This window comes from Streptomyces sp. NPDC088817 (assembly GCF_044750345.1).
Lineage (GTDB): Bacteria > Actinomycetota > Actinomycetes > Streptomycetales > Streptomycetaceae > Streptomyces.
This window is the reverse complement of the sequence record NZ_JBIVJN010000008.1, coordinates 1-373,092: the sequence shown is the minus strand read 5'-3', so window position 1 is coordinate 373,092 and position 373,092 is coordinate 1. Positions and strand designations below refer to the sequence as shown.

Annotated in this window: 369 protein-coding genes, 1 tRNA gene, 12 pseudogenes and 1 riboswitch; of the genes and pseudogenes, 149 read left to right on the top strand and 233 right to left on the bottom strand. The window is 72.4% G+C overall.

All coding sequences use genetic code 11. The features are described from left to right. Positions 1 to 94: 94 nt before the first annotated feature. The 3 genes from ACIP4X_RS18265 to hypA are packed head-to-tail and all read left to right on the top strand — an operon-like array spanning position 95 to position 1,663. A complete protein-coding gene (locus ACIP4X_RS18265; protein WP_391454448.1) occupies positions 95 to 691 on the top strand; it encodes a NifU family protein in 597 nt (198 codons plus the stop codon). Continuing rightward, the gene (locus ACIP4X_RS18260) at positions 688 to 1,284 is read left to right on the top strand and encodes a DUF5947 family protein (protein ID WP_391454450.1); all 597 of its coding nucleotides are present in this window, start codon (positions 688 to 690) and stop codon (positions 1,282 to 1,284) included. The genes ACIP4X_RS18265 and ACIP4X_RS18260 overlap by 4 nt, the downstream gene beginning before the upstream one ends. A gap of 19 nt (positions 1,285 to 1,303) precedes the next feature. Continuing rightward, positions 1,304 to 1,663 carry a hydrogenase maturation nickel metallochaperone HypA gene (hypA, locus tag ACIP4X_RS18255; protein ID WP_326805689.1) on the top strand — a complete coding sequence of 120 codons (360 nt, stop codon included), beginning with the start codon at positions 1,304 to 1,306 and terminating at the stop codon, positions 1,661 to 1,663. A 69-nt stretch (positions 1,664 to 1,732) separates the two neighbouring features. Here the strand turns inward: hypA and hypE are convergent, their stop codons facing one another. The 7 genes from hypE to ACIP4X_RS18220 all read right to left on the bottom strand — a co-directional run bounded on the left by hypE (position 1,733) and on the right by ACIP4X_RS18220 (position 9,910). Beyond that, a complete protein-coding gene (hypE, locus tag ACIP4X_RS18250; RefSeq protein ID WP_358729678.1) occupies positions 1,733 to 2,815 on the bottom strand; it encodes a hydrogenase expression/formation protein HypE in 1,083 nt (360 codons plus the stop codon). Next, a complete protein-coding gene (gene hypD / locus ACIP4X_RS18245) occupies positions 2,808 to 3,968 on the bottom strand; it encodes a hydrogenase formation protein HypD (protein ID WP_358729679.1) in 1,161 nt (386 codons plus the stop codon). The genes hypE and hypD overlap by 8 nt, the downstream gene beginning before the upstream one ends. Further along, the gene (locus ACIP4X_RS18240; RefSeq protein WP_358729680.1) at positions 3,968 to 4,300 is read right to left on the bottom strand and encodes a HypC/HybG/HupF family hydrogenase formation chaperone; all 333 of its coding nucleotides are present in this window, start codon (positions 4,298 to 4,300) and stop codon (positions 3,968 to 3,970) included. The genes hypD and ACIP4X_RS18240 overlap by 1 nt, the downstream gene beginning before the upstream one ends. Before the next feature lie 74 nt (positions 4,301 to 4,374). Further along, positions 4,375 to 6,747 (bottom strand): carbamoyltransferase HypF, encoded by a 2,373-nt coding sequence (gene hypF, locus ACIP4X_RS18235; protein WP_391454454.1) that lies wholly within the window; start codon positions 6,745 to 6,747, stop codon positions 4,375 to 4,377. Continuing rightward, entirely contained in the window at positions 6,744 to 7,511 is a 768-nt protein-coding gene (gene hypB / locus ACIP4X_RS18230) for a hydrogenase nickel incorporation protein HypB (RefSeq protein ID WP_391454456.1), read from the bottom strand. Before hypB ends, hypF begins: the two co-directional genes overlap by 4 nt. A 90-nt stretch (positions 7,512 to 7,601) precedes the next feature. Next, a complete protein-coding gene (locus ACIP4X_RS18225) occupies positions 7,602 to 8,204 on the bottom strand; it encodes a hydrogenase maturation protease (RefSeq protein WP_391454458.1) in 603 nt (200 codons plus the stop codon). Beyond that, positions 8,201 to 9,910 carry a hydrogenase maturation protein gene (locus ACIP4X_RS18220; RefSeq protein ID WP_358729684.1) on the bottom strand — a complete coding sequence of 570 codons (1,710 nt, stop codon included), beginning with the start codon at positions 9,908 to 9,910 and terminating at the stop codon, positions 8,201 to 8,203. The genes ACIP4X_RS18225 and ACIP4X_RS18220 overlap by 4 nt, the downstream gene beginning before the upstream one ends. Positions 9,911 to 10,076: 166 nt before the next feature. Here ACIP4X_RS18220 and ACIP4X_RS18215 point away from each other — a divergent pair, with 166 nt between their 5' ends. Beyond that, on the top strand, positions 10,077 to 10,442 hold the full coding sequence (locus ACIP4X_RS18215) for a transglycosylase family protein (protein WP_358729685.1): 366 nt from the start codon (positions 10,077 to 10,079) through the stop codon (positions 10,440 to 10,442). 29 nt (positions 10,443 to 10,471) lie between these two features. On the opposite strand, the gene ACIP4X_RS18210 is transcribed toward ACIP4X_RS18215, so the two are convergent. After that, positions 10,472 to 11,353: a diacylglycerol kinase family protein gene (locus tag ACIP4X_RS18210; protein WP_391454461.1), complete on the bottom strand. Its 882-nt coding sequence runs from the start codon at positions 11,351 to 11,353 to the stop codon at positions 10,472 to 10,474. Positions 11,354 to 11,402: 49 nt separating this feature from the next. Next, on the bottom strand, positions 11,403 to 12,998 hold the full coding sequence (locus ACIP4X_RS18205; protein ID WP_358729687.1) for an FAD-binding oxidoreductase: 1,596 nt from the start codon (positions 12,996 to 12,998) through the stop codon (positions 11,403 to 11,405). Between the two features lie 48 nt (positions 12,999 to 13,046). Here ACIP4X_RS18205 and ACIP4X_RS18200 point away from each other — a divergent pair, with 48 nt between their 5' ends. Together ACIP4X_RS18200 and ACIP4X_RS18195 are read left to right on the top strand one after the other, a co-directional pair. Beyond that, positions 13,047 to 13,709 (top strand): TetR family transcriptional regulator, encoded by a 663-nt coding sequence (locus tag ACIP4X_RS18200; protein ID WP_391454464.1) that lies wholly within the window; start codon positions 13,047 to 13,049, stop codon positions 13,707 to 13,709. Beyond that, positions 13,706 to 15,304, top strand: a complete 1,599-nt coding sequence (locus tag ACIP4X_RS18195) for an FAD-dependent oxidoreductase (protein WP_391454466.1) — start codon at positions 13,706 to 13,708, stop codon at positions 15,302 to 15,304. Before ACIP4X_RS18200 ends, ACIP4X_RS18195 begins: the two co-directional genes overlap by 4 nt. Positions 15,305 to 15,353: 49 nt before the next feature. Here the strand turns inward: ACIP4X_RS18195 and ACIP4X_RS18190 are convergent, their stop codons facing one another. Then, on the bottom strand, positions 15,354 to 15,884 hold the full coding sequence (locus tag ACIP4X_RS18190; RefSeq protein WP_358729689.1) for a hypothetical protein: 531 nt from the start codon (positions 15,882 to 15,884) through the stop codon (positions 15,354 to 15,356). Positions 15,885 to 16,085: 201 nt separating this feature from the next. Between ACIP4X_RS18190 and ACIP4X_RS18185 the strand changes: the two genes are divergently transcribed. Further along, positions 16,086 to 16,550 carry a low molecular weight protein-tyrosine-phosphatase gene (locus tag ACIP4X_RS18185; protein WP_358729690.1) on the top strand — a complete coding sequence of 155 codons (465 nt, stop codon included), beginning with the start codon at positions 16,086 to 16,088 and terminating at the stop codon, positions 16,548 to 16,550. Positions 16,551 to 16,687: 137 nt separating this feature from the next. Further along, positions 16,688 to 17,509, top strand: coding sequence for a fructosamine kinase family protein (locus tag ACIP4X_RS18180; protein ID WP_358729920.1), 822 nt, complete (start codon positions 16,688 to 16,690; stop codon positions 17,507 to 17,509). A gap of 2 nt (positions 17,510 to 17,511) precedes the next feature. Here ACIP4X_RS18180 and ACIP4X_RS18175 read toward each other — a convergent pair whose 3' ends face one another. Further along, complete coding sequence (locus ACIP4X_RS18175; protein WP_358729691.1) at positions 17,512 to 17,985, bottom strand: SRPBCC family protein; 474 nt, start codon at positions 17,983 to 17,985, stop codon at positions 17,512 to 17,514. Between the two features lie 207 nt (positions 17,986 to 18,192). Between ACIP4X_RS18175 and ACIP4X_RS18170 the strand changes: the two genes are divergently transcribed. The 4 genes from ACIP4X_RS18170 (at position 18,193) to ACIP4X_RS18155 (ending at position 23,266) form a co-directional block, all read left to right on the top strand. Beyond that, positions 18,193 to 18,666: a hypothetical protein gene (locus ACIP4X_RS18170; RefSeq protein WP_358729692.1), complete on the top strand. Its 474-nt coding sequence runs from the start codon at positions 18,193 to 18,195 to the stop codon at positions 18,664 to 18,666. A gap of 192 nt (positions 18,667 to 18,858) precedes the next feature. Then, entirely contained in the window at positions 18,859 to 19,551 is a 693-nt protein-coding gene (locus tag ACIP4X_RS18165) for a GAF and ANTAR domain-containing protein (RefSeq protein ID WP_358729693.1), read from the top strand. Positions 19,552 to 19,621: 70 nt separating this feature from the next. Further along, positions 19,622 to 22,381 (top strand): SpoIIE family protein phosphatase, encoded by a 2,760-nt coding sequence (locus tag ACIP4X_RS18160; protein ID WP_391454470.1) that lies wholly within the window; start codon positions 19,622 to 19,624, stop codon positions 22,379 to 22,381. A gap of 51 nt (positions 22,382 to 22,432) precedes the next feature. Continuing rightward, positions 22,433 to 23,266 (top strand): chitosanase, encoded by an 834-nt coding sequence (locus ACIP4X_RS18155; RefSeq protein WP_358729695.1) that lies wholly within the window; start codon positions 22,433 to 22,435, stop codon positions 23,264 to 23,266. Between the two features lie 23 nt (positions 23,267 to 23,289). Here ACIP4X_RS18155 and ACIP4X_RS18150 read toward each other — a convergent pair whose 3' ends face one another. Further along, on the bottom strand, positions 23,290 to 25,134 hold the full coding sequence (locus ACIP4X_RS18150; protein ID WP_358729696.1) for a glycoside hydrolase family 15 protein: 1,845 nt from the start codon (positions 25,132 to 25,134) through the stop codon (positions 23,290 to 23,292). Positions 25,135 to 25,362: 228 nt separating this feature from the next. Here ACIP4X_RS18150 and ACIP4X_RS18145 point away from each other — a divergent pair, with 228 nt between their 5' ends. After that, positions 25,363 to 25,569 (top strand): hypothetical protein, encoded by a 207-nt coding sequence (locus ACIP4X_RS18145; protein ID WP_358729697.1) that lies wholly within the window; start codon positions 25,363 to 25,365, stop codon positions 25,567 to 25,569. 67 nt (positions 25,570 to 25,636) lie between these two features. Here ACIP4X_RS18145 and ACIP4X_RS18140 read toward each other — a convergent pair whose 3' ends face one another. Next, positions 25,637 to 26,176, bottom strand: coding sequence for a helix-turn-helix domain-containing protein (locus ACIP4X_RS18140; RefSeq protein WP_391454473.1), 540 nt, complete (start codon positions 26,174 to 26,176; stop codon positions 25,637 to 25,639). Positions 26,177 to 26,233: 57 nt separating this feature from the next. Between ACIP4X_RS18140 and ACIP4X_RS18135 the strand changes: the two genes are divergently transcribed. The 3 genes and pseudogenes from ACIP4X_RS18135 to ACIP4X_RS18125 all read left to right on the top strand — a co-directional run bounded on the left by ACIP4X_RS18135 (position 26,234) and on the right by ACIP4X_RS18125 (position 28,378). Continuing rightward, the gene (locus ACIP4X_RS18135) at positions 26,234 to 27,139 is read left to right on the top strand and encodes a S41 family peptidase (RefSeq protein ID WP_358729699.1); all 906 of its coding nucleotides are present in this window, start codon (positions 26,234 to 26,236) and stop codon (positions 27,137 to 27,139) included. Between the two features lie 103 nt (positions 27,140 to 27,242). Further along, positions 27,243 to 27,806, top strand: a pseudogene (locus ACIP4X_RS18130) (FAD-dependent oxidoreductase); the annotation flags it as partial. 338 nt (positions 27,807 to 28,144) lie between these two features. After that, positions 28,145 to 28,378, top strand: a complete 234-nt coding sequence (locus tag ACIP4X_RS18125) for a helix-turn-helix domain-containing protein (RefSeq protein WP_401349301.1) — start codon at positions 28,145 to 28,147, stop codon at positions 28,376 to 28,378. 65 nt (positions 28,379 to 28,443) lie between these two features. On the opposite strand, the gene ACIP4X_RS18120 is transcribed toward ACIP4X_RS18125, so the two are convergent. From ACIP4X_RS18120 to ACIP4X_RS18035, 18 genes are all read right to left on the bottom strand, one after another. Beyond that, on the bottom strand, positions 28,444 to 29,619 hold the full coding sequence (locus ACIP4X_RS18120) for a methyltransferase domain-containing protein (RefSeq protein ID WP_401349298.1): 1,176 nt from the start codon (positions 29,617 to 29,619) through the stop codon (positions 28,444 to 28,446). Beyond that, positions 29,616 to 30,581: an ATP-grasp ribosomal peptide maturase gene (gene tgmB / locus ACIP4X_RS18115; protein WP_401349295.1), complete on the bottom strand. Its 966-nt coding sequence runs from the start codon at positions 30,579 to 30,581 to the stop codon at positions 29,616 to 29,618. The genes ACIP4X_RS18120 and tgmB overlap by 4 nt, the downstream gene beginning before the upstream one ends. A gap of 7 nt (positions 30,582 to 30,588) precedes the next feature. Then, positions 30,589 to 30,882: a putative ATP-grasp-modified RiPP gene (gene tgmA, locus ACIP4X_RS18110; RefSeq protein ID WP_401349292.1), complete on the bottom strand. Its 294-nt coding sequence runs from the start codon at positions 30,880 to 30,882 to the stop codon at positions 30,589 to 30,591. A gap of 245 nt (positions 30,883 to 31,127) precedes the next feature. Then, the gene (locus ACIP4X_RS18105) at positions 31,128 to 31,334 is read right to left on the bottom strand and encodes a hypothetical protein (protein WP_401349289.1); all 207 of its coding nucleotides are present in this window, start codon (positions 31,332 to 31,334) and stop codon (positions 31,128 to 31,130) included. Further along, a complete protein-coding gene (locus ACIP4X_RS18100; RefSeq protein ID WP_401349287.1) occupies positions 31,331 to 31,642 on the bottom strand; it encodes a DUF6415 family natural product biosynthesis protein in 312 nt (103 codons plus the stop codon). Before ACIP4X_RS18100 ends, ACIP4X_RS18105 begins: the two co-directional genes overlap by 4 nt. A gap of 452 nt (positions 31,643 to 32,094) precedes the next feature. Further along, the gene (locus tag ACIP4X_RS18095; protein ID WP_401349284.1) at positions 32,095 to 33,282 is read right to left on the bottom strand and encodes a helix-turn-helix domain-containing protein; all 1,188 of its coding nucleotides are present in this window, start codon (positions 33,280 to 33,282) and stop codon (positions 32,095 to 32,097) included. Positions 33,283 to 33,389: 107 nt separating this feature from the next. Continuing rightward, positions 33,390 to 34,031: an HAD family hydrolase gene (locus ACIP4X_RS18090; protein ID WP_401349282.1), complete on the bottom strand. Its 642-nt coding sequence runs from the start codon at positions 34,029 to 34,031 to the stop codon at positions 33,390 to 33,392. Positions 34,032 to 34,351: 320 nt separating this feature from the next. Then, positions 34,352 to 34,669: a hypothetical protein gene (locus tag ACIP4X_RS18085; protein WP_401349279.1), complete on the bottom strand. Its 318-nt coding sequence runs from the start codon at positions 34,667 to 34,669 to the stop codon at positions 34,352 to 34,354. Beyond that, positions 34,669 to 34,902 carry a holin gene (locus ACIP4X_RS18080; protein ID WP_401349277.1) on the bottom strand — a complete coding sequence of 78 codons (234 nt, stop codon included), beginning with the start codon at positions 34,900 to 34,902 and terminating at the stop codon, positions 34,669 to 34,671. The genes ACIP4X_RS18085 and ACIP4X_RS18080 overlap by 1 nt, the downstream gene beginning before the upstream one ends. Positions 34,903 to 34,924: 22 nt before the next feature. Then, positions 34,925 to 36,055: a LysM peptidoglycan-binding domain-containing protein gene (locus ACIP4X_RS18075; protein ID WP_401349275.1), complete on the bottom strand. Its 1,131-nt coding sequence runs from the start codon at positions 36,053 to 36,055 to the stop codon at positions 34,925 to 34,927. Further along, positions 36,055 to 36,435, bottom strand: coding sequence for a peptidoglycan-binding protein (locus tag ACIP4X_RS18070; protein ID WP_401349272.1), 381 nt, complete (start codon positions 36,433 to 36,435; stop codon positions 36,055 to 36,057). Before ACIP4X_RS18070 ends, ACIP4X_RS18075 begins: the two co-directional genes overlap by 1 nt. A gap of 152 nt (positions 36,436 to 36,587) precedes the next feature. Next, positions 36,588 to 37,070 (bottom strand): hypothetical protein, encoded by a 483-nt coding sequence (locus tag ACIP4X_RS18065; RefSeq protein ID WP_401349269.1) that lies wholly within the window; start codon positions 37,068 to 37,070, stop codon positions 36,588 to 36,590. A gap of 42 nt (positions 37,071 to 37,112) precedes the next feature. Beyond that, on the bottom strand, positions 37,113 to 37,874 hold the full coding sequence (locus tag ACIP4X_RS18060; RefSeq protein ID WP_401349266.1) for a hypothetical protein: 762 nt from the start codon (positions 37,872 to 37,874) through the stop codon (positions 37,113 to 37,115). A gap of 66 nt (positions 37,875 to 37,940) precedes the next feature. Further along, positions 37,941 to 38,765 carry a hypothetical protein gene (locus ACIP4X_RS18055; protein ID WP_401349263.1) on the bottom strand — a complete coding sequence of 275 codons (825 nt, stop codon included), beginning with the start codon at positions 38,763 to 38,765 and terminating at the stop codon, positions 37,941 to 37,943. After that, positions 38,765 to 39,832, bottom strand: a complete 1,068-nt coding sequence (locus tag ACIP4X_RS18050) for a hypothetical protein (RefSeq protein ID WP_401349260.1) — start codon at positions 39,830 to 39,832, stop codon at positions 38,765 to 38,767. Before ACIP4X_RS18050 ends, ACIP4X_RS18055 begins: the two co-directional genes overlap by 1 nt. A gap of 14 nt (positions 39,833 to 39,846) precedes the next feature. Further along, complete coding sequence (locus ACIP4X_RS18045; protein ID WP_401349257.1) at positions 39,847 to 41,313, bottom strand: hypothetical protein; 1,467 nt, start codon at positions 41,311 to 41,313, stop codon at positions 39,847 to 39,849. Further along, entirely contained in the window at positions 41,310 to 46,028 is a 4,719-nt protein-coding gene (locus ACIP4X_RS18040; protein ID WP_401349254.1) for a phage tail tape measure protein, read from the bottom strand. The genes ACIP4X_RS18045 and ACIP4X_RS18040 overlap by 4 nt, the downstream gene beginning before the upstream one ends. Positions 46,029 to 46,165: 137 nt before the next feature. Then, a complete protein-coding gene (locus tag ACIP4X_RS18035; protein ID WP_401349252.1) occupies positions 46,166 to 46,645 on the bottom strand; it encodes a hypothetical protein in 480 nt (159 codons plus the stop codon). A gap of 90 nt (positions 46,646 to 46,735) precedes the next feature. On the opposite strand from ACIP4X_RS18035, the gene ACIP4X_RS18030 reads away from it, so the two are divergent. After that, positions 46,736 to 47,122 (top strand): hypothetical protein, encoded by a 387-nt coding sequence (locus tag ACIP4X_RS18030; protein ID WP_401349249.1) that lies wholly within the window; start codon positions 46,736 to 46,738, stop codon positions 47,120 to 47,122. A 67-nt stretch (positions 47,123 to 47,189) separates the two neighbouring features. On the opposite strand, the gene ACIP4X_RS18025 is transcribed toward ACIP4X_RS18030, so the two are convergent. The 16 genes from ACIP4X_RS18025 to ACIP4X_RS17950 all read right to left on the bottom strand — a co-directional run bounded on the left by ACIP4X_RS18025 (position 47,190) and on the right by ACIP4X_RS17950 (position 60,261). Then, positions 47,190 to 47,627 carry a hypothetical protein gene (locus tag ACIP4X_RS18025; protein WP_401349246.1) on the bottom strand — a complete coding sequence of 146 codons (438 nt, stop codon included), beginning with the start codon at positions 47,625 to 47,627 and terminating at the stop codon, positions 47,190 to 47,192. Beyond that, the gene (locus ACIP4X_RS18020) at positions 47,624 to 48,652 is read right to left on the bottom strand and encodes a phage tail tube protein (RefSeq protein WP_401349243.1); all 1,029 of its coding nucleotides are present in this window, start codon (positions 48,650 to 48,652) and stop codon (positions 47,624 to 47,626) included. Before ACIP4X_RS18020 ends, ACIP4X_RS18025 begins: the two co-directional genes overlap by 4 nt. Beyond that, positions 48,652 to 48,918, bottom strand: a complete 267-nt coding sequence (locus ACIP4X_RS18015) for a hypothetical protein (RefSeq protein ID WP_401349240.1) — start codon at positions 48,916 to 48,918, stop codon at positions 48,652 to 48,654. The genes ACIP4X_RS18020 and ACIP4X_RS18015 overlap by 1 nt, the downstream gene beginning before the upstream one ends. 20 nt (positions 48,919 to 48,938) lie before the next feature. After that, positions 48,939 to 49,406 (bottom strand): hypothetical protein, encoded by a 468-nt coding sequence (locus ACIP4X_RS18010; RefSeq protein WP_401349237.1) that lies wholly within the window; start codon positions 49,404 to 49,406, stop codon positions 48,939 to 48,941. Next, on the bottom strand, positions 49,403 to 49,606 hold the full coding sequence (locus ACIP4X_RS18005; protein ID WP_401349234.1) for a hypothetical protein: 204 nt from the start codon (positions 49,604 to 49,606) through the stop codon (positions 49,403 to 49,405). The genes ACIP4X_RS18010 and ACIP4X_RS18005 overlap by 4 nt, the downstream gene beginning before the upstream one ends. A 30-nt stretch (positions 49,607 to 49,636) precedes the next feature. Continuing rightward, positions 49,637 to 50,158, bottom strand: a complete 522-nt coding sequence (locus ACIP4X_RS18000) for a hypothetical protein (protein ID WP_401349231.1) — start codon at positions 50,156 to 50,158, stop codon at positions 49,637 to 49,639. Positions 50,159 to 50,161: 3 nt separating this feature from the next. Beyond that, complete coding sequence (locus ACIP4X_RS17995) at positions 50,162 to 50,596, bottom strand: histone-like nucleoid-structuring protein Lsr2 (protein WP_401349228.1); 435 nt, start codon at positions 50,594 to 50,596, stop codon at positions 50,162 to 50,164. A gap of 56 nt (positions 50,597 to 50,652) precedes the next feature. Next, a complete protein-coding gene (locus ACIP4X_RS17990; RefSeq protein WP_401349328.1) occupies positions 50,653 to 53,142 on the bottom strand; it encodes a phage major capsid protein in 2,490 nt (829 codons plus the stop codon). 20 nt (positions 53,143 to 53,162) lie between these two features. Beyond that, positions 53,163 to 54,521 (bottom strand): phage portal protein, encoded by a 1,359-nt coding sequence (locus ACIP4X_RS17985; RefSeq protein ID WP_401349225.1) that lies wholly within the window; start codon positions 54,519 to 54,521, stop codon positions 53,163 to 53,165. Continuing rightward, positions 54,508 to 54,723, bottom strand: coding sequence for a hypothetical protein (locus tag ACIP4X_RS17980; protein ID WP_401349222.1), 216 nt, complete (start codon positions 54,721 to 54,723; stop codon positions 54,508 to 54,510). The genes ACIP4X_RS17985 and ACIP4X_RS17980 overlap by 14 nt, the downstream gene beginning before the upstream one ends. A gap of 24 nt (positions 54,724 to 54,747) precedes the next feature. Next, positions 54,748 to 56,229, bottom strand: coding sequence for a terminase (locus ACIP4X_RS17975; protein ID WP_401349219.1), 1,482 nt, complete (start codon positions 56,227 to 56,229; stop codon positions 54,748 to 54,750). Then, positions 56,207 to 56,473, bottom strand: coding sequence for a hypothetical protein (locus tag ACIP4X_RS17970; protein WP_401349216.1), 267 nt, complete (start codon positions 56,471 to 56,473; stop codon positions 56,207 to 56,209). The genes ACIP4X_RS17975 and ACIP4X_RS17970 overlap by 23 nt, the downstream gene beginning before the upstream one ends. Positions 56,474 to 57,080: 607 nt before the next feature. Then, the gene (locus ACIP4X_RS17965; protein WP_401349213.1) at positions 57,081 to 57,356 is read right to left on the bottom strand and encodes an endonuclease domain-containing protein; all 276 of its coding nucleotides are present in this window, start codon (positions 57,354 to 57,356) and stop codon (positions 57,081 to 57,083) included. A 409-nt stretch (positions 57,357 to 57,765) separates the two neighbouring features. Next, complete coding sequence (locus ACIP4X_RS17960; protein ID WP_401349210.1) at positions 57,766 to 57,987, bottom strand: hypothetical protein; 222 nt, start codon at positions 57,985 to 57,987, stop codon at positions 57,766 to 57,768. 1,107 nt (positions 57,988 to 59,094) lie between these two features. Next, positions 59,095 to 59,742, bottom strand: a complete 648-nt coding sequence (locus tag ACIP4X_RS17955; RefSeq protein WP_401349207.1) for a hypothetical protein — start codon at positions 59,740 to 59,742, stop codon at positions 59,095 to 59,097. 300 nt (positions 59,743 to 60,042) lie between these two features. Further along, positions 60,043 to 60,261: a hypothetical protein gene (locus ACIP4X_RS17950; protein ID WP_401349204.1), complete on the bottom strand. Its 219-nt coding sequence runs from the start codon at positions 60,259 to 60,261 to the stop codon at positions 60,043 to 60,045. 23 nt (positions 60,262 to 60,284) lie between these two features. On the opposite strand from ACIP4X_RS17950, the gene ACIP4X_RS17945 reads away from it, so the two are divergent. Together ACIP4X_RS17945 and ACIP4X_RS17940 are read left to right on the top strand one after the other, a co-directional pair. After that, the gene (locus ACIP4X_RS17945; RefSeq protein WP_401349201.1) at positions 60,285 to 60,620 is read left to right on the top strand and encodes a DUF6233 domain-containing protein; all 336 of its coding nucleotides are present in this window, start codon (positions 60,285 to 60,287) and stop codon (positions 60,618 to 60,620) included. 97 nt (positions 60,621 to 60,717) lie between these two features. Continuing rightward, on the top strand, positions 60,718 to 60,873 hold the full coding sequence (locus ACIP4X_RS17940; protein ID WP_401349198.1) for a hypothetical protein: 156 nt from the start codon (positions 60,718 to 60,720) through the stop codon (positions 60,871 to 60,873). A 17-nt stretch (positions 60,874 to 60,890) separates the two neighbouring features. Here ACIP4X_RS17940 and ACIP4X_RS17935 read toward each other — a convergent pair whose 3' ends face one another. Continuing rightward, positions 60,891 to 61,805 (bottom strand): Ku protein, encoded by a 915-nt coding sequence (locus ACIP4X_RS17935; RefSeq protein ID WP_401349195.1) that lies wholly within the window; start codon positions 61,803 to 61,805, stop codon positions 60,891 to 60,893. Positions 61,806 to 61,951: 146 nt separating this feature from the next. On the opposite strand from ACIP4X_RS17935, the gene ACIP4X_RS17930 reads away from it, so the two are divergent. After that, entirely contained in the window at positions 61,952 to 62,416 is a 465-nt protein-coding gene (locus ACIP4X_RS17930; protein ID WP_401349192.1) for a hypothetical protein, read from the top strand. Between the two features lie 631 nt (positions 62,417 to 63,047). Here ACIP4X_RS17930 and ACIP4X_RS17925 read toward each other — a convergent pair. The 62 genes and pseudogenes from ACIP4X_RS17925 to ACIP4X_RS17620 all read right to left on the bottom strand — a co-directional run bounded on the left by ACIP4X_RS17925 (position 63,048) and on the right by ACIP4X_RS17620 (position 92,517). Next, a complete protein-coding gene (locus ACIP4X_RS17925) occupies positions 63,048 to 63,242 on the bottom strand; it encodes a hypothetical protein (RefSeq protein ID WP_326804940.1) in 195 nt (64 codons plus the stop codon). A gap of 199 nt (positions 63,243 to 63,441) precedes the next feature. Continuing rightward, a complete protein-coding gene (locus ACIP4X_RS17920) occupies positions 63,442 to 63,873 on the bottom strand; it encodes a hypothetical protein (protein ID WP_326804939.1) in 432 nt (143 codons plus the stop codon). A 138-nt stretch (positions 63,874 to 64,011) separates the two neighbouring features. Continuing rightward, positions 64,012 to 64,662, bottom strand: a complete 651-nt coding sequence (locus ACIP4X_RS17915) for a hypothetical protein (protein ID WP_401349188.1) — start codon at positions 64,660 to 64,662, stop codon at positions 64,012 to 64,014. Beyond that, entirely contained in the window at positions 64,659 to 64,898 is a 240-nt protein-coding gene (locus ACIP4X_RS17910) for a hypothetical protein (protein WP_401349185.1), read from the bottom strand. Before ACIP4X_RS17910 ends, ACIP4X_RS17915 begins: the two co-directional genes overlap by 4 nt. Beyond that, positions 64,895 to 65,569, bottom strand: a complete 675-nt coding sequence (locus ACIP4X_RS17905; RefSeq protein ID WP_401349182.1) for a hypothetical protein — start codon at positions 65,567 to 65,569, stop codon at positions 64,895 to 64,897. The genes ACIP4X_RS17910 and ACIP4X_RS17905 overlap by 4 nt, the downstream gene beginning before the upstream one ends. After that, positions 65,566 to 65,838, bottom strand: a complete 273-nt coding sequence (locus tag ACIP4X_RS17900; protein WP_401349179.1) for a hypothetical protein — start codon at positions 65,836 to 65,838, stop codon at positions 65,566 to 65,568. Before ACIP4X_RS17900 ends, ACIP4X_RS17905 begins: the two co-directional genes overlap by 4 nt. Next, the gene (locus ACIP4X_RS17895) at positions 65,835 to 66,371 is read right to left on the bottom strand and encodes a helix-turn-helix domain-containing protein (RefSeq protein WP_401349326.1); all 537 of its coding nucleotides are present in this window, start codon (positions 66,369 to 66,371) and stop codon (positions 65,835 to 65,837) included. Before ACIP4X_RS17895 ends, ACIP4X_RS17900 begins: the two co-directional genes overlap by 4 nt. 2 nt (positions 66,372 to 66,373) lie before the next feature. Then, entirely contained in the window at positions 66,374 to 66,583 is a 210-nt protein-coding gene (locus tag ACIP4X_RS17890) for a hypothetical protein (RefSeq protein WP_401349176.1), read from the bottom strand. Further along, a complete protein-coding gene (locus ACIP4X_RS17885) occupies positions 66,583 to 67,173 on the bottom strand; it encodes a response regulator transcription factor (protein ID WP_401349173.1) in 591 nt (196 codons plus the stop codon). The genes ACIP4X_RS17890 and ACIP4X_RS17885 overlap by 1 nt, the downstream gene beginning before the upstream one ends. Further along, positions 67,170 to 68,348 (bottom strand): hypothetical protein, encoded by a 1,179-nt coding sequence (locus ACIP4X_RS17880; protein ID WP_401349170.1) that lies wholly within the window; start codon positions 68,346 to 68,348, stop codon positions 67,170 to 67,172. The genes ACIP4X_RS17885 and ACIP4X_RS17880 overlap by 4 nt, the downstream gene beginning before the upstream one ends. 96 nt (positions 68,349 to 68,444) lie before the next feature. Continuing rightward, entirely contained in the window at positions 68,445 to 69,071 is a 627-nt protein-coding gene (locus ACIP4X_RS17875; RefSeq protein WP_401349168.1) for a hypothetical protein, read from the bottom strand. Then, on the bottom strand, positions 69,068 to 69,730 hold the full coding sequence (locus ACIP4X_RS17870) for a hypothetical protein (RefSeq protein ID WP_326804927.1): 663 nt from the start codon (positions 69,728 to 69,730) through the stop codon (positions 69,068 to 69,070). Before ACIP4X_RS17870 ends, ACIP4X_RS17875 begins: the two co-directional genes overlap by 4 nt. Before the next feature lie 102 nt (positions 69,731 to 69,832). Beyond that, entirely contained in the window at positions 69,833 to 70,264 is a 432-nt protein-coding gene (locus ACIP4X_RS17865) for a hypothetical protein (protein WP_326804926.1), read from the bottom strand. Positions 70,265 to 70,296: 32 nt separating this feature from the next. Further along, positions 70,297 to 70,369 (bottom strand) — tRNA-Ile (locus ACIP4X_RS17860). A 109-nt stretch (positions 70,370 to 70,478) separates the two neighbouring features. Next, positions 70,479 to 70,727, bottom strand: coding sequence for a hypothetical protein (locus ACIP4X_RS17855; RefSeq protein WP_401349163.1), 249 nt, complete (start codon positions 70,725 to 70,727; stop codon positions 70,479 to 70,481). A 9-nt stretch (positions 70,728 to 70,736) separates the two neighbouring features. Next, positions 70,737 to 70,988, bottom strand: a complete 252-nt coding sequence (locus tag ACIP4X_RS17850) for a hypothetical protein (RefSeq protein ID WP_401349160.1) — start codon at positions 70,986 to 70,988, stop codon at positions 70,737 to 70,739. A 245-nt stretch (positions 70,989 to 71,233) separates the two neighbouring features. Next, the gene (locus ACIP4X_RS17845; protein ID WP_401349157.1) at positions 71,234 to 71,902 is read right to left on the bottom strand and encodes a hypothetical protein; all 669 of its coding nucleotides are present in this window, start codon (positions 71,900 to 71,902) and stop codon (positions 71,234 to 71,236) included. Next, on the bottom strand, positions 71,899 to 72,465 hold the full coding sequence (locus tag ACIP4X_RS17840) for a hypothetical protein (protein ID WP_401349154.1): 567 nt from the start codon (positions 72,463 to 72,465) through the stop codon (positions 71,899 to 71,901). The genes ACIP4X_RS17845 and ACIP4X_RS17840 overlap by 4 nt, the downstream gene beginning before the upstream one ends. Beyond that, positions 72,452 to 72,811, bottom strand: coding sequence for a hypothetical protein (locus ACIP4X_RS17835; RefSeq protein WP_401349151.1), 360 nt, complete (start codon positions 72,809 to 72,811; stop codon positions 72,452 to 72,454). Before ACIP4X_RS17835 ends, ACIP4X_RS17840 begins: the two co-directional genes overlap by 14 nt. Beyond that, positions 72,804 to 73,208 (bottom strand): hypothetical protein, encoded by a 405-nt coding sequence (locus tag ACIP4X_RS17830; RefSeq protein ID WP_401349148.1) that lies wholly within the window; start codon positions 73,206 to 73,208, stop codon positions 72,804 to 72,806. The genes ACIP4X_RS17835 and ACIP4X_RS17830 overlap by 8 nt, the downstream gene beginning before the upstream one ends. Further along, entirely contained in the window at positions 73,201 to 73,434 is a 234-nt protein-coding gene (locus ACIP4X_RS17825; protein ID WP_401349145.1) for a hypothetical protein, read from the bottom strand. The genes ACIP4X_RS17830 and ACIP4X_RS17825 overlap by 8 nt, the downstream gene beginning before the upstream one ends. Further along, the gene (locus ACIP4X_RS17820; protein ID WP_401349142.1) at positions 73,427 to 73,708 is read right to left on the bottom strand and encodes a hypothetical protein; all 282 of its coding nucleotides are present in this window, start codon (positions 73,706 to 73,708) and stop codon (positions 73,427 to 73,429) included. Before ACIP4X_RS17820 ends, ACIP4X_RS17825 begins: the two co-directional genes overlap by 8 nt. Then, positions 73,705 to 74,106, bottom strand: coding sequence for a hypothetical protein (locus ACIP4X_RS17815; protein WP_401349139.1), 402 nt, complete (start codon positions 74,104 to 74,106; stop codon positions 73,705 to 73,707). The genes ACIP4X_RS17820 and ACIP4X_RS17815 overlap by 4 nt, the downstream gene beginning before the upstream one ends. A 23-nt stretch (positions 74,107 to 74,129) precedes the next feature. After that, positions 74,130 to 74,333, bottom strand: a complete 204-nt coding sequence (locus tag ACIP4X_RS17810) for a hypothetical protein (protein ID WP_401349136.1) — start codon at positions 74,331 to 74,333, stop codon at positions 74,130 to 74,132. Next, positions 74,330 to 74,668 carry a hypothetical protein gene (locus ACIP4X_RS17805; protein ID WP_401349133.1) on the bottom strand — a complete coding sequence of 113 codons (339 nt, stop codon included), beginning with the start codon at positions 74,666 to 74,668 and terminating at the stop codon, positions 74,330 to 74,332. Before ACIP4X_RS17805 ends, ACIP4X_RS17810 begins: the two co-directional genes overlap by 4 nt. Then, entirely contained in the window at positions 74,665 to 74,931 is a 267-nt protein-coding gene (locus tag ACIP4X_RS17800; protein ID WP_401349131.1) for a hypothetical protein, read from the bottom strand. The genes ACIP4X_RS17805 and ACIP4X_RS17800 overlap by 4 nt, the downstream gene beginning before the upstream one ends. Position 74,932: 1 nt before the next feature. After that, positions 74,933 to 75,277, bottom strand: coding sequence for a hypothetical protein (locus tag ACIP4X_RS17795; RefSeq protein WP_326804919.1), 345 nt, complete (start codon positions 75,275 to 75,277; stop codon positions 74,933 to 74,935). 1 nt (position 75,278) lies between these two features. Continuing rightward, positions 75,279 to 75,650 (bottom strand): hypothetical protein, encoded by a 372-nt coding sequence (locus ACIP4X_RS17790; protein ID WP_326804918.1) that lies wholly within the window; start codon positions 75,648 to 75,650, stop codon positions 75,279 to 75,281. Positions 75,651 to 75,653: 3 nt separating this feature from the next. Next, positions 75,654 to 75,884 carry a hypothetical protein gene (locus ACIP4X_RS17785; RefSeq protein WP_326804917.1) on the bottom strand — a complete coding sequence of 77 codons (231 nt, stop codon included), beginning with the start codon at positions 75,882 to 75,884 and terminating at the stop codon, positions 75,654 to 75,656. A 2-nt stretch (positions 75,885 to 75,886) separates the two neighbouring features. Beyond that, a complete protein-coding gene (locus tag ACIP4X_RS17780) occupies positions 75,887 to 77,494 on the bottom strand; it encodes a hypothetical protein (protein ID WP_401349126.1) in 1,608 nt (535 codons plus the stop codon). A gap of 71 nt (positions 77,495 to 77,565) precedes the next feature. Further along, the gene (locus ACIP4X_RS17775; RefSeq protein WP_401349123.1) at positions 77,566 to 78,192 is read right to left on the bottom strand and encodes a hypothetical protein; all 627 of its coding nucleotides are present in this window, start codon (positions 78,190 to 78,192) and stop codon (positions 77,566 to 77,568) included. Next, positions 78,189 to 79,739 (bottom strand): glycosyltransferase, encoded by a 1,551-nt coding sequence (locus ACIP4X_RS17770; RefSeq protein ID WP_401349120.1) that lies wholly within the window; start codon positions 79,737 to 79,739, stop codon positions 78,189 to 78,191. The genes ACIP4X_RS17775 and ACIP4X_RS17770 overlap by 4 nt, the downstream gene beginning before the upstream one ends. After that, on the bottom strand, positions 79,736 to 79,909 hold the full coding sequence (locus tag ACIP4X_RS17765; RefSeq protein WP_401349117.1) for a hypothetical protein: 174 nt from the start codon (positions 79,907 to 79,909) through the stop codon (positions 79,736 to 79,738). Before ACIP4X_RS17765 ends, ACIP4X_RS17770 begins: the two co-directional genes overlap by 4 nt. Before the next feature lie 9 nt (positions 79,910 to 79,918). Beyond that, positions 79,919 to 80,134: a hypothetical protein gene (locus tag ACIP4X_RS17760; protein WP_326804913.1), complete on the bottom strand. Its 216-nt coding sequence runs from the start codon at positions 80,132 to 80,134 to the stop codon at positions 79,919 to 79,921. Then, positions 80,131 to 80,373 (bottom strand): hypothetical protein, encoded by a 243-nt coding sequence (locus ACIP4X_RS17755; RefSeq protein ID WP_401349114.1) that lies wholly within the window; start codon positions 80,371 to 80,373, stop codon positions 80,131 to 80,133. Before ACIP4X_RS17755 ends, ACIP4X_RS17760 begins: the two co-directional genes overlap by 4 nt. Positions 80,374 to 80,386: 13 nt before the next feature. Then, on the bottom strand, positions 80,387 to 80,683 hold the full coding sequence (locus ACIP4X_RS17750; protein ID WP_401349111.1) for a hypothetical protein: 297 nt from the start codon (positions 80,681 to 80,683) through the stop codon (positions 80,387 to 80,389). 2 nt (positions 80,684 to 80,685) lie between these two features. After that, positions 80,686 to 81,177 carry a WhiB family transcriptional regulator gene (locus ACIP4X_RS17745; RefSeq protein ID WP_326804910.1) on the bottom strand — a complete coding sequence of 164 codons (492 nt, stop codon included), beginning with the start codon at positions 81,175 to 81,177 and terminating at the stop codon, positions 80,686 to 80,688. A 3-nt stretch (positions 81,178 to 81,180) separates the two neighbouring features. Next, positions 81,181 to 81,555 carry an HU family DNA-binding protein gene (locus ACIP4X_RS17740; protein ID WP_401349108.1) on the bottom strand — a complete coding sequence of 125 codons (375 nt, stop codon included), beginning with the start codon at positions 81,553 to 81,555 and terminating at the stop codon, positions 81,181 to 81,183. Positions 81,556 to 81,751: 196 nt separating this feature from the next. Then, positions 81,752 to 82,333, bottom strand: coding sequence for a hypothetical protein (locus tag ACIP4X_RS17735; protein ID WP_401349105.1), 582 nt, complete (start codon positions 82,331 to 82,333; stop codon positions 81,752 to 81,754). After that, positions 82,321 to 82,764, bottom strand: a complete 444-nt coding sequence (locus ACIP4X_RS17730; protein ID WP_401349102.1) for a hypothetical protein — start codon at positions 82,762 to 82,764, stop codon at positions 82,321 to 82,323. The genes ACIP4X_RS17735 and ACIP4X_RS17730 overlap by 13 nt, the downstream gene beginning before the upstream one ends. Before the next feature lie 77 nt (positions 82,765 to 82,841). Beyond that, the gene (locus ACIP4X_RS17725) at positions 82,842 to 83,294 is read right to left on the bottom strand and encodes a hypothetical protein (RefSeq protein WP_401349099.1); all 453 of its coding nucleotides are present in this window, start codon (positions 83,292 to 83,294) and stop codon (positions 82,842 to 82,844) included. Further along, positions 83,291 to 83,530, bottom strand: a complete 240-nt coding sequence (locus tag ACIP4X_RS17720; protein ID WP_401349331.1) for a hypothetical protein — start codon at positions 83,528 to 83,530, stop codon at positions 83,291 to 83,293. Before ACIP4X_RS17720 ends, ACIP4X_RS17725 begins: the two co-directional genes overlap by 4 nt. Further along, positions 83,527 to 83,967, bottom strand: coding sequence for a DUF5131 family protein (locus tag ACIP4X_RS17715; RefSeq protein WP_401349096.1), 441 nt, complete (start codon positions 83,965 to 83,967; stop codon positions 83,527 to 83,529). Before ACIP4X_RS17715 ends, ACIP4X_RS17720 begins: the two co-directional genes overlap by 4 nt. A gap of 97 nt (positions 83,968 to 84,064) precedes the next feature. Beyond that, positions 84,065 to 84,676 (bottom strand): annotated as a pseudogene (locus tag ACIP4X_RS17710) (DUF5131 family protein); the annotation flags it as partial. Beyond that, the gene (locus ACIP4X_RS17705; protein ID WP_401349093.1) at positions 84,673 to 84,933 is read right to left on the bottom strand and encodes a hypothetical protein; all 261 of its coding nucleotides are present in this window, start codon (positions 84,931 to 84,933) and stop codon (positions 84,673 to 84,675) included. The pseudogene ACIP4X_RS17710 and the gene ACIP4X_RS17705, both read right to left, overlap by 4 nt. Further along, on the bottom strand, positions 84,930 to 85,106 hold the full coding sequence (locus tag ACIP4X_RS17700; RefSeq protein ID WP_326804902.1) for a hypothetical protein: 177 nt from the start codon (positions 85,104 to 85,106) through the stop codon (positions 84,930 to 84,932). Before ACIP4X_RS17700 ends, ACIP4X_RS17705 begins: the two co-directional genes overlap by 4 nt. Then, entirely contained in the window at positions 85,103 to 85,459 is a 357-nt protein-coding gene (locus tag ACIP4X_RS17695) for a hypothetical protein (protein ID WP_401349090.1), read from the bottom strand. Before ACIP4X_RS17695 ends, ACIP4X_RS17700 begins: the two co-directional genes overlap by 4 nt. Then, the gene (locus ACIP4X_RS17690) at positions 85,456 to 86,019 is read right to left on the bottom strand and encodes a hypothetical protein (protein WP_326804900.1); all 564 of its coding nucleotides are present in this window, start codon (positions 86,017 to 86,019) and stop codon (positions 85,456 to 85,458) included. The genes ACIP4X_RS17695 and ACIP4X_RS17690 overlap by 4 nt, the downstream gene beginning before the upstream one ends. Further along, positions 86,016 to 86,342, bottom strand: a complete 327-nt coding sequence (locus ACIP4X_RS17685) for a hypothetical protein (protein WP_326804899.1) — start codon at positions 86,340 to 86,342, stop codon at positions 86,016 to 86,018. The genes ACIP4X_RS17690 and ACIP4X_RS17685 overlap by 4 nt, the downstream gene beginning before the upstream one ends. Beyond that, positions 86,339 to 87,622: a hypothetical protein gene (locus tag ACIP4X_RS17680; protein ID WP_401349086.1), complete on the bottom strand. Its 1,284-nt coding sequence runs from the start codon at positions 87,620 to 87,622 to the stop codon at positions 86,339 to 86,341. Before ACIP4X_RS17680 ends, ACIP4X_RS17685 begins: the two co-directional genes overlap by 4 nt. A gap of 67 nt (positions 87,623 to 87,689) precedes the next feature. After that, entirely contained in the window at positions 87,690 to 87,845 is a 156-nt protein-coding gene (locus tag ACIP4X_RS17675) for a hypothetical protein (protein WP_326804897.1), read from the bottom strand. Positions 87,846 to 87,848: 3 nt separating this feature from the next. Continuing rightward, on the bottom strand, positions 87,849 to 88,361 hold the full coding sequence (locus ACIP4X_RS17670; RefSeq protein WP_401349083.1) for a hypothetical protein: 513 nt from the start codon (positions 88,359 to 88,361) through the stop codon (positions 87,849 to 87,851). Beyond that, the gene (locus ACIP4X_RS17665) at positions 88,349 to 88,843 is read right to left on the bottom strand and encodes a RusA family crossover junction endodeoxyribonuclease (protein ID WP_401349080.1); all 495 of its coding nucleotides are present in this window, start codon (positions 88,841 to 88,843) and stop codon (positions 88,349 to 88,351) included. Before ACIP4X_RS17665 ends, ACIP4X_RS17670 begins: the two co-directional genes overlap by 13 nt. Beyond that, the gene (locus ACIP4X_RS17660; RefSeq protein WP_401349077.1) at positions 88,843 to 89,199 is read right to left on the bottom strand and encodes a hypothetical protein; all 357 of its coding nucleotides are present in this window, start codon (positions 89,197 to 89,199) and stop codon (positions 88,843 to 88,845) included. Before ACIP4X_RS17660 ends, ACIP4X_RS17665 begins: the two co-directional genes overlap by 1 nt. 323 nt (positions 89,200 to 89,522) lie before the next feature. Then, positions 89,523 to 89,984: a hypothetical protein gene (locus ACIP4X_RS17655; protein WP_401349074.1), complete on the bottom strand. Its 462-nt coding sequence runs from the start codon at positions 89,982 to 89,984 to the stop codon at positions 89,523 to 89,525. Then, positions 89,981 to 90,355 (bottom strand): hypothetical protein, encoded by a 375-nt coding sequence (locus ACIP4X_RS17650; RefSeq protein WP_401349071.1) that lies wholly within the window; start codon positions 90,353 to 90,355, stop codon positions 89,981 to 89,983. Before ACIP4X_RS17650 ends, ACIP4X_RS17655 begins: the two co-directional genes overlap by 4 nt. Continuing rightward, positions 90,352 to 90,999 (bottom strand): helix-turn-helix transcriptional regulator, encoded by a 648-nt coding sequence (locus ACIP4X_RS17645; protein WP_401349067.1) that lies wholly within the window; start codon positions 90,997 to 90,999, stop codon positions 90,352 to 90,354. Before ACIP4X_RS17645 ends, ACIP4X_RS17650 begins: the two co-directional genes overlap by 4 nt. Further along, positions 90,989 to 91,297 (bottom strand): hypothetical protein, encoded by a 309-nt coding sequence (locus tag ACIP4X_RS17640; RefSeq protein ID WP_401349064.1) that lies wholly within the window; start codon positions 91,295 to 91,297, stop codon positions 90,989 to 90,991. The genes ACIP4X_RS17645 and ACIP4X_RS17640 overlap by 11 nt, the downstream gene beginning before the upstream one ends. After that, the gene (locus ACIP4X_RS17635; RefSeq protein ID WP_401349061.1) at positions 91,287 to 91,700 is read right to left on the bottom strand and encodes a hypothetical protein; all 414 of its coding nucleotides are present in this window, start codon (positions 91,698 to 91,700) and stop codon (positions 91,287 to 91,289) included. The genes ACIP4X_RS17640 and ACIP4X_RS17635 overlap by 11 nt, the downstream gene beginning before the upstream one ends. A gap of 84 nt (positions 91,701 to 91,784) precedes the next feature. After that, entirely contained in the window at positions 91,785 to 91,901 is a 117-nt protein-coding gene (locus ACIP4X_RS17630) for a zinc finger protein (protein WP_401349058.1), read from the bottom strand. Then, positions 91,901 to 92,092 (bottom strand): hypothetical protein, encoded by a 192-nt coding sequence (locus ACIP4X_RS17625; RefSeq protein ID WP_401349055.1) that lies wholly within the window; start codon positions 92,090 to 92,092, stop codon positions 91,901 to 91,903. The genes ACIP4X_RS17630 and ACIP4X_RS17625 overlap by 1 nt, the downstream gene beginning before the upstream one ends. After that, positions 92,092 to 92,517 carry a helix-turn-helix transcriptional regulator gene (locus ACIP4X_RS17620; RefSeq protein WP_401349052.1) on the bottom strand — a complete coding sequence of 142 codons (426 nt, stop codon included), beginning with the start codon at positions 92,515 to 92,517 and terminating at the stop codon, positions 92,092 to 92,094. Before ACIP4X_RS17620 ends, ACIP4X_RS17625 begins: the two co-directional genes overlap by 1 nt. Before the next feature lie 297 nt (positions 92,518 to 92,814). On the opposite strand from ACIP4X_RS17620, the gene ACIP4X_RS17615 reads away from it, so the two are divergent. Both ACIP4X_RS17615 and ACIP4X_RS17610 read left to right on the top strand, forming a co-directional pair. Then, on the top strand, positions 92,815 to 93,225 hold the full coding sequence (locus ACIP4X_RS17615) for a hypothetical protein (RefSeq protein WP_401349049.1): 411 nt from the start codon (positions 92,815 to 92,817) through the stop codon (positions 93,223 to 93,225). Between the two features lie 140 nt (positions 93,226 to 93,365). Further along, a complete protein-coding gene (locus tag ACIP4X_RS17610; RefSeq protein WP_401349046.1) occupies positions 93,366 to 94,100 on the top strand; it encodes a hypothetical protein in 735 nt (244 codons plus the stop codon). Between the two features lie 47 nt (positions 94,101 to 94,147). Here the strand turns inward: ACIP4X_RS17610 and ACIP4X_RS17605 are convergent, their stop codons facing one another. Together ACIP4X_RS17605 and ACIP4X_RS17600 are read right to left on the bottom strand one after the other, a co-directional pair. Continuing rightward, positions 94,148 to 95,791: a recombinase family protein gene (locus tag ACIP4X_RS17605; RefSeq protein ID WP_401349043.1), complete on the bottom strand. Its 1,644-nt coding sequence runs from the start codon at positions 95,789 to 95,791 to the stop codon at positions 94,148 to 94,150. Beyond that, positions 95,788 to 96,129: a hypothetical protein gene (locus tag ACIP4X_RS17600; RefSeq protein WP_401349041.1), complete on the bottom strand. Its 342-nt coding sequence runs from the start codon at positions 96,127 to 96,129 to the stop codon at positions 95,788 to 95,790. Before ACIP4X_RS17600 ends, ACIP4X_RS17605 begins: the two co-directional genes overlap by 4 nt. 46 nt (positions 96,130 to 96,175) lie before the next feature. Between ACIP4X_RS17600 and ACIP4X_RS17595 the strand changes: the two are divergent. Continuing rightward, a pseudogene (locus ACIP4X_RS17595) lies at positions 96,176 to 97,030 on the top strand (FAD-dependent oxidoreductase); the annotation flags it as partial. Between the two features lie 40 nt (positions 97,031 to 97,070). Here the strand turns inward: ACIP4X_RS17595 and ACIP4X_RS17590 are convergent. The 3 genes from ACIP4X_RS17590 to efeU form a co-directional block, all read right to left on the bottom strand. After that, complete coding sequence (locus ACIP4X_RS17590) at positions 97,071 to 97,556, bottom strand: DUF5709 domain-containing protein (protein WP_358729701.1); 486 nt, start codon at positions 97,554 to 97,556, stop codon at positions 97,071 to 97,073. Between the two features lie 131 nt (positions 97,557 to 97,687). Further along, positions 97,688 to 98,968: an iron uptake transporter deferrochelatase/peroxidase subunit gene (gene efeB, locus ACIP4X_RS17585; protein WP_358729921.1), complete on the bottom strand. Its 1,281-nt coding sequence runs from the start codon at positions 98,966 to 98,968 to the stop codon at positions 97,688 to 97,690. Positions 98,969 to 99,177: 209 nt separating this feature from the next. Next, the gene (gene efeU, locus ACIP4X_RS17580) at positions 99,178 to 101,235 is read right to left on the bottom strand and encodes an iron uptake transporter permease EfeU (RefSeq protein ID WP_391454478.1); all 2,058 of its coding nucleotides are present in this window, start codon (positions 101,233 to 101,235) and stop codon (positions 99,178 to 99,180) included. Positions 101,236 to 101,563: 328 nt separating this feature from the next. Here efeU and ACIP4X_RS17575 point away from each other — a divergent pair, with 328 nt between their 5' ends. Both ACIP4X_RS17575 and ACIP4X_RS17570 read left to right on the top strand, forming a co-directional pair. Then, the gene (locus ACIP4X_RS17575) at positions 101,564 to 102,166 is read left to right on the top strand and encodes a phosphatase PAP2 family protein (RefSeq protein ID WP_358729703.1); all 603 of its coding nucleotides are present in this window, start codon (positions 101,564 to 101,566) and stop codon (positions 102,164 to 102,166) included. Then, on the top strand, positions 102,163 to 102,885 hold the full coding sequence (locus ACIP4X_RS17570) for a phosphatase PAP2 family protein (RefSeq protein WP_401349036.1): 723 nt from the start codon (positions 102,163 to 102,165) through the stop codon (positions 102,883 to 102,885). Before ACIP4X_RS17575 ends, ACIP4X_RS17570 begins: the two co-directional genes overlap by 4 nt. Before the next feature lie 9 nt (positions 102,886 to 102,894). Here ACIP4X_RS17570 and ACIP4X_RS17565 read toward each other — a convergent pair whose 3' ends face one another. Beyond that, positions 102,895 to 104,391: a hypothetical protein gene (locus ACIP4X_RS17565; RefSeq protein WP_358729705.1), complete on the bottom strand. Its 1,497-nt coding sequence runs from the start codon at positions 104,389 to 104,391 to the stop codon at positions 102,895 to 102,897. Between the two features lie 259 nt (positions 104,392 to 104,650). Here ACIP4X_RS17565 and ACIP4X_RS17560 point away from each other — a divergent pair, with 259 nt between their 5' ends. Both ACIP4X_RS17560 and ACIP4X_RS17555 read left to right on the top strand, forming a co-directional pair. Further along, positions 104,651 to 105,034, top strand: coding sequence for a BlaI/MecI/CopY family transcriptional regulator (locus ACIP4X_RS17560; RefSeq protein ID WP_401349033.1), 384 nt, complete (start codon positions 104,651 to 104,653; stop codon positions 105,032 to 105,034). Continuing rightward, the gene (locus tag ACIP4X_RS17555) at positions 105,031 to 105,924 is read left to right on the top strand and encodes a M56 family metallopeptidase (protein ID WP_401349030.1); all 894 of its coding nucleotides are present in this window, start codon (positions 105,031 to 105,033) and stop codon (positions 105,922 to 105,924) included. The genes ACIP4X_RS17560 and ACIP4X_RS17555 overlap by 4 nt, the downstream gene beginning before the upstream one ends. A 155-nt stretch (positions 105,925 to 106,079) precedes the next feature. Here the strand turns inward: ACIP4X_RS17555 and ACIP4X_RS17550 are convergent, their stop codons facing one another. Both ACIP4X_RS17550 and ACIP4X_RS17545 read right to left on the bottom strand, forming a co-directional pair. After that, positions 106,080 to 108,425, bottom strand: coding sequence for a glycosyl hydrolase family 65 protein (locus ACIP4X_RS17550; protein WP_358729708.1), 2,346 nt, complete (start codon positions 108,423 to 108,425; stop codon positions 106,080 to 106,082). Beyond that, positions 108,422 to 109,174: a beta-phosphoglucomutase family hydrolase gene (locus ACIP4X_RS17545; protein ID WP_358729709.1), complete on the bottom strand. Its 753-nt coding sequence runs from the start codon at positions 109,172 to 109,174 to the stop codon at positions 108,422 to 108,424. Before ACIP4X_RS17545 ends, ACIP4X_RS17550 begins: the two co-directional genes overlap by 4 nt. A gap of 105 nt (positions 109,175 to 109,279) precedes the next feature. Between ACIP4X_RS17545 and ACIP4X_RS17540 the strand changes: the two genes are divergently transcribed. From ACIP4X_RS17540 to ACIP4X_RS17525, 4 genes are all read left to right on the top strand, one after another. Further along, on the top strand, positions 109,280 to 109,939 hold the full coding sequence (locus ACIP4X_RS17540; RefSeq protein WP_391454483.1) for a nucleoside/nucleotide kinase family protein: 660 nt from the start codon (positions 109,280 to 109,282) through the stop codon (positions 109,937 to 109,939). Positions 109,940 to 110,052: 113 nt separating this feature from the next. Next, positions 110,053 to 110,976 (top strand): SIS domain-containing protein, encoded by a 924-nt coding sequence (locus ACIP4X_RS17535; protein ID WP_391454485.1) that lies wholly within the window; start codon positions 110,053 to 110,055, stop codon positions 110,974 to 110,976. A gap of 283 nt (positions 110,977 to 111,259) precedes the next feature. Next, on the top strand, positions 111,260 to 111,634 hold the full coding sequence (locus tag ACIP4X_RS17530; protein WP_358729712.1) for a hypothetical protein: 375 nt from the start codon (positions 111,260 to 111,262) through the stop codon (positions 111,632 to 111,634). A gap of 96 nt (positions 111,635 to 111,730) precedes the next feature. Next, positions 111,731 to 114,544: a SpoIIE family protein phosphatase gene (locus tag ACIP4X_RS17525; RefSeq protein WP_401349024.1), complete on the top strand. Its 2,814-nt coding sequence runs from the start codon at positions 111,731 to 111,733 to the stop codon at positions 114,542 to 114,544. A gap of 27 nt (positions 114,545 to 114,571) precedes the next feature. Here the strand turns inward: ACIP4X_RS17525 and ACIP4X_RS17520 are convergent, their stop codons facing one another. Beyond that, positions 114,572 to 115,243, bottom strand: coding sequence for a peptidoglycan-binding domain-containing protein (locus tag ACIP4X_RS17520; RefSeq protein ID WP_358729714.1), 672 nt, complete (start codon positions 115,241 to 115,243; stop codon positions 114,572 to 114,574). A 100-nt stretch (positions 115,244 to 115,343) separates the two neighbouring features. Next, positions 115,344 to 116,177 carry a hypothetical protein gene (locus ACIP4X_RS17515; RefSeq protein ID WP_401349020.1) on the bottom strand — a complete coding sequence of 278 codons (834 nt, stop codon included), beginning with the start codon at positions 116,175 to 116,177 and terminating at the stop codon, positions 115,344 to 115,346. A 162-nt stretch (positions 116,178 to 116,339) separates the two neighbouring features. Here ACIP4X_RS17515 and ACIP4X_RS17510 point away from each other — a divergent pair, with 162 nt between their 5' ends. Continuing rightward, the gene (locus tag ACIP4X_RS17510) at positions 116,340 to 117,101 is read left to right on the top strand and encodes a TetR family transcriptional regulator (RefSeq protein WP_358729716.1); all 762 of its coding nucleotides are present in this window, start codon (positions 116,340 to 116,342) and stop codon (positions 117,099 to 117,101) included. A 147-nt stretch (positions 117,102 to 117,248) separates the two neighbouring features. Further along, positions 117,249 to 117,662, top strand: coding sequence for a zinc ribbon domain-containing protein (locus ACIP4X_RS17505; RefSeq protein ID WP_391454727.1), 414 nt, complete (start codon positions 117,249 to 117,251; stop codon positions 117,660 to 117,662). A 67-nt stretch (positions 117,663 to 117,729) separates the two neighbouring features. On the opposite strand, the gene ACIP4X_RS17500 is transcribed toward ACIP4X_RS17505, so the two are convergent. Together ACIP4X_RS17500 and ACIP4X_RS17495 are read right to left on the bottom strand one after the other, a co-directional pair. Next, entirely contained in the window at positions 117,730 to 119,010 is a 1,281-nt protein-coding gene (locus ACIP4X_RS17500; RefSeq protein WP_401349017.1) for a glycosyltransferase 87 family protein, read from the bottom strand. Positions 119,011 to 119,132: 122 nt separating this feature from the next. Then, positions 119,133 to 119,513 carry a PPOX class F420-dependent oxidoreductase gene (locus ACIP4X_RS17495; protein WP_358729718.1) on the bottom strand — a complete coding sequence of 127 codons (381 nt, stop codon included), beginning with the start codon at positions 119,511 to 119,513 and terminating at the stop codon, positions 119,133 to 119,135. 89 nt (positions 119,514 to 119,602) lie between these two features. Between ACIP4X_RS17495 and ACIP4X_RS17490 the strand changes: the two genes are divergently transcribed. Together ACIP4X_RS17490 and ACIP4X_RS17485 are read left to right on the top strand one after the other, a co-directional pair. Beyond that, a complete protein-coding gene (locus ACIP4X_RS17490) occupies positions 119,603 to 120,622 on the top strand; it encodes a DUF3800 domain-containing protein (RefSeq protein WP_358729923.1) in 1,020 nt (339 codons plus the stop codon). Between the two features lie 130 nt (positions 120,623 to 120,752). After that, the gene (locus ACIP4X_RS17485; protein WP_358729719.1) at positions 120,753 to 122,126 is read left to right on the top strand and encodes a S1 family peptidase; all 1,374 of its coding nucleotides are present in this window, start codon (positions 120,753 to 120,755) and stop codon (positions 122,124 to 122,126) included. 72 nt (positions 122,127 to 122,198) lie between these two features. On the opposite strand, the gene ACIP4X_RS17480 is transcribed toward ACIP4X_RS17485, so the two are convergent. The 6 genes from ACIP4X_RS17480 to ACIP4X_RS17455 form a co-directional block, all read right to left on the bottom strand. Then, on the bottom strand, positions 122,199 to 122,384 hold the full coding sequence (locus ACIP4X_RS17480) for a hypothetical protein (protein WP_401349013.1): 186 nt from the start codon (positions 122,382 to 122,384) through the stop codon (positions 122,199 to 122,201). Between the two features lie 86 nt (positions 122,385 to 122,470). Further along, positions 122,471 to 123,166 (bottom strand): L,D-transpeptidase family protein, encoded by a 696-nt coding sequence (locus ACIP4X_RS17475; protein ID WP_358729720.1) that lies wholly within the window; start codon positions 123,164 to 123,166, stop codon positions 122,471 to 122,473. A gap of 136 nt (positions 123,167 to 123,302) precedes the next feature. Beyond that, on the bottom strand, positions 123,303 to 124,109 hold the full coding sequence (locus ACIP4X_RS17470; protein ID WP_358729721.1) for an SDR family NAD(P)-dependent oxidoreductase: 807 nt from the start codon (positions 124,107 to 124,109) through the stop codon (positions 123,303 to 123,305). A gap of 78 nt (positions 124,110 to 124,187) precedes the next feature. Further along, positions 124,188 to 125,102 carry an SDR family oxidoreductase gene (locus ACIP4X_RS17465; RefSeq protein ID WP_358729924.1) on the bottom strand — a complete coding sequence of 305 codons (915 nt, stop codon included), beginning with the start codon at positions 125,100 to 125,102 and terminating at the stop codon, positions 124,188 to 124,190. Between the two features lie 218 nt (positions 125,103 to 125,320). Continuing rightward, positions 125,321 to 125,950, bottom strand: coding sequence for an MBL fold metallo-hydrolase (locus ACIP4X_RS17460; protein ID WP_358729722.1), 630 nt, complete (start codon positions 125,948 to 125,950; stop codon positions 125,321 to 125,323). Then, entirely contained in the window at positions 125,950 to 127,035 is a 1,086-nt protein-coding gene (locus tag ACIP4X_RS17455) for an S-(hydroxymethyl)mycothiol dehydrogenase (protein WP_358729723.1), read from the bottom strand. Before ACIP4X_RS17455 ends, ACIP4X_RS17460 begins: the two co-directional genes overlap by 1 nt. Before the next feature lie 346 nt (positions 127,036 to 127,381). Between ACIP4X_RS17455 and ACIP4X_RS17450 the strand changes: the two genes are divergently transcribed. From ACIP4X_RS17450 to ACIP4X_RS17410, 9 genes are all read left to right on the top strand, one after another. Further along, positions 127,382 to 127,747, top strand: a complete 366-nt coding sequence (locus ACIP4X_RS17450) for a nuclear transport factor 2 family protein (protein WP_358729724.1) — start codon at positions 127,382 to 127,384, stop codon at positions 127,745 to 127,747. Positions 127,748 to 128,297: 550 nt separating this feature from the next. Further along, positions 128,298 to 129,527 (top strand): glycosyltransferase, encoded by a 1,230-nt coding sequence (locus ACIP4X_RS17445; RefSeq protein WP_358729925.1) that lies wholly within the window; start codon positions 128,298 to 128,300, stop codon positions 129,525 to 129,527. Between the two features lie 143 nt (positions 129,528 to 129,670). After that, positions 129,671 to 130,177, top strand: a complete 507-nt coding sequence (locus tag ACIP4X_RS17440) for a (2Fe-2S)-binding protein (protein WP_358729725.1) — start codon at positions 129,671 to 129,673, stop codon at positions 130,175 to 130,177. Then, positions 130,174 to 132,564, top strand: a complete 2,391-nt coding sequence (locus ACIP4X_RS17435; protein WP_391454509.1) for a molybdopterin cofactor-binding domain-containing protein — start codon at positions 130,174 to 130,176, stop codon at positions 132,562 to 132,564. The genes ACIP4X_RS17440 and ACIP4X_RS17435 overlap by 4 nt, the downstream gene beginning before the upstream one ends. Beyond that, on the top strand, positions 132,561 to 133,415 hold the full coding sequence (locus ACIP4X_RS17430; RefSeq protein WP_358729727.1) for a xanthine dehydrogenase family protein subunit M: 855 nt from the start codon (positions 132,561 to 132,563) through the stop codon (positions 133,413 to 133,415). Before ACIP4X_RS17435 ends, ACIP4X_RS17430 begins: the two co-directional genes overlap by 4 nt. A gap of 6 nt (positions 133,416 to 133,421) precedes the next feature. Further along, entirely contained in the window at positions 133,422 to 134,306 is an 885-nt protein-coding gene (locus ACIP4X_RS17425) for an AAA family ATPase (RefSeq protein WP_401349321.1), read from the top strand. A 5-nt stretch (positions 134,307 to 134,311) separates the two neighbouring features. Beyond that, positions 134,312 to 135,649, top strand: coding sequence for a VWA domain-containing protein (locus ACIP4X_RS17420; protein ID WP_358729728.1), 1,338 nt, complete (start codon positions 134,312 to 134,314; stop codon positions 135,647 to 135,649). A 2-nt stretch (positions 135,650 to 135,651) separates the two neighbouring features. Next, complete coding sequence (locus ACIP4X_RS17415; protein WP_358729729.1) at positions 135,652 to 136,758, top strand: XdhC/CoxI family protein; 1,107 nt, start codon at positions 135,652 to 135,654, stop codon at positions 136,756 to 136,758. Positions 136,759 to 136,773: 15 nt separating this feature from the next. After that, on the top strand, positions 136,774 to 137,427 hold the full coding sequence (locus ACIP4X_RS17410; RefSeq protein ID WP_358729730.1) for an SRPBCC family protein: 654 nt from the start codon (positions 136,774 to 136,776) through the stop codon (positions 137,425 to 137,427). 391 nt (positions 137,428 to 137,818) lie between these two features. Here ACIP4X_RS17410 and ACIP4X_RS17405 read toward each other — a convergent pair whose 3' ends face one another. Further along, a complete protein-coding gene (locus ACIP4X_RS17405; RefSeq protein WP_391454514.1) occupies positions 137,819 to 138,325 on the bottom strand; it encodes a YfcE family phosphodiesterase in 507 nt (168 codons plus the stop codon). A gap of 109 nt (positions 138,326 to 138,434) precedes the next feature. Between ACIP4X_RS17405 and ACIP4X_RS17400 the strand changes: the two genes are divergently transcribed. Together ACIP4X_RS17400 and ACIP4X_RS17395 are read left to right on the top strand one after the other, a co-directional pair. Then, positions 138,435 to 138,896, top strand: coding sequence for a MarR family transcriptional regulator (locus ACIP4X_RS17400; protein WP_358729732.1), 462 nt, complete (start codon positions 138,435 to 138,437; stop codon positions 138,894 to 138,896). 55 nt (positions 138,897 to 138,951) lie between these two features. Continuing rightward, a complete protein-coding gene (locus tag ACIP4X_RS17395) occupies positions 138,952 to 139,539 on the top strand; it encodes a hydrolase (protein WP_401349004.1) in 588 nt (195 codons plus the stop codon). Positions 139,540 to 139,884: 345 nt separating this feature from the next. Here the strand turns inward: ACIP4X_RS17395 and ACIP4X_RS17390 are convergent, their stop codons facing one another. Then, positions 139,885 to 140,253, bottom strand: a complete 369-nt coding sequence (locus ACIP4X_RS17390; protein ID WP_391454517.1) for a DUF6479 family protein — start codon at positions 140,251 to 140,253, stop codon at positions 139,885 to 139,887. Between the two features lie 122 nt (positions 140,254 to 140,375). Between ACIP4X_RS17390 and ctaD the strand changes: the two genes are divergently transcribed. Then, positions 140,376 to 142,028 (top strand): cytochrome c oxidase subunit I, encoded by a 1,653-nt coding sequence (gene ctaD, locus ACIP4X_RS17385; protein WP_358729927.1) that lies wholly within the window; start codon positions 140,376 to 140,378, stop codon positions 142,026 to 142,028. Continuing rightward, on the top strand, positions 142,025 to 142,414 hold the full coding sequence (locus tag ACIP4X_RS17380) for a cytochrome c oxidase subunit 4 (RefSeq protein ID WP_358729735.1): 390 nt from the start codon (positions 142,025 to 142,027) through the stop codon (positions 142,412 to 142,414). The genes ctaD and ACIP4X_RS17380 overlap by 4 nt, the downstream gene beginning before the upstream one ends. Here ACIP4X_RS17380 and ACIP4X_RS17375 read toward each other — a convergent pair. The 3 genes from ACIP4X_RS17375 to ACIP4X_RS17365 form a co-directional block, all read right to left on the bottom strand. Next, positions 142,344 to 143,762, bottom strand: a complete 1,419-nt coding sequence (locus tag ACIP4X_RS17375; RefSeq protein ID WP_391454732.1) for a cytochrome b N-terminal domain-containing protein — start codon at positions 143,760 to 143,762, stop codon at positions 142,344 to 142,346. The two genes, ACIP4X_RS17380 and ACIP4X_RS17375, sit on opposite strands and share 71 nt — an antisense overlap. 98 nt (positions 143,763 to 143,860) lie before the next feature. Continuing rightward, positions 143,861 to 144,178, bottom strand: a complete 318-nt coding sequence (locus ACIP4X_RS17370) for a hypothetical protein (protein ID WP_358729736.1) — start codon at positions 144,176 to 144,178, stop codon at positions 143,861 to 143,863. 295 nt (positions 144,179 to 144,473) lie between these two features. Next, on the bottom strand, positions 144,474 to 145,733 hold the full coding sequence (locus ACIP4X_RS17365; protein WP_358729737.1) for a S1 family peptidase: 1,260 nt from the start codon (positions 145,731 to 145,733) through the stop codon (positions 144,474 to 144,476). A gap of 617 nt (positions 145,734 to 146,350) precedes the next feature. Between ACIP4X_RS17365 and ACIP4X_RS17360 the strand changes: the two genes are divergently transcribed. The 4 genes from ACIP4X_RS17360 to ACIP4X_RS17345 all read left to right on the top strand — a co-directional run bounded on the left by ACIP4X_RS17360 (position 146,351) and on the right by ACIP4X_RS17345 (position 152,488). Next, complete coding sequence (locus ACIP4X_RS17360) at positions 146,351 to 146,566, top strand: type A2 lantipeptide (protein ID WP_358729738.1); 216 nt, start codon at positions 146,351 to 146,353, stop codon at positions 146,564 to 146,566. Positions 146,567 to 146,644: 78 nt separating this feature from the next. Beyond that, on the top strand, positions 146,645 to 147,451 hold the full coding sequence (locus ACIP4X_RS17355; protein WP_358729739.1) for an HlyD family efflux transporter periplasmic adaptor subunit: 807 nt from the start codon (positions 146,645 to 146,647) through the stop codon (positions 147,449 to 147,451). Next, the gene (locus ACIP4X_RS17350) at positions 147,448 to 149,670 is read left to right on the top strand and encodes an NHLP family bacteriocin export ABC transporter peptidase/permease/ATPase subunit (protein WP_358729740.1); all 2,223 of its coding nucleotides are present in this window, start codon (positions 147,448 to 147,450) and stop codon (positions 149,668 to 149,670) included. Before ACIP4X_RS17355 ends, ACIP4X_RS17350 begins: the two co-directional genes overlap by 4 nt. 1 nt (position 149,671) lies before the next feature. Further along, entirely contained in the window at positions 149,672 to 152,488 is a 2,817-nt protein-coding gene (locus ACIP4X_RS17345; protein WP_391454521.1) for an NHLP bacteriocin export ABC transporter permease/ATPase subunit, read from the top strand. Between the two features lie 38 nt (positions 152,489 to 152,526). Here the strand turns inward: ACIP4X_RS17345 and ACIP4X_RS17340 are convergent, their stop codons facing one another. After that, on the bottom strand, positions 152,527 to 153,054 hold the full coding sequence (locus tag ACIP4X_RS17340) for an SRPBCC domain-containing protein (RefSeq protein WP_391454524.1): 528 nt from the start codon (positions 153,052 to 153,054) through the stop codon (positions 152,527 to 152,529). Between the two features lie 187 nt (positions 153,055 to 153,241). Between ACIP4X_RS17340 and ACIP4X_RS17335 the strand changes: the two genes are divergently transcribed. The 4 genes from ACIP4X_RS17335 to ACIP4X_RS17320 all read left to right on the top strand — a co-directional run bounded on the left by ACIP4X_RS17335 (position 153,242) and on the right by ACIP4X_RS17320 (position 155,447). Further along, entirely contained in the window at positions 153,242 to 153,448 is a 207-nt protein-coding gene (locus ACIP4X_RS17335; RefSeq protein ID WP_391454526.1) for a hypothetical protein, read from the top strand. 77 nt (positions 153,449 to 153,525) lie between these two features. Continuing rightward, positions 153,526 to 154,539 carry an iron-containing redox enzyme family protein gene (locus tag ACIP4X_RS17330; RefSeq protein ID WP_391454528.1) on the top strand — a complete coding sequence of 338 codons (1,014 nt, stop codon included), beginning with the start codon at positions 153,526 to 153,528 and terminating at the stop codon, positions 154,537 to 154,539. Positions 154,540 to 154,561: 22 nt separating this feature from the next. Further along, entirely contained in the window at positions 154,562 to 155,233 is a 672-nt protein-coding gene (locus ACIP4X_RS17325) for a HemK2/MTQ2 family protein methyltransferase (protein ID WP_358729745.1), read from the top strand. Then, the gene (locus ACIP4X_RS17320) at positions 155,205 to 155,447 is read left to right on the top strand and encodes a CDGSH iron-sulfur domain-containing protein (protein WP_391454532.1); all 243 of its coding nucleotides are present in this window, start codon (positions 155,205 to 155,207) and stop codon (positions 155,445 to 155,447) included. Before ACIP4X_RS17325 ends, ACIP4X_RS17320 begins: the two co-directional genes overlap by 29 nt. Positions 155,448 to 155,610: 163 nt before the next feature. Here ACIP4X_RS17320 and ACIP4X_RS17315 read toward each other — a convergent pair whose 3' ends face one another. Next, positions 155,611 to 156,024: a subtilase-type protease inhibitor gene (locus ACIP4X_RS17315; protein WP_401348992.1), complete on the bottom strand. Its 414-nt coding sequence runs from the start codon at positions 156,022 to 156,024 to the stop codon at positions 155,611 to 155,613. A gap of 324 nt (positions 156,025 to 156,348) precedes the next feature. Here ACIP4X_RS17315 and ACIP4X_RS17310 point away from each other — a divergent pair, with 324 nt between their 5' ends. The 3 genes from ACIP4X_RS17310 (at position 156,349) to ACIP4X_RS17300 (ending at position 159,501) form a co-directional block, all read left to right on the top strand. Beyond that, positions 156,349 to 156,915 carry a hypothetical protein gene (locus tag ACIP4X_RS17310; RefSeq protein ID WP_358729748.1) on the top strand — a complete coding sequence of 189 codons (567 nt, stop codon included), beginning with the start codon at positions 156,349 to 156,351 and terminating at the stop codon, positions 156,913 to 156,915. A 196-nt stretch (positions 156,916 to 157,111) separates the two neighbouring features. After that, positions 157,112 to 158,716, top strand: a complete 1,605-nt coding sequence (locus tag ACIP4X_RS17305) for a cytosine permease (protein ID WP_391454535.1) — start codon at positions 157,112 to 157,114, stop codon at positions 158,714 to 158,716. Between the two features lie 89 nt (positions 158,717 to 158,805). Continuing rightward, positions 158,806 to 159,501 carry an alpha/beta fold hydrolase gene (locus ACIP4X_RS17300; RefSeq protein WP_391454537.1) on the top strand — a complete coding sequence of 232 codons (696 nt, stop codon included), beginning with the start codon at positions 158,806 to 158,808 and terminating at the stop codon, positions 159,499 to 159,501. A gap of 96 nt (positions 159,502 to 159,597) precedes the next feature. Here ACIP4X_RS17300 and ACIP4X_RS17295 read toward each other — a convergent pair whose 3' ends face one another. From ACIP4X_RS17295 to ACIP4X_RS17280, 4 genes are all read right to left on the bottom strand, one after another. Further along, entirely contained in the window at positions 159,598 to 161,232 is a 1,635-nt protein-coding gene (locus ACIP4X_RS17295) for a ricin-type beta-trefoil lectin domain protein (RefSeq protein ID WP_391454539.1), read from the bottom strand. A gap of 233 nt (positions 161,233 to 161,465) precedes the next feature. Beyond that, positions 161,466 to 161,843, bottom strand: a complete 378-nt coding sequence (locus tag ACIP4X_RS17290) for a toxin Doc (RefSeq protein WP_358729752.1) — start codon at positions 161,841 to 161,843, stop codon at positions 161,466 to 161,468. A 3-nt stretch (positions 161,844 to 161,846) separates the two neighbouring features. Continuing rightward, positions 161,847 to 162,092, bottom strand: a complete 246-nt coding sequence (locus ACIP4X_RS17285) for a hypothetical protein (protein ID WP_358729753.1) — start codon at positions 162,090 to 162,092, stop codon at positions 161,847 to 161,849. A gap of 152 nt (positions 162,093 to 162,244) precedes the next feature. Next, complete coding sequence (locus ACIP4X_RS17280; RefSeq protein ID WP_391454541.1) at positions 162,245 to 164,527, bottom strand: glycoside hydrolase family 9 protein; 2,283 nt, start codon at positions 164,525 to 164,527, stop codon at positions 162,245 to 162,247. Positions 164,528 to 164,741: 214 nt separating this feature from the next. Here ACIP4X_RS17280 and ACIP4X_RS17275 point away from each other — a divergent pair, with 214 nt between their 5' ends. Beyond that, entirely contained in the window at positions 164,742 to 167,117 is a 2,376-nt protein-coding gene (locus ACIP4X_RS17275) for a SpoIIE family protein phosphatase (RefSeq protein ID WP_401348986.1), read from the top strand. A gap of 13 nt (positions 167,118 to 167,130) precedes the next feature. Here ACIP4X_RS17275 and ACIP4X_RS17270 read toward each other — a convergent pair whose 3' ends face one another. Beyond that, a complete protein-coding gene (locus tag ACIP4X_RS17270) occupies positions 167,131 to 167,682 on the bottom strand; it encodes an RNA polymerase sigma factor (RefSeq protein WP_358729756.1) in 552 nt (183 codons plus the stop codon). Between the two features lie 46 nt (positions 167,683 to 167,728). On the opposite strand from ACIP4X_RS17270, the gene ACIP4X_RS17265 reads away from it, so the two are divergent. The 4 genes from ACIP4X_RS17265 (at position 167,729) to ACIP4X_RS17250 (ending at position 171,921) form a co-directional block, all read left to right on the top strand. Next, positions 167,729 to 169,093, top strand: a complete 1,365-nt coding sequence (locus tag ACIP4X_RS17265) for a serine/threonine-protein kinase (RefSeq protein ID WP_401348983.1) — start codon at positions 167,729 to 167,731, stop codon at positions 169,091 to 169,093. A 242-nt stretch (positions 169,094 to 169,335) separates the two neighbouring features. Further along, positions 169,336 to 170,061, top strand: a complete 726-nt coding sequence (locus ACIP4X_RS17260) for a DUF4232 domain-containing protein (RefSeq protein WP_358729758.1) — start codon at positions 169,336 to 169,338, stop codon at positions 170,059 to 170,061. Between the two features lie 142 nt (positions 170,062 to 170,203). Further along, a complete protein-coding gene (locus ACIP4X_RS17255; RefSeq protein WP_401348979.1) occupies positions 170,204 to 171,406 on the top strand; it encodes an arsenic transporter in 1,203 nt (400 codons plus the stop codon). Positions 171,407 to 171,426: 20 nt separating this feature from the next. After that, positions 171,427 to 171,921: a universal stress protein gene (locus ACIP4X_RS17250; RefSeq protein ID WP_358729759.1), complete on the top strand. Its 495-nt coding sequence runs from the start codon at positions 171,427 to 171,429 to the stop codon at positions 171,919 to 171,921. A 6-nt stretch (positions 171,922 to 171,927) separates the two neighbouring features. Here ACIP4X_RS17250 and ACIP4X_RS17245 read toward each other — a convergent pair whose 3' ends face one another. From ACIP4X_RS17245 to ACIP4X_RS17225, 5 genes are all read right to left on the bottom strand, one after another. Continuing rightward, positions 171,928 to 174,306: a ricin-type beta-trefoil lectin domain protein gene (locus ACIP4X_RS17245; RefSeq protein WP_401348976.1), complete on the bottom strand. Its 2,379-nt coding sequence runs from the start codon at positions 174,304 to 174,306 to the stop codon at positions 171,928 to 171,930. Between the two features lie 281 nt (positions 174,307 to 174,587). Further along, positions 174,588 to 175,556: an aldo/keto reductase gene (locus ACIP4X_RS17240; RefSeq protein ID WP_391454552.1), complete on the bottom strand. Its 969-nt coding sequence runs from the start codon at positions 175,554 to 175,556 to the stop codon at positions 174,588 to 174,590. Positions 175,557 to 175,595: 39 nt separating this feature from the next. Next, a complete protein-coding gene (locus ACIP4X_RS17235) occupies positions 175,596 to 176,210 on the bottom strand; it encodes a flavoprotein (RefSeq protein WP_358729762.1) in 615 nt (204 codons plus the stop codon). A 129-nt stretch (positions 176,211 to 176,339) separates the two neighbouring features. After that, positions 176,340 to 176,537 (bottom strand): ferredoxin, encoded by a 198-nt coding sequence (locus tag ACIP4X_RS17230; RefSeq protein WP_100571373.1) that lies wholly within the window; start codon positions 176,535 to 176,537, stop codon positions 176,340 to 176,342. A 12-nt stretch (positions 176,538 to 176,549) separates the two neighbouring features. Next, positions 176,550 to 177,764, bottom strand: a complete 1,215-nt coding sequence (locus ACIP4X_RS17225; protein WP_358729764.1) for a cytochrome P450 — start codon at positions 177,762 to 177,764, stop codon at positions 176,550 to 176,552. Positions 177,765 to 178,033: 269 nt separating this feature from the next. Between ACIP4X_RS17225 and ACIP4X_RS17220 the strand changes: the two are divergent. The 4 genes and pseudogenes from ACIP4X_RS17220 to ACIP4X_RS17205 all read left to right on the top strand — a co-directional run bounded on the left by ACIP4X_RS17220 (position 178,034) and on the right by ACIP4X_RS17205 (position 180,815). Further along, positions 178,034 to 178,657 (top strand): annotated as a pseudogene (locus ACIP4X_RS17220) (LysE family transporter). A 123-nt stretch (positions 178,658 to 178,780) separates the two neighbouring features. Further along, positions 178,781 to 179,230: a nitroreductase/quinone reductase family protein gene (locus ACIP4X_RS17215; protein WP_391454556.1), complete on the top strand. Its 450-nt coding sequence runs from the start codon at positions 178,781 to 178,783 to the stop codon at positions 179,228 to 179,230. Between the two features lie 215 nt (positions 179,231 to 179,445). Continuing rightward, the gene (locus ACIP4X_RS17210) at positions 179,446 to 180,465 is read left to right on the top strand and encodes a glutathione S-transferase C-terminal domain-containing protein (protein ID WP_391454558.1); all 1,020 of its coding nucleotides are present in this window, start codon (positions 179,446 to 179,448) and stop codon (positions 180,463 to 180,465) included. Positions 180,466 to 180,515: 50 nt separating this feature from the next. Next, complete coding sequence (locus tag ACIP4X_RS17205) at positions 180,516 to 180,815, top strand: DUF4235 domain-containing protein (RefSeq protein WP_358729767.1); 300 nt, start codon at positions 180,516 to 180,518, stop codon at positions 180,813 to 180,815. Between the two features lie 84 nt (positions 180,816 to 180,899). Here the strand turns inward: ACIP4X_RS17205 and ACIP4X_RS17200 are convergent, their stop codons facing one another. After that, positions 180,900 to 181,292, bottom strand: a complete 393-nt coding sequence (locus ACIP4X_RS17200) for a VOC family protein (protein ID WP_391454559.1) — start codon at positions 181,290 to 181,292, stop codon at positions 180,900 to 180,902. Positions 181,293 to 181,494: 202 nt separating this feature from the next. On the opposite strand from ACIP4X_RS17200, the gene ACIP4X_RS17195 reads away from it, so the two are divergent. Next, positions 181,495 to 182,436, top strand: a complete 942-nt coding sequence (locus tag ACIP4X_RS17195) for an NADP-dependent oxidoreductase (RefSeq protein ID WP_358729930.1) — start codon at positions 181,495 to 181,497, stop codon at positions 182,434 to 182,436. Positions 182,437 to 182,521: 85 nt separating this feature from the next. Here the strand turns inward: ACIP4X_RS17195 and ACIP4X_RS17190 are convergent, their stop codons facing one another. After that, positions 182,522 to 182,905, bottom strand: a complete 384-nt coding sequence (locus ACIP4X_RS17190; protein WP_358729769.1) for an anti-sigma factor antagonist — start codon at positions 182,903 to 182,905, stop codon at positions 182,522 to 182,524. Between the two features lie 165 nt (positions 182,906 to 183,070). After that, a pseudogene (locus ACIP4X_RS17185) lies at positions 183,071 to 184,040 on the bottom strand (ribose-phosphate diphosphokinase). Between the two features lie 192 nt (positions 184,041 to 184,232). On the opposite strand from ACIP4X_RS17185, the gene ACIP4X_RS17180 reads away from it, so the two are divergent. Next, the gene (locus ACIP4X_RS17180; protein WP_391454560.1) at positions 184,233 to 184,895 is read left to right on the top strand and encodes a DUF4230 domain-containing protein; all 663 of its coding nucleotides are present in this window, start codon (positions 184,233 to 184,235) and stop codon (positions 184,893 to 184,895) included. A 33-nt stretch (positions 184,896 to 184,928) separates the two neighbouring features. On the opposite strand, the gene ACIP4X_RS17175 is transcribed toward ACIP4X_RS17180, so the two are convergent. Then, positions 184,929 to 185,180, bottom strand: a complete 252-nt coding sequence (locus ACIP4X_RS17175) for a DUF6980 family protein (RefSeq protein ID WP_358729771.1) — start codon at positions 185,178 to 185,180, stop codon at positions 184,929 to 184,931. Between the two features lie 237 nt (positions 185,181 to 185,417). Between ACIP4X_RS17175 and ACIP4X_RS17170 the strand changes: the two genes are divergently transcribed. Both ACIP4X_RS17170 and ACIP4X_RS17165 read left to right on the top strand, forming a co-directional pair. Beyond that, entirely contained in the window at positions 185,418 to 185,972 is a 555-nt protein-coding gene (locus ACIP4X_RS17170) for a VanZ family protein (RefSeq protein WP_391454561.1), read from the top strand. Positions 185,973 to 186,098: 126 nt separating this feature from the next. Continuing rightward, entirely contained in the window at positions 186,099 to 187,355 is a 1,257-nt protein-coding gene (locus ACIP4X_RS17165; protein WP_358729772.1) for an RICIN domain-containing protein, read from the top strand. Between the two features lie 36 nt (positions 187,356 to 187,391). Here ACIP4X_RS17165 and ACIP4X_RS17160 read toward each other — a convergent pair whose 3' ends face one another. After that, positions 187,392 to 187,628: a hypothetical protein gene (locus tag ACIP4X_RS17160; protein ID WP_358729773.1), complete on the bottom strand. Its 237-nt coding sequence runs from the start codon at positions 187,626 to 187,628 to the stop codon at positions 187,392 to 187,394. 108 nt (positions 187,629 to 187,736) lie between these two features. On the opposite strand from ACIP4X_RS17160, the gene ACIP4X_RS17155 reads away from it, so the two are divergent. Further along, the gene (locus ACIP4X_RS17155) at positions 187,737 to 188,756 is read left to right on the top strand and encodes a PHP domain-containing protein (protein ID WP_391454562.1); all 1,020 of its coding nucleotides are present in this window, start codon (positions 187,737 to 187,739) and stop codon (positions 188,754 to 188,756) included. A gap of 115 nt (positions 188,757 to 188,871) precedes the next feature. Then, entirely contained in the window at positions 188,872 to 189,900 is a 1,029-nt protein-coding gene (locus tag ACIP4X_RS17150) for an SDR family oxidoreductase (RefSeq protein WP_358729775.1), read from the top strand. A gap of 27 nt (positions 189,901 to 189,927) precedes the next feature. Here ACIP4X_RS17150 and ACIP4X_RS17145 read toward each other — a convergent pair whose 3' ends face one another. Continuing rightward, positions 189,928 to 190,392, bottom strand: coding sequence for a DUF6624 domain-containing protein (locus tag ACIP4X_RS17145; protein WP_358729776.1), 465 nt, complete (start codon positions 190,390 to 190,392; stop codon positions 189,928 to 189,930). 509 nt (positions 190,393 to 190,901) lie between these two features. Beyond that, entirely contained in the window at positions 190,902 to 191,291 is a 390-nt protein-coding gene (locus tag ACIP4X_RS17140; protein WP_358729777.1) for an ATP-binding protein, read from the bottom strand. Positions 191,292 to 192,226: 935 nt separating this feature from the next. Between ACIP4X_RS17140 and ACIP4X_RS17135 the strand changes: the two genes are divergently transcribed. The 3 genes from ACIP4X_RS17135 (at position 192,227) to ACIP4X_RS17125 (ending at position 194,335) form a co-directional block, all read left to right on the top strand. Next, positions 192,227 to 193,048: a Scr1 family TA system antitoxin-like transcriptional regulator gene (locus ACIP4X_RS17135; RefSeq protein WP_391454733.1), complete on the top strand. Its 822-nt coding sequence runs from the start codon at positions 192,227 to 192,229 to the stop codon at positions 193,046 to 193,048. A 3-nt stretch (positions 193,049 to 193,051) separates the two neighbouring features. Then, positions 193,052 to 193,297: a DUF397 domain-containing protein gene (locus ACIP4X_RS17130; protein ID WP_358729778.1), complete on the top strand. Its 246-nt coding sequence runs from the start codon at positions 193,052 to 193,054 to the stop codon at positions 193,295 to 193,297. 228 nt (positions 193,298 to 193,525) lie between these two features. After that, a complete protein-coding gene (locus tag ACIP4X_RS17125; protein WP_358729779.1) occupies positions 193,526 to 194,335 on the top strand; it encodes an SAM-dependent methyltransferase in 810 nt (269 codons plus the stop codon). Positions 194,336 to 194,371: 36 nt separating this feature from the next. On the opposite strand, the gene ACIP4X_RS17120 is transcribed toward ACIP4X_RS17125, so the two are convergent. The 3 genes from ACIP4X_RS17120 to ACIP4X_RS17110 all read right to left on the bottom strand — a co-directional run bounded on the left by ACIP4X_RS17120 (position 194,372) and on the right by ACIP4X_RS17110 (position 198,047). After that, positions 194,372 to 195,583 carry a cysteine desulfurase-like protein gene (locus tag ACIP4X_RS17120; RefSeq protein WP_391454564.1) on the bottom strand — a complete coding sequence of 404 codons (1,212 nt, stop codon included), beginning with the start codon at positions 195,581 to 195,583 and terminating at the stop codon, positions 194,372 to 194,374. A gap of 75 nt (positions 195,584 to 195,658) precedes the next feature. Next, a complete protein-coding gene (locus tag ACIP4X_RS17115) occupies positions 195,659 to 196,945 on the bottom strand; it encodes an ROK family transcriptional regulator (RefSeq protein WP_358729781.1) in 1,287 nt (428 codons plus the stop codon). Between the two features lie 91 nt (positions 196,946 to 197,036). Continuing rightward, positions 197,037 to 198,047 (bottom strand): aminoglycoside phosphotransferase family protein, encoded by a 1,011-nt coding sequence (locus tag ACIP4X_RS17110; protein WP_358729782.1) that lies wholly within the window; start codon positions 198,045 to 198,047, stop codon positions 197,037 to 197,039. An 85-nt stretch (positions 198,048 to 198,132) separates the two neighbouring features. Here ACIP4X_RS17110 and ACIP4X_RS17105 point away from each other — a divergent pair, with 85 nt between their 5' ends. From ACIP4X_RS17105 to ACIP4X_RS17090, 4 genes are all read left to right on the top strand, one after another. Further along, entirely contained in the window at positions 198,133 to 198,621 is a 489-nt protein-coding gene (locus tag ACIP4X_RS17105) for an FBP domain-containing protein (RefSeq protein WP_358729783.1), read from the top strand. A gap of 59 nt (positions 198,622 to 198,680) precedes the next feature. Next, a complete protein-coding gene (locus ACIP4X_RS17100) occupies positions 198,681 to 199,988 on the top strand; it encodes an FUSC family protein (RefSeq protein WP_358729784.1) in 1,308 nt (435 codons plus the stop codon). Further along, on the top strand, positions 199,985 to 201,022 hold the full coding sequence (locus tag ACIP4X_RS17095) for a hypothetical protein (protein ID WP_358729785.1): 1,038 nt from the start codon (positions 199,985 to 199,987) through the stop codon (positions 201,020 to 201,022). The genes ACIP4X_RS17100 and ACIP4X_RS17095 overlap by 4 nt, the downstream gene beginning before the upstream one ends. Before the next feature lie 398 nt (positions 201,023 to 201,420). Continuing rightward, complete coding sequence (locus ACIP4X_RS17090; protein WP_358729786.1) at positions 201,421 to 202,656, top strand: lactonase family protein; 1,236 nt, start codon at positions 201,421 to 201,423, stop codon at positions 202,654 to 202,656. Here the strand turns inward: ACIP4X_RS17090 and ACIP4X_RS17085 are convergent. From ACIP4X_RS17085 to ACIP4X_RS17045, 9 genes and pseudogenes are all read right to left on the bottom strand, one after another. Next, a complete protein-coding gene (locus ACIP4X_RS17085; RefSeq protein WP_391454565.1) occupies positions 202,624 to 203,349 on the bottom strand; it encodes a DUF2470 domain-containing protein in 726 nt (241 codons plus the stop codon). The two genes, ACIP4X_RS17090 and ACIP4X_RS17085, sit on opposite strands and share 33 nt — an antisense overlap. Positions 203,350 to 203,462: 113 nt before the next feature. Further along, positions 203,463 to 204,311, bottom strand: a complete 849-nt coding sequence (locus tag ACIP4X_RS17080; protein WP_391454566.1) for a pentapeptide repeat-containing protein — start codon at positions 204,309 to 204,311, stop codon at positions 203,463 to 203,465. A 147-nt stretch (positions 204,312 to 204,458) separates the two neighbouring features. After that, positions 204,459 to 205,362 (bottom strand): annotated as a pseudogene (gene sigJ / locus ACIP4X_RS17075) (RNA polymerase sigma factor SigJ). 82 nt (positions 205,363 to 205,444) lie between these two features. Then, entirely contained in the window at positions 205,445 to 206,746 is a 1,302-nt protein-coding gene (locus tag ACIP4X_RS17070; RefSeq protein ID WP_358729789.1) for an alpha/beta fold hydrolase, read from the bottom strand. Between the two features lie 108 nt (positions 206,747 to 206,854). After that, positions 206,855 to 207,886, bottom strand: a complete 1,032-nt coding sequence (locus ACIP4X_RS17065) for a LacI family DNA-binding transcriptional regulator (protein ID WP_358729790.1) — start codon at positions 207,884 to 207,886, stop codon at positions 206,855 to 206,857. Positions 207,887 to 208,031: 145 nt separating this feature from the next. Continuing rightward, positions 208,032 to 209,117: a rhamnose ABC transporter substrate-binding protein gene (gene rhaS / locus ACIP4X_RS17060; RefSeq protein ID WP_358729791.1), complete on the bottom strand. Its 1,086-nt coding sequence runs from the start codon at positions 209,115 to 209,117 to the stop codon at positions 208,032 to 208,034. 41 nt (positions 209,118 to 209,158) lie between these two features. Further along, a complete protein-coding gene (locus ACIP4X_RS17055) occupies positions 209,159 to 210,181 on the bottom strand; it encodes an ABC transporter permease (protein ID WP_358729792.1) in 1,023 nt (340 codons plus the stop codon). After that, entirely contained in the window at positions 210,174 to 211,214 is a 1,041-nt protein-coding gene (locus tag ACIP4X_RS17050; protein ID WP_358729793.1) for an ABC transporter permease, read from the bottom strand. The genes ACIP4X_RS17055 and ACIP4X_RS17050 overlap by 8 nt, the downstream gene beginning before the upstream one ends. After that, positions 211,211 to 212,725: an ATP-binding cassette domain-containing protein gene (locus ACIP4X_RS17045; RefSeq protein ID WP_391454567.1), complete on the bottom strand. Its 1,515-nt coding sequence runs from the start codon at positions 212,723 to 212,725 to the stop codon at positions 211,211 to 211,213. The genes ACIP4X_RS17050 and ACIP4X_RS17045 overlap by 4 nt, the downstream gene beginning before the upstream one ends. Before the next feature lie 315 nt (positions 212,726 to 213,040). On the opposite strand from ACIP4X_RS17045, the gene rhaI reads away from it, so the two are divergent. The 7 genes from rhaI to ACIP4X_RS17010 all read left to right on the top strand — a co-directional run bounded on the left by rhaI (position 213,041) and on the right by ACIP4X_RS17010 (position 221,570). Further along, the gene (gene rhaI / locus ACIP4X_RS17040; RefSeq protein WP_358729795.1) at positions 213,041 to 214,201 is read left to right on the top strand and encodes an L-rhamnose isomerase; all 1,161 of its coding nucleotides are present in this window, start codon (positions 213,041 to 213,043) and stop codon (positions 214,199 to 214,201) included. Between the two features lie 75 nt (positions 214,202 to 214,276). Next, complete coding sequence (locus ACIP4X_RS17035; RefSeq protein ID WP_391454568.1) at positions 214,277 to 216,316, top strand: bifunctional aldolase/short-chain dehydrogenase; 2,040 nt, start codon at positions 214,277 to 214,279, stop codon at positions 216,314 to 216,316. After that, complete coding sequence (locus tag ACIP4X_RS17030) at positions 216,313 to 217,764, top strand: FGGY-family carbohydrate kinase (protein ID WP_391454569.1); 1,452 nt, start codon at positions 216,313 to 216,315, stop codon at positions 217,762 to 217,764. Before ACIP4X_RS17035 ends, ACIP4X_RS17030 begins: the two co-directional genes overlap by 4 nt. Before the next feature lie 182 nt (positions 217,765 to 217,946). Continuing rightward, positions 217,947 to 218,702, top strand: coding sequence for a (Fe-S)-binding protein (locus ACIP4X_RS17025; RefSeq protein WP_358729798.1), 756 nt, complete (start codon positions 217,947 to 217,949; stop codon positions 218,700 to 218,702). Beyond that, positions 218,699 to 220,195: a LutB/LldF family L-lactate oxidation iron-sulfur protein gene (locus tag ACIP4X_RS17020; RefSeq protein WP_358729799.1), complete on the top strand. Its 1,497-nt coding sequence runs from the start codon at positions 218,699 to 218,701 to the stop codon at positions 220,193 to 220,195. The genes ACIP4X_RS17025 and ACIP4X_RS17020 overlap by 4 nt, the downstream gene beginning before the upstream one ends. Continuing rightward, positions 220,192 to 220,839: a lactate utilization protein C gene (locus tag ACIP4X_RS17015; RefSeq protein WP_358729800.1), complete on the top strand. Its 648-nt coding sequence runs from the start codon at positions 220,192 to 220,194 to the stop codon at positions 220,837 to 220,839. Before ACIP4X_RS17020 ends, ACIP4X_RS17015 begins: the two co-directional genes overlap by 4 nt. Positions 220,840 to 220,982: 143 nt before the next feature. Then, entirely contained in the window at positions 220,983 to 221,570 is a 588-nt protein-coding gene (locus ACIP4X_RS17010; RefSeq protein WP_391454734.1) for a TetR family transcriptional regulator, read from the top strand. Positions 221,571 to 221,624: 54 nt separating this feature from the next. On the opposite strand, the gene ACIP4X_RS17005 is transcribed toward ACIP4X_RS17010, so the two are convergent. Continuing rightward, entirely contained in the window at positions 221,625 to 222,656 is a 1,032-nt protein-coding gene (locus ACIP4X_RS17005) for a cytochrome c oxidase assembly protein (RefSeq protein ID WP_358729804.1), read from the bottom strand. Positions 222,657 to 223,085: 429 nt separating this feature from the next. Here ACIP4X_RS17005 and ACIP4X_RS17000 point away from each other — a divergent pair, with 429 nt between their 5' ends. The 3 genes from ACIP4X_RS17000 (at position 223,086) to ACIP4X_RS16990 (ending at position 226,440) form a co-directional block, all read left to right on the top strand. Continuing rightward, positions 223,086 to 224,879, top strand: coding sequence for a 5'-nucleotidase C-terminal domain-containing protein (locus ACIP4X_RS17000; RefSeq protein ID WP_391454571.1), 1,794 nt, complete (start codon positions 223,086 to 223,088; stop codon positions 224,877 to 224,879). A 401-nt stretch (positions 224,880 to 225,280) separates the two neighbouring features. Beyond that, positions 225,281 to 225,736 carry a cyclic nucleotide-binding domain-containing protein gene (locus tag ACIP4X_RS16995; RefSeq protein WP_358729806.1) on the top strand — a complete coding sequence of 152 codons (456 nt, stop codon included), beginning with the start codon at positions 225,281 to 225,283 and terminating at the stop codon, positions 225,734 to 225,736. Positions 225,737 to 225,774: 38 nt separating this feature from the next. Further along, on the top strand, positions 225,775 to 226,440 hold the full coding sequence (locus tag ACIP4X_RS16990; RefSeq protein WP_358729807.1) for a CBS domain-containing protein: 666 nt from the start codon (positions 225,775 to 225,777) through the stop codon (positions 226,438 to 226,440). 95 nt (positions 226,441 to 226,535) lie between these two features. On the opposite strand, the gene ACIP4X_RS16985 is transcribed toward ACIP4X_RS16990, so the two are convergent. Further along, positions 226,536 to 227,435, bottom strand: a complete 900-nt coding sequence (locus ACIP4X_RS16985; RefSeq protein ID WP_358729808.1) for a universal stress protein — start codon at positions 227,433 to 227,435, stop codon at positions 226,536 to 226,538. 437 nt (positions 227,436 to 227,872) lie between these two features. On the opposite strand from ACIP4X_RS16985, the gene ACIP4X_RS16980 reads away from it, so the two are divergent. Further along, positions 227,873 to 228,454, top strand: a complete 582-nt coding sequence (locus tag ACIP4X_RS16980; RefSeq protein ID WP_391454572.1) for a hypothetical protein — start codon at positions 227,873 to 227,875, stop codon at positions 228,452 to 228,454. Positions 228,455 to 228,466: 12 nt separating this feature from the next. Here the strand turns inward: ACIP4X_RS16980 and ACIP4X_RS16975 are convergent, their stop codons facing one another. Next, positions 228,467 to 229,585 (bottom strand): hypothetical protein, encoded by a 1,119-nt coding sequence (locus ACIP4X_RS16975; protein WP_391454573.1) that lies wholly within the window; start codon positions 229,583 to 229,585, stop codon positions 228,467 to 228,469. Between the two features lie 254 nt (positions 229,586 to 229,839). Here ACIP4X_RS16975 and ACIP4X_RS16970 point away from each other — a divergent pair, with 254 nt between their 5' ends. Both ACIP4X_RS16970 and polX read left to right on the top strand, forming a co-directional pair. Then, complete coding sequence (locus ACIP4X_RS16970; protein WP_358729811.1) at positions 229,840 to 230,580, top strand: PP2C family serine/threonine-protein phosphatase; 741 nt, start codon at positions 229,840 to 229,842, stop codon at positions 230,578 to 230,580. 75 nt (positions 230,581 to 230,655) lie between these two features. After that, positions 230,656 to 232,383: a DNA polymerase/3'-5' exonuclease PolX gene (gene polX / locus ACIP4X_RS16965; protein WP_358729812.1), complete on the top strand. Its 1,728-nt coding sequence runs from the start codon at positions 230,656 to 230,658 to the stop codon at positions 232,381 to 232,383. An 86-nt stretch (positions 232,384 to 232,469) separates the two neighbouring features. Here polX and ACIP4X_RS16960 read toward each other — a convergent pair whose 3' ends face one another. Further along, positions 232,470 to 233,285 carry an SAM-dependent methyltransferase gene (locus tag ACIP4X_RS16960; protein WP_358729813.1) on the bottom strand — a complete coding sequence of 272 codons (816 nt, stop codon included), beginning with the start codon at positions 233,283 to 233,285 and terminating at the stop codon, positions 232,470 to 232,472. 116 nt (positions 233,286 to 233,401) lie between these two features. Next, positions 233,402 to 234,865, bottom strand: a complete 1,464-nt coding sequence (locus ACIP4X_RS16955; RefSeq protein ID WP_391454574.1) for a PucR family transcriptional regulator ligand-binding domain-containing protein — start codon at positions 234,863 to 234,865, stop codon at positions 233,402 to 233,404. 139 nt (positions 234,866 to 235,004) lie between these two features. On the opposite strand from ACIP4X_RS16955, the gene ACIP4X_RS16950 reads away from it, so the two are divergent. The 6 genes and pseudogenes from ACIP4X_RS16950 (at position 235,005) to ACIP4X_RS16925 (ending at position 240,144) form a co-directional block, all read left to right on the top strand. Next, entirely contained in the window at positions 235,005 to 236,198 is a 1,194-nt protein-coding gene (locus ACIP4X_RS16950; RefSeq protein ID WP_391454575.1) for a CoA transferase, read from the top strand. Further along, on the top strand, positions 236,195 to 237,385 hold the full coding sequence (locus tag ACIP4X_RS16945) for an acyl-CoA dehydrogenase family protein (RefSeq protein WP_358729816.1): 1,191 nt from the start codon (positions 236,195 to 236,197) through the stop codon (positions 237,383 to 237,385). Before ACIP4X_RS16950 ends, ACIP4X_RS16945 begins: the two co-directional genes overlap by 4 nt. A 45-nt stretch (positions 237,386 to 237,430) precedes the next feature. Beyond that, entirely contained in the window at positions 237,431 to 237,682 is a 252-nt protein-coding gene (gene ureA, locus ACIP4X_RS16940; RefSeq protein ID WP_358729817.1) for an urease subunit gamma, read from the top strand. Then, positions 237,679 to 237,897, top strand: a pseudogene (ureB, locus tag ACIP4X_RS16935) (urease subunit beta); the annotation flags it as partial. The gene ureA and the pseudogene ureB, both read left to right, overlap by 4 nt. Before the next feature lie 89 nt (positions 237,898 to 237,986). Then, positions 237,987 to 238,652, top strand: a pseudogene (locus tag ACIP4X_RS16930) (urease accessory protein UreD); the annotation flags it as partial. Between the two features lie 196 nt (positions 238,653 to 238,848). Continuing rightward, on the top strand, positions 238,849 to 240,144 hold the full coding sequence (locus tag ACIP4X_RS16925) for an aminotransferase class I/II-fold pyridoxal phosphate-dependent enzyme (protein ID WP_358729818.1): 1,296 nt from the start codon (positions 238,849 to 238,851) through the stop codon (positions 240,142 to 240,144). Between the two features lie 61 nt (positions 240,145 to 240,205). On the opposite strand, the gene ACIP4X_RS16920 is transcribed toward ACIP4X_RS16925, so the two are convergent. Next, a complete protein-coding gene (locus ACIP4X_RS16920; protein WP_401348942.1) occupies positions 240,206 to 242,488 on the bottom strand; it encodes a heavy metal translocating P-type ATPase in 2,283 nt (760 codons plus the stop codon). 178 nt (positions 242,489 to 242,666) lie between these two features. After that, entirely contained in the window at positions 242,667 to 243,386 is a 720-nt protein-coding gene (locus ACIP4X_RS16915; protein ID WP_358729820.1) for an FAD binding domain-containing protein, read from the bottom strand. Between the two features lie 409 nt (positions 243,387 to 243,795). On the opposite strand from ACIP4X_RS16915, the gene ACIP4X_RS16910 reads away from it, so the two are divergent. Further along, positions 243,796 to 244,776, top strand: a complete 981-nt coding sequence (locus tag ACIP4X_RS16910) for an alpha/beta hydrolase fold domain-containing protein (protein WP_358729821.1) — start codon at positions 243,796 to 243,798, stop codon at positions 244,774 to 244,776. Between the two features lie 6 nt (positions 244,777 to 244,782). Here the strand turns inward: ACIP4X_RS16910 and ACIP4X_RS16905 are convergent, their stop codons facing one another. Both ACIP4X_RS16905 and ACIP4X_RS16900 read right to left on the bottom strand, forming a co-directional pair. Continuing rightward, positions 244,783 to 246,837, bottom strand: a complete 2,055-nt coding sequence (locus ACIP4X_RS16905; protein WP_391454578.1) for a SpoIIE family protein phosphatase — start codon at positions 246,835 to 246,837, stop codon at positions 244,783 to 244,785. 127 nt (positions 246,838 to 246,964) lie between these two features. After that, complete coding sequence (locus ACIP4X_RS16900; RefSeq protein ID WP_391454579.1) at positions 246,965 to 247,615, bottom strand: TetR/AcrR family transcriptional regulator C-terminal domain-containing protein; 651 nt, start codon at positions 247,613 to 247,615, stop codon at positions 246,965 to 246,967. A gap of 73 nt (positions 247,616 to 247,688) precedes the next feature. Here ACIP4X_RS16900 and ACIP4X_RS16895 point away from each other — a divergent pair, with 73 nt between their 5' ends. From ACIP4X_RS16895 to ACIP4X_RS16885, 3 genes are all read left to right on the top strand, one after another. Further along, positions 247,689 to 249,146 (top strand): FAD-dependent monooxygenase, encoded by a 1,458-nt coding sequence (locus ACIP4X_RS16895; RefSeq protein ID WP_391454580.1) that lies wholly within the window; start codon positions 247,689 to 247,691, stop codon positions 249,144 to 249,146. A gap of 35 nt (positions 249,147 to 249,181) precedes the next feature. Further along, positions 249,182 to 249,402, top strand: a riboswitch (cobalamin riboswitch). 176 nt (positions 249,403 to 249,578) lie between these two features. Further along, on the top strand, positions 249,579 to 251,891 hold the full coding sequence (metE, locus tag ACIP4X_RS16890; protein WP_391454581.1) for a 5-methyltetrahydropteroyltriglutamate--homocysteine S-methyltransferase: 2,313 nt from the start codon (positions 249,579 to 249,581) through the stop codon (positions 251,889 to 251,891). A gap of 185 nt (positions 251,892 to 252,076) precedes the next feature. Then, the gene (locus ACIP4X_RS16885; protein ID WP_358729826.1) at positions 252,077 to 252,451 is read left to right on the top strand and encodes a tetratricopeptide repeat protein; all 375 of its coding nucleotides are present in this window, start codon (positions 252,077 to 252,079) and stop codon (positions 252,449 to 252,451) included. Here ACIP4X_RS16885 and ACIP4X_RS16880 read toward each other — a convergent pair. Then, positions 252,420 to 253,337, bottom strand: a complete 918-nt coding sequence (locus ACIP4X_RS16880; protein WP_358729827.1) for a M56 family metallopeptidase — start codon at positions 253,335 to 253,337, stop codon at positions 252,420 to 252,422. The two genes, ACIP4X_RS16885 and ACIP4X_RS16880, sit on opposite strands and share 32 nt — an antisense overlap. Before the next feature lie 6 nt (positions 253,338 to 253,343). Then, positions 253,344 to 253,766, bottom strand: a complete 423-nt coding sequence (locus ACIP4X_RS16875) for a BlaI/MecI/CopY family transcriptional regulator (protein WP_358729828.1) — start codon at positions 253,764 to 253,766, stop codon at positions 253,344 to 253,346. A gap of 86 nt (positions 253,767 to 253,852) precedes the next feature. Here ACIP4X_RS16875 and ACIP4X_RS16870 point away from each other — a divergent pair, with 86 nt between their 5' ends. Continuing rightward, positions 253,853 to 254,497, top strand: coding sequence for a peptide deformylase (locus ACIP4X_RS16870; protein ID WP_391454582.1), 645 nt, complete (start codon positions 253,853 to 253,855; stop codon positions 254,495 to 254,497). 43 nt (positions 254,498 to 254,540) lie between these two features. Here the strand turns inward: ACIP4X_RS16870 and ACIP4X_RS16865 are convergent, their stop codons facing one another. Continuing rightward, complete coding sequence (locus ACIP4X_RS16865; protein ID WP_358729830.1) at positions 254,541 to 255,971, bottom strand: NAD(P)/FAD-dependent oxidoreductase; 1,431 nt, start codon at positions 255,969 to 255,971, stop codon at positions 254,541 to 254,543. A 130-nt stretch (positions 255,972 to 256,101) separates the two neighbouring features. Between ACIP4X_RS16865 and trxA (ACIP4X_RS16860) the strand changes: the two are divergent. Continuing rightward, a pseudogene (trxA, locus tag ACIP4X_RS16860) lies at positions 256,102 to 256,494 on the top strand (thioredoxin); the annotation flags it as partial. A 13-nt stretch (positions 256,495 to 256,507) separates the two neighbouring features. Here the strand turns inward: trxA (ACIP4X_RS16860) and ACIP4X_RS16855 are convergent. Next, complete coding sequence (locus tag ACIP4X_RS16855; protein ID WP_391454583.1) at positions 256,508 to 257,542, bottom strand: substrate-binding domain-containing protein; 1,035 nt, start codon at positions 257,540 to 257,542, stop codon at positions 256,508 to 256,510. A gap of 363 nt (positions 257,543 to 257,905) precedes the next feature. After that, positions 257,906 to 258,595, bottom strand: coding sequence for a TetR family transcriptional regulator (locus ACIP4X_RS16850; RefSeq protein WP_391454584.1), 690 nt, complete (start codon positions 258,593 to 258,595; stop codon positions 257,906 to 257,908). A 120-nt stretch (positions 258,596 to 258,715) separates the two neighbouring features. Here ACIP4X_RS16850 and ACIP4X_RS16845 point away from each other — a divergent pair, with 120 nt between their 5' ends. Continuing rightward, a complete protein-coding gene (locus tag ACIP4X_RS16845; RefSeq protein WP_358729833.1) occupies positions 258,716 to 259,279 on the top strand; it encodes an NAD(P)H-dependent oxidoreductase in 564 nt (187 codons plus the stop codon). 89 nt (positions 259,280 to 259,368) lie between these two features. On the opposite strand, the gene ACIP4X_RS16840 is transcribed toward ACIP4X_RS16845, so the two are convergent. Then, positions 259,369 to 260,022 (bottom strand): PASTA domain-containing protein, encoded by a 654-nt coding sequence (locus ACIP4X_RS16840; protein WP_391454585.1) that lies wholly within the window; start codon positions 260,020 to 260,022, stop codon positions 259,369 to 259,371. Positions 260,023 to 260,323: 301 nt separating this feature from the next. Between ACIP4X_RS16840 and ACIP4X_RS16835 the strand changes: the two genes are divergently transcribed. After that, positions 260,324 to 260,704, top strand: a complete 381-nt coding sequence (locus tag ACIP4X_RS16835) for a hypothetical protein (RefSeq protein WP_391454586.1) — start codon at positions 260,324 to 260,326, stop codon at positions 260,702 to 260,704. Positions 260,705 to 260,707: 3 nt separating this feature from the next. Next, positions 260,708 to 261,907: a glutathionylspermidine synthase family protein gene (locus ACIP4X_RS16830; protein ID WP_401348930.1), complete on the top strand. Its 1,200-nt coding sequence runs from the start codon at positions 260,708 to 260,710 to the stop codon at positions 261,905 to 261,907. A gap of 185 nt (positions 261,908 to 262,092) precedes the next feature. On the opposite strand, the gene ACIP4X_RS16825 is transcribed toward ACIP4X_RS16830, so the two are convergent. Next, the gene (locus ACIP4X_RS16825) at positions 262,093 to 262,785 is read right to left on the bottom strand and encodes a helix-turn-helix domain-containing protein (protein ID WP_391454587.1); all 693 of its coding nucleotides are present in this window, start codon (positions 262,783 to 262,785) and stop codon (positions 262,093 to 262,095) included. Positions 262,786 to 262,902: 117 nt separating this feature from the next. Between ACIP4X_RS16825 and ACIP4X_RS16820 the strand changes: the two genes are divergently transcribed. The 6 genes from ACIP4X_RS16820 (at position 262,903) to egtD (ending at position 268,612) form a co-directional block, all read left to right on the top strand. Continuing rightward, complete coding sequence (locus ACIP4X_RS16820) at positions 262,903 to 263,343, top strand: cupin domain-containing protein (protein WP_391454588.1); 441 nt, start codon at positions 262,903 to 262,905, stop codon at positions 263,341 to 263,343. Between the two features lie 20 nt (positions 263,344 to 263,363). After that, entirely contained in the window at positions 263,364 to 263,828 is a 465-nt protein-coding gene (locus ACIP4X_RS16815) for a type II toxin-antitoxin system PemK/MazF family toxin (protein WP_391454589.1), read from the top strand. A gap of 296 nt (positions 263,829 to 264,124) precedes the next feature. Then, complete coding sequence (gene egtA, locus ACIP4X_RS16810) at positions 264,125 to 265,474, top strand: ergothioneine biosynthesis glutamate--cysteine ligase EgtA (RefSeq protein ID WP_358729840.1); 1,350 nt, start codon at positions 264,125 to 264,127, stop codon at positions 265,472 to 265,474. Further along, the gene (egtB, locus tag ACIP4X_RS16805) at positions 265,471 to 266,862 is read left to right on the top strand and encodes an ergothioneine biosynthesis protein EgtB (RefSeq protein WP_391454590.1); all 1,392 of its coding nucleotides are present in this window, start codon (positions 265,471 to 265,473) and stop codon (positions 266,860 to 266,862) included. Before egtA ends, egtB begins: the two co-directional genes overlap by 4 nt. Further along, entirely contained in the window at positions 266,862 to 267,653 is a 792-nt protein-coding gene (egtC, locus tag ACIP4X_RS16800; protein ID WP_391454591.1) for an ergothioneine biosynthesis protein EgtC, read from the top strand. The genes egtB and egtC overlap by 1 nt, the downstream gene beginning before the upstream one ends. Then, positions 267,650 to 268,612, top strand: a complete 963-nt coding sequence (egtD, locus tag ACIP4X_RS16795) for an L-histidine N(alpha)-methyltransferase (RefSeq protein ID WP_358729843.1) — start codon at positions 267,650 to 267,652, stop codon at positions 268,610 to 268,612. The genes egtC and egtD overlap by 4 nt, the downstream gene beginning before the upstream one ends. Before the next feature lie 81 nt (positions 268,613 to 268,693). Here the strand turns inward: egtD and ACIP4X_RS16790 are convergent, their stop codons facing one another. Further along, positions 268,694 to 269,941 carry an extracellular solute-binding protein gene (locus ACIP4X_RS16790; RefSeq protein WP_401348923.1) on the bottom strand — a complete coding sequence of 416 codons (1,248 nt, stop codon included), beginning with the start codon at positions 269,939 to 269,941 and terminating at the stop codon, positions 268,694 to 268,696. 257 nt (positions 269,942 to 270,198) lie between these two features. Here ACIP4X_RS16790 and ACIP4X_RS16785 point away from each other — a divergent pair, with 257 nt between their 5' ends. Further along, positions 270,199 to 270,414, top strand: coding sequence for a dodecin (locus ACIP4X_RS16785; RefSeq protein WP_401348920.1), 216 nt, complete (start codon positions 270,199 to 270,201; stop codon positions 270,412 to 270,414). A 27-nt stretch (positions 270,415 to 270,441) separates the two neighbouring features. Here the strand turns inward: ACIP4X_RS16785 and ACIP4X_RS16780 are convergent, their stop codons facing one another. Further along, on the bottom strand, positions 270,442 to 270,933 hold the full coding sequence (locus ACIP4X_RS16780) for a hypothetical protein (RefSeq protein ID WP_401348917.1): 492 nt from the start codon (positions 270,931 to 270,933) through the stop codon (positions 270,442 to 270,444). A gap of 99 nt (positions 270,934 to 271,032) precedes the next feature. On the opposite strand from ACIP4X_RS16780, the gene ACIP4X_RS16775 reads away from it, so the two are divergent. Continuing rightward, the gene (locus tag ACIP4X_RS16775; RefSeq protein WP_358729846.1) at positions 271,033 to 271,266 is read left to right on the top strand and encodes a hypothetical protein; all 234 of its coding nucleotides are present in this window, start codon (positions 271,033 to 271,035) and stop codon (positions 271,264 to 271,266) included. A 27-nt stretch (positions 271,267 to 271,293) separates the two neighbouring features. Here the strand turns inward: ACIP4X_RS16775 and ACIP4X_RS16770 are convergent, their stop codons facing one another. Then, positions 271,294 to 271,587 (bottom strand): hypothetical protein, encoded by a 294-nt coding sequence (locus ACIP4X_RS16770; protein ID WP_358729847.1) that lies wholly within the window; start codon positions 271,585 to 271,587, stop codon positions 271,294 to 271,296. A 391-nt stretch (positions 271,588 to 271,978) separates the two neighbouring features. On the opposite strand from ACIP4X_RS16770, the gene ACIP4X_RS16765 reads away from it, so the two are divergent. Then, complete coding sequence (locus ACIP4X_RS16765; protein ID WP_358729848.1) at positions 271,979 to 273,082, top strand: pentapeptide repeat-containing protein; 1,104 nt, start codon at positions 271,979 to 271,981, stop codon at positions 273,080 to 273,082. Here ACIP4X_RS16765 and ACIP4X_RS16760 read toward each other — a convergent pair. The 4 genes from ACIP4X_RS16760 to ACIP4X_RS16745 all read right to left on the bottom strand — a co-directional run bounded on the left by ACIP4X_RS16760 (position 273,075) and on the right by ACIP4X_RS16745 (position 277,586). Further along, on the bottom strand, positions 273,075 to 273,692 hold the full coding sequence (locus ACIP4X_RS16760) for an HAD family phosphatase (protein ID WP_358729849.1): 618 nt from the start codon (positions 273,690 to 273,692) through the stop codon (positions 273,075 to 273,077). The two genes, ACIP4X_RS16765 and ACIP4X_RS16760, sit on opposite strands and share 8 nt — an antisense overlap. Positions 273,693 to 273,707: 15 nt before the next feature. After that, positions 273,708 to 274,973 (bottom strand): hypothetical protein, encoded by a 1,266-nt coding sequence (locus ACIP4X_RS16755; RefSeq protein WP_358729850.1) that lies wholly within the window; start codon positions 274,971 to 274,973, stop codon positions 273,708 to 273,710. 223 nt (positions 274,974 to 275,196) lie between these two features. Then, positions 275,197 to 276,153 (bottom strand): DUF5996 family protein, encoded by a 957-nt coding sequence (locus tag ACIP4X_RS16750; RefSeq protein WP_358729851.1) that lies wholly within the window; start codon positions 276,151 to 276,153, stop codon positions 275,197 to 275,199. Positions 276,154 to 276,344: 191 nt separating this feature from the next. Then, the gene (locus tag ACIP4X_RS16745; protein WP_358729852.1) at positions 276,345 to 277,586 is read right to left on the bottom strand and encodes a hydroxymethylglutaryl-CoA reductase; all 1,242 of its coding nucleotides are present in this window, start codon (positions 277,584 to 277,586) and stop codon (positions 276,345 to 276,347) included. Between the two features lie 205 nt (positions 277,587 to 277,791). On the opposite strand from ACIP4X_RS16745, the gene ACIP4X_RS16740 reads away from it, so the two are divergent. Continuing rightward, entirely contained in the window at positions 277,792 to 280,149 is a 2,358-nt protein-coding gene (locus ACIP4X_RS16740) for an ABC transporter (RefSeq protein WP_391454593.1), read from the top strand. A 53-nt stretch (positions 280,150 to 280,202) separates the two neighbouring features. Here the strand turns inward: ACIP4X_RS16740 and ACIP4X_RS16735 are convergent, their stop codons facing one another. From ACIP4X_RS16735 to ACIP4X_RS16715, 5 genes are all read right to left on the bottom strand, one after another. Continuing rightward, positions 280,203 to 281,123: a lysophospholipid acyltransferase family protein gene (locus ACIP4X_RS16735; protein ID WP_358729854.1), complete on the bottom strand. Its 921-nt coding sequence runs from the start codon at positions 281,121 to 281,123 to the stop codon at positions 280,203 to 280,205. Further along, entirely contained in the window at positions 281,123 to 281,896 is a 774-nt protein-coding gene (locus ACIP4X_RS16730; protein WP_358729855.1) for a GNAT family N-acyltransferase, read from the bottom strand. Before ACIP4X_RS16730 ends, ACIP4X_RS16735 begins: the two co-directional genes overlap by 1 nt. A gap of 235 nt (positions 281,897 to 282,131) precedes the next feature. Beyond that, positions 282,132 to 282,881 carry a succinate dehydrogenase/fumarate reductase iron-sulfur subunit gene (locus ACIP4X_RS16725; RefSeq protein WP_358729856.1) on the bottom strand — a complete coding sequence of 250 codons (750 nt, stop codon included), beginning with the start codon at positions 282,879 to 282,881 and terminating at the stop codon, positions 282,132 to 282,134. After that, complete coding sequence (locus tag ACIP4X_RS16720) at positions 282,878 to 284,827, bottom strand: fumarate reductase/succinate dehydrogenase flavoprotein subunit (protein ID WP_358729857.1); 1,950 nt, start codon at positions 284,825 to 284,827, stop codon at positions 282,878 to 282,880. Before ACIP4X_RS16720 ends, ACIP4X_RS16725 begins: the two co-directional genes overlap by 4 nt. Position 284,828: 1 nt before the next feature. Further along, complete coding sequence (locus tag ACIP4X_RS16715; RefSeq protein ID WP_391454595.1) at positions 284,829 to 285,500, bottom strand: succinate dehydrogenase; 672 nt, start codon at positions 285,498 to 285,500, stop codon at positions 284,829 to 284,831. A gap of 120 nt (positions 285,501 to 285,620) precedes the next feature. On the opposite strand from ACIP4X_RS16715, the gene ACIP4X_RS16710 reads away from it, so the two are divergent. Further along, the gene (locus ACIP4X_RS16710) at positions 285,621 to 286,508 is read left to right on the top strand and encodes a LysR substrate-binding domain-containing protein (protein ID WP_391454596.1); all 888 of its coding nucleotides are present in this window, start codon (positions 285,621 to 285,623) and stop codon (positions 286,506 to 286,508) included. 59 nt (positions 286,509 to 286,567) lie between these two features. Here the strand turns inward: ACIP4X_RS16710 and ACIP4X_RS16705 are convergent, their stop codons facing one another. Next, a complete protein-coding gene (locus tag ACIP4X_RS16705; RefSeq protein WP_358729860.1) occupies positions 286,568 to 287,206 on the bottom strand; it encodes a TetR/AcrR family transcriptional regulator C-terminal domain-containing protein in 639 nt (212 codons plus the stop codon). 130 nt (positions 287,207 to 287,336) lie between these two features. On the opposite strand from ACIP4X_RS16705, the gene ACIP4X_RS16700 reads away from it, so the two are divergent. Both ACIP4X_RS16700 and ACIP4X_RS16695 read left to right on the top strand, forming a co-directional pair. After that, positions 287,337 to 288,965, top strand: a complete 1,629-nt coding sequence (locus ACIP4X_RS16700) for an amidohydrolase family protein (protein ID WP_391454597.1) — start codon at positions 287,337 to 287,339, stop codon at positions 288,963 to 288,965. Between the two features lie 94 nt (positions 288,966 to 289,059). Beyond that, positions 289,060 to 290,454: an amino acid permease gene (locus ACIP4X_RS16695; protein WP_391454598.1), complete on the top strand. Its 1,395-nt coding sequence runs from the start codon at positions 289,060 to 289,062 to the stop codon at positions 290,452 to 290,454. Positions 290,455 to 290,587: 133 nt separating this feature from the next. Here ACIP4X_RS16695 and ACIP4X_RS16690 read toward each other — a convergent pair whose 3' ends face one another. The 3 genes from ACIP4X_RS16690 to ACIP4X_RS16680 all read right to left on the bottom strand — a co-directional run bounded on the left by ACIP4X_RS16690 (position 290,588) and on the right by ACIP4X_RS16680 (position 294,730). Next, on the bottom strand, positions 290,588 to 292,729 hold the full coding sequence (locus tag ACIP4X_RS16690; protein ID WP_358729863.1) for an EAL domain-containing protein: 2,142 nt from the start codon (positions 292,727 to 292,729) through the stop codon (positions 290,588 to 290,590). Continuing rightward, positions 292,726 to 293,538 (bottom strand): SAM-dependent methyltransferase, encoded by an 813-nt coding sequence (locus tag ACIP4X_RS16685; RefSeq protein WP_358729864.1) that lies wholly within the window; start codon positions 293,536 to 293,538, stop codon positions 292,726 to 292,728. The genes ACIP4X_RS16690 and ACIP4X_RS16685 overlap by 4 nt, the downstream gene beginning before the upstream one ends. 241 nt (positions 293,539 to 293,779) lie before the next feature. Beyond that, complete coding sequence (locus ACIP4X_RS16680; RefSeq protein WP_391454735.1) at positions 293,780 to 294,730, bottom strand: SCO0930 family lipoprotein; 951 nt, start codon at positions 294,728 to 294,730, stop codon at positions 293,780 to 293,782. A 757-nt stretch (positions 294,731 to 295,487) separates the two neighbouring features. Here ACIP4X_RS16680 and ACIP4X_RS16675 point away from each other — a divergent pair. The 3 genes from ACIP4X_RS16675 (at position 295,488) to ACIP4X_RS16665 (ending at position 296,968) form a co-directional block, all read left to right on the top strand. Continuing rightward, entirely contained in the window at positions 295,488 to 295,616 is a 129-nt protein-coding gene (locus ACIP4X_RS16675; RefSeq protein ID WP_358729866.1) for a hypothetical protein, read from the top strand. 16 nt (positions 295,617 to 295,632) lie between these two features. Next, on the top strand, positions 295,633 to 296,397 hold the full coding sequence (locus ACIP4X_RS16670; protein ID WP_358729867.1) for a DUF4239 domain-containing protein: 765 nt from the start codon (positions 295,633 to 295,635) through the stop codon (positions 296,395 to 296,397). Between the two features lie 160 nt (positions 296,398 to 296,557). Further along, positions 296,558 to 296,968 carry a hypothetical protein gene (locus tag ACIP4X_RS16665; protein WP_358729868.1) on the top strand — a complete coding sequence of 137 codons (411 nt, stop codon included), beginning with the start codon at positions 296,558 to 296,560 and terminating at the stop codon, positions 296,966 to 296,968. A gap of 175 nt (positions 296,969 to 297,143) precedes the next feature. On the opposite strand, the gene ACIP4X_RS16660 is transcribed toward ACIP4X_RS16665, so the two are convergent. Next, positions 297,144 to 297,671, bottom strand: a complete 528-nt coding sequence (locus ACIP4X_RS16660) for a hypothetical protein (RefSeq protein ID WP_391454599.1) — start codon at positions 297,669 to 297,671, stop codon at positions 297,144 to 297,146. A gap of 947 nt (positions 297,672 to 298,618) precedes the next feature. Here ACIP4X_RS16660 and ACIP4X_RS16655 point away from each other — a divergent pair. Continuing rightward, positions 298,619 to 299,293 (top strand): class F sortase, encoded by a 675-nt coding sequence (locus ACIP4X_RS16655; protein WP_358729870.1) that lies wholly within the window; start codon positions 298,619 to 298,621, stop codon positions 299,291 to 299,293. A 45-nt stretch (positions 299,294 to 299,338) separates the two neighbouring features. Here ACIP4X_RS16655 and ACIP4X_RS16650 read toward each other — a convergent pair whose 3' ends face one another. Further along, entirely contained in the window at positions 299,339 to 300,181 is an 843-nt protein-coding gene (locus ACIP4X_RS16650; RefSeq protein ID WP_358729871.1) for a polysaccharide deacetylase family protein, read from the bottom strand. A 110-nt stretch (positions 300,182 to 300,291) separates the two neighbouring features. Beyond that, a complete protein-coding gene (gene lysX / locus ACIP4X_RS16645; RefSeq protein WP_401348900.1) occupies positions 300,292 to 303,576 on the bottom strand; it encodes a bifunctional lysylphosphatidylglycerol synthetase/lysine--tRNA ligase LysX in 3,285 nt (1,094 codons plus the stop codon). Between the two features lie 92 nt (positions 303,577 to 303,668). On the opposite strand from lysX, the gene ACIP4X_RS16640 reads away from it, so the two are divergent. Beyond that, positions 303,669 to 304,157: a universal stress protein gene (locus ACIP4X_RS16640; protein ID WP_391454601.1), complete on the top strand. Its 489-nt coding sequence runs from the start codon at positions 303,669 to 303,671 to the stop codon at positions 304,155 to 304,157. Positions 304,158 to 304,298: 141 nt separating this feature from the next. After that, entirely contained in the window at positions 304,299 to 305,711 is a 1,413-nt protein-coding gene (locus ACIP4X_RS16635) for an amino acid permease (protein WP_358729874.1), read from the top strand. Positions 305,712 to 305,760: 49 nt separating this feature from the next. On the opposite strand, the gene ACIP4X_RS16630 is transcribed toward ACIP4X_RS16635, so the two are convergent. Next, positions 305,761 to 306,585 (bottom strand): alpha/beta fold hydrolase, encoded by an 825-nt coding sequence (locus tag ACIP4X_RS16630; protein WP_391454602.1) that lies wholly within the window; start codon positions 306,583 to 306,585, stop codon positions 305,761 to 305,763. Positions 306,586 to 306,642: 57 nt separating this feature from the next. Between ACIP4X_RS16630 and ACIP4X_RS16625 the strand changes: the two genes are divergently transcribed. Further along, entirely contained in the window at positions 306,643 to 307,140 is a 498-nt protein-coding gene (locus ACIP4X_RS16625) for a MarR family transcriptional regulator (protein ID WP_391454603.1), read from the top strand. 260 nt (positions 307,141 to 307,400) lie between these two features. Here the strand turns inward: ACIP4X_RS16625 and ACIP4X_RS16620 are convergent, their stop codons facing one another. Continuing rightward, a complete protein-coding gene (locus tag ACIP4X_RS16620) occupies positions 307,401 to 308,564 on the bottom strand; it encodes a CapA family protein (RefSeq protein WP_358729877.1) in 1,164 nt (387 codons plus the stop codon). Between the two features lie 210 nt (positions 308,565 to 308,774). Here ACIP4X_RS16620 and ACIP4X_RS16615 point away from each other — a divergent pair, with 210 nt between their 5' ends. The 3 genes from ACIP4X_RS16615 to ACIP4X_RS16605 all read left to right on the top strand — a co-directional run bounded on the left by ACIP4X_RS16615 (position 308,775) and on the right by ACIP4X_RS16605 (position 310,854). Next, complete coding sequence (locus ACIP4X_RS16615; RefSeq protein WP_100570249.1) at positions 308,775 to 309,323, top strand: sigma-70 family RNA polymerase sigma factor; 549 nt, start codon at positions 308,775 to 308,777, stop codon at positions 309,321 to 309,323. A gap of 147 nt (positions 309,324 to 309,470) precedes the next feature. Further along, on the top strand, positions 309,471 to 309,986 hold the full coding sequence (locus ACIP4X_RS16610) for a hypothetical protein (RefSeq protein WP_358729878.1): 516 nt from the start codon (positions 309,471 to 309,473) through the stop codon (positions 309,984 to 309,986). Positions 309,987 to 310,203: 217 nt separating this feature from the next. After that, positions 310,204 to 310,854, top strand: a complete 651-nt coding sequence (locus ACIP4X_RS16605; RefSeq protein WP_358729879.1) for a zf-HC2 domain-containing protein — start codon at positions 310,204 to 310,206, stop codon at positions 310,852 to 310,854. Between the two features lie 16 nt (positions 310,855 to 310,870). Here the strand turns inward: ACIP4X_RS16605 and ACIP4X_RS16600 are convergent, their stop codons facing one another. Together ACIP4X_RS16600 and ACIP4X_RS16595 are read right to left on the bottom strand one after the other, a co-directional pair. Beyond that, positions 310,871 to 311,734 (bottom strand): DNA-formamidopyrimidine glycosylase family protein, encoded by an 864-nt coding sequence (locus ACIP4X_RS16600; RefSeq protein WP_358729880.1) that lies wholly within the window; start codon positions 311,732 to 311,734, stop codon positions 310,871 to 310,873. 36 nt (positions 311,735 to 311,770) lie between these two features. Further along, a complete protein-coding gene (locus tag ACIP4X_RS16595; RefSeq protein WP_358729881.1) occupies positions 311,771 to 313,858 on the bottom strand; it encodes a SpoIIE family protein phosphatase in 2,088 nt (695 codons plus the stop codon). Between the two features lie 93 nt (positions 313,859 to 313,951). Between ACIP4X_RS16595 and ACIP4X_RS16590 the strand changes: the two genes are divergently transcribed. Next, entirely contained in the window at positions 313,952 to 315,373 is a 1,422-nt protein-coding gene (locus tag ACIP4X_RS16590) for a lipase maturation factor family protein (protein ID WP_391454605.1), read from the top strand. Between the two features lie 10 nt (positions 315,374 to 315,383). Here ACIP4X_RS16590 and ACIP4X_RS16585 read toward each other — a convergent pair whose 3' ends face one another. The 7 genes from ACIP4X_RS16585 to ACIP4X_RS16555 all read right to left on the bottom strand — a co-directional run bounded on the left by ACIP4X_RS16585 (position 315,384) and on the right by ACIP4X_RS16555 (position 323,105). Continuing rightward, positions 315,384 to 316,349 (bottom strand): aldo/keto reductase, encoded by a 966-nt coding sequence (locus ACIP4X_RS16585; protein ID WP_358729883.1) that lies wholly within the window; start codon positions 316,347 to 316,349, stop codon positions 315,384 to 315,386. A gap of 807 nt (positions 316,350 to 317,156) precedes the next feature. Further along, entirely contained in the window at positions 317,157 to 317,624 is a 468-nt protein-coding gene (locus ACIP4X_RS16580) for a DUF4231 domain-containing protein (protein WP_358729884.1), read from the bottom strand. Positions 317,625 to 317,706: 82 nt separating this feature from the next. Next, positions 317,707 to 320,715 (bottom strand): glycoside hydrolase family 38 C-terminal domain-containing protein, encoded by a 3,009-nt coding sequence (locus tag ACIP4X_RS16575; protein WP_391454606.1) that lies wholly within the window; start codon positions 320,713 to 320,715, stop codon positions 317,707 to 317,709. Between the two features lie 51 nt (positions 320,716 to 320,766). After that, on the bottom strand, positions 320,767 to 321,996 hold the full coding sequence (locus tag ACIP4X_RS16570) for an SPFH domain-containing protein (RefSeq protein ID WP_358729886.1): 1,230 nt from the start codon (positions 321,994 to 321,996) through the stop codon (positions 320,767 to 320,769). 46 nt (positions 321,997 to 322,042) lie between these two features. Beyond that, a complete protein-coding gene (locus ACIP4X_RS16565; RefSeq protein WP_358729887.1) occupies positions 322,043 to 322,294 on the bottom strand; it encodes a hypothetical protein in 252 nt (83 codons plus the stop codon). Between the two features lie 100 nt (positions 322,295 to 322,394). Continuing rightward, on the bottom strand, positions 322,395 to 322,877 hold the full coding sequence (locus tag ACIP4X_RS16560; RefSeq protein WP_358729888.1) for a GNAT family N-acetyltransferase: 483 nt from the start codon (positions 322,875 to 322,877) through the stop codon (positions 322,395 to 322,397). 54 nt (positions 322,878 to 322,931) lie between these two features. Further along, complete coding sequence (locus ACIP4X_RS16555; RefSeq protein WP_100570238.1) at positions 322,932 to 323,105, bottom strand: hypothetical protein; 174 nt, start codon at positions 323,103 to 323,105, stop codon at positions 322,932 to 322,934. A 405-nt stretch (positions 323,106 to 323,510) separates the two neighbouring features. Between ACIP4X_RS16555 and ACIP4X_RS16550 the strand changes: the two genes are divergently transcribed. Continuing rightward, positions 323,511 to 323,930 (top strand): hypothetical protein, encoded by a 420-nt coding sequence (locus ACIP4X_RS16550; RefSeq protein ID WP_358729889.1) that lies wholly within the window; start codon positions 323,511 to 323,513, stop codon positions 323,928 to 323,930. A gap of 33 nt (positions 323,931 to 323,963) precedes the next feature. Here ACIP4X_RS16550 and ACIP4X_RS16545 read toward each other — a convergent pair whose 3' ends face one another. The 6 genes from ACIP4X_RS16545 to ACIP4X_RS16520 form a co-directional block, all read right to left on the bottom strand. Next, positions 323,964 to 325,439 (bottom strand): SDR family NAD(P)-dependent oxidoreductase, encoded by a 1,476-nt coding sequence (locus ACIP4X_RS16545; protein WP_358729890.1) that lies wholly within the window; start codon positions 325,437 to 325,439, stop codon positions 323,964 to 323,966. Positions 325,440 to 325,541: 102 nt separating this feature from the next. Then, on the bottom strand, positions 325,542 to 326,903 hold the full coding sequence (locus ACIP4X_RS16540) for a wax ester/triacylglycerol synthase family O-acyltransferase (protein WP_358729933.1): 1,362 nt from the start codon (positions 326,901 to 326,903) through the stop codon (positions 325,542 to 325,544). 166 nt (positions 326,904 to 327,069) lie between these two features. Then, complete coding sequence (locus ACIP4X_RS16535) at positions 327,070 to 329,400, bottom strand: GH92 family glycosyl hydrolase (protein WP_391454607.1); 2,331 nt, start codon at positions 329,398 to 329,400, stop codon at positions 327,070 to 327,072. Between the two features lie 151 nt (positions 329,401 to 329,551). Next, positions 329,552 to 330,772 carry a glucose-1-phosphate adenylyltransferase gene (gene glgC, locus ACIP4X_RS16530; RefSeq protein WP_401348885.1) on the bottom strand — a complete coding sequence of 407 codons (1,221 nt, stop codon included), beginning with the start codon at positions 330,770 to 330,772 and terminating at the stop codon, positions 329,552 to 329,554. Positions 330,773 to 330,829: 57 nt separating this feature from the next. Further along, a complete protein-coding gene (gene glgA / locus ACIP4X_RS16525; protein WP_358729893.1) occupies positions 330,830 to 331,981 on the bottom strand; it encodes a glycogen synthase in 1,152 nt (383 codons plus the stop codon). A gap of 39 nt (positions 331,982 to 332,020) precedes the next feature. Next, positions 332,021 to 332,788 carry a (2Fe-2S)-binding protein gene (locus ACIP4X_RS16520; RefSeq protein ID WP_391454608.1) on the bottom strand — a complete coding sequence of 256 codons (768 nt, stop codon included), beginning with the start codon at positions 332,786 to 332,788 and terminating at the stop codon, positions 332,021 to 332,023. Positions 332,789 to 333,091: 303 nt separating this feature from the next. Here ACIP4X_RS16520 and ACIP4X_RS16515 point away from each other — a divergent pair, with 303 nt between their 5' ends. Further along, on the top strand, positions 333,092 to 334,489 hold the full coding sequence (locus tag ACIP4X_RS16515) for a DMT family transporter (protein WP_391454609.1): 1,398 nt from the start codon (positions 333,092 to 333,094) through the stop codon (positions 334,487 to 334,489). Here ACIP4X_RS16515 and ACIP4X_RS16510 read toward each other — a convergent pair. Further along, entirely contained in the window at positions 334,479 to 335,675 is a 1,197-nt protein-coding gene (locus tag ACIP4X_RS16510) for a transglycosylase family protein (RefSeq protein WP_391454610.1), read from the bottom strand. The two genes, ACIP4X_RS16515 and ACIP4X_RS16510, sit on opposite strands and share 11 nt — an antisense overlap. Positions 335,676 to 336,048: 373 nt before the next feature. Between ACIP4X_RS16510 and gndA the strand changes: the two genes are divergently transcribed. Beyond that, positions 336,049 to 337,488: an NADP-dependent phosphogluconate dehydrogenase gene (gene gndA, locus ACIP4X_RS16505; RefSeq protein WP_391454611.1), complete on the top strand. Its 1,440-nt coding sequence runs from the start codon at positions 336,049 to 336,051 to the stop codon at positions 337,486 to 337,488. A gap of 935 nt (positions 337,489 to 338,423) precedes the next feature. On the opposite strand, the gene ACIP4X_RS16500 is transcribed toward gndA, so the two are convergent. The 3 genes from ACIP4X_RS16500 to ACIP4X_RS16490 all read right to left on the bottom strand — a co-directional run bounded on the left by ACIP4X_RS16500 (position 338,424) and on the right by ACIP4X_RS16490 (position 340,998). Then, the gene (locus tag ACIP4X_RS16500) at positions 338,424 to 339,071 is read right to left on the bottom strand and encodes an aspartate/glutamate racemase family protein (RefSeq protein WP_358729934.1); all 648 of its coding nucleotides are present in this window, start codon (positions 339,069 to 339,071) and stop codon (positions 338,424 to 338,426) included. A gap of 60 nt (positions 339,072 to 339,131) precedes the next feature. After that, the gene (gene panD, locus ACIP4X_RS16495; protein WP_391454612.1) at positions 339,132 to 339,551 is read right to left on the bottom strand and encodes an aspartate 1-decarboxylase; all 420 of its coding nucleotides are present in this window, start codon (positions 339,549 to 339,551) and stop codon (positions 339,132 to 339,134) included. 1,054 nt (positions 339,552 to 340,605) lie between these two features. Next, on the bottom strand, positions 340,606 to 340,998 hold the full coding sequence (locus ACIP4X_RS16490; RefSeq protein ID WP_358729899.1) for a DUF2267 domain-containing protein: 393 nt from the start codon (positions 340,996 to 340,998) through the stop codon (positions 340,606 to 340,608). Positions 340,999 to 341,215: 217 nt separating this feature from the next. Here ACIP4X_RS16490 and ACIP4X_RS16485 point away from each other — a divergent pair, with 217 nt between their 5' ends. After that, entirely contained in the window at positions 341,216 to 341,344 is a 129-nt protein-coding gene (locus ACIP4X_RS16485) for a hypothetical protein (RefSeq protein WP_358729900.1), read from the top strand. 244 nt (positions 341,345 to 341,588) lie between these two features. Here the strand turns inward: ACIP4X_RS16485 and ACIP4X_RS16480 are convergent, their stop codons facing one another. Genes ACIP4X_RS16480 through dnaK form a run of 9 tightly spaced genes read right to left on the bottom strand, consistent with a single transcriptional unit; the run spans position 341,589 to position 351,176 of the window. Next, positions 341,589 to 342,089, bottom strand: coding sequence for an Hsp20/alpha crystallin family protein (locus ACIP4X_RS16480; protein ID WP_326806395.1), 501 nt, complete (start codon positions 342,087 to 342,089; stop codon positions 341,589 to 341,591). Between the two features lie 48 nt (positions 342,090 to 342,137). Further along, the gene (locus tag ACIP4X_RS16475; protein ID WP_391454613.1) at positions 342,138 to 343,952 is read right to left on the bottom strand and encodes an FAD-dependent oxidoreductase; all 1,815 of its coding nucleotides are present in this window, start codon (positions 343,950 to 343,952) and stop codon (positions 342,138 to 342,140) included. Next, on the bottom strand, positions 343,952 to 344,215 hold the full coding sequence (locus ACIP4X_RS16470; protein ID WP_326805471.1) for a UBP-type zinc finger domain-containing protein: 264 nt from the start codon (positions 344,213 to 344,215) through the stop codon (positions 343,952 to 343,954). Before ACIP4X_RS16470 ends, ACIP4X_RS16475 begins: the two co-directional genes overlap by 1 nt. 5 nt (positions 344,216 to 344,220) lie before the next feature. Further along, positions 344,221 to 344,667 (bottom strand): thioredoxin, encoded by a 447-nt coding sequence (gene trxA, locus ACIP4X_RS16465; protein WP_358729902.1) that lies wholly within the window; start codon positions 344,665 to 344,667, stop codon positions 344,221 to 344,223. After that, positions 344,664 to 347,303, bottom strand: coding sequence for an ATP-dependent chaperone ClpB (clpB, locus tag ACIP4X_RS16460; RefSeq protein ID WP_358729903.1), 2,640 nt, complete (start codon positions 347,301 to 347,303; stop codon positions 344,664 to 344,666). Before clpB ends, trxA (ACIP4X_RS16465) begins: the two co-directional genes overlap by 4 nt. Beyond that, positions 347,294 to 347,701 (bottom strand): chaperone modulator CbpM, encoded by a 408-nt coding sequence (locus ACIP4X_RS16455; protein ID WP_358729904.1) that lies wholly within the window; start codon positions 347,699 to 347,701, stop codon positions 347,294 to 347,296. The genes clpB and ACIP4X_RS16455 overlap by 10 nt, the downstream gene beginning before the upstream one ends. Continuing rightward, positions 347,698 to 348,651, bottom strand: a complete 954-nt coding sequence (locus ACIP4X_RS16450; RefSeq protein WP_358729905.1) for a J domain-containing protein — start codon at positions 348,649 to 348,651, stop codon at positions 347,698 to 347,700. The genes ACIP4X_RS16455 and ACIP4X_RS16450 overlap by 4 nt, the downstream gene beginning before the upstream one ends. A 6-nt stretch (positions 348,652 to 348,657) precedes the next feature. After that, positions 348,658 to 349,266 carry a nucleotide exchange factor GrpE gene (gene grpE / locus ACIP4X_RS16445; RefSeq protein ID WP_391454614.1) on the bottom strand — a complete coding sequence of 203 codons (609 nt, stop codon included), beginning with the start codon at positions 349,264 to 349,266 and terminating at the stop codon, positions 348,658 to 348,660. Positions 349,267 to 349,274: 8 nt separating this feature from the next. After that, positions 349,275 to 351,176, bottom strand: a complete 1,902-nt coding sequence (dnaK, locus tag ACIP4X_RS16440) for a molecular chaperone DnaK (RefSeq protein WP_391454615.1) — start codon at positions 351,174 to 351,176, stop codon at positions 349,275 to 349,277. 273 nt (positions 351,177 to 351,449) lie between these two features. Between dnaK and ACIP4X_RS16435 the strand changes: the two genes are divergently transcribed. From ACIP4X_RS16435 to ACIP4X_RS16410, 6 genes and pseudogenes are all read left to right on the top strand, one after another. Beyond that, positions 351,450 to 353,231, top strand: a complete 1,782-nt coding sequence (locus ACIP4X_RS16435; RefSeq protein ID WP_391454616.1) for a helix-turn-helix domain-containing protein — start codon at positions 351,450 to 351,452, stop codon at positions 353,229 to 353,231. A gap of 494 nt (positions 353,232 to 353,725) precedes the next feature. Continuing rightward, positions 353,726 to 354,175 (top strand): DUF1931 family protein, encoded by a 450-nt coding sequence (locus ACIP4X_RS16430; RefSeq protein ID WP_132852372.1) that lies wholly within the window; start codon positions 353,726 to 353,728, stop codon positions 354,173 to 354,175. 97 nt (positions 354,176 to 354,272) lie between these two features. Then, a pseudogene (locus tag ACIP4X_RS16425) lies at positions 354,273 to 354,536 on the top strand (hypothetical protein); the annotation flags it as partial. 296 nt (positions 354,537 to 354,832) lie between these two features. After that, a complete protein-coding gene (locus tag ACIP4X_RS16420) occupies positions 354,833 to 356,008 on the top strand; it encodes a glutathione-independent formaldehyde dehydrogenase (protein ID WP_401348872.1) in 1,176 nt (391 codons plus the stop codon). A gap of 315 nt (positions 356,009 to 356,323) precedes the next feature. Continuing rightward, positions 356,324 to 358,498 carry an FUSC family protein gene (locus ACIP4X_RS16415; RefSeq protein ID WP_401348870.1) on the top strand — a complete coding sequence of 725 codons (2,175 nt, stop codon included), beginning with the start codon at positions 356,324 to 356,326 and terminating at the stop codon, positions 358,496 to 358,498. Between the two features lie 133 nt (positions 358,499 to 358,631). Then, positions 358,632 to 358,721 (top strand): annotated as a pseudogene (locus ACIP4X_RS16410) (decarboxylase); the annotation flags it as partial. Positions 358,722 to 359,212: 491 nt separating this feature from the next. Here ACIP4X_RS16410 and ACIP4X_RS16405 read toward each other — a convergent pair. Next, positions 359,213 to 360,760: a xylan 1,4-beta-xylosidase gene (locus ACIP4X_RS16405; protein WP_401348867.1), complete on the bottom strand. Its 1,548-nt coding sequence runs from the start codon at positions 360,758 to 360,760 to the stop codon at positions 359,213 to 359,215. Between the two features lie 404 nt (positions 360,761 to 361,164). On the opposite strand from ACIP4X_RS16405, the gene ACIP4X_RS16400 reads away from it, so the two are divergent. The 5 genes and pseudogenes from ACIP4X_RS16400 to ACIP4X_RS16380 all read left to right on the top strand — a co-directional run. Then, positions 361,165 to 362,451 carry an ABC transporter substrate-binding protein gene (locus ACIP4X_RS16400; RefSeq protein WP_401348864.1) on the top strand — a complete coding sequence of 429 codons (1,287 nt, stop codon included), beginning with the start codon at positions 361,165 to 361,167 and terminating at the stop codon, positions 362,449 to 362,451. A gap of 10 nt (positions 362,452 to 362,461) precedes the next feature. After that, positions 362,462 to 363,484 (top strand): sugar ABC transporter permease, encoded by a 1,023-nt coding sequence (locus ACIP4X_RS16395; protein ID WP_358729913.1) that lies wholly within the window; start codon positions 362,462 to 362,464, stop codon positions 363,482 to 363,484. Then, on the top strand, positions 363,484 to 364,386 hold the full coding sequence (locus ACIP4X_RS16390; protein WP_401348861.1) for a carbohydrate ABC transporter permease: 903 nt from the start codon (positions 363,484 to 363,486) through the stop codon (positions 364,384 to 364,386). Before ACIP4X_RS16395 ends, ACIP4X_RS16390 begins: the two co-directional genes overlap by 1 nt. Before the next feature lie 134 nt (positions 364,387 to 364,520). After that, positions 364,521 to 366,020 carry an alpha-N-arabinofuranosidase gene (locus ACIP4X_RS16385; RefSeq protein WP_358729935.1) on the top strand — a complete coding sequence of 500 codons (1,500 nt, stop codon included), beginning with the start codon at positions 364,521 to 364,523 and terminating at the stop codon, positions 366,018 to 366,020. Further along, a pseudogene (locus tag ACIP4X_RS16380) lies at positions 365,996 to 366,241 on the top strand (hypothetical protein); the annotation flags it as partial. The gene ACIP4X_RS16385 and the pseudogene ACIP4X_RS16380, both read left to right, overlap by 25 nt. 180 nt (positions 366,242 to 366,421) lie before the next feature. On the opposite strand, the gene ACIP4X_RS16375 reads toward ACIP4X_RS16380, so the two are convergent. From ACIP4X_RS16375 to ACIP4X_RS16365, 3 genes are all read right to left on the bottom strand, one after another. Further along, on the bottom strand, positions 366,422 to 367,468 hold the full coding sequence (locus tag ACIP4X_RS16375; RefSeq protein ID WP_358729915.1) for a LacI family DNA-binding transcriptional regulator: 1,047 nt from the start codon (positions 367,466 to 367,468) through the stop codon (positions 366,422 to 366,424). A gap of 141 nt (positions 367,469 to 367,609) precedes the next feature. Further along, positions 367,610 to 369,133 carry a glycoside hydrolase family 43 protein gene (locus tag ACIP4X_RS16370; RefSeq protein ID WP_358729916.1) on the bottom strand — a complete coding sequence of 508 codons (1,524 nt, stop codon included), beginning with the start codon at positions 369,131 to 369,133 and terminating at the stop codon, positions 367,610 to 367,612. A 192-nt stretch (positions 369,134 to 369,325) separates the two neighbouring features. After that, entirely contained in the window at positions 369,326 to 370,756 is a 1,431-nt protein-coding gene (locus ACIP4X_RS16365) for an endo-1,4-beta-xylanase (protein WP_401348857.1), read from the bottom strand. 726 nt (positions 370,757 to 371,482) lie between these two features. On the opposite strand from ACIP4X_RS16365, the gene ACIP4X_RS16360 reads away from it, so the two are divergent. Further along, positions 371,483 to 372,946 (top strand): non-reducing end alpha-L-arabinofuranosidase family hydrolase, encoded by a 1,464-nt coding sequence (locus ACIP4X_RS16360; RefSeq protein WP_358729918.1) that lies wholly within the window; start codon positions 371,483 to 371,485, stop codon positions 372,944 to 372,946. Positions 372,947 to 373,092 lie beyond the last annotated feature (146 nt).

Here is a 373,092-nt window from a genome sequence, read left to right as displayed (position 1 = left end):
AGCTTCGACCCCTGCCTCCCCTGCGGCGTCCACATGTACCTCGGCAACGGCAAAACCCTCACCACCACCCACACCCCCACCTACGGAACCGACCATGTCTGACACGGAGCAGGGCACACGGACCGGCCGGCTCGCGGACCCGGACGTCGAGGCGCGGCTCGCGCGGCTCGACGAACTCCTCGCGGGCCTGGAATCCGCTCCGGGGCCGACCGTGCGGTCCGCCCTGGAGGCGGTGCGGCTGCTGACCGAGGTCTACGGCGAGGCGCTGGGCCGCGTGCTCGACCGCGCGGACGCTGGACTGACGGAGCGTCTGGCCGAGGACGAGCTGGTGGGCCATCTGCTGGTCCTGCACGAGATCCACCCCGAGCCGGCCGAGCGCCGGGCCGAGCGCGCCGTCGAACGGCTGCGTCCGGCCGTCCGGGAGCGCGGCGGCGACGTCGAGTGGATGGGCCTTGAGGAGCGGGTGGCCCGGGTACGGGTCACCCCGGGCGGCGGCGGGTGCGGTGCCGGGTGCGGCGGAGGCACGGACGACGTGGGCGACGCAGTCCGCGCCGCCGTGCTCGCCGCCGCTCCCGAACTGGCGGCGGTGGAGGCGGTGTCCGGCGCGGCCGAGCGGCAGGCGGCTCCGGCGTTCGTCCCCCTGGACACGCTCATGCGCCGGGCTGCGCCACAGCCGCAGGAGCCGCGGTGACCGGGGACGGGGCGCTGGCCCGCCTCATCCGTTCCTCGGCCGGCCCGGGCGCCGCGGCGGCGGGCGAGGTGTGCGATCTGTGCGCCGCCCCGGTGCCCGGGGACCACCGCCATCTGTACGACACCGCCGAGGCCGAGGTGCGGTGCGCCTGCGGGCCGTGCTCGGTGCTCTTCGCCGAGGACGGGGCGGGCGGCGGGCACCACCGGCTCGTCCCCCGGCGCCGGGTACGGCTTCCGCACGTCGACACGGCGGCGCTGGGGGTGCCGGTCGGCCTGGTCTTCTTCGTGCCGCGCGCCGACGGCACGGTCACCGCCGAGGGCCCGAGCCCCGCCGGTTCCATGCGGTGGGAGGTGGACGCGGCGGCCTGGCGGCGGTTGGCCGGCCGGATCCCCGAACTCGGCGGCATGGAGCCCGAGGTGGAGGCGCTGCTCGTCAGCACCGTCCAGGGCATGGACCACCACTGGATCGTGCCCGTCGACGACTGCTTCCGGATGCTGGCCGTGATCCGCCGCGAGTGGCGGGGCCTGTCCGGCGGGGGCCGGTTGTGGCCCGCCGTCGAGCGGTTCTTCGCGGAGCTGACCGAGCGGAACTGACCGAACGGAGCTGGGCGACGTGCACGAGTTGTCGATCGCGACCGCGATCGTGGAACAGGCCGACGAGGTCGCCCGCGCCGAGGGCACGGGCCCCGTCTCGGTGGTGACGGTGCGGGTGGGCGAGCTGGCCGGGGTCGTACCCGACGCGCTGAGCTTCGCCTTCGAGGTCGCCCGCGAGGGCACCGCCCTGGCCGGGGCCCGGCTCGTCGTCGAGCAGGTGACGGCGCACGCCCACTGCGTGCCGTGCGACGCGGAGTTCCCGGTCGGCATGCCCCCGTTCTTCTGGTGCCCGCACTGCGACCGTCCGTCGCGGGACCTGCGCAGCGGACGGGAGTTGGAGATCACCGCCATCGAGCCCGCGCCGTCGCCCACGCCCTGAACGGCCGCCCGACGGCGAAACGGCCCCACCGGCGCACGACGCGCCGGCGGGGCCGTTCGTTCCCAGGGATCAGCAGATGCGCGGCAGTTGCTCCCCCAGCGGCAGGTCGACGACCCGGGTCCCGCCGAGGCCGGTGGCGACGACCACCATGCCGGGGTGCTCGGCGACGCACTCGCCGATGAGCACGGCTCCGCCGCCCCGCGGGTGGGCACGCATCGCCTCCAGGACGGCCTCCGCGTCGGCGGGCGGCACGAAGGCGACGAGCCGGCCCTCGTTGGCGACGTACAGCGGGTCGAGGCCGAGGAATCCGCAGGCGTTGGCGACCGCGTCGGGGACGGGGATCGCGCGTTCGCGCAGCCGGATCCCCGTGCCGGAGGCGCGGGCGATCTCGTTGAGGGAGGCAGCGAGACCGCCCCGGGTGGGATCGCGCAGCACGTGGATGTCCGGGGTGACGGCCAGCATGGCGGCCACCAGGTCGCCCAGGGGAGCGGTGTCGCTGGCGATCTCGACGCCGAACTCCAGGCCCTCACGCACGCTCATGATCGCCACGCCGTGCAGGCCGATCGGGCCGCTGACGATGACGGCGTCGCCCGGCCGGGCCCGCTGCGGGCGGATGTCCACTCCCTCGGGAACGACACCGACCCCGGCGGTGGTGACGTACACGCCGTCGCCGTGCCCCGCCTCCACCACCTTGGTGTCACCGGTGGCCACGGTGACGCCCGCGGCCTCGGCGGCGGCGCCCATGGCGCGCGCGATCCGGTCGACCACGGACAGTTTCACGCCCTCCTCCAGGACGAAGGCCGCGGAGAGGTAGGCGGGCCGGGCGCCGCTCATCGCCAGGTCGTTGACGGTGCCGTTGACGGCCAGGTCGCCGAGGCTGCCGCCGGGGAAGAACAGCGGCCTGACGACGTAGGAGTCGGTGGAGAACGCCAGCCGGGTGCCGCCGAGGTGGAGCACGGCGGAGTCGCCCATGGCGGCGAGGACGGGGTTGCCGTAGGCCGGGGCGAAGACGTCCTGGATCAGTTCGGCGGACAGGGCGCCGCCTCCGCCGTGGCCCATCACCACGACCGGCTGGTCGCGCAGGGGGGCGGGGCAGGTCCAGTTCGCCGGGTCGACGGGGGCGTCGGGAGCCGCGGAAGCCAGTTCAGCCAACGGGGTTCATCTCCTCCTGCGGGATGCGGGAGCCCATCGGCGCCGGGGCGCCCGGTGAGGCCTGTCCGGTCATCCGGCGGTACAGGTAGTAGGCGGCGCAGGCGCCCTCGTTGGAGACCATGGTGGCGCCGAGCGGGCTGCGCGGGGTGCAGTCGGTGCCGAACGCGGAGCACTCGGTGGGCTTGATCAGCCCCTGGAGGACCTCGCCCGCGCGGCACACGGCGGGTTCCTCGGTGCGGATGCCCGCGACGTCGAAGCGGTGCTCGGCGTCGTGGTCGCGGTACGCGTCGGACAGCCGCCAGCCGCTGGCGGGGATGCGTCCGATGCCGCGCCAGGACCGGTCGGCGACCTCGAAGACCTCCTGGAGCATGGTCAGGGCGGCCGGGTTGCCCGCCTCGCGCACGGCGCGCGGGTAGGCGTTCTCCACGCGGTGCTCGCCGCGCTCGAGTTGGTGCACGGCGCGGCGGATGCCTTCGAGGATGTCCAGCGGTTCGAAGCCGGTGACCACGATCGGCACCCGGTGCCGCTCGGCCAGGTCCGGGTACTCGGCGGTGCCCATGACGCTGCACACGTGCCCGGCGGCGAGGAAGCCCTGCACCCGGCAGGCCGGGGCCGTCATGATCGCCTCGATGGCCGGTGGCACCCGGACGTGCGAGACCAGCAGGGTGAAGTTGTCCAGGCCGAGGCGGCGGGCCTGGTGCACGGCCATGGCGTTGGCGGGAGCGGTCGTCTCGAAGCCGATGGCGAAGAAGACCACCTGCCGGTCCGGGTGCCGCTGGGCGAGCTGGAGGGCGTCGAGCGGCGAGTACACCACCCGTACGTCACCGCCCTCGCCCTTGACCCGGAACAGGTCCCGGTCCGTGCCCGGCACCCGCAGCATGTCGCCGAACGAGCAGAAGATCACGTCGGGACGGGCGGCGATCTCCAGTGCCTTGTCGATGACCTCGAGGGGGGTCACACAGACCGGACAGCCGGGGCCATGGATCAACTCGACCTCTTCGGGCAGCAGTTGGTCGATGCCGTGCCGGATGATCGAGTGGGTCTGGCCGCCGCAGACCTCCATCAGCGCCCACGGCCGGGTGACCGTCGCGCGGATCTCGTCCAGCAGCCGCCGGGCCAGCTCGGGGTCGTTGAACTCGTCGATGTACTTCATCAGGCCTCACTCCCGCTCTTCTCGCGTTCCCCGGCCCCGGAGGCGTGCGGGGCCGGGTCGCCGGCCTGCTCGGCCGCCTGGGCCCAGGCGTCGCCGAACTCCTCCTCCAGCAGCCCCAGTTCCTTGAACAGCTCCAGGGACGCCCGGGCCGACTCCTCGTCGAGCCGCTGGAGGGCGAACCCGACGTGGACGATCACGTACTCCCCCACCCGCACATCGGGCAGGTACTCCAGACACGCCTGTTTCCGCACCCCGCCGAAGTCGATCAGACCGGTGAGCGGGTCGGCGCGGTGGTCGATGGCCACGACTTTGCCGGGCACTGCCAAACACATGGGTCACTCCGTCTCGTCGCTGTCGGTCGTCCGCCGGGCTTCGCGGCCCTTACGCGGGTCCCGGCCCGGCCGGCTCATCCGGCGGCTTCCGGACGCCGCCGGTGGGGTGGCTCGTGTGCCGCGACCACGAGCTGTCCGAGGGCCAGTCCGCCGTCGTTCGGGGGGACTTCGCCGTGGCGCAGGACGGTGAAGCCGTCCGCGGTGAGCAGCGCGGCGCACTGGTCCTCCAGCAGCCCGTTGGCGAAGACACCGCCGCTGAGGACGGCGGTGGTCAGGCCGGTGGCCGCGCGGGCGCGGTGGCAGATCTCCGCGACGGCCCGCGCGAGACCCCGGTGGAAGCGGGCCGCGAGGACCGGCGGCGGGGTGCCGCGCCGCTGGTCGTCGAGGAGTGCCCGCAGCATGGGCGCAGGGTCGCAGCCGAGGGGGCCGGGGCCGTCGGTGAGGGCGAAGGGGTACGCCGCGCCGTCGGCGTCCTGGGCCAGGGTCGCGGCCGCCTCCAGTTCCAGCGCGGCCTGCGCCTCGTAGCCCGCGCGGTGGCACACGCCCGCGAGGGAGGACACGGCGTCGAAGAGCCGTCCGGTGCTGGAGGTCGGCACACAGGCCAGGTCGCACTCCAACTGCCTCTGCAGCAGAGCCCGTTCGTCGGGTGTGCAGGCGGCGACGCTGGGCAGGCGGGGGTCCCAGGGCAGTCCCGCGGCCCACAGCCGGGCCAGGGCGAGCCGGCAGGGGTTGGCCACGCCCGCGTCGCCGCCGGGCAGCGGGGCGGGGGTCAGCCGGGCGAAGCGGCGGTAGGCGGTGTAGTCGGCGAGCAGGAACTCGCCGCCCCAGACGGTGCCGTCGTCGCCGTATCCGGTGCCGTCGAAGGCGACGCCGATGACGGGTGTGGTGCCGTCGAGGCCGTGTTCGGCCATCGCCGAGGCGATGTGCGCGTGGTGGTGCTGGACCCGTACGGGTTCCGGCCGCGGAAGTCCGGCGGCGCGGCGGCGGGCCCAGCGGACCGAGTGGTAGCCGGGGTGGCGGTCGGCGGCGACGAGGGCGGGGGTCACTCCGGTCAGGCGCAGCAGGTGCCGCTCCGCCCGGTGGGCGGCCTCCTGGGTGGCGAGGTCCCCCATGTCGCCGATGTGCGGCCCGAACCAGGCCTGCTCGCCGTCGCCGACGCACGGGGCGTTCTTCAGGTCGCCGCCCACCGCGAGCGCGGGGCGCACCGCGACGGGCAGGCGCAGGGGGCGGGGCGTGTAGCCGCGGGAGCGGCGCAGGACCTGTTCGGTGCCGTCGGGGCGTACCCGCAGCAGGGAGTCGTCGCAGGGGCAGGCGATGGGCCGGTCGTGGGCGAGCCAGGCGTCGGCCAGCCCGGCGAGCCGGGTCAGCGCGTCCTCGTCGTCGGTGACGATGGGTTCGCCGGAGCGGTTGCCGCTGGTCATCACGAGTACGCGCGGGCCGGGGGGATCGCCGGGCAGCCCGAACAGCAGGGTGTGCACGGGGGTGTAGGGCAGCATCACGCCGACGTGGGGGCTGCCGGGGCAGACCTCGTCGGACAGGCGGAGCCCGTCCGGCCGTGGTCGGCGGCGCAGCAGGACGATGGGCCGTTTCGGGCCGGTGAGCACGGCCCGTTCGCGGTCGGTGGGACCGGCGATCCGCTCGACGGCGGCGAGGTCGGCGCACATCACGGCGAACGCCTTGCCGCCGCGTTCCTTGCGGGCCCGCAGTGCGGCGACGGCGCGGGTGTCGGTGGCGTCGCAGGCCAGGTGGTACCCGCCGACGCCCTTGACGGCGACGATCCGTCCGGCGGCGAGCAGGGCCCGGGCGGCCGCCAGGGCGTCCGCGTCCCGGGCCGGGCGGAGCCCGCTGCCCGCGGCGGGGACCAGGCGCAGCCGGGGGCCGCAGTCGGGGCAGGCCACGGGCTGGGCGTGGAAGCGCCGGTCGGCGGGGTCCGTGTACTCCCGGGCGCAGGCGGGGCACATCGGGAAGCCGGTCATGGTCGTGACGGCGCGGTCGTACGGCATGGCGGTGGCGATGGTGAAGCGGGGGCCGCAGTGCGTGCAGGTGATGAACGGGTGCCGGTGGCGGCGGTCGTCCGGGTCGGCCAGCTCGCGCAGGCAGTCGGCGCAGGTGGCGGTGTCGGGCGGGAGCTGGGTGCGGCCCGGGGAGTGTTCGGTGGCGCGGATGGCGAACGGGCCGGTGGCGCCGTCGGCGGGAAGGTCCTCCAGGCCGATGCCGGTGACGGCGGCCAGTGGGGGCGGCTGCCGGGCAAGCCGGTCGCAGAACCGGGTGACGTCGTCCGGCGGGCCCTCGATCTCGATCAGCACGCCGGCGGCGGTGTTGCTGACGAAGCCGGTCAGCGCCAGGTCGGAGGCCAGGCGGTGCACGTACGGCCTGAAGCCCACGCCCTGCACGGTGCCGCGCACGGTGAGCCTGCGGCGTACCGGGCCGGTGACGGGTGCGGTCATGAGGCGGGGGTGGTCGCCGGGTGCGGATGGGTGTGGTGGTCGTGGGCCTGCTCGCCGTCGGCGGCGTGGACGTGGGGGTGCGGGGTGAGCGGCGGCCGGTGCCGCGGGGCTCCGTCGCGGACGGCGAGCGCGCGGTCGAGCACCGTGTCGACGCCGTCGCCGGTGCGCGCGCAGGTCCGTACGATCTCCACCCCGGGGTTGACCTGCTGCACATGGGCCCGGAAGGCGGTCTCGTCGAAGCCGGCGGCCTCGGCCAGGTCGGTCTTGGTGACCACGACCAGGTGGGCGGAGCCGAACGCGGTGGGGTACTTCAGCGGCTTGTCCTCGCCCTCGGTCACGGCCATCAGCACGATCCGCAGGGTCTCGCCGAGGTCGTACGACGCGGGGCAGACGAGGTTGCCGACGTTCTCCACGAACAGCACCGAGGTGTCCTTCGGCAGCCAGCCCTCCAGTCGGGTGCGGACCTGCCGGGCCTCCAGGTGGCAGAGCCCGTCGGTGAGGACCTGCTGCACGGGGGCGCCGGAGCGGGCCAGCCGGCGGGCGTCGTTCTCGGTCGCCAGGTCCGCGGTCAGCGCGGCCACCGGGACGCCCCGTCCGACGGCGCGGGCGAGTACCAGGCCGAGGAGTTCGGTCTTGCCGCTGCCGGGGCTGGACAGCAGGTTGACGACGGCCACGCCCTGCCGGGCCAGGTCGCCGCGCAGGGCGGCGGCGAGGTCGTCGTTCTTGGCGAGGACGGCCTGCTTGACGTCGACGGACCGGCACATGGCGCTGCTCCTGGGAGTCGGCTCGGGGCGAGGGCGGCGAGGACAGGGCGGGCAAAAACGGGGAGGGCGGTGCGGGTGGTTGCGGGCCCCTCACCGATCTTCGGCCGCGTCGGTGGCGAGGTGCGGGAGCGCAGCCGTGTGCGCGGGGGCGGATTCCTCCGTGCGGACCAACGGCGGGGTGGCCGCGGGGTCGGCGAGCAGCGCCGGGATCATGGTGTGCAGGGCCTCGACGGCCGGGGCGACGGCGTCCCGCACCGGGTCGCTGAGCCCGGGCATGATGTCCTCGTCGCCGCGGGGCCGCACCTGGGGCTCGCAGGCGAGGACGAGGACGCGCGGCAGCGGCCCGTCGCCCAGGTGGGCGGCCAGGGCGAGCACCTTGGCCGGGTCCATGCCGTGGGCCTCCGGCGGGGCCGCGGCGCCGGTCCCGGAGCCGGGGAGTTCCGCCTCGATCAGGGACAGGGTGCCGGGCCGGTGGCCGCGTGGCGCGGCGTCGACGAGGACGGCCGTGTCGTAGCCGTCCAGCAGTTCGTAGGCGAGGTCGAGGCCGCGGATGCCGTAGTCCCGCACCCGGACCCCGGCCGGCAGCGGGCGGGTGCCGAGGGCCTGGATCACCTCGGGGCCGAAGGCGTCGTCGGCGAGGAAGATGTTGCCGACGCCGGCGACCAGGATTCGGGGGGCGGAAGGCGGTGTCATCGGGTACCTCCGGTGAGCGGGGCGTCGGCCGGGGTCAGGGGGCGGGCGCAGGCGCCGGGGAGTTTGCGGACGAACGCCGAGCGCAGCGCGTGGTAGGGAGCGGCGGGGTCGAAGAAGATGTCGTGCATCCGGGCGAGTTCGGCGCGCCGGTGGTCCGCGAGCGGCCGTACCGCCTCGTCGCGGGCGCGGGCCGCCGCCTTGGCGTCGATCCGCCCGCCGAGGTCGGGCGCGTCGGCGAGCGCGGCCGCCATGCGGTCGACCTCGGCGGTGAACTCCCCGGCGGGGACGGGCACGAGACGGTCCACCAGGCCGAGGCCGCGCGCCGTGGTGGCGCTCACCGGAAGGGCCTCGGCGGTCAGCCGTCCGGCCGTGCCGGTGCCGGACCGGCGCGGCAGGCTGTACGTCCAGAACTCCGAGCCGTACAGGCCCATCCGGCGGTAGTGCGGGTTGAGCACGGCGCCGGTGCGGCACCACACCTCGTCGGCGGCGAGGGCGAGCATGACACCGCCCGCGGCGGCGTTGCCGCCGAGCGCGGCGACGACCAGCCGGTCGGTGGTGCGCAGCACCGCCTCGACCAGGTCGTCCATGGCGTCGAGGTTGGCCCACGACTCGGCGGCCGGGTCGTCGGACGCCTCGATGACGTTCAGGTGGATGCCGTTGGAGAAGAAGTCGCGGGCGCCGCCGAGGACGAGTACCGGGGTGGGGCGGGAGAGGGCGTGGCGGTAGGCGGCGAGCAGTCTGCGGCAGTGGTCGGTGCTCATCGCGCCGCCGGGGAAGGAGAAGGTGACAAAGCCGACCTCGCCGCGCTGCCGGTAGCGGATGTCGGTCCAGGTGCGCCGCTGCGGGGGCAGTTCGAGCGGGACGGCGGCCTCCGGGAGGCCGGCCGGGCCGAGGACCGAGGCGGCCGGGCGCTTGAAGGGGGCGGGGTCGCCGGAGTTCTTGCGCGGCCTGAGTTCCGGGATCCACACGGCGCCGTCCCGGGTGGCCCGGCACACCGCTCCCGCCCGGGTGGCGAGCAACTCTCCTGGTCGGCCGCGCAGTTGGTCCTCCGGGTGGCCGCCGTGCAGGAACAGTTCGCGGCCGTGGAGTTCGTCGAGGACTCCGGGCTGCGAGTCGGCGCCTCTCAGCTTGCGCAGCACGGTCGCGGTGCTGTCTTTCTCCCAGTCGACGCGGCGCCGCTCCTGGCGCAGGAAGCCGCGCCAGACGACGTCGGCGGAGGGGTCGCTCTGCGGCAGCGGTTTGAACGAGCCCTCGGCGTAGCGCCGTACGGCAAGGAGTACGGCGGCCACGGCGGCGTCGGAGGCCTCGTTGCGGTACAGGTCGCTCTTGCCGACCGGTGCCGTGGGGAACGGCACGGCCGCCCAGATGTCGCCGGCGTCCATCGCCGCCTCGGCCTGGAGGACCGTCACGCCCCACTCGGGTGCCTGGTCGGCGATCGCCCAGTCCAGCGAGGAGGGGCCGCGGTCCCCGGGTGGGCCGGGGTGCACGATGAGGCAGGTGTGCTCCCGCCATACGTCCTCGGGCAGCGCGGTCTTGAGCATCGGCGCGATGACGAGTTCCGGGTTCGTCCCGGCGACGGCGGCGCGGACGGCGTCGGGGCCGTGTACGGCGAGCACGACGTCGACGTGGTGGCCGTGGTCCGTCAGTTCGGCGTAGACGCGCTGGGACAGGCTGTTGAACGCGCTGGCGACGAGCAGAATGTCCATGACGCGGCATGGTGTCCCCTTTGCCGGGCCCCGGAAAGGACCCCGGCGGGGCGTTCGTCCGTCTGCCTCAGACGCTCTCCGCCGTCCGCGTCAGGCCCCCTTTCCGTCTGGATCGCCCGGCGCGCCACTTCACTACTTTCCGATCATATGATGTAACAGTCTGCGCATGGATCATCGGCAGAACATCGACAGAGCCCCCGGCCGCCACCCACGCCGTCGCGCGCTGCGCGGGACGCTGCTGGTCGCGGCGACCACCGCGGCACTGGCCGGCGGGCCCCAGGCGACGGCGGCTCCGGCCGTCGGCCTCGGCCCGGACTGGGAGGCCATCGCCGCCTGCGAGTCCAGCGGCAACTGGCAGGCGAACACCGGCAACGGGTACTACGGCGGGCTCCAGTTCCGCCAGTCGAGCTGGGTGGCCGCGGGCGGCCTGAAGTACGCGCGCCGGGCGGACCTGGCCTCGCGCAGAGAGCAGATCGCCGTGGCCAGGCGGCTCGCCGTCCTCCAGGGGATGTCGGCCTGGGGCTGTTCCTGACGGGCACCTGGTGCCGGGCCGACGGGCGGTCAGCAGAGCACGGCGAGCGCGCCCGGCAGCACTCGGGCCGTGACGGGCAGCACCGCCTCGACCTCGCCGTCGGCGCCGTAGGGCACCTCCCGGTCGGCGGCGATCCTGATCCGGCTGCCCCGCAGGATCCGCACCTCGGGGCGCTCGACGTGCGCGCCCGACTTCAGCTCGTTCATCAGCGCGAAGAAGAGCCGTCGCGGTGCCTCGCGGATCATCACCACGTCGAGCAGGCCGTCGTCGACACGGGCGCCGGGCGCGATCATGCGACCGGAGCCGTAATAGGCGGAGTTGGCGGCCACCACGGTGTAGCCGCAGTGGACGTGCTCCTCCCCGTCGACGGTCACGTGGTAGGTCGCCGCCCGCCAGGTGGCCACGGCACGCAGCCCGCCGGCGTAGTAGGAGGCGGCGCCGCGCAGCAGTCGGGAGTTGTTCGCGTGCCGGTTGGCGAGCGCGTCGACGCCCGCGTACACGCTGCCGAGGACGACGGTGCGCGGGTGCGCGGCCGACTCCACCTCGATGGTGTCGACGCGGCGCGGGGCGCCGTGCAGCAGGATCCGGGCCAGCGCGCCCGGATCGTCGGGCAGTTGGAGCGCACGGGCGAAGTCGTTGCCGCGGCCCGCCGGGACCAGGCCCAGGAGGGTGGCGGTGCCGCTGAGGGCTCCGCCGATGCCGCCCGCGATGCCGTCGCCGCCCACGGCGAGCACCACGCGGTCGCGGTCACCGGCCCGGCGGGCGAGGTCCTGGGCGTGGGCGAGACTGCGGCTGTAGTCGGTCTCCACTCCGGCGCCGGCCTCCCGGAGCAGCCTGGCCACCCGCAGCAGCGCCGCGGCCCCGGCGGATCCGCCCGCGGTGGGGTTGACGATGGCCGTGAACTGTCGCATCGGTGGGGCCTCCGGGACGGAAACGGTGTGGGTCGGCATGCGGCCGGGGTCAGTCGAGGGGCAGCAGGACGCCCGGGTTGAGCAGGCCGTCGGGGTCCAGCCGGCGCTTGACGGCCCGCAGGGCCTCGACGCCGAGCGGGCCCGCCTCCCGGACGTATCCGTCGCGGTGGTCGGTGCCCACGCCGTGGTGGTGGCTGATGGTGCCGCCCGCCGCGAGGATCGCCTCGTTCGCGGCCCGCTTGGCGGGCGCCCAGTGCGCCACGGGGTCGTCGCCCTGGGCGCTGACCACGGTGAAGTACAGCGAGGCGCCGTTCTCGTAGACGTGCGAGATGTGGCACATCACCAGGGGCGGGGTGCCCGACTCGGTGAGCGTGGTGGTCAGCACCTGCCGGACGGCGGTGTACAGCCCGGGGATGCGGGACCAGAAGGCGGCGGTCTCCAGCGTCTCGGCGAACGCGCCCGCGTCCAGGAGCGCGTCGCGCAGATAGGGCGCCGCGTAACGGCCGTGGGCCCAGCGCTCCCCCGGTTCCTCGCCCAGGCGGGTGCCGCCGCACTCGCGCAGCACGGCCGCGGCCAGCCGTCTGCGGTGCGTGGTGTCCTCGGCGGTGCCCTCGTAGCCGGCGATCGCCTGGCAGCCTGCGTCCTGTCGGGCCTCCGGGGAGCCGATGGCATCGGGCTGGGCGAGGCCGATCAGGGTCTCGGTCTCGTCGGACAGGCGCAGCACGGTGGGGCGCGGCCCGTCCTGGGCGAGCCGGCGCAGGGCGGCGGCGCCCTGTTCGAAGGAGGCGAAGCGCCAGCCCTCGTACACGCGGGCCTGCGGGAGGGGACGCAGGCGCACGGTGACCGAGGTGATGACGCCGAACGCGCCCTCGGAGCCGAGGACGAGCTGGCGCAGGTCGGGTCCGGCCGCCGAGCGCGGGGCGCGGCCGGCCTCGACGGTGCCCGCGGGCGTGGCGAGGGTGAGGCCGAGCACCATCTCGTCGAAGCGTCCGTACCCGGCCGAGGCCTGCCCGCTGGAGCGGGCGGCGGCGAAACCGCCGAGGGTCGCCCACTCGAAGGACTGGGGGAAGTGGCCGAGGGTGAAGCCCTGTTCGGCCAGCAGCGCCTCCGCGTCCGGGCCGCGCAGGCCCGGCTGGAGGGTGGCGGTGCGGGAGACCGGGTCCAGGGCGAGCAGCCGGTTCATACGGCGCAGGTCCAGGGCGACGAAGGGGCGCCGGCGTTCGGGGGCGAGACCGCCGACGACGGAGGTGCCGCCGCCGAACGAAACCAGCGCGAGGTCGTGGGCTGTGCAGGCGCACAGTACGGCGAGTACGTCGTCGTGGTCCGCGGGGAGCACCACGGCGGCCGGGACGTCCGTGACGTCGCCGCCTCTGATGCGGAGCAGATCGGGGGTGGACTTGCCGCGGGTGTGGCGGATCCGGAACTCGGCGTCGGTGCGGACGTGTGCCTCGTCGCCCACGGCCTCGCTCAGGGCGCGGAGCGTGTCCGCGGTCAGCGGTGAGGCGGGGACGCGGATCTCCTCCAGGGCGACCGGCCCGGACTCGCGCGGCTTGACGCCGAGCAGGTCGCGCAGGAGTCCGGTCACCGAGTCGGGCAGCGGTGTGGCCCTCGCCGGGTCGCCCCAGCCGCTCCACAGCATGTCCATGGGGTGTTCCTCACCGGTCGTTTCGAAGGACGCGTTACACTGTGACACATGGCGCCTATTCGTCACAATGGCTCGGACGGGCCGGACCGCTCCGACCGCTCCGACCGCTCCGACCACGCACACCGCTCCGACCGCTCGGACGGGGATCCCGTGCTCGACGCCGTGCGCGACTGCGTCCTGGCCGTCGGCGTACGGCGGACGACCCTGACGGACGTGGCCCGCCGCGCGGGTGTGTCCCGGATGACGCTCTACCGCCGCTGGCCCGATCTGCGGTCCCTGGTCGGCGACCTGATGACACGGGAGTGGATCGCCGTGGCCGTCGGGGCGATGCCGGAACGCGCACCCGGGACGAACGCGCAAACGCTGATCGTCGACGGACTGGTGGCCGGGGTGAGGGCGTTCCGCGCCCACCCGCTGTTCCGCAAGATCGTCGACGTGGACCCGGAACTGCTGCTCCCCTACGTGCTGGACCGCCGGGGAGCCAGCCAGGAGGCCCTGCTGTCCCTGCTCGCCGGCCACCTGCGCGAGGGCCACGCCGACGGATCGGTGCGCACCGGCCACACCGAGCGGCAGGCACGGTCCCTGCTGCTCGTCGTGCAGTCCTTCACGCTGTCGCTGCGCACCATGACCGAGGAGGACGACCCCGGCCTGGACGGCGAGGCCTTCCTCGCGGAACTGCGGACCATCCTGGAGAGGACCCTGACGCCATGAACCTCGGCACCGGCCCGGCCGACCCCGCGCACGCCTCTCCGAACACCTCCCTCACCGCCGCCCGCCGCGCCCGCGAACTGGCCGGGACCGTCGGCGGCCCGGCCGTGGACGTCCTGGTCGTCGGCCTGGGCGCGACCGGCGCCGGGGCCGCGCTGGACGCCGCGGCGCGCGGACTGAGCGTCGCCGCGATCGACGCGCACGACCTGGCCTTCGGCACCTCCCGCTGGAGTTCCAAACTCGTCCACGGCGGACTGCGCTACCTCGCCTCCGCCCAGTTCGACGTCGCCCACGAGAGCGCGGTCGAACGCGGTGTGCTGATGGAACGCACCGCTCCCCATCTGGTCGGCGCCCAGCCGTTCGTCCTGCCCCTCACCCCGCTGGTCGCCCGCGGGCAGGCCGCCCTGGCGTGGGCCGGTTTCCGGGCGGGCGACGGGCTGCGGCTGGCGGCGCGCACCGCCCGCGCCACCCTGCCGGTGCCGCGCAGGCTGTCCGTGGTGGAGACCCGTCACCTGGCGCCCGCCGTGCGCGGTGCCGGGCTGCGCGGCGGACTGCTGTCCTGGGACGGGCGGCTGACCGACGACGCCCGTCTGGTGACCGCGATCGCCCGTACGGCGGCGGGACGCGGCGCCCGCGTCCTGACCCGGGTCCGGGCCCTGGAACTCACCGGATCCGGGGCCCGGGTGCGGGACGAACTGACCGGCGAGGAGGGCGAGATCCGGGCCCGCGCCGTGATCAACGCCTCCGGGGTGTGGGCGGGCGGCCTGGTGGACGGCATCCGGGTCAGGCCCTCGCGCGGCACCCACCTCGTACTGCGTTCCGGCGTGCTCGGTCCGCTGCCGGCCGGGCTGCACATCCCGGTCCCCGGGGAGACCAACCGCTTCGTCCTGGTCCTGCCGCAGGACGACGGACGGGTCTACGTCGGGCTCACCGACGAGCCCGTCGAGGGCGGCGTCCCGGACGTGCCAGAGGTCCCCGAGTCCGACGTCGGCTTCCTGCTGGACGTGCTGGCCTCGGCGCTCGACGTCCCGGTACGACGGGACGACGTGGCCGGGGCCTTCGCGGGGCTGCGTCCTCTGCTGGACACCGCGCCGGCGAACGGGTCCGGCCCGGCGCCCCGGACCGCGGACATCTCCCGCAGGCACGCGGTGCTCACCTCGCCGGACGGCGTGGTCACCGTGGTGGGCGGCAAGCTCACCACCTACCGGCGCATGGCCGAGGACGCCGTCGACACCGCCGTCGCCGCGCACGGACTCGGCGCGGGCCCCTCCCCCACGGCCTCCCTCCCCCTCGTCGGCGCCGCGTCACCTCGGACCCTGGCCGCGCTCCGGGCCCCGCGCCGCCTGATCCGCCTCTACGGCACGGAGGCGCCGGCCGTGCACGCCCTGGGCGCCCGGGACCCGCACCTGCGTGCCCCCGTCCTGGAGGACCATCCCGTCACCCGCGCCGAACTCCTCTGGGCCGCACGCCACGAGGGCGCCCTCGACGCGTCCGACCTCCTGGACCGCCGCACCCGGATCGGCCTGGTTCCCGCCGACCGCGCGGGAGCGCTGGAGGCCGCACAGGAGGTGCTGGGCGAGACCCTGGGCTCCCGGTGAACGGGCCCCTGACCATGACGTGCGCGGCCCTGGTGCCGAAGGGCACCTCTCAGGCGGCGAAGGCCTGACCCTGTTCCTCGAGGCGTTCGAGGAGCTGGGAGTGGTGGAGGGTGGAGACCGGGGCGAGGAGATCGGGGTGGCGGAGCAGGGCCGCCGCCTGCCGGTCGCCCTCGTCGGGAGTGACCAGGCGGCGGAACTCGGGCGGCGTGGAGGACGGTTCGGTCGCCTCGGTGAGCGCGTACACCGCGCGCCAGGCCAGTTCGGGGTCGGTGAGCAGACAGGCGGCCCAGCTCAGCACCACCTCGTCCACCCAGGTGCGCCACGCGTGCGCGTACGGGTCGTCGGACTCGACGCCGTCCGCGCCGGCGATCCGGTCGAGGCGGGCCGAGCCCCCGGGGCCGGCCATCAGCACCAGCTCGGCGTCCATCGGCGTCGGGTAGCGCAGACGGGCCGCGACCGTCACCGCCTGGCGTGCCTGCATCTCGCACAGGACGGAGGCCAGGGCGCCGCCGGACGCCGGGTACGCGCTGGTCAGCCACTGGGTGGTCGCCGCGATGAGCGGGGAGAGATCTTCGTGCACTGCCGGGCCGTTCGAAACCGTTCACGGACAAAAAGGACTGCGTGAAACGGTAGCCCGCGACCCCGGCCGAGCAGTATGGCCCAGGCCGCCTCCGGGGCGTGGCCTCCGCCACATTCACATCCCGGAACGGGCATCGATCCTGCCGATCCCTCTCTCGGTCGGGGGAGCGGTTCCTCCGCAGGGGCCCGTACGCTGAGGGCCGTGCACATCTGTTTCGTCTGCAGCGGGAACATCTGCCGGTCGCCGTCCGCGGCGCTCGTGTTCGCCGAGCGGCTGCGCCGGGCGGGGCTCGCGGACGCGGTCCGGGTCAGCAGCGCCGGCATCGGCCCCTGGCACGTCGGCGAGGCCATCGACGAACGGGCCGGTGAGGTGCTGATCCGGCACGGCTACCCCGTGCGGCACGTCGCCGCCCAGGTCGGCGCCGAGCACCTGGACGCCGACCTGCTCCTGGCCATGGACCGGGATCACGAGAAGGCGCTGCGGCGGCTCGTCGACGAACCGTCCCGGGTGCGGCTGCTGCGCTCGTTCGACCCTCGGACGACCGGCGACCTGGACGTGCCCGACCCGTACTACGGCGGCCCGGAGGGCTTCGAGGAGGTACTGGCCATGATCGAGGCCGCGACGCCGGGCCTGCTCGACTGGGTGCGCGAGCGCCTGCCCTCGTGACCGCCCACCCGTCGCCGGGCTCCGGCTCCGGCTCCGGCTCCGGCTCCGGCTCCGGCTCCGGCTCCGGCTCCGGCTCCGGCTCCGGCTCCGGCTCCGGCTCCGGCTCCGGCGAGGGTCCTGTCGCCGCGGCCGCCCGGCTGACCGGGCGTGCGGCGACCCGCCGGGGCCCGTCGTCGGCGAACCCCGCCGAGGTAACCCTCGACGACGGCCGGGTGGTCGTGGTCAAGCACGGTGAGGAGCCGGAGGCGGTGCGCGCCGAGGCCGCCGGGCTGCGCTGGCTCGCCGAGGCGGGCGCGGTCCGGGTCCCCGTCGTGCACGGCCACGACCGCCGGTGGCTGGTCACCGGCCGGGTTCCGGCCGGCCGTCCGTCGCCTGAGGCGGCGGAGCGCTTCGGCCGTGACCTGGCCGCCCTGCACGCAGCCGGGGCGCCCGCGTTCGGCGCCGCTCCGCCCGGCGGGCCGCGCGAGGCCTACATCGGGCTCGCGCCGATGCGCAACGTGCCTGGTACCGACTGGCCGGCCTGGTACGCCGAGCACCGGGTGCTGCCCTATCTGCGCCGCGCGGCCGACGACGGCGTCCTGCGCCCCGCCGAGGCGGCCGTGATCGAACGCGCCCTGGAGCGGCTGCCCGGACGGGCCGGGCCCGCGGAGCCGCCCGCGCGACTCCACGGCGACCTGTGGAACGGCAACGTGCTGTGGGGCGCGGACGGCGAGGTCCGGCTGATCGACCCGGCCGCGCACGGCGGCCACCGGGAGACCGACCTGGCGATGCTCCGGCTCTTCGGCTGCCCCCACCTGGACCGCGTACTGGACGGGTACCAGCGGGCCGCGCCGCTCGCCGACGGCTGGGCGGACCGCGTCGGACTGCACCAGCTCTTCCCGCTGCTGGTGCACACGGTGCTCTTCGGGCGCGGATACGCCGAACAGGCCGTCGCGGCGGCCCGCGGCGTCGGCGGCTGACCCTACGCGCCGCCCGGGCCGCCGCCCTCCACCAGCCGGGCGAGGTTGTCCAGGGCCATCCGCGTCCCCAGCTCGTTGTCGGCGCGCGGCACCTCGTCGGGGATGCCCTCGTGCACGATCACGACCACCGTCCCGCCGTCCGCCCCGGCCAGTGACGTGGTCATCGTCATCGTGCCGCGCAGGGAATCCTCGTCGGTCTCGAACGCGAGCACCTCGACCACCAGCCGGCCGGGCACGAGCCGGGCGAAGTGCCCCCGGTAGGTGTCCGTGCGGGCACCCGACTTGCCCCGGGCGCCGGGCTCGTCGTAGGAGAGGGACACCCGGAAGGTGCCGCCCTCGCGGGCGTCGAACTCGTGGACGTGAGCGGTCATGCCGTCGGGGACCCGCCAACCCGCCACCGCGTCGGGGTCGGTGAGGGCCCGGTAGACCGCGGCGGGAGAGGCCCGCACCCACCGTGAGACCCGTGTGGCGTACATGGCAGCACCGTACACACGCACCACGCGCGGTGCCTCACGATTGTCCCGGTTTTGTCACCAAGTGCCCCTGGAGTCCCAGGGGCTGCTCCCGCGCCTTTCCCCCGTGCTATGAAATACGCCGTCACAGTGGCGCGCGGTGTCCCACGGGGACGCCGTACGCCATGTCGGTCCGGTCCGAGAGGGCCGTAGGGGGAAGGTGTCACCGCAGTGAACCGTAAGCGCACGACCGTCGCGGCACTGGCCGCGACCGGGGTCCTCACCGCAGCGCAGCTGGGTCTCGCCGGGGCCGCTTCCGCGGCGACGGTCGCGCCGCAGAGCTCGGGCTGCCCGATCGACATCGTCTACCCGTCCCGTTTCTACGTGGACCACAACGGGTGGGTGACGAACGGCGGCCTGTACTTCGGCATCAAGAGCAAGACCACGAAGAAGATCAAGAACGTCACGTTCACGGTCACCAACGTCAAGAACGTGCGCTTCGGCACGGCGACACCGAAGGGCGGCACGATCAGCCACAGGACCTCGCAGGTCGTGACGGTCCGCACCACGACCTTCAAGGGCAAGGCGAGCCTCGGCTTCAAGGTCCGGACCCACCTGCTGAACACCAGGAGCTACAAGGTGAAGTTCACCCTGCACGGCTCCGGCTGGAACTGCGCCGTCAACCAGGGCACGTGGGGCGCCTGAGCCCGAGGACGGTGCCCCGGCCCCGCGCGGGCCGGGGCACCGCCGTGCCGGCCCGGGGCGCGGGCCCGCACGGGACCATGATCGACACCGCCCGGGTACGCGGGTGACCGCGGGGTACGCTGCGAATACGGGCGCTTGAGAGCGCCGCCCTGTGCGCACCGGTGCGCGCGGCTGCGAGAAGGGCGGGTTCGGATGGACTGGCGTGAGTTCGCCGAGCAGATGGCCCAGCTCGCCCGGCGCCTGCTGGCCCAGGACTCCCCTCAGGAGACGCTCGACGAGATCGTCCGGGCGGCCGTCGAGCTGATCGACGGGTGCGAGGCCTCCGGGATCCTGGCGCTGCGCAAGGGGCGCGCCGTGACGCTGGCCGCCAGCGGGGACATGGTCGTGGAGTCCGACCGGTTGCAGGGCGAGATGGGCGAGGGGCCCTGCTTCGACGCGGCCCGCCGCGTCGACGGGGACCGGCTGTTCCGCATCGCCGACCTCACCCGGCCGCAGCCGGCCTGGCCGCGGTACGCGCCGGCCGCCCGCGAGCTGGGCGTCGGCAGCATGATGGGTTTCCTGCTGTACACCGAGGATCAGGACTTCGGGGCGCTCAATCTCTATTCGAGCCGTCCCGGCTCCTTCACCAGGGACAGCGAGACGGCGGGCTGGCTGCTCGCCTCGCACGCCGCCGTCGCCGTGGCGGGTTCCCGAACCGTCGACCAGCTCGAACACGCGTTGGAGACCCGGCACGCCATCGGCGAGGCCATGGGCATCCTGCGGGAGCGGCACGGCATGAGCGAGGAGGACGCCTTCGCCGTCCTGCGCCGTATCTCGCAGCACCACAACATCAAGATCCGCGACGTCGCCCAGACCATCCGCACCGACGCCCGCAAGCAGGCCTGACACGGCGCCCGTGTGACCGAGGGGGTGACTGCCTCTCGCCTCACGAGGCGCGGCAGTGTAGACATGGCTCATGGTCCGACTCCCGGGTCGCACCGGCTCCCGGTCGGCCCGCCGTCCCCGTGGACGGCGTCTCGAGTTCGCGTCCGGCCCGGCCCGGCGGGCGCGCGGGCGGGCCGGTCATGGCCGCACGGGCGGGAACAGACCGTCCACGCTGCGCTCGGCCCTCGGCGGGCGCAGCGTCGCGGGACAGGTGTTCCTGCTCCAGGTCGCCATCGTGTTGCTGCTGGTCGCGGCGGCCGTGGTGGCGCTGGTGCTTCAGGTGCGACACGACAGCGGCGAGGAGGCCCGCAACCGCTCGCTCGCCGTCGCGGAGACGTTCGCCAACGCGCCGGGAGTCCGGGAGGCGCTCGCCGCCCCGGACCCGACGGCGGTGCTGCAACCGCGCGCCGAGGCGGCACGCAAGGAGGCGCACGTCGACTTCGTCGTCGTGATGAACACCCACGGAGTCCGCTACACCCACCCCAGGCCGGACCGCATCGGCAGGAAGTTCGTCGGCACCTTCCGGCCCGCGCTGGCCGGCCGCACGGTCGTCGAACAGATCGACGGGACCCTCGGGCCGCTGGTGCAGGCCGTCGTGCCGATCCGGGCGCCGGACGGCACGGTGGTGGGCCTGGTGTCGGCGGGCATCACCACCAGGAACGTCGGCGGTCTCGCGGACCGGCAGCTGCCGGTCGTACTGGGCGCCGCGGCCGTGGCCCTCGCCCTGGCCACGGCGGGCACGGCGCTGGTCACCCGCCGGCTGCTGCGCCAGACCCATGGGCTCGGCCCGCGGGAGATGACCCGGATGTACGAGCACCACGACGCGGTGCTGCACTCCGTCCGGGAAGGCGTGATCATCGTCGGCGACGACGGAAGGCTGCTGCTGGCCAACGACGAGGCGCAGCGCCTGCTCGGCCTGCCCGAGGATGCTGAGCGCCGGCCCGTGCTCGACCTCGGACTGGACCCCGGGACCGCCGAGCTGCTGGCCTCCGGGCGGATCGCCACCGACGAGGTGCACCGGGTCGGCGACCGGCTGCTGGCGATCAACCAGCGGCCCACGGACATGGCGGGCGGCCCGTCGGGCAGTGTGGCCACGCTGCGCGACTCCACGGAGCTGCGCGCCCTGTCCGGCCGGGCGGAGAAGGCACGGGAACGCCTCAGCCTGCTCTACGACGCCGGTGTGGGCGTAGGTACGACCCTGGACGTGACCCGGACCGCCGAGGAACTCGTCCGGGTCGCCGTTCCCCGGTTCGCGGACTTCGCGACCGTGGACCTGTACGACGCCGTGCTGGCCGGCGAGGACCCGGATCCGGGAGCCGCGCTGCGCCGCACCGCCTTCGCCGGGATCCGCGAGGACACGGCGCTGTACCCGCTGGGCCAGGAGATCCGCTTCGTCCCCTCCACCCCGCAGGCGCTCGGTCTCAAGTCCCGCCGGCCGGTCCTCGAACCCCGTCTCGAGGCGGCCCCGGGCTGGCAGGCGCAGGACGCCGAGCGCACCGAGCGGGTGCTGGCGTCCGGCATCCACTCGCTGATCACCGTGCCCGTGCGGGCGGGCACCCTGCTGCTGGGGCTGGTCAGCTTCTGGCGGTCGGAGAAGGACGAGCCCTTCGACACCGAGGAGCTGGCCCTCGCCGAGGAGCTGGTGGCGCGGGCGGCGGTCTCCATCGACAACGCCCGCCGCTACACCCGCGAGCACGGGCTGGCGGTCACCCTCCAGCGCAGTCTGCTGCCGCGCAGCCTGCCCGAGCAGAACGCGCTGGACGTCGCCTCCCGGTATCTGCCCGCGCAGGCGGGAGTGGGCGGCGACTGGTTCGACGTGCTGCCGCTGTCCGGGGCGCGGGTCGCGCTCGTCGTCGGGGACGTGGTCGGGCACGGGCTGCACGCCGCGGCCACGATGGGACGGCTGCGGACCGCGGTCAGCAACTTCTCCGCCCTGGACCTGCCGCCCGACGAGCTGCTCGGGCTGCTGGACGAGCTGGTCGGCCGTATCGACCAGGACGAGACGGGCGACGTTTCCGGTGCGCCCGTCACCGGCGCGACCTGCCTGTACGCGATCTACGATCCTGTCTCGCGGCGCTGCGCTGTCGCCCGCGCCGGCCATCCGCCGCCGGCCGTGGTCGGGCCCGACGGGGACGTGACGTTCCCCGAGCTGCCCGCCGGTCCCCCGCTCGGGGTGGGCGGGCTGCCGTTCGAGACGGCGGAGCTGGAGCTGGCCGAGGGCAGCCGGCTGGTCCTGTACACCGACGGGCTCGTGACGGACCGGGAGCGGGACATCGACACCGGGCTGGACCAGCTGCGCGCCGCTCTCGCCTCCGCCGGCGCGTCGCCGGAGGACACGTGCCGGGCCGTCCTGGACGTCCGGCCGTCCCGGCCGGTGGACGACATCGCGGTGCTCGTGGCCCGCACCCGGGCACTGGGTCCCGGGCAGGTGGCCGAGTGGGACGTGCCCGGGGAGGCGTCGGCGGTCGGGGACGTGCGCGCGGCGGTGAGCCGGCGGCTGGTGGAGTGGGGACTTGAGGAACTGACGTTCGCCACCGAGCTGATCCTCAGCGAGCTGGTCACCAACGCGATCCGTTACGGCGCCGAGCCCATCCGCGTGCGGCTGCTGTGCGACCGCTCCCTGATCTGCGAGGTCTACGACAGCAGCAACACCTCCCCGCATCTGCGCTGTGCGGCGAGCACGGACGAGGGGGGCCGCGGGCTGTTCCTCGTGGCGCAGCTCGCCGAGCGGTGGGGCACCCGGTACACGCCGGCCGGCAAGGCCATCTGGGCGGAACTGCCGCTGTCCTGAGAGGCTTCTCCCGCCGGCGCTTTTCCCGCTGTCGACCCGTTTGGAGCCCCTTTGGCACATCACGACCGCCGCACGACCCGCCTGGCCGGCGTGGTCCGCCGCGGCGTCCTCGCCCTGATCGCCGCCTCGTTCGCCGCCGTCCCCTTACTCGACGCCCGGCGGGTCGCCGCGGCTCCGGCGGCGGGCCTGGACGATCCGGCGAAGAAGGAGATCGCCGTGCGACTGGTGTCGAGCGCGGAGAACTCCACGCTCGACTGGAAGGCCCAGTACGCGTACATCGAGGACATCGGCGACGGGCGCGGCTACACGGCCGGCATCATCGGCTTCTGCTCCGGCACCGGCGACATGCTCGCCCTGGTACGGCACTACACCGACCGCAGCCCGCACAACCCACTGGCCCCGTATCTGCCCGCGCTGCGCCGGGCCGAGGGCACCGACTCGCACCGGGGCCTGGACCCCGGCTTCCCCGACGCCTGGCGCCGGGCGGCACGGGACACCGCCTTCCAGCGGGCCCAGGACGACGAGCGCGACCGCGTCTACTTCGACCCGGCCGTCACGCAGGGCAAGGCGGACGGGCTGCGCGCGCTCGGCCAGTTCGCCTACTACGACGCGATCGTGATGCACGGCGGCGGCGGCACGACAGGCTTCCGCAACATCCGCGAGCGGGCGCTGAGGAAGGCGGCACCGCCGGCCCGGGGCGGCGACGAGGTGACGTATCTGAACGCGTTCCTCGACGCCCGGGTGTGGGCCATGCGGCAGGAGCCGGCCCACCGCGAGACCAGCAGGGTCGACACCGCGCAGCGGGTCTTCCTGCGCCGGGGCAACCTCGACCTGGAACCTCCGCTGGACTGGAAGGTGTACGGGGACGCCTACCACATCGGCTGACGCCACGGGGCCGAGGCTCGGCGTCAGCCCAGGGCGCGGTCGAGGTTGTAGGCGGCGCTGATCAGGGACAGGTGCGTGAAGGCCTGGGGGAAGTTGCCCTGCTGCTCGCCGGTGGGGCCGATCTCCTCGGCGTACAGGCCGAGGTGGTTGGCGTAGGTGAGCATCTTCTCGAAGGCGAGGCGGGCCTCGTCGAGGCGGCCGGCCCGGGTGAGGGCCTCGACGTACCAGAACGAGCAGATGGAGAACGTGCCCTCGTCGCCGCGCAGCCCGTCGGGGCTGACCTGCGGGTCGTAGCGGTAGACGAGCGAGTCGGAGACCAGGTCCCCGGTCAGCGCGTCGAGCGTGGACAGCCACTTGGGGTCGGTCGGCGCGATGAACTTCGCCAGCGGCATCATCAGCACGGCGGCGTCCAGGACGTCGCCGTCCTCGTACTGGACGAAGGCCTGCCGTTCGGCGGACCAGCCGCGGTCCATGATGCGCCGGTAGACGGCGTCCCGGCACTGCCGCCAGCGGGGGAGGTCGGCGGGCAGGCCGCGGCGGTTGGCCAGCCGCATGGCGCGTTCGACGGCCACCCAGCACATCAGGCGCGAGTACAGGAAGTTCCGTCGGCCGCCGCGGGTCTCCCACACGCCCTCGTCGGGCTGGTCCCAGTGCTCGCAGACCCATTCCACCAGCGCGGACACGTCGTCCCACTGGTCGCTGGAGATCGGCTGGGCCCACTTGTCGAAGAGGTAGATCGAGTCGATCAGGGCGCCGTAGATGTCGAGCTGGAGCTGGTCGGCGGCGGCGTTGCCGACCCGCACGGGAGCGGAGCCCCGGTGTCCCTCCAGGTGGCCGAGTTCACGTTCGGGCAGCTCGGTGCGGCCGTCGATGCCGTACATGATCTGCAGCGGGCCGGTCGCCTTGCCGTCGCCGGGGCTGATGTGCCGGGTCAGGAAGCGCATGAACGCCTCCGCCTCACCGGCGAAGCCGAGGCGCAGCAGCGCGTAGACGGCGAACGCGGCGTCGCGCACCCAGACGTAGCGGTAGTCCCAGTTGCGCTCACCGCCGACCTGCTCGGGCAGGCTCGTGGTGGGCGCGGCGACGATGGCGCCGGTCGGGGCGTAGGTGAGCAGTTTCAGGGTGAGGGCCGAGCGGTGGACCATCTCCCGCCAGCGGCCGCGGTAGCGGGACTGGGCGAGCCAGCGGCGCCAGTAGGCGACCGTGGCGCAGAACTGTTCCTCGGCCTCGGCGTGGGCGCACCGCCGCGGGGTCACCTCGCCGCCGACCTGGTCCAGCGCGAAGACGGCCGACTCGCCCTCGGCGAGCTTGAAGTCCGCGCGCAGGTCCGTGCCGTCGTTCTCCAGGGGCACGGTGGACGTCAGCGCGAGGGACAGGGTCGCGGACTCGAAAAGGGCCGTGCAGCCCTCCATGCGCACGGTGTGCGGGTCGGCGCCGTAGTTGAAGCGGGGAGCCACCAGGGCCCGGAACGGCAGGGTGCCGCGCACGCACAGCGCGCGCCGGATGAGCCGGTGCCGTTCGGTCTCGGCGGATCCGCGCGGGTCTCCGGTCACCGGCATGAAGTCCTGCACCTCGCCGACGCCGTCCTCGGTGAAGAAGCGGGTGATCAGCACGTTGGTGTCGGGGAAGTAGAACTGCTTGGTGCGCGCCGCGTCGGCGGCGGCGAGGTCGAAGCGGCCGCCGCGCTCGGCGTCCAGGATCGCGGCGAAGACGCTCGGGGCGTCGAAGGAGGGGCAGCAGTACCAGTCGATCGTGCCGTCGGTGCCGACGAGGGCGACGGTGCGCAGGTCGCCGATCAGGCCGTGGTCGGCGATCGGAACGTAGCGGGGTGCGCCCGTGTCGGGTCCTCCGCTTCGGGTGTCGGCCATCGCGGCTGCCTCCTGTCCCCTCGCTGCCCCCTCACTGCTCCCCGTGCGGACCGGTGTCGCGGTTGCGGCGGTCCGTTCGCTTTCGCGCAGCTTCCCTCCAGCTTAGGAGCGGCCTTCCGGATGCAGGGTGCCGTTCGACGGGCAATCGTGGGAGGAGGTCCCGCTCCCGCAGCACGAGGGCCGTACTCCGGACCCGGGCGGGGACCGGACCGGACCCGAGGAGGCCACATGTCGACGTCACAACCCGACGCATCCCGCGAGCCCGGGGAGCGGTGCACCCCGGACGACATGCTGCACGCCCGCACCGGCACCGACGTCTCGCCCGAGGACGTGGTGCTGGCCGCGGGCCGCGACATCACCCCGCGCAACCTGGAGTGGGCCAAGCGCAAGATCGAGACGGAGGGCCCGGCCGCCCTGGACAAGCTGCTGCCGTAGTCCTGAGGACCGGGCGCGGAAGGGACCGGAGCTCCGCCGCTCCGGCCCCTTCCGCGCTTCCGCGGACCTACGGGGTCCCCTCGCCGGACGGATCCGCGTGCTGGTAGAGGGCCACCAGCACCCCGTGCACCGGTTGTTCCTCCGCGTCCTCCTGAAGCTCGTCGACCAGGCGAGTCAGGGTCTCCCCGAGCTGCTGCGCCTTCTCGAGGCTCAGCCGCAGGTGCCGCAGGGTCACGTGGGTCGCGGCGGGCGAGCGGTCCACCTCCGCGGCGACGGCGCCGAACATGGCGGCGGTCTGGGCCGCGCTCGGTTCGGCGACGACCATGCGGCGTGCCGTGCGCTGGTAGTACTGCTCCGTTCCGCCGCGGACCCGGCGGGTCTCGGCCACGTACACCAGTCCGGCTTCCCGCAGCACCTTCAGATGGTGCGCCACATTGCCCTTGCCCACGTCCAGTTGGACGGCCAGCCGGCTGATGGTGGAGGGCTCTCGCCCCAGTACGAACAGCAGGCGCTGGCGCAACGGGTGGGCGAGCGCCGCGAACTGCCGGGGCTCGCCGATCTCCTGCACATCCGCGGGCGGCGGCGGACAGCTCGGGTTCTGGACCATGAATCAAGTGTCCAATTGTCTTGACGCTTTTGCAAGGCCGGTGCTCTACTCCTCGCCATGACCGCTCCCGCACTGCTCGACGCCGCCCCCGTCATCGACGAGACCGCCCGGCTCGTCGCCGGCCACTACGTCTTCCCCGAGATCGGCGAGCAGCTCGCGGCTCTGCTGCGGCGACGCCTGGCCGAGGGGGCGTACGAGGTCGACGACGCCGCGGCCCTGGCCACCCTGGTGACCGCCGATCTGCAGTCGGTCAACGGCGACCTGCATCTGAGGCTGAGGCACCACGCCGAGCCGGTGCCGCCGGAGACGGGCGCCGCGACCCTGAAGGCGGTGCGCCGGGAGTTCGAGACCTCACTGGGCGGCGTCCCGCGGGTCGAGCTGCTGACGGGCGGAGTCGCCGTACTGGAACTGGCCCCGATCCTGTTCCCGCTGGAGTGGTCCGCCGAACCGCTGACCGCCGCGCTCACCCTGGCGTCCCGCGCCGACGCGCTCGTCCTGGACCTGCGCGGCACCATCGGCGGCAGTCCGGACACGGTGGCCTTCGTCTGCAGTTACCTGCTGGACGAGCGCACCCATCTCAACACCATGCACTGGCGCGAGAGCGAGCGCCGGGAGCAGTACTGGAGTCTGCCGCACGTGCCCGGCGCGCGCTTCGGCGGCAGCAAGCCGCTGTACGTGCTCACCAGCGGGTCGACCTTCTCCGGCGGCGAGGAGCTGGTCTACGACCTGCAGCAGCTCGGCCGGGCCACGGTGGTCGGCGAGGCGACCGGCGGCGGCGCGCATCCCCGCGAGGGCTGGACGGTGCACCCGCACCTGGAGGCGACCATCCCGGTGGGCCGGGCGGTCAACCCCGTCTCCGGCACCAACTGGGAGGGCACCGGCGTGCGGCCGGACGTCGCGTGCCCGGCCGCCGAAGCACTCGACCGCGCCCACGCACTGGCCCTGTCCCGGACGACGACCTGACACCACCTTCCCCGGGGCCTCCCCCGGGACCGGAGTCCCGCCGCTCCGGTCCCTTTCGCTCGTCCCTTTCGCCGGGGGGCGTCGCTCTGCGAGACTCCGGGGCGTGCCCGACTTCGACATGATCGTCATAGGATCCGGACCGGGCGGCCAGAAGGCCGCCATCGCCGCGGCCAAACTGGGCCGCCGGGTGGCTGTCGTCGACAGCCCCGACATGGTCGGCGGGGTCTCGATCCACACCGGAACCATTCCTTCCAAGACCCTGCGCGAGGCGGTGCTCTACCTCACCGGGCTCAGCCAGCGCGATCTGTACGGTCAGAGCTACCGGCTGAAGGAGGACATCACCGTCGCCGACCTGACCGCGCGCACCCAGCACGTGGTGGGCCGCGAGGTCGACGTCATCCGCAGCCAGCTCTCCCGCAACCATGTGTCCCTGCTCGCCGGGACCGGCCGCTTCGTCGACGAGCACACCGTCGCGCTGCGCGAAGTGACCGGCGAGGAGAAGCTGCTGACCGCCGAACACATCGTCATCGCGACCGGTACCCGACCGGCCCGGCCGGACAGCGTGCAGTTCGACGGGCGCACCATCATGGACTCGGACAACGTGCTCACGCTGGAGCGGGTGCCGCAGTCGATGGTCATCGTCGGCGCGGGCGTGATCGGGATGAAAGACAAGTAATCACTAGTACTCGGCAGAGGGCGGCCACACGGACCCGGGCACCCCGACCCTGCCCTGCACCAAGGAGAAGCACGCCATGCGGGCCGCTTCGCTACGCCCGCGCAGCCGGTCGGCACGCCTGTCACCGATGGCCTCAGGTGCGACGCCGACTCCGGCCCTCCACGGAGTGGCCGCCCGAGAACAAGACCCGCCCCGCTGAGGTCTTCCGGAACCTACAGCGGGGCGGGCGCTGAGAGGGCTCACCACTTGGGCGGTGAGCACAGTCCAAGATTGTCACTTTTACCTGGCCAGGTAAAGACTTGCGATCTTGATTCGTTCACCGTGGGCGCGTGCCCCTTGATCCGATGCCCGACTGGGTCTTAGCCCGACACCGGGAGATCGGGGAACGCATCCGCCTCGCTCGCATCGAGGCCAAGTTGAGCCAGGTCGAGCTGGGCGAGCGGGTAGGCCGCGACCACAAGACGATCCACCGGTACGAGACAGCCCAGTCCGTTCCGACGCTGTTCGACCTGCTGCTCATCGCCAACGCTCTCGGCAAGCGCCCCTCCGAACTCATCGACTGACGGCAGGGGAACGCCCCGCCCATCCGCCACGGGGGAAGCAGACGAGCGGGGCGGTCGTGGACCGGTCAGCTGGGCAGGGTCCAGCGTGTCCCGTCCGGCTCGTACCAGGCATGGGTGACACCGTCGGTGTCCCGGGCGTACCCGAACCGGTCCTGTGCGGGGCGGCCCGCCCTGTTCCACCAGTCCCAGGCGGCTTCCGCCCGCTTCCACAGCTCGCCGTCACCGCCGTAGCAGACCGTTCCGGTGTCGTCGCCGGTAAGCGGGACGCGAGCCCACGCACCTTCACGGTCCTGAAGCTGGAGCGCCATCACGCCGGCCTCGTCGACGTGGTAGACGAGCTCCACGCCCGGCAGGTGGAGGGCCAGGACCAGGCGCAGCGGGTAGTGGGCGCGGATGTCGGCCGCGGTGAGCGTGGTCGGCCGGCGCCCGGCTTTCGGCGCGCGTTCGGACCGCGGCGACGTCGGGTACGTGCGGGCCTCGCCGCGTGCGGGCATGAAACGGCCCGCCGTCGTCGTGAAGGCGCCGGCCGCGCGTCCCTCCTTGTCCACGGCGAGCTGTACGAGGCCCCCCTCGATGCCGAGCGCGACGTCGGCGACGATGACGCCACCGGGTCGCGTCTGCGCGATCCAGGCGGCCGGGATCGAGGGAACCGAGCAGGTCGCGATGACGCGGTCGAAGACGCTGTCGGTCGGGTAGCCGCCGCGTGCGTCACCGGCGGCGAGGTGCGGCCGGTGGCCGAGGCCCGCGAGGCGTTCCCGCGCGGTCTGGAGCAGCCCGGGGTCGACGTCGCTGGAGTGGACGAAGGCGTCACCGATGCGCGCGCAGAGGAGGGCGGCGTTGTAGCCGGTGCCGGTGCCGATCTCCCATACCTGGTGCCCTTCTTCGATCGCCAGGTCCTCGAGCATGCCGGCCATGAGGCTCGGCAGGGTGCTGGACGAGGTGGGGATGCCAGTCCATGCGGTGTCGTCGACCTGTTCGGCGGTCGCCGGGTCCAGGGCCGTTACGAGGGTCACGTCGCGGTAGACGTCGGCGAGGGCGCCTTCGTCGGAGGCGTGGCGATGGCGCCACACGGTGATGCCTCGGTCGTTGGTCTCCTGCTCCAGCCACTGGGGGACGAAGATGTGCCTTGGGGTGCTGGCGAACGCCTCGGCCCACGGGGCGGTGCGGATGGCGCCGGCCTTGGTCAGCTCGCCGGCGAGGTCGAGCATGTGCGGGCGGGCCGTGGCGACGGGGAGGGTCATGCGGGCACTCCTTGCAGTTCGTCGGCGATGGCCTGGGCGATGGGGAGGCCGGTGGCGTGCTCGATCCAGTCCCACTGGCCGCACGGGTTGGCCTCCAGGAACGTCCACTGCCGGTCGGGGCCGACGATGAAGTCCATGGCGGCGAAACGCAGTCCGAGCCGGTCCATGTAGCGTCGCACGCCGTCGGCGACGTCGGCAGGCACTTCGGTGACCTGGTACGTGAGGGAGGCGTAGTCGCTGCGCCAGTCGGTGTGGGCCGCGTCGCTTCCCGCGTGAACCTCGGCAGCGAGCAGCCGCTCCCCCACGACCGTGAGCCGCACCTCGTGGGCTTTGTCGACCCAGGCCTGGAACAGGTGGGCGGTGGTTTCGATGCCGCGCAGGTCGGACAGGTCGCCCTCGGTGAGGCGGCGGGTGTAGACGGTCTTGAGCTGGTCGTCTTCGATCAGCACGGGGGAGGCGACCGGTTTGCAGATGACCTGGCCGCCGACGTCGCCGACGAACGCGCGGACGGCGTCGGCGTTGTTGGTGATGAGGGTTGCCGGGATGGTGAGCCCGCAGGCGCGCGCGGTGGCAAGCTGCAGCGGCTTGTACTCGGCCCGGGACATGGCCGCCGGATGGCTGACCCAGCGGCAGTCGAGGGCTGTGATGATGCCGCCCAGTCCGGAGCGGGCCTGCGCGGCGGCGAACCGCCTCTCGGGCTCGGACATGGTGGCGGGCAACGTGAACGCGTTCGGGGCGCGGTAGTAGACGGCGGTGATGTCGGCGAGGTCGACGGCACGGTGCGGGGAGGCGAGCCCGCCGGCCCACCCTCGCCGGGCGCCGATGCGCCCGGCGAGGGTGAGTTCCTGCGGGAACTCGGCGGTGTCCATACGGAACACCTCCACACCGCCGTCTGTGAGCGTCTTGACGACCCGGTCGGTGGGCCAGTCGTCGCGTGCGGCGATCACAAGAACGGCGGGCATCACTGCATCAGTCCTTCGTGCCCTCGTCGAGCGGCGGCGGGTTCTTCACGTTGCCGTCGGGGACGGTCGGGGTGTGGGTCTGCATGTACGGCAGCGGCCCGTCGTACAGGCCGACCGACATCTGCACGGCCGGGTCGTAGACCGCGGGCGGCAAAACGGTCGCCTGCGTGGCGTCCGGGACGCGGGCGAAACGCAGGGCCCACGGTCGGCTGTCCGGCCCGGACGGCGGCTCGGTGCTGTGCGGGATACGCCCGCCCTCGGGTGCGAGCGGGAACGCTTCCCGCACATCGACAACTGTCATCGGCTTTCTGTCCTTTGCTCGTTCGCTGGAAGGGTGGCCCGCATCCAGCCGTGATGGCCGAAGGGGAGCCACAGTGACCCGCCTCGCCGGGTCTTCCGGAACACCGGCGAGGCGGGGGTGTGAGGTGCGGCCCTGACCCGAAGCGGCCGCCATGGGGGTGCGTCAGTGCGGGGTCCGCGCCAGCACCACGGCGAGGACCGGGCCGGTCACGGCCATCACGTAGACGAGCAGGCCGACGATGGCTCTCATGACTCGAAGCCCAGCACGATCAGGACGCGGGCCAGGGCCCGCTCCGCGACCGGGTCCGGGTGCACCTGGTCGACGTGCGCGCGGTGCGCGTAGATGTCCCAGCCGGGCCCCGAGTCGCCTTCCTCGTGCCCGAGGAACACGGCGTCGTCCGGGTCGGTGATGTCCTCGCGGCAGGCCTGGCAGAGGCGAGCGGCCGCGATCACCGCGGGCCTCCGAGGTTCTCGTAATGGTCGGCGAGCGCGTTCACCGAGCGGGCCAACCTGACGGCCACAGCCAGGCGGACGTCGTCGTTGTCCCCGTCGCCGATGCGCAGCCTCATCCGGGCCTCGCCGACGCACGCCATCGCGCAGGCCCTGGGCACGTCGTTCTCGGGCAGGACCCGGGTGGCGGCTTCCACGGCCGGGATGAGCGTGTTGATGTGGCCGCGCAGCAGCAACGCCAGCGTGGGCAGCTCGTCCGGCGCGGGCGGTTCGACGTCCTCAGCGAGCAGCCGGCGGACGCTGGCGCGCATCGTGACGATGTCCGGCGGACACGCGTCCCGCTCTGTCGTGGCTGGGGCTCGGGTTGTAGCGTTCCTCATGTCGACGCTCCCTCTCCGGATTGAGCGTTGGCCGCGCCCCGGGGCCGGTCGCTCGGCCGCCGGGGTCCACTGATCCTCCGTGCACCGGTCACGCAGCAGCCCCCTTGCTGCGGCATCCGCACGTGAAGATCTCCCACACGCGAGTGCTGCCACGGACCACGACGTGCCCAGCCGCGCGCAGGGCCTTGTGAACCGCTCCGCAGTCGAAGCAGGCCTCACCGTGCAGGCGGACAATGCTCACGCGCCCGTCGATGACCGTGGGCGCGAGCGGGAGTGCGTTGGGCATCCCCGATTCCCATCTGCTGGTTCCTACGCGTGCGACAGATGGTGGGGGCTCGAATGGGCAACAAGTACCCCGGCGAGGGGTAGTTGGGGTAGCGCGCTCAGGTTGCTGCGCACCATTCGGCGAAGTTGGTGAGGGTCTCGGAGTCGGCGCGCTTCAGGCGGCGCAGTGTGGAGGCGTCCTCGCGGACCCACGGGTGCTCGCGAGTGTGCTGTGGCGCGATGTGCCGGGCGACCTTCAGAGACTCGAAGGCGTCGTCTGCCAGGCCAGTCCAGAGCTGGGCGCGGGCGAGCTCGATGTAGAAGCCGCTCCGGCGTTCCGCCGGCAGGTCCTTGGGGGGCTTCCACTCGGTGGCGAGGTCCAGCGCGCGGCCGATGTGGTCGTCTCCGAGGCTGACGGCGACGGACACCTCATGAATGCGCACGGAGTCAGGGCCGAAGGCGGTTCCGCAGTAGACGTCTTCATGAACCTGGTCGGCCAGCGTGCGGGCTTCGTCCAGGTGGTGAGCCGCGGTCGAGCTGTCGTGGTCCCGCCCGGCGATGACAGCCGCCCGCATATGGAGCGCGCCTCGTGCCGCGATGGCGGGGGTAGCCGTCGGAGCAGGTGCGGCGTCCAGCGCCTGCTCCAGTGCTCGTAGGCCGGCCGTGTGGGCGCGAGCAGCGAAGAATGTCTCGGTGCGCACGTAGGCGACGGATGCGGTCAGTGTGGGGTCGTTGGCCTCGGGGACGGCCCACCGCATCAGGTCGATCAGGCGGGCGGACAGGTCCCGGGATCCGAACTTGTAGGCGACAGCGTCGGCGGAGCGGTACGCCTTGACGAGGAGGCCCGCGAGCTCGACTCGGTCTTCCGTCGGAGCCGAGTGGTAGGCGCGGGCGAGCTCGGTCAGCAGATCGGGAAGCACACGGACGATCCGCGTGTACTGAGCGGCGACCCGCCACCGGACGGCTTCTTCGACCGCTGTCCGCAACTCCTGCAGGGGTCGGACAGGACCGTCCTCGGGAAGGTCATAGGTGGCGATCGCTGCAGAGAGCGCGGGAAGTGCGTCGTGGACTCGGGTAGGCGTGGCACCGCGATCGGTGCGCAGACGGCTGGGGTCGACACCGAGGGCGTCCGCGATGGCTTCCAGGGTGGCGTCGGTGACGCCTCGCTCACCGCGCTCGATCTTGCGGATGGTGCCGAGCGAGACACAGGCCACGTCGGCGAGCTGCTGCTGTGTCATTTTCGGGCGTACGACGCTGCGGTAGTAGGCGATGCGCCTGCCTACGCCGTCGTCGGCATGTGCGGGCATACTGGCTCCAGTTCGGTGCGTCCACTCCGAACGGTACCCGCGTCTACACGTCGCGTGTACCTGAACGGCCCCACCAACCCGCAGGCTGGTGGGGCCGTTTCACACCGTCAGCCGCCGAGGACGGCGGTCAGCTCGGTGAGGCTGTCGATCCGCCAGTCGGCCGCCTTCACGACGTCGGGGGTATCCGCCCACAGGTGCCCCCACGGGCCACGACGGATCAGCGCTGCGCGCAGTCCTGCGGCCTTCGCCGGGAAGATGTCGTTGGCCGGGTGGTCGCCAACGTAGAGAGTCGCGCTCGGCGCGGCCTGGGCCACCTCGAGCACCCGCTCGAAGAACTCCGGCTGCGGCTTGGCCACCCCCCACTCCCCGGAGGTGACGATGAGGTCAGCGGGAAGGTCCAGAGCGCGCAGCAAGTCGCCGACCCGGGGTGTCTGGTTCCCGGCGATGACCAGTCGCATCCCGAGCTCGTGCAGCGCGGCCAGGGCGGGGCGCACATCGTGGTAGAGGTCGCTCTCGTCCAGGTACTCGCCTCGGCCGGCGACTTCGCGGGCCTGGTACTCGGCGGCGACGTCGATGCCCGGTCTGACGAGGCGGAGGGCTTCGGCGTTGTCTTGCCCTCGGGCGACGACTGCTCCTACGAGGGCGGAGAGGGTGTGCCGGGGGACGTCCAGCCAGTCGGCCCAGGAAGCCCAGTATCGGTCGTCGCGGGTGATCGTCTCGCCGATGTCGAACACGATGGTCTCAATCACGCTTGGAAGCCTAGGCCCGCATCCCTGACACCGAGTGGCCAGTCCAGCAGCGTGGAAGTCCTGACAGAAGTGAGCCTCTGCTGTTGATGAAACAGCAGAGGCGGTGGCACCACTTCCACCCGGGGGGATCGAAGGGGGCCGACCACCGCCCCCGGGAGGCGCCAGGCCCCTTGCGGAGAGCACCGGTGAGGCGGTGGAACGCCCACAATGCGCCACGGTGACCTGAAACACAAGCCCCAAGACGCGACGAAGCCCCCGCCGCCCGGAGGCGGCGGGGGTCAGTAGACGATCTGTAGCCGTCTGTAGAAGGTGCGGCCGGATCAGTGGACGAAGAACGCGACGACCGCGGCCGCCAGACCGGCCACGCCGACCAGGGCGCCGATCTGAGCGAGCGGCCAGCGGGCCTGCTTCAGGGCTTCCACCTCGTCCCGGAGCGGCTTCAGCTGCTCCTCGCGGATCTTCTTGAGCTCCTCTTCCATGTCGGCGCGCAGCTGGCGGACATCCGCATCGGTCCGCGTGGTGCGCTCGACGAGGATGCCCAGCGTGCCCTTGATGTTCTCCAGCCCCGTGTTGATCTCCCCTCGTAGCTGCGCCAGCTCCACTGCGACGTTGGTCGTCGGGTCCGGGGCCGCGGTCATCAGCGGTCCTTGGTCACGGTCTCGGTGAGGCCCGGCCCTTCGCTGCCGCCGCCGCTGGTCGCCACGGCGGTGAGCACGGCGAGCACCGCGGCGAGCCCGCCCGTACTGAACGCCGCCTGCCACGGCGCATCGAGCAGCCCGAACGAACCGGCACCGAGCACGGCCAGCGTGGACTGGGCGAAAGTGCGCACCGCCCGTTCGGCGCTGGCCTTCCAGAAAGCACGAGTCAGCATGGGTTTCCCCTCTGGTGGTGGGCTACTTGCCGTAGGCGAGGCGGTGCAGCGCGGCCCAGCCCTGCGGGCCGATCGCCGGGTCGTAGGACACGCCCTTGGCCCGGCACTGCGGGTGGGCGTTGTGGAAGCGGGCCACGGCGCCCTGCGTCTGCGGGCCGTAATTGTCGGCCTCGGCGACCGTCTTGGGCATGAAACCCGCCGCCTTCAGCGCACGCTGAAGGCCACGGGCTGACGGCTTCGCCTTGTCCGGAGCGAGGCCTGCGGGGAAGGCGGGCGGCGTGTACGGAGCCGGTGCCGGCGGGGCCGGCTTCGACGCTCCGGGCAGCTTGAGGACCTGGCCGACCGAGATGTGGTTCGGGTCCTTGAGGCCGTTGAGCGCCACCAGTTCGGCCACGGTCGTGCTGTGCGCCTTGGCGATCGAGGTCAGGGTGTCCCCGGCCTTCACCGTGTAGGTCGTGCCGCCGGACTGGCCGGGGTCCTTCTGGCCGGTGTCCTTGGCGAGTTGGATGACGCAGGCGAAGTCCATGGAGCCCGGATCACCGTGGTCGTTCTCGGGGACGTGCTGATGTCCGCACCAGCCCTTGAAGGCGTTCCACTGGCTGAAGGACATGCGCGCCGGGTTCGCCCCGTACGACGCCGGGGTGACGCCGGGACGACGGGAGTCCTTGCCGTAGGCCAGCCAGTCCTTGACGCAGGTGAGCGGGATGCCGTGGTTCTGGTTGAGCCAGCGCACCAGCCACGCAACCTCGGCCAGCGCCCAGTCCGGCGCCTCCGGCCAGTAGATGAAGTCGACGTTCTGCTTGTAGCCAGCGCGCACCCACGCGTCGCGCGTCTTCGGATCGCAGGTGCCGACGAGCTCCATCTGGAAGGCGTTGTTGGTGTTGGTCTGGACGCCGCCGACCTTGTTGGCGAGGGCGCGGGCGGACTCGTCGACATCGAAGTGCTGATACCAGCGGATCTTCTTGGCGCCGATGTCGGGGACGCCGGTCACGGTCGGGGCGATGGCGCCGCCGCTGTAGGACGGCAGGCTCATGCCCTCAGTGGTGTGGACGACGCCGCAGTTCACTTCCATGTCCGAGCCGCTGTAGCGGCCGTTGCCGTAGAAGTACGCCTGCGAGGCACCCGGGATCTTCTGCGGGCCGGTCCTGGCCATCAAGACTCCTTGGGAAGGGGGCTGACGCGCGAAACCTGGAGGCGGTCCCATGCGGTCTGGTCGGGGATGCCGGAGGTGTCGCCGCCGCCCTTCGGCCGCAGCGACTCCTGGAACGCGGCGAACGCCCTCCGGTGCGCGTTCGTCCAGTCCGCGCCCAGGCGGCGGTCGGCGTGGCCCTCCTGCTGGAGGCGTACCGCCATGGCCGCGATGATCGGCGAGTGTCGGCCGCCGTGGAAGAACCCGGCGCCCGGGTAGGGCTCGTACCGGTCCGTGTTGGTGTCGGAGGCCGCCGGTTCGGGGGCGGGTGTCGGCTCGGGCTCCGGAGTGTTCTTCTTCCGGGCAGCCGTCTTCTCGTCCTGCTGTGTGGTCGGGTCGGGCATTGCCCGTGCTCCTGCACTCCCCGCGCCCAGAGCTGGTGTGGTGGCGGGCCGCGATGGTGCGGCCGTCCCTCGGAGGGTGGTGCTGGGGGCGGAGGGTCACCCGGTTGAATTTCAGGCTATGCCCTGACAGGCAGCGTGTTCCCCCCGGTCTTTCAGGCGGCGCGCTGGTAGCGGCGGACGGTGAGCTGCCCGTACGCCTGGTCCACAGTGAGGTACTGTCCGTCCGCCGCCGTGCTGTGGGCGTCGCCTCGTAGCACGACCGTCATCCGGTGGCCCTGCGGCCAGTCCTTGGGCACGGTGTAGATGGTGTCGGTGAGCGCCGGCATGTGGTGGCGGGGCTTGTCGACGTTGTCACCGCACAGGCTGCTGATCGGCGTCCACTCGCCAGCCGTGCCGAGGCCGTTGTCGACGTCGTACTGCCACAGGTGGTAGCCGAATCCGATGGTGTAGCCACAGTCGTTGGTGACGCGGGCCCTGCCGGTGATGTCCAGGACGTCGCCCGCATCGACGGGTACAACGACGCGCAGCAGGGTGGCGTAGGTGCCAGCCTTGTTGCGGACGAGGATGCGGGACGGAACCACCTCTTGTGTTGGGTAGATACCCAGCAGGGTGAGACCGTCAGTCGATGCAGTCATGACTCTCCTATGTGTCGATGGCCCCAGGCGCCGTAAGCGAGCTCAGGCCGTGTAGGTGGTGACGATGACGACGCCGGCCGCGCCCGCCGCGCCCGCGGTCGCAGCACTGCTCTGCCCGTTGGAGGATCCGGACGCGCCGCCGCCGTGAGCGTGGCCGGGGTTGCCGGGGCGCTGCCCGGAGGTCGAGGCGCTCGGCTGGGACAAAGTGCCCAGGACGGAGGCGCCGCCGTTGTTCATCTTGATCGGCGTGCCGGAGAGTACGGCGCCGCCTCCGCCGCCTCCGCCAGCGACGCGGACCTGGCCGCCCGTGCCGCCCGAGCCGCCGTTTCCGGACGCGGCCACGTCGCTGGTGGTCGATCCTGCCGAGCCGCCGCCTCCGGCGCCGCCGGTCGCGCTGATCGTGGCTCCGAAGCTGCTGGTGCCGCCGTTGCCGCCGCTGTTGTTGCCTGCGGTGGCGGCGGTCCCGGCTGCGCCGACGGTGACGGCCACGGTGGAGCCGAACTGGGAGGCCTTGTAGGTGCCGCGCGCGTATTCGCCGCCACCTCCGCCGCCCGAACACGCTCCGGCGTTGGCCGGCGTGGTTGCGCAGCCGCCCGACCCGCCCCCGCCGCCGACGACTTCGACAGTGACCAGGAGCGCGCCCGCCGGTTTCGTCCACGTGCCGGATGCGGTGAACACCTGCACATCGGCGCCGCCGATGATGACGCCGTCGGCATCCTTCGCAAGGGCCTCCATGTGCTCCCAGATCCGGGCATGGTCCGACGACTCGGCGTATCGGATCCCCTTACTGGTCTGCTGGGTCACCGTGTGCTCCTTCCTGCGGGTATGAAAAAGGCCCCGCAGGGCGGGGCCGTGTGAACAGACGAGGTGTCAGCTGCGGCGCCAGTACAGGGTCAGCGTCCACGCGGCTGACCATGAATCGCGTCCGGCGAGCCTGATGTAGGGGTCGTCGGACGCGACGGTGATGCAGAGCCCGCCGCGGCTGCCATTGACCATGGACTGCCCCCACGAAGTGGGGAGCTCGAACGTGGTCTCCCACGGCGACACCTGGCCCTGCGCACCGAGGGCGGGCCCGGCCGTGGTTTCGTTGACCGTCGGGAACGAGCCGGGCCGTGTGGGCTGGGTGACCAGGCGCAATGTCGGCGTGCGGCGGGCGTAGTCGCCGGAGGTGAGCCGCCGTAGCTTCACGGTGGCCTTGGTGACGGTGGCCCCGGCGAGGCTCCTGGGTTTGGAGCCGTAGAACGCGAACCCACTGTTACGGCCAAACCCGCTGCCAGAGTAGCGGCCCTGGTAGGTGTCGGTGGACGTCGATGAGCCGATGTCCGTGCGCCACTTCCCGTCACGCCAGGTTGATGTGGCCACGGGCGGGCACACAAGCGTGCCCGTCGTCACGACCGGCTTGGGAGCCGGGGCGGGGTCGCCTCGGTCAACGGGCGGGGAGTCGTCGGGGGGCGGCGGCGGGGGCGGTACGGCGGGGGCGGCGGGGAGGACGGCGATCGCCCAGTACGCGCTGCCCCGGCGCAGGATGAGGATGTTCTGCTGGGCGGCGATCGTCAGGTGCGGGGGGACGCGGACGGTGACGCGGATTCCGGCGACGTCGGCGAGGCAGGCGCCGGATGCCGACGCGGTGGCCGCGAGGGCGACGAGCGTTCCGTGCCCGGCTAGGGAGACCCGGGTGTCCGCGAAGTCGGCCATCAGAGGACCCGGATGGCGAGGTTCATCTCGCTGGGCGAGTACGGCAGCGACATGGATTCGATCACGCACGGCGTGTTGCTCAGGCCGGCGCCGGTTGCGGTGACGATGTCACCGGTGGTGAGGCCGGGGTGCGGGACCATGGTCACCCCCAGTCGGCGGGATGCGGTGCGCCGCAGCCGCTGCAGTGTGGTTTGCGCGCCAGTGCGGCACTGGTCGACAGTCGTCATCAGCGGCGAGGAGAACACGTAGGGCACGGGGAGCGGGTTGAAGGGGCCGCCGTAGAAGTAGGGGCTGCGGCTGTCCTGGTCGTAGGCGACGCCTTGGAGTTGGTTGCCCCACGGGTCCTCGCCCTGGGCGACCACGCAGCTGAAGGCGCCGTCTCGGGTGGTGGAGCCCTGCCAGCGCATCACGGTGCCGCCCCGGCCATCGGTGAGGGACAGGACCGGCGGGCCGCTGTCGGTGAGGGCTTCGACGAGCAGTGTTCCGGCTGGGGTGACGTGCGCGTCCGCGCCCCACGCGTCCAGGACCTCGGTGAGGCCGGCCATGCGGTCGTCGTCCCACTGCATGCCGACCGGCACCGGCCGGTCAGTCAGGCCGCCCCCGAACTCGACCGTCAACGCGGGTTCTACGAGGCCGCGGACGGTGGATGCGAGGCTGCCAGACGGTTGGAACGGGGCGACGAACTTGGCCTCGTCGATCCACGTGAGTAGGCCTTGCGCGGTTACCGAGACGGTGTCGCCTTCCGCGCTCGATTCGGTGATCAGGAACCACCCGCGGTCGATCCACTCCCAGCTGCCGCCGACATCGATCCCGTACAGGATGCGGACTTGCTGCCCGTAGGCGGCGAGCGGATGCCCGGAGTCAGGGCCCGGATCCCAGGTGACCCCCCGATCCCTCACGGGCACGGTCAGGGAGACGCGTTCGGGGACGGCGAGGGACCGGTCTAGGTCTTCGCCGCCGTCCGTGACCGGGATGTCCGCGGCAAGCAGTTCCCCGTCTCGCCAGCTCTCGGCACGGATCCGCATGGTGAAGGACCGCTGCACGATCTGAAGTGCACGGTCAGACATCTCAAGCACGCTGATCACCCGAAGTCGTACAGAGCGATGGCGAGCAGTGTCGGGAAGCTGCTAGCGAGGTCGGACAGAGTGCTGAAGTTGTCGGCGATGTCCTGCAGGGTGAACCCGGACGACTCCAGCACGTCCGGCCAGGCCTCGGTCTCCGCCGTGCTCAGCTCCCACAGCCGGTACGGGATGGACCACTGCCGCCGCTCGCTGTCCTCGATGAGCGCCTGGTAGCCGTCCACGCCCTCGATGGAGACCTGCTTGCGGATCAGGAGTATTCCCTCGGTGGCGCCGTCCAGGACGTCCTGCAGGGCGTCGCCGTCCTCACTGGTGTCCGTAGACACCGTGATGCTGGACTGCGCAGCGGACCGCGGCCGGCCGACGACGACCAGGCGTCCGCCGACGTTAAAGGTGGTCGCCTCGCGGGAGCGGCGTTTCTCCGGCCAGTCCTCGATGAACACGCGCGCACCCACACCGCGGATCGCGTCCGAGATGACGTCCCCGTCCACGATCGAGGTGATCGGCCCCGAGTAGGCGCGCCACGTCCGACCGTTCACGTCGGTCAGGTCGACAGCGTAGTTGTGGGGCACGCCGAACGGCTGCTCAGCATCCACTCGGAGCAGGACAGTCACGCCGGTGGTATCGACACCTGCGGCGGCGCGGACGGGGGTGAGGGTGGTGCCGACCTGCCGGTACACGGTCACCGAGGTGATGTCGTCCCCGGCCAGGCCGGTCACGGACACCAAGTTCCGCGGGGGGAAAACGGACTGCGGGGCCGCAGTGATGTCCGAGCCGGCCTCACGGATGCGGAGCATGCCGGCAACGCCGGTCCCAGCCGCGGAGAGAGTCGCGGTGATGGCGGGGGCGACGGTCGCTGCGCCGAAGGACACGGCCACCGACGCCGCAGCGGTACGGGCCGCATTCCCGGTCGTCACCGCGGTAGTGAACCTGTTCGCTGTCACGGTGCCGAACGTGACGCCAGCCACCGTGGCGCCCTGGGCGGTGAAGGTGGTGCCGGAGGCGGGAAGGGCGTAGCCGAGCCAGCAGAAGTCCCCCGCTGTGAAGGTAAGCGGGCTCTGCGCGGTGGTCGTGAACGCAGTGGAGGACGTGGTCCGCTCACCCAGGCTGGCGGCCCACCGCCAGCCCTTGCCTGCCGACCGGGCGAGCAGGGTGATGGTGCCGGCGATGACCGACCCGGACGAGCCGGACGGAATGGCCGTGGTCGGCTGCGCGTCCCCGCCCCGCATCTCCCGCACGAAGAGCGTCAGCCGTCTGGGCCCGGTGCCCGCGCCAAAGGTTCCACCGCCCCCGGACAGGGTCCCGGCGAGTGTCCATCCCGAAGGCGTCGACGGGATCGCGTCGGTGGCGTGCCCGGACACCACCTGGAGGATGCCGAGCTGACCTGCCTGCGGGGTAGCCGAGTACGCGGGCGTGACTGTGCTCGCCCCGGACGCCGTAGCACCGGCGCCCACGTAGGAGATCGTCACCTGCGCCTCCCCACGGTCGCCCGGTACGCCTGCTCACTCTGACTGGACTTGATCAGCGGCTTGGCCGTCACCCGGATCAGGTCCTTCAACGTCGGGTCGTCGAAGTGCACATGCACCTCTGCTCCTCCGAGCCGCCCGCTGGTGATGAGCTGGGCGAGCTGATCGAACGTGGCATCCGCGCGGGACGCGCGGGCCCCGCCGGTGGCGGTATCGGCCAAGCGGCGGGCTGCTGCGGCGACGTGCGGCCGGTGCCGGTCCATGCCCTGCGCCATACCGAGCGCCAGCTGCTTGCCGACCTGGTCCCGGAACACCACCGACGGAGACTTGATCTTGAGTTTCTTCTTGATGGACTTCAGCAGCGCATCCGCCAGCTGCTCCATCGCCTTGGCGAGGTCCTTCTCCTGCGCCTTCAGTCCAGACAGGAAGCCCTTCCCGGCCTGCTTCCCGGAATCGAACATCGCGTTCGCCATCGTCTGGCCGAAGCTGGTGGCCAATTTGTCGCCGGACTTGACCAAGTTGTTCAACTTGGCGATGTCCTTGGTGGTGACCGACCGGTCCCCGAGGATCGACGCGAGCTGACTGCCCGGCCCGGCCTCCGCGAGCTGCTCCAGCAGCCCCGCAGAGGCACCTCGGGCCTTCAACTGCTTCGACAAAGCGGAGAAGTCGCTGACCGTCTTCTGCTGCGACGTCATCTGAGAGATCAGGTCGCCAACTGACATGGCCGACGACCCGGAAATGCCGAGGAAATCCTGGATCTTCCCGGCCTGATCGGAGGCGTACTCCTGCGCCTGCTTGATCTTCGCCGCGACGCCGGCCTTCTTGTCCGCCAGCCCCTGGAGCTTCGCCGACGTCTGCAGGTTCCCGGCGACCAGGCTGCCGAAGCCCGCGTTCTGCAGCCTGGTGTTCAGCGACTTGATCGCGGACGCGATCTTCGACGCTGACCCCGCCGAGAGGGTCTTCTTCAGCCCGTTGGCGATGTAGTCGGCGACCGACGCCTTGCCGCGCCGCCGCGCGTCGGCGAGCTGCCGCTTCGCCGTCGCCAGCTTCGTCTCGGCAGCCTTCAGCTCCCGCTCGGCCGCCTTGATGCCCAACTTCCTGGCCTTCGCCCGCTCCAGCCGGTCACGGGCCCGGTCCCGGGCATCCTGCGCGTCCCGCACCTTCTTCTCAGCGTTGCTGAGGGTGCCGGACGCATACCCGGGCAGCCGGATCCCGTGCGCTCGGGCGAAGGCGACCGAGTCCTCGTGGCTGAGGACGTCCTCGCCACCAGAGAAGTTCACCAGCTCGGCGCCGCGCTCGCCGACCCATGCGAGGCCGCGGCGGGCGCCGCGGGTGCCCTTGGCGTAGCCGCCGGGCCGGGTCATCACCGAGATCCAGTTCTTGCCGTACCGGTGCATGGCGTAGGACACGCCGGCGTAGATGTTGGCGAGCGGGTCGTAGATGCCACGCCCCTTGAAAGGGCCGGCGTAGGCGTTGAAGGTTCCGCCGATGGTCTGCATCAGCCCACGGGACGGGTCGCCGGCCTTGGCGTTGGAGTCCGTGAGGTTGATCGCGTTCGGGTTGCCGCCGGACTCGATCTGGATCCGTCGCAGCACGGGGCCGAGCGCGGACGCGGGCGCCCCGAGCATGGCGAGGACCTGGGAGACGAGCGGCGACCACTGCTGAACGCCCTTACCGCCACCCCCGCCGAACCCGAGGAGGCCGGCCAGCTTGCCGCCGAGACCGCCAAGCGCCTTCAGCGCCTTGCCCGGCAGGGAGGACAGGGACACGAGGCCCTTGCCGACGATCGAGCCGAGCGCGGACGGCAGGTCACCGAAGACCGTCTTCGCGATCTGCGCGCCGTTGGTGGAGGCGAGACCCTTGACGAGACCGGAGACCAGGTGCCCGCCGATCCCCATGAACACGCGACTCGGGCTCTTGATCCCGAAGTACCTCTTGACGGCGCCGACGATCGGGTCGATCAAATTCTTCTTCAGCCAGTCGCCGATGCCCTTGACCGCGCCGACGATGCCTTCCTTCAGGCCCGAGATCAGCGCGGAGCCCTTCGGTACCAGCCACGTGCTCGCCTTCGCGAAACGGTCGACGGCCGGCTTGGCGGCCTTGTCGTAGAACCAGCCGCCGATCCCCTTGGCCCGGTCGGTGATGCCGTCCTTCAGACCGCCGACGAAGCTCCGGCCGTGGCTCAGCAACCACGTGCCGGCCCGCGCGAACCGGTCGATGGGCGGCTTGCCGAGCCGGTTCCAGACCCACGCGCCGATACCCTTGGCCGCGGACAGCACACCGTCCTTGAGGCCAGCCACCAGATATCCGCCGATCGCGGAGAACACCTTCGACGGGGACGCGATCCCGAACAGCTTCTTCACCCAGCCGACGACCGGGTCCACCAGGTGCGACTTCAGCCACGAGCCGATGTCCTGCATCGTGTGCCAGATGCCAACCAGCAGCGACTTCCCCAGGTTGATACCGATCTGCCACAGGCTGTAGCGGCCGAGAACCTTGTAGAGGAAGCGGATGAAACGGTTACCCATTCCGGGCAACGTGTCTGTCAGCCCGCGGCCCAGCCAGTCGACGAGTTCGCCGCCCTTACGCAGCAGCAGACGGCCGAGATCTCCCAGCCGGACCGGCAAGAGAATCAGCTGATCCTGGAACCAGCGGGTAATGCGTGGAAAATTCCGGGCGAACGTTTCCCCGAAGCCGGATGCGATTCGGATGCCCCAGCGGCCGATAGCCAGGAGGAGCGGCGCGACCGACTCGGCGAGCTTCGGCCCGAACGGGAGGATACTCGTCCAGGGGATCTTGGCGAGCAACTTGCCGATACCGCTGAAAAGCCCGCCCCAAGGGATCTTGCCGAGCCCCTTGCCGACGACGCCGAATATTTTCCCGAACGGAATGACGGCAAGGACTGCAAGAATCGTGTCAAGCCAGTGCTTTTCCCAGAATTCCTTATGGAAAAGCGGCTCAAAGAGGTTGTCGACAAATCCGATCGCAGTCGGCAGCGCGATCTTCCCGAATTCCTTGCCGATGTCGACCCAGTCGACGCTGCCGAGCGCGGTACCGAGCTTCTTCGACAGCTCAGCCCCATGGGCCGCGACCCACTGAATCGCCTTGCCCAGCCCGGAGCCAACCGATTTACCGACAACGGCCCAGTCGATCTTCTCAATACCGTCGGTGACGGCCTTGCGGATCGTCTCCCCGAACTGCTCCGCGGCCGACTTGGGCACCTTCGGCTTCGCGGCGACGAGCGGGGCAACCATGCCGGACCCGCCGTGCGGGAGCGTCGGCAATGCCTTCCCCTGCACGCCGGTCGTCGGGGCTACCTGCCCCGACCCGGAGTGCGGCTGCTCTGTCAGCGCCCCGCCGGGCCCCTTCGTCAGGGGCTGCACCCCGCCGGAACCCAGGTGCGGCGCGCCGGTGAGACGGCCGAGGACCGTCGTCGGGAACTTGTCGAGCGGTGACTTCACCTTCTTCTGCTCGCCGGCCAGGCCCTTGAAGAAGTCGGACGCGATCGTCTTGGCGTCCTCGAATCCCTTCTTGATTTTGCCGATGGGGATCAGGTCGCCGAGCTTGTCGCTGAACGTCTTCGCGGCGGGCATGCCGTACTGGTGGATGAAGCCGGTGAAGTCGCGCGTGGCGGTCGTCAGGCCCTCAAGGCCCTTGGTGGCCAGCTTGAGTACGCCAAGGTCGCCGATCTCGATCATGAGGCCTTCCCAGGCGCTCTTGAGCGAGACGAGCTGGCCTTGCAGGCCCTCCATCTGGATCTTCGCGACGCGGTCGGCGGTGCCGCCGGACTTCTCCAGCTCCTTGGTGAGCTTGACAAGCGAGCCCGAGCCCTGTTCGACGAGGGCGAGCATGGCCGGGCCGGCACGCTGACCGAAGATGGTCATCATGTCGCCGGTCTTCGCTCCGGACTTCTCCAGCTGCCGGATGATCTGATCCAGCGGCAGCAGCTTGCCGTGGGAGTCCTTGACGGTGATGCCGAGTTTCTTCAGCCGGTCCGAGATCTGCTTCGTCGGCGCCAGCAGACGGGTGATCGCACCCCGCAGCGACGTACCCGCCATGCTCGCCTGGAGACCGGCGTTGCCCATGAGGCCGATCGCGGCGGATGCCTGCTCGAACTTCACGCCCGCGGCGTGAGCGACTGGGCCGGCGTATTTCATCGCCTCGCCCAGCTGGATCAGGTCGGTGTTCGTCGACGTGAACGTCTTGGCCAGGACGTCGACGATCCGGTTGGTTTCCTTCGCCCTGAAGCCGTAGCCCGTCATGATGTTCGACGAGATGTCGGCGGCCTGCGCAAGATCCATGTTCCCGGCCGCGGCCAGCGACAGGGTGCCCGGCATCGCGGCGAGGATCTGGCTGGCCTTGTAGCCGGTCATGGCCAAAAAGCCCATGCCGTCCGCTGCCTGCGACGCCGTGTACTTCGTGGTGGCGCCCAGCTCCTTGGCCTGCTCGCGCAGCGCCTGGAAGTCTTTGCCAGTCGCACCGCTGACGGCGCGGACCTGGTTCATCGACTTCTCGAAGTCGCTGGACGTCTTCAGGACGTTGAAGGTCAGCCCGGCGGCGGCGACCGAGCCGACCTTGAAACCGGTGGCCAGCGCTGTCCCGATGCCGGCGCCATCCTTCGACAGTCGGCCTGCTGCGCCTCCGACCCGGGCGAATGTCTTGGACGCGCGGTCGCGGGCGACCAGGTCATAGATGACGCGCGTGACACGCGAAGACACGCCGCGGCACCTCCCCTCGAAGGGGTCGGGACGCGGCGGAACCGCCGGTCAGGATGGATCAGAGAAGAGGAGGGGCTCAGCGAGAGGCGAGCACCCGGTCACAGGCCGCCCGGCGCAGCTGCACGGGGCGGCTGCTGCTACGTGATGTCCTTGGCGACCTGGTCGATGGCCCGGTTGACGCTCTGCCGGGTCTGCTGCCCCAGCCGGTCAACCGTCTTGAAGAAGTACGGCTTGGCCGGCTGCTGCACCCACACGTCGTGGCCGAACACCGGGTGCCGCCATCGGGGCTTGACGCCCTCCATGTAGCTCTGGAGGGACTTTTCCTTGTCGGGCATCTTCCGGCCGTCCACGCGGATACGGACACCTGCGTCCTTGCCAGACGTCCGCACCTCGAGCTTCACGGCCTTGGACATGCGGCCGCGCAGCCCGGACGCCGTGTACCGGCGCTTCGAGGGGATCTCCCGGATCGCCTTGCGCACCGCCGGCACCATCGGCTTCGCCGCCTCCCGGAGCTCCTTGGAGAATCGTTTCTTCAACTCCGGGTCGTTCATGCGGCGCAGCTCGGAAGCGATCCGCTTCAGCTCCTTGCCCGTGCGCAGTTCCAGCCCTGCAACCATGAACCCTCCCTTGATGATGATCAAGTTGACCGGGTATACGCCCGGTGGGAGCATCCGGCAGAACAGGCCGGAAATCTGGGGGGATGAGAGATGGCCAGCAAGTCGAGAGCCAAGACGATCGAGCGCTGCCGGCACTGCGACCAGGACGTGAATCCCGTCGTGAAAGACGGCTGGGTCAGCGTGCTCATGTGGGTCGTGCTGTGGGCGCTCGCCTCGCTCGCAGCGTGTCTCGTCGCCGCGATGCACACCTTCTCCGACGACACCGTGCACGGGGCCGCGGGCATCGTGCTGTGGCCGGTCGCGATCGCCCGGACCGGATGGGCTCACCCCGACGCGTTCGCCGTGCTGCTCGCGTTCGTCGTCTTCCTGGTCGTGGGTGGGGCGGCTGGGAAGGCGAACGAGACCGCTGAGCGGAACGCGCGCTGTCCCGAGTGCGGTCTGCGGCTCGGTGAGCCGCAGACCGCCGACGCCTCCTAGTCGTCGACGTCGTACTCCTTCGCGAGCTGGTCGCAGAGTTCTGCGAGCACGTCGAACTCGTCCAGCGTCAGGGCGCCGACGTCGGCTGGGGTGTACTTGAAACGGTAGGCGAGGGCACCGAGGTACTCCCAGTACCGTCGTTCGGGGTCGTCCCACTGTGGCCAGAGGCCGGCGTAGGGTCCGGCCCCGCCCCCACCGCGTCATCACCCGCGGCCGCTGCCTCGGCCTGGGCCTCGCCCTCCGGAGCGCCGGGTTCGACGATTTCCACTTCGATGTCCGCGTAGTCCACCGTGTCCAGGTCGCTGTACCGCAGCGCCTCCCCGGCGCGCTTCTTGGCCAGGTAGATGAGGTACGCGGTCGCGTCCGGGTCGGCGTCGTCGAGCGCCGCGAACCACCTGGGGGGTGTGAACCCGGTGAAGGTCTTCAGCTCTCGCGCTTCGGCGAGCAGCAGTCGCTGGGCGTCGACGTCGTAGACGGCGCCCTGAACGGTCAGCTTGATGATCACAGTGCGCTGTCCTTCGAAATGATGCGGACCTGAATAGGGGGGTTGACCTCGTCGTCGTAGGCCTCGAAATCCGTGCTCATCTCGACGATGTCGGGGCCGCCGACGTTCGGCGCCGCCGTCTTGATCTTGGTGGCGGGGAGAATGATCTCCAGGAGCTCCGGCTGCCCGGACTCGATCGCCTCGCCCTCCAGCGTCAGCACGAGCGGCATGGTCGCGTTGGCGACGAACTGGTCGTACAACTCCGTCTTCGAGAACTCGGCGTTGAGGCTGCCGGTGATGGTGGGGGTGTCGTTCTCCAACTGCTCGGCCTTGAGGCCGCCGTTGGAGATGCCGAACCGCTCCGTGGCCATGGGCGCCTCACCGGACACCGACACCTCGGTGACGACGGTGGCGATCGCCTGCGCGCCGGTCACCGTGGTCTTTCCGGACGATGTGGCGGCGGTGCCGCCCAGCTTGAGGGACGCCCCAGCGAAGGAGAAAACGTGCGCGCCGGCCGGGTATGCGGCGGCGGCGAGCGGCTTCGTGGTGTCCTCGTCGCGGCCGTCGACCGTGAGCTTGAGGGTGGGGATGCCGTTGTCGGAGACGGTGAGTTCCCACTGGCTCACCTTGCAGCCGGAGTACGTGAACGGGCGGACGATGCCCGTCGCCGGCTCCGGCCGGCCCACCTGCACCGTGAGGCCCTTGCCGCGGAAGTCGCCCGGGACGTGGACCTGCTCGTAGGCGTCGCCGTCAGCGACCTGCACCGGGGTGGCGTTGGAGGCGAGGGCGTGCTTCCACCACAGGCCCATGCCGCGGGTGGAGTGCTCCATGGTGACGTCGCCGGACACCGAGCGGCGGGAGATGCTGACCCGGCTGGCCCGCTTGTACTTGCGGCCCGCGCCGAGCCCCGTCGGCTCGAGGAAGCTGGGGTCGAGCTTGAGGGACTCGTCGTTGAACTCGTAGGCCTTCGTGGGGGTCACGCTGGTGCCCCACACGGATTCCTCCGCTACGACCAGCTGGGCATCCAGCCCGGATCCGGTAGGCATCAGCTGTCGCCGCCCTTCTCTTCAGCAGCAACCGCCGGGGTGGCGGTCTTCTTGGCGCGGGCCGGCGGTGCTTCGACGGCCCACTGCGACTTGGGGAAGGCACGCTCGTGGCCGTCCGCGCCGCAGACGTAGGCGTCGTCGGTCTCCGTCATGGGTCCGGCGACGGTGATGACCTGCCCGGCGTCGACGGGCAGGCTCTGGGGGCTCCCGGGGGGCGCGTACAGGTGCACGGCCTCCCCGAGGTTGCGCAGGCGTACGGCGCCCATGGGGTTCTCCTTGCTGGGGGTCAGATACGGGTTGGGAGGGTGGCGAGGGTGAATGCCAGCCGGCCTTCGATGCCCTTGTCGGTCTGCGGCGCGCTGAAGGCGGTCTCGGTGATGCTGCACACCGTTGGCGGGGGCAGGCCAAGGGACGGATCAGCCCGCACGACGGCCTCGGCCTCGGCGAAGATGGCGAACGCGCGGTCCCGCAGCGGCTTGACGGCGGTGGACCCCCTCCGCACGAGGATTGCGCAGGTCAGCTGGATCTCCTCGTTCTTCGCGCGAGCGCCCAGGCCTGCCCACGTCTGCGTGGTCGACGCGACGTTGGCCTCACCCTCCGGGTCGCCGTCGTAGCCGACGAACAGCCACTCGGCGGCCGCGGAGTTACTGACGAGGGGCCCGTCCACGATCTTCACGCCGGCCAGGCCCGGCGCGGCAGTGAGGCGGGCCAGGTAGTTGTCAATCAACTCAGGTACACGGGAGGGGGCAGTCACGATGGGACCTCCTGCTCTTGCTGGGATCGCCAGGAGAGAAAGTTCTTGGCGTAGACCCCGCCGTAGGCGAATGCGGAGACCAGGAAGCCCCACTGATGCGTAGTGACGGCGTAGACGAGCCACAGCGCTTGGGCGCCAAGGCCGATGGCCCATCCGAGAGCGCGTCGACGCCCGGCGAAGTAGAGGCCGGTGATGCCCACGGCAGTGAGGGCCCACGACCACCAGCCCATCTACGCCACCACCGGGGTGGGCGCGCCCAGGAGTTCGGCCGCGCGGTTCGGGATGGCGTATCCGGCCGGGACCACGACGTCGCCGGCGTAGACAGCGCCGGCGCGGCCGCGCTGCGTCTCCCACAGGTGCTGGATGACGATCAGCGCCGCCAGCTTCTCGCCCGGCCGTGGCACCGCGGGCCCGGCCGTATAGGTGAACTCCAGGGCGCCCACCAGTGCCGGGCCGGACAGGCTACGCACCAGCCCGGACGGGCTGACGCGCAGCCGGGACGTGTCCCACTCCTGTCCGCTGTCCACGCCGACCACCGAGACCAGGTCGACGACGGGGGTGTGGGACAGCCGAAGCACCGATCCCCCGGCGGTGACCTGTTCGGTGAACTCCCGGCGCTCGATGACCTCGTGCTTGTGCTCCTCGAGGGCGCTGGTGGCAGCGTCCGCGTACAGCATCAGCTCGGTGTCATCGTCCGTGTCGTCCACGTTGTTCAGCTGCGCCTTGACCTCGGCGAGCGTGACGATGGCCATGCGTCAGTCCTGCGCGGCCTGGTACTGCTCGTACACGCTGTCGGGGATCTTGCCGCGGGCGGGCACGTCGACGCCGTTCTCGGCCGCCCACGCCCGTACGGCCTTCGCGTCCGGCCGCGGCGCCGGCTCCGGCTCCGGTTCGGGGGCCTGCTCCGGCTCCGACTCGGCGTCCTCGGGGGCGGCCTCGGTGTCGTCGGGAGCGACGCTCGCGCGCATCGTCTGGGCCATGGCCCCTTCCGGCTCCCCGCCCGAGTCGTCACCCGGCTCCCCCGCGTCCTCGACGTCGTAGTCGACGTGGAGCGGCATGAACATGTGCTCGCGGCCGGTCAGCAGCGCGTGCCCGGCCCGCACGGTCGTCTTCCCGGCCGTCAGGATGATGGTGCGCCCGCCGTGGATCACGGACGCGCTCACCTTCGCGACGAGGATCTCTCCTGCCATCGCAGGCTCCTTTCATGAGGGCGGGCCCCGGCCGTGTGGCCGGGGCCCGGCGCGGATCAGGCGGGGCTGACGACGTTCAGGGCGCGCAGCGCCTGCGGGACGAGGATCTTGGAGTTGTTGCCCCAGTAGGCGTAGATGCCGCGCTGGCCGGTCGGGCGGCCGTTCGGCCCGAACAGGTGCGGGACGAGCTCGATGCTCATGCCGATGCGGTCGACGATGAGGAAGCCCCGCTTGTAGTCGCCGAACAGCAGCACCAGGTTGTTCCCGCCGCCGCTGGGTGCGATCGAGTCCTTCATCGAGGACAGCTCACGGGCGGCGTAGCCGGCCAGCTCCGGCGGCATGCCCGCACCGAGCCGCGCCCACAGGTCGTTGGACAGGCCGCCCATGGTGGCTGCGACGGACTTGATCCGGTTGTAGATGCTCTTGTTCCCGAGCCACGACGCGCGGGCCCGGAAGCGGGGCGCCAGCGACTCCTCGACGGCGTATACGTCGTCGGGGACGCTGAGGGTGCCGGTCGCAGCGGAGGCGACACGGCGGTTCGACGGCAGGGTGCCGATGATGCCGCCCGCGTTCGTACCGGAGCCGTCACCGAGAACGAACGAAGTCGCCTCCTCGGTGTCCTTGGCGTCCTGGAGCAGCATGGTGATCTCGGAGCGCATCGCGTTCCACGACCGCTCGATCTCCACGCTGAACGGCACGAAGCCCTGGACACGCTGCGTGACGACCTTGGGCTGAGCGAGGGTCGGCGACGAGTCGGGGGCCTCGTCGTTCTCCGCGCCACGCGTGACGGTGACGCCGGCGGAGGTGACGCCGTCCCACTCCTTGCCGACGATCTGCTCGATCCGCGCGACCTCCCGCAGCGGGTTGATCGTGCCATCGCTCGTCAGGATGACGGTGGGGTCCAGCTGGAACGGGACCGCGAAGCCACCGTTCGCGTCGACACCGAGCTGCAGCGCGCGGGACTCCTCCGCGGTGAGCCCGTTCTGCGACAGCGCGGTGATCATCTTGCCGAAAGCGCGGTTGTAGACGGGGCTGCCGGTCTGGAGCATGCGCCGCGCGAGCGTGCCGTGCTCGTCGTCGATGGTCTCCACCAGGTAGGCCGCGCGGGTCTGCGCGTCCTCCCGGGACTCCATGCCCGGGAACTGCGCCAGCTCGATCGCGCGCATCGCCCGGTCCCGGTAGATGCCCGGCAGGTCCTCCAGGCTGCGCGCCTGCGAGCGGGCCTCGGTCAGGTCGTAGATGTCCCGGGTGGTGATGACCGCCGGGCCGCGGCCGCCGCCGAAGCCGACCGACGTGGCGGCGACCCGCTCGGTCGCGGTCGGGTTGTCGAGCACGGCACGCAGCTGCGCGCTGCGCCGCTCGGACTCCTCGATGGCGCGGGCGTGAGCGGTGTTCTCCTCCAGGAGCCCGTCCCACTCGGTCTGGATCTCCTCGGGCATCGTCGCGCCCGAGTATTCACCCTCGATCTCCTGGAGCCGCGCCCGGATCTCGCTCTGGCGCGCAGCGCGCTCTTCGACCGTCATGCGGTCGTCCATGGTTCCCTCCCGGGATGTGCTGGTCTGGGTGGTCACCGAGTGCGTTCGCGGCTCGGTCGCGGCTCCGTGCGTGGTCTCGGTCCTGCCGGTGGCGGCTCCAGTGCTGGGGGCGGCTGGAGTGCCGGTGGCGGGCTCGGTCCGGCCCGAAGTGCTACTGCTCGTGGTGCTGCCGGCGGCGGTGCTTGTTGTGCTGCCGCCGGAAGTCGTCGTGGGGCTGGTCGGCCAGTCGGCGGGGATCAGCGCCTGGAGGCCGAGGGCGTGGGCGCGCTTGACGATGTGCGCGCGGATCTGGTCGTGGGATCCCGAGCTGCGGCCGACGGCTTGGATGGCGGCTTCGAGGTCCTGGCGGCCGTGCATCTCCAGCGGCCGGACGGGATACGAGCCGTCTTCCATCGCCCAGCCCTCCGCGGCCGCGTAGGCGCGGGCCTCGGTGTTCAGGTCGGCGGCGTTGGGGGTGTCGATGTTGCCCCGGTCGGCGGCGGCGCCGTCCGCTCGCACGCCGACGATCTCGGCGTCGTGGTAGGCGGGGATCGGGGTGGGCCCGTACTCGATCAGCGCGATCTCCTGCCGCGTGACCAGCGTCAGGTCACCGGCCCGCGCCGGCAGGTAGGGGCCCTTCGGGTCGGACTTGATGAACCGTCCGGTGAAGGACTGCCCGGTGATGTCCCCGTTGCGGATCGCCTCGAGGACGTCGTCCGCCAGCTGCGTCTTGTTGTACCGGGTGACGGTGAGCAGGCCGCGCCCGTCGGGCCGGACCTCCAGCGGCGTACCGATCGGCACCGAGCCCTTCTCCGACGGGGTGCCGTGCAGGGTGCGGGCGTGGTTGTAGAACACCCCGAAGCGGCCGGCGCGCTCCTTCAGCGTCTTGTCGAACGCGCTGCGGGAGATCTGCTCCTGGTAGTGGCCGTCCTGGTCGCGGATCTCGGCGGGGCTGTCGAAGACGGCGGCGTACGCGGTCACGGTGCGGCCGTCCCCGCCCGCCCGGATGGCGATGTCGTCCAGCGCGAACACGCGCGAGTAGAGCTGTCCGGTCACGGGCCGGCTCCTTCCATTTTCGGCATGGGCTGGACGCCGTCCGAGGGGCGCTGCAGCTGCACGGAGGTCAGGCCCGTGTGCTGGAGCCTGGACCAGTCCTGGTTCATGACCGCGTCGATCGCGGACTTGGCGGTGAACCCGTCCCTGACGAGGGCGGTGATCGTGGAGGCTTCCTTCTGCGCGATCGCGGCTCGGTCTCCGGCGTCCTCCCGCATGAACGCGACGGCCTTGGTGTCGAACCAGAGGCTCGCGCCATCGCCAGGCGGTGTCAGGAGGGGTTCCAGGCTGGCGGCCGCGTTGCTCCACAGGTGCTGCATGGTGCCGTCCGCGAAGCGGCGGCGCGCCGCACTGAAGTTGCCAGCGTTCAGACTTGACCCCTGGAGGCCTTCGGAGAACCCGACCCACGATGGCGGGACGCCGGCTGCGGCGGCGAGCCGGGACTCGCCCTTGCCCTGCGTCGCAGCGAAGTCGAGCTCGCGGAAGTCCTTACCGATGACCTTCGCGTCGGCGCCGCCGCCCAGGTACAGGGTTTTGTACGCGTTCCAGGCGCCCTTGTGCTCGGCCTCCATGAGCTCCTTGAAGTCGCGGACCTGCTTCAGCGACACCGACGGGTCGAACTTGATCGCCATGTTCGGCGTGGCCGCGTTCGTCAGAAAGCGGGCCTTGTGCTCGGTGGCGAGGGAGTCGCCCTGCATCTCCCGGATGACGGGGGTGATCCACGACTGTCCGAGGAAGTGGAAGTCGGGGTCGGGCAGCGGCGCGTAGTGCGCGATCCGGCCCTCGCTGCCGTCGATGGGGAAGAACTTCATCGGCCCGGACGGCGGGTCGTAGACGTGCCCGACGACTTCGACGTCCGCCGCCTCGGACGGGTGGTTGGCGTTCTCCTTCGAGCCGAGGACGACGATGACCCAGTCCGGGCGCAGCCGGTTCAGCCGGTCCGCCTTCGTGCGGCGAATGTAGGAGTTCCCGGCGAGGGAGGCGTCGACCTCCATGCGGGCGAGCAGGTCCCCGGTGGTGCCGCCCGGCCACGGCCGCTCCAGCACCCCCAGCTCGGTCGACCCGAACAGGCGGGTGGGCTGCCCGGCTTCGAAGCGTGTCCACTGGAACCGCACCTGGGAGAACACCTGCAGCCTGGCGACGACCAGGGCGAACACGGGCCCGTTGCTCTTGAACGCCGCCGACGAGGTGAGCGCGATCTGTTCCTCGTTGATCGCGTTCATCGTCGTCTGAACCATCGGATAGTTCAGACCGCCGAACGTGAAGAACTGCGCCCACTCATCCAGCCCCAGCGGGGCACTGTCCCGCCGGCGCGCACCGGAACCCATGGCGGCGGACACGCGGTCAAGCAGACCCACGGCGCGCCTCCTGCCATCCGACCTTCACCGCGGTCCCGGCCCACGCCACCGCCAGCCACAGCAGGCCGCAGGCCTTCGCCGTCAGCCAGCCGAGCCCGAACAGCAGCCCGGCCACCGCGGTCAGCACCGTCCGCCAGAACCGGACCTTCCGCGCCTGCTCGGTGATCTCGTCGAACGCGTCAGGGTCAACCCACACCGCCACCGGCGCCGCCCACCTCTCCTGTCGTCATCGGATGAAGAAGGGCTCCACCGGCTCGGCCACCCCGAACGCGGCATGTCCGTGCCGGGCGAGCGTGACCGCCACCAGCGGGGAGATGTCGTCCTGGCTGTTGCGGCGCGACCACGCCCACGCCTCCGCGAGCGGCCGTGTCGCCGCCCCTTCCACGGCCTTGTTCAGCGGGCCCTGGTCGGGGTGCCGGAAGCGGCCGTTGGTGACGTCATCGGTGAACGCCCCGCAGGCCTGCGCGTACTCGCGCGAGCCGACCAGCTGGAGCCGCCACTCCCCGCCGGCCGGCTCGACCTTGAAGCCGCGCTCGTTCAGAGCCTTCTCCAGCGAGCCAGCCGGGCTCGAGGGATCCAGCACCAGCACGCACGGCCGCCACTTCTTCGCCAGGTCCACCAGCCGGTCGACGACCCATCCCGTCCCGGGCCGGTGGTCGACGAGCTCACCGTGGACCAGGCCGTCCGCGCGCCGACCGCCCATCGCGATCGCGGACATCGAACGGTCCGGAGTGATGTCCACGGCCATGGCCACCGGGTCCTGCACCATCGACCCCGCGTCCGCGCACGCCTTCCACGCGTCCGCGCTGATAGGCACCAGCCCGCCGACCGGCTCGTCCCACCAGCCCATGTGCTCGCGGGCGAACTCTGCCGGCGGCAACGCCCGCCGAAACGACGCCATCGTGACCGGGCTGATCCTGCGCCCCAGCTGGGGGTTCGCCATCGCCCAGAACTCCGGCCGGTCGCAACCGCAGCCGACAGCGTCCAGGGCGTGCGTGCACTTCACGCCGTTCCGGCAGGCCTCCGCCGGCGGCGGCGCGCACCACTCGAAGTACGCCAGCCGCGCATCCTGCCCGGCCCGGCCGCGGTCCCGGATCCCGCGCAGCACCACCGACTCCGCCAGGCCCGCCGACGACCCGTACACGACCTGCGGGTCCGGGCGGGCACCGAGCGTCGGCAGCAGCGCACCCATGTGCATCGGCTGCAACGCGAACGCCTCGTCCAGCATGACCTTGTCGCCGGACAGGCCGCGGCCGCCGCCCTTCGTCCGCGCCTTGAAGATCAGCCTGCGGTCGCCGTGGAGCTCGATCGCCTCATCGCCGTTGCCGCGGTGGATGTGCTTCACCCGCCGCGACAGATACGACGACGACTCGATCAGCTGCTCCATGTCCCGGAACGACTCCTGCGCCGTCCGGAACTCGTGCGCCGACCAGACGATCAGCCGCTCCTCGGTGACGAAAAGCCAGCCGAGCGCCATCTGCTTCATCGTGCCGGTCTTCAGGTTCTGCCGGCCCACCACCGCGGCGACCTCGAACGAGGCCGACTTACCCCGCTTGTCGATGGCGAACGTCGCATCAAGGATCAGCTGCTGCTCAGGATCCGGCGCGAACCCGGCCAGCCGCGACAGGTCTGCGACCTCCGGGCCCAGCGTGCTGTGCCACTCCGGCTCGCTGCGGTAGGCCGGCTCAACCAGAACGCTTGCGGTCACGCCGCGCCCGCAGTTCGTCGACCGGGTCCACGGCCTCCCCCGCGCCCTCGAGGGCGCCGGCCAGCGCGGCCCGGAACTCGCGGACCATCGCCGCCAGCGACGAGCCGGTCTCCGCACTGTTCGCGTCGATCCGCCGGGCCAGGACCAGCACCGCCTGGCCGGCCGCCGTACGGTCCCGGCCCACCGCGGCGAGCTCGCCGCGCGCGGCCGCCGCGAGCGACTCAGTGCCGTCTTCGCGTTGCACCGGCGGCTGTGACGTTACGGGGGCCGGCTGTTCGCCTTCGGCGGGCCGCCGGTGGGCACGCATCCGGCACCGGTCCGAGCAGAACCGCGCCGTCGTCCGCTTCGCCTCGAAGGACTCGCCGCAGGCCTCGCAACACTTCTTCACGCCCGACCCCCTTTCCTACCGGTGCGCCCCAAAAGATGTTGGAAAGAAGGGAGTTGTTCGGGTTGACACCCAACTACCGTGCTGTCACTATTAGTTCCACAGGCAGAACGGAGCCACCGGGAACGGAACACCGACCGGGTCAGGCTCGAAGCCCCAAGAACTCAAGATCCCCACCGCAGGGCCTCTCCGGTTAATTCCGGAGGGGCCCTTGTTACGTTGCCGAAAATCCCAGGGAGAGAAATCCTGAAGGGGGGCGGGGTCAGTGGGCGCCATGATCACGTGGCGACCCCACCCCCCTACCCCCAGCCCCGACCACCTCCGACGAGGCGCAGCAAGATCACCGAGATGAAGTGATCAAGCATTCGCGCAGGTCAGAGGCTTGATCGCTGTGGCCTGCCGGGTCGGGCGCTGCGGCGGGGCGAGTTGAGGAGTCCGGGGGCCAGGGGCTGGCCGGTCGGGTCGGCTACCACTGGCGGGAGGTCCGCCAGGTGCGCCGGGCGCGGCGCTGGGCGTTGCCGCGGCGTGCGCCCTCGCTGCGGTTGCAGGTGGCGTGAGCGAAGCCTCGATACGAGGTTCGGTCGGCTGTGTGGTCGAGGTCGAGCGGTTGTCCAGGCAGCATCGGCTGCTGGCAGTGCGGACACGGCTTGCCGTAGGCAGTGGGCAGGAGGGCGCGGCGTAGGGACTGGTGGGTGTAGCCGTAGCCGGCCTGGGTGGTGTTCTTGCTGTTGCTGCTGGCCATGGTCACCTCACTCAGGGCGGGTGGGGGCCGCTGGTGTGGCGCCCCGGGGGCGGGTGTCTGTCGTGGGCCCGGGTGTGGAGGCGTTGCCGGGGGTGCGCCGGGTGGGGTGCCGGTGGTTGGGGGCCCCGTTAGTGCGGCCCCCTGCGTCGATGGGCCCGGGTGTCCCGGACGTGGCGCGGTGAGCAGCGCGTGGTGGTGTGCTGCGGCGTGCGGCGCGAGTGGGGTGTGGTGTCCGGGGGCCCGTGCTGGTGGGCCCCTTGTTGTTCGGGCCCCGTGTTGAAGTGGGCCCCGTGGTTCTTCAGCCCCGGTGTTGGAGTGAGCCCCGGACGTGCTGGAGCCCGGCTCTGTGGCCGGGCTCATGAGGCAGTACGCGCACCATGACTGATGATGCGTGTCAGGTGATCTTTGGTCAAGCGGCGTTCTTGTTTCGCATGACATCGGTGAGGTCGGCGAGGTCCCACAGTGCGGGGGCCTGGCCGGTGGTGCCGGGCTCCCGTTGGTAGGTGGCGGCGGTGATGTTGTGGCGGCGTGCCCAACTGCGGAAGCTGGCGGGCTTCATGCCGAGGGAGTAGGCGGCCATGGCTGTGGTGACGAGGGGCCGGCCGTCTCTGCCGGTGCGCGCGGGGGTCACGCGTCCAGTGTGCATGGCTCGTCAGGTGACAGCCGCGGGTTACTGCTGGCGGCGGAGAGGAAGCCGACGGCGGGTCGATGACGGCGCGCACAGCGCTGCCGAAGTCTGCGGCTCGGGCCTCCAGTTCTGCGGTGTCCCGGGATTCGTGGTAGCTGAAGATTGCCGCCATGAAGCGGTCGGTGGCTTCTCGGACACCCGTATTGGAATGGCGTAGGAGCGGGGCGGCGGCCGCGGCGACCGCCGCCAGCTTCGGGACGAGGCTGACCGTGGCCGCCTTCGTCTGGGTGCGCTCCTGCGCTAGGAACCAGCCTGCTCCGCCGAGGATGGCCGCGATCTGGCGCTGGTCGGACCCTCTGACGAATGCGGCCGGGCCGAGCCCGGTCATGGCGGCCAGCAAGGCGGCGCGGGCCCTTTCCCACCGGTTGCTCCACAGCACGCGGTCGGCTTCGACAGCCGCGCGGAGTTCCGCGACCGCGAGCACCATGGAGTCGAACTGGACACCGAGCGTGTCGCGTTCTGCTTTTGCGTTGGCGCGCGCTGTCGCGCGGGCGGTGAGCCAGGAGCCGAGTGCTACGGCACCGAGGGTGCCGACGAGGCTGACCAGGGCGTTGAGATCGATGTTCACGGGGTCAGCGTGTCCCGGGGCTGGTGGACTGGCAGGGCTGTTGCGGAGCTGTGACGGATGATGAGCCGGGCCGTGACTCGTGGCTCCTCCTGCCCAGGGCCCATCTCTTCCTGGCCTCACGGCGCCCCGTTGCCTAGGACGGGACGCCGTCACGGGCCTCGCGGTTACCGCTTCCCGGAGCTACTGCCGTGTGCACTGCCTTGCAGGAGAGCGGCAGCGCCTGCCGGGAACTCTGTGGGGCGCGGGCCCTGTGGGCCTTCCCCTCGCGGGTCGGCGTGCGCGCCCTGCCGTTACGCGGAGTCTGTGACCCTTGGCCTTGCGGCTCGAGCGTCGCGTGCGCCCTCAGTCGTCCCCGTTGCCGGCGACTTCCTACACGGGCCCCGAGAGACCTTGGCCGTATGCGGCGCCGGCGTTCGTGTCATGCCGTGAGGCCAGTGTGCCATGGCTGACGGCGTATCGGGCAGGCCCGCGGTGCACGGCGACTACTTGATCTTGCCGGTCCAGTGGGGGTCTTCACTGAGGAAGCTGCCGTCCTTCAGCCAGTCGTCGTCCATGCGGGTCATGGTGAAGACGATTTGGTCGCTGTCGGCCTTGGCGATGGCGTACTCCTTCGTGAAGGTGCCGCTGCGACCGACGGCGAGGCGGCCGGTCATCTCCTTGGAGTCGGCTTCCATGTAGAGGGTGTCGACTTTCCCGCCGGTGGTGGCGCCCTGGGCCTCGACGCTGAGGTTGTCCAGGTCGTACGGCTTCTTCGTGCTGTTCGTGACGGTCCACGTGATGCGGAAGGCCGCCTGGTCAGCCTTCGGCCGATCGTCGTACTCCTCGTACCGCTTGATGGTGGTGATGCTGCCGACCTTGACCTTGATGCCGTCGGTGTAGGCGAAGGTGTCGCCGACGGTCAACTCGGTGTCTGGCTGTTCGTCGGTGGCGGCCGGGCTATCGGTGTCGCACTGCTCCATCCACTCGGCTTGGGACAGGTCGGAGTCGGGCCCGCAGTCGGCCGGACCGGAGGCTGACGCGGTGCTGGCGGTGCTGGCGCGTTCGGCTGTGCCCTGCGCGGGTCTGCTGCATGCGGTCAGGGTGGCAGCAAGGATCGCGATGCTGGCGAGCGCAGTGGTTTTGGTATGCATGGTCCCCCCAAGGACAGTGCTGACTGCCTGTCATTGTGGGGAAGTTGTGGTGTCAGTGAATGCTCTATGAACGCTTCGTGGCGGAGATGTAACACGATTGGCAAATCTTGGTGATTCGCGGCTCCCCTCGTCGCGGCGTAGCGACATGCGGTAAGTGCCGGCCGAGGCTGCGCCCGCGGGGAGTGCGGCGGGGAGCAGGTGGGGCGGGATCTGGTTGCGGTGGCGGCGCATGATCTGGCGAAGGGCGCGGCCGCGGGCTGGGTAAGGGCGGTGAGCCATGGTCGGCATCTTGGCAGAGGGTCACGGCTCGTCTGGCCAGGTCGTCAACGTGGTGCCCGTGGCCTCGTCGGTGAGGGTGATGCGGGCGCCGGGCAGGCTGCCGTACTCGCCGACCCAGCTCGCGACCTTGTGGCGGGCGGTCGCCTCGCTCCCCCACCAGCCATGCATGGCCGGGCGGCCGCCGGCGGTGAGGGTCAGGTGGTAGCGCTCGGGCGCGGTCCCGGTGGATTGCGATCTCACCCCCCGATCATAGAATCGAACGCGTGAACGACCTGCCCCCGGATCTGCCTCGTCTCCGCACTCTGGAGACGTGGCTGCTCTACAGCCTGGAGCGGGTGCGGCAGCGGATCGCCGACGTCGAACGGCGCGAGGCTGAGCAGCAGCGCGGGATCGCGGCTCGGCCGCCCGCGCCGGAGTGGATCCTGGAGCAGGGCTTGAACAGAGACTCCCTGCCGATCACCGTGCACGTCGGCGGTTGCCACATGGCGGGCAAGCGGTGGAAGGGCGTGCCTCGGGAAATGGCGGTGCGCGCGATCACCGAGGGGGTACCGGCGTGCGGGCACTGCCACCCGGACACCGCGCTCGGCATCCTCGACTGACCCACGCCGCGATGCGTCCTGTACGGTCCGGCCGCAGGATGGTGGCATGGCTGCTCGCGTGATCGTGGAACCGCCCGGGAAAGGTGGCGGCCGACAGGTGCGTGCTGACGGGACCATCCTCGGCACGGCGTACAGCCTGCATGACCTGTCGGTCTTCATGGAGCGGGCCGGCCTGGACGACCTCGACGTGGCCATGTCGCCCCTGGTGGAGTGGCACGGCGGCGGGCCCGAAGAGTGGCCAGCTATGGATTGATGCTGGGCGGAAAGATCTCAGGCGCTGCGCGGTTTGCGGGCCGACTTCTTCGCCGCGGTCTTCTTCCCTGCCGTCTTCTTGGCCGGCTGCTTCTTCGCGGCGGTCTTCTTCGGCGCAGGCATCTCGTGCACGTCGGCCTCGCCCTCGCCGCGCGAGGCGCGCGCCTTCTCCACGGACGCGTTCAGCGCCGCCATCAGGTCCAGCACCTGCCCCGGCTCGGCTTCCGGCTCCGGCACAGCGGGCGGCTCCCGGTGCTCGCGCTTGGCCTCGATGATCTGCTCCAGGGCCTCGGTGTACGTGTCGCGGAACTCATCGCCGGAGAGGTCGTCGCGCGCCATCGTCTCCATGAGGGCGAGGGCGCCGTCGATCTCGTCGTCGCTGACCTGGACTGCGGGCGGGGCGACTTCGGCAGAGTCGCGGATCTCGTCCGGCCAGCGCATCAGGTGCAGGACCAGGACGTCGTCGCGGACGCGGAGGATGCCGAGGCGCTCGCGGCCGTGCCATGCCCACTTGGTGACCGCTACCCGGGACGAGCGGCCGAGGGCCTCCCGCAGGAGCTTGTACGGCTTGGCGGCGACCTGCCCGTCCGGGGCCAGGTAGTAGCCCTCGCCGATCCGGATCGGGTCGATGGATTCCAGCGGGAGGAACGCCTCGATCTCCACGGCCTTCGCGGTGGGCAACGGAAGGTTGTCGAGTTCGGCATCGCTGATGGGGATGACCTGGTCCCGGGACCACTCGTAGCCCTTGCCGATCTCGTCCTGTGTGACTTCGCGGTTCTCCAGCTCACACACCTTGCGCACGCGCACCCTGCCCATGTCCTCCAGGTGGTACTGGTGGAAACGGACGCTGTGGTCTTCGGTGGCGGACTGGAGGTGGATCGGCACCGTGACCAGGCCGAAGCTGATCGCGCCGCTCCAGATAGTTCGGGGCATGGCAGACCTCCGCGACAGGCCCCGAGCAGGATCAGCCTACGAGCGGCACGCCCGGCGCGCCATGCACGCGTCCGCCTGTCTCCGCACCGCAGTGGTGCGAGTCCACAGTCCGTGGCGGCGACGGACGGAGTCGCATACTGGGCGTCATGACGGACACCTGGGTGCGCCTTCCGGCAGACACTGTGCAGGCCATCTCTGACGCGCTCGAAGCAAAGGGATGGCAGGTGGAGTACGCGACCGACTCCGAGATGGAGATCGTCTTCCCCGATCCGCAGACCGGCTACGCCATGCGGTTCTCCGAATGGTGGCTGTCGTGGCGACTAGTCGACGGGCGACTCGCGTACGGCCTCGGCGACGACCTCGGCGACCCCTGGCGCAAGCAGCTGGACGTCGACGCCGATGCTGCGGCCGAGGTGGTGGCGGCCGCTGCCGACCGGGCGATGCATCTGCTGTGGCATCTGGTGGCGCAGGAGCACACCCGCAAGGTGGAGCGGAAGATCGGGCTGTTGTGGGCCATGAAAATGCGGATGGCAGAGCTGGGGCGCCGGCTGGTGGTGACGCCTGGCATGGTCAGGTCGGCGCTGAAGGAGAGCAACGCCTGGACGCCGTGACGGCTTGGCTTTTCTCGCCGGATTCCCGACGCCTGGGGAGAGTTCGCGGGCCTGGGTCCGTAGGGTCGCAGGTGCTGATGTTGTGCTTTGGCTGGTCCGACTCGGCGCGCGGGGTGGTGTCCGCGTACGACGAGGCCCCCGCCGTGATGGCGGGGGCCTCGTCTCGGCGGGCGGCATGACAGGGGCCGCTCTTCAGGCTCGCGGCAGCCTGCCGGTGCAGTCGCCCGTAGGCCGGCCCGGTCTCACCTATTCCCTCTACGTGATGAGGGGGACGTTGCGGGATCCCCGACGCTCACCGTCTGGTCTGCGAAGTGCCCCCGGGGAGCCCAGCCCCCAGGGCGCGCAGGGGTCATCCAAGGATGATGGGGTGCCACGAGCCGGGCCCGTCGGGAAGAAGGATGATCACGGTTCTACTCCTCTGCCTAGGTAGGTTGGGAGCAATCACGCTAGGTTCCCGCGGCGGTTGCCAGTGGCAGAAAGCGCGCAGCACCACCTCATCGAGTGGGGGTGGATGCGCATGTTTACGCAGGAGCCACCAGCTACGCCTCTCCCTGTCCGGGGCTCCCGGGCAGCGCATGCCGATTGGCGGTCAGTCGCCTGCGGCCTTGCCGTAGCCGCGCCGGGCGGCGAGTCACGGCAAGGGGAGGGAGCCCACGATGAACACCAGCACCGCCGCCACCATCCGCACCTGGTGCCGCCGCGGAGCCATCACCGCCGCCAAGGTCGCCGGCCGGTGGGTCATCGACACGGCCTCCCTCGCCGCCCGTATCGCCATCGGCGCCATGAAGCGCCCCACCCGTACCAACCGCCGAAGGTCATCAGCCATGCACTCCCCCGTCTGGGACAAGAAGCCCCACCGCGACGGGGGATCTGTCGTCGACCTTGCGGACAGTCGCGAGCTCGGCGGTTCGCTGACCGGCGCGCCGACCGCCGCGGCCGGGTTGCGCTTCAGCGTCCCGGCCACGCGGGCGGCACCAGACCGTCCAGTAGCGCATGCGCGGCGTTGTGGTGTTGGCCGTGCTGGGCTACGGCTTGTAGCTGGGATCCATGAGGTACAGGGCGGCCCCGACTTCGGTAATCGTGATGTCCGCGCTGCCCTGGCAGGCTGTACTGACGTCCTTCTGGAAGCGAGAGACTTCCGAGTCGGCTGGCAGGCTGTTCCCACCGTCGGTCTTACGTGCGCCGGCGAGCATGTCGGCTGCGGTCACCCATCGTTCGTGGCCGTTCATCTCGTTGAGGTAGTCGCCGCACGGGGTGTCCGAGTAGGGCGTCTTCCACGTCTGCTCGTACTTACCGACCGCCTTGGGAGCCGGCTTCGATTCCGGCGCTGCTTCTGCCGGCGCTGCGGGGGCCGCGTTCTTCGGGCGCTCAGCCTGCGAACCTGTGCTGGTTCCACCGCATGCGGTCAGTGTGCCCGCGAGGACAGCAACGATGAGAAGTGCGGTTCTGGCGTGCATGGTTCCCCCAACTCTGGTGCTGACGGCTGCCATTGTGAGGCTGGTGTGAAGTTAATGAATGCGATGCGCACATTTCATGTCAGATCTGTGACATGAGTGCGGCTGGCATGGTGGTGATCTTCGCGCGCGAGGACGCGGTCATCGGGTCTTCCGGTGCATGAGCTTCTTGTCGTCGTACCACGCGGGGAGGCTGGTGAGGTGCCAGACCAGGTCGTCGGCGGGGCAGCGGTAGGCGCGCCGCTCGTACTGGAGGCCGTGCTGTCTGACGACGCGGTGGATCGTGACGTCGACGATGGCGGCCTTCGCGCGGGCCGCGGTCGGGTAGCGGCGTTTCCCGCACGCGCACAGGCTGGGCGGAAGGTGCGGGTCGATGACCTGGCGGCGGGTCAGGAAGGCGGCCAGGTCTGCGGGGTGGATGGCGCGCCAGCGTGGCACGGCCTTCTGAGTGGCGGGCAGCACGTACGCGTTGACGTCTTGGCCGCGTACGGCGGTGAGTATGACGGCGGCCCCGTCGGGCTGGCCCGCCTCGAGGCGGGCCCGGTCCGCGGTCCGGGTGAGGCTCGACGTCCAGCCGGTACGGTCCATGAGCAACTGGAAGGGGGCGAGCCTTTTTCGTGGCGCGGCGCCGTCAGGAACAGCCGCGGGCTGTGCCGGGGTGTCGGCGGGCGGGTCGGCCGGTGTGTGGGCGGCGACGACCGCGTCCCGGATGGCGCGTTCTTCCGGGTTCAGGTGGCCGTCCCGGGCGAGCGCGCGCCACGCGCCCGGCGGCCGGGGTATCGGCGCGGTCACCGGTCCGGCTCCTGCTTGATGGTCTTCCGCGGCGGCCCGTACTTCTCGGTGAGCTGGGCGGTGAGGTCGGCTTCGGTGCGGCCGCCCATGAGCAGGATGCGCAGGGGCGGCAGGCCGAGCTCGGCGAGCTGGACGACGATCGGTTCGTCGGCCATGAGGCGGGTCATGTTCTCACCGGACAGGCCGAGGACGACGACCGGGGCGCCGTTGGGTTCGCGCAGGACTGCCTTGATCACTGGCCGGTCACCTCCGCATCACCGGCGAGTCGGAGGCCGGCGTGCTCGCAGAACTCTGCGAGGCGCATGGCGCCGGCGTACTGGCCGCCATATTCGAAGCGGACGAGTGGCCGCGTCCGGAAGTGGGGGGTCGTGGACACGATGCCGACGCCGAACCGGTAGCGCAGGTACAGGTACTTGCCGTCGACGGTCCAGGCGTTCCACTGCGAGGGGTTGGTAATGCAGGTCTGAACAACTCGGGCGAGGACGATCGGGTTCTTGCGGGGCAGGGAGCAAGCTTCGTCTCCTCCGGCGCACCGTATGCCGTCGCCGCCGCCGCCGGCGACGTGGACGTGCCGGCCGGCCTTCACCGCCTGGTCGACGGCCGCCGCAGCGGCCGCGGACTTCCCGGCCCGGCGCGGGTGATCCACGAGGACCAGGCGGGCGGTGCCGTGCCTGAGGGTGCGGCCGAACTCCGCCATGGCAGCGACGGCGGGCATGCGGGCCCAGAGTTCCGCGCAGTCCTGGCAGGAGACCGGGCCCTTGCCTCGTGTGCAGACGGGCTGCCCGTCCTCGAGGGCGTGGCGGCTGACGTGGTGGTCGCAGACCGGGCAGCGCGTCGGCTCGGGCGCGCGGCCGCGCTCCACCTGGTGGCGGGCGCGGTCGGCGTTCGGGTAGGGGCGGTGGTTCATGACTGGCCTTCAGCGTGTATCTGGCGGGCGGCGATGATGTCCGGGTCGGCGAGGACGGCTTCGTGGGCGGCGGCGCGGATGTGCTCGGGCAGCCTGTTGAACGCGTCCTGGTAGCGGTGGGAGGTGACTCGGTTGCGGAGGTCCGGGGGCATCGCGGCGGCGACGGTCGGGTGCATGGAGCTCATCAGGTCCCGGAAGGTGATGGCCGCCATCAGCAGCGCGGTCGCCGCGGCGACCTGCTCGCCGGCGGGGTCGGGTCGGTCGGTCACGGGGTGGGGCCTTCCTGGTTTCGCTGCTGGGCTTCGCGCATGGTGTCGGCCACGGCGTGGATCGCGGCGCGCGCGGCGGCCCCGTTCTGCTTCGGGGTGTCCGCCCCGCCGCAGGCGGCGCGCAGCACGGCGAGGGACTGGCGCAGTGGCTCGTCGAGCACGAGGACGAGCCGGTCAGGTGGCGTGTCGTGTGGCGCGGGCTGCGGCTCGGTCGGCGCGGGGACTGGCGTAGGCGGCGCGGTGGGGGCCACAGGGGCTGGCGCGGGCGGCGCGGGGTCCGGCACAGGCGGCGCAGGGTTCGGCGCGTTGGGCGGCGCGGGAGCTGGCGCGGGCGGCGTGCTCACCGGCGCGGCCGTGGCCGCGATGGTGGCTTGCTGGCGCTGCTCCGTCTCGATCGCGTCGAGGTCCCGGCGGATCGCGTCCTTGCCGACCCCGAGCCGAGCAGCGATTTTCCTGGCGCTGATGGTCGGCTCCTGGCGGCGGAGTTCCTCGACCATGGCGCGCCGGGCGGCGATCGTCAGTGGCGCGGGCATGTTCACTGGCTGGCCCCTGCTGTCGTGTTGGCGTGCGCCGTGGCGCGCGCCGTCTTGTCGGTGGGGCACCAGTCGCCGTCGCTGTCGCTGCGCCAGCCGTGCTGCTGGCGCGCCATCCGGCGGGCGTGCGCCGCGTCGCGGGTGTCGGTGACGGTGACCTTGGCGCGGCAGCCGCGCCGGTCGCAGAACAGGGTGTGCGCGTACCCGATCATCAGGAGCCTCCGTCGGCGGTAGCGGTCCAGACGTCGTTCCACATGGCGTTGTCGGCGGAGAACAGGCGCCACGTGCCTCGCCGGAACCGGAACCAGCCGATCGCGGTCCGCTCGCCGGTCTCCGGGTCCGTGGTGACGGCGGCGCAGCGGAACTGCCATGCGCTGTGCTGGTAGGTGTGGTCGGGCTGGAAGAAGTCGGCAGTGGACTCGCCCGCGGCCGGCTGGGTGCCGGCGCTGGTGTCCTTCTCCCGCTCCTCGACCGTGGTGGTCCGCAGGATGCCGAGGTCCTTGGCGATCGCCACGGCGTGAGCTGCGTTCGTGGCCCCGAGCCTCTGGTAGACGTACTGCCGGTGGCTCTTGACGGTGTGCGCGCTCATCCCGAGGCGAGCGCCCGTCTCTCCGGATGACTCGCCCGCGGCCAGGCCGACGAGGACGGCGTAGCGGTGAGGGGTGATGAGCAGGTCCGGTGCCGGGCCGCGGGCCGCGTGGTCGGCGACTCGGTTGGCGAACCGGTGGACCTGCTTGACGCTCAGCGGAAGGCCGAGCTCGTCGGCGGCGCGCAGCATGTGCTTGCGCAGAGCGGTGATCACTCGTCCACGTCCCGGTAGTCGTCGGCGTAGTCGTCTGGGCCGAGAGCGGTGGCCATGCCCTCGGCCGCCCACGCCTCCTCCGCACGCGGGTCGGGCATGACCGGCATCGGCGCGACGACAGCGAGCGACGGGCCACCAGGCGCAGGCAGGTCGACGAACACGTAGTCCGGCACGCCCCGGCCGCCGCGCCTCTCCGCCTCAGCACGCTGGTCCCAGCCGGAGGCGATGTCGAGGGCCGCGTCCCTGTGCGCGTACAGGCCCTCGAAGCTGATCGTCGTGCGCTTCGGGCCGACGGATAGCACCGCGTACAGCTGCTCGGGCAGGGCCGGGCACTCGTGCGGCGGGGAGACGTAGTCGGCGCTGTCGCTGCACGGGGGACGGTGGCCGCGCGGCCGCGGGCAGTCCGGCTGCTCGGGGGTGACGCCGGGCGCTCCGCAGGGCGGCAGCGGCTGGCTCGACTGCAGCCGGGCCAGTGCGAGTTCCGGCTCGCCCCGCTCGAGGTACCGCTGCACGTCGCGCATCGTCGCGGCGTGGCGCTCTGTCTCGAACAGCACGCGCGCAGCAGCCTGGCCCTGGCCGCGTCGGCCGCCGTCGTGGACGACCTGGCCGTCGCGGACGATCGTGAGCCGGTGCGGGCCGGCCTCGAACCACAACTCGAAGAGCGGGTCGTCAGCGGCGTCGACGGCGAAGCAGCCGGCCATGCCCTCGATGCCGTCGGTGGCGGCGGGAAGGGTGTGCGCGAGGAGCTGCATGCCCATCAGGCCGCCGTCCTCGGGGCCGACGATGTACGTCTCACCGAACGCGGCCATCTCACCCGCGGCCTCGTAGTGGACGTGGACCAGGTCGCCGGGGCGCACCGGGTACCAGGGCGCGGACTCCAGTTCGGCGCCGGCCGACAAGAGGATGCCGACCTCGCCGACGAGGTCCCGGGCGCGCTTGGCGTCTTCGGCCTGGGCGAGCGGGCTCACCTCCGGCGTGTAGCGCGGGCGGCCGTACAGGGCGGTGAAGATGCGTTCGGCCAGGACGGCGACAGTGCCGTTCCAGGAGTTCTCGCGCGGCCTGGTGTCCAGCGGGAAGGCCTCGGTGACCTTCACCGACAGGAACGCCGGTATCGAGCCGGGGATGAGCCCCTCGATGGTCTCGGTAATGATCTGCAATCGGACGTCGCGGCGCATGGGTGGTGGTCCTTCGCGGTGTGGTGGCCGGGCGAGCGGGACAGAGCGAGTCGATGTCCCGCCCGCCCGGAGATCAGGGGTCAGGCGTGGCCAGCGTCAGGCGCCGGGCGTGCCACCGGCCGGGGCCGCGCGGTCGGCGAGCTGGGCGGCGATCCACTTGGCGGCCGCGGCGACGGAGCGCAGCGTGTCCTCATTCGTGCGGCCCCAGTTGAAGCGGCAGTACCGCCCCGGGGTGGGCAGGGCGCCGGCCGACCAGGTGACCGCGCGGCGCTTGCCACGGGACTGGGTGATCGCGCCTACGACGTCGGCCTCCGTGACGCGCTTCACGCCCAGCGCGGTGACGACGAAGTCGTACGGGTCGGCGCTGCCGAGCCGGCCCACATTCAGCCAGGGCTCGCCGGGCCACAGCAGCAGGCCGGCCAGCTTGCGCGGCGGCAGCCCGTACCCGTGCGTCGTGGTCGACGTCGTGTCCTCGTTGATGCTGTGTGCCTCGCCACGGATGACGACGGCGGCCTGGCAGGACGGGCACACGATCCGCACCGTGGTGCGCGGGTAGCGGTCGCCGTGGCCGCAGTCCTCGTTCGAGCAGGCATGCTTGCCGCCGCCGCGCCGGTCACGGAACTCGTCGTCCGTGCGGAAGTCGACCGACCAGTGCGGTCGCCGGCAGTCCGCGAAGTGCCGCGGCTCCTGCCAGCCCAGGTAGGTCTCGATCACGGAGGTCACAGGGCGCTCCCGGACACGGCGAGTTCGGCGGGGGTGGCGCAGGCCGAGCACAGGGGGACGTCGCGACGGTTGGCGACCCAGTGGCAGCCGCCCGGGCAGGCCTGGCTGTCGGTGCAGCCGCAGCGCACGCACTGCGGCTCGTCGTCGCCGACGGCGTGGGCGGTGGCCTGGGGGTTGTCCTCGGCAGCGGGCGCGCACGGGACGAGGTTGGAGTGGGCGTCCTTGCCGCAGCCGCAGCGGATGCCGGTCGGTCCGTAGGCCAACGGGTCACCCTCGGGCAGCGGGTCGGACGCATGCTCGTCGGGGTCGACGGTGACGGCCAGGCCGACGATGGCCTGCTGGTAGCGCAGGTAGACGTCGTCGGCGAGGATCCGGCGCAGGTGCTGGTCGATCTCGTCCGGGGCGGCGTTGAACCGGTCAGGCAGGGCGATCGACGGAGCCGGCTCGCGGGCCGTGGCGGCGCGTGCCACCCACGAGGCGATGGTGGCGACGGTCGCCCACTCCCAGCGGGACAGCCACTCGATGGTGCTGCGCTCGTAGGTGCCGAGTTCGATGCCGGCCGCGGTGAGGGCGCCGCGGAGGACGGCAGCTTGCTCGCCGAATTCGCAGAAGCCGGCGGGCCGGTCCTCGACCGGGCTAGCAGGTATCTCGATGGTCATGACGGGACCTCTTCCTGCGGTGTTGGGGCCCGGCGGCGCGGAAGCGAGTCGTTGCGCCGTGGCGCGGATCGCGTGTCCGGCCGCCGGGCGGTCTCGAAGGGCTCAGCGCCCGGCGATCTCGCTCAACTGCTTGAGGGCGATCTGCTGATTCGCGTACCAGAAGGTTTCGCTGGCCTTCAGGCCGAGCGCGTCTTGGGCGACGTCGCAGATGAGGCGGCTCTCGTTGCCCTTCCTCGCGTAGACCTGTGCCCTGGTGGGGGCGTCGTTGCCGTCGTCATCCCGGCCGGTGACCTCGTGCTGCTCGTCCTCGGCCAGGCAGACCAGAGTCCAGCCGGTGAGGTGCGCGGCCCACCCTGCCGCGCACATCGTGGTGCCGCAGTCAGGGCGAGCTCCGGGGGCGAGAGTGCCGCCCCCGGGGTTCCAGAACCAGCTGTTCATGTCGAAAGCGTTCGACTCGTTCTTGATGGCGTCCAGGACGGCGGCCGCCACGGCGGCGGGCGTGTCGAGAAACGGGGTGGCCTTGGTGTCGGCCATGACAACTCCAGTCGTGTGACGTGCTGTTGAAGTCACGCTGGTGGGACTCGAACCCACGACCCAGGACTTATAAGATCCGCGCTCTGCCAACTGAGCTACAGCGTGTCGGTGTTGAGTTGTGCGGGCCGCGCCCCCGCTTCAGGGGGAGGGGAACGGGGGCGCGGCCCTGGGAGGGCGGCCGGGCCGGGGGGTTGCCCGGCCGCCGGTCAGTGGGTCAGGTGAAACAGGCGAAGTCGAAGGTGACGTCGCCGCTGGAGTCGTGGACGGCGATGTCCCACGCCTCGCCGCGCTCCGCGTGCCGGCTGATGATGCGGCCGACGGTCTCGATGCCGCGCGCGGGCAGGCGGCGGGTGTGCGTGCCGTCCTTGTCGCTATAGGTGAGCGTGAAGGTCTTCACGAACCGGCCGGTGCGCCGGTCTCGGCGGCGGACGGTGTGGGTGCGCGGCGTGGTGAGCACGGTCACGATTTCTCCCTAGTGGTGCTCAGCCGCAGGCGGCGGAGCGGGTGATGGACGCGCGGCGGGCGTGGAAGGGGCCGGGCTGCTCGTCCCAGGGGTCGATGAGGGCGAAGCGACGTCGGGGAGGCCGAGGGCGTCCATGGCGTGGCAGATGTTGCAGGGGCACGGCATGGCGAGCCACAGGCCGTGGGCGTCGGTGAGGGTGCCGTGGTAGAGGACCAGGTCGCCGGGCCCGATGAGGTTGAGGGAGTTGAAGAGCGCGTCCATGGCGGGGTCCTCCTCACATGGGGTGGTGGGGGTGGCGGTGCGCCGCCCCCACGTCAAACAGAGTACAAGAAAGTACGAGTCATCACAATGTACGGGTCGTACTTTCTTTGACAACTGCCCTCACTGCGGCACCTCTTGATCACGGGCCCGGCTTGGTCGCACGCGGACCCGGCCTCAGTTCACCCGGCAGCAGCGGTTCAGGCGCAGCGCAAGTCGGGTGAGGTGTTCGAGCTGGGTGTCGACAGTTATGAAGCGTTCCTGTCGGTGGCAGCCGACCTGGCGGCACGCTGCCGCCGGCGCAGGTTGGAGACGGCTGACTCGCCCTTGCCGACCGTCCCTCGCACAGCCCCGGCTCGCCGATCGCAGCCCCAATGCCGGGAGGGCTGTTCCCCCTCATGCCAGAGGCCCCGGAACGCCGTACGTGCCCGGCCGATCAGAGATCTGAACGTCTGGTCTTCGATGTCGAGGAGGCGCGCCGCGTCCAAGTAGTCGCCAGTCGCGGCGAGGGCCGCGAACGCCTCCCGTTGCCGTGGCGTAAGCGCGGCCAGGATCTGTGCCAGGGCGATGCGCTCGATGATCCCCCGTTCCGGGCTGGGTGCTGCACGACCTGCCCAATCCCAATACATGGCGTATCGGGCGCCGTTGTTGCTGGTGTCGCGGCGTGCGCCGTGGTGGCGCATGGTGGCCTTGACGTCTTCGGCCAATGCGCGACGGCCGGCTTCCAAGAGGTCCCTGCGACTGGGTGGTTCGTCGGTTGTGCAGAGGTGTTCGACGATGCCGTGCCAAGCGGAGGCGTAGAGGTCGTCGCGGTCGCCGGCGGGCCACCAGGTCCGGTTGTTGTTGACGACAGCTCGGGCGAGTGCGTCGAGGTCGCGCACGGTGTAGCCATGCGCGACCGGCGTGTCTGCGGTCATGACGCCTTGTTCTCCGTGAGCAGGTACAGCCGGGGCCCCTCGTACCGGGCCGGGGCCCCGGTGTCCCCGTCCACGCAGGCGTCGTTGACGCACCAGGCGCGCGGCCGGTCGTCGTCGGCGCGCCCGTACACGGTCCGCTGCCCGCATGCCAGGCACAGTGCGGCCCGGAAGTGGACGGACGGGCCGCGTAGTCCGAGGACGGTCAGGACGGTGCCGTGCCAGCGGGCCACGGTGCTGCGCACTTCCCGCTCGCGGCCGGCGTTCTCCGCTCCTGGCGGGATCGCTTTCAGCGCACGGTCCCAGCGCTGTGTGCGTGACGACTGCCGCAGCCGCATGTCCAGGCTTATCGCCTCGCGTTTGATGCGCTGCGCCCAGGACACGGCCTCGAGCGATGTCGGCGGCCGGGAGCCGGGCGGGGCGTGCCCGCCGTCGGCCGGCTGCCGCGTGCGTAGACCGAGCGTGTCGAGGCGGTGGATGAGGCCGGGGCCGCCGTCGCCGGGGTGTTCCTTGTCGCCGCGGTACCGGTCGACGAGGTCGGCGACCAGGTCGTCAAGACTCTGCACGGCGGGCCTCCTCTTCCTCGTAGAAGGGGTGACCGAGGTAGTAGCCGACCCAGGCCGTGACGATGTACGTGTGCGAGCGGCACGGCATGCACACGGCGTAGACGCGGCCCTCGTCGATGCTGGGCTGCCGCACGATCACGCGGCCTTCCGCGCCCAGGAGCTGGCTCTCGAACACGAAGGACACGGGCTGCCACTGGTGCTCGCCGTCAGGCGTGCCGGGGCAGACCGCGGCTTCACCGTGACGGAGCGGCCGGTGCCGCTCCTTCCCGCAGTCGGCATGCTCGCAGCGCTCGAACCGCGGGTCGTCGGGGAGCGGGCTCCAATAGTGCCTGTGCGGTTCAGGCATCGCCGGCCTCACCCGGCAGGGGCGCGACGTAGACCTTCTCCGGGCCGACCATGTCGCACAGTTCTTCGATCGGGTTCCGGGTCTCCCACGTCCCCGCCGTCAGAGGTGCGACAGGCAGTTCCTCGCCGTACTCGCGTTCAGCGTTCGCGAGCCACTTCTTCAGGTCCGCAACATCGATGTCCTCCGGCGGTTTTACGCCCTGGAGCTGCGCGTGCTGGGCAAGCAGCGCAGGGCCGCAGACATCGGCCGCACGCGGAAGCTGATGGGTGAACAGGCTCTCGCCCGTCATGTAGTTGAGGATGTCGTAGACACCGTCCATGTGCCGGTGCGAGAGGAGCCGCCCGGTCGTCACGGTCAGGACGTCGGCCAGGGGGAAGAGCCGGCTGTCGTCAGCCATCGGTGTTCTCCTTCTCGGTCGCCTCCGCCGTGTCCTCGTACGGGCCGTACACGACGTCGTTGATGCGCTTGGACAGCTCGTTGACGGCGAGCCCGTGTTCGTAGCGACGCTGAGCGACGACGGCCTCGGCTTCCGCGAGCGCGGCGGCGGCCTGGGCGACGGCGAGGTGCGCGTCGGCGAGCGCGTCGACCTCCGAGGCGGTGGGCGTGTGCCGGATCTCAGGCATCGGTGTTCTCCTTGCTTCGTCGTGCTCGCCAGACGCGGCAGCACCAGCCGCACACGTCTCCGGCGTTGGGGTAGAGGGCGCCCGATCCCTTCACGGGCTGCTCGCCCTCGCGGAGGGAGCGGCGCAGGTGGGGGCAGGTCGGGTAGAGGTGGTCACTGGGGCCGCCGGGGGCGAGGTACCAGGGTTCGACGGCGTTTTCGGGGCCGTGCCGGTCACGCAGGTCGGCTTCTGCGATGGCGAGCGCCATCTCGATGACGGCCGGGTCCGCGGTCACTGCTCCTGTCCCCCGTTGGCGGCGCGCGCCGCTTCCTGTTCTGCGGCGCGTTCGGTGACGTCGTAGCCCAGGTGATTGGTGAGCTGGGCGAGGATGGCGCGGGCGTGGGGTTCGGGGTAGGGCACGCCGGGGCGGTGGACGGGCGGCTTTCCGGAGGCCACGTGCCTGGCGATGTTCACCAGGTCCAGCAGCAGTTCGGTGGGTACGGGCTGGTCGCCGGGCCATTCGACGCGGGCTCGGTGGTAGCCCTTCAGCAGCTCCTCCAAGGACGTGGCGATGGTGGCGATCCCGTACTCGGGGTCGTCCAGGACGAGCACGCGGTCGGAGGGGAACTCGGCGCCATCGAGGACGCGGCCGTTGTGGTGCAGGCGGAAGCCGCGGGTGAAGGAAGGTTTCATCAGGGGTCCTTGGTTCGGGCTGATCACCGGCCGCACCTCTCGCAGGGCGACCACATGAGGTCCTGGCAGACGATGCAGTTGACCTCTTCGGCCTCGCCCGCCCAGGGCTCGCCGGAGACGTCGGCGCCGCACAGCGCCAGGTCCTCGTTGCAGCCGCAGATCGCGTGGGTGAGGTCGTCCCCGCTGTCGTGCCCGGTGGTCGTCGCCTCGGGGGCGAGCGTGGTCATCGCGCCTCACCCGCCCCACGCATCACCTGCTCGTACAGGGAGCGGCCGCTGAGCCGGTCCTCAATGTGTCCGTCCTGCCCGCGGCCGGGCTCACCGGCGTTGTTGATGGCGCGGGCGACGTCCAGAGCGAGGACGTCGTACATGCCGCGGGAAGCGACGTACTGCGCCTGCTCTTCCAGCCACCTGGCGATCGGCTCGCGCAGCCGCAGCAGGATCCGGATCATCTCCAGCAGTTCACGGCTGCCGGAGTCGACTCGGTACCCGTCCAGGTTCCGGTCGTCGCGCAGCCGGGCCGCTGCGGTTCGCAGTTCTTGTTCCAGGCCGGTGGTGCTCACGGGCGGGTCACCTCCAGGCGGCGGCGTCCGCCGCGGTCCTGCTGCGTGCCAGCGACGTGGTAGCCGGCCGCCCGCAGCTCGTTCGTGATGGTGTTCAGCTGGTCGGCTTCGCCGGGCCCGTCCCAGAAGACGTTCACCTGGCGGCGGCCTGACTGCGCGACGCGGACGCCGGGGTCCCAGTCGCCGCCCTCGAACTCGGAGAACTCGTGGCCCTGGTCGCGCAGGAAGCCTTCGACCGCCGCGGCCTTGATGCGCTGCGCCACGTCAGCCCCTTCCCTCGTAGTTCTGGATGAGGTCGGGGATCGACGGCTTCCCTGCGCGGCGTGACGCGTGGTCCTGCCCGGTGATCACCTTGAACAGCTCGTCGAACTGCTCGATCACGCGGGCCGCGCTGTCGTCCATGGCCTTCTTGGTGTGCTCCCCCAGCGTCTCCAGCTGCTTGGCGACCTCTGCGGTGAGGAGCTCGGTGACGATCTGCGGGGCCACCGCGCGAGCGTCCTTGACCGCGGCGCGCAGGTCCTTGAGAGTCTCGCGGGCCTCGCGGATCTCGGCGCGCAGCTGGTCGCGGACCTGCTCCAGGTCCTCGGGAGTGGGCTGGTTCTTGGGCACGTCAGATGCCCCTTCGCCCGAGTTCGAGCAGGGTCTGCTCCCAGTTGCGGAAGTGCAGCCCGCGGTCGTCGATGTAGACCTGGGCGGGCAGTTTCCGGCTGGTGACCAGGAGGATGCCTCGCTCGTTCCAGAACTCCCGGTCAGCCGCTGCCTCGTAAGTGACGGACAAGGCCATGTCGTCGGGTGCGTTGTCGATCAGCCACTGGGCGACTTGCTCGGGGGTGCGGCTGGTGTGGATGAACACCGGATGGGTGGCCATGAGCTGGTCGAGAGCCTCGAACGCGCCGGGCATCGGCGGGTCGTAGATCTCTCCGTTCTGCCAGCCCTTCGTGTAGGCGTGGATCACGCCGTCAAAGTCCACAGCGACGGTCATGGGTCAGACCTCCTTCGAGCGGCGGGCGGTGTGGACGGCGTCGAGGGTCTCCACGCGGTCCTGCTGGACGTGGATGACGACGTTCATCTGCTCCGGGGCCGCCGGAGCGGTCCTCCGGTAGCGATCGGTGCGGTGCTGGCAGAGGCAGGCCGCGTCGGGGCCGCCCTGGGCGTCGCAGTGTTCTTCCTTGCCCAGCTGGTTGTCGGCGGCGTGAGCGCAGCGGGTGCAGATCACGGTCAGCCCTCCGTCTCGTGCGGGAGGCGGCAGAGCGTCTCCGGGTCGGGCTGGTGGTTGAGGACGTGACGCATCCATTCCGCGTCGGTTTCAGCGACGTGGGCGCCGGCAGAGCGGGCGACGTGGATGGTGGTGGGCTGTCCGTCGCCGTCCCGGGCAGGGCCTACCCAGACACCCCACGGCTGGCTGCCGCTGGTCGGGGGCTGGTGCCCATCCGGGCAGTGCGGGCAGTCGCGGCAGATCGGCGCCGTGGCGGGCTGCTCCGCACCGGCGAGGGCGATGCGGACACCGCGGGCGGCCTCGTGGATGTACACGTAGCGTCCTTGCGGCATGCGCTCCCATGCTTCGGCCATGGCGCGCACGCGCTTGATGGTGGCCTCGGCCTGCGCGGCGCGCTGCACGGTTTCTGCGAGGCCTTCCGCGAGGGCGTCGGCGATCTTCTTCTTGAGGCTGGCGAGCTGGCCGGCGAATGTGCCGGCGTACGCCTCGTCCGCGGCCGCGAGTTCGTGCGGGGCGTGGCGGCGCAGCGCGTCGTACCACGACCATCCTTCGACCGCGGGCAGTACGTCCTCGCCGACGTACTCGCGGGTGAGGCGCAGCGCCCGGGCGAGCTCGGCGACGGCGGTCTCCAGCGCGCGGATACGCTCGGCCTTCGGCAGGTCCTCCTTGCCGCGGCACAGGGACTCGGCCCGCAGTTCCTCGGACCGCTTCTCGGCCTGGCCGGTGCACGCCGTACGAACGGAGCGCCCTTCGGCGGGCGGAAGTTGCCCCACGCTGCACCCGTCTTCGCCCGGATGCTCGTACGCGCATTCCCCGCACTTCGTGCAGGCGTGGTCGGGGTTGGAGCAGCTGCTCGCCGGGCGGTCGTGCTGCGGCTCCGGCTCGCTCCTGTAGCGAGCGCTGACGTACTCCTGCCCCCGCCGTACGGCAGCGGCCGGGCTCTCGCGCAGCGTGCCGTCGGCGAGCGGGTACACCGCCACGGTGTCGGACCAGTGGTAGCCGCGCTCGTCGATGTGGTCGCCGCGGTGCTGCGCGGCGCGGATACAGAGTCGGCCGTCGTCGAACCCGTGGTGCTGCGCGGCGCACTCGGCAGCGGGCTCCCGCAGGTTGGCCGCATGGACCATGCGCCCGTCGACGGTGATGTCCCTGCCGCGGGTGTCGAGGCCGACATGCTCCAGCAGGCCGCGGATACCGGTCGGCTCCGGCCCGGTGGCGGCGACCATGCTGAACTTGGTGCCGTCAGCGGTCTCGTGCTCGTCGTGCGGCCCCCGTACAACACACGGGCCGCCCGGGACAAGGCCCGACGGCATGGGCAGCAACCGGTGGTCGCACTCGTCTGCGCCGTCCAGCTCTTCACGGAGTTCGGCGCCGGCGGCCCGCACGAGGAACGCCGACTGCCCGTGGGCGGCTTCCCACCGGTCGGCGAGCAGGTAGGCCCGCCCGGCAGCAGCGCGCGCCCGGTCGTCAGTGTCGCTGAACACGGCCTTGGTAGCGCCGTCGTGGCCGTGTACGGACAGCATCATCTCCAGGCTGTCCCACACGGCCGTGGACGGACGGTCACGCCAGCGGAGGGTGACAGTGCCGTCAGCCCACTGGACTCCGTCAGCCACGTCGCCAGGGCCGGACACGCCCGTTACGTCGCGGTCCCTGCGAAGGACGAACAGGCGGGGTGTCGGGGCGCTCATGCCTCGGTCACCGCCTCGAAGCGGTCGGCGATGGCCTGGTAGGCGTCGCGGTCGGCCTCGGCTTCAGCGATCCAGCGGCTGGCGGACGGGTGGTCACTGTGTGCCCAGCTGTCGGCGTTCTGCTGACCGGCCTTGGCCCAGCTGCGGGCGGCTTCGGCGATAGCGGCCGGGGTGGCCCAGGTGTCGTCGGTGACGAGGTCGGTGCCGTGGATGTGGCAGTGGGAGACGTAGCCGTCCACGGTGACGAGTCGCATGAAGGCGCGGCGGTCGTAGAAGGCGGCCTTGTAGAAGACTTCGACGCGGCGGCGGCCGAGCTGGTCGACGACGTAGGACCACATGTCGTGGTCGGAGGCCTCGCGCTTCCAGCCGTCGGGAAGGGTGACGGGCCGGAGCAGCGGGTCCCGCGGGTCGGAGGCGCCGAAGGTGAAGCCGACTGCCTCGTATGCAGCCTGGTCAGGGCCTTGCATCTCGGTGGGGAGCCGGTCGGAGTTGACGAGCTGCGCTTGCCCGGCGCGCTCCTGCTCGGCGACGGCCTGGTCGCTGCCGCCGGGCCCCATGGACGCGGCGAGAAAGGCGAGCGCGCGGCCCGGGTCCTTCATGCTCTCGGAGGTGTTCTCGATCATCGCGGGGTTCCTTCATGCAGGTGGGCGGCGGTGCGTTGCCGCGGGATGGGCAGGGTGAGCGTCCGCTCGGTGTCGGGGTCGAGGAGTTTCGCCAGGGGGATGCGCGTGCGGATGGTGTCGTCGTCCGGCAGCGTCACCGGGCCGGCCGCGGCGGCGGCCGGGGCCTGGGCGAGGGCAACTTCGGCGCCGTTCTGGCGGGTCCCCCAGCCGGTGCGGGCGCAGGTGGCCACCCCGTACCAGCGCATGAAGCGCAGCACCGTCCAGGAGCCGATGACGGCGAGGGGCATGAGCAGCCAGGTGGCGAGCCGGCCGGGGAGGGTGTCGTCGCTGCGGGCCACGGACAGGTAGCGCAGGGCCTGCGCCCAGCCGATCAGGAACGGGACGACGAGGAAGCTCGTGGGCGGGGTGTGGCCGTAGACGGCGGGTTCGACGATGAGGAGCCAGCCGATCACGACGGTGGACAGGGCGACTTGGAACCAGCGGAGCAGGTGCGCCCAGTAGGCCCAGCTGGTGAGGGGCAGGTAGCGGAACCGCCACACGGAGCGGATCGTGGAGCCGCGCATCCAGCGGCAGTACATCCTGAGAAAGTGCCGCGGGCGTTCGGGCAGGGCGGTGAACGCGACCGCGGTCGGCTGCTGGACGGCGCGGCCGCGGAGCAGCGCGTACAGGGTGAGCAGGGAGTCGTCGGAGAACATGACCGGGCGGCCCATGAACCGCTCGTTGAGGTAGGAGTCGAGGTTGTCGCGGACGACGTCGGCCCGGTAGGCGGCCAGCGGGCCGGAGTTGACGAGGACGGCGCCCATGGCGGACAGCGCGGACCGGTCAGTCAGCTGGCCGGTGGTGAACCACAGGTCGGTGACGCGGGTAAGGAGGTTCGTGCGGGCGTTGGTCGCGAGGACGATCCCGGCCACCGACTGCACGCGGGCCTTCGCGAAGGGCAGCAGGATTTCCTCGAGCGCGGTGGGTGCCAGGCACGAATCGGAGTCGACGGTCACGTACACGTCCGCGTCCGGGGACATGCGGACGCCGGCGGCCTGTGCGTGCCGCTTCCCCGAGTTGGGGGTGCGCTGCCACGTCGTGGTGATGCCGGCGACGCGGGCGGCCTGCGTCCACCAGGCGCGGACGTCGGCGTAGTCGATGACCTGGATGATGTTGCCGTCCTGGTCGCGGACGCCGGAGCCGTCGTCGACGACGTGGACCGAGTCCGGGCGGCGGGTCTGGGCGAGCATCGACTCCAGTGCGAGCCGCAGGTAGCCCTCGTCCTCGTTGTAGACGGGCAGCAGCACGGCGACGTGCAGGGCGTCGAGCTGGCGGCGGGCACGTGGGGTGACGCGGCGGGGCCGCTCGCAGTGGTACATGACGGTCTGGGCGGCGAGCAGCAGGAACGTCACGGCCCATACGGCGGCGAGCCGGGCCCCGTTGGGGCCGCCGTAGCCTGCGGCCTGGACGCCATGCTGTACGGCCCATGCGGCGGCGAGGATGAGGCATATCGCGCCGGTGAGGAGGACGCTGGAGCGGTGTCTGTGCGCGGTCAGGGGCCGGTTCACTGCTCGCCCGCCCCTCGGCCGTGGCGGAAGCCCAGGCGGATGCAGATGGCGCCTACGGCGACGACCGCGAGCGCGGCGGCGAGGAGCCACCAGCCGGTGATGACGGTGGTGCCGATGACGAGGGCGCCGGCGGCGGTGCCTGTGCGGGCGAGCTGTGCGTGGTCAGACATGATCGTCTTTCAGTGGGTGGGGTGGTCGGGGGTGCGGGTGCCGAGCGCGTCGATGGCCCGGCAGGTGGCGAGGGCGCGGCGGCGTTCGCGGCGGGCTTCGCGCCACTCGTAGAGGCGCGCGTAGCCGAGGTAGACGCCGGCGGCGAGGGCCGCCGCGGCGAGCAGGGCGATGACGACGGTGAGGCCGCCGATGACCGCCACGACGTAGGCGTCCGTCCGGGTCACCGCGGGTTCCGTTCGCGGCTGGCCGTGTGGGCGGCGTAGGCGGCCGCGCCCGTGCACACGGCGCCGCCGATCAGCAGGAGGACCGTGTCGAGCTTGCGGTCGCGGTAGGCGGCGTCGGCGCTGCCGAGGAGACAGGCCAGGGCGAGCAGGGTGAAGAACCAGCGGTCGGGCAGGTGGAAGCACAGGCCGATGACGGCGGCCAGGGCGAGACCGATCGCGATGAGGGTGGGCGTGGACACGAGGTGGTGCCTTTCAGGCGGAGGTGGGTGCGGTGCGGCGGACGGCCTTGAAGGAGCGGCGCAGTTGGCGCAGGCGGCGCCGGGTGTCGTCGCCACCACCGCCGTGCCACCACACGTAGAGGCCCACAGCACAGACGGCACCGTTGAACAGGCCCGACAGCCAGAGGCCTTCGCGGATGCTCTGGAGGCTGATCAGGCCGTTAGCCGGGCCAGTCAGACCGGCGGCGGTGTGACGGGCGATGCGACCGGTGAGGCAGCCTGCGACGGCGCAGGCCAGGAGACCGCCACCGATGACGATCAGAAGAGGCACGGTCAACTTCCCTGTACGAGTTCGTGAGTGGCGGTCTTGCCGCGGGCTGGCTTCTGCGCGGCAGCGCGGGTGACGCGGCCGAGGCGGTCGCGGCGTACCTCGGCGCTCCAGCAGTCGGGGTCGATGCGCTCGCCGAGCCAGAGGTGCCGCAGCAACGCGCCGTAGGTTCCGCAGCGCGGCGGATCGCCGGTGAAGACGAGCGCCGGCGAGGCCTTGTCGTGGCCGGGGGCGTCGGCGTCCAGGCGCCACCGTTCGTGCGCGGTGAGCCCGGCGACGACGCCGTCCCGGCGGTCTGCGGCGGCGCCGTGCTCGAGGCGCTTGACGTTGGCGAGGCACTGGGCGCGGACCGGGCAGCGGACGGCGCAGATGATGCGCGCCTGGTGCTCGTGCCGGGACGTGGAGAACATCGCGGGTTTCTCGTCGCGGCAGGCCATGCGTGCCATCCAGTCGAAGCGGTGGGCCGCGGTGTCGGGGATGGATCCGGTGTAGGCCATGGCTCACTGCCCGGCGCCGCTGGTCTTGCTGCCCTTGGGGGCCTTGTCGATGGAGGCCTTGCGGTCGCGGCGGCGTACGGCGTCGGCGAGCGCGGGCCCGACGCGGAAGCTGACCTTCTGGTGAGCGGCCACGATCACCGGCTCGCCGGTCTGCGGGTTGCGGGACTTCCGCCGCGGGGTGCGGTACGAGCGCCACGTGCCGAAGTTGGTGATGGCGACGTCGTGGCCGGATGCGGCGGCGCGGGCAATGGCACCGAAGGTGGCCATCACGGCCTTGCGGGCCTCCGCGGGCGGGATGTCCAGGTCGGCGGCTACGACGTCGATCAGCTTCGTCGTGGTCAGCCGCTCGGTGATCGGGGCGGGGCGCCTGATCTTCAACTCGTGCTCCAGGGGTTCAGTGGCTGGTGGGGTGGTGGGAGCTGCCGTGCTTCAGGCAGGGGAATGGGGCTCCGCAGAAGGGGCAGCCGGACATGGGGTGTTCCTTGGGGTGTGCTGGTTCGGGGTTGTGCCCGCCCGCCGCCAGGCCGGTGGCATTCGGGCGGCGGGCGGTGCTCAGGGGGTCAGCTCGCGGCGGTCAGCGCTTGACGTCTTGGATGCGTGACGGGCCGAGCGGCTGGGCGTTCTTGTACTGCGGCAGGTCCAGCGGCTGGTCGTACAGGAAATAGCTCTGGTTCTGGCCGACGGAGAACTCGACGTAGGCGCCGGTCGTGGCGTCCTTGCCGTAGTACGAGTTGCAGTTCGAGTTGCTGCTGTACGTGCCGTCCATAGACGGGCCCTGAACGATCAGGTCGCCGTCGTACTCGCCGAGGTCTGCGCGGGTCTTCACCTCGGGCGGCAGGAGGCTCACGCAGTACGTGACGGGCAGGCCCTTGAGGACGAAGTAGCCGAAGCTGCCGTTGGCGTTCTGGATGTAGACGTACGACAGTTTGCCCGGCTGCTTCATCCACGTGTCGACCCAGAAGTTCTTCGTCTCCCGGGTCGGCGAGTACGAGCCGGTGTGCGCCGGCTGGCGGGCGACGAGCTCGTCGTAGTTGCTGTTGCGGGCCGTGCTCTCGCGGGAGCGGGAGGTCGGCTTGTCGTCGTCGCAGGCGGTGGCGCCGAAGGCCAGACCGAGGACGGTCAGGCCGGTGAGGGCGGTGGTGGTCAGGCGGCGCACTTCGTCTCCTGGGCGGTCATGTCGAGGCGGTAGGGAAGGTCGGCGTCCAGGAACGACCGGCGGTGCTCCTGGGAGGCCTTGGAGTTGTAGGTGTTGATCGACTCAGCGCGGGACGCCTTGACGGCCGTGATGCTCGTGCGGATCCGCTCGGCACGGTCCGGGCTGGGCTTGTCGTCGAGCTCGTCCTGGAGGGCCTTCATCTGGGCCTCGCTCGTCTGCACGGAGGCGCAGAGGTCGAAGAACTCCTCGTAGGCGCTGAGGCGGAAACTGCCGCTGCCCACGGTGCGGTTCTTCTTGTCGGTCTCCCCGCGGAAGCTCGAGGTGAGCTGGCTGACGCCGCCGAACGCGAAGACCGCGACGAGCGAGCAGACGGCGAGGCCAACGATCGCGGCGATCGTGTAGCCGACGACGCGGCTACCTTCCTTGAACACGGAGTTTCTCCTCGGTGGTGGTGCCCACCAGCCGCCGGACCTCGGTTCATCTGGGTGGCGGGGCGGGGGCTGGGATGTCAGGCGCTCGCGCGCCAGGCCGTCGGGGTGGCGTTGACGAACTCCTGCGCGTGGTCGGGCAGGGCGCTCGCGCTGGGCGGCTGGGTGTCGCCGTGCGGCGGCAGCTGCGACACCTTGCGGGCGTTGGCGAGCGCCGCCTGCAGCGCGGTGTTCGCCTCCCTCAGCTGGTCCCGGTCGCGGACCTGCTCCTCGAGCTCGTCGATCCGCCGACCGGCCTTGTCGAGGGCGGCCTCCAGGTCGTCACGTTCGACGCTGACGGCGTCGAACTCGACAGCCAAGCCGACCAGCTTGCAGGTGGCCTCTTCGGCGGCCGCCGCGTGGCGGGCGGCTTCGGCGCGCAGCATGGAGCGCGGCACGACGTAGCGGTGCGCACCGCGGCCGGCCGGGGCCACGTAGTAGGCGACCGCACCGACACCGGCCACGCTGATGGTCAGGAATGCGTACGCGATCACGCGGCACCGTCCTTCGTTGCGGGCGGGCACAGGGGGCAGTTGGCCGTGATGCAGACGGCGCCGCGCGCGATGGACAGCTCGTGGTAGGCGCCCACGTTCGCGGTCTGGAGCTCGGCCAGGCGCTGCTCCAACGCCCGGTTGCGGTCCCGCTCGGCCGCGAGCTGAGCGCGCAGTCGCTTCTCCTGCGGGCTGCGAAGCCACTGCCGGCAGCGGCGTATGAGGGTGGACGTCCTCATCGGGTCCTCCGGGTGGTGTCGGCCGCGTCCAGGCGGCGGGAGAAGTCCTCGAAGCTCTCGGTCAGGCCGGAGGCGATCGACTCGCGGAAGTCGTCGCGGGGGTACGCGTCGTGGGTGCGGCCGTCCAGCTCGCGGCCCGCGGCGCGCTTGCCGACTCGGACGGCGATGGTGTCGGCGTCGAGCAACACGGCCCCGCGCGTGCGGTCTCCGGGCTGCATGAGCCGGATTCGGCCTCCGCGGAAGGTCCCGCTCGGGCCGCGCTCCCGCAGGGTTGCGGAGCTCCGCCCGCCCAGCGGGCTGTCGTACGCGCGGCCCCCGGCGTACGTCGGATCGTCCTCGACGACGGCGCTTACGTACTCGCCGTGCTGCTTGAAGAAGAACGGCACCTGCGCTTGGTCGCACTGATCGCGGATGTCTCGCGCCCACTGGGGGTGCATCGGCCGGGCTCGGGGGCCGGGCTCGGGGGCCGGACTCTCCGCCGACGATGACCCAGTCGATGGAGGGCTCATCCCGCCGGTGCGGGTCGGAGCCGATCCAGTGGTCGGCCAGGTTGACGGGGCCCAGCAGCGGCTCGCATGAGAGGAACCGCACGGCGGCCGGGGTCTCCAGCAGCGCCGGGACACGCACGTCGGCCCAGTTCTGGTTCTCCACCGACACCCCGAGCCAGATGTTCGCTGGCGGCCTGGTCGCGCGCGCCCGGGCGTCCAGCGCGGCGGGGCTGTTCCGCATGGCTTCGGTCGGGCAGTCGTCGAACTTGGCGGCGTACTCCTGCTTCGCCTTCTGCCGGGCCTTCATGAAGGACCGCATGCGGGCGTGCCGCTTGGTGAGGATCAGGAACGTGTGCCGGGCGTTGAGCTGAGCCTCCATGACGTCGAAGACCTGGGTGATGAAGAGGTCCGGCACGCTGTCGTGGAACAGGTCGGACATGCTGTTCACGAAGACGCGGGCGCTCTTCTTCCAGCGGAACGGCTGGTTGAGACGGTCCTCGTGCAGTGTCACGGTGAAGCCTTCGGGGAAGGCCTTCGATCCAGCGAAGCGGCGGGCGATGTTCTCGGCGTAGCAGTTGTCGCAGCCCGAGGAGACCTTCGTGCAGCCTGTGACGGGGTTCCAGACTCGGTCGGCCCATTCGATCTTGGTGGTCGTCATTCGGGGGCGCCTTCCTGCCGGGCCACGTAGCGGACGTACAGGTCGGCGCCGTCCTGCGTGAGCTCGGTCCGCGCTTTGAAGTTGCCGGCGGGCCGGTAGGCGGGGATCTTCTCGCCGGTGCGGACCTGGAGGGACGCGGACACGGCGCTGGCGCGGCTGCCGTATGTGGCCGCGAGGACCCACTCGCCGGGCATCTGGCGGGCCTGCTGGGCGGCGTGCTGGTGGTCGGCGCGCGGCCGGTGCTTGAGGCGGCTCACGAGGCACGCTCCTTCGCGTGGGCGGGGCACAGGTCGCGGTTCCGGCCGGCCCACCGCCACCCGGCGACGCGGGCGCGCCGGCGCAGGATGTGTGCGGGCAGGAATTCGGTGTCTTTGCCGAACTCGGCTTCGCACTCGTTGCAGATCAGGGTTCGCACGGTTACGCGGCTCACGGCTGCTCACCTCGCAGGCATGCGGGAAGCCGCACCGTGTGGGGGCGCAGGACTCCGGCGGTGACGTCGTAGTCCTGGGCGAGGGACCAGTCGGCGTCCGGGAACGTCTGGCTCAGGAGGAGCGCGATGTCGTAGTGCTGGCCGCCTTCAGCGAGCGGAACTTCGTGACGCCGCGTCGGGGCCGACGGGTAGGGCCGGTAGTTGACGAGGGCTAGCGCGACCCAGCGGGGACCGTCCGGCCAGTGGACTCGGGTGATGCGGACCTCGGTGAGGGCCCGGCCGGTGATGGCGAGCAGTTGCGCGCGGACCTGGTCGCGGGCGCTGTCGTCGAGGCTCTGCGGGGAGGCGGTCATGACGTGCCGCCCGTCACCGCGTCGTACAGGTCGCGGGCCCAGCGTGCGTCGGCGAGCGCTGTGTGCCGGGCGTCGCCGGACGGCGGGGTGACTCCGAGCCGGGCGGAGATCTCCTCCGAGTTCCACGGCAGTCCGGCCGGTTCGCCGCGGGCCGCGAGCGCGCCGATGGCGAGGGCTTCCACGTCGATGAGGTGGTAGTGCCAGGGGCGCGGCCAGCTGTCCATCAGCAGGCCGCGGGCGATCATCTCGGCGTCGAATGAGACGACGTTGCCCACCAGGTGGGCCCCCCGCAGGTCGTGCTCCAGGCGGGCCACTCCGGCGCTCCACTCGGTCCAGGTGAATCCGGGCGCGTTGGTGCGCTCGTGGAAGCGGCAGATGTCGAGGCCCTTGGCGTCGGCGCGGGCCATGTCGTACGTGGTCGGCTCGAAGTTCAGGACGGTTTCACGGTCGGGTCGGCCGGGCTCACGGAGGACGTAGGCGACCTCCCACGGCACGTGAACTTCAGGGTTGAGGCCGGTGGTCTCGGAGTCGATGAAGGCCAGGCGGGTCATCGCGATCACGTCCCCTCGGTGGTGGTGTCGGTGTGGTGGTGCAGGGCTGCGCGGGCGGCGGCGGCTCCGCGGTGTGCGGTGTCGGGTGCGGGCGGGCGCCGGCGGTGGCGCCATGGCTCCGGTGTCCCGGCGAGCAGGTCGGGGGGTTCGGCGGCGGGGTCGGCGATCAGCTGGGCGACGGCGACGACCAGGCGGCCGAAGGGCATGTCGTTCTGGCAGCGGATCTGGGCGAGGACGTCCCGGAGTTGGTCGATGGACCAGTCGGGGCGGCAGGCCGCGGCGAGGGCGAGCAGGGGGCCGGTGGCGGGCCGGGGCACGTCGGTGTCGGTCATGGCTGCCACCTCCTCAGCAGGGTCAGCGGGTCGGGGGGTCGGCAGGCGCGGCAGACGCCTTCCGGAAGGGGGGTGCGGGACGGGCGGGCGCAGGCCTCGCACTCGTGCCAGCGGCCGGGCGGACGCGGGTAGGCGGGGCGGCGGGGGCCGTGCGGGCCGCCCGGAGGGCGTTGGCCGTCGGTGGCGCGCAGTTCGTTGCAGACGTCGCAGCGGGCGCCGGTGTGCCAGATCTGGCCGGACTCGCAGGCGACGAGGCCGCAGCCGTGGCGGACGATCGCGGCCCCGAGCAGCCAGCGGCCCGGGTCGCGGATGTCCTGGGTGCTGGCGAAGCGGAACTCCAGCCGCGCCCGGAGACGCTCGGGCTCCTGGCCCTGGTCGAGCTGCTGGCCGATCTCCCGGGCCAGCGCGCGGACCACGTAGGGCGACAGGCCCGGCAGCAGCGCCTTCACCGGTTCGAGGACCTGCCAGATCCGCGGAGCGATCGTCAGCTGCGGCCCGGCGTACGGACGGCGCAACGACGGCGGCAGCGAGACGAGGTCCTCGCGGGCACTACTACCGGTAGATCGCCTACGGCGGATAGAACCACCGTCCGGCGGTTCCTCCGGTGAGTCAGTCGGGGGGTGTTCCTTAGACGCGAGGGAACCCTCATCAAGATCGCCACCCGATCCCTCGTCAGTGTCCGCAGTCAGCGGTATCTGGCGCGGTTCGTCGTGAACCTCGTACAGGTGGCGGCCGCGGTATCCGGCCCGCCGGTCCACGCTGATCCAGCCCAGGTCCTCGAGGTCCTGGAGGAGCCGGCGGACCGAGCGAGCGTTGAGGGGCTCGCCGGCCTTCTTGCCGGACCGGTGCCGCAGGATCCGGCCGAGGTCGGCGAGGGTGAGGTGGTGCCCGGTCGCCGTGGCGTACGCGATGGCCGCATACGCGCGCAGCTGCCGAGGACTCAGGGCCTCGGCCGCCCGCGTCGGGACCCAGGCGCCGTGCTCGGCGCGGCCGACGACCCTGACGCGGCGTACGGCCGTCATGCCGCGGCCGCCGCGGTGGGTGCGCCGGTACGACGTCACCTCGGCTATGTCGTCGTCCGGCGCCGGGCGCATCAGCTCGGTCAGCGCCCGCTCCACCGTGGACCGGGACAGACCGAGCAGCCCCGCGAGGTAGGCGACCCCCGCCTCGCAGCCGGTCTCTCGCCGCTCCAGGGCGGCGACCTTCACGTAGACGGGCAGCGCGCAGTCGCTGTAGTAGCCGACGATCACGCGCAGCGGGACTCGGACTCGCTGAGGCATGGGGGTCACCTCCCTTCAGGGGCGGACGGGGTGGATCACGGGCGCCTCGTGGGCGCGTGAGGGGGAGTCAGTCGTCGAAGATCAGGAGCGTGGCGATGCCGAACCAGGTCGCGACGGCGGCGAGGACGCCGACGATCGCGGCCAGGTGGCCGTCGGTGGTGAGCCCGTAGGTGACGCCGCCGGAGATGCCGCCAAGGGTCAGGCCGGCGAGGAACGCGCCCACGACTCAGTCCTCGCTGCTGTGGTCGGAGGCGGTGTCGAGCACCGCGGTGAGACCTTCGGCCAGGGCCTGCATCTCGTGCCGCATTTCGCTGATCGTCAGGTCAGGGCCGTGGACCAGGCGCTGCGCGTATTCCCGCCAGTGGGCCAAGCCGGCGCGCAGCCGGGCGACCTCGATGTTCGAGAGCAGGCCGGCGGTCAGCCGCAGCGTGGACTCGGACAGCTCCAACTGGCCGTCGTCATCGAACGTGCCGCGCGCGGTGCGCTGGAGGTTAAGGAAGCGCTGCGCCTCACGGACAGCATGTTCCTGCTCCTTGTTGGGCAGCTCCAGGCCCATGATGCGGACCTTGACCGAGGGCTTGCCGTCAGTGTTGGGGGCGGGCTCGGTCCGCTCCATGTGCGCGAACTCGATGATGGCCATGCGCCGGGCGCCGGGCTGGTCGTACAGAGGGCGGATGTGCGGCTCCAGCGCTTCCTGCGCGGACGCGGACACCTTGGGGTCGAACTTCAGGACGGGCACGATTCGGATTCCTTGCGGGTGTTCAGGCGCCAGACGCGGATGACGGCGCCGGGGTGGGCGAGGGCATCGGAGCCCGTGAGGGGGAAGGCCTTCGTGGCGGACACGGCGTTGACGAAGCTGTCGTCGCGCCACACGCCGGCGTCCGTGAGGGCGTCGAGCGTGGACCGGACGGTCTTGTCCAAGTCGGGCTTGCCGGTGGGGTACTCAGGTGCCGAGGGCTTGACACGGCCGGCGTTCTTCCCAGTGCCGTAGTGGCTCTTGGGACGGGCCAGCGTGAACACGATGTCCACGCGGACGGCTTCGGCGAGCGGCATCCAGGCGTCGTCGTACGCCAGCGCGTCCAGCGCGACAGACTTCACGGCCTCCCGCCACGGCTTGACCTTGGCGGACGACTCGACCATGCGGCCGCCGCCGACGTGCCGCTTGGAGCCCTGCGGGCCAGGGGTGCCGTGCACCGTGATGTGGAAGACCGCGGCGGTCATCAGCTCTCACCGCCGCTCGCGCGCTGGTCGAGGTTGTCGGCGGTGTAGCCGAGCAGGTCGGTGAGCAGCACACCGGGGAAGCGGTGGATGAGCGCGGGGCCCGCGAGGGTGGAGGACGCGACGAGCAGGACGAGTGCGATGTCGGCCGGGGCGACACCGGTCTTGGCGGCCAGGTCGTCGGCGAGCTGCGCGCTCAACTGCTCCAGGACCTGGGTGCGCGGCTCGCTGGCGTGGCGGCGCCGGTTCTCGCGGAGGACGTCCAGGGCGAGTTGCGGCGTCCAGTCCTCTTCGAGGATGGCGCGGTTGCCGTGCGCCACCAAGCTCTGCACGAGCTGGTCGCGGTCGATGCTGGTCATCAGGGCTCCAAGGCGGGGTGCTCGGGTGGTGGCCGGGCCAGAGGCGGGGATGGTGTCCTCCGGCCCGGCCACGTAGGGCCCGTTCCGCGCAGGCCGGGTCGTCGGAGCCTGCTTCACGTAGGGCTCCTCACTGGCCTTAGCTCCCGCAGCGGCACTGTGGATGCCGGCGGGTGACCTTGACGCGGAACGGGTGGTCTGGAGCCCGCCCGGCGCAGGCAGCGTCATCAGCGCGGAACGGAGTTGCGCCTCTTCTGCCTTGGCTTCCGTAGCGGCCAGACACGCAGCGGCCGCAGTGGATGGCTTTGACGCCGGGCGGGTGGTCTTCACGGCAGCTTCACCGTCCGCACGGTGAAGCCGGGCGTAGGCGCGGTGCGCACGTGGTCGGCGATCTCCCGCATCTGCTCGGCCCACGACGGGGACAGCTCACGCGGCGTCTGCCCGGCTAGGGCCTTGACGACGTCGCCGTGCACCGTGTCCAGGAAGTCGACCGGCTTGGGCAACGAGCAGATCTCGGGCAGGCTTCGCGGGTTCCACCCGGTGAGCACGACCGGTCCGGCGTACGGCTGCACGCGCGCACCGAGCGCGATGAGCACGCAGGACCCGATCACATTCCGCGGGTACTTCGCCGGGTAGAGCAGGCCGACGCTGTTGACCCAGCCGCTCGCGGCGATCCCCAACCTCAGCGGCACGCGCGCCTTGCGTTCGACGCCGATGACGGCAGGCCAGTCGAGCTCGCCGTCGTGCTGGGTGAGTTCGCCGTCGACGGTGATGACCGCGTACCTCATCGACGGCCGCCGATCCGGGCGACGCGGGCCTTGTTGCCGGGCCGGTTCACCGCGGGGGCCGCGCTGCGGCGGATCTTCGCGACGGGCGCCCACACGCGCCACGTCAGGCCCTCGTCGTTGTCCCAGCTGACGAACACCATCGGCTCCAGGCGTCCCCGGCTCAGGCAGACCGCCGTAGGACCGCCGTCGAAGACTCCGGGCACGTGGACGGGTTGGTCCAGGGCGACGGTGCCCTGACGACCGCATTCGTGGACGACGCGGGATCCGACGGGGAACTGGTCGGCCAGGTCGCGCAACTCCTGGCGGGTGTTCTTCGCCAGCCAGCCGTCTTCGACGATCCGGCCCCGGAATTCGGGTGTGCGGGCGGTCATGATCCCTCGTTCGCGGTCGTGGCGGGGGTGCCGATGTAGCGGGCGCGGACGCCGTGGACGCCGTCCTCGCGGTAGGACTTGGCCTGCCAGGCGCCCTTGGGGCGGAAGGCGGTGAAAGCCCCGGAGCGCAGGCGGTACGCGCTCTGGGCAGCCGACTTGGCGGTGGCGTAGGTGGCGACGGTGCCCCACCGGCCAGGGTGCTGCCGCAGTTCCTCGGCACGGTCTCGGTAGGCGATGAGACCGCTGACCGGGGCCAGGTTGAACGGCTGCGGCCGCGTCACGGCCGGCTTCGGGAGCCACTCGTTGATGAGGCAGACGGCGACGGCCTGCGCGGGCGTGTCGGCACCGAGGCGGCGCATGGCCTCCTGCCGGTAGCGGCTGACCGTGGCACCGGACAGGCACAGGTCCCGGCCGATCGCCTTGCAGTGCTTGCCGTTGGCGGTGGCCGCGATGATCGCCATCTGGGTCTTGGTCAGCGGGCAGGCGTCCTTCGGCTCCGGCACGGTGGCCGACAGGCTCGTGGTGAGCCGGTCGACCTCGGCCAGCAGCATCCGAACGGCGCGTGCGCCTCCGGCGGTGGGGTTGCGCTCGACGCTGGCGCGGAGTTGCGCGAGCAGGCGGGGGTTGAGCGGTTCACCGGTCACGGGGGCCGCCGTCTCTGGCCTGCTCCAGCTGCCGGATGCGGAGCTCCTGTGCGCGGATGGCGTCCTGCTGGCGGGATACCTCGCCCAGCAGGGCGGGAACGTCCCTGCGGGCGTGGCTGATGAAGGTGACGGTCGGCGCCAGGTCGACGTCCGCCCAGGTCTGGAGGTAGGCGATGGGGCCGACCTGGTCCGGCGCGCCGAACTCGTTCGGCTCAACGTCCCAGGGGCCCTTGGGCGCGTCGGTGACGCGGTCCTGGATCTCCTTCAGGTACGCGGCGGTGAGCGGCTCAGGCGGCATGGCGCACCGCCTGGTCCTGGCCGGCCTGCTGGGCACGGAAGTGAGCGACTTCGGCGGCGGTGAGGATCCGCTGCGCGTACACGACGACCTTGACGCCGGAGACGTCCACGGTCGCCGTGACGCGCTCGAAGACCGTCTCGGGCGCGTAGTCGCCCAGTTCGTGCTTCGCCTTGCCTCCGAGCGCGGTCGCCCAGGCGAGCGCGGCGTCGACGTCGGAAGCGTGGATGTCGAGTTCGGCGCGACCGATCGAGATGGAGCTGGGCAGCATCTCGTAGACGCCCAGGTCGGGGTGGTCGCGGCGCAGCTGGCGGGCCGTCTGAGCGACGCGGAACGCGGTGAGTTCCATCGCGTCGATGGCGGCCATGGGGTCAGGGGCGAGTGGATCGGGAATACTGGTTCCCATCGGGTCCACCTTCTTCGTCTTCTCGTGATCGATGGCTGGTGGGCCGAGGGCTCGCCGGGGGCGTCCGGCGGGCCCTCATCGCGTTCAGGAGCCGAGCGGGCGGGGAGTCCGGCAGCGGCGGCAGGCCATCCGCCATGCCGGGTTGTGGTGCTTGCAGGCCCCGCAGACCCAGCCGCAGTCGGCGTTGATCGGTGTGCGCATCAGGCCGCCTGCCCGGTGGTTGCCGAGCTCGGGATGCCGAGACCGCGCAGCAGGACTGCTAGCTGTGCGATCTCGGTATCGGTCAGGGCGCAGTCGGGGCAGTCGCCGGGGTCGGGGACCTTGTGTTCGCACGGTGCGTCCCAGCCGGCCTGAAAGGCGTCGGCGGCGGTGCGGCAGATGCGCGCGGACATCAGGCGGGCCCCTGGCTGAGCGTCACGAGCTCGGTCTCGTCGGGGAGCAGGTCGGCGGTCTTGCACCCCAGGAGTTCGGCGACGGTGGCCAGGTCCTCGGGGGGCAGGTCCGCGACATCGCAGCCGAGTGCCTCGGCGACCTTGCCGAGGTCCTCGGGGCTGAAGCTCACGGTGCCGGCCGCGACGAGTTCCGCGAGCTGCTTGAGCCGGGCGGGTGCTTCGTCGACGGGGAGCAGGTCGGCGATTTCGCAGTCCAGGACCTCGGCGACCTTGCCCAGCATCTCCGGGGAGAAGCTCGCTCGGCCGCGGGACACCGCGCTGACGAGCTGCTTGCTGGCCCCGATCTCTCGGGCAAGGGCGTTCTGGCTCAGCCCCCGCTCTACCCGGCGGCGTGCGAGTCGCTGGGGATCCACTGGGGTTCTCATGTCAAGGACTGTATGAGACTTGCTCGCACAGTTCAAGCCTGAACCGGTCAGTAGTTCTTACTTTCTTTGACATGAGTCGTTCGAGTTGGACTGACGTAGTTCCGACTGTGAGGGTTGTGTGTGGAGCCCTATGCGGGCGCCCTCCGGCGTCCGATACAGTCCAACAAAGTCCAATAGGGAGAGGGCAGGGGAGACACGGTCATGGGAGCCCCGGCGACACCCCCACCGCCAGAGGCAACGCTCGTCCGACTCGTGAGAGAAGCGGCCGGACTCAGCCCGGAGAGCGCTGCCGCGCGCATGGACATCAAGTTCAGCGGCAGCCGCTGGCGGCAGATCGAGCGCGGGTGGCGCAAGGACTCCGACACGGAGGTGATCGCCCCGGACGTGACCCTCGCCCACATGTGCTTCACCCTCGGCATCCCCTCCGAGCGGCTCGCAGAGACAGGCCGCAACAAGGCCGTGGAGATCCTGCGCGAACTGGAGCGCGCCAAGGCGCCGGCCTCCGAAGAACCGGAGCCGAGCCCCTTGGCGGATCTGGAGGAGTGGCAGCAGCAGATCATCCTGAACGCGCTGGATGAGAGGCCGCGCAGCGCTCGGGAGAAGGCTCTGCTGCTGAGGACCCTGGCGGCCAAAATCGAGGCCCAGGCGGTCGATGGGGAACAGGCACCTGAGGCGCCGGCGCCGCAACAGCCGGGGAATAGCGCCTAGTCAGGCTCTACCCAAGCCTTTGTAACGGGTCAGTCACGATAGGTACCTGTGCGCCTGACCGCGCTCAAAATCGACCATCCTCAGACACCTGTACTACGCAATCGAGCCAACCCGTGTGCAGCTCGTAGGGGATGGGGATGATGTTGATCATTCTCGCGGGCGCATTCGGCGCCGTTGCTCTGTTCGTGTACCTGCTCTTCCGGCAGCTGAAAAAGATCAGTTGGCAGCTCACACAGCTACGCGTCGAACGCGACAGCGAAAGGATTCTGCATGACATCGGTCTACGGACCCAGCCGCCAGACCACGACGCCGATCAGAGAGCCGGGCCGGTACGCCGGAAACGCCACCTCGCCCTCTACGTCGGCGGAAACCTAACAGCCGCCCTGGCGGAACTACGCGACCTCTCCCGGCAGAAACGCCAGGCGCTGCTGGCGAGCGGAGCAGCCGCGATGGCAGCCCTTGGCGCAATAGGGCTTCTCCTGGTCGTGGGAAGCAAAGAGATTCAGCCAGACGACGAGCAGTCGGTCCCGTCCGACGCCGTGTCGTCGGCGCCTCCGGAGCCGGGAGCACCCCGGCCGGATCCCGCCACACCGGGTGCTTCATCCGGCCCCGCGGGCCACGGCGAGGACGACGACAGCAGTCAGGTCATCTCGTTGACGGATATGCCTTCCAGCCGGCCCATCGGGCCGCCCGGAGCGACCGGCCATCCACCGCGCGGCAGCACATCCGAGAGTGCCAGCAGCCCGACCACGAGGGCGTCGCCGACTCCCTCGCACAGCCTGCCGGCACCGGCGCCCGCCGCCTCAGCCCTGCCGTACACGCTATGCGTCGACCATCGGGCCCTGCGCGAGCTGCGAGTGTGCGTCAACCTCTGATGGACGGGGGCGGTCCCGCCGGGCTTCCCGGCGGGGCCGCCCTCGCGTCAGTCGGCCGTCACGAGGCTGAGGCTGGCCTCTGCGGGACGCTGGGTCGCGGCCTCGTCGCTCTTCAGCTTCTTCCGGATCAGCTTCACCGTCGACGTGTCGAAGCCAGGGCCGCGCTTCTCGGTCCGGTACACGAGGACCCGGTACAGCATCCTCAGCGCGTCCGCCCGCACGGTGATGTCCTCCTGGTGCCACGCCTCGAGGGAGATCCCGGAAAGCCGCCCGAGGAGGCCGTTCCGCGTCACCGCAGCCGCCTTCGCCTGGAGCTGTTCGATCTTCTCGTCGAAGCTCGCGAGGGACTGAGCAAGCAGGAGAGGGTTCAGGTTCGGGTGGTCCGCCAGCTGCTTCAGCTGCTCGGTCACCTCAGCCTTCCGGGCCTTGAGCACTGCGATCTCCGCCGCGTAGCTCGGTCGTGACTCTTCCTCTGCCTGCCCCATCTGCTCCAGCTCTTGCATGAAGCGCTGCGAGTTGAGGATCCTCAGCAACCGGCCGTCCATGTAGGCGTCGAAGTTGGCCTGCGTGCGGCCCCGGTTGCACTGCGGGCAGTAGTAGTAGTGCGTGCCGTTGATCGGCTTCCGGGAGAAGCCCCGATGGGGGACCTCGCAGGTGACCGGGTCTGTCGGGCACGTACCGCCGGTGGGCTCCTCGGCGCTGGGAGCGTGGCAGTCCGAGCACTCAGCTATCCCTGTCAGCAGGTGCTTGCGCGCCCTGCCGTGGTAGCCGAACCTGTCGGCCTTCGCGGCGAAGATGGCACGGATGGCTTCCACCATCTCCAGCGCAGCAGCCCGCGTGCCCGCGTAGACGGGATCCCAGACGGCCTCGTACAGCTCGCCGTTCTTCTCCACGTAGCCTGCCATGCGGTAGGCCATCAGGGCCTGCTTCATTCCGCGTTCGGTCCACGGGCGGCCGCCCGAGGTGAGCGTGCGGCTGTTGAGCCAGTGCAGGGCGCTTTTGCCGGACAGTCCGGCGAGCACGAGTTCGCCGCACTCCTTGAGGTACTTGACCTCGCCGGGCACGACCGCGTCGTGGTCGAGCACCGGTACGGTTCGGACCTCGTCGGTCTCGGGGTCGATGACCTTGCGGACCTCGCCCGTCGGCAGGCCCCAGCCGAACGTCCGCCGGCCGCCGGGACGCTGGCGCCCCTTGACCGCGGTGGCCAGCCGGCCGCGCTTCACACGGCGGCTGGTGTCGTCGGACGCCCGGCAGGCCTGCGCGGCCTCGATCCGCAGGATGAACCGGTCGTCGGCGTTGTTGAGGTTCCTGACTCCTGTGACCGATGCCAGCGGCAGATCCCGTGCGTAGGCCAGATTGAGCAGCAGCTCAAGGTCGAACGGCTGACGGATCAGTCTGTCGCCGTGGTAGGTCATGATCCCGTCGTGGACGTGGTCCGCCTTCGGATCCCCCTGGACCAGGCTCGCGCCCGAGGCGTCCATCGTGCGGAGCATCCGGTCCCAGTCCGGCCGCTTGCGGTTGCGCTGCCACGCGGAACGGGAGTTGTCCACGTATACGCAGCAAGGCTCCCCCCAGCGGAGCGCCCGCCCTCGATCCCTGCCGTCCTTCTCCTGCCGTTCGACCTTCTCGACTGAGCCGTCCGGAGCGTAGGAAAGCCGCGCGTAGAGGCACCACCGTTCCGGGATCCTCACGGCTGCGGCTCCTGCCGTGCCCGGTCCATCACCGCGGCGATCGCGGCCCCGGGGCCGGCGTCCACGTGGTCCAGGGCGCTTGCGGTGCGGTCGGCTCCGAACTGCTCTTCCGACAAGGGCCGGTACCGGGTGATGACGGCCGCGGCCTGCGCCGACTGGCGCGCGGCGTCCAGTCCCACGATCTCGTCGAGGAGGCGTGTGGTCGGGCTGGATCCGAGGTCCTCTTCCAGCGTGGTCGGGCACATCCCGGCCGCCGCTCGTTCCGCCTGGTTCTGGGCGTGCAGCCGCAGGATTTCGTTGAGGTGGGTCTGTTGAGAGGGGTACTGACGATCGCTCATCTCTGCTCCTGAGCAAGAGGCGAAGGGTACTAGTGAATATTAGACTTTGATCGGGATGGAGTACGCCTCCATGTTCGCCGCGCTCGGCAGCAGGGTGACCGTCGTCGAACGGCGTCCGGGCATGCTCGACATGTGCGACGTCGAGATCGTGGAGTCGCTCCGCTACCACCTGCGGGACCTCGCCGTCACCTTCCGCTTCGGGGAGACGGTGGCCGCGGTGGAACGGCACGAGCACGGCACGCTCACCGTGCTGGAGAGCGGCAAGAAGATACCGGCCGACGCGGTGATGTACTCGGCGGGCCGGCAGGGCCTCACCGACGGACTCGACCTGGAGAAGGCCGGGTTGAGCGCCGACGCGCGGGGCCGGATCGCGGTCGACGAGCACTACCGTACGCAGGTGCCGCACATCTACGCGGTCGGCGACGTGATCGGCTTTCCCGCGCTCGCGGCGACCTCGATGGAACAGGGACGGGCGGCGGCGTACCACGCCTGCGGTGAGCCGGTCGGCAGGATGCTCGACCTTCAGCCGATCGGCATCTACACCATCCCCGAGATCAGCTTCGTCGGGCGGACCGAGGACCAGCTCACCGAGGACCGGGTGCCGTTCGAGGTGGGCGTCTCCCGCTACCGCGAGCTGGCTCGCGGGCAGATCATCGGCGACTCGCACGGCTTGCTGAAGCTGCTGGTCTCACCGGAGGACCGCACGCTGCTCGGCGTGCACTGCTTCGGCGCGGGGGCGACCGAGCTCATCCACATCGGGCAGACTGTGATGGGCTGCGGCGGCACCGTGGACTATCTGGTGGACGCGGTGTTCAACTACCCGACGCTCGCGGAGTCGTACAAGGTGGCCGCCCTGGACGCGACGAACAAGCTGCGGCAGATCGACCGGATCGGGGACTGACCGAGCGCGGGCCGGTTCGGCGATCGGCACCGGGGCCGGGTCAGGGCCCGGTGCCGTCGTCCGGCAGCGTGTCGTCGTCGACGATGTGCATGGCGGCCTCCTCGGCGCCGGCGGCTCCCGCGTCGACGCCCTTGTCCTCGGCGACCTCCTCCTTCGTGGTGTCGCCGTGGGCGCCCTCGTCCGGGGCGACGAGGCGTCCGGCGCGGTCCCCGCCCGCCTCGGGGTCGACCGGTTCGCCCTCGCCGCCGGGCAGGTCGCCCACGCCGTCGCCCTCCGCGCCGCTCTCCTCGGGCTGCTCCTGGGCCAGCCGCTGGTCGAGGCTCTCGCCCTCGTGCTGTTCGGCGGCCGTCGTGCCGTACTTGGTGACGCCCAGCGGCTTCTCCGGCGGGGAGTACCCCTCGTCGAGGACGTCGTCGTAGGTCCGCTCCCCCACCGCGTTCTCCATGTCCGGTGGCGCGGCGTCCTGTTGTTCCTCGTCGTCCCCGGTGGGCCGGTAGGCGTCGTCTGCCATCGGATCGGTGTTCACGGGTTCCTCCCTGGCGGACTCGGTACGTGCGGACTCTGTGGGTGTCGTGATCCGCGTTTCCCGCAGGGCCGGTCCCAATCACTCCGGACGGCGGGCCGGGCGGGGCCCGCGACAGGGAGGTCCCGCGGCCGTCAGGCGGACAGCAGCCCGCGGCCGAGCCAGTCGGAGCGGTCGCGTACGCCGGGCAGGACGAAGAAGTAGCCGCCGCCGGTCGGGGAGATGTAGTCGACGAGGGGTTCGTCGATCAGCCGCGTCTGCGTGGCCTCGAACTGGCGGACGACGTCCTGCTGGTAGCAGCAGAAGACCAGGCCCATGTCGAGGTTGCCGACGTTGTCGACGCCGCGGTCGTAGTTGTAGCCGCGGCGCAGGATGCGGGAGGCGTCGGTGGCGGCGGTGCGCGGGTTGGCCAACCTGATGTGGGAGTCCAGCGGAATCGCGGTGCCCTTCGGGTCCTTGGCGTACTGGGGGACGTCGGTCTCCTGGGCGCCGTCCAGCGGGGCGCCGGTGTCCTTGCGGCGGCCGAACATCTTCTCCTGCTCGGTCAGCGACACCCGGTCCCAGAACTCCACCAGCATGCGGATGATCCGGATCACCTGGTAGCTGCCGCCGGCCGCCCAGGCGGGCTCGCCCTGCCCGTCACCCACCCACACCAGGCGGTTCATGTCGCGGGCGGAGCCGACGTCCGGGTTGGCGATGCCGTCCTTGAAGCCGAGCAGGTTGCGCGCGGTGCCGGTGGGGCGCGGTCCGCTCTGGAAGCCGTCGACGCGCCACTTGACCTGGAGGGCGCCCCGGGTGTGCCGGGCGATGTCGCGCAGTGCGTGCAGCACCGTGTCCTGACGGTCGGCGCAGATCTGCAGGGACAGGTCGCCGTGGCACTCGGCGGGGTCCAGGTGGTCGTTGGGGAACGTCCGCATGGCGGTGAGCCGGCGCGGTGTCGCCTTGGCCAGTCCGTAGCGGTCGTCGAAGAGGGAGGCGCCGACGCCGACGGTGACGGTGAGGGCGTCGGCGGGTACCTCGGGGCCGAGGATGCCGCTGTCGGAGGGCGGGGCGCCGACGCCCAGGTCGGCGGGGGTGCCGCCGGCGGTGAGGAAGCGGGCCCGCTCGGTGATGGTCCGGAGCAGTCCGGCGAGTTCCTCGCGGTTCTCGGCGATGACGTCGAAGGAGACGAAGGCGGCGGCCGCGGGGGCGGGCGTGAGGACGCCCGCCTGGTGGACGCCGTGGAAGGGGACCGCCGTTCCGCCGGGGCCGTCGGCGGCGTGCGCCTGGCCGGTGCCGTTCCGGGCGAGGGTGAGGCCGCCTCCGGCCAGGACCGCTCCGGCGGCACCGGCACCCAGGGCCGTCTTGACGAAGGCGCGGCGCCCGTGGCCGGCGGGGCAGCCGTCCCGGGGTGCGGACGTTTCGGCGGACGGCATGGAGCGGGTCCCTTCGGTGCGTACGGTCTCGGGTGTATCGGTGGCGGACATGTCGGTCGCCGGCGTGTCGGTCCCGGGCGCCTTGGTCTTGGGGGCCGCGATCCCGGGCGTGTCGGTCCCTGGCATGGCGCCCTGGGGCGCGGTCTCGGGCATCGCGGGTGTCTCCGGCGGCCCGGGTGGCTCCGGCGTTCCGGCGTGCGGTGCGGTCATCAGGCGGACTTCCGGATCTCCAGCAGGTCCGGTACGGGGGCGAGGTCCTCCAGGAGCTGTCCGGTGGCCCCGTCGAGACGGGCCCGGGTGAGCGCGTCGAGCCGGTTCACGGGGGTCCAGGCGTTCCCGTGGTGGGCGGCGTCGAGCAGCCCCCGCAGCCGGGCGGTGTCCGCGTCGACGGTGGGCAGCAGGTGCGGGGCGCGGGAGGTGAGCAGCGGGGCGAGCACGGTGAGCAGTTCCTGGGTGCCGGCGAGGTTGGCGTCGGCGGTGGCCAGCTCGGTGCCGCTGCCCTGGTCGGCCTGGCCGGTGAGCTCGAACTGGAGGGTGTTCTCCAGGATCTCGTGGGCGCGCAGCGGCAGGTCGCCCGGGTCGAACGCCTGCGTGGGGAAGGCCTTGCGCAGGCCGGCGGCGTCGTCGGCGAGCTGCCGGACGGGGGCCTTCAGCCGGTCCGCGCTCTGGCCGTGCCACAGGCCGTACTCGATGCGGTGGAAACCGGTGAAGTCCTTGTCGTCCACTCCGCCGGGCAGCCCGTCGGGCCGTCCGTTGATCCTCTTGTCGAAGTCCTCGAAGGTGCCGTAGGCGGCGCCGAGCGAGGAATAGGTGCGGTGGGCGGTCAGCCAGTCGGTGCGGGCCGCGGCGAGGTCACCGCCCTGGATGTCGGCGTCGAGCCGGCCGGTCTGGGCGACGAGCGTGGTCAGGCCGCGTTCGACGTATTGCTGGTACTCCTTGAGCGGGGTGGCGAGGTCCTGCTCGGACACCGGGACGACCGCCGTGGCACCCGCCCCGCCGCCGACCCGGACGGTCCTGGAGGTGACGGCCGTGCCGCCAGTGGGCACGCAGCGCCAGGCGTAGCCGCCGCCCGCGACGGTGGCGACCAGGTCGCGGGTGGTACCGGGGGCCAGGCCCTCGATCTCGCCGTAGACCGCGTTGGTGGCCGGGTCGATCAGGTACACCTCGGACGTCTTGGACCCGGTGTTCCGCATCCGGAACGTCTGCCGTCCCGGCCTGGGCGCGGTGAAGCCCTTGCCGCACTCGGTCTCCGAGACGGCGACGGTCTGGGCCCCGGCGGGCTTGGGCCGTCCGAGGGCGACCACGAGCCCGGCGACGACCGCGGGCACCGCGACGACGGCGACGGGCACGACCCAGGCGGGACGCGTCCGGCCGGACGCCCCGCTCCGGGAGGCGGCGGGCGTGCCGGCTTCGGACGTCGTCGCGCCGGGCGGTGCGGTGGCGGGTGCCGGCTTCGTGGTGCGTACGCCGCGGACGAACAGGGTCATCACCACGGCGAGGTAGCCGGCGTAGCCGATGACCTGGAGCCAGGTCATCGTCGGGGTGAGGTTGAGGACGCCCTGGACGAGGGTGCTGTACCAGGCGCCCGCGTCGACGGAGCCGCCGAGGTCGACGGCGTACGCCGCCCTGCCCGGGAGGACTCCGCCCTCCTGGAGGTCGCGCAGGCCGTAGCCGAGGACGCCGGCCGCGATCACGATCAGTACGACGCCGGTGGCGGTGAAGAACTTGGTGAGGTTGATCTTCAGCACCCGCCGGTACAGGCCCCAGCACAGGCCGGCCGCCAGGACCAGGCCGATCCCGGCGCCCGTCAGCGGTCCCACGGACTCGCCGGCCGCACGGGCGGTGGTCCACAGGAACAGGGCCGTCTCCAGGCCCTCGCGGCCCACCGCGAGGAACGAGGTGAGGATCAGTACGCCCGCGCCCATGCCGAGCGCGCCGGTCACCTTCTCCTTGATCTCACCGGAGAGGCCGCGGGCCGAGCGGCGCATCCAGAACACCATGGCGGTGACGAACGCGACGGCCACGACGCTGAGGGCGCCGCCGAACGCCTCCTGCGCGGTCGCGGACAGCGAGGCGGCCGTGAAGGTGAGCACCGCGCCGAAGCTCATCGCGAGCGCGATGGCCGCGAGGACGCCGGTCCACACCTGCGGCAGCCTGGACCTGGCTCCGGCCCTCACCAGGGTGGCGACCAGGATGGAGACGATCAGTCCGCCTTCGAGTCCCTCTCGCAGTCCGATCAGGAAACTCGGAAACGCGTCGTCCCACATGCCGTACGGTCCTATCTGGCACACCGCCCCGGCCGCTCCGGGGCCGGGTTAGCGAAGGCATGCCTAACTTCGTGATCCATCATGACGACAGGCGTGTGGTCGACTGGTCATGAGGTGGCAATAGAGCGGTAAAGATCGACATGCGCACGGGAGTCCTCGGTCACAGCGGCCCACACCTCACCCGTTCGAGCGATCACAGGAACCCTCCGGGAGCCTTTATCGTCTACAGTGACGTAGACGGTCTACAGATTTGTAGTCACCTGAAGAACGCGAACGCAGAACAACGAGAACACAGAACAACGAGAACGAAGAACAAGGAGGCGCGCGGATGATCCTCGCCCTGTCGGGCTCGTCCATCGACGGCTCCCTGTACCTGGACGTGGTGGACCTGGCCCGCCGCTCCCCCGCGTGGTGGGACGACATGGTGACGGCGTGGTCGGCCTACGGCCTGGCCGTGTTCGCCGTGCTGATGGCGGCGGCCTGGTGGCGCTCGCGCCGGGTGGGCGCCCGGGCGGCGGTCGCGGCCCTGGCGGTGCCGCTCGTCGTGGTCCTCGCCTACGCCGTCAACTCGCTGGTGAAGCTGCTCGTGCACGAGATACGCCCGTGCCGCACGCTGCACGTGGTCACCCTGGAGGCATGTCCGGCCCGCACCGACTGGTCCTTCCCCAGCAACCACGCGGCGATCGCCGCCGCGGCCGCGGTGGCGCTGTTCCTGGTCTCGCGCCGGCTCGGCGCGGTCGCCTGCGTGGCCGCCGTCGCGATGGCCGCCTCCCGGGTCTGGGTCGGCGCCCACTACCCGCACGACGTGGCGGCCGGGCTCCTGACCGGCGCCCTGGTGGCCTACGTGGTGATGAAGGCGCTGCTGCGAAGGCCGGGGATACTCGCCCGGCGCCTGGCCGCGACCAGGCTGCGGCCGTTGCTGGTGTCATGAGTCGCCGGGGCGCCGCCGGCCTCGCGGACGGCGTGGGGCTCGGCGCCTGGGCCGCGTTCGCCGTGCTCGGCCTGGTCGTCGTCGGCCACGGCAGTCCCCTGTCCGTGGACGGCACGCTGCTCTCCTGGTCCCTGGGGCACCGCCCGGCGGTGGCGGTGGCCCGTGGGCTCACCGCCACGGGGACGGGTGTCGTCCCGTACGTGCTCGTCGTGCTGGCCGGGCTCGCCGTCGGCCGCACGGTCCGGCAGCGTGCGACGGCGGCCGCTCTCGGACTCGGCTGCCTGGTGGCGGGGCAGGCCGTGCGGTACGGCGTGATGGAGCTGGTGGCCCGGCCGCGTCCACCGCGGCAGGACTGGGCGGCCCACGCCTCGGGCTGGTCGTTCCCGTCCGGGCACACCACCACCTCGGCGCTGACCGCCGGGCTGGTGATCCTGGCGGTGACATTGCGCGCTCCGCGCGGCCGTACGGCGGGCTGCCTCGTCGTCGGCTGCTGGGGCGCGCTGGTGGGGCTGACCCGGGTGTACCTCGGGGTCCACTGGTTCACCGACGTGATCGGCGGCTGGCTGCTCGCCGCGGGCTGGCTCGGACTGTGCCTGGGAGCGGCGGCCCGATGGCTGCCCGCCGGTTTCACGTCCGGCCTGACGAGGAGAGCCGAAGGTCCGGCGGACGAGCACGCAGGCGGGGGCCCTGGGGATGAAGGACGATCACACCCCGCCTGACACCCGGCCTCAGGGACCGGTGTCCTCGCGCACCCGAGGAGCGACGTACAGGCGCAGGTCGCCGTGGCGATGGGAGGGCCAGGCGCGGGCGTACGCCGGTGGGGTGCCGTCGGCGGTGGTGAGGACGGCGACCGGCAGGCGCCGGGCGGCCTGCTCGATGGCCGCCGGGGTGCTGTTGGTGTTGGGGCCCGAGGTCGAGGCGGAGCCGCAGCCGGTGTAGAAGGCGATCGGAATGGCCTCCTCACCGGTGAGGAGACAGGGCGGTCGCACGCCGAGGCCGTGCAGCGTGGCGGCGGTGCCGGACCAGACGCGGCGGTCGGCGGTGGTGCGGTGGACGGTGTGGGCGAGGACGGCGAACTGCACGGCCAGGTGGCCGGCGAGGCCGAGGGCGACCAGTGACACGGCCAGGCGCCGCCATCCGCCGTCCGGCGCCCTGACGAGGTGGACGAGTGCGGCGGCGGCCGGGAGCGCGAGCAGGGCGTAGGCGGGCAGCAGGAAGCGGGGGGCCGCGTATCCGATCAGGAACAGGTAGGGGAAGGCGGCCGTGGCGGCGCAGGCCAGCGCGATCAGCGTGGGCGGGGTCCGCCGGGCGCGTATCGCGAGGACGAGGCCCAGCAGGGCGAGCAGCGGCAGGACGTACCACCAGGCGGTGACGGCCGGGTTCGGCTGGGCCCCGGTGCACGGCCGGCACAGCGCGCGCCCGCCCAGGCTGCGCAGTTGGTCGGCCACCGCGAAGTGCCAGTCCAGGCCGCCCTGTATGGCGGAGCCGTCGGAGAGCCGCCGGAACAGGCCGCCGTAGCTGACGAACGCCTCGATCACCCATTCGGCGGACCCGGCGGCCAGCCCGCCGAGCAGTACGGCGAGCGGCTTCCCGTGCCGCTCCAGCAGGGCGAGCACGAGCAGGGGCAGGACCGCCCAGACGGCGTCCATGGGACGCATCAGCGCCATGAGAGCGGCGCCGCCCGCCAGGCCCCACAGTGCGGCGCGGTCCCGCGGGTCGGTCCTGGCGCGCACGAAGCAGCCCGCGCAGGCGAGGGCGCCGATGGCGACCCAGTAGTTCGGCATGGCCTGCGGACCGTAGAACAGCGTCACCCAGAGGGAGGCGAACAGGGCGCCGGCCAGGGCCAGGACGCCGGAGCCGAACATGTGCCGCCACACGCGCAACGCCAAGTACAGGGCGAGCCCGGAGAGTACGGCGAGGTAGACGCGCAGCAGCACGGTGGAGGACGACCAGGAGGCGACCGGCGCGACGAGCAGCGAGACGCCGCGGGCGCGCGGGGCGCTGAAGTAGGCGGCCGGTGCGTGGGCGCTGACCTGGCTGACGTAGATGGACTCGTCCCAGCCGAGGCCCATGGCGGGGCGGACCAGGAGGAGTTGGGCGAGGGTGAAGGCGGCGGCCACGGCCGCCACGAGCGTGTCGCCGCGGGCCCGGCGGACGCGGACCGGGCCGGGTCTCGGCCCGGCTCGGCGTATCCCGGCGGGTATGGCGTGCGTACTGTCGGCCATCTCCATCCCTCATCCCCGTACCGCGGGGTTTCGGACTCCCCGCGGTACCGCGCCGCGGCGCGGAACCAGGTAAGCAGGAACCAGGTAGGACGTCGGAGAAACAAGTAGGACAACGGGAGAACGGGAGAACGGGGGACGACATCGGCGAAACAGGCATGACATCAGGGAAATCAGGGACAAACTAACCCGCGCCGCGCCCACGCGCCGTGCGGGGCGCCGCCGGGCGCCTGAACCCCCTACGCGCTGTAAGGTTGAGGGCATGGCTGGAAGAGGGCCTCATGGCAGGGTGGAACGGCGCAGTTCGGGCGAGTTGGAGAGCGAGGTCCTCGCGGCCCTGTGGTCCACGGACCACCCGCTCACCCCGGCCGAGATCCAGCTGGAGATCGGCGGAGGCCTGGCCTACAACACCGTGCACACCATCCTCAAGCGCCTGTACGACAAGGGCCTCGTGCGGCGCGAGGTGGACGGGCGGCGGGGCGCCTACCGGCCGGCCAAGAACGCGGCCGAACTGACCGCCCAGGCGATGCACGACGCCCTGGACCGCGGCCCCGATCCGATCGCCGCCCTCCAGCAGTTCGTGACCGGGCTGAGCCCCGAGGAGGAGCGGGCCCTGCGCGAGTTGCTCACCGGAGGAGCCGCGTGACGGTCGACGTCTACACCCCGCTGGCGCTGTCCGTGCTGCTCGCCGCGATCAGTCCGGTTGTCGGCCGACGGGTGGCTCCCGCTCTCGCGGCGCCCGTGCTGACGGCCGCCGCCGCGGTGTCGGCCGCCGCCACCGTCTGGTCCCTCGTCCTGCTGGCCGCCACCCTCCTCGACGATGCCCCGCCGGTCGTCGCCGAGGCCCGGGCGGCCGGCCACCCGATCGCGGAGCCGGTGCCCGAGGTGATCGGGATCGCCGCCTGCCCGGCCCTCGCGCTGATCGCCCACCGGCTGTGGCGGGCCGTCCGCGCCGAGTACACCACGCGCCGCGCACTGCGGCGGCTGTGCGCGGGGCAGCCCGGGGACTCCGAACTCGTCGTCGCCGCCTCACCCGTGCCGCGGGCGTTCGCCGTTCCCGGCTCACCGGGCCGGATCCTGGTCACCGCGGGGATGCTCCGCGCGCTGGAACCCGCCGAACGCCGGGTGCTGCTCGCCCACGAACGCGCCCATCTGGCGCACCGGCACGCGTTCCTGGTGACCGCGGCCTCACTGGCCTTCGCGGCCAACCCGCTGCTCGGGCCGGTGCGCGACCAGGTGGCCTTCCTCGTCGAGCGCTGGGCGGACGAGCGGGCCGCCGCGGCGGTCGGCGACCGCGCCACCACCGCCCGCGCGCTCGCCCGCGCGGCGCTCACGGCCGGGCGGGCGCAGCCCTCGTGCGGGCTGGGCTTCACCGACCGCGCCGTCACCCGGCGTATCGCCGCCCTCCAGTCCGCCCCGCCGCCGCACCTGCGTTCCGTCGCGGCGGCCGTCCTCGCCCTCGGCGCACTGCCCGCCCTGGGCGCCGCCGACGCCACGGGCGACCTGCTGCGCCTGCTGGCGCACATCGTGCCGTAGCCCGACGCCGTTCGATGGGCCGGCGGCGCTCCCCGGGCCGACTGTTTCCGTGGACCGGCCCTATCCGCGGCCCGACGGTTTCCACGGACCAACGGTTTCCGACGGACCGGCGGGGTCGTGGGCCCGCAGCATCCGTACGGCGGGCGGCGCAGGCGTCAGCTGGGCGTGTTCGGCCTGCGGTGCAGGGGCTGTTCCGGGGCCGGCAGGTGCTTGGGCGGCGGCACGGGGCGGGCCGTGGCGGCGCCCGGCCGGAGCGTGACCGGGGACCCGTGGTGACGGATCGTCATGGTCGGCCCGTCGAGCAGCGAGTACGTGGCGCTCTGCTGGGTGACCTCCACGCGCAGCCGGCGGCCGCGGAACTGGACGGAGAAGGCGAGGCGGCTGAACTTCTCCGGCAGCCGCGGCGAGAACCACAGTTCCTCACCTTCCCTGCGGGTGCCGCCGAACCCGGCCACCAGCGCCAGCCAGGTGCCGGCCAGGGAGGCGATGTGCAGCCCGTCGCGGGTGTTGTGCTCCAGGTCCTCCAGGTCCATGAGGGCGGCCTCGGCCGCGTAGTCGTAGGCCAGGCGCAGATGGCCCGCACGCGCGGCGATGACGGCCTGTACACAGGCCGACAGTGAGGAGTCCCGGACGGTCAGCGGCTCGTAGTAGGCGAAGTTGCGGGCGAGGTGCTCCTCGTCGAACTCGCTGCCGCAGGTGTACATCGCGAGGACCAGGTCGGCCTGCTTGATCACCTGCTTGCGGTACAGGTCGAAGTAGGGGAAGTGCAGCAGCAGCGGGTACTGGTCGGCGCGGGTGCCCGCGAAGTCCCAGCGCTGGTAGCGGGTGAAGCCCGCGTGCTGCTCGTGCACGCCCAGCTCGGCGTTGTAGGGAAGGTTCATCGCCTCGGCCGCGTCCCGCCAGGTGGCGCTCTCCTCGTCGTCGGCGCCGAGCAGTTCCGCCTCCTTCGGATGGCGTTCGACGACGTCGGCCGCGGCCAGCAGGTTCGCCCGGGCCATCAGGTTGGTGTACGTGTTGTCGTCGGCGATCGCGCTGTACTCGTCGGGGCCGGTGACGCCGTCGATGTGGAAGGTGCCGTGGTGGTCGTGGTGGCCCAGCGAGCGCCACAGCCGGGCCGTCTCCACCAGCAGTTCGACTCCGGTGTCGCGTTCGAAGTCCTCGTCGCCCGTCGACGCGACGTAGCGCACCACGGCGTGCGCGATGGCGGCGTTCACGTGGAAGGCCGCGGTGCCGGCGGGCCAGTACGCCGACCCCTCCTGACCCTCGATGGTCCGCCAGGGGAACGCGGCGCCTCGCAGGCCCAGTTGGGCGGCGCGCTCCCGGGCGGCGGGCAGGGTGCTCTGCCGCCAGCGCAGCGCCTCGGTCACGGCGCCGGGCGAGGAGTAGGTCAGCACGGGGAGCACGAACATCTCGGTGTCCCAGAAGGCGTGACCGTCGTACCCGGAGCCGGTCAGTCCCTTGGCCGCGATCGCCCGTTCCTCGGCGCGGGCGCCGGCCTGGAGGACGTGGAAGAGGGCGAAGCGGACGGCCTGCTGGATCTCCTCGTCGCCGTCCACCTCGACGTCGGCACGGGACCAGAAGTCGTCGAGGTACGCCCGCTGTTCCTCGACCAGGCCTTTCCAGCCGCCGTGCGCGGCGGCCGCCAGGGCCGCGTCGACCTGGTCGCTCATCGCCGGCAGGGAGCGGGCACCGGACCAGCCGTGCGCGACGAACTTCTCCACCCGCAGCCGCTCTCCCGGCTGGAGGACGGAGGTGACGGTCAGCCGGGCCAGATGGGGATGGCTCTCGCTGTCGGCCGTGGTGTGCTCGGGTCCGGAGACGGTGTGGTCGGCGGCCACGGCCACCCGCAGGCCGCTGTGCCGGGTGCAGTGGACCAGCCGCAGCCGCTTGCCGGAGGCGAAGTCGTCCTCCGGCTCCAGCGGGGACTCCAGGGCCATCGCCGCCCGCGGGTCGCCGTTGGACTGCGGCATCTGCTCGTTGGCCACCAGCTCCGACTGGATGACCACGCGGGCCTGTGAGTCGACGGGCTCCACCTCGTAGGCGACCGCGGCGATCGACCGCTGGGTGAGGGAGACCAGCCGGGTGGAGCGCACCCGGATCGTCGTACCGGCCGGGGAGATCCACTCGCAGGTCCGCTCCATCACCCCGCGGCGCAGGTCGACGGTGCGCTCGTGCGAGACCAGCCGCCCGTAGCGCAGGTCGAACGGCTCGTCGTCGACGAGCAGCCGCAGCACCTTGCCGTTGGTGATGTTGATGAGCGTCTGGCCCGACTCGGGGTAGCCGTAGCCGGCCTCCGCGTACGGCAGCGGGTGCACCTCGTACACGCCGTTGAGGTAGGAGCCGGGCAGTCCGTGCGGTTCGCCCTCGTCGAGGTTGCCGCGCCAGCCGATGTGCCCGTTGGACAGCGCGAAGACGGACTCGCTCTGGGCGAGGACGTCGAGGCTGAGTTCCGTCTCGCGCACGGTCCACGGCTCGACGGCGTACGAACGGTGGGTGATCACGCGGTTCCTCCTCCCACGCCGAGAAGTTCGGCGAGGTCCTTGACGACCACGTCGGCGCCGTGCGCGTACAGCGCGTCGCGCTGGCCCACGCGGTCGACGCCGACGACGTATCCGAAGCGGCCCGAGCGGCCCGCCTCCATGCCGGCCAGCGCGTCCTCGAAGACGGCGGCCCGCCCGGCGTCGACGCCCAGGTCGCGGGCGGCGGCCAGGAAGGTGTCGGGGTGGGGCTTGCCGGGCAGACCGCGTTCGCGGGCGACCACTCCGTCGACACGGACGTCGAAGAGGCGTTCGGCGTCGATGGAGCGCAGGACGTCCCGGGTGTTGGCGCTGGAGGAGACGATCGCGGTCCGCAGGCCCTTGGCCCGGACGGCCCCGATGTAGCGCAGGGTGCCCTCGTACGCCTCCACACCCTCGGTACGGATCTTCTCCAGTACGAGTTCGTTCTTGCGGTTGCCGATCCCGTTGACCGTCTGAGCGTCCGGCGGGTCGTCGGGGGCGCCCTCGGGCAGTTCGATGCCGCGTGAGGCGAGGAAGGTGCGGACCCCGTCGGCGCGGGGGCGGCCGTCGACGTACTCGTCGTAGTCGGCGACCGGGTCGAAGGGCCGGAAGCCGGCGCCGTCCCGCTCGCGCAGGAAGGCGTCGAACGTCTCCTTCCAGGCGGCCGCGTGCACCACGGCCGTCTTGGTGACCACCCCGTCGAGGTCGAAGAGGCAGACGGTGATGTCTTCGGGCAGACCGAGCTCTGTCATACAGGCACCTTTCCCCGCATTGCGGCTTTGAGAGGGTGTCGAGTGCCACATCCGGCCCATGTTCTGCCCATCCGTCCCCGCCGGTCGGGTGACACACTGTGCCGTGTGCCGCTGACCTTTGACGACCTCCTGGCCCGCGCCCGGGCCCTGCCCCGTGCCGGACACCGCGCGGTCCTCGGGGTCGCGGGCAGCCCCGGCGCGGGCAAGTCGACCCTGGCCGAGCACCTGGTGCGGGCGCTGAACGCGGACGGGGACCCCTGGGTGGCGCACGTGCCCATGGACGGCTTCCACCTCGCCGACACCGAACTCGACCGGCTCGGCCGCCGCGACCGCAAGGGCGCGCCGGACACCTTCGACGCGGCCGGGTACGCGGCGCTGCTGAGCCGGTTGCGCGAGGAGACGGACGAGACGGTGTACGCGCCCGGCTTCGACCGCGTCCTGGAGCAGCCCGTCGCGGGCACCGTCCCGGTGCCGCCGTCGGCCCGGCTGGTGGTGACGGAGGGCAACTACCTGCTGCTGGACACCGGTCTGTGGGCGCGGGTGCGGCCCCGCCTGGACGAGGTGTGGTTCTGCGAGCTCGACGAGCCGGAGCGCGTACGCCGCCTGGTCGCCCGGCACGAGGAGTTCGGCAAGCCGCACCGGGAGGCGGTGGCCTGGGTGCTGGGCACCGACCAGCGCAACGCCGACCTGGTCGCGGCGACCCGGTCCCGCGCGGACCTGATCGTGCCGCCGTCGGCCCTGCCGCCGGGCAGGCGGGCGGCCTGAGCGCGGACGGTCCCGGCCGTCCGGCGAGTCCCGGTTCCGGTCGCCCGACGGGGCGGCGGGCGCGCCGTGTTGGACTATGTTGGGGCTCTGTGGGAGACAAAGGAAGCACGCCGGTGTCATCGCCGCAGCAGGCGCGCGCGCAGGCGTCCGCGATCACCTCGCGCAGGACGGCGCCCCGGGCGGAGGCCGCCCCCGCGTCCCAGCTCAGGACGATCTTCGACGGGCCTCATCTGTCTCCGGGGCAGCGCCGCATCGCGCAGTACCTGATCGAGAACATCACCGAGGCCGCGTTCCTGTCGATCACGGAGCTGGCGGACCGGGTCGGCGTCAGCCAGCCGTCGGTGACGCGGTTCGCGGCGGCGGTCGGCTTCAGCGGCTATCCCGCGCTGCGCGAGAGGCTCCAGTCCATCGCGCTGCGGACCCTGGCGGGCGGGCCGGGCGCGGCCGAGCAGGACCGGAGCAACGAGCTCCAGGCGGCCGTCGACGCGGAGATCGGGAACCTGGAGAACCTGCGCCGCGACTTCGCCGACCCCCGTCTCGTGATCGACACCGGCCGCGCGCTGTCGCTCTCGACCCCGCTGACCGTCCTCGGCCTGCGCATCTCGGCGTCGCTCGCCGAGTACTTCGCCTACGCGGCGCGGCGCATCCATCCGGACGTGCGGCTGGTGACCCGGGGCGGCAGCGTCGCCTACGACACGCTGCTGCAGGCCCGGGAGGCCGGCGGAACCTGGGTGCTGGCCTTCTCCATGCCCCGGCACGCCCACGAGACCCTGGCCGCCGTCCGGGTGGCCCGCGACGCCGGGCTCAAGGTGGCCGTGATCACCGACCTGGCGCTCGGGCCGGTGGCCGACGAGGCCGACGTCACCTTCGCCACCGGCACCGGGCCCCGTCTGGTCTTCGACTCCTACGCCGCGCCCGGAGTGATGTGCGCGGCGCTGCTGCAGGCCATGACCGACGCCGATCCGGAACGGACCCAGGCCCGGCTGGAGGCGTACGAGCAGATCTCCGACCAGCACGATTTCTTCCTCCGGGACTGACCGGTGGGGCATGAATGTTTACATACTCCTTGCCAAGCGGACGGCATATATAAATACTGCTCACGGATCACGGCCCGGCCCACCCCCGGTACGTGCGCCACCCTGCACGGGCCCCGAGCCGCCGCCTCCCACCGGCGTCGGCACATGGGGTGCCGGGTCGGGCATCGCCTGCGCGAGCGCCCGCGGCGGCCCCGGCCCTCCCCTAGGCCGGGGCCGCTCACCTCGTCGTCCCACTCCGTCGTCGTCCCACCCCTCCACGACGCCGCACACCGGAAGCGATGCCATGACCCAGACGACCACGCGCCTCGGCCCGGACTGGCCCCGCCAGGTCAAGACCCCCGGCAGCCACGACTGGGAACGCTCCGCGGCCAAGTGGCTGCGCGAACTGGTCCCGGCGCGCTACGGCAGCTACCCCGCGCTGATCCGGCACCCCGTCCTGCTCGCCCGGCACGCGCAGATACAGGTCCAGCTGGAGGTCCGGGTGGCCCGCACCGCCCTGCAGACGGCGCGCGCCGAGCTGCCCCGGCTCGGTGTGCCCGAGGCGGTCATCGAGCACACGATCAAGCTGTACGCCGCCGAGCTGCTGCAACTCCAGCACATCGCGCGCGGCGTCCGCGTGGTGACGGAGGCGCTGGCGGAGCGCGCGGGACACCGGTGAGCCGTCCCGGCCGCGCTCGCGCGGGGCCGGGGTCCCCGGTGAATCCGGGCCGGCAATCCGGTGATCGGACCGGCCGGTATGTGCGATGCTCGACGCGTGACCAGCGAACCCGCCGTTCCCGCGGAGTCCGGTACCGCCCCTGACATGGCGGCGCTGGCCAAGGTGGTGGCCAGGCAGCGGGCCGAACTCGACCGGCTCCAGGACCAGGCGGCGACCTCGGCCGTGCTGGAGCGGGCCAAGGGCGCGCTGATGGCACTGACCGGCTGCGCGGCGGAGGCCGCGTACGAGGAACTGCTGACCCGCTCCAAGACCGCGGACCGCACCCTCATGGAAGAGTGCTGGATCACCCTCGGCACCCTGAACTCCCGCCCGACCCCGCCCGCCGCCGAGCCACCAGCGCCCGGTCCGGATGGCGCCGCACCTGCCCGGCCGAGGACCGCCGACGCCGATCCGGCCGGACCCTCGCCCGCCGTAGGCTCTCCCTCGCCCGGAGGCTCTGCGACCTCCCCCGCCCCGCCGGGGCCGTCCGACACGGACTCGGCCCCACCCGCACCCGCCTCCGCCCGACCGGGGACGGCCGAGACCGGCGCGGACGCACCCTCCTCCTCCGCACCCGAGGGCACTGCAACCTCCCCCGCCCGGCAGGGGCTCGCCGACACGGACCCGACCACACCCGCCTCCGCCCGACCGGGGCCGGCCGGGACCCCGGCGGACGCACCCTCCTCCCCATCCCCCGCACCCGCACCCGCACCCGCACCCGCACCCGCACCCGCACCCGCCGCAGGCTCTCCCCCGCCCACGGGCGCTGAGGCCCCTTCCGCTCGGTCCGGGCGCGGTGAGGCCGGGGCGGAGGTTCCGTACGGGGACGGTGGCGCGGGTGTTCTTGCCGTGTTCGGCAGGGCTCTGGTGCGTGTCGGTACCTCGCGGGATCTCGCCCGGTGTCTGCTGGAGCATCTCGCCGTGCCCGTGGGCGCCGTCGCGGTGGTGATCTACCGGAGGCTGCCCTCCGGAGGGCTGGAGCTGACCGGCCACGCCGGCGTCGACGACGCGTTCGCCGACCTGTGGCGGCACGTGCCGCCGGTCAGCGGCGTGGCCGCCCGGCACGCCCTCGACACCCGCGAGGAACTGTGGCTGGAGGACCTCGCCGAGGACAGCAAGCGGTACCTGCCGATCGTGGGTCCGGCCGGCCCGTGGCCCACCCGCGCCTGGCTGCCCGTGGTCACGGGAGACACGGCGGACGCCGTCATCGGTGTGCTCCGCGACCGCGAGGGCCCCTTCTCCCCGGAGGTCCGGGAGCTGCTGCGCGGGGTGACCCGGCTGTGCGCGAGCCGGTTGCGTGCCTTCGCCACCTCCCCGGAGCCCGCCGTGGCGGTCCCCGGGGACGGTGCTGAGGCCGTGGTCCGTGCACTGTTCGACGCGCTGCCCGGCGCCACGCTGCTGCTCACCCCGCTGCGGTCGCCGTCGGGTGAGGTCGAGGACTACCGCATAGACGCCGCGACGGCGCAGACCGTCGACGTGGTCGGCCGGGGCGGACGCGAACTGGTCGGCCGCCGGGTCCTGGAGTGCTGGCCGGCCGTCGCCCGCGAGCCGCTGTGGCAGGGGTGGCTGGAGGCGCTGAACGGCGGGGAGCCCTTCGAGGGGGAGCCGTTCGCGCGGCAGGAACTGGGCCCGGGCGGCCAGGAGCTGTCCATGTACTCGGTGCGGGCCGCCCGGCTGGGCGAGGGCCTCGTGGTCACCTGGCTGCGCCACGAGTCCTCCGACCGCCAGGAGCAGCGCCTCGCGGACATCCAGCGGCTGGGCCGCCTCGGCTGGGCCACCTGGAACCTGGTCACCCGGGAGGCGGTCTGGTCGTACCAGGTCTACGAGTTGTGCGGCCGCGCCCCCGGGGACGGCCCGGTCCGCCTGGCCGAACTGCCGGAGCTGGCCCTGCCCGAGGACGAACCCGCGCTCGCCCGGGTGGTGCGCGAACTGCTCGGCGAGGGCAAGCCGTTCGACGTGCCGTTCCGGGTCAGGACGGCGGCCGGGGTACGGCATCTGCGGCTCGTCGCCGAGGCCGTACCGGACGCGGAGGGCACCCCGGTCCAGGTGCACGGCTTCGTGCAGGACCTCACCGCGCAGCGCAGCGCCGAACTCGCCCTGGTGGAGAGCGAGCGGGCGATCCTGGCGCAGCACGGGATCCTCCAGGCCGAGCGGACGCTGGCGGGCCGGCTCCAGCACGCGCTGCTGCCGCTGCCGCGGCGGCCCGTGCGGCTGGCCGGACTCCGGGTCGACGTGGCCTATCTGCCGGCGCAGTCGGGGATCCATGTCGGCGGTGACTGGTTCAGTGCGATCGAACTGCCAGGCGGCGACGCGCTGTTCGTGATCGGCGACGTCGCCGGGCACGGCATCGACGCGGTGGCCACCATGGCACAGCTCCGTTTCACGGCCAAGGGCATGATCCTCACCGGTTCGGCGCTGACGGACGCGCTCCTCGGGCTGAACACCCTGCTGCTCCACTCCCGCGACACGCGTCGCACGGCGACCATGGTGCTGGCCCGCTACAAGCCGGCCGAGCGCCGTCTGCTGTGGGCCCAGGCGGGCCACCCGCCGCCGCTGCTGCTGCGCCGGGGCGAGCCGCGCTTCCTGGACCGTCCGCACGGTGTCCTGCTCGGCGCGACCGGAACCCCGGCGTTCGAGGAGGCGGAGTGCCGGCTGGAGCCGGGCGACCGGTTGCTGCTGTACACCGACGGCCTGGTCGAGCGGCCCGGCGAGGGCATCCAGGAGGGACTGGAGCGGCTCGCCGGGGCGGCCGCGGCGGGGCGGGGGGACCCGGCCGGTGCGCTGGGGTCGCTGCTGGCCTCGATGCTGGAGAGCGAACGCCGCGACGACGTCTGCGTCCTCGACCTGCGGGTGCCCGCGCAGCCGGCGTAGGCCGCGTCCGCTGTGCCGCCGTCGGGTTCATCCGTCGTCGGGCGTCGTACGGGATTCCAGGGCGCGGCGGGTGTCGTCGCCGTAGACGCCGGTCTCGTCGCCGCTGATGCCGTACCAGAGCTGGAAGCGGGCGACGGCCTCCCTCAGTTCGCCGTCGTAGCGGCCGCCGGTGGAGCCGTCACGGTAGACGTCCGGGATACGCCGGAGGCGTTCCTGCAGTTCGGTGACGTCCGGGCCGCTGTCGCCCTCGCGCAGGGTGCCGGGGCCGTCCGGATCGGCCGACGAGCCCGCGGTGGGGGTCGTGGCCTGTGCGGGCGGGTCCGCGGCGCTCACGGACGGCTGCGGCGGGACCGCCGCCGGGCCGGCGGCCTCGCCCCGGGCGGGCAGCAGGAGGGCGGAGCCGAAACCGAGCAGCGCGGCCGCGACGACGGCGACCGCGACGGCGGCCCAGCGCAGTGAGCGCCCCGCTCCGGCCGGCTCCCGGTCCGGCAGGCGGCGGGGCGCGGGGATCCCGGCGGGTGCGGCCGGGAGTTCCTCGGTCGCCGGGTCCTCAGCGGGTCCGTCGGCGGTGTCCCGCTGGTACTCCCTGAACTCCCGCATGAGGTCGGCGAGGGCGTCGGTCCGTCTGGGCCGGATGACGCGTACCGGCTCCAGGGGCTCCCCGCCGTGCGGCTGTCCGTGTCCGGGCGGTGTCGACACACTGCACTCCTCACGCTCTGCGTCCGGGCCCATCCCGAGGAGTGATACGCGGCCGCCGCCCGGCCGGTTCAGCGCCGCTCGCGGCGGGGCGCGCGGCGGCTCATCCGGTGGCGGCGAGGAAGCGGTGCAGGGACGACTTCATCGCGGCGACGAAGGCCTCGCGGCGTGTGTCGTCGACGGCGTCCAGGGACAAGTAGGGGTTGAGGTCCTCCAGTTCGACCAGGAGCAGTTCGCCGCTCGGGGCGCGGCAGGCGTCGACCCGCTGGATGCCGTGGGCGAGGGGGTTCCATTCGACGAAGTCCTGGGCGAACTCCAGGTCCTCGCGGGAGGGTTCGTAGGGACGCAGTTCCCAGCGGCGCTCCGGGTCCGGGGCGTACAGGGCGTACTGGAAGTCGTGGTCGACGAAGTAGAACGAGACCTCGTAGGCGAACTCGACGCGCGGCTGGACGAGGAGGCTGCCGTCGGCGAGGCCGGGCAGTTCCCCGGCGGTGACGGTGCGCAGGCCTATGGAGTCGGCGCCCAGCTTGGGCTTGACCACGTAGTGGTCGGCGGCGGGGAGCCGGTGCAGGTCCTCGGGGCGGTCGACGGTGGGGATGACCGGGCGTCCGGCGGCGCTGAGGTCGAGGAGGTACTGCTTGCCGGCCATGTCCGCGCGGCCGGTGAGCGGGTTGTAGACGGGTGTCTTCCGGTCCAGTGCCCGGGTCCGGAAGTCGTCGTAGGCCGCCCGGTACTCCAGGACGGGTCCGCTGTTGCGGACGACGACGGCATCGAAGGCGTCCATCAGAGCGGCGGCGTCCCGGGGGTTGCACAGGGCGAGGTCGAAGTCTTCGCGCAGGCGGGAGGTGAGCCGGATGTCCTCGTCGCAGTAGCGGCGTCCGCGGGCCGGGTACGCCAGGTCGGTGACGTAGAGCAGACGGGAGCGGGCGGGCGGCATGGGCGTCTCCTGGTACGAGGTGTCCGGTGGGACGGACGAGGAGCGGGCGAGGGTGGGGAAAGGTTACTGCGCGGACCGCCCGTTGCCTCCTGTTGCACTCGGTTCCCTCGTCAGGCTGCACCGAGTGCCATCTGTGCCCGTCCGGGTGCTACGTTCCCGTTCATGAGCTCCAGCACTGCCGCGTCCCGCCGCGGTGAGAAAGCGCGACGGGCGGCCGGGCGGACGCCCATGCGGGACGCCCTCGTGGCGGCGGCGTTCCGGCTGTTCCTGGAGCGCGGCTACGAACAGACCACCGTCGACGACATCGTGGCGCTCGCCGGGGTCGGACGGCGGTCCTTCTTCCGCTACTTCCCCTCCAAGGAGGACGTGGTCTTCCCCGACCACGAGCGGTATCTGGCCGACATGACGGCCTTCCTGGCCGCCGGCGGCGAGGAGGACGAGCCCGTGCGGCGGGCCTGCGACGCGGCCCGGCTGGTCCTGCGGATGTACGCGGAGGACCCGGTGTTCTCCGTCCAGCGCTACCGGATCACCAAGCGCGTACCGGGGCTGCGCGCCTACGAGTTGTCGGTGGTGTGGCGCTACGAGCGCGCCCTCGCCGGTTATCTGCGGGCCCGGTTCGCGGGGCGGCGGGACGGGACCCTGCGGGCGGACGTGATCGCTGCGGCCGTGGTGGCGGCGCACAACAACGCCCTGCGCTCATGGCTGCGTTCGGACGGCCTCGGCGACGCGGGCGCCGCGGTGGACCACGCCCTCAACCATGTGCAGGCCGCCTTCCGCGACCCGGCCGCCCCCCGCGCCGGACGGCGGCCCGCGGCGGCGCGGGACGACGTGGTCGTCGTGGTCGCACGGCGCGGAGCGCCCCTGTGGCAGGTGGTGCGGGAGGTCGAGACGGCGCTCGCGGAGGGCCGTCCGCCCGGGAGTTGAGGGCAATCGAGGGTACGCAGTGCATTTACGAGTGACACCCAGTGCCATACGCTGTGGCCGTGCACGGTGGCGCGACCCACCGCGCACGTGCGTGCCCGGGTGCGCCGCGCACGCGGGATTCCGGCCCAGCGCAGGGAGTTGACCAGCGTGTACTACCTCTCAGGAAACACCGTTCCCCGGGCGGCCGGCACCACGACCGGCCTTCTCGCGCCCGCGGCCCGCGACACGCAGGCCCTGTACTTCCAGCGCTGCGCGTGGTGCGGCACGGCCGTGTACCACCGGCTGCTGTGCCCGGTCTGCCGGGGCAGCGATCTGCGCACCGAGCGCAGCGCGGGGGAGGGCACGGTCCGCCACTCCACGGTGGTGAACCGCAACTCCCCCGCCGCGCGCAATGTCTCACTGGTCGAGATGAGCGAGGGCTTCGTCGTGCGGGGCCGGGTCATGGGGCCGCCCATCGGCATCCACGGCGGGGACCGGGTACGCCTGTCCATGGCGAAGGACCCGGTGCGCGGCGAGCCGGTGTTCCAACTGGTCGACGAGCCCTACGGCACCTGGAAGTGACGGACGGCGTCCGGAAGTGACCGGCGGCATCCGGCGCTGACGGACGGTATCTGAAAGTGACCCGCGGTCAGCCGCTCGCGGCCTCCGAGCGATCCCGCTCCCGCGCACCGTCGGCGGCGAGGACCGGCCGGTCGTGTCCCGCGGGTCCGAGCGCCACGGCGGCGAGCGTCAGCACGGCGCAGCCGGCGTAGACGCAGCCGGGCCAGGCGAGCAGCGCCGGATAGGCGCCGGGGTGGACCTCGTGGTCCTCGGCGCCGATCAGGAAGGGCACCACGCGGGCGACGGTGACCACGGCCCACAGCCCGAGCGCGACCCGGCTGAGCGGGCGGCCGCGAAGGGGGCCGTGGGCCAGCCAGATCATGGCGGGCAGGCACCAGATCCAGTGGTGGCTCCAGGAGACGGGGCTCACCAGCAGCCCGTAGAACTCCACGGCGACCAGCACGCCGAGCGGATCGCGCCGCCGCAGGGCCGCGCGCAGGGCACCGACCAGCGCCACGGTCACCAGGGCGAGGACGGCCCAGAGCACCAGGGTTGCGGTGGCGTCCTGACCGAGCAGCCTGGCGACGGCCCCGCGCAGTGACTGGTTGCGCACCGACCAGACCGGGCCGATCCTTCCGGTGTCCGTGACGAGCGTGGACCAGTAGCGGGCGGACTCGCGCGGGGCGATGGCCCAGGCGAGCGCGGTCGCCAGGGCCGCGGTCGCCACCGCCCACGCGGCGGCCCGCCACTGCCGGGTCGCCAGCAGGTACAGACCACCGACGGCCGGGGTCAACTTCACCGCCGCCGCCAGGCCCACGCCCGCCCCCCTGCCCGGCGCGGCGCGCGGCACGGCGAGACCCCACAGGACCACGGCACCGAGCAGCAGGTTGACCTGCCCCTGATCGAGGGTGTGGCGCACGGGTTCCAGCCACAGCCCGGCGGCGGCCCAGAGCAGGGCCTGCCGCCGGCTCCGGACGCCCGGACGCGGGCCCAGCAGCCGCACCGCGCACACGGCGAGCACGACCAGGGCCGCCACCGACAGCGCCTGCCAGAGCGCGACCAGCGCCGCCCAGGGAAGCCGCGACAGCGGCAGGAACACCAGTGCGGCGAAGGGCGGGTAGGTGAACGGCAACCGCGGGATGGGCGGCGTGGTGTGCAGCGCGTAGTCGTACAGGCCGCCGGAGAGCACGTGCGGGGCGGCCTCGCGGTAGACGCGCAGGTCCAGCGGATGCGTCGGGTGGGTGACGACGGCGGCGACGTGCACCGCGACGGAGACGGCCAGGCACCAGCCGGCATGGCGGGTGAGCCACTGGCCGATCCCCCGGCCCCTGACCCGGACCCCTTGGCTCCTGGCCCAGATCCCCTTCACCGCACCAGCCCCGTCGTCTCGCTGCGCCCCGCACACCCGGGCCGTTCGTCCGGTTCGACCCGGCATGACCCGAACGGCAGACGTTAGTGCAGCGGGTACCGCGTACGGCGGCTGCCACGCGGTCAGAGGGTGACGCGGATTCCGACGGTTCCCCCGAGGCCGCGGCGCAGTCTGCTGCCCAGCAGGGTGAGGCGGCCGAGCAGCCCGTACTTGCGTGCGATCAGGCCCCGGTAGCGGGCGGTGGTGGCCGCGTCGCAGATCTCCGCCCGCGCCTCCACCTGGTCCCCGGTCGGGTGCCCGCGCAGGTCGCAGGGGCCGACGAGGACCTCGGCGCGGTTGCGGATCCGCTTGACCTTCCAGGAGTCGGCGGCCGTCCATACGCCGAGCGCGTCGCCGTCGCGCACCACCCAGACGGGTGTGGCGACCGGGGTGCCGTTCCCTCGGTAGCTGGTGACAAGCAGGTACTTCCCCGCTCCGAGCCGCTCCGCCAGGGTGTCGTCCATGCGCCGCAGTCTAAAACCCCTCGTTCGGGCGGGCGTGGCGGTGGGAGACTCGGGCTGTGTTCCGGGACGACGAGGACGGGGGCGGGCGGATGGCGCGGGGCGGGGTACGGGAGATCGCCTGCGACGAGTCGGGGTCGGACGGCGAGAACCTGACCGACGGCAACACCGACGTCTTCGCGCACGCCAGTGTGCTGCTCCCGGTGGAGTCCGCCGCCGGGTGCGTGCAGGAGATACGGCACCGGATCCGTTCGCCCGCGGAGGAGTACAAGGCCAACCACCTGCTGCGGGAGAAGCACCGCGCGGTGCTGGAGTGGGTGCTCTCCCCCGCGGGACCGCTCCACGGACACGCCCGCGTCGACCTCACCGAGAAGGCGTTCTTCGTGGTGGACCGGGCACTGGACCTGCTGCTCGGGGACACGGCCGGGGCGAACGCCCTGTACGGGGCGGGGCGGGAGGCCCTCGGCGAGGACGGCTGGCGGCGGTTCCTGCGGGCGGCCAACCGGCTGCTGCGGGCCAGGAGCGACGCGGATCCCGCGGACCCGGTGGACGGCTTCTACGCCGCCGTCGAGGGGCTGCGGCGGGCGGCGGCGTGGGAGGCTTCCGAACCGGCCGCGGTGGTCCTGGAGCGGCTGGCGGGCAGCCGTGAGCGCGCCGAGGCCTACCGGGCCCGGGTCGCCGCGGGACCGCCCCTGATCCCCGCGGTCAACCCGCTGCTGCCCGCGATCGTAAGGACGGCCGCGCTGTGGAGCGCGCCGGGCATGGCCGTGCGGCTCGTGCACGACCGGCAGAACATGCTCACCCCCGACCGTATCGACTGGCTCCTGCGGACGGCCCGGCAGCAGGGGGTGGCCCTGGACGGCGTGGAACTCGTCCACTCACGGCTCGATCCTCGGGTGCAGCTCGCCGACTTCCTCGCCGGCGTCGCCCGCAAGATCGCCTCCGACGAGCTGAACGGGTACGGCGACCCGGTGCTCACCGCGCTGCTGCGCCCCTACGTCGGTGCGGCCTCCGTCTGGGGGGACGCCCCGAGCTGGGTCCCCCTCGGCCCGCTCCCGGACGGCCCCGGCCGGGAAGCGAGGGCCGGCTCGTGGGCGCGGCTGCCCTGTTGAGCGGGCCCGCCCGAGGAAGATCACCCGGGCGCTGAACACGGCCGCGCCGCGCCGCGTATGAAGGAAGGGCGCTCAACGACCGTAGCGCTCCGCGGTGTTGAGGCCGCGCGTTCGGGTTCGGGAGCCATGCATGGGGCACGCACGACGACGGGTCGTCCGGCGGGTGACACGGCTGACGGCCGTCGCGGGACTCCTCCTGGGAGGAGCGATGGTCGCGCAGGCGGCGATGGCGAGCGAGCCTCCCGCCGCGGCGCGTGGCACCACGGGGCCGGCCGACACGCCCGGCACGTCCGGCGCCGCCCTGGTGGGCCGGCTGGGCGCCTCCCGCACGGCGGGAAGCTGGATCGGCCCCGACGGGCGTCCGGTGGTCGCCGTGACCGACGAGCGGGCGGCGGCGGAGGTACGGCGGGCGGGCGCCGAGGCGAAGATGGTCCGGCACAGCATGAACGAGCTGGAGGCGGCCACCGCGACGCTGCGCGCGGCGCCCCGGGTGACGGGTACGGCCTGGGTGATGGACTACCGCGCCAACCAGGTGACGGTCGAGGGCGACAGCACGGTCTCCGCAGCCGACTGGGCCCGGATGACCGAGGTCACGAGCAGGATCGGCGGCTTTGTGCGCATGGAGCGCACCAAAGGCACCTTCACCACCCGTCTCAACGGGGCGCAGCCCATCCTGTCGACCGGCGGGCGCTGCTCGGCGGGTTTCAACGTGACCGACGGGCGGAGTGACTACATCCTCACCGCGGGCCACTGCGGGCCCAACGGTTCCATCTGGTTCGCCGACGGCCAGAGTGATCAGCAGCTCGGCAGGACGGTCGCCGGTTCCTTCCCCGGCGGCGACTTCTCGCTGGTGCGGTACGACTCCGGCAGCGCGGGTCCGGGCGCCGACGTGGTGGCGATCGGCGGCGGCAACGGCGTACGGATCACGGGAGCGGGCGACCCGGCCGTGGGGCAGCGGGTGTTCCGCAGCGGCAGCACGAGCGGGCTGCGCGACGGCGAGGTGACCGGCCTGGGCGCGACCGTGAACTACCCGGAGGGCACCGTCACCGGCCTCATCCGGACCACGGTGTGCGCGGAGCCGGGCGACAGCGGCGGTCCGCTGTTCTCCGAGGGCATCGCCCTGGGGGTGACCTCGGGCGGCAGTGGCGACTGCACGACGGGCGGCACGACGTTCTTCCAGCCGGTCACCAAGGCGCTGTCCGCGCTCGATGTGCGGCTGATCGTGTCCGGGACGCGGCAGGACGGCGGGCCGAGCGCGCAGCCGTCCGCCGCGGCAACCCACAGTGCCATCGCGCCGGGCGCGGCCTCCCCCGGCTCCTCGGCACCGGTGACCGGCATCACGGACGGGACCGCGCTGCTGTCCCGGCTCTCCGACCCGCGGAACGTCGGGCCCGGCCTGCTGGTCATGGGTGGCAGCCTGATCGTCCTGGTGGCCACCCGCTGGATCCGCGCGGAACGGGACCGGAAGGCCTACCAGAGGTACTACTCGGCGACGTGGAGCTGATGAAGGGGGTGGACGGCGGGTGGCCGCCGTCCGGCCGAAAGCGGAGGTCGGAGGACGGAGGTCAGGGCCGGCTCAGGCCGCCTTCGCGGAGTGCGGAGCGGCCGCGGCCCACTCCATCACCAGGCGCTGGTACTCCTCGCGCTGCTCGGTGGTCAGTATCCCGCCCGACCTGAGCCACAGCGCCCGGATCTCCTCGTTGACCTCCGCGGCCGATCGCTCGGAAACGGGTTCAACACTGGTGGACATGCCGTGAAGCATATGCCGCCCGGCGTGAAGGCGCTGTGAATAAGTACGAGCGATGCGGACATATCGGACCGTGTTGCTCATCACGTCAATTCCGCAGGTCAGGTACCGGGCTTGCGGCCGTAGACGAAGACGTCGTCGCCCTTCTTCAGCAGCGACCAGTACTTCTTGGCGTCCTTCGTCGTCATGTTCACGCAGCCGTGCGAGCCCGGCGGGTTCCACATGCTCAGGCCGACGGAGTGGAAGGCCTGGCCGCCGTCGAAGAACTGGCTGTAGGGCATACGCACGTTGTAGAGGGTCGAGAAGTGGTCGACGTCCCGCCAGTAGATCTTCTTCAGGCCGGTGCGGGTCGTGTAGCCCTTGCGTCCGGTGCGCACCGGAACCGGCCCGTAGACGAGCCGACTGCCGTCCTGGATCCAGCTGAGCTGGAGGGTGAGGTCGACGCAGGCGATCCGGCCCTTGTTGACCGGGCACTTGCCGCTCTTGTTCGGCTTCTTGCCCACGGCCTTCTGCTTGTTCATGAGGTCCATCACGCCCCAGGTGACGGGACCCGCGTAGCCGATGTTCGGCGTGATGCCGTGCTTGTTCTGGAAGGCCTGTACGGCCTTGCAGTCGGCGGCCGACTGCCGTCCGTCCACCGGCCGTCCGAGGAACTTCTCCACCTTCTTCTGGTACGGCCCCGCCTGCGTCGTGCAACTCGCCGCCTGCGCGGGTGCGGTACCGAGCGCGAGCGCGAGCGGCGCCACCAGTCCCGTCACGCCCAGTACGACCGTTCCCCGCCTGCCGATGTCCCTCATGACGCCCTGCCCCCTCGGTGCGTTCCGGCACTTCCCGACACCTAGACCCGCGGCGGGGTACAACGGTTGCGGAGCCGGGCGCACCGAGACGAAACGGTGACAACAAGCCGTCAGTTCGGGTCGGAGCAGGGCGTGTTCAGGTGTCGGCCTCCTCCCGCTCCTCCTGGACGGCGGCGCGGAATGCGGTGTTGACCGCGGTGAGGCCGCCGTCGACGGTCAGGGTGGTGCCGGTGATCCAGGCCGCGTCACGCGAGGCGAGGAAGGCCACCGCGGCGGCGATGTCCTCCGGTTCCCCGACCCGGCCCAGCGGGTACAGGTCGCGGACCCGGTCGAGTTCGGCCTCCCGTCCCTCCCAGGCCGAGGTGCGGACCGTGCCCGGCACCACCAGGTTGACGCGGACCCCGCGGGCGGCGGCGTGTCCGGCGAGGGTGCGGGTGAGCGAGGCCAGCCCCGCCTTGGCCGCGCTGTAGCCGTGGTTGCCGAAGTCCTGGACGCCGTTGACCGAGCCGATGCTGACGATCGCTCCCCTGCCGGCCGCCGCCAGGTGGGGCAGGGCGGCGCGGCAGCAGCGGTAGGCGCCAGTCAGGGTGACGTCGAGGTCGCGGGCCCACACCGCTTCCGGGTCGTCCTCGAACAGCGGGGTGTCGGGCGTGCAGTGCGCCGCGCAGTTGACCAGGACGTCGAGGGATCCGAAGGTGCGGACGGCCAGTTCCACCGCCGCCGGGACCGCGTCCCGGTCCGCGACGTCCAACTCGTGTGCCCGCGCACTGAGTCCGCGTTCACGCAGCCCCGCCGCCGTCCGCTCCGCCACGTCCCCGTCGACGTCGGTGACCAGGACCCCGGCCCCCTCCTCGGCCAGCCTGCGCGCGGTGGCCGCGCCGATGCCCCGGCCCGCGCCGGTGATGAGAACCCCGTACCCGTCGAATCGCCCGCTGTCGGTCATGACGCCGAACCTACTGCCCCTCCACCCCCTTACGGGCCGTCAAGGCGCCTTTGGGCGAGGCGTGTTCGGCGGCTCCCGTCAGCGGTAGCCGGTCGGGTCGGCCGGCCGGCCCGCGTCCTGGACCTCGACGAGGTAGCGCCAGGCGTCGGGCCGGCTGCCGTCGAGGTCGGTGAAGCCGTAGACCCGGGCGAGGCCGCCGCTGGACAGGGAACGGCCGTTCCAGCGGGCCACGTCCGGGTCCGCGGCCAGGGCGGCCACGGCGCGGCCCACGAAGCGCGGGGTCTCGGAGATGGCGAAGTGCGGGACGCGGTCCAGGGCGTCACGCCAGTTGTCCTCCCGCACCCCGAAGTGGTCGAGCATCAGCTCCGAGCGCAGCCAGCCGGGGGTGAGGGCCACCGCGGTGGCGCCGCGCGGGCCGAGTTCGTGACCGAGCGCGAAGGCCATGCGCAGGACGGACGCCTTGGCAAGGTCGTAGAAGAAGTTCACGCGGTAGGCGTCCCGGTTGTACTCGGCCGTGCCGTCCGTCATCTCCACGACCAGACCGCCGGGGTGACGGAGCATCAGCGGCAGCGCGTGGTGGCTGGTGATCGCGTGCGTCTCCACCGCGAGCCGGAGCAGCCGCAGTCCCTTGTCGAGATCGTGCTCCCACACCGGGGTGTCCCAGGCGAAGAGGTGCTCCGCGCCCCAGATGTCGTTGACGAGGACGTCGAGCCGGCCCCGCTCACGAGCGATCCGGTCCACGAGCGCGCGGACCTGGTCGGGCTCCAGGTGGTCGGCCGGTACGGCGATGCCGCGGCCGCCGGCCCCGGTGACCAGGTCGGCGGTGTCCTCGATGGTCTCGGGGCGGTCGTACTCCGAGCGGCGGGCCCGGGTGGTGCGTCCGGTGACGTAGACGGTGGCGCCGGCCGCGCCGAGCTCCACCGCGATTCCCCGGCCCGCTCCCCGCGTCGCCCCCGCGACCAGTGCGACCTTGCCTTCCAGTGGGCCCGGCATGTCCGACCTCCCGATGTGTTCCGCGTCGATGCCGTGATCCAGGGTGCCGGGGAAACCGGACATCCTCTGTCGCCTTTCCGCCGCGCGTTCCGCACGCCGGTCCGGGCGCGGGCGAGCCGGAGACGCGGAACGGGCCGTACGAGCGCCTCTCGGTCTCGCACGGCCCGTTCTCCGGGCTCACACTCCGGACTCAGGGGCTCCGGGCCCCTCCTGCCCCGTCAGTGCCCGCGGGCGATCCACTCCTGGAGGTGCGGGGCCTCGGCGCCGATGGTGGTCGGGTCGCCGTGGCCGGTGAGGACCTTCGTCTCGGGCGGCAGCGTCAGCAGGCGGTCGCGGATCGAGTCGATGATCGTCGGGAAGTGGGAGTAGGAACGCCCGGTCGCGCCGGGACCGCCCTGGAACAGCGTGTCGCCGGTGAAGACCGCGCCGAGTCCCGGGTCGTACAGGCAGATCGCGCCGGGTGCGTGGCCGGGCGTGTGCAGGACCTTCAGGTCGGCACCGGCCGCCTCGATGACCTGGCCGTCGACGAGGTGCTCGTCGGGGTCCCGGTTCGGGTGGGTCATCTTCCACAGCGGCAGGTCGTCGGCGTGCAGCCAGATCGTCGCGCCGGTGAGGTCGGCGAGCGCCGGGGCCGCGTCGATGTGGTCGTTGTGGGCGTGGGTGCACACGATGGCGGTGAGCCGGCGGTCGCCGACCGCCGCGGCGATGGCCTCGGCGTCGTGGGCGGCGTCGATGACGACGGCCTCATGGTCGTCGCCGACGATCCACACGTTGTTGTCGACGTCCCAGGTGCCGCCGTCGAGCGTGAACTGCCCGGAGGTGACGAGGCGTTCGATACGGGTGGCCATCAGAGCACCACCACCGAGCGCAGCACGTCGCCGTGGTGCATTCGCTCGAACGCCTTCTCCACCTCGTCCAGTTGGATGGTCTCGGTGACGAACTTGTCCAGCGGCAGGCGCCCTTGCAGGTGCAGGTCGATGAGCATGGGGAAGTCCCGGGAGGGCAGGCAGTCGCCGTACCAGCTCGACTTCAGCGCACCGCCGCGTCCGAAGACGTCGAGCAGCGGCAGTTCCAGCTTCATCTCCGGGGTCGGCACGCCGACCAGGACGACCGTGCCGGCCAGGTCGCGGGCGTAGAACGCCTGCTGGTACGTCTCGGGGCGGCCGACCGCCTCGATGACGACGTCGGCGCCGAAGCCGCCGGTCAGCTCGCGGATGGCCTCGACGGGGTCGTTGTCCTTGGAGTTGACCGTGTGCGTGGCGCCCATGGTGCGGGCGGTCTCCAGCTTGCGGTCGTCGATGTCGACGGCGATGACCTTCGCCGCGCCCGCCAGGTACGCGCCGGCGATCGCCGCGTCGCCGACGCCGCCGCAGCCGATGACGGCGACCGAGTCGCCGCGGCCGACGCCGCCGGTGTTGATCGCCGCGCCGATGCCGGCCATCACGCCGCAGCCCAGCAGTCCGGCCACCGCCGGGGAGACCGCCGGGTCGACCTTGGTGCACTGACCGGCCGCCACCAGGGTCTTCTCGGCGAACGCGCCGATCCCGAGTGCCGGGGAGAGTTCGGTGCCGTCGGTCAGGGTCATGCGCTGGCGCGCGTTGTGGGTGTCGAAGCAGTACCAGGGCCGTCCGCGCAGACAGGCGCGGCACTTGCCGCAGACGGCCCGCCAGTTGAGGATGACGAAGTCGCCGGGCGCGACATCGGTGACGTCGTCGCCGACCGACTCCACGACGCCCGCGGCCTCGTGGCCGAGCAGGAACGGGAACTCGTCGTTGATTCCGCCCTGCTTGTAGTGCAGGTCGGTGTGGCAGACGCCGCAGGCCTGGATCCGTACGACGGCCTCTCCCGGCCCCGGGTCCGGCACCACGATCGTCTCGACCCGCACCGGTTCGTTCTTGCCGGGTGCGATCACGCCGCGCACTTCCTGCGCCATGGTGGTGGTCCCTTCCGTCGAGCGGTGTACGTCCCCCGACCCTACGTCCGACTGATCGGTAAGGGGCACTGAGGGGGGCCTCTGATCTGCGGGGACGGGCGGGTGGGCGGGGCAGGGAGGCCGGGCCCGCGGGGCGGTGGATCAGTGCTGGACGCGCTGAGTGTGGATCATGTCCTCAGGAACACCGTCCGGGCCCGCCCGGACACGGGACCGCGGGCGCGCTCACCCGTCAGGCGCAGCGCCCGGACCGCGTTTGCCGTGCCCGCCGGGGCGGAGGAGCCTCGAACTGTGAGGTCCGCCGCGGCCCGTCCTCCCCCGGGGCCGCGGGCCCTCGTAGGAGGTCATCATGTCCACCTCGGAAAGCCCCGCCTTCGACACGGGTACGCTCCGGCGCGGCATCGAAGGAGACACGGCGGACACGCTGCTGTCGCTCTACACGGACGACGCGGAGATCCGCATCGTGGACCGCAACACCCAGCCCAGCAGTCCCAAGGTCCTGCACGGCCGGGAAGAGATCGGCACGATGCTCGAGAACGTCTACGGCCGCGACATGACGCACCGGCTGGAGCGGTGCGTCGTGCAGGGCGACCATGCCGCGTACGTCGAGTCCTGCCAGTACGCGGACGGCGTCCGTGTCCTCGCGGAGTCCATGGTGTCGCTGCGCGACGGCAGGATCGTCGAACAGATCCTGATCCAGGCATGGGACGAATAGGCAGGAGGGCCGCGCGGTTCCAGGTCAGCTCACGGCTGACCTGGACCTTCTCGGCCCGCGCCGGCCTGGGCCGACCCCGCTCCCGGCTGGCGTCCACCACCCTGATCCGCTCGCTGCTGCGAGCGACACGCGCCCGTCCGGGCCGCAGCCCTGTGCCACCGCGCGGCCTCCGCCCACGGCGAGCCGTACCGGTCAGGATGCGGCGAGGCCGCGACTGGCGGCGCTGAGGGGGCACCACTGGGGAGCGGCGGCGCCCTCTCCGCGTGTCGCCGGACCGCACCGGGACCGATGAGGCGGCGGCCACCGGTAGGTGAAGCGGCGACATGGGGCCAGCCACAACACGGGCGTCGGAAGGCCGCAGGCCGCCAGACCGCAGGCCGCCAGGCCGCCAGACCGCCAGGCCGCAGGCCGGAAGGCCGGAAGGCCGGAGCAGGGGTGAGGCCGGGGACAGGCGCAGGCCGGGGCAGGGTGACGGCGCCGACACCGTTCGGGTCGTTCACGGGTGGGGGGCGGGGGCGCGGCCATACTGGCCGACGTGCGTGTAGCGATCATGACGGCGGGATCCCGGGGCGATGTCGCCCCCTTCACCGGACTGGGGCACGGCCTGGCTCTCGCGGGTCATGAGGTCACCCTGGTCACGCACGGATGCTTCGAACCGCTGGTCGCAGGCGCGGGCCTCGGCTTCCATCCGCTGCCGGTGGACCCGCGGGCGGAGTTGGAGTCCTCGCGCGGCCGGGGCCTGCACCGCAGCGCGACCGGCGCGGGCAAGATGCTGCGGGCCGTGAGCCTGGTGCGGGCGGCCATCGACCGGATGACGGACGACCTGATCGCGGCGGCCGAGAAGAGCGACGTACTGCTGCTCGCCGGCTCGCTCGGGCCGGTCGGGCACGCCATCGCCGAGGCGTTGAAACTGCCCAGTCTGGGCGCCCATCTGCAACCCCTCTCCCCCACAACGGAGTTCGCCCCTCCCCTACTGGGCGGCGGACACTGGGGCGCGGCCGCGAACCGGCTCGCCGGGCACGGGGTGAACCTGGCCGTGGAGCGGGTCTTCTCGGCCGCCGTACCCGCCGTACGGACCCGGCTGGGGCTGCCGCCCGCCCGCGCCGGTACCGGGCGCCGCATCCGCCGGGGGCAGCGCCGGCCCGTCTACCACGGCTTCAGCCCGCTCGTGGTGCCGAGGCCCCACGACTGGCGCGGCACGCTGCACGTGTGCGGGTACTGGTGGCCGTACGACCGTTACACCCAACTCCCCGACGGCCTGTGGGACTTCCTCGACGCGGGCCCACCGCCGGTCTACGTGGGCCTGGGCAGCGCCACCGTGCCCGACCCGGGGCGGCTCAGCGACACCATCGTGCGCGCGCTGCGCCGGGCCGGACTGCGCGGTGTGGTCCAGCGCGGCTGGGCCGGCCTGGAGGCGTCGGGCGACGACATGCTGACCATCGGCGAGGTGCCGCACTCGGCCCTGTTCCCGCGGCTGGCGGGCGTGGTGCACCACGCCGGGGCGGGCACGACCGCGGCCGGGTTGCGGGCCGGCGTTCCCGCGGTGCCGGTGCCGGTCCAGTTCGACGAGGGCTTCTGGGCGGACCGTCTCGTCGGGCTCGGCGTGGCCCCCTGCTCGCTCCCGCTGCGCGCCCTCACCACGGACAGCCTCGCCGGCGCGCTGGTCCGCGCCACCCGGGACGACGGCCACCGGGACCGGGCACGAACCCTGGGCGCCCGGATCCGCGACGAGAACGGCCTGGCCCCCGTACTGGCAGCAGTCGAACACCTGTCCCACTAGGCCCCGCCACGGCGAGGACCACCATCCCGGCGCCGCACTCCGCCGCCGCACTCGCCGCCGCCCAAGCGTGGACATAGAGTGACGTACACCACACGATTGACCACATTTCCCCCACCCACGCCCATTCGGTCACTGGAGGGAACATGACCCATATCTCGGTCACGGTGGACGGCACGCTCTACGAGGACGAGGTGGAGCCGCGTCTTCTGCTGGTCCACTATCTGCGCGACCGTCTCGGGCTGACCGGCACCCCGATCGGCTGCGACACCTCGAACTGCGGGACTTGCACGGTCGAGCTGGACGGCGCGAGCGTCAAGAGCTGCACGGTGCTGGCCGTCCAGGCGGACGGCGGCGAGGTGACCACGGTCCAGGGCCTGGCCAGGGACGGCGAGTGGACGGAGCTGCAGCGCGCGTTCCACGAGCGGCACGCGCTGCAGTGCGGCTACTGCACGCCCGGGATGATCATGGCCGCGCGCGATCTGCTGCGCGAGAACCCCCACCCGGACTCCGCCGAGGTGCGCAAGGCGCTGGAGGGCAACCTCTGCCGGTGCACCGGCTATCAGAACATCGTCCGCGCGGTGCTCGCCGTCGCCGAGGGGGAGACGGCCTCCGGCGAGCGGACCGGTTCCGCCCAGGAGGTGACGGCATGACCGACCAGGCCGTCGAACGCGAGGTCGGCAGGGCCCGGCTCCGCAAGGAGGACGCCCGGCTGATCACCGGGCAGACCAACTGGACCGACAACATCTCCGTCACCGGACTGCTGCACCTGGCCATCCTGCGCAGCCCCATGGCGCACGCCCGCATCGAACGGATCGACGTCTCCCCCGCCCTGGAACGCCCCGGCGTCGTCGCCGCGTTCAGCGGCCGCGAGCTCGCCGGGGCACTGGGTTCGCTGCCCTGCGCCTGGCCGGTCACCGAGGACATGGTGCTGCCCGACCACCCGCCGGTCGCGGTCGACGAGGTGCGCCACGCCGGCGACCCGGTCGCGGTCGTGGTGGCCCGCGACCGGTACGCGGCGGCCGACGCGCTGGAGGCGATCGAGGTCGACTACGAGCCTCTGCCGCCGGTCCTGGACCTGGAGGAGGCACTCGCCGAGGACGCCCCGCTGGTCCACGCCGACAAGGGCACCAACCGCGCCTACCTGTGGCCGTTCAGGAGCGGCGAGGACTTCGAGGCCGTCAGGCAGCGCGCCGACGTCGTGCTCGAACGCCGTTACCGGCAGCAGCGCCTCATCCCCAACGCCATGGAGCCCCGCGCGGTCGTCGTCACCCCGCTCGCCGCCTCCGGGGAGTTCACGGTGTACTCGGCGACGCAGATCCCCCACATCCTGCGGATCATGCTCTCGGTGGTCACCGGTGTGCCGGAGCACAAACTGCGGGTGGTCGCGCCCGACGTCGGCGGCGGCTTCGGCTCCAAGCTCCAGGTGTACGGCGAGGAGGCCATCGCGGTCGAGGTCGCGCGCCGGCTGGGACGGCCGGTGAAGTGGACCGAGTCCCGCTCCGAGGGCTATCTGGCCACCCACCACGGCCGCGGCATGATCCAGGACGTCGAGATCGCCGCCACCCGCGAGGGCCGGCTGCTCGGACTCAAGGTCGACCTGCTCGCCGACATGGGCGCCTACCTCATGCTGGTCACCCCCGGCATCCCGATCCTGGGCGCCTTCATGTACCCGGCGATCTACAAGATGGACGCCTACGAGTTCAACTGCACCGGCGTGTTCACCACCCGCACCCCGACCGACGCCTATCGCGGCGCCGGGCGCCCGGAGGCCACGTACGCCATCGAGCGGACCATGGACGAACTCGCCGCCGAGGTCGGTCTCGACCCGGTGGAGGTGCGGCGGCGGAACTGGATCCGGCACGAGGAGTTCCCGTACACCTCGGTCGCGGGGCTGACCTACGACAGCGGGAACTACGAGGCGGCGACGGACAAGGCGCTCGCCCTGTTCGGCTACGACGACCTGCGCGCCGAGCAGCGCGAGCGCAACGAGCGCGGGGACGCCGTGCGCCTGGGCATCGGCGTGTCGACGTACACGGAGATGTGCGGGCTGGCGCCCAGCCGGGTGCTGCGGGATCTCAGGTACTCGGCCGGCGGCTGGGAGGCGGCGAGCATCCGTATGCTGCCCACCGGCAAGGTCGAGGTGGTGACCGGCACCAGCCCGCACGGGCAGGGGCACGTGACCTGCTGGAGCCAGATCGCCGCGGACGTGCTGGGTGTGCCGTTCGAGGACGTCGAGGTGCTGCACGGCGACACCCTGGCGGCCCCGCAGGGCATGGACACCTACGGTTCGCGCTCGCTGGTCGTGGGCGGGTCGGCGGTGCACCGCGCCGCGGAGAAGGTGGTGGCCAAGGCGCGGAGGGTCGCCGCGCATCTGCTGGAGGCCAGCGAGGACGACCTGGAGTTCAAGGGCGGCGTGTTCTCGGTGAAGGGCTCGCCGGAGGCGCGCAGGACCATCCAGGAGGTCGCCTTCGCGACGTTCACCTCGCACGACGTGCCCGACGGCATGGAGCCCACCCTCAACTCCGAGTACCTGCTCGACCCGGAGAACTTCTCCTACCCGCACGGCACCCACCTGTGCGCGGTCGAGGTCGACACCGAGACCGGGCAGACCCGTATCCGCTCCTACGTCTGCGTGGACGACGTGGGCCGGGTCATCAACCCGGTGATCGTCGAGGGCCAGGTGCACGGCGGACTGGCCCAGGGCATCGCCCAGGCACTGTACGAGGAGGCCGTGTACGACGCGGAGGGCAACTTGGTCTCCGGCACGATGGCCGACTACCTGGTGCCGTCGGCGGCGGACCTGCCCGACTTCGTGACCGACCGGACGGAGACGCCCGCGGTCTCCAATCCGCTCGGCGCCAAGGGGGTCGGCGAGGCGGGCACCATCGCCTCGACGCCCGCCGTCGTCAACGCGATCGTCGACGCGCTGCGCCCGCTGGGCGTGCACGACGTGCGGATGCCGTGCACCCCCGAACGGGTGTGGGAGGCCGTGCGGTCCGCGCAGGGGCAGTCGGCGCGGAAGGAGGCCTCGGCATGATTCCCCCCGCATTCGACTACGCCCGCCCGACCAGTATCGGCGAGGCCGTGCGCACGCTCGCCGAGGCGGGCGACGAGGCGAAGGTGCTGGCCGGCGGACAGAGCCTGCTGCCGTTGCTGCGGCTGCGGCTGGCCTTCCCCGAGCTCGTCGTCGACATCGGGCGGATCCCCGGACTGCGCGGGGTCCGCGAGGACGGCGGCATGCTCGCCATCGGCGCGCTGACCACGCACCACGACGTCGTGCACGACCCGCTGGTACGACGGCACGCGGGCCTGCTGGCCCAGGCCACCGAGACGGTCGCCGACCCCGCCGTACGGCACCGGGGCACCCTCGGCGGTTCGCTCGCGCACGCCGACCCGGCCGGGGACCTGCCCGCGGTGGCGCTGGCGCTGGACGCCGAACTGGTCGCCGAGGGGCCCGGCGGGCGGCGCACGATCCCGGCGCGCGAGTTCTTCGCCGACTATCTGCAGACGGCGCTGGCCCCCGACGAACTGCTGGTGGAGGTGCGGGTGCCCAAGCGGGAGGGCTGGGGCTACCGGTACGAGAAGTTCCACCGGGTGGCGCAGTCCTGGGCGATGGTCGGCGTGGCCGCGCTGGTGCGGCGCGACGACGGACGCATCGCGGAGACGCGGATCGGGCTGACCAACATGGGCGCGACCCCGTTGCGGGCCGCGGCGGCGGAGGAGGCGCTGGCCGGTGCCGGGGACGCCGACGCGGTGGCGCGGGCGGCCCGGTCGGCGGCGGAGGGCACCCGGCCCTCGCGGGACGCGTCGGCCTCACCCGAGTACCGGGCGCACCTCGCGCGGGTGCTGACCAAGCGGGCGGTCCTGGCCGCCGCCGGGATGGGGTGAGCGCCGATCACTTCCCTGGACAGCCCCGGGCAGGTGCGTTCCTGTCTTGAGCGGACCGGCTACCTCGTCGACGACGGGCTCGCCATCGCCTGCTTCCTGGCACTGCGGCTGCACCGGCCGGTCTTCTGCGAGGGCGACGCGGGCGTCGGCAAGACGGCGCTCGCCTCCGCCCTCGCCGAGATGCTCGACGCGCCGCTGATCCGGCTCCAGTGCCATGAGGGCATCGACGCCTCCCAGGCGCTGTACGACTGGGACTTCCCGCGTCAGCTGCTGCACCTGCGGGCGGCCGAGGCAGCCGGGGTCAGGGACGCGGAGCGGCTGGAGCACGAGCTGTACGACCGGCGGTTCCTGGTCGCCCGGCCGCTGTTGCGGGCTCTGCAGACGCAGCCGTCGGTGCTGCTGGTCGACGAGATCGACCGGGCCGACGACGAGTTCGAGGCTTTTCTGCTGGAGGTGCTGTCGGAGTTCCAGGTGACGATTCCCGAGCTGGGCACGTTGCGGGCGGAGGTGCCGCCGGTGGTCGTGCTGACCTCCAACCGCACCCGCGAGGTGCACGACGCGCTGAAGCGGAGGTGTCTGTACCACTGGTTCGACCATCCCGGTTTCGGCCGCGAACTAGCGATCGTCCGGCGCAGGCTGCCGCAGGTGTCGGCGCGGCTCGCGGAACAGGTGACCGCGCTGGTGCAGGCCCTGCGCGCCGAGGACCTGCTCAAGCCGCCGGGCGTCGCAGAGACCCTGGACTGGGCCCGCGCCCTGGACGCCCTCGGCGCGAACGAGGTCGACGCGGAACTGGCGGTGGCCACCCTGGGCTCGGTTCTGAAGTACCGCGAGGACACGGACCGAGCCCGCGGCCTGGACTTCGCAACGGTCCTCGCGGGCCGGGGAACGTAATCACCATGACCGGCGAACCCCCCATCACGCCGAGCGTCCGACACGACGCGGACGCCGGGACGCTCGCTCCCGGCGGCGGGCCGGCCACGCCCGCCGAGCACAGCAACGCACCGGGCCCCCGGGAACAGCCGTCCGACAGCGGCGCCGCGTGCACCGCCGCCGACGGGCGCGGCGAAGACCGCGGGGTCGGTGGGCCCGGTGGTGATGCCGCTCTGCTGGGGTTTGCGCGGGCGTTGCGGGCCGCCGGGGTCGCGGCGAGTGCCGAGCGGGTGTACGCGTTCCTGCGTGCGGTGGACGCCCTGCGTCCCGGGTTGCGGACGGACGTGTACTGGGCGGGGCGGGTGACGCTGTGCGGGGACCGGGACGATCTGGAGCGCTACGAGCGGGTGTTCGCCGCGTACTTCGGCACCGACGGGACGCCGGCCCGGCCGCCCCGGCCCGCTGCCCCGCCCCGGCCGCGGCTGGTCCTGCGGGAGGCGCCCGCGGGGTCGCGGGCCGGGCCGCCGGGAGAGGAGCAGCAGGGGCCGCCCACCGCCTCGCTCGCCAGCTCCGCCGAGGTGCTGCGCCACCGCGACGTGGCGGAGCTGGACCCCGCCGAACGCGCGCAGGTGCGCCGGCTGCTCGCCGCGTTCGCGCTGCGCGGGCAGCCCCGGCGCACCGCGCGGCGCCGGCCGGCCCGGCGCGGGCCCGTCGACCCGCACCGCACCGTGCGGGAACTGCTCCGGCTGGGCGGCGAGCCCGCGCTGCTGCGGCGGCACGCGCGCGCGGAAAGGCCGCGGCGGGTGGTGCTGCTGGTCGACGTCAGCGGATCCATGGGGCCCTACGCCGACGCCCTGCTGCGTTTCGCGCACGCCGCCGCCCGGGGCCGCCGTACGGAGGTGTTCACCATCGGCACCCGGCTCACCCGGGTCACCCGGGAGCTGTCCCACCGCGACCCGGATCTGGCCATGGCCGCGGTCGCCGAGGCCGTGCCCGACTGGCGCGGGGGCACCCGCCTGGGTGAGCTGCTGCGGGAGTTCCTGGACCGCTGGGGCCAGCGGGGCATGGCGCGCGGCGCCGTCGTGGTACTGCTGTCCGACGGCTGGGAGCGTGGCGACCCGCGCCTGCTCGCCGCCCAGATGCGCCGCCTGCACCGGCTCGCGCACCGGGTGATCTGGTCCAACCCCCGCAAGGCGCGCCCCGGTTACGCGCCACTGGCCGCCGGCATGGCGGCGGCGCTGCCCAGCGTGGACGACTTCGTCGAGGGGCACAGCCTGGCCGCCCTGGAGCGTCTGGCGGCGGTGATGCAGGGCGCCGGCACGGACACGGCCGGCGAGCTGCCGGGGTTGTCGGAGAGGAGCTGAACGTGCGCGAGATTCTTCCGGTACTGGAGCGGTGGTACGCGGCGCGGGTGCCGTTCGGCCTCGCCACCGTCGTCACGGTCAGCCGCAGCGCGCCGCGCGAACCGGGCGCCTCGATGGCCGTGGGCCCGGACGACGAGGTGGTGGGGAGCGTGTCCGGCGGGTGCGTGGAGGGGGCGGTGTTCGAGCTGGCCCAGGAGGTCGTGGCCGACGGCGAGGCACGGCTGGAGACGTTCGGCTACAGCGACGAGGACGCCTTCGCGGTGGGACTCACCTGCGGTGGTGAGATCTCCGTGCTGGTCAGGGCGGTGACCCAGGAGTCGGACCCGGCCTTCGGCGCGGTCGCCGCGTCCGTGGCCGCGGGCGATCCCGTGACCGTGGCGACCGTGGTCGACGGACCGGCCCCGCGCGGGGCGACGCTCGCGGTGTGGCCCGGCACGGTGGCGGGCACGCTGGGCGCCACCGGGCTGGACGCGGCGGTGACCGCCGACGCCCGCGGCGAGCTCGCCCAGGGCGCCACCGGACTGAGGCACTACGGGGCGCGGGGCGAGCGCCGCGAGGACGCCGTCACGGTGTTCCTGCACTCCTTCGCGCCGCCGCCGCGGATGCTGGTGTTCGGCGCGATCGACTACGCGGCCGCGGTGGCCCGTATCGGCGTCTTCCTCGGCTACCGCGTCACGGTGTGCGACGCCCGCCCGGTGTTCGCCACGCCGCAACGCTTCCCCGAGGGCGTGGAGGTGGTCGTGGACTGGCCGCACCGTTATCTGCACGGCACGGAGACCGACGAGCGCACGGTGATCTGCGTCCTGACGCACGACCCGAAGTTCGACGTGCCGCTGCTGGAGGAGGCGCTGCGCAGGCCCGCCGCGTACATCGGCGCGATGGGCAGCCGCCGTACCCATCACGACCGGCTGGAGCGGCTGGTCGAGGCCGGTCTGACGGAGGACGAGCTCGCCCGGCTGCGCTCCCCCGTGGGGCTCGACCTCGGCGCCCGTACCCCGGAGGAGGTGGCCGTGTCCGTCGCGGCCGAGATCGTCGCGCTGCGCTGGGGCGGCACCGGTGCGCCCCTGGCCGTGACCGCCGGAGCCATCCACGCGACCGGCTCCGCCTGACTGCGAGGAGAAGTCATGGAACTGAACCACGAGTTCACCGTGCCCGTGCCGGTCGACGACGCCTGGCGGGCGCTCCTGGACATCGAGCGCGTGGCCCCGTGTCTGCCGGGGGCCACCGTGCAGGAGTACGACGGCACGACCGTGACCGGTTCGGTCAAGGTCAAGCTGGGACCGATCACGGTCAACTACAAGGGGACGGCGGTCTTCGAGGAGCAGGACGAGGCGGCGCACCGCATGGTCCTCGCCGCCAGCGGCCGGGAGACGCGCGGGCAGGGCACGGCGCGTGCCACCGTCACGGGCACGCTTCAAGAGCGTGACGGCGGTACGGCGGTGTCGGTGCGGACCGATCTGACGGTGACCGGCCGCCCGGCGCAGTTCGGGCGCGGGGTGCTGGCGGAGGTGGGCGACCGGCTGGTGGGGCAGTTCGCCGACTGTCTTTCGCGGCGCCTCGCCGAGACGCCGCCCGTGGCGGCCGGAGGCGCCGCCGGGAGCGCGGCGACAGAGGCGCGTGGAGAGCCCGCACCCCGGTACGCGGAGCCGGAGCCCGAGCCGCTCGATCTGCTGCGCACCGCTGGTGTGCCGATCGCCAAGCGCGCCGCCGCGGCGGCCGGCGCGGCCCTGGCGGTGGCGCTGCTGATCGTCGCCGTGCGCCGGCTCCGGCGCCCCTGACCGGGCACGGCCGCTCGGGCCCCTCCCTGGTACGAAGGGTGCCCATGAGCCTCGATCAGTCGCTCGTTGCCCCTGTGACCTGCTGTTCCGGCTTTCGTCCGGGTTTTGCGGATTCGTTGGTGTGAGGCTGCGCGGGAAGGGTACGCGCGCCTTCAACGGATGAGGCATGCATGGCCTCCGCAGCACATGTGCCGCAGCGTCCAGTGGAGAAGGAGGTCCGTGAAAGCGCACACTCGCAGCGACCGGGCCGCCGCCACGCATCGAGCGGCCCGGATCTCGCCGAGAAGTCGGAATCGAGAAAGGGAAGAGTGACCCCGGGGCAGCCCCTGACTTCAGGGGCTGCCCTCCTGCGTGGTCACGCCCTCGTGCACCGCCCGGCAGCCGGACACGTTCACGGGGTCCGGCGCGGCAGCCGGTGCAGGTCCACGTCGGTCAGACGGCCGCCGGTGACGGTGGCGGTCATGTAGGTGCAGTGGGGCTGGCGGCGCCGGTCCGTGGGCGAGCCCGGGTTGAGCAGGCGCAGACCGGAGGGCGCGGTGGTGTCCCAGGGGATGTGGCTGTGCCCGAAGACCAGGACGTCGAGGTCGGGGAAGCGGGCGGAGCAGCGGCCCTCTCGGTCCTGGGCGGGTCCGGTCTCGTGGATGACGCCGAGGCGCAGCCCGTCGAGGTCGGCGCGGGCCACCTCCGGCAGTCGGGCGCGCAGTTCGGGGCCGTCGTTGTTGCCGAAGACGCCGATCAGGCGGCGGCTGCGGCTCTCCAGCAGGTCGAGCGTGGCGGCGTCGACCCAGTCCCCGGCGTGGAGGACGACGTCGGCGTGCGGGAGTTCGGCGAGCAGCCGCGGGGGCAGTTCCTTGGCGCGCTTGGGCAGATGGGTGTCGGACATCAGCAGCAGACGCACGACGTCAGCCTACTGCGAGGCCGCGACGGCGACCGCGCGAACAGATCTTCAGTCGAGACTGTCCAGTTCAGACTGGACAGTTCCGCCCGGACGGTTCTACGGTGCCGTCATGGATCACAAGGCCGGTGAGGTACCGCCGGGCATCTCCGCCTCCTCCGCGCAGGCCGCCCGCGATCTGCGGGTGGTGTTCAGCCGGCTGCGGCGCCGGATCCGCGAGGTCGCGCGGGACGAGGACCTGACTCCGCCCCAGGTGTCGGCCCTCACCCTGGTCGGCAAGCACGGCGCCGCCACGGCCAGCGCCCTGGCCGCCACCGAGGGGGTCCGGCCGCAGTCCATGGCCGCCACGCTCGCCGCCCTGGAGCGGCACGGGCTGATCCGGCGCAGCCCCGACCCCGAGGACGGGCGGCGTCAGCTCGTCACCCTGACCGAGGCCGGCCGCGAGCGCATCGCGGGCGACCGGCAGAGCCGCGGGGAATGGCTGACCCGGGCGCTGGAGGACCGTTACACCGAGACCGAGCGGGAAACGCTCCTCGAAGCGCTCACCCTGCTGGAACGGCTGACCCGGCCCTGACGAGCAGCACCCACCGGCACCCGCCACGCTCATCCACGAAAGGCCTGACCCCACCATGGCACTCACCGCGCTCGACCCGCGCACCGCACTTGTCGTGATCGACCTCCAGGCCGGCATCGCCGCCGCCCCCACCCAGCCGTACTCCGGCCCCGAGGTCGTCTCGCGTTCGGCCGAACTCGCCGACGCGTTCCGCGCCAGGAACCTGCCCGTCGTCCTGGTCCGGGTCTCCTTCGCCCCCGATCTCGCCGACGTGCCCCCCGGCCGCACCGAGGCGACGCGTCCCGGCGGCGGCGCCCGGCCCGAGGGCTGGGACACGATCGTCCCCGAGCTGGCGGGGCACGCCCGCGACATCACCGTCACCAAGCACAACTGGGGCGCCTTCCACGGCACCGACCTCGATGTGCAGCTGCGCCGCCGCGGGGTGACGCAGATCGTGCTGACCGGCATCGCCACCAGCATCGGCGTGGAGTCCACCGCCCGCGCCGCCCACGAGCACGGCTACCACGTCACCCTGGCCACCGACGCCATGAGCGACATGGACGCCGAGGCCCACCGGGGCAGCGTGGAGCGGATCTTCCCGCGCCTGGGCGAGACCGGCACCACCGCCGAGATCCTCGAACTGCTGGCCAAGACGCACGGCTGACCCGGCGGGCGCGCCCCGCGCCGCCCACCCGGCCCTTCACCTGTCTCCCCGCGCCGGGAGGCCCGGCATCAGCCCCGCCGCCCGCCGGACCCGCGGTTCAGTCCTCGCCCCGGACTATGTTCGACTCGTTGCCCGTGCGGTCCTGCGGAGGTCCGTCGCCGCGGTCCTCGAGCGCGGGGAGGCAGGTGCGCACGCCCTCCTCCCGCCGGCGGCGGGCCTGCGCCCAGCCCGTCTCGGGGGGCCTTGCAACGTGTTTCTCACTGGTGTGCGCGATCACGACGCCTCATCCACCTTCTGCGTCACATGCTGTGCTGTGGAGCGGTGCTTCCTCAGGAACGCCCCGGGTCACCTGCCACCGGAGCCCCCGCTGCCGAACGAGCCGCTGGATCCCTCGTCCCAGCGCGGACGGCTCTGGTCCGCACTGCGCCTGCTGCCCGACGACCCGAGTTCGTGCGGGGTGAGGCGCCGGCCGGTCTCCTCGGCCCGGGGTACCTCGACGGGCTCGCGCCGATGACGTTCCTCGTGGACCGCCCCGGAGTCCGGCAGCGTCGGATGCTCGCCGCCCCGGGGCGTCCTCGGCCCGTCCTGCTTGACCCTGATGCCGAGCCGGACGGCCCACACCAGGACTGCCGCGACGACCAGACCGCCGACGACGATGACGGCGATACCGGCGGCCGAGCCGGCACCGGCTGCTTCGTACCAGGTGGTGTCCATGCTCGCCGGGTACCCGGCCCCGCCCGGCCGATGCCTGCCGGACCGGCGAGGGCGTGGCGCGGGCCCGGTCGCGGGGCAGGGCGGTAGCCTCGCCGCCGATGACCGACATGTCCGAAACACCCATGTCCACCGCCGAGCGGCCCGCCGACGCCTCCCGCCCGTTCGGCCGGAAGCTGCTGGAGTGGGCCTCGACGACCGATCACAAGGTGATCGGCAGGCTCTACATGGTCACGGCGTTCGGCTTCTTCCTGCTGGCCGGTCTGCTGGCGATGGCGATGCGGGCCGAACTCGCGCAGCCGGGCCTGCAGTTCATGAACGAGCAGACCTACAACCAGCTCTTCACGATCCACGGCACGATCATGATGCTGCTGTTCGCCACGCCCATGTTCGCGGGCTTCACGAACGCGGTGATGCCGTTGCAGATCGGCGCCCCGGACGTGGCCTTCCCCCGTCTGAACGCCCTGTCGTACTGGATGTACCTATTCGGCGGGCTCATGGTCGTGTCGGGGTTCCTCGTGCCCGGCGGTTCGGCGGCCTTCGGCTGGTTCGCCTACGCGCCGCTCAACAGCGCCTACTACTCCCCCGGCGCGGGCGGTGACCTGTGGGTGATGGGGCTGGTGGTGACGGGTGTGTCGACGACGCTCGGCGCGGTCAACTTCATCGCCACGATCACCACGCTGCGGGCGCCGGGGATGACGATGTTCCGGATGCCGATCTTCACCTGGAACGTGCTGTTCACCTCGATCCTGGTGCTGCCCGCCTTCCCGGTGCTGACCGCCGCGCTGCTCGCCCTGGAGGCGGACCGGAAGTTCGGGGCGCACGTCTTCGACGCGGCCAACGGCGGGGCGCTGCTGTGGCAGCACCTGTTCTGGTTCTTCGGCCACCCGGAGGTCTACATCGTCGCGCTGCCGTTCTTCGGGATCGTCAGCGAGATCGTCCCGGTCTTCTCCCGCAAGCCGCAGTTCGGGTACCTGCCGATGATCGGGGCCACCATCGCGATCACCATGCTGTCGGCGGTGGTGTGGGCGCACCACATGTTCGCCACGGGCGCGGTGCTGCTGCCGTTCTTCTCGATCATGTCGTTCCTGATCGCGGTGCCCACCGGGATCAAGTTCTTCGCCTGGATCGGGACGATGCGGGGCGGCTCGCTGTCGTTCGAGACGCCGATGCTGTGGTCGTTCGGATTCATGGTGTCGTTCCTGCTGGGCGGGCTCAGCGGCGTGTTGATCGCCTCGCCGCCGCTGGACTTCCACGTGACCGACTCGTACTTCATCGTGGCGCACCTTCACTACGTGCTGTTCGGCACCGTGGTGTTCGCGATGTTCGGCGGCTTCTACTTCTGGTGGCCCAAGCTCACCGGGCGGATGCTGGACGAGCGGCTCGGCAAGATCCATTTCTGGCTGCTGTTCCCCGGCTTCCAGCTCACCTTCCTGGTGCAGCACTGGCTCGGCGCGGAGGGGATGCCCCGCCGGTACGCCGACTACCTGCCCGCCGACGGCTTCACCCTCCTGAACACACTTTCCTCGGCGGGGGCGTTCCTGCTCGGCGCGTCCACCCTGCCGTTCCTCTACAACGTCTGGCACACCGCGCGCCATGGACGGAAGGTCACCGTGGACGACCCCTGGGGGTACGGGCGCGCCCTTGAGTGGGCGACCTCCTGCCCGCCGCCGCGGCACAACTTCGACGCGCTGCCCCGGATCCGCTCGGAGGCCCCCGCCTTCGACCTGCACCACCCCGACATCGTGCGGCAGGCGGAACTGGAGGGACGCCGATGAAGGTGGAAGCCCTGCTCTTCGGCGGCGTCGCGCTGTTCTTCGGCGGCAGCGCCGCCCTGTACGGCGTCTGGTCGGGCGAGCCGGCCGGCACGGCGGCGCTGGTCGTCGCCTGCGGAATGGCGGCGCTGGTCTCCTTCTTCTGCCTGATCCAGTACCGGCGCAGGGGGACGCGGCCGCAGGACCGCCGTGAGGCCGAGGTCGCCGACGCCGCAGGGCCGCTGGAGTTCTTCCCGCCCGAGAGCACCTGGCCGATCATCACCGCGCTGGGCTTCTCGGTCAGCGCGCTGGGCGTGGTCTACGGGGTGTGGCTGTTCCTCATCGGTCTCGGGGTGCTGGCGCGGGGGGTGGCGGGGATGGCATTCCAGTACGTGCACCGGGGCGAGTGACGACCGGCGCCGGCGCTCCGGGGCGGCGTGACTCGACGGGGCGGTGGGCGCTCTCGTAGCCGCCGGTGACGGACTGGCGGACCTGGCCGGTCTCCTCGCCCTCGGCGAGGACCTCCTGCTCCTTGGCCAGCAGGGCGCGGCACAGGGCCCGGGTGCCCAGGAAGGCGACGACGGGGGCCAGCACGAACGCGATCCGCAGCACCCAGGTGATCGTGTTCACGGAGACCCGGAAGGTGGCCGCGATGACGTCGTTGCCGCCCTCCAGCAGCAGCACTCCGTAGAGGACGATCCCGGCGACGCCGAGGCCGGTGCGCACGGGGCGCTCCCGCGGCCGGTCGCACAGGTGCTGCTCCTGGTGCCACTCCCCCGTCAGCCACTGCTCGGCGAACGGGTACGCGTACAGCACGGCGAACAGCAGCGCCGGCAGGACGACCGCCGGCAGGAAGGCGTTCCACATGAGGGTGTGCCCGGCCACGTTCGTCTCCCAGGCGGGCATCAGCCGCAGCGAGCCCTCCAGGAACCCGACGTACCAGTCCGGCTGGGAGCCCGTGGACGCCAGGTCCGGCCGATAGGGGCCGTACGTCCACACCGGGTTGATCTGGGCGATCCCGGCGAGCAGCACCAGCACGCCGAAGACGGTGAACTGAAGGCCCAGCGAGGAGGCGGTGAACTCGGGGAAGAGCGGTTTGCCGCGCACGTTGCGATCGGCGCGGCCCGGGCCGCGCCACTGGGTGTGCTTCAGATAGAAGACGAGGATCAGGTGCACGACGACCAGCGCGACCAGGGCGCCCGGCAGCAGCAGGATGTGCAGGCTGTACAGGCGGCCGATGACCTCGTGCCCGGGGTACTCGCCGCCGAACACGAAGAAGCTGACGTAGGTGCCGATCACCGGCAGGGACAGCATGATCGCCTGGGCGATGCGCAGCCCGGTGCCGGAGAGCAGGTCGTCGGGCAGGGAGTAGCCCGCGAAGCCCTCGGCGATGGCGAGGGCGAACAGGGTCACCCCGATGACCCAGTTGATCTCCCTGGGTCTGCGGAAGGCGCCCGTGAAGAAGATCCGCAGCAGATGCGCGCCGATCGCGGCGACGAAGACGAGCGCCGCCCAGTGGTGGGCCTGGCGCAGCAGCAGCCCGCCACGGATGTCGAAGCTGATGCGCAGCGTGGAGTCGAACGCCTCCGACATCCGCACCCCGCGCAGCGGCGTGTAGGACCCGGCGTAGACGACCTCGCGCATCCCCGGGTGGAAGAACAGCGTCAGCCACACACCGGTCAGGACCAGCACGAGCAGGCTGTACAGGGCGAGTTCGCCGAGCAGGAACGACCAGTGCTCGGGGAACGCCTTGCGCATCAGCCCGCCGCCCTCGGACAGCGGAAGCCGGGCGTCGAGGAAGCCGGCGAGCCGCTCGCCCGCGCCGCCGCGCGCGGTGCGCCCGCGCCGTGCCGGGCTCACGGCTCCTGCGCTCCGCCGCCCTCGTCCCGGCCGCCCTCGCCCGCCTCCTGGGCCGATCGGGCGGCCCGCTCCACATCGGCCTCGATCTCGGTGCGCGGCCTGCCCTCGTCGCTCGCGTACTCGCCCAGGGCGGCCTGGAGATCACGGGCAAGGTCGCGCCAGGCCCGCCACGCCGTCTCGTACGTCTCGCTCTGCGCGCCGGTCCACCGCGCCTGCGCGGGCGGTCCGTAGTTCCGGCGCAGCTGCTCGACCCGGGCGTGTGCCTCGTCGGCCGCCCGCTGCTTGGCCACGAGCTCTTCGAAGGTGTGTGACACAGCCCGGACCCTAAGCACGACCTGCGCGCGCTGCGGTCCCGACCTGCCGGGCGGGGACATGGCACACCCATGTGGCGGGTCGCGGGCGCGCGGGCGGCGGCACGGCACCGGCTCGCCCGCACGGGACGGGTGACGGAGCGTGGGGCCGTCGGAAGTCTGGTCGGTCCGGCCCTCCGCCGGGAGGGCCGGACCGACGCACTGACCGGCTGCCACCGGCCGGCAGACCGGTGGCGTGGGGGGAGCCGGTCAGCGGCCCGGGGCGAACGGCTCAGGGGGTAGCCGCTCGGGGGGCCGATCAGTGGGTCCGGCCGCGCCCGGATCCGTAGGCCGGGCCGGAGTGGTGGCCTCCGGCACCGGACTGCTGCGCACCGGACTGGCCGGTGTCCGACTGCTGCTCCGTCGCGCCGGCCGCGTCGGTGCCCGCGCCGAAGGACGCGCCCGTGGCCTCGAGGGCGGTGGTGACCGGCTGGAAGAAGGTCTCGCCGCCCCGGGTGCAGTCGCCGCTGCCGCCGGAGGTGAGGCCGACGGCGCCGCCGTCCTGGGTGAACAGGGGGCCGCCGCTGTCGCCGGGCTCGGCGCAGACGTTGGTCTGGATGAGACCGGTGACGGTGTCGACGCCGCCGTTGTCGCTCTGGAAGTTGACGGTGGCGTCGAGGCCGGTGACCGTGCCGTTGTGCAGTCCGGTGGTGCTGCCCATGCGGAACACCGTCGCGCCGACGGTGGCCTCGGCCGCCCTGTTGATCCGGACGCTCTGCCCGTTGCCGACGTCGACCGTGCTCGGCGCCTGGGTCGCCGGGTCGTCGTACGTGACGAGGGCGAGGTCGCTGCCGGGGAAGGTGGCCTGGTCCACGGTGGCCACCGGCCCGCCGTTCTGGGAGTCGGACCACTGCGCGGCCGAGACGCCGCAGTGCCCGGCGGTCAGGAAGGCGGGGCTGCCGTCGCTCGCGGTGACGTTGAAGCCGAGGGAGCAGCGGACGGTGCCGCCCTGCGTCCGGGCGAAGATGGCGTCGCCGCCGGCGGCGAAGGTCTTGAAGGTGCCGGCGGACTTCTTCAGGGTCGCCATGCCGGAGCCGAGACCGCGGACGGTGGCCTGGAGTCTGCTCCACTGTGCGCCGGTGACCGTGCTGTCGGCGGTGACCACGACCTTGTTGGTGCGCGGGTCGACGGCCCAGGAGGTGCCGGGGATGGTGGCCTCGGTCTTCAGGGTCCGGGCGGCGGACTTCAGGGCGACGGTGCTGTTGCCGACCTGGCGGACGGCCGCGCCCGCCTTCCTCGCGCGGAGGACGGCGTCGGCGTCCGAGCCCGCGATGTTGACGACGAGCCGCTGTCCGGCGCTGTCGTAGTAGGAGCCGGCGAAGGAGTCGCCGAGCGCCGCGGCGAGCCGGGTGGAGAGACCCGAGGCGTCCGCGGCCTTGAGGGTCCTGGGGGTGGCGTCGTCCGCAGCGCCGTCCTGGGAGGCGTTGGCGTTCGGAAGCAGTATCGCCGCCGCTCCGAGCGCCACCACGCCGCCCGCCGCTATCGCGGCCCTGCGCTTCGGAATTCGCTTGTGACTCAAACTTCTCGACCTCCTGGGGACGGGGTCCGTGCCGCCGTCCGGGGCGGTTGGGGGGACGCCTGGACAGCCGTTGGTACGCAGGGGGCGGCCGCCGTGTTCAATCCCGTTCGCCAACTCCCCCGCGATCGCGCCGAATCGGCCAACTCGGCGCCCGGCAGGGCCGTATGGCACGTTCCGCTACCGCAAGGCGACGTTCGGTTGCGAACAGGAAGCGGAATCCGGGCTTCGGTGAATCTGCACATCGAATGCCCAGCGGGGTCACCGTGTTCGGAGGATCTGCACAACCGTGCGCCCCCCGCGCGGTCTTCGGCGCCCGGCTCCCGGTCGACCGGCGCGTCGGCAAGGGAGGCGGTGCGCCGATGCGGTGCGGCGTGTGAAGAAGTCGCCGCCATACCGTTTCCGGGCCTGCACGGTTCTCCGGCCTCGTTGGCAAGTGCGCTGGTGAGGGGCTTGGTTGAGTGGAATCGGCGGGCGGCAGCGTGCTTACATCCATCGCAGCGCGGGACCCCGGCCGGGCGCTCGGGAAGCGGGACCCGGCACCCGCGTTCGCGGCCGTTCTTCCACGGAGAGGGCCGCTCCCCCCTTGTGAGACATCCATATGAAGGGACGTTCCAATCATGAACACGACCCCCCAGGTTGAGACCGCCGAGATCTCCGACGCCGACCTCGACAACGTCTCCGGCGGCCTGTCCGTGAACGCCCTGGGCACCGCCACCGGCCTGGTGGACGGCGTTGTCCCGGTCTCCGGCGTGGTGAACACGGCCGTCGGCACCGTCGAGGGCGCCACCGGTCTGAGCACCGCCCCGGTCGCCAACCTGGTCGCCGGTCTCTGATCGCACCTCGTCACCGCCGAGTCCCGGGACCGCCGAACGCCGGTTCCGGGACTCGCGGTTGCCGCAGAAAGCCGTAACGTGCAGTTCCGACAACAGGCCCTCGCCAAGCTCCAGTCTCCGGAGGAACTCGACCTCCCGGTGCGGCTCGCCCGTCCCCAGGGATGGCTCGTCCTGTCCGTCACCCTCGTCGCCATGGCGGCCGCGTCGCTATGGGCCGTGACGGGATCGGTCGCCTCCACGGTCGGCGCGCCCGCCATCCTCACGCACGGGCAGGGCAGTTACGTCCTGCAGAGTCCGGTCGCCGGACAGGTCACCGCGGTCCTCGCCGAGGAGGGTCAGCGGCTGCCCGCGAACTCGCCCGTGCTCACGGTGCGCACCGGCCGGGGCGAGCAGACCGTGCGCACGGTGGCCGCCGGGCGGATCACCGCGCTCGCCGCCACCATCGGCCGGATCATCTCCACCGGCGCGGACGTCGCCGCCGTGGAGAAGGTCGCCCACGCCTCCGACCCGCTGTACGCGACCGTGTACGTGCCCGCCGAGAACGCCGCCGCCATCCCCGCCGGCGCCCCGGTCGACCTGACCGTGTCCTCGGTGCCCGCCCAGCGCTACGGCGTGCTGCGCGGCCATGTGAAGGCGGTGGACCGGTCGGCCCAGTCGGCGCAGCGGATCGCCGCCTTCCTCGGGGACAGCCGGCTCGGCGAGCAGTTCACCCGGAACGGCCGGCCCGTCGCCGTACTCGTGGGCCTCGACACCTCGTCCACGACGGAGAGCGGCCTCACCTGGTCCTCCGCCGGGGGCCCGCCGTACCGGCTCGACTCCATGACCGCGGCCACCGCCTCGATCCGGCTGGCCGACCAGCGTCCCCTCGATTGGCTGCTGCCGTGACCACCACCCAGGAGACCCGCGGCCGCCGACGCGCCGCCCGGCCCGCACGGCCCGTCCCCAAGGCGCGGGGCAGGACGGTCCGCACGCCGACCGTGCTCCAGATGGAGGCCGTGGAGTGCGGCGCCGCCTCGCTCGCCATGGTCCTCGGCCACTACGGACGCCATGTCCCGCTGGAGGAACTGCGGATCGCCTGCGGCGTCTCCCGGGACGGCTCACGGGCGAGCAACCTGCTGAAGGCGGCCCGCGGTTACGGTCTGACGGCCAAGGGCATGCAGATGGACACCGCCGCCCTCGCCGGGGTGGAGGCACCGGCCGTCCTCTTCTGGGAGTTCAACCACTACGTCGTCTACGACGGCATGGGCCGCCGCCTCGGCCGGCGCGGGGTGTACGTCAACGACCCCGGCAAGGGCCGCCGTTTCGTGCCCATGGACGACTTCGACACCAGCTACACCGGTGTCGTGCTCGTGATGGAGCCCGGCGAGGACTTCCAGAAGGGCGGCCGCAGGCCCGGAGTCCTGGGCGCCCTGCCGGCCCGGATGCGCGGCACCGCGGGCACGATGCCGGCGGCGGTGCTGGCCAGTCTGCTGCTGGTCGCGGTCGGCGCGGCGGTGCCCGCGCTCAGCCGGACCTACATCGACACCTACCTGATCGGCGGCCGGACCTCGCTGCTGGGCGTGCTGTTCGCGTCGATGGGCGCGTGCGTCCTGCTCACCGTCGTACTGACCTGGTTGCAGCAGGCCAACCTGCTGCACGGGCGCCTCGTCTCCTCCACGCTCGCCGCCGCCCGCTTCCTGCGGCACCTGCTGCGGCTGCCGGTCACCTTCTTCGCCCAGCGCGCCCCGGCCGACCTGGTGCAGCGGCTGGCCTCCAACGACCAGGTGGCCGAGACCCTCGCCCGCGATCTGGCGGCGGCGGGCGTCGACGCGGTGGTCGTGGTGCTGTACGCGTTGCTGCTCTACACCTACGACCCGCAGCTGACGTTCGTCGGCATCGGCGTGGCCCTGCTGAACGTCGTGGCGATGCGGGTCGTCGTACGGCTGCGCGCCACCCGCACGGCGAAGCTGCGCGCGGACAACGCCCGGCTGACCAACACCGCCTACACCGGGCTTCAGTTGATCGAGACGATGAAGGCGACCGGCGGCGAGGACGGCTACTTCCGCAAGTGGGCCGGGCAGCACGCCGCCACCCTGGAGGAGCAGCAGCGGCTCGGGGTGCCGACCGCCTGGCTGGGTGTGGTCGCCCCGGCGCTCGCCACCCTCAACAGCGCGCTGATCCTGTGGATCGGCGGAACACGGGCCGTCGAGGGGCACATCTCGATCGGACTGCTGGTCGCGTTCCAGGCGCTGGTGACCCGGTTCACCGCGCCGCTGACCCGGCTCAACGGCGTCGCGGGCCGCATCCAGGACTTCGCGGCGGACGTGGCCCGGCTGAAGGACGTCGAGAACTTCCAGGCCGACCCCCTGTACACCCGCCCCCGCGGCTCGGACTCCGCCCGGCGGCTGCACGGGCACGTGGAGCTGGAGAACATCACCTTCGGCTACAGCCCGCTGGACAAGCCGCTGCTGACCGGCTTCGACCTGACCGTCGGACCGGGCCGGCAGGTGGCGCTCGTCGGCGGCTCCGGCAGCGGCAAGTCGACCGTCTCCCGTCTGATCTCGGGCCTCTACACGCCCTGGGACGGGGTGATCCGCATCGACGGGCTGCGCCTGGAGGACATCCCGCGCGGGGCGCTGGCGGCCTCCGTGTCGTTCGTCGACCAGGACGTGTTCCTCTTCGAGGGCACGGTCCGCGACAACGTGGCCCTGTGGGACCCGTCGATCCCGGACGACGCCGTGGTGGAGGCGCTGCGCGACGCGGCCCTCTACGAGGTCGTGACGCGCCGCCCCGGCGGCATCCACAGCAGGGTCGAGCAGGACGGCCGCAACTTCTCCGGTGGGCAGCGCCAACGCCTGGAGATCGCCCGCGCGTTGGTGCGCAGGCCCAGCATCCTCGTGCTCGACGAGGTGACCAGCGCGCTGGACGCCGAGACCGAGCAGACCGTGATGGACAACCTGCGGCGGCGCGGCTGCGCCTGCGTGGTGATCGCGCACCGGCTGTCCACCGTGCGCGACAGCGACGAGATCGTCGTGCTCCAGCACGGCACGGTCGTCGAGCGCGGGCGGCACGGGGAACTGGTGGCGCGCGGCGGCGCGTACGCGGCGCTGGTCAGGGAGCGGTGAGATGACGACAGCGGGCGAGCCGGATCTCGTGGTCGGGGCGCTCGGCTCCCTGGGCACGCCGATCGACTGCTCGGGCTTCAGCCGGCTCGACCTGGCGGGCCCCCAGGAGCTGTGGCTGGTCACGGCCGGCGCGGTGGACCTGTTCGCGGTCGACGCGGTACAGCAGGGCCACTGGCACCACCTGGGCCGGCTGGAGGCGGGCTCGCTGCTGCTCGGTCCCGTCACGGGCCCGCGGCACACCCTGGTCGCGCGCCCGCTGCGCGACTGCGTGGTGCGCCGCATCGGGCTGCGCGAGCTGTACCGGCCGGCGGGCACCGAGACCTGGTCGTACGACGAGTACGGCAATCCCCGGTACGTGCCGCCGCAGACCAGCCCGCTGGAGTACGCCCTAGCGCTGGGCGTGGGCCGCGGCCTGTCCGTGCTGTTCCAGGCGCCGATGGCCGAGGAGCGGGCGGCGGCGCCCACGGACGACGACGTGTTCTGGATGCGGGTACCGCCGGGCAGCGTGCGGTACGGGGCGCTGTACGGCGACCGGGCCGCGGCCGACCTGCTGATGGACCCCGCCCTGTGGCAGAGCATGGTCGACCAGCAGTACCGGCTGCTGACCGCCCTGGACCGCTGGATCGAGGAGCTGGAGCGCACCCACGAGACGCGGACGGCCGCAGGCATCAGGGCCGGTGAGGCGGTGCGCGCCCAGGCCGACCGGACGCTGCTGGCGTCCATCGGCCGGTTCTCGGCGGGACGGCCCACGGCCGCCGACGCCGACGCCGGGTACGCGGCCTGCGAGCTGGTCGCCCGGGCCGCCGGGATCACACTGGCCGCACCGCCCCGGGCCGGCACCGGGAGCGACCGGCTCGACCCGGTGGAGCGGGTCGCCCTGGCCTCCCGGGTGCGCACCAGGACCGTACGCCTTCAGGGCCGCTGGTGGCGGGAGGACATCGGTCCGCTGGTGGGCCGCCGGGCACTGTCCGGGGCGCCGGTCGCGCTGCTGTGGCGGCGCGGCGGATACGTCGCCGTACATCCGGCCACCGGGCGGGAGAACCCGGTGGAGAAGGCGAACGCGGAGGAGTTCGAGCCGCGCGCGGTGATGTTCTACCGGCCGCTGCCCGACCGCCCGCTCGGCCCGTCCGGGCTGCTGCGGTTCAGCCTGCGCGGCACCCGCGGCGATCTGCTGAACCTGCTGTCCGCCGGGCTGGTGACGGTCGCGCTCGGAGCGCTGGTGCCCATCGCGACCGGCAAGGTGCTCGGCGAGTACGTGCCGAGAGCCGAGCAGGGTCTCATCTCGCGGATGTGCCTGGCCGTGATCATCAGCAGTGTGGTGGCGGCGGCCTTCATGCTCCTTCAGAACCTGACCGTCCTGCGCCTCGAGGGCCGTATCGAGGCCACCCTCCAGTCGGCCGTGTGGGACCGGCTGCTGCGGCTGCCGACGAAGTTCTTCACCGAGCGCTCCACCGGTGAGCTGGCGAGCGCGGCCATGGGGGTCGGTGCGATCCGGCGGCTGCTCGCGGGGGTGGGCCCGGTGGTCGTCCAGTCGGTGACCGTGGGCGCGGTGAACCTGGGGCTGCTGTTCTGGTACAGCGCGTCCATGGCGCTGGCGGCGCTCGGCATGCTGGTGGTGATCGGCGCCGTGTTCCTCGGGCTCGGGCTGTGGCAGGCGCGGTGGCAGCGGCATCTTGTCGTGCTCACCAACAAGCTGAACAACCAGGCCTTCCAGACACTGCGCGGGCTGCCGAAGCTGCGGGTGGCGGCGGCCGAGAACTACGCGTACGCCGCCTGGGCGTCACAGTTCGCGCGCGGCCGTGAGCTTCAGCAGAAGGTGGGCCGGATCAAGAACCTCACCACGGTGCTGGGCGCGGTGTACCTGCCGGTGTGCACGCTGCTGATGTTCGTGCTGCTGGCGGGCCCGGCGCGCGGTTCCATGTCGGCGGCGGCGTTCCTGGCCTTCAACACCTCGGTGACGATGCTGCTGACCTCGGTCACCCAGCTGACCGGCGCCTTCGTCTCGGCGGTGGCCGCGCTGCCGCTGCTGGAGGAGATCAGGCCCGTGCTGGACGCCACACCCGAGGTGCGCCCGGCCAGTACCCGGCCGGGGCCGCTGTCCGGGGCGATCGAGGCGCGCCGGCTGTCGTTCCGCTACACCGACGACGGGCCGCTGGTCCTGGACGACGTGTCCTTCGGGGTGCGGCCGGGCGAGTTCGTGGCGATCGTCGGGCCCAGCGGCTGCGGCAAGTCGACGCTGCTGAGGCTGCTGATCGGGTTCGACCGGCCGCTGTCCGGCAGCGTGCTGTACGACGGCCAGGACCTGGCGGCCCTGGACCAGTCGGCCGTGCGCCGGCAGTGCGGGGTCGTGCTCCAGCACGCGCAGCCGTTCACCGGTTCGATCCTGGACGTCATCCGCGGCACGGAGCCGTGCACGGCCGAGGACGCGATGGCGGCGGCCGAGCTGGCGGGCCTCGCGCGGGACATCGAGCGGATGCCGATGGGCCTGCACACGATCGTCTCGGGAGGCGGCGCGGTCTCCGGCGGCCAGCGGCAGCGGCTGATGATCGCCCAGGCGCTGGCGCGCCGGCCGCGGATCCTCTTCTTCGACGAGGCGACCAGCGCGCTGGACAACGAGACGCAGCGCACGGTGATCGAGAGCACCCGCAAGCTCAATGCCACCCGCGTCGTCATCGCCCACCGGCTGTCGACGGTGCTGGACGCGGACCGGGTCGTCGTGCTGGAGGACGGCAGGGTCGTCCAGCAGGGGCCGCCCGCCGAACTGCTCGCGGACACGGGCGGGCGGCTGCACGAACTGGTGCGGCGGCAGCTGGCGTGAGCGCCGGTCCGGGCCGTCGCGCGGTGGCCCGGACCGTGTCAGTCCCGGCCCGGGATCGGGGCACCGGAGGGGACTCCGGCGGCGACGTACGCCTCGTAGAAGCCCTTCCACGGGGCGTGCACTCCGGCATGCGGTCCCTCGAAGCGCTCGCCGCGCGCCCTGGCGTCCAGGGCGGCCAGGCAGACCTCCCAGCCGGCGCCGTTGCGGGCGGCGGTGTCCTCGGTGGCGAGGACGTCGGTGAGGGTGAAGCGGGTGTGCCGGTCGTCGATCTCTTCGAGGTCGAAGTGGAGTTCGCCGTCGCCCCACTCGAAGGACAGATGGCGGGGCGGGTCGACGGCGAGCACGGTGCCGGTGAACTCCTCCGCCCCCGTCTCCCCGCGGAAGGCGATGGCGCCGCCGGGCCGCAGGTCCATCTCGGCGCGGAAGGGGAACCACTGCGCGAGTTCGCCGGGGTCGGTCACGAAGTGCCAGACGCGGTCCACGGGGTGGCCGTGGATGCGGGTGAAGCGAAGGGCGGGGCGGTCGTCGCCGAGCCGCAGAAACGTGCCGGTGAGGTCCGCGAGCATGGGGATCAGTCCTTCGGGGTCTGCCTCGGGAGAGGGGTCGGCGTCGACGGAATGTACCGGGCCGGGCCCGTGCGGGACGCATGGAACCGCCGGTCCGGGTACGCGTGGGGCACGAGATCAACCACCGGCCGCCCCAGTGGCCGCGTGGTTCCGCCCGAAGCGAACCGGACGAGGACAGGAGGCGGTCATGGCCGAGAAGCCCGGGAAGCGCGGGAACACCGGCGGCGGCGAGCGGCGCGCCGACCGGCCGGAGACGGCGGCGGGCGAGGCGCTGCGCGAGTTCGAGGACGCCGAGAGGGATGTCACCGGCGCCGCCGGGCGGCGCCACCGGGGCGAGGCGGGCGATGCCACCACGCCGAACACCCGGGCCGAGGAGGAGTCCGAGGGCGATTGACCCGGGCGGCCCCGGCGCGCCTGTCCGGCCGGGAAGGACGGATGTGGCCCGCCGGGCGTCACGGGTACCCGGGGCCCATGGCCGACGATCGGCGAGGACCCGAGCTGCCTCCCGCCCGTGGGCCGGTCTCCGCGGCCGTGACGGCGTATCTGCGGGGCACCGGTCCGCTGCCCCGCGCCGAGGACGCCGGCGGCGCGGCGGCGTACGGCGACGATCTCCAGCTCGCCCTGTACCTCTGCTACGAGCTGCACTACCGCGGTTTCGCGGAGGTCGAGGCCCGGTACGAGTGGGACCCGGCCCTGCTGGCGGTCCGCTCGGCTCTGGAGCACCGCTTCCTGACCGCCCTGCGCGCCGACACGCCCGTGCACGACAGCCTCGACGAGGCACTCGCGGAGCTGCTCGTCGAGCCGGTCGACGGCACCGGCGTCAGCCACTACCTGCGGGACGAGGGCACGCTGTGGCAGCTGCGCGAGTACGCGGCACAGCGCTCCCTGTACCACCTCAAGGAGGCCGACCCGCATGCCTGGGTGCTGCCGCGCCTGTGGGGCCGGGCCAAGGCGGCGATGGCGGCGGTCGAGTTCGACGAGTGGGGCGGCGGCCGCGCCGAGCGCGTCCACGCCCGGCTGTTCGCGGACCTGATGGCGGACCTGGGCCTGGACACGGCGTACGGCCGCCACCTGGACGCGGCCACTGCGGAAGCGCTGGCGACGGTGAACCTGATGTCCCTGTTCGGCCTGCACCGCGAGCTGCGGGGCGCCCTGGTGGGGCATTTCGCCGCGGTCGAGATCACCTCCTCCCCCGGCTCCCGCCGACTGGCCGAGGCCATGCGCCGGACGGGCGCGGGGCCGGCCGCGCGCTTCTTCTACGACGAGCACGTGGAGGCGGACGCGGTGCACGAGCAGGTCGTACGCCACGACGTCATCGGCGGGCTGCTGGCCGAGGAGCCGGAGCTGGCGTCCGACGTGGCCTTCGGCGTCGACGCGACCGGGTACCTGGAGGACCGCTTGGCCGGACGGCTGCTCGCCGACTGGCGGGCAGGGCGGTCGTCGCTGCGGACACCCCTCGCGGCGGAAACGACCGGTATCTCCTGAATGCCCGGGGTACCCGCCGGATGTGAACGCACTGCTGCTGCCGGGTGTCTACGCCCCGCAGGACGACACCGCGCTGCTGGCCGAGGCCCTGTCCGACGAACCGTGGGAGCCGGGCGCGCGGGTCCTCGACGTGGGCACCGGGAGCGGCGCGCTGGCGCTGGTGGCCGCCCGGCGGGGAGCCCGGGTGACGGCGGTGGACGTGTCCTGGCGCGCGGTGTGGACGGCCCGGCTCAACGCCCGGCGCAGCCGGCTTCCGGTCCGCATCCACCGCGGGAACCTCTTCGGTCCGGTGCGCGGACGGTCCTTCGACCTGGTCCTCGCCAACCCGCCGTACGTCCCGGCCCCCGACACCCGGCGCGGGCCGCGCGGCAGGCGCCGGGCCTGGGACGCGGGCCGCGACGGGCGGCTCGTCCTGGACCGGATCTGCCGGGACGCGCCCCGGCTGCTGCGGCCCGGTGGCGTGCTGCTGGTCGTGCACTCCGCGCTGAGCGATCCCGGCCTGAGCCTGCGCCGGCTGCGTGCGGCCGGCCTGGAGGCAGCGGTGGTGCGCCGCCGCCTCATCGCCTTCGGCCCCGTCCTGCGGTCGCGGAGCGGCTGGCTGCGTGAGCGCGGTCTGCTGTCCGCGGCGGAAGCGGCCGACGAGAGGGAAGAGCTGGTGGTGATCCGTGCCGAACGCCCGCCCCGACAAGGGTGACGCCCCGAACACCTCCGCGGACGGACCGCGGCCCGGCCCGCCCCGCCGGGTCACGATGCGGCGCCGCGGTCCGATCCTGGTCGACGGGCCGGTCGAGGTGGAACTGGAGGACGGCAGCACCGTCTTCTCGGACCGCTTCCGCGTCGCCCTGTGCACCTGCCGCCGCAGCCGCCGCTACCCCTGGTGCGACACCAGCCACCGCGACCGGGCGTAGCGGACGCCCCGCCTCGGCGGTGCCGCGGCCTGTGCCAGGGGCCGGCGGGCGGCCCCACTCCGCCCGCCGGCCCCTGGTGCGGAATCGCCCCGTCCCCGCCGTGGGCCCCGCGCTCCCCAGCCACGGGACCTCCAGGCGCGCTCGGGACGCGCGATTCCGGCTCTCAGAACGCGAAGACGCTCGTCACCGAAGCGTTCTTCACGCACTCGTTGGCGTAGGTGCGCTCGTAGGAGACGCGCCTGCCCTGCCACACGCCCTCGGCCGTGACCACCACGGGGTTGTACTCCTTGGTGCACACCACGTGGTCGCCCGGCCTGAGCGTCGCGAAGTCGCCGTCCGTGCCGCGCAGTTCCGCGCACGCCTCGCTCGCCGCCGGGTGGGTGCCGGAGGGCGTGGGGGCGCAGCTCAGGGTGACGGCGCGCTCGGGTGCGGCGACCGCCGCGGCGACGCCGTGGCCCACGGTGAGCACCAGGGTCGAGGGGGCGTGGACCGCGGCGGCGGCCGGTCCGGCGAGGGGTCCGCAGACGGCGGTGGCCGTCAGGCCGAGAGTCGCTGCCCAGCGTGCGGTGTTCCGCATCGTGCGTTTCCTTCCGCCGGAAGTCGTCGGGTGCCGGTCCGGGCTCGGTCGGTGCCGGGGCGGCGTGCCGGAGTCTGCCGAGTCCGCGACGGAAACTCACGTCGAACCCGCGGGTTTCGGTAACCTTGCGTATTGAATCAGTGGCGCGAAGTCACGGAACGGCGCCACGGCAGCCCTTTGCCCACGGGCCCGACGATCACGGGATCCGGCCGGATGGCCTGTTTCCCGGCGTCCGTCAATCGTCCTGAAACTTTCCCTTTCCGCTCTCGGCGGACTTGTCCGTGACCCCTTGTGTTCATGATGGTGTCGCGTAATCGTCATTACATGATTACGACAGAGCAGCTGGAAAAAGTGCGCGGCTGGTTCGCAGGCCGTCTGCCGGACGATCTGTTCGAGGAACTGGTCGAGGTGGCGGTGGACCGCGAGGAGATCACCGTCATCGGCCGGATACCCGCACCGCGGGTATCCGAGGACGCCGGGTCCGCGGAGCGGGAGGCGGCCGTCGAGGGCCGGGTGCGGGAGTTCCGGGAGCGCACCCGTGAGGACCGGATGGCGGTGGCCCGCGAGGGCGAGCACCGGTTCGGCCGGAAGGTGTCCTGGGGCGTGGAGTGCGCCGGGCGGCGCGCCCTGTTCACGCATGTCGCCGCGCCCGTCATGACGCGGCTGCGCCAGCCCGAGCGTCAGGTCCTCGACACCCTGATCGCGGGCGGCGTCGCCCGGAGCCGCAGTGACGCCCTCGCCTGGTGCGTCCGCCTGGTCCAGCGGCACACCGACGAGTGGCTCGGCGAACTGCGCGCGTCGCTGGAACACGTGCAGCGGGTCCGGGCGCAGGGGCCCGATGCCCGGCCCGAGGGCACCCACGACGAGGACGCTCACGGCGCGCAGGAGTGAGCGGAGGGTGGAGGATTCGTCCAGCGGGGGCGGAAAAGATGGATGAACCGTCCTCTGGTGTGGTTCGGGTGCGGCGTCTTAGCGTCAGCGGACCCCCGAGGACGGTGATCTTTCCGGCGCACACCCCGCGTCGGCGAGCGCCCGTCCGCCCGCCGCGCCACCAGGCGCTCCACCGCCGTCCTCCGATGGAGCCCCCATGTCCCCGCAGCAGTCACCGCAGGCCCAGGCGCCTGCCTCCTCCTCCGCCGCGCCGTCCCTCACCGAGGTCGAGACCCACGGCATCGAGCGCATCCCCGACGACGACCGCTCCGCCCGGCCCCTGGACCTGTTCCGCATCGCCTTCGGCGGCGCGAACACCTTCTCCACCTGCGTTCTCGGCGCCTTCCCGATCCTGTTCGGCCTCTCCTTCTGGCAGGGCCTGGCCGCCACCGTCCTCGGGGTCGTCGCGGGCGCGCTGATCCTGTGCCCGATGGCGGTGTTCGGCCCCGTCAACGGCACCAACAACGCGGTCTCCTCCTCGGCGCACCTCGGTGTCCACGGCCGGGTGGTCGGCTCGTTCCTGTCGCTGCTGACCGCCACCGCGTTCTTCTCCATCTCGGTGTGGAGCTCGGGCGACGCCCTGGTCGGCGGCGCGCACCGGCTCTTCGGCCTGCCGCGCGGCACCGCGTCGTACGCCGTCGCCTACGCGCTGTTCGCCGCGCTGGTCCTCGTGGTCTGCGTCTACGGCTTCCGCTTCATGCTGTTCGTCAACAAGATCGCGGTGACCTCCGCGAGCGTGCTGTTCCTGCTCGGCGCGATCGCGTTCGCCGGCGACTTCGACCCGGGCTACGCCGGGGTGTTCACCGCCTCGGCGGACGCGGCCACGCGGTCCATGTTCTGGCCGTCGTTCATCGGCGCGGCCCTGATCGTGCTGTCCAACCCGGTGTCGTTCGGCGCGTTCCTCGGCGACTGGTCGCGCTACATCCCGGCGGACGCCCCACGCCGTCGCGTGGTCGGCGCCGCGTTCCTGGCGCAGATCGCCACCCTGCTGCCGTTCGTCTTCGGTCTGGCGACGGCGAGCATCATCGCCACCAAGGCCCCCTCGTACGTCGACCCGGACGCTCCGGACTTCGTGGGCGGGTTGCTCGCGATCTCGCCGAGCTGGTTCTTCCTGCCGGTGTGCCTGCTCGCGCTGATCGGCGGCATGTCGACCGGCACGACCTCCCTGTACGGCACCGGCCTCGACTTCGCCTCGGTGGTTCCGTGGCTGTCCCGGGTGCGGGCGACGGTGCTGGTCGGCCTGCTGGCCTTCGCGTTCATCTTCATCGGGCGGTTCGCGCTGAACCTGGTGCAGTCGATCTCGACGTTCGCCACGATGATCGTCACCTGCACCACGCCGTGGATGGTCGTGATGATGCTCGGCTTCTGCACGCGCCGCGGCTGGTACGACCCGGACGCGCTCCAGGTCTTCAACCGCCGTCAGCGCGGCGGCCGTTACTGGTTCGCCCACGGCTGGAACTGGCGCGGTCTCACCGCCTGGTGGGTGTCGGCGCTGATCGGGGTGCTGTTCACCAACATCCCCGGGCAGTTCGTCGGTCCCCTGGGCGACGTGGCGAACGGTGTCGACATCAGCCTGCCGCTGTCGCTGGCGTCGGCCGCGGTGCTGTACCTCGCGCTGCTGTGGCTGTTCCCCGAGCCCCGGGCCGTCTACGGTCCCGAGGGTCCGCGGCTGGTCCGTGCCGTCGACGTCCCGGTGCCGCCGGTCACCGGACCGGGCGCGCGGGACGGCGACGCGGCGGCGGTGCCCGCGACGACCGGCTGACCGGTCGGGGAGGGCGGGGCGCCGCCCTCCCGGGCCTGCGGCGCCCGGTGCGCGGGGCGTTGTCACACCCCGGGGATACGTTGGTGGGCATGACTCACTTCGTACTGGTGGCGGGGGCGTGGCTGGGCGCCTGGGCGTGGGACGAGGTGCTGCCCGGCCTGCGCGAGGCCGGGCACGACGTCCACGCCCTCACCCTCAGCGGTCTCGCCGAGAAGAAGGACCTGCCGGCCGGGCAGCGGACCCACGTCCAGGACATCGTCGGCCACGTGGAGCGCCACGGCCTGCGGGACGTCGTCCTGGTCGGGCACAGCTACTCGGGCATCCCGGTCGGCCAGGCGGCCGAGCGGATCGGCGGCCGGCTGCGGCGCGTGGTGTTCGTGGACTCCAACGTGCCGGTCGACGGCCGGCCGTTCCTCTCGGGGTTCGACAGCGACGACGTCCGCCGGGCGCTCGAAGCGCACGGCGGTTTCTGGCCGCCGCTGCCCCCGGACGCCTACGCCGGCCAGGAGCTGACCGACGAGCAGATCCAGCGCATCGTCACCGAGGGCACACCGCACCCCGGCGCCACGCTCACCGAGCCGGCCGTGCTGCGGCGCCCGGTGGGCGAGCTGCCGGCGACGTACGTCAAGTGCCTCCTGGACGGTCCCGAGCCGATGCCCACCGTGGCCGAGGCGCTCAGAAGCGAGCGCTGGAACCTGGTGGAGATGAACACCGGCCACTGGCCGATGCTCTCCCGCCCCCACGAACTGGCCACGCTCCTGGCCGAGTCCGCGCCCCGAACCTGACGACCACGCACTCCGCTCCCGGCCCCGCTCACGGACGGCTTCCGGCGCGCCGGGAAGGGCGGTGCTGGAAGCCTGCCGTGAGGGCGATGTGTCGGTTTACAGCGTGACGTTCGGCTGTGTGGAGTGGTGGGTGGGTGGGGTGCTTGTTCCGGCTACCGAGAGGGGGCCCGGGGTCACCGTCACGGGGTCGGCCGACCAGCGCTGCGTGGCGGTGCCGTCGTCGACCTTGACGACGATGTCCGCCTCCGCCTGCGCCGCGGCGGTGAGGGCGAGTCCCTCGCCCCAGCGGGGCAGCAACTCCCCCTGCGCGCCGATGTCGTAGCGCACGTCGGGGCCCCGCCCGTCACCGGCCTCGGCGCACGTGCCGAGGACGACCACGCCCGCGTCCGCGTGCGAGTCCAGGCACAGGCCGGGGGCGGCGACGCTGCGCAGCAGTCCGTCGCCCTCCAGCGTCCACCGCTGGTTCCAGGCCGAGGAGCACTCGGCCAGTTCGGTGGCGGCCCCGGCCTTCGGCTCGCCGCGGACGGCCAGGCACAGCCCGGCCGCGATGTTGCGCAGCCGGGTCTCGTCGGACGACGGGGACGGCGTGGTGGAGCGGGGCGTCGCAAAACCGTCGGGCGGGGTGCGGGAGTCCGTGCCGTGCGCCGTGTCCCGCGTGCCGGTCGCGCCGGTGGACGCGGCCGGGGCGGTGCCGTCGCCGTGCGACCACAGGCTGACGCCGAGCACGGTCGCGAGCACTGAGGCGGAGACCAGGCCGAGGCCGGTGCGCAGCGCCCGGGACGACCGCGGGCCGTCGGAGGCGCGGCGGCCCGGCGCGGCGAGCCGGGACAGCGGCCCGCCGGCGCCCGACCGTCTTCCACCGTGCCGGCCGGAGCCCTTCGTGCGCGTGGTCTGCCCGGCGCGGCCCGGACGGGAGTCGACATAGCGGCGGGCGCCCCAGCCGAGCACCGCCTCGGCGAGCAGCGCGCCCGGCGCGTTCTCCACCTGACCGAGCTGCGCGGCGGCGTCCCGGCAGTAGCGGCACTCGTCCATGTGCCGTTTGACGTCCGGCAGCAGGCCGCCGCCGCGGCGGATCGGCGCCTCCAGCAGCCGGTTGTAGTAGCGGCAGTCGTCGCTAGGCGCGAGTTCGCGGTGGGCGCGCACGCAGCCCTCGCGGAACTTGTCCCGGGCCTCCTCCAGGGTGCGGAGGGCGGTCTCCTGGTCCATGCCCAGCAACCCGGCCGGGACATCGAGCGGTTCGGCCTCGACCTCGGTGTGCCACAGCAGGCACCGGGCGGCCGGGACGAGGGCCTCGTAGGACCGCTGGGCGAGCCGGCGGTTGTCCGGGACCAGGGTCGCGGCGGCCTTCATGCCCCGGCCGCCGGCGGGCTTGTTCAGCTCGGGCAGCGCGGCGGATATACGGTCCTCGGCGGCCCAGAGCCGGACCGTGTCCCGCACGGTCAGCAGCAGCCGCGGGCGCAGCGCGACGCCCGGCTCGCCCACGGTCAGTCGGTCGAAGACCTGGTGGAAGGCGGCCGAGGTCACCATGGCCGCGAGGGGCGCCGACGAGGCGAGGCAGATCACCGCGTAGTCGTGGACGGGCTGCCAGTGGCGTGCGATCAGCAGGGCGACGCAGTGGGCGACTTCGTCGTCGGTGCTGCCGGAGAGCCGGGCGGCGATGGATTCGTCGGGCTCCCCGGGGATCCAGCCGGGCGGCGGGCTGGGGGGACGAGAGGGGTGGGGGGTGGGCACGAAAGGCTTCCTTTGGTACGTACCGGTGTGGAGCGGGCCCGCGGGTCTGGCACACGGCCGGCGGACGAATCGGCTCGACTCCCCAACTGTTGCTTCGGAACCGGCCCTTGCCCACGCACGGGCCGCTCAGCCTTGCACAGCTCCTTGACGCGCAACAAGACACGCGGACAACACGGGCATCATTGACGGAAATTCAGGAAGCGGGACGTCACGGGGGCATGCGGCAAGGGGTGTCAGATCTCCCAGGTGCGCAGACGGTCGGCGGCGCCGTAGACGTCGGTCTTGCCGGACATCAGGTCGCGGGTGAGGTCGACGAGGGCGCCGTAGGGCGGGTCGATGCCGACGCCGCTGACGTACATGTAGGCCACGGCCGTCGCGCAGGCGAAGCGGGCGTTGGCCGACGGCAGGGGCTTGAGCAGGGCGAGGGTGTGCAGCAGGGCGGCGGCCCGCCAGGCGGGGTCGGAGTCGACGCCGAGTCGCGGCGGGTCGACGCGGTGGCGGGCGACGGCGGCCACCAGGGCCGAGAAGTCGTCCACCGCGGGCTGGTCCGGCAGGACCTCCTCGTGCCGCTGGAGCAGCCAGGGCACGTCGATGTGGATGACGGGAGTCATCGGTCAGGCTGCCCGCCCCTCGCCCTTCGCGGCTGCCTCGTCCTCGGGAAAGGCCGTCGCGAACTCGTCCGCGTGGGCGGTGAAGAACCGCCGGAAGGCCTCGGCACCCTCCTGGAGGGCCCGGTGCCTGGCTATGTCCGCGGCGGCGGCCTCGCGTACGAGTGCCTTCATCGACGTGCCGCGTTCCTTGGCGATCTGGCGCAGGTCCTCGAGCTCGCGGTCGCTGAACTCCACATTGAGAGCTGGCATGGTCCACACGGTACCGCCCGGGTACTTTCCCGTAAATACCCGCTGGTCACAGCGATGAGGAGATGGTACCGAGGGCGGGCCCGCAGTCGTGGGGGCAGCGCCGCCGCGCCACTGGGGGGCGCGGCGGCGTTCCTCCTGGCGGTCGGGCCCGCTCACCCGCGTCCGGGGTGAGCGGCCCCTCCGGCCGGCCGGCCCTGGTCCGCCGCGAAGGAGGCCATCCAGGCCAGCGCCGCGTTCCAGTTGATGGCCGTCTCGTTCGTCGACCAGGACTCGATGTCGTCGATGTAGCAGAACTGCCCCACGCAGCCCTGGAGTTTGCCCTGCGCGTACGGGTCCTGGATGCTGGAGTTGGCGCCGCCGGCGACGGTGCCCTTCGGCGGGTTCGGCAGGCTCGGCTCGAGCTCGTGGGCGTACCAGCGGCTGTGCTGGTTGTGGGAGCTGACCGTGCCGTAGCCGGTGACGTAGGAAATGTTGAGGGCGTTGCGGCCCAGGACGTAGTCCATGCTCTGCACCGCGCCGTCGCGGAACTTCGTGGCGCCGTCGAGGTCGTAGGCGGCGGCGAGGACACGGGCGTTGTTGAGGATCTGGCTGTTGGAGCCCCAGTCGTACATGTTGCCGGCGGGCGCGTAGGGCATGCCGTAGGGCTGCGCCTTCAGCGTGGCCAGGTACTTGTCGGCGCCCTTGATCACCGACTGGCGCACCTTCTCCCGGCCGGGCAGCAGGCTCGGGACGGTGGCGAGGTCGAGGCGGGCGGGCACGGCGGTGGAGGCCCAGTCGAAGCTGACGTTCCCGAAGATGTCGGCCGTGTTCAGCGGGGACTTGGTCACGTAGTCGGCGAACTGCCGCTCACCGGTGGTGAGGTACAGCTCGGCGGCCGCCCAGTAGAACTCGTCGGTGGCGTTGTCGTCGGGGTACGCGCCGCCACCGATGCCGTCGTCCGGGTCGGGGTACACGGCGGGGTGGGCGAGCGCGGCGGACCAGGCCGTGCGCGCGGCCCGCAGGGCCTTCGCCGCGAAGGCGCGGTCGTAGGGCTCGTAGAGGCGGGCGGCCTGCGCCGCGGTCGCCGCCAGGTTCAGGGTCGCCTGGGTGGTCGGCCGGTGCAGTTCGCGCTTCTGCGGGTCCTGGCTGGGCAGCAGCGGCAGCCCCGTCCACTGCTCGTCGTGGACCTTGCTGTGCGCCATGCCGGCCAGCGGCTGCCCGGCCGGCACCTGCATCCTCAGCAGGAACTCCAGCTCCCAGCGGGCCTCGTCCAGGATGTCGGGCACCTTGTTTCCGCTCTCCGGGACGGCGAGCGTCCGGTCGCCGAGGCTCGCGGGCCGGGCGGTGCGCGCGTGCAGGGTGCGCTCGTAGGTGCTCAGCAGCCCCCAGGTGGTAATGCCGCCGTTGACGACGTACTTGCCGTGGTCGCCGGCGTCGTACCAGCCGCCGGGGACGTCGAGCGTGTAGTCGCACAGGCCCGGTTGGCAGGGCACCTTGGAGTCGCCCCGGTTGGGCGCGGCGTTCAGGTGGCCGGCCGGGCGGGCGTAGCCGGGGCGCAGGTCCTCGCGGATCGGGATGCCGCTGCGCTGGGTGTAGTAGTACTTCAGCGAGTCCAGGCGGAGCTGGTCGTAGACGCCGTCGCCGATGTCGAACGGATGGCTCGTCTCGCCGTCGGCGACCAGGGTGAAGCCCTTGCCGCTCCCCCGGTAGGCGCCGAAGTCGATCGAGTGCACCTGCTGCCCGGAGGAGACGTCCGTGCCGCGCGGGGCGCTCCAGCCGTGGGCCACGTCCTTCCCGCGGGCGTCGCGCAGCCGCCAGGGCAGCTTGGCGCCGGCGTCGGTGACCAGCGTGGCGTTCTTCGGGCCGCCGGGCAGATAGCCGACCTGGTTGACCCGTACCCGCGGCCCGGTGTCGGGCTCGTAGACCTCCGGCGGCACCCCGCCGAGCAACGACACGTCGTCCATGCAGAAGCGCCAGGGGTCCGCGGTGCCGCCGAGCTGGAAGGCGACCTGGCCCCGGGTGGTGTCGACGGGGGACGTGAAGGTGTAGGAGTAGGCGTTCCCCGAGACGCTCAGCTGCGGGCTCACCTCGAACCAGGTGTCGTACGGCTCCACCGAGAGCCCCGCGATCGCCCGGACCACGTGCGCGTCGGGGGTGCCGGTCGCCGAGAACGACAGGCGGTAGGTCTCGCCCTTCACCAGCGTGATGTCGTTCTGCCCGACGGCGGCGTCCCAGCGGTTGGCGGTGCCGCCGGGCACGTCGGCGCACAGCCGGCCGTCGGAGAGGCCCGCGGTGACGTTGCTGGTCGCCCACCACGGCTCGGTGGTGGTGTCGAAGGTGCCGTTCCTGATCTGCTCGACCTCGTCGGCCAGGGCCTGCCTGGCGGACGGCAGGGTGGTGAGGGCCGCCGCGAGCAGGGCTGCCACGGACAGCAGGGTGGTTCTGCGTCGTTTCACGTCTGGGCTCCTCGGAGGAGGGTACGGACCACCCATGGGAGCGCTCCCAAGGGCAGACGCACCATGGTTGTTGCAGCCATGACATCCGTCAACGGTCCTGACGGGATGTATTGCCTCCTGCAGGGGGTCACCGTCCGTACGGCGCCGGTACGCACTAGGCTGGAACGGAAGTGACGCACTGTTCACTGTGAGTGTGCGCGATGGAGTGGCGACGATGAGCCCCGTGTATCCGTTCGACGACGCGGCCACGGCCCGGGCTGTCGTCGACGAGCACGGCGTCCTCGTCGAGTGGAACGAGGGCGCGCGCCGGCTGCTCGGCTGGGCGCCCGAGGAGGTGCTGGGTGAGCGGGCGGCGAACCTGCTGGCCGACGGCCCGTTGGGCCACCTTCCCGACGAGCCCCGCTGGAACGGCACGCTCACCGTGCGGCACCGCGACGGACGCGCGCTGCCCGTCTGGGTCCTGGCGCACCACCGGCGCCCGGAGGACGGCGGCAACTGGCTCCTGGTCACCCCGCTGGAGGGCGGCGGCCCCCCGGACCCCGACGACCCGCTGGCCCGGGCCGAGCTCATCCAGTCGCCCTGCGCCGTGGCGATCTACGACGAGCGGCTGCGGCTGCACGGGATGAACGCCGCCATGGCGGACGTGGTCGGGATACCGGCCGACCGGCTGAGGGGGCTGCGCCTCTCCGAGATCGGCGGCCGCCGCCAGAGCGAGGACTTCGAGTGGCACATGCACCGGGTGATCGCCACCGGCCAGGGGAACGACGTGCGGACGTATGTGCCGATAGGCGGCGACGGCCAGGTGAGCGCCTGGCTGGCCCGGATGTCCCCGATCACCGACCGGCAGGGGCGGGTGCGCGGGGTGTGCGTCGCCGCCCACGACTTCACCGAGCAGTACCGGGCGCGCGAACGGCTGCAGCTGGTCAACGAGGCGAGCGTGCGCATCGGCACCACGCTCGACGTCGCGCGGACCGCGCAGGAACTCGCCGACGTCTGCGTCCCCGCCCTCGCGGACTTCGTCAGCGTCGACCTGCTCGACCCGCCCGAGCACGGCGGGGAACCCCTCACCGGGCCGGTGACGACACCGGTCGTGCTGCGCCGGGCCGCCCACGGCTCCATCAACGCGGGCAGTCCCGAGGCGCTCTCCGTCATCGGGCGGACCGAGCTGTACCCGGCCACCTCCCCCCAGGGCGCCTCCCTGGTCACCGGCCACTCCGTGGTGATCTCCAAGGAGGCCGGCGACCTCGACAAGTGGCTGTCCTGGGACCCCGCGCGCCGCCTGCACTTCCGGGAACTCGGCGTGCACACCGCGATGTCCGTGCCGATCCGGGCCAGGGGCGTGACCCTCGGGGTCGCCGTGTTCAGCCGGTTCCGGCAGCCCGGGCCCTTCACGCCCGACGACGTGCTGCTGGCCGAGGAGGTCACGGCCCGCGCCGCCGTCTGCATCGACAACGCCCGCCGCTACTCCCGCGAGCGGGAGACCGCGCTCGCCCTCCAGCGCAGCCTGCTGCCCCGCATCCTGCCGCGCACCGCCGCGGTGCAGGCGGCCTCCCGCTACCTCCCGGCGGCCCGGGCCGGGGTGGGCGGCGACTGGTTCGACGTGATCCCGCTGTCCGGGACCCGGGTCGCCATGGTCGTCGGGGACGTCCTCGGGCACGGTGTGCAGGCCTCGGCCAGCATGGGCCGGCTGCGCACCGCCGTAGGCACCCTCGCCGACATCGACCTCGCCCCCGACGAGCTGCTCACCCATCTGGACGACGTGGTGGCCCGGATGTCCGCCGAGGCCGGGGCCGAGGGACGGCCCGGCGAGGTCGGCGCGACCTGCCTGTACGCGGTGTACGACCCGGTCTCCCGGCGCTGCACGCTCGCCCGCGCCGGGCACCCGCCGCCGGTGCTGATCCCGCCGGACGGCCTGCCCCGCCGGGTCGAGCTGCCCTCCGGACCACCCCTCGGCCTGGGCGGCCTGCCGTTCGAGAGCGTCGAACTCCAGCTCCCCGAGGGCAGTGTGCTCTGCTTCTACACCGACGGGCTGGTCGAGAGCCGCGAACGGGACACCGACGCCGGCCACCGGCTGCTGTGCGAGGCGCTGGCGGCCCGCGGCGGCTCCCTGGAGGAGACCTGCGACCGGGTCCTGCGCACCCTGCTGCCCGCGGGCGGCTCCTCCGACGACGCCGCGCTGCTGCTGGCCCGCACCCGCGCCCTGCCGCCCTCCCAGGTGGCGACGTGGGACATCCCCGCCGACCCGTCGCTGGTCGCCCCGGTCCGCAAGCAGGTCGTCGACCGGCTCGACGACTGGGGTCTGAGCGAGGCGGCGTTCACCACCGAACTGGTCGTCAGCGAGCTGGTCACCAACGCGATCCGGTACGGCACCCCGCCCATACACCTCCGCCTCATCCACGACGAGGCGCACCTGACCTGCGAGGTGTCCGACACCACCCACACCGCTCCGCATCTGCGCCGGGCCAAGACCTGGGACGAGGGCGGCCGGGGCCTGCTCCTTGTCGCCCAGCTCACCCGGCGGTGGGGCAGCAGGCACACCGCCGAGGGCAAGACGATCTGGGCGGAGCTGGACCTGCTCGACGACGAGTGAGCCCGGCCGGGTCTCAGGACCCGTCGGCCAGCCAGGGCCGCACCCGCCGGCGCGCCTCGTGCAGTCGCGACTTGAACGTGCCCAGCGGAACGCCCGTCCGCTCGGCGGCCTCGGCGTACTCCAGCCGGCAGACGTCCCGGTACACCAGCGGCGCCACCAGATGGGGGTGCTCCCGCTCCAGCCGGTCCAGCGCCTCCAGCAGATCCACCCGGGAGCCCGCGATGACGCTCGTGGTCCGCGGGTCGGCGTACGTCGCGGGCTCGATCCGCGCGGGCTGCTCGGCGGCGCGGCGCTTGAGCTCCCGGTACTTCTGACGGCAGCAGTTGGCGACGACCGTGTAGAGCCAGGTGGTGAAGCGGCTGCGTCCCTCGAAGGAGGTGATCCTCCGCGCGATCTGGAGCAGTACGTCCTGCGCGGCCTCCTCGGCGTCCTCGCGGCAGGGCAGGAAACGCCCGCAGCGCCCGACCACCTCGGGCCGGACCTGCTGGAGCAGGGCTTCCAGCGCGGCGCCGTCACCGGCGGCGGCACGGCGGGCGAGCTCTTCGACCGGCGCGGCGTTCTGCACGACAAGGCCCCCTTTGCGTCGATCCCGCGGCAGGCATGATAGTCGCATGCACTCCCTCGAGCGGATCGGCCGCTACCGGCTCGAACGGCGCCTGGGCACGGGCGGCTTCGGCACGGTGTGGCTCGCCCACGACGACGAGCTCGAGGCCCCCGTGGCCGTCAAGGTGCTCGCCGAGAACTGGTCCCACCGCCTCGACGTCCGTGAAAGGTTCCTGGCCGAGGCACGGCTGCTGCGCAGGGCCGGCTCGTCCCGGGTGGTTCAGGTCTACGACATCGGCGAACTCCCGGACGGCAGACCGTACTTCGTGATGGAGTACGCCGACGCCGGCACCCTCGACGACCTGCTCGACGCCGGTCCGCTGCCGGTGTCCGAGGCCCTGCGGCTGACCGCGCTGGCCGCCCGCTCCGCGCACGCCCTGCACGAGGCGGGCATCGTGCACCGGGACGTCAAGCCGAGCAATGTGCTGCTGCGTACCGCGCCGGACGGCACCCGCCGGGTGCTGCTCGCCGACCTCGGCCTCGCCAAGAGCCTGGCGCAGGCCTCGGGGCTGACCCTGGCGGCGGGTTCGGCCGGGTACCGGCCGCCGGAGCAGGCCGAGCCCGGCGCGGGCATCGACGCGCGGGCGGACGTCTACGGTCTGGGCGCGGTCGGCTACCGGCTCGTCACCGGCATCGTGCCCGCCGAACCCGGCGAGGTGGTACGGCCCGAGCGGCTGCGGCCGGGCCTCGACCCCGGCGTCGCCCGGGCGTTGACTCGGGCCCTGGAACCGGACCGCGAGCGGCGCTGGCCCACCGCCGAGGCGTTCGCGGACGAACTGGACCGGCTGGCCTCGGCCCCCGCGGCCGCCGTCCGCCCGCGCGGGCGTTCCAGGACCGCGGTGCTGGTCGCCGCCGTGACCGCCGTCGCCGTCGCCGGGGCTGTCCTCGCCCTGGTGAACCTGCCGTCCTCGGGGTCCGGGGTCGACGTCGAGGACGCCACGGGCCGGATCGCGGTGCGGGTGCCGGACGGCTGGGGGCGGCAACTGCGCGACTCCGGCTGGGACCCGGCGGCGCTGGGGCTGCCCGCCGGGCACGAGCCGGGGCTCGCCGTCGCCGGTGACCTGACCCGCTGGCAGGACCTCGGGGCCGGGGTGAGCGGGGTGTTCGCCGGCCTGAGCGAGCACGGCGACGTCACCGCCCGCGTCGACACGCTCGGCCATCCGGGCTGCCACTACGACGGCGCCCGCGCCTACACCGGCGGGCGGTGGCACGGCCGGATCCGGACGTGGAGCGGCTGCCCCCGCGGCGGCCGGCTCACGGAGACCGCGCTCGTCCCGGCGGGCGGCGGGCAGCCGCAGGTGTACGTGCAGATCCGCCAGCACGGCGGCGGCGACGCGACCGACGGTGTACTGCGCTCCCTGCGGGTCACATGAACCCGTGGGACGTCGTACGGGCGAGGGCGGCTTGAGTCGTACGGCCTAGGGCCGCGCGGGAGACGTCACCGGGACAGAAGCTCGGGCAGCGGTCACCGTAGAAGGGCGCGGGAAGAAGTCCCGGAAAAAGGTGCGAACGGCCGCGAACTTTTCGCCGGGTCCGTGCATCGGACACTCATGACGGCGCACCCGGCGCCGGAGGCACGCGGTCACCGCGTGCGAGCGACCCAGGAGTGTGGAACATGGCGCACAAGTCCCTGTCAGCCCACCGGGCGGCCCTGCTCGTCGGCGCGGTCGCCGTACTGGGCCTGCCACTGACCGCCTGCGGCCACGGCAGCGGCACGAGCGGCGCTCCGCAGAGGGTGTCCGGCACCGCCGCGCCCGCGACCGGCGACACCACCGCCGGGACCGCACCCGCCACGGAACCCGGCACGGCACCCGGTACGAGCTCCGCTCCCGGCGTCGGTGCCGCGCCCCCGAGCGGTTCGGCCACCGCCTCCGCCCCGGGCACCGCCCGGCGCACGGGCGGCACCGGCGTCCCCGCCGCGAGCACCCGCTGCCACACCTCCGAACTCGGGGCGTCGGTGGGCCCCGAGAACCCGGGCGCCGGGCAGGAGAACTTCCCGGTCGTCCTGACGAACACCTCCGGCCGCACCTGCACCGTGCGCGGCTATCCCGGCGCCGCCTTCGTGGACGCCTCCGGCAGGCAACTCGGCCCGGACCCGAAGCGGTCCTCGGGCACGCCCACCACGGTGACACTGAAGCCCGGCCGGAGCGCCTGGGCGGGACTGACCTTCTCCAACCCCGGAGTGAGCGGGGCGAGGACGGCGACGCCCGCGTCGCTGATCGTCACACCGCCGGACGAACGCGACCACCTCACGGTGAGGTGGACGGCCGGCCAGGTGCCCGTGGGCGGCAACGCCTCCTCGGTGTTCCTGACGGTCCTCAGCCCCGGCACCGAGCCCTGACCCGACCCGTCCACGGCGCTCTCGCGCGACGGTGCGGCACGGTCCTTTGCTTTGATGGGCGTGCACCATCGGTCACGTCCTGAGGAACACCGCCCTGAACACCCCGCTGGCCGAGGCCCTCTCGGTCGTCCTGCTCGTCGCCGTGCTCGCCTGGGCCGTCGTCCGTCCCTTCGGCTGGCCCGAGGCGGTCATGGCCGTGCCCGCCGCCGGGATCGCCGTCGCCACCGGCGCGATCCCGCTGGACCACGCGCGGGCGGAGGCGGAGCGGCTGGGACCCGTGGTCGGGTTCCTCGCCGCGGTGCTGGTGCTCGCCCACTTCTGCGACGTGGAGGGGCTGTTCCAGGCCTGCGGGGCGTGGATGGCCCGCAGGTCGCGCGGCCGCCCGGTGCGGCTGCTGACCGCCGTGTTCGCGCTGGCGTCCGCCATCACCGCCGTGCTGAGCCTGGACGCCACGGTCGTGCTGCTGACGCCGGTCGTGTTCGCCACCGCCGCCCGCACCGGCGTACGGCCCAAACCGCACGTCTATGCCTGCACCCACCTGTCCAACACGGCGTCGCTGCTGCTGCCGGTCTCCAACCTCACCAATCTGCTGGCGTTCGCGGCGAGCGGGCTGAGCTTCACCCGGTTCGCGGCGCTGATGGCGCTGCCGTGGCTGGTCGCGATCGGCGCCGAGTACGTGGTGTTCCGGCGCTTCTTCGCCCGCGACCTGGCCGCCGCGGTGCCCTCACCGCCCACCGGCGAGCCGCCCGGACTGCCGTTGTTCGCCCTGGTCACCGTGGCCTGCACGCTCGCCGGATTCGTCGTGGCCTCCGCGTTCGGGGTGGCACCGGTGTGGGCCGCGCTGGCCGGGGCGCTGGTACTGGCCGGGCGGGCGCTGCTGCGGCGCAGGGCGACCGCGCTGAGCGTGGTGCGGGCCGCGGCGCCGGCCTTCCTCGCCTTCGTCCTGGCCCTCGGCATCGTGGTCCGGGCGGTCGTCGACAACGGGCTCGCCGGGGCGCTCGGACGCGTCCTGCCCGACGGTACGGGGCTGCCCGCGCTGCTCGCCGTCGCCGCGGTGGCGGCCGTGCTCGCCAACCTGATCAACAACCTGCCCGCGGTGCTGGTCCTGCTGCCGCTGACCGCGCCGGCCGGACCGGGGGCGGTCCTCGCCGTGCTGCTCGGCGTCAACATCGGCCCGAACCTCACCTACGCCGGGTCGCTGGCGACCCTGCTGTGGCGGCGGATCGTGCACCAGCACGAACACGGTGTGAACCTGGGGGAGTTCACCCGGCTGGGTCTGCTGGCCGTGCCGGCCGCGCTGGTGCCCGCGGTGGTGGCACTGTGGGGAGCACTCCAGATTCTGTGACGACGGAGGAGGCCGACCGGATGCGTGTGATCACCTGGCTGGTGGAGGGCACCTGGCCCGCCTGCGTGGACGCCGTACGCGCCCATGCTCCGCACGCGTCCGACGTCGTCCTGCTGCATGTCAGCGGGCCGGACGTGCCCGCCGTGGCGCACGGGGCGTTCGCCGGGCTGCTCGGCCGCGGCCGTGCCGAACGCGACCCCGGCGACCTGCTGACGGACCTCGGCGGTACGTCGGCGGCCGAACTCCTCGATGCGGCGGCGGCCCGGCTCGGGCGGCCGTGCACCGTGATGGAGCGGCGCGGGCGGGTGGAGCGCGAGGTGGTGGCGGCAGCGGAGGACGCCGACCTGCTGGTGCTGGCCCGCGACGGCGACCGTGCGCGGCTCGGCCCGCACAGTCTGGGTCCGGCCGCGCGGTTCGTCGTCGACCACGCGCCCTGCGCGGTGCTCCTGGTGTGGCCCGAGGAGGCCCCGGACCTCACGACGATGCCCCCTCCCCCGCCGCCGCACCACCACTGACGTCGTTCAGCGGCCGCCGCCGTGGCGGTGGTGTCCGTCCCTGCCGTTCCAGGAGCAGGCGTGGCCGTGGGAGGAGCAGTCGTCCACGGCGGGCGGGTCGGTGACGGCGGCCGGGGGCGGCGGGGCGGTCCGGGATGCGCCGCCGGCCGGTGTGCCCTGTCCCGCCGAGTCCGACGGGCCGGGTTCCGGGGCCGAGGGCCCGGCCGACGAGCCGCCGGCCAGGTCCCAGTTGACCACCTCCATCTGGAGTTCCGGCATGGTGGTGTCCATCGCCCAGCGCTGGGTGTCGTTCTTCACGCGGGTCTTGAGCACGAGGGCGCCGCCGCCGTCGGTGGCGGCGGGCGTCAGGGCCAGGTCCTGGTCGAAGCGGGGTACGAGGGTGCCCTGAAGGGTGAAGTCGTAGCGGATGTTCCTGCCGCCGGGCCGGGACACGTCCACGCAGGGGACGAGCCGTACCGAGTAGCCGAGGTGGGAGTCCAGGCACAGGGCGGGCGCGGCGCCGCTGCGCAGCAGTCCGTCGGTCTCGTAGACCCATTGCTGACCGGGTGCCGAGGAGCAGGCCGTCAGCTCGGTCTCGGCGCCTTCGACGGCCTTCCCGCCGACGGCGCCCACGCACAGTCCGGACGCGGCGTTGTGCAGCCGTCCGCGCAGGGTGCCCCTGGCCGCCGTCCCGGCTCCGGTCCAGGTCGGCCCGGAGGCGGAGGCGCCGGTGCCGGGCGGCTCGGTGGGCTTCTGTCCTGCGGCGTGCTCAGGGGCCCCGTTCCCGGAACCGAGCACCGCCCACAGCGCGAACGGCAGCACGACCAGCCCGCTCACCGTGGCCACGGCGATGGCCACGTTCCGCTGCCGCGCGACCCGCCGCGCCGCCTTGCGCGCCACCCGTCCGCGTCCGGCCGTCCCGCCCCTCGGCCCCGCTGCCGTGCCGCCGTGCTCCGCCGGGGCTGGTTCCCCACCCGGCCCGCCCCCTGGGGTGACGGTCGGCGGGCCGGAGCCCCAGGGCTCGGCGGAGAAGGGAGCCACGAAGGGCACGGCGTCGGACGCCTCGGGGACGAGGTGGGGCGGCGCCGCGCGGGGGGCGCCGTGCGTCGGCGGTTGGGCCTGACCGGCCTCCGACCGACCGAACGGCTCCTCCGGCGCGAACAGCTCGCCCTCAGCCGGTACCCCCGCCCCGGCCTCGGGGACGCGGGCCCCGCCAGGGGCGGCCGAGGTCGCACGCAGGCCACCGTCCCGACCCGCCCCGCCGGACCGCCGCCCCGGATGCTCATCGCCGCCCGCCGCCGGACCGGACGGACCCGACGCCAAGCCGCCGCCCTGGCCCGCCCCGCCGGACCGCCGCCCCTCGTACTCGTCGCCGCCCGCCACCGGACCGGACGGACCCGACGCCGAGAACGCGCCCCCCGCCGACGCGGACTCCGGGACGGGCGGGGTGGTCGGAAGGCCACCGCTCCGGCCCGCCCCGCCGGCCGCCCGTGGGCCGGGTGGGTTCGGGGCGGCAGAGGGTGTGAAGGGCTCGCCTCCGGTGGGGGCGGGCCGCGGGGGCTCGGGGGCCGGTTCCGTCGGGGCCGGGGGGACGGTCAGGCGGTGGGCGCGGTAGGTGGACGCGCCCCAGCCGAGGACGCCCTCGGCCAGGGCCGCGCCCAGGTCTCCGTTGAACTGGGCCAGTTGGTCGGCGGTGTGCCGGCAGTGCGTGCAGCCGGCCAGGTGCGTACGCAGGTCCGGGTCGACGTGGGCGCCGCCGCGCCGGTAGGTCACGTCGAGCAGCCGCAGGTAGAGCAGGCACTCCTGCTGGGGCGCGATCTCGCGGTGCACCTGGAGGCACTCCTCGCGCAACCGCTCCCGGGCACGCTCGAGTTCGAGGCACGCGTCCTCCTCGTCGAGGCCGAGCAGCCGGGCCGGCGCGGCAAGCGGTTCGGCCTCGACCTCGGCGTGCCACAGCAGGGCACGCGCCGTCTGCGGCAGCCGCTGGAACGCCCGGGACAGCAGCCGCCGGTCGCCCGGCGGCAGCAGCCGCGCGGCGATCCGGTCGCCCTCGGCGCCCGCGGCCCTCAACTCGGGGTGCAGCATCTCCCGGCGGTGGTCCGTGCTCCACTCCCCCGCGATCCGCCGTACGGTGACGAGCAGTTGGGGCCGCCAGGCGGCCGTCGGCCCGGACTGCCGCAGGGACTGGCCGAACAGCCGGGTGAAGGCAGCCGTGGTCAGCATGCCCGCGGGATGGGACCCGTCGGTGCACAGCCGCGCGTAGGCGAAGGCCGCCTCCCAGTGCCGGTCGAGGAGTTCACCCACGGGCAGCAGAGCGGGCGAGGTGCCCGTCCACTTCCGGAGTTCGGCGCTCAACTGCTCGTCCGTGGTACCGAACGGATCGGGTGACGTGGGGGAATTGGACATTCCCGGGTCTTTCACGGCTGCATTCCTCCGTACACACCACGGATTTGGTCCATACCAAAAGTCCCTGCCGAAGAGGGCGTGCCGGCATCTCGAACGTCCCCCGCGCAGAGGGAGGACCATGGTCTGCTCGCCGACTGGCCACACCTTTGCACAGGCCAGCGGCGAGCAACAAGGGATCACACGGTTTTGCGCATAACGCTCTCGGCGCCCCGCGTTGACCTATTGTCAATTCCCGCGGATGGAATGCGATTACCACCCGGCGCACACGGCAATTTCCGTCCTCAGTGACCGCTGACGGCGTGCGGCGTGTAGGGCCCCTCCAGCTCCTCGGCCTCCTTGTCGCTCAGCTCCAGTCCGACCGCGGCCACCGCGTCCCGCAGGTGCTCCGGCCTGGACGCGCCCACGATCGGCGCCGTGACCGTGTCCTGGCGCAGCAGCCAGGCGAGGGCGACCTGGGCGCGCGGCACCCCGCGGTCACCGGCGACGCGGGTGACGGCCTCGACGATGCCGCGGTCGCCCTCCGGGTAGAGCCGGCCGCCGAAGGCGTCGGTGGCGCTGCGCTCGGTGGTGGTGCCCCAGTCCCGGGTGAGGCGGCCGCGTGCCAGCGGGCTCCACGGCAGTACGCCGACGCCCTGGTCCGCGCAGAGCGGAAGCATCTCCCGCTCCTCCTCGCGGTAGAGCAGGTTGTAGTGGTTCTGCATGGAGACGAACCGGGTCCAGCCGTGCAGCAGGGCCGTGTACTGGGCCTTGGAGAACTGCCACGCGTACATCGAACTCGCCCCGATGTAGCGGACCTTGCCCGCCTTCACCAGGTCGTGCAGCGCCTCCATGGTCTCCTCGACCGGCGTGTGCGGGTCCCAGCGGTGGATCTGGTACAGGTCGACGTGGTCGGTGCCCAGCCGGCGCAGGCTGTGGTCGATCTCCGTCATGATCGCCTTGCGGGACAGCCCGCCGCCATTGGGTCCCGGCCGCATCCGGCCGTGCACCTTGGTGGCGAGGACGACGTCGTCGCGGCGGGCGAAGTCGCGCAGCGCGCGGCCGACGATCTCCTCGCTCGTGCCGTCGGAGTAGACGTTGGCCGTGTCGAAGAAGGTGATCCCCGCCTCCAGCGCCTGCCGGATCAGCGGGCGCGAGGCCTCCTCGTCGAGGGTCCACTCGTGCGAGCCGCGGCCGGGCACGCCGTAGGTCATGCAGCCCAGACAGATCCGCGACACCTCGAGGCCCGTCGAACCGAGCTTCACGTACTGCATCGTTGCTGCTCCCGTCCTTGGTTCCTTGGTGATCGCCGGTCACGGGCCGGGACGGTCCGCGGGCGTCGGCGCCACGGACGTGTCCAGCAGGTCCAGTACCCGTTCCCAGCCGAACTCGGGCCGGCCGCCGTCCGGTGCCGGCTCGCCGGAGAACGGCTCGCCGAAGCGGACCCCCATCGCGCGCAGGCGGACGAGGCTGTCCTGGTAGGCGGGGTGGGCGGCGAGGGTGTCGGAGACGCACGGCAGGACCGCGACCGGGACGCCCAGGCCGTAGGTCTCGCACAGGGTGGCCAGGGCGAGGGTGTCGGCGGTCCCGGCGGCCCACTTGTTGAGCGTGTTGAAGGTGGCGGGTGCCACGACCACGGCGTCCGGCGGCGGGAACGGGCGCGGGTCGCCCGGTGTGCGCCAGGCCGACCGGATGGGGCGGCGGGTCTGCGCCTCGACGGCGGCGGTGTCGAAGAAGCCGCCCATGGCGACCGGGGTCGCGATGACACCGACCTCCCAGCCCCGCTCCTGCGCGGCGGTGATCAGCTTGCTGACGCCCTCGGCGATGCCGGCGGCGCAGACGACGACGTAGAGGAAGGGTTTCCCGGGCGCTGTCCCGGCGTTCTTCGCGGGCGGCGCCCCGGAGGGCTGCTGGGCCTGTTCGCTCACCCGGGAACCCTAGTCAATCGGCCGCCGCCGGGGCCATGGGGCGACGCGACGGGCACCGGGCGGGCCGGCCGGCCGCCGCGTCGGCACGTGGCCCCTGCGGCGGTCCGGCGGGCGGCACGGACCGGCCCACTACCCGTCCTCGGACAGCGTGATGGCGCTCACGGGGCAGGCCCTGGCGGCCTCCCGGACCATCGGGTCGCCGGCGCCGTCCTCCCGGCCGGGCAGCAGGTCACTGAAGCCGTCGTCGTCCTGGGTGAACACCCCCGGAGCGGTCAGGGCGCACTGTCCGGCGCCGATGCAGCGGTCCTTGTCGATCTCGATGTGCATGGCGGCAGCCTCTTACCAGCTGACGGGGAGTTCCAGCATCCCCTGGATGGTGTCGCCGGGTTTGAAGGGGATTTCCTCCGGTGGGGCGGCGAGCCGGAGCGTGGGCAGCCGTTCGAGGAGCGTGCTCAGGGCGATCTCCAGTTCGGTGCGGGCGAGGTTCTGGCCGAGGCACTGGTGGATGCCGAAACCGAAGGCGACGTGGTGGCGGGTCGAGCGGTGGAAGTCGAGGGTGTCGGGAGCCGGGTAGACGTCCTCGTCGCGGTTGATGACGGAGGTGGAGAAGACCACGCCGTCCCCGGCCCTGATCGTGGTCCCGGCGATCTCGATGTCCTCGGTGGCCTGCCGCAGCAGTCCGTCCGCGATGGACAGCATCCGCATCAGTTCCTCGATGGCGTCCGGCAGCAGCCCGGGGTCGGCGCGCAGCTCGGTCAGCCGTTCGGGGTGCAGCAGGAGCGTGTAGGTGCCGAGGGAGATCATGTTGGCGGTGGTCTCGTGGCCCGCGACCAGCAGGATCATTGCCAGGGCGGTCAGCTCGTCGCGGTCGAGCTCGCCCTCGTTCAGGCGCTGCTGGATGAGTTCGTCCAGCAGGCCGTCGCCGGGCCGGCGCCGCTTCTGGTCGATCAGGTCCTCCAGATACGCGGCCAGCCGGTCGCGGGCGTCCCGCGTGTCCTCTGCCGCCGGTCCGCGCAGCAGCCGCCTGGACTGCTCCTCGAAGAACTCGTGGTCGGCGTAGGGAACGCCGAGCAGGGCGCAGATCACCATGGACGGCACCGGCAGCGCGAAGGAACGCACCAGGTCGGCGGGGGGTCCCTGGGCGATCATCGCGTCCAGCAGCTCGTCGACGATCTCCTGCATGCGCGGCCTGAGCTCGGTGGCGCGCCTGAGGGTGAAGCTCGGGATCATCATCCGCCGCTGGGTGCGGTGCTTGGGGTCGTCGACGCCGAGGAGCGCCGGCTTGCGGTCGCGGACCGCGGCGAAGCGGGGGGTGGTGGCCGGGAAGCCCGAGCGGTTGCGGTCCGTGGACAGGCGGGGGTCGACCAGCAGGTCACGGGCGACGGCGTGGCCGGTGACGAGCCAGGCGGGGCGGCCGTCGTAGAGCCGGATGCGGGCGAGCGGCCGTTCGGTGCGCAGCGGGTCGTACCCGGTGGGCGGGTGGTAGGGACAGCTCCGGTCCTGGGGGAAGGAGACGGGATCTGTCAGCTCGGTCGGGTCTGTCGTGTCTGTCATGGAAGACCTCGCAGACGGAGGATGCGTCGTGCCGATCTTCATTAGATGCCCAAGGCATCCAACGCACGACATGAAGTTCGGCCAGATCGGCTACCTGCGCGACCTGGCTGGGAACCGTCCACTCCGCATCGTAATTCGGTTGTCGCCGAAACGGCACGGCGTACAGGATCCGGCCATGCCCACGACCCGTGTGTTCCCGCCGCTGCCGTCCTTTCGGCACGGGGCCGGGGCCAGCCCGGGCGTCCCCGGAGGCCCGGTCCGCCGCGGTCGTGAGCGCCGCGCTCGTCGCGGGCCTCCTCGCGGGCTACGGCATCGCCGTGCCCGTCGGCGCCGTCGCGGTCCTACCTCGTCACCCTGACCGCCCGCTCGTCCCTGCGGACCGGTGTGTGCGCCGCGCTCGGCGTGGCGACGGCCGACGGGCTCTACGCCCTGCTCGCCCTCCTCGGCGGCTCGGTCCTGGCCGCCGCGCTGCGACCGGTGACGGTGCCGCTGCGCTGGGCCTCGGCCCTGCTCCTCGCCGCCCTGGCCGTCCGGGGCGCGGTCGGCGCGCTGCGCCGGTACCGAGGGCGCCGGACGGCCACCCGGGCGCCCCCACCGCCACCGGGCCCGGCCCGCGCGTACCTGAGCCTGCTCGGCCTCACCCTGCTCAACCCGACCACGCTGCTCTTCTTCGCGGCACTGGTCCTCGGCACGCGCGCCACGCCACCGTCCGATCGGGCGGTGTTCGTCCTGGCGGCCTTCACCGCCTCCGCAAGCCGGCAACTGCTGCTCGCGGGCGGCGGCACGCTGCTCGGCCGCACCCTGACGGGCCCCCGGGGACAACTGGCGACGGCCCTGGTGTCCAGGCTGTGATCACGCTGCTGGCGGCACGGACGGCGGCAGCGCCGGGGTGAGCGTCCCGGTCGCAGCCGCGGCCCGTGGCGGCGCGGCGGGGACGGGGCCGGGATGGATCGGGGCGGCGTCGATGTTGAATGGCGTGCACCATCGGTCACGGACGCGACGAGAGGACGGCCGGCATGGCTCTTGAGGGTGTGTACGAGCCCAGCCCGACGCAGTGGGTGCGGGAGCAGGTGGAGCTGTACGAGAGTTCGGGCGGTACCGAGGGGACCACGCTGCGGGACACGGGGCTGCCCGTGATCCTGCTGACCACCGTGGGTGCGCGCAGCGGCCGGATCCGCAAGACACCGCTGATGCGCGTGGAGCACGACGGGCGGTACGCCGTGGTGGCCTCCCAGGGCGGTGCGCCCAAGCACCCGTTCTGGTACTTCAACCTCAAGGCCGACCCCCGCGTCGAGCTCCAGGACGGCCCGGTCAAGCGGGACATGGCGGCCCGTGAGGTCACCGGCGCGGAGAAGGCGCAGTGGTGGGAGCGGGCGGTGGCCGCGTTCCCGCCGTACGCGGAGTACCAGGAGAAGACCTCACGGGAGATCCCGGTCTTCGTGCTGGAACCGGCCGCCGCGAGCTGAGCCGCGAGGGAAATTCCGGCCGGGAGGCATGAGCCCGTCCCGTCCGGGCATGCGTCTGTCAGGCCCCGCCGCGCTCCCCCGTCGCGGCGGGGCCCCTTCGTGCCCGCGACCGGTCCGCCGCACCGGGTCCGCGGCGGCTCACTCCGTGCCGCGGGCGGATTTCGGGGAACGTGTTCACCAGGACATCCGTGCGCCAGGCCGAGCAGGGAGGACACATGAGCGGCGGGGGCGAGGGCAACAGCGCCTACGGCCACAAGGCCTTCAAACGGTCCAGGAGCCACTTCGCGGACCGGATCACCGCCGACGGGCGGGACGGCCGGCCGGTGGAGGCCGGACGGTACCGGCTGGTGGTCAGCCGTGCCTGCCCGTGGGCGAGCAGGGCCCTGGTCTCACGGCGGCTGCTGGGGCTGGAGCACGTCCTGTCCCTCGCCGTCGTGGATCCGATCCAGGACGACCGGAGCTGGCGTTTCACACTCGACCCCGACGGCCGGGATCCCGTGCTCGGGATCCGCTTCCTCAGCGAGGCCTACGACCGGCGGGAGACCGGCTACCCCGGCGGGGTGAGCGTGCCCGCGGTCGTCGACGTGCCCAGCGGCGAGCTGGTCACCAACGACTACCAGCAGATCACGCTCGACCTCGCCACCGAGTGGAGCGCGCTGCACCGGCCCGGCGCTCCCGATCTGTACCCGCGGGCGCGGCGCGACGAGATCGACACGGTGATGGCGGAGGTCTACGAGGACGTCAACAACGGCGTGTACCGGGCGGGCTTCGCCACGAACCAGGAGGAGTACGAGGCGGCCTGCGCGGGCGTGTTCCGGCGGCTTGAGCTGCTGGAGCCCCGTCTGGCCGGACAGCGCTACCTCGTGGGCGACACGATCACCGAGGCGGACATCCGGCTGTTCACCACGCTGGTCCGGTTCGACGCCGTCTACCACGGCCACTTCAAGTGCAACCGCTGGAAGCTCGCCGAGAGCCCGGTGCTGTGGGCGTACGCCCGGGACCTGTACCAGACGCCCGGCTTCGGGGACACGGTCGACTTCGACCACATCAAGCGGCACTACTACCAGGTGCACACCGGCATCAACCCGACCCGGATCGTGCCCCTCGGCCCCGACCTGTCCGGCTGGCTGAGCCCGCACCACCGCGAGGAGCTCGGCGGGCGCCCCTTCGGCGACGGGACGCCTCCGGGTCCCGTACCGCCCGGTGAGGAGGTCCCGCCGCAGGGCCGGCCCTGACGACGGCCCGCTCCGAGAGCCTCGCGCCCGTACCGGCAAAGGAGACACCGATGGCCAAGAAGAAGCTCAAGCTCCCGCTCGCCTACCAGCCCGTCGGCTTCTTGCTGGGCTGGGCCGGCGGCGCGCTGGCGGGCCTGGCGTTCCGCGCGACGTGGAAGGCCATCCGCCACGAGGACGAGGCGCCCGAGCCGCTCGACGAGAACCGCCGCTGGGGGGAGATCCTGCTCGCGGCGGCCGTGCAGGGCGCCATCTTCGCCGTCGTGCGCGGCGCCGTCGACCGGGCCGGTGCCACCGCCGTCGAACGCTCGATCGGCGTCTGGCCCGCCAAGGTCAGGGACGACCGCGACTGACCCGGCGCCTCCGTGGAACCACGGCCGACGCGCCCGCCGCGGACCGCGACCGGCGCCGCGCGACCGGCACGGCGCCGGGTGGGGTCAGCCCTGCTTGGGGCCCATCTCGAGGACGCGGCGGAGGGTGAAGGTGTGGCCGGCCGGGTCGGAGCAGCCGCGCTCCTCGTACGGGCCGGGGGCGTCCTTGGCTTCGAGCGGGCGGCCACCGAGTTCGACGACCCGGCGTTCGGCCGCGTCCAGGTCGTCCACCAGGAAGTCCAGGTGGATCTGGAGCGAGTTCTCCGGGCGCGGCCAGCTCGGCGGTGTGGCGTTCGCGTCGCGGCGGAAGGCGAGCCGCAGTCCGTCGGCGGCCCTGATCTCCACCAGGTTCGCGGTCACGTCCGTGTCCCGCGCCTGGAGCAACTCCTTGTAGAACACGGCGAGTTTCTCGGGCTCGGCGCAGTCGAGCACCACGACGCCCGCGTTCACCAGTGGCATGTCTCCTCCGTAGGGTCCGGCGGCGGGACGTGGGTGTCCGGCCGCCCTCCTTCCCGGATATCCCGGCCCCGCGGATTCAGGCACGCGCCGCGGGGGAACTCGGGGGCAACTTGACCGCCCGCCAGGTCCGAGCGGCGGCAGGAGAGTCGGGGCCGCGGGACGGGCGGACTCGTTCACCATGAACGGCATGGAGACGAACGGCATGGAGACGATGCGCGCGATCAGTCAGGACGTCCTCGGCGGTCCCGAGGTGCTGCGGGAGGTCGAGCTGGAGCGGCCCGTGCCCAGGCCCAACGAGGTGCTGGTACGGGTGCGGGCCGCCGGGCTGAACCCCACCGACTGGAAACACCGGGCCGGCGGCCTCTTCCTGGGGCAGCCGCCGTTCGTACTGGGCTGGGACGTCTCCGGGGTGGTCGAGGCGACGGGTGTCGGCGCCTCCCTCCACCGGCCCGGGGACGAGGTCTTCGGCATGCTGTCGTACCCGTTCGGGCACGGCTCGCACGCCGAGTACGTGACCGCGCCGGCCCGGTTCCTCGTGCCGAAGCCGACCGGGATCGACCATGTCCAGGCGGGCGCGCTGCCGCTGGTGTCGCTGACCGCGTGGCAGGCGCTGGTGGAGCGGGCGGATCTCCGGGCGGGGCAGCGGGTGCTGATCCACGCGGCGGCCGGCGGGGTCGGCCATGTGGCCGTGCAGATCGCCAAGGCGCGCGGCGCGTACGTCTTCGGCACCGCAGGCGCGGGCAAGCACGACTTCCTGCGCGGCATCGGCGTGGACGAGCCGGTCGACTACCGCTCCACCGACTTCACCGAGGCGGTACGCGACGTCGATGTCGTACTGGACCCCATCGGCGGGGAGACCTCGCTCCGTTCGCTGCGGGTCCTGCGGCCCGGCGGGATCGTGGTGTCGATCGTGCCGGTCGGCTCCGACGACCTCTACCGCGAGGCCGAGCGGCTCGGCGTGCGGGCGGTCCGGATGCTCGTCGACGCCGACCGCCACGACATGCGGGAGATCGCGCGGCTCGTCGAGAAGGGCGGGCTGCGCGCCACGATCGCCGGGACTTTCCCGCTGGCCGAGGCCGCCAGGGCGCACGAGGCCGGCGAGACCGGCCGGACCACGGGCAAGCTGGTCCTGCTGATGGACTGACGCCCGGCGACCGGGCACGCCGTCCGGCGGCGTGCCCGGTCAGGCTGAGCCGGCGGCTTGCCCGGTCACACCGAGCGCGCGCCCGTCACACCGAGCCGGACGCGGCCCCGTGCTGTTCCAGGGCCGCCGCCAGTGTCGGTTGCGGAGGCAGCAGCCGGGACAGGCCGGTCACCTTCAGGATGCGCAGGGTCAGCGGGTGCGTGCACACGAGGTGCAGCTCTCCGCCGTGGTCGAGGACCCGGCCGCGTGCCCGGTAGAGCAGGCGCAGCCCTGAGCAGTCGAAGAAATCCACCCGGCTCAGGTCGATCACGACCCGGGCCCCGGGCGGCGCGGTGGCCCGGTCGATGTGGGGGGCGATCTGCGCCTCGGCGGCGATGTCGATCTCGCCCCGGAACTCGAGCACCGTGTGCCCTCGGTCCCGGTGGACACGCAGATGCCGGGTGAACGACGGCGCAGGTTCCTGCTGCACGACGACCTTCCCCTCCAGCCGGCTCCTCGTACGACGGGCTCGGAGATCACAGCATCCCCCGGTGTTCGGGGCCCAACACCCCTACCCGCTCAGCAAGTTACCCTCGTAAGAGTGAATTCCAGCATGTTCGGTTGACATATGTCTCCGAATTCCGGCCGACTGTGGCTACTCGCCGGGCGGCGCGTCGAACAGGGCGCTCACCGACTCGCCGTTGTGGATGCGGCGCACGGCCTCGGCGAGGGCCGGGGCGATGGACAGGATCCGCAGCTTGTCCTTGTGATCCCGGTACTCCTCGCCCTCCGCCGGCACCGGCACGGTGTTGGTGCACACGATCTCCAGGACGTCGCTCCGCTCGGTCAGCCGTTTGAGGGCGCCAGGCCGCGAACAGGCCGTGGGTGCAGGCGACGCGGATCGAGCGGGGACCCAACTCGCGCAGCCGGTTGAGCAGTTCGAGCACCGTGCTGCCCTTGGCGATCTCGTCGTCCAGCACGATGACGTCCCGGCCTGCCACGTCGCCGATGACGGAGCTGATGGTCACCCGGTCGTCGGCGTAGCGCTGCTTGGCCCCGGCGGCCACCCGGGCCCCGATCATCCGGGCGAACGCGGCCGCCTCCTTGGCGTTGCCCAGGTCCGGGGAGACCACGGTGGTGCGGGACAGGTCGTACTGCCGGAAGTGCTCGGCGAGTTCGCGCAGCGCGTGCAGGTGGTCGACGGGCACCGGGAAGAAGCCGTGCACATGCGGGGCGTGCAGCGTCATCGCCAGGACCCGGCTCGCGCCCGCCGCGACCAGCAGGTCGGCCACCAGCCGGCCGCCGGGCGAGATGCGCGGGGCGTCCTTCTTGTCGGAGCGGGCGTAGGAGTAGTGCGGCATCACGACGGTGATCCGCCCGGCGGACGCGCCGCGGGCCGCGTCGCACATCAGCAGCAGTTCGACGAGGTGCTCCTGCACCGGCTTGACCAGCGGCTGGATGAGGAAGACGTCCCGTTCACGGCAGTTCGCGCGCAGCTGCACCTCCAGGCAGTCGTTGGCGAACCCGCTGACCCGCGCCGGGCTGAGGGGCACGCCCAGGTGCGCGCAGACCTCCGCCGCCGGGTCGGGGTGGGCGCTGCCGCTGAACACCGCGATGCCTCGCACGATCCGCTCCTCGCTGATCATTTCCGGCACTCCCGGCTCATGCTACTGATCGCGCGGTGACCGGCCGCGGCACGCCCGCTGCCGGGGCAGGACGGGCACCCGCGGGCCGCGACCGCCCACCGCCCGGTCAACTCACCTGTCTGGCAATGGATTTGGCGGGCATTCTCAGGGGGGAGGAAGGAGAACCGTGGGATGACGACTGCCCCCGAGCGAGTCACCCGGCGCATGCCCGGATGGGCGAAGGCGGTGAGTGCCGTCGTGGTGGTGCCGGCGCTGCTGTTCGCCGGTGTCGCGCTGGCCGTGCTGCCCGGCATCAAGGACCTGTTCGGCACCGAGACGCACGACCGCTCGGGCCCCGCGCTGCTGAAGTCGATCCAGGACCTGAGCCGTTACGACGCCGCCTCCGGCAACTTCCAGGTCGTCGTGGACCTGGAGAAGGACAGCAAGTACCTGCCCGACGCGATCCGCGGCACCCGCACTCTGTACGTCGGGGCCGGCACCGTGGACGCCTACGTGGACCTCGGCGGGCTCGGCGACCAGGACGTGACGGTCGACGGCGACCGCACCACCGCCACCCTGCGGCTGCCGCACGCGCGGCTCGGCCGCCCGGCCCTGGACGCGGACCACTCCTACGCCGTGTCCAAGCAGCGCGGTCTGCTCGACCGCCTGGGCGACCTGTTCTCCGACAACCCGAACAGCGAACACGCCGTGCAGCGGCTCGCCGTCGAGCACATCGCCGACGCGGCCAAGGACAGCGGCCTGACGGCCCGTGCCGAGACCAACACCACCGGCATGCTCGAAGGCCTCCTCAAGTCCCTCGGCTTCAAGGAGGTCCACGTCACGTACGGCCCCTGAACGGCCCCCGGGCCGTCGGGGCCGGACGTTCCGTCACTCCCGCAGCGACTCCGCGAGACGTCGTCCGCACCAGGGACAGAAGTCGATGGTGATACTCGATGTGCCGCCATCGTGGATGATCAGCCCGTACCCCTGGGACTCGGCGCTGTAGTCGATCAGAACATCCGGGCAGTCGAAGGGGTCGTCGTGCACGCCGCAGCGCATGTTCACGTGACTGCTCATCGCCTCACAGCAGTGGTTGCCCATGGCCTCGGCTTCTCGTAGAGGGTCGGTCGTCGCCGGCATCGGCGCACACCCGATCATCCACGGCCACGGCGGCGCAAGCGAAATCCACGGGCTCCCGACCGGAGCGACTGGCAGGCAGTTCGCGGGAGCGGTTCTGCGCGAAGTCCGGTTGGACGACGTCGTCGGCCGGCCGAGACCGGTCCCGTGGCGTAGGCCCCGGGCAGGGCGGGGCATCCTCCGTTGGTTCGCGGGTAACAGGGTTTTCTCGTAGGGGAGTTGTCGTTCGGGAGGAGTGGCATGGGCCGGGTGGCGATCAGTCCGCGTTCCGTTTTTCGCTCGCGCGGGACCAGGGGCCGGGCCAAGACCGACGGGCCGCCGGGCGGCGGCGGCCCGCGGCCCGCGCCCTGGCCGCTGCGGTTGCTGGCGATGCTGTGCGCCTTCGCCTTCATGGTGGCCTTCGCGGTCGTCCTGGCGAAGCTGACGCTGGAGCCGTCGCCCGCGTCGGCGTCCATCGCGCACAGCAATCTGCGTCCGGGAAGCTCGCTCCGGGCCTATCTGGAGAGCGCGCAGACCCGGGAGGCGGTCAAGCAGCTCGGCGGGAACGTGCTGCTCGGCGTGCCGTTCGGCGTGCTCGTACCGGTCGTGGCACCGGGGGCGCGCAAAGTCCTGCCGGTGCTGCTGCTCACCGCGACGGTGATGCTGCTCGTGGAGTTCGCGCAGGGCGCGCTGATCACCGGGCGGGCCTTCGACATCGACGACGTCATCCTCAACACCTCGGGCGCACTGCTGGGTTGGTTGCTCCTGGGCCGGCGCATGGGCCGGGCCGTGCACGCGCGCAAGCCGCGTGAGTGATGGCCGGAATTGGTCCGTACCATGTATTGACGCTCCCTTATCTCACTCCTTGAATCAAGGGCGACACATTCACCCCCCACAACGGTCGGCGGCCCGGGCCCGGGCTGCCGCACGGAAGGGAGAGCCGTGGCCCGTCCACGCCTGCTCCGCAGATGTCTCTTCGCCGCCCTGTCCGCCGTCCTGGCCGGTTCCGCCGCCATCGGCCCGGCACAGGCCGACTCCCCGAAGGCCGCCACCCCCACGGCGGCCACCCCGAAGGCGGCCGCGGCCGTCACGTTCTCCGACAACTTCGACGGTCCCGCCGGCGCGGCCGTCGACTCCTCCAAGTGGCAGATCGAGACCGGCGACAACGTCAACAACCACGAGCGCCAGTACTACACGTCGGGCAACAAGAACGCGGCCCTCGACGGCCAGGGCCACCTGGTCATCACCGCGCGCCGGGAGAACCCCTCCAACTACCAGTGCTGGTACGGCACGTGCCAGTACACCTCCGCCCGGCTGAACACCTCCGGGAAGTTCTCCGCGCAGTACGGGCACGTGGAGGCCCGGATGAAGATCCCGCGGGGTCAGGGCATGTGGCCCGCGTTCTGGATGCTCGGGACGCCGGTCAACTGGCCGGACTCCGGCGAGATCGACATCATGGAGAACGTCGGTTTCGAGCCGTCCACCGTCCACGGCACGATCCACGGCCCCGGCTACTCCGGCTCCGGCGGCATCGGCGCGGGCTACACCCTGCCGAACGGACAGTCCTTCGCGGACGCCTTCCACACCTTCGCCGTCGACTGGGCGCCGGACTCGATCACCTGGTCCGTGGACGGCAACGTCTACCAGCGGCGCACGCCCGCCGACCTGGGCGGCAGGACGTGGGTGTTCAACAAGCCCTTCTTCCTGATCCTGAACCTGGCCGTGGGCGGCTACTGGCCGGGCGACCCGGACGGCTCCACCTCCTTCCCACAGCAGCTCGTGGTCGACTCGGTCTCGGTGACCACCAGTGACACGGCTGGCGGCGTCGCGATCCGGGGGCTGGCCGGCAAGTGCGTGGACGTGGCCGCGGCGAACTCCGCCAACGGCACGCCCGTACAGCTCTACGACTGCAACGGCACCCCCGCCCAGCAGTGGACGCTCGGCTCGGACGGCACCCTGCGCGCGCTCGGCAAGTGCCTGGACGTCACGGACCGCGGCACCGCGGACGGCTCCACGGTCCAGCTCTGGGACTGCGGCGGCGGCGCGAACCAGAAGTGGGTCGTCTCCTCGGCGCACGACATCGTCAACCCGCAGGCGAACAAGTGTCTGGATGTCACCGGGAACAATTCCGCCAACGGCACCCGGCTGCAGATCTGGACCTGCACGGGCGGCGCCAACCAGAAGTGGACGGTGGGCTGAGCCCCGAGGACCGGCACCGGCGGCCGACGCGCGCGTCTAGTGCACGGTCCAGGTGAACTTGTCGCCGCCGACCCAGCGGATCACGTCCGGATCGTCGAGGTCGTGGATGTTGATACCGAAGGCGGCGGCGGCAGTCAGCACGTCGATGACGGTCTTCGCCTCGCCGACCACCTCACCGTCGATCTCCACGATCCGGAAGGGCGGACTGCCCGGCTGCACGCCGAGCACGAGGATCCGCGGCCGCGATATGTAGGGCGTAGCGACTTCGGTCATGTCATCCAGCCTAGAACGCCGACCGCGGGGCGGGCTTTCCGGTGCCGTCGGGCCACCGCGTGATGCGGTCCCGGCGGCACCGGGGAACCCTGGGAGTGGGAGGTGGCGATGGACCCTGTCGAGGCACTGGACCGGATCGCCTTCCTGCTGGAGCGGTCCCTGGCGCCGACCTACCGTGTGCGCGCCTTCCGCACCGCCTCCCGGGTGCTGTCCGGGCTGCCCGGGCAGGAGGTGGCCGAGCGGGCCGCGGCCGGGACGCTCGAGTCGCTCAAGGGCGTCGGCCCGAAGACCGCCCAGGTGGTGCGGGAGGCGCTGAGCGGGCAGGTGCCCGGTTATCTGCGCACACTGGAGGACGAGGCCGGCGAACCGCTCACTCGGGGCGGCGAACGGCTGCGGGCGTTGCTGCGCGGTGACTGCCATCTGCATTCCGACTGGTCCGACGGCGGCAGCCCGATCGAGGAGATGGGCCGGACCGCCGCGCGCCTCGGGCACGAGTGGGCGGTGCTGACGGACCACTCGCCACGGCTGACGGTGGCCCGCGGGCTGTCCGCCGAGCGGCTCCGCGAGCAGCTGGACGTGGTCGCGGAGCTGAACCGGACCTGGGCGCCGTTCCGGCTGCTGACCGGCATCGAGTGCGACATCCTCGACGACGGCTCGCTCGACCAGGACCCCGGGCTGCTGGAACGGCTGGACGTCGTGGTGGTGTCGGTGCACTCCAGACTGCGGATGGATGCCCGGTCGATGACCCGCCGCATGGTGGCCGCCGTACGCGATCCGAACTCCGACGTCCTCGGCCACTGCACCGGGCGGTTGCTGACCGGGCGGGGGCGTCCGGAGTCGGAGTTCGACGCGGACGCGGTGTTCGCCGCGTGCGCCGAGACCGGCACGGCCGTGGAGATCAACTGCCGCCCGGAGCGGCTCGATCCGCCGCGGCGGCTGCTGCGCCGGGCCGTCGAGGCCGGTGTGCTGTTCTCCATCGACACCGACGCCCACGCGCCCGGCCAGCTGGACTGGCAGATCCACGGGTGCGCGCGGGCCGAGGAGTGCGGGGTGCCGCCGGAGCGCGTGGTGACCACGTGGACCGGGGAGCGGCTGCTGGACTGGGCCCGCGAGCGCCGGACACCGTGAGGCGTGCCGGGCGGTCCGGGGTCCGGACGGTCCGGGTCCTGGCGGTCCGCGTCGGCCGGGCGGGACCGGGTACCCGGTGGTCCGCAGTGTCAGCCGCCGCCGAGAGGAGCCGAAGGTGAGCAGCGCTTCGGGCAGCCGGGTCGTCGTCACGGGCGCCACCGGCAATGTCGGCACGAGTGTCGTACGCGTCCTGTCCGAGGATCCGCAGATCGGGTCCATTCGCGGACTGGCGCGCCGGATCCCGCAGTGGTCGCCGCCGAAGACGCAGTGGTCGGCGGTGGACGTGTCCTTCGAGCAGTCCGGGCTGGCCGGGGAGTTCGCGGGCGCCGACGCGGTGATCCATCTGGCCTGGGCCTTCCAGCCCACGCACGATCCGGCGGCCACCTGGCGCACCAACGTGCTGGGCAGCATGCGGGTCTTCGAGGCGGTGGCGGCCGCGCGGGTGCCGGTCCTGGTGCACGCCTCGTCGGTCGGCGCGTACTCGCCGGGGCCGAAGGACCACGCGGTGGACGAGTCGTGGCCGACCCACGGGTGGCCGGACGCCGCGTACTGTCGGGAGAAGGCGTATCTGGAACGGGCCCTGGACACCTTCGAGCGGGACCATCCGGATGTGCGGGTGGTCCGGATGCGGCCGGCCTTCCTGTTCAAGCGGGAGTCGGCGAGCGAGCAGCGGCGGATCTTCGCAGGGCGGTTCCTGCCGGGGCAGCTGGCCCGGCCCGAGCTGATGCCGTTCCTGCCGGACGTGCCGGGCCTGCGGGTGCAGGCGCTGCACACGGACGACGCCGCCCGGGCCTACCGGCTGGCGCTCACGCAAGAGGTGCGGGGAGCGTTCAATCTGGCCGCCGAGCCGCCACTGGACGCGCGGGTGCTGGGTGAGCTGCTCGGCTCCCGGCCCGTACGGCTGCCGCGTACCGCAGCCCGGTCGGCGATCGCCGCCGCGTGGGGGCTGCGGCTGCTGCCCGCCTCGCCCCAGTTGTTCGACGCAGTCCTCCACCTGCCCCTGATGGACTGCACCCGGGCGCACGTCGAGCTCGGCTGGCGGCCGGAGCGTACGGCGACCGAGGTCCTCCAGGAATTCCTCCAGGGATTGCAGCGGGGCGAGGGCGAGGACACGGAGCCGCTGCGGGGCCGCAAGGTGGGGTGAGCCGCGGGCGGGCCGGCCCCGGGGGTGTCAGCCGTGCGCCCGCAGGGCCCGCATCTGCTCCTCCAGCGGGCCGAGTCCGACGTCCCGGCGGCGCTCGTCGAGGGTCTGCGGGCGGCGCACGGGGTACGGGCGGAGGGTGGCGGGGTTGATCCGCGTGCCGTAGAACTGCGGCTCGCCCAGTTCCACGGCGCAGTCGTCGGCGATGTAGGCCAGGTGCACGGCGGGGCAGCGGCCGTCGGCGGTGGCCTGCGCGATCAGGTCCCGGCAGCGCAGCCGGAAGTCCAGGTCGGGGGCGTGCAGCAGGATCATCAGGGCGGCCGTCGAGGCGGCCGCGCCCACGGCCTCCACGGTGGGCCAGCCATGCCGCCGCACGATCACCGCGAGTGCCCCGGCGTTGTCCCGCCGGCACGCCGCCACCTTCCGCCGCCGCTCGGCGGTGGGCACGGCCCCCGCCTCCCGCGTCACCTCGCGATCGGCCTCGGCCCTGCACACAAGCTCGTCCGCGACAAGAGAGCCGACCTCCCCGCCCGCCGGCCAAGCATCTTGACCACCGCCCGGCTGCCCGTCCTGCCCACCCAACGGCACCGGGGCCTGCCTGCCCGACGGCACCGCACCCCGCCCGCCCACGGGCACTGCCGTTCGCCCGGCCGGCGGCATCGCGTCGAGCCCGACCGAGGGCCCCGCACCCGGCCCGCCCGGCGGCAGCACACCGTGCCCGTCCGACGGCACCGTGCCTCGCCCAACCAGCGGCACCGCTTCCTGGACGCTGGTCAATCCCGAGCCCGCCGCGCCTCGCCCCACTGACGGCACCGTGTCCTGCGCACCCGACGTCGGCGCACCTCGCCTGCCCGGCGGTATTGCGTCCTGCTGGAGCGGCGGCGTTACCTCAGCCCGTTCTGATGTGCGGCCGCCCGGGATCGCGGGGGCTGCCGGGGTCGCGGGGCTCCCGGTCGGTTCGCGGGGTGTCGTGGGCGTGCCCACGGAGTGGTCCGGGGTGGCCGTCATGGGGACGGGCTTCCTCGGTGGCGGAGGGTGAACCAGACTCTCTTGCCGGGGCGGCCCGGTTCGGGCGGGGACATGCCCCAGTCGTCGGCCAGGGCGGCCACGATGGCGAGTCCGCGCCCCGACTCCGCGGTCGCGTCGGCCGGTCGTGGGCGGGGCAGCACCGGCGAGGAGTCCGCCACGGTCACGCGCAGGGCGTGGGCGCTGCCCTCGACGGTCACGGTGACCGTGTCGTCCGGTTCGGTGCGCGCGTGCTTGACCGCGTTGGCGAACAGTTCGTCCGTGGCGAGCACCGCCCCGTCGCGCTGATCGGCCGTCAGCGGCAGCCGGGCGAGTTGCCCGGCGACCAGGCGCCGTACGGCCGCCGCCCAGGAGGGGTCGGCGGGCACGGTGGAGCGAATACGAAAGGAGTCGTCCGAGCCGCCCCCGGCAGGGGCGACCGGCCGGTGCACGACATCCGCCGGTGCCGGAGCGGCCGAACGGTGCGCGGCATCCGCCGACGCAGGAGCACCCGGACGGTGCCGAGGATCCGCCGACGCGGAAGCAACCAGGCGGTGCCCGACGTCTGCCGACGCAGAAGCAGCCGGACGGTGCCGAACGTCCGCTGACGCGGGAGCGACCGACCGGCGGCTGGCGTCTGCCGACGCCGGAGCGGCCAGGTGGTGCGCGGCATCCGCCGACGCGGAAGTGGCCAGGCAGTGCTGGGAGTCCGCCGACGCGGAAGCAGCCGGACGGTGCTGGGCGTCCGCCGATGCAGAAGCAGCCGACCGGTGGCCGGCATCCGCCGACGCGGAAGCGGCCAGGCGGTGTCCGGCCTCCGGCGACGCGGGGGCAGCCGGGCGGTGTGCGGTGTCCGCCGAAACCGGCGGGCGGTGTGTGGTGTTCGTTGGGGTGGGGCTGCGGGTGTCGGAGGGCGTCGTCGATGCGGAGGTGGCGTCCTGCGTGTGGACGGCCGCGTTCGTCCGGGCACCCCGGGCCGGTCCGGGGGTGTCCGGGCTCCTCGACTGTCCGTCGGTCACGGTGGCCATCCAGGTCTCGCGTCGCATGCCCGTGCGGGGCCGGGCATCCGCAGCTGTCGGAATGTCAATTCTGTTGAGAATCAGCACAGTTGGGCGCCTCGAAGGCCCGCTGCACCACAGCTCTCCCTGTCACTATGGTGTCGGACACACACGGCCCGCAACCTGCGTTCTGATAATTTCAGAACGTTCGCCAACCCCCTGTCTGCGTCGTCGACGACATGCCACACTGCACGCGACGAAGGCGGTTCGGGAGGTAGGACGTGAGGGAGAACCGCTCAGGCGGAAGCGCGCCCACCGTCCTGCGGATGGTCCTCGGCAAGCGTCTGCGGCACCTGCGGGATCAGGCCGGGGTCTCCTTCGAGGACGCGGCACGGGCCATCGAAGTCACGCCCTTGACGGTCCGCCGGATAGAGAAGGCCGAGGTCGGCCTGCGCATCCCGTACGTCAGGGAGCTGCTGCGCACCTACGGCGTCCCCGCACGGGAGATCGACGACTTCGTCACCCTGGCCCGCGAGGCCAACCGGCCCGGCTGGTGGTACAAGTACCGCGACGTGCTGCCGGAGTGGTTCAAGGCGTACGTGAGCCTGGAGAGCGAGGCCAGCGTCATCCGCCTCTACGAACCCCATTACGTGCCGGGCCTGTTGCAGACCCGCGAGTACGCCACCGCGCTTATGCGGGTCGGCTTCCCCAACGAGTCGAAGGAGGAGATCGCCCGCCGTGTCGACCTGCGCCTGAGACGTCAGGACCTGCTCGCCAAGCCGGACGGCCCGGCCGTGTGGGCCATCCTCGACGAGACCGTGCTGCGCCGGCCCGTCGGCGGTTCCGAGGTGATGCGGGCCCAGCTCGACCGCATGGTCGAGGTGCTCCGGATGCCGAAGGTCAGCGTCCAGGTCATGCCCTACTCGGTGGGGGCCCACCCGGGCGCCTTCGGCCCCTTCCACCACTTCCGCTTCGGCTTCTCCGAACTGCCCGACGTCGTCTACACCGAGAACCTCGCGGGCTCGGTCTACTACGACCGGCCGGAGGACGTCGTGACCTATCTCGAAGTCCTGGACCGGATGTCCGTGCACGCGGAACCGGTCACACGCACCAGGGACATCCTGGGCGAACTGCTTGAGGAGTTGTGACACATGGCATCCGACACTCCCCTCCACAGCGGCATGCCGGCCGGCGACCTGGGCGCCGCGGGCTGGCACAAGCCCTGGAGCGGCACCAACGGCGGCTCCTGCGTCGAGGCCAAGCGCCTGCCCGACGGCACGGTGGCCCTGCGCCAGTCCACCGACCCCGAGGGGCCCGCGCTGCTCTACAGCCGGGACGAGATGATCGCGTTCCTCCGGGGGGTCAAGGCGGGCCAGGCGGACTTCCTGGTGGACTGAGCCGGGACCCGAACCGGAACCGGACCCGACGAGCGGACCCGAACCGGAACCGGACCCGATGAGCGAACCCGGGCCGGGACCGAAAGGTCCCGGTCCGGAGCGGTGGCGGCCCCCACGCCCGCCCCCTTTCCACCCTCGCCAGCCTGCTGAACTCGGGCCACGCACACGGACGTTGACGCTAAGTTGAAGTCGGACACCGATCGCGGCACGCACGGCAGGAGACCCCCCATGGCAGACGGCGAGCTCACCCCGGACCAGGACGCGCTGTCCAAGATCGACACCACGGTGCCGCACTCGGCCCGCATCTGGAACTACTGGATGGGCGGCAAGGACAACTACGAGGTCGACCGGATCGCGGGCGACGCCTACCGCGAGCACGCGCCGACCATCGAGACCATGGCCCGCGCCTCCCGCCAGTACCTGATCCGCGCCGTGACCTACGTGGCCGGCGACCTCGGCATCCGCCAGTTCCTCGACATCGGCACCGGGCTGCCGACCTACGACAACACCCACCAGGTCGCCCAGCGCATCGCCCCCGAGTCGCGCATCGTCTACGTCGACAACGACCCGCTGGTGCTGCGCCACGCCCAGGCCCTGCTCACCAGCACCCCCGAGGGCCTGACCGAGTACATCGACGCGGACCTGCACGACCCCGAGACGATCATCGAGCGGGCGGGCAAGATCCTCGACCTCGACCAGCCGGTCGCCCTCATGCTGATGGGCATCCTCGGCCACGTCCAGGACTACGAGGAGGCCAAGTCGATCGTCCGCCGCCTCCAGGCCGCCCTGCCCTCCGGCAGCTGCTTCGTGCACTACGACAGCACCGACACCGACCAGGCGCTCAAGGAGGCCCAGCAGGGCTACGACGACACCGGCGCCGTCCCGTACGTGCTGCGCAGCCCGGAGCAACTGGTCGCCTACTACGAGGGACTCGAGCTGGTCGAGCCCGGCATCGTCTCCTGCCCGCTGTGGCGGCCCGAGCCCGGCACCCGGCCCGAGCCCACGGACATCCACGGCGGCGTGGCCCGCAAGCCCTGACCCCGGGGAGGCCGAACTCGCGGGCCGCGCCCTGGCCTACGGCGCCGTGCGCAGGAAGTCGGCGAGCTCCTCCAGGAGCCGGTCCACGTCCTCCTCGTCGTTGTACGGGGCCAGTCCGATCCGCAGCCCGCCGGTGTCGCCCAGGCCGAGGCGGCGGGAGGCCTCCAGGGCGTAGAACGCGCCCGACGGCGCCGCGACGGAGCGTGCCGCCAGGTGGCGGTAGGCGTCGACGGTGCCGCGGCCCTCGATCGTCAGCAGCAGGGTCGGGGTGCGCTCGGCCGCGCGCGAGTGCACGCTGATCCCAGGGAGGCGGGACAGCTCCTCCTCGATCCGGCGGCGCAGGACGTCCTCGTGCCTTTCGAGCGAGGCGAAGGAGGCGAGGAGCCGCTCCCGCCGGGTGCCGCGCGCCGACGGATCCATCCCGGCGAGGAAGTCCACGGCGGCCCGGGTGCCGGCCAGCAGTTCGTAGGGCAGGGTGCCGAGTTCGAAGCGCTCGGGCACCGCGTCGGACGAGGGCAGCAGCTTGTCCGGGCGCAAGGTCTCCAGCAGGTCGGGGCGGCTCGCCACGACGCCGAGGTGCGGGCCGAGGAACTTGTACGGCGAGCAGGCGAAGAAGTCCGCGCCCAGGGCCGCGAGGTCGACCGGGACATGGGCGGTGAAGTGCACGCCGTCGACATAGAGCAGGGCGCCGCGCTCGTGGACCAGGGAGGCGATCGCGGGCAGGTCCGGGCGGGTGCCGATCAGGTTGGAGGCGGCGGTGACCGCGACCAGCCGGGTACGGTCGGAGAGCTGGTCGGCGATGTGGCGGGCAGTCAGTTCGCCGGTCGCCGGATCGAAGTCGGCCCAGCGCACGACGGCTCCCACGGCCTCGGCGGCCTGGACCCAGGGGCGGATGTTGGCGTCGTGGTCGAGCCGGGTGACGACGACCTCGTCGCCCGGCGCCCACGTCCTGGCCAGGGCGCGCGAGAAGTCGTACGTCAGCTGGGTGGCGCTGCGCCCGAAGACGACCCCGGACGGCTCGGCGCCCAGGAGGTCCGCCATGGCCTGCCGGGCGGTGGCGACGCAGTCCTCGGCGTTGCGCTCGCCCGCCGTCGTCAGCCCCCGGTTGGACAGCGGACCGGCCAGCGCCTCGGCGACGGCGTCGATGACCGGCTGCGGTGTCTGACTGCCGCCCGGCCCGTCGAAATGAGCCCACCCGGCCTTCAGGGCGGGAAACTGCGCGCGGACACCGGCGATGTCATGCGTCACGGACGACTCCTTCGAACACTCCTGGTGCGGGATGCGCCCCCATGATCCATCGCACCGCGCCCCAGGGACAGCCCCCTACGTCCTGCGTTCCTCCAGGGCGGTCTGCCAGGCCGGGACCGGGTCCTTGGGGGCCGGTTCGGCGCGGCGGCCACCGCGGGTGAAGAAGTCGGCGAGGGGCAGGATCGCGGCGCCGACGGTGACCGCGTCCGGGCCCAGTCTGCCCAGGTCGACGGTGACCCGCTCGGCGGGGTGGCGCAGGGCGTAGGCGGTCGCGTGGCGGCGTACGGCGGGCAGGAAGCGGGGGCCGAGCTGGAGGCCGGCCCAGCCACCGATGAGGATGCGCTCGGGCTGGAACAGATTGATCAGGTCGGACAAGCCGGCGCCCAGGTATTCGGCGGTCTCCTCCAGCACGGCGAGCGCCACGGGGTCGGCCGCGGTGCCCTCGGGCGGGTAGGCGGCGGCCAGCAGGGCGGTGAGCGCGGTCTCCTCGTCGGTGCCGCGCGGCGGCCGCCCGCCCTCCTCGCGCCAGCGGGCGAGCAGGGACTCCGCGCCGGCGTAGGCCTCCAGGCAGCCCAGGGCGCCGCAGCGGCAGCGGCGTCCTCGCACCCGTACCGTCAGATGTCCCCACTCCACGGCCCGGCCGCGTTCCACCTCGGGCGTGACCAGGCAGGCGCCGACGCCGGAGCCGAAGAGCACCACGACCGCGTTGCGGGCGCCACGACCGGCGCCGAACCACATCTCGGCCTGGCCCAGCGTCTTGGCGCCGTTGTCGATGAAGTACGGCACGCCGTCCGGGAGCCGGGACCCGGCGCGCAGCAGGGACTCCAGGGGCACCGCGTCCCAGCCGATGGTCTGCCCGTGCACGACGGCACCGCGGTCGGCGGTCGGTTCGACGATGCCCGGGACGCCGATCCCGACCCCGAGCAGGCGCTCCGGGGGCAGTCCGGCCGTAGCCAGGACCTCGGCGATCCCGTCCCGGATGTGCCCGGTGATCACCTCGACGTCGTAGCCCTGGGACTCCAGGGGCCGTTCGGTGCGCGCCAGTTCGGTGAGGGTGAGGTCGAACAGCTCGACGCGGACCCGGGTCTCGCCGACGTCCACGCCGATCATGTGGCCGCTGCCCGGCGCGACGCGCAGCAGGGTGCGGGGGCGGCCGCCGTCGGAGTCGACGCTGCCGGCCTCCTCGACGAGGCCGTCGGCGACCAGGTCGGCGACGACGTTGCTGACCGAGCCGGAGCTGAGGCCGGTCGCGGGGCCGAGCTCGAAGCGGCTGAGCGGGCCGTCGAAGTAGAGCCGTTGCAGTACGGCCGAACGGTTGCCCCTTCTGAGATCGCGCACCGTGCGCCCGTTCCGCCCCGCCATGTGGCTCCCTCCCGAACCGTGCCCGAGCTGCAACATACCGCCGCGGACCGTCCGGGCGCGACTTCTGGCGGTCCTTAGTCCACGCAATAAATTAAGAGTTGACGGTAAGCCGGCCGATCTCGTCGACGGCGGCGGACAGTTCGGGGGCGACCTGGTCACGCACCCAGCGTTCGTGATCCGGCCCCAGGGCGCGCGGAATCGTCTCCGTGAGCATGATCAGGTAGAGGTAGCTGCGGTACAGGGCGAGCCGCAGGCGGGCGGTCCGGCCGAACCCGGCCCGGCCGGCGGCCGCGCGGTACCCGGCGAGGAACGCCTCGTCCTCGCGGATGTCCCCGAGCAGGGCGAGCGAGACGAAGTCGGCCGCCGGATCGCCCCAGAACATGCGCTCGCCGTCGATCAGGCCGCCGATGCGGACGCCTGCGTCCGAGCGGTCGAGCAGGATGTTGCCCGGCCACAGGTCGAAGTGGACCAGGCAGGGCACGGCGACCTCGTCCAGGGCGTCGTACGCGGCCTCGGCCGTGCGGGCGATCTCGTCGGCGGGCCGGGGCAGCGGGGCGCGGTGCCGGCGGGCGTCGTCGAGGACGGCGGCGTACATGGCGGTGAAGGCCGTGCGCCAGTCGGGGGCGAGCGGGCCGAGCGCGCCGGAGGGGTAGCCGAAGCCGGGGCCGGTGACTTGGTGGAGCCGGGCCACGTGGCCGCCGAGGTCGGCGCGCAGGCCGGCCGCTTCGTCGTCCGTCACCGACGCGTCCCAGGGCTCGCCCGGGCAAGCGGTCATCAGCAGGTGGCGCCGGCCCGCGTCCTCGCCCTCCGCGACCACGCGCGGCGCGGGCACGTGGGCCCGTGCCGCCGCGTTGCAGAACTCGGCCTCGCCGACGAGGAGGTCCCTCTCGTAGCGCAGGCCGGGCGCGGTCGGGGCGGGCGGGATCTTCAGCACGTACCGGGTGCCGTCGGCCAGGCACAGTTCCTCGACGCTGTTGTACGTGCCGCCGCCGAGCGTGCGAAGCCGGGCGAGTCGGTCCGGCGGGACGCCCGCGGCCCGCAGCGCGCGCCGGGCCCGCTCCCAGGACCGCGCCGGCAGCGCGTCCGGGTCACCGAAATCCATTGGACCCCCCTTTCGGTTCCTGCTTACCCTAGCCGCAAAACTAATCCCCTTAGGCAACGTGTGCCGTCACCCCCGGAGGCCCCCCATGAGATCACTGACCGAGCAGGATGTGCGCGACTCGTTCGTGAACTGCTCCAAGGGCGAGGCCAAGCGCCTGTCCGTCCCCCGTGACCTCGGTGACCGCCCCTGGGACGACCTGGACTTCCTGGGCTGGCGCGATCCGGGAGCGCCCGACCGCAGCTATCTGGTCACCGAGCGGGAGGGCCGGCTCACGGGCGTCACCCTGCGCTTCCCCTCCTCACAGCGCGGGTTTCTGCACCGCAGCATGTGTTCGCTGTGCCTGACCACGCACCGCGGGGGCGGGGTCTCGTTGATGACCGCCCGCAAGGCCGGGGCGGCGGGGCGCGAGGGCAACTCGGTCGGTCTGTACATGTGCACCGACCTCGCCTGCTCGCTGTATGTGCGCGGAAAGAAGGTCCCGGACTCCGGCGCGCGCTTCGAGGAGAGCCTCACGCTGGAGCAGCAGATCGCTCGCACCACGGCCAACCTGGCGGCCTTCCTCGACCAGCTGTAAGCCTGACCGCACCGCCCGGTCACGTTCGACCCCCGCGCGATCGGGGAACTGCGCAAGGGATGCGCAAGGTACGTGACTGGAAGTCGTCCCTGGGTCGGCTGATGAAGCGGCACCGGGACCCCGTGGTCGTGCAGGCGCTGCGTTCCACGACCGCGGCGACGATCGCGTATGTGATCGCGTTGCGGCTGAGTCCGGAGCCCGCGCCGCTGACCGCGCCGCTGACGGCTCTGCTCGTCGTCCAGGTGACCCTCTACTCCACGCTGACCACCGGAATCCGCCGGGTGAACTCGGTGGTGGCCGGAGTGCTCGTGGCCATCGCCTTCTCCCTGCTGGTGGGGCTGACCTGGTGGAGCCTCGCCCTGGTGATCCTGGCGGCGCTGGCGGTCGGGCACCTGGTGCGGGTGGACGAGTTCGTGCCCGAGGTGGCGATCAGCGCGATGCTGGTCCTCGGCGTCACCGCCGTGGGCAGTACCGCCTCGGCGCGGGTCGAGGAGACGCTGATCGGGGCGGTAGTCGGACTCGGCTGCAATCTGCTGCTCGCTCCCCCGCTGTGGACCGAACAGGCCGGAGAGTCGATCGAGGGCCTGGCCCGGCGCGTACGGCAGCTGATGCTGAGGATGGGCGAGGAGGCGGCCGGGCATCCGCCCGTGGAGCGTGCCGCGGAGCAGCTGCACGAGGCCCGCCGTCTGGACCACGACATCTCCGAGGTGGACGCCGCCCTCAGGCAGGCCGAGGACAGCCTGCGGCTCAATCCGCGGGTGCGCGAGGGCCTGCTGCACCGGGTGGTGCTGCGCACCGGTCTTGACACCCTGGAGATCTGCACGGTCGTGCTGCGCGTGCTGGCGCGCTCCTTCACCGACCTGGCCAAGCAGCGGGCCCCCGAGCCGATGTTCTCGCCGCAGACCGGCGCCCTGGTGCAGGAGCTGCTGTGCGAGATCGCCGACGCGGTGGTCAGCTTCGCGGTGCTGGTCACCACGGACGTCAGTGTGAGCGCGGAGGAGGCCGAGTCCCGGCTGGCCGCGCAGCTTCGGCAGACCTCCGCCGCGCGCGACAAGGTGGCGCGGCTGCTGCTGGAGGAGGTGCAGCGGGACGCGAGCCAGTGGCAGCTGTACGGCGCGGTGATCACCGAGGTCGACAGGATCATCGACGAGATGGACACCGAGCACCGTTCACGGCGGCTCCTGGAGGAGCTGGACCGTTACACCCGCGCCCAGCGCGAGCGCGCCCCGCGGCTGACCCGGCTCGGGGACCGGCTGGGCGCGCCGGTCCGGCAGCGGCGGAACCGCGCGGGCGCCGCGGGACGTTCTCTGCGTCAGGGGCGCGGTCGTACGACTGCGCGGTCCTGTGAGGGAGGGGAGCAGGCATGACCGGATCGACGGTGCGGATCGACGGGAACACGCTGCGGCTGCCGGGCGGAGTGGCGGTGCGGTTCATACGGACCCTGCGGCTGCCGGAGAAGGGTACGCATCCGCTGCCGCCGGGTCTGGGTGAGTTCCCGGTCCGGCGGGTGGCCGACTACGCGGACTCGGTGCCGGAGCAGTGGCGGGCGCGCGGCGGCGTGATGCTGCCGGTGTACCTGCGCGAGGCGATGTGGCTGAGCTTCGCGGGCACGACGGAGCCGGCCGCTCTTCAGGTCGGCGTGGGCAAGGTGTGCGCGGTGTCGGGGCGGCCGTGGAGCGACCGGCTGTCCCGCGATCCGCAGAACTACGTGGTGCTGCCCCGCCAGCCCTGGCTGGACGGCATCAACTCCGGCAAGGGCACCGTGCGCCAGTTCGTCGCCGTGCCGCTGGGTCTGGGGGCGAGCGTCGAGGGCCAGGTCACGGGCGAGGAGGTGTGGGGCGGCGTGCAGTTGCAGTCGTTCCCGCTGAACGACGCCGAGCTGGCCCGGTGGCGGGAGGAGGAGCGGGAGCGGCTGCGGCGGGAGGCCGAGCTGTCGACCCTGATCTGCGGTGCCGCTCCCATGGCGGCAGCGGCGGCGCCCGCGCCCGGCGCCGCGCCGGCCGCCCCGCGCCGGGCCGCGCCCGCCTTGGGGCTCGGTGTCGGCGGCTCCATGCGCCAGGAGGTGTACCGGGACGACCGGCCGCCGGGCGCCTGGTCCGGACGGCCCGCGGGGCGGGTGTTCGTGCACCTGGTGACGCCTCCGCAGTGGCGCCGTATCACCGGCGAGGCTCCCCCGCCGTCGCCCGTGGACCGCGCCGCGTACACGGGCGCCGGCCTGCCCTGGTTCGACTACTACGACCAGGACGCCGAGGACCTCTCCCCCACCGACACGCTGTCGTCGATACGCCCGTCCGGCGACTGGCTCGGCGACGACCACGACCCTTGGCAGGAGCCATCCCCGAACCAGGTACACCCCCTCAAGGACGCACAGGGCAGGCCGGTGGAGGACGGCGACTGGTAAGCACACAGGACTGCCGCGCAGCCGTGCCGCCACGACCCCGGACCGGGGCCCCGGCAGCCCCGGCGCGCCCGACGGTCGTCGGGCGGGCCAGGCCCACCCCGCGCGGCGGCAGCCGCGAAGAGCCACCGCCGCGCAGCCGTGCCGCCACCACCCTGGGCCGGGGCCCCGGCGGTCTCCGGACGCGCCCGGCCCACCCGACGCACCGCTGCCGCCAGGCCCCGTTCTCCGGTCCGGCCGGGTCGCCCTTGTGTGCCGCCGTCGTGGCGACGGTGGCGTTGCCGTCGGGTCTGCGAGCGGCGGTGGGTGTTCGGGGGGCGGGGTCCGTTTGCGTGGGAGTGGTGGTGGGGGTCAAGGTGGCAGTTCACGACCGGACAAGCCGACGACCTCGAGGTGCGGGCATGGACAGTGGTGCAAGCGGGGCTTCCCCGCTCGGGCGGCGCCGGAGGGCCGGGAAGGGCTGGAGCAGGCGGCAGTTCGTCGGGGCGCTGACGGGAGCCGCCGCCGTGCTGACGGTCCCGGCGCCCGCGACACCCCGGTCCGGGACCACGCCCGTGAGCGCGCCGGAGCCCGCCGCGAGCGATCGGCAGCCGGCGGCGAGGCCGCCCGCGCGCCGCCCCCTGTACCTGGGCACCTACACCTCCGCTCCGGGCGGCGGCAAGGGCATCGGCCTGGCCGTGTACGACCCGGTGTCGGGCGCCGTCGCCGGCCGGGGCACCCTCGCCGGGGTCGCCGACCCGTCGTACCTCGCCGTGCATCCCGACGGCCGCACGCTGTACGCGGTCGACGAGCGGCAGGACGGCGGAGTGACCGCGGTGCGGCTCGCCGACCGGCGGGTCCTCGGCACCCGGAGCACCGGCGGTTCGGGGCCCTGCCATCTGTCCGTGCACCCGAGCGGGCGCTGGCTGCTCAGCGCCAACTACGGCTCCGGCAGCGTGGCCGTGCACCCGATAGCCGCCTCGGGCGCGCTCGGCGAGCGCGCCGACCTGGTCACCCACACGAGCCCCAGGCCCGGCCCCGGACAGCAGGGCCCGCACGCCCACCAGGTCATCACCAGCCCCGACGGCGGCCATGTCCTCGCCGTGGACCTCGGCACCGACACCGTCTACACGTACCGTCTGAACACCGGCACGGGCCGCCTCACCGAGGTCTCCCAGGCGCACACCCGGCCGGGCGCCGGACCGCGTCAGCTGACCTTTCACCCGAACGGCCGGTACGCCTATCTCGCCAACGAGGTCGACGACACCCTCGCCATATGCGCGTACGACCGGCCCACGGGCCGGCTGACCATCGGCCCGGCGCAGTCCACGGGCGGGGGCGCGGGCAAGAACTACCCCTCGCAGGTCCTGGTCACGGCCGACGGCCGGTTCGCCTACCTGGCCAACCGGGGCCACAACACCTTGGCGCGCTACGCCGTGGCGGCGGGCGGGGCCCTGCTCAAGCTGCTGGGCACGACGCCGGTCGCGGGCGACTTCCCGCGTCAGATCGCGTTCTCTCCGAACGGCGCGCTGCTGTTCGCCGCGAACCAGAAGTCGAACACGGTCAGCGTCTTCCACGTCGACCGCGCGAACGGCGCGCTGCGCCTGGCGGGTACGCCGTTCCCCTCACCGGTCGCCGTCTGCGCGCTGCCGCTGTAGGGCGCGCGGGCAGGAGGCGGCGCCCGCCTGGAGCAGCAGGACGTGCATGCGTTCGGTGAGCGCGGTGAGGTCGTCTGCGGGCGCGTGGAACGGCAGGCGAACATCGCCGTGGGTGCGGGCGCGCTCGATGCGCAGGGTCAGTCCGTGCCGGTCGACGGCGAGCGGCCGGACGCGCACCGCGCCGTGCAGGCTGTCGGGTTCGACCAGCCTGGTCAGCCGCTCCACCGTCTCGGGGTGGGCGTCGGCGAGGTGGGTGAGCAGGCCGGCCTCCGCCAGGGCGAGCGGGTCGGGCGCGGCGGCGGTGAACTCCTCGGCGCCGACGACGACCGCTCCGGACGGCTGCCGCAGCACGACACGCGTGGGGTGGAACACCAGGTGCTCCGGCTCGGGGACGAGCCGGCCGGCGAGCCGGAGCCGGGCGCGGATGCGGTTGCGCACGGGGACGGGGGCGACGTCGGCGAACTCCAGGACGGCGGACGGCTCGCCGCGCGGCGCGAGGAGGGCGGCGGCGTGCAGGGTGCTGTCCTCCGGCACGTGCAGCAGGACGCGGCCGTCCTCGCCCACGGTGTGAACGCCGACGTACTCCTCCCGTCCGCCCTCCGCGGTCACCGCGCAGGACCAGGCGGCGGCGAGCACGGACCGCGCCCGTTGTGCCGCTCCGGGCTCCGCCGTCCAGGTCTGGCTTTCGTCCATCCCTCAACCTCCTCATTAGGTAAGGCTTGCCTAACCTATCGAAGATCCGGGAGTGTGCCAACCAGGCAGTGTGGTGTCGAAGGTGCGGGCCGCCACCGGGCGGCGGCGCCGAGTCAGCTCTCCGCCGTCCAGTGCGCGGGGCGTGAGAGAGATCCGGGCAGCCGGGTGGCGGCGCTGCCCCGGGCCGCTTCGAGCTGCGGCTGGGTCAGGAAGAACGCGCCGGTCAGATCGGCGTCCGTCAGATTCGCGTTCCGCAGGTCGGCGCCTATGAGATCCGCGTCCCGCAGATCGGCTCCGGTGAGGTCGGCGGCGATCAGGCAGGCACCGCGCAGACTGGCGCCGCGCAGGTCCGCGCCCTTCAGCCGGGCCCCGATCAGGTCGGCTCCCCGCCGGTCCTTCGGCTTCCCCTTCCCGCGCCGCGCCTCGGCGCGCACCAGCTCACTGGTGCGCAGCAGCAGGACGTTGACCTCCTGGCGGTGCGCGCCGACGTCCAGCGCGACGAGCTCGCCGGGCGGCAGAAGGGTGAGTTGTTCGGTCCGCTCCAGCGCCCGGCGCAGCTCGCCGTGCACCGGACTCGCGGCGCCCAGGGTGAGCGCCTCGGTCACGTACCACAGCAGCTCGTGCAGTTGCCGCATCACCGGGAAGACCTCGAACATCAGCCGGGCGTCCTCGTCGGGCCCCGTGCGCCAGTCCCGTCCGCCGAAGGCGACCTGTGAGACCTTCTGGCCCGCGCCGAAGCAGTCGTAGACCGTGCACCCGGTGAAGCCCCGCTGCCGGAGCCGGGTGTGGATGCCGCACCGGTGGTCGTCCCGGAGGTTCGGGCACGGCCGTCCCGCGGGCTTGTCCAGGGCGAAGTCCGCGGAGGCGGCGAAGGGCAGGGCGACACAGCAGAGCCCGAAGCAGCGTGCGCAGTCGCCGCGCAGTCCGCCGCGGTCGTACCGGGTGTCTTTCCGATCGTGCATGATGTTCAGCCTGTCGCCCCGCGGCGCGGGGCCCCTTTCAGCGCGGGAGGGCGGCGGTGGCCGCCACGAACCGGGCGGAGCCGTCGAGATGACCGACCCTGCCAGGGCCGTGGCCCGCCGGGCAACCGGATTTCGGACCGGGGCCGTTCAGCCCTCCTGGGCGGCGGTCAGGTCCAGGTGCCCGAGCCGTTCGGGGTCGGCCAGGATGTAGAGGTGGGTGATCCGGCCGTCGGCGACGACGACGCCCATGACCGAACGCGGCCCGCCCTCGGGGGCGTTGGCCACCCCGACGGAGCCGTTGACCAGCACGAGGCGGGCCGTTCCCGCGTACTGCGCGAAGGTGAGGGCCTGCGCGGCCACCGTCGTCGCCCCGCGGACCACCTTGGATGCGGCCGCGCCCCGGACGAGCGCGCCGGCGTCGACCCGCAGCACCACGTCCGGGTGCAGGACGGCCACGAGCGCCTCGAAGTCGCCGCCGCGCGAGGCCGCGAGGAAGGCGTCGAGCACCTGCTTCTGCCGGGTCAGGTCCGCCTCGGCGGACGGGGTCGCGCCCCGCACCCGGCGGCGGGCGCGGCTGACGAACTGCCGGGTGGCGGCAGCGCCGCGCTCCACGACCGGCGCGATGTCGTCGAAGGGCACCGCGAACAGGTCGTGGAGCACGAACGCCAGCCGTTCGTCGGGCCGCAGCGTCTCCAGGACGACGAGCAGGGCGAGCCCCACCGAGTCGGCCCGGACCGCCTCCTGCTCCGGGTCGGTCGGCGTCAGGGGCCGGACCACCGGGTCCGGGACGAAGGTGTCGTCGATCGGCTCCTCGCGACGGGCGTCGCGCGCGCAGCAGGTCGAGGCAGACCCGGCCCGTCACGGTGGTGAGCCAGGCGCCGAGGTTGCGGATGGCGCCGGAATCCGTGCGGGTGAGCCTCAGCCAGGCCTCCTGGACGGCGTCCTCGGCCTCGGGCACCGAGCCGAGCATGCGGTAGGCCACCGCCCGCAGGTGCGGGCGGTGCTCCTCGAAGCTCCGTGCCAGGACTTCCTCGTCACCCGTGCCGGACATCTCTCCCCCACCCCGTTCCCCCGCGCCTGCCAGGCATCCCAGGCGTTGAGGTCAGGGGCCCGGACCGGCCGGTGCCCCGGCGTCAGAGGTCGCCGTGGACGAGCCCGAGCAGCCGGTCCAGGACGCGGGGACCGCCCGCCCGGACGCCGTCGTGCTCGAACTCGTCGGTGACCCAGGTGCGCAGGCCGCCGATCGCGCGGGCGGTGGCGAGGGCGTGGGCCGTGTCGACGTACATGTCGTCGTGGTAGACGGCCGCGGCGACCGGGACCTCGTTGGCGGCGAGGCGGGCGGGGTCGTACAGGGGCCGCCAGTCGGTGCGGGCGGCGAGCAGTTCGGCGGTCTCGCGCAGCGGGCGCAGCGCCGGGTCGCAGTCGAACATCCAGGGGTGCACGGTCTCGCCGGTGAACAGCACCGGCCCGTCGCCCGCGAGGGCCTTGGCGGCGTCGAACTGCGGGAACCGCGCGCGGACCCGCTCGGCCGACCAGGCGGTGGGGCGGGCGTCCTGGCCGTAGATGGCCTCGTGGACCAGGGCGTACAGCGGGTGGCCCGCGTACGACAGCAGGCCCTGGACCTCCTCCTGGAAGGCGTCGGACAGTTCCGGCCCGCCCGGGGTGCGCACGAAGGCGTGCTCGAGGAGGAAGTGGAGGCGGTGGCTGCCGTCGCCGCCGCCGAGCATGATGCCGAGCGACTGGAAGGCCTCGACGGTCAGCCGGTAGCCGTTCGGGAGCACCACGTCGTGGGTGAGCAGGTGGTCGGCGATGCGGCGGGCGCGGTCGACGTCCTGCGGGTAGCGGGCGTAATGGGCGGCGACCTTGCGCTCGATACGCGGGTAGGCGGCCCGGTAGACGTCGTCGGCGTGGGCGTCGAGCGAGGGCAGGCCGCCGGTGATCAGGGCGGCGGCCAGGCCCTCGGGGTGCGTGGACAGGTAGTTCACGGTGCAGAAGCCGCCGAAGCTCTGCCCGAGGACGGTCCAGGGCGCGCCGCCGGTCACCTCGGGGCGGATCGCCTCGCAGTCGCGGACGATCGAGTCGGCGCGGAAGTGCGTGAGGTAGTCGGCCTGTGCGGCGGCGTCGCCGCGCAGGGGCAGGGTCTGGCGGTTGGCGGGCGTGGAGTGGCCGGTGCCGCGCTGGTCCAGGAGCAGGACCCGGTAGTCCTCCAGAGCCCGGCCGAACCAGGCCTGACGTCCGATGAAACGGTTCGCCCCGAAGCCGGGACCGCCCTGGAGGTAGATCAGCCACGGCAGGTCCTGCCCGGCCTTGTCCCGCGCGACGGCCTCGCGTGCGTAGAGCTCGATCGTCTCCCCGGTGGGGTCGTCGTGGTCGAGCGGCACGGTGAAGGTGCGGTCGGTGAGGACGACGCCGGGGTGGCGGTAGCTGACGGTCAACGGTTCTCCCGGGACGGAGGGTTTACGGCCGCGTCCCAGTTCAGCACATGTTCCTCCGCCGTCCGACCGCAGGGATCGGGAATTCGTGCGGAACGCGCGGTGAGCGCGTCACTGGGCGGCCGGTGGGCGCCCGGGGAGGCTGGAGCCGCGTACGACCAGTTCCGGCTGGAGCACCACCCGCCGGTGTTCGTGTGCCGCCGGCTGCCCGGTCTCCTCCAGCAGCAGCTCCGCCGCCAGGGCGCCCATGGTGACGGCGGGCTGGCGGACCGAGGTGAGCGGCACGGCCGCGGCGGCGGCGAACTCGATGTCGTCGTAGCCGACGATGGCGAGGTCGCCGGGGACGCCGACCCCGGCCGCGTACATGGACTGGAGCACGCCGAGGGCGAGCAGGTCGTTGGCGCAGAAGACGGCCGTGGGCCGGTCGGCGAGGCCGAGGAGGCGGGCGCCCGCGTCCCGTCCGGCGGCCACGTCGAGGCGTTCGGTGGGCAGCTCGCGCAGCGCGTCGGGGCCGAGTCCCGCCTCGGCGAGCGCGTTCAGAGCGCCGGTACGGCGGTCGCGCACCTGGTTCAGGCCCGGCGGGCCGCTGACGTACGCGAGGGAGCGGTGCCCCGCGTCGACCAGGTGCCGTACCGCGAGCGCGCCGCCCGCCACGTCGTCCACGGAGACCGAGCACTCGGTGGCGCCCTCGGCGACGCGGTCGACCAGGACGAAGGGGATGCCGTGGCGGCGGAGGGCGGCGATGTTGCGGCCGGTGGTGTCGGCGGGGGTGAGCAGGACGCCGCGCACCCGTTGTTCGGCGAAGAGTGACAGGTATTCGGCCTCCTCGCCGGGGCTCTGCGCGCTGTTGCAGACCATCACGCCGAGCCCGGCCGCGCGGGCCGCCCGCTCGGCGCCCCGGGCGACGTCCACGAAGAAGGGGTTGCCCATGTCGAGGACGAGCAGCCCCATGATCCGGCTGCGGCCGGCCCGCAGCTGGCGCGCGGACTCGCTGCGGACGTAGCCGAGCCGGTCGATCGCGGACCGCACGCGGGCCCGGGTCTCGGTGGCGACGGTCTCGGGACGGTTGATGACGTTGGAGACCGTGCCCACGGAGACACCGGCGGCGCGTGCGACGTCCTTGATACCCACCGAGGGGGCCATCGAGCGGAAACCTCCAGGAATGCGAGGGGCGGCGGCGGGCCTTCACACTACCGTCACGGCACCGCACGTCCGCGCCGGTCACAGGCGGGGGACGAGGCGCGCTCGGCGACTGGTGCCCCGGCTCCAGGACCTGTTGCGAAAGTCTCTAGAAGTGGAACTCGTCGATGTTCCCGGCGTCGAAGACGGTCGGCTTGCCGAGGTTGATCAGACCGTCCTCGCCGATGGTGTACGCGCCCATGGCGCCGGCCTTGAAGGTCTCACCCTCCTTGCCGGTGATCTGCCCGGAGGAGAGGGCGACCGCGGTGTACGCGGCCAGCTCGCCGAGCTTGGCCGGGTCCCACAGCTCGAAGGCCTCGACGGTGCCGTTCTTGACGTACGTGCGCATGTCGTCGGGCGTGCCGAGGCCGGTCAGCCGCACCTTGCCCTTGTACTTGGAGCCGGACAGGTACTGGGCGGCGGCCTTGATGCCGACGGTGGTCGGGGAGATGATCCCCTTCAGGTCCGGGTACTGCTGGAGCAGGCCCTGGGTCTGCTGGAAGGACGCCTGCGCGTCGTCGTTGCCGTAGGCGACCTTGACCAGCTTCACGTCCTTGTACTTGGGGTCCTTCAGCTCCTGCTTCATGTAGTCGATCCAGGTGTTCTGGTTCGTCGCGGTCTGCGCGGCTGACAGGATCGCGATCTCGCCCTTGAATCCGATCTGCCGCGCGAGCAGTTGCACCTCGGTGCGGCCGAGGTCCTCGGCGGACGCCTGGGAGACGAAGGCGTGGCGGCACTCGGCCTTGGTGTCGGAGTCGTAGGTGACGACCTTGATGCCGTTCTTCATGGCCTGCTTCAGCGCGGTGCACAGGGCGCCGGGGTCCTGCGCGGACACGGCCATCGCGTCGACCTGCTGCTGGGTGAGTGTGTTGACGTAGGAGACCTGGCCGGAGGTGTCGGTGGCGCTGGACGGTCCGACCTCCTTGTACTTCTCGCCCAGTTCCGCCAGGGCCTTCTTGCCGCCGTTGTCGGCGGAGGTGAAGTAGGGGTTGTTGACCTGCTTGGGCAGGAAGCCGACGGTCAGGCCCTTCTTGGTCGGGGCGTCCGGGTCGGCCTTGCCGGCCGAGGAGGCGGTGGCGCCGCTTTCCCTGCCGACGTCGTTCTTGGTGGTGCCGCCGCAGGCGGTGGCGGCCAGGGTGAGGGAGGTCGCGGCGGCGAGGGCCGCGCAGGTACGGCGGATCGTCGACGTGCGCATGGTGAAGTCCTTTACGGGGGCGGCGGGGTGGGTGGAGCGGTCTACGAAGTCGGTGTGGGCACACCCGGCTTGGGCGGCCCGGGCGCCTCGGCGGCTCGGCGCCCGCTCCTGGCGGCGGAGACCTGGTGTGCGACCCGCGGGGCGAGCACGGAGACGACGAGCAGGACGCCGGTGACGACGATCTGCGACTGGGCGGAGACGTTCAGCAGGCTCATCACGTTCTGCAGGGCGCCGAGCAGGAAGACACCGGCGACGGCGCCGCCGAGCGTGCCCTTCCCGCCGTCGAAGTCGATGCCGCCGAGCAACACCGCGGCCACGACGGAGAGTTCGAGCCCCGTGGCGTTGTCGTAGCGGGCGCTCGCGTAGTGCAGGGCCCAGAAGACGCCGGTCAGGGCGGACATGAAGCCGGTGGCGACGAACAGGATCAGCTTGTCGCGCCTGACCCGGATGCCGGCGAACCGGGCCGCCTCCTCGCCGGCGCCGATCGCGAACAGCGCCCGCCCGAAGGGGGTGGCGTGCAGGGTGACCACGGCGATCGCCAGCAGGAGCAGGAAGGGCAGGAACGCCTGCGGCAGGAAGGTGTTCCCGACGCGTCCGGCCGCGAAGTCCAGGTACTGCTCCGGGAAGTCGGTCACCGCGTCGGAGCCGAGCACGATCTGCGCGATGCCGCGGTAGGCGGCGAGGGTGCCGATGGTCACCGCGAGGGACGGCAGTCCGAGCCTGGTCACCAGCAGGCCGTTCACCAGGCCGCACACCGCGCCCAGCAGCACGCACAACGGGATGATCGTCTCGATCGCCATGCCCTGGTTCCACAGGGCGCCCATCACCGCGCCGGACAGTCCGGCGGTGGAGGCCACCGACAGGTCGATCTCACCGGAGACCACCAGGAGGGTCATCGGCAGGGCGGTCAGCGCGATCGGCAGGGTGTTGCCGAGCAGGAACGACAGGTTGAGGGCGTTGCCGAAGCCGTCGACGAGGCCGAAGGAGAACAGCAGGACCACGACGAGCAGGGCACCGACGACGGTGTCCCAGCGCACGGCTCGGGTGAGGGCGGAGTCAGCCATGGCGGGCGTTCCTCTTCTTCAGGGCCGAGGCCACGCGCAGCGCGACGACCCGGTCGACCGCGATGGCGAGCAGGAGCAGGACGCCGTTGATCGCCAGCACCCAGACGGAGCTGACGCCGAGTGCGGGCAGCACGCTGTTCACGGAGGTCAGCAGCAGGGCGCCGAGGGCCGCGCCGTACACGCTTCCGGAGCCGCCGGTGAAGACCACGCCACCGACCACCACCGCGCTGACGACGGTGAGTTCGTATCCGCTGCCGGTGCCGGAGTCGACGTTGCCGAACCGGGCCAGGTACATCGCGCCGGCCAGTCCTGCGAGGCCGCCGCAGAAGGTGTAGGCGGCCAGGACGCGCTTGCGCACGGGGATGCCGGCGAGGCGGGCGGCCTCCGGGTTGGAGCCGAGCGCGTACAGCTCGCGGCCGCTGCCGTAGTGCTTGAGGCAGTACGCCGTCGCCACCAGGACGGCGAGGGCGATCAGCGCCAGGTACGGCACCATGCGGATGCCGCCGGAGCCGAAGTCGACGAAACCTCCGGGCAGGTCGGCCGCGGTGATCTGGCGGGAGCCGACCCAGACGGAGTCGACGCCGCGGATGATGTAGAGCGTGCCGAGGGTGACGACGAGCGCGGGCACCCGGCCGAGGCTGACGAGGAGCCCGTTCAGCAGGCCGAAGCCGACCCCGACGAGTACCGCGAGGGCGACGGCCACCACGGGGTTCCCGCCGCCCTGGAGCCATGTACCGGCGGCGAAGGCGCTGATGCCGAGCGTGGAGCCGACCGACAGGTCGACGTTGCGGGTGATGACGACCAGGGACTGGCCGGTGGCGACCAGCACCAGGATGGTCGCGTTCAGCAGCAGGTCCTTGACGCCCTGCTCGGACAGGAACGCGCTGTTGCCCGCCTGGGCGACGGCGATCAGCGCCAGCAGGACGACCAGGATGGCGAGTTCACGCATCCTGAACACCCGGTCGACCAGCCGGGTGCCGCTGGACCGCTGCGCCTCGGCGGTGGGGGCGGGCTTGGGGGCCGTCGTGGTCACGCGGCCCTCCCCGTGGCCGCGGCCATCACGGCCTCCTCGGTGGCATCCGAGCGGGGGATCTCGGCGGTCAGCCGGCCCTCGTGCATCACGAGCACCCGGTCGGCCATGCCGAGGATCTCGGGCAGGTCGGAGGAGATCATCAGGACGGCGACCCCGTCGGCGGCCAGTTCACCGAGCAGCCGGTGCACCTCGGCCTTGGTGCCGACGTCGATGCCGCGAGTCGGCTCGTCGACGATGAGCACCCTGGGGCCGGTGGCGAGCCACTTGGCGAGGACGACCTTCTGCTGGTTGCCTCCGGAGAGCGTGGAGACGGCGTCGGCGATCCCGGCGTACTTGACCCGGAGCCTGACCGCCCAGTCCAGGGAGCGGCTCCGTTCCGCGCCGCGGTCCATCAGTCCGGCCCTCACGGTCGTACGGAGTCCGGTGAGGCCGATGTTGCGCTCGATGGACATGTTCATCACCAGGCCCTGGGCGCGCCGGTCCTCGGGGACCAGCGCCAGCCCGGCGGCCATCGCGAGGGACGGGGCCCCGTTGGTGAGCCGGCGTCCGTCGACCTCGACCTCGCCTGCGTCCCACCGGTCGATGCCGAAGACGGCGCGGGCGACCTCCGTACGCCCGGCGCCGACCAGTCCGGCCAGGCCCACGATCTCGCCGCGCCGCACGTCGAAGGAGACGTCGGTGAAGACGCCCTCACGGGTCAGCCGGCGCACGCTGAGCGCGATGCCGCCCGGTGTCACGTCCTGCTTGGGGTAGAGCTCGTCGAGGTCGCGGCCGACCATGCGCCGTACGAGGTCGTCCTCGGTCATGCCGTCCAGCGGCTCGACGGCGATCCGGGCGCCGTCGCGCAGGGTCGTCACCCGTCGGCAGATCTCGAAGATCTCCTCCAGTCGGTGCGAGATGAACAGCACCGCGGCGCCCTGGTCGCGCAGGGCGCGCACGACGCCGAACAGGCGGGCGACCTCGCTGCCGGTCAGGGCCGCGGTCGGCTCGTCCATGATCAGGACGCGGGCGTCGAAGGAGAGCGCCTTGGCGATCTCGACGATCTGCTGGTCGGCGATGGACAGTCCGCGCGCGGGACGGTCGGGGTCGAGGTCGACACCGAGCCGCCCCATCAGGGCGCGGGTGGCCTCGCGGGTGGCGTGGTGGTCGATACGGCCCAGGGTCCGCCGGGGCCTGCGGCTCATGAAGATGTTCTCGGCGATCGACAGATCGGGGAAGAGCGTCGGTTCCTGGTAGATCACGGCGATGCCGGCGTCCCGGGCGTCGCCGGGGCCGTGGAAGACGACGGGTGCGCCGTCGAGCAGCACCTGGCCCGCGTCGGGCCGGTGCACCCCGGCGAGGACCTTGATGAGGGTCGACTTGCCCGCGCCGTTCTCCCCGGCGAGGGCGTGCACCTCTCCCGGAAGCAGTTCCAGGGACACGTTCCTGAGGGCACGCACCGCGCCGAAGGACTTCGAGACGTCCCTGAGCGCCAGCACCGGGGCCGGACCCGTGTCGGACGGGTGAGTCATGGGGGCTCCTCGACGACGCCGGCGGAGGGCCGCCCCACGTCGTGAAAGGTTTCAACCTGGTGGCCGGGACGTTAGGACGGGAGCGGATGTCACGTCAATGGGTGCGGATCGAAAACAGTGCGGCATCGACAACTCGGCGTGAGCTCAGGGGTGTACGGAGCGCGACCCGTACCGGAAGGGTTGACACCCACACCGGCGACTCCTAGCGTCGGGGTACTGAATCGTTTCACACGAGCCGGTGGCAAGAGCTGGTTCGGAGCCGGTTCTCGAAGCCGTCACGAAAGCCCTCACAAAAGCCGTCACAGGAGCCTCGCAGTGACCGACCTCGCCGCGGTGAAGGCCGCCCTCAGGACCCAGGCCGTCGAGACGCCGTCGTGGGCGTACGGGAACTCGGGGACACGCTTCAAGGTGTTCGCGCAGGCGGGCGTGCCGCGTACGCCGTGGGAGAAGGTGGACGACGCGGCCCAGGTGCACGCCGTCACCGGCGTCGCGCCGACCGTCGGCCTGCACATCCCGTGGGACGGGACCGACGACTACGCGGCGCTCGCCCGGCACGCCGAGGACCGCGGTCTGCGGCTGGGCGCGATCAACTCCAACACCTTCCAGGACGACGACTACCGGCTCGGCAGCATCTGCCATCCGGACGCGGCGGTGCGGCGCAAGGCGGTCGGCCATCTGCTGGAGTGCGTCGACATCATGGACGCCACCGGATCGAACGATCTGAAGCTCTGGTTCGCCGACGGCACGAACTATCCCGGCCAGGACGACATCCGCGGACGGCAGGACCGGCTGGGCGAGGGGCTGGCCGAGGTGTACGAGCGGCTCGGCGAGGGTCAGCGGATGCTGCTGGAGTACAAGCTCTTCGAGCCGTCCTTCTACACCACGGACGTCCCGGACTGGGGCACGGCGTACGCGCACTGCCTGAAGCTGGGCCCGAAGGCGCGGGTCGTGGTGGACACCGGGCACCACGCGCCGGGCACGAACATCGAGTTCATCGTCGCCACCCTGCTGCGGGAGGAGAGGCTCGGCGGGTTCGACTTCAACTCCCGGTTCTACGCGGACGACGACCTGATGGTGGGCGCGGCCGATCCCTTCCAGCTCTTCCGGATCATGTACGAGGTGGTGCGCGGGGGCGGGCTGACGTCCGGGGTCGCGTTCATGCTCGACCAGTGCCACAACATCGAGGCGAAGATCCCGGCGATCATCCGGTCGGTGATGAACGTCCAGGAGGCCACGGCCAAGGCCCTGTTGACGGACCGCGAGGCGCTGGCCGCCGCGCAGCACTCCGGGGACGTGCTGGAGGCCAACGCGGTGCTGATGGACGCGTACAACACGGATGTCCGGCCGTTGCTGCGTGAGGTGCGGGAGGAGATGGGGCTGGATGCCGATCCTCTCGCGGCGTACCGCCGGTCGGGGTGGGCGGAGAAGATCGTGGCCGAGCGGGTGGGTGGCCGGCAGTCCGGGTGGGGGGCGTAGTCCAGGGAAGCCCTCATGCCCGTTCTCGTACTTCCCTCCCCTCCCTTGCACACCCCTCCCCCTGAAGGGAACCCCATGTCGCCGCACCCCGAAGCCTCCGCCCTTCTGTCCCGGTCCCATCGGCTCGGTGCCGATCCCCGCAACACCAACTACGCGGGCGGCAACATGTCCGCGAAGGGCGTCGCCACCGACCCCGTCACCGGCGACGACGTCGAGCTGATGTGGGTGAAGGGCTCCGGAGGCGATCTCGGGACACTCACCGAGGCCGGTCTCGCCGTGCTGCGGCTGGACCGGCTGAGGGCGCTCGCCGGCGTCTACCCCGGTGTGGAGCGCGAGGACGAGATGGTCGCCGCGTTCTACTACTGCCTGCACGGCAAGGGCGGAGCGGCGCCCTCCATCGACACCGCCATGCACGGGCTGGTCGGCGCCCCGCACGTGGACCATCTGCACCCCGACTCCGGTATCGCGCTCGCCTGCGCCGCCGACGGGGAGAAGCTGACCGCGGAGTGCTTCGGGGACCGTGTGGTGTGGGTGCCGTGGCGGCGGCCCGGGTTCCAGCTCGGGCTGGACATCGCCGCGGTCAGGGAGGCCAACCCGCGGGCGATCGGCTGTGTGCTCGGCGGGCACGGAATCACCGCGTGGGGCGCGGACTCCGAGGAGTGCGAGCGCAACTCGCTGCACATCATCCGCACCGCCGAGGCATTCCTCGCCGAGCACGGGAAGCCCGAGCCGTTCGGGGCGGTCGTCGAGGGGTACGAGGCGCTCCCCGAGGGCGAGCGGCGGAAGCGGGCCGCCGCCCTCGCGCCGTACGTGCGGGCGATCGCCTCCCAGGACAGGGCGCAGGTCGGTCACTTCAGCGACACCCCCGCCGTACTGGACTTCCTCTCCCGTGCCGGGCATCCGCGGCTCGCCGCGCTCGGCACCTCCTGCCCCGACCACTTCCTGCGCACCAAGGTCCGGCCGCTCGTGCTCGACCTGCCGCCGACGGCTCCGCCGGAGCAGGCGATCGCCCGGCTGAAGGAACTGCACGCCGAGTACCGCGAGGAGTACACCGCCTACTACCGGCGGCACGCCCGGCCCGACTCCCCCGCGATGCGCGGCGCGGACCCGGCGATCGTGCTCGTACCGGGCGTCGGCATGTTCTCCTTCGGCAGGGACAAGCAGACGGCCCGGGTGTCCGGCGAGTTCTACGTCAACGCGATCAACGTCATGCGGGGCGCGGAGGCCGTGTCGGCGTACGCGCCGATCGATGAGTCGGAGAAGTTCCGTATCGAGTACTGGGAGCTGGAGGAGGCCAAGCTCCGGCGGATGCCCGCGCCGAAGCCGCTCGCCACCCGCGTCGCGCTCGTCACCGGCGCGGGCAGCGGCATCGGCAGGGCCATCGCGCGACGGCTCGCCGACGAGGGCGCGTGCGTCGTCGTCGCCGACATGAACGGCCGGAGCGCCGCCGCCGTCGCCGGGGAGCTCGGCGGGCCCGACAAGGCGGTCGCCGTGCCGGTGGACGTGACGGACGAGGAGCAGATCGCGGCTGCCTTCGAGGCGGCCCTGCTCGCCTTCGGCGGGGTGGACCTGGTCGTCAACAACGCCGGCATCTCGATCTCCAAGCCGTTGCTGGAGACCTCGGCCGAGGACTGGGACCGCCAGCACGCCATCATGGCGCGCGGCTCGTTCCTGGTCTCGCGGGAGGCGGCGCGGGTGATGATCGCCCAGGGGCTGGGCGGGGACATCGTCTACATCGCTTCCAAGAACGCCGTGTTCGCCGGGCCCCACAACATCGCCTACTCGGCCACCAAGGCCGACCAGGCGCATCAAGTGCGTCTCCTAGCAGCAGAGTTGGGCGAGCACGGGATCCGGGTCAACGGCGTCAACCCGGACGGAGTCGTCCGCGGCTCCGGGATCTTCGCGGGCGGCTGGGGCGCGCAACGGGCCGCCGTGTACGGAGTGCCGGAGGACAAGCTGGGCGAGTTCTACGCCCGGCGGACGCTGCTGAAGCGGGAGGTGCTGCCCGAGCACGTGGCGAACGCCGTCTTCGCACTGACCGGCGGGGAGCTGACCCACACGACGGGGCTGCACGTCCCGGTCGACGCCGGTGTCGCGGCCGCCTTCCTGCGATGAGCCCGGACGTGAGGGCGTACGCCGCCGTCGACCTCGGCGCGTCCAGCGGCCGGGTCATGGTCGGGCGGGTCGGCCGCGACCGGCTGGAGCTGACCGAGGCACACCGCTTCCCCAACCGGCCGGTACGGCTTCCGGAGGGGCTGCGCTGGGACGTGCTCGCCCTGTACGCCGGGGTGCTCGACGGGCTGCGGGCGGCGGGCCCGGTGGATTCCGTCGGCATCGACGGCTGGGCCGTGGACTACGGCCTGCTCGACGCGGACGGCGCCCTGCTCGGCAACCCCGTCCACTACCGCGACGCGCGCACCGAGGGCGTGGCGCGGACGGTGTGGGCGACGGTGCCGGCCGCCGAACTGTACGCGGCGACCGGCATCCAGTACGCGCCCTTCAACACCCTGTACCAACTGACGGCCTCCCGCCTCTCCCCCCAACTCGCCGCCGCACGGCGCCTGTTGCTGATTCCCGACCTGCTGACGTACTGGCTCACGGGCGAGCAGGGCACGGAACTCACCAACGCCTCGACCACCCAGCTCGTCGACCCGCGCACGCGCGACTGGTCGTACGAGGTCGCGGCCCGGCTGGGTGTCGACCTGGACCTGTTCGCGCCGCTGCGCCGGCCCGGGGATCCGGCGGGCGTGCTGCGGCCCGAGGTGCTGCGGGAGACCGGGCTGCGCGGGCCGGTGCCGGTGACGGCCGTCGCCTCGCACGACACGGCGTCCGCGGTGGCCGCCGTGCCCGCCTCCGGGGAACGGTTCGCGTACATCTGCACGGGCACCTGGTCGCTGGCCGGTCTGGAGCTGGACGCTCCGGTGCTCACCGAGGACAGCCGCGCCGCCAACTTCACCAACGAGCTGGGGCTCGACGGCACGGTCCGCCATCTGCGCAACATCATGGGGCTGTGGCTGCTCCAGGAGTGCCTGCGGGCCTGGGGCGAACCGGACCTGGACGGGCTGCTGCGGGAGGCCGCCGAGGTGCCCGCGCTCCGGTCGGTCGTGGACGCGGGCGACACGGTCTTCCTCGCGCCGGACCGGATGCCGCAGCGCATCGCGGCGGCCTGCGGGGCCTCGGGGCAGCCGGTGCCCGGCTCCCCCGCCGAGATCACCCGTTGCGTCCTCGACTCCCTCGCCCTCGCCCACCGCCGTGCGGTCGCCGAGGCTCAGCGGCTCGCCGACCACCCCGTCGATGTCGTGCACCTCGTGGGCGGGGGCGCCCGCAACGCCCTGCTGTGCCGGCTGACCGCGGACGCCTGCGGGCTGCCCGTGGTCGCCGGACCGGCCGAGGCGGCGGCCCTCGGCAACGTCCTGGTGCAGGCCCGCGCGCACGGGCTCGTCGGCGACCGGGCCGGGATGCGGGCCCTGCTCGCCCGGACGCAGCCGCTCGTGCGGTACGAGCCGGGCGGCGACGCGGCGGCGTGGCGCGCGGCCGAGGCCCGGCTCGCCGCCACCCCGTGAGCCGTCACTCCGTGAATCGTCACCCCGTGAGCCGTCGCCCCTTGAGCCGGTGCCGGGCCGGGGCTCGTGGTCTCCGCCACGCCGGTCCGCCGGGCCCCGCGCCTGATCGCTCCCCCACTACGCTGAACGCGTATGGGCGGTGCCCCCATCACCTGTCCGACGACCGACGACGAGGAGCCGCGATGCGTGTCGCTCTGTTCCTGACCTGCGTCAACGACACGCTCTATCCGGACACCGGGCGCGCGGTGGTGAAGCTCCTGACCAGGCTGGGCGTCGAGGTGGACTTCCCGATGGCCCAGACCTGCTGCGGACAGGCGCACTACAACACCGGCTACCGGCATGAGGCCGAGCCGCTGGCCCGGCATTTCTCGGAGGTCTTCCGGGGCTACGAGGCGATCGTGACACCGTCCGGTTCCTGCGGCGCGATGGTGCGGGAGCTGTATCCGCGCATGGGCGCCCGCGCACGGGCCGAGGGCCGCGGCGGCGGGCTCGCGACCACCCTGGCCCCGGTGGTGCCGAAGACGTACGAGCTGACGGAGTTCCTGGTGGACGTGCTGGGGGTGACGGACGTGGGCGCGTACTACCCGCACACGGTGACCTATCACCCGACCTGCCACGGGCTGCGCGGCCTGGGCCTGGGCGACCGTCCGCTGCGGCTGCTGCGGGCCGTCAAGGGCCTCGAGCTGGTGGAGCTGCCCGGGGCCGAGGAGTGCTGCGGTTTCGGCGGCACCTTCGCGGTGAAGAACCCCGATGTCTCGGCGGCGATGGGTGCGGACAAGGTCCGCAACGCCGAGTCGACCGGCGCGGAGGTGCTGTGCGCGGGCGACAACTCGTGCCTGATGCACATCGGCGGCACGATGGCCCGCCTCGGGACGCGGATGCGGCCGGTGCACATCGCGGAGATCCTGGCCGGCACGGAGGAGGAGGCCGCGGCATGAGCGCGACGTTCCTGGGCATGCCCGGCCCCCCGGCGTTCCCGGCCTTTCCCCGGGCCGCGCACGACGCCGTGCGCGACACCACCCTGCGCGGAAATCTGCGCCACGCCACGCACACCATCCGCGCCAAGCGGGCCGCGGCCGTGGCGGAGATGCCGGACTGGGCGGCGCTGCGGGAGGCGGGCCGGCAGATCAAGGACCACACCCTGCGCCATCTGGACCGGTATCTGGTGCAGGCGGAAGAGGCGGTCACCGCCGCGGGCGGCACCGTCCACTGGGCCGCCGACGCCGAGGAGGCCAACCGGATCGTGGCCTCACTGGTCAAGGCGACGGGCGAGCGCGAGGTCGTCAAGGTCAAGTCGATGGCCACCCAGGAGATCGGCCTCAACGAGGCACTCGAAGCCGGGGGCATCCGGGCCTACGAGACCGATCTCGCCGAGCTGATCGTGCAGTTGGGCCACGACCGGCCCTCGCACATCCTGGTGCCCGCGATCCACCGCAACCGCGGCGAGATCCGGGACGTCTTCCGCTCCGAGATGGGCGAGTGGGGCCGACCGGCCCCCGAGGGGCTCACGGACGCGCCCGCCGAACTCGCCGAGGCCGCCCGGCTGCACCTGCGGGAGAAGTTCCTGCGGGCCAAGGTCGGCGTCTCCGGCGCCAACTTCGTCGTCGCCGAGACGGGCACGCTGGTCGTGGTCGAGTCCGAGGGCAACGGGCGGATGTGCCTGACCCTGCCCGAGACGCTGATCTCGGTCGTCGGCATCGAGAAGATCGTGCCCACCTGGCGCGACCTGGAAGTCTTCCTCCAGACGCTCCCCCGCTCCTCGACGGCCGAGCGGATGAACCCGTACACGTCCATGTGGACCGGCACCACCGACGGCGACGGGCCGCGGACCTTCCATCTGGTGCTCCTGGACAACGGACGCACCGACACGCTCGCCGACGAGGTCGGCCGCCAGGCCCTGCGGTGCATCCGCTGCTCGGCGTGCCTGAACGTCTGCCCGGTCTACGAGCGGGCCGGCGGGCACGCGTACGGGTCGGTCTACCCCGGCCCGATCGGCGCCATCCTCAGCCCCCAACTGCGCGGCACGGCAAGCGAGATCGACGCCTCCCTGCCGTACGCGTCCTCGCTGTGCGGCGCCTGCTACGAGGTGTGCCCGGTCGCCATCGACATCCCCGAGGTGCTGGTCCACCTGCGCGAACGCGTCGTCGAGGGCGGCCCGGTGACGCGGGCGGGCAACAAGGTGCTCCTCAAGCCGGCCAAGGGGCACGCCGCCGAGCGCGCGGCGATGCGCGCGGCCCGCTGGGCCCTCACCCGCCCCGGCGCCCTGCGCGGCGGCCAGCGGCTCGCGTCCCGCACCCGCCGCTTCCACCCCCGCACGCTGCCCGGCCCCGGCCGGGCCTGGACCGGGACCCGTGATCTGCCGCCGGTGCCGGCGGAACCGTTCCGCGACTGGTGGCAGCGCACGCACGGGGGAAAGGAAGGGGCGAAGTGAACAGCCGGGACCGGATCCTGGGCCGGGTACGGCGCGCCCTCGCGGACGTACCGCCGGACGACGTGCCGTACGAGCGGGCGGTGTCCCGCGACTACCTTCGGCAGCACGGCGAGCGGAGCACCGAGGAGACGGTGGACCTGCTCGCCGAGAACCTGGCCGACTACCGGGCGATCGTGCACCGCTGCGACGCCGAGGCGCTGCCCCGGCTGATCGCCCACCTGCTCGGCGAGCGGGGCTCGAAGACCGTCCTCGTACCGCCCGGGCTGGAGGAGGACTGGCCGGCCGCCATCGAGATCACCCGGATCACGGACCGGCCGGACACCACCGCGCGTGAGCTCGACCGGGTCGACAGCGTCGTCACCGGCTGCGCGGTCGCCGTCGCCGAGACCGGCACCCTCGTGCTGGACGGCTCCCCCGACCAGGGCCGCCGCCGGATCACCCTCGTCCCCGACCACCACATCTGTGTGGTGCGCGTCCCGGACCAGGTCGTGTCCTCCGTGCCGCAGGCACTGGACCGGCTCGACCCGGGCCGCCCGCTGACCTGGATCTCCGGCCCCTCCGCCACCAGCGACATCGAACTGGACCGGGTGGAGGGCGTACACGGGCCGCGCACCCTGGAGGTGGTGCTGGTGCGCGGGACGTGACCGCCCGCCTCCCGCCCGGCCTCGTTCCTGGTGGGGCTGGTGGCACGGTGAGCGGCGGCGGCTGCTCAGGCCGCCGGCCGGGAGCCGGCCCGCAGGGCGGCCATGTCGACGACGCGGTCCGCCGCCGCCTCCACCACCGGGTCGTGGGTGGCGACCACGGTGACGCAGCCGCCGACCACCGGGCCCAGCAGCGCAGGGCGCTGGTCGTCGCCGCGCGGCAACTGCTCCAGGAGGGCGACGCCTCGGCGGTCACCTTCGCGGCGGTGGCGGCACGTACGGGGCTGGCACGGAACAGCGTCTACAAGTACTTCGCCGACCGCGGCGAGCTGCTGGCGGAGGTCGTGCGCGAGGCGACGCCCCGCTGGACGGCGCGCATCCAGGAGGAGATGGCCGGGGCGCGGACGCCCGTCGAATGCGTAGCGGCCCATGTGCGCGCGCAGCTGATCCTGGTACGGGACGGGGAGCACCGGATCGCCCGGGCCCTGGCCGGTGACCCTGACGCGGCCGCCCTGCGGGAGGGCGCGGCCGAGGCGCACGCGCAGATCCTCGAACCTCTGATCGCCAAGCTGGCCGAGCTGGGCGACGACGCCCCGCAGCGCACGGCGCGCCTGTTGCAGGGTCTGGTGAACGCGGCGACGACGGCCCTGGAGTCGGGCGACGACTTCGACGCGGTGACACGGCGCGCGGTCCTGCTGGCCACGGGCGCCGTGGCCGCCCTTGCCGAGGCGTAGGCCCCGGCCCCCGACGGAGGACCGGGGCCTGCGCCTCGGTGGGCGGGACGGGGGTCAGCCGGTGCCGCGCTGCCGCCGGATCCTGTCGGCCACCTCGTTCTGCTCGGTCTCCCACCACGGCCGGACGAGCACGGGCGCGGACACCGCGGCCTGCTCGCCGGCCGGGCCGGACGGTACGGCGACGCGGGCGAGCTCCTGGTCGAGGCGGCGGTCGAGGGCGGCGTTCTGGACGCGTTCGGCGCGCGCCCACTGCACCAGGATCGCCAGGATGAAGGGGAGCGCGACCAGTTCGGCGATGCTGAGCATCGCGCCGCCGCCGATCTGCTGGTCGTGGTGGACGTCGGTGGCCCAGGTGGGCGCGTGCTGCTGGTACCAGGCCCCCGCGATCAGTGTTCCGTGGGTCATCACCACGATTCCCGGCACCGCGTCGACGATGCCGTCCAGGAACACCAGCGCGGCCCGCACCGGATGAGTGCACCAGGACGGCAGCGCCTGCTCGTGGGTGAGCATGGGGACGACGAACAGGCAGCCCGCGGTGAGCAGGTGCAGGTACATCAGCTCGTGCAGCCAGCCGACGCGCAGCGCGGTGGCGAAGTACGGCGTGAAGTAGACGACGAGCTCGGTGGCGAGCACGAGGGCCGTGCTGACCAGGGGAAAGGTGAGCAGGCGCACCACCCGGCCGGCCATCGCCCGCCGGACCCGCTCCGCCCTGTCCTCCGGCAGGGCCTCCACCGCGAGCCGCAGCGGGTCGCCGAGGGCCAGGCCGAGGGGCGCGACCAGGTCGAGAAGGATGTTCTGCACGGCGGCGGGCCAGAACAGGACGTGGTCGTACACGGCCAGCGCCGACATCGTGGCCACCACCAGCGTGCCCAGTCCGAGCAGCGCGAAGGCGGCGGTCCGGGCGGGCGACCAGCTCCGGCCCTGCCGCCGCAGCCGCAGCACGCCCCAGCCGTACAGTCCGCCCAGGACGGCCACCACGACCAGCGCCGGGACGTCGACCTGCCACGAGGACAGCAGCCGACCGAGCGTCGGCTCGGCGAGCTGCCCGGCCGACAGTCCGGTCACCGCGTCAGGAATCATGCGCATCCTTCTCCATTCGCCCACAGGGGACGAGTCGGTTCATGCCCCCAGCGGACGGTAGCGGCCGGCGGCCGCGGGCGGGGCGGCGGGGTGCGGGTGTCCGGCGCGTCGCACCGCGCCCCGCGAAAGGGCTGCGAAACAGGGCGAACCGTCCGGGAGCCGGGGCCCGAGGGCGCCCCCGGAGGCCGGGGGAAAGCCGTTCGGCGACACCCTCGCACCCCGGCCGGCGGGTGACTTCTCACGCATTCCTCACCGTGGGCTTACCTGGACGACGACCCCTCGACGTCCACGCGAAACAGTCAAAATCGCCCTGAACAACGAAGGTCCCCCAGATGGAAACCTGTCCGTAACCGCAAAGTTCCTGACAACTACGCGCGTTGACCCTAGGCTGCGGCCTGCTGCCCCCTCTTTCTCCAGTCACACCAGGAAGGCACCATGTCGCCGACCCACTCCCGCCGCCCGGCTCCACGAAGAGTCGTCGTGGCGGCGCTCGCCGCGGCCGCCACGCTGGCCACCGCCGGCGCCCTCGTCGCGGCGAACCCCGCGCAGGCCGGCCCCGCCGCCAAATCGGCGCCGCTGAAGGACCTCCAGCTCCTCGCCATCAACGACTTCCACGGCAACCTGGAGCCGCCCGCCGGCTCCTCCGGCCGGGTCACCGAGAGGCAGGCCGACGGCACCACGAAGGACATCGACGCCGGCGGCGTGGAGTACCTGGCGAGCAGCCTGCGCACCGCCCGCAAGGGCCACGACCGGTCGCTGACCGTCGCCGCGGGCGACATCGTCGGCGCCAGCCCGCTGCTGTCCGGCCTCTTCCACGACGAGCCGACCATCGAGGCGATGAACAAGCTCGGCCTCGACGTCACCGGCGTGGGCAACCACGAGTTCGACGAGGGCAAGGACGAGCTGCTCCGCCTCCAGAACGGCGGCTGCCACCCGGCCGACGGCTGCTACGCCAAGGGGCGCAAGTTCAAGGGCGCCGACTACCCGATCCTGTCGGCCAACGTGATCAACGAGAAGACCGGCAAGCCGCTTCTCAAGCCGTACGTCGTCCAGAACGTCAAGGGCGCGAAGGTCGGCTTCATCGGCGTCACCCTCAAGGGCACGCCGGACGTCGTCACGGCCGCGGGCGTCAAGGGACTGAAGTTCCTCGACGAGGCCGAGACGATCAACAAGTACACCAAGGAGCTCCAGAAGAAGGGCATCCACGCGATCGTCGCGCTGGTCCACGAGGGTGGATACCCGGCCTCCTCTGCGTACAACTACGACTGCGACGCGGGCGGCAGCACCGGTCTGAGCGGTCCGATCGTGGACATCGCCAAGAAGGTCGCGCCGGAGGTCGACGCCCTCGTCACCGGCCACACCCACAACGCGTACGTCTGCTCCATCCCGGACCCGGCGGGCCACCCGCGCCTGGTGACCAGCGCCGCCTCCTACGGCCGGCTGTTCACCGAGCTGAACATGAAGTACGACCCGCGCACCGACGACATCGTCCGCGCCACGGTCAAGGGCTCCAACCGCGTCGTCGACCGGACCCAGTCCAAGGCGGCCGACCTGACGCAGCTGCTCGACTACTGGCGGACCCTGGCCGCGCCGGTCGCCAACAAGCCGGTCGGCTACATCACCAAGGACATCACCCGCAACGGCGCCGTCGAGTCGCCGCTGGGCGACCTGATCGCGGACGCGCAGCTCGCGCACGCCAAGTCCCTGGACAGCCGCGCCGTCGTGGCGCTGATGAACCCGGGCGGCATCCGCGCCGACCTGGTCTACGCCGCCTCCGGCAACGAGGGCGACGGCGTCGTGACCTTCGGTGAGGGCTTCGCGGTGCAGCCGTTCAGCAACACGGTCAACCTCAAGAACCTGACCGGCGCGCAGCTGGTCACCGTGCTGAAGCAGCAGGTCAGCGGCGGCAACGCCGCCGCCCCCAAGTACCTGCAGATCTCCAGCAGCCTCACCTACACCCTGGACCTGACCAAGACGGGCGCCGACCGCGTCGTCGAGGACTCCATCCGGGTGGACGGCAAGCCGGTCGACCCCAACGCCACCTACCGCGTCGCCATGAACTCCTTCCTGGCCGACGGCGGTGACGGCTTCACCGAGTTCGCCAAGGGCACCGACCAGCTCGTCGGCAGCGACGACCTGGTCGCCCTGGTCGACTACCTGACGGCGAACACCTCGGCCGCCGCGCCGTACGCGCCGACGGCCGCCGACCGCGTCACCGTCGTGAAGTAACCACCGTCGCACGGACGGCGATCCGAGCGATCGGACGAGGGCGGGCCCTTTCGGGGGCCCGCCCTCACGCTTGCCCGCGGACCGCACGCACTCCTCGACCGGCGCGGGCCGGGGGTGGACCGTCGGGATGTGGGGCCGAAGGGCCCACTGCCGGGCCCGAGCGGCCCGTGGCGGCGCGGGCCGTACCGGACCAGGCTGGAGACAGCAGCGCGGCGGCATCCTGGAGAGGGACGCTGACGGACGTTCCCCCTCCACCGCGGTCCTGGCCGGAAGCAGGCGCCGCGGCCGGTGCCGGCGCGTCACGCGGTACGCGGTCGGGCCGGCCGCGCCGGGGACGCCGCCGCGCCGCACGACGCGCTCGCCGACCGAGCGAGGCGGCAGGAACGAGAGGAGCCGGAGCGATGACCTCCACCAGCACCCGGGCCGCGGCCCTTCCGGCCGAGCACCGTGCGCGGCTCATGCGGTTCGCCCGCGAGATCTCCTTCGACATGGGCTCCCGGCTGTTCCACGAGGGCCGCCACGCCGACAAGTTCTGGATCATCCGGACCGGCACCGTCGCCCTGGACCTGCACGTCCCGGGCCGCAGCGCCGCCGTCATCGAAACCCTGGGCCACGGCGAACTCGTCGGCTGGTCCTGGCACTTCACGCCCCACGTATGGCAGCTCGGCGCCGAGGCCACCAGCCCGGTGCGGGCGTACGAGTTCGACGCCGAGGCCGTGCGCGAGCTGTGCCGGGAGGATCCCGAGTTCGGCCGCGCCGTCGCCGTCTGGGTCGGCGGTGTGGTCGCCCACCGGCTGCAGGCGGCCCGTGTCCGGCTGCTCGACCTGTACGCCCCCTACGGCAGCGGCAACAGGTGAACCGGCCGCGACCGCACCGACGCCCCGAGGAGGACACCATGCACGCCGGCCCGCACATCGTGAGCGACGTCATGACGCACACCGTCGTGGCCGTGGGACGCGACGCCCCGTTCAAGGAGATCATCAACCTCATGGCGCAGTGGAAGGTCAGCGCCCTTCCGGTGCTGGAGGGCGAAGGACGCGTGATCGGTGTCGTGTCCGAGGCCGACCTGCTGCCCAAGGAGGAGTTCCGCGACAGCGACCCCGACCGGTTCACCCAGCTACGCCGGCTGCCCGACCTGGCCAAGGCGGGCGCGGTGACGGCCGGGGAGCTGATGACGTCCCCGGCGGTCACCGTCCATTCCGACGCCACCCTCGCCGAGGCCGCGCGCATCATGGCCCAGCGCCGGGTCAAGCGGCTGCCCGTCGTCACCGGCGGGGGACTACTGGAGGGCATGGTCAGCCGGGGGGACCTGCTGAAGGTCTTCATGCGGCCGGACGACGACCTGGCCGAGGAGATCCGCCGGGAGATCGTCTCCTATCTCTTCCCCGCCCCGCTCGAACCCGTCCGCGTCGACGTCGTCGACGGCGTGGTCACGCTCACCGGCCGGATCCGGGACACCTCGCTGGTTCCCGTGGCCGCCCGCCTGGTACGGGCGGTGGAGGGAGTCGTCGACGTCGAGTGCGACCTCGCGAGCGGTGAGGCGGTCACCGAACCCCGCTGAACGCCGGTGCCGTCGCCTCCCCCGCGGCGGCACCGGGAAGAAGCCCGCGGGCCGTGGACCACGGCCCCACGGCCCGCGGGATCAGGTCGGCCGGTTCAGTCGTCGTGGGGTACGAGCGCGACCGGGCGGGTGACGTGGTGGACCAGGGCGTGCGTGACCGGACCCGCGTGCGCGCCGACCGCGGGGTGCCGCCTGCGGCGGCCCACCACCAGCAGTCCCGACCCGCTCACGGCGCCCGGCAGAACATGGGCCGGGCGGCCCTCGTGCGGGGTCGCGGCCACGTACACGGCGGGGAACTTCCGCCGCCAGGGCTCCAGCAGTGCGTCCAGTTCCCGTTCCGCCTCCTGCCGGAACGTCTCCCGGGTGCGCGCGTCCGGGAGCCCGTGGGTGAGCGGCACGTGCCAGGCGTGGACCACCCGCAGGGGCGCCCCGCGCAGTTCGGCGGCGCGGAAGGCGAAGTCCAGGACGTCGTCGCAGGAGCCGTCGGTGTCGACGGCGACCGCCACGTCACGGTGCGCGGTCCGCGTCGAGAGGTGTCCGGAGACGTCCGGCAGATGTTCGCTCCCCGCGCTCTCCCCCGCCCTCACGAGGACGACGGGCCGCTCGGCGTGCACGGCGGTCGCCATGGCCACCGAGCCCAGGACGAAGCCTCCGACCGCGCCGAGCCCCTGGCTGCCGATGACCAGCAGCTCGGCGTGCGCCGCCTCGTCGAGCAGCGCGGGACCCGGCTGCCGGCGCACCTGCTCGCTCGACAGGTCGAGGCCCGGGTACGACGCGGCCAGCTCGCCGGCCGTGTCCCGGAGCATCCGGCGCGCACGGGACTGCGGCACGCGCACCTCGGGCAGGCCCGCGCGCCCGGCGGTGTCGGGCAGGCCCTCCCAGGCGTGCACCAGCCGGAGCGGCAGCCCCCGCCGGAGGGCTTCCCTGGCCGCCCAGTGGGCCGCGGCGAGGCTCTCGCTCGAACCGTCCAGACCGGCCACGACAGGTCTCAGCACGGCGGTCACCTCCCTCGTTCCCGCACCGCCCCCCGGTGGGTGCGCGGCCGGCGCCACACCGGCCGCGCACCCGGGCGCGGAGCGCCCCCTGCTCGGACGCGCCGCACCGGGATGGTCCTGGTGCCCGTCTTCTCCTCCGGGACCAAGACCGTGGTGGTTTCGGGTCGTGCTCCGCGCGCTCCGTACTCCGCGCGCTCTTCCAGTGTCGCGCGTCCGGGCCGGGTCGGGAGTGGGCCGACCGGCCCGGTGGAAGATGGGCCCGGGGTCCCGCCCGGCGGGGACGTGCGGCCGGTGCGCCCGCGCCGGGCGGCCCCAGGACGGCGGGCCGGAAGGATGTCAGGCTGAGAGTGGAGGGAGCCGTTCAGGCGACCGTCCGCTCGGCGGGCCGGGGGGCCCAGGGGCCCGGTGGTGGTCGGGGAGGTCCGGAGGGAGCAGCGATGAGGGCGAACACACCCGGCCGGCGTCCGCTGTGGCGGTGGCGGAGCAACCCGATGCGCCGGCGCGAGGACGTGATCGAGGGCTGGGTCCTGCTGGCCACGTGGGCCGTCATCGCGGTGGGCGCTCCCCTGACGGGGGTGGTCGTCGGCCAGACGGCCGCGGACGGCCTCGCCCGGCAGCAGGTGGAGCGGCACCCGGCCACCGCCCTCCTGGTCGCCACGGCCCGGCCCGGCGGCGACAGTGTGACGACGCCGGACGACCGGGTCCCGGGGACGGTCCGCTGGACTGAACCGGACGGCACCCGGCACGAGGCCCGGACCCTGGTCGCGCCCACCTTCGAGGCGGGCGACCGGATCGGGATATGGGCCGATCAGCATCACCGGGTCACCTCCCCGCCCCTGACCCCGTCGCAGGCCGCGACACAGGCGGCGGCCACGGGCGCGCTGGTGTCGCTCGCCGTCGCGGGTGCCGCCGGCGCCGGATGCTGCGCGGCACGGGCCACGCTCGACCGGCGCCGTGCCCGCGCCTGGGAGGCCGAGTGGCGCGAGGTCGGGCCGCAGTGGGGCCGCGCGGCGCGCTGAGTCCCGCGGACGTCATGTCCCGGGCGCGTCCCGGCCGTCGCGGGGCAGCGGACTGCGCAGCAGCACGCCCACGCCCTCGTGCAGCCGCGCCTCCCGCTCGGGCACCAGGACGAGTTCCGCCCGGGTGCCGACCAGTGCCCGCGTCAGCGCCGCGTCGGCGCGCTCCCGGCGTACGTCCTGGACACCGTAGGAGCGCAACTCCTCTTCAGTGACGGCCAGTTGGCCGGGTTCGGGGCCGACCCACAGGCGCAGCGGCGACTCGGGGTGGTTGTTGAGCAGCAGAGCCTTGACCTGGCCCCGTTGCAGGGCTGCCACGGCGGCGGGCAGTCCCTCGGCCGTCACCGCGCCGTGGGCACGCTGGGCCAGGAAGACGTCCAGCAGGTGCCGGTCGTGCGCGGCCATCCGTCCCTTGAACAGGCTCTCCAGCCGCTGCTCCAGCAGAGCCCGCCCCGGCACCGCGTCGCCCGTGCCCTCCACCATGGTGACATGTCCGCGCAGCGGCGCGGGGAGCCGGTTGACGAGGATGCCGCGGGCCCAGGCGTCCCCCGCGACGACCACCGACTCGCAGTCGATGCGCCGTGCGTGGCCCTCCAGTTCCCGGCCGATCACCCGGGCCGTCCGCGGCCAGTCGCCCGCCGGGACCTCCTCGTGCAGGCGGTGCCCGGGCGCGACCTTCGTCAGGGGCCAGACGCCGGCCTCGGCGTCGACGCGCACGGTGCCCGACGCGTCCGTGGAGTGACGTCCGCCGTAGCGGATCCGCACCGCCAGGTACGGGATCCCGGGGGCGTGCTGGGCGATCAGCGGCATGGTGTCCGGCAGCGTTCCGAAGTGCGCCGTGTCCCGTGCGGGCGGGACGGGCAGTTCGTCCAGCAGGGCCACGTGGCCGTGCGCGGTGAACACCGCCTGCCCGTGAGTGCCGGGGACCTCCGTGTCGCTGCCCACCAGGTCGGCCACCGCGGTGATGGTGCCCCGGTCCGCCCCCTCGGACGTCAGGGCGTCCCGCAGGTGCCGCCACCGCAGTTCGACGGCCGCGTCGGGATCGGCGACGGCGCTGTCGCGGGAGGTGTCCAGGTACACCGACGCGAACGGACCTGACTGCTTGTACAGAGGTTCGAGAAAGGAAAGCCTCATGGTCGCTCCCGACTGCCCCGCGCCCGCCCGGAGCCGCTCACAGCGTCCTCTGGCAGGCTCGCCGGCCACCCACGCGGTCAGTCTCCCACCGTTCCGGACGGCCTGCCGCCCCGTGCTCCGGGGCCCGAACACCCCGGGGTCCGGGCTGCTCGGACTGCACCGTACGGCGGGTCACACGACAATGGGTCTCGGCGCGCGATCCGCCGCGGCGGGCGCGCGATCCGCCCGGCGGCAGGGGAAGGCGGTGGCCTGCGATGACGTACGTCGCTGTGAGTGCGCTGAGCCATCCGGGACTGATCCGCGAGCACAACGAGGACAGCCTGGTCGCGGGGCCGTGGACCCTGTGTGCCACGGTGACCGAGAATCCGCAGACGCTGGTGTTCCCGCTCGGCGCGCCCCTGGTCGTCGCGGTCGCCGACGGGATCGGCGGCCAGCCCGGAGGCGATGTGGCCAGTTCCCTCGTGGTCCGGCAGCTCGCGCGGTCCGCGCCCGGCCTGACCGGCGAGGACGACGTCCGCGAGGCACTGCACGCCTGCAACCGCCGGGTGTACACGGCCGCGGAGGACGACGGACCGGCCACGATGGGCACCACCGTCGCGGGCGCCGTCGTGCTGCCCGGGTCGCTGCTGGCGTTCAACGTGGGCGACAGCCGGGTCTTCGCCGCGCCCCGGGACGGGCTGCTCCAGGTCAGCGTGGACGACAACCCGCCGACCCCGCCGGGGCGGCGCACGACGTCGCTGCTGACCCAGGCCCTCGGCGGCGCCCGCACGTTCCACGCCGTCACCCCGCATGTGACGGCCTGTGCCCTCGCCCCGGGCGACCGGTATCTGATCTGCACCGACGGCCTGACCGACCCGCTGCCGAACGACGTCCTGGACGCGCTGCTGAGGGAGTTCGACGACGGCCGGGCCGCCTTCGAACTGTGGAAGGCCGCCATCGCCGCCGGCGGTCCCGACAACATCACCCTCGCCCTGGTGCGGGTCGTGGAGCGGTGACCCGCTCCCCCGCCCGTCCTGTCCCGTATCCGCTCACCTGGCCCGCCGGACGGGTCGGTTCCTAGACTGTGAGACGTGGTGCGGGCCAACGAGGAGGTCGAGGCGCTCCTCCAGGAGTACGCGGACCTCATCGCCATCACCGGAGGCGACGCGTTCAAGGCGCGCGCCTACGAGAAGGCCGCGCGTGCCATCGGCGGCCACCCCTCCGACGTCTCCCGCCTCGACGTCGCGGGTCTGAAGGAGATCCCGGGCGTCGGCAGGTCGATCGCCGAGAAGGTCGTCGAGTACCTCCGCACCGGCAACGTCACAGTGGTCGAGGAGACACGCGCCAGGATCCCCGCCGGGGTACGGCAGTTGATCACCATCCCCACCCTCGGCCCCAGGAAGGCGATGACCCTCTACGAGGACCTGCACATCTCCTCGGTGGCCGAACTGGCCGACGCGATCAAGGCGGAGAGGCTGCGCGATCTGAAGGGCTTCGGGAAGAGGACCGAGGAGAACATCCTGCACGGCATCGCCCTCATGCGGCAGGCCGGCGAGCGGATCCTGCTCGGCACCGCCACGGAGGCCGCCGAGGACGTCGTCGCCGAACTCTCCCGGATCACCGGCTGTACGCGGTGCGCGTACGCCGGATCGCTGCGCCGCATGAGGGAGACGATCGGGGACATCGACGTCCTCGTCGCCGCCGAGCGGTCGGCGCCCTTCATGGACGCGCTGACCGAACTGCCCTCGACCGCCGAGGTCGTCGCGCACGGCGCGAAGAAGACCTCGATCCGTACCGACACGGGCGTCCAGGTCGACCTGCGCGTGGTGCGGCCGGACTCCTGGGGCGCGGGGATGCAGTACTTCACCGGCTCCAAGGGGCACAACATCCGCACCCGGACGATCGCCGTCCATCTGGGGCTGAAGCTCTCCGAGTACGGCCTGTTCGACGCCGAGAGCGGGGAACGGGTCGCCTCCCGCTCGGAGGAGGACGTGTACGCGAGGCTCGGCCTGCCCTGGATCCCGCCCACGCTGCGCGAGGACCGGGGCGAGATCGAGGCCGGCCTGCGCGGCGAACTGCCCGAGGTGGTCAGGGAGGAGGACATCAGGGGCGACCTGCACACCCACACCGACCTCACCGACGGTCTCGCCCCGCTGGAGGAGATGGTGGCCGCGGCCGCCCGCCGGGGCTACGCGTACTACGCGGTCACCGACCACGCGCCCGGCCTCGCCATGCAGCGGATGACCGAGGAGAAGGTCCTCGCCCAGCGAGAGCAGGTGCGGTCACTGGACGGCCGGCACCACCGGATGCGGCTGCTGCACGGCACCGAGCTCAACATCGGCCCGGACGGGGAGGTCGACTGGCCCGACGAGTTCCTCGCGGGCTTCGACCTCTGCGTGGCCTCGGTGCACTCGCACTTCGGTCTCGACCGCAAGGCGATGACCCGGCGGCTCGTGCGTGCCTGCGAGAACCCGCACGTCCATGTCATCGGGCACCCCACCACCCGGCTGATCGGCAGGCGGCCGGGCATCGACGCCGACCTCGACGAGGTGTTCGCCGCCTGCGCCCGCACCGGCACGGCCCTGGAGATCAACGCCCAGCCGGACCGCCTCGACCTGGGCGACGAGGACATCCTGCGGGCCAGGAGCCACGGCGCGAAGTTCGCCGTGGACTCCGACGCCCACTCCGTCCTCCATCTCGCCCACCTGCGCTACGGAATCGGCACGGCGCAGCGCGGATGGCTGACCCCGGACGACGTGATCAACACCTGGCCGCTGCGGCGGCTGCGCGGCTTTCTGCGCAAGGACGGGGCCGCCTGAGCCGCACCGGGGACCCACGGCACGCGGCCGTGACCCGGTGCCGCGTCGGCGGTCGGGTCACGGCCGCGTGGCGGCTCGCGCGGGTGTCACGGCTTGCGGGCGAGGCCTCCGTGCTCGGCGACGGCCTCCACGGCGGGGGCCTCGGGGTCCGGACGCCAGTGCGGAACGGAGACGATCCCGGGCTCCACGAGCTCCAGTCCGTCGAAGAACGCCGTCATCTGCTCGACGGTGCGCAGCACGTACGGAATGGCCCCGCTCTTGTTGTAGCCCTCCTGGGCCTCCTCGAAGTCCGGGTCTGTGCCGAGCGAACCGTCGTTAATGGACAGGTAGCTGCCGGACGGCAGCGCGTCCATCAGCCGGGAGACGATGGAGCGTGCCTGGTCGTAGTCGGCCACGTGGCCGAGGATGTTGCTGAGGATGAGGGCGATGGGACGGGTGAAGTCCAGCGTGTCGGCGGCGGCCGCGAGGATGCGGTCCGGGTCCAGCACGTTGGCGTCGACGTACGCGGTCGCTCCCTCCGGAGTGGAGTAGAGCAGGGCGCGGGCGTGGGCGAGGACCATCGGGTCGTTGTCGACGTAGACGATCCGGGCGTCGGGCGCGATGCGCTGGGCGACCTCATGGGTGTTGTCGGCCGTGGGCAGGCCCGTGCCGATGTCCAGGAACTGGCGGATGCCCGCTTCGGCGACCAGGTAGGTGATGTTGCGGCGCAGGAAGCCGCGGCTGCTGCGGGCGATGGTGACGATGCCGGGGAAGACGGCGGTGTAGGCGTCGCCGGCCTCCTCGTCGACGGCGTAGTTGTCCTTGCCACCCAGCCAGTAGTTCCAGATCCGAGCCGAGTGGGGCACCGTCGTGTCGATCTTCTGGTGCGCCGCTGGGTCCGGGCTCGTCGCGGGGTGGGTCATGGGTACCGTCCGTTCTCCGTCGCGCGGGTTGTCCAACGACAAACTACGTTCCGAAAGCCCTTCTGTGCACGCCAGTTCGCGTTTCCGCCGGTGGTTTTCCCGAAGACGGTCGCCCCCTACGCCATGCCCCGGCGGCGCAGCAGCAGCCACAGTTCCGCGGTGACGTCCGGGTCGGTGAGGTCCACGCCGAGCAGCTCCCGGCAGCGCGAGACGCGGTGCCGGAGCGTGTTGCGGTGGACACCGAGGGCGCGGGAGGCCGCCTCCCACTGGCCGTGATGGCGCAGGTAGCCGACGAGGGCCTGGCGCAGGGCGTCGTCCAGTCCGTCGCAGGCGGCGGCGAGCCGCGCGGTCGTGTCGCCGTCGTGCGGTCCCGAGGACGGGCGGGCGAGCAGGCGGGTGCCCGGGGCGAGGTCCGCCAGTGTCGTGGCGGCGACCGCGCGGACGGACGGCGCCCGCCCGATCGGAACCGCCTCCGTCAGGACGGCCGCGGCGTCGGGGTCCGCCCGCCGTACCGCGTCCTCCAGGCAGGCCGTCGGGGGATGGTTCGCGGGGATGAGGAACCAGGCCGCTCGCTCGTCCGTCCGGACGGCGATCGCCTCCGGACACCAGCGGCGGACCACTCCGACGAGGGTGTCACTCGCCCGGCCCCTCATCGTCAGCAGGCGCACGTGTTCGGGCGGGCCCGGTGCCCGTAGCGCGCCCGCGAGCCCGCGCGCGGCGTCCGCGTGCCCGAGGTCGACCAGCAGTCCGACGCAGCGCTGCCCCTCGTCGGCCACGGACTCGGCGCGCGCGCCGCGCACCGCGTCCAGGCTCAGCAACGCCGACGCCGTCAGCACCACTCTGCGCCTGGTGGGGTCGAGCGGCGTGGAGGTGCCGACCGCGAGGAAGCCCCCGGCGCGCTCCCGCACGGCCAGCGGGAAGACGATCACCGCGCCGGAGCCGGTCGCGAAGGAGGCGGCGGAGTGCGCTCCGGCGCCCTCCAGCCGGACGATCTCCGCGCGCACCCGCTCGGCCTGCCCGGCGGCTCCGGCGGGGAACACCTGGTCGACCTCGCCCGTCGGCGTGTACGCCGCCGCCCAGGCGTCCAGCGACCGGCCGAGGGTGCGCAGGACCGTGGCGACGGGGTCGGCGGAGGCGGCCGCGTCGACGAGCGCCCGCTGGGTCGCCAGGACGTCCTTGAGGTGCTGCTCGGCCGTGCGGGAGACGGCGGCCCAGTAGGCCTTCGTGATGCGCAGGAACGGCGTGGGCGGCGGGACCGTGAGCAGGCACAGCCCGAGCTTCCGGCAGGCCGCGAGGAGCGGCGCGGGGACCTCGGTGTGCACCGGGCCGAGGCCGAGGGCCAGCGCGGTCAGCTCCGCCTCCACCAGGCGGCCGACGTACCGTTCGCAGCCGAGCTTGTTCCGGGGCAGGGACAGACCCGTCGTCAGCAGCAGCTCCCCGCCGTTCAGGTAGCCGGTCGGGTCGCTCAGTTCGCTGATGTGCACGGCGGACACCTCGCGTGCCGAGGCGGCGAACCCCTCGGCCGGCGCGAGATCCGTACCGAGGACCCGGCACAGCGAGGCCACCGTCGGAACCGTCACGCGTGCTCCTGCGCGCGAACCTTCACGAGTGCTCCTGTGCGTTCCGTCCAATGCGGGCCCTGCGTGGTGCATTTTATCCAGTGAGAGATCCGCGCCTTCTCCGTACGGTCGTCCCGTCCCGAGCGAATGGAGAGAGGTCATGCCCGTCGATCCGCCCGAGGCGCCGCTCGACGGCCTGGTCGTCGCCGACTTCAGCCGCGTCCTGGCCGGCCCGCTGGCCTCGGTGATGCTGGCGGACCTGGGGGCCACCGTCATCAAGGTGGAGCGCCCGGGCTCCGGCGACGACACCCGTGCCTGGGGTCCGCCGTGGACCGACGGTTCCAGCAGCTACTTCGAGTGCGCCAACCGCTCGAAACGGTCGGTGACCCTCGATCTGTCCGACCCCGCCGACCTCCGGCTGGCGAGGACGCTCGCCGAGCGGGCCGACGTCCTGGTGGAGAACTTCAAGGACGGAGCGCTCGCCGCACGAGGGCTCGACTACGACTCCGTCCGCCGCGCCAACCCGGGCGTCGTGTACTGCTCGGTGACCGGCTTCGGCCGCCACGGCGGCGCGGCGCTGGCGGGCTACGACTTCCTCGTCCAGGCACTGGGCGGTCTGATGAGCATCACCGGCGACCCGGGCGGCGACCCGCAGAAGGTCGGCGTGGCCCTGGTCGACGTGCTGACCGCCAAGGACGCGACCATCGGCATCCTGGCGGCGCTGCGGGCCCGCGAGAAGAGCGGCCGGGGCCAGCGGGTGGAGGTCAACCTCCTGTCCAGCCTGCTGGGTTCGCTGGCGAACCAGGCCTCGGCGTATCTGACCACCGGCCGTGCGCCGGGGCGGATGGGCAACGCGCATCCGTCGATCGCCCCGTACGAGACGCTGCGCTGCGCGGACGGACTGCTCGCCATGGCGTGCGGGAACGACGGGCAGTTCCGTCGGCTGGCCGAGGTGCTGGGCGCGCCGGAGCTGGCCGACGACGAACGCTTCGCGGTCAATCCGGCCCGGGTGCGCAACCGCCACGCACTCGTCCGGGCCCTGGAGGAACACCTCGCGCGCGACACGGTCGAGACCTGGATCGGGCGGTTCACCGCGGTCGGTGTTCCGGCCGGACGGGTCGGTACCGTCGCCGACGGCATCGCCCTGGCCGAGTCGCTCGGCCTCGAACCGACCGTCCGGGTCGGCCCCTCGTCCCCGCCCCAGATCCGGCACCCCGTCACGTACTCGGCCACCCCGGTCACCGGCTACCGGCCGCCGCCCCGGCTCGGCGAGCACAGCGACGACGTACGCCGCTGGCTCATCGGCCCGGAACCCACCGAACCCACCGAACCGCCGCAGGAGAAGAACGCATGAACGCACCGGCCAAGCTGCCCCCGCTCGACCCCCGCGACCCCGCCGGACTGCACGACCTGCTCACCCCGGAGGAGAAGGCGGTGGCCGCCTCGGTGCGCCAGCTCTGCGCGCAGCGCATCGACCCCTTCGTGGCGGACTGGTTCGAGCAGGGCACCGTCCCCGACATCCGCGGCCTGGCCAAGGAACTCGGCGCGCTGGGCGTGCTCGGCATGCACCTGGAGGGCTACGGCTGCGCCGGCATGTCGGCCACCGAGTACGGCGTCGCCTGCCTCGAACTGGAGGCCTCCGACTCCGGCGTCCGCTCGCTGGTCTCCGTGCAGGGCTCGCTGGCGATGTTCGCGATCCGGAAGTGGGGCAGCGAGGAGCAGAAGCGGCAGTGGCTGCCGTCGATGGCGGCCGGTGAGGCGATCGGCTGCTTCGGTCTGACCGAGCCCGACATCGGCTCCGACCCGGGCAGCATGCGCACCCGGGCGCGGCGCGACGGCGGCGACTGGATCCTCGACGGCCGCAAGATGTGGATCACCAACGGCAGCGTGGCCGACGTGGCCGTGGTCTGGGCCCGGACCGACGAGGGGGTCCGCGGCTTCGTGGTGCCCACCGGCACCCCGGGCTTCTCCGCCCCGGAGATCAAGCACAAGCTGTCCCTGCGCGCCTCGGTCACCAGCGAACTCGTCCTGGACGGGGTGCGCCTTCCCGCGGACGCCGTGCTCCCCGAGGTCCGCGGTCTGAAGGGCCCGCTGAGCTGCCTCGACGAGGCCCGCTACGGCATCGTCTGGGGAGCGATGGGCGCGGCCCGGTCCTCGCTGCACGCCGCCCAGTCCTACGCGATGGAGCGGACCCAGTTCGGCAAGCCGATCGGGGCGTTCCAGCTCACCCAGCAGAAGCTGGCCGACATGTACCTCGAATACACCAAGGGCGTGCTGCTGGCGCTGCACCTGGGCCGTCGCAAGGACGCGGGCACGCTGCGGGCCGAGCAGGTGAGCCTCGGCAAGCTGAACAACGTCCGCGAGGCGCTGGACATCTGCCGCACGGCCCGCACGGTCCTCGGGGCGAACGGCATCTCCCTGGAATACCCGGTCATCCGGCACATGAACAACCTGGAGTCCGTACTGACCTACGAGGGCACCGTCGAGATGCACACGCTCGTGGTCGGGCAGGCGGTCACGGGGCAGCCGGCGTTCCGGTGAGCACGGGCGGGGGCGGGCCCTGGGCTGCTGTTGAGTGTTGCGGGGATGGTCGCCCGTGACCGGCGGGAGCGCGGAGTGCTCCTCAATTACCCGGAGACCGTCGCGCTCCTTTCCTGCTGGGCGATGGAGCGCGCCCGCGAGGGCGCGCCCGTAAGCGACCTGATGGCCGAGGGGCGGAACGTCCTCACCCGCGCTGACGTGCTCGAAGGCGTCCCCGAGATGCTGCACGACGTCCAGGTCGAGGCGACCTTCCCGGACGGGCGCAAGCTCGTCACGATCACCTCGCCGATCCCGTGATCCCCGGCGAGATCCGGACCGGTTCCGGCATAGTGCACATCAATGAGAACCGCGCCCGGCTTCAGTTGACCGTGGTGAATGACGGCGACCGCCCCATTCAGATCGGATCGCATCTGCATTTCCCCGACGCGAATCCATCGCTTTCTTTTGACCGGTCCCTTGCCGAAGGTTTCCGGCTCGATATTCCCTCAGGCACGTCCCTGCGCTTCGAGCCCGGAGTCGGCGCCGAGGTCACCCTCGTCGAACTGGGCGGCCGCCGGGAGGTGCCCGGCATCGTCGTGCCCGGCACCAGGACCGCACGAACGGACGACAGGCGTCGGCGACTGGTGCCTTCCTCGCCCCCCGCCCCCTGCTGCTGGCCCCCGACCGGGTGCGGATCGCCCTGGTCGGCACCCGCGCCGGTCTGCTCGCGGGCGACGACCTGCTGCTGCACATCGAGGTCGGCCCCGGTGCCCGCCTGGAACTGGTCGAACCGTCCGGACTGGTCGCCTACGACCACCGCGGCGGCGCCTCGCGGTGGCGGGCCCGGGTCGACACCGCCGAGGACGGCGAACTGATCTGGGACGCCAACCCGTTCTTCGTCAGCGACGGCGCCCGGGTGGAACGCTCGATGGACATCGCGCTGGCCGCCGGAGCACGGATGCTGTGGCGGGACACCCTGGTCCTCGGACGCTCCGGCGAACGGGGCGGCAGCGTGCGGGCGACCACGCGTGCCACCCACGACGGACACGACCTGCTGATCGAGGACCTGGACCTGACGGAGCCGGACCTCCGGGAACTCCCGGGCGTCCTGGGCCGCAACCGTGTCATCGGCTCGGTGACCTGCCTCGGCACCGGTCCCCCGGGACCTCGCCACCCGTACCGCATGGAACTGGCGGGGCCGGGGGCGCAGGTGCGGCTGCTGGACACGGTGGCACCGGCGATCGACGCGGAACTGGGGGCCGTCTGGGAGAGCTGGCGGAGCGACTGACCTCGCCGCGGGGGGGCACGTCGCACCCGCGGTCGGTCCGGCGGCGACCCGCGTGGTTCCGGTGGTAGGGGTGCGGCCGGGCGGCGGACTCCCCCTCTGCGCGCTCCTGACCGGCAGGCGTGCACCGGGGTACCGTCCAGCGAGACGACCACACCGCACCGCCGAGGCCCGGCCCTCCGGGCGAGGGGAGCACCGCATGAGCGAGTCCACCCACCAGGCACCCGCCGAGGCCGGGGGCGGCGGCCGTACCGATCCGCTCGTCCAGCTCTCCCTGGAGCAGTTGCGGCAGCGCTCCAGCCTGAAGTGGCGCACGCATCCGGAGGACGTCCTGCCGCTGTGGGTGGCGGAGATGGACGTCCTCCTGGCACCCGCCGTCGCCGACGTCCTGAACCGGGCCGTGGCGCTCGGGGACACCGGATACCCGCAGGGCACCGCCTACGCCGAGGCCCTCGCCGCCTTCGCCGCCACGCGATGGGGGTGGGACGGCCTGCGCGTGGAGAACACGGCGCTCGTGCCCGACGTGATGCTGGGAGTCGTCGAGGTGCTCCGTCTCGTCACGGACCCCGGCGACGCGGTCGTCGTCTGCTCGCCCGTCTATCCGCCGTTCTACGCGTTCGTCACGCACGACGGCCGGGAGGTCGTCGAGGCCCGCCTCGGACCCGATCTGCGGATCGACCTCGCCAACCTCGAGGAGGCCTTCATACGGGCCCGGCGCCGCGGCCGCCGCGCCGCGTTCCTGATGAGCAACCCGCACAACCCGACCGGTGTCGTCCACACCCGCGCGGAACTCGAGGCGGTCGCCGCGCTCGCCCGCGGGCACGGTGTCCGGGTGGTCGCCGACGAGATCCACGCCCCGCTGGTGCTGCCCGGCGCCGTCTTCACGCCCTTCCTCAGCGTGCCCGGCTCGGAGAACGGGTTCGCCCTGACCTCCGCGTCCAAGGCGTGGAACCTGGCCGGTCTCAAGGCCGCCGTGGCCGTCGCCGGCACCGAGTCCGCGGGCGACCTGCGCCGGATGCCCGAAGAGGTCAGCCACGGCCCCAGCCATCTGGGCATCCTCGCCCATACGGCGGCGTTCCGCGACGGGGGCGACTGGCTCGACGAGTTGCTGCTCGGGCTCGACGCCAACCGGAGCCTGCTGGGCGAACTGGTGAAGGAGCACCTCCCGGACGTGGGGTACGTCCCGCCGCAGGGCACCTACCTGGCCTGGCTGGACTGCACCGGCCTCGGACTGCACGACGTACGTCCCGCCGACGGTCCCGGTGTCGTGAGCGACCTCGCCGGACCGGCGCGGCTGTTCCTGGACGAAGCCCGGGTCGCCCTCAGCTCCGGACATGTCTTCGGCAGCGGCGGCGCGGGCTGCGTACGCGTCAACTTCGCGACCACGCCGACGATCCTGCGGGAAGCACTGACGCGCATGGGCCGTGCGGTCTCAGGCCTCGGGCGGGGGTCCTCCCCGGCCCGCGGCTTCGGTTCCTCGGTCCGGGAGAGCTGAGCGGACGGCGTCCGCCGTCCCCTCAGGAACGGCGGACGCCCTGCCGCGTCGCCCACCGGGGTCACTGGCCGATGGCCCGGAAGCGGCGCAGGCGCAGGCTGTTGCCGACCACGAAGACCGAGGAGAAGGCCATCGCGGCGCCCGCGATCATCGGGTTGAGCAGTCCGGCCGCGGCCAGCGGAAGCGCGGCGACGTTGTAGGCGAAGGCCCAGAACAGGTTGGAGCGGATGGTGCCCAGCGTCCTGCGGGCGAGCCGTATGGCGTCGGCCGCGACCCGGAGATCACCGCGGACCAGGGTCAGGTCGCCGGCCTCGATCGCGGCGTCCGTGCCGGTTCCCATCGCCAGTCCCAGATCGGCCTGGGCGAGTGCCGCCGCGTCGTTGACGCCGTCGCCGACCATGGCGACCGAACGCCCCTCGCCCTGGAGGCGCTTGACGACGTCGACCTTGTCCTGCGGCAGGACCTCGGCGATGACGTGCTCGGGTGCGATGCCCGTCTCGGCCGCGACGGCCTCGGCGACGGCCCGGTTGTCGCCGGTGAGCAGCATGGGCGTCAGACCGAGGGCACGCAGCCGGCGTACGGCCTCGGGGCTGGACTCCTTGACCGCGTCGGCGACTTCGAGGACCGCACGTGCCTCGCCGTCCCAGGCGACCGCGACGACCGTACGACCGGCCGCCTCGGCGGACTCCTTGGCGCGCCGCAGGTCGTCCGGCAGGGACATCGCCCACTCGGCGAGCAACCGCTCGCGCCCCACGAGGACGGCGTGCCCCTCGACGACTCCCCGGACCCCGAGTCCGGCGACGTTGGCGAAGTCCTCCGGGACCGGCAGGCTGCCCACACGGTCCGCGGCTTCGGTGGCGACCGCCCGGGCGATCGGATGCTCGGAGGCATGCTCCAGGGCGCCGGCGAGCCGCAGGACCTCCGTCTCGTCGGTGCCGTCGGCCGGGTGCACCGCCAGCAGGGTCATCCGGCCGGTGGTGACGGTGCCGGTCTTGTCCAGGACGACGGTGTCGACCCTGCGTGTGCTCTCCAGGACCTCGGGGCCCTTGATGAGGATGCCGAGCTGGGCGCCGCGTCCGGTGCCGACCATGAGGGCGGTGGGTGTGGCGAGTCCCAGGGCGCACGGGCAGGCGATGATCAGGACGGCGACCGCGGCGGTGAAGGCGGCGGTCGGTCCGGCGCCGTCGAGGAGCCAGTAGCCGAGCGTGGCCAGGGACAGCGCGACGACGACGGGGACGAAGACCCCGGAGATCCTGTCGGCGAGCCGCTGGGCGGCGGCCTTGCCGTTCTGGGCGTCCTCCACCAGCTTGGCCATGCGAGCGAGTTGGGTGTCGGAGCCGACCCGGGTGGCCTCGACGACCAGGCGTCCGCCCGCGTTCAGGGTGGCGCCGGTGACGGCGTCCCCGACGGCGACCTCGACCGGGACGGACTCGCCGGTGAGCATCGAGGCGTCCACGGCGGAGGCGCCCTCGACGACGGTGCCGTCGGTGGCGATCTTCTCGCCGGGGCGGACCAGGAAACGGTCGCCGGTCTTCAACTCCGCCACGGGGACGCGTTCTTCGCGTGCGCCGCGGAGAACGGTGACCTCCTTCGCACCCAGTTCCAGCAGGGCCCTGAGCGCCGCACCGGCCCTGCGCTTGGACCGGGCCTCGAAGTAACGGCCGGCGAGGATGAACGCGGTCACACCCGCAGCGGCCTCCAGGTAGATGTTCCCCGCGCCGTCGCCGCGGGCGATGGTCAGCTCGAAGGGGTGGGTCATGCCGGGCATGCCGGCGGTGCCGAGGAACAGCGCCCACACCGACCAGAGGAACGCGGCCGAGGTGCCGATCGAGATCAGCGTGTCCATGGTGGCCGCGCCGTGCCGGGCGTTGGTCCAGGCGGCCCTGTGGAACGGCCAGGCGGCGTACGTCACCACGGGCGCCGCCAGCGTCAGGGACAGCCACTGCCAGTACTCGAACTGGAGGGCCGGGATCATCGCCATCGCGATCACCGGCACGGCGAGCACGACCGCGGTGGTCAACCTCTCCCGCAGCGGACGGAGTTCGTCGGGGCCTCCCCTCAGTGAGCCCGTCGAGCCCGCCGAGCGGTCGGCCTGCTCGAACTCGGCGCGGACGGGCTCGGGTTCGCGCGCGGTGTAGCCGGTGGCCTCGACCGTGGCGATCAGGTCGGCCACGGCGACATCCTCACGGAAGGTGACTTTCGCCTTCTCGGTGGCGTAGTTGACGGTCGCCTCGACGCCGTCCATGCGGTTGAGCTTCCGCTCGACGCGCGCGGCGCACGAGGCGCAGGTCATGCCGCCGATGACGAGTTCGACCTCGGCGGCACCGGACGTGGTGATGGTCATGTGATCGGGTCCTCCTTGCCCATCGGGTACCCCCCGGGGGTATTCAGCAGCTACATGTATACCCCTAGGGGGTACACGAAGCAAGGAGCCGACCCACCGGCTCACATACGGGAGGGGGGTATCTGACGTGCGGGAACCCTCAGTGCACGTACGCAGAGCACGTACCCGGTGCGCGTACTCAGTGCGTGCCGAGACCGTCCAGCAGGCCGGTGACCTGCGAGTGGACGACGTCCCACGCGGCGGCCGGCAGATCACCGAGGGCCGTACCGCGCAGCCCGCTCAGGACCTCCGCCGCGTCGACGGCGCGCGGGACGCTTCCGCTGAGCACGTCGTAGCCGTCGCGGACGGCGACCCGCAGACGATCGCCGTCGTCCTCGGTGTGCACCGCCGAGGCGACCACGAGGGGCGGAGGTCCGCCCGCCTCGGCGTCCAGCTTGCGGTAGGCGCAGGCGACCGGCTCGCGCCAGCGGAGGCTGAGCAGGACGGGCCGCTTGGCCACCACCTCGGACAGGTCCGCCTCACGGACGCCCTCGGGCTCCAGCACCGTCGCCCGGGCGTCGAGGACGAGCGTGGCGGGCAGCAGGCAGCGCAGCGCGCTGCCGACGAGGTTGCCGCCGACCGTCGCCGTGCGGCGCACGGCCCCGGTGCCCACGGTGGCGGCGGCGAGGCGCAGTACCCCGGGAACCCGCTCGTCGATCCGCTGCAGCACCACGGCGCCGCCCACGGTCCGCCGCCCCACGACGTTGGCCTCCGGCAACTCGCGCAGTGACATGGCCAGTTCGGGGAATCCGTCGCGCTGCCAGGTGGCCCAGACGAGAGTCGCCCCGCCGATCGGCACAGCCCCCTGCGCCAGACACTCCCGTGCTTCGGACACGGACGTGGGCAGACGCAACAGCACAGCGACCGACCTGCCTTCCTGGGACGCCGGACGAAGGCGGTGGGCAGTACCGCGGTCCCCTGCCCGCCGGCAGGCAGTCTTCCCTCCCCGACGGGGGCGCGCACAGGGCTCACGCGAGCACATGGCACGCCGGCGGCCGCGCCCCGGCGCATATCCCGGCCGCATACCCACCCGCTCCGAACCGGTCGGCCGCCGTCGCCCGTTCGCCGCGAGTCGAGGGCCGCACGATGTGCGCTTACGATGGGCACATCGGCTCGCAGGGCCTGAACGAGGGCCTCGAACCTTGGACAAGAACCCTTTCCCGGGGCCCGGACGTTCAGTGGCACCGGCGCTCGCCGGCCGGGCACCCTGCGCGTCCCGACACGCGCGTCTCAGCATGCGCTTCTCAGCATCGCCAAGGAGCATCGCCATGGCCGCTCAGTCCAGCACGATCGTCCTGGAGCGCCCGGCGCAGGAACTCGCCGACGCGACCTCGAAGCACCCCTTCCTGTACGAGATGGAGCCCGCCGAAGCACGCAAGGTCCTCGACGACCTTCAGGCCGCTCCGATCGACAAACTGCCGGTCGACGAGGAGTGGATCACCGTACCGGCCTCCGTGGGCGACGTACGCGTCCGCATCGTCAGGCCGCGGGGCGTCACCGGAACGCTGCCCGTCGTGGTGTACATGCACGGCGGCGGCTGGGTGCTGGGCAACGCGGGCACCCACGACCGGCTGGTGCGGGAGCTGGCGGTCGGTGCCCGTACCGCCGTCGCCTTCGTCGAGTACACGCCCTCGCCGGAGGCGCGCTATCCCGTGGCCATCGAGCAGGGCTACGCGACCGCGCAGTGGATCACGCGGGAGGGAGAGTCGAAGGGCCTGGACGCCCGGCGCATGGCGGTGGCCGGCGAGTCGGTCGGCGGGAACATGACCGCGGCGCTCGCCCTGATGGCCAAGGAGCGCGGTGACGTCAGGTTCGTGCACCAGTCGATGTACTACCCGGTCACGGACGCGGCGATGGACACCGACTCCTACGACGAGTTCGCCAGCGGCTACTACCTCAGCCGCAGGCTGATGGAGTGGTTCTGGGACGCCTACACCACCGACCAGCACGAGCGCGCGGAGATCACCGCGTCCCCCAACCGGGCCACCACCGAGCAGCTCGCCGGACTGCCGCCCGCGCTGCTGCTCGTCGACGAGGCTGACGTGCTGCGCGACGAGGGCGAGGCGTACGCCGCCAAGCTCCGCGCCGCCGGCGTCCCGGTGACCACCGTGCGCTACGACGGCACGGTGCACGACTTCATGATGCTCAACTCGCTCAGCGACTCCAAGGCCGCCCGTGCCGCCACCGACCAGGCCGTGCGGTTCCTGCGGGACGCGCTCGGCACGGCCGACGCGCCCACCACCGGTTAGCGCCGGTCAGCGCCGGCCCGCGCGGGTGAGGAGCAGGGCCACGTCGTCGGGTTCCTCGGGGCTGCGCAGGGCGTCCAGCAGATGGTCGCAGGTCTCCTCCAGCGGCCCCGGTGGCCGCGTCAGGAGGCTCAGCAGCGTGGCCAGTTGCGCGTCGAGCGAGTGGCTGCGGGTCTCGACGAGCCCGTCGGTGTAGAGCAGCAGCCCGTCCCCGGGCCCGATCCGGAGCCGGGTGGTCTCGAAGGGCACGCTTCCCACCCCGAGGGGCGCTCCGGTCGGGAGGTCGAGCAGCCGCGGGGCGCCCGAGGCGGGGATGAGGACCGGCGGCAGATGCCCGGCCACGGCGACGCGGCAGCAGGCGCGGCGCGGGTCGTACACGGCGTACGTGCAGGTGGCGAACCGCTGCTCCAGCTCGCCCGTGATGCGGTCGAGGTGCGACAGGACCGCGGCGGGGTCCAGGTCGAGCGCGGCCAGGGTGCGGGTCGCCGTACGGAGCTGGCCCATGGTGGCGGCGGCGCCGCTGCCGCTGCCCATCACGTCGCCGATGACCAGGGCGGTCCTGTCGTCGGACAGCGCGATCGCGTCGTACCAGTCGCCGCCGATCCCGCAGACCACGGAGGCGGGCTGATAGCGGCAGGCGATGTCCAGACCCGGCCGCCGCGACGGCTCCCGGGGCAGCAGGCTCCGCTGGAAGTCCTCGGCGGCCGTCCGCTGGTTCTGGTACCAGCGGGCGTGGTCGATGCTGACGGCCGCGCGGGAGGCCAGTTCGAGGGCCAGGGTGGCGTCGTCGTCGCCGAACGGCACGGGACTGCCGCTGCGGGCCAGGGCCAGGGCGCCCAGGACACGGCCGTGGGCGACGAGCGGGACGGCCAGGCAGGAATGGGCGCCGGCCTCCGCGAGCGCGTTGGCGGCGTGCGCCGGGGCGAGGCGGGCGAGGTCACGGACGGCCACACGGGGGGCGAGGACCGGGCCGCCGGTGGTGATGCACCGGGCGACCATGTGGTGCGGCGCGAACCGGGCGACGTACCCGACGGGGAGGGAGACGGCGGGCTCCGGGTGGGCGACGACCGCGAGGGTGCGCATGGCCATCGGGCTGCCCGGTCTCCAGCCGGGCTCGCCGCCCTGGAGCGCCGCGTCCAGGAGGTCGACCGCGGCGAGGTCCGCGAGCTCCGGCACGCAGACACGGGCGAGTTCGTCGGCGGTGGTGGCCGGATCGAGGGTCGTCCCGATGCGCGCCGAGGCGTCGGCGATCAGAGCGAGGCGCTGCCGCGCGGCGGCGGCCTCGGCGGAGGCGCGGTGCTGCGCGGTGACGTCGATGAGTTCGGTCGCGACGCCGAGCGCCCGCCCGGCCCCGTCCTCCAGGCGGTAGTACGAGACCGACCACGCGTGCTCGCGGCCGGGGTCGGAGGGGGTGGGGGCGAGGATGAGCTGGTTCAGCAGCGGGTCGCCGCTGTCCAGTACGCGGCGCATCGCGGTCTCGACCCAGACGGCGTCCATGAAGCCCAGCACCTCACGGACGGTCCGCCCGACATGCTGCTCGGCGGACCGGCCGTTCATGCGTTCCAGCGTGGGGTTGACCACGAGGTACCGCAGGTCGGTGTCCACGATGCCAAGGCCGATCGGGGACTGCGAGACCAGCCGGGCGGAGAGCGCGAGGTCGCGTTCCATGGTCCGCAGAACGGCACGGTCGGCGGCGATGCCGAGCGCGTAGTAGTCCCCGTGCGCGCCCTCCAGCCGCATGTTGCGGAACTCCACCAGGCGGGAGCTGCCGTCCTTGTGGCGCACGGGGAAGGCCCCGGCCCACCCCGTGCCCTCCGTCATCACCTGGGTGAACAGCGCGGTGACGAGGTCCCGGTGCCGTTCGTCGACCAGCAGCCGGGCCGCGTACCGGCCCACGGTCTCCCCGGCGCTGTAGCCGAAGACCTGCTGGGCCTGCGGGCTCCAGAAGACCACGCGCCCCCGCGCGTCCAGCACCACCGCCGAGACGCTCAGCGAGTCCAGCAGGCCGCCGGACGGGGCCGCGGGCTCGTCCGGCGGCCCCGTGAAGGCTTCGGCAGACTCCACCGTCGACGCCTCCTCTCGCCTCGCCCCCGCGCTCACGGCCGAGACCGCTGCCTGCCCCACCATGGTCTCGCGCCCCGGCCGGGTCGGCAGGTCCGCCACCGGCGGCCCAGCGCCCGGCGGACCGCCCTCAGTCGATCCCGTACCGAGCCGCGATGCCGTCGATCACGAGTTCGAGGCCCTCCGTGAAGTGCTGCTCGTAGTCCGTGAAGATCTCGGTGCCTGCTGCGGCGGACAGCGGGAAGTCGGCCATCATCCGGGCACGTTCCGCGATGTCGTAGCCCTCGCGCCGCTCGTCGGGCAGCGGTTCGACGCCCTGCTCCTCGGTGACGAAGCCGAGGGTGTACAGATACGTGGTCGTGGTGGCGCGCACCGCCTGGGCGAGCGTGAAGCCGGCGGCCGTGAACAGGCGCAGGCTGTCCTCCATCTGCTCGGCGTGCTCCAGGCCCGTGAAGCGCGAGCCGCTGAAGACCTTCGCGCCGTCGCGGTAGCCGCGCAGCGCCTCGCGCAGACCGTGGTTGGTCCTGCGCAGCCGCTCCCGCCAGGTGTCCGCGGGGTCGAGCGGGGTCCGGGCGATCATCCGCCGGTACATCTGCGTGGCCATCTCGTCGAGCAGCGCCTGCTTGTCCTTGAAGTGCCAGTACAGGGCGGGTGCCTTGACGCCCAGCTCGCGGCCGATGGCGCTCAGCGTCAGGCCCGCCAGGCCCACCTCGTTGAGCAGGGCCAGGGCGGCGTCCGCGACCCGTTCGCGGTCGAGGGGCGCGCGTCGTTCCGTGTTCACGCTTGACAGCTTAACGGCATTAAGGCCATCGTCGTGGCGGACGGCACTTAACGGCGTTAAGGAGCGTGAGCACATGATCGAACACCGCACGACCGCACACCGCACGACCGCGCACACGGACGTCCTGATCGTGGGCGCGGGCCCCAGCGGGCTGACCCTGGGCATCGACCTGGCCCGGCGCGGGGTGGACGCGCTCGTCGTGGAGCGGGGTGACGGGCTGTTCCCCGGCTCGCGGGGCAAGGGGATCCAGCCGCGCACCCTGGAGGTCTTCGACGACCTCGGCGTCCTCGACGCGGTCCGCGCGGCCGGCGGCGCCTACCCGGTCGGGATGATCTGGCGGAACGGGGAGCGGGCGGGCGAGCACCGGATGTTCGACCCGGTGGAGGCGACCGAGGACTCGCCGTACGCGGAAGGCTTGATGGTGCCGCAGTGGCGCACCCAGCGGATCCTCCTGGAGCGGCTCGAGGAGCTGGGCGGGCGGGTCGCCTTCGGCCGGGAGGCGGTCGGCCTCGCTCAGGACGAGGACGGCGTGACCGTGCGCTTCGCCTCCGGTGCCGAGGTGAGGGCCAGGTACGTGGTCGCCGCCGACGGGGGCCGCTCGGCGGTGCGCCGGGCGCTCGGCATCGGCATGACCGGCGAGACGGTCGATCCGAGCCCGATGCTGGTGGCGGACGTCCGTATCACCGGTCTCGACCGCGACAACTGGCACATCTTCCCGGCCGGCGGCGAGAGCGGCGGCTTCATGGCGATCTGCCCGCTGGCGGGCACCGAGGACTTCCAGGTCGTGGCCGGGTTCCCGGAGGGCACGGCGGTGGACCTGTCCCTGGACGGCGTCCGCGAGGTCGTCGCCGCCCGCTCGCACCTCGCTCCCGAGGATCTGACCGAGGTGCGGTGGGCCTCGGACTTCCGCCCGCGGGCGGCGCTCGCGGACCGCTTCCGCGAGGGCCGGGTCCTCCTCGCCGGGGACGCCGCGCACATCCACTCGCCGGCCGGCGGCCAGGGCCTCAACACCAGCGTGCAGGACGCCTACAACCTCGGCTGGAAGCTGGGCGCGGTGCTGCGCGACGGCGTGCCCGGCTCCCTCCTGAGCACCTACGAGGAGGAACGGCGGCCGGTCGCCGCCGGGATGCTCGCCCTCTCCACGAGCGTGCACCGCGGCGAGACCCGCCGCGGCGGGGCGACCCGCCAACTCGGCCTGGGCTACCGGACCTCCTCCCTCACGGAGGAAACACGCCGCTTGCCCGGCCCGGTGCGGGCGGGCGACCGCGCGCCGGACGGGACCGTGGACGGCACACGGCTGTTCGACACGTTCCGGGGGCCGCACTGGACCCTGCTGACGACGAGCGCGGACACGGCACCCGAGGCGTACGGCGCGGGGGTGTTCCTGATCCGCCCGGACGGTTACGTGGGCTGGGCCGGCGAGACCGCGGACGGGCTGGAGGAGTACGCGAGGCGCGTGGGCGCCGAGGACGCGCACCGGATCCCGCGGCGACCCGCGCCGAGCGGGTGTCTCGGCTCACCATCCGAATGATGGACATGATCCGCCGCGACCCGGGAGGGACCCGTAGGCTGGCCCGTGCAGCTGGTTCGCCCCGTCCGCCAGGCGGGATGCGTCGCAAGAGGGAACCCGGTGGGAATCCGGGACTGCCCCGCAGCGGTGAGTGGGAACGACCGCCGTCATACGCACTGGACCCGGGAAGGGTCTGGGAAGCGACGGCCAGTAGGTGTCTCGTCCGACGAAGACGTGCCCGCGAGTCCGAAGACCTGCCAACTGCCCGTGCGCGAACCACTCGCGCGCGGACATCCCGGTGACCTCGAGGGCGGGTTGGGGCACCCCCGGACGAAGTCTGGGGGAGTACACACCGAACGGACGGCCGCGGGCCGGTGCCGTCCGGTTCCGTCACCCTTCGCGCCCCGTCCCGTCCCCGGGATCTCAGGGAATCGTCTCGCGAAGGAGATCTCCGTGACCACCAAGTCCGCAGCCGCGGCAGCACGGGCCACCGTGTACGGCTACCCCCGCCTGGGCCGGGGCCGGGAACTCAAGAAGGCCGTCGAGGGCTACTGGAAGGGCCGCGTCGACGCCGACGCCCTGCGCACCACGGCCGCCGAGCTGCGCCGCGCCAACTGGCGGGAGCTGGCCGGGGCCGGCGTGGACGAGGTCCCCACCGGGGACTTCTCGTACTACGACCACGTGCTGGACACCACCGTGATGGTGGGCGCGATCCCGGCCCGCCACCGGGACGCCGTCGCCGCCGACCCCCTGGACGGCTACTTCGCGATGGCGCGCGGCACCCAGGACGTCGCGCCGCTGGAGATGACCAAGTGGTTCGACACGAACTACCACTACCTGGTGCCCGAGCTGGGTCCCGACACGGTGTTCACGGCCGACTCCGCCAAGCAGGTCGCCGAGCTGGAGGAGGCCCTCGGCCTGGGCCTGACCGCCCGGCCCGTCCTGGTCGGCCCCGTCACCTACCTGCTGCTGGCCAAGCCCGCCCCCGGCGTGGCCGCCGGCTTCGACCCGCTCACCCTGCTGGACCGGCTGCTGCCCGTGTACGCCGAGGTCCTCGCCGACCTGCGCGCCGCGGGCGCCGAATGGGTGCAGCTGGACGAGCCGGCACTCGTCCAGGACCGCACCCCGGCGGAACTGAACGCCGCCGAGCGCGCCTACCGCGACCTCGGCGCGCTCACCGACCGGCCCAGGCTGCTGGTCGCCTCCTACTTCGACCGGCTGGGCGACGCGCTGCCGCTGCTGGCCAGGGCTCCGGTGGACGGGCTCGCGCTGGACTTCACCGACGCGGCGGCGGCGAACCTGGACGACCTCGCCGCCGTCGGCGGACTGCCCGGCAAGCGGCTGGTCGCCGGGGTCGTCAACGGCCGCAACATCTGGGTCGACGACCTGTCGGCGTCCCTGGCCACGCTCGGCACCCTGCTGGGCCTCGCCGACCGGGTCGACGTGTCCGCCTCCTGCTCCCTGCTGCACGTGCCGCTCGACACGACGGCCGAGCGCGACATCGAGCCGCAGATCCTTCGCTGGCTCGCCTTCGCCCGGCAGAAGACCGCCGAGATCGTCACCCTTGCCAGGGGCCTGACCCACGGCACGGACGCGATCGCCGCCGAACTCGCCGCGAACCGCGCCGACCTGGCCTCCCGCGCGCACTCCCCCATCACCCGCGATCCGCAGGTCCGCGCCCGTGCCGCGGCCGTCACCGACGCGGACGCCCGCCGCTGCCGGCCGTACGCCGAACGGACCGCCGCCCAGCGCGCCCACCTCGGTCTGCCGCTGCTGCCGACCACCACGATCGGCTCCTTCCCGCAGACCGGCGAACTGCGCGCCGCCCGCGCCGATCTGCGCGCGGGCCGGATCGGCACCGCCGGGTACGAGGAGCGCGTCAGGGCGGAGATCCGGGAGGTGATCTCCTTCCAGGAGAAGACCGGCCTGGACGTGCTGGTGCACGGCGAGGCCGAACGCAACGACATGGTCCAGTACTTCGCCGAGCAGCTCACCGGCTACCTCGCCACCCAGCACGGCTGGGTCCAGTCCTACGGCACCCGGTACGTCCGCCCGCCGATCCTGGCCGGCGACATCTCCCGTCCGGACCCGATGACGGTGCGCTGGACGACGTACGCGCAGTCCCTGTCCGACCGGCCGGTCAAGGGCATGCTCACTGGCCCGGTCACCATGCTCGCCTGGTCCTTCGTCCGCGACGACCAGCCGCTCGCCGACACCGCCCGCCAGGTCGCCCTCGCCCTGCGCGACGAGGTGAACGACCTGGAGGCGGCGGGTACTTCGGTGATCCAGGTGGACGAGCCCGCCCTGCGCGAGACCCTGCCGCTGCGCGCCGCCGACCGCCCGGCCTACCTGGCGTGGGCCACGGAGGCGTTCCGGCTCACCACCGGCGGCGTACGCCCGGACACCCAGATCCACACCCACATGTGCTACGCCGAGTTCGGCGACATCGTGCAGGCCATCGACGACCTCGACGCCGACGTCATCAGCCTGGAGGCCGCCCGCTCCCACATGCAGGTCGCCCGCGAACTCGCCGCGCACGGCTACCCGCGCGAGGCCGGGCCCGGTGTCTACGACATCCACTCCCCGCGCGTCCCGAGCGCCGAGGAGACCGCCGAGCTGCTGCGCACCGGTCTTGAGGCCATCCCCGCCGAACGGCTGTGGGTCAACCCCGACTGCGGTCTGAAGACCCGCGGCTGGCCGGAGACCCGGGCCTCCCTGGAGAACCTGGTCGCGGCGGCGCGCACCGTGCGCGGTGAGGTGTCGTAGGACTCCCCGGCGTGTCCTGTCCGCTCCGGCCGGTGCCCCCGGCCGGAGCGGACGTGAGTCCCGGCCGTGACCGGGAGCCGGGCACGGGCCGCTGACGTGGCCCGTCGAGGCAGTGGAATATTCAACCAACCGTGCCGGTTGTGGCAGCCGGTGGCTTCGGAGCGAGGCACCGGAGGAGGTCACGAGTGGACACGACGTACTACGAGCACGGAACGCCGGCGGAGCGCTGGGAGCGGGCGCGGATGTTCTTCGACGCCCGGGACTACGCCGCCGCGGCCCGCGTGCTGGACGGGCTGGTCGAGGAGGTGCCGGAGCAGACCGGGCCCCGGCTGCTGCTGGCGCGTGCCTACTACCACTCGGCCCAACTGCGCCGGGCCGAGGAGGAGTTGCGCGTCATCGTCGAGCGCGACCCGGTGGAGCACTACGCCCGGCTGATGCTCGGCCGCACCCTTCAGCGGCAGGGTCGCCGGGACGAGGCGGAGACGCACCTGCGTATCGCCTCCGCCCTGGCGGGCGACCTCCCGTACATCACAGCGGGTGGAGGTGCAGGAACAGGGTGACCGCGGAGTGCGCCGAGAGCACCGCGGACACCACCGCACCGGCGGCGGCGCCCCACACTGCGGCGCCGACCGCCGTGCGGACCGACGGCCGGTGCCGGTCCGCCGGTGGCGGCGCCAGCAGGGCGGCGACCCGGCGCGGCACCGGGCCGCCGGCCACTGCGGCGAGGTGGGGCGCGGGGGCGCCGGACGACAGGAGGGCCGCCTTGCCGACCGCCCGCGCCACCACGCGCCGGTCGCCGACCGCGCGGGCCGCCTCCTCGTCGGCCCAGCGTTCGGCGGTGTAGACGACGGCGGAACGCAGCGGCCGCAGCAGGGGGTTGGCGCAGGCCGCCAGGTGGACGGTGAGCAGGTGACGGTGGTGGCGGGCCGCCAGGTGGGCGCGTTCGTGTGCGAACAGGGCACGCCGTTCGTCCGCGGTGAGGCCGTTCAGAAGGGCCGTGGTGACGACGATCCGGTCCCGGCTGCCGGGCAGGGCGTAGGCGTACGGCGCGCTGTCGGGCAGGACCACGACGGGTGCGCCGCGCAGCCCGGTCAGGGCCCGGCGGGCCCGGCGGGCCACCCGCCGGTGGCGCCACAGGGTGCGCCCGCAGGCCGCCACGACCAGTCCCAGGGCCGGGATCGCCGCCCGTCCCGTGACCCGGTCGCGTGAGACGGCCGACCTGAACCCGGGATCGGCCCAATCGTCCGGGACCGGGCCACCGGTCAGCTCCGCGGCGCCGACGACCGTGAGCAGGGCGAGGCACAGCGTGCTGCATCCGCCCATGACGGCGGCCACCCAGGTCAGCAGCCGGGTGGCCGTACGCGGATGCAGGCGCGGTGCGGTCAGGCGTGCGGCGGGCCAGGCGGACAGCGGCAGCACCAGCGGCAGTAAGACGTAGAGCCCCATGAGGCGTCAGTGTCCCGTACCGTCGCCCCTCGGGTGGCGGGCGCCGTCGTCGTCCGTGGCCTCCGCCGCGTCCAGCAGTGCGCGCAGCAGCTGCTCGTCGCCGGGCGGCAGCGCGGTGACGAAGCTGGTCAGCACCGCCTCGCGGTCCCTTTCGCCGTCCAGCAGGCGGCGCATCCGGAGCGCCGCGAGGCGGGCGACGTCCGCGGTCGGGGTCCACACGAAGGAGCGGCCGCGGCGCTCGCGGGAGACGACGTCCTTGGCGAGCAGCCGGGTCAGGATGGTGACCACGGTGGTGTAGGCGAGGTCGCCGCCGAGCCGCTGCCGCACCCAGGCCGCGGTGACCGGTCCGTCCGCCTCGCGGAGCGCGCCGAGCACCTGGACCTCCAGTTCGCCCTGCCCGCGCCGGGCGCGCCGGTGTGGCGTCGTCATATACGTCTCCCTCCGGCGTCGGCGTGTCGCACCACGCTACTTCACACCGGGCCCGGCCCTGCCGGACGCCGTGGCATCCTGGCGTGATGGCTTCCCCCCGTGCGCGTACGCCCCTGGCCGAGCAGGTCGACGAACTCCTCGCCGACGGCGGCCCGTTGCCCATCGTCGCCGCCGGCGACCCGGTGCTGCGGCGCCCCGCCGAACCGTTCGACGGCCAGCTGGAGCCCGCGCTGCTGACCCGCTTCGTCCAGGCCATGCGCCTGACCATGCACGCGGCACCGGGCGTGGGACTGGCCGCGCCGCAGGTCGGGGTGGGCCTGCGGATCGCGGTCGTGGAGGACCCGGCGCCGGTGCCGGAGGAGGTGCGCGTGGCGCGCGGACGGACGCCGCTGCCCTTCCGGGTGCTGGTCAACCCGTCGTACGAGGCCGTCGGCACCGGGCGGGCCGCGTTCTACGAGGGCTGCCTGAGCGTTCCGGGCTGGCAGGCCGTGGTGGCACGGCACGCCCAGGTCCGCCTGCGGGCCCTGGACGAGCACGGGCAGGGGGTGGACGAGGTGCTCTCGGGCTGGCCCGCCCGGATCGTCCAGCACGAGACCGACCACCTCGAAGGCACCCTCTACCTCGACCGTGCCGAGCTGCGCTCCCTGTCCTCCAACGACGCGATGGCCCAGCGCTGGGCCCAGCCGACCCCGGAGCGGGCCGCGCGGGCCCTCGGCTTCGAGCTGCCGTAGGAGCACGCGGGGCGCGCCGACGAGGGGGCGCGCCGGCGCGCGGTCAGCCCCGGTATGCCTCGAGGAGGCGGAGCCACACCTCGCTGATCGTCGGGTAGGACGGGACCGCGTGCCACAGTCGGGCGACCGGGACCTGTCCGGCGACGGCGACGGTCGCCGAGTGGAGCAGTTCGCCGACGCCGGGCCCGACGAAGGTGACACCGCGCAGGATCTCCTCGTCGAGGTCGACGACCATGCGGGCGCGGCCGCGGTAGCCGTCGCCGTACAGGCCGGCCCCGGCGACCGAGGAGAGGTCGACGTCGACGGCGCGGACCCGGTGGCCGGCCTGTTCGGCCTCGGCCAGGGACAGGCCGACGGCCGCGGCCTCCGGGTCGGTGAACACGACCTGCGGTACGGCGTGGTGGTCGGCGGTGGCGGCGTGCGCGCCCCACGGGTCCGTCGCCAGCAGGGGCACCCCGGCCGCGCGGGCACCGATCGTGTCGCCCGCGATCCGGGCCTGGTACTTGCCCTGGTGGGTGAGGAGCGCCCGGTGGTTCACGTCGCCGCACGCGTACAGCCACGTGCTGCCGTGCACGCGCAGGGTGTCGTCGACCGGCAGCCAGGAGCCGGGCTCCAGGCCCACCGTGTCCAGGCCGATGTCGTCGGTGTGCGGCGCGCGGCCGGTGGCGAAGAGGATCTCGTCGGCCTCGATGCGGTCGCCGGCGCCGGTGACGGCCACGACGGTGCCGTTCTCGCGGGTGACCGACTCCAACGCGGTGCCGGTGCGGATGTCGGCGCCGGCCTCCGTGAGGGCGTCGGCGACCAGTTCACCGGCGAAGGGTTCCATCCGGGACAGCAGCCCCTTGCCCCGGACCAGGACGGTGACCTGCGAGCCGAGCGCCTGGTACACGGTGGCCATCTCGGTGGCGACCACACCGCCGCCCACGACGATCAGCCGCCCCGGCACGTGCTCGGAGCTGGTGGCCTCGCGGCTGGTCCACGGCTTGACGGCGTCGAGTCCGGGCAGGTCGGGGAGCCGGGCGCGGGTTCCGGTGCAGACGGCGACGGCGTGCCGGGCGGTGAGCGTCCTGCGGGTGCCGTCGGGGCCGTCGACCGTGACCGTACGCGGACCGGCCAGCCGCCCGTGCCCGCGGTGGAGGTCGGCGCCGATGCCGTCGAGCCACCGCACCTGGCCGTCGTCGTGCCAGTGCGAGGTGTACTCGTCCCTGCGGGCCAGGACCGCGGGGGCGTCGAGCGGACCGCGCACCGCCTGGCTCAGCCCCGGCAGACGGCGGGCGTCGGCGCGGGCGATGACCGGGCGCAGCAGGGCCTTGCTGGGCATGCACGCCCAGTACGAGCACTCGCCGCCGACCAGTTCGCTCTCCACGATCGCGGTGGACAGGCCGGCCGCCCGCGTGCGGTCGGCCACGTTCTCCCCCACGGGTCCGGCGCCCAGCACCACGACGTCGTACGCGATGGTTTCCGTTTCGGTCATGGGGTCAGTCTGGTGGGTGGTGTGCGCCCTGGCCACACGGGTACGTGCGCGGAATACCCATGGGATCGGCCGTGTTGTGCCCACGGCTTCGCCCCCACGCCAGTAAGCCGACACCCGGAAGCACCAGGAAGAGGGATACGACATGAGCAGCACCGTGGAGCTCACCAAGGAGAACTTCGACCAGACGGTCACGGACAACGAGTTCGTCCTGATCGACTTCTGGGCGTCCTGGTGCGGGCCGTGCCGGCAGTTCGCCCCGGTGTACGAGAAGGCGGCGGAGGACAACCCGGACCTGGTGTTCGGCAAGGTGGACACCGAGGCCCAGCCGGAACTGGCCGCGGCCTTCGGCATCCAGTCCATTCCGACGCTGATGATCGTCCGTGACCAGGTCGCCGTGTTCGCACAGCCGGGCGCGCTGCCCGAGGCCGCTCTGACGGACGTGATCGGACAGGCGCGCAAGCTGGACATGGACGAGGTCCGCAAGGCGGTCGCGGAGCAGCAGGGCGGTCAGCAGTCCGAGTGATCGGTGGCGCGGTTCAGCTGGACTCGCGGTGGACCACCGTCGCGCCCAGCACCGCGTGCCGTTCGGGCGGGGCCGCGGGGTCGCGGACGGCGCGGTCGACCAGTTCGGCCACGTCGCGCCCGGAGGGCAGGTCGATGTGGACGGTGCTCAGCCGGGGCCGGAGCAGCCGCCCGAGCATGAGGTCGTCGGCGCCGATCACGGCCGTCTCCTCGGGGACGCGTACGCCCGCGTCCTGGAGGGCCCGCATCAGCAGCATGGCGTACTCGTCGTTGTAGGCGAACACCGCGTCGAGGCCGAGGTCGCGCCAGCGGGCGGCGAGGTGGGCGGCGGACCGTTCGTCGTAGCCGAGGGGCAGTTCGGTGACGTCGCCGTCGGTGCCGCGCAGGGCCCGCCGTACGCCGGCGAGCCGGGGCCGGGAGAACGTGTCGAGCCCGGGTTCCTCGGGTACGACCACGCCGACGCGGCGCCGGCCGCGGGCGTGCAGGTGGGCGCCGGCCCGGTGGCCGACGCTCTCGTGGTCCATGAGCAGCGCGTGGGCACCCTCGACGGGCTCCGGGCCCAGGGTGACGACGGCACGCGCGCCGGAGCGTTTGAGCAGCTCCACCGCGGTGGGTCCGAGCCCCACGTCGGACACCAGGACGGCGACCGGGCGCAGTTCGGCCCAGGCCCGGGCGGCCGCGTCACCGGGCAGGCAGGCGGTGGCGTGCTGCACGACGGTGTAGTCGAGGAGGCCGAGCGCCCACTGGAGTTCCTCCAGGAAGCGGCTGTAGAGCGGGCCGGCCGGGAGGGCCGGGGCGGGCATCAGGACCATACGGCTGTGCCCCGCGCGCAGGCTGCGCGCCGCCGCGTGCGGCACGTAGCCGAGTTCCTCGGCGGCCTCGTGGACCCGGCGGCGGGTGGGCTCGCTGATGCGAACGGCTCTGGTGTTGTTCAGGACGTAGGAGACGGTCGCGCGCGAGACGCCGGCCAGTCGGGCCACGTCGGCGCTCGTGGGCACGGAGCGCGGAGCGGGCGTCGGGGGCGCGGCGGGTTTCGGAATCTGCACCATGACGTACCGCATCTTGGCAGAAGCCGGGGGCTGTCCGTCCGGTGAACTGCCGTATTCCAGACGGAAGTTGAAACAACAACATACGACGTTCGGGGTGGGGTGGGCGCGCGGAGGGCCGGTGGGCGCGGATCGCGTCGGCGGGCCGCGCCGCCCGTGCGGCGCCTGGGCCGGCGGACGGGGACACGCCGTCGGCGTCGACCACGTGCCGCACCCGCGCGGACATCACCGCGGGCCTGGCCGATCCACCGGGAACGGCGGCGCACCCGTACCGCCCGACCGGGTGACATCGAGACCGCCACGACCACGTCGGGTCGCCGGATACGGGCCGAGCCCGTCAGGGCGGCCGGACCCGGGTCCCCGCTGTCAGCAGGGCGGCTCCGTGCTGGTGATGCGCGCCACCACGTCGTGCCAGCCCGCCTGCAGCCGTTCCATCGGCATCCGGCACTGCCTGGTCAGATGGTGGATGAGGGCGGGGTCGAGGTAGCCCATCAGGGTGTGGGCGAGCAGTTCGCTGTCGGCGCCCGGTGCCGCCTGCCGCAGCAGCATCGCCACGTGGGCGTACTGGACCTGGCGGGCGGGTACGGCGAAGCGGCGGGCCGGGCCCGGGTCGGCCGCCAGTTGCAGTTCCAGCTCGTCGGCCGCGCGGCGCAGTGCCACGCAGCCGAAGGCCCGCAGCCGCTCGGCGGGCGGCGCGCCGGGGCCCATCGGAGGGGGCCCGCTGAGGAACGCGGCCTGGAACTTCCGCTCCGAGTGGTCCAGCAGCGCCCTGAGCAGACCGGTGCGGTCGCCGAAGCGGCGGAAGACCGTGCCCTTGCCCACCTCGGCCGCCGCGGCGACCGCCTCCATGGTGACGCCCGCCGCGCCGTGTTCCGCGACCAGGCGCGCGGCGGCGTCCAGCAGGCGGGCGCGGTTGCGGGCCGCGTCGGCCCGCAGGCACGGCTCGTCCCCGCCGGTGCCGAATTCGAGCAGCACCGGCTGCGCCGACAGCTCCCGGGGCTCCTGAGGTTCTTGAGGCTCCTGGGGCTTCGGAGGGGGCGGCAGGGGGCGGGACATGGAGACAGCGTAAGGCATCGGGAACAGAACTGGACCGTGGTCCGCTTATGGTGGTAGAAAAATAAACGGACCTCGGTCCGGATCCTTAACGCCATTGTGTCACCCCCCTTGGAGTCCCCCATGTCTGTCCGCATCCTCGCCCTCGTCGGCAGCCTCCGCGCCGGCTCGCACAACCGCCAGCTCGCCGAGGCCGCCGTCAAGCTCGCCCCCGCGGGCGCCGAGGTCGAGCTGTTCGAGGGCCTGGCCGAGGTCCCGTTCTACAACGAGGACCTCGACGTCGAGGGCAGCGTGCCGGCCGCCGCCGCCAAGCTGCGTGAGGTCGCCGGTACCGCCGACGCCTTCCTGCTGTTCTCCCCCGAGTACAACGGCACCATCCCGGCCGTCCTGAAGAACGCCATCGACTGGCTGTCCCGCCCGTACGGCGCCGGCGCCTTCGTGGGCAAGCCCGTCGCCGTCATCGGCACCGCCTTCGGCCAGTACGGCGGCGTGTGGGCGCAGGACGACACCCGCAAGGCCGTGGGCATCGCCGGCGGCAAGGTGATCGAGGACATCAAGCTCTCCATCCCCGGCTCCGTGACCCGCTTCGCCGAGACCCACCCGGTCGACGACGCCGAGGTCGCCGCCCAGCTCACCGAGGTCGTCGCGCGCCTGCACGGCCACACCGGTGACGTGGCTGCCGCCTGAGCACCCCCGGGAGGGGCCGGCGCCCGTCGGGCGCCGGCCCCTCCCGGCTTTTCAAGAGCGGGCCCTTCACCAGCCCGCTCTCCGCGGAGTTACGGGCAGGACTCCCCGAACTTGACCGCCGTGAAGGACACCGGCTGCCCCTTCAGAGGGGTACCCGGACCCGGAGTCTGCGAGCACACCTGCCAGTTGCTCTCCACCAGCACCCAACGGTGGTGTGACGACGCGTCCTTCACCGTGAGCGACGTGTGCGCGTCGAGGGCGGCCCGGGCCGCCTTCACCGACTTCCCCCTGAAGCCGGGCATCCTTCCGCCCCGAACCGACGGCGGGGCCTGGTCCCTGCCGGGGCAGGACTCCTCCAGCTTGACGGCGCCGAAGTCCAGGGTCGTACCGGTCGAGACCGTCGTACCCGCCGCCACGTTCTGACTGCACACCTTCCAATTGCGGTCGAAGACCTGCATCCGGCCACGCCCCAGGGCGTCGTGCGACTTCAGCGAGCGGAAGCCCTGCTCCCGGGCGGCGTCCTGCGCGGACTGCAACCCCATGCCGACGAAGGCCGGCACCTTCTTCCGCTGATCAGCGCCCGGCTTGCCGTCCCGCGCCGGCCCGCTGCCACCCGGAGCGGCGGAGGCCGACGGCGACGAGCCCGGGCCGGCCGAGGAGCCGCCGCTCTCCGCCGGTTCGCAGGCAACGAGGGCGCCGGCCGCGGCACACGTCAGAACAGCGGCGACGAGACGAGTTCGCACGGATTCCCCCAAGTGCTGCCGGTACAGGCGAATAACGGTAGACCCATCATGAAAGAGGGGGCAGCTCCGACCGCTCGGTCCCGGACAACTTGCGCGTACGCGTCAACGGTATGTTGGACAGGCCAAGTACCTGTACATGGCGAGGAACGGTCGGAATGAACGGGGCATGTCGACCTGGCGCGGGTGGCTTCAAGTCGCCTGCGCGGTCGGGCCGTTCCCCGGGTACTCCGCCCGTCACGACGCCGTATCGCGCGGCACGCCTCTGCCGTGGACCAGCAGACGTATCCGAAGGGATCTGTTCGTGACGAGTCAGCAGCACACCGGTTCACGTCGCCGCTCCTTCGAGGTCTCGGTGGGCGCCGTGGGTGCGGTCGCGATGGCGATAGCCCTCAGCGGCTGCTCCAGCGGTCCGGACTACCAGGGCACCTGCGTGGACAAGCTGACGCAGAAACGCGTGTCGGACAGTCACTGCGACACCGGCGGATCCGGCGGAGCCGCCGGCGGGGCGGGCGGGACCGGCGGAAAGAACTACGGCTGGTGGTACACCCCGCGCGGCGAGAAGGCCCCCGCCGTCGGGCAGAAGGTCGACCTGAGCAAGGGCGGCGGCTCGTTCACCGCGCCGAGGTCCGGCAACGTCGTCCGCGGCGGCTTCTCCGCCAAGGGCGGATCGGTCGGCGGCTGACCCATGCAACGCGAACCCCGCACGCCGAGACCCGGCTGGGAGCGGACGGTGCTCCGGTCCGGCCTTCCGTTCCACACCGAAACCCTGCCGGACGGCCGCACGTTGCCCTACTGGAACGAGAGCGCCGCCTACGTACTCACCCCGCGGGAGGTGGACCACCTGGAGGACGTCACCGAGGAACTGCACGCCATGTGCGTGGCGGCGGCCCGGCACGTCCTGGAGAAGGACGACGTCGAACGCCTCGGCATCGACCCCCGCTGGACGAGACCGATGCTCGAAACCCTCGACGACGACTCACCGAGCATCTACGGCCGGTTCGACTTCGCCTGGGACGGCACCGGCGACGTCAAGTTGTACGAGTACAACGGCGACGTACCGGCGGCCCTGCTCGAAGCCGCAGTGCTGCAGTGGCAGTGGCTCGAGGACGTGCACCCGGAGCGCGACCAGTTCAACACGATCCACGAGCGCCTGGTACGGACGTGGCGGAGTCTGGCTCCGCGGCTGGGCGGCCGGGTCCACTTCGCGCACTCCGTCGACGAACCCGACGAGGACGTCATCACGACGGCGTACCTGCGGGACACGGCCGTCGAGGCGGGCCTGCCCACGGTCGGCCTGACGATGGAGGACATCGGCTGGCACAGCGGGATCGGGCGTTTCGTGGACCTGAGCGACGTCCCCATCGAATCCTGTTTCAAGATGTACCCGTGGGACTGGGCGTTCGAAAGCCTCTTCGCCCCGCAGTTGGAGGCCGAGCCCTGTTCGACGCGGTGGCTGGAGCCGATGTGGAAGGCGCTGCTGTCCACGAAGGGGATCCTCGCGGTGCTGTGGGAGCTCTACCCCGGTCACCCGAACCTCCTGCCGTCCTACCTCGACGGGCCCCGCGACCTCGCCGAATGGGTCGCCAAGCCCCTGTGGGGCTGGGAGGGCGCCTCGATCAAGGTCCGTTCCGCCGGGCACCACTTCGACCAGGCGGGCTCGTTCGACGACGGGCCCTTCCTGTTCCAGGAGTTCCACCGGCCGCCGTCCTTCGACGGCAACCACATGGTGATCGGCTCGTGGGTCGTCGGCGGCAGGTCGGCCGGCATCGGCATCCGCGAGTCCGACCGGATCGTCACCGACCGCCGGGCCCGTTTCGTCCCCCACCTCATCGACGCGCCCCGCTCCACTCCGGAGCAGGTCGCGCACTGGCTGCGTGACAGCTGACCGCGGGGCCGCTCACGCCGCCGGCAGACTGACGCCGAGCGCGATCAGGACGGCCACCTTCACGGCCTCCAGGGCCACATAGGCGAGGTGGCCGCGCTCGCGACGGCGGCCGCCGTGGTGTTCATCGACGTGTCACCTTTTCCGAGTACGTGCTGCGCGTGCGGGAACCACCGGGGCCCGTCACGTCATTCACCCGGCGCCGTCACCGGCGCCACCGTCGGGCGGGCGGCCAGGTGGGCCAGGCAGGAGTCGGGTTCCGCGAACGGTTCCAGGCCGGTCGCGACCAGCGGGGTCCGCAGCTCGGCCAACGCGCCCTGTATCAGGCCCAGATGGATCGGGCACACCAACTGACCCTGTTCCTCGGCCAGTTCCAGGAAGGGGCAGTGGCGCAGCCGGATCCGTTCCGGCGGCTCCCCGGCACCACCGCCCTCGGGCTCGGGGGCGAAGCCGAGGTCGTCGAGGAGGGCGACGAGCCGGGCCGCCGCCCGTTCGGCCGTGGGCGGTGGCGAGGGCGGCAGCGGGTCGACCAGGAAGCCGCCCCAGGCGCGGCCCGCGTCCGTCGCGGCCTCCCGCGCGGCGGGGCCCTGGGACGCCAGTTGCCCGAGCAGGATCTGCGCCAGCAGCCGGTAACCGCGCGTGCCCCGGCGGTCCATGCCGGGCCGGGGGGCGTAGACGGTACGGGGCCGGCCGGGCCCGGAGGGTTCCTCGACCCGGCGTACGACGACTCCCTCGGCCACCAGGGCGTCGAGATGGAAGCGCACGGTGTTGGGGTGCAGCCCGATCCGCTCGGCGGCCTCCGCGACCCCCAGCGGCCCGCCCGAGGCCCGCAGCACGTCCAGCACCTCGCGTCGACGGGGGCTCTCCCGTGGGGCGGTCACGTCCACTCAGCTCTTCTCACCCGAAGCTCCTTGGCGGAAGCATTTTTCACGAATCCTACATGTAATAATCGTTGGCTCTGGGACACAGCCCCGGCGGACCGAGATGAGGGGTGCACGATGACATCGCCTTCCGAGCCAGGGCCGGCCGGCCGCGCGGCGCCGAAGCCGGAACAGGAACCGGAACAGGAACCGCAACCGCGGGTCCTGTGCGACGCCCGGGCGCTGGCCGACGCCCCTCCGGTACCGGGCGGCGTGCTGTGGAAGCTGAACGAGTCCGGACGCCAGCTCGACGCGAACGTCGTACGGCTGGCGCCCGGTACGGGCGTGGCGCCGCACCGCGAACGGGACCTGGACGTCCTGCTGTTCGTCGTCGCGGGCAGCGGCGTCCTCGGCGCGGGCACCGGTGACGAGCCGCGGCGGCTGACCGAGGGCGCGACGGTCTGGCTGCCGCACGGCTCCACCCGCAGCCTCACCGCGGGCACGGACGGACTGGCCTACCTGACCGTCCACCGGTGCCGCCCCGGCATGCGGATCCGCCCCCATGGTGAGGCTTCCTGATCACGTTCTAGGGTTCCCCCGTGACTGCCTTTACCGATGAGACCGATCAGAACGGTGAGAACGCGCCCGGCCGTTACGGCCGCACCGCCACCACCGAGGCCGACCCGCGCGAGGTCGGCCGGGTGCACACCGAGTACTCACCCGCGCACGACGGCGACCCGGACCCCGGGGAGATCGTCTGGACCTGGGTGCCCTTCGAGGAGAACGACGGCCGCGGCAAGGACCGGCCGGTGCTGGTGGTGGCCCGCGAGGCCGCCGGGACGCTCCTGGCCGTGCAGCTGTCCAGCAAGGCGCACGACGGCGTCCGCGAGTGGGTGGCCATCGGCAGCGGCCCCTGGGACCGGTCGGGGCGGGACTCGTGGGTGGACGTCGACCGGGTGCTGCGGCTGCACGAGGACGGCATGCGCCGCGAGGCGTGCGCGCTGGACCGGATGCGGTTCGGCCTCGTGGTGCACCGCCTCCAGGAGCGCTACGGCTGGAGCTGACGCGACGGCCGCGCCCCACGGCGCGCACATCACCCGGTCGGAGTAGCAGCGGACCCGGGGCCCGGAGTGCCCGCGGGACTCCCGTGCGGGCAGCGGACCCGCACGGAGGCGCCGGGCTCCCGGCACCGCGGGTGAGCGTCGGAAATATCGCGGATACGGAGATTCAGCGCCATGATTGTCGCGTTTTGCACCCTTGTGCGAATCGGTTGGAGGGTTTTGGCTGGGACGGTGCGGCCCCGGCCCGGCCCTCCGACCGCCGGGCCGGTGGCATGGTGGAATCTCAGGAGGATCCCGACATGTCCGATGCGCAACCCACCTCGGCGGGCGGCCGTACGGAGTCCCGTACCGCCGTCTCCGAAGCCGAGGCCGAGGCTCTGGTCAGCGGCATCTGCTTCAAGACCGGACCGCCCCGCACCCTCGGGGTCGAAGTGGAATGGCTCGTCCACGAGCTGCGTTCGCCGCGGCTCCCCGTCACACCCGAACGTCTCGAAGCGGCCTACGCCGCACTGCGGACCATGCCCCTGAGGTCGGCGTTCACCGTCGAACCCGGCGGCCAGCTGGAACTGAGCTCGCCGCCCGCCGCCTCCCTGATGGAGTGCATCGGTACCGTATCCGCCGACCTCGACACCGTCCGCGCCGTACTGGCCGGTGACGGACTCCGTCTCGTCGGTGTCGGCCACGATCCCTGGCACACCCCCCGCAGATTCCTGCGCGAGCGGCGCTACGACGCCCTGGAGGCATGCCTGGACCGCGGTGGTCCGGCCGGCCGGCACATGATGTGCGCCTCGGCGTCCGTGCAGGTCTGCGTGGACGCCGGCCACGAGGAGCCCGGACCGCTCGGCCACGGGCGCCGCTGGTGGCTGGCGCACCACCTGGGCGCGGTGCTGGTGGCCGCGTTCGCCCACTCCCCGCTGGTGGCGCGGCGGCCCACCGGCTGGCGCTCCACCAGGCAGCTCATGTGGATGGAGATCGGCCCCGGCCGGGCCGGCGCCCCGGCGCTGAACGGCAGTCCCCGCGCCGCCTGGGCCCGCCATGTACTGGACGCGCCGGTGATGTGCGTACGGCACGAGGACCGGCCGTGGGAGGTGCCCGACGGGCTCACCTTCCGCGAGTGGATCGGCTCGGGCCGGCCCAGGCCGCCGACCCGGGACGACCTCGACTACCACCTCACGACGCTGTTCCCGCCGGTCCGGCCGCGCGGGCACCTGGAACTGCGCATGATCGACGCGCAGCCCGGCGACGACGGGTGGATCGTGCCGCTGGCGGTCACCGCGGCGCTCTTCGACGACCCGGAGGCGGCGGAGACCGTCTACCGGGTGGTGAAGCCGCTGGCCGAGCGGTCCGGGCCGCTGCCCGCGCCGCACAATCCGCTGTGGGCCGAGGCGGCCCGTTCCGGGCTCGCCGACCCCGATCTGCGCGAGGCGGCCGCTGCCTGCTTCGCCGCCGCCGTGAGGGCCCTGCCCCGGCTCGGCGCCACCACCGGGGTCACGGACGCCGTCGCGGCGTTCCAGGACCGCTACGTACGCCGGGGCCGCTGCCCCGCCGACGACCTGCTGGACCGGCTGCGCGGCGCGGAGCCGCCCCGGCCCGGCCCGCGCACCGCCCGGGCAACCCCCACCGCCCACGGGAAGGACATCGCGCCATGACCGATCCCGCCCGCGACGCCGGGACACCCGACGCAGAGAGCTTCGCCACCAAGACCTTCGACACCGAGACGTTGGATCCGCGGGCGTTCGACGCGGAGACGCTGCGCGAGCGCGCGCTGCGCTCGCTCAGCACGGCCCGTGACCGCACCACGCTGCTGACGAGCTGCGTGGAGGAGCCCGACCTCACCGCCCAGCACTCGCCGCTGATGTCCCCGCTGGTGTGGGACCTCGCCCACATCGGCAACCAGGAGGAGCTGTGGCTGCTGCGGGCGGTCGGCGGCCGCGAGGCGATGCGCCCCGAGATCGACAGCCTCTACGACGCCTTCGAGCACCCGCGCTCCGAACGCCCCTCGCTGCCCCTGATGGCCCCCGACGAGGCCCGGGGCTACGCGTCCGAGGTGCGCGGACGGGTGCTGGACGTACTGGAGTCCACCGCGTTCCACGGCACCCGGCTGACCGAGGCCGGCTTCGCCTTCGGCATGATCGCGCAGCACGAGCAGCAGCACGACGAGACCATGCTGATCACCCACCAGCTCCGCCGGGGCCCGCAGGCCCTCACCGCGCCGGACCCGGAGCCGGCCCCGCCGTTCACGGGTCCACCCGAAGTGCTCGTGCCCGGCGGCCCGTTCACCATGGGCACCTCCACCGAACCGTGGGCGCTGGACAACGAGCGGCCCGCGCACGTGCGCGAGGTGCCGCCGTTCTGGATCGACACCACCCCGGTGACCAACGCCGCCTACCGGGCCTTCGTCGAGGACGGCGGCTACACCGACCCCCGCTGGTGGGCGCCGGACGGCTGGGCCCACATACGGCAGCACGGCGTCGACGCGCCGCTGTACTGGCGGCGTGAGGGCGGGCAGTGGCTGCGGCGCCGGTTCGGCGTCACCGAGGCCGTACCGCCCGACGAGCCGGTGCTGCACGTGTGCTGGTACGAGGCCGACGCCTACGCCCGCTGGGCCGGACGCCGGCTGCCCACCGAGGCCGAGTGGGAGAAGGCGGCACGCCACGACCCGGTGAGCGGGCGCTCCACGCGCTATCCGTGGGGCGACGCCGACCCGGCGCCGGAGCACGCCAACCTCGGTCAGCGGCATCTGCGCCCGGCGCCGGCCGGCAGCTATCCGGCAGGTGAATCGCCGCTCGGCGTACGGCAGTTGATCGGAGACGTGTGGGAGTGGACGGCGAGCGACCTCCACCCCTACCCGGGCTTCACCGCGTTCCCGTACAAGGAGTACTCGGAGGTGTTCTTCGGGCCGGAGTACAAGGTGCTGCGCGGCGGTTCGTTCGCCGTGGACCCGGTGGCCTGCCGGGGCACGTTCCGCAACTGGGACTACCCGGTCCGGCGGCAGATCTTCTCCGGGTTCCGCACGGCCCGTTCGGAGCGCGGCTGATGTGCCGCCATCTGGCGTACCTGGGACCGGAGGAGCCGCTCGGCCGGTACCTCGTGGAGCCGCCGTACAGCCTGTACCGGCAGGCGTGGGCGCCCCGGCACCAGCGGCACGGGACGGTCAACGCCGACGGCTTCGGGGTGGGCTGGTACGCGGAGGGCGACCCGGTGCCGGCCCGCTACCGCCGGGCGGGGCCCGTCTGGGCCGACCGGTCCTTCGCCGACCTGGCCCGGGTGGTACGCACCTCGGCGCTGCTGGCCGCGGTGCGGGACGCGACCCTCTCGGGCGCGGACGCGGAGGCCGCGGCGGCGCCGTTCGCCACGGGCACCTGGCTGTTCAGCCACAACGGCGCCGTGACCGGCTGGCCCGACTCGCTCGCCGCGGTGTCCCGTTCCCTGCCACCGCGGGACCTGCTGTCGCTGGAGGCCCGCAACGACTCGGCGCTCGTGTGGGCGCTGGTGCTGGCCCGGCTGCGCGGCGGCGACGAGGAGGGGCAGGCACTCGCCGACACCGTCCTGGAGGTCGCCGCGGCGGCCCCCGGCTCGCGGCTCAACCTGCTGCTCACCAACGGCGAGACGATCACCGCGACCGCCTGGGGCGACAGCCTGTGGTACCTGGCCGAGCCAGGCCGCCGCACGGTGGTGGCCTCCGAGCCGTACGACGACGACCCGCACTGGCGTCAGGTGCCCGACCGCACCCTGCTCGCGGCGAGCCGCACGGACGTCCTGCTCACCCCGCTCAAGGACCCCACCGAGGAACCGGCACCCGCACGACCCGAGGAGCCCCGCACGTGAGTGAGTTCCGCGTCACCCGCACCCTGCCCGAGGACGCCATGGCCGCGGCCCTGCGCGCCGACGTCCTGAACGGACTGACCTCCGACCCCAAGACGCTGCCGCCGAAGTGGTTCTACGACGCGCACGGCAGCGAGCTGTTCGAGCGGATCACCGAACTGCCCGAGTACTACCCGACCCGCGCCGAGCGGGAGATCCTCGCCGGCCGCGCGGCCGAGATCGCCGCCGCGCTGCCCGCCCGCACCCTCGTCGAACTGGGCTCCGGCTCCTCGGAGAAGACGCGGCTGCTGCTCGACGCGCTGCCCCGGCTGCACACCTACGTCCCCGTCGACGTCAGCGACTCCGCGCTGGAACAGGCCGGACGGGCCCTGGTCGCCGAGCGGCCCGGGCTGAACGTGCACGCGCTGATCGCCGACTTCACGGCCGGCCTGTCCCTGCCCCCCTCCCCCGGCCCGCGCCTGGTGGCGTTCCTGGGCGGCACGATCGGGAACCTGCTGCCCGGCGAACGGGCGGAGTTCCTGGCCTCGGTACGCGCCCTGCTCTCCCCCGGCGACGCGCTGCTGCTCGGCACCGACCTGGTCAAGGCCGAGGACGTGCTGGTCAGGGCGTACGACGACGCGTCCGGAGTGACGGCCGCGTTCAACAGGAACGTCCTGCACGTGGTCAACCGCGAGTTGGGCGCCGACTTCGAGCCGGACGCCTTCGACCACGTGGCCCTCTGGGACCCGGCCAACGAGTGGATCGAGATGCGGCTGCGCTCCCGCACCGAACAGACCGTGAAGGTCCACGCGCTCGACCTCGCCGTCCACTTCGCGGCGGGCGAGGAACTGCGCACCGAGGTCTCGGCGAAGTTCCGCGAGACCCGGGTGAGCGCGGAACTGGCTGCGGCGGGACTGGAGTTGGAGAGGTGGTGGACCGACGGGGAGGAACGCTTCGCGCTGTCGCTGAGTGTGGTGGCGTGACGGAGGGTGGGACCTGAACCTCCGTGGGGGCCCTCCAGGGCATTGTCCGGAGGGCCCCCACGGAGGGCCGTGGGTGGCTGGCTAGCTCAACTGCCCGGTGATCCGCCGTGAGGCCCGGCGGGCCTCCGTCGACGGGTCACCGCCGGAGAGGACCTTCGACATGTAGTCCTTGATCGGGTTGTCGGCCTCGACCGTGGCCCACTCGGGCGTGTTGGGGGTCGCCCGGCCGTGCGCGGCGCCCGCCGCCATGGCCGCGACCCCCTCCTCGCCCGCGACGGCGGCCGCGAGCTTCGGCTTGTTGGGGACGTAGTTCATGGTGCGGGCCAGTTCGGTGTCCCACTTGGCGCCGCTGAGGGCCGCAACGACCGCGACGGCGCCGTCCCGGTCGGTGGTGTTCCGGGGCACGACGAGGTCGGAACCGCCGGTGAACACCGTCCCCGGCCGGGCGGCGGTCTTGCCCGACACGGGGAAGAAGCCCAGCTTGTCCCCGAGGGCGGGGTTCTTCTCCACGATGGTCTGGGCGAGTCCGGGCACCGCCACGATCTGGGCCACCTTCCCCTCGGCGAACACCTCGCCCTGGGGCGGATGCTCCTCGTCGGCGTCGACCGGTCCCCCGCCGAGCGACTGGAGTTGGCGGTAGAACTCCATGCCGCGCAGCGCGGCCTCGCTGTCCAGGGCGCCCTTCCACCCGCCGGCGGTCTCCTTGGCGAGGTCCCCGCCCTCGTCCCAGATGAACCCGGAGAGCGTGTACCAGTCCTGTCCGGCGAGGTAGATCCCCTGGTTGCCGCCGGAGTCGAGTTTCGTGCTCGCGGCGAGCCACTCGGCCCGGGTGCGGGGCGGCTTGGCCACGCCGGCCTGCTCGAACAGGTCCTTGCGGTAGATGACGACCCGGTTGGCCGCGTACCAGGGGATGCCGTACTGCGAGGAGTTGTCCAGCCCGGGCTCGGCCAGGCCGGGCAGCCAGTCCTGCATGTCCCAGTCCCGCATCGACTCCAGTGTCAGATTGGTCAGCCTGCCGCCCGTGGCGTACTGCGCGACCTGGGTGTTGCCCACCTCGATGACGTCGGGGCCGTCCTCGGCGCGGTCCGCGAGCGCGGCCTGCACCTTCGGACCGATGCCGGTCCACTCCTGGATGCGGATGTCGAGACGCAGGTCGTCGTGGGTGCGTTCGAAGTCCTCGGTGAAGCGGTCCAGGAAGTCCTGGGACGCGCTGCCCTTCATCATCCACACGGTGACGGTGTGCCGCCCGCCTCCACCCTGCGACAGCACGCCGCAGGAGGAGACCAGGAAGGAGGACGCGCACAGCAGAGCGACTAGGCGAGGTCTCACGAGGGGTCCTGTTCTTTCCGAAGGCACAGGGAAGGGGCCCGACGTGGGGGGACGAGTTGGGGGCTCGCACGGGTGTGTGCGATTTTGGTATGGACCAATGCCCGGGTCAAGTGATGTCCGGCTCGCCGTACTTCTTCGTCTCGCGCCCCGGCTCGGCATACGGCACGGTGGAGTGACCCGCGCCCACACGTGCGCCCGGCGGCCGTGACGTCCCGGGCCCGTGTCACCGGCGCCGCCCGCCGAGAGGAGCCACCCTCATGACCGACCACACGTACCGGGTCATGGAGATCGTCGGCAGCTCGCACGAAGGCGTCGACCAGGCCATCCGCAACGCCATCACCCGCGCCTCGCAGACCCTGCGCAATCTGGACTGGTTCGAGGTGACCCAGGTCAGGGGCCAGATCGAGGACGGGCGGATCGAGCACTACCAGGTCGGCCTGAAGGTCGGCTTCCGGCTGGAGGAGGGTGACTGACGCAACCGCGCCCGTCACCCTCGTACGTCAGGTACGCCCCTCGGTCTCCTGCGCGGTCCTCAACTCGGCGGACGGCGCGGCCCAGCGGGCGCGCAGGACCGGGAACCCGGCCTGCTCGGCGTCCGCGCACACCAGCTCGTCGTCGTCCACCAGGACACGGACCTCCCGGCCGCGGGCGAGCCGCCGCAGGATCTCCAGCTTGGTGCGGCGGGCCGGCCTGCGGTCGCTGTCGCGTCGCATGTGCACGCGCCCCTCGGGCAGCCCGTGGGCGGCCAGCCAGTCGAGGGTGTCGCGGCGGCACCGCTCCGGCCGCCCGGTGAGGTACACGATCTCGCACTCCTGCGCGCTCCGGCGGGCCAGCTCCACGCCCTGTCCGAGCGGCGGATCCTCGGGCGCGGCCGCGAAGAAGCCGTCCCAGTCGCGCGGGCGGCGCTGGAGGAAGCGCTGCCGGTGCGCCGTGTCCGCGAGGGTGTTGTCCAGGTCGAACACGGCGAGCGGCCATCTGCTGCTGTCCGTCACCCCGCCAGCGTAGTCGCGCCCTCCCCTCGGCGGCCCGGGCACGCCATGGACCGGCGCCGTCCGGATGCGCGCCGCCCGGCCGCATCCCATGCTGGGTACATGCCCGGAGCACTGCCTGTGATCGTGCACCCGCCCTCCCCGACGGGCGGGCGGCGCGTCCGCGTGAACGGCGAGATCCTGGGGCTGGCCTACAGCGTCGCCGACGTCGCCGAGTTCCTGCGCCGCGCGGGGCTCGACGTCGACCCCGTGGAGGTCTCGGTCTCCCCGCTGATCGACTGGCGCGGGGGCGGCCCGGAGTACTGGGGCCCCGAGCCCGACCACACGCGGGGCTGAGCGCCGGGAGGGCGTGATCGCCGCGACTCAGGTCGTCTCCGTCACGCGCGTCCTGTGGATGGTGGCTCCGCCGCCCGCGCCGACGGCGGCCACCACGGCCTGGTGCAGTTCCCGGCTGTGCCGCTCGGTACGGCAGGGCACCGGGCTTCCGGTGAGGGTGAACCATTCGGAGGTGCCGGTGTACCCGACCGTCACGTCGGCCTCGTTGCCGTCCCAGGTGGTGTGGACGGTCAGGTTGCCGGTGACGACCCCGGCCTCGTCCGTTCGTACGCCGCCCCGGCCGGTGAAGACCCCGGGGGTGGTCCATGATGCCCAGGCCATGCCGTCAACCTTCTTCCCTGCTCCCGCGCTCGGGTCCCGCGCACCTTCCACAGTCACCCGGCAGCCCCCCGTGTGTCATGGGGCCACATGGCCCACGGCCCCAGGCAGGGTGGCCTTCCACGCCGCCCAGGGCAGTGCAGCCCACCATCCGTGCGGCGGACGCCGTCAGGTCGCTCATGACACCTGCCTCGGTTCCGTACCTTCAGCTTGTCTCCCGCGCCCGCCTCGCGCACCCTGGCCCCATTGTCAGTGGCGGCCGCAAGACCGCCCGGGGTGATCGAGTCGGCCGGGAACCGGCAGCCCGAGCCGGGCAGGGTGGCCCTGGGCCCGACGCCCTTTTGTTGGCTCCCAACTCTGGTCAGTTGAGGGGCGGTTGCGGTGTGATGCCGGAATGGCCGACGGTTCCTCTCGAATCCTGCGGGTGTTGAGATACCTCGCGGCGTTCGTCATCCTGGCGGGCCTGGGCCTCGCATTGCTGGGACCTGTCTCCTGGCTGATCGCGGGAAGCACCGTCCGGGACATCAAGGACCCGAAGGACCGGGCGGCGGCCGTCAACCAGGTGCAGGTCACGGTGGGCGCCCTCCTCGGGACCGGTGCCGGACTCGGCGCGGTCACCTACACGATCCGTGGCTACCACCTCTCCCGTCGTGGCCAGGTCACCGAGCGCTACGGCAAGGCGGTGACCCAGCTGGCCTCGACGAACGTCGTGGAGCGGCTCGGCGGCGTCTACGCCCTGGAGCACGTGATGCGAGAGTCCGAGGAGGACCACCAGACCGTCGTCGAGGTCCTCGCCGCGTTCGTGCGCAACGCGTCCCCGGTCCGGCCCGGCAGATCCGTCGCGGGCGGCCCGCGGGAGGACGTCACCGCGGCCGTGACGGTCCTGGCCCGAAGACCCGTCCGCCCCGAGAAGCACCGGATCGACCTGCGCCGCAGCGACCTCACGGGACTGGAACTGCTGCCCGACCGGAACGGCCGGTGCCCGCGGCTCGCCGGCGCCGATCTGTGCGGGGTACGGCTGACCGGTGCCCGGATGCCGGGCGCGGAGCTGGCGGACGCGTGGCTGGCCGGCGCGGACCTGGCGGGGGCCGATCTGCGGGGTGCGGACCTGTCCGGCGCCTGGCTGACCGGGGCGGTGCTGCGCGAGACCGTGCTGCGGGAGGCCCGGCTGGTGGCCGCGAAGCTCGACGAGGCCGTGCTGGACCGCACGCACTTCGACCGCGCCGACCTGAGCGACTCCTGGCTGAACCGGGCCACCCAGCGTGGTGCCTGGCTCGACGGTACGACGCTGACCCGGGCCTGGCTCTGCGACGTCGACCTGCGCGGCAGCCAGGGGCTGAACGAGGAGCAACTCCTGCAGGCCGGCTACCTGGCGAACACGAGGCCCCCGGCCCATTTGGAGAACAGGCCCCGGCTGGCCCGGCTGGCCACCGACTGGGCCAACCGCCCCCAGCGCCACCTGCCCACGCCGCACCCCTTCCCCTGGCCCCTCACCTGAGCAGGTCGCGACGCAGCCGGCCCGCGTCGGAGAAGAGGAAGGCCCTGATTCCCAGCGCCTTCGCGCCCGACACATTGGCCTCGCGGTCGTCCACGAAGACGACCTCCCCCGCGCTCGCCCCGAGGATGTCCAGCGCTCTTCGGTAGCAGCCGGGTTCGGGCTTGGCCGCGTTGATCTCGCTGCTGCAGATCACCTCCTCGAACGCCGCGAGCCAGGGCAGTTCGTGCAGGGCGGCGGCCAGGGACAGCGGCGCGTTGGACAGGACGGCCAACCGGACACCGGACGCCAGGAGTTCGTCGGCCACCCGCAGCGTCTCCCGGTCCGGGAACAGCCAGCTCGCCACGTCCATCGTGTCCAGGGTGCGGATCAGTTCGGGTGGCCATCCGGTGCCCAGCCGGGCGGCGACGTTCGTCCAGTACGCGTCGCGGGTGACCTCCCCGGCGTCGTAGGGCTGCCGCTCGGCCCAGTAGGCGTCCCAGAACGGGGTGAACCCGGCTCCGGCGACGGCGGCCATCCGGCGACGCGCCTGCTCCGGCTGGTGCTGCCCGAGCACCCCCGCGAAGTCGCTGAGCAGCCAGGCGGGGCGGGGCGCGGCGGACGCGTCGGACATGCGGCTCCTCGTGTCTCAGGCCGGGATGTCAAGGAACTCCCGGTGTTTCCAGGCGAGTTTCAGGCAGGCGCGGGCGGCCGGCAGGGTGGTCGGGGCTTCGGCGTAGGAGTGGACGGTGGCCTCGTCGAAGGGCAGGCCCTGATACGGGCGCTTCTTCCGGCCCAACAGGAGGGAGACGGCCCCGGGGAGCCGGTCCCGGCCCGGCAGCCGATCGTCCTCGGTGAGCGGCCGGCCGCCGGGGCCCTCGATGGCTCCCTCGTCCACTTCCCTCTTCATGTCCGCGAAGGTCTGGTCGAAGAGCCGGTCCTCGAAGACACAGACCAGGAGGATCTCCGGCTTCCAGGTGAGCGGATACAGGCCGGTCCCCAGGTAGTGGAGCCGGGCACCGCCGCCGCGCAGCGCCGACTCGACCGCGGCGTGGCGGGCCATGAAGTCGACCGGTGACTCCTTGGACGTCGGGTCGGCCAGGTCGGCGGCGCCCAGCAGTTCCTCCGCGTACTCGCGGATGACAGTCGCCCGGATGTCGAAGTCCTCACCGCCGGTCGCCCGGTCGCCGACGTGGCCGCCGGAGGGCTGGAACTCGCCCGCCGGGACGACGTGCACCGTGCCCCGGGCCGTGGCGACGTCGGTCCGCCGGTGCAGATAGAACGTCGACCGAACGGTCCGGTCACGCGAGGTGCGCACGGTGAGCGTGTTGATGCCGGGGGTCGCGCAGCGGCGGACGAAGTCGAAGGGGCTGTTCAGCCAGCGCCGGTAGCGTCCGACGACGGTCGCGCCGCCGGATTCGGCGTAGCAACGCGCGGCCTCGTAGCCGAGTGCCTCACCGGTGTCGTACCAGTCGAAGTACGAACCCCGCGTGAAGCGCAGGGTGGTCGTGCGGTCCTCGCAGCCGGCGGCCGGGGGCTCCAGGCCGAGCAGCCGGAACGAGTCGGCGTCGAAGAAGTGGGCGGCCCCGTCGAACCGTTGCACGGCGGCGGAGTAGGTGGGCACAGGGCTGCCCGCGATCCGTGGCCAGTAGGGCGCCAGTTGCCGTCGGGCCGCGGCGAACGTGTCCTTGCGGGGCGGGGTGTAGAGCAGCCGGATGTGGTCCAGGGACAGCGGCTGCGGCGGGATCCAGCCGCGCCGGGTCAGCAGCGGCACCTCGGGGGCGGCGAGGTCGGCGACCTGCTCCTGGAGCGATCTGACGATGAGGGGCGCGACCGACTCCTTCAACGCCCGGTGCACGTGCCTGAAACGGTCCTCGTGCAGCCGTTCGTCCGCGGCGGCTCGACGCTGAGGCATGGCAGCTCCTGGCACACTCGCCGGACGTCCGACGGCAAGCGTGACAGACCCCGGGCCTCGCGCGCCACCGGTCCGCACCGGGAGCCCCCGTCGGCCGCGGCTTCCCCCGGATGAGCGATGACGGCCGACACGTCATCGCTCCCGGTGCTCCGGATCGACTGCGGGGCCGGCCGGACGAGGCCGGCGGAATCACGGTGGGTGGACGGCGTGTCCTCTGTCGCTCTCAGTGGTGGTACTGGGTGTGGGCAAGGGCGGGCGGCGTCCTGCTCATGTACCAACCGTCACAGCGGGCGCCGATGAGGTCCGAAGGCCAGTCCGCCGTTTCGACGGCGGCGGTGTAGACGGCGTCACCGAACGCCACGATGGTGTGGTGCGGGTCGGGGGTCTGCCTGAGTGCGTCCCACGGCAGCAGAACCAGACCGGCGTCAGGATGCCAGGCGGCGCCGTCGACACCCCACGACCGGTTCTCCAGACCATCCGGCTGGGGCCAGATGTAGGCGTACATGCCCAGGTCCTGAGCATCGGGACTGCCGAAGGAGAATCCGACCGAGACATACGCCTCGGTCTGGGCGTTCTGCTGGAAGGCCGGACCGTGGGCGGGTGGCACGGTGGGCTGCGCCCTGTAGCGCGTGGCGGACAGGTCGAAGCCGCCCCACATGACCCCGACCCGCGGATGGTGCCCCAGGTAGGGCGCCTGCCACGCCTCGAGCCCGTGGGTGGCCAGATTCAGTGCTGTCCAGATCAGCCGGGCCGTACGGTGATCCCAGTGGCGTACGACCTGATCGTCTCCGAACGTCGCCGGGGCATCGGGAATCTCGCAGATCAGCGAGGTGCGCGGCCCGCGCAGGCCGAGTTCGCCCGCCGCGGCGCAGAACGACGCGTAGAACGAGGCGAGTGACCCGTCGGACAGGGGCAAGGTCCGCGAGTCCCTGTCGGTCTCGATCACCACGTCGCCGTCGAGCAGCCGGTGGTGCACGCTGAAGGTCACGTCCTGCTGCCGGAACGTCCGCGTCCTGAGCCCACGGGGAGTGACATCGAGGACGATGTTTCCCCAGCCGACTTCGAACGGCTCGTCGAGGGTGTACTTGCCCGCGACCTGTACCAACCGGTTCACGTAGGCGACCATCGGAGCCAGGTCCTCGTGGACCAGCACCGGCCACTCCTGAAGAGGTGCGCTCACGACGAGCCTCCCAGCCTGTCGATCAGCGGTTCGCACCGGAAACACCGGCAACACCGCAGTGCCACCCACCATTCTCGTACGCCGCCCCGCATCCTGCCCGCTCGGTGGCGCCGCGCATCCCCCCACGTGCGTCAGACGCCCGCGGAGGTGGCCCGACGCAGGTTCACGGGGCCCTCAGCGCGAGGGGACGGTCACGGGCAGGGCACCTCGCCGGGCCTGTTGCGGCCGAGTCGTTCATGCGCGCTGACGAAATGCCCGGAGACGGCCGCAGAGACCGTCGAGAGGTCGAGGGCGAGGGCGAAGCCGGCGATCACTTCGGCCAGGCGGACGGCGCTTCCTTTCCCCGTGCAGCCCATCACCTCCAGGAGGTCGCGCTGGGCGGGAAGGTGGGTGCCGCCGCCGACCGTCCCGACCGCCAGGCCGGGGAGGGTCATGCTGGCGTAGACGCCGCCGTCCGATGCCGGTTCGAGGATGAACTGCCCCACGCTCGACTCATGGACGCACGCGATGTCCTGACCCGTCGCGGTGAAGATCGCCGCCACGATGTTGGCGGCGTTCGCGGTGGAGCCCAGCACTCCGCCGTGGACGGCCCCGGACGCGATGTGGTGATAGCCCATGGTCAGTTCCTCGGGCGTCGTGTTCAGAACACGCTTGACGATGCCCGCGGGAAGGACACAGTCGGCGGTCACCCTGATGCCGCGGCCCTCCGTCATGCTCTGGGAGGAGGCCTTCTTGTCGCCCGACGTGTTTCCCTCGATGATGAAGGTGTCGAGTTCCCGGCTGTCCACCAAGTGGTCCTGTCCCAGGATCCATTGACAGGCGTGCCAGGTGCAGGCAGTGGTCATGTTCTGGCCGGCCGCGTCCCCGGTGGTGTACGTGAACTTCAGGTGGACGGTCCTGCCCAGCACGGCGGGCTCGACCGAGACGAGCTCGGCGTGCCGCGACACCTGCCGGACGACGGCTCGGAGATCGTTGAGGTACTGGCCGATCGTCAACGCGAAGAGCCTGGCGGCCGGCATCCTGGAGAAGGCGAACACCGGTGCGCGCGTCATGCTCTGCGAGACGGCACAGGTGCTGACTCCGCCCGCCATGGTGACGGCCAGCGATCCACGGGTCGCCGACGAGACCAGGGCGCCCTCCGTGGTCGCCATGGGTGCGTAGATCTCGCCCTGCACGTTCTCCCCGCGGAACAGCAGCGGCCCCGCCAGGCCGACCGGGATCTCGACGCTTCCGACGAACCCCTCGATGTTTCCGGTCAGTCGTCCGGCGTCGAGTCGCGTCCGGTCCAGGGAACGCAGACCGGTCCCGGTCACCGAGCGGATCCAGTCGAGCCGTTGGAGCCGAGCCGACTCCGTGTAACTTCCTCTGGCGGGAACGTACCGTCCCACGGAACGGACTTGGCGGGCCTCACGCGGGTCTTCTCGCAGGCTCATGCGGCATCACTTTCCTTTTCATGGATCCGTTGACAACGTCTTCGTGCGCCGGCTTCCGGCGGCTCGCAACTCCCCCGGACAGCCCAACGAGCACACCCCCTTCACGTCACCTCCACGTCTGCCCCCGCCGGGCGGCCGGCCGGGAGGTTGCATAGAATTGCGGGGTTTGCCCCCTTGCCGTCCGCGTCTCGTACGGAGCCCCTCCATGCACAGCCCCCACGACCCGTACGTCCGTGTCCGTGGTGCTCGTGAGCACAACCTTCGCGGGGTGGACGTCGATGTTCCCCGGGACGCGCTCGTGGCGTTCACGGGGGTGTCGGGGTCCGGGAAGTCGTCACTGGCGTTCGGGACGATCTACGCGGAGGCTCAGCGGCGGTACTTCGAGTCGGTGGCGCCCTACGCGCGGCGGTTGATCCACCAGGTGGGCGCGCCGAAGGTCGGGGAGATCTCGGGGCTGCCGCCGGCCGTGTCGCTGGAGCAGCGGCGGGCGGCGCCGACGTCGCGGTCCTCCGTGGGCACCGTCACCAACCTGTCGAACTCGCTGCGGATGCTGTTCTCCCGGGCCGGGGACTATCCACCGGGGGCCGAGCGGCTGGACTCGGACGCGTTCTCGCCGAACACGGCGGCCGGGGCCTGCCCCGAGTGCCACGGTCTCGGGCAGGTGCACCGGACGGAGGAGGCGCTGCTGGTGCCCGATCCCTCACTGTCGATCCGTGAGGGCGCGATCGCCGCCTGGCCGGGTGCCTGGCAGGGCAAGAACCTGCGGGACATCCTCGACGCGCTGGGGTACGACGTGGACCGGCCGTGGCGTGAACTGCCCGCCGGGCAGCGGGAGTGGATCCTGTTCACGGACGAGCAGCCGGTGGTGACCGTGCACCCGGTGCGGGACGCCGAGCGGATCCAACGGCCCTACCAGGGTACGTACATGAGCGCCCGGCGGTACGTGATGAAGACGTTCGCCGATTCGAAGAGCGCCGCCCTGCGGGCCAAGGCCGAGCGTTTCCTCACCGCCGCGCCCTGCCCGGCCTGCGGCGGCAGCCGGCTGCGGCCCGAGGCGCTGGCCGTGACCTTCGCGGGGCACACCATCGCCGAGCTGGCCGCGCTGCCGCTGACCGAACTCGCCGAGCACCTGCGGGGCACGTCCGAGGCCGCTCGCGTGCTCACCGACGATCTGAGGTCGCGCATCGTGCCCGTCGTGGAGCTCGGGCTCGGTTACCTCAGCCTGGACCGGTCCACGCCCACGCTGTCGGCGGGCGAGCTGCAGCGGCTGCGGCTCGCCACACAGTTGCGCTCGGGGCTGTTCGGGGTGGTGTACGTGCTCGACGAACCGTCGGCGGGGCTGCACCCGGCGGACACGGAGGCCCTGCTCACGGTGTTGCAGCGGCTCAAGGCGGCGGGCAACTCGGTGTTCGTGGTGGAGCACCACCTCGACGTGGTGCGGGGTGCCGACTGGGTCGTCGACGTCGGCCCGCTTGCCGGTGAGCACGGCGGGCGGGTGCTGCACAGCGGGCCGGTCGCCGAGCTGGCGCGGGTCGCGGAGTCGGCGACGGGCCGGTTCCTGTTCGATCGCTCCCCCGCGCCGGTGCGTGAAGTACGCCGTGCGCGCGGGAAGTTGACGGTGGGGCCGGTGACCCGGCACAACCTGCGGGCGGTGACGGCGCGGTTCCCGCTCGGTGCGTTCACGGCGGTCACCGGGGTGTCGGGGTCCGGGAAGTCCACGCTCATCGGTGAGATCACGCCCGATCTGGCGGGCGTCGGGCGGCTGGTCTCGGTGGACCAGAGGCCGATCGGGCGCACTCCGCGCTCCAACCTGGCCACGTACACAGGCCTGTTCGACGTCGTACGGAAGGTGTTCGCGGACACCGACGAGGCGCGGGCGCGCGGTTACGGGGTCGGACGGTTCTCCTTCAACGTGGCGGGAGGCCGGTGCGAGACCTGCCAGGGCGAGGGCTTCGTCAGCGTGGAGCTGCTGTTCCTGCCGAGCACGTACGCCCCGTGCCCGGACTGCGGCGGGGCACGCTACAACCCGGAGACGCTCCAAGTGGCGTACCGCGGACGGAACATCGGCCAGGTGCTCGACCTCACGGTGGAGAGCGCGGCGGAGTTCTTCGCCGACGTCCCGGCGGTGGCCCGCAGTCTCGGCGCCCTGCTCGACGTCGGCCTCGGCTATCTGCGTCTCGGTCAGCCCGCCACCGAGCTGTCCGGCGGTGAGGCCCAGCGCATCAAGCTCGCGAGTGAACTGCAACGCGGCCGCCGCGGCCACACCCTCTACCTCCTCGACGAGCCGACGACCGGTCTGCACCCGGCCGATGTCGAGGTGCTGATGCGGCAGTTGCACGGCCTGGTCGACGCCGGGCACACCGTGATCGTCGTCGAGCACGACATGTCCGTCGTGGCCGGCGCCGACTGGGTCGTCGACCTCGGGCCGGGCGGCGGCGACGAGGGCGGCCGGATCGTGGCGGCGGGACCGCCGGCCGAGGTCGCCCGGGCGGCGGGCAGCGCCACGGCTCCCTATCTGGCACGGGTGATACGGAGGAACGGCGAGGGCCCGGCGGCGGGTTAGCGCTGCGACCGGATAGGTTCACCGGCTCACGACGCCGGACCCCCTGGCCTCGGCTACGCCGGGTCCCCGCACTCCGCCCGCCGCGTCTGGGACGGCACTCGGGCCCACGGCGGCGAGGTGGCGGCCACGTGAACAGCGGTCGCGTGCCCGGGGGTCGCCGTGGAGTGCGGGTCGGCGCCCCGGCTTTCGCCGCCGGGGACGTCCTGCTGCGCCGCGCGGGCCAGGGTGCGGCGGTCGGGGCAGGTGCCCGGGGGAAGCACGGGACGCACGTCGACCTCGGCGACCAGGCCGCGTGCCGTGGCCACCCGCCACAGGGACGTGAGCAGGGAGTCGTCGCCGACGAAGGCAGGGGCCGTGCTGGCCGCTTCCCCGGAGTGGCTCAGATAGCGGATGCGGACCGGCTGGACGGGCACCCCGGCGTCGAGGGCGGCCTGGAAGACGGCTCGGTGGAAGGCGCCCTGGGCGCGGCCGCACCAGGTGCTGCCCTCGGGGAAGGCGGCGACGGCGGCGCCGGCGCGCAGTTCCCCGGCGATGTGCGCCACCGTCGCGGGCAGGGCGCGCAGACGGTCCCGTTCGATGAACAGGGCGCCGCCGCGCGCGGCGAGCGCGCCGGCCACCGGCCAGCCGCGGATCTCCGTCTTGGCGAGCATCCGGGCCGGGCGGACGGCGGCGAGCAGCGGGATGTCCAGCCAGGAGATGTGGTTGGCGACCAGCAGGAGGCCGCCGCTGGGCGGGGCGGTGCCGGTGATGCGGACCCGGACCCCCGAGGCCCTGACGACCGCCCGGCACCAGCGCCGCACCCAGCCGGCCGGGATCCGCCCCCGGCCGAGCAGCGACAGCGCGACCCCGGCGAGTACGAGGGACACGACCAGCGCCAGCCGCAGCACGGCGCGGGGTACGGCCGCCGCGGACCCCGTTCCCGTCTCCACGCACGCCCTGGGGGTGCAGGGCGCGCTGGGCAGCCAGAGGCTCATCAGGCCGGTACGAGGGAGAGGAAGTGCCGCAGGTAGCGCGGGCTGACCCGGCGCATCGACAGCAGGACGTAGAGGTCGGCGACCCCGAAGTCGGGGTCGTGCGCGGGCGCGCCGCAGACCTGGGCGCCGAGCCGGAGGTAGCCGCGCAGGAGGGCGGGCAGCTCGGTGCGGGGGGCGGCCGGGAGGTCGGCCCGCGGGATCCACGGCAGCAGCGGGCGCACCAGGTGCTCCTCCGGTGCCAGGTTCTTCTCGCGCACCCGCTCCCAGGTGGCGGAGGCGAGGGCGCCGCCGTCGGCGAGCGGTATGGAGCAGCAGCCCGCCAGCCACTCGTGGCCGCGGTCCACCATGTAGCGGGCAAGACCGGCCCAGATCAGCCCGATCACCGCACCGTCGCGGTGGTCGGGGTGCACGCAGGAGCGGCCCACCTCCACCAGGCCGGGGCGGATCGGGGCCAGCGCGGTGAGGTCGAACTCGCCCTCCGCGTACAGCCGTCCGGCGATCGCGGCGCGCTCCGGCGGGAGCAGCCGGTAGGTGCCGACGACCTGCCCGGTCGTCGTGTCGCGCACGAGCAGGTGGTCGCAGTAGGCGTCGAAGGGGTCGACGTCGTAGCCGGGCTGCGGGGTGGACAGCAGGGCGCCCATCTCTCCGGCGAAGACGTCGTGCCGCAGCCGCTGCGCGGCCCGCACGTCCGCCTCGTCACGGGCGAGGGAGACGGTGTAGCGGGTGGGCGGCGCGGGCTGCGGGGGGCTTTCGAGGGTGGAGACGCCGGTCATGTTCTCTCCTGGTCGTGGACCCGGTGGGAAGAGGGACGGCGGACCGGCGGTGCGGTCCGTCGTCCCTGTTCTTCCGATGCCGGCTTGCGTCCGCGTGACCTGTGCCGGGAGAACGGATGTGGGGATGTTGAACGGCGCGGGCGGCTGCACTCAAGGAAAGTTCGAGGCGGGGCCGGGGATGAGCACCACTCCCGGCCCCGCCCGTCCGCCCCCTCGGCGAACGTCTTGTGGTGGGCTACCGCTTGGACGCCTTGCGGGTCGCGCGCAGCCACTCCTTGTTCATGCTGGTGATCGACATCAGGGGGATGCCCTTGGGGCAGGCGGTGGCGCACTCGCCGGTCAGGGTGCAGCCGCCGAAGCCCTCCTCGTCCATGCGGGCCACCATGTCCAGGACGCGGGTCTCGCGCTCGGGCGCGCCCTGCGGCAGCACGTTGAGGTGGTTGATCTTGGCGGAGGTGAACAGCATCGCCGCGCCGTTGGGGCAGGCGGCGACGCAGGCGCCGCAGCCGATGCACTCGGCGTGCTCGAAGGCGAAGTCGGCGTCCGGCTTCGGTACGGGCGTGGCGTGGGCCTCGGGCGCGGCGCCGGTGGGCGCGGTGACGTAGCCGCCGGCCTGGATGATCCGGTCGAAGGCCGAGCGGTCCACCACCAGGTCCTTCACCACCGGGAAGGCGGCGGCGCGCCACGGCTCGATGTCGATCGTGTCGCCGTCCTTGAAGGACCGCATGTGGAGCTGGCAGGTGGTGGTGCGCTCGGGGCCGTGCGCGTCGCCGTTGATGACCAGGCTGCACGCGCCGCAGATGCCCTCGCGGCAGTCGTGGTCGAAGGCGACGGGGTCCTCGCCGTTGAGGATGAGCTGTTCGTTGAGGACGTCCAGCATCTCCAGGAAGGACATGTCGGGCGAGATGTCGTCCACCTCGTAGGTGGACATGGCGCCGTCGGCGTCGGCGTTCTTCTGCCGCCAGACGCGCAGGGTGAGCCTCATGCGTAGCTCCGCTGGGTGGGGTGGACGTACTCGAAGACCAGGTCTTCCTTGTGCAGGGTGGGCGCCTCGCCGGTGGCCGTGAACTCCCAGGCCGCCGCGTAGGAGAACTGCTCGTCCCTGCGGGCCGCTTCGCCGTCGGGGGTCTGGGACTCCTCGCGGAAGTGGCCGCCGCAGGACTCGGCGCGGTGCAGCGCGTCGAGGCACATGAGCTCGGCGAGCTCCAGGTAGTCGACGACGCGGTTGGCCTTCTCCAGGGACTGGTTGAACTCCTCGCCGGTGCCGGGCACCTTGATGCGCCGCCAGAACTCCTCGCGGATCTGCGGGATGCGGTCGAGTGCCTTGCGCAGGCCCTCGTCGGTGCGGGCCATGCCGCAGAACTCCCACATGAGTTCGCCGAGTTCGCGGTGGAAGGAGTCGGGGGTGCGGTCGCCGTCGACGGACAGCAGCAGGTTGAGGCGGTCCTCGGTCTCGGCGACGGTCTCCTGGACGGCGGGGTGGCCGTCGGTGACGGCCTCCTGGTGCGGGTTGCGGGCCAGGTAGTCGTTGATCGTGGCCGGGAGGACGAAGTAGCCGTCGGCCAGGCCCTGCATCAGCGCGGAGGCGCCGAGGCGGTTGGCGCCGTGGTCGGAGAAGTTGGCCTCGCCGATCGCGAACAGTCCGGGGACGGTGGTCTGGAGGTCGTAGTCGACCCACAGGCCGCCCATCGTGTAGTGCACGGCGGGGTAGATCCGCATCGGCACCTCGTACGGGTTCTCCGCGGTGATCCGCTCGTACATGTCGAAGAGGTTGCCGTACTTCTCCTCGACCTTCTCGCGGCCCATGCGCTTGATCGCGTCCGCGAAGTCCAGGTAGACGCCCTGGCCGCCGGGGCCGACGCCGCGGCCCTCGTCGCAGACGTTCTTCGCGGCGCGGGAGGCGATGTCACGCGGGACGAGGTTCCCGAAGGACGGGTAGACGCGCTCCAGGTAGTAGTCGCGCTCGTCCTCGGGGATCTCGTTCGGCGGGCGGTTGTCGCCCTTGGCCTTCGGGACCCAGATGCGGCCGTCGTTGCGCAGCGACTCGCTCATCAGGGTGAGCTTGGACTGGTGGTCACCAGTGCGCGGGATGCAGGTGGGGTGGATCTGGGTGAAGCAGGGGTTGGCGAAGTACGCGCCGCGCCGGTGCGCCCGCCAGATCGCGGTGGCGTTGGAGTTCATGGCGTTGGTCGACAGGTAGAAGACGTTGCCGTAGCCGCCGCTGGCCAGGACGACCGCGTCCGCGAAGTACGTGTCGATCTTCCCGGTGATCAGGTCGCGGGCGACGATGCCGCGGGCCCGGCCGTCGACGACGATCAGGTCGAGCATCTCGGTGCGCGGGTGCATCTCCACGTTGCCTGCGGCGATCTGCCGGGACAGCGCCTGATAGGCGCCGAGCAGGAGCTGCTGGCCCGTCTGGCCGCGGGCGTAGAAGGTGCGGGAGACCTGGACGCCGCCGAAGGAGCGGGTGTCGAGCAGTCCGCCGTACTCGCGGGCGAACGGCACGCCCTGCGCCACGCACTGGTCGATGATCTCCACCGAGATCTGCGCGAGGCGGTGCACGTTGGACTCGCGGGCGCGGAAGTCGCCGCCCTTGACGGTGTCGTAGAAGAGGCGGTGGACGGAGTCGCCGTCGTTGCGGTAGTTCTTCGCCGCGTTGATGCCGCCCTGCGCGGCGATGGAGTGGGCGCGGCGCGGGGAGTCCTGGTAGCAGAACTGGACGACGTGGTAGCCCTGTTCGGCCAGGGTGGCGCCGGCCGAGCCGCCCGCGAGGCCGGTGCCGACCACGATGACCGTGTGCTTGCGCCGGTTGGCGGGGTTGACCAGCCTGGCCTCGAAACGGCGCGTGTCCCAGCGCTCGTGGACCGGGCCGGACGGGGCCTTGGTGTCGGCGACCGGCGCACCGGTCGTGTAGTCGGCGTAGGAGGTCATGTCAGCTCACCACTCCGGTCATGACGCCCACCGGGACGGCGATGAAGCCGGCCGTGAGCAGCAGTGCGAGAACGTTGGCGGCGGTCTTGAGGGCACGGTCGCGGGTGCGGCTGCCGACGCCGAGGGTCTGGGCGGCGCTCCAGAAGCCGTGCCGGATGTGCAGGCCGAGCGCCAGCATGGCGACGATGTAGATGACGTTGCCGTACCAGGTGGAGAAGGTGTCCACGACGTTCTGGTACGGGTGGCCCGGCTGGAATCCGCCGGAGTGCACGGTGCCGGTGGTCAGGTCCAGGATGTGCCAGACGATGAACAGGGCGAGGATGATCCCGCCCCAGCGCATGGTGCGGGTGGCGTAACTGGACCCGCGCCTCGTGTGCACGTACTTGCCGGGCCGCGCCCTGATGTCGCGGCGGCTGAGCTGGTAGGCGGAGACGGCGTGGGCGACGACGGCGACCACGAGCACCACGCGGACCAGCCAGAGCGTCCACTCGTAGTGCATGAACGGCTCGCCGACCGTGCGCAGCCAGTGGGCGTAGTGGTTGAACTCGCCCGCCCCGAAGAAGATCTTCAGGTTCCCGATCATGTGGACGACCAGGTACAGCAGCATGATCAGGCCGCTGACCGCCATCACGGTCTTCTTGCCGACGGTCGAGCCCCACACGGTGCGTGCCATGGACGGCCGTCGGTCCGTCCGCGTTGCCAGTGCCATGACTCAGCACGCTAGGGCCGAAGGACCCCATCGGTCCAAGACATGGTCCGGCTCGTTTCGATAGGGACTGGCTATGCTGGCCTCGTGCAGTTCCAGCAGCTCCAGTACTTCGTGGCGGTCGCCGAGACCCGGCACTTCACCCGGGCGGCCGATCTGGTCCATGTCGCCCAGCCGTCGCTGTCGCAGCAGATCAAGGCGCTGGAAAGGGAGTTGGGCGCCGATCTGTTCCTGCGGGCGCGGGGCAACATCACGCTGACCGACGCCGGGGAGGCGCTGCTGCCGCTGGCCCGGCGCATCCTCGCCGACGCCGACACGGCGCGGCACGAGGTGCAGGAACTGGTGCAGCTGCGCCGGGGCCGGGTGCGGCTCGGCGCCACGCCGAGCCTGTGCACCGGCCTGCTGCCGGACGTGCTGCGCGCCTTCCACGACCGCTACCCGGGCATCCGGCTGCTGGTCGAGGAGGGAGGCTCCCACGACCTGGTGCGGGAGCTGGCCCGCGGCGCCCTCGACCTGGCGCTGGTCGTGCTTCCGCTGCCCACCCCCTCCCCCGCCCTGACCACGGTGGAGCTGTTGCGCGAGGACCTGGTGGTGGTCTCCTCGCCGGAGGCGCCCGCGCCCGGCGGGCCGGGGCGGCGCTCGGTCGGCATCGCGGACCTGGAGGGCGAGCGCCTGGTGATGTTCCGGCACGGCTACGACCTGCGGGAGCTGACGGTCGCCGCGTGCCGCGCGGAGGGCTTCGAGCCGGACCTCGCCGTCGAGGGCGGCGAGATGGACGCGGTGCTGGGGTTCGTGCGAGCTGGTCTCGGGGTGGCCGTCGTCCCGCGCATGGTCGCGACGCGCTCGGGACACGGCCTGCGGGTCACCCCGCTGACCCGTCCCGGACTGCACCGTACGATCGCGCTGGCCCACCGCAGCGACGTGGCTCCGCCGAGGGCCGCGAGAGAACTCCAGCGGATGCTGCTGGAGCGCTGACGCCTGACTGGACTGAACCCCCGTCAGCCTGAATCCCCATCAGACTGACAGAACGTCAACTATCTTCCTCCGGAAGCCGTTTCCGCGGCCAGCCGTGCGCGCAGGCCGTCGACCAGTGCCGCGAGGGACACCTCGAAGGCAAGGTCCGCGGCGGGCCGTCCCCGCGCGGCCGAGACCTCGTCCCGGGCGCGCACCGCGGCGGTGAACCGGGGCACCCGGGGCGAATCCGGACCCGGGTCGAACATCGCGGCCGGTGCCGCCAGGTCCAGCGCCGAGCCCAGGACGAAGGACTCCACACCGACCATGACGGGAATGACCGAGGCGGTCGGCCAGCCGCCGCGCTCGAGACCGGCCACCACCGACTCGTACATCCGCAGGGTGCGGTGGGCGCCGGACACCGGCATGGTGGCGAGCAGCGAGATGGTCTGCGGGTGCGCCGCGAAGGCCGCCCGGTAGAGCCGGGCCCAGCTCACCAGGGCCTCGTCCCAGGGGAGGGTGTCGAAGACCCGCCCGTCGATCGGGTCGGCCACCAGTTCGCGCACTCCGGCGAGGATGTCGTCCTTGCCCTTGACGTGGTTGTACAGCGACGAGGGCCGGACCCGGAGCCGCCTGGCGAGCAGGGCGATGGAGAACGCGTCGGCGCCGACCTCGTCGATCAGGTCCAGCGCGCCGCGCACGATCACCTCGCGATCGAGCACGGGCGTGCTCGGCCGTCCCGCTCTTCGCGTCCCGGCGCTCATCCGGTGTCCCCGCCCCTCTTCACAAGCGTCGTCGCGTGAGTCTAACCTGCGTCCACTAAAACGAACGGCATTCGCTTTGGGAGTACGTATGCCCCTCACCGTCTTCCGCAACGGCACCGTGTGGACCGGCCTCCCCGCACCGTCCGGCTCCGGGCAGCGACCGACCGCGCTCGCCGTGCGGAACGGCCGGGTCGAGGCCGTCGGCGCCGCGGCCGAGGCGCTCACCGGCGCCGCCGACGAGCTGCTGGACCTCGGCGGAGGTCTGCTCATGCCGGCGTTCGGAGACGGTCACTGCCATCCCGACCAGGGCGGGTTCGAGGCGCTCGGGCCGCGGATCAGACCCTGTACCAGCGTGGACGAGCTGGTCGCCGAGGTCGCCAGGTACGCCGCCGAGCACCCGGAGGGCGACTGGATCCTCGGCGGCAGCTACGACTCCACACTCACCCCCGACGGACTCTTCGACGCCCGCTGGCTGGACGCCGTCGTACCCGACCGCCCGGTCGCCCTGCGGGCCTGGGACTACCACACGCTGTGGTGCAACACCGAGGCCATGCGCCGGGCCGGCCTCGACGGCTCCGCCCGGGACACCGAGCGCGGACGCTTCGTACGCCGCCCGGACGGCAGCCTGATGGGCACGATGATCGAGTGGGACGCGGTGGACGCGGTCCTCGACGCCGCACCCGCGCGCGGCCTGGACGAGCGCGTTCACGCCCTCGCCCTCGCCACCCGCACCTACGCCGAGGCCGGGGTCACCTGGATCCAGGACGCCTGGGTGGACCACGAGGCCGTCGACGCCTATCTGGCGGCGGCCCGGAAGGGCGCCCTGGCCACCCGGGTGAACCTCGCCCTGCGCGCCGACCCGTCGCGGTGGCGCGAGCAGCTCGCCGAGTTCGCGGCCGACCGCGACCGGATCGAGGCGGCCGGGCTCGACCGGCTGACCGTCCGCACCGTCAAGTTCTTCGTCGACGGCATCATCGAGAACCGCACCGCGGCGCTGCTCGAACCGTACGCCGACGACCCGTGCACCCGGGGCATGCCCGTCTGGGCCGCCGCCGAGCTGCGCGAGGCCCTGGTGAAGATCGACCGGCTGGGACTCCAGCCGCACCTGCACGCCATCGGCGACGCCGGCATCCGCACCGCCCTGGACGCCCTCGCCCACCTCACCGGGGCGAACGGCCCCCGGGACCGGCGTCCGGTGATCGCCCATGTGCAGATGGTCGACCCGGAGGACCTGCCCCGCTTCGCCGAACTGGGGGTGATCGCCAACATCGAGCCGCTGTGGCTCCAGCCCGACCCGGCGATGACCCACCTCACCATGCCCCGCCTGGGCGAGGCCCGCTCCCGGCGGCAGTACCCGCTGGGGTCGCTGCTGCGCGGCGGCGCCCGGGTCTCGTTCGGCAGCGACTGGCCGGTCAGCGACCACCGGCCGCTGACCGGCCTCCCGGTCCCGGTGACCCGGCAGACACCGGAACGCCTCCCCGAGGGCGGCTGGCTGCCCCAGGAGCGCATCGGCATCGAGACCGCGATGTCCTGCTACACGGCCGGCGTCGCCCACCAGGCGATGGCCGACGACCGGGGCGTCCTGGCCCCCGGACAGGTGGCCGACCTGGTCTGGCTCGACCGGGACCCCCGCGACCGCGACCCGCACGACGTACCCGCCATCACCGTGCTCGGCACCTGGCTGGCGGGCGAGCGCACCCACGGCACCCAGGGGTGACCCCGGGGCGGAGCGCCCCCTGACGCCCCGCCGCGCCCTCCGTCCTCGCCGGACCGCCCGGCAATGCCTCACTCTTCTGCGGAAGGAACACTTCATGACGGACAAGGACATCCCCGCGGAAAAAGGACTCAAGAGGGTTCTCGGGCTGCCGGGGCTCACCCTCTTCGGACTCACCTATCTCGCCCCGGTGACCGTGTTCACCACGTACGGGGCGGTCACCGGAGTGACCAGCGGCCATCTGCCGGCCGCCTATGTGATCGCGCTGGTCGTGATGCTCTTCACGGCCGTCAGCTACGGGCGGATGGTGCGGGCGTACCCGACCGCGGGCTCGGCGTACACCTACACCCAGCAGTCCTTCGGCGGGCATGTCGGCTTCATGGTCGGCTGGACCCTGCTGCTGGACTACCTCTTCCTGCCGATGATCAACTTCCTGCTGATCGGCATCTATCTGCACAGCCAGTTCCCGTCGGTCCCCGCGCGGGTGTTCGTGCTCGCCGCGCTGCTGCTCGCGCTGCTGGTCAACGTGCTCGGCGTGGGCTCGATCAGCCGGCTCAGCATCCTGGTGGTGGGCCTGGCCGGGGTGCTCGTGGTGCTCTTCGTGGCGCTGTCCGTCCACCACACGCTCGGCCACGGTGCTTCCGAGCCGTTCGCCCCGTTCGTGCCGGGCGGCGGGTCCGGGACCTCGGCGGCGTTCTCCGGGGCGGCGATCCTCGCGCTGAGCTTCCTCGGGTTCGACGCGGTCTCCACCATGTCGGAGGAGGCCAAGGACCCGCGGCGCACCATCCCCCGCGCCATCGTGCTGACCACGGCCATCGGCGGCGTGCTGTTCATCGTGGTCTCCTGGATGGGCGCGCTGGTGCACCCGGGCTCGACGTTCCACGACCCGGACAGCGCGGGCCTGGACATCATGCGGACGCTCGGCGGCTCGTCCTTCACCTCGTTCTTCGTGGCCGTCTATGTCGCGGGCGCCTTCGGCTCCGGGGTCACCACGCAGGCGAGCGTGTCCCGGATCCTGTACTCGATGGGGCGTGACGGGGTGCTGCCCCGGCGGGTGTTCGGCTACCTCCACCCCCGCTTCCGCACCCCGGTGATCACGACCTGCCTGGTCTCCGCGGTCTCGCTGGTCGCGCTGTTCATCAGCCTCGACAACGCCGTGGTGATGATCAACTTCGGTGCCCTGATCGCCTTCTCGATGGTCAACCTGAGCGTGGTCAAGCACTATCTGGTCGACCGGGGCCGCCGCGGTACGCGCGATCTGCTCTCGTACGGACTGCTGCCGGTCGTCGGGTTCGCCCTGACCGTCTGGCTGTGGACCAGCCTGGAGGGGATCACGTTCGAGGTGGGGCTCTGCTGGATGCTGGCCGGGTTCCTGTACCTGCTGTTCCTGACCCGGGCGTTCCGGCGGAAGCCGCCGGTGATGAGCTTCAGCGAGGAGCGGGAGGGGACGGTGTCCGCACCGGGCGACGTGGTGGCGGCGCCGCGGGTTTGAGCGACGCGGCCGGGGGCCTGCCGACGGGATGCCGGCAGGCCCCCGGCCGTGTCGGGAGCGTGTTCGTCCGCGGACGCCTCGGGGGCCGGGAGCGCGGTTCCCCGCGCCCCCGAAAGGCCACCCGCGGTCCCGGTCAGCCCGTCGCGTCCGCCAGGGCCAGGTCGTGCAGGCGGTCCGGGGGACCCGGGCGGGCGTAGTACCAGCCCTGGGCCGTGTCGCAGCCCAGGAGGCGGAGTTGTTCGGCCTGCGCGCCGGTTTCCACACCCTCCACGGTGACCGCCAGGTCCAGGCTGTGGGCGAGGGTGACGATGCCCTCGACGATCTTCAGATCGACGGGATCGGCCGGGAACTGCTGCATGCCCTGCGTGAAGGAACGGTCCAGCTTGAGCACGCTCACCGGCAGCCGGCGCAGGTTGGCCAGGTTGGAGTAGCCGGTGCCGAAGTCGTCCAGGGCTATGTCGATGCCCATCTCGGCCAGCCGCCGCAACGGCTTGAGCAGGTCGTCGTCGGCGCCGATGAGCGCCGACTCGGTGACCTCCAGGCACAGCGCGTCCGGCCGCACGCCCGTGCGCTCCAGGATGTCGACGGTGTCCTGGACGAGCCCGGGGTGGGTGAGCTGGCACGGCGAGAGGTTGACGTTGATGCGCAGCGGCCCCTCGGTGCCGTCCCCGTGCAGTTCCCGCCACCGGCCGGCCTGGCGCACCGACTGTTCGAGGACCCAGCGGCCCAGCGGGACGATCAGGCCGGTGTGCTCGGCGAGCGGGATGAACCGGTCGGGACCGAGGACGCCGTGCTGCGGGTGCAGCCAGCGCACCAGCGCCTCCGCCCCGCGCACACTGCCGTCGCCGAGGCGCACCAGCGGCTGGTACTCGATGAAGAACTCGCCCCGGTCCAGCGCGGTCGGCAGCGCCGTGGTCAGTCCGTGCCGGGTGATGGCGCGGGCGTCGGCCTCCGGGTCGGCGAGCTCGAAGCGGTTGCCGCCGGCCGACTTGGCCCGGTACATGGTGATGTCCGCGCTGCGCAGCACCTCCGCCGCGCTGCGCTCGCCCGCCGGTCCCTCGACGATGCCGATGCTGCCGCGCACGGCCAGTTCCCGGCCGTCGATACGGACCGGAGCGACCAGCGCGTTCGTGATCCGCGCGGCCAGCTCGTCGACCTCCTCCCGGGTGCCGGGGCCGGTGGTCAGCGCGACGAACTCGTCACCGCCGAGCCGGGCGACCATCTCGCCGGGCGCGGTCGCGCACGCCTGGAGCCGGTCGGCGACCTCGACCAGCAGCCGGTCCCCGGCCGCGTGGCCGAGGCTGTCGTTGATGGTCTTGAAGCCGTCCAGGTCGAGGTAGCACAGGCCGAAGCGCTGTCCCTCGCCCGCGTTCAGCGCCTTCTCCAGGCGCTCGAAGAACAGGGTGCGGTTGGGCAGTCCGGTCAGCGCGTCGTGGGTGGCCTCGTACCGCAGCCGCAGATTGAGCAGCCGCCGCTCGGTGGTGTCCTCCATGAGGGCGAGCTGGTACTGCGGACAGCCGTCGGCGTCGCGGAGCAGGGAGACGGTCAGGTTGGTCCACAGAACCGTTCCGTCAGGCCGGTAGAAGGCCTTCTCCACGTGGTAGTGCTCGCGCTCGCCGCGCACCAGCTCCTCGTACAGCCGGCACAGATGCGGGGGGTCGTCGGCGTGGGTCCACTCCCGTACGCCGCGGCCGCGCACGGTCTGCTCGGCGCCGCCGAACATGCGCAGCAGCGCGCTGTTCACCTGGAGGACGTTGCCCTGGAGGTCGGCGATGGCGATGCCGATCGCGGCGCCCTCGAACACGGCACGGAAGCGGGCCTCGCTGGCGTGCAGCGCCTGCGCGACCACGCCCTGGGCGCGCAGCGCGGCCTGGGCTATCGCCTCCTGCTCGGCCAGCGTGCGTTCCCGCAGAGCCCGCGCGAACCCGGCCGCCATCGAGTGCTGCAACCGCGCGGAGCGTGCCCGCAGGTCCTCCTGGTCGCCGTCCTCACCGCAGTACAGCACGAGGTAGGCGTCGAGGCAGTCCAGGGAGTGGCTGAGCGCCTCGGGCGCGGTGCAGTGCGCGTCGACCAGTGCGGCGCCGACCGCCTCGCCCTCCCGCGCGTCGAAGACCCGGTCCCGCAGCGCCGATCTCAGCCGGCGGGCGAGCGGCAGGAGCAGTTCCTCGAACTCCGGGCGGGTCAGCGACGTCGAGGTCACCGGAAAGACGGCCCGGCTCCAGATCGTCGTCAGCCGGCGCAGTCTGCCCTCCGGCCCGTCCGGTTCCGCGATCACGCCGTACGCCCCACGCCCGCGAAACCGGAGAAGGCATAGGGGTCCTCGTCCTCCGGCGCCGTACGCGGCCGCCAGTTCGGCATCGGCACCAGCCCGGGTTCCACCATGTCGTACCCCTCGAAGAACCGCGCGATCTCCTCGCGCGAGCGCATGATCAGCGGGTTGCGAATGTTTTCGTACACGTCCACCAGGGACCGGCTCCGCTTCTCGGGGAGCGGGATGCCCTCGTACGAGGCATGGGTGAGGACGAGCAGGCTGCCCGGCGCGAGCGCGTCGCGCAACTCGGCCACCGCGCCGCAGGGGTCGTCCGCGTCTTCCACGAAGTGCAGTATGGCAACGAGAAGCAGCGCGACTGGCCGATTCAGGTCGATCAGCCGCCCCAACTCGGGGCTCGCGAGGATTTCCTGGGGCTTGCGCAGGTCGGCCGCGACCACGTCCGCGTCCGCGTTGCCCGCCAGTACGGCCTTGCTGTGACTCACCGCCACCGGGTCGTGGTCGACGTACAGCACCCGCGCGCCGGGCCGGGCGGCCTGGGCGACCTCGTGGACGTTGCCGAAGGCGGGGATGCCGGACCCGATGTCCAGGAACTGGGTGATGCCCTCCTCGGCGGCGAACTCCACGGCCCGGCGCATGAACGCCCGGTTCGCCCGGCTGATCCCGGGCAGCCCCGGCATGAACTCCATGGCCCTGCGCGCCGCTTCCCGGTCGGCCTCGAAGTTGTGCGAACCGCCCAGGTAGAAGTCGTAGATGCGGGCGACGCTCGGCACCGAGATGTCGATGCTCCGCGGAGCCCAGGCGGGACGCTCCATCCATCTCTCCACTGCGTAGGCGATCCGGTGTTCGAGCAGAGGCTACTGATCGCCCGCCGAACGGGCGAGTGGAAACGGAAATTGACCATCCGTTCCCGGTCACCACCTGCGCTTCCGGTCGGCCCTCGCATCCGCATCGCGGTGAATTGCCATGGTCTGCACGCACGATGGACCGCCCCCTCCGTGCGGCGCGGAGGGGGCGGTCCGGTTCGGGTTCGGTCTGCCGGGAGGGGCGGCTGCCCTACTTCGGGGCGCCGATCGCCTTCCCGTCGGGCGAGACGGCGAACCAAGTCCCGCCGACACCCTGGCCGTTGACGTCCCCGGGCGACTTGTCCCCGGAGAAGGTGTAGAGGGGCCAGCAGTTGATGGTCATCTGCTTGACGCCGTCGGGCCGGGTGAAGGGCATCATGCCCTTCGTCAGCACGCCCTTGGTGTCGTTCACGGCGACGGGGGCCACGGCCGGCCACTTCTCCAGGCAGGAACCGGTGCAGGCGGAGACCGACTTCGGCCACGCCTGGTCCTTCGAGAAGCGGTAGACCGTCATGCCCTTCCTGTCGACGACGACGTCGCCCAGTTCGGTCTTCTTCACGGACAGGCCCGGCAGGTCCGTCAGCGCGGCCTTCTTGCCGTCGGCCGCCAGGGCGAACCACTTGTCGTTCACGCCCTGGCCGTTGGCGTCGCCGACCTCGGTGTCCTTCGCGTAGCGGTACGCGGGCCAGCCGCCGATCGTGAGCTGCTTGGTGCCGTCGGAGCGGGTGACCTCGCCGAGCAGGGACTGGTCGATACCGGGGCCGGCGGCGGCGTCGTCGGCGGGAACCGGCGGCCAGGCCGTGGCGCAGTCGCCGTCGCAGTTGGACGTGGGCGGCTGGGCCGTGTCCGCGTCGAAGCGGTACAGCGTCATTCCGGCGCTGTCGGTGACCACCTTGCCCAGCTTCACATTGGTGGCGACCGTGAGCTGCCCGGCGGGCTTGGGGGCGGCCTGCTGGCCGTCGGCGCCGTAACCGTTGCCCGCGGCGCTGCCGGTGGCGGTGCCCGCGCTCGTTCCGGCGCTGCCGAATCCGCCGGCCTGGGCGGTCGCGCCCACATTCTGGCTGCCCGCCGAAGGGGCGCTTTCCTGACCGCACGCCGTCGTCAGCGCCAGCACGGCCGCGGCCGCCGCCACGAGTGAGGCGCTCCGCCAGGAGGTGTTCATCGTCAACTCCCCATAATCCTTAAAGGGTGTTGCAGCGCCCTACTGCGCCGCCGCACGACACTGGGTACGGACGGCACCGGCGGTTGTGTTCAACCGCGTCGGCGATTTCTTTCCGCGACCCGGGACACGCTTCGCGCCACCCCGTACGCGCGTACCCATCGGCGGCGCCGCACCGTACCGCCGATCAAACCCTCCGACCTGCGGCTTCCCACCTTCGGGGCAATCCGCGCCCACCGCGGCGTGCCCCGGTCCGCGACAGCTCATGATCTCGCTCGTGCAACGACCCGAACCGACGCGATCCGCCCTGATGCTGCGGGTGTTGGCGCCGGCACTGCTGGCGTGGACGTGTGTGGGCGGAGCCGCCCCGGCCGCGGCCGACGCCTGCGCGTACGCCTCCACGGGCCCGGACGGCATGGAGGCGGTGGCGGTGGCCGGCGGCTCCTGGCCCTCACTCACGCCCCTTCCACCGCCGTGCCGACGGCCGACGCCGACGCCGACGCCCAGCCCGAGCCCCACCCCGACGCCCACGCCCACCCCGACGCCAACGCCGACACCCACACCGCCTCCACCGCCCGAGCCCCCGCCGCCACCGAAGCCGAGGCCCACCCCCACTCCCAAACCCCCGCCACCCCCGCGCCCGGCCCCGGCAGCCCCGCAGGCCCGGCCCGCTCCCCCACCGCCCCCGCCCCCGGCACCACCTCCGCCACCGGCCCCGAAACCGGCCCCCGAGCCCCGTCCCAGCCCGTCCGTGGCGCCGGTGACCTACCCGCGCCACCACGCCCAGCCGCACCGGCCGACCCCCCGGCGCAGTCCCTCGCCCCTCACCTACGTCCTGCTCATCGCGGTGCCCGCACTGGCCGCCGTGGCCGCGCTCCGCCCGCGCTGACCCCTGGAGGAATCCTTTGTCGGAATGGCTTGTTCTCCTGCTCGCGATGCTGGCCGCCTGTGCGGTGGTCGTGGTCATCACCCTCCTGCGGCACCGCACGAAGGCCGTCGACGACGATCCCACCGAGACTCCGGACGTCATCGAGTACATGACCATGTGGATCGGCGTGGTCTACGCGATCGTGCTCGGTCTGGCCATCGCCGGTGTCTGGGAGGCGCGCGTCGCCGCCCAGGACCATGTCCAGGCGGAGGCCCAGGCGCTGCACGAGGTCTCCGAACGCGTACGCGTCTATCCGGCCGACGTCCGCGACCGCATCCGCGCCGACGTCGACGCCTACGCCAGACACGTCGTGACCACCGAGTGGAAGACCATGGCCGACCACGGCCGTGTCACCCGGCGGGGCGACGAACTGATGGAGCGCGTCCGCGCCGACGTCACCGATTACCAGCCCAAGACGGACTTCGAGGCGCAGGCCTACCAGCCGCTGGTGGACCAGGTGGCCGCCGCCTCCCAGGCCCGCACCGCGCGCGCCGGCTCCATGGGGGCGACGATGCCGGGGGTGGTGTGGTTCGGGCTGCTCTCGGGGGGCGTCATCACCATCGGCATGGTGTTCGCGCTCCAGATCCGGCGCACGAAACGGGAGCTGATCCTCGCGGGGCTGTTCTCCGCGCTGATCACCTTCCTCCTCTTCCTGATCTGGGACTTCGACGCCCCCTACAGCCGAGGCGTCTCGGCCACCGCCGGACCGTTCCTCGACCTGTTCCCCCATCTGACGCGGTGACGTGACCCGTGGATCCCCTGGGCGGCGCAACCGTTGCCCCGTTCGCCCGGGTGCGATCGCGCCGGAGTGCGCATCTCCCTAGCGTTTTGCTCAGCGAGGCGCATATCCGGCACAGGCGGAAGAGGTCCGCTGCTGCTCCTCGGGGACCGGAGGACCCATCATGCGCGTAACAGGTGTTGTCTCGGCCGCACTGCTGGGCGTCTGCGCCCTCGCCTTCTGCGCGCCGGCCGCCGTCGCCAGTGGCGGTGACAACCACTTCTACGGCAACGGCGACGGCCGCTCGTACGGAGGCGGCGGCGGTGACGAGGGCCGCTACTCCGGCGGGGGCGGGCGCTCCCACGGCGGCGGCAACGGCCGTTCCGGCTACGGCGATGACGACGACGAGGGCCGCTTCGGCGGACGCGGCGGCGGATCGGATCACTACCGGCACGGCGTCCGCGCGGGCGTGGGCGGGACCGCGGCGGGTTTCGACCTGAAGCAGATCGGCATGGGCACCGCGCTCGTCGGCGGCTCGCTCGGCACGGCGTACTGCCTCTCCCGCCGGCGCACCGGCGCGCAGGGCGCCGCCTGACCGCGTCCGCTCCCCCGGACGGGCCTTCGCCCCGGACCACTCCAGGTCCGGGGCGAAGGCCTGCCGGTGCACGCGGAAGCCCCCCGGTGCGCGCGGGCCGGGGACGAAGACCCCGCGGGCACGAAGAGATCCGGCCCCGCACAGGGAGCGGGGCCGGATCCGGGGGGCGGGGCCGTCAGGAGCGCTTGTCGGAGCGGCGCCGCATCCAGAGGACGCCGCCGCCGACCGCGCCCGCGGCCATCAGCCCACCGCCGATGGCCATGTCGGCCGGGGTGGCGCCGGTGGTGGTGCCGCCGCCCACTCCGCCGCGCACACCGCCGACAACCGTGAAGGCTCCCGCCCGGGTCAGCCGCCGGCCGTTGCAGTCGACCGTGATGTCGTACGTCCCGGGACGGGCGTCGTCGCGGATGGTCACGACACCCTGCGCGCGCTCGCCGGCACCGTCGAACGGCCGCACCGTGGCCCGGGAGAACACGTTCGACGACATGGTCCCGCCGTTGCGGCAGCCGTCGATCGTGACCACCAGCTGACCGCCGCGGGCGATCACACCGGGCGTGGGCACGATGTTGTCGAAGCCGGCCGGACCGTGGCCGAACGCACCGCCGCGACCGACCGCACCGCCGCCGGGGCCCACGCCCGGACCGCCACCGGGACCTACGCCGGGACCCGCGCCCTCGCCTCCCTTGTCACCGAAGCCACCCACGCCACCGAGCCCACCGGGACCACCAGGTCCGCCCGGACCGCCGGGACCGCCGGGACCGCCGGGACCACCGGGACCGCCCCAGCCGCCAGGACCGCCAGGACCGCCGAAGCCGCCGACTCCGACCCCCGGACCGAAGCCGGGGAACTCGCCGAACCTGTCACCCCGGCCGGGACCGCGCCACTCACCGAACCCGCGGAACTCACCGAACCGGTCCCCGGGGCGACCGCGGAACTCGCCGAAGCCACGGAACTCTCCGAACTCTCCGAAGCCGCGGAACTCTCCGAAGCCGCCCACCCCTCCGGGCCCCGGCCCGAACCCGGGGCCGAATCCGAACCCGGGGCCGACCCCGGGACCGAACCCGAACCCCGGGCCCACTCCCGGCCCGAATCCCGGACCCACTCCCGGTCCGCCTCCGGGTCCGCCACCTGGACCACCTCCTGGGCCGCCTCCTGGGCCACCTCCGTGGCCGCCCAGCACGCCGCCGTCCCATGTCACACCGGGCACATCGCCGCCCTTCGCCACGGCCGCCGGGGCGGCGAGCCCGACCGCGGCGACCGCCGCGGCCAGCACCACCAGGGGGGCCGAGGGGGCCGAGAGGGTACGAGCAGTACGCATGTGATCCTCCGTGGAAGGCGCCCCGGGGACCCGTACCCGGTCGATCGGCGAGAAAGCACCTCCCGCAACCGACCCTCGGACGCACTCCACGCGGGCGCATTTCGGGGATGGTCCGTCTCGGTGAGCGAATCCGCCGGTACTTTCACCCCATTGAAGATCGACGCAGGTCACGGACCGTCAGAAATGACCCTTCCGGACCGCCTCGGATGGCGCACGGGAAATCCGCCCCGCCACCCGTTCGCATGCGCCGCGTCGCCGGTTGCGCGCGCCGGACTTAGCGTTCTCGCATGCGCGACTGGCGCGGCGGCGGCCGGGTCGAGAGGGGTTGTCGAATGTCCGCGAGAGAGCTGACCGGATTCATCGAGGAGGAGCGGGAGCCACAAAGGAAGCGTGCGCCGTGGGGCGTGATAGCGCTGGCCCTGCTGACCGGACTCGCCCTGATCCGCAACGGCTCCGGTGAGTTCGACGTCGGCCCGCCCCAGCCCGCGACGGCGGCCGCGCCGGACATCAGGCACACGCCGCTCCCCACGCTGACGGGCCTTCAGCCCGTGACGCGCTCGGTGCCGGACCGGATCAGGATCCCGGTGATCCAGGTCGACGCGCCCGTCACACCGGTCGGCGTGGACCCGGACGGCTGGGTGGCCGCGCCGCCGCCGGAGGACCCGAATCTGGCCGGGTGGTTCAACGGCGCGGTCACACCCGGGGAAAAGGGCACGTCGGTCGTCGTCGGCCACGTGGACAACAAGGCGGGACCCGCCGTGTTCTACGGGCTCGGCGCCCTGCAGAAGGGAAACCGCGTCGAAATCGACCGGCAGGACGGAAAGACGGCCGTGTTCGAGGTGTACGGCGTCGAGGTGTTCCAGAAGGACGATTTCCCCGGCGACCGTGTGTACGGCTCGAAGGGAACTCCGGAACTGCGGGTCATCACCTGCGGAGGCGGTTACACGAAGCAGACCGGATATCAGGGGAACGTCGTCGTGTTCGCCCGCCTGGTCGAGGTCCGCTGAGCGGACCCCGGCCGGGCGGGCGGCGGGCCGTGCGCGCGGCCCGGCTCAGGTGTACTGCCGGCGCGGCACGGTGAAGTGGCGGCCGTCGTCGAGGAGCTTGGGCAGGTACTTGCGCAGCGCGCGGACGGTCTGCGAGCGGTCGCCCCCGGCGTCGTGGGAGAGCACGACGACCCCGGGGGCGGCGCCGCTCTCGATCCGGCGCACGATGGCGCCGGTGCCGGGCGTGGTCCAGTCGAGGCTGTCGACGCTCCAGGCCAGCGGCTCCATGCCGAGTTCGGCGTTGAGCTTGAACACGTCGTGGTTCCAGGCGCCGTAGGGAGCGCGGAACCACAACGGCCGTTCCCCGTAGGCCTTCTCGATGACGTCGCTGGTGCGTTCGATCTCGCTGCGGATGCCGCGGCGGTCGAGCTGGGTGAGCAGCGGGTGGCTCCAGGTGTGGTTGCCGACGACGTGTCCCTCGTCGGCCATCCGGGCCAGCAGGTCCCTGTTCCAGTCGGCCATCTCCCCGCAGACCATGAAGGTGGCCCGGACGTCGTACTGGGCCAGGATGTCCAGGACGTGCGGGGTGAACTCGGGGTGGGGTCCGTCGTCGAACGTCAGCATCATGGTGTCGCCGCGTCCGGAGAAACGCAGGATCGGCGAGGTCCGCACCTTGGCCGGCAGCGGCATCGCCCGCTGCGGGGCGTCGCCGGCCAGGGGGCTCAGACGGTAGGCGGAGGGTTTGAGGGCGCTGCGCGCCCCGGGGCCCGCCGCGGGGGCGGGCGGTACCGGTGTGTCGGAGGAACCGGAGAGCAGCAGACCGGCTGTGCCGGCCGCTCCCGCCGCTCCGAGCGCGACGGCGCCGGCGAGCAACGCCCGGCGCCGGGTGAGCAACTGATCCTTCTTCATGAGTCATCAGTGTCCGGGCGTTGCGCCTCTCCCCCGGGACGGCGCGACGAAAGCACCCGCCCGGCCCAGCGCCCGGCGGCAGTTGTGCGCGGGTGCCCCGGCCAGGCGTCTCAGCGGCGGCGCACCAGCGGGAACGGCAGCGACTCACGGATCGTCAGGCCGGTGAGGAACATGACCAGCCGGTCGACGCCGAGGCCGAGGCCGCCGGTGGGCGGCATGGCGTACTCGAGGGCGTCGAGGAAGTCCTCGTCCAGTTCCATCGCCTCCGGGTCTCCCCCGGCGGCGAGCAGGGACTGGGCGGTCAGCCGGCGGCGCTGTTCGACGGGGTCGGTGAGCTCGGAGTAGGCGGTGCCCAGTTCGGTGCCGAAGGCCACCAGGTCCCAGCGTTCGGCGAGCCGCGGGTCGGTGCGGTGCTGCCGGGTGAGCGGGGAGACCTCGGTCGGGAAGTCCTTGTAGAAGACGGGAGGTCCGGTGCGCTCCTCCACCAGCCGCTCGTACATCTCCAGGACGATCTCGCCGGGCGTGTCGTCCGCGGTGTACGGCACGCCGGCGCGGTCGCAGTGCCGGCGCAGTGCCTCGGTGCCGGTGCCCGGGCCGATCTCCTCCCCGAGCGCCTCGGAGATCGCGCCGTGCACGGTCCTGACCGGCCAGGGCCCGGAGATGTCGTACGCCGTGCCGTCCTTGTGGGCGACCGGGCGGCCGAAGGCTGCGGTGGCGGCGCCCTGGATCAGCTCGCGGGCGAGGTCGAGCATGACGTCGTAGTCGGCGTGGGCCTGGTAGGCCTCCAGCATCGTGAACTCGGGGTTGTGCTTGGCGGAGACGCCCTCGTTGCGGAAGGTGCGGCCCATCTCGAAGACCTTCTCCAGGCCGCCGACGCACAGGCGCTTCAGATACAGCTCGGGGGCGATGCGCAGGTAGAGGTCGAGGTCGTAGGCGTTGCTGTGGGTGGTGAAGGGCCGGGCGTTGGCGCCGCCGTGGATCTGCTGGAGCATCGGCGTCTCGACCTCCAGGAAGCCGCGGTCCAGCAGTCCCTGGCGCAGGGCCTGTACGGCGGTGGAGCGGATGCGGACGACCTCGCGGGCCCGGGGGCTGGTGACCAGGTCGAGGTAGCGCAGGCGCACCTTGGCCTCGGGGTCGGCCAGTCCGCGGTGTTTGCCGGGCAGCGGGCGCAGGCACTTGCCGAGCAGCCGCCAGGAGGTCACGAAGACGGTGGGTTCGCCCTGGTCGCTCCGTCCGGCCCGGCCGGTGGCGGTGATGTGGTCGCCGATGTCGGTGTCGGCGGTGAAGCGCTTCAGGGCGGCGGGCCCGGTCCGGTCGCGCGTGAGGGCGAGTTGGTGGTCGCCCGACCAGTCGCGGAGCACGACGAAGACGATGCCCCCGAAGTCACGGACGAGCAGGACGCGGCCGGCCACGGTGAGCTGCTCCCCTTCGCGGACCTCGGCGAGGGTGTGGGTGCGGGTGTTCGTCCCCACCGGGTAGGGGTCGGTGCCGGCGGCGCGCAGCCGGTCGAGTTTCGCGTGCCGGACGCGGACCTGTTCGGGCGGGCCGGGGCGGGCCCGGGCGGCCCCGGCCCGTGAGGCCGCGTCGAGTCCGAGCGCCGTGAGCGGGGGCAGGCCCTCGGTGGTGGCCGGGCGCGGTCCGGTGCGGGGGTGGGCCGGGTGGCCCTTGCCCCAGAGCTTGCGCAGCGAGGGTACGGCGACGAAGCCCTCGGCGATGCCGGAGGCCAGGCCGATCCGGGCGAGGGAGGCGGTCTCGCCGTAGCAGATGAACCTCGGGTACCACTCGGGGTGGTACTTGGCGTTGGACCGGTACAGGGCTTCGAGCTGCCACCAGCGGGAGAAGAACAGCAGCAGGCCGCGCCACAGCCGCAGCACCGGTCCTGCTCCGATGCGGGCGCCCTCCTCGAACACCGAGCGGAACACCGCGAAGTTCAGCGAGAGGCGGCGTACGCCGAGTTTCGGGGCGGCGGCGCAGAGTTCGGCGACCATGTACTCCATGACACCGTTCGGCGCGGCGCGGTCCCGGCGCATCAGGTCGAGGGAGGCGCCGTCGCGGCCCCAGGGCACGAAGGACAGCAGGGCGAGGAGCCGGCCCTCCGTGTCGAGGGCCTCGACCAGGAGGCAGTCTCCGTCGGCCGGGTCGCCCAGGCGGTCCAGCGCCATGGAGAATCCGCGTTCGGTCTCGGTGTCGCGCCAGGCGTCCGCCTTGTCGACGATCTCCTCCATCTCGGCGTCGGTGAGGGTGGAGTGCCGGCGGATGCGGCAGGTGGCGCCGGTGCGGCGGACGCGGCGCACGGCCTGCCGGGTCACGCGCATGTCCCGGCCGTCGAGGTCGAAGCCGGCGACGTGCACGATCGCCTCGTCGCCGAGCTGGAGGGCGTTGAGCCCGGAGCGGGCGTAGGCGCGGGCGCCCTCCTCGGAGGCGCCCATGACGGCGGGCGCCCAGGCGTAGCGGCGGGCGACGTCCAGCCAGGCGGCGATGGCGTGCGGCCAGGCCTCGCGGTCGCCGACGGGATCGCCGCTGGCCAGGCACACGCCGGTCTCGACGCGGTAGGTGACGGCGGCCTTGCCGCTGGGTGAGAAGACGACGGCCTTGTCGCGGCGGGTGGCGAAGTAGCCGAGGGAGTCGTCCTCGCCGTAGGCCTTGAGCAGGGCGCGGATGCGGGGTTCCTCGTCGCCGTGCAGGGCCGCCTCCAGGCGCTGCGAACGGAACAGTGCGGCGGCGGCGTTGAGCAGGGCGAGCGCGCCGAACAGGCCGAGCAGGAAGGTGACCGTGCGCGGCGGGCGGCCGGCGAAGTCGCGGGCGGAGACGAGTCCGCCCAGGACGCGGTTGGCGGACCAGGCCAGGTGCAGGCCGGGGGGCAGGGTGCCGGGCAGGAGCGCGACCAGGCCCCAGCCGGCCAGGACGGCCACGGCGAGGCCGGCGGCCAGCACGGCCAGCGCCCGCCACCAGGCGCCGCGGCGGGAGGCGGCGTAGAACTCGCCTCTGGCCGCGATCAGCAGCACCAGGGCGAGGCCGCACAGTACGAGGGACGGCGCCGACTCGGTGTACTCGCCGGCCGCGAGGCCGACGACGTCGCCGAGGATCACCAGACCGAGGTAGCCGACGACGAGCCACCAGGCGACCTTCTTGCGGGCGGCGGTGGCGCCGGCCAGCAGGACGAGGAAGACGGCGTAGGCGAGGTTGACGCTGACCGGGACGAGGAGCAGGTCCAGGACGCGGACGACGGGGTGGAGCAGGACCCGCAGCGGGGCGATGAGGTCGAGCAGCGCGCACAGCACGGCCAGAGCGCCGAAGAAGGTGGCGAAGCCCTGCGGCACCCTGCTGAGGAGGCCGTTCCCGCGCGGCGGCCGGGCGGGGTCGGCGGCGCCGCGGGAGGGGGTGGCGGCGGTCATGGTTCCGACTGTAGGAACAGGGGCCGCGGGGCGCAGTTCGAGCGCCGACCCGGGCGGCGTTGGGAACCGGGGATTCCGATAGCCTCGCACATGTGACGGAACAGCACGAGCAGCACGAGCAGCACGAGCGGCACGCGCACCGGTTCGAGCGGGGCACGGACGGGCCGAAGGTCATCGTGGCCGGCGTGGACGGCTCCGAGTCCTCGTTGCGGGCCGCCGCGTACGCCGCCGGTCTCGCCCGCCGGCAGGGCTCGCTGCTCGCTCTCGTGTACGTGCAGCCGATGCTGACGGCGGGGGCGGCGCTCGGGGCGCCGGTGGCGGAGACGACCGACGAGATCGCCGAGGACCTGGTGCAGTACATCCGGGAGTCCGCGCAGCGCCTGAAGGGGATATTCGAGGTCCGCTGGGAGTTCCACACCTTCCGCGGCGACCCGTACAACGGGCTGGTGACGGCCGCCGACGAGCTGCGGGCGGACGCGGTGGTCGTGGGCGCCTCCGAGCAGGCCGGCCACCGGATCATCGGCTCGGTAGCGGTCCGTCTGGTGAAGGCGGGACGCTGGCCGGTGACAGTCGTTCCGTAGGTCCTCTCCCGGTGTCCGGACACCGCGGCGGGCGCCCGCCGGGCGGCGCCGGATCCGTGCGTGGCGTCTTCCGTGCCCCGCGGTGTCTGGGCCATCATGATCCTGCGTCAGCCGTTTGCCTTCCGTGAAGAGGTGAGACGCATGGCCGGGCTCCGGATGGGTGAGGGCATTCTCCGCCGCAAGCCCATCGAACACATCGAGGAGACGGAAGCCGGCGAAGGACCACGCCTTGAGAGATCACTCGGGTTGTGGCAGCTGACCGCGATCGGTGTGGGCGGCATCATCGGCGCGGGCATCTTCACCCTCGCCGGCACGGTGGCCAACGGTACGGCGGGTCCCGCGGTGCTGGTGTCCTTCCTGATCGCGGGTGTCGCCAGCGCGGCGGCGGCCCTGTCGTACGCCGAGTTCGCGGGCCTGATCCCGAAGGCGGGCTCCGCCTACACCTACGGCTACGCGGTGCTCGGCGAGTTCGCCGGCTGGTTCATCGGCTGGGACCTGCTCCTGGAGTACACGGCGATCGTGGCGGTGGTCGCGATCGGCATCTCCGGCTACTTCAGCTTCCTGGTCGGGGACATGGGCGCGCATCTGCCCGCCTGGATGCTGGGCGCGCCCGGCACCGGCGCCGGGCACCGGGTCGACCTGTTCGCGGCGATCCTGTGCCTGCTGATCGCCTGGCTGCTGAACCTCGGTATCCGCAGCGCGGCCCGCTTCGAGACGCTCGTGGTGGCGCTGAAAGTGGTCGTGGTGCTGGTGGTGATCGTGGTCGGCGTGTTCCACATCAACACCGCCCACTACCACCCGTTCTTCCCCTACGGCGTCGGCGGTGCGTTCACCGGTGCGGCGACGGTGTTCTTCGCGGTCTTCGGCTACGACGCGATGTCGACGGCGGCCGAGGAGTCCAAGGACGCGCAGCGGCACATGCCGAAGGCGATCATCTACTCGCTGGCGATCGCGATGGTGCTGTACGTGGCGGCGTGCCTGGTACTGACCGGCATGCAGAACTACAAGGACATCAACAAGGAGAGCGGCTTCTCGACCGCGTTCAAGTCGGTGGGGCTGAGCCGGCTGGCGGACGTGATCGCGGTGGGCGCGATCATCGGCATCCTTACTGTCATGTTCACGTTCATGTTGGGAGTGACCCGGGTGTGGTTCGCCATGTCCCGGGACGGGCTGCTGCCCAAGTGGTTCGCGAAGACGCACCCCACGCGGCACGTGCCGACGCGGGTGACGTGGATCGTCGGGGTGGCGTCGGCCGCCATCGCGGGGTTCCTGCCGATCGCGGAGGCGGCCGAACTGACCAACATCGGCATCCTGCTGGCGTTCGTGGTGGTGTGCACGGCGGTGATCGTGCTGCGCTACCGGCAGCCGGACCTGCCGCGCGGCTTCCGTACGCCGTGGATGCCGTTCGTGCCGGCGCTGGGTGTCGTCTTCTCGCTCTGGCTGATCACGTTCCTGAAGTGGGAGACCTGGGTGCGTTTCGCCGTGTGGTTCCTGATCGGGTGCGTGGTCTACTTCGGGTACTCGTACAAGCGCTCGGAGCTGGCCCGGCGTTAGGCCCTGCGTCCCGCCGGGGACCCGCACGGGCCGGGAGCCGGGGAGGCGTTCAGCGGGGCGGTAGGCCGCGGAGGAAGTCCGCGACGATCCCGTTGAACTCCTCCGGCTTCTCCAGGTTCGGGTAGTGGGCGGTGCCCTCGATCGTGACGGAGCGGCCGTCGGGGACGGTGCGGGCGAGGCGTTCGGCCTCGGCGAGGAGGTCGGGGACGTCCAGGGAGCCGTTGACGGCGAGCAGGGGGACGCCGATCTTCGGCACGCGCTCCCAGGTGCCGGTCAGGGGCACGTGCCAGTTCTTCTCGTCGGCGGTGTGCTTGGACAGGGTGTGCAGGGCCATGTCGCGCAGTCGGCGCAGGATGTCCTGGTCCATGTCGTCCAGGGTGCGGTGCGGGCCGGGCGCGAAGCGCAGGAAGGACGCGAGCCAGCCCTCGATGTCACCGGCGCCCAGGGCGCGGGCCGACTCCGCCTGCGTCTGCCGCGCCCAGGGGTCGGTGTACTGGAACTCACTGGTCGCGGCGCCGCAGGTGACCACCCCGCGGACGAGTTCCGGGTATTCGAGCACGGTGTCGGTGGCGATGGCGCCTCCCATCGAGACGCCGACGAGGGCCACCGGGCCGGCGTCGAGGTGGCGCAGCAGCGCGGCGAGGTCGTCGGCCCAGCGGAACGGCCCGGTCGCGTTGGCGGACCGGCCGTGGCCGCGTACGTCCGGGGCGATGACCCGGAACTCGGCGGCGAGGGCCGCCGTCGTCGCGTCGAGGACGCGGTGGTCGACCCAGCCGGAGTGCAGCAGGACCACCGGGTCCCCGCTGCCGGTGTCGAGGTAGGCGAGGTCACCGTCGGGGGACGGCGCGAAACACAGATCCGCAGCGGCATTCATGACAACCAGGGTGTCATTGTGCGCTGGGTTTGGCAACCAAGGTGTCATGATGGTGCGATGAGCGACATCGACAGCGACCTCGACGGCGGGGTCGAGGCCCCTCTCCCGCCGGACGAACTCGGCCGCCGCCTCACCGAGGTGTTCGATCTGGTGGGCCCCCTGTACCGGCGGGTGCAGCGCAAGGTCGAGCAGGGCGAGGCCGTCGAGGGGCTGTCCGTCGGCGTACGGGCCGTGCTCGACCTGCTGCACAAGCACGGCCCGATGACCGTCCCCCAGATGGGACGCGCGCAGGCGATCAGCCGCCAGTTCGTGCAGCGCATGGTGAACGACGCGGCGGCCCGCGGCCTGGTGCGCAGCGTCCCGAACCCGGCGCACCAGCGCTCGTCGCTGATCCGGCTCACGGACGCGGGCCGGGCTGCGATCACCTCGGTGCTGGACCGCGAGCACCAGCTGCTGCGCCAGGTCGGCGGCGACCTGACGGACTCCGAGGTACGGGCCTGCCTCCACGTGCTCGGCGAGATGCTCGACCTCTTCGAACACGTGGAGGTCGACTGACCGGCCCCGCATGGGCCGACCGGCGCCGACCCAGTACCTCGGTCGCTCGCCCGGCCCCGCCGCCCGGTCGAGCGACCGCCCCCCGCTCTCCCGATCAACCGGATCCGCGCCCACGGTCGACCGGCCGGGCCTACGCCCCCGATCGACCGGCGGGCTCACTCCCCCAACCGCCCGGCCAGCCCCACGCCCCGGCCAACCAACCGGCTCCGCGCCTCCGGCCGACCGACCATGCCCACGCGCAGCCGACCGACCCGCCGGGCTCACTCGCCCATGACGAGGCCGTCCTTTGCCGCGCCTCGGCTGAGTACCGCGGCGCGGATGCGGTCGCGGGTGCCCTGGAGGTCGGCGCCGCGGGCGATGGCCTTGCCGAGGTTCACCACCCGGCCCGCGTCGAGGTCGAACACCTCGGGGACGAACTCGGCCCGGGCCACCTCCCAGCGCCCGCCCGGCTTGGCGGGCGGGGAGAAGGTGAAGCGGGCCAGCGTGCTCTGGTTGGCGCGCGGGTTGGGCCGGCCGCTGTCGTCGGTCGTGGCGCCGGCGATCTGGTCGCCGAGGCCGTAGACCACCCAGGTGCCGTTGACCTTCTCGTAGGCCTGCGGGACATGGGCGTGGCTGCCGAGGATCAGGTCGACGTCGGGCCGGCCGCCGGAGTTCGAGGCGGTCAGCTTCCGGGCGAGGTCAACCTGCTGGGCGTCGGGCGCGTCCTGCCAGGCCCCGCCCCAGTTCAGGGACACGACCACGACCTGGGCGCCGGCCTTGCGGGCGGCTCGGGCGTCCTCGACGATCCGTTTCTCGTCGATCACCCGGACGGCCCACGGCTGATCGGGCGGGAGGGCGTCGTTGGTGCCGTAGGTGTAGGCGAGGTGGGCCACCACGGCACGCCCCGCCCGCAGGAGGGTGCCGCGCGCCTCGCCCTCACCCCGCGCCGAGCCGGCGTGCCGCAGCCCGGCGCCGTCGAGGGCGTCCAGCGTGCGCCGGACGCCGTCGGCACCGTCGTCCAGGGTGTGCTCGGAGGCGGTGGCGCAGCTGTCGTAGCCCGCTGCTGCGAGGGACGTCGCCAGCTCGGGCGGGGACTTGTAGCGGGGGGCGCCGGTGTAGGGCGCGCTCGCCCCGAAGGCGGTGCCCAGGTGACACAGCGCCAGGTCGGCCCGGGAGACGACGTCCTTGACGCCTTCGAGCATCGGCCGGAAGTCGTGCCCCGTGCCGCCCGCGTCGAAGGCGGCCCGTTCCAGCACCGGGGCGTCCGGCAGGATGCCGCCGGAGGCGACGAGCGTGAACGCGCCGGGCGCGCTCGCGGAGTTCGGGGCGGTCGGGGCGGCTCGTCCGGGCGGAGTGTGCTGTTCCCGTTGGTGGGCCTGGCAGGCGGCGGCCGCGGTGAGGAGGGCCGTCACGACCAGGGACACCTGCTGTCTGCGTGCGATCATCAGTTCACCCCATGGCGGTCGTATGGACATACAAATGGGTACGAATCTGACGGCTTTCGCAAACGGTATCGGCCCTCCGTTGGCCCGTTCGTGTTGCACAAGGGGCCTGACGGACCGTTCGTCGTACCGTTCACCGACGCGATCGACCGTCCGTCGCACAGCCGTGTGCACGCCCTGTCCCCGCGCCGCCCCCTGCGATGCCATACCGCCATGACGGCCGGAACCACCCTCCCGCACGGGACGACGACCGCCGAGCACGAGCTCGCCGCGCTGCAACGCGAGCACGGCCGACCGCTCTTCGCGCTCCTGCTGCGCCTGTGCGACGGTGACCGCCAGCGCGCCGAGGACCTGCTCCAGGAGACGCTCGTGCGCGCCTGGCAGCACCCCGAGGCGCTGCGCGCCGACGCCTTCGACTCCGTGCGGCCCTGGCTGCTGACCGTGGCGCGCCGGCTCGCCATCGACGCGCGCCGCGCCCGGCAGGCCCGGCCGCCGGAGGTCGGGGACGCGGACCTGGAGAACGCGCGGGTCATCGCCGACCACGCCGAACGGTCCGCCGCGACGCTCGACGTCCGGGAGGCTGTGAAGACTCTCACTCCCGAGCACCGTGAAGTCCTGGTGCTGGTGTACTTCCGGGGGGCCAGTGTGGCGGAGGCCGCCCAGGCCCTGGGCATCCCGCCCGGTACCGTGAAGTCCCGCGCGTACTACGCTCTGCGCGCCCTGCGCCGGATGCTTCCGGGATACGCGGCCGACCTGCGGTGAAACCGGATGCCTGGTCAAACCTCCGTAAAGCGCCTTGCCGTGGACCGCTGTTGAGTAATCGGCTGTCCTCATCCGTGTTCGACAGGGGGCGGGACCCCGGGACCCGGGGTCGGGCGAGGAGCGCGCACCGGAGGAAGGCAGGAAGGGATGCAGCACAGAGGTCACGAGAGCACGGACGGCCCGGACGGCGGCGAACTGGCCGTACCCATGGCCTGGTTGTACGCCGAGTACATCGCCGACGAACTGCTGCGCACCGGCGATCTGATGCCGCCGACGTCGTTCGAGTTCCGCGCCGGGCGGGACGCGCTGGCGCTCACCGTCTTCCTGTCCGACACCGGCGGCGAGCTCTCCCGCGTCCGGGTGGTCTCCCAGTTGGAGACCTGGTTGTCGCTGACCGCGTACGACCAGCCGTGGCAGGACTGGGTGTGCGAGCGGATGGCCGGCCTCGCGGCCGAGGCGGACGCCCGCGGGGTGCCCTCGCCCGACCTGGCGCTGGCCGGGGCTGCCTGGCGCTGGCTGGAGGAGACGGAACTGCTCGCGCCCGATCTGGACGCGGTGCCGGGCGGCGCGGGCGTGCTCGGCGAGGACGAGGGGCCGAAGGTGTGGACACCCGCCTGGCAGCTCGGACTGCCCCTCGGACACTTGGCCATCCACCTCTTCTAGTGCCCTGACAGGCAACGTTCGCCCCGGGTCCTCCTCGGATTCGGGGCCTTGATCCGGGCCTTTCGGAGCGCGGCCGGATTCCGACCAATCCGCGGGACCGGCCGCTCCGAACGTCTTGATTACGATTCGGAACGCCGCTGAGTGATTCCGGTGCCGGGCTCGTACGGGTGGGAGCAACGAGTAACCCCACCCGCACTCACAGGCACGAGGATTCGGCATGAGGTCCCTGGAACGGCATCGCGATGCCGGCGCATACGCGCTCGGCATGCTGGACGAGGCGGACGCCTTCCGCTTCGAGGACCACCTCGCGGAGTGCCCTCGCTGCGCGGCGCACGTCACCGAGTTCGGCCCCACGACCCGGCAGCTGATGCTGTACCGGCGGGCCACGCCGCGCTTCGTGCACCCCATGACGCGGCCCGGCCCCGGGCTGCTGGACCGACTGGTCGGCGAGGTCGCCCGGCGGCGCCGGGCCGGACGCCGGCGGTTCCTCTACGGTCTGGCCGCCTCGGTGGTGCTCGCCGTGTGCGGACCCGCGGTCGCCGCCGTCGCCGGACACCACGGCGGGCCCGCCCGCTACGCGGCGACCGACGCGACCACGGGCGTGTGGGCCGAGATCAGGGCCGCCGACCGGGACTGGGGCAGCGATCTGGAGGTGCGGGTCAGGGACGGCGCGGGCCCCCACTCCTGCCGGCTCGTCGTGGTCGGCCGCGACGGCTCGGAGCAGACCGTGACCACCTGGAACGTCCTTGCGCACGACACGGGCACCAGCACGGTCGCGGGCGGCACGACCATGCATCCCGGGCAGATCGAGCGCTTCGAGGTGCGCACCACGGACGGACGGCCCCTGGTGACCCTCGACTCGCGGTGAGCCGTCGGCCGGGCCGTCACTTGAGCAGCCGGGACAGGCGCCGGTCGGCCAGCGGTTTCCCGCCCGTCTGGCAGGTAGGGCAGTACTGGAGCGAGGAGTCGCTGAAGGACACCTCGCGGATGGTGTCCCCGCACACCGGGCAGGGCTCGCCGGTCCGGCCGTGCACCCGCAGGCCGCCCTTCTTCTCCGCCTTCAGACGTCCGGCCGCGAGGCCCCTGGAGCGCCCGACCGCCTCCGTCAGGGTGGTGCGCAGTGCCTCGTACAGGGTGTGCGTCTCCTGCGGTGTCAGGGAGGCCGCCAGCTTGAACGGGGACATCCTCGCCGCGTGCAGGATCTCGTCGCTGTAGGCGTTTCCGACGCCCGCGATCAGGCTCTGGTCGCGCAGGGCGCCCTTGATCTGGCGCCGCTCCCCCGCGAGCAGCCGGGCGAACCGCTCCTCGTCGAAGTCGTCGGCCAGCGGGTCGGGGCCGAGGCGGGCCACCCCGGGCACCTCCCCCGGATCCCCCACGACGTACACCGCGAGCCGCTTCTGGGTGCCGGCCTCGGTGAGGTCGAAGCCCGCGCCGGTCTCCAGGGCGACCCGCAGGGCGAGCGGGCCCTTGCCGGGCCGGGGCACGCCGTCGGGCAGCCGGTCCTTCCACTGGAGCCAGCCCCCGCGGGCCAAATGGGTGACGAGGTGCGGGCCGCCGCCGGTCTCCAGGTCCAGGAACTTGCCGTGCCGGTGCACCGCGGTGACCTCGTGGCCCTCCAGGGCGGTGACCGGCGGGTCGTACGTCTTCAGCACGCTGATCGCGACGGGCAGCACGCGCACGATCTCGTGGCCGACCAGATGGCCGGTCAGAAAGTCCTTCAGCGCTTCGACCTCGGGCAGTTCCGGCATAGGTCCAGAGTGCCACCGCGGCCGCGGGGCGCCACGTCAGCTCTCGCCGGGCACCGCGAACTCGCACCACACGCACTTGCCGCCGCCGCGCGCCTCCACGCCCCACACGTCGGTGAGCCGGTCCACGAGCAGCAGCCCCCGGCCGGAGACTCCGTCCGCCCCCGGTTCGCGGCGGCGTGGCAGAGCGCTGGAGGAGTCCTCGACCTCGATCCGCAGCCGCCGTTCGGGCCCGCTGAGGACCCGCAGGGTGACGATCGCGGCGCCCTCGGTGTGCATCAGGGCGTTGGTGATCAGCTCGTCGGCCACGAGTTCGATCTCGTACGCGTCCTCCCCGGCGCCCCAGTCCCGCACCGCCGTGCGGATCTTGTGCCGGGCCCGGGTGAGGGCCTCGGGGTCGCCGGAGGCCACGTACTGCTGGAGCCGGCCGACGGGCTGCCGCTCGGCCGGCACCTGGCGGCGCAGCACCAGCAGGGCCACGTCGTCGTCGCCGCCGCGCGCCTCGGCCATCGCGATCAGCCGGTCGGCGAGGTCCCGTACGTCGTCGGGCCCGTCGGCGACGGACCGCGCCAGCGCCCGCATGCCGTCGTCGAGGTCGGCGCCGGGCTGTTCGACCAGGCCGTCGGTGCACAGCACCAGGGACTGCCCGGGGTCGAGCTCCATGGTGCCGACGGGGTACTCCAGGCTGCCGAACTCGGCGGACAGGCCGAGCGGCAGCCCCCCGTCGACGGCGATCAGGTGGCAGCTTCCGTCGCTGTGCCGGAGCAGCGGGTCGATGTGCCCGGCCCGCACGAGCTGCACGACGCCGGTGGACAGGTCGGCCTCCGCGTACAGGCAGGTGGCGAAGCGGTCGGTGTCGAGTTCGTGCAGGAAGACCGAGGCGCGGGCCATCACGGTGGCCGGCGCGTGGCCCTCGGCGGCGTAGGCGCGCAGCACGATGCGGAGCTGGCCCATGACGGCGGCGGCGTGCGTGTCGTGGCCCTGGACGTCGCCGATGACGGCGCCGACCCGGCCGCCGGGCAGCGGGATCAGGTCGTACCAGTCGCCGCCGATGTCCCGGCCCAGGGAGCCGCCCGCGTAGCCGGAGCGGTAGCGGACGGCGACGTCGGCTCCGGGCACGCTGGGGATGGTGCGCGGCAGCATGGCCTGTTGCAGGCCCTGGGCGAGGTCCTTCTCCTGCTCGTAGAACATGGCCCGCTGGAGGCTCTGCGCGATGCTGCTGCCGAGGGCGATCAGGACGTTGCGCTCCTCCGGGGTGAAGCCGCGCCGGTCGCTGTAGAGCAGGCCCATTCCGCCGATGGGGCGGGCCTGGGCGATCAGCGGCAGATAGGCCGCCGAGGTGATGTCCAGTCCCGTGATGTGCGGCCACAGGATGGGGTAGCGCTCGGCGAACTCCTCCGGGGACTCGATGAAACGGGGGCTGAGGGTGCGCACGGCCTCGCTCATCGGGTAGGGCTCGTCGATCCGGGTGACGCGGGTGCCGGGCACGGAGGAGCCGGCGGGGCCCTCGGCGACGAGCCGGATGCGGCCGGCCTCGACCAGGCCGAGGACCAGGCTCTTGGAGCCGAGGAGGGCCAGTCCGTGGGAGTCCTTGACGACCTCGATGACGTCCTGCACGGTGCGCGCGTGGGCGAGGGCGGCGGTGGCGGCCTCCACGACGCTGGTCTGCCTGCGCCGGGCCGCGGCCTGAGCGGCCCGCTCCCGGCGGGCGTCGATGTCGCCGAGCTCCTCGGAGGCGTCGCGGAGGATCCCGGTGATCCTGCGCGGCCGGCCCGTCCCGTCGCGCTGGATGTAGCCCTGCACATGGGCCCAGCGCAGGCCGCCGTCGCGCAGGCGCAGGCGGACATAGCTGCCGTAGTTCTGGCGGCCCTCCTTCATCGCCTGGGCCACCAGGGCGTCCAGGCGATCGCGTTCGGACGGCAGCAGCCGCTTGCCCACGGTGCCCGGACGTCGGTCGTTCTCCTCGGGGGCGAGGTCGAAGATCCGGTGGGCCTGGGCGTCCAGGTGCACGAGCCCTGCGTCCAGGTCCCAGTCGAAGGTGCCCATGCCGTTGAGCGCCAGAATGGGATCCGGCTGGGCGGGCCAGTCCTCCGGGAGTGACAGGGCCGGGGCTCCCTGTTCAGCCATGGGGACACCTTGCCAGGGATCGGCTGATTCTTCGAGCCGGGGGTGGGGTATCCGGGGCCCGTGACTTTCCGGCACGGAGAGGAGCGCTCGACCGTGGGTTGGTTCACCGCACCCGAGTACTGGCTCAGCCGGCTGGTCTTCCAGCGCGCGCTGGCCGTGGTCTATCTCGTCGCCTTCCTGACGGCGGCGCTCCAGTTCCGCGCGCTGCTCGGCGAACGGGGCATGCTGCCGATCCCCCGCTTCCTCGAGCGGGTGCCGTTCACCCGGGCGCCGAGCCTGTTCCACCTGCGCTACTCCGACCGGCTGTTCGCGACGGTCGCCTGGACCGGGTGCGCGGTGTCGGCGGCGCTGGTCGCGGGCGTGGACTCGCTGGTGCCGTTGTGGGCCGCGATGCTCCTGTGGTTCGTCCCCTGGGCGCTGTACCTGTCGATCGTCAACGTCGGGCAGACCTGGTACGGCTTCGGCTGGGAGTCGCTGCTGCTGGAGACCGGGTTCCTCGCGGTCTTCCTCGGCAACGACGAGGTGGCCCCGCCCGTGGTCGTGCTGTTCCTGCTGCGCTGGATCCTCTTCCGCGTCGAGTTCGGCGCGGGGCTGATCAAGCTGCGCGGCGATGCCTGCTGGCGCGAGCTGACCTGTCTGCACTACCACCACGAGACGCAGCCGATGCCGGGCCCGCTGAGCTGGTTCTTCCACCATCTGCCGGGGCCGCTGCACAAGGCGGAGGTGGCCGCCAACCACGTCACGCAGCTGATCGTGCCGTTCCTGCTGTTCGCTCCGCAGCCGATCGCCACGGTCGCCGCCTCGCTGATGATCGTCACCCAGCTGTGGCTGGTGCTGTCCGGGAACTTCTCCTGGCTGAACTGGATCGCGATCGTGCTGGCGCTGTCGGCGGTCCGCTTCCCGGGGAGCGCGCCGTCCGGGCCGGCCGCGCCGCTGTGGTACGAGGTGGTGGTCCTCGCCGTGGCCACGCTGCTGGTGTTCCTCAGCTACCGCCCGGTGGTGAACATGGTCTCCCGCCGCCAGGTCATGAACCGTTCCTTCGACCCGCTGCACCTGGTCAACACCTACGGCGCGTTCGGCAGCGTCAGCCGGATCCGCTACGAGGTGGTGGTGGAGGGCACGCTGGACGAGGTGCCGCACGAAGACGCGGAGTGGCGGGAGTACGAGTTCCGGGGCAAGCCCGGTGATCCCCGGCACTGGCCGCGCCAGTTCGCGCCGTACCATCTGCGGCTGGACTGGATGATGTGGTTCGCCGCGCTCTCCCCGGCCTACGCGGGCGTCTGGTTCGGCGCGATGGTGGAGCGGCTCCTGGAGAACGACCGCGACACCCTCAGGCTGCTGCGCCGCTCCCCCTTCCCGCCCGACCGGCCGCCGCGCTACGTCCGCGCCCGGCTGTTCCGCTACCACTTCACGACCTGGCGGCAGCTGCGGGCGACCGGTGCCTGCTGGGACCGCGTCTATGTGCGCGAGTTCCTGCCGCCGACCCGGCTGGGTACCGGCACCCGCGAGCCGTGACCGGCCCCCGTCAGCTCCCGGAGGCGGGCAGCAGGCCGGTGTCCCTCAGCTCCTGCCAGAAGGCGGCTGGCACGGGGGTGGCGAACTGCTCGGCGCAGTCACGGACTTCAGCGGCCGAGCGGGTGCCGACCAGGACGGAGGCCACGGCCGGGTGGTCGGCGCAGAACCGCAGGGCCGCGGCCCGCAGGGTGATTCCGTGCCGGCCGGCCACCGCCCGGATGCGCTGGGCGCGTTCCACCAACTCCGGTGGCGCACTGGCGTAGTTGTACGTGGCTCCGGTCCTGGGGTCGGCCAGCAGACCGGAGTTGAAGGCGCCGCCGATGACGACGGACACGCCCCGCTCGGCGGCCGCGGGCAGCAGCTCCGACGCGGCGCGCTGGTCGAGGAGGGTGTACCGGCCGGCGCACAGCACCACGTCCACGTCCGTGTCACGGACGAAGCGGGTCAGCATCTCCGACTGGTTCATGCCCGCTCCGATGGCCCCGACCACGCCCTGGGCGCGGAGTTCCTCCAGCGCCGGGTAGCCCTCACGGAAGGCCTGCTCGGCGTGGTCGTCGGGGTCGTGGAGGTAGACGACGTCGACGCGGTCCAGGCCGAGCCGTTCGAGGCTGGCCTCCAGTCCTCGCCGTAGCCCGTCGGCGCTGAAGTCCCACACCCGGCGGTGGGTGGCGGGCACGGCGAAACCGTGGGCGAGATCGTTCCCGCCCGTGTCCGCGGGTTCGAGCAGTCGGCCGACCTTCGTGGAGACCGTGTACGCGGAGCGCGGGAGGCCGCGCAGGGCCGCGCCGAGGCGGCGTTCGGACAGGCCGAGGCCGTAGTGCGGGGCGGTGTCGAAGTAGCGGATGCCCTGCTCCCAGGCGGCGGCCACGGCGGCCCGCGCCTGCTCCTCGTCCACCTCGGTGTAGAGATTGCCGATGGCGGCGGCACCGAACCCGAGGCCACTGACCCCGACCCCACTCCCGCCGAGCGTCCTCACCGGGCCTCCGGACGCGGCCGCGGGCCCCGCCCGTGCGAGGCGGGGTGAGAGGTGTCATGAACGTCAAGTGCGCGTGTGCGGGCGGGTGTCGGGGTCACGGGTGGCCTTTCGGTCGGTGGTGGAGTAACGCTCGCGGCCGGGCCCGGGTTCCGGACGCAGTCGGGAGCCTCGGGTCGGCAGTGGCATGCGGCCAGGGCCGGGACCGAGGCCGGACCGGGGCCGGAGCCGGAGCCGGGACCAGAACCAGGGCCGGGGCCGGCAGTGGCCGGGGCTGGCAGTAGTCAGGCCGGGGGCCGGTCGCGGTCAGGGGCACGAGGCCGGTCACAGTCAGAGGCCGAGCACCGGGCGCGGCCACACGCCGGGGGCCGGGCGTAGCCACAGGCCGGGCACCGGGCGCGGCCACACGCCGGGGGCCGGGCGTAGCCACAGGCCGGGCACCGGGCGCGGCCACACGCCGGGGGCCGGTCACGGTCACGGGCCGGAGGCCGGCCACAGCCGGAGGCCAAACGCCGGGCGCAGCCACACGCCAGGCACCGGGCGCAGCCACACGCCGGGCACCGGGCGCGGCCACACGCCGGGGGCCGGTCACGGTCACGGGCCGGAGGCCGGCCACAGTCAGAGGCCGGGCACCGGGCGCACCCACACGCCGGGCACCGGGCGCGGCCACACGCCGGGGGCCGGTCACGGTCACGGGCCGGAGGCCGGCCACAGTCAGAGGCCGAGCACCGGGCGCGGCCACAGGCCAGGCACCGAGCGCAGCCACACGCCGAGCGCCGGGCGCGGCCACACACCGGGCGCCGGTCACGGTCAGGGGCCGGGGGTCGATAGGGGTGGTTCCGGGTGGCGGGTTCGGGAGTCGGACCATTCGCGGAGTTCGTCGGCGCCGACCTCCTCGATCACGTGCCGCAGGGTCTGCCGGGCCGCGGCGTCGCGTTCCGCCTCGGGCAGCAGCAGGTACCGGTCGACGGCCCGGCGCAGGGTCTCGCGTGCCTGCGCGGTGAGCACCCAGCGGGAGCCGGGGTCGAACAGCTGGCGCATGCCGGTGAAGAACACCGCACCGCCCGCGATCACCGCGGTCAGCCAGGCCGGCGCGTGCAGGCCGGCGGCCACGACCGTCACCGAGGTGGTGGCGAGGGCGCCCAGTTCCGTGCCGCGGTGCAGCCGCCTGGCGCGGTCGCAGGAGCGGCTGTAGAACGCCAACTCACGGTCGGCCAGCGCCAGCAGGGGATCCGGCTGGTCGGCCCAGGAGTGGTCGGGCACCGTTCTTCGTGTCATCGCCACATCATCGTGGCCACGCGCCCCACCGGGAAGGAGCGGCACGGCGCGATCCCGCCGAGTCGCCCCCGGTCGCGGGGCCTCACGCGCGCCGCAGCCGCAGCGTCATCAGCTCGAACGGCCGCAGCCGCAGGGCGATCCGGCCGCCCGCACGCTCCGGCGCCTCCTGGGTCAGGGGCCGCTCCAGCAGGTCCGTCACCGTCACGTCCGCGACGTCGAACCCGGCCGTGAGCGTCGCCCGCGCCCGCCCGCCGTGGGCCTCGTGGAAGCGGACCACCACGTCACCGCTGCCGTCGTCCGCGAGTTTCACCGCCGTCACGACCACCGCGTCCTCGTCCACCGTCACCAGCGGGGCCACGTCCTGGCCGCCGGTCAGCCGCCGCTCGGGCAGGTTGATCCGCCAGCCCTCGCGGACCGCGTCCCCGATGTCCGCGCCCGGCACCAGGGCGTGCCGGAAGCGGTGGACGCCCTGGTCGGTGTCGGGGTCGGGGAAGCGCGGGGCGCGCAGCAGGGACATCCGGACCGTGGTGGTGGTGCCCCGGTCGCCGTCGGTGCGGACCGTGCGGGTCACATCGTGGCCGTACGTCGAGTCGTTGACGACGGCGACGCCCCAGCCGGGCTCGGCCACATGCACGAATCGGTGGTTGCATGCCTCGAACCTGGCCGCGTCCCACGAGGTGTTGGTGTGGGTGGGGCGGTAGAAGTGCCCGAACTGCGTCTCGGACGCGTACCGTTCGGCGTGCACGTCGAGCGGGAAGGCGAGCTTGAGGAACTTCTCCGTCTCGTACCAGTCCACCTCGGTGTCCAGCACCAGCCGCCGCTCCCCCACCGGAAGCGACAGCACCTGGGTGACCCGGGAGTCCCCGAAGTTCCGTACGACCCGTACCGAGGCGCCGTCCTCGCGGGCCGTGACGGACTCGGCGCCGGTGAGGTCGGTGACCGTGTTGCGGTAGAACTCGTCGACGTCCCAGGCGTCCCACATGTTCGGGAGATCCGGGTGCAGTTGGAGGAGGTTCGCGGCCCGCCCCGCGGCGATCGTCTCGCGGCCGGCCTCGATGTCGTACGCCGAGACGACCAGGCCCCGCTCGTCGATCCCGATCCGCAGCAGCCCGTTGTCCAGGACGAATCCGCCGCCCGCCCGGGACCTCAGCTCCGTTCCGCCCCCGGTGACCGGCGTGGCGGCGCCGCCGGCCGGGACGCCCGCCCGTGTGTGCGGGGCCGCGTTGAAGACCAGCGGTGTGGCGCCCTTGCCCGCCAGCGCGCGCTGGGCCGAGTCGACGATCCGCTCCAGCTCCCCGGCGACCCGCTCGTAGGTGGCGCGCGCCTCGCGGTGCACCCAGGCGATGGAGGAGCCGGGCAGGATGTCGTGGAACTGGTGCAGCAGCACCGTCTTCCAGATCCGGTCCAACTCGTCGTAGGGATAGGGGAATCCGGTGCGTACAGCGGCCGTCGCCGCCCACAGTTCCGCCTCCCGCAGCAGGTGCTCGCAGCGCCGGTTGCCCCGCTTGGTCCCGGCCTGGCTGGTGAGGGTGGCGCGGTGCAGCTCCAGGTACAACTCGCCGACCCAGACGGGGGCTTGCGGGTACTCGGCCTCGGCCTGGTCGAAGAACTCCCGCGGTGTCTCCCACACCACCCGCGGCGACCCCTCCAGGTCGCGCAGCCGGGCCGCCTTCGCGACCATCTCCCGGGTGGTGCCGCCTCCTCCGTCGCCCCAGCCGGTGGGGGCGAGGGAGTGCCGTGCGGCGGCCTTGTCCTTGAAGTTGCGTGCCGCGTAGGCGAGTTCGCGGCCCGTCATGGCGCAGTTGTAGGTGTCGACGGGCGGGAAGTGGGTGAAGATCCGCGTGCCGTCGATGCCCTCCCACCAGAAGGTGTGGTGCGGGAAGGCGTTGGTGCGGGACCAGGAGATCTTCTGCGTGAGCAGCCGGGTGGAGCCCGCCGCCCTGATGATCTGCGGCAGTCCCGCGGCGAAGCCGAAGGTGTCGGGCAGCCAGGCCTCGTCGTTCTCGATGCCGAACTCGTCGAGGAAGAACCGCTTGCCGTGCACGAACTGTCGGGCCATCGCCTCCGAGCCGGGCATGTTGGTGTCGGACTCCACCCACATGCCGCCGGCCGGCACGAACCGGCCGTCCGCCACGGCCTTCTTCACCCGCGTCCACACCTCGGGCCGCCGCTCCTTGAGCCACGCCCACTGCTGGGCCTGGGACATGGCGAAGACGAACTCCGGCGCGTCCTCGAGCAGCGCGGTCATGTTGGACGTGGTACGGGCCACCTTGCGCACGGTCTCGCGCAGCGGCCACAGCCACGCCGAGTCGATGTGGGCGTGCCCGACCGCGCTGATCCGGTGCGCGGAGGCGGCGGCGGGCGCGGCCAGCACCTCGGTGAGGCGGGCCCGGGCCCGCTCGGCGGTGCCGTTCACGTCCTGGAGGTCGACCGCGTCGAGCGCCCGGTCCAGCGCGCGCAGGATGTCCCAGCGGCGCTGCGCGTCGGACGGCAGCTCGGCCATCAGTTCCCCCAGCACCTCCAGGTCGATGACGAGTTGCCACACGTTCTCGTCGAACACGGCGAGGTCCATGCGCCCGAGCGTGTACTGCGGTGCGTCGCCCGCCGTCTCGGGGTCGCCGAGCGGGGTGGGCAGGAAGCCGGGGATGACGGGGTTGGAGGCGGCCTCGATGTGCAGGCGCACCTCCTCGCCGCCTCGGGCGGGGGCGGCGACGCGGACCCAGGGGGTGCGCGGGTTGAGTCCTTTCACCGGGGTGCCGTCCGGCCGGTACACCAGGCCCTCGCACTGGAAGCCGGGCATGTTCTGGTCGAAGCCGAGGTCGAGGAGCGCCTCGACGGTCCTCCCGGCCCAGGCCTCGGGCACGGTGCCGGTCACCCGGAACCAGCTGGTGCCCCATGGCGCGCCCCACCGGGTGCCCGGCTCGATCCGCCGGGGTTCGGCGGCGAGGCCCTCGGCGACCGGTACGGGTTCGCCGGGCATGTGCCGGACCGCGACCTCCAGCGGGACGGACTCGGGATACACGGCGGGGCGGACGCGCTCGTCGAGCACCCGCCGGAGGCGGGCCTCGACCAGGCCGGGGTCGTCATGCATGAGTCGGGCTCCGTGGGGGTGGGCGGACGGCGGTACGGCCCGGCGCGGACCTCAGCGGGTGCGGGGGTCGGGCCGTTCCCCGTCGGACGTGCCCTCACCCGGCTCCTGTCCCCCGGCATCGGGCCGCGGCGCGCTCGGGCGGCGCAGCGCGGGCCTGCCGTCGCCCTCCTCGGGGCGGCCGGCGCCGGCGGGCCGGTCGCCCTGGCCGTTCAGGTTCTGCCGGACCGAGTCCAGGATCGTCAGGCCCTGGGCGACCAGGCCGGCCGCTATCTCGCCGAGCCCGTCGGCGCCGTTCAGGACGTTGACGTTGGCCCCGGAGAGACCGCCCGCGGCCTCCTTCACGATCAGCGGGAGCTGGTCGATGAGCATCCGGTCCAGGGCGACACGGTCGTACGACGCCGCGGCCTCGGCCTGGATCTTCATCCGCTGCGCCTCGGCGGCGGCGAGGAGCCGGACGCGTTCGGCCTCCGCCTCGGCGGGCTTCACGATCTCGGCCACCAGTTCCTGCTGGCGCAGCCTGGCCTGCCGCTGGGCCAGTTCGGTCTGGGCGTCGAGCACCTCCTGCCGGGCGTGCGCCTGCGCCAGCGGGCCGGCCTGGGCGGCCTGCGCCTGGGCCCGGTCCACCTCGGCCGAGTACTCCGCCTTCACCACCGCGGTCTGCCGGGCGTACTCGGCCTGCTTGCGTGCCGCCTCCTGCTCGGCCTGGGCGGCGGCCTGGTTGGCCTGGGCCTGGGCGATCTGGGCCTGCCGCCGGATGGCCGCCTTGTGCGGGGCGGACATCGCGTCGATGTAGCCGGTGTCGCCGTCGTCGATCGACTGGATCTGCAGGGAGTCCACGATCAGGCCGATCTTCGCCATCTCGGTCTTGGAGGTGTCCAGCACCTCGGCGGCGAGCTTCTGCCGTTCGGTGACGATCTCCTCGACCGTCATCGAGCCGATGATCGCCCGCAGGTGGCCGGCGAAGATCCGGCCGGTCAGGACCGACATCTGGTCCTGGTCGGAGAGGAACCGCTGACCCGCGTTGATGATGCTCTCGGTGTCGTTGCCGACCTTGAAGGCGATGACGGCGCGCACGTGCAACGCGATGCCCTGCCTGGTGACGCAGGTCTCCACGACCTCGGACTCGCACATCGACAGGGTGAGGAAGCGGACCTTGCGGAGGACGGGGAGCACGAACTTCCCGTGTCCCGTCACCACCCGGAACGGCGCGCCCCCCAGTCCCCGCCTGCCTCCGGAGATCAGCATCGCCTCGTCGGGGGCAGGAACGCGGTAACCGAACATGGTCTTGTCTCCTTAGCCCGGATCAGCCCGGGTTCAGCCCGGGGGGTCACCCCGGATCGACAGGAACGTCCCGCAGTCTCTCCAAGGGGTCGCCCCACGCGATGACGTCGACCTCGCGGCGTCCGCGTGACTCGACCACGAGCACCGTCGCACCGATCGGCAGCGGTTCCTGCGACCAGGCGAGGAATGTCTCGGACCCGCCTCTGACCCGTACCAGGATCTCGCCCGGGCCCGCGGAGCCGCGCGTGCCGATGAGAACCTCCCCCGTGCAGCCGATCACGGCCTCGTCCTGTGCCATCGCCGACCGGTCCCCCTCGTACGGCGTCCTCTGTCTTCGACCTTAGACCCACTCGGACGGCCCGCATATGGCGCTGCACAGGCCTTTCCGGCTGGGGCGGCTAGAGCGCCCGGTACATGATGTGCAGGCCCACCGGGCCGTGCCGGGGGTGCTCGTAGGCCTCCGGCACTGTGCCGAGGATGCGGAAGCCGAGCGAGGTCCAGAGCCCGACGGCGGGGTTGGTCTCCACGACGGCGTTGAAGACCATCGCCCGGTAGCCGGCGGCCGTCGCGGCCCGCAGGACGTGCTCGGCGAGGGCCCGGCCGATGCCCAGGCCGGACCGGTCGGGGTCGACCATGAAGCCCGCGTTGGCGACGCGGGCGGCGGGACCACCGTAGTTGGGGGTGACGTAGGCGGAGCCGACGACCGCGCCGCTGTCGTCCGCGGCGACGTACACGCGTTTCGCGGGGCCCATCCACAAGGCCCGGGCATCCTCCTCGGAGGTGTCCGGGTCCCAGGCGTACGTCTCGGCGGCGGCGACGATCCGGTGCCAGAACGGCCAGATCCGCGGCCAGTCCTCGGCCGTGGCTTCTCTGATCAGCATGGGCGTGAGTCTGGCACGCCCATGCGGTCGGCGATCGCGACGGGTTGTGGCCGGTCAGTCCACGCTTGGCAGGATGTGGGGCTCGGCCAGGTCGTCCTCGTACCCCGCCAGGCGGATCGGGGCCGAGCGGGCCCACACGTCGAGGCTGCCCAGGTCCGCGGGCCTTCGGCCCGCGCGCTCCATGCGTTCGTTGGGGCGCTGCTCGCGATTCGTCTTCTCCGGTGTCACCGCGCACTCCTTATGTGTCGGTCACCCTCGGGGCATGCGGCCGGTACGCACCGCGCCGCCCAAGCCCGCTCGGGTCTGGTTGGTATGCATCTCGGACGCGGTGGCGTCGGCAACTGAGGTGCGAGCAGGCCGTGGTGCACCGGCTTGCCCCGGGACGGACCATGGGTGTGGATGGAACCCGTAGTCGCTGTCCGTCCACCCCAGATTAACCAAATGAGCGGCCCCCCGCTCGATGGGGCTGCAAAGTCCAGGTAACTATCTGACGTCGCGCGTGTTGATTGGACCACTTGCGGGGTGATTTGTCGCATCATGTGCCGGGCGAGGTTCAGGTTCCGTTGGCCGCGCCGCAAGCTCGCCATGGTCTGCTGACCCACCACGACGGCTTTCTCGCGGGAGGACCGACGCATGGAGCTGCGCAGCGCCGAGGAGCTCATGGACCTGCTGTACGCCTGCCCGCCCGAGACCCGCGCCCACGCGTTGCGCACCGCCGCCCTGCTGCGCCGGCGCCACCCGGCCGACAAGGAGCTCCAGGTGGCGGGCCTGGTCCACGGCATCGGCCGGCTGCTGCGACCGGTCGGCGGCGACGGTGCGGGCGGCCCGGCGGCGGGCGCGGTGCGCGCGCTGCTCGGCGCGCGCGTCTCCCGCCTCCTGCTGCAGGACGCGGCACCCGCCGACGGCCGCCTGCCCGAGGAGGACGCGCTGTCGCTGCGCCAGGCCGCCGAGGAGGCCCGCACCGCCGGCTTCGACGCGGGTGTCCTGGAGGACTGGCGCACGGTCCTGGAGCTGGTCGCGGCGGGCAACTACCGGCTGCGGACCGTGGACTGACACCCCGTTGGGATCATCGGGCCGGCGGTCGGCTCACCACTTGCCCGGCGCGTAGTCCTTGAGGAAGACGCCGTACAGGTCCTCGCCCGCCTCGCCGCGCACGATCGGGTCGTAGACGCGGGCCGCGCCGTCCACCAGGTCGAGCGGGGCGTGGAAGCCGGCCTCGGCGAGGCGGACCTTGTCCGGGTGCGGGCGCTCGTCGGTGATCCAGCCGGTGTCGACGGCCGTCATCAGGATGCGGTCCTTCTGGAACATCTCCTCGGCGCTGGTCCGCGTGAGCATGTTCAGGGCAGCCTTGGCCATATTGGTGTGCGGATGCCCGGCGCCCTTGTAGCCGCGGTTGAACACGCCCTCCATGGCGGAGACGTTCACGATGTAGGCGCGGCGGCCCGCGGCGGCCGCCATCGCCGGACGCAGGCGGCTGATCAGGATGAACGGCGCCGTCGAGTTGCACAGCTGGACCTCGAGGAGCTCCACCGGCGTGACGTCCTCCACCGCCTGGATCCAGCTGTTGGTGTCGTGCAGGTCGGGCACGAGACCGCCGGCGTCGATGGCCGTACCGGCGGCGATCCGCTCCAGGGACGCCGAGCCGGAGACCAGGGCCAGTTCGGTGACGTCCTGCGCGGTGAGCGCGCCGCCGCCCGCCACCGGCAGCTCCGCGACCGCCCCCGAGCCGAAGGTGCCGATCACCTCGGCCGCGGGCAGCTCACCGGCCGGCAGCGGGGCCGACTCGGCGGTGACCAGCTCGCTGTAGGCCTGCGGGGAGCGCCGTACGGTCTGGGCGGCGTTGTTGATCAGGATGTCCAGCGGTCCCTCGGCGGCGACCGAGTCGGCCAGGGCCACCACCTGGGCCGGGTCGCGCAGGTCGATGCCGACGATCTTCAGCCGGTGGATCCACTCGTCGCTGTCGGGCTGGGCCTTGAAACGGCGGATGGCGTCGTTGGGGAACCGGGTCGTGATCGTGGTGTGCGCGCCGTCGCGCAGCAGCCGCAGCGCGATGTACATGCCGATCTTGGCGCGACCGCCGGTGAGCAGGGCGCGCTTGCCCGTGAGGTCGGCGCGGGCGTCCCTGCGGGCGCGGTTCTCGCCGGCGCACCGCGGGCAGAGCTGGTGGTAGAAGTAGTCGACCTCGACGTAGCGGGTCTTGCAGACGTAGCAGGAGCGCGGGCGCTGGAGTATGCCCGCGATCTGTCCCGCCCCTGTCGCGGACGAGGGCAGGATGCCCTCGGTCTCGTCGTCGATGCGCTGCGCGGATCCGGTGGCCGTGGCCTCCGTGACGGCCTTGTCGTTCGCGGTCTTGGCGGCCCGGCGTTCCTGGCGGCGGCGCTGCTTGACCGTGCGGTAGATGTGCGAGGTGGCCCGTCGGACGGCGACCGCGTCCGGGTGGTCCACGTCGATCTCGTCGAGCTCCTTGAGCACATCGAGGCACACGGCCAGGCGTTCGGGGTCGATCCCGGGCCCGTACACCACTGCGTCCGTGGCCGTCGGGCCGTCGTCTGTCACCGTCATCGCGCTGCCGTTCCCTGATCACCGTGCGGCGCTCCGACTCGCGCCTGCTTTCGAACGGGGGATTTTACGGCAGCGCCGGGCCGGTAGGCCAAACGCGGGTGATCAGGATCCGCAGACCGTGATCAGGGTCTCCACCTCCTCAGTCACGGCGCGGGCGAGCCGGTTCAGGTCGGGCACGGCCTTGGCGTCGGCGACGAGCCCGTAGTGGACCTGGCTGCGGTAGGTGGAGATCGCGACGGCCAGGGACTGGCCGCGGGCCAGCGGCGCGAAGGGGTAGACCTCGGTCAGCGGGTGGCCGCCGAGCCTCAGGCCGATGCCGGGCAGCGGCACGCTGGTGACCAGGATGTCGAACCACAGCCGGGCGGCCTGGGCGACCAGCGGCCCGCCGAGCCGGTGGCCGAGGGCGGGCACGTGGTCGGCGAGCAGCGCGACGGCGCCCGCGCCCCGGTTGGGTCCGGCGTCCTTGTTGCGGTCCATGGCCGCGCGGACGGCTGCGAGCCGGCGCAGCGGGTCCGCGTCGCCGACGGGGAGTTCCATCAGATAGCCGGAGAGCCGGTTGCCCTGCGGGTGGGCGGTGCGCGGGCGGCGCCTGGAGACCGGGATCAGGGCGCGGGGCGCGATGCCGTCGGTGCCCTCGCCCCGCTCGTCGAGCCAGCGCCGCAGGGCGCCGGCGACGACGGCGATCAGCACGTCGTTGACGGTGCCGCCGACGGCCTTGCGGACCAGGTGCACGTCGTCGATGTCGACGACCGCGCCGGCGGTGCGGCGGGTTCCGGTGGGCTCGGCGGTGAGCGCCGGGGTGGACCGGGTGGCCAGGGACGAGCGGGCGACCGAGGTACCGATGTCCAGGGCGCGGCCCACGTCGGACAGGGCGCCGCGCAGCGCCTCGGGCAGCTTGCGCACGTCGGGGAGCGGACCGCGGGCGGGTGCGGCCGGGCGGGGCCGCGGGGTGGGCATGTCCATGGGGTCGAGGACGGCCGCGGCGAGGGTCAGGGCGCGCAGGCCGTCGGCGAGGGCGTGGTGGAACTTGAACAGCACGGCGAAGGAGACGCCGTCCTCGCCGGGCAGCACGTGCGCCTCCCACGGGGGGCGGTTGCGCTCCAGCGGGCGCTGCATGAGCCGGCCCGCCTCGGCGTGGAAGTCCGTGGCCGGGGCGTGCAGCCGGACGTGGTTGAGCGGGTCGAAGGCGGGGTCGGGCTCGCGGGCGGCGCCGCCGAAGCCGAGCTGCGGACGCAGTGCCTGGGCGAGGGGCCGGCGCAGGTCGAGCGGCCGCCACACGTCCCGGATCCGCATGCGCAGGCCGGGCACGGCGGCCGCGCGGGCGGCGAGCAGGTCGGCCGCGTGCGCTCCGGCGGTCGGCGAGTGGGCGGAGAAGACCCCGAGGGCGCCGAGGTGCATGGGGTGGTCGGCGGACTCGATGTTCCAGAACGCCAGGTCGAGGGGAGCGAGCAGGTCGGGAGTCAATGGCTTGCCTCGCATCGGCGGTGGGTGTTTTCGCAGTCAACCGCCCTCAACCGATTACAGTCAAGTACGATCAAGCTACGCTCAGTTAACAATAGATTAAGTCCAACCCTGGAGAAAAGGGTGGGACACATGGGGCCTTTGAGGTCAAGCAGGGCCCCCGCAAGGGTCACCTCAGGGCAGGCGGCGCGGCCTGTGCGGTCGTACCCCAGGCCGAGGGCCGCGGCCCCACGGTGTAGCGCAGGGTGCCGATCGACCGCAGGGCGCGGGTGGTCAGATACGTCCGGTCGTGCGGCGCACCGCCGGCCCGGACCGACTGGATGTAACGGTCCTTCCGGGAGGTGCCCGGCGCCGTGATGGTGAGGCCCGCGCGCGGGTCGTGGCCGCCGTCCAGGCGCAGGTCGACACGTTCGAACACGGGCGTGGACAGGCCCCAGGTCGAACTGCCCGGCTGGACGGGGAACAGGCCGATGGAGGCCAGCACGTTCCAGGCGGACATGGTGCCCAGGTCGTCGTTCCCGCTCAGCCCGGCCGGTTCGTCGGTGAACAGGGTCAGCGCGGCGTGCACCACGTCGGTGGTCTTCCACGGCTGCCCCGTCGACAGGTAGGTGTACGGCGCGGCGAGGTCCGGTTCGTTCATCGGGTTGTACGTGGCGCTGCCGTAGTAGGCGTACGGCCCGCTGACCCAGGTCTCGCGAACGGTGCGCTCCGGGTCCTTCAGCAGGCCGTCGTAGGCGAAGAAGGCGTCCAGACGCTCGTTGGCGGCGCGCCGGCCGCCGATCAGCCGCACCAGGCCGGGCAGGTCCTGCGGCACGAGCCACTGGTACTGCCAGGACGTGCCCTCGTGGAAACCGGGACCGCGGGCCGGGTCCGCCGGCCCGGTGAAGGCGCCGGAGGCGTCGCGGGCGCGGAAGAAGCCGGTGGCGGGGTCGAACAGCGCGCGGTAGCCGCGGGAGCGGGCGGCGTACCGCGTGGCGTCCTCGTGGTGGCCGAGGGCGCGGGCCATCTGGCCGAGCATGGCGTCCGACAGGGCGTACTCCAGGGTCGCCGACGCGCCGAACGCGTAGTCGGAGTGGCCCGGCTTCGCGGGCTCATGGCCCTTGAGGTACGGGACGTAGCCGCGGGCGAGGTAGTCCGGGTTGGCGTCGCGGCCCACGGCCGGGGAGCCGGCGGGCGGCACCCCGTCGGCGTTCCGCCGCAGCGCCCGGTAGGCCCGCTCCTCGTACCCCTTCAGCAGGCCCTGCTGGAAGGCGTTGGTCAGGAACGGGGTGACCGGGTCACCGGTCATGACGTTCGTCTCGACGGTGCCGTAGCCCCACTTGGGCAGCCAGCCGCTCTCCTCGGCGACCCTGATCACCGAGATCGCCATGTCCCGGGACTCGCGCGGCGCCAGCAGGGCGAGCAGCGGGGCCTGGGTGCGGTAGGTGTCCCACAGCGACCAGTTCTGGTAGTAGGTGAAGCCCCGTGCGCGGTGGATCCGCCCGTCCCAGCCGGTGTAGCGGCCGTCGGCGTCGTTGCCCGTGTTCGGTGCCAGGAACACGTGGTACAGCGCCGAGTAGAACGCACGGCGCCGGGCCGCGTCGCCGCCCCGGACCCGTACGACGGCCAGCCGGCTCTCCCAGGACCGCCGGGCCGCGTCGCGCACCGCGTCGAAGGAACGCCCGCCCTCCGCCGCCAGGTTGCCCGCCGCGCCGGCCGCGTCGACGTAGGACAGCGCGGTCGTCGCCTCCACCGTGCGGTCCTTGCTGGTGTCGAAGCGGACGTAGGCGCCCCCGTGTCCGGTCCTGGACCCCTCGGTGACCGTGCCGCCGTCCCAGGTGCCGTACGCCGTGAACGGGCGGTCGAAACGGGTGACGGTGTACACGGTGTAGGGCCGGGTGTCCCGGCAGAAGCCGCGGCCCGTGATCGTCGTCCGCACGGTGCGGTCGCCCAGGATCTCCACCGTCGCCGCGACCGGTCTGTGCAGCGCCTGGGCGACGTTGAGCAGGACGTTGGCCTTGGTGGTGGCCGGGAAGGTGTAGCGCTGCACCCCGGTACGGGCGCTCGCCGTCAGTTCGGCGCCGATACCGCCAATACCGGATGACAGGCCGACGCGGTAGTAGCCGGGGCTCGCCCGCTCGGTGTCGTGGCCGAACGGGGCCGCGTACGTGGCGTAGTCCGTCCGCGTGACGTCACCGGTGGTGGGCAGCACCGGCAGGTCGCCGCCGATGCGGCAGCCGACGCCGGCGAGATGGACCAGGGAGAAACCGCGGACGCGGTCCTGGGTGTGGTCGTAGCCGGTGCTGTGGCCGGTGTCCGGCGAGAGCTGCACCATGCCGAAGGGCACGGCCGCGCCGGGGAAGATGTTGCCCTCGTTCGCGGTGCCGACGAACGGGTCGACCAGATCGGTGAGCCGGTCGTCGCGCGCTTCGGCCGCCGGCGCGGCGACGGGCGCGGCGGTCAGCGCGGACGCTGCCACCGCCCCCGCCGCGCACAGCCGCAGGCGCCGGGTCCATCTCATGCAGGAAGACCTCCGGAGGAGACGTCATTGCCTGCATGATCGGGTCTGAAGGCCGGTCAGCCCGGCAACCGGCGGGTGTCGCACGCGACGCGTCGAGGTTCGCGCCCCCGCGCGCGCCCCCACCCGCCGCGTCGGGTTCGAGGCCGTCGGGCTACGGAACCAGTTGTCCCTTGCCGAGAGCGATGACACCGCCCGGGGAGACGGTGTACAGCTCCGCGTCCCGCTCGGGGTTGACGCCGATGGTCGCGCCGGGCGGCACCTCGACGTTCTTGTCCAGGACCGCGCCGCGCACGATGGCGCCCCGGCCCACCCGGACGTTGTCGTGCAGCACCGAGCCCTGGACGACCGCGCCCGGGTCGACCCGGACCCCCGGCGACAGCACGGAGCGGGTGACCTGCCCGCGGATCAGGCAGCCGGCACTGATGATCGACTCACCGGCGATCCCGCCCGCGTTGAACCGGGCCGGCGAGAGCTGCCCCGAGTGGGTGTAGATCGGCCAGTCGCGGTTGTAGAGGTTGAACGCCGGACGCTCGGCGATCAGGTCCATATGGGCGTCGTAGTACGCGTCGAGCGTGCCGACGTCCCGCCAGTAGCCCTGGTCGCGGCTGGTCTCCCCGGGCACATGGTTGGCGCCGAAGTCGTAGAGCCGCGCCTCTCCGCGATCGGTGAGCTGGGGCAGGATCGAGCCACCCATGTCGTGCGCCGACCGCTCGTCCTCCGCGTCCCGCTGGAGCGCCTCGATCAGCACCTTGGTGGAGAAGACGTAGTTGCCCATGGAGGCGAAGACGCTCTCCGGGTCGTCGGGCAGGCCCGGAGGGCCGGCGGGCTTCTCCAGGAAGCGCTGCACGGTCTGCCCGTCCGTACCGGGGGTGATCACCCCGAACGACGACGACTCGGCCCGCGGCACCCGGATGCCCGCGACCGTCACGCCCGCGCCGCCCTCGATGTGCTCATTGAGCATCTGCCGCGGGTCCATGCGGTAGACGTGGTCGGCGCCGAACACCGCGACGTAGTCGGGCTGTTCGTCGTGGATCAGGTTGAGCGACTGAAGGATCGCGTCCGCGCTGCCCAGGTACCAGCGGGGCCCGAGCCGCTGCTGCGCGGGGACCGGGGTGATGTAGTTGCCGAGCAGACTGGACATCCGCCAGGTGGTGGTGATGTGCCGGTCCAGGGAGTGCGACTTGTACTGGGTCAGCACGCAGATCCGCAGGATGTCGCCGTTCACGAGGTTGGACAGGACGAAGTCGACGAGCCGGTACGTGCCGCCGAAGGTGACCGCGGGTTTCGCGCGGTCCGCGGTCAGCGGCATCAGCCGTTTGCCCTCCCCGCCCGCGAGGACGATCCCGAGGACCGAAGGTCCACCACGACGCATGGCCGCTCCCCTCACCCGGTTGCCTGCCTCCCGCTTCTGAGCAGGAGGGACTGAGCCCTAAGCCTGTCCGAGGATCTCCTCGTAGAGCCGCACGGTGCGCCGGGCGACCGCGTCCCAGCCGAACTCCTCCACCGCGCGCCGCCGCCCTGCCTCACCCATGCGGCGCGCGCCGTCCCGGTCGGCGAGCATCGAGTCCAGGGCGCGGGCGAGCCCGGTCTCGAAAGCGTCGTCCACCGGCACGAGTACCCCCGTGCGGCCGTCGTCGACCACCTCCGGGATCCCGCCGGTCCGGGAGGCCACGACGGGGGTGCCGCACGCCATCGCCTCCAGATTGACGATGCCCAGCGGCTCGTAGACCGAGGGGCAGACGAAGACGGCGGCATGGGTGAGGAGCTGGATGACATCCGGGCGCGGCAGCATCCGCGGGATCCAGTGCACTCCGTCGCGGGTCCGGCTCAGCTCCTGGTACAGCTCCCGGAACTCCCGGTCGATCTCCGGTGTGTCGGGCGCCCCCGCGCACAGCACCACCTGCGCGGCCGGGTCGATGCCCCGTACCGCCCGCAGCAGGTGGGGCACGCCCTTCTGCCGGGTGATGCGGCCGACGAACAGCACGTACGGGCGGTCCGGGTCGAGGCCGACGCGGTCGAGGACGTCCGTGCCGTGGTCCGGCCGGTACAGGCCGGTGTCGATGCCGTTGTGGACGACGTGCACCCGGTCCGGGTCGAGCGCCGGGTAGCAGCCGAGGATGTCCTCGCGCATGGCGCCGGAGACCGCGACGACCGCGTCGGCGGACTCGATCGCGGTGCGCTCGGCCCAGCCGGACAGGGCGTAGCCGCCGCCGAGCTGTTCGGCCTTCCAGGGGCGCAGGGGTTCGAGGGAGTGCGCGGTCATCACGTGCGGCACACCGTGGAGCATCTTCCCGAGGTGACCGGCGAGGTTCGCGTACCAGGTGTGGGAGTGGACGAGGTCGCGGCCCTTGAGCGCGGCGGCCATGGCGAGGTCCACGGAGAAGGTGCGCAGCGCGTCGTTGGCGCCGTCCAGCGCGGACCAGGGCCGGTGGCGTACGACGCCGTCGGCGCGGCCCTCGCCCCAGCAGTGCACCTCCAGGTCCACCAGCGGCCTCAGCTCCCGCGCCAGGAACTCGACATGGACGCCGGCGCCGCCGTACACGTCCGGCGGGTACTCCCGGGTCAGCAGTCCCACGCGCACCCGCAACCCCCTGTCCGAAGCGGCCGGTCGCCTTCATGGTCACCCAGATGCGGCCCGCGGGGAAGAGCCAGGCACCCTTGTGAAGCAGCAGTCACCGCAGAGTCCGCCGCCGGGGACGCGGTAGTACAGGCAGCAGCTCCGCCGCCGGAAGCGTCTGCCGGAGCCGGTGAGCGTGCCCGCGCCGGCGAGGAGGGGATGGGCGAGGAGCACCGCGGCCAGCTCCCGGGCGTGATCGCCCGCAGCGGTACGGCCGCCGACGCGCGACTGGTTCTCCAGCAGGCGGGCCGCGGCCGCCAGCGCGGAGGCCGCGTTGCCCCGCAGCAGCCCCGGCGCGAGGCGGTACCGGGCGCGCAGGGCGGCCGCCAGCGGTTCGAGGTGGCCGTGCAGGACGACGTCCGCGACCGTCTCCGGGTCCGCGGGGCGGGCGCGTACCTCGGTGAGCCACAGGTCGTCCGGGGCGCTGCCCTCGGGGTCCCAGCGGACGAGGCGGGCGTCCAGGTCGGGGAGCCGCCCGTACAGCACGGCGCAGCCGAGCGCCGCCGACCACAGCCGGGCGGCGAGCGCCTGGTGCGCGACCGAGGCGGCGACCCGGGCCTCGGGGGCGCCGATGCCGTCGGCGACCCGGCGGACCCGGACCACCAGGGGATGCGTCGCGGGATCGCCGGCGGGATCGGTGACGAGGTCCGTGGCGGGGTCCGCGTAGGCCTGGGCGAGGGTGGGCAGCGGGCCGTGCGGCGGGGTGCCCGTGCGCAGGGCGAAGAAGCCGCCGAGGTCGTTCAGTGCGGCGAGGTCGGGCGCGAGGTTCACGGACAGCAGTAGTACCAAGGCCCGTGCCGGGGCGTGCAAGTGGATGGGGGGACGGGTCAGGGGGTCCGTCGAGGGCGTCGGGGGGCATGGGGGGCGTCGGAGGATTCCGCGGAGGGTGTGTCCGTCCCGTGTCGCCCACCCAGGGGAGGACGGCGGGCGGGGTGTACTCCATCGGCAGTAGGACCTATTGACTGCTCAGGGACGACGACGTGGCGCGATCGGCACGGCAGGGTGGTCAACCATGGATGCCGACCGTTCGTCGCGCCGGGGTCGCCGGCCCGGCCCCACGCGGAGGTGCGACTCATGAGCGCCCTCGCGCTGTCCGTGCTGCTGTCGCTCGTGTCCGCCGTCGCCTACGCCGGCGGTGCGATCGTCCAGGAGCGGGTCGCGGTGTCCTCGCCCGGCGAGCAGTACGCGCCGCTGCGCCGTCCCGCCTGGTGGGCGGCGCTGGTGCTGAACGGTCTCGGCGGACTGCTGCACGTGGTGGCCCTTGCCTGCGGCCCGCTCAGTCTGGTCCAGCCGCTGGGTGCCCTGACCATCGTGTTCGCGCTGCCGATGGCGTCGCTGTTCGTCGACCGGCGAGCGGGCGCCGCCGCCTGGCGCGGCGCGGTCATGGCGACGGTGGGGCTCGCGGGACTGCTGTCCCTGGTGGGCGACTCCCACACGCAGACGCTGAACACCGCGCAGCGCGCCGGCCTGGCGGTGGTGACGGCCGGGGTACTGGTGGCGTTCACGGTGGCGGGGCGTGCGGCGCACCGGCATCCGGCGGTGCGCAGCGTGCTGCTCGCCACCGGCTCCGGCATCGCCTTCGGCATGTCCTCGGTGTTCACCAAGACGGTCGCGGTCGACTTCACCGACGGGATCGCGGTGGCGGAGCTGCCGTCCCTGACCGCGATAGGCGTCCTGGCCACGGCCGGGGTCCTGCTGTCGCAGGCGTCGTACCGGGGCGGCGGTCTGGCGGCGCCGCTGGCCACGCTGACGGTGGTGAACCCGGTGATGGCGGCCGCGGTCGGACTCACGCTGCTCGGCGAGGCCTTCCGCTACGGCGCGGCCGGCACGGTCCTGGCGCTGGGCTGCGGCGTGGTGGCCGCGGGCGGGCTGATCCTGCTGATGACCGAGCGCATTGAGCGAACGGGGCCGGTGGTGGAGGCGGGGGCGGCGTCCGGGGCGGCGACCGGGGCGATGTCCGCCGGGGATGCGACCGGGCTGACGGCTGGGGCGATATCCGCCGGGGATGCGACCGGGCTGACGGCCGGGGAGGCGCCCGGTGGGGGGACGGGGCCGGGGGCCGGGGCGACGGCCAGGCCGGCGGCCGGGGCAGCGACCGGGGCGGTGTCCGCCGAGGAGGCGCCGCCCGCCGAGGAGGTGCCGCCTGCCGAGGGGCCGCTGGCCGCCGAGGGGCTGGCGTCCGTCGAGAGCCTGCCGTCCGTCGGCGGACTGCCGCCCGTCGAGGCGTCCGGCGGCTCCGGGCGGGCCGTGCCGATGGACGCGGCCGACTCGATCGACGCAGTCGACGCGGTCGTCGTCCCCGTCGTCCCCGTCGCACCGGTGGCGCGGGAGCAGGAGGACCCCGCGCGGGGCGAACCCCAGCTCTTCCTCGGCCCCTTCTTCGTCGGCTCGAACTCCGGCGGGCAGTTCTACGCGAACCCCCGCGTCCCGGGGCCCGGGCCCGAACGGAACGGCTCCCGCGTCAGATCCTGACGCCGCCGGCCCGCAGATAGGCGAGCGGGTCGACGTCGGTGCCGAACCCGGGTCCCGTGCGCACCTCGAAGTGCAGATGCGGTCCGGTGACGTTGCCCGTGGCCCCGGAACGGCCGATGCCGCGCCCGGCGGCGACCGTCTGCCCGACCCGTACCGATATCGCCGACAGATGGCCGTACTGCGTGTAGCGGCCGTCGGCGTGCCGGATGACCACCTGGTAGCCGTACGCGCCGCCCCAGCCCGCGGTGACCACCCGGCCGGCCGCGGCCGCCTTCACGGAGGTGCCGGTGGGCACCTCGAAGTCGACGCCGGTGTGGTAGCCCTTCGACCAGTGGGAGCCGGTCGCGTGGTAGGCCGTGCCGATGCCGCCGCTGACAGGGGCGACGAGGGCGTGCTGCGTGGAGCGGGGCCGGGACTTGGCCGCGCCGGACGCGGGCTTGGCCTCTCTGCCCGGGCGGGTGGCGGTGGACGTCTTGCGGTGCGGCTCGGCCGTCGTACGCGACTTGGGCACGGCGAGCCGCTGGCCCGGCAGGATCAGGTTCGGGTCGGAGCCCACGGTCGTGCGGTTGGCGGCGTACAACTGCCGCCAGCCGCCGGAGACATGACGCTCGTCGGCGATGCCGGAGAGGGTGTCGCCGCGGACGACCTTGTACATCTCGGCGCTGCCGGCGCGCGCCTGCGGCGCGGTCTGCGGCCGTACGTCGACCTCGTGGGCGGGACTCTTGGCGGCGCCGGTACCGGCGGTACCGCCGCCACCGCGCACGGATCGCTGTCCGGCGGAGTCCGGGTGGACGCCGGGGGTGCCGCCGCCCCGGGTGAGACCGGCCCGCGTCGAGCAGACCGGCCAGGCGCCGGGCCCCTGCCCGTCGAGCACCTTCTCCGCGACGGCGATCTGCTGGTCCCGGGTGGCCAGGTCGGCGCTGGGCGCGTACCGCGTCCCGCCGTACGCCGCCCAGGTGGACCGGGTGAACTGGAGTCCGCCGTAGTAGCCGTTGCCCGTGTTGATGTGCCAGTTGCCGCTCGACTCGCAGGCGGCCACCTTGTTCCAGGTGGAGGCGTCGGCGGCGTGCGCGGCCCCGGCGCCGATGAGCGGAATGGCCATCCCGGCGCCGCCCGCCGTGACGGTGAGCGAGGCGCGGTTGATCCTGTTCGGCTGGTACCGGCGGTGCCGGCCGCGTACGGCCATCTCAAGCCCCCTCGACATGCGTCAGGAGGGGCGAAAGTAACCGCCTCGAACAGGCCGTGACAAGACGGCTATCAGCCGGTTCGTCACCCCAAGTGGCCGATACCGTACGTTGATTGGCCAGATCCGCGGGCCGCGCGCTGAGCCACTGGGCACCCGCCGCGCGTATGGAAGGGTGCCGGGTGCCGAAATGTGCGCGCGCCGTACCGGCACGTCAGGATGGTCGAAGGGGCATGAGCAGTGATACTGGCGGGCACGGACGGCGGGCCGATGGCGGGACCCACGGCGGAACCGCCGGCGGACCGGCCGGCGGCACCGGCGGCCGGGCCCCGGCGTTCCACTTGATGATTCACCGGATTTTCGAGGAGCAGGCGGTATGAGCACTACAGCCCAGATCGGCGTCACGGGACTCGCGGTCATGGGGCGCAACCTCGCCCGCAATTTCGCGCGCAACGGCTACGCGGTCGCGCTGCACAACCGGACGGCGGCCCGGACGCACGCCCTGGTCGAGGACTTCGGGCACGAGGGCGACTTCGTCGCGGCCGAGACCGCGAAGGAGTTCGTGGCGGCCCTGGAGCGGCCGCGCCGCCTGGTCATCATGGTGAAGGCCGGCGAGCCGACCGACGCGGTGATCCGGGAGTTCGCCCCGCTCCTCGAGCCTGGTGACATGATCATCGACGGCGGCAACGCGCACTTCGCGGACACCCGGCGCCGGGAGCGGGAGCTGCGTGAGCAGGGCATCCACTTCGTGGGCGCCGGGATCTCCGGCGGCGAGGAGGGCGCGCTGCACGGGCCGAGCATCATGCCGGGCGGCTCGAAGGAGTCGTACGAGTCGCTCGGTCCGATGCTGGAGAAGATCTCCGCGAAGGCGAAGGACGGCGCGCCGTGCGTCACGCACGTCGGCCCCGACGGCGCCGGGCACTTCGTGAAGATGGTGCACAACGGCATCGAGTACGCCGACATGCAGCTGATCGGCGAGGCGTACCAGCTGCTGCGGGACGTGGCCGGGTACTCCCCCGCGCAGATCGCGGACATCTTCCGCACCTGGAACACGGGCCGCCTCGACTCGTACCTGATCGAGATCACGGCGGAGGTCCTGTCCCACGTGGACGCGGCGACCGGCAAGCCGTTCGTGGACGTGGTGGTGGACCAGGCCGAGCAGAAGGGCACCGGCCGCTGGACGGTCCAGATCGCGCTCGACCTGGGCGTGCCGGTCTCGGGCATCGCTGAGGCGGTCTTCGCCCGTTCCCTGTCCGGCCACGCGGACCTGCGGGCGGCGTCGCGCGGACTGGCGGGCCCGAAGGCGTCCCCGCTGAGCGAGTCGGAGGCGGCCGCGTTCGCCGACCGGGTGGAACAGGCGCTGTACGCCTCGAAGATCGTGTCGTACACCCAGGGCTTCCACGAGATCGCCGCGGGCAGCGCGGAGTACGGCTGGGACATCGACCTCGGCGCGGTCTCCGCCATCTGGCGCGGCGGCTGCATCATCCGCGCGGCCTTCCTGGACCGGATCCGCGCCGCGTACGACGCGCGCCCGGACCTGCCGAGCCTGTTGTCCGACGACACCTTCGCCCAGGAGATCGCGGCGGCCCAGGACGACTGGCGCGAGGTGCTGGTCGCCGCGACCCGGCAGGGCGTACCGGCCCCCGGCTTCTCGGCCGCCCTGGCGTACTACGACGCCCTGCGCGCCGAACGCCTGCCCGCCGCGCTCACCCAGGGCCAGCGGGACTTCTTCGGGGCCCACACGTACCGACGCGTGGACCGGGACGGCTCGTTCCACACGCTGTGGGGCGGGGACCGGTCGGAGGTGACGGCGTAGCGGCACGGCGGTCGCCGGCCGGCTCGGCCGGACGGTGAGTAGAGGACGGTGGACGGCGAGAAGGCCGCCCACCGTCTTCTTTTGCCCGCGGGGGGCGGGGGCGCGAGTTCGCGACGGAAAGAGCGCGGGCGCCTGTTCGCGGGGGCGGCGGGGGCACCTGCACGCGGGGGCGTGTTCGCTGACAGGACCGCGCGACACGTTCACGGGACGGCGAAGGCGCGTGTCCGCAGGCGCGGCCGGGAGTGTGGACGCTCACGCGCGATCGCGGTGTCCGTTCCGGCGTCAGGTCGGGCGGGGTCTCGTGAGACGGACGTCAGGTCAGGGGCGGTCCCGGCTCCGGGTTCGGGACCGGCTCCGGGCCCGGCGGGATCGGGGACGGCGAGGGCTCCGGGAGCGGAGGACCGGGTGGAGGGCCGGGAATGGGACTCGGGGGCTCGGGCGGAATGGGGCCGGGGCCCGGCGGCGGTCCGGGCGGCGCGGGTGGGTTCGGGCCGGGGCCCGGCGGCGGCACAGGCACCGGAGGCGGAGCCGGACCAGGACCCGGCGGCGGCCCAGGCGTCGGACCCGGCGGTGGGCCTGGCGTCGGACCGGGCGCTGGACCAGGCGGCGGTTCAGGCACCGGACCCGGCGCTGGACCAGGTGCCGGACCAGGTGCCGGACCAGGTGGCGGGCCTGGCGTCGGACCAGGTGGTGGACCCGGTGTCGGCGGGGGTTCCGGGGTTGGGGGTGGTTCCGGGGTGGGGACCGGGTGTGGTTGGGGTTGCGGATGCTGTGGGTCCGGGCCCGGCGGAGGCGAGGTGGGGTCCGGGTGCGGGTCGGTCATGGCGTCCTCCGGCCAGTCGGTAGACGTCGGCTCTGGACTACTCCCCCACCTACCCGACCCCCGCGCCACCAGTCACCCGACGAGGTGGCGGTGGCCCGAGCGCGTCGTGCGGTCAGACGGCGCCACGCCGTGCCGCGCGTGCCGCTGCCTCGAAGCCCGGCCGGGGGCTGGAGAGGACGGGCACCGACGTCGTCGTGAGGTGCTGGGCGGGTGCCATGGATGCCTGGGCCAGGACGATCACGTCGGCGTGGGCGACCCGGTCGGCCGCGTCGGCCACCTCGCGCACGTACCCTCCGGTGTCACCGGCCTCGAAGCGGGACCAGGCGGCATCGACGAGCACGGGCCGTACGGTGACGGCGCGCCCGGCGCTGCGCGCCTCCTCCTCGATCAGCGCGGTGGTCGGCGCGAGGGTGCTCGCGAGCGCCGCGAGGAGGACCACCCGCGGCCCGGCGGCGACCGCGGCGGCTGCCATGGGGCGGTCAACCCGCAGCACCGGCACGGTGAGCCCCGCCGCTCCCACCTCTTCCGCGACACCCCCGAGGGTCGAGCAGGTGCACAGGACGGCCCGGGCACCCTCGGCGACCGCCTGGCCCAGCACCGCCTCCACCGCGCCGGTCACCGCCGCCGGCCCGTCCCGGCGGGCCGGACGCAGCAACTCCTCGTCGACGAAGTGCCGTAGCGCGAGACCGGGGTGGGTCTCGTCGCGCAGCGCGTCGAAGACGGGGACGTGCACCGGCGAGGTGTGCAGCAGAGCGAGCACATGCGGCTCGCGCACCCGGCGGGTCGGCACGGTGTCGCTCACGGTCACGCTCCCGGCCGGTCAGCTCGACACGGCGTACGGGCTGCGCTCCTGGCCGGAACCCGGCACCGGCTCGGAGGCGTCGGCGCCGAGCGCGACGACACGGTTGTCCGCGTCGACGTGGACGACCCGCGGCCGAAGGGCCCGCGCCTCGGCTTCGGTGACCTGGGCGTAACTGATGATGATCACCAGGTCTCCGGGGTGGACGAGATGCGCGGCGGCCCCGTTGATCCCGACGACCCCGGACCCGCGCTCCCCCTCGATGACGTACGTCTCCAGACGGGCGCCATTGGTGACGTCGACGACGTGGACGAGCTCACCGGGCAGCAGATCGGCGGCGTCGAGCAGATCCGCGTCGATGGTCACCGATCCCACGTAGTGCAGGTCGGCCTGGGTGACAGTGGCGCGGTGGATCTTGGACTTGAACAGAGTACGCAGCACTTTGGACTCCTCGAAGACGGCTCCCTGCCAGCTTTCTGCAGGTCAAGGGCGTTCTTGACCCTACACCGGCACGCGCCGGAGTCGATGTTGCGTGAGGAACATCGCTTCACTCTGCGAGCAGGCTGCCTGCCTGGGCTTCCGTGCGAGCCAGGCCGTTGTGAACCCGCCGATCAGACGTCTGCCAGGAAGACCCTCTGGGGACTGATGCTGATCAGACGCTGACCTGCTTGACGATACGTCAGTTATGAGAAGTTGGGCGTGACGGTCAGGACGCCGATGCCCGCCGTGACCACGCGTATCGCAGGCACGAGCAGGGGAAACGCCAGGCCGGACGGGCCGAAAGCCGCCTTGCCGAGGATGCGCGACGCCACCAGCGTGACGGCGTGGGACTCGAATCCTCAGACGGCGTGGCGTCCGGCGGGAACTGATCCACGACGCTCTTGCGGCATTGCGCCGGGTTGAGGTCCCCCACGGCCTTCAGCGCCTCCGGCAGTTCGTCGGCCGCCTGGCGGATCAGGCCGGTCACTCCTGCGTTCAGCCGGGGCCGGGCGGTGTCCGAGGATGGTGAGCTATCCCCGGTTCGTGCCCCTCGCGGAAGTCAGCTCTCGGGTTCCCCCTTCGCTGCATGAAGTGTCCTGGTCCAGGTTGGCGCCGCATTGGAGGAGCCGGCCATCGGGCCGGACTGCTGGGTCGGCTGTCCGCGGGACAACGACAGCGCCTGCGCTGCCCGCCGCCGCAGGCGTGCTCGGCGGACCGGCCGATGCTGGGCACTGCTCAGCGGCCGGCGGCCCTGTGCCGGCAAACGGCCCTTCCGAACGCATGAGTTGACCATGGTTGACACCTGTCCGTCGTACATTCCCAGGCGCTGCTGTCACAGAAAGGAGAACCGACGGAATGCGAGCGGTCCCCTCCATGCCACGTCATCCACGGCCGTGCTTTCGGAAGTTCCGGACAGAGCGTTTTTGAACCCCTCACACTTCGGCAGCAGAACCAAATGCATCCCGTAGAACTGTCAGACGATCATCACGCTCAGCAACCACCGCGCCTCACGGGCTCAGTCCGCGAGGTCGGCCTTGCCGAACAGAACCGCGTAACTGGAGGGGAGCTGGCTGATGATCTGATTGAGCTCTCCGCCGGTGACAGCGTCGGCGACGGTGGTCAGGACCGCGCTGGCGTCCCACTGCGCCGTACGAGGTCGGGCATGGGTGCGCTCGGCGACCCGGCGGTAGAACTCTTCGATCCCGAAGCTTCGCGCCTGCTGCGGCGCGGCATGGTCCAGGACTTGTCCCAGCGGGCCGGGCAGCTGGGATGCGAGGTCCTTGACCTCTCCCGGGCTGATCCGTTGGGCCAGCACTTCCAGCACGGCGCTGGTGACGTCCGCGGCTTCGTCCTGGTCGTTGTATTCGCCTCGCTCGCGCACACGGGCGAGGAATCCGTCGTATTTCATCGCTGACTTCCTTCTGCCTTGGTCACCGCTGGTCAAGGAGGTCGCCCGGTGCGCCGTCGGGCCGGCCGGATCCGTCCGCCGGCGCGCAGCTGCCGTTCGCAAGGCCCTTGGCCCGAGACGCACGCAGGGCACGGCGCAAGCGCCCGGAGCCCCAGGGCCGGCTGCCCACCGCCTGTTCGAGTCGGTCGCCGCTCGTCGGGCCGGCTTCTCGGAGCGCGTGGGTCATCTGTTCGATCTCGTCGTCGAGGCGTTGTTCGGCCATGACGGACGTACGACTGCCGTGCCCGCGGTGCCGGCCATCCTCGGCGAGTACAAGGTGCTGCCCGGTCTGGTGCCCGGGCGGTAACGGCGGGCTCCGGCGCGCTCCTGCTCCCGGCGGCGGGCGGTGAGGTCGGCGATTTTCAGGACCTCGCTCACCGTCGGACCGGCCGAGTTCGCTCCCGCGTACGCCACGAACAACGTCAGCAAGACCAGCAGGAAGAACCACCAACGGTAGCCACGTAGCGCGTCTCCGCCGCCGTGAGGGGTGTCGAGCCTCGCCGGCCCGGCCGCAGTCCCGGATGGGTGCCCGGAACCGCGGCGCTCGCGTCTCAGCCGCTGCTCTCGGTACTTTCACTCGTCTCGCTGATCTCGACGTGTCGCGGCTTTGCGACGTCGGCCTTGGGGACGGTGATGCTGAGCACTCCGTTCTGCATCTCAGCCTTGACCTTGTGGGTGTCCAGTTCTCCGGGCAGCCGCAAACGGTACTCGAAGGCTCCGACGCGGCGGGTGCTGCGGCGCAGGACACCCTTGCGCTCCCGCTCCTTGATCTCTCCGGTGACCACGAGTTCGGGACCGTTGGCCTCTACGTCAATGTCCTTGCTCTTCACTCCGGGGAGTTCGATCTCTATGTGGAACGCGTCCTCGGACTCCGACACGTCCGCGAGAGGCGTCCACGCAACCGCGGGTGCCGCGCCCACCGTCGACTCCAGCAGGCCGCTCATCTGATTGAGCAGTTCGTCGAACTCGACCAGGGGATTGAGAGGGGTGGGTGCCCAGACGGGCCTTTCCTGCAGACCGCCACCGCGGTGGCGCCGGACGGGCATGGCCATCGCCATCGCCTCCTTCTTCCTTCTCGTGATCTCGTCGTCCGCCATTCGTCATGCGAGCCATGCGGACTCCTTGTGACGTATGCGTGGGGAGACGTCCGAGTGGCCCGCGACAGCTGACGTGCCCGTGGTGCCGGGTACGGCCGAGTGCCCCAGGTGCCGGTGCACGAAGTGGATGGCCATCGCGCCCTCACCGGCCGCGGAGGCCACCCGCTTGACCGAGCCGCTACGGACGTCCCCTACCGCGAAGACCCCGGGCAGGCTGGTCTCCAGGGTCATGCACGAGCGCCCTCGGCCGTGCCACACCTCGGGGTGGGCGCAGGCTTCCTGGGCCTCCGGACCGGTGAGGACGAAGCCGCGGGAGTCGAGGGCGATGGTGCCGGCGAGCCACTCGGTGTGGGGGTCGGCGCCGGTGAAGACGAACAGGCTCCGTACGGCGAGCCGGCGGTGCCCGCCCGTGCGGTTGTCGACCACGTCGAGCTCCTCCAGCACTTCCTGGCCGATGACCTCGGTGACCTCGGTGTGCAGCATGACCTCCACCCGTGGATGGCGCTCGACCTGGTCGATCAGGTAGCGGGACATGTTGGCCTCAAGGCTGGCTCCTCGGACCAGCAGGTGCACCTTCGGCGCGTACCCGGCGAGGAACAACACCGCCTGGCCTGCCGAGTTGCCTCCGCCGACGACGGCCACCGGGTCGGTGCGGCACTGCTGGGCCTGGTAGAGGGTCGCCGAGTAGTGCACGCTCGTTCCCTCCAGGCGTTCGATGCCGGGCACCCGGAGCCGGCGGTAGCGGGCACCCATGGCCAGGACGACGGCGCGGGCGGCGATCTCGCTGCCGTCGGCGAACGCCACGACGTAATGGTCGTCGTCCTTGGGATGGAGACCGGTCGCCTCCAGCGGAAGGCTGATCCTGGCGCCGAACTTGTCGGCCTGGAACACGGCGCGTTCGGTGAGTTCGGCGCCGGAGATGCCGGATGGGAAGCCGAGCAGATTCTCGATGCGGGACGACGTGCCGGCCTGGCCGCCGGTGGCCATCGCCTCCACCACCGTGGTGCTCAGGCCCTCGGAGGCGGCGTACACCGCGGCAGCGAGGCCGGCGGGTCCGGAGCCTACGATGAGGACGTCGCCGCGACGGTTTCCGGCGGGTAGTGACGGCAGGCCGATGAGCCGGGCCAGTTCCGCGTTGCTGGGGTTGCGGAACAGGGTGGTGTCGCGCCAGATGACGAGTGGTGTCTCCGCCGGGCCGACGCCGAAGCGGCGCAGCAGCTCCTCGGCCTCCTCGTCGGTCTCCAGGTCGATCCAACGGTGCGGCAGCCGGTTGCGGACGGCGAACTCGCGCAGCCGTCTGGTGTCGGGGGAGTAGCGCGAGCCGATGATGCGGAAGCCGGCGCCCTGTCCGACGAGCAGCGCGCGACGGCACAGACAGGCGCGCAGCACGATGTCCCCGATGGTGGAGTCCTGGGACACCAGGTGACGCAACTGGTCCAAGGAGACGACGAGGACCTCGCCTGGCTCCCTGGCGACAGCGGTGTAGAAGGCCACTTGTCCGTACAGCAGGCCGAGTTCACCGATGAAGCGACCGGGGCCGTGCACGCGCAGCACGTGCTCCTCGGGAGTGCCGTAGCCCTCGACGACGGCGACGGTACCGCTGAGGACGACGAAGACCGTCTCGCAGCGCTCCCCCTCCCGGATCAGCACGTCGTTCGGAGCCGTGGTCCGGCGTTGCCCGTGCTCCGCCAGACGTGCTATCTGGTCCTCCGTAAGGCGCGGATACGCGCCGTAGATGTCCGGGGTCTCCCAGAAGGCGGCCTCGTCCGCTTTCTCCGGCACCGGTTCTTCGCCCGGCAGCGACTGGTCGCCGGACATCAGACGAACGCCTTGTGCACGTAGCACCAGCGCCATTCCTCGCCGGGCTGGAACGACTGCACGATCGGATGGGCGACGGCAGCTGCGTGCTTGCGCGCGTGCTTGTTCGGCGAGGAGTCGCAGCAGCCGACGTGCCCGCAGGTCAGGCAGAGCCTCAGGTGGACCCACGGGGAGCCGAGCATCAGACACTCCTGACACCCTTCTGGGGTCAGCGGCTGGACCGGCCGGACAAGCGCGAGGTGGGGGTCTGCATGCAGGGTCATCCGGATCACCCTTTCCGGGTGGTGATCGACTGTTCCACCCACCGGCGAAGAGCGGGGGCGGGCGCCGCCCCCGCCTGCCGGGCGACCGTCTCGCCCTGGTCGAGGATCAGCAGTGTCGGTACGGCCTGGACCTCGAAACGCTGCGACAGTCGCGGGTTCTTGTCGACGTCGACCTTGACGAGTTTGATGCGGCCGGCGAGATCGGTGGCGACCTTCTCCAGTGCGGGGCTGACCATGCGGCAGGGGCCGCACCAGGTGGCCCACAGGTCGACCACGACGGGGACGTCGGCCCGCTCGGCAACCTCGGTGAAGTCGTCGTCGCCCGCGTCCACCATCCACGGTAGGGGCTGCTTGCAGTGGCCGCACTTGGGGCGGCCCTCCGCGGCCACGGGCACCCGGTTGGTGCGCCCGCAGTGGGGACATCCGACGGTCGTCGCCTGCATCGTGCTCATGCCGCCCGCGCTCCCTTCACATCCTCGGGCTGGTCGTAGGTGACCACCAGTTCCCCCGCCTCGGCGTCGACGCGGACCGTCGCGCCGTCCTGGACGTCACCGCGCAGCAGGGCGCGCCCCACCATCGTCTCGACCTCGTGGGAGATGTAGCGGCGCAGCGGCCGGGCCCCGTACACCGGGTCGTAGCCCTGGTGGGCGATCAACTCCCTTGCTGCTTGGGTGAGTTCGACGGTAATACGGCGTTCGGCGAGCCGGCGGCGCAGTTCGTCGAACTGCAGCTCCACGATCCGCTCGATCTGCCGCTCACCGAGCGGCTTGAACAGCACGATGTCGTCGACGCGGTTGAGGAACTCCGGGCGGAAGTGCCCGCGCAGCTCGCCCATCACCAGGGCGCGGGCATCCGGCTTGATCTCACCCTCGGCGGTGGCGCCGTCGAGGAGGTGCTCGGAGCCGATGTTGGACGTCATGATGATCACGGTGTTGCGGAAGTCGACGGTGCGGCCCTGAGCATCGGTGATGCGGCCGTCGTCGAGGACCTGCAGCAGGGTGTTGAAGACATCGGTGTGCGCCTTCTCGATCTCGTCGAACAGCACGACCGAGTACGGCTTGCGGCGGACGGCCTCGGTGAGCTGGCCGCCTTCCTCGTAGCCGACGTATCCGGGTGGTGCGCCCATGAGCCGGCTGACGGTGTGCCGCTCCTGGTACTCGCTCATGTCGAGGCGGACCATGTTCTCCTCGGAGTCGAACAGGGCCGCCGCGAGGGTCTTGGCCAGCTCGGTCTTCCCGACGCCGGTGGGGCCGAGGAAGATGAACGAGCCGATGGGGCGGCGCGGGTCGCGGATGCCGGAGCGGGCGCGGATGATGGCGTCGGCGACGAGTTTGACGGCCTCGTCCTGGCCGATGACGCGCTCGCGCAGGATCTCGTCGAGGCGCAGCAGTTTCTCGCGTTCGCCCTCCTGGAGGCGGGCGACGGGGATGCCGGTCCAGGCGGCGACAATCTCGGCGATCTCCTCCTCGGTGACGACCTCGCGCAGTAGCCGGTTCTGCCCTTGTTTGGCGGCCAGTTGCTCCTCCTCGGCCTTCAGTCGGCGCTCCAGGTCCTGGAGGCGGCCGTAGCGGAGTTCGGCGGCGCGGTTGAGGTCGTAGGCGCGTTCGGCCTCCTCCGCCTCGTGGCGGACCTGCTCCAGTTCCTGGCGCAGTTCCTGCACGCGGCGGATGGCCTGCCGTTCGGCCTCCCACTGGGCGTGCTTGGCGTCGGCCTCGCCGCGCAGGTCGGCCAGTTCCTTGCGCAGTTCCTCCAGGCGAGTTTTGCTGGCGGCGTCGGTCTCCTTGGACAGGGCCGCCTCCTCGATCTCCAGGCGGGTGACGCGGCGGGTGATCTCGTCGAGTTCGGCGGGCATCGAGTCGATCTCGGTACGCAGCCGGGCGCACGCCTCGTCGACGAGGTCGATGGCCTTGTCGGGCAGGAACCGGTCGGTGATGTAGCGGTGGCTGAGGGTGGCCGCGGAGACCAGCGCGGTGTCCTGGATCTTCACGCCGTGGAAGACCTCCAGGCGTTCGCGCAGTCCGCGCAGGATGGAGATGGTGTCCTCCACGCTCGGCTCGTCGACCAGCACCTGCTGGAAGCGGCGTTCGAGGGCGGCGTCCTTCTCGATGTGCTTGCGGTACTCGTCGAGGGTGGTGGCGCCGATCATGTGGAGTTCGCCGCGGGCGAGCATCGGCTTGAGCATGTTGCCCGCGTCCATGGCCCCTTCGGCGGCACCCGCGCCGACGACGGTGTGCAGTTCGTCGACGAAGAGCAGAATGCGCCCCTGGGCGGCCTTCACCTCGGACAGCACGGCCTTGAGGCGTTCCTCGAACTCGCCGCGGTACTTGGCGCCGGCGACCAGGGAGCCCATGTCGAGAGCGAACACCGTCTTGTCGCGCAGGCCCTCGGGGACGTCGCCGCGCACGATGCGCTGGGCCAGACCCTCGACGATGGCGGTCTTGCCGACGCCGGGATCGCCGATGAGGACGGGGTTGTTCTTGGTCTTGCGGCTGAGGATCTGGGTGACGCGGCGGATCTCCGCATCACGGCCGATGACCGGGTCCAGCCGCCCGGACCGAGCCTCAAGGACCAGGTCGCGGCCGTACTTCTCCAGAGCCTCATAGGCCACTTCGGGGTTGGCGGAGGTGACGCGCTGGTTGCCGCGGACCTGGGTGAGCGCGCTCAGGAACGAATCCCGGGTCACGCCGTACTCCTTGAGCAGGCGTCCGGCGGCGGTCGCCGACCCCTCCTCGGCCAGGGCGAGCAGGAGGTGCTCCACGGACACGTACTCGTCCTTGAGGCGTTTGGCCTCCCGCTCGGCGGCATCGAGCAGGCGGGACAGGCGCTGGGTGACGAAGACCTGGCCGGGTGCCGCGCCGGGACCGGTGACCTTCGGGCGGCGCGAGAGTTCCTCGCGCACGGCCGCGCGCAGCTCCTTCGGCTCGGTGCCGGCCTGTTGCAGCAACCGTGGGATCAGACCGTCCTCCTGATCGAGAAGCGCGAGCAGCAGGTGTTCCCCGTCGACCTCGGTCTGCCCCATACCGACGGCCGCGCTCTGGGCCTCCTGGAGGGCTTCCTGGGACTTCTGGGTGAGACGGTTCATGTCCATGGGGGTGTTTCACTCCTCGTGCCGCGGCCGCGCAGGGCGGCTTCGAGCAGGCTGATGCGGTCGAGCAGGTCGAGCACCAGGCCGATGGATGCGTAGTTGAGGCAGAGTCCGGTGCGCAGCCGCTGGATACGGGCGAGAACCGCCGGGGCCGTGGGGTCGAACACCAGTCGCCCCGCGGAGTCGCGTTCGGCCTCGACCAGGCCGAGGGCGACGAACCGGCGGATCAGATCGGGGTGGAGGCCCGAGCGAAGGGCCACGGCGGCCAGGGAGAGCCTGGGGACGGGGACGAGCGCGTACCGGACAGCCGTCGAGGCGGTGATGTCGGCGTCCGCTCGTACCGGACGGGCGCCCACGCCGGTCCGGCCGATGCCCCCCGCTCCCGCGGGTTGGTCGTTCATCGCATCCTCCTGGGGTCGAACGAGGAAGTGGCGGCGAGCTCCTCGAACAGTTCGCGCTCCCGGTCGCCGAGGGCGGGAGGCACCACGACGCGAAGTTCGGCGTACAGGTCGCCGTTCGCGCCCCGCGGGTTCGGCATGCCCTCGCCGCGCAGCCGCAGCCGCCGGCCGCTGGACGAGCCCGCAGGCACCGTGACCTTCGCCGTGCCGCCGCCGGGCGTGGGCACCGGCACGGTCGCGCCCAGGGCCGCTTCCCACGGGGCGACCGGGACCTGGACGTGCACGTCACGGCCGTCCAGCCGGAACCGGGGGTGCGGCTGGATACGCACCCGCAGGTACAGGTCGCCCGCGGCGGCGTCACCACTGCCCTGGCCACCCTCACCCGCCAGCCGGATGCGCTGCCCGTCGGTGACGCCAGGCGGCACGTCGACCTCGTACCGCCGCGGCTGCCCGGTGGGACCGGCGAGTGTGACGGTGCGACGGCCGCCTCGGTACGCCTCCTCGACAGTGAGCGGCAGTTCCGCCTCCTGGTCCGCTCCAGGGACGCCGCCTCGGGCGGCGCCGGCTCCGAACATGGAGCCGAGCAGGTCCTCGATGTCGATGCCCTCCGCGCCGAAGTCGTCTCCGAAGCCGGTGGCGTACCGGACGCGAGGACCGCCCCCGCCTGCGGTCCTCCGACCGCGAAAACCGCCGCCCGCTCCCGCCGCGACCCGTTCGTCGAAGTCCTCCGGGATCTTCCGGAAATCCTCGCCGAAGCGGTCATAGCGGGCCCGGGTCTTGGGATCGGACAGGACGCTGTATGCCTCGTTGAGGTCCTTGAAACGCTCCTCCGCCTCGGGGTCCTTGTTGACGTCTGGGTGGTACCTGCGGGCGAGTTTGCGATATGCCTGCTGGATCTCGTCCTGGCTCGCGGTCCGCGACACACCCAGCACCTCGTAGAAGTCCCGTGCCATGACCGGTCACTCCCGCTTCGCGACCGTCACGGCGGCGGGCCTGAGCTGCCGTTCGCCGTCCCCGTAGCCGGGGCGCAGCACCTCGACGACGGTGCCCGGTGGGGCGTCGGGGTCCTGGACGACGCCGACCACCTCGTGCCGGGCAGGGTCGAAGGCGACGCCGGTCTCCGCATGCCGCGGGTAGCCGAGCAGTTCGAGGACGTTCACCGCCTGGTCGCGTACGGCCCGGATGCCCTCCACGATCGCGCCCGGATCGGCGCCGGCGTGGGTCAGGGCGAGTTCGAGGTTGTCGAGGACGGGCAGGAAGGCGGCCGCCGTGCGGGACCGCTCGACCGCCCGTTCGCGCTCCAGTTCCCTGGCGTGGCGCTTGCGAAGGTTATCGAGGTCGGCGAGTGCGCGCCGCCAGCGGTCCTCCAGTTCCTGGATCGCGGTCGTGTATTCGTCCTCGGCAGGCGCGGGTCCGGCGGCATCGGGTCCCGGTTCGCCGTTCGCCGCTTCGGGCCGGGGCGGGCCCGGTCGGGGCAAATCCCCGCGAGGAGGAGGTCCGGCGCCTTCCGGGACCCGTACGCCCGGATCCGACGCGGCCCGGTCGGGTTCCTGGGGGTGGGTGGGCATGGCGCGCCTCAGCTCTTGTCGAACTCGGCGTCGATGACATCATCGTCACCGCCACCGCCACTCGCGGGACCGCCGGTGGCGGCGTCCTGGCCGGGACCGCCCCCTGTGGCGGCGGCGCCCTGATGGGCCGCCAGCCCGGCGAGTACCTGTTGGAGTTCGGAGGTCAGAGGCCGCACGCGCTCCACGCCCGCCTCTTCCTTGACCGCCGCCCGGGCGTCGGACACGAGCATTTCGGCGCGTGCCTTCTCGTGGGCGGGCGCTGCGTCGCCCAGTTCGGCGAGGCGCTTCTCGACCTGGTACGCGACGGCATCGAGTTCGTTGCGGGCGTCGACGGCCTCGCGGAGTGCCTGGTCCTGGCCCCGGTTGCGCTCGGCCTCCTGGACCATGCGTTCGACCTCACTGCGGTCCAGGTTGGAGCTCTCGCTGATGGTGATGCCCTGTTCCTTGCCGGTGTCCCGGTCGCGGGCCTTGACGTTGAGGATGCCGTTGGCGTCGATGTCGAAGGTGACCTCGATCTGTGGTTCGCCGCGCGGTGCCGGCCGGATGTCGGTGAGCTGGAACCGGCCCAGCACCCGGTTGTCGGCGGCTCGCTCGCGCTCGCCCTGGAGGACCACCACATCGACGGCCGGCTGGTTGTCCTCGGCGGTGGAGAAGGTCTCGCTGCGGCGCACGGGGATGGTGGTGTTCCGCTCGATGATCTTCGTCATCACTCCGCCGCGCGTCTCCACGCCCAGCGACAAGGGTGTGACGTCGAGCAGCAGGACGTCCTTGACCTCACCCTTGAGCACCCCGGCCTGGATCGCGGCGCCCAGGGCCACGACCTCGTCGGGGTTGACGCTCATGTTGGGTTCCTTGCCGCCGGTCAGCCGGCGGACCAGAGCCTGGACGGCGGGGATGCGGGTGGAACCGCCGACGAGGATGACCTCGTCGATGTCGCTCTCGCCGACCTTGGCGTCGGCCATGGCCTGCTGGACCGGTCCCAGGCAACGCTCCACCAGGTCGCCGGTGATCTGCTCGAACGTGGACCGCATGACCGAGTCGGTGAGGTGCTTGGGGCCCGAGGCGTCAGCGGTGATGAACGGCAGGCTGACCTGCGTCTGCGTCACCGAACTGAGCTCGGTCTTGGCCTTCTCCGCCGCCTCGAACAGTCGTTGCAGCGCCTGCGGGTCCTTGCGCAGGTCGATGCCGTTCTCCTTCTGGAAGTCGTCCGCCAGGTAGTCCACCAGACGCCGGTCGAAGTCGTCGCCGCCCAGGTGGCTGTCACCGGCGGTGGAGCGCACCTCCACCACGCCGTCGCCGACGTCGAGGATGCTCACGTCGAAGGTGCCGCCGCCCAGGTCGAAGACGAGGACGGTCTCGTGCTCCTTCTTGTCCATGCCGTACGCGAGGGCGGCCGCCGTCGGCTCGTTGATGATCCGCAGCACCTCCAGTCCGGCGATCCGTCCGGCGTCCTTGGTGGCGGTGCGCTGAGCGTCGTTGAAGTACGCGGGCACCGTGATGACCGCCTCCGTGACCCGCTCCCCCAGCTGCTTGGACGCGTCGTCGGCGAGTTTGCGCAGCACCTGTGCGCTGATCTCCTCAGGCGCGTACAGCTTGTCGCGCACCTTGAAACGGGCCGCCCCGCCATCGCCCTCGACGACGTCGTACGCCACCGCCCTGGCCTCGTCGGAGATCTCGTCGAAGTGCCGGCCGATGAACCGCTTGGCCGAGTAGATGGTGCCCTTGGGGTTGAGGATCGCCTGGCGCCGGGCCAGCTGGCCCACCAGACGTTCCCCGGTGTCGGTGAAGGCCACCACGGACGGTGTCGTGCGGTTGCCCTCGCTGCTGGGCACGACGGACGGCTCGCCGCCCTCCCACACGGCGATCACCGAGTTGGTGGTGCCCAGGTCGATGCCCACTGCCTTGGCCATGACGAACTCCTCCCGGTGCAGCGCCTGCGTCGACTCTCCGGATCACGTCCGCTCAGGCACGTGTGACTCCGCCGGTTTCCCACCGGTGCGCACGGAGGGTCTAGCACTCCCCAGGGTGACGAACCGGGTGGCTCCACGCCTGCGCCTGACGAGTCAGGAATGCACGGGTCCGGTCGCCCCACGAGTACGAGACAAAGAACCCATACGTCTCGGGTAGCCCGCCCGGGAGCGGGTACGCGAAAGCCGCTCACCTCCGAAGGACGGAGTGATCCCATGGCCGGCAGTCGGGCATACAGCCCGTACCACCGCTGCTCCGACCGAAAGGGCAGCCTTCTCCGGGGCAGCGTCGGGCGACAAGCCACGGCCGCGCGCAGGGGGCCCCATCTGCCCGTTCGCGCCCCGGCCGACCATGCCCTCCACGAACTGGTCGCGCTCTCCCGCGCCCTGTTCGACGCTCCGGACGAAGGCGAGATCCTGCGCCTGGCCATGGACCACATAGCCGCCGCGGGGCCGTACCGCGCCGAGGCCGTATACCTCAAGGTGGGCGGCGGCCTGGTCCCCGGCCCGAGGAACAGGCAGCCGCATGCCTTGGCCGTGGGCCGGAGGGTGCGGGAGCTGGCCGGGCAGGACGGCAACGTGACCGTACCCGGCAGGCCCTGGGGCCGGGCCCTCGGGCTACGCGGACCTGGGGGACTCCACGGCTACCTCGTGGTCACGTCCCGCTCCCGGCCCACCAGCGCCGAGCGATCCCTGCTCGCCCTTCTCATCCGGCACACCGGTGCTGCACTGTCGGTCGCCTTCGCACACCGCCGCCAACGCGAGGACGCGCTGGAGCTGCGCCGGCTGCGGGAGGAACGCACAGCCCTTCAGGGGCAGCTGATCTCTGTGGTGGCTGAGCTGGGCTACGAGCGAGCCGTTCACACTCTCATGGCCGGCGTCGCTGCCTCGGGTGGCGGCGAGGAAGCCGTCACCCGCGCACTGCACGGGCTCACTGGACTTCCGGCACTGCTCGAGGACCGCTTCGGTCGGCTGAGGTCCTGGACCGGTCCCGACCGCCCCGTCCCCTATCCCGAACCGGACCCCGTGCGCCAAAACGAAATGCTGCACGCCGTCGCCACAGAGACCGGGCCGGTGCGGATAAGGGACCGGCTGATCACCCTGATCCGCCCGCACGGCGAGATCCTGGGCGTGCTGGCCCTGGTCGATGCCCGGGACGAGGCCGACGAGCACACCGTACTCGTGCTTGGATACGCCGCCGCGTCGCTCGCCCTGGAGCTGACGCACCTGCGCAATCTGGCCGAAGTGGAGCTGAGGCTGCACCGCGAGCTGGCCGACGACCTCCTGGCAGGGACGGACGAGGCGAGCGCCTACGCCCGGTCCGAGGCAGTCGGACACGACCTGCACGGCAGCCACTACGTCGTCGTGGTGCAGTGGTCGAACCGGACCGCCGACGATTCCTTCGCGCAGACCGTGAGTCGGGCGGCCGTTGCGGTGGGCATGCGCTCGCTGCTGACCCGCCGCTCCGACCACGTCGTCCTCATCACTGGCGACAGGCCGCACGCCCGCGCGTTGTACGAGGCGCTCACCCGGGAGACCGGAACACGGTCCGGGACGATCGGGGTGAGCGCCCCTTGCGACGCCGTGGACGACATCCCCCACCACTACCAGGAGGCGCAGCGCGCCCTGGACGTGCGCCGCCACTCCCACGAGCGCTACGGCGCGACGTTCTTCGACGAGCTCGGCCTCTACCGCATCCTGGGACCCGGCAATGATCACCGGGAACTGGAGACGTTCGTCCACGAGTGGCTCGGGCAGCTCATCGACTACGACTCCCGGCACCACGCGGCCATGGTGGAGACCCTGTCCCGGTACTTCGACTGCGGCGGCAACTACGACGAGACCGCCGACTCCCTCGCGATCCACCGCAGCACGCTGCGCTATCGGCTCCAGCGCATCCGCGACATCAGCGGCCACGACCTCGCGAACGTCGAGGACCGGCTGAACCTCCAGGTGGCGACCCGAGTGTGGAAGATCGTGCTGGGCGGACCGGGCTGATGTGTCACTGGAACTATTGCGCCGAGCGGTGCCAGTAGCAGTCGGGCGGGCTGCCCTGCTACAGCGCTGCAGCGGATGGGTGGCCCTTGCTCGGATTACGATAGCCGTTGCGGTCGTTGACGCATTCGTCGCTGACCTGCCCGTATTCGGCATTGCAGGGGGTATCGGCCTCCGCGGACATGAGCGCGTGGCGCCCTGCGTACCCCGGTCCCGGACGCACCGGGTCCGCGCTCTCACGTCCCCTGGGTGCCCTGATACAGTCCCGCTCCCCCGCAACGCCGTGCTGCCTCCTGCGGACGGACGGCCGATCGGCTGGCCGAGGGATGCCTGCGCACTTCACGCTGCTCTGCCAGGGGAAGAGGGGGCGACTTTTTTCGGCCTGGGGTGCGGAGGCGCTCAGCAGGGGGCTCTGCGAATCTCGACCGGGTAACAGCCGACGGCGGCGCGGGCGGGAGCGATCGGCGCCGTCCGTTCCCGGTGAGGAGGCGAGAGGCATGACCCTGATGGGTGTGTCGAAGTTCGAGAGGTTCTTCCGCGCCGCCGCAAGCCTCGACGTGGACAGGAACGACCTGAAGCGATACGGCGATTTCGTCGACGCCAAGCTCTACGACCTTTTGGTCGTCGGCCAGGCGTCGGCCAAGGCCAACGGCAGGGATACCGTCGAACCGTGGGATCTACCGATCACCAAGGGCCTCCAGGAGAGCATCCACCGGTTCCGGCGGCTCGACGAGGAGGTCGAGCTGAAGCCGATCCTGGAACAGCTCGCCGCACACCCTCCCCTCGACAGGACACCCACCCAGGAGGCCGAAGAGCGCTACCCCGAGATCATCGGCGGTCTCAGCGTCGCCCTCGCCGAGACGTTCAAAATCATGTATCCGGATGTCAAAAACCCGCAGACCAGTCACTGGGAGGGCGTGACCGCGGTGTTCGACCGGCTGCTGTAGCAGTCGCGCCCCGGTGCACTTCGCCGGACTCGTCTCGGGCCGGGAGGGCCGAGCCGCCCCGGATCGTCTCCGACGAACTCATCTGAACAAGGCAGCTGTGCTCGTCTGTTATGTGGGTTTGATGGTCATCAACCTGGTGTGGACTCTGTTCATCCTCAACGACCGAGTGTTCGCCTCCATGGCACGAACCCCGCTGCATGCCACGCAGTACTGGACGTTGTCATGGTTCGTCGCTCCGGTCGCCACGGTGGGCGGCGCGCTGGCATCGGGCTTGGAGAGCGACGAGGCGATCCGGACAGCCGCCTGCTCCAAGCGAGAACAGGAGCGTCGCAGCGTGCTGCAGGACGACCACGGTGACTAGCTGGTGACCTCAGTCGGGGATGTGCCGTCGGTTGGTGGTCGTCACGGTCCGTGGATTCCGCTGATCGGTCGGTGCGTGATTGTTTCGCCTCGGGGGCCGACGGGGACCCGGCCGCAACGCCGCCGGAGCGCCGAAGCTCCGCTGGGCGGACCGGCGGCAAAGACCGTTCCATCTGATCCAGGTGAACGGCCCTCAGAGGCGTGCCGGAGCCCCGGACCCCGTCGCAGCACTTCCGAGAGCCAGGCTCTTTGCACCCTCTCCATCACCACCATGCCGCGACATCAAGGGAAACCACCATGAAAGCAGCGGTATACGAAGGCCCGCGAACGGTCACAGTGAAGGACGTACCGGACGCGAAGATCGAACACCCCTGCGACATCATCGTCAAGATCACCACCACCAACATCTGCGGTTCGGACCTGCACATGTACGAGGGCCGTACCTCGTTCGAGTCCGGCCGCACCCTGGGACACGAGAACATGGGCCAGGTGGTGGAGGTCGGCTCGGCCGTCCGCAAGGTCCAGGTGGGCGAGTACGTGGTCCTGCCCTTCAACATCGCCTGCGGCTTCTGCAAACAGTGCGAGCAGGGTCTGACCAACTACTGCCTGACCATGCAGCCGGAACCGGCCTTCGCCGGAGCTGCCTACGGATTCGCCGACATGGGCCCCTACCAGGGCGGCCAGGCGGAGCTGCTGCGCGTGCCCTACGGCGACTTCAACGCGCTGCGTCTGGGCGAGGACGCCGCCGAGCGGCAGACCGACTACGTGATGCTCGCCGACATCTTCCCCACCGGCTATCACGCCACCGAGATGGCCGGCGTCAAACCGGGCGACCAGACCATCGTCTTCGGGGCCGGTCCCGTCGGGCTGATGGCGACCTACTCAGCCCTCCTCAAGGGCGCCGGGCGCGTCTGGACGGCCGACCACCAGCCCGACCGGCTGCGCAAGGCGGAGGAGATCGGGGCCATCCCGATCAACACCGCCGAGCAGAACCCGGCGGAGGTCGTCAAGGAGGCCACCCTCGGTCTGGGCGCCGACAACGGCTGCGAATGCGTCGGCTACCAGGCACACGACCCGGATGGACACGAGGACGCCAGCCTCACGCTCAACGGGCTGATCGACTCGGTCAGGTTCACGGGCGACATCGGAGTGGTGGGCGTGTTCCTGCCCCAGGACCCCGGCGGCGCGGAGGCCCAGGGGGAGCTGGAAGCTCAGGGCAAGGTCCCGATCGACTTCGGCATGATGTGGTTCAAGGGCCAGCGCATGGGGACCGGGCAGGCGCCGGTGAAGAAGTACAACCGGGCGCTGCGGGATCTGATCGCCGGCGGGAAGGCCGAGCCGAGTTTCGTCGTTTCCCACGAGCTCAGCCTGGACGAGGCCCCCACCGCCTACGAGCACTTCGACGCCCGCGACGAGGGCTGGACCAAGGTGGTCCTGCATCCCAACGGACACGGCAACGGCCACAAGCGGTAAGAGACTCGGGGCCGCCGTGCCACCTGTCTCCCCCGGACCGACCCGGGGGACGGTTGCCGATCTGCCCGTGCGCCGGACGGGGCTGGGGTCGATCGGCGCGCTCCGGCCGGACCTGGACCAACAGCGATTGCCCGCGCTCCGGCCCGGAGGACGGACGGCGGACGCTCAGCAGTGTCCGCAGTGGCAGCACCCCGTCCAGCGGCTGCGGCCGCCAGCCAGTTCGCGGGCCGGGTGGGAGGCTTCCCTGCACGACGGCTGCCGCACCTCAACCAGGCCGACGCGACCCGGCAGGGCGTTCCGGCCAGGCGAACACCCGTGACGTGGCTGCGGGCCTTCGGGGAGGTCGTGCGATCCGGGCTCACGATCGAGGAGACGCGGCTGGAGCCCCTGCTCGCGCTGCGCACGGCCGCTGGGGTGGCGATCGTCGTCGGGCCGACGCTGTGGCTGATCTCCCCCGCGTATGCCGCGTCCGCCGCCCTCGGCGCCTACTCCGCGGGTGGGGCCACCTTCCAGCGCAGCTGGCGTCCACGCAAGGTGGTCGCGCTCGGCGCGGGCGCGGGTCTGGCGCTCAGCACCTTCGTGGGCTACCTGGCGGCGGGGCGACTCGTGACGTTCCTCCCACTGCTGGCCGTATGGGCCTTCGCTGCGGGAATGGCGTGGGCCGTCGGATCGACCGCTGGGATCGTCGCAGCGACGACCGTGGGCAGCATGCTCGTGACCATCACCTTGCCCACGAGCGTCGGGCGAGCCCTGGAGCACGCCGCGGTCATCGCACTCGGGGGCGTGACGCAGGCCGTGCTGATCTTGCTGTTCCCGATCCGCCGTTGGGGAGCGCATCGTGACGCGCTCGCCGACGCCCTGGCCGCAGTGGCGGACTACGCCCGCCGGCTGCGGCACCACCCGACCGCCCCGTTCGACCCGGAGCCGTTGATGACGGCCCGGGACGCGGCCGCCGTGACGCCGTCACAGGCCCGCACCCGTCCCCCCGTCCTCCACGGCCCCCGCGGCCTCGCCGAGCGCATTCGGCCGGTCGTCGCCGCGCTCGCCGACCCCGACGTCGGCGCCCCGGCGGAAGGACCCGGGCGGGACCGCGCGCGGGAGTTGCTCGACGCGGCCGCCGACGTCCTGGACGCGGCCGCCCGTTCGATCCGCCGCGGCACTCCCGCCGAGGTGCGGCCCGAGAGCACGGACGTCTTGCGCGTCGACGAGGAGCACGAGGTGCTGGAGGGCCCCGCCCGGCAGGCCGCCGAGCGGCTCGTGGAACTGCTCGGTGAGGCGTTGGAGATCGCCGGGAGCGGCTGCGTGCGCGGGAGGACGCCCACGCCGCCCGGCCCCGCCGGCGCCCAGTTCCTGGTGCGCCCGACAATGCACCGGCTGGTCCCGGTCGTCGTCCGGGCGGTGCGCCGTGAGCTCCGCCGGGACTCGCCCGTGTTCCGGCACGCCGTCCGCCTGGCGGCGGTGGCCACGCTCGGCTATCTGATCGCCGCCCGGCTACCCCTGGGCCACGGCTACTGGGCGCCCATCGCCTCGGTGATGGTGATGCGGCCGGACTTCCACCGGACGTACGCGCGTGCGGTGGCCCGTCTCGCCGGGACCCTGGCGGGAGTCGCACTCGCCACCGGGATGGTGCGGTCCCTGGGCCCGGACGCCCATGTGTCCGGCGCGCTGGCGGTGGTCTCGGCGGGCCTGTCGTACACGCTGAACCGTACCGGCTACGCCTACTCCCAGTGCTTCACCGCCGCGTACGTCGTCTTCCTGCTCGGCATGGGCGGCCAGGCGTGGGAGCAGACAGTCCCGGAGCGGGTGGTGCTCACCCTGCTCGGCGGGGCCCTGGCAATGCTGGCCCACGTGGTGTTCCCCGCATGGGAGACACCCCGACTGCCGGGCCGGCTCGCGGACTGGCTCGCCGCCAACGGCCGCTACGCGGCCGCGGTGCTCCGCAACCACGCGGAACCGACCCGGGAGCATCACGCCGACATGCGGCGGGCACTGCTGGAGAGCAGGGAGGCACGTGCCGCCTGGCAGGAGGCATACGACCGGGCAAGGCAGGAACCGGTCCGCCCCAGGGGTCTGACGTCGCGCGAGGCGCAGGAGGCGCAGGAGGCGCTCAAGGGGTTCGGCCGGGCAGCGATGCTCATGGAGAGCCACGTCCCGGGGGCCGACAGCCATGTCGTCCCCGAGGCCGAGCGATTCGCCGAGGCCCTGGAGACGGACACCTCGAAGGCAGCAGTCGCCGTGCGCGAGCACAGGAATCCGGACTGGGGACGCGTGGAGGAGGCGCTCCACGCGTGGGAGGACGCCGCCGACAACGGGAGCCCGGTCGTGCGGCGCGAAGCGGAACTGCAAAAACGGGCCTTGGAAGACCTCGCGACAGCCGTGAGCCGCACACCCCTGGAACGGGACGTCGGCTCTGCTCGCGAGGAGCAACGGGTGCGGGCGACCCTGGCTGCGGAAGGTAACGGATCAGGGCCCGCGCACCGGGGTCGGTGACGACGCCGGCGACAGAGAGCGCGGCGCCTCCTGGAACGGGAAACAGTCTCCCGGCCGCGTCGAGGGCGGCCATCAGGCCCACCGGTCCGGCGCCGAAAACCGCGACGGACTCGCCGGGCTTCACCTGGGCGCCGTCACCGGATGCGCCTGCATGGGGCTGACCCGGCACATCTGGAAGGTGCCGTACCGCCGGGTGGCCGACATGGCCCGCCGCGCCGCCCGCCGCCACACGTACGCCGGTGTCGCCATCACGGCGATCAGACCCGCCAGGGCCGGCAGTTCTGAGCCCCGCCCCTTCTCACATGGCCGACCGGCCGTCGCCTCTCGCCTTGGGATCGCCAGCAGTGAACTGGCCGGCAACCGCACTCCTCGAAGAACGACCCCATCCCACGAGCAAGCTGTCGAGCCACGCATCAAGCCTCAAGAGCGGGCGCCGGGCGGCACAGCAGGCCCCTGGTAGCCGCAAGTCAGCAACGCGGGACCGGTCGGCGGACCGGTGGAGGAAGTCGAGCCGGTCCACTGCACCGGGTGCCCGCAGCGTGCTGCCGCGCCTGTCCTCGTCACCGGGCCTCGATGCCCAGGCCGGTTCCGCCAGGGCCTGCGGGCCGACAGGGTGTTGACGTGGACGAGCATGGACCGGAGCAGGTGCGCGGCGAGCATCGAGGTCTCGGCGTGCTCCCGGCCGTGCGAGCGGGCCGGTGGGCGGCGGGGCGTTCACGACCGGTTCACGGAGGCGTCGACGTCCTCGCCGCCGAGGCCGAACAGCCGGTCGTCGCTCCACCATTCCGGCGTCTCGTCGACGACCGGGGTGAGCTCCAGCAGCGTCACCTCGTTGCGGCCCAGGACGAGGTCCACGTCGGCGCGCCCGCCGGCGACGGGCACGCTCCGGTGCGAGCGGGTGGGTTCGGCGGCCTCACGGAGAGCGTCGAGCTGGCGGTTGCCGGGCGCGAGCGGCCGTCCCATCTCGCACCAGGCGGCCCAGGGGTTGCCGGCGTCCTCGCTCACGGAGCGGCGGCGAGCGAAGGCGGAGCCCTGCGCGTTGGGGGCGCCGACGGGCAGGGACAGCCGGACGGTGTGGCCGTCGACGGGATCGCCGCCGGCCGGGTCGGCCGGCGCCCAGGCCAGCACGGTGACGCGTCCGTCGTTGTGCCGCGTCGCCAGGTGGTCCTCGCCGCGGGCGAGCACCTGCTCGCCCATCTCGGCCATGAACGTGTACAGGTGATAGGTGGGCTTCTTGATCTGACGGTGCGTCAGCAAGCCGAAGCCTCCGTGGAACGGCGCGGTGGGAATGCCCACCTCCTCGAACACGTCGCTGAACGTCCAGTACGAAAAGGAGTCCGCGAGGTCACCCCCGTTCACCAGCACCGGCGCAAGATACGCCGCGTGGAACGCGGTGTCGTGGACCGGGTTGTCCGGCCGGTACGAGGAGTTGAACTCGGTGATGTGGAGCGGCAGGCCCGCGAGCCCGGTGCCCGCCAACTGCCGCCGTGGGGCGCCGAACTGCTCCAGCAGCGCCGACGCCGGCATGAGCGTCTGGTGAGCGCCGAACGGCACGGGCTGGACGGGGCCGGAGGAGTAGGCGTGGCGGCTCACGAAGTCGATCGGCAGGTCGCGGGCCTCGACGAACTCGGCGAAGCGCTGGATCCACTCGTCCTCGTAACCCGGCGCCAGTGAGGGGCCGCCGACCTGGAGTTCGGCGTCGACCTCCTTGACGGCCAGCGAGGTCACCTCGTAGAGGCGGTGGTAGGCGTTCTGGTCCGCGGACCAGAACGGCGCCAGGTTGGGCTCGTTCCACACCTCGATCGGCCACCGGCGCACCTGGTCGATGCCGTAGCGGTCGACCAGGTGCCCGATGACGGCGCGGATGAGGTCCGCCCACTCCTTCTCGTCGCGAGGAGGAGTGACGTTGCCCTTCCACCAGAACACGGTGTCGTCGCCGGAGGCGAGCCCGGACGGCATGAAGCCGAGTTCGAGGAAGGGCGCGATACCCATCCCCAGGAAGGCGTCCACGACCTGGTCGACGTACGTGAAGGCGTGGCGCACGCGTCGCTCGCCGGCGTAGTCGTAGGGGCGGTGGACGCCCATCCCGTCGCTGAGCAGGCCGTGCCCCCGGATGTACCGGAAACCGATCTCCCGCTGAACGAGGTCGAGCGACTCCTGGTAGTCGCGCCGCAGCGCGAGGTCGAACCGGCCCGTGCCGACGCAGTGGCGCCAGGCGTCGGAGAGCCGGGCTGTCGGCTGTCGGGGGACGACGATCCGCATGGTGGGTTCCTTTGCTGCAGTGCGGTGCGGTGCGGGACTCGCCGGGGCGGGCGGGTGGACCAACCGGCTCTCGCTCAACGTGCTGCGCACCGTAGGGAGACGGGAAAACGGCGTCAAGACATCGAGCGGTCCGCCTGTCGGCGTCCGGCGCCCGCCCGGCGCCCGCCCCGGCCGGCCGGGGCCCGGCCGGGTGCGACTGAGCACGTTCCTGATCGCCACCGCACCCGTTCGTGATCACGTACGACGACTGCCGCGTCAGTAACGATTGCGCAACTTGCGAAAACTGTTGGTTGCCGCTCGTTCATTTCTGGCGGTACACCTTGCCTCTACTTCGCGGACGGCCCATCAGTTTGCGCAAACTATCAGCAGTTGGATCACTGACAACAGATCAGGGAGTTCCCACGATGATGAGGAAAACCCGCAGCGCGACGGCTGCCGCGATCGGCTTGTGCATGGCACTCGCCGCTGCCGGCTGCGCCGGCGGCGGCGACAGCGGTTCGTCCGATGGCCATGGCACGGTGACCCTCTGGACGAACGCGATGGAAGGGCGCGGTGCGCAGTACTGGAAGGACGCCGCGAAGGCGTACCACGCGCTGCACCCGGACGTCACGGTCAAGATCCAGTCGGTCCAGAACGAGGACCTCGACGGCAAGCTGCAGAACGCGCTCAACTCGAACTCCGCGCCCGACATCTTCCTGCAGCGCGGTGGCGGCAAGATGCAGGCCATGGTCGACGCCGGCCAGATCCAGGCACTGGAACTGGCCGACACCGACAAGGCGAACGTGGGCGAAGCGGCCCTCGAAGGCGTCTCGATCGACGGCAAGGTCTACGCGATGCCGCTCGACACGCAGCCCGAGGGCATCTACTACAGCAAGGACCTTTTCAAGAAGGCCGGCATCACCTCGGCGCCGACGACGATGGACGAGCTCAAGGACGCCGTCGAGAAGCTGAAGGCGATCAAGGTCGCGCCGATCGCGGTCGGCGCCAAGGACGCCTGGCCGGCCGCGCACTGGTACTACAACTTCGCCCTGCGCGAGTGCAGCCAGGAGAGCACGCAGGAGGCCGCCAAGTCGCTCACGTTCGACGACCCGTGCTGGACCAAGGCCGGCGAAGACCTCGCTGAACTCCTGGAGACCGAACCCTTCCAGAAGGGTTTCCTGACGGCAACGTCGCAGCAGGGCGCCGGGTCCTCGGCGGGCATGATCGCCAACCACAAGGCGGCCATGGAGCTCATGGGCAACTGGGATCCCGGTGTGATCGCCGATCTGACCCCGGACAAGAAGCCGCTCCCCGACCTGGGCTGGTTCCCCTTCCCCGCCGTGCCCGGCGGGAAGGGCGACCCGACCGCCATCATGGGCGGCGCCGGCGGATACTCGCTCTCCAAGAACGCGCCGAAGGAGGCCCTGGGCTTCCTCCAGTTCGTCGTGACCAAGGAGCAGCAGGAGGCCTACGCCGAGGCCTTCGACACCATCCCGGTGAACAAGGAAGCCCAGGGGGTCGTCACCGAGCCCTACAACATCTCGGCACTGCAGGCCTTCAACAAGGCCGCCTACTCGATGCAGTTCCTCGACACCGTGTACGGCCAGAACGTCGGCAACGCCATGAACATCGCCGTCGTGAACCTGATGGCCGGCAAGGGCTCCGCCACCGACATCGCCAAGGACGTCAAAGCTGCCGCCGAGAAGGGCTGATTAAGCAGACATGAGCGACACCCTGGGCACTGACACGGCCGACGGCCGCCAGTCGCAGGGCACGCCCGGAGCCGGGGACGCGGCCACGTCCGTGCCCCCGGCTCCGCCGCGAGCGGCTGCGCACCGCCGAGGCCGTGCCAGGATGCGACTGGAGATCGCGGTCCTGTCCGCACCTGCGATCATCACGTTCCTGGCATTCGTGATCTTCCCGGTCGCGCTCGCCGCGTACTACGGCTTCTACCAGTGGAAAGGCTACGGAGAGCCCACCGACTGGGTCGGCCTGAACAACTACAAGCTGATCCTCACCGACCCCGCGTTCCACGACGTCCTGTGGCACAACGGCCTGATCCTGGTGCTCTCACTGGTCATCCAGGGTCCGCTGGCGATCGTCCTCGCGCTCCTGCTCAACCAGAAGATCCGCGGCCGCTCGACCATCCGCGTCCTGATCTTCGTGCCCTACATCATCTCCGAGGTCATCGTCGGCACCGGCTGGAGCCTGATGCTCCAGAGCAACGGAGCCGTCAACGACCTGCTGCACCGGATCGGCCTGGGCTCCCTGGAAGCCGACTGGATCGCCGACCCGGACCTGGCCGTCTGGACTCTGATGGCCATCATCACGTGGAAGTACATCGGCTTCGCGGTGATCCTGATGCTCGCCGGCCTGCAGTCGATCCCCGACGAGATCTTCGAGGCCGCGCAGATCGACGGCGCCTCCTACTGGCAGATCCAGCGCCGCATAACGCTGCCGCTGCTGGGGCCGACGATCCGCATCTGGGCCTTCCTGTCCATCATCGGCTCGCTGCAGTTGTTCGACCTCGTCTACATCATCTGGGGCCAGTACGTCTCGGGCACGGCGGGTACCTCGACCATGGCGATCTACATGCTCGCCCAGGGCCGCAACGCGGGCAACTACGGCTACGGAAGCGCCGTCGCGGTCGTGATGTTCGCGATCTCGCTCATCGTCGCGCTGATCTACCAGCGCTTCGTCCTGCGCCGCGACCTCAGGGGCGCCGTCACCGAAGGGACCGTGTGATGAGCGCGACGACCACCATCTCCCGGATGTCCCCCGGCCCGGAGCCGAAGGTACCAACCGGCCGCCGCGACAACCGCGACAAGCCACAGAAGTGGGGCAACCACGTCACCTACTTCATCGCGCTGCTCTTCGTCGGCGTCTGCATCGCACCGGTTCTCTACATCGTGCTCGGCGGATTCCGCACCAACTCGCAGATCACCACGGACCCCGCCGCCCTGCCGCGCCCCTGGGTGGTCGGCAACTACATCGACATCCTGAAGTCGACGGTGTTCTGGGGCGAGTTCGCCAACTCCCTCATCGTCGCGATCACCAGCACCGTCGGCATCGTCGCCCTCGGTCTGATGGTGAGCTTCGTGATCGCACGCTACGACTTCAAGCTCAAGGGCGCGATGTACTCCCTGTTCGCCGCGGGCCTGATGTTCCCGATGGTCATCGCGATCACTCCGCTGTACCTCGTCATCAAGGACCTCGGTCTCGTCGACAACCTGCTCGGCGTGATCATCCCGCAGATCGCCTTCGGCCTGCCGACGACCGTCATCATCCTCGTGCCGTTCCTCAGAGCCATCCCGAACGAGATCGAGGAGGCCGCCGCGATCGACGGCATGAGCCGACTCGGATTCTTCTTCCGCATGGTGGTTCCGCTGTCGCTGCCCGGTGTGGTCACCGTCGGCATCCTCGGATTCGTCGGCAGCTGGAACAACTACCTCCTGCCCCTGTACGTCCTCAACTCGCAGGCGAACTACACCCTGCCGCTCGGCGTCCAGGTGTTCTCCTCGCAGTACTCCACGGACACCGCGAAGGTTCTCGCCTTCACCTCACTCGCCATGCTGCCCGCACTGATCTTCTTCTCGATCTTCGAGAAGCGCATCGTCGGCGGCCTCACCGGCGCCGTGAAGGGCTGACACCGGTACCAGGACCTGAACCGGGCCGTCCCACGCCTGCCCCTGCCATGCCTTTCGGCAAGGGCAGGCCGCTGACCGACGGCACCACCCAGCCCGCGACACCCCCGCGCCATCCCCCGGAAAGGACCGCCGCATTGCCCCGCGCCCACATCGAACTCGACAGGCAGGCCGTCATCGCTCCTGTCCGGCGCCGCACCTTCGGCTCGTTCGTCGAGCACCTCGGCCGCTGCGTGTACACCGGGCTCTACGAGCCCGAACACCCGAGCGCGAACGATGACGGGTTCCGCATGGACGTCGTCGAGCTCGTCAGAGAGCTCGGCAGCACGACCATCCGCTACCCGGGCGGCAACTTCGTCTCCGGGTTCCGCTGGGAAGACTCCGTCGGCCCCCGCGAAAAACGCCCGGTACGCCGCGACCTCGCCTGGCGCTCGCTCGAATCGAACCAGGTCGGCCTCGACGAGTTCGCCGGCTGGCTCAAGCTCACCGACTCCGAACTGATGCTGGCGGTCAACGTGGCCACACGAGGCATCCTGCCCGCCCTGGACCTGCTCGAGTACGCCAACCACCCATCCGGCACAGCGCTGTCGGACCTGCGCATCGCCCACGGCACACCGGAACCGCACAACGTGCGCATGTGGTGCCTCGGCAACGAAATGGACGGCCCCTGGCAGACCGGATTCATGACGGCGGACGACTACGGCAAGACAGCCGCCCGCACCGCCGCCGCGATGAAGAGGGCCGACAAGGACCTCGAACTCGTCGTCTGCGGCTCCTCCGGATCCACCATGCCGACATTCGGCGACTGGGAGCGCACCGTACTCGAGCACAGCTACGACCACGTCGACTACGTCTCGTGCCACGCGTACTACCAGGAGCACGACGGCGACCTCGGCTCCTTCCTCGCCTCGGCGATCGACATGGACTACTTCATCGACACCGTCGTCGCGACTGCCGACCACGTGGGGCACAAGAAACGCTCCAACAAGAAGATCAACGTCTCGTTCGACGAGTGGAACGTCTGGTATCTCAAGGAACACCAGGAGTCCGAGAAGATCCACGACGAGTGGCGCCACGCCCCCCGGCTCCTGGAGGACACTTACACGGTGGCGGACGCCGTCGTCGTCGGCAACCTGCTGATGACGCTCCTCCGCCGCAGCGACCGCGTCACCTCGGCATCCCTCGCACAGCTCGTCAACGTGATCGCTCCGATCATGACCGAGCCCGGCGGCCCGGCCTGGCGCCAGACGACCTTCTACCCGTTCTCGATCACGAGCCGGCTCGCCTCCGGCGAGGTGATCCGACCCCTGATCGAGGCGCCGACGTACGAAACGGCGCGCTACGGAGAGGCATCCGTCGTCGACGCCGTCGCGACCGTCGACGAGGGCCGGGCCGCGGTCTTCCTCGTCAACCGCGACCTGGCGGAAGCCGCGCAGGTCACGATCGATGTGCGCAGCTTCGGCTCCTCGCGCATCACCGAGGCGGTCACCCTCGCCGACTCCGACGTGTACGCGAAGAACACGCTCGCCCAGCAGGACCGGGTGACCCCGGCCGCGAACGCCGGCGCGGCACTCGCCGACGGCCTGCTCACCATCGGACTACCGCCGACGTCGTGGACGGCGGTCGCCCTCCGGTGAGGGACGACACGAGCCCCGTTCAGAAGCCGGCCCCGCTCCGGCGCGGCGACCCGGCCCGTGAATCGCCGGACCCGGTCGCCGAACGCCGCGAGGTGACCTGTGCGTTGCGCGATGGAAAACGGCTTCGGACCGTCCTGCTGGTTCCGCACGGGACCGGGCCGTGGCCGACCCTGCTGACCCGCCATCCCTATGACGTGACCAGTGAGGAACACGACGGGACGCTCGACGTCGGGCGCCTCGTCGCCGCCGGTTACCTCGTCGCGCTCCAGGACGTACGTGGGCCGCTTCGGCTCCGAAGGCGTCTTCGACCCTTGTGCGCAGGAGGCGGCCGACGGCGCCGACGTCCTCCAGGTCGTGACGACAGCACCGCGATGAGACCGACCGGAACACGCCCGCCCGCGTCATCGGCGTGGCGGGGCGGGTCCGGTGGAGGCACGGACGACCAGCTCGGTGGCCAGCTCCATGCGGGCGGGGGCCCGGGCGCCGCCGCCTTCGCCCCGGGAGAGCTCGATCAGGAGCTTGACCGCCGCGGCGCCCAACTCGGTGCTGGGCTGTCTGACGGTCGTCAGCCCGGGGGTGATGTACTGCGCTTCGGGCAGGTCGTCGAAGCCAATGACACTGATGTCCTCGGGAATCCGCAGGCCCCGGGCGTCCAGTGCGTCGTAGATGCCGAGTGCCATGGAGTCCGCGCAGGCGAAGATCCCCGTGATCCCCGGGTCGCTGTCGAGCAGGGAGTGGGTGGCGGTCGTCGCCTTGGCGCGGTTCCATCCGCCGTAGGTCACCGACGCCGTGGCACTGCCGGCGGTCGCCGTGTCGGCCGCCGCACGGAAACCGTCGACGCGCGCTCGGCTGAAGAGATGGCGGGCATGGCCGGCGACCACCCCCATCCGCACATGGCCGAGGGACAGAAGGTGCTCAGCGGCCATACGGCCACCTTCCCAGTTCGCCACGCCGATGCTTGCCACCCCTGACGGCGGTGTGCTCATCGGGTCGATCAGCACCACGGGGACGCCTGCGGCGACGAGTGCGCTGAACTGCCGGGAGGCGGGATCGACCAGCGTCCCGATAGCGCCGACGGTGCGCCTTCTCAGAACCCGCGACACCCAGTCGCCGTGCGGCTCGGCGAGCGTCAGTACGACGTCGAGTCCCGCTGCTGCCGCTTCCCGCCCGACCCCGGCTATCAGCAGGTTCGCCCATGACCCCTCGAAGTGGGTGACCAAGAGATCGAGCACGTTGGACAAGCCGCTCTCGTCCCGTACGCTCTCGCCCTTGGACCCGGCCCGGCGGGTGTAGCCGACGGCTTGCACGGCTTCCATGACCTTCGCGCGCGTCTCCGCCGAGACGTCGGTTCCGCCTCGCAGCACCTTGGACACGGTGGGCACGCTCGTACCGGCGGTTTTGGCCACCACGGACAGTGTGGGGCGCGAGCCGGCTGGTCGGGGAGGCATGGGGGACAGGTTAACCCGGCGAGGAGGCCGTCCGGGGGCCGGGGAGGCACCTCAGCCGGGGTCGAGTCGGCTGCGGGCGGGTGCCCCGCACCCTGCGGGCGGGTGCCCCGCAGGGTGCGGCACCCGCCCGCACACCGAGCGTCACACGGACGGCGCCGGGGCGTACTCGAACCAGTCGAAGGCGACCGTGCCCTCGGTGGCGTACATGCCGATCACACGGCCGGTGAAGCCGCAGGCGACCTCGGTGGACAGGTAGCGCCCGTCCAGCTCGGCGAGCGGCCGGGCATCCGGAGCGTCGGGATCGCCGAGCCAGAAGGCGATGGTGTCGGGGCCCGTGGTGCCGCCGTCGGTGAGTTCGGGCGACGCGGGCACGAGGTCTGACGTCCGGATCGTCACGGTGAGGGGCAGCGGCCCGGCCGGGACCGGTCGGCGGGCCACGGTCTGGCGCAGCGGTCCGATCCGGGCGACGACGCCGACCTCCCCGTCCCCGGCCTCCACCTCGTAGTGGTGGGCCTCGTCCAGGCGCACGCAGAGACCACCGCGTCCCGTACGCGGGTCGATCACGGTGGTGACGCGGCAGTCGTGGTGCTGCTGGCGGCGGCCGACGAAGGTGTACCCGGGGCGGTCGAGGGTGGGGCCGGTGGCGCTGAGGACCAGCCGGCCAGGGCGCTCGGTGAGCGACCAGGAGCCCTCCGGGCGGGCGAACGGCGAGATCCAGTGCGGCGCGAGAGCGGGCCCGTCGAAGTCGTCGCGGGCGGGCGGGGCCGGAACGGGATGCCAGGCACCGCCCGGGGCCGCGTGGCTCTCGGGAACGGGCGCGACGACGGGCCAGCCGTCCTCGTCCCACTCCACGGGGGTCAGGAACGTCTCGCGGCCGAGCACGTGCACGTCGGGCGTGAAGCCGCCGGGGCGGACGCCGAGCAGCGCCATCCACCAGCTGCCGTCGGGAGCCTCCACCAGGTCGGCGTGGCCGGTGTTCTGGATGGAGCGGGCGGTACCGCTGTGGGACAGCAGGGGGTTGGCGGGTGCGCCCTCCCAGGGGCCGCGCGGCGAGCGGCTGCGGGCTATGGACACGCTGTGGCCGCGTTCCGTGCCGCCTTCCGCGATCAGCAGGTACCACCAGTCGCCGATGCGGTAGAGGTGCGGCGCCTCGGGGTACTTGAGGCCGCTGCCCGACCACGCGGCGAAAGGCCCCTCCAGCACCTCGCCCTTGAACGGGTCGATCCTGGCCATGTTGATGCCTCCTTCAGGGCCGGAGAAGGCGCACCAGCAGGTGCCGTCCTCCTCCCACGCCAGGTCGGGGTCGATCCCGGACAGGTCGATCCACACCGGGTCGCTCCACGGCCCCTCGGGCCGCTCGGCCGAGACGACGAAGTTGCCGCCACCGTCGACATTGGTGTTGATGACCCAGTAGCGGCCGTCGTGGTGGCGGATCGTGGGGGCGTAGAGGCCTCCGGACGCCTTGGCGCCGGGGAGGGGCAGCGGCAGTTGCCCGGGCCGGTCGAGCACGTTGCCGATGTGCTCCCAGTGCACGAGGTCCTTGCTGTGGAAGAGCGGCAGCCCCGGGAAGTACTCGAAGCTGGAGCACACCAGGTAGTAGTCGTCACCGACCCGGCACACGCTCGGATCGGGGTGGAACCCGCTGATCACAGGGTTGTCGTACATATGCACGGAAACGTCCTCCCTTCGAGCCGCCGGGCGCCATGCAGCGAGTCCAGGCGAGCGTTCGGTTCTCGATTGTCCGTCGCGGGGACCGGACGGTTGTGACGCCACCCATCAGGCCGTGCCGATCGCGAGGGTCGCCGCCACCACGGCGGCGACCCTCGCGATCATCAGGGATGTCTTGTGCAGGCCTTGTCAGGCGCGGCTCCAGCGTTGGTTGTTGCCGTTCGAGCAGGAGTAGAGCTGGATCAGCGTGCCGTTCGCGGTGCCGCCCCCGACGGCGTCGAGGCAGAGGCCGGACTGGACACCGACGATGGAGCCGTCGGAGTTGAGGCGCCACTTCTGGTTGTCGCCGCCCCAGCAGCTGTATATCTGGACCTTGGCGCCGTTTCCGGTGCCGGCGGCGTCCAGGCACTTGTTGCCGTAGACCCTGAGCTCGCCGGCGCCGGTGTACGTCCACTGCTGGTTGGTGCCGCTGTGGCAGTCCCACAGCTGGACCTGGGTGCCGTCGGTGGTGCTGGTGCCGGGCACGTCCAGGCAGCGGCCCGAACCGACGCCCTTGATCGTTCCGCCGTCCGCAGGCGGTGTGGTGGAGCCGCCGTTGAGTGCGTTGAGGACGGCGGTGTAGGCAGACTTCTTGCTGCCGTCGTTGTTGAACAGCAGCGGCGTCTGCTCCGATCGCCAGGAGTCGCTGTCGCGCACACCCCAGACGGTGATGCCGAGGCAGCGCGGGACGGCCAGGCAGTCGTTGACCACATTGGCGTAGGTCGAGGCCGGGGCACCCTGGATGTCGAGTTCGGTGACGGCCACGTCGACGCCGAGGGCGGCGAAGTTCCCCAGGGTGCTGCGGAAGTTGCTGTTGTAGGGGCTGCCGCTGTTGAAGTGCGACTGGAAGCCGACGCAGTCGATCGGCACGCCGCGCTGCTTGAAGTCCCGGACCATGGCATACATGGCCTGGGTCTTGGCCCAGGTCCAGTCCTCGACGTTGTAGTCGTTGTAGCAGAGCTTGGCGGCCGGGTCGGCGGCGCGCGCGGTGCGGAAGGCGACCTCGATCCAGTCATTGCCGGTGCGTTGCAGGTTGGAGTCGCGCCGGGCTCCCGAACCGCCGTCGGCGAAGGCCTCGTTCACGACGTCCCACTGTGCGATCTTGCCCTTGAAGTGGCCCATCACGCCGTTGATGTGGTCGATCATCGCCTGGCGCAGTGCGCTGCCGCTGAGGCTCTGCATCCAGCCGGGCTGCTGGGAGTGCCAGGCCAGGGTGTGACCGCGCACCTGCTTGCCGTTCTGCACCGCCCAGTTGTAGACGCGGTCGGCGGCGGTGAAGTTGAACTGGCCCCGCTGCGGTTCGGTGGCGTCGATCTTCATCTCGTTCTCGGCCGTCACCGAGTTGAACTCACGGGCCGCGATCGTCGCGTACGTCGAGTCGCCCAGCCTGCCCGAGGCGATGGCGGTGCCGAAGTAGCGGCCGCTCTGCGCCGCCGCGGCGCCGAGCGTGCTCTCGGCGGCGTGTGCGGTCGGCGGCGAGACCAGTGCGGCGACCACACCGAGGACGCCGGCGACCAGCGCCAACAGCAGAACGTGGATCTTCCGTCGGACAACGGGTCTGGGAAGGGCATAAGAGACCATGACTGTGCCTCCAAGGTAGAAATAACGGAATCACCGGACACCGCGGTCATGGGACCCGGGAGGATCTCAGCCGGCACGGACGGCGCCCGGTCTGCCACCGAGTGACGTACGCCGGGCGGCAGCGGTCTCTCGGCACAGGCACGGGGGTACTCCATCGCGGCTCAGCCGGGGGGGGGCGTCACGCGGCGTCGCATACCTCTCCGACTGCACGGAGCGTCAGGATGCGCCGGCGCGAGCCTCACCGGAACGAAAACGGGGTGGCGCAGGTGCGCCGAGGCGCGGCTCTTCGTGCAGCTGTGCTCGGCTCTGCCGTGCAGCACAGTCCGCCCAGGACAATGCGGTTCGAAATCTCGACCAATGGTCGACTTACCAGACAGGATGATTGAGGGATTGACGGTGACTCGTCAACCCTCCCGGCTGGAAAAGTTTCCGCTCTCCATTCGAAACTTTCGAATCCCCGGTCGAGCCGGGCGGATCCCTGGACTGGTGAGCCGTATCGCGAACTTGCGGGGGCTTTCGGTCGGCTCGACAGCTTGTCACGCCCGAAGTGGGGGAACTGTTTGTGGACAGATCGACGACAGGCCTTGACCAGAGGGCCCCGCCTTCCTAGCTTGTGGCGTCACGGAACCGGGATGACTTCGAAACTTTCGAAACGGTCCCCGCCCGCGGCGCGGCCGCTCCGCAATTCGTCGGCGTCACCTCACCCCGCCCCAAGGAGGCCCTCTGATGTGGTTTCGCCACCCGTCCCGGGTCCGTTCACGCTTACTCGGCGTCCTTGCGCCCTTGCTGCTCGTGGCCGCCTTCCTCGGTGCCCAGCCCGCCGAGGCCGCGAGCGTAGACCCCAACGCCTCGTATGTGCTGGTCAACCGCAACAGCGGGAAAGCCCTGGATGTCTACAACATGGCGACCGACGACGGCGCCCGCATCACCCAGTGGACCAGGAACAACCAGAACCAGCAGCAGTGGCAGTTCGTCGATTCCGGGGACGGCTACTACCGCATCAAGTCCCGCCACTCGGGCAAGGTGCTCGACGTCTACAACTGGTCCACCGCGAACGGCGGCTCGATCGTCCAGTGGACGGACCTGAACGGCACCAACCAGCAGTGGCGGCCGGCCGACAGCTCGGACGGCTACGTGAGACTCATCTCGCGCCACAGCAACAAGGCCCTCGAAGTACAAGGCGCCTCCACCGCCGACAACGCGAACATCGTCCAGTACGACGACTGGGGCGGCGCCAACCAGCAGTGGCAGCTCGTCAAGGTCAGCGCCGACACCCCCGGCCCGTGCGATCTTCCGTCGACCTACCGCTGGACATCAACGGGCGCGCTGGCGCAGCCCAAGCAGGGGTGGGTCTCGCTCAAGGACTTCACCGTCGCCCCCTACAACGGCAGACAACTCGTCTATGCGACCACGCACGACACGGGGACGAGGTGGGGTTCGATGAACTTCGGCCTGTTCACCAATTGGTCGGAGATGGCATCGGCCAGCCAGAACACGATGTCCAGTTCCGCCGTCGCACCCACGCTCTTCCACTTCGCGCCGAAGAACATCTGGGTGCTCGCCTACCAATGGGGCGGGACCGCCTTCTCCTACCGGACGTCGAGCGACCCCACCAACCCGAATGGCTGGTCGTCCGAGCAGGTGCTCTTCTCCGGAAGCATCTCCGGCTCCGGAACAGGACCCATCGACCAGACACTCATCGGTGACGGCACGAACATGTACCTGTTCTTCGCCGGCGACAACGGCAAGATCTACCGGGCCAGTATGCCGATCGGGAACTTCCCGGGCAGCTTCGGCTCGACCTCGACAGTGATCATGAGCGATACGACGAACAACCTGTTCGAAGCCCCGCAGGTCTACAAGCTGCAGGACCAGAACCGTTACCTCATGATCGTCGAGGCGATCGGCTCGCAGGGCCGGTACTTCCGCTCGTTCACGGCCACCAGTCTGAACGGCTCATGGACGCCCCAGGCTGCGACCGAGAGCAATCCCTTCGCCGGCAAGGCCAACAGTGGCGCCACCTGGACCAACGACATCAGCCATGGCGAACTGATCCGCACCAGTCCCGATCAGACCATGACCGTCAATCCCTGCAATCTGCAGTTGCTCCACCAGGGACGCAGCCCCAACTCCGGCGGCGACTACGGCCTCCTGCCCTACCGTCCGGGCCTGCTGACACTGCAGCGCTGACGGCAGGACGCGGGTCCGGCTGCGGTAGGGAGCCGGGGGGGGGGGGGGGGGGGGGGCGCCCCCCCCCCCCCCCCCCGGGTAATATTAAAAAAAAGAAACCAAGGCCCGCGGTTGGTGGTGGTTGTAATAAGGGAGGATGTATGAGG

Coding starts and splice junctions, on each gene's coding strand:
- ACIP4X_RS18265 (WP_391454448.1), top strand. CDS start 95: ATGTCTGACACGGAGCAGGGCACACGGACCGGCCGGCTCGCGGACCCG.
- hypD (WP_358729679.1), bottom strand. CDS start 3,968: ATGAAGTACATCGACGAGTTCAACGACCCCGAGCTGGCCCGGCGGCTG.
- ACIP4X_RS18240 (WP_358729680.1), bottom strand. CDS start 4,300: ATGTGTTTGGCAGTGCCCGGCAAAGTCGTGGCCATCGACCACCGCGCC.
- hypF (WP_391454454.1), bottom strand. CDS start 6,747: ATGACCGCACCCGTCACCGGCCCGGTACGCCGCAGGCTCACCGTGCGC.
- hypB (WP_391454456.1), bottom strand. CDS start 7,511: ATGTGCCGGTCCGTCGACGTCAAGCAGGCCGTCCTCGCCAAGAACGAC.
- ACIP4X_RS18225 (WP_391454458.1), bottom strand. CDS start 8,204: ATGACACCGCCTTCCGCCCCCCGAATCCTGGTCGCCGGCGTCGGCAAC.
- ACIP4X_RS18220 (WP_358729684.1), bottom strand. CDS start 9,910: ATGGACATTCTGCTCGTCGCCAGCGCGTTCAACAGCCTGTCCCAGCGC.
- ACIP4X_RS18215 (WP_358729685.1), top strand. CDS start 10,077: ATGGATCATCGGCAGAACATCGACAGAGCCCCCGGCCGCCACCCACGC.
- ACIP4X_RS18210 (WP_391454461.1), bottom strand. CDS start 11,353: ATGCGACAGTTCACGGCCATCGTCAACCCCACCGCGGGCGGATCCGCC.
- ACIP4X_RS18205 (WP_358729687.1), bottom strand. CDS start 12,998: ATGGACATGCTGTGGAGCGGCTGGGGCGACCCGGCGAGGGCCACACCG.
- ACIP4X_RS18200 (WP_391454464.1), top strand. CDS start 13,047: ATGGCGCCTATTCGTCACAATGGCTCGGACGGGCCGGACCGCTCCGAC.
- ACIP4X_RS18195 (WP_391454466.1), top strand. CDS start 13,706: ATGAACCTCGGCACCGGCCCGGCCGACCCCGCGCACGCCTCTCCGAAC.
- ACIP4X_RS18175 (WP_358729691.1), bottom strand. CDS start 17,985: ATGTACGCCACACGGGTCTCACGGTGGGTGCGGGCCTCTCCCGCCGCG.
- ACIP4X_RS18165 (WP_358729693.1), top strand. CDS start 18,859: ATGGACTGGCGTGAGTTCGCCGAGCAGATGGCCCAGCTCGCCCGGCGC.
- ACIP4X_RS18160 (WP_391454470.1), top strand. CDS start 19,622: ATGGTCCGACTCCCGGGTCGCACCGGCTCCCGGTCGGCCCGCCGTCCC.
- ACIP4X_RS18150 (WP_358729696.1), bottom strand. CDS start 25,134: ATGGCCGACACCCGAAGCGGAGGACCCGACACGGGCGCACCCCGCTAC.
- ACIP4X_RS18145 (WP_358729697.1), top strand. CDS start 25,363: ATGTCGACGTCACAACCCGACGCATCCCGCGAGCCCGGGGAGCGGTGC.
- ACIP4X_RS18140 (WP_391454473.1), bottom strand. CDS start 26,176: ATGGTCCAGAACCCGAGCTGTCCGCCGCCGCCCGCGGATGTGCAGGAG.
- ACIP4X_RS18135 (WP_358729699.1), top strand. CDS start 26,234: ATGACCGCTCCCGCACTGCTCGACGCCGCCCCCGTCATCGACGAGACC.
- ACIP4X_RS18120 (WP_401349298.1), bottom strand. CDS start 29,619: ATGACCCTCCCCGTCGCCACGGCCCGCCCGCACATGCTCGACCTCGCC.
- tgmB (WP_401349295.1), bottom strand. CDS start 30,581: ATGCCCGCCGTTCTTGTGATCGCCGCACGCGACGACTGGCCCACCGAC.
- tgmA (WP_401349292.1), bottom strand. CDS start 30,882: ATGACAGTTGTCGATGTGCGGGAAGCGTTCCCGCTCGCACCCGAGGGC.
- ACIP4X_RS18100 (WP_401349287.1), bottom strand. CDS start 31,642: ATGCGCGCCAGCGTCCGCCGGCTGCTCGCTGAGGACGTCGAACCGCCC.
- ACIP4X_RS18095 (WP_401349284.1), bottom strand. CDS start 33,282: ATGCCCGCACATGCCGACGACGGCGTAGGCAGGCGCATCGCCTACTAC.
- ACIP4X_RS18085 (WP_401349279.1), bottom strand. CDS start 34,669: ATGACCGCGGCCCCGGACCCGACGACCAACGTCGCAGTGGAGCTGGCG.
- ACIP4X_RS18080 (WP_401349277.1), bottom strand. CDS start 34,902: ATGCTGACTCGTGCTTTCTGGAAGGCCAGCGCCGAACGGGCGGTGCGC.
- ACIP4X_RS18075 (WP_401349275.1), bottom strand. CDS start 36,055: ATGGCCAGGACCGGCCCGCAGAAGATCCCGGGTGCCTCGCAGGCGTAC.
- ACIP4X_RS18070 (WP_401349272.1), bottom strand. CDS start 36,435: ATGCCCGACCCGACCACACAGCAGGACGAGAAGACGGCTGCCCGGAAG.
- ACIP4X_RS18065 (WP_401349269.1), bottom strand. CDS start 37,070: ATGACTGCATCGACTGACGGTCTCACCCTGCTGGGTATCTACCCAACA.
- ACIP4X_RS18055 (WP_401349263.1), bottom strand. CDS start 38,765: ATGGCCGACTTCGCGGACACCCGGGTCTCCCTAGCCGGGCACGGAACG.
- ACIP4X_RS18050 (WP_401349260.1), bottom strand. CDS start 39,832: ATGTCTGACCGTGCACTTCAGATCGTGCAGCGGTCCTTCACCATGCGG.
- ACIP4X_RS18035 (WP_401349252.1), bottom strand. CDS start 46,645: ATGGTTGCAGGGCTGGAACTGCGCACGGGCAAGGAGCTGAAGCGGATC.
- ACIP4X_RS18030 (WP_401349249.1), top strand. CDS start 46,736: ATGGCCAGCAAGTCGAGAGCCAAGACGATCGAGCGCTGCCGGCACTGC.
- ACIP4X_RS18020 (WP_401349243.1), bottom strand. CDS start 48,652: ATGCCTACCGGATCCGGGCTGGATGCCCAGCTGGTCGTAGCGGAGGAA.
- ACIP4X_RS18015 (WP_401349240.1), bottom strand. CDS start 48,918: ATGGGCGCCGTACGCCTGCGCAACCTCGGGGAGGCCGTGCACCTGTAC.
- ACIP4X_RS18000 (WP_401349231.1), bottom strand. CDS start 50,158: ATGGCCATCGTCACGCTCGCCGAGGTCAAGGCGCAGCTGAACAACGTG.
- ACIP4X_RS17995 (WP_401349228.1), bottom strand. CDS start 50,596: ATGGCAGGAGAGATCCTCGTCGCGAAGGTGAGCGCGTCCGTGATCCAC.
- ACIP4X_RS17965 (WP_401349213.1), bottom strand. CDS start 57,356: ATGGCCAGCAGCAACAGCAAGAACACCACCCAGGCCGGCTACGGCTAC.
- ACIP4X_RS17955 (WP_401349207.1), bottom strand. CDS start 59,742: ATGCATACCAAAACCACTGCGCTCGCCAGCATCGCGATCCTTGCTGCC.
- ACIP4X_RS17935 (WP_401349195.1), bottom strand. CDS start 61,805: ATGCCCCGAACTATCTGGAGCGGCGCGATCAGCTTCGGCCTGGTCACG.
- ACIP4X_RS17930 (WP_401349192.1), top strand. CDS start 61,952: ATGACGGACACCTGGGTGCGCCTTCCGGCAGACACTGTGCAGGCCATC.
- ACIP4X_RS17925 (WP_326804940.1), bottom strand. CDS start 63,242: ATGGCTGATGACCTTCGGCGGTTGGTACGGGTGGGGCGCTTCATGGCG.
- ACIP4X_RS17920 (WP_326804939.1), bottom strand. CDS start 63,873: ATGCACGCCAGAACCGCACTTCTCATCGTTGCTGTCCTCGCGGGCACA.
- ACIP4X_RS17905 (WP_401349182.1), bottom strand. CDS start 65,569: ATGAACCACCGCCCCTACCCGAACGCCGACCGCGCCCGCCACCAGGTG.
- ACIP4X_RS17895 (WP_401349326.1), bottom strand. CDS start 66,371: ATGCCCGCGCCACTGACGATCGCCGCCCGGCGCGCCATGGTCGAGGAA.
- ACIP4X_RS17890 (WP_401349176.1), bottom strand. CDS start 66,583: ATGATCGGGTACGCGCACACCCTGTTCTGCGACCGGCGCGGCTGCCGC.
- ACIP4X_RS17880 (WP_401349170.1), bottom strand. CDS start 68,348: ATGCGCCGCGACGTCCGATTGCAGATCATTACCGAGACCATCGAGGGG.
- ACIP4X_RS17870 (WP_326804927.1), bottom strand. CDS start 69,730: ATGACCATCGAGATACCTGCTAGCCCGGTCGAGGACCGGCCCGCCGGC.
- ACIP4X_RS17865 (WP_326804926.1), bottom strand. CDS start 70,264: ATGGCCGACACCAAGGCCACCCCGTTTCTCGACACGCCCGCCGCCGTG.
- ACIP4X_RS17850 (WP_401349160.1), bottom strand. CDS start 70,988: ATGGACGCGCTCTTCAACTCCCTCAACCTCATCGGGCCCGGCGACCTG.
- ACIP4X_RS17845 (WP_401349157.1), bottom strand. CDS start 71,902: ATGACCGCAGACACGCCGGTCGCGCATGGCTACACCGTGCGCGACCTC.
- ACIP4X_RS17835 (WP_401349151.1), bottom strand. CDS start 72,811: ATGCCTGAACCGCACAGGCACTATTGGAGCCCGCTCCCCGACGACCCG.
- ACIP4X_RS17830 (WP_401349148.1), bottom strand. CDS start 73,208: ATGGCTGACGACAGCCGGCTCTTCCCCCTGGCCGACGTCCTGACCGTG.
- ACIP4X_RS17825 (WP_401349145.1), bottom strand. CDS start 73,434: ATGCCTGAGATCCGGCACACGCCCACCGCCTCGGAGGTCGACGCGCTC.
- ACIP4X_RS17815 (WP_401349139.1), bottom strand. CDS start 74,106: ATGAAACCTTCCTTCACCCGCGGCTTCCGCCTGCACCACAACGGCCGC.
- ACIP4X_RS17810 (WP_401349136.1), bottom strand. CDS start 74,333: ATGACCACGCTCGCCCCCGAGGCGACGACCACCGGGCACGACAGCGGG.
- ACIP4X_RS17790 (WP_326804918.1), bottom strand. CDS start 75,650: ATGACCGTCGCTGTGGACTTTGACGGCGTGATCCACGCCTACACGAAG.
- ACIP4X_RS17775 (WP_401349123.1), bottom strand. CDS start 78,192: ATGATCGAGAACACCTCCGAGAGCATGAAGGACCCGGGCCGCGCGCTC.
- ACIP4X_RS17765 (WP_401349117.1), bottom strand. CDS start 79,909: ATGTCTGACCACGCACAGCTCGCCCGCACAGGCACCGCCGCCGGCGCC.
- ACIP4X_RS17745 (WP_326804910.1), bottom strand. CDS start 81,177: ATGGCCTACACCGGATCCATCCCCGACACCGCGGCCCACCGCTTCGAC.
- ACIP4X_RS17720 (WP_401349331.1), bottom strand. CDS start 83,530: ATGAGGACGTCCACCCTCATACGCCGCTGCCGGCAGTGGCTTCGCAGC.
- ACIP4X_RS17715 (WP_401349096.1), bottom strand. CDS start 83,967: ATGCACCCCCAGTGGGCGCGAGACATCCGCGATCAGTGCGACCAAGCG.
- ACIP4X_RS17695 (WP_401349090.1), bottom strand. CDS start 85,459: ATGACCGCCTCCCCGCAGAGCCTCGACGACAGCGCCCGCGACCAGGTC.
- ACIP4X_RS17685 (WP_326804899.1), bottom strand. CDS start 86,342: ATGACCGACACCGACGTGCCCCGGCCCGCCACCGGCCCCCTGCTCGCC.
- ACIP4X_RS17680 (WP_401349086.1), bottom strand. CDS start 87,622: ATGCCTCAGCGAGTCCGAGTCCCGCTGCGCGTGATCGTCGGCTACTAC.
- ACIP4X_RS17665 (WP_401349080.1), bottom strand. CDS start 88,843: ATGACCGCCGCGGTCTTCCACATCACGGTGCACGGCACCCCTGGCCCG.
- ACIP4X_RS17660 (WP_401349077.1), bottom strand. CDS start 89,199: ATGACCAGCATCGACCGCGACCAGCTCGTGCAGAGCTTGGTGGCGCAC.
- ACIP4X_RS17655 (WP_401349074.1), bottom strand. CDS start 89,984: ATGAGGTACGCGGTCATCACCGTCGACGGCGAACTCACCCAGCACGAC.
- ACIP4X_RS17650 (WP_401349071.1), bottom strand. CDS start 90,355: ATGACCGCCCGCACACCCGAATTCCGGGGCCGGATCGTCGAAGACGGC.
- ACIP4X_RS17640 (WP_401349064.1), bottom strand. CDS start 91,297: ATGCCGCCTGAGCCGCTCACCGCCGCGTACCTGAAGGAGATCCAGGAC.
- ACIP4X_RS17635 (WP_401349061.1), bottom strand. CDS start 91,700: ATGGGAACCAGTATTCCCGATCCACTCGCCCCTGACCCCATGGCCGCC.
- ACIP4X_RS17630 (WP_401349058.1), bottom strand. CDS start 91,901: ATGCGCACACCGATCAACGCCGACTGCGGCTGGGTCTGCGGGGCCTGC.
- ACIP4X_RS17625 (WP_401349055.1), bottom strand. CDS start 92,092: ATGTCCGCGCGCATCTGCCGCACCGCCGCCGACGCCTTTCAGGCCGGC.
- ACIP4X_RS17620 (WP_401349052.1), bottom strand. CDS start 92,517: ATGAGAACCCCAGTGGATCCCCAGCGACTCGCACGCCGCCGGGTAGAG.
- ACIP4X_RS17615 (WP_401349049.1), top strand. CDS start 92,815: ATGGACATCAAGTTCAGCGGCAGCCGCTGGCGGCAGATCGAGCGCGGG.
- ACIP4X_RS17610 (WP_401349046.1), top strand. CDS start 93,366: ATGTTGATCATTCTCGCGGGCGCATTCGGCGCCGTTGCTCTGTTCGTG.
- ACIP4X_RS17600 (WP_401349041.1), bottom strand. CDS start 96,129: ATGAGCGATCGTCAGTACCCCTCTCAACAGACCCACCTCAACGAAATC.
- efeB (WP_358729921.1), bottom strand. CDS start 98,968: ATGCCGTCCGCCGAAACGTCCGCACCCCGGGACGGCTGCCCCGCCGGC.
- efeU (WP_391454478.1), bottom strand. CDS start 101,235: ATGTGGGACGACGCGTTTCCGAGTTTCCTGATCGGACTGCGAGAGGGA.
- ACIP4X_RS17575 (WP_358729703.1), top strand. CDS start 101,564: ATGATCCTCGCCCTGTCGGGCTCGTCCATCGACGGCTCCCTGTACCTG.
- ACIP4X_RS17570 (WP_401349036.1), top strand. CDS start 102,163: ATGAGTCGCCGGGGCGCCGCCGGCCTCGCGGACGGCGTGGGGCTCGGC.
- ACIP4X_RS17565 (WP_358729705.1), bottom strand. CDS start 104,391: ATGGCCGACAGTACGCACGCCATACCCGCCGGGATACGCCGAGCCGGG.
- ACIP4X_RS17560 (WP_401349033.1), top strand. CDS start 104,651: ATGGCTGGAAGAGGGCCTCATGGCAGGGTGGAACGGCGCAGTTCGGGC.
- ACIP4X_RS17545 (WP_358729709.1), bottom strand. CDS start 109,174: ATGACAGAGCTCGGTCTGCCCGAAGACATCACCGTCTGCCTCTTCGAC.
- ACIP4X_RS17530 (WP_358729712.1), top strand. CDS start 111,260: ATGACCCAGACGACCACGCGCCTCGGCCCGGACTGGCCCCGCCAGGTC.
- ACIP4X_RS17515 (WP_401349020.1), bottom strand. CDS start 116,177: ATGCCGCCCGCCCGCTCCCGTCTGCTCTACGTCACCGACCTGGCGTAC.
- ACIP4X_RS17510 (WP_358729716.1), top strand. CDS start 116,340: ATGAGCTCCAGCACTGCCGCGTCCCGCCGCGGTGAGAAAGCGCGACGG.
- ACIP4X_RS17495 (WP_358729718.1), bottom strand. CDS start 119,513: ATGGACGACACCCTGGCGGAGCGGCTCGGAGCGGGGAAGTACCTGCTT.
- ACIP4X_RS17490 (WP_358729923.1), top strand. CDS start 119,603: ATGGCGCGGGGCGGGGTACGGGAGATCGCCTGCGACGAGTCGGGGTCG.
- ACIP4X_RS17485 (WP_358729719.1), top strand. CDS start 120,753: ATGGGGCACGCACGACGACGGGTCGTCCGGCGGGTGACACGGCTGACG.
- ACIP4X_RS17480 (WP_401349013.1), bottom strand. CDS start 122,384: ATGCTTCACGGCATGTCCACCAGTGTTGAACCCGTTTCCGAGCGATCG.
- ACIP4X_RS17475 (WP_358729720.1), bottom strand. CDS start 123,166: ATGAGGGACATCGGCAGGCGGGGAACGGTCGTACTGGGCGTGACGGGA.
- ACIP4X_RS17470 (WP_358729721.1), bottom strand. CDS start 124,109: ATGACCGACAGCGGGCGATTCGACGGGTACGGGGTTCTCATCACCGGC.
- ACIP4X_RS17465 (WP_358729924.1), bottom strand. CDS start 125,102: ATGCCGGGCCCACTGGAAGGCAAGGTCGCACTGGTCGCGGGGGCGACG.
- ACIP4X_RS17460 (WP_358729722.1), bottom strand. CDS start 125,950: ATGGCCACCCGTATCGAACGCCTCGTCACCTCCGGGCAGTTCACGCTC.
- ACIP4X_RS17455 (WP_358729723.1), bottom strand. CDS start 127,035: ATGGCGCAGGAAGTGCGCGGCGTGATCGCACCCGGCAAGAACGAACCG.
- ACIP4X_RS17450 (WP_358729724.1), top strand. CDS start 127,382: ATGTCCACCTCGGAAAGCCCCGCCTTCGACACGGGTACGCTCCGGCGC.
- ACIP4X_RS17445 (WP_358729925.1), top strand. CDS start 128,298: ATGACGGCGGGATCCCGGGGCGATGTCGCCCCCTTCACCGGACTGGGG.
- ACIP4X_RS17440 (WP_358729725.1), top strand. CDS start 129,671: ATGACCCATATCTCGGTCACGGTGGACGGCACGCTCTACGAGGACGAG.
- ACIP4X_RS17435 (WP_391454509.1), top strand. CDS start 130,174: ATGACCGACCAGGCCGTCGAACGCGAGGTCGGCAGGGCCCGGCTCCGC.
- ACIP4X_RS17430 (WP_358729727.1), top strand. CDS start 132,561: ATGATTCCCCCCGCATTCGACTACGCCCGCCCGACCAGTATCGGCGAG.
- ACIP4X_RS17420 (WP_358729728.1), top strand. CDS start 134,312: ATGACCGGCGAACCCCCCATCACGCCGAGCGTCCGACACGACGCGGAC.
- ACIP4X_RS17410 (WP_358729730.1), top strand. CDS start 136,774: ATGGAACTGAACCACGAGTTCACCGTGCCCGTGCCGGTCGACGACGCC.
- ACIP4X_RS17400 (WP_358729732.1), top strand. CDS start 138,435: ATGGATCACAAGGCCGGTGAGGTACCGCCGGGCATCTCCGCCTCCTCC.
- ACIP4X_RS17395 (WP_401349004.1), top strand. CDS start 138,952: ATGGCACTCACCGCGCTCGACCCGCGCACCGCACTTGTCGTGATCGAC.
- ACIP4X_RS17390 (WP_391454517.1), bottom strand. CDS start 140,253: ATGGACACCACCTGGTACGAAGCAGCCGGTGCCGGCTCGGCCGCCGGT.
- ctaD (WP_358729927.1), top strand. CDS start 140,376: ATGTCCACCGCCGAGCGGCCCGCCGACGCCTCCCGCCCGTTCGGCCGG.
- ACIP4X_RS17380 (WP_358729735.1), top strand. CDS start 142,025: ATGAAGGTGGAAGCCCTGCTCTTCGGCGGCGTCGCGCTGTTCTTCGGC.
- ACIP4X_RS17375 (WP_391454732.1), bottom strand. CDS start 143,762: ATGCGCAAGGCGTTCCCCGAGCACTGGTCGTTCCTGCTCGGCGAACTC.
- ACIP4X_RS17360 (WP_358729738.1), top strand. CDS start 146,351: ATGAACACGACCCCCCAGGTTGAGACCGCCGAGATCTCCGACGCCGAC.
- ACIP4X_RS17345 (WP_391454521.1), top strand. CDS start 149,672: ATGACGACAGCGGGCGAGCCGGATCTCGTGGTCGGGGCGCTCGGCTCC.
- ACIP4X_RS17340 (WP_391454524.1), bottom strand. CDS start 153,054: ATGCTCGCGGACCTCACCGGCACGTTTCTGCGGCTCGGCGACGACCGC.
- ACIP4X_RS17335 (WP_391454526.1), top strand. CDS start 153,242: ATGGCCGAGAAGCCCGGGAAGCGCGGGAACACCGGCGGCGGCGAGCGG.
- ACIP4X_RS17330 (WP_391454528.1), top strand. CDS start 153,526: ATGGCCGACGATCGGCGAGGACCCGAGCTGCCTCCCGCCCGTGGGCCG.
- ACIP4X_RS17315 (WP_401348992.1), bottom strand. CDS start 156,024: ATGCGGAACACCGCACGCTGGGCAGCGACTCTCGGCCTGACGGCCACC.
- ACIP4X_RS17310 (WP_358729748.1), top strand. CDS start 156,349: ATGATTACGACAGAGCAGCTGGAAAAAGTGCGCGGCTGGTTCGCAGGC.
- ACIP4X_RS17305 (WP_391454535.1), top strand. CDS start 157,112: ATGTCCCCGCAGCAGTCACCGCAGGCCCAGGCGCCTGCCTCCTCCTCC.
- ACIP4X_RS17300 (WP_391454537.1), top strand. CDS start 158,806: ATGACTCACTTCGTACTGGTGGCGGGGGCGTGGCTGGGCGCCTGGGCG.
- ACIP4X_RS17290 (WP_358729752.1), bottom strand. CDS start 161,843: ATGACTCCCGTCATCCACATCGACGTGCCCTGGCTGCTCCAGCGGCAC.
- ACIP4X_RS17285 (WP_358729753.1), bottom strand. CDS start 162,092: ATGCCAGCTCTCAATGTGGAGTTCAGCGACCGCGAGCTCGAGGACCTG.
- ACIP4X_RS17275 (WP_401348986.1), top strand. CDS start 164,742: ATGAGCCCCGTGTATCCGTTCGACGACGCGGCCACGGCCCGGGCTGTC.
- ACIP4X_RS17265 (WP_401348983.1), top strand. CDS start 167,729: ATGCACTCCCTCGAGCGGATCGGCCGCTACCGGCTCGAACGGCGCCTG.
- ACIP4X_RS17260 (WP_358729758.1), top strand. CDS start 169,336: ATGGCGCACAAGTCCCTGTCAGCCCACCGGGCGGCCCTGCTCGTCGGC.
- ACIP4X_RS17250 (WP_358729759.1), top strand. CDS start 171,427: ATGCGTGTGATCACCTGGCTGGTGGAGGGCACCTGGCCCGCCTGCGTG.
- ACIP4X_RS17245 (WP_401348976.1), bottom strand. CDS start 174,306: ATGTCCAATTCCCCCACGTCACCCGATCCGTTCGGTACCACGGACGAG.
- ACIP4X_RS17240 (WP_391454552.1), bottom strand. CDS start 175,556: ATGCAGTACGTGAAGCTCGGTTCGACGGGCCTCGAGGTGTCGCGGATC.
- ACIP4X_RS17230 (WP_100571373.1), bottom strand. CDS start 176,537: ATGCACATCGAGATCGACAAGGACCGCTGCATCGGCGCCGGACAGTGC.
- ACIP4X_RS17225 (WP_358729764.1), bottom strand. CDS start 177,764: ATGACAGACACGACAGACCCGACCGAGCTGACAGATCCCGTCTCCTTC.
- ACIP4X_RS17215 (WP_391454556.1), top strand. CDS start 178,781: ATGGCTCTTGAGGGTGTGTACGAGCCCAGCCCGACGCAGTGGGTGCGG.
- ACIP4X_RS17210 (WP_391454558.1), top strand. CDS start 179,446: ATGAGCGGCGGGGGCGAGGGCAACAGCGCCTACGGCCACAAGGCCTTC.
- ACIP4X_RS17205 (WP_358729767.1), top strand. CDS start 180,516: ATGGCCAAGAAGAAGCTCAAGCTCCCGCTCGCCTACCAGCCCGTCGGC.
- ACIP4X_RS17200 (WP_391454559.1), bottom strand. CDS start 181,292: ATGCCACTGGTGAACGCGGGCGTCGTGGTGCTCGACTGCGCCGAGCCC.
- ACIP4X_RS17195 (WP_358729930.1), top strand. CDS start 181,495: ATGGAGACGATGCGCGCGATCAGTCAGGACGTCCTCGGCGGTCCCGAG.
- ACIP4X_RS17180 (WP_391454560.1), top strand. CDS start 184,233: ATGACGACTGCCCCCGAGCGAGTCACCCGGCGCATGCCCGGATGGGCG.
- ACIP4X_RS17175 (WP_358729771.1), bottom strand. CDS start 185,180: ATGCCGGCGACGACCGACCCTCTACGAGAAGCCGAGGCCATGGGCAAC.
- ACIP4X_RS17170 (WP_391454561.1), top strand. CDS start 185,418: ATGGGCCGGGTGGCGATCAGTCCGCGTTCCGTTTTTCGCTCGCGCGGG.
- ACIP4X_RS17160 (WP_358729773.1), bottom strand. CDS start 187,628: ATGACCGAAGTCGCTACGCCCTACATATCGCGGCCGCGGATCCTCGTG.
- ACIP4X_RS17155 (WP_391454562.1), top strand. CDS start 187,737: ATGGACCCTGTCGAGGCACTGGACCGGATCGCCTTCCTGCTGGAGCGG.
- ACIP4X_RS17135 (WP_391454733.1), top strand. CDS start 192,227: ATGGTCCTCGGCAAGCGTCTGCGGCACCTGCGGGATCAGGCCGGGGTC.
- ACIP4X_RS17130 (WP_358729778.1), top strand. CDS start 193,052: ATGGCATCCGACACTCCCCTCCACAGCGGCATGCCGGCCGGCGACCTG.
- ACIP4X_RS17125 (WP_358729779.1), top strand. CDS start 193,526: ATGGCAGACGGCGAGCTCACCCCGGACCAGGACGCGCTGTCCAAGATC.
- ACIP4X_RS17115 (WP_358729781.1), bottom strand. CDS start 196,945: ATGGCGGGGCGGAACGGGCGCACGGTGCGCGATCTCAGAAGGGGCAAC.
- ACIP4X_RS17110 (WP_358729782.1), bottom strand. CDS start 198,047: ATGGATTTCGGTGACCCGGACGCGCTGCCGGCGCGGTCCTGGGAGCGG.
- ACIP4X_RS17105 (WP_358729783.1), top strand. CDS start 198,133: ATGAGATCACTGACCGAGCAGGATGTGCGCGACTCGTTCGTGAACTGC.
- ACIP4X_RS17100 (WP_358729784.1), top strand. CDS start 198,681: ATGCGCAAGGTACGTGACTGGAAGTCGTCCCTGGGTCGGCTGATGAAG.
- ACIP4X_RS17095 (WP_358729785.1), top strand. CDS start 199,985: ATGACCGGATCGACGGTGCGGATCGACGGGAACACGCTGCGGCTGCCG.
- ACIP4X_RS17090 (WP_358729786.1), top strand. CDS start 201,421: ATGGACAGTGGTGCAAGCGGGGCTTCCCCGCTCGGGCGGCGCCGGAGG.
- ACIP4X_RS17085 (WP_391454565.1), bottom strand. CDS start 203,349: ATGGACGAAAGCCAGACCTGGACGGCGGAGCCCGGAGCGGCACAACGG.
- ACIP4X_RS17080 (WP_391454566.1), bottom strand. CDS start 204,311: ATGCACGATCGGAAAGACACCCGGTACGACCGCGGCGGACTGCGCGGC.
- ACIP4X_RS17065 (WP_358729790.1), bottom strand. CDS start 207,886: ATGGCCCCCTCGGTGGGTATCAAGGACGTCGCACGCGCCGCCGGTGTC.
- rhaS (WP_358729791.1), bottom strand. CDS start 209,117: ATGCGCACGTCGACGATCCGCCGTACCTGCGCGGCCCTCGCCGCCGCG.
- ACIP4X_RS17055 (WP_358729792.1), bottom strand. CDS start 210,181: ATGGCTGACTCCGCCCTCACCCGAGCCGTGCGCTGGGACACCGTCGTC.
- ACIP4X_RS17045 (WP_391454567.1), bottom strand. CDS start 212,725: ATGACTCACCCGTCCGACACGGGTCCGGCCCCGGTGCTGGCGCTCAGG.
- ACIP4X_RS17035 (WP_391454568.1), top strand. CDS start 214,277: ATGTCGCCGCACCCCGAAGCCTCCGCCCTTCTGTCCCGGTCCCATCGG.
- ACIP4X_RS17030 (WP_391454569.1), top strand. CDS start 216,313: ATGAGCCCGGACGTGAGGGCGTACGCCGCCGTCGACCTCGGCGCGTCC.
- ACIP4X_RS17025 (WP_358729798.1), top strand. CDS start 217,947: ATGCGTGTCGCTCTGTTCCTGACCTGCGTCAACGACACGCTCTATCCG.
- ACIP4X_RS17020 (WP_358729799.1), top strand. CDS start 218,699: ATGAGCGCGACGTTCCTGGGCATGCCCGGCCCCCCGGCGTTCCCGGCC.
- ACIP4X_RS17005 (WP_358729804.1), bottom strand. CDS start 222,656: ATGCGCATGATTCCTGACGCGGTGACCGGACTGTCGGCCGGGCAGCTC.
- ACIP4X_RS17000 (WP_391454571.1), top strand. CDS start 223,086: ATGTCGCCGACCCACTCCCGCCGCCCGGCTCCACGAAGAGTCGTCGTG.
- ACIP4X_RS16995 (WP_358729806.1), top strand. CDS start 225,281: ATGACCTCCACCAGCACCCGGGCCGCGGCCCTTCCGGCCGAGCACCGT.
- ACIP4X_RS16990 (WP_358729807.1), top strand. CDS start 225,775: ATGCACGCCGGCCCGCACATCGTGAGCGACGTCATGACGCACACCGTC.
- ACIP4X_RS16980 (WP_391454572.1), top strand. CDS start 227,873: ATGAGGGCGAACACACCCGGCCGGCGTCCGCTGTGGCGGTGGCGGAGC.
- ACIP4X_RS16975 (WP_391454573.1), bottom strand. CDS start 229,585: ATGAGGCTTTCCTTTCTCGAACCTCTGTACAAGCAGTCAGGTCCGTTC.
- ACIP4X_RS16970 (WP_358729811.1), top strand. CDS start 229,840: ATGACGTACGTCGCTGTGAGTGCGCTGAGCCATCCGGGACTGATCCGC.
- ACIP4X_RS16960 (WP_358729813.1), bottom strand. CDS start 233,285: ATGACCCACCCCGCGACGAGCCCGGACCCAGCGGCGCACCAGAAGATC.
- ACIP4X_RS16950 (WP_391454575.1), top strand. CDS start 235,005: ATGCCCGTCGATCCGCCCGAGGCGCCGCTCGACGGCCTGGTCGTCGCC.
- ACIP4X_RS16945 (WP_358729816.1), top strand. CDS start 236,195: ATGAACGCACCGGCCAAGCTGCCCCCGCTCGACCCCCGCGACCCCGCC.
- ureA (WP_358729817.1), top strand. CDS start 237,431: ATGGTCGCCCGTGACCGGCGGGAGCGCGGAGTGCTCCTCAATTACCCG.
- ACIP4X_RS16925 (WP_358729818.1), top strand. CDS start 238,849: ATGAGCGAGTCCACCCACCAGGCACCCGCCGAGGCCGGGGGCGGCGGC.
- ACIP4X_RS16920 (WP_401348942.1), bottom strand. CDS start 242,488: ATGACCATCACCACGTCCGGTGCCGCCGAGGTCGAACTCGTCATCGGC.
- ACIP4X_RS16910 (WP_358729821.1), top strand. CDS start 243,796: ATGGCCGCTCAGTCCAGCACGATCGTCCTGGAGCGCCCGGCGCAGGAA.
- ACIP4X_RS16895 (WP_391454580.1), top strand. CDS start 247,689: ATGATCGAACACCGCACGACCGCACACCGCACGACCGCGCACACGGAC.
- ACIP4X_RS16880 (WP_358729827.1), bottom strand. CDS start 253,337: ATGGGGCTCTACGTCTTACTGCCGCTGGTGCTGCCGCTGTCCGCCTGG.
- ACIP4X_RS16875 (WP_358729828.1), bottom strand. CDS start 253,766: ATGACGACGCCACACCGGCGCGCCCGGCGCGGGCAGGGCGAACTGGAG.
- ACIP4X_RS16870 (WP_391454582.1), top strand. CDS start 253,853: ATGGCTTCCCCCCGTGCGCGTACGCCCCTGGCCGAGCAGGTCGACGAA.
- ACIP4X_RS16865 (WP_358729830.1), bottom strand. CDS start 255,971: ATGACCGAAACGGAAACCATCGCGTACGACGTCGTGGTGCTGGGCGCC.
- ACIP4X_RS16855 (WP_391454583.1), bottom strand. CDS start 257,542: ATGGTGCAGATTCCGAAACCCGCCGCGCCCCCGACGCCCGCTCCGCGC.
- ACIP4X_RS16850 (WP_391454584.1), bottom strand. CDS start 258,595: ATGTCCCGCCCCCTGCCGCCCCCTCCGAAGCCCCAGGAGCCTCAAGAA.
- ACIP4X_RS16845 (WP_358729833.1), top strand. CDS start 258,716: ATGTCTGTCCGCATCCTCGCCCTCGTCGGCAGCCTCCGCGCCGGCTCG.
- ACIP4X_RS16830 (WP_401348930.1), top strand. CDS start 260,708: ATGCAACGCGAACCCCGCACGCCGAGACCCGGCTGGGAGCGGACGGTG.
- ACIP4X_RS16820 (WP_391454588.1), top strand. CDS start 262,903: ATGACATCGCCTTCCGAGCCAGGGCCGGCCGGCCGCGCGGCGCCGAAG.
- egtA (WP_358729840.1), top strand. CDS start 264,125: ATGTCCGATGCGCAACCCACCTCGGCGGGCGGCCGTACGGAGTCCCGT.
- egtB (WP_391454590.1), top strand. CDS start 265,471: ATGACCGATCCCGCCCGCGACGCCGGGACACCCGACGCAGAGAGCTTC.
- egtC (WP_391454591.1), top strand. CDS start 266,862: ATGTGCCGCCATCTGGCGTACCTGGGACCGGAGGAGCCGCTCGGCCGG.
- ACIP4X_RS16785 (WP_401348920.1), top strand. CDS start 270,199: ATGACCGACCACACGTACCGGGTCATGGAGATCGTCGGCAGCTCGCAC.
- ACIP4X_RS16775 (WP_358729846.1), top strand. CDS start 271,033: ATGCCCGGAGCACTGCCTGTGATCGTGCACCCGCCCTCCCCGACGGGC.
- ACIP4X_RS16770 (WP_358729847.1), bottom strand. CDS start 271,587: ATGGCCTGGGCATCATGGACCACCCCCGGGGTCTTCACCGGCCGGGGC.
- ACIP4X_RS16765 (WP_358729848.1), top strand. CDS start 271,979: ATGGCCGACGGTTCCTCTCGAATCCTGCGGGTGTTGAGATACCTCGCG.
- ACIP4X_RS16760 (WP_358729849.1), bottom strand. CDS start 273,692: ATGTCCGACGCGTCCGCCGCGCCCCGCCCCGCCTGGCTGCTCAGCGAC.
- ACIP4X_RS16755 (WP_358729850.1), bottom strand. CDS start 274,973: ATGCCTCAGCGTCGAGCCGCCGCGGACGAACGGCTGCACGAGGACCGT.
- ACIP4X_RS16745 (WP_358729852.1), bottom strand. CDS start 277,586: ATGAGCCTGCGAGAAGACCCGCGTGAGGCCCGCCAAGTCCGTTCCGTG.
- ACIP4X_RS16740 (WP_391454593.1), top strand. CDS start 277,792: ATGCACAGCCCCCACGACCCGTACGTCCGTGTCCGTGGTGCTCGTGAG.
- ACIP4X_RS16735 (WP_358729854.1), bottom strand. CDS start 281,123: ATGAGCCTCTGGCTGCCCAGCGCGCCCTGCACCCCCAGGGCGTGCGTG.
- ACIP4X_RS16730 (WP_358729855.1), bottom strand. CDS start 281,896: ATGACCGGCGTCTCCACCCTCGAAAGCCCCCCGCAGCCCGCGCCGCCC.
- ACIP4X_RS16725 (WP_358729856.1), bottom strand. CDS start 282,881: ATGAGGCTCACCCTGCGCGTCTGGCGGCAGAAGAACGCCGACGCCGAC.
- ACIP4X_RS16720 (WP_358729857.1), bottom strand. CDS start 284,827: ATGACCTCCTACGCCGACTACACGACCGGTGCGCCGGTCGCCGACACC.
- ACIP4X_RS16715 (WP_391454595.1), bottom strand. CDS start 285,500: ATGGCACGCACCGTGTGGGGCTCGACCGTCGGCAAGAAGACCGTGATG.
- ACIP4X_RS16700 (WP_391454597.1), top strand. CDS start 287,337: ATGCCCCTCACCGTCTTCCGCAACGGCACCGTGTGGACCGGCCTCCCC.
- ACIP4X_RS16695 (WP_391454598.1), top strand. CDS start 289,060: ATGACGGACAAGGACATCCCCGCGGAAAAAGGACTCAAGAGGGTTCTC.
- ACIP4X_RS16685 (WP_358729864.1), bottom strand. CDS start 293,538: ATGGAGCGTCCCGCCTGGGCTCCGCGGAGCATCGACATCTCGGTGCCG.
- ACIP4X_RS16680 (WP_391454735.1), bottom strand. CDS start 294,730: ATGAACACCTCCTGGCGGAGCGCCTCACTCGTGGCGGCGGCCGCGGCC.
- ACIP4X_RS16665 (WP_358729868.1), top strand. CDS start 296,558: ATGCGCGTAACAGGTGTTGTCTCGGCCGCACTGCTGGGCGTCTGCGCC.
- ACIP4X_RS16655 (WP_358729870.1), top strand. CDS start 298,619: ATGTCCGCGAGAGAGCTGACCGGATTCATCGAGGAGGAGCGGGAGCCA.
- ACIP4X_RS16650 (WP_358729871.1), bottom strand. CDS start 300,181: ATGAAGAAGGATCAGTTGCTCACCCGGCGCCGGGCGTTGCTCGCCGGC.
- lysX (WP_401348900.1), bottom strand. CDS start 303,576: ATGACCGCCGCCACCCCCTCCCGCGGCGCCGCCGACCCCGCCCGGCCG.
- ACIP4X_RS16635 (WP_358729874.1), top strand. CDS start 304,299: ATGGCCGGGCTCCGGATGGGTGAGGGCATTCTCCGCCGCAAGCCCATC.
- ACIP4X_RS16630 (WP_391454602.1), bottom strand. CDS start 306,585: ATGAATGCCGCTGCGGATCTGTGTTTCGCGCCGTCCCCCGACGGTGAC.
- ACIP4X_RS16625 (WP_391454603.1), top strand. CDS start 306,643: ATGAGCGACATCGACAGCGACCTCGACGGCGGGGTCGAGGCCCCTCTC.
- ACIP4X_RS16620 (WP_358729877.1), bottom strand. CDS start 308,564: ATGATCGCACGCAGACAGCAGGTGTCCCTGGTCGTGACGGCCCTCCTC.
- ACIP4X_RS16615 (WP_100570249.1), top strand. CDS start 308,775: ATGACGGCCGGAACCACCCTCCCGCACGGGACGACGACCGCCGAGCAC.
- ACIP4X_RS16610 (WP_358729878.1), top strand. CDS start 309,471: ATGCAGCACAGAGGTCACGAGAGCACGGACGGCCCGGACGGCGGCGAA.
- ACIP4X_RS16605 (WP_358729879.1), top strand. CDS start 310,204: ATGAGGTCCCTGGAACGGCATCGCGATGCCGGCGCATACGCGCTCGGC.
- ACIP4X_RS16600 (WP_358729880.1), bottom strand. CDS start 311,734: ATGCCGGAACTGCCCGAGGTCGAAGCGCTGAAGGACTTTCTGACCGGC.
- ACIP4X_RS16595 (WP_358729881.1), bottom strand. CDS start 313,858: ATGGCTGAACAGGGAGCCCCGGCCCTGTCACTCCCGGAGGACTGGCCC.
- ACIP4X_RS16580 (WP_358729884.1), bottom strand. CDS start 317,624: ATGACACGAAGAACGGTGCCCGACCACTCCTGGGCCGACCAGCCGGAT.
- ACIP4X_RS16575 (WP_391454606.1), bottom strand. CDS start 320,715: ATGCATGACGACCCCGGCCTGGTCGAGGCCCGCCTCCGGCGGGTGCTC.
- ACIP4X_RS16570 (WP_358729886.1), bottom strand. CDS start 321,996: ATGTTCGGTTACCGCGTTCCTGCCCCCGACGAGGCGATGCTGATCTCC.
- ACIP4X_RS16565 (WP_358729887.1), bottom strand. CDS start 322,294: ATGGCACAGGACGAGGCCGTGATCGGCTGCACGGGGGAGGTTCTCATC.
- ACIP4X_RS16560 (WP_358729888.1), bottom strand. CDS start 322,877: ATGCTGATCAGAGAAGCCACGGCCGAGGACTGGCCGCGGATCTGGCCG.
- ACIP4X_RS16550 (WP_358729889.1), top strand. CDS start 323,511: ATGGAGCTGCGCAGCGCCGAGGAGCTCATGGACCTGCTGTACGCCTGC.
- ACIP4X_RS16545 (WP_358729890.1), bottom strand. CDS start 325,439: ATGACGGTGACAGACGACGGCCCGACGGCCACGGACGCAGTGGTGTAC.
- ACIP4X_RS16535 (WP_391454607.1), bottom strand. CDS start 329,400: ATGAGATGGACCCGGCGCCTGCGGCTGTGCGCGGCGGGGGCGGTGGCA.
- glgC (WP_401348885.1), bottom strand. CDS start 330,772: ATGCGTCGTGGTGGACCTTCGGTCCTCGGGATCGTCCTCGCGGGCGGG.
- ACIP4X_RS16515 (WP_391454609.1), top strand. CDS start 333,092: ATGAGCGCCCTCGCGCTGTCCGTGCTGCTGTCGCTCGTGTCCGCCGTC.
- ACIP4X_RS16510 (WP_391454610.1), bottom strand. CDS start 335,675: ATGGCCGTACGCGGCCGGCACCGCCGGTACCAGCCGAACAGGATCAAC.
- gndA (WP_391454611.1), top strand. CDS start 336,049: ATGAGCACTACAGCCCAGATCGGCGTCACGGGACTCGCGGTCATGGGG.
- ACIP4X_RS16490 (WP_358729899.1), bottom strand. CDS start 340,998: ATGAAATACGACGGATTCCTCGCCCGTGTGCGCGAGCGAGGCGAATAC.
- ACIP4X_RS16480 (WP_326806395.1), bottom strand. CDS start 342,089: ATGGCCATGCCCGTCCGGCGCCACCGCGGTGGCGGTCTGCAGGAAAGG.
- ACIP4X_RS16475 (WP_391454613.1), bottom strand. CDS start 343,952: ATGTCCGGCGACCAGTCGCTGCCGGGCGAAGAACCGGTGCCGGAGAAA.
- ACIP4X_RS16470 (WP_326805471.1), bottom strand. CDS start 344,215: ATGACCCTGCATGCAGACCCCCACCTCGCGCTTGTCCGGCCGGTCCAG.
- trxA (WP_358729902.1), bottom strand. CDS start 344,667: ATGAGCACGATGCAGGCGACGACCGTCGGATGTCCCCACTGCGGGCGC.
- clpB (WP_358729903.1), bottom strand. CDS start 347,303: ATGGACATGAACCGTCTCACCCAGAAGTCCCAGGAAGCCCTCCAGGAG.
- ACIP4X_RS16455 (WP_358729904.1), bottom strand. CDS start 347,701: ATGAACGACCAACCCGCGGGAGCGGGGGGCATCGGCCGGACCGGCGTG.
- ACIP4X_RS16450 (WP_358729905.1), bottom strand. CDS start 348,651: ATGGCACGGGACTTCTACGAGGTGCTGGGTGTGTCGCGGACCGCGAGC.
- grpE (WP_391454614.1), bottom strand. CDS start 349,266: ATGCCCACCCACCCCCAGGAACCCGACCGGGCCGCGTCGGATCCGGGC.
- dnaK (WP_391454615.1), bottom strand. CDS start 351,176: ATGGCCAAGGCAGTGGGCATCGACCTGGGCACCACCAACTCGGTGATC.
- ACIP4X_RS16435 (WP_391454616.1), top strand. CDS start 351,450: ATGGCCGGCAGTCGGGCATACAGCCCGTACCACCGCTGCTCCGACCGA.
- ACIP4X_RS16430 (WP_132852372.1), top strand. CDS start 353,726: ATGACCCTGATGGGTGTGTCGAAGTTCGAGAGGTTCTTCCGCGCCGCC.
- ACIP4X_RS16420 (WP_401348872.1), top strand. CDS start 354,833: ATGAAAGCAGCGGTATACGAAGGCCCGCGAACGGTCACAGTGAAGGAC.
- ACIP4X_RS16405 (WP_401348867.1), bottom strand. CDS start 360,760: ATGCGGATCGTCGTCCCCCGACAGCCGACAGCCCGGCTCTCCGACGCC.
- ACIP4X_RS16400 (WP_401348864.1), top strand. CDS start 361,165: ATGATGAGGAAAACCCGCAGCGCGACGGCTGCCGCGATCGGCTTGTGC.
- ACIP4X_RS16395 (WP_358729913.1), top strand. CDS start 362,462: ATGAGCGACACCCTGGGCACTGACACGGCCGACGGCCGCCAGTCGCAG.
- ACIP4X_RS16390 (WP_401348861.1), top strand. CDS start 363,484: ATGAGCGCGACGACCACCATCTCCCGGATGTCCCCCGGCCCGGAGCCG.
- ACIP4X_RS16375 (WP_358729915.1), bottom strand. CDS start 367,468: ATGCCTCCCCGACCAGCCGGCTCGCGCCCCACACTGTCCGTGGTGGCC.
- ACIP4X_RS16370 (WP_358729916.1), bottom strand. CDS start 369,133: ATGTACGACAACCCTGTGATCAGCGGGTTCCACCCCGATCCGAGCGTG.
- ACIP4X_RS16365 (WP_401348857.1), bottom strand. CDS start 370,756: ATGGTCTCTTATGCCCTTCCCAGACCCGTTGTCCGACGGAAGATCCAC.
- ACIP4X_RS16360 (WP_358729918.1), top strand. CDS start 371,483: ATGTGGTTTCGCCACCCGTCCCGGGTCCGTTCACGCTTACTCGGCGTC.